This window comes from Klebsiella sp. ZJOU C1, from assembly GCF_035620215.1.
GTDB classification, from domain to species: domain Bacteria; phylum Pseudomonadota; class Gammaproteobacteria; order Enterobacterales; family Enterobacteriaceae; genus Klebsiella; species Klebsiella variicola.
Map to the genome: position 1 here is coordinate 1,088,059 of NZ_CP141644.1, position 455,334 is coordinate 1,543,392.

The 455,334-nt window shown below is 58.7% G+C and carries 421 protein-coding genes, 8 tRNA genes, 1 other RNA gene, 4 pseudogenes and 1 other annotated feature (2 of these 435 cut by a window edge); of the genes and pseudogenes, 211 read left to right on the forward strand and 223 right to left on the reverse strand.

Annotation, left to right across the window (positions count from 1 at the left end; all coding sequences use genetic code 11):
* On the reverse strand, positions 1-23 hold the 5' end (the start) of the coding sequence (proC, locus tag SPE70_RS05090; RefSeq protein ID WP_039104218.1) for a pyrroline-5-carboxylate reductase. The gene continues 787 nt to the left of window position 1, outside the view; the window shows 23 of its 810 coding nt (coding positions 1-23); the start codon lies at positions 21-23; the stop codon falls past the left edge of the window.
* A gap of 116 nt (positions 24-139) precedes the next feature.
* Between proC and SPE70_RS05095 the strand changes: the two genes are divergently transcribed.
* Positions 140-598: a YaiI/YqxD family protein gene (locus SPE70_RS05095; protein WP_012542717.1), complete on the forward strand. Its 459-nt coding sequence runs from the start codon at positions 140-142 to the stop codon at positions 596-598.
* Here SPE70_RS05095 and SPE70_RS05100 read toward each other — a convergent pair.
* Positions 595-1,290, reverse strand: coding sequence for a DUF2076 domain-containing protein (locus tag SPE70_RS05100; RefSeq protein ID WP_008805348.1), 696 nt, complete (start codon positions 1,288-1,290; stop codon positions 595-597). The genes SPE70_RS05095 and SPE70_RS05100 overlap by 4 nt on opposite strands.
* Before the next feature lie 327 nt (positions 1,291-1,617).
* Here SPE70_RS05100 and aroL point away from each other — a divergent pair, with 327 nt between their 5' ends.
* The 4 genes from aroL (at position 1,618) to ppnP (ending at position 3,706) form a co-directional block, all read left to right on the forward strand.
* On the forward strand, positions 1,618-2,151 hold the full coding sequence (gene aroL, locus SPE70_RS05105) for a shikimate kinase AroL (protein ID WP_008805349.1): 534 nt from the start codon (positions 1,618-1,620) through the stop codon (positions 2,149-2,151).
* 71 nt (positions 2,152-2,222) lie between these two features.
* Positions 2,223-2,414, forward strand: coding sequence for a YaiA family protein (locus tag SPE70_RS05110; RefSeq protein ID WP_008805350.1), 192 nt, complete (start codon positions 2,223-2,225; stop codon positions 2,412-2,414).
* 249 nt (positions 2,415-2,663) lie between these two features.
* On the forward strand, positions 2,664-3,344 hold the full coding sequence (locus SPE70_RS05115) for an AroM family protein (protein WP_008805351.1): 681 nt from the start codon (positions 2,664-2,666) through the stop codon (positions 3,342-3,344).
* 77 nt (positions 3,345-3,421) lie between these two features.
* The gene (gene ppnP, locus SPE70_RS05120; RefSeq protein WP_002890284.1) at positions 3,422-3,706 is read left to right on the forward strand and encodes a pyrimidine/purine nucleoside phosphorylase; all 285 of its coding nucleotides are present in this window, start codon (positions 3,422-3,424) and stop codon (positions 3,704-3,706) included.
* Between the two features lie 71 nt (positions 3,707-3,777).
* Here ppnP and rdgC read toward each other — a convergent pair whose 3' ends face one another.
* Positions 3,778-4,689, reverse strand: a complete 912-nt coding sequence (gene rdgC / locus SPE70_RS05125; protein ID WP_100676212.1) for a recombination-associated protein RdgC — start codon at positions 4,687-4,689, stop codon at positions 3,778-3,780.
* Positions 4,690-4,780: 91 nt separating this feature from the next.
* On the opposite strand from rdgC, the gene mak reads away from it, so the two are divergent.
* Positions 4,781-5,695: a fructokinase gene (gene mak / locus SPE70_RS05130; protein ID WP_012542714.1), complete on the forward strand. Its 915-nt coding sequence runs from the start codon at positions 4,781-4,783 to the stop codon at positions 5,693-5,695.
* 206 nt (positions 5,696-5,901) lie between these two features.
* On the opposite strand, the gene sbcC is transcribed toward mak, so the two are convergent.
* Together sbcC and sbcD are read right to left on the reverse strand one after the other, a co-directional pair.
* Entirely contained in the window at positions 5,902-9,039 is a 3,138-nt protein-coding gene (gene sbcC / locus SPE70_RS05135; protein WP_136047491.1) for an exonuclease subunit SbcC, read from the reverse strand.
* On the reverse strand, positions 9,036-10,241 hold the full coding sequence (sbcD, locus tag SPE70_RS05140; protein ID WP_012542712.1) for an exonuclease subunit SbcD: 1,206 nt from the start codon (positions 10,239-10,241) through the stop codon (positions 9,036-9,038). The genes sbcC and sbcD overlap by 4 nt, the downstream gene beginning before the upstream one ends.
* A 182-nt stretch (positions 10,242-10,423) precedes the next feature.
* Between sbcD and phoB the strand changes: the two genes are divergently transcribed.
* Both phoB and phoR read left to right on the forward strand, forming a co-directional pair.
* On the forward strand, positions 10,424-11,113 hold the full coding sequence (gene phoB / locus SPE70_RS05145) for a phosphate response regulator transcription factor PhoB (RefSeq protein WP_002890343.1): 690 nt from the start codon (positions 10,424-10,426) through the stop codon (positions 11,111-11,113).
* 21 nt (positions 11,114-11,134) lie between these two features.
* On the forward strand, positions 11,135-12,430 hold the full coding sequence (gene phoR / locus SPE70_RS05150) for a phosphate regulon sensor histidine kinase PhoR (protein ID WP_012968845.1): 1,296 nt from the start codon (positions 11,135-11,137) through the stop codon (positions 12,428-12,430).
* 80 nt (positions 12,431-12,510) lie between these two features.
* Here the strand turns inward: phoR and SPE70_RS05155 are convergent, their stop codons facing one another.
* A complete protein-coding gene (locus tag SPE70_RS05155) occupies positions 12,511-12,852 on the reverse strand; it encodes a hypothetical protein (RefSeq protein WP_153242733.1) in 342 nt (113 codons plus the stop codon).
* Here SPE70_RS05155 and brnQ point away from each other — a divergent pair.
* From brnQ to malZ, 3 genes are all read left to right on the forward strand, one after another.
* On the forward strand, positions 12,844-14,163 hold the full coding sequence (gene brnQ, locus SPE70_RS05160) for a branched-chain amino acid transporter carrier protein BrnQ (protein WP_008805357.1): 1,320 nt from the start codon (positions 12,844-12,846) through the stop codon (positions 14,161-14,163). The genes SPE70_RS05155 and brnQ overlap by 9 nt on opposite strands.
* An 86-nt stretch (positions 14,164-14,249) precedes the next feature.
* Entirely contained in the window at positions 14,250-15,623 is a 1,374-nt protein-coding gene (gene proY / locus SPE70_RS05165; protein WP_008805358.1) for a proline-specific permease ProY, read from the forward strand.
* A 150-nt stretch (positions 15,624-15,773) separates the two neighbouring features.
* Positions 15,774-17,591, forward strand: coding sequence for a maltodextrin glucosidase (malZ, locus tag SPE70_RS05170; protein ID WP_022066310.1), 1,818 nt, complete (start codon positions 15,774-15,776; stop codon positions 17,589-17,591).
* On the opposite strand, the gene SPE70_RS05175 is transcribed toward malZ, so the two are convergent.
* Positions 17,588-18,490, reverse strand: coding sequence for a LysR substrate-binding domain-containing protein (locus SPE70_RS05175; RefSeq protein ID WP_012968843.1), 903 nt, complete (start codon positions 18,488-18,490; stop codon positions 17,588-17,590). The genes malZ and SPE70_RS05175 overlap by 4 nt on opposite strands.
* Before the next feature lie 268 nt (positions 18,491-18,758).
* Between SPE70_RS05175 and SPE70_RS05180 the strand changes: the two genes are divergently transcribed.
* The 3 genes from SPE70_RS05180 (at position 18,759) to SPE70_RS05190 (ending at position 22,024) form a co-directional block, all read left to right on the forward strand.
* Positions 18,759-19,400 carry a hydrolase gene (locus SPE70_RS05180; protein ID WP_002890357.1) on the forward strand — a complete coding sequence of 214 codons (642 nt, stop codon included), beginning with the start codon at positions 18,759-18,761 and terminating at the stop codon, positions 19,398-19,400.
* Positions 19,401-19,585: 185 nt separating this feature from the next.
* Positions 19,586-20,131 carry an antibiotic biosynthesis monooxygenase gene (locus SPE70_RS05185; RefSeq protein WP_008805362.1) on the forward strand — a complete coding sequence of 182 codons (546 nt, stop codon included), beginning with the start codon at positions 19,586-19,588 and terminating at the stop codon, positions 20,129-20,131.
* 24 nt (positions 20,132-20,155) lie between these two features.
* Positions 20,156-22,024 carry an amidohydrolase gene (locus SPE70_RS05190; RefSeq protein WP_012968842.1) on the forward strand — a complete coding sequence of 623 codons (1,869 nt, stop codon included), beginning with the start codon at positions 20,156-20,158 and terminating at the stop codon, positions 22,022-22,024.
* A 59-nt stretch (positions 22,025-22,083) separates the two neighbouring features.
* On the opposite strand, the gene fba is transcribed toward SPE70_RS05190, so the two are convergent.
* From fba to SPE70_RS05215, 5 genes are all read right to left on the reverse strand, one after another.
* Positions 22,084-22,938: a class II fructose-1,6-bisphosphate aldolase gene (fba, locus tag SPE70_RS05195; protein ID WP_162493339.1), complete on the reverse strand. Its 855-nt coding sequence runs from the start codon at positions 22,936-22,938 to the stop codon at positions 22,084-22,086.
* A 35-nt stretch (positions 22,939-22,973) separates the two neighbouring features.
* Positions 22,974-23,936: a carbohydrate kinase family protein gene (locus tag SPE70_RS05200; RefSeq protein ID WP_008805365.1), complete on the reverse strand. Its 963-nt coding sequence runs from the start codon at positions 23,934-23,936 to the stop codon at positions 22,974-22,976.
* A 65-nt stretch (positions 23,937-24,001) separates the two neighbouring features.
* The gene (locus SPE70_RS05205) at positions 24,002-25,393 is read right to left on the reverse strand and encodes a PTS ascorbate transporter subunit IIC (protein WP_012968840.1); all 1,392 of its coding nucleotides are present in this window, start codon (positions 25,391-25,393) and stop codon (positions 24,002-24,004) included.
* A gap of 20 nt (positions 25,394-25,413) precedes the next feature.
* On the reverse strand, positions 25,414-25,701 hold the full coding sequence (locus SPE70_RS05210; RefSeq protein WP_012968839.1) for a PTS sugar transporter subunit IIB: 288 nt from the start codon (positions 25,699-25,701) through the stop codon (positions 25,414-25,416).
* A gap of 5 nt (positions 25,702-25,706) precedes the next feature.
* The gene (locus SPE70_RS05215) at positions 25,707-26,150 is read right to left on the reverse strand and encodes a PTS sugar transporter subunit IIA (protein WP_136047489.1); all 444 of its coding nucleotides are present in this window, start codon (positions 26,148-26,150) and stop codon (positions 25,707-25,709) included.
* A gap of 55 nt (positions 26,151-26,205) precedes the next feature.
* On the opposite strand from SPE70_RS05215, the gene SPE70_RS05220 reads away from it, so the two are divergent.
* The gene (locus tag SPE70_RS05220) at positions 26,206-26,352 is read left to right on the forward strand and encodes a hypothetical protein (protein WP_164875683.1); all 147 of its coding nucleotides are present in this window, start codon (positions 26,206-26,208) and stop codon (positions 26,350-26,352) included.
* A 144-nt stretch (positions 26,353-26,496) separates the two neighbouring features.
* Here SPE70_RS05220 and SPE70_RS05225 read toward each other — a convergent pair whose 3' ends face one another.
* Complete coding sequence (locus SPE70_RS05225) at positions 26,497-27,099, reverse strand: peroxiredoxin (protein WP_004178733.1); 603 nt, start codon at positions 27,097-27,099, stop codon at positions 26,497-26,499.
* Between the two features lie 127 nt (positions 27,100-27,226).
* Entirely contained in the window at positions 27,227-27,808 is a 582-nt protein-coding gene (gene acpH / locus SPE70_RS05230) for an ACP phosphodiesterase (protein WP_008805369.1), read from the reverse strand.
* A 74-nt stretch (positions 27,809-27,882) separates the two neighbouring features.
* On the opposite strand from acpH, the gene SPE70_RS05235 reads away from it, so the two are divergent.
* The 8 genes from SPE70_RS05235 to SPE70_RS05270 all read left to right on the forward strand — a co-directional run bounded on the left by SPE70_RS05235 (position 27,883) and on the right by SPE70_RS05270 (position 34,798).
* On the forward strand, positions 27,883-27,999 hold the full coding sequence (locus SPE70_RS05235) for a hypothetical protein (protein ID WP_004218831.1): 117 nt from the start codon (positions 27,883-27,885) through the stop codon (positions 27,997-27,999).
* Positions 28,000-28,063: 64 nt separating this feature from the next.
* Entirely contained in the window at positions 28,064-29,128 is a 1,065-nt protein-coding gene (gene queA / locus SPE70_RS05240) for a tRNA preQ1(34) S-adenosylmethionine ribosyltransferase-isomerase QueA (protein WP_002890390.1), read from the forward strand.
* A gap of 109 nt (positions 29,129-29,237) precedes the next feature.
* Positions 29,238-30,365: a tRNA guanosine(34) transglycosylase Tgt gene (gene tgt, locus SPE70_RS05245; RefSeq protein ID WP_060876171.1), complete on the forward strand. Its 1,128-nt coding sequence runs from the start codon at positions 29,238-29,240 to the stop codon at positions 30,363-30,365.
* Between the two features lie 22 nt (positions 30,366-30,387).
* The gene (gene yajC, locus SPE70_RS05250; RefSeq protein WP_002890398.1) at positions 30,388-30,720 is read left to right on the forward strand and encodes a preprotein translocase subunit YajC; all 333 of its coding nucleotides are present in this window, start codon (positions 30,388-30,390) and stop codon (positions 30,718-30,720) included.
* Between the two features lie 26 nt (positions 30,721-30,746).
* Entirely contained in the window at positions 30,747-32,594 is a 1,848-nt protein-coding gene (gene secD, locus SPE70_RS05255; protein WP_008805370.1) for a protein translocase subunit SecD, read from the forward strand.
* 10 nt (positions 32,595-32,604) lie between these two features.
* Complete coding sequence (gene secF, locus SPE70_RS05260; protein WP_008805371.1) at positions 32,605-33,576, forward strand: protein translocase subunit SecF; 972 nt, start codon at positions 32,605-32,607, stop codon at positions 33,574-33,576.
* A gap of 136 nt (positions 33,577-33,712) precedes the next feature.
* Positions 33,713-34,078, forward strand: a complete 366-nt coding sequence (locus SPE70_RS05265; protein ID WP_012968837.1) for a VOC family protein — start codon at positions 33,713-33,715, stop codon at positions 34,076-34,078.
* 24 nt (positions 34,079-34,102) lie between these two features.
* Positions 34,103-34,798 carry a helix-turn-helix transcriptional regulator gene (locus tag SPE70_RS05270; RefSeq protein ID WP_008805373.1) on the forward strand — a complete coding sequence of 232 codons (696 nt, stop codon included), beginning with the start codon at positions 34,103-34,105 and terminating at the stop codon, positions 34,796-34,798.
* A gap of 42 nt (positions 34,799-34,840) precedes the next feature.
* Here SPE70_RS05270 and SPE70_RS05275 read toward each other — a convergent pair whose 3' ends face one another.
* Both SPE70_RS05275 and SPE70_RS05280 read right to left on the reverse strand, forming a co-directional pair.
* Positions 34,841-35,725, reverse strand: a complete 885-nt coding sequence (locus SPE70_RS05275; protein ID WP_004204836.1) for a nucleoside-specific channel-forming protein Tsx — start codon at positions 35,723-35,725, stop codon at positions 34,841-34,843.
* 300 nt (positions 35,726-36,025) lie between these two features.
* The gene (locus SPE70_RS05280; protein ID WP_008805374.1) at positions 36,026-36,565 is read right to left on the reverse strand and encodes a SadB/YajI family lipoprotein; all 540 of its coding nucleotides are present in this window, start codon (positions 36,563-36,565) and stop codon (positions 36,026-36,028) included.
* A 147-nt stretch (positions 36,566-36,712) separates the two neighbouring features.
* Here SPE70_RS05280 and nrdR point away from each other — a divergent pair, with 147 nt between their 5' ends.
* The 6 genes from nrdR (at position 36,713) to pgpA (ending at position 40,807) form a co-directional block, all read left to right on the forward strand.
* Positions 36,713-37,162 carry a transcriptional regulator NrdR gene (gene nrdR, locus SPE70_RS05285; protein ID WP_002890417.1) on the forward strand — a complete coding sequence of 150 codons (450 nt, stop codon included), beginning with the start codon at positions 36,713-36,715 and terminating at the stop codon, positions 37,160-37,162.
* A 3-nt stretch (positions 37,163-37,165) separates the two neighbouring features.
* On the forward strand, positions 37,166-38,269 hold the full coding sequence (gene ribD, locus SPE70_RS05290; protein ID WP_016160372.1) for a bifunctional diaminohydroxyphosphoribosylaminopyrimidine deaminase/5-amino-6-(5-phosphoribosylamino)uracil reductase RibD: 1,104 nt from the start codon (positions 37,166-37,168) through the stop codon (positions 38,267-38,269).
* 87 nt (positions 38,270-38,356) lie between these two features.
* The gene (ribE, locus tag SPE70_RS05295; RefSeq protein ID WP_001021161.1) at positions 38,357-38,827 is read left to right on the forward strand and encodes a 6,7-dimethyl-8-ribityllumazine synthase; all 471 of its coding nucleotides are present in this window, start codon (positions 38,357-38,359) and stop codon (positions 38,825-38,827) included.
* A gap of 19 nt (positions 38,828-38,846) precedes the next feature.
* On the forward strand, positions 38,847-39,266 hold the full coding sequence (nusB, locus tag SPE70_RS05300; RefSeq protein WP_008805376.1) for a transcription antitermination factor NusB: 420 nt from the start codon (positions 38,847-38,849) through the stop codon (positions 39,264-39,266).
* A gap of 73 nt (positions 39,267-39,339) precedes the next feature.
* Positions 39,340-40,311: a thiamine-phosphate kinase gene (gene thiL / locus SPE70_RS05305; RefSeq protein ID WP_012542699.1), complete on the forward strand. Its 972-nt coding sequence runs from the start codon at positions 39,340-39,342 to the stop codon at positions 40,309-40,311.
* Between the two features lie 28 nt (positions 40,312-40,339).
* On the forward strand, positions 40,340-40,807 hold the full coding sequence (gene pgpA / locus SPE70_RS05310; RefSeq protein WP_004204830.1) for a phosphatidylglycerophosphatase A: 468 nt from the start codon (positions 40,340-40,342) through the stop codon (positions 40,805-40,807).
* Positions 40,808-40,852: 45 nt separating this feature from the next.
* Here the strand turns inward: pgpA and SPE70_RS05315 are convergent, their stop codons facing one another.
* The 4 genes from SPE70_RS05315 to xseB are packed head-to-tail and all read right to left on the reverse strand — an operon-like array spanning position 40,853 to position 44,912.
* Positions 40,853-41,827: an aldo/keto reductase gene (locus tag SPE70_RS05315; RefSeq protein WP_016160373.1), complete on the reverse strand. Its 975-nt coding sequence runs from the start codon at positions 41,825-41,827 to the stop codon at positions 40,853-40,855.
* A gap of 60 nt (positions 41,828-41,887) precedes the next feature.
* On the reverse strand, positions 41,888-43,750 hold the full coding sequence (dxs, locus tag SPE70_RS05320; RefSeq protein ID WP_016160374.1) for a 1-deoxy-D-xylulose-5-phosphate synthase: 1,863 nt from the start codon (positions 43,748-43,750) through the stop codon (positions 41,888-41,890).
* 18 nt (positions 43,751-43,768) lie between these two features.
* Entirely contained in the window at positions 43,769-44,668 is a 900-nt protein-coding gene (ispA, locus tag SPE70_RS05325; protein WP_008805381.1) for a (2E,6E)-farnesyl diphosphate synthase, read from the reverse strand.
* Position 44,669: 1 nt separating this feature from the next.
* Entirely contained in the window at positions 44,670-44,912 is a 243-nt protein-coding gene (gene xseB, locus SPE70_RS05330; protein ID WP_002891398.1) for an exodeoxyribonuclease VII small subunit, read from the reverse strand.
* A gap of 181 nt (positions 44,913-45,093) precedes the next feature.
* Here xseB and thiI point away from each other — a divergent pair, with 181 nt between their 5' ends.
* On the forward strand, positions 45,094-46,542 hold the full coding sequence (gene thiI, locus SPE70_RS05335; protein WP_008805382.1) for a tRNA uracil 4-sulfurtransferase ThiI: 1,449 nt from the start codon (positions 45,094-45,096) through the stop codon (positions 46,540-46,542).
* Between the two features lie 70 nt (positions 46,543-46,612).
* Here thiI and SPE70_RS05340 read toward each other — a convergent pair whose 3' ends face one another.
* From SPE70_RS05340 to panE, 3 genes are read right to left on the reverse strand one after another with little or no spacing between them, the layout of a single operon-like run.
* Positions 46,613-47,089 carry an SRPBCC family protein gene (locus SPE70_RS05340; protein ID WP_022066303.1) on the reverse strand — a complete coding sequence of 159 codons (477 nt, stop codon included), beginning with the start codon at positions 47,087-47,089 and terminating at the stop codon, positions 46,613-46,615.
* A gap of 50 nt (positions 47,090-47,139) precedes the next feature.
* Positions 47,140-47,733 (reverse strand): protein deglycase YajL, encoded by a 594-nt coding sequence (gene yajL / locus SPE70_RS05345; RefSeq protein WP_008805384.1) that lies wholly within the window; start codon positions 47,731-47,733, stop codon positions 47,140-47,142.
* Positions 47,696-48,607, reverse strand: coding sequence for a 2-dehydropantoate 2-reductase (gene panE, locus SPE70_RS05350; protein ID WP_008805385.1), 912 nt, complete (start codon positions 48,605-48,607; stop codon positions 47,696-47,698). Before panE ends, yajL begins: the two co-directional genes overlap by 38 nt.
* A 217-nt stretch (positions 48,608-48,824) precedes the next feature.
* Between panE and SPE70_RS05355 the strand changes: the two genes are divergently transcribed.
* The gene (locus tag SPE70_RS05355) at positions 48,825-49,316 is read left to right on the forward strand and encodes a YajQ family cyclic di-GMP-binding protein (RefSeq protein ID WP_002891465.1); all 492 of its coding nucleotides are present in this window, start codon (positions 48,825-48,827) and stop codon (positions 49,314-49,316) included.
* A gap of 42 nt (positions 49,317-49,358) precedes the next feature.
* On the opposite strand, the gene SPE70_RS05360 is transcribed toward SPE70_RS05355, so the two are convergent.
* From SPE70_RS05360 to SPE70_RS05395, 8 genes are all read right to left on the reverse strand, one after another.
* On the reverse strand, positions 49,359-50,723 hold the full coding sequence (locus SPE70_RS05360; protein ID WP_012542696.1) for an MFS transporter: 1,365 nt from the start codon (positions 50,721-50,723) through the stop codon (positions 49,359-49,361).
* Between the two features lie 159 nt (positions 50,724-50,882).
* Entirely contained in the window at positions 50,883-52,061 is a 1,179-nt protein-coding gene (locus SPE70_RS05365; RefSeq protein WP_008805388.1) for a Gfo/Idh/MocA family protein, read from the reverse strand.
* A gap of 329 nt (positions 52,062-52,390) precedes the next feature.
* Positions 52,391-53,755, reverse strand: a complete 1,365-nt coding sequence (locus tag SPE70_RS05370) for an MFS transporter (protein ID WP_012542695.1) — start codon at positions 53,753-53,755, stop codon at positions 52,391-52,393.
* 10 nt (positions 53,756-53,765) lie between these two features.
* Positions 53,766-54,584: a sugar phosphate isomerase/epimerase family protein gene (locus SPE70_RS05375; protein ID WP_032729438.1), complete on the reverse strand. Its 819-nt coding sequence runs from the start codon at positions 54,582-54,584 to the stop codon at positions 53,766-53,768.
* Positions 54,585-54,643: 59 nt separating this feature from the next.
* On the reverse strand, positions 54,644-56,335 hold the full coding sequence (locus SPE70_RS05380) for an FAD-dependent oxidoreductase (protein ID WP_050887302.1): 1,692 nt from the start codon (positions 56,333-56,335) through the stop codon (positions 54,644-54,646).
* 10 nt (positions 56,336-56,345) lie between these two features.
* Positions 56,346-56,666, reverse strand: coding sequence for an NIPSNAP family protein (locus SPE70_RS05385; RefSeq protein ID WP_004204812.1), 321 nt, complete (start codon positions 56,664-56,666; stop codon positions 56,346-56,348).
* A 13-nt stretch (positions 56,667-56,679) separates the two neighbouring features.
* Positions 56,680-58,356: an FAD-dependent oxidoreductase gene (locus SPE70_RS05390; protein WP_136047488.1), complete on the reverse strand. Its 1,677-nt coding sequence runs from the start codon at positions 58,354-58,356 to the stop codon at positions 56,680-56,682.
* The gene (locus SPE70_RS05395; RefSeq protein ID WP_012542692.1) at positions 58,353-59,174 is read right to left on the reverse strand and encodes a shikimate dehydrogenase family protein; all 822 of its coding nucleotides are present in this window, start codon (positions 59,172-59,174) and stop codon (positions 58,353-58,355) included. Before SPE70_RS05395 ends, SPE70_RS05390 begins: the two co-directional genes overlap by 4 nt.
* Positions 59,175-59,326: 152 nt before the next feature.
* Between SPE70_RS05395 and SPE70_RS05400 the strand changes: the two genes are divergently transcribed.
* On the forward strand, positions 59,327-60,085 hold the full coding sequence (locus SPE70_RS05400) for an IclR family transcriptional regulator domain-containing protein (protein ID WP_004177256.1): 759 nt from the start codon (positions 59,327-59,329) through the stop codon (positions 60,083-60,085).
* A 36-nt stretch (positions 60,086-60,121) separates the two neighbouring features.
* On the opposite strand, the gene SPE70_RS05405 is transcribed toward SPE70_RS05400, so the two are convergent.
* The 8 genes from SPE70_RS05405 to SPE70_RS05440 form a co-directional block, all read right to left on the reverse strand.
* Positions 60,122-60,454, reverse strand: a complete 333-nt coding sequence (locus SPE70_RS05405; protein ID WP_004177255.1) for a hypothetical protein — start codon at positions 60,452-60,454, stop codon at positions 60,122-60,124.
* A 250-nt stretch (positions 60,455-60,704) separates the two neighbouring features.
* Complete coding sequence (gene cyoE, locus SPE70_RS05410) at positions 60,705-61,592, reverse strand: heme o synthase (RefSeq protein ID WP_002891629.1); 888 nt, start codon at positions 61,590-61,592, stop codon at positions 60,705-60,707.
* A gap of 11 nt (positions 61,593-61,603) precedes the next feature.
* The gene (locus SPE70_RS05415) at positions 61,604-61,933 is read right to left on the reverse strand and encodes a cytochrome o ubiquinol oxidase subunit IV (RefSeq protein WP_002891634.1); all 330 of its coding nucleotides are present in this window, start codon (positions 61,931-61,933) and stop codon (positions 61,604-61,606) included.
* Positions 61,933-62,544 (reverse strand): cytochrome o ubiquinol oxidase subunit III, encoded by a 612-nt coding sequence (locus SPE70_RS05420; protein ID WP_002891635.1) that lies wholly within the window; start codon positions 62,542-62,544, stop codon positions 61,933-61,935. Before SPE70_RS05420 ends, SPE70_RS05415 begins: the two co-directional genes overlap by 1 nt.
* Positions 62,534-64,525, reverse strand: a complete 1,992-nt coding sequence (gene cyoB, locus SPE70_RS05425) for a cytochrome o ubiquinol oxidase subunit I (RefSeq protein ID WP_012542690.1) — start codon at positions 64,523-64,525, stop codon at positions 62,534-62,536. The genes SPE70_RS05420 and cyoB overlap by 11 nt, the downstream gene beginning before the upstream one ends.
* Before the next feature lie 19 nt (positions 64,526-64,544).
* Positions 64,545-65,489 carry a cytochrome o ubiquinol oxidase subunit II gene (cyoA, locus tag SPE70_RS05430; protein WP_008805398.1) on the reverse strand — a complete coding sequence of 315 codons (945 nt, stop codon included), beginning with the start codon at positions 65,487-65,489 and terminating at the stop codon, positions 64,545-64,547.
* A gap of 479 nt (positions 65,490-65,968) precedes the next feature.
* Complete coding sequence (gene ampG / locus SPE70_RS05435; RefSeq protein ID WP_136047487.1) at positions 65,969-67,444, reverse strand: muropeptide MFS transporter AmpG; 1,476 nt, start codon at positions 67,442-67,444, stop codon at positions 65,969-65,971.
* Between the two features lie 43 nt (positions 67,445-67,487).
* Positions 67,488-68,066, reverse strand: a complete 579-nt coding sequence (locus SPE70_RS05440; protein ID WP_004204800.1) for a lipoprotein — start codon at positions 68,064-68,066, stop codon at positions 67,488-67,490.
* 302 nt (positions 68,067-68,368) lie between these two features.
* On the opposite strand from SPE70_RS05440, the gene bolA reads away from it, so the two are divergent.
* The 9 genes from bolA (at position 68,369) to SPE70_RS05485 (ending at position 78,927) form a co-directional block, all read left to right on the forward strand.
* The gene (gene bolA / locus SPE70_RS05445) at positions 68,369-68,686 is read left to right on the forward strand and encodes a transcriptional regulator BolA (RefSeq protein WP_002891649.1); all 318 of its coding nucleotides are present in this window, start codon (positions 68,369-68,371) and stop codon (positions 68,684-68,686) included.
* A 345-nt stretch (positions 68,687-69,031) separates the two neighbouring features.
* On the forward strand, positions 69,032-70,330 hold the full coding sequence (tig, locus tag SPE70_RS05450) for a trigger factor (protein WP_008805401.1): 1,299 nt from the start codon (positions 69,032-69,034) through the stop codon (positions 70,328-70,330).
* Between the two features lie 309 nt (positions 70,331-70,639).
* On the forward strand, positions 70,640-71,263 hold the full coding sequence (gene clpP, locus SPE70_RS05455) for an ATP-dependent Clp endopeptidase proteolytic subunit ClpP (RefSeq protein WP_002891804.1): 624 nt from the start codon (positions 70,640-70,642) through the stop codon (positions 71,261-71,263).
* Between the two features lie 250 nt (positions 71,264-71,513).
* Positions 71,514-72,788, forward strand: coding sequence for an ATP-dependent protease ATP-binding subunit ClpX (clpX, locus tag SPE70_RS05460; RefSeq protein ID WP_008805402.1), 1,275 nt, complete (start codon positions 71,514-71,516; stop codon positions 72,786-72,788).
* A gap of 183 nt (positions 72,789-72,971) precedes the next feature.
* Entirely contained in the window at positions 72,972-75,326 is a 2,355-nt protein-coding gene (gene lon / locus SPE70_RS05465) for an endopeptidase La (RefSeq protein ID WP_004151336.1), read from the forward strand.
* A 209-nt stretch (positions 75,327-75,535) separates the two neighbouring features.
* Positions 75,536-75,808 carry a nucleoid-associated protein HU-beta gene (gene hupB / locus SPE70_RS05470; protein ID WP_002444653.1) on the forward strand — a complete coding sequence of 91 codons (273 nt, stop codon included), beginning with the start codon at positions 75,536-75,538 and terminating at the stop codon, positions 75,806-75,808.
* Positions 75,809-76,022: 214 nt separating this feature from the next.
* Positions 76,023-77,897, forward strand: a complete 1,875-nt coding sequence (gene ppiD / locus SPE70_RS05475) for a peptidylprolyl isomerase (RefSeq protein ID WP_012968827.1) — start codon at positions 76,023-76,025, stop codon at positions 77,895-77,897.
* A gap of 148 nt (positions 77,898-78,045) precedes the next feature.
* Positions 78,046-78,414: a helix-hairpin-helix domain-containing protein gene (locus SPE70_RS05480; protein WP_008805404.1), complete on the forward strand. Its 369-nt coding sequence runs from the start codon at positions 78,046-78,048 to the stop codon at positions 78,412-78,414.
* A gap of 111 nt (positions 78,415-78,525) precedes the next feature.
* Positions 78,526-78,927, forward strand: a complete 402-nt coding sequence (locus tag SPE70_RS05485) for a YbgC/FadM family acyl-CoA thioesterase (RefSeq protein ID WP_008805405.1) — start codon at positions 78,526-78,528, stop codon at positions 78,925-78,927.
* A gap of 111 nt (positions 78,928-79,038) precedes the next feature.
* Here the strand turns inward: SPE70_RS05485 and queC are convergent, their stop codons facing one another.
* Together queC and SPE70_RS05495 are read right to left on the reverse strand one after the other, a co-directional pair.
* On the reverse strand, positions 79,039-79,740 hold the full coding sequence (gene queC / locus SPE70_RS05490; RefSeq protein ID WP_008805406.1) for a 7-cyano-7-deazaguanine synthase QueC: 702 nt from the start codon (positions 79,738-79,740) through the stop codon (positions 79,039-79,041).
* 66 nt (positions 79,741-79,806) lie between these two features.
* On the reverse strand, positions 79,807-81,507 hold the full coding sequence (locus tag SPE70_RS05495; RefSeq protein WP_008805407.1) for an SgrR family transcriptional regulator: 1,701 nt from the start codon (positions 81,505-81,507) through the stop codon (positions 79,807-79,809).
* A gap of 127 nt (positions 81,508-81,634) precedes the next feature.
* Here SPE70_RS05495 and cof point away from each other — a divergent pair, with 127 nt between their 5' ends.
* Positions 81,635-82,453, forward strand: a complete 819-nt coding sequence (cof, locus tag SPE70_RS05500; protein ID WP_016160381.1) for an HMP-PP phosphatase — start codon at positions 81,635-81,637, stop codon at positions 82,451-82,453.
* Between the two features lie 44 nt (positions 82,454-82,497).
* Here the strand turns inward: cof and SPE70_RS05505 are convergent, their stop codons facing one another.
* Positions 82,498-83,550: a PLP-dependent cysteine synthase family protein gene (locus SPE70_RS05505; protein ID WP_008805410.1), complete on the reverse strand. Its 1,053-nt coding sequence runs from the start codon at positions 83,548-83,550 to the stop codon at positions 82,498-82,500.
* A gap of 115 nt (positions 83,551-83,665) precedes the next feature.
* Between SPE70_RS05505 and SPE70_RS05510 the strand changes: the two genes are divergently transcribed.
* From SPE70_RS05510 to amtB, 5 genes are all read left to right on the forward strand, one after another.
* A complete protein-coding gene (locus SPE70_RS05510; protein ID WP_008805409.1) occupies positions 83,666-84,124 on the forward strand; it encodes an Lrp/AsnC family transcriptional regulator in 459 nt (152 codons plus the stop codon).
* A 42-nt stretch (positions 84,125-84,166) separates the two neighbouring features.
* Entirely contained in the window at positions 84,167-85,939 is a 1,773-nt protein-coding gene (locus tag SPE70_RS05515; RefSeq protein ID WP_008805411.1) for a SmdA family multidrug ABC transporter permease/ATP-binding protein, read from the forward strand.
* On the forward strand, positions 85,932-87,710 hold the full coding sequence (locus tag SPE70_RS05520) for a SmdB family multidrug efflux ABC transporter permease/ATP-binding protein (protein ID WP_008805412.1): 1,779 nt from the start codon (positions 85,932-85,934) through the stop codon (positions 87,708-87,710). Before SPE70_RS05515 ends, SPE70_RS05520 begins: the two co-directional genes overlap by 8 nt.
* A gap of 243 nt (positions 87,711-87,953) precedes the next feature.
* Positions 87,954-88,292, forward strand: a complete 339-nt coding sequence (gene glnK, locus SPE70_RS05525) for a P-II family nitrogen regulator (protein WP_002891893.1) — start codon at positions 87,954-87,956, stop codon at positions 88,290-88,292.
* Positions 88,293-88,325: 33 nt separating this feature from the next.
* Positions 88,326-89,612: an ammonium transporter AmtB gene (amtB, locus tag SPE70_RS05530; protein WP_012542680.1), complete on the forward strand. Its 1,287-nt coding sequence runs from the start codon at positions 88,326-88,328 to the stop codon at positions 89,610-89,612.
* 51 nt (positions 89,613-89,663) lie between these two features.
* On the opposite strand, the gene tesB is transcribed toward amtB, so the two are convergent.
* Positions 89,664-90,527 (reverse strand): acyl-CoA thioesterase II, encoded by an 864-nt coding sequence (tesB, locus tag SPE70_RS05535; RefSeq protein ID WP_008805414.1) that lies wholly within the window; start codon positions 90,525-90,527, stop codon positions 89,664-89,666.
* A 221-nt stretch (positions 90,528-90,748) separates the two neighbouring features.
* On the opposite strand from tesB, the gene SPE70_RS05540 reads away from it, so the two are divergent.
* A complete protein-coding gene (locus tag SPE70_RS05540; RefSeq protein WP_008805415.1) occupies positions 90,749-91,240 on the forward strand; it encodes a YbaY family lipoprotein in 492 nt (163 codons plus the stop codon).
* 37 nt (positions 91,241-91,277) lie between these two features.
* Here SPE70_RS05540 and SPE70_RS05545 read toward each other — a convergent pair whose 3' ends face one another.
* Positions 91,278-91,589: an MGMT family protein gene (locus SPE70_RS05545; protein ID WP_008805416.1), complete on the reverse strand. Its 312-nt coding sequence runs from the start codon at positions 91,587-91,589 to the stop codon at positions 91,278-91,280.
* A 68-nt stretch (positions 91,590-91,657) separates the two neighbouring features.
* Positions 91,658-92,065 (reverse strand): hypothetical protein, encoded by a 408-nt coding sequence (locus tag SPE70_RS05550; RefSeq protein ID WP_008805417.1) that lies wholly within the window; start codon positions 92,063-92,065, stop codon positions 91,658-91,660.
* Between the two features lie 241 nt (positions 92,066-92,306).
* Here SPE70_RS05550 and ffs point away from each other — a divergent pair.
* The 3 genes from ffs to SPE70_RS05565 all read left to right on the forward strand — a co-directional run bounded on the left by ffs (position 92,307) and on the right by SPE70_RS05565 (position 93,182).
* Positions 92,307-92,403, forward strand: an RNA gene (gene ffs / locus SPE70_RS05555) — signal recognition particle sRNA small type.
* Between the two features lie 309 nt (positions 92,404-92,712).
* Complete coding sequence (locus SPE70_RS05560; protein WP_002891977.1) at positions 92,713-92,970, forward strand: hypothetical protein; 258 nt, start codon at positions 92,713-92,715, stop codon at positions 92,968-92,970.
* On the forward strand, positions 92,967-93,182 hold the full coding sequence (locus tag SPE70_RS05565) for a hypothetical protein (protein WP_004142688.1): 216 nt from the start codon (positions 92,967-92,969) through the stop codon (positions 93,180-93,182). Before SPE70_RS05560 ends, SPE70_RS05565 begins: the two co-directional genes overlap by 4 nt.
* A 134-nt stretch (positions 93,183-93,316) precedes the next feature.
* Here the strand turns inward: SPE70_RS05565 and SPE70_RS05570 are convergent, their stop codons facing one another.
* Positions 93,317-94,744, reverse strand: a complete 1,428-nt coding sequence (locus SPE70_RS05570) for a MocR-like transcription factor YczR (protein WP_049009436.1) — start codon at positions 94,742-94,744, stop codon at positions 93,317-93,319.
* Positions 94,745-94,832: 88 nt separating this feature from the next.
* Here SPE70_RS05570 and SPE70_RS05575 point away from each other — a divergent pair, with 88 nt between their 5' ends.
* On the forward strand, positions 94,833-95,447 hold the full coding sequence (locus tag SPE70_RS05575; protein WP_064170495.1) for a membrane protein YczE: 615 nt from the start codon (positions 94,833-94,835) through the stop codon (positions 95,445-95,447).
* 44 nt (positions 95,448-95,491) lie between these two features.
* Here the strand turns inward: SPE70_RS05575 and SPE70_RS05580 are convergent, their stop codons facing one another.
* Entirely contained in the window at positions 95,492-96,373 is an 882-nt protein-coding gene (locus SPE70_RS05580; RefSeq protein WP_060876181.1) for a nickel/cobalt efflux protein RcnA, read from the reverse strand.
* A 164-nt stretch (positions 96,374-96,537) separates the two neighbouring features.
* On the opposite strand from SPE70_RS05580, the gene SPE70_RS05585 reads away from it, so the two are divergent.
* A complete protein-coding gene (locus tag SPE70_RS05585; protein WP_012542675.1) occupies positions 96,538-96,810 on the forward strand; it encodes a metal/formaldehyde-sensitive transcriptional repressor in 273 nt (90 codons plus the stop codon).
* Between the two features lie 62 nt (positions 96,811-96,872).
* Here the strand turns inward: SPE70_RS05585 and SPE70_RS05590 are convergent, their stop codons facing one another.
* Together SPE70_RS05590 and SPE70_RS05595 are read right to left on the reverse strand one after the other, a co-directional pair.
* Positions 96,873-98,432 carry an EAL domain-containing protein gene (locus tag SPE70_RS05590; protein ID WP_049009432.1) on the reverse strand — a complete coding sequence of 520 codons (1,560 nt, stop codon included), beginning with the start codon at positions 98,430-98,432 and terminating at the stop codon, positions 96,873-96,875.
* Positions 98,433-98,665: 233 nt separating this feature from the next.
* Positions 98,666-99,775 carry an ABC transporter ATP-binding protein gene (locus tag SPE70_RS05595; RefSeq protein ID WP_008805423.1) on the reverse strand — a complete coding sequence of 370 codons (1,110 nt, stop codon included), beginning with the start codon at positions 99,773-99,775 and terminating at the stop codon, positions 98,666-98,668.
* A 356-nt stretch (positions 99,776-100,131) separates the two neighbouring features.
* Here SPE70_RS05595 and SPE70_RS05600 point away from each other — a divergent pair, with 356 nt between their 5' ends.
* The 6 genes from SPE70_RS05600 to SPE70_RS05625 all read left to right on the forward strand — a co-directional run bounded on the left by SPE70_RS05600 (position 100,132) and on the right by SPE70_RS05625 (position 107,270).
* Complete coding sequence (locus tag SPE70_RS05600; protein WP_032734889.1) at positions 100,132-101,364, forward strand: maltodextrin ABC transporter substrate-binding protein; 1,233 nt, start codon at positions 100,132-100,134, stop codon at positions 101,362-101,364.
* Positions 101,365-101,426: 62 nt separating this feature from the next.
* Positions 101,427-102,734: a carbohydrate ABC transporter permease gene (locus SPE70_RS05605; RefSeq protein WP_008805425.1), complete on the forward strand. Its 1,308-nt coding sequence runs from the start codon at positions 101,427-101,429 to the stop codon at positions 102,732-102,734.
* Between the two features lie 10 nt (positions 102,735-102,744).
* Positions 102,745-103,596: a sugar ABC transporter permease gene (locus SPE70_RS05610; RefSeq protein ID WP_004204761.1), complete on the forward strand. Its 852-nt coding sequence runs from the start codon at positions 102,745-102,747 to the stop codon at positions 103,594-103,596.
* A 4-nt stretch (positions 103,597-103,600) separates the two neighbouring features.
* Entirely contained in the window at positions 103,601-104,803 is a 1,203-nt protein-coding gene (locus tag SPE70_RS05615; RefSeq protein WP_040973674.1) for a glycoside hydrolase family 53 protein, read from the forward strand.
* 30 nt (positions 104,804-104,833) lie between these two features.
* Positions 104,834-106,891, forward strand: a complete 2,058-nt coding sequence (locus tag SPE70_RS05620) for a beta-galactosidase (RefSeq protein WP_048964590.1) — start codon at positions 104,834-104,836, stop codon at positions 106,889-106,891.
* A 64-nt stretch (positions 106,892-106,955) separates the two neighbouring features.
* Positions 106,956-107,270: a glucose PTS transporter subunit EIIB gene (locus SPE70_RS05625; protein ID WP_012542670.1), complete on the forward strand. Its 315-nt coding sequence runs from the start codon at positions 106,956-106,958 to the stop codon at positions 107,268-107,270.
* 137 nt (positions 107,271-107,407) lie between these two features.
* Here SPE70_RS05625 and SPE70_RS05630 read toward each other — a convergent pair whose 3' ends face one another.
* Positions 107,408-108,679 (reverse strand): maltoporin, encoded by a 1,272-nt coding sequence (locus SPE70_RS05630; RefSeq protein WP_008805429.1) that lies wholly within the window; start codon positions 108,677-108,679, stop codon positions 107,408-107,410.
* A 270-nt stretch (positions 108,680-108,949) separates the two neighbouring features.
* Here SPE70_RS05630 and SPE70_RS05635 point away from each other — a divergent pair, with 270 nt between their 5' ends.
* The 3 genes from SPE70_RS05635 to ykgO all read left to right on the forward strand — a co-directional run bounded on the left by SPE70_RS05635 (position 108,950) and on the right by ykgO (position 110,540).
* Complete coding sequence (locus SPE70_RS05635; RefSeq protein ID WP_008805430.1) at positions 108,950-110,020, forward strand: LacI family DNA-binding transcriptional regulator; 1,071 nt, start codon at positions 108,950-108,952, stop codon at positions 110,018-110,020.
* A 116-nt stretch (positions 110,021-110,136) separates the two neighbouring features.
* On the forward strand, positions 110,137-110,400 hold the full coding sequence (locus tag SPE70_RS05640) for a type B 50S ribosomal protein L31 (protein ID WP_008805431.1): 264 nt from the start codon (positions 110,137-110,139) through the stop codon (positions 110,398-110,400).
* On the forward strand, positions 110,400-110,540 hold the full coding sequence (gene ykgO / locus SPE70_RS05645; protein WP_002892018.1) for a type B 50S ribosomal protein L36: 141 nt from the start codon (positions 110,400-110,402) through the stop codon (positions 110,538-110,540). Before SPE70_RS05640 ends, ykgO begins: the two co-directional genes overlap by 1 nt.
* Here the strand turns inward: ykgO and SPE70_RS05650 are convergent.
* A complete protein-coding gene (locus SPE70_RS05650; RefSeq protein ID WP_022066288.1) occupies positions 110,537-111,235 on the reverse strand; it encodes a GNAT family N-acetyltransferase in 699 nt (232 codons plus the stop codon). The genes ykgO and SPE70_RS05650 overlap by 4 nt on opposite strands.
* A 100-nt stretch (positions 111,236-111,335) precedes the next feature.
* On the opposite strand from SPE70_RS05650, the gene SPE70_RS05655 reads away from it, so the two are divergent.
* Positions 111,336-112,793, forward strand: coding sequence for a MocR-like pyridoxine biosynthesis transcription factor PdxR (locus SPE70_RS05655; RefSeq protein WP_008805433.1), 1,458 nt, complete (start codon positions 111,336-111,338; stop codon positions 112,791-112,793).
* Here SPE70_RS05655 and SPE70_RS05660 read toward each other — a convergent pair.
* The gene (locus SPE70_RS05660; RefSeq protein ID WP_008805434.1) at positions 112,762-113,232 is read right to left on the reverse strand and encodes a YlaC family protein; all 471 of its coding nucleotides are present in this window, start codon (positions 113,230-113,232) and stop codon (positions 112,762-112,764) included. The genes SPE70_RS05655 and SPE70_RS05660 overlap by 32 nt on opposite strands.
* Positions 113,233-113,259: 27 nt before the next feature.
* On the opposite strand from SPE70_RS05660, the pseudogene SPE70_RS05665 reads away from it, so the two are divergent.
* Positions 113,260-113,397: pseudogene (locus SPE70_RS05665) on the forward strand (hypothetical protein); the annotation flags it as partial.
* Here SPE70_RS05665 and maa read toward each other — a convergent pair.
* The 5 genes from maa to acrA form a co-directional block, all read right to left on the reverse strand.
* The gene (maa, locus tag SPE70_RS05670) at positions 113,369-113,935 is read right to left on the reverse strand and encodes a maltose O-acetyltransferase (protein ID WP_008805435.1); all 567 of its coding nucleotides are present in this window, start codon (positions 113,933-113,935) and stop codon (positions 113,369-113,371) included. The pseudogene SPE70_RS05665 and the gene maa sit on opposite strands and share 29 nt — an antisense overlap.
* A gap of 158 nt (positions 113,936-114,093) precedes the next feature.
* Complete coding sequence (locus SPE70_RS05675; protein WP_002892050.1) at positions 114,094-114,312, reverse strand: HHA domain-containing protein; 219 nt, start codon at positions 114,310-114,312, stop codon at positions 114,094-114,096.
* Positions 114,313-114,338: 26 nt separating this feature from the next.
* A complete protein-coding gene (gene tomB / locus SPE70_RS05680) occupies positions 114,339-114,713 on the reverse strand; it encodes an Hha toxicity modulator TomB (protein WP_008805436.1) in 375 nt (124 codons plus the stop codon).
* Between the two features lie 482 nt (positions 114,714-115,195).
* Positions 115,196-118,342 carry a multidrug efflux RND transporter permease subunit AcrB gene (acrB, locus tag SPE70_RS05685; RefSeq protein WP_008805437.1) on the reverse strand — a complete coding sequence of 1,049 codons (3,147 nt, stop codon included), beginning with the start codon at positions 118,340-118,342 and terminating at the stop codon, positions 115,196-115,198.
* Between the two features lie 22 nt (positions 118,343-118,364).
* On the reverse strand, positions 118,365-119,558 hold the full coding sequence (gene acrA / locus SPE70_RS05690; protein WP_008805438.1) for a multidrug efflux RND transporter periplasmic adaptor subunit AcrA: 1,194 nt from the start codon (positions 119,556-119,558) through the stop codon (positions 118,365-118,367).
* 142 nt (positions 119,559-119,700) lie between these two features.
* Between acrA and acrR the strand changes: the two genes are divergently transcribed.
* Both acrR and mscK read left to right on the forward strand, forming a co-directional pair.
* Positions 119,701-120,351, forward strand: coding sequence for a multidrug efflux transporter transcriptional repressor AcrR (acrR, locus tag SPE70_RS05695; RefSeq protein ID WP_008805439.1), 651 nt, complete (start codon positions 119,701-119,703; stop codon positions 120,349-120,351).
* A 129-nt stretch (positions 120,352-120,480) separates the two neighbouring features.
* Positions 120,481-123,828 carry a mechanosensitive channel MscK gene (gene mscK / locus SPE70_RS05700; protein WP_012968812.1) on the forward strand — a complete coding sequence of 1,116 codons (3,348 nt, stop codon included), beginning with the start codon at positions 120,481-120,483 and terminating at the stop codon, positions 123,826-123,828.
* 35 nt (positions 123,829-123,863) lie between these two features.
* Here mscK and SPE70_RS05705 read toward each other — a convergent pair whose 3' ends face one another.
* The 3 genes from SPE70_RS05705 to priC all read right to left on the reverse strand — a co-directional run bounded on the left by SPE70_RS05705 (position 123,864) and on the right by priC (position 125,556).
* Positions 123,864-124,775: an Rpn family recombination-promoting nuclease/putative transposase gene (locus tag SPE70_RS05705; protein ID WP_043875730.1), complete on the reverse strand. Its 912-nt coding sequence runs from the start codon at positions 124,773-124,775 to the stop codon at positions 123,864-123,866.
* A gap of 67 nt (positions 124,776-124,842) precedes the next feature.
* Positions 124,843-125,016 carry a pleiotropic regulatory protein RsmS gene (rsmS, locus tag SPE70_RS05710; protein ID WP_008805442.1) on the reverse strand — a complete coding sequence of 58 codons (174 nt, stop codon included), beginning with the start codon at positions 125,014-125,016 and terminating at the stop codon, positions 124,843-124,845.
* Between the two features lie 12 nt (positions 125,017-125,028).
* Positions 125,029-125,556 carry a primosomal replication protein N'' gene (gene priC / locus SPE70_RS05715; RefSeq protein WP_016160398.1) on the reverse strand — a complete coding sequence of 176 codons (528 nt, stop codon included), beginning with the start codon at positions 125,554-125,556 and terminating at the stop codon, positions 125,029-125,031.
* 69 nt (positions 125,557-125,625) lie between these two features.
* On the opposite strand from priC, the gene SPE70_RS05720 reads away from it, so the two are divergent.
* From SPE70_RS05720 to SPE70_RS05760, 9 genes are all read left to right on the forward strand, one after another.
* Complete coding sequence (locus SPE70_RS05720) at positions 125,626-126,003, forward strand: DUF454 family protein (protein WP_008805444.1); 378 nt, start codon at positions 125,626-125,628, stop codon at positions 126,001-126,003.
* A 150-nt stretch (positions 126,004-126,153) separates the two neighbouring features.
* Entirely contained in the window at positions 126,154-126,705 is a 552-nt protein-coding gene (gene apt, locus SPE70_RS05725) for an adenine phosphoribosyltransferase (RefSeq protein WP_012542663.1), read from the forward strand.
* A 92-nt stretch (positions 126,706-126,797) separates the two neighbouring features.
* Positions 126,798-128,705, forward strand: coding sequence for a DNA polymerase III subunit gamma/tau (gene dnaX, locus SPE70_RS05730; RefSeq protein ID WP_012968809.1), 1,908 nt, complete (start codon positions 126,798-126,800; stop codon positions 128,703-128,705).
* Positions 128,038-128,102: a sequence feature (DnaX frameshifting element), on the forward strand. It overlaps the preceding gene by 65 nt.
* Positions 128,706-128,762: 57 nt before the next feature.
* A complete protein-coding gene (locus SPE70_RS05735) occupies positions 128,763-129,095 on the forward strand; it encodes a YbaB/EbfC family nucleoid-associated protein (protein ID WP_008805448.1) in 333 nt (110 codons plus the stop codon).
* Positions 129,095-129,700: a recombination mediator RecR gene (gene recR, locus SPE70_RS05740; RefSeq protein ID WP_049009421.1), complete on the forward strand. Its 606-nt coding sequence runs from the start codon at positions 129,095-129,097 to the stop codon at positions 129,698-129,700. Before SPE70_RS05735 ends, recR begins: the two co-directional genes overlap by 1 nt.
* A gap of 112 nt (positions 129,701-129,812) precedes the next feature.
* Positions 129,813-131,687, forward strand: a complete 1,875-nt coding sequence (gene htpG, locus SPE70_RS05745) for a molecular chaperone HtpG (RefSeq protein ID WP_012542661.1) — start codon at positions 129,813-129,815, stop codon at positions 131,685-131,687.
* A gap of 222 nt (positions 131,688-131,909) precedes the next feature.
* Positions 131,910-132,554: an adenylate kinase gene (gene adk / locus SPE70_RS05750; protein WP_002892184.1), complete on the forward strand. Its 645-nt coding sequence runs from the start codon at positions 131,910-131,912 to the stop codon at positions 132,552-132,554.
* A gap of 128 nt (positions 132,555-132,682) precedes the next feature.
* The gene (hemH, locus tag SPE70_RS05755) at positions 132,683-133,645 is read left to right on the forward strand and encodes a ferrochelatase (RefSeq protein ID WP_008805451.1); all 963 of its coding nucleotides are present in this window, start codon (positions 132,683-132,685) and stop codon (positions 133,643-133,645) included.
* Positions 133,646-133,708: 63 nt separating this feature from the next.
* The gene (locus SPE70_RS05760) at positions 133,709-135,013 is read left to right on the forward strand and encodes an inosine/guanosine kinase (protein ID WP_008805452.1); all 1,305 of its coding nucleotides are present in this window, start codon (positions 133,709-133,711) and stop codon (positions 135,011-135,013) included.
* A gap of 35 nt (positions 135,014-135,048) precedes the next feature.
* Here SPE70_RS05760 and ybaL read toward each other — a convergent pair whose 3' ends face one another.
* Both ybaL and SPE70_RS05770 read right to left on the reverse strand, forming a co-directional pair.
* Positions 135,049-136,725 carry a YbaL family putative K(+) efflux transporter gene (gene ybaL / locus SPE70_RS05765; RefSeq protein WP_008805453.1) on the reverse strand — a complete coding sequence of 559 codons (1,677 nt, stop codon included), beginning with the start codon at positions 136,723-136,725 and terminating at the stop codon, positions 135,049-135,051.
* A gap of 225 nt (positions 136,726-136,950) precedes the next feature.
* Entirely contained in the window at positions 136,951-138,171 is a 1,221-nt protein-coding gene (locus SPE70_RS05770) for an MFS transporter (protein WP_044613469.1), read from the reverse strand.
* Between the two features lie 269 nt (positions 138,172-138,440).
* Here SPE70_RS05770 and ushA point away from each other — a divergent pair, with 269 nt between their 5' ends.
* Complete coding sequence (gene ushA, locus SPE70_RS05775; protein ID WP_032753778.1) at positions 138,441-140,093, forward strand: bifunctional UDP-sugar hydrolase/5'-nucleotidase UshA; 1,653 nt, start codon at positions 138,441-138,443, stop codon at positions 140,091-140,093.
* Positions 140,094-140,198: 105 nt separating this feature from the next.
* On the opposite strand, the gene ybaK is transcribed toward ushA, so the two are convergent.
* From ybaK to copA, 3 genes are all read right to left on the reverse strand, one after another.
* A complete protein-coding gene (gene ybaK, locus SPE70_RS05780) occupies positions 140,199-140,678 on the reverse strand; it encodes a Cys-tRNA(Pro)/Cys-tRNA(Cys) deacylase YbaK (RefSeq protein ID WP_004204728.1) in 480 nt (159 codons plus the stop codon).
* Between the two features lie 201 nt (positions 140,679-140,879).
* Positions 140,880-141,674 carry a TraB/GumN family protein gene (locus SPE70_RS05785; RefSeq protein WP_012542659.1) on the reverse strand — a complete coding sequence of 265 codons (795 nt, stop codon included), beginning with the start codon at positions 141,672-141,674 and terminating at the stop codon, positions 140,880-140,882.
* A gap of 131 nt (positions 141,675-141,805) precedes the next feature.
* Positions 141,806-144,307, reverse strand: a complete 2,502-nt coding sequence (gene copA, locus SPE70_RS05790; RefSeq protein ID WP_046882303.1) for a copper-exporting P-type ATPase CopA — start codon at positions 144,305-144,307, stop codon at positions 141,806-141,808.
* 106 nt (positions 144,308-144,413) lie between these two features.
* On the opposite strand from copA, the gene cueR reads away from it, so the two are divergent.
* Positions 144,414-144,824, forward strand: coding sequence for a Cu(I)-responsive transcriptional regulator (gene cueR / locus SPE70_RS05795; RefSeq protein WP_032729466.1), 411 nt, complete (start codon positions 144,414-144,416; stop codon positions 144,822-144,824).
* Here the strand turns inward: cueR and SPE70_RS05800 are convergent.
* Complete coding sequence (locus tag SPE70_RS05800; RefSeq protein ID WP_008805458.1) at positions 144,821-145,279, reverse strand: NfeD family protein; 459 nt, start codon at positions 145,277-145,279, stop codon at positions 144,821-144,823. The genes cueR and SPE70_RS05800 overlap by 4 nt on opposite strands.
* The gene (locus SPE70_RS05805) at positions 145,276-146,193 is read right to left on the reverse strand and encodes an SPFH domain-containing protein (RefSeq protein ID WP_002892258.1); all 918 of its coding nucleotides are present in this window, start codon (positions 146,191-146,193) and stop codon (positions 145,276-145,278) included. The genes SPE70_RS05800 and SPE70_RS05805 overlap by 4 nt, the downstream gene beginning before the upstream one ends.
* Before the next feature lie 140 nt (positions 146,194-146,333).
* Here SPE70_RS05805 and fetA point away from each other — a divergent pair, with 140 nt between their 5' ends.
* Entirely contained in the window at positions 146,334-147,011 is a 678-nt protein-coding gene (gene fetA / locus SPE70_RS05810) for an iron efflux ABC transporter ATP-binding subunit FetA (RefSeq protein ID WP_012968804.1), read from the forward strand.
* The gene (gene fetB / locus SPE70_RS05815) at positions 146,998-147,780 is read left to right on the forward strand and encodes an iron efflux ABC transporter permease subunit FetB (protein ID WP_008805460.1); all 783 of its coding nucleotides are present in this window, start codon (positions 146,998-147,000) and stop codon (positions 147,778-147,780) included. The genes fetA and fetB overlap by 14 nt, the downstream gene beginning before the upstream one ends.
* Positions 147,781-147,876: 96 nt before the next feature.
* Here the strand turns inward: fetB and SPE70_RS05820 are convergent, their stop codons facing one another.
* From SPE70_RS05820 to tesA, 3 genes are read right to left on the reverse strand one after another with little or no spacing between them, the layout of a single operon-like run.
* Entirely contained in the window at positions 147,877-148,731 is an 855-nt protein-coding gene (locus SPE70_RS05820) for a co-chaperone YbbN (protein WP_008805461.1), read from the reverse strand.
* A 58-nt stretch (positions 148,732-148,789) separates the two neighbouring features.
* The gene (locus tag SPE70_RS05825; RefSeq protein WP_009484702.1) at positions 148,790-149,599 is read right to left on the reverse strand and encodes an SDR family oxidoreductase; all 810 of its coding nucleotides are present in this window, start codon (positions 149,597-149,599) and stop codon (positions 148,790-148,792) included.
* Positions 149,589-150,212, reverse strand: coding sequence for a multifunctional acyl-CoA thioesterase I/protease I/lysophospholipase L1 (tesA, locus tag SPE70_RS05830; protein WP_012542655.1), 624 nt, complete (start codon positions 150,210-150,212; stop codon positions 149,589-149,591). The genes SPE70_RS05825 and tesA overlap by 11 nt, the downstream gene beginning before the upstream one ends.
* Between tesA and ybbA the strand changes: the two genes are divergently transcribed.
* Both ybbA and ybbP read left to right on the forward strand, forming a co-directional pair.
* A complete protein-coding gene (gene ybbA, locus SPE70_RS05835; protein WP_008805463.1) occupies positions 150,183-150,869 on the forward strand; it encodes a putative ABC transporter ATP-binding protein YbbA in 687 nt (228 codons plus the stop codon). The two genes, tesA and ybbA, sit on opposite strands and share 30 nt — an antisense overlap.
* Positions 150,866-153,280 carry a putative ABC transporter permease subunit YbbP gene (gene ybbP, locus SPE70_RS05840; RefSeq protein WP_016160407.1) on the forward strand — a complete coding sequence of 805 codons (2,415 nt, stop codon included), beginning with the start codon at positions 150,866-150,868 and terminating at the stop codon, positions 153,278-153,280. The genes ybbA and ybbP overlap by 4 nt, the downstream gene beginning before the upstream one ends.
* Here the strand turns inward: ybbP and SPE70_RS05845 are convergent.
* Positions 153,242-153,370 (reverse strand): hypothetical protein, encoded by a 129-nt coding sequence (locus SPE70_RS05845; protein WP_046620513.1) that lies wholly within the window; start codon positions 153,368-153,370, stop codon positions 153,242-153,244. The two genes, ybbP and SPE70_RS05845, sit on opposite strands and share 39 nt — an antisense overlap.
* 91 nt (positions 153,371-153,461) lie before the next feature.
* Here SPE70_RS05845 and SPE70_RS05850 point away from each other — a divergent pair, with 91 nt between their 5' ends.
* Positions 153,462-154,607: a porin gene (locus SPE70_RS05850; RefSeq protein ID WP_016160408.1), complete on the forward strand. Its 1,146-nt coding sequence runs from the start codon at positions 153,462-153,464 to the stop codon at positions 154,605-154,607.
* 106 nt (positions 154,608-154,713) lie between these two features.
* Here the strand turns inward: SPE70_RS05850 and mnmH are convergent, their stop codons facing one another.
* The 6 genes from mnmH to ppiB form a co-directional block, all read right to left on the reverse strand.
* The gene (gene mnmH / locus SPE70_RS05855; protein WP_012542651.1) at positions 154,714-155,790 is read right to left on the reverse strand and encodes a tRNA 2-selenouridine(34) synthase MnmH; all 1,077 of its coding nucleotides are present in this window, start codon (positions 155,788-155,790) and stop codon (positions 154,714-154,716) included.
* Between the two features lie 111 nt (positions 155,791-155,901).
* Positions 155,902-156,969, reverse strand: a complete 1,068-nt coding sequence (gene purK / locus SPE70_RS05860; protein ID WP_008805468.1) for a 5-(carboxyamino)imidazole ribonucleotide synthase — start codon at positions 156,967-156,969, stop codon at positions 155,902-155,904.
* Complete coding sequence (gene purE / locus SPE70_RS05865) at positions 156,966-157,475, reverse strand: 5-(carboxyamino)imidazole ribonucleotide mutase (protein ID WP_004151322.1); 510 nt, start codon at positions 157,473-157,475, stop codon at positions 156,966-156,968. Before purE ends, purK begins: the two co-directional genes overlap by 4 nt.
* Positions 157,476-157,571: 96 nt before the next feature.
* Positions 157,572-157,910, reverse strand: a complete 339-nt coding sequence (locus SPE70_RS05870; RefSeq protein WP_016160410.1) for a hypothetical protein — start codon at positions 157,908-157,910, stop codon at positions 157,572-157,574.
* A gap of 107 nt (positions 157,911-158,017) precedes the next feature.
* Entirely contained in the window at positions 158,018-158,740 is a 723-nt protein-coding gene (gene lpxH, locus SPE70_RS05875) for a UDP-2,3-diacylglucosamine diphosphatase (protein ID WP_032732630.1), read from the reverse strand.
* 3 nt (positions 158,741-158,743) lie between these two features.
* Positions 158,744-159,238, reverse strand: coding sequence for a peptidylprolyl isomerase B (ppiB, locus tag SPE70_RS05880; RefSeq protein WP_008805471.1), 495 nt, complete (start codon positions 159,236-159,238; stop codon positions 158,744-158,746).
* A 175-nt stretch (positions 159,239-159,413) separates the two neighbouring features.
* Between ppiB and cysS the strand changes: the two genes are divergently transcribed.
* On the forward strand, positions 159,414-160,799 hold the full coding sequence (gene cysS, locus SPE70_RS05885; RefSeq protein WP_004143010.1) for a cysteine--tRNA ligase: 1,386 nt from the start codon (positions 159,414-159,416) through the stop codon (positions 160,797-160,799).
* Between the two features lie 45 nt (positions 160,800-160,844).
* Here cysS and ybcJ read toward each other — a convergent pair whose 3' ends face one another.
* Both ybcJ and folD read right to left on the reverse strand, forming a co-directional pair.
* Positions 160,845-161,057 (reverse strand): ribosome-associated protein YbcJ, encoded by a 213-nt coding sequence (gene ybcJ, locus SPE70_RS05890; RefSeq protein WP_004143016.1) that lies wholly within the window; start codon positions 161,055-161,057, stop codon positions 160,845-160,847.
* Between the two features lies 1 nt (position 161,058).
* Positions 161,059-161,925 carry a bifunctional methylenetetrahydrofolate dehydrogenase/methenyltetrahydrofolate cyclohydrolase FolD gene (gene folD, locus SPE70_RS05895; protein WP_004143017.1) on the reverse strand — a complete coding sequence of 289 codons (867 nt, stop codon included), beginning with the start codon at positions 161,923-161,925 and terminating at the stop codon, positions 161,059-161,061.
* A 339-nt stretch (positions 161,926-162,264) separates the two neighbouring features.
* Between folD and SPE70_RS05900 the strand changes: the two genes are divergently transcribed.
* From SPE70_RS05900 to SPE70_RS05935, 7 genes and pseudogenes are all read left to right on the forward strand, one after another.
* A tRNA-Arg gene (locus tag SPE70_RS05900) sits at positions 162,265-162,341 on the forward strand.
* Between the two features lie 286 nt (positions 162,342-162,627).
* The gene (locus tag SPE70_RS26385; RefSeq protein WP_064166060.1) at positions 162,628-163,740 is read left to right on the forward strand and encodes a ShlB/FhaC/HecB family hemolysin secretion/activation protein; all 1,113 of its coding nucleotides are present in this window, start codon (positions 162,628-162,630) and stop codon (positions 163,738-163,740) included.
* A complete protein-coding gene (locus SPE70_RS05910; RefSeq protein WP_063266827.1) occupies positions 163,730-163,975 on the forward strand; it encodes a hypothetical protein in 246 nt (81 codons plus the stop codon). The genes SPE70_RS26385 and SPE70_RS05910 overlap by 11 nt, the downstream gene beginning before the upstream one ends.
* A gap of 26 nt (positions 163,976-164,001) precedes the next feature.
* Positions 164,002-164,667 carry a hypothetical protein gene (locus SPE70_RS05915; protein WP_226544857.1) on the forward strand — a complete coding sequence of 222 codons (666 nt, stop codon included), beginning with the start codon at positions 164,002-164,004 and terminating at the stop codon, positions 164,665-164,667.
* On the forward strand, positions 164,664-164,981 hold the full coding sequence (locus SPE70_RS05920) for a hypothetical protein (protein ID WP_064166061.1): 318 nt from the start codon (positions 164,664-164,666) through the stop codon (positions 164,979-164,981). Before SPE70_RS05915 ends, SPE70_RS05920 begins: the two co-directional genes overlap by 4 nt.
* Before the next feature lie 45 nt (positions 164,982-165,026).
* Positions 165,027-166,219, forward strand: a pseudogene (locus tag SPE70_RS26390) (VENN motif pre-toxin domain-containing protein); the annotation flags it as partial.
* Between the two features lie 620 nt (positions 166,220-166,839).
* Entirely contained in the window at positions 166,840-167,097 is a 258-nt protein-coding gene (locus SPE70_RS05935) for a hypothetical protein (RefSeq protein WP_023297152.1), read from the forward strand.
* A 137-nt stretch (positions 167,098-167,234) separates the two neighbouring features.
* On the opposite strand, the gene SPE70_RS26395 is transcribed toward SPE70_RS05935, so the two are convergent.
* Positions 167,235-167,336, reverse strand: coding sequence for a SymE family type I addiction module toxin (locus SPE70_RS26395; protein ID WP_071787500.1), 102 nt, complete (start codon positions 167,334-167,336; stop codon positions 167,235-167,237).
* Between the two features lie 425 nt (positions 167,337-167,761).
* Here SPE70_RS26395 and SPE70_RS05940 point away from each other — a divergent pair, with 425 nt between their 5' ends.
* The 3 genes from SPE70_RS05940 to uraH all read left to right on the forward strand — a co-directional run bounded on the left by SPE70_RS05940 (position 167,762) and on the right by uraH (position 169,466).
* Positions 167,762-168,226 carry an outer membrane lipoprotein gene (locus SPE70_RS05940; RefSeq protein WP_071787335.1) on the forward strand — a complete coding sequence of 155 codons (465 nt, stop codon included), beginning with the start codon at positions 167,762-167,764 and terminating at the stop codon, positions 168,224-168,226.
* Between the two features lie 90 nt (positions 168,227-168,316).
* The gene (locus tag SPE70_RS05945; RefSeq protein ID WP_123797889.1) at positions 168,317-168,691 is read left to right on the forward strand and encodes a hypothetical protein; all 375 of its coding nucleotides are present in this window, start codon (positions 168,317-168,319) and stop codon (positions 168,689-168,691) included.
* A 373-nt stretch (positions 168,692-169,064) separates the two neighbouring features.
* Positions 169,065-169,466 carry a hydroxyisourate hydrolase gene (uraH, locus tag SPE70_RS05950; RefSeq protein ID WP_008805473.1) on the forward strand — a complete coding sequence of 134 codons (402 nt, stop codon included), beginning with the start codon at positions 169,065-169,067 and terminating at the stop codon, positions 169,464-169,466.
* Positions 169,467-169,544: 78 nt separating this feature from the next.
* Here the strand turns inward: uraH and SPE70_RS05955 are convergent, their stop codons facing one another.
* Positions 169,545-169,715 carry a hypothetical protein gene (locus tag SPE70_RS05955; protein WP_002892370.1) on the reverse strand — a complete coding sequence of 57 codons (171 nt, stop codon included), beginning with the start codon at positions 169,713-169,715 and terminating at the stop codon, positions 169,545-169,547.
* A gap of 324 nt (positions 169,716-170,039) precedes the next feature.
* On the opposite strand from SPE70_RS05955, the pseudogene SPE70_RS05960 reads away from it, so the two are divergent.
* Positions 170,040-170,180 (forward strand): annotated as a pseudogene (locus tag SPE70_RS05960) (hypothetical protein).
* A gap of 45 nt (positions 170,181-170,225) precedes the next feature.
* Positions 170,226-171,530, forward strand: coding sequence for a citrate synthase (locus SPE70_RS05965; RefSeq protein WP_023339736.1), 1,305 nt, complete (start codon positions 170,226-170,228; stop codon positions 171,528-171,530).
* A gap of 51 nt (positions 171,531-171,581) precedes the next feature.
* On the opposite strand, the gene SPE70_RS05970 is transcribed toward SPE70_RS05965, so the two are convergent.
* Both SPE70_RS05970 and SPE70_RS05975 read right to left on the reverse strand, forming a co-directional pair.
* The gene (locus SPE70_RS05970; protein ID WP_064170493.1) at positions 171,582-171,887 is read right to left on the reverse strand and encodes a hypothetical protein; all 306 of its coding nucleotides are present in this window, start codon (positions 171,885-171,887) and stop codon (positions 171,582-171,584) included.
* Positions 171,865-172,527 carry a LuxR C-terminal-related transcriptional regulator gene (locus SPE70_RS05975; RefSeq protein WP_008805477.1) on the reverse strand — a complete coding sequence of 221 codons (663 nt, stop codon included), beginning with the start codon at positions 172,525-172,527 and terminating at the stop codon, positions 171,865-171,867. Before SPE70_RS05975 ends, SPE70_RS05970 begins: the two co-directional genes overlap by 23 nt.
* 471 nt (positions 172,528-172,998) lie before the next feature.
* Between SPE70_RS05975 and SPE70_RS05980 the strand changes: the two genes are divergently transcribed.
* Genes SPE70_RS05980 through SPE70_RS05995 form a run of 4 tightly spaced genes read left to right on the forward strand, consistent with a single transcriptional unit; the run spans position 172,999 to position 177,786 of the window.
* Positions 172,999-173,559 (forward strand): fimbrial protein, encoded by a 561-nt coding sequence (locus tag SPE70_RS05980; RefSeq protein WP_004151792.1) that lies wholly within the window; start codon positions 172,999-173,001, stop codon positions 173,557-173,559.
* A 58-nt stretch (positions 173,560-173,617) separates the two neighbouring features.
* Positions 173,618-174,313 (forward strand): fimbrial biogenesis chaperone, encoded by a 696-nt coding sequence (locus tag SPE70_RS05985; protein WP_324726509.1) that lies wholly within the window; start codon positions 173,618-173,620, stop codon positions 174,311-174,313.
* 10 nt (positions 174,314-174,323) lie between these two features.
* Positions 174,324-176,759 carry a fimbria/pilus outer membrane usher protein gene (locus SPE70_RS05990; protein ID WP_064170492.1) on the forward strand — a complete coding sequence of 812 codons (2,436 nt, stop codon included), beginning with the start codon at positions 174,324-174,326 and terminating at the stop codon, positions 176,757-176,759.
* Between the two features lies 1 nt (position 176,760).
* The gene (locus SPE70_RS05995; RefSeq protein WP_008805480.1) at positions 176,761-177,786 is read left to right on the forward strand and encodes a fimbrial protein; all 1,026 of its coding nucleotides are present in this window, start codon (positions 176,761-176,763) and stop codon (positions 177,784-177,786) included.
* Positions 177,787-177,808: 22 nt separating this feature from the next.
* Here SPE70_RS05995 and SPE70_RS06000 read toward each other — a convergent pair whose 3' ends face one another.
* The gene (locus tag SPE70_RS06000) at positions 177,809-178,675 is read right to left on the reverse strand and encodes a GNAT family N-acetyltransferase (protein ID WP_012542565.1); all 867 of its coding nucleotides are present in this window, start codon (positions 178,673-178,675) and stop codon (positions 177,809-177,811) included.
* A gap of 510 nt (positions 178,676-179,185) precedes the next feature.
* On the opposite strand from SPE70_RS06000, the gene SPE70_RS06005 reads away from it, so the two are divergent.
* The 8 genes from SPE70_RS06005 (at position 179,186) to SPE70_RS06040 (ending at position 190,257) form a co-directional block, all read left to right on the forward strand.
* Complete coding sequence (locus tag SPE70_RS06005; protein ID WP_008805482.1) at positions 179,186-180,106, forward strand: Kdo(2)-lipid IV(A) acyltransferase; 921 nt, start codon at positions 179,186-179,188, stop codon at positions 180,104-180,106.
* A gap of 100 nt (positions 180,107-180,206) precedes the next feature.
* Positions 180,207-180,479, forward strand: a complete 273-nt coding sequence (locus tag SPE70_RS06010; RefSeq protein ID WP_002892402.1) for a YdgH/BhsA/McbA family protein — start codon at positions 180,207-180,209, stop codon at positions 180,477-180,479.
* Positions 180,480-180,772: 293 nt separating this feature from the next.
* Positions 180,773-182,353: a lysine decarboxylation/transport transcriptional activator CadC gene (gene cadC / locus SPE70_RS06015; protein WP_012968786.1), complete on the forward strand. Its 1,581-nt coding sequence runs from the start codon at positions 180,773-180,775 to the stop codon at positions 182,351-182,353.
* Between the two features lie 365 nt (positions 182,354-182,718).
* Positions 182,719-184,053 carry a cadaverine/lysine antiporter gene (cadB, locus tag SPE70_RS06020; protein ID WP_008805484.1) on the forward strand — a complete coding sequence of 445 codons (1,335 nt, stop codon included), beginning with the start codon at positions 182,719-182,721 and terminating at the stop codon, positions 184,051-184,053.
* A gap of 82 nt (positions 184,054-184,135) precedes the next feature.
* Positions 184,136-186,283, forward strand: coding sequence for a lysine decarboxylase CadA (gene cadA, locus SPE70_RS06025; RefSeq protein WP_012968785.1), 2,148 nt, complete (start codon positions 184,136-184,138; stop codon positions 186,281-186,283).
* A gap of 60 nt (positions 186,284-186,343) precedes the next feature.
* Complete coding sequence (dtpD, locus tag SPE70_RS06030) at positions 186,344-187,819, forward strand: dipeptide permease DtpD (RefSeq protein ID WP_012542563.1); 1,476 nt, start codon at positions 186,344-186,346, stop codon at positions 187,817-187,819.
* A 331-nt stretch (positions 187,820-188,150) separates the two neighbouring features.
* The gene (lysS, locus tag SPE70_RS06035; protein ID WP_064170491.1) at positions 188,151-189,668 is read left to right on the forward strand and encodes a lysine--tRNA ligase; all 1,518 of its coding nucleotides are present in this window, start codon (positions 188,151-188,153) and stop codon (positions 189,666-189,668) included.
* A gap of 157 nt (positions 189,669-189,825) precedes the next feature.
* The gene (locus tag SPE70_RS06040; protein WP_012968783.1) at positions 189,826-190,257 is read left to right on the forward strand and encodes a cell envelope integrity TolA C-terminal domain-containing protein; all 432 of its coding nucleotides are present in this window, start codon (positions 189,826-189,828) and stop codon (positions 190,255-190,257) included.
* A 44-nt stretch (positions 190,258-190,301) separates the two neighbouring features.
* On the opposite strand, the gene SPE70_RS06045 is transcribed toward SPE70_RS06040, so the two are convergent.
* Complete coding sequence (locus tag SPE70_RS06045; protein WP_032730969.1) at positions 190,302-190,727, reverse strand: hypothetical protein; 426 nt, start codon at positions 190,725-190,727, stop codon at positions 190,302-190,304.
* A 572-nt stretch (positions 190,728-191,299) separates the two neighbouring features.
* On the opposite strand from SPE70_RS06045, the gene iolE reads away from it, so the two are divergent.
* From iolE to SPE70_RS06060, 3 genes are read left to right on the forward strand one after another with little or no spacing between them, the layout of a single operon-like run.
* A complete protein-coding gene (gene iolE, locus SPE70_RS06050; RefSeq protein ID WP_022064711.1) occupies positions 191,300-192,220 on the forward strand; it encodes a myo-inosose-2 dehydratase in 921 nt (306 codons plus the stop codon).
* Positions 192,217-193,389, forward strand: coding sequence for a Gfo/Idh/MocA family protein (locus SPE70_RS06055; RefSeq protein ID WP_048271497.1), 1,173 nt, complete (start codon positions 192,217-192,219; stop codon positions 193,387-193,389). Before iolE ends, SPE70_RS06055 begins: the two co-directional genes overlap by 4 nt.
* A gap of 9 nt (positions 193,390-193,398) precedes the next feature.
* Positions 193,399-194,430, forward strand: a complete 1,032-nt coding sequence (locus SPE70_RS06060) for a Gfo/Idh/MocA family protein (protein ID WP_063266821.1) — start codon at positions 193,399-193,401, stop codon at positions 194,428-194,430.
* A 243-nt stretch (positions 194,431-194,673) separates the two neighbouring features.
* Here the strand turns inward: SPE70_RS06060 and SPE70_RS06065 are convergent, their stop codons facing one another.
* Positions 194,674-195,681: a Gfo/Idh/MocA family oxidoreductase gene (locus tag SPE70_RS06065; RefSeq protein WP_032729511.1), complete on the reverse strand. Its 1,008-nt coding sequence runs from the start codon at positions 195,679-195,681 to the stop codon at positions 194,674-194,676.
* Between the two features lie 101 nt (positions 195,682-195,782).
* Here SPE70_RS06065 and SPE70_RS06070 point away from each other — a divergent pair, with 101 nt between their 5' ends.
* From SPE70_RS06070 to SPE70_RS06090, 5 genes and pseudogenes are all read left to right on the forward strand, one after another.
* Complete coding sequence (locus SPE70_RS06070; protein ID WP_032701031.1) at positions 195,783-196,802, forward strand: LacI family DNA-binding transcriptional regulator; 1,020 nt, start codon at positions 195,783-195,785, stop codon at positions 196,800-196,802.
* A gap of 429 nt (positions 196,803-197,231) precedes the next feature.
* Complete coding sequence (locus SPE70_RS06075) at positions 197,232-198,155, forward strand: sugar ABC transporter substrate-binding protein (protein ID WP_002892597.1); 924 nt, start codon at positions 197,232-197,234, stop codon at positions 198,153-198,155.
* A gap of 32 nt (positions 198,156-198,187) precedes the next feature.
* Complete coding sequence (locus SPE70_RS06080) at positions 198,188-199,672, forward strand: sugar ABC transporter ATP-binding protein (RefSeq protein ID WP_004202401.1); 1,485 nt, start codon at positions 198,188-198,190, stop codon at positions 199,670-199,672.
* Between the two features lie 19 nt (positions 199,673-199,691).
* Entirely contained in the window at positions 199,692-200,714 is a 1,023-nt protein-coding gene (locus SPE70_RS06085; protein WP_004152946.1) for an ABC transporter permease, read from the forward strand.
* Between the two features lie 184 nt (positions 200,715-200,898).
* Positions 200,899-201,508: pseudogene (locus tag SPE70_RS06090) on the forward strand (hypothetical protein).
* Positions 201,509-201,555: 47 nt separating this feature from the next.
* Here SPE70_RS06090 and SPE70_RS06095 read toward each other — a convergent pair.
* The 5 genes from SPE70_RS06095 to SPE70_RS06115 all read right to left on the reverse strand — a co-directional run bounded on the left by SPE70_RS06095 (position 201,556) and on the right by SPE70_RS06115 (position 208,072).
* Positions 201,556-202,566, reverse strand: a complete 1,011-nt coding sequence (locus SPE70_RS06095; RefSeq protein WP_162494424.1) for a LacI family DNA-binding transcriptional regulator — start codon at positions 202,564-202,566, stop codon at positions 201,556-201,558.
* A 23-nt stretch (positions 202,567-202,589) separates the two neighbouring features.
* Positions 202,590-203,990: a sucrose-6-phosphate hydrolase gene (locus SPE70_RS06100; protein ID WP_063106186.1), complete on the reverse strand. Its 1,401-nt coding sequence runs from the start codon at positions 203,988-203,990 to the stop codon at positions 202,590-202,592.
* Positions 203,990-205,360: a sucrose-specific PTS transporter subunit IIBC gene (locus tag SPE70_RS06105; RefSeq protein WP_008805497.1), complete on the reverse strand. Its 1,371-nt coding sequence runs from the start codon at positions 205,358-205,360 to the stop codon at positions 203,990-203,992. Before SPE70_RS06105 ends, SPE70_RS06100 begins: the two co-directional genes overlap by 1 nt.
* A gap of 104 nt (positions 205,361-205,464) precedes the next feature.
* Complete coding sequence (locus SPE70_RS06110; protein WP_012968775.1) at positions 205,465-206,982, reverse strand: carbohydrate porin; 1,518 nt, start codon at positions 206,980-206,982, stop codon at positions 205,465-205,467.
* Between the two features lie 166 nt (positions 206,983-207,148).
* Positions 207,149-208,072, reverse strand: coding sequence for an aminoimidazole riboside kinase (locus SPE70_RS06115; RefSeq protein ID WP_008805499.1), 924 nt, complete (start codon positions 208,070-208,072; stop codon positions 207,149-207,151).
* A 238-nt stretch (positions 208,073-208,310) separates the two neighbouring features.
* On the opposite strand from SPE70_RS06115, the gene SPE70_RS06120 reads away from it, so the two are divergent.
* The 3 genes from SPE70_RS06120 (at position 208,311) to SPE70_RS06130 (ending at position 210,573) form a co-directional block, all read left to right on the forward strand.
* On the forward strand, positions 208,311-208,952 hold the full coding sequence (locus SPE70_RS06120; protein WP_072199744.1) for a helix-turn-helix domain-containing protein: 642 nt from the start codon (positions 208,311-208,313) through the stop codon (positions 208,950-208,952).
* 134 nt (positions 208,953-209,086) lie between these two features.
* Positions 209,087-209,431, forward strand: coding sequence for a DUF3302 domain-containing protein (locus SPE70_RS06125; protein WP_008805501.1), 345 nt, complete (start codon positions 209,087-209,089; stop codon positions 209,429-209,431).
* The gene (locus tag SPE70_RS06130; protein ID WP_012542548.1) at positions 209,431-210,573 is read left to right on the forward strand and encodes an HlyD family secretion protein; all 1,143 of its coding nucleotides are present in this window, start codon (positions 209,431-209,433) and stop codon (positions 210,571-210,573) included. Before SPE70_RS06125 ends, SPE70_RS06130 begins: the two co-directional genes overlap by 1 nt.
* Before the next feature lie 40 nt (positions 210,574-210,613).
* Here the strand turns inward: SPE70_RS06130 and SPE70_RS06135 are convergent, their stop codons facing one another.
* Genes SPE70_RS06135 through SPE70_RS06145 form a run of 3 tightly spaced genes read right to left on the reverse strand, consistent with a single transcriptional unit; the run spans position 210,614 to position 213,615 of the window.
* Positions 210,614-211,411, reverse strand: coding sequence for an ABC transporter ATP-binding protein (locus SPE70_RS06135; RefSeq protein WP_021314466.1), 798 nt, complete (start codon positions 211,409-211,411; stop codon positions 210,614-210,616).
* Entirely contained in the window at positions 211,408-212,436 is a 1,029-nt protein-coding gene (locus SPE70_RS06140; RefSeq protein ID WP_168443365.1) for a FecCD family ABC transporter permease, read from the reverse strand. Before SPE70_RS06140 ends, SPE70_RS06135 begins: the two co-directional genes overlap by 4 nt.
* Positions 212,437-212,496: 60 nt before the next feature.
* Positions 212,497-213,615 (reverse strand): ABC transporter substrate-binding protein, encoded by a 1,119-nt coding sequence (locus tag SPE70_RS06145; protein ID WP_008805505.1) that lies wholly within the window; start codon positions 213,613-213,615, stop codon positions 212,497-212,499.
* 271 nt (positions 213,616-213,886) lie between these two features.
* On the opposite strand from SPE70_RS06145, the gene SPE70_RS06150 reads away from it, so the two are divergent.
* Together SPE70_RS06150 and SPE70_RS06155 are read left to right on the forward strand one after the other, a co-directional pair.
* Positions 213,887-214,276, forward strand: a complete 390-nt coding sequence (locus SPE70_RS06150; RefSeq protein ID WP_002892699.1) for a hypothetical protein — start codon at positions 213,887-213,889, stop codon at positions 214,274-214,276.
* Between the two features lie 168 nt (positions 214,277-214,444).
* A complete protein-coding gene (locus SPE70_RS06155; RefSeq protein WP_008805507.1) occupies positions 214,445-214,900 on the forward strand; it encodes an RcnB family protein in 456 nt (151 codons plus the stop codon).
* Between the two features lie 64 nt (positions 214,901-214,964).
* Here the strand turns inward: SPE70_RS06155 and SPE70_RS06160 are convergent, their stop codons facing one another.
* Positions 214,965-215,552, reverse strand: coding sequence for a lipid-binding SYLF domain-containing protein (locus SPE70_RS06160; protein ID WP_064170488.1), 588 nt, complete (start codon positions 215,550-215,552; stop codon positions 214,965-214,967).
* A 234-nt stretch (positions 215,553-215,786) separates the two neighbouring features.
* Between SPE70_RS06160 and SPE70_RS06165 the strand changes: the two genes are divergently transcribed.
* The 3 genes from SPE70_RS06165 to SPE70_RS06175 all read left to right on the forward strand — a co-directional run bounded on the left by SPE70_RS06165 (position 215,787) and on the right by SPE70_RS06175 (position 218,842).
* Positions 215,787-216,965 carry a M20 aminoacylase family protein gene (locus tag SPE70_RS06165; RefSeq protein ID WP_063106183.1) on the forward strand — a complete coding sequence of 393 codons (1,179 nt, stop codon included), beginning with the start codon at positions 215,787-215,789 and terminating at the stop codon, positions 216,963-216,965.
* Between the two features lie 19 nt (positions 216,966-216,984).
* Positions 216,985-217,761, forward strand: coding sequence for an ABC transporter substrate-binding protein (locus tag SPE70_RS06170; RefSeq protein WP_002892707.1), 777 nt, complete (start codon positions 216,985-216,987; stop codon positions 217,759-217,761).
* Between the two features lie 127 nt (positions 217,762-217,888).
* Positions 217,889-218,842, forward strand: coding sequence for an aldo/keto reductase (locus tag SPE70_RS06175; protein WP_012968772.1), 954 nt, complete (start codon positions 217,889-217,891; stop codon positions 218,840-218,842).
* 667 nt (positions 218,843-219,509) lie between these two features.
* On the opposite strand, the gene SPE70_RS06180 is transcribed toward SPE70_RS06175, so the two are convergent.
* Both SPE70_RS06180 and SPE70_RS06185 read right to left on the reverse strand, forming a co-directional pair.
* Positions 219,510-220,301 (reverse strand): MoaF C-terminal domain-containing protein, encoded by a 792-nt coding sequence (locus SPE70_RS06180; protein WP_023322181.1) that lies wholly within the window; start codon positions 220,299-220,301, stop codon positions 219,510-219,512.
* 25 nt (positions 220,302-220,326) lie between these two features.
* The gene (locus tag SPE70_RS06185; protein WP_324726515.1) at positions 220,327-221,103 is read right to left on the reverse strand and encodes an SDR family NAD(P)-dependent oxidoreductase; all 777 of its coding nucleotides are present in this window, start codon (positions 221,101-221,103) and stop codon (positions 220,327-220,329) included.
* Positions 221,104-221,612: 509 nt separating this feature from the next.
* Here SPE70_RS06185 and SPE70_RS06190 point away from each other — a divergent pair.
* The 3 genes from SPE70_RS06190 (at position 221,613) to SPE70_RS06200 (ending at position 224,717) form a co-directional block, all read left to right on the forward strand.
* On the forward strand, positions 221,613-222,296 hold the full coding sequence (locus SPE70_RS06190; RefSeq protein WP_012968769.1) for a response regulator transcription factor: 684 nt from the start codon (positions 221,613-221,615) through the stop codon (positions 222,294-222,296).
* A 116-nt stretch (positions 222,297-222,412) separates the two neighbouring features.
* The gene (locus SPE70_RS06195) at positions 222,413-223,585 is read left to right on the forward strand and encodes an MFS transporter (protein WP_012542539.1); all 1,173 of its coding nucleotides are present in this window, start codon (positions 222,413-222,415) and stop codon (positions 223,583-223,585) included.
* 16 nt (positions 223,586-223,601) lie between these two features.
* Complete coding sequence (locus tag SPE70_RS06200) at positions 223,602-224,717, forward strand: class II histone deacetylase (protein ID WP_032734918.1); 1,116 nt, start codon at positions 223,602-223,604, stop codon at positions 224,715-224,717.
* A 6-nt stretch (positions 224,718-224,723) separates the two neighbouring features.
* On the opposite strand, the gene SPE70_RS06205 is transcribed toward SPE70_RS06200, so the two are convergent.
* From SPE70_RS06205 to SPE70_RS06220, 4 genes are all read right to left on the reverse strand, one after another.
* The gene (locus tag SPE70_RS06205; RefSeq protein ID WP_016160426.1) at positions 224,724-225,317 is read right to left on the reverse strand and encodes a DUF3156 family protein; all 594 of its coding nucleotides are present in this window, start codon (positions 225,315-225,317) and stop codon (positions 224,724-224,726) included.
* A complete protein-coding gene (locus SPE70_RS06210) occupies positions 225,295-226,794 on the reverse strand; it encodes an APC family permease (RefSeq protein WP_004183276.1) in 1,500 nt (499 codons plus the stop codon). Before SPE70_RS06210 ends, SPE70_RS06205 begins: the two co-directional genes overlap by 23 nt.
* Positions 226,795-227,233: 439 nt before the next feature.
* A complete protein-coding gene (locus SPE70_RS06215; RefSeq protein ID WP_002892824.1) occupies positions 227,234-227,599 on the reverse strand; it encodes a cupin domain-containing protein in 366 nt (121 codons plus the stop codon).
* A 13-nt stretch (positions 227,600-227,612) separates the two neighbouring features.
* Positions 227,613-228,914, reverse strand: coding sequence for an NAD(P)/FAD-dependent oxidoreductase (locus SPE70_RS06220; RefSeq protein WP_012542535.1), 1,302 nt, complete (start codon positions 228,912-228,914; stop codon positions 227,613-227,615).
* A gap of 159 nt (positions 228,915-229,073) precedes the next feature.
* On the opposite strand from SPE70_RS06220, the gene SPE70_RS06225 reads away from it, so the two are divergent.
* The 7 genes from SPE70_RS06225 to SPE70_RS06255 all read left to right on the forward strand — a co-directional run bounded on the left by SPE70_RS06225 (position 229,074) and on the right by SPE70_RS06255 (position 239,361).
* A complete protein-coding gene (locus SPE70_RS06225) occupies positions 229,074-230,558 on the forward strand; it encodes an aldehyde dehydrogenase family protein (RefSeq protein WP_012968765.1) in 1,485 nt (494 codons plus the stop codon).
* 395 nt (positions 230,559-230,953) lie between these two features.
* Positions 230,954-232,036 carry a YncE family protein gene (locus tag SPE70_RS06230; RefSeq protein ID WP_022065420.1) on the forward strand — a complete coding sequence of 361 codons (1,083 nt, stop codon included), beginning with the start codon at positions 230,954-230,956 and terminating at the stop codon, positions 232,034-232,036.
* 58 nt (positions 232,037-232,094) lie between these two features.
* Positions 232,095-234,293: a TonB-dependent receptor gene (locus SPE70_RS06235; protein ID WP_012968763.1), complete on the forward strand. Its 2,199-nt coding sequence runs from the start codon at positions 232,095-232,097 to the stop codon at positions 234,291-234,293.
* 106 nt (positions 234,294-234,399) lie between these two features.
* Positions 234,400-235,776: a phenylalanine transporter gene (gene pheP, locus SPE70_RS06240; protein ID WP_012968762.1), complete on the forward strand. Its 1,377-nt coding sequence runs from the start codon at positions 234,400-234,402 to the stop codon at positions 235,774-235,776.
* A 187-nt stretch (positions 235,777-235,963) separates the two neighbouring features.
* The gene (locus tag SPE70_RS06245) at positions 235,964-237,169 is read left to right on the forward strand and encodes an MFS transporter (protein WP_324726517.1); all 1,206 of its coding nucleotides are present in this window, start codon (positions 235,964-235,966) and stop codon (positions 237,167-237,169) included.
* A gap of 16 nt (positions 237,170-237,185) precedes the next feature.
* Entirely contained in the window at positions 237,186-238,208 is a 1,023-nt protein-coding gene (locus SPE70_RS06250) for a sugar phosphate isomerase/epimerase family protein (RefSeq protein ID WP_032729529.1), read from the forward strand.
* Between the two features lies 1 nt (position 238,209).
* Complete coding sequence (locus SPE70_RS06255) at positions 238,210-239,361, forward strand: Gfo/Idh/MocA family protein (RefSeq protein ID WP_012542529.1); 1,152 nt, start codon at positions 238,210-238,212, stop codon at positions 239,359-239,361.
* Between the two features lie 19 nt (positions 239,362-239,380).
* Here SPE70_RS06255 and SPE70_RS06260 read toward each other — a convergent pair whose 3' ends face one another.
* Positions 239,381-239,797: an Exc2 family lipoprotein gene (locus tag SPE70_RS06260; RefSeq protein ID WP_004183289.1), complete on the reverse strand. Its 417-nt coding sequence runs from the start codon at positions 239,795-239,797 to the stop codon at positions 239,381-239,383.
* Between the two features lie 233 nt (positions 239,798-240,030).
* Here SPE70_RS06260 and SPE70_RS06265 point away from each other — a divergent pair, with 233 nt between their 5' ends.
* Positions 240,031-241,011: a LacI family DNA-binding transcriptional regulator gene (locus SPE70_RS06265; RefSeq protein WP_012968759.1), complete on the forward strand. Its 981-nt coding sequence runs from the start codon at positions 240,031-240,033 to the stop codon at positions 241,009-241,011.
* A gap of 3 nt (positions 241,012-241,014) precedes the next feature.
* Here SPE70_RS06265 and SPE70_RS06270 read toward each other — a convergent pair whose 3' ends face one another.
* Together SPE70_RS06270 and SPE70_RS06275 are read right to left on the reverse strand one after the other, a co-directional pair.
* Positions 241,015-242,259 (reverse strand): mechanosensitive ion channel family protein, encoded by a 1,245-nt coding sequence (locus SPE70_RS06270; RefSeq protein WP_004202471.1) that lies wholly within the window; start codon positions 242,257-242,259, stop codon positions 241,015-241,017.
* A 70-nt stretch (positions 242,260-242,329) separates the two neighbouring features.
* Positions 242,330-243,757, reverse strand: a complete 1,428-nt coding sequence (locus SPE70_RS06275) for an MFS transporter (RefSeq protein ID WP_012968758.1) — start codon at positions 243,755-243,757, stop codon at positions 242,330-242,332.
* Positions 243,758-243,865: 108 nt separating this feature from the next.
* Between SPE70_RS06275 and SPE70_RS06280 the strand changes: the two genes are divergently transcribed.
* The 4 genes from SPE70_RS06280 (at position 243,866) to SPE70_RS06295 (ending at position 247,075) form a co-directional block, all read left to right on the forward strand.
* Positions 243,866-244,732: a helix-turn-helix transcriptional regulator gene (locus SPE70_RS06280; RefSeq protein ID WP_008805530.1), complete on the forward strand. Its 867-nt coding sequence runs from the start codon at positions 243,866-243,868 to the stop codon at positions 244,730-244,732.
* A 517-nt stretch (positions 244,733-245,249) separates the two neighbouring features.
* A complete protein-coding gene (locus SPE70_RS06285; RefSeq protein WP_064170485.1) occupies positions 245,250-246,293 on the forward strand; it encodes a DUF2157 domain-containing protein in 1,044 nt (347 codons plus the stop codon).
* A 184-nt stretch (positions 246,294-246,477) separates the two neighbouring features.
* The gene (locus tag SPE70_RS06290; protein ID WP_012542526.1) at positions 246,478-246,795 is read left to right on the forward strand and encodes a type II toxin-antitoxin system RelE/ParE family toxin; all 318 of its coding nucleotides are present in this window, start codon (positions 246,478-246,480) and stop codon (positions 246,793-246,795) included.
* Positions 246,788-247,075, forward strand: coding sequence for a helix-turn-helix domain-containing protein (locus SPE70_RS06295; RefSeq protein ID WP_012542525.1), 288 nt, complete (start codon positions 246,788-246,790; stop codon positions 247,073-247,075). Before SPE70_RS06290 ends, SPE70_RS06295 begins: the two co-directional genes overlap by 8 nt.
* Before the next feature lie 435 nt (positions 247,076-247,510).
* Here the strand turns inward: SPE70_RS06295 and nfsB are convergent, their stop codons facing one another.
* The 3 genes from nfsB to SPE70_RS06310 all read right to left on the reverse strand — a co-directional run bounded on the left by nfsB (position 247,511) and on the right by SPE70_RS06310 (position 249,233).
* Positions 247,511-248,164 (reverse strand): oxygen-insensitive NAD(P)H nitroreductase, encoded by a 654-nt coding sequence (gene nfsB / locus SPE70_RS06300; protein WP_012968755.1) that lies wholly within the window; start codon positions 248,162-248,164, stop codon positions 247,511-247,513.
* Positions 248,165-248,283: 119 nt separating this feature from the next.
* Positions 248,284-248,652 (reverse strand): MmcQ/YjbR family DNA-binding protein, encoded by a 369-nt coding sequence (locus SPE70_RS06305; protein WP_008805536.1) that lies wholly within the window; start codon positions 248,650-248,652, stop codon positions 248,284-248,286.
* The gene (locus tag SPE70_RS06310) at positions 248,652-249,233 is read right to left on the reverse strand and encodes a TetR/AcrR family transcriptional regulator (protein ID WP_012968754.1); all 582 of its coding nucleotides are present in this window, start codon (positions 249,231-249,233) and stop codon (positions 248,652-248,654) included. The genes SPE70_RS06305 and SPE70_RS06310 overlap by 1 nt, the downstream gene beginning before the upstream one ends.
* A gap of 179 nt (positions 249,234-249,412) precedes the next feature.
* On the opposite strand from SPE70_RS06310, the gene SPE70_RS06315 reads away from it, so the two are divergent.
* Positions 249,413-250,528 (forward strand): MBL fold metallo-hydrolase, encoded by a 1,116-nt coding sequence (locus SPE70_RS06315; RefSeq protein WP_162493283.1) that lies wholly within the window; start codon positions 249,413-249,415, stop codon positions 250,526-250,528.
* Positions 250,529-250,558: 30 nt separating this feature from the next.
* Positions 250,559-250,900 carry a RamA family antibiotic efflux transcriptional regulator gene (locus tag SPE70_RS06320; RefSeq protein WP_002893035.1) on the forward strand — a complete coding sequence of 114 codons (342 nt, stop codon included), beginning with the start codon at positions 250,559-250,561 and terminating at the stop codon, positions 250,898-250,900.
* A 16-nt stretch (positions 250,901-250,916) separates the two neighbouring features.
* Here the strand turns inward: SPE70_RS06320 and SPE70_RS06325 are convergent, their stop codons facing one another.
* The gene (locus SPE70_RS06325) at positions 250,917-251,165 is read right to left on the reverse strand and encodes a DUF1158 domain-containing protein (RefSeq protein ID WP_008805539.1); all 249 of its coding nucleotides are present in this window, start codon (positions 251,163-251,165) and stop codon (positions 250,917-250,919) included.
* A 501-nt stretch (positions 251,166-251,666) separates the two neighbouring features.
* Here SPE70_RS06325 and SPE70_RS06330 point away from each other — a divergent pair.
* The 3 genes from SPE70_RS06330 to SPE70_RS06340 are packed head-to-tail and all read left to right on the forward strand — an operon-like array spanning position 251,667 to position 258,629.
* A complete protein-coding gene (locus SPE70_RS06330) occupies positions 251,667-254,390 on the forward strand; it encodes a cation-transporting P-type ATPase (protein WP_168443362.1) in 2,724 nt (907 codons plus the stop codon).
* Positions 254,391-254,443: 53 nt separating this feature from the next.
* Complete coding sequence (locus SPE70_RS06335) at positions 254,444-255,523, forward strand: efflux RND transporter periplasmic adaptor subunit (protein ID WP_032729548.1); 1,080 nt, start codon at positions 254,444-254,446, stop codon at positions 255,521-255,523.
* 13 nt (positions 255,524-255,536) lie between these two features.
* Complete coding sequence (locus SPE70_RS06340) at positions 255,537-258,629, forward strand: efflux RND transporter permease subunit (protein ID WP_049162204.1); 3,093 nt, start codon at positions 255,537-255,539, stop codon at positions 258,627-258,629.
* A gap of 876 nt (positions 258,630-259,505) precedes the next feature.
* Here SPE70_RS06340 and SPE70_RS06345 read toward each other — a convergent pair.
* Both SPE70_RS06345 and SPE70_RS06350 read right to left on the reverse strand, forming a co-directional pair.
* Positions 259,506-260,225: a phosphodiester glycosidase family protein gene (locus SPE70_RS06345; protein WP_016160442.1), complete on the reverse strand. Its 720-nt coding sequence runs from the start codon at positions 260,223-260,225 to the stop codon at positions 259,506-259,508.
* 47 nt (positions 260,226-260,272) lie between these two features.
* Positions 260,273-261,388: a YbdK family carboxylate-amine ligase gene (locus SPE70_RS06350; protein WP_008805544.1), complete on the reverse strand. Its 1,116-nt coding sequence runs from the start codon at positions 261,386-261,388 to the stop codon at positions 260,273-260,275.
* A gap of 323 nt (positions 261,389-261,711) precedes the next feature.
* On the opposite strand from SPE70_RS06350, the gene SPE70_RS06355 reads away from it, so the two are divergent.
* The 6 genes from SPE70_RS06355 (at position 261,712) to SPE70_RS06380 (ending at position 268,654) form a co-directional block, all read left to right on the forward strand.
* On the forward strand, positions 261,712-263,379 hold the full coding sequence (locus SPE70_RS06355) for an ABC transporter substrate-binding protein (RefSeq protein ID WP_023297185.1): 1,668 nt from the start codon (positions 261,712-261,714) through the stop codon (positions 263,377-263,379).
* 18 nt (positions 263,380-263,397) lie between these two features.
* Positions 263,398-264,351 carry an ABC transporter permease gene (locus tag SPE70_RS06360; protein ID WP_004178910.1) on the forward strand — a complete coding sequence of 318 codons (954 nt, stop codon included), beginning with the start codon at positions 263,398-263,400 and terminating at the stop codon, positions 264,349-264,351.
* Positions 264,352-264,353: 2 nt separating this feature from the next.
* Complete coding sequence (locus SPE70_RS06365) at positions 264,354-265,247, forward strand: ABC transporter permease (RefSeq protein ID WP_008805546.1); 894 nt, start codon at positions 264,354-264,356, stop codon at positions 265,245-265,247.
* Between the two features lie 3 nt (positions 265,248-265,250).
* Positions 265,251-266,288, forward strand: a complete 1,038-nt coding sequence (locus SPE70_RS06370) for an ABC transporter ATP-binding protein (protein WP_004223507.1) — start codon at positions 265,251-265,253, stop codon at positions 266,286-266,288.
* Positions 266,278-267,288 (forward strand): ABC transporter ATP-binding protein, encoded by a 1,011-nt coding sequence (locus SPE70_RS06375; RefSeq protein ID WP_064170484.1) that lies wholly within the window; start codon positions 266,278-266,280, stop codon positions 267,286-267,288. Before SPE70_RS06370 ends, SPE70_RS06375 begins: the two co-directional genes overlap by 11 nt.
* A 97-nt stretch (positions 267,289-267,385) precedes the next feature.
* Positions 267,386-268,654, forward strand: coding sequence for a Zn-dependent hydrolase (locus SPE70_RS06380; RefSeq protein ID WP_012542516.1), 1,269 nt, complete (start codon positions 267,386-267,388; stop codon positions 268,652-268,654).
* Positions 268,655-268,757: 103 nt separating this feature from the next.
* Here SPE70_RS06380 and SPE70_RS06385 read toward each other — a convergent pair whose 3' ends face one another.
* Complete coding sequence (locus SPE70_RS06385; protein ID WP_032691344.1) at positions 268,758-269,666, reverse strand: DMT family transporter; 909 nt, start codon at positions 269,664-269,666, stop codon at positions 268,758-268,760.
* Positions 269,667-269,789: 123 nt separating this feature from the next.
* Here SPE70_RS06385 and SPE70_RS06390 point away from each other — a divergent pair, with 123 nt between their 5' ends.
* Positions 269,790-271,124, forward strand: coding sequence for an aminotransferase-like domain-containing protein (locus SPE70_RS06390; protein ID WP_064170483.1), 1,335 nt, complete (start codon positions 269,790-269,792; stop codon positions 271,122-271,124).
* On the opposite strand, the gene SPE70_RS06395 is transcribed toward SPE70_RS06390, so the two are convergent.
* Entirely contained in the window at positions 271,121-272,584 is a 1,464-nt protein-coding gene (locus tag SPE70_RS06395; protein ID WP_004176948.1) for a MocR-like pyridoxine biosynthesis transcription factor PdxR, read from the reverse strand. The genes SPE70_RS06390 and SPE70_RS06395 overlap by 4 nt on opposite strands.
* A gap of 241 nt (positions 272,585-272,825) precedes the next feature.
* Between SPE70_RS06395 and SPE70_RS06400 the strand changes: the two genes are divergently transcribed.
* From SPE70_RS06400 to SPE70_RS06415, 4 genes are read left to right on the forward strand one after another with little or no spacing between them, the layout of a single operon-like run.
* Positions 272,826-273,677, forward strand: coding sequence for a transporter substrate-binding domain-containing protein (locus tag SPE70_RS06400; protein ID WP_002893184.1), 852 nt, complete (start codon positions 272,826-272,828; stop codon positions 273,675-273,677).
* A gap of 47 nt (positions 273,678-273,724) precedes the next feature.
* Positions 273,725-274,366: an amino acid ABC transporter permease gene (locus tag SPE70_RS06405; protein WP_004142522.1), complete on the forward strand. Its 642-nt coding sequence runs from the start codon at positions 273,725-273,727 to the stop codon at positions 274,364-274,366.
* A gap of 14 nt (positions 274,367-274,380) precedes the next feature.
* Positions 274,381-275,046 (forward strand): amino acid ABC transporter permease, encoded by a 666-nt coding sequence (locus SPE70_RS06410; protein WP_012968744.1) that lies wholly within the window; start codon positions 274,381-274,383, stop codon positions 275,044-275,046.
* Positions 275,039-275,800 carry an amino acid ABC transporter ATP-binding protein gene (locus SPE70_RS06415; protein WP_008805553.1) on the forward strand — a complete coding sequence of 254 codons (762 nt, stop codon included), beginning with the start codon at positions 275,039-275,041 and terminating at the stop codon, positions 275,798-275,800. Before SPE70_RS06410 ends, SPE70_RS06415 begins: the two co-directional genes overlap by 8 nt.
* A gap of 54 nt (positions 275,801-275,854) precedes the next feature.
* Here the strand turns inward: SPE70_RS06415 and SPE70_RS06420 are convergent, their stop codons facing one another.
* The gene (locus SPE70_RS06420; protein ID WP_008805554.1) at positions 275,855-276,619 is read right to left on the reverse strand and encodes an SDR family NAD(P)-dependent oxidoreductase; all 765 of its coding nucleotides are present in this window, start codon (positions 276,617-276,619) and stop codon (positions 275,855-275,857) included.
* 180 nt (positions 276,620-276,799) lie between these two features.
* Between SPE70_RS06420 and SPE70_RS06425 the strand changes: the two genes are divergently transcribed.
* The gene (locus SPE70_RS06425; protein ID WP_040224348.1) at positions 276,800-278,137 is read left to right on the forward strand and encodes an aspartate aminotransferase family protein; all 1,338 of its coding nucleotides are present in this window, start codon (positions 276,800-276,802) and stop codon (positions 278,135-278,137) included.
* A 607-nt stretch (positions 278,138-278,744) separates the two neighbouring features.
* Here the strand turns inward: SPE70_RS06425 and SPE70_RS06430 are convergent.
* The 5 genes from SPE70_RS06430 to SPE70_RS06450 form a co-directional block, all read right to left on the reverse strand.
* A complete protein-coding gene (locus SPE70_RS06430; protein WP_008805556.1) occupies positions 278,745-279,449 on the reverse strand; it encodes an ABC transporter ATP-binding protein in 705 nt (234 codons plus the stop codon).
* On the reverse strand, positions 279,436-280,272 hold the full coding sequence (locus SPE70_RS06435; RefSeq protein WP_064170482.1) for an ABC transporter ATP-binding protein: 837 nt from the start codon (positions 280,270-280,272) through the stop codon (positions 279,436-279,438). Before SPE70_RS06435 ends, SPE70_RS06430 begins: the two co-directional genes overlap by 14 nt.
* Positions 280,265-281,098 carry an ABC transporter permease gene (locus SPE70_RS06440; RefSeq protein WP_023282269.1) on the reverse strand — a complete coding sequence of 278 codons (834 nt, stop codon included), beginning with the start codon at positions 281,096-281,098 and terminating at the stop codon, positions 280,265-280,267. The genes SPE70_RS06435 and SPE70_RS06440 overlap by 8 nt, the downstream gene beginning before the upstream one ends.
* Positions 281,098-282,120, reverse strand: a complete 1,023-nt coding sequence (locus SPE70_RS06445; RefSeq protein ID WP_008805559.1) for an ABC transporter permease — start codon at positions 282,118-282,120, stop codon at positions 281,098-281,100. The genes SPE70_RS06440 and SPE70_RS06445 overlap by 1 nt, the downstream gene beginning before the upstream one ends.
* A 120-nt stretch (positions 282,121-282,240) precedes the next feature.
* A complete protein-coding gene (locus SPE70_RS06450; protein WP_008805560.1) occupies positions 282,241-283,809 on the reverse strand; it encodes an ABC transporter substrate-binding protein in 1,569 nt (522 codons plus the stop codon).
* A 205-nt stretch (positions 283,810-284,014) separates the two neighbouring features.
* Here SPE70_RS06450 and SPE70_RS06455 point away from each other — a divergent pair, with 205 nt between their 5' ends.
* On the forward strand, positions 284,015-284,710 hold the full coding sequence (locus SPE70_RS06455) for a GNAT family N-acetyltransferase (protein ID WP_064170481.1): 696 nt from the start codon (positions 284,015-284,017) through the stop codon (positions 284,708-284,710).
* A gap of 53 nt (positions 284,711-284,763) precedes the next feature.
* On the opposite strand, the gene SPE70_RS06460 is transcribed toward SPE70_RS06455, so the two are convergent.
* From SPE70_RS06460 to SPE70_RS06470, 3 genes are all read right to left on the reverse strand, one after another.
* Positions 284,764-284,982, reverse strand: coding sequence for a YgdI/YgdR family lipoprotein (locus SPE70_RS06460; RefSeq protein WP_012542507.1), 219 nt, complete (start codon positions 284,980-284,982; stop codon positions 284,764-284,766).
* Positions 284,983-285,593: 611 nt separating this feature from the next.
* A complete protein-coding gene (locus SPE70_RS06465) occupies positions 285,594-286,394 on the reverse strand; it encodes a PhzF family phenazine biosynthesis protein (RefSeq protein WP_012542505.1) in 801 nt (266 codons plus the stop codon).
* A complete protein-coding gene (locus SPE70_RS06470) occupies positions 286,384-287,052 on the reverse strand; it encodes a helix-turn-helix transcriptional regulator (RefSeq protein ID WP_012542504.1) in 669 nt (222 codons plus the stop codon). The genes SPE70_RS06465 and SPE70_RS06470 overlap by 11 nt, the downstream gene beginning before the upstream one ends.
* A 201-nt stretch (positions 287,053-287,253) precedes the next feature.
* Between SPE70_RS06470 and SPE70_RS06475 the strand changes: the two genes are divergently transcribed.
* Entirely contained in the window at positions 287,254-287,610 is a 357-nt protein-coding gene (locus SPE70_RS06475; protein ID WP_012542503.1) for a hypothetical protein, read from the forward strand.
* Between the two features lie 63 nt (positions 287,611-287,673).
* On the opposite strand, the gene betA is transcribed toward SPE70_RS06475, so the two are convergent.
* Genes betA through betI form a run of 3 tightly spaced genes read right to left on the reverse strand, consistent with a single transcriptional unit; the run spans position 287,674 to position 291,425 of the window.
* Positions 287,674-289,338, reverse strand: a complete 1,665-nt coding sequence (gene betA / locus SPE70_RS06480; protein ID WP_023287350.1) for a choline dehydrogenase — start codon at positions 289,336-289,338, stop codon at positions 287,674-287,676.
* Positions 289,339-289,351: 13 nt separating this feature from the next.
* Positions 289,352-290,824: a betaine-aldehyde dehydrogenase gene (gene betB / locus SPE70_RS06485; protein WP_012542501.1), complete on the reverse strand. Its 1,473-nt coding sequence runs from the start codon at positions 290,822-290,824 to the stop codon at positions 289,352-289,354.
* Positions 290,825-290,837: 13 nt separating this feature from the next.
* Positions 290,838-291,425, reverse strand: coding sequence for a transcriptional regulator BetI (gene betI, locus SPE70_RS06490; RefSeq protein WP_004151671.1), 588 nt, complete (start codon positions 291,423-291,425; stop codon positions 290,838-290,840).
* Between the two features lie 128 nt (positions 291,426-291,553).
* Here betI and betT point away from each other — a divergent pair, with 128 nt between their 5' ends.
* A complete protein-coding gene (gene betT / locus SPE70_RS06495; protein ID WP_022064797.1) occupies positions 291,554-293,587 on the forward strand; it encodes a choline BCCT transporter BetT in 2,034 nt (677 codons plus the stop codon).
* A gap of 46 nt (positions 293,588-293,633) precedes the next feature.
* Here the strand turns inward: betT and ivy are convergent, their stop codons facing one another.
* A complete protein-coding gene (gene ivy, locus SPE70_RS06500) occupies positions 293,634-294,080 on the reverse strand; it encodes an Ivy family C-type lysozyme inhibitor (protein ID WP_064170480.1) in 447 nt (148 codons plus the stop codon).
* Between the two features lie 224 nt (positions 294,081-294,304).
* Here ivy and SPE70_RS26400 point away from each other — a divergent pair, with 224 nt between their 5' ends.
* Positions 294,305-295,561: a mechanosensitive ion channel family protein gene (locus SPE70_RS26400; RefSeq protein WP_064170479.1), complete on the forward strand. Its 1,257-nt coding sequence runs from the start codon at positions 294,305-294,307 to the stop codon at positions 295,559-295,561.
* On the opposite strand, the gene SPE70_RS06515 is transcribed toward SPE70_RS26400, so the two are convergent.
* Entirely contained in the window at positions 295,558-296,451 is an 894-nt protein-coding gene (locus tag SPE70_RS06515; RefSeq protein WP_023297196.1) for a LysR substrate-binding domain-containing protein, read from the reverse strand. The two genes, SPE70_RS26400 and SPE70_RS06515, sit on opposite strands and share 4 nt — an antisense overlap.
* A gap of 254 nt (positions 296,452-296,705) precedes the next feature.
* Here SPE70_RS06515 and SPE70_RS06520 point away from each other — a divergent pair, with 254 nt between their 5' ends.
* Positions 296,706-297,311: a glutathione S-transferase gene (locus SPE70_RS06520; RefSeq protein ID WP_023287352.1), complete on the forward strand. Its 606-nt coding sequence runs from the start codon at positions 296,706-296,708 to the stop codon at positions 297,309-297,311.
* A 52-nt stretch (positions 297,312-297,363) separates the two neighbouring features.
* Here the strand turns inward: SPE70_RS06520 and SPE70_RS06525 are convergent, their stop codons facing one another.
* The 8 genes from SPE70_RS06525 to SPE70_RS06560 form a co-directional block, all read right to left on the reverse strand.
* Positions 297,364-298,149: an SDR family oxidoreductase gene (locus SPE70_RS06525; protein WP_032739295.1), complete on the reverse strand. Its 786-nt coding sequence runs from the start codon at positions 298,147-298,149 to the stop codon at positions 297,364-297,366.
* Between the two features lie 201 nt (positions 298,150-298,350).
* Positions 298,351-299,148, reverse strand: coding sequence for an SDR family oxidoreductase (locus SPE70_RS06530; RefSeq protein ID WP_004191416.1), 798 nt, complete (start codon positions 299,146-299,148; stop codon positions 298,351-298,353).
* 60 nt (positions 299,149-299,208) lie between these two features.
* Positions 299,209-300,276: an ABC transporter permease gene (locus SPE70_RS06535; protein WP_008805571.1), complete on the reverse strand. Its 1,068-nt coding sequence runs from the start codon at positions 300,274-300,276 to the stop codon at positions 299,209-299,211.
* Between the two features lie 17 nt (positions 300,277-300,293).
* Positions 300,294-301,838, reverse strand: coding sequence for a sugar ABC transporter ATP-binding protein (locus SPE70_RS06540; RefSeq protein ID WP_032734935.1), 1,545 nt, complete (start codon positions 301,836-301,838; stop codon positions 300,294-300,296).
* 1 nt (position 301,839) lies between these two features.
* Positions 301,840-302,460 carry a DUF2291 family protein gene (locus SPE70_RS06545; protein ID WP_004176927.1) on the reverse strand — a complete coding sequence of 207 codons (621 nt, stop codon included), beginning with the start codon at positions 302,458-302,460 and terminating at the stop codon, positions 301,840-301,842.
* 43 nt (positions 302,461-302,503) lie between these two features.
* On the reverse strand, positions 302,504-303,439 hold the full coding sequence (locus SPE70_RS06550) for a D-ribose ABC transporter substrate-binding protein (RefSeq protein ID WP_004176926.1): 936 nt from the start codon (positions 303,437-303,439) through the stop codon (positions 302,504-302,506).
* A gap of 159 nt (positions 303,440-303,598) precedes the next feature.
* Positions 303,599-305,119 (reverse strand): FGGY family carbohydrate kinase, encoded by a 1,521-nt coding sequence (locus tag SPE70_RS06555; protein ID WP_023297200.1) that lies wholly within the window; start codon positions 305,117-305,119, stop codon positions 303,599-303,601.
* A gap of 349 nt (positions 305,120-305,468) precedes the next feature.
* Entirely contained in the window at positions 305,469-306,419 is a 951-nt protein-coding gene (locus SPE70_RS06560) for a sugar-binding transcriptional regulator (protein ID WP_002893602.1), read from the reverse strand.
* Positions 306,420-306,793: 374 nt separating this feature from the next.
* On the opposite strand from SPE70_RS06560, the gene SPE70_RS06565 reads away from it, so the two are divergent.
* Both SPE70_RS06565 and SPE70_RS06570 read left to right on the forward strand, forming a co-directional pair.
* Positions 306,794-307,624: a transketolase gene (locus SPE70_RS06565; RefSeq protein WP_324726525.1), complete on the forward strand. Its 831-nt coding sequence runs from the start codon at positions 306,794-306,796 to the stop codon at positions 307,622-307,624.
* Positions 307,617-308,552: a transketolase family protein gene (locus SPE70_RS06570; RefSeq protein ID WP_064170478.1), complete on the forward strand. Its 936-nt coding sequence runs from the start codon at positions 307,617-307,619 to the stop codon at positions 308,550-308,552. Before SPE70_RS06565 ends, SPE70_RS06570 begins: the two co-directional genes overlap by 8 nt.
* A gap of 34 nt (positions 308,553-308,586) precedes the next feature.
* On the opposite strand, the gene entD is transcribed toward SPE70_RS06570, so the two are convergent.
* Positions 308,587-309,216 carry an enterobactin synthase subunit EntD gene (gene entD, locus SPE70_RS06575; protein ID WP_032739299.1) on the reverse strand — a complete coding sequence of 210 codons (630 nt, stop codon included), beginning with the start codon at positions 309,214-309,216 and terminating at the stop codon, positions 308,587-308,589.
* A 66-nt stretch (positions 309,217-309,282) separates the two neighbouring features.
* Positions 309,283-311,511, reverse strand: coding sequence for a siderophore enterobactin receptor FepA (gene fepA / locus SPE70_RS06580; RefSeq protein ID WP_064170477.1), 2,229 nt, complete (start codon positions 311,509-311,511; stop codon positions 309,283-309,285).
* 259 nt (positions 311,512-311,770) lie between these two features.
* Between fepA and fes the strand changes: the two genes are divergently transcribed.
* From fes to entF, 3 genes are read left to right on the forward strand one after another with little or no spacing between them, the layout of a single operon-like run.
* Entirely contained in the window at positions 311,771-312,979 is a 1,209-nt protein-coding gene (gene fes / locus SPE70_RS06585; protein ID WP_040973835.1) for an enterochelin esterase, read from the forward strand.
* A 27-nt stretch (positions 312,980-313,006) separates the two neighbouring features.
* Positions 313,007-313,210 carry an MbtH family protein gene (locus SPE70_RS06590; RefSeq protein ID WP_004178967.1) on the forward strand — a complete coding sequence of 68 codons (204 nt, stop codon included), beginning with the start codon at positions 313,007-313,009 and terminating at the stop codon, positions 313,208-313,210.
* 10 nt (positions 313,211-313,220) lie between these two features.
* Positions 313,221-317,102 (forward strand): enterobactin non-ribosomal peptide synthetase EntF, encoded by a 3,882-nt coding sequence (gene entF / locus SPE70_RS06595; RefSeq protein ID WP_086512407.1) that lies wholly within the window; start codon positions 313,221-313,223, stop codon positions 317,100-317,102.
* A gap of 64 nt (positions 317,103-317,166) precedes the next feature.
* Here the strand turns inward: entF and fepC are convergent, their stop codons facing one another.
* The 3 genes from fepC to fepD are packed head-to-tail and all read right to left on the reverse strand — an operon-like array spanning position 317,167 to position 319,954.
* Positions 317,167-317,961, reverse strand: a complete 795-nt coding sequence (gene fepC, locus SPE70_RS06600) for an iron-enterobactin ABC transporter ATP-binding protein (protein WP_012542491.1) — start codon at positions 317,959-317,961, stop codon at positions 317,167-317,169.
* Positions 317,958-318,950, reverse strand: coding sequence for an iron-enterobactin ABC transporter permease (gene fepG / locus SPE70_RS06605; RefSeq protein ID WP_012968727.1), 993 nt, complete (start codon positions 318,948-318,950; stop codon positions 317,958-317,960). The genes fepC and fepG overlap by 4 nt, the downstream gene beginning before the upstream one ends.
* Entirely contained in the window at positions 318,947-319,954 is a 1,008-nt protein-coding gene (gene fepD, locus SPE70_RS06610) for a Fe(3+)-siderophore ABC transporter permease (protein ID WP_008805582.1), read from the reverse strand. The genes fepG and fepD overlap by 4 nt, the downstream gene beginning before the upstream one ends.
* A 112-nt stretch (positions 319,955-320,066) precedes the next feature.
* Between fepD and entS the strand changes: the two genes are divergently transcribed.
* The gene (gene entS, locus SPE70_RS06615) at positions 320,067-321,308 is read left to right on the forward strand and encodes an enterobactin transporter EntS (protein ID WP_008805583.1); all 1,242 of its coding nucleotides are present in this window, start codon (positions 320,067-320,069) and stop codon (positions 321,306-321,308) included.
* A gap of 237 nt (positions 321,309-321,545) precedes the next feature.
* Here the strand turns inward: entS and fepB are convergent, their stop codons facing one another.
* Positions 321,546-322,505, reverse strand: coding sequence for a Fe2+-enterobactin ABC transporter substrate-binding protein (gene fepB, locus SPE70_RS06620; protein ID WP_008805584.1), 960 nt, complete (start codon positions 322,503-322,505; stop codon positions 321,546-321,548).
* Positions 322,506-322,692: 187 nt separating this feature from the next.
* Here fepB and entC point away from each other — a divergent pair, with 187 nt between their 5' ends.
* The 7 genes from entC (at position 322,693) to SPE70_RS06655 (ending at position 330,903) form a co-directional block, all read left to right on the forward strand.
* A complete protein-coding gene (gene entC, locus SPE70_RS06625) occupies positions 322,693-323,868 on the forward strand; it encodes an isochorismate synthase EntC (protein ID WP_008805585.1) in 1,176 nt (391 codons plus the stop codon).
* A gap of 9 nt (positions 323,869-323,877) precedes the next feature.
* Positions 323,878-325,485: a (2,3-dihydroxybenzoyl)adenylate synthase EntE gene (gene entE, locus SPE70_RS06630; protein WP_064170475.1), complete on the forward strand. Its 1,608-nt coding sequence runs from the start codon at positions 323,878-323,880 to the stop codon at positions 325,483-325,485.
* 13 nt (positions 325,486-325,498) lie between these two features.
* Positions 325,499-326,350: an enterobactin biosynthesis bifunctional isochorismatase/aryl carrier protein EntB gene (gene entB / locus SPE70_RS06635; protein WP_064170474.1), complete on the forward strand. Its 852-nt coding sequence runs from the start codon at positions 325,499-325,501 to the stop codon at positions 326,348-326,350.
* Positions 326,350-327,105 (forward strand): 2,3-dihydro-2,3-dihydroxybenzoate dehydrogenase EntA, encoded by a 756-nt coding sequence (gene entA / locus SPE70_RS06640; RefSeq protein WP_012068428.1) that lies wholly within the window; start codon positions 326,350-326,352, stop codon positions 327,103-327,105. The genes entB and entA overlap by 1 nt, the downstream gene beginning before the upstream one ends.
* On the forward strand, positions 327,106-327,519 hold the full coding sequence (gene entH, locus SPE70_RS06645; protein WP_008805589.1) for a proofreading thioesterase EntH: 414 nt from the start codon (positions 327,106-327,108) through the stop codon (positions 327,517-327,519). It begins immediately after the preceding gene.
* Positions 327,520-328,507: 988 nt separating this feature from the next.
* Positions 328,508-330,613, forward strand: a complete 2,106-nt coding sequence (cstA, locus tag SPE70_RS06650; RefSeq protein WP_008805590.1) for a pyruvate/proton symporter CstA — start codon at positions 328,508-328,510, stop codon at positions 330,611-330,613.
* Between the two features lie 92 nt (positions 330,614-330,705).
* On the forward strand, positions 330,706-330,903 hold the full coding sequence (locus tag SPE70_RS06655) for a YbdD/YjiX family protein (protein ID WP_002893903.1): 198 nt from the start codon (positions 330,706-330,708) through the stop codon (positions 330,901-330,903).
* Here the strand turns inward: SPE70_RS06655 and SPE70_RS06660 are convergent.
* From SPE70_RS06660 to SPE70_RS06675, 4 genes are all read right to left on the reverse strand, one after another.
* A complete protein-coding gene (locus SPE70_RS06660; protein WP_008805591.1) occupies positions 330,900-331,304 on the reverse strand; it encodes a helix-turn-helix domain-containing protein in 405 nt (134 codons plus the stop codon). The genes SPE70_RS06655 and SPE70_RS06660 overlap by 4 nt on opposite strands.
* Positions 331,279-331,581, reverse strand: coding sequence for a type II toxin-antitoxin system RelE family toxin (locus SPE70_RS06665; RefSeq protein WP_008805592.1), 303 nt, complete (start codon positions 331,579-331,581; stop codon positions 331,279-331,281). Before SPE70_RS06665 ends, SPE70_RS06660 begins: the two co-directional genes overlap by 26 nt.
* Positions 331,582-331,764: 183 nt before the next feature.
* Positions 331,765-332,508 carry an SDR family NAD(P)-dependent oxidoreductase gene (locus SPE70_RS06670; RefSeq protein WP_012068432.1) on the reverse strand — a complete coding sequence of 248 codons (744 nt, stop codon included), beginning with the start codon at positions 332,506-332,508 and terminating at the stop codon, positions 331,765-331,767.
* 57 nt (positions 332,509-332,565) lie between these two features.
* Positions 332,566-333,654: an oxidoreductase gene (locus tag SPE70_RS06675; RefSeq protein WP_012542481.1), complete on the reverse strand. Its 1,089-nt coding sequence runs from the start codon at positions 333,652-333,654 to the stop codon at positions 332,566-332,568.
* Positions 333,655-333,817: 163 nt separating this feature from the next.
* Between SPE70_RS06675 and SPE70_RS06680 the strand changes: the two genes are divergently transcribed.
* From SPE70_RS06680 to SPE70_RS06695, 4 genes are all read left to right on the forward strand, one after another.
* A complete protein-coding gene (locus SPE70_RS06680; RefSeq protein ID WP_032734957.1) occupies positions 333,818-335,320 on the forward strand; it encodes a sugar ABC transporter ATP-binding protein in 1,503 nt (500 codons plus the stop codon).
* Positions 335,317-336,315, forward strand: a complete 999-nt coding sequence (locus SPE70_RS06685; RefSeq protein ID WP_012968720.1) for an ABC transporter permease — start codon at positions 335,317-335,319, stop codon at positions 336,313-336,315. Before SPE70_RS06680 ends, SPE70_RS06685 begins: the two co-directional genes overlap by 4 nt.
* Before the next feature lie 20 nt (positions 336,316-336,335).
* Positions 336,336-337,400, forward strand: a complete 1,065-nt coding sequence (locus SPE70_RS06690; RefSeq protein ID WP_008805596.1) for a sugar ABC transporter substrate-binding protein — start codon at positions 336,336-336,338, stop codon at positions 337,398-337,400.
* Positions 337,401-337,502: 102 nt separating this feature from the next.
* Positions 337,503-338,744 (forward strand): LVIVD repeat-containing protein, encoded by a 1,242-nt coding sequence (locus SPE70_RS06695; protein WP_012968719.1) that lies wholly within the window; start codon positions 337,503-337,505, stop codon positions 338,742-338,744.
* Positions 338,745-339,041: 297 nt separating this feature from the next.
* On the opposite strand, the gene mtnK is transcribed toward SPE70_RS06695, so the two are convergent.
* The gene (mtnK, locus tag SPE70_RS06700) at positions 339,042-340,241 is read right to left on the reverse strand and encodes an S-methyl-5-thioribose kinase (RefSeq protein WP_032729618.1); all 1,200 of its coding nucleotides are present in this window, start codon (positions 340,239-340,241) and stop codon (positions 339,042-339,044) included.
* A gap of 101 nt (positions 340,242-340,342) precedes the next feature.
* On the opposite strand from mtnK, the gene mtnA reads away from it, so the two are divergent.
* On the forward strand, positions 340,343-341,371 hold the full coding sequence (gene mtnA, locus SPE70_RS06705; protein ID WP_064170644.1) for an S-methyl-5-thioribose-1-phosphate isomerase: 1,029 nt from the start codon (positions 340,343-340,345) through the stop codon (positions 341,369-341,371).
* Positions 341,372-341,431: 60 nt separating this feature from the next.
* Here mtnA and SPE70_RS06710 read toward each other — a convergent pair whose 3' ends face one another.
* From SPE70_RS06710 to codB, 7 genes are all read right to left on the reverse strand, one after another.
* Positions 341,432-342,700, reverse strand: a complete 1,269-nt coding sequence (locus SPE70_RS06710; protein WP_008805600.1) for a histidine phosphatase family protein — start codon at positions 342,698-342,700, stop codon at positions 341,432-341,434.
* Positions 342,701-342,726: 26 nt separating this feature from the next.
* Positions 342,727-344,085, reverse strand: coding sequence for an MFS transporter (locus SPE70_RS06715; protein WP_040973862.1), 1,359 nt, complete (start codon positions 344,083-344,085; stop codon positions 342,727-342,729).
* 110 nt (positions 344,086-344,195) lie between these two features.
* Positions 344,196-345,005 (reverse strand): inositol monophosphatase family protein, encoded by an 810-nt coding sequence (locus SPE70_RS06720; protein WP_008805602.1) that lies wholly within the window; start codon positions 345,003-345,005, stop codon positions 344,196-344,198.
* A 121-nt stretch (positions 345,006-345,126) separates the two neighbouring features.
* Positions 345,127-346,077: a LacI family DNA-binding transcriptional regulator gene (locus SPE70_RS06725; RefSeq protein ID WP_162494476.1), complete on the reverse strand. Its 951-nt coding sequence runs from the start codon at positions 346,075-346,077 to the stop codon at positions 345,127-345,129.
* Between the two features lie 145 nt (positions 346,078-346,222).
* A complete protein-coding gene (gene codA, locus SPE70_RS06730) occupies positions 346,223-347,461 on the reverse strand; it encodes a cytosine deaminase (RefSeq protein WP_008805604.1) in 1,239 nt (412 codons plus the stop codon).
* Positions 347,458-348,693, reverse strand: coding sequence for a PucR family transcriptional regulator (locus SPE70_RS06735; protein ID WP_012542475.1), 1,236 nt, complete (start codon positions 348,691-348,693; stop codon positions 347,458-347,460). The genes codA and SPE70_RS06735 overlap by 4 nt, the downstream gene beginning before the upstream one ends.
* Positions 348,690-349,952, reverse strand: coding sequence for a cytosine permease (gene codB / locus SPE70_RS06740; RefSeq protein WP_049155970.1), 1,263 nt, complete (start codon positions 349,950-349,952; stop codon positions 348,690-348,692). Before codB ends, SPE70_RS06735 begins: the two co-directional genes overlap by 4 nt.
* Before the next feature lie 451 nt (positions 349,953-350,403).
* Here codB and SPE70_RS06745 point away from each other — a divergent pair, with 451 nt between their 5' ends.
* Genes SPE70_RS06745 through SPE70_RS06755 form a run of 3 tightly spaced genes read left to right on the forward strand, consistent with a single transcriptional unit; the run spans position 350,404 to position 353,546 of the window.
* Complete coding sequence (locus tag SPE70_RS06745) at positions 350,404-351,012, forward strand: methylthioribulose 1-phosphate dehydratase (RefSeq protein ID WP_008805607.1); 609 nt, start codon at positions 350,404-350,406, stop codon at positions 351,010-351,012.
* A gap of 12 nt (positions 351,013-351,024) precedes the next feature.
* A complete protein-coding gene (locus SPE70_RS06750) occupies positions 351,025-352,521 on the forward strand; it encodes an FGGY-family carbohydrate kinase (RefSeq protein ID WP_055323113.1) in 1,497 nt (498 codons plus the stop codon).
* Positions 352,518-353,546: a 2-hydroxyacid dehydrogenase gene (locus tag SPE70_RS06755; protein ID WP_002894255.1), complete on the forward strand. Its 1,029-nt coding sequence runs from the start codon at positions 352,518-352,520 to the stop codon at positions 353,544-353,546. Before SPE70_RS06750 ends, SPE70_RS06755 begins: the two co-directional genes overlap by 4 nt.
* A gap of 35 nt (positions 353,547-353,581) precedes the next feature.
* Here the strand turns inward: SPE70_RS06755 and SPE70_RS06760 are convergent, their stop codons facing one another.
* Genes SPE70_RS06760 through SPE70_RS06780 form a run of 5 tightly spaced genes read right to left on the reverse strand, consistent with a single transcriptional unit; the run spans position 353,582 to position 359,049 of the window.
* On the reverse strand, positions 353,582-354,523 hold the full coding sequence (locus SPE70_RS06760; protein ID WP_008805609.1) for a carbohydrate kinase family protein: 942 nt from the start codon (positions 354,521-354,523) through the stop codon (positions 353,582-353,584).
* Positions 354,524-354,534: 11 nt separating this feature from the next.
* Positions 354,535-355,539 (reverse strand): ABC transporter permease, encoded by a 1,005-nt coding sequence (locus SPE70_RS06765; RefSeq protein ID WP_022065711.1) that lies wholly within the window; start codon positions 355,537-355,539, stop codon positions 354,535-354,537.
* Positions 355,536-356,525, reverse strand: coding sequence for an ABC transporter permease (locus SPE70_RS06770; protein ID WP_008805611.1), 990 nt, complete (start codon positions 356,523-356,525; stop codon positions 355,536-355,538). Before SPE70_RS06770 ends, SPE70_RS06765 begins: the two co-directional genes overlap by 4 nt.
* Positions 356,522-358,024, reverse strand: a complete 1,503-nt coding sequence (locus SPE70_RS06775; RefSeq protein ID WP_072123428.1) for a sugar ABC transporter ATP-binding protein — start codon at positions 358,022-358,024, stop codon at positions 356,522-356,524. The genes SPE70_RS06770 and SPE70_RS06775 overlap by 4 nt, the downstream gene beginning before the upstream one ends.
* 44 nt (positions 358,025-358,068) lie before the next feature.
* Entirely contained in the window at positions 358,069-359,049 is a 981-nt protein-coding gene (locus SPE70_RS06780; RefSeq protein WP_008805613.1) for a sugar ABC transporter substrate-binding protein, read from the reverse strand.
* A 411-nt stretch (positions 359,050-359,460) separates the two neighbouring features.
* Between SPE70_RS06780 and SPE70_RS06785 the strand changes: the two genes are divergently transcribed.
* The gene (locus SPE70_RS06785; protein WP_023322225.1) at positions 359,461-361,770 is read left to right on the forward strand and encodes a molybdopterin-dependent oxidoreductase; all 2,310 of its coding nucleotides are present in this window, start codon (positions 359,461-359,463) and stop codon (positions 361,768-361,770) included.
* Between the two features lie 107 nt (positions 361,771-361,877).
* Here the strand turns inward: SPE70_RS06785 and SPE70_RS06790 are convergent, their stop codons facing one another.
* Together SPE70_RS06790 and mtnC are read right to left on the reverse strand one after the other, a co-directional pair.
* Positions 361,878-362,420: a 1,2-dihydroxy-3-keto-5-methylthiopentene dioxygenase gene (locus SPE70_RS06790; protein ID WP_008805615.1), complete on the reverse strand. Its 543-nt coding sequence runs from the start codon at positions 362,418-362,420 to the stop codon at positions 361,878-361,880.
* Positions 362,417-363,106 (reverse strand): acireductone synthase, encoded by a 690-nt coding sequence (gene mtnC, locus SPE70_RS06795; RefSeq protein ID WP_008805616.1) that lies wholly within the window; start codon positions 363,104-363,106, stop codon positions 362,417-362,419. Before mtnC ends, SPE70_RS06790 begins: the two co-directional genes overlap by 4 nt.
* A gap of 140 nt (positions 363,107-363,246) precedes the next feature.
* Here mtnC and SPE70_RS06800 point away from each other — a divergent pair, with 140 nt between their 5' ends.
* Positions 363,247-364,392 carry a pyridoxal phosphate-dependent aminotransferase gene (locus SPE70_RS06800; protein WP_163594379.1) on the forward strand — a complete coding sequence of 382 codons (1,146 nt, stop codon included), beginning with the start codon at positions 363,247-363,249 and terminating at the stop codon, positions 364,390-364,392.
* On the opposite strand, the gene SPE70_RS06805 is transcribed toward SPE70_RS06800, so the two are convergent.
* The 4 genes from SPE70_RS06805 to dsbG form a co-directional block, all read right to left on the reverse strand.
* On the reverse strand, positions 364,393-365,019 hold the full coding sequence (locus SPE70_RS06805; RefSeq protein WP_012542464.1) for an IbrB-like domain-containing protein: 627 nt from the start codon (positions 365,017-365,019) through the stop codon (positions 364,393-364,395).
* Positions 365,004-366,227 carry a phosphoadenosine phosphosulfate reductase gene (locus SPE70_RS06810; protein WP_012542463.1) on the reverse strand — a complete coding sequence of 408 codons (1,224 nt, stop codon included), beginning with the start codon at positions 366,225-366,227 and terminating at the stop codon, positions 365,004-365,006. Before SPE70_RS06810 ends, SPE70_RS06805 begins: the two co-directional genes overlap by 16 nt.
* Positions 366,228-366,338: 111 nt before the next feature.
* Positions 366,339-367,271, reverse strand: coding sequence for a DNA-binding transcriptional repressor CitR (gene citR / locus SPE70_RS06815; protein WP_008805620.1), 933 nt, complete (start codon positions 367,269-367,271; stop codon positions 366,339-366,341).
* Between the two features lie 180 nt (positions 367,272-367,451).
* A complete protein-coding gene (dsbG, locus tag SPE70_RS06820) occupies positions 367,452-368,201 on the reverse strand; it encodes a thiol:disulfide interchange protein DsbG (protein WP_008805621.1) in 750 nt (249 codons plus the stop codon).
* Positions 368,202-368,612: 411 nt separating this feature from the next.
* On the opposite strand from dsbG, the gene ahpC reads away from it, so the two are divergent.
* Together ahpC and ahpF are read left to right on the forward strand one after the other, a co-directional pair.
* Complete coding sequence (gene ahpC / locus SPE70_RS06825; protein ID WP_002894394.1) at positions 368,613-369,176, forward strand: alkyl hydroperoxide reductase subunit C; 564 nt, start codon at positions 368,613-368,615, stop codon at positions 369,174-369,176.
* 188 nt (positions 369,177-369,364) lie between these two features.
* Entirely contained in the window at positions 369,365-370,930 is a 1,566-nt protein-coding gene (gene ahpF / locus SPE70_RS06830) for an alkyl hydroperoxide reductase subunit F (RefSeq protein WP_008805622.1), read from the forward strand.
* 72 nt (positions 370,931-371,002) lie between these two features.
* On the opposite strand, the gene uspG is transcribed toward ahpF, so the two are convergent.
* The 4 genes from uspG to dcuC form a co-directional block, all read right to left on the reverse strand.
* A complete protein-coding gene (uspG, locus tag SPE70_RS06835; RefSeq protein ID WP_002894401.1) occupies positions 371,003-371,431 on the reverse strand; it encodes a universal stress protein UspG in 429 nt (142 codons plus the stop codon).
* A 187-nt stretch (positions 371,432-371,618) separates the two neighbouring features.
* Positions 371,619-372,029, reverse strand: coding sequence for a nucleoside diphosphate kinase regulator (gene rnk / locus SPE70_RS06840; RefSeq protein WP_008805623.1), 411 nt, complete (start codon positions 372,027-372,029; stop codon positions 371,619-371,621).
* A gap of 178 nt (positions 372,030-372,207) precedes the next feature.
* Positions 372,208-373,005 (reverse strand): ribonuclease I, encoded by a 798-nt coding sequence (gene rna / locus SPE70_RS06845; protein WP_008805624.1) that lies wholly within the window; start codon positions 373,003-373,005, stop codon positions 372,208-372,210.
* A 92-nt stretch (positions 373,006-373,097) separates the two neighbouring features.
* Positions 373,098-374,471 carry an anaerobic C4-dicarboxylate transporter DcuC gene (gene dcuC, locus SPE70_RS06850; RefSeq protein WP_008805625.1) on the reverse strand — a complete coding sequence of 458 codons (1,374 nt, stop codon included), beginning with the start codon at positions 374,469-374,471 and terminating at the stop codon, positions 373,098-373,100.
* Between the two features lie 335 nt (positions 374,472-374,806).
* On the opposite strand from dcuC, the gene pagP reads away from it, so the two are divergent.
* Positions 374,807-375,328: a lipid IV(A) palmitoyltransferase PagP gene (gene pagP / locus SPE70_RS06855; protein ID WP_306047527.1), complete on the forward strand. Its 522-nt coding sequence runs from the start codon at positions 374,807-374,809 to the stop codon at positions 375,326-375,328.
* Between the two features lie 194 nt (positions 375,329-375,522).
* Positions 375,523-375,732 carry a transcription antiterminator/RNA stability regulator CspE gene (cspE, locus tag SPE70_RS06860; protein WP_012542460.1) on the forward strand — a complete coding sequence of 70 codons (210 nt, stop codon included), beginning with the start codon at positions 375,523-375,525 and terminating at the stop codon, positions 375,730-375,732.
* Between the two features lie 66 nt (positions 375,733-375,798).
* Here cspE and crcB read toward each other — a convergent pair whose 3' ends face one another.
* Entirely contained in the window at positions 375,799-376,182 is a 384-nt protein-coding gene (gene crcB / locus SPE70_RS06865; protein WP_008805628.1) for a fluoride efflux transporter CrcB, read from the reverse strand.
* Between the two features lie 89 nt (positions 376,183-376,271).
* Between crcB and SPE70_RS06870 the strand changes: the two genes are divergently transcribed.
* A complete protein-coding gene (locus tag SPE70_RS06870; protein ID WP_042947534.1) occupies positions 376,272-377,060 on the forward strand; it encodes a deaminated glutathione amidase in 789 nt (262 codons plus the stop codon).
* 244 nt (positions 377,061-377,304) lie between these two features.
* Entirely contained in the window at positions 377,305-377,511 is a 207-nt protein-coding gene (gene tatE, locus SPE70_RS06875) for a twin-arginine translocase subunit TatE (protein ID WP_008805630.1), read from the forward strand.
* 200 nt (positions 377,512-377,711) lie between these two features.
* Here the strand turns inward: tatE and lipA are convergent, their stop codons facing one another.
* The 15 genes from lipA to leuS all read right to left on the reverse strand — a co-directional run bounded on the left by lipA (position 377,712) and on the right by leuS (position 393,194).
* Positions 377,712-378,677, reverse strand: a complete 966-nt coding sequence (gene lipA / locus SPE70_RS06880; protein WP_002894467.1) for a lipoyl synthase — start codon at positions 378,675-378,677, stop codon at positions 377,712-377,714.
* Between the two features lie 180 nt (positions 378,678-378,857).
* Positions 378,858-379,754 (reverse strand): YbeF family transcriptional regulator, encoded by an 897-nt coding sequence (locus SPE70_RS06885; protein WP_008805631.1) that lies wholly within the window; start codon positions 379,752-379,754, stop codon positions 378,858-378,860.
* Between the two features lie 192 nt (positions 379,755-379,946).
* Positions 379,947-380,591: a lipoyl(octanoyl) transferase LipB gene (gene lipB, locus SPE70_RS06890; protein WP_012542459.1), complete on the reverse strand. Its 645-nt coding sequence runs from the start codon at positions 380,589-380,591 to the stop codon at positions 379,947-379,949.
* A gap of 104 nt (positions 380,592-380,695) precedes the next feature.
* Positions 380,696-380,959, reverse strand: coding sequence for a DUF493 family protein YbeD (gene ybeD / locus SPE70_RS06895; RefSeq protein WP_002894474.1), 264 nt, complete (start codon positions 380,957-380,959; stop codon positions 380,696-380,698).
* A gap of 112 nt (positions 380,960-381,071) precedes the next feature.
* Entirely contained in the window at positions 381,072-382,271 is a 1,200-nt protein-coding gene (gene dacA, locus SPE70_RS06900) for a D-alanyl-D-alanine carboxypeptidase DacA (protein WP_008805633.1), read from the reverse strand.
* 138 nt (positions 382,272-382,409) lie between these two features.
* Positions 382,410-383,567, reverse strand: a complete 1,158-nt coding sequence (gene rlpA / locus SPE70_RS06905) for an endolytic peptidoglycan transglycosylase RlpA (RefSeq protein ID WP_008805634.1) — start codon at positions 383,565-383,567, stop codon at positions 382,410-382,412.
* An 11-nt stretch (positions 383,568-383,578) separates the two neighbouring features.
* Positions 383,579-384,691, reverse strand: coding sequence for a peptidoglycan glycosyltransferase MrdB (gene mrdB / locus SPE70_RS06910; RefSeq protein WP_008805635.1), 1,113 nt, complete (start codon positions 384,689-384,691; stop codon positions 383,579-383,581).
* A complete protein-coding gene (mrdA, locus tag SPE70_RS06915; protein ID WP_008805636.1) occupies positions 384,691-386,592 on the reverse strand; it encodes a peptidoglycan DD-transpeptidase MrdA in 1,902 nt (633 codons plus the stop codon). The genes mrdB and mrdA overlap by 1 nt, the downstream gene beginning before the upstream one ends.
* Before the next feature lie 27 nt (positions 386,593-386,619).
* Entirely contained in the window at positions 386,620-387,087 is a 468-nt protein-coding gene (gene rlmH, locus SPE70_RS06920; RefSeq protein WP_002894620.1) for a 23S rRNA (pseudouridine(1915)-N(3))-methyltransferase RlmH, read from the reverse strand.
* Positions 387,088-387,090: 3 nt separating this feature from the next.
* On the reverse strand, positions 387,091-387,408 hold the full coding sequence (gene rsfS / locus SPE70_RS06925; protein WP_002894623.1) for a ribosome silencing factor: 318 nt from the start codon (positions 387,406-387,408) through the stop codon (positions 387,091-387,093).
* 222 nt (positions 387,409-387,630) lie between these two features.
* On the reverse strand, positions 387,631-388,260 hold the full coding sequence (locus SPE70_RS06930) for an adenosylcobalamin/alpha-ribazole phosphatase (RefSeq protein ID WP_064170647.1): 630 nt from the start codon (positions 388,258-388,260) through the stop codon (positions 387,631-387,633).
* A gap of 72 nt (positions 388,261-388,332) precedes the next feature.
* A complete protein-coding gene (gene nadD / locus SPE70_RS06935; protein ID WP_012542457.1) occupies positions 388,333-388,983 on the reverse strand; it encodes a nicotinate-nucleotide adenylyltransferase in 651 nt (216 codons plus the stop codon).
* Positions 388,976-390,007 carry a DNA polymerase III subunit delta gene (gene holA / locus SPE70_RS06940; RefSeq protein ID WP_032691138.1) on the reverse strand — a complete coding sequence of 344 codons (1,032 nt, stop codon included), beginning with the start codon at positions 390,005-390,007 and terminating at the stop codon, positions 388,976-388,978. The genes nadD and holA overlap by 8 nt, the downstream gene beginning before the upstream one ends.
* Positions 390,007-390,597, reverse strand: coding sequence for an LPS assembly lipoprotein LptE (gene lptE / locus SPE70_RS06945; RefSeq protein ID WP_008805640.1), 591 nt, complete (start codon positions 390,595-390,597; stop codon positions 390,007-390,009). Before lptE ends, holA begins: the two co-directional genes overlap by 1 nt.
* Positions 390,598-390,611: 14 nt before the next feature.
* Positions 390,612-393,194 carry a leucine--tRNA ligase gene (leuS, locus tag SPE70_RS06950; protein ID WP_012542455.1) on the reverse strand — a complete coding sequence of 861 codons (2,583 nt, stop codon included), beginning with the start codon at positions 393,192-393,194 and terminating at the stop codon, positions 390,612-390,614.
* Positions 393,195-393,420: 226 nt separating this feature from the next.
* Between leuS and SPE70_RS06955 the strand changes: the two genes are divergently transcribed.
* Complete coding sequence (locus SPE70_RS06955; RefSeq protein ID WP_032691348.1) at positions 393,421-393,903, forward strand: zinc ribbon-containing protein; 483 nt, start codon at positions 393,421-393,423, stop codon at positions 393,901-393,903.
* Between the two features lie 46 nt (positions 393,904-393,949).
* Here the strand turns inward: SPE70_RS06955 and SPE70_RS06960 are convergent, their stop codons facing one another.
* The 11 genes from SPE70_RS06960 to miaB all read right to left on the reverse strand — a co-directional run bounded on the left by SPE70_RS06960 (position 393,950) and on the right by miaB (position 407,208).
* Positions 393,950-395,743, reverse strand: coding sequence for a filamentous hemagglutinin N-terminal domain-containing protein (locus SPE70_RS06960; RefSeq protein ID WP_064170649.1), 1,794 nt, complete (start codon positions 395,741-395,743; stop codon positions 393,950-393,952).
* Positions 395,744-395,807: 64 nt separating this feature from the next.
* The gene (locus tag SPE70_RS06965; protein WP_064170650.1) at positions 395,808-397,478 is read right to left on the reverse strand and encodes a ShlB/FhaC/HecB family hemolysin secretion/activation protein; all 1,671 of its coding nucleotides are present in this window, start codon (positions 397,476-397,478) and stop codon (positions 395,808-395,810) included.
* A gap of 372 nt (positions 397,479-397,850) precedes the next feature.
* Entirely contained in the window at positions 397,851-398,576 is a 726-nt protein-coding gene (locus tag SPE70_RS06970; protein WP_008805645.1) for an amino acid ABC transporter ATP-binding protein, read from the reverse strand.
* Positions 398,576-399,250 (reverse strand): glutamate/aspartate ABC transporter permease GltK, encoded by a 675-nt coding sequence (gltK, locus tag SPE70_RS06975; RefSeq protein WP_012542451.1) that lies wholly within the window; start codon positions 399,248-399,250, stop codon positions 398,576-398,578. The genes SPE70_RS06970 and gltK overlap by 1 nt, the downstream gene beginning before the upstream one ends.
* On the reverse strand, positions 399,250-399,990 hold the full coding sequence (locus SPE70_RS06980; protein WP_002894709.1) for an amino acid ABC transporter permease: 741 nt from the start codon (positions 399,988-399,990) through the stop codon (positions 399,250-399,252). Before SPE70_RS06980 ends, gltK begins: the two co-directional genes overlap by 1 nt.
* A 164-nt stretch (positions 399,991-400,154) precedes the next feature.
* Positions 400,155-401,066 (reverse strand): amino acid ABC transporter substrate-binding protein, encoded by a 912-nt coding sequence (locus SPE70_RS06985; RefSeq protein WP_012542450.1) that lies wholly within the window; start codon positions 401,064-401,066, stop codon positions 400,155-400,157.
* A gap of 355 nt (positions 401,067-401,421) precedes the next feature.
* Complete coding sequence (lnt, locus tag SPE70_RS06990) at positions 401,422-402,960, reverse strand: apolipoprotein N-acyltransferase (RefSeq protein WP_022065697.1); 1,539 nt, start codon at positions 402,958-402,960, stop codon at positions 401,422-401,424.
* Positions 402,961-403,088: 128 nt separating this feature from the next.
* Positions 403,089-403,967 carry a CNNM family magnesium/cobalt transport protein CorC gene (gene corC, locus SPE70_RS06995; RefSeq protein WP_004197606.1) on the reverse strand — a complete coding sequence of 293 codons (879 nt, stop codon included), beginning with the start codon at positions 403,965-403,967 and terminating at the stop codon, positions 403,089-403,091.
* Between the two features lie 146 nt (positions 403,968-404,113).
* Complete coding sequence (gene ybeY, locus SPE70_RS07000) at positions 404,114-404,587, reverse strand: rRNA maturation RNase YbeY (RefSeq protein WP_002894722.1); 474 nt, start codon at positions 404,585-404,587, stop codon at positions 404,114-404,116.
* Positions 404,584-405,630 (reverse strand): PhoH family protein, encoded by a 1,047-nt coding sequence (locus tag SPE70_RS07005; protein WP_008805649.1) that lies wholly within the window; start codon positions 405,628-405,630, stop codon positions 404,584-404,586. The genes ybeY and SPE70_RS07005 overlap by 4 nt, the downstream gene beginning before the upstream one ends.
* 153 nt (positions 405,631-405,783) lie before the next feature.
* Positions 405,784-407,208 carry a tRNA (N6-isopentenyl adenosine(37)-C2)-methylthiotransferase MiaB gene (gene miaB, locus SPE70_RS07010; protein WP_012542448.1) on the reverse strand — a complete coding sequence of 475 codons (1,425 nt, stop codon included), beginning with the start codon at positions 407,206-407,208 and terminating at the stop codon, positions 405,784-405,786.
* 179 nt (positions 407,209-407,387) lie between these two features.
* Between miaB and ubiF the strand changes: the two genes are divergently transcribed.
* Positions 407,388-408,563, forward strand: a complete 1,176-nt coding sequence (gene ubiF / locus SPE70_RS07015) for a 3-demethoxyubiquinol 3-hydroxylase (protein ID WP_022065695.1) — start codon at positions 407,388-407,390, stop codon at positions 408,561-408,563.
* A gap of 119 nt (positions 408,564-408,682) precedes the next feature.
* Here the strand turns inward: ubiF and SPE70_RS07020 are convergent.
* The 12 genes from SPE70_RS07020 to nagB all read right to left on the reverse strand — a co-directional run bounded on the left by SPE70_RS07020 (position 408,683) and on the right by nagB (position 415,785).
* Positions 408,683-408,757 (reverse strand) — tRNA-Gln (locus tag SPE70_RS07020).
* A gap of 75 nt (positions 408,758-408,832) precedes the next feature.
* Positions 408,833-408,907 (reverse strand) — tRNA-Gln (locus SPE70_RS07025).
* 46 nt (positions 408,908-408,953) lie between these two features.
* Positions 408,954-409,030, reverse strand: a tRNA-Met gene (locus SPE70_RS07030).
* A gap of 23 nt (positions 409,031-409,053) precedes the next feature.
* Positions 409,054-409,128 (reverse strand) — tRNA-Gln (locus tag SPE70_RS07035).
* 36 nt (positions 409,129-409,164) lie between these two features.
* Positions 409,165-409,239, reverse strand: a tRNA-Gln gene (locus SPE70_RS07040).
* Positions 409,240-409,262: 23 nt separating this feature from the next.
* Positions 409,263-409,347: transfer RNA gene (locus SPE70_RS07045), tRNA-Leu, on the reverse strand.
* 8 nt (positions 409,348-409,355) lie between these two features.
* Positions 409,356-409,432 (reverse strand) — tRNA-Met (locus SPE70_RS07050).
* Positions 409,433-409,669: 237 nt separating this feature from the next.
* Complete coding sequence (gene asnB, locus SPE70_RS07055; protein ID WP_008805652.1) at positions 409,670-411,334, reverse strand: asparagine synthase B; 1,665 nt, start codon at positions 411,332-411,334, stop codon at positions 409,670-409,672.
* A 278-nt stretch (positions 411,335-411,612) separates the two neighbouring features.
* The gene (locus SPE70_RS07060; RefSeq protein ID WP_008805653.1) at positions 411,613-412,365 is read right to left on the reverse strand and encodes an HAD-IIA family hydrolase; all 753 of its coding nucleotides are present in this window, start codon (positions 412,363-412,365) and stop codon (positions 411,613-411,615) included.
* A gap of 128 nt (positions 412,366-412,493) precedes the next feature.
* Complete coding sequence (gene nagC / locus SPE70_RS07065; RefSeq protein ID WP_008805654.1) at positions 412,494-413,714, reverse strand: DNA-binding transcriptional regulator NagC; 1,221 nt, start codon at positions 413,712-413,714, stop codon at positions 412,494-412,496.
* 8 nt (positions 413,715-413,722) lie between these two features.
* A complete protein-coding gene (gene nagA, locus SPE70_RS07070; RefSeq protein WP_012542447.1) occupies positions 413,723-414,871 on the reverse strand; it encodes an N-acetylglucosamine-6-phosphate deacetylase in 1,149 nt (382 codons plus the stop codon).
* Between the two features lie 113 nt (positions 414,872-414,984).
* Positions 414,985-415,785 carry a glucosamine-6-phosphate deaminase gene (gene nagB / locus SPE70_RS07075; RefSeq protein ID WP_012542446.1) on the reverse strand — a complete coding sequence of 267 codons (801 nt, stop codon included), beginning with the start codon at positions 415,783-415,785 and terminating at the stop codon, positions 414,985-414,987.
* A 315-nt stretch (positions 415,786-416,100) separates the two neighbouring features.
* On the opposite strand from nagB, the gene nagE reads away from it, so the two are divergent.
* The 4 genes from nagE (at position 416,101) to chiQ (ending at position 422,123) form a co-directional block, all read left to right on the forward strand.
* Positions 416,101-418,056 (forward strand): PTS N-acetyl glucosamine transporter subunit IIABC, encoded by a 1,956-nt coding sequence (gene nagE / locus SPE70_RS07080; RefSeq protein WP_064170651.1) that lies wholly within the window; start codon positions 416,101-416,103, stop codon positions 418,054-418,056.
* Between the two features lie 178 nt (positions 418,057-418,234).
* A complete protein-coding gene (gene glnS, locus SPE70_RS07085) occupies positions 418,235-419,902 on the forward strand; it encodes a glutamine--tRNA ligase (RefSeq protein WP_012542445.1) in 1,668 nt (555 codons plus the stop codon).
* A 437-nt stretch (positions 419,903-420,339) separates the two neighbouring features.
* Positions 420,340-421,743, forward strand: coding sequence for a chitoporin ChiP (gene chiP / locus SPE70_RS07095; protein ID WP_008805658.1), 1,404 nt, complete (start codon positions 420,340-420,342; stop codon positions 421,741-421,743).
* Positions 421,744-421,790: 47 nt separating this feature from the next.
* Positions 421,791-422,123 carry a ChiQ/YbfN family lipoprotein gene (chiQ, locus tag SPE70_RS07100; protein WP_008805659.1) on the forward strand — a complete coding sequence of 111 codons (333 nt, stop codon included), beginning with the start codon at positions 421,791-421,793 and terminating at the stop codon, positions 422,121-422,123.
* A 51-nt stretch (positions 422,124-422,174) separates the two neighbouring features.
* Here chiQ and SPE70_RS07105 read toward each other — a convergent pair whose 3' ends face one another.
* The 8 genes from SPE70_RS07105 to ybfF form a co-directional block, all read right to left on the reverse strand.
* A complete protein-coding gene (locus tag SPE70_RS07105) occupies positions 422,175-423,470 on the reverse strand; it encodes an MFS transporter (protein WP_008805660.1) in 1,296 nt (431 codons plus the stop codon).
* A gap of 55 nt (positions 423,471-423,525) precedes the next feature.
* The gene (gene tcuB, locus SPE70_RS07110; protein WP_022065691.1) at positions 423,526-424,665 is read right to left on the reverse strand and encodes a tricarballylate utilization 4Fe-4S protein TcuB; all 1,140 of its coding nucleotides are present in this window, start codon (positions 424,663-424,665) and stop codon (positions 423,526-423,528) included.
* Complete coding sequence (tcuA, locus tag SPE70_RS07115) at positions 424,652-426,055, reverse strand: FAD-dependent tricarballylate dehydrogenase TcuA (RefSeq protein ID WP_008805662.1); 1,404 nt, start codon at positions 426,053-426,055, stop codon at positions 424,652-424,654. The genes tcuB and tcuA overlap by 14 nt, the downstream gene beginning before the upstream one ends.
* A gap of 97 nt (positions 426,056-426,152) precedes the next feature.
* Positions 426,153-427,079 carry a tricarballylate utilization LysR family transcriptional regulator TcuR gene (gene tcuR, locus SPE70_RS07120; RefSeq protein WP_064170652.1) on the reverse strand — a complete coding sequence of 309 codons (927 nt, stop codon included), beginning with the start codon at positions 427,077-427,079 and terminating at the stop codon, positions 426,153-426,155.
* Positions 427,080-427,206: 127 nt separating this feature from the next.
* On the reverse strand, positions 427,207-427,659 hold the full coding sequence (gene fur / locus SPE70_RS07125) for a ferric iron uptake transcriptional regulator (RefSeq protein WP_002894761.1): 453 nt from the start codon (positions 427,657-427,659) through the stop codon (positions 427,207-427,209).
* Between the two features lie 291 nt (positions 427,660-427,950).
* Positions 427,951-428,481, reverse strand: a complete 531-nt coding sequence (gene fldA / locus SPE70_RS07130; protein WP_002894765.1) for a flavodoxin FldA — start codon at positions 428,479-428,481, stop codon at positions 427,951-427,953.
* A 151-nt stretch (positions 428,482-428,632) separates the two neighbouring features.
* The gene (ybfE, locus tag SPE70_RS07135; protein ID WP_012542441.1) at positions 428,633-428,926 is read right to left on the reverse strand and encodes a LexA regulated protein; all 294 of its coding nucleotides are present in this window, start codon (positions 428,924-428,926) and stop codon (positions 428,633-428,635) included.
* 133 nt (positions 428,927-429,059) lie between these two features.
* Positions 429,060-429,833, reverse strand: a complete 774-nt coding sequence (gene ybfF / locus SPE70_RS07140) for an esterase (protein WP_012542440.1) — start codon at positions 429,831-429,833, stop codon at positions 429,060-429,062.
* Positions 429,834-430,016: 183 nt separating this feature from the next.
* Between ybfF and seqA the strand changes: the two genes are divergently transcribed.
* From seqA to SPE70_RS07155, 3 genes are read left to right on the forward strand one after another with little or no spacing between them, the layout of a single operon-like run.
* Positions 430,017-430,565: a replication initiation negative regulator SeqA gene (gene seqA / locus SPE70_RS07145; RefSeq protein ID WP_012542439.1), complete on the forward strand. Its 549-nt coding sequence runs from the start codon at positions 430,017-430,019 to the stop codon at positions 430,563-430,565.
* Positions 430,566-430,597: 32 nt separating this feature from the next.
* Entirely contained in the window at positions 430,598-432,238 is a 1,641-nt protein-coding gene (pgm, locus tag SPE70_RS07150; protein ID WP_002894773.1) for a phosphoglucomutase (alpha-D-glucose-1,6-bisphosphate-dependent), read from the forward strand.
* A gap of 54 nt (positions 432,239-432,292) precedes the next feature.
* Entirely contained in the window at positions 432,293-432,730 is a 438-nt protein-coding gene (locus tag SPE70_RS07155) for a hypothetical protein (RefSeq protein WP_023339799.1), read from the forward strand.
* Here the strand turns inward: SPE70_RS07155 and kdpE are convergent.
* From kdpE to kdpF, 6 genes are read right to left on the reverse strand one after another with little or no spacing between them, the layout of a single operon-like run.
* A complete protein-coding gene (gene kdpE, locus SPE70_RS07160) occupies positions 432,712-433,389 on the reverse strand; it encodes a two-component system response regulator KdpE (RefSeq protein ID WP_032739330.1) in 678 nt (225 codons plus the stop codon). The two genes, SPE70_RS07155 and kdpE, sit on opposite strands and share 19 nt — an antisense overlap.
* A complete protein-coding gene (gene kdpD / locus SPE70_RS07165; protein WP_012542437.1) occupies positions 433,386-436,073 on the reverse strand; it encodes a two-component system sensor histidine kinase KdpD in 2,688 nt (895 codons plus the stop codon). The genes kdpE and kdpD overlap by 4 nt, the downstream gene beginning before the upstream one ends.
* On the reverse strand, positions 436,074-436,649 hold the full coding sequence (gene kdpC, locus SPE70_RS07170) for a potassium-transporting ATPase subunit KdpC (RefSeq protein WP_012542436.1): 576 nt from the start codon (positions 436,647-436,649) through the stop codon (positions 436,074-436,076).
* 10 nt (positions 436,650-436,659) lie between these two features.
* A complete protein-coding gene (gene kdpB / locus SPE70_RS07175; protein ID WP_064170653.1) occupies positions 436,660-438,708 on the reverse strand; it encodes a potassium-transporting ATPase subunit KdpB in 2,049 nt (682 codons plus the stop codon).
* 20 nt (positions 438,709-438,728) lie between these two features.
* Entirely contained in the window at positions 438,729-440,408 is a 1,680-nt protein-coding gene (kdpA, locus tag SPE70_RS07180; protein WP_008805673.1) for a potassium-transporting ATPase subunit KdpA, read from the reverse strand.
* Positions 440,408-440,497, reverse strand: coding sequence for a K(+)-transporting ATPase subunit F (gene kdpF / locus SPE70_RS07185; protein WP_020323459.1), 90 nt, complete (start codon positions 440,495-440,497; stop codon positions 440,408-440,410). Before kdpF ends, kdpA begins: the two co-directional genes overlap by 1 nt.
* A 307-nt stretch (positions 440,498-440,804) precedes the next feature.
* On the opposite strand from kdpF, the gene SPE70_RS07190 reads away from it, so the two are divergent.
* A complete protein-coding gene (locus SPE70_RS07190) occupies positions 440,805-441,014 on the forward strand; it encodes a DUF2517 family protein (RefSeq protein ID WP_004142243.1) in 210 nt (69 codons plus the stop codon).
* 184 nt (positions 441,015-441,198) lie between these two features.
* The gene (phrB, locus tag SPE70_RS07195; RefSeq protein ID WP_049010112.1) at positions 441,199-442,641 is read left to right on the forward strand and encodes a deoxyribodipyrimidine photo-lyase; all 1,443 of its coding nucleotides are present in this window, start codon (positions 441,199-441,201) and stop codon (positions 442,639-442,641) included.
* On the opposite strand, the gene SPE70_RS07200 is transcribed toward phrB, so the two are convergent.
* Complete coding sequence (locus tag SPE70_RS07200; protein ID WP_064170654.1) at positions 442,613-444,091, reverse strand: MFS transporter; 1,479 nt, start codon at positions 444,089-444,091, stop codon at positions 442,613-442,615. The genes phrB and SPE70_RS07200 overlap by 29 nt on opposite strands.
* Positions 444,092-444,359: 268 nt before the next feature.
* On the opposite strand from SPE70_RS07200, the gene SPE70_RS07205 reads away from it, so the two are divergent.
* From SPE70_RS07205 to nei, 6 genes are read left to right on the forward strand one after another with little or no spacing between them, the layout of a single operon-like run.
* A complete protein-coding gene (locus SPE70_RS07205; protein ID WP_008805677.1) occupies positions 444,360-445,103 on the forward strand; it encodes a type 2 GTP cyclohydrolase I in 744 nt (247 codons plus the stop codon).
* A gap of 14 nt (positions 445,104-445,117) precedes the next feature.
* Entirely contained in the window at positions 445,118-445,774 is a 657-nt protein-coding gene (gene pxpB, locus SPE70_RS07210) for a 5-oxoprolinase subunit PxpB (protein WP_012542432.1), read from the forward strand.
* Complete coding sequence (gene pxpC / locus SPE70_RS07215) at positions 445,768-446,700, forward strand: 5-oxoprolinase subunit PxpC (protein ID WP_008805679.1); 933 nt, start codon at positions 445,768-445,770, stop codon at positions 446,698-446,700. Before pxpB ends, pxpC begins: the two co-directional genes overlap by 7 nt.
* Positions 446,690-447,442 carry a 5-oxoprolinase subunit PxpA gene (pxpA, locus tag SPE70_RS07220; protein WP_016160506.1) on the forward strand — a complete coding sequence of 251 codons (753 nt, stop codon included), beginning with the start codon at positions 446,690-446,692 and terminating at the stop codon, positions 447,440-447,442. Before pxpC ends, pxpA begins: the two co-directional genes overlap by 11 nt.
* Before the next feature lie 29 nt (positions 447,443-447,471).
* Entirely contained in the window at positions 447,472-448,116 is a 645-nt protein-coding gene (gene pcp / locus SPE70_RS07225) for a pyroglutamyl-peptidase I (RefSeq protein ID WP_012542429.1), read from the forward strand.
* A gap of 15 nt (positions 448,117-448,131) precedes the next feature.
* The gene (gene nei, locus SPE70_RS07230) at positions 448,132-448,923 is read left to right on the forward strand and encodes an endonuclease VIII (RefSeq protein WP_008805682.1); all 792 of its coding nucleotides are present in this window, start codon (positions 448,132-448,134) and stop codon (positions 448,921-448,923) included.
* 66 nt (positions 448,924-448,989) lie between these two features.
* On the opposite strand, the gene gltA is transcribed toward nei, so the two are convergent.
* Positions 448,990-450,273, reverse strand: a complete 1,284-nt coding sequence (gene gltA, locus SPE70_RS07235) for a citrate synthase (RefSeq protein ID WP_008805683.1) — start codon at positions 450,271-450,273, stop codon at positions 448,990-448,992.
* A 184-nt stretch (positions 450,274-450,457) separates the two neighbouring features.
* Positions 450,458-450,589 carry a hypothetical protein gene (locus SPE70_RS26405; RefSeq protein WP_418268517.1) on the reverse strand — a complete coding sequence of 44 codons (132 nt, stop codon included), beginning with the start codon at positions 450,587-450,589 and terminating at the stop codon, positions 450,458-450,460.
* 324 nt (positions 450,590-450,913) lie between these two features.
* Here SPE70_RS26405 and sdhC point away from each other — a divergent pair, with 324 nt between their 5' ends.
* The 5 genes from sdhC to sucA all read left to right on the forward strand — a co-directional run.
* Positions 450,914-451,318, forward strand: coding sequence for a succinate dehydrogenase cytochrome b556 subunit (gene sdhC / locus SPE70_RS07240; protein ID WP_004142216.1), 405 nt, complete (start codon positions 450,914-450,916; stop codon positions 451,316-451,318).
* Positions 451,312-451,659, forward strand: coding sequence for a succinate dehydrogenase membrane anchor subunit (gene sdhD / locus SPE70_RS07245; RefSeq protein WP_002894949.1), 348 nt, complete (start codon positions 451,312-451,314; stop codon positions 451,657-451,659). Before sdhC ends, sdhD begins: the two co-directional genes overlap by 7 nt.
* The gene (sdhA, locus tag SPE70_RS07250) at positions 451,659-453,425 is read left to right on the forward strand and encodes a succinate dehydrogenase flavoprotein subunit (RefSeq protein ID WP_008805685.1); all 1,767 of its coding nucleotides are present in this window, start codon (positions 451,659-451,661) and stop codon (positions 453,423-453,425) included. Before sdhD ends, sdhA begins: the two co-directional genes overlap by 1 nt.
* 15 nt (positions 453,426-453,440) lie before the next feature.
* Positions 453,441-454,157: a succinate dehydrogenase iron-sulfur subunit SdhB gene (sdhB, locus tag SPE70_RS07255; RefSeq protein ID WP_008805686.1), complete on the forward strand. Its 717-nt coding sequence runs from the start codon at positions 453,441-453,443 to the stop codon at positions 454,155-454,157.
* A 381-nt stretch (positions 454,158-454,538) separates the two neighbouring features.
* Positions 454,539-455,334, forward strand: partial view of a 2-oxoglutarate dehydrogenase E1 component gene (gene sucA / locus SPE70_RS07260; protein ID WP_008805687.1) — the 5' portion only. It continues 2,012 nt past the right edge of the window; 796 of the gene's 2,808 nt are visible here — the first part of the coding sequence; the start codon lies at positions 454,539-454,541; its stop codon lies off the right edge, out of view.

The following is a 455,334-nucleotide window of genomic DNA, read 5'->3' on the forward strand; positions in this document are numbered from 1 at the left end:
ATAAAGCCAATTTTCTTATCCATCACCATTCCCCTCTGCTTTTTTCGTTACGATCTGATTAGCTTACCATCCTGGCGCTTTCATGGGGGAGAAAAGCAGGTAACATTGGCGTCACTTATTGCAGGTAACAGGAGCTGGCATGGCTATTTGGGTAGATGCGGACGCGTGTCCGAACGTGATTAAAGAGATTTTGTTCCGCGCGGCAGAGCGAACCCAGATCCCGGTGACGCTGGTGGCGAATCAGCCGCTGCGCGTACCGCCGTCGCGTTTCATCCGCACTCTGCGGGTTGAACAAGGTTTTGACGTGGCGGATAACGAAATCGTTCGCCAGTGCGCGGCGGGAGATTTAGTCATCACCGCCGACATCCCGCTGGCGGCAGAGGTGCTGGCGAAGGGCGGGGCGGCGCTGAATCCGCGCGGGGAACGTTACAGCGAGGCGACGATCCGCGAGCGCCTGACGATGCGGGATTTTATGGAGACATTACGGGCCAGCGGCGTGCAGACCGGCGGCCCGGATAGTTTATCGCAGCGCGACCGGCAACAGTTTGCCGCCGAGCTGGAGAAGTGGTTGCTGGCGGTTAAGCGTCAGCAGGGTTAAACCCAGCTATCGTCGTCGCTGCCAATATCATCGTCGCCAAAGCCGGCGTCGAAGTCGTCGTTCCAGGTGTTGTCGGCAAGGAACTGATCGTCTCCCTGGCGGAACGGATCGTCACCCGCGGTGGCGTCCTGCGCGGCGGCATCAGGCTGCGGCTGCTCTTCGATGATATTAACGATCTCCTGCGGGTGCGAGCCGCTGAACATGTTGGTCAGCATATTGCCCAGCACCACGCCGCCCGCTACGCCTGCGGCCGTTTGCAGCGCGCCCGCCATAAAGCCGCCGCCGCGTGCCGCTGCCTGCGGGGCATAGTTCGGTTGCTGTTGCGGCGAGGCATACTGCGGCTGGGCGCTGGCCTGCGGGCGACCGTATTGCTCCGCGCCCGGGATGGGGTCAGAGCCGCGTGACGAGCCGCCACCGCCAAACAGGCCGGAGAGGAATCCGCCGCTGCTGGGCTTCGCCGCCTGCAGCTGGCTGACCTGGCTCTCCAGCGCCTGGATGCGATCGTTAAGCTGTTTAATCGCGGCTTCCTGGATAAGAATGGTTTGCGCCATATAGTAGGGGGCCGCCGGCTGCGCGCTCACATGTTGGGCAATCCGCTCCTCGGCGCTGGTATCGCGCGATGCACTGTGCGCCTCAGCCTCTTTTAGCCGGGAAAACAGTCCATCAATAAGGCGTTGTTCTTCAGATTGCATGTTACATTCCTCTGTCACACTGTCGAATAGGCATCAGGGTGCGTCTGAAACACGATGTTGTAAATATGTTGCTTCGTAAAGCTATGCATAAATGTGTTACCGTTTACGCCAGCGTTGGATAAAAAATAACGCCCAGCCGAAAGTAAAGCTGGTTAAACACTTAATGCAATGATAAGTTTACATCAAGAGCCCCTTTTGTCACTGTGGTGATGGGGTGTAAAGAAGTTGTGTAACGTTTTGTTTACGACTACGTTACGGAACAAACAGCGATAATACGTTCTTTCGTTTTCATATTTTACGACAGGCGGAACCAGGGGGTCTTCGGTCATGACACAGCCAATCTTTCTCATCGGGCCACGCGGCTGCGGTAAAACCACCGTCGGTCATGCGCTGGCGCGAGCGCGGCATTTTCAGTTCTCCGATACCGATCATCGGCTGCAGGCCCATGAGCAGCGGACGGTGGCCGAGATCGTGCAGGCAGAAGGGTGGGCGCGTTTTCGCGAACTGGAGACCCTGTCGCTGAAGGCCGTGACTCTGCCGAATACGGTGATCGCCACCGGCGGCGGTATTGTGCTGGCGGAAGGTAATCGCCAGTTTATGCGGGAGAACGGCGTGGTGATCTATCTGCAGGCCTCGGTGTCGGCGCTCATTGATCGTCTGGAGGCCTACCCAAAAGCCGAACAGCGGCCGACGCTTACCGGTAAGCCGGTACGTGAGGAAGTGGGCGAGGTGTTGGCGCAGCGCGAAGCCTTATACCGTGATGCCGCCCATCATATTGTCGATGCCACGGCCTCCCCGGATCGGGTGGTGGAGCAGATTATGACCATGCTGTGCGGCGCGACGGCAACCCCGGTAAGTTAAGAATTTACTTACATTAAGGCGGCGAGGGGCGCCTATACTTGATAGTTCTGATACCAGAAGAAGGAAGAACTATGCCAAACAGGCCCCCATATCCGAGAGAAGCGCGCGTGGTTGCGGTAGAGAAAGGCCCGCAGGGTCAGACCGTCACCTGGTATCAACTCCGCGCGGATTATCCTGAACCCAATTCGCTGATCAGCGAACATCCTACCGAGCAGGAAGCCGTGGATGCCAAGCGGCGCTATGAAGATCCTGATAAGTCGTAACCCCTGAGCCCGGATTGCCGGCCATACTGGCAATATCGGGCGTATCTCACATTTTTTATTTATCAGTCGTACTAATGAATATCTAACACACGGATTTTTCAGGCACGCCGCTGTCGCCCGGCAATCTTTACATTCAACCGCGGCGCGGAACTGCTACGCTTCTCGACGGTTGATTTTTACTCACCAGGGGGGCGGATGCCGTGTGTGGTAAGTCTGTCTTGAAGCAGTGGTAGTGAAAAGGTACATGATATGAGTAGTGCAACGATGGCAATTTTGACCATCGGCGTTGTGCCGCTGGCGGGAGTGTTGCCGCTCCTGACCGAACATATCAGGGAAGAACAGATCACCCACATTAGTTTGCTGGGCGATATGACACATGCTGAGGTAACCAAAGAGTACGCGGTGGGTGACGGCGAGCAGGGCCTGCTGACCTTGCTCAATGATAACCAGCTGGTGATGGTATCGCGGCAGAAAATTGAACGCGATATCCGCAGCGTGATCGCGATGCTGGATCGGCAGAACTATGATGTGATCCTGTTGCTTAGCTCCGAACAGTTAAGCGGTTTTACCACCCACCATGCGATCCTTCTTGAGCCGCAGCGGATCATCCCGCCGCTGGTGGCGTCGATCGTCGATGGGCATCAGGTGGGGGTGATCGTGCCGGTGGAAGAGATCATGCCTATGCAGCGGCAAAAGTGGCTCTCGCTGGAAAAGTCGCCGTACTACGCGCTGGCCAACCCTTTTACCGGCAGCGACAGTGAGTTATTAAGCGCCGGCAAAACGCTGCTGGAGCAGGGCGCCGACGTGCTGGTCCTCGACTGTCTCGGTTACTATCAGCATCACCGCGATGTGTTACAAAAAGCCCTGGACGTCCCGGTTTTGCTGTCGAATGTGCTGGTTTCCCGACTGGCGGCAGAACTATTGGTCTAATGTGTTAATTTCACGTGACAGGGGCAAGGAGCGCCCCCTATATTGAGCCTTTAACCGACGATCAGAAGGGCTTGTTTATGCTTCAAAGCAATGAATACTTTGACGGAAAAGTGAAATCCATTGGCTTCACCAGCAGCAGTACCGGTCGCGCCAGCGTTGGCGTGATGGCGGAAGGGGAATACACCTTTGGTACGGCGCAGCCGGAAGAGATGACGGTGGTCAGCGGGGCGCTGAATGTCCTGCTGCCGGGTGAGACTGAGTGGAAAGTTTACGCCGCCGGCGAAGTTTTCAATGTGCCAGGCAACAGCGAATTTCATCTGCAGGTGGCTGAGCCAACCTCTTATCTGTGCCGCTATCTGTAAGCCAGAGTGACACCCGGCGCCTGCCGCCGGGTTGTTTTTTCCTTCCTGCCTGGCAGGAAGGAAAGCGGCGCTTAGCGCTGCGCTTCGCCGCCGAGCCCTTCTACCAGGCTTTGGATCAGGGCAGCCAGCTCGCCGGTCATTAAGATAAAGTCGGCGTCAAAGCGCTGGGCGAAATCCTCCCGATCGATATCTTCGTTTTGGTCACGTAATTCATCGCAGAACTTGAGGCGCTTAATTGACGCATCGTCGCAGATCACAAACTGAATACGCTGCTGCCAGTCCAGCGCCAGCTTGGTGACGACCTTCCCGGCCTCAATGTGCACGGCGATTTCGTCGCTGACCAGATCCTGTTTCTTGGCGCGGATCACGCCGCCATCTTCCAGCATCGCTTTCAGCTCGGCTTCATCCAGCAGCTGGAAGCCCTGCGCCACGGTGCCGGAGCGGACCCATTCGGTCAGCGTCAGCTCAATCGGATTCTCCAGGGTCAGCGGCACCACCGGCAGCGAGCCGAGGGTTTTACGCAGCAGGGCCAGCGTGTCTTCCGCTTTCTTCGCGCTGGCGCAGTCGACCATGATCAGGCCGTTGACGGTATCGATCCACATCATCGTCTGGCTGAAGCGGCTGAAGGCGCGCGGCAGCAGCGAGTGCAACACTTCATCTTTCAGGGAATCTTTCTCGGTCTTCTTCAGCTTGCGGCCCTGATCGGCTTCCAGCTTCTGGATCTTCGCCTCCAGCGCCTGCTTGATCACCGGCGACGGCAGGATCTTTTCTTCTTTACGCGCGCAGATAACGATCTGGCCGTTTGCCGTATGCGTCAGCGCGTCGCTGTGCGATCCCATCGGCGACACCCAACCGGTTTTCGCCATATCCTGGCTGCCACACGGGGTAAATGTCAGCTCGGCCAGCTGTTTTTCCATCTCCTCGGCGCGCAATTCGATATCGCGGCTGAGACGGTAAACCATTAAATTTTTGAACCACAGCATGATAATTTCCACGGCTTTGTCGTTAAATCAGGCGGGCATGATAGCGAATTGTCGCTATGCTTGCATTGTTAATCGGGGTGAGGAGCTGAGCGTGCGTATTGGTATTGATTTAGGTGGAACAAAAACCGAAGTGATAGCCCTGAGCGACCAGGGAGAGCAGCTGTTTCGCCACCGGTTACCCACGCCGCGTGAGGACTACCGGCAAACCATCGAGACTATCGCCACCCTGGTAGCGATGGCCGAGCAGGCGACCGGACAGCAGGGTACCGTGGGGATGGGCATTCCTGGCGCAATTTCGCCCTATACCGGGGTGGTGAAAAACGCCAACTCGACCTGGCTCAACGGCCAGCCCTTTGATAAGGATCTCAGCCTGCGCCTTGAGCGTGAAGTCCGGCTGGCCAACGACGCCAACTGTCTGGCGGTGTCGGAGGCGGTGGACGGCGCGGCGGCGGGGGCGCAAACGGTGTTTGCGGTGATTATCGGCACTGGCTGCGGCGCCGGGGTGGCGCTCAACGGGCGGGCGCATATCGGCGGCAACGGTAACGCCGGCGAGTGGGGGCATAACCCGCTGCCGTGGATGAACGACGATGAGCTGCGCTATCGTGCGGAAGTGCCCTGCTACTGCGGTAAACAGGGATGTATCGAAACCTTTATCTCCGGCACCGGCTTTGCCACCGACTACCAGCGGCTGAGCGGCAAGGGGTTAACTGGCAGCGAGATTATGCGTCTGGTGGGCGAAGGTGACGAAAAGGCCGAACTGGCGCTGAGCCGCTATGAACAGCGGCTGGCGAAATCGCTGGCCCACGTGGTGAATATCCTCGACCCGGACGTTATCGTGCTGGGCGGCGGGATGAGCAACGTCGAGCGTCTGTATCAAACGGTACCGGACCTGGTGAAGCAGTGGGTCTTCGGCGGCGAGTGTGAAACGCCGATCCGCAAAGCGTTGCACGGTGACTCCAGCGGAGTACGCGGCGCGGCCTGGCTGTGGCCGCTCCAGGGGACCTGAACCGCTCCCCCTCACCCCGGCCCTCTCCCTGCAGGGAGAGGGAGAAAAGCGGTACGGTGCGGGTGGTAGAGGCAGTGGCCGGGAACCCCTCATCCTGCAGGGAGAGGGGAATCGCAATAGCGTGCGAAATTACAGACCGGCGCCGGACGGTTCCCTCTCCCTCCGGGAGAGGGTTAGGGTGAGGGGACATCGCAATAATTCAGACCTCACTCCACCGCAAACACTCTGTCCAGCCGACTGTAGCCCAGGCCATTTATCTTCTTCACTTTGATCTGCACCGGAATACGTTCCTTCATTGCCTCCACGTGGCTGATCACCCCGATAATTTTGCCACTGGCGTTAAGGGCATCCAGGGCGTCCAGCGCCGTATCCAGCGTTTCGCTGTCGAGGGTGCCAAAGCCTTCATCGAGAAACAGGGAGTCAATCCGTGTCTTATGGCTCACCAGGTCTGACAGCGCCAGGGCCAGCGCCAGGCTGACGAGGAAACTTTCGCCGCCGGAGAGGGTGCGGGTGTCGCGCACGGCGTCGGCCTGCCAGGTATCGACAACCTCCAGCTCCAGCGCCTCGCTGGCCTTGCGTTGCAGCAGATAGCGGCCGTGCAGGCGGTTGAGCTGCTGGTTTGCCAGCCAGACCAGATTATCGAGGGTCAGCCCCTGGGCGAATTTGCGGAACCGGTCGCCGGTGCTGGAGCCGATCAGCGAATTCAGATAGCCCCAGTCGTCCGCCAGCTGCGCCGCCTCTGCAATCTGCTGCCCCAGCGCCTGCTGCTGCTGGCGGCTTTCATTATCCTGCCTGAGCTGCTGGCGGATCTCACCCTGACGGGTCGTGTTGTCCCGCAGCCGCTGGGCCAGGGCGTGCAGCTGCGTTTGCAGGGTGGGGCCGTCCGCGTCTGATCCTTGCGGCCGCAGCGCCAGATGCGCCTGTTGCTGCTGAGTCGCCTGCTCGCAGAGCACCGTCGCTTGCTGAAGCTGCTGCTCAAGCGACTGTTTTAACTGCGTCAGCCGCTGGGCGGTCTCGTCATCCAGCAGTGCGGCGAGGAACGCCTCCCGATCGTTGAAGCGGCTGGCGGCCAGGGCAGTCGTGAATTGCGTCTGTGACTGATGTACGCGCGCCGTTTCTTCGGTCTCCAGTTGCTGCTGGGCGACAAGCTGGCTGTGCAGCGACAGGCATTCCTCGTGGATTTCGCGCCAGTTGTCCGGGATCACCGGCTCAGCCTCCGCGTCATCCTCATCGCCGGGCGGCAGCGTATCGAGCAGCGGTTTCAGGGCGGCGATCTGCTCCTGGAGCACGCCATGCCGCGTCTGTTGCGCCTGCCACCGGGCAAATTCGCTTTCGCGAGCGTGCAGCCAGGCGGCTTCTGCGCCTTCTTCCGGCAGGCTGAGCGACAGCGTCTGCAGGGCGTTCTCCAGCCCCTGGCGCGTGGTCTCCAGCTGCTGGTGAGCCTGGCGCTCCAGCGCTTGCTGGTCGTTGAGCTGGCTCTGTAACATCAGACGCTGGCTGAGCTGATAGAGCTGCTGCTCGTAGCGCTCCTGCTCCTGCATCCAGTCGTTTATCTCTTGCGCAATATCCCGCGTGACCTGCAGAGCGGCGCAGGTTTCCTGCCACGCTTTAGTGAGCGCTTGCTCTTCCTCTGTGAGCCGCCGGGCCGCTTCGGTCTCACGCTGGAGCTGCTGCGTCAGGGCGTTGACCTGCCCGAGGACCAGCAGACCTTCTTCTTTCAGCGCGGCGACCTCTTTTTCCAGCGCGTCGCGGCGGCGCTGATTATCCGTGACCGTTAGGGAGGCGTATTGCTCAATCGCCGGATGTTCACAGGATCCGCACAGCGGGCAGGGCTTCCCCGCCTCAAGCCGGGCGCGGTAACCTTCCAGATCTTTAATCGTTTCTTCCCGCTGGCAGAGCGCCTTCAGGTCGAGATAGTGCTGGTTTTTGTCTTTATATTGCTCCCGACGTTGCGTCAGGGTGGCATTGAGTTTTGCCTGCTCCGTTTGCGCCTGCTGGATGTTCTCGGCGCTCTGCCGCAGGCGTTTGTGCAACTGCTGATGCTGTTCATGCAGGGAGAGCAGCCGCTGGCGCAGCGGCCGCGATTGCGTTTGCTGCGCCATCGCCGCCGCGACTTCCTCTGCGGACAATGACAGGGAGCTGGCCGGCAGAGCGCTTAGTTTCTGGCGCAGCGCGGCCAGGCGGGTGGTCTGAGCCGTTAGCTGCTGTTTATCGCGCGTCAGTTGCGAGAATTGCGCCCGCCAGCCGGCAATCTCCTGGCCCCATAAGCGGAATCGGTCATGGGCCGCCAGCCACTGCGCCAGGTCCGTCAGTTCAGCCTGACGCTGCTGCTGAGCGAGCAGGGCGCTGCGGCGGATGCGCGCGCGCTGCGCGGTGCAGGCAAGTAAGCGAGCATTTACTTCGTTGATCCGTTGCCGGGTTTGCGCCAGACCTGCCACCTGTTCCTGCTGACGCTCCCACAGGGGGCGCAGTTGGGCGGCCGGCTGGGCCAGCTCAAGCTTCGCCAGCGCCGGGGCGGCGTCGGTCAGCGCCTGGCGGGCCTGCTGCTGCCGGCTAACCGCCTGCTGGTGCTGCTGCGCCAGCTCGTCGCAGCGCGTCAGCCACTGAAGCTGCTGTTGCTGGTTTTGTTGCTGCGTTAGCAGGGTTTTTTCTTCGTCAGTGAGTACCTGCAAACTTTCCTGCAGCGCCTGCTGCTGCGCTTCCGTCAGCAGAACGATGCCCGCCGCCTGGGCTTCGAACTTCTCCAGCGCGTGGCGAGCAGCTTTGTGCTGTTCGTAGACCATGGCCGAAATCTGGCCGTAGATTTCCGTGCCGGTCAGCTCCTCCAGCAGCTCCGCGCGATCGCTCGGCTTCGCGTTCAGGAAGGCGGCAAATTGTCCCTGGGAAAGCAGCATCGAGCGGGTGAAACGGCCATAGTCTAGCCCGGTGAGCGTCGCGGTTTGCTCCAGTTTGTCCGAGACCTTATCGGCGAGGATTTTGCCGTCGGCGCAGCGTGCCAGCTCGACGCGGGGCGCCTGCAGATTGCCATCCGGTTGGTTGCGTGCCCGGTTCTGGCTCCAGAAAGCGCGGTAGGCGGTGCCTTTGACTTCAAACTCGACTTCCGCCAGACATTCGGCGGTATCGCGGGTCATCAGGTCATTTTGCGACTGGGAAACTTTATTCAGGCGCGGCGTCTCGTGATAAAGCGCCAGGCAAATGGCATCGAGCAGGGTGGTTTTGCCGGCGCCGGTGGCGCCGGTAATGGCGAACAGGCCGTTGCTGACGAACGGCTCGGCGGTAAAGTCTATCTTCCATTCACCCTTCAGGGAGTTGAGGTTTTTCAGACGCAGACTGAGGATTTTCATGCGTTTTCGTCCTCCGCGGTGAGCGTATGCAGCGTATGGGTGAACAGCTCGTGCAGCCGGGCGCGCTTGTCATCGTCAATCTCGGTCAGCGCCAGCCGGCGCTCGAACACCTCTTCCACCTTCAGTTCGCTAAGGGTCTCCCGCTGGGCGTTGAGCAATATTTTCTCGCGCTGCTCGCGGCTGCGTCGTACCAGCAACACTTCCACCGGCAGATCCTCCGTCAGCGCCTGAATATGACGCTGAATATCGTGCAGGTAGTCCTCGGTGGTAATTTCGATATCCAGCCACACCGGCGGGTCCTGCTCGACGCCGCGCCACTGCTCCAGCTGGGCGGTGATGGCGGCCAGATCGCCTTTGATCACTGCCAGCGGCTGGGTCACGGGCACCTCCAGGGTTTCCACGGCGCTGAGGCGCCCGTCGTTAAAACTCACCAGGTGCACCGATTTGGCTTTGCCGGTTTCATCGAAGCTCAGCGGCAGCGGCGAGCCGCTGTAGCGGATGTGCTCGCAGCCACCGACCACCTGCGCCCGATGAATATGGCCCAGCGCAATGTAGTCGGCAGGCGGGAAGTGTTGCGCCGGAAAGGCATCCAGCGTGCCGATGTAAATGTCGCGGACGGCATCGCTTTTGCTGGCGCCGACGGTGGTCAGGTGGCCGCTGGCAATGATGGGCAGCGGCCGATCGCCGCGCAGCGCGCAGGCCTGCTGATACTGCTCCTGATAATAGTCGCTGATGGCGTGCAGTAGCTGTTGCTGTTTTTCCCGACCGGAGTGGCCGGCCTGACTGGTAACCAGCTCGCGGGGGCGTAAAAACGGCACCGGGCAAAAGATGGCGCCAGGGGTGCCGTCGCGCAACGGCAGCTCAATGGGCGCGTAGCCGGCGTTCGCCACCACGGTGGTGTGCAAAAAGGCGAGAATATCGCGGGACTCATTGAGCATCGCCACTGAATCGTGATTGCCCGCCAGCACCACCAGGCGACAGCCGGTCTGCTGCAACTGGACGACAAAACGGTTATACAGCTCGCGGGCATAGCTCGGCGGCGAGCCGGTATCAAAAATATCGCCAGCCACGATAATGGCGTCGACTTCATGCTCCTGCGCGCGGGCCAGCAGCCAGGTAAGAAAAGCGTCGTGTTCTGCCGCGCGGCTTTTGCTGTAAAAATTCTGGCCCAAATGCCAGTCGGAGGTGTGAAGGAGGCGCATAAATCTTCCCTAGCGAAAAAAGCATGGGCGGCAGTATATCATTTGTCGGCGCGGGGTAAGTCCGCGTCATGCTTCAAATTACCCGATCATCAGACCGTCATTTTTTTCATAAATCTGTCACAAAAGTGACGCATAATGACGCCGCACTTCTATACTGATGGCTAAAAAACACAGGGTAAATAATGGCGAGAAGAATTCTGGTCGTTGAAGATGAAGCTCCAATCCGCGAAATGGTCTGCTTTGTTCTGGAGCAAAATGGCTTTCAGCCCGTCGAGGCGGAAGATTATGACAGCGCGGTGAATCAACTCAATGAACCCTGGCCTGATTTGATTCTCCTTGACTGGATGCTGCCGGGTGGTTCGGGGCTGCAGTTTATTAAGTTGCTCAAGCGCGAGGCGATGACGCGGGATATCCCGGTTGTGATGCTGACCGCGCGTGGAGAAGAAGAGGATCGTGTTCGCGGCCTGGAGACCGGCGCGGACGACTACATTACCAAGCCTTTCTCACCGAAAGAGCTGGTGGCGCGAATCAAAGCGGTGATGCGCCGTATTTCGCCGATGGCGGTGGAAGAGGTGATCGAAATGCAGGGTCTGAGCCTCGACCCTTCGTCGCATCGGGTGATGACCGGCGACAGTCCGCTGGACATGGGGCCGACGGAATTTAAATTATTGCACTTCTTTATGACCCATCCTGAGCGAGTGTACAGCCGCGAGCAGCTGCTGAACCACGTCTGGGGAACCAACGTCTATGTGGAAGACCGCACGGTGGACGTCCATATTCGCCGCCTGCGCAAAGCGCTGGAACACAGTGGCCATGATCGCATGGTGCAAACGGTTCGCGGCACGGGGTATCGTTTCTCCGCCCGTTTCTGAATTTTGACAGGAGTGTGACCCGTGCTGGAACGGCTGTCATGGAAAAGGCTGGCGCTGGAGCTCTTTTTAGCGTGTATTCCGGCCCTGATTCTGGGGGCGTTTGTGGGTCATCTGCCGTGGTTTTTACTGGCGGCAGTGACCGGTTTGCTGATCTGGCATTTCTGGAATTTGATGCGCCTGTCGTGGTGGTTGTGGGTGGATCGGAGCATGACTCCTCCGCCTGGACGCGGCAGCTGGGAGCCGCTGCTGTATGGTCTGCATCAGATGCAGATGCGTAATAAAAAGCGTCGACGCGAGCTGGGAAGCCTGATTAAACGCTTTCGCAGCGGGGCGGAATCGCTGCCGGATGCGGTTGTACTGACCACGGAAGAGGGGGCCATTTTCTGGTGTAATGGCCTGGCGCAGCAGATTTTAAACCTGCGCTGGCCGGACGACAGTGGCCAAAATATTCTCAACCTCCTGCGTTATCCCGAGTTCGCCAACTATCTGAAACAGCGTGATTTTTCTAAGCCACTCAACCTGGTGCTGAATAACGCTCGCCATCTGGAAATTCGCGTGATGCCTTACACCGATAAGCAGTGGCTGATGGTGGCGCGCGACGTGACGCAGATGCATCAGCTGGAAGGGGCGCGGCGGAACTTTTTCGCCAACGTCAGCCATGAACTGCGCACCCCGCTGACGGTGCTGCAGGGCTATCTGGAGATGATGCAGGAGCAGGTACTGGAGGGGGCGACGCGGGAAAAAGCCCTGCACACCATGCGAGAGCAAACTCAGCGTATGGAAGGGCTGGTGAAGCAGTTGCTGACGCTGTCGCGCATTGAAGCCGCGCCGGCGCTGGCGATGAATGACCGCATCGACGTGCCGATGATGCTGCGGGTGGTGGAGCGCGAGGCGCAAACTCTCAGCCAGGAGAAACAGACGCTGATCTTCACCGTTGACGAGCAGCTCAAGGTGTTGGGTAATGAGGAGCAACTGCGCAGCGCCATTTCCAATCTGGTCTATAACGCGGTGAACCACACCCCGCCGGGGACCGAAATTCGCGTCAGCTGGCAGCGGACCCCGCAGGGGGCGCTGTTCAGCGTCGAGGATAATGGGCCAGGCATTGCGCCAGAGCATATTCCCCGTTTGACCGAGCGTTTTTATCGGGTGGATAAAGCTCGCTCCCGGCAAACGGGGGGCAGCGGTCTGGGACTGGCGATCGTCAAACACGCGGTCAACCATCATGACAGCCGGCTGGAGATCGACAGCACGGTGGGCAAGGGAACCCGTTTTAGCTTCCTGCTCCCGGAACGATTAATTGCCAGAAACGACGCCTGATCGGCGTGCTGTCAGCTTATCTTGCCAATGACCAGCCCCGGCTGGTCATTTTCGTTGGCATCCCTTTTTTCCTCGCCTATTTAATGAACGCGTGCTGCTTTTTTGTTCGCATGATAAGCCACGGGTTTTCCATCAATATGGTAAATGATTCTGGTGTGAAACTGATAACCAGCATAATCATCTGCTTTTGCGATCGTGCCTTGCTTTAAAACGTTATAAGCGTTTAAATTGCGCCTGCGCAGTCGATGACAGACTGCTTTTGCGTGGTAATACCAAAAACAATTCTTTCCCACGCCGCTTCGGGAGCATATCTCGCTGAGTTTACCGGCAATGGCCGCTGTATCGTCCCTGAGAGGGGAGCGCGGTATTTTTCCATTTTTTACAACACCACATCCACAGGCAGTAATGAATTTATGACCCATCAGTTAAAATCTCGCGACATCATAGCGTTGGGCTTTATGACCTTCGCGTTGTTTGTTGGCGCAGGCAACATAATTTTCCCTCCGATGGTTGGCTTACAGGCGGGCGAGCACGTCTGGACAGCGGCGATCGGCTTCCTGATCACTGCGGTGGGTCTGCCGGTGCTGACGGTGGTGGCGCTGGCGAAAGTCGGCGGCGGCGTTGAAAGCCTGAGCACCCCGATTGGTAAAGTGGCGGGTATCCTGCTGGCGGTGGTGTGTTATCTCGCGGTGGGACCGCTGTTCGCGACCCCGCGCACCGCGACCGTCTCCTTTGAGGTCGGTATTGCGCCGCTGACCGGCGACGGCCCGCTGCCGCTGCTGATCTACAGCGTTATCTATTTCGCGCTGGTGATTCTGGTCTCCCTCTATCCGGGCAAACTGCTGGACACCGTGGGCAACTTCCTTGCGCCGCTGAAAATTATCGCCCTGATTGTGCTGGCGGTCGCGGCCATCATCTGGCCAGCGGGCCCGATCAGCGACGCGCTGGAAGCGTATCGTACGGCGCCATTCTCCAATGGCTTCGTCAACGGCTACCTGACCATGGATACCCTCGGCGCGATGGTGTTCGGGATCGTGATTGTCAATGCGGCACGCTCCCGCGGCGTCAGCGAAGCGCGTCTGTTGACCCGCTACACCGTCTGGGCTGGCCTGATGGCAGGCGTTGGCCTGACGCTGCTGTACCTGGCGTTGTTCCGTCTGGGTTCTGACAGCGCCACTCTCGTGGACCAGTCCGCCAACGGCGCGGCCATTCTGCACTCCTACGTGCAGCACACCTTCGGCGGGGCGGGCAGCTTCCTGCTGGCGGCGCTGATCTTCATCGCTTGTCTGGTGACGGCGGTGGGCCTGACCTGCGCCTGCGCCGAGTTCTTTGCCCAGTATCTGCCGTTCTCCTATCGCACGCTGGTCTTTATCCTTGGCCTGTTCTCGATGGCGGTCTCCAATCTGGGTCTGAGCCATCTGATTCAGGTGTCAATTCCGGTGCTGACCGCTATCTATCCGCCGTGTATCGCACTGGTTGTATTAAGCTTTACCCGCAGTTGGTGGCATAATTCGTCCCGCGTTATCGCACCGGCCATGTTTATCAGCCTGATGTTTGGTATCATTGACGGGATTAAGTCATCGGCGTTTGCCGCGATTCTGCCGGCCTGGACCGCGCGTCTGCCGCTGGCGGAGCAGGGCCTGGCCTGGCTGATGCCCACCGCCGTGATGGTGTTCCTCGCGGTGATCTGGGATCGCGCAGCCGGACGTCAGGTGACTTCCAGCGCCCATTAACAGGCGTTAAGGAAAAGCGTTTAACCACGGGACTTCGGGTTCCGTGGTTTTTTATTTTTTGTGTTAAACGGCATTGAAAAACCACGATGGAAAGTAGTAACAAGCTTAAGCGCGGGCTAAGCACCCGGCATATTCGCTTTATGGCCCTGGGTTCCGCCATCGGCACCGGGCTTTTTTACGGCTCAGCCGACGCCATTAAAATGGCCGGACCCAGCGTGCTGTTGGCCTACATTATCGGTGGCGTCGCGGCATATATCATTATGCGGGCGCTCGGTGAGATGTCGGTGCATAACCCTGCCGCCAGCTCATTTTCCCGCTATGCCCAGGAAAACCTCGGCGGACTGGCGGGCTATATCACCGGCTGGACCTACTGCTTCGAAATCCTGATCGTCGCCATCGCCGACGTCACCGCCTTCGGTATCTACATGGGCGTCTGGTTCCCGACGGTGCCGCACTGGATCTGGGTGCTCAGCGTGGTACTGATCATCTGCGCCGTCAACCTGATGAGCGTCAAGGTGTTTGGTGAGCTGGAGTTCTGGTTCTCGTTCTTCAAAGTGGCCACCATTATCATCATGATCCTTGCCGGGTTCGGCATTATTATCTGGGGGATCGGCAACGGCGGCCAGCCGACCGGCATTCATAACCTGTGGAGCAACGGCGGCTTCTTCAGCAACGGTTGGCTGGGGATGGTGATGTCGCTGCAGATGGTGATGTTCGCCTACGGCGGCATCGAAATCATCGGTATTACCGCCGGTGAGGCGAAAGACCCGGAGAAATCCATTCCGCGCGCGATCAACTCGGTGCCGATGCGTATTCTGGTGTTCTACGTCGGCACACTGTTCGTCATTATGTCCATCTATCCGTGGAATCAGGTGGGAACCGACGGCAGCCCCTTTGTCCTGACCTTCCAGCATCTGGGCATTACCTTCGCGGCCAGTATTCTTAACTTCGTGGTCCTGACAGCCTCCCTGTCGGCGATTAACTCCGACGTGTTCGGCGTGGGCCGTATGCTGCACGGTATGGCTGAGCAGGGCAGCGCGCCGAAGGTGTTCGCTAAAACGTCGCGCCGCGGTATTCCGTGGGTGACGGTGATGGTGATGACTATTGCGCTATTGTTTGCGGTGTATCTCAATTACATCATGCCGGAAAACGTCTTCCTGGTGATCGCCTCCCTGGCCACCTTCGCCACGGTGTGGGTGTGGATTATGATCCTGTTGTCACAGATTGCCTTCCGCCGCCGTCTGTCGCCCGAAGAGGTCAAGGCGCTGAAATTCAAAGTGCCCGGCGGAGTGGTGACCACGGTAGTCGGCCTGGTGTTCCTGGCCTTTATTATCGCCCTGATCGGCTATCATCCGGATACCCGTATCTCGCTGTATGTCGGTATGGCGTGGATCGGCCTGCTGCTGCTGGGCTGGGTCTTTAAGACCCGTCGCGATCGCCGTCTGGCGCAGGCACAGTAAATGCACCGCCCTGGTCAGCATCATGCGACCGGGGCGGCTTGCAGTCCCGCGTCCTCCCCCGTTATCCTCCCCCAAAAAATCCTGTGATGATGAGTTCTGCGCCTGACGGCTATGGCAAGGTGTGCCCATTCTGCACAATGAGGATTCACGATGTTGAAGGCATGGCACCTTCCGGTTGCACCCTTTATCAAGGTGCAACAGGACCGACTGTTTATTACCCTGTGGTTAAGCGGTGAGTCGCTGCCGCAGCGGATCACGCTGCGCGCGGAAGAGGATAACGAAGAGCTGTCGCTGCCGATGCAGCGGCTCCGTCAGGCGCCGCAGCCAGGCGTGGTGGCATGGCGCGGTGAAATCTCTCTCGCCAGCGGCCAGCCGCGCCGCCGCTACAGCTTTAAGCTGCTGTGGGCCGACCATCAGCGCTGGTTTACGCCACAAGGTTTCACCCGTTTCCCGCCGGCCAGGCTGGAACAGTTTGCCATTGACCTGCCGGACGCCGGCCCGCAGTGGGTGGCCGATCAGGTGTTCTATCAGATTTTCCCCGATCGCTTTGCCCGCAGCGCCGCGCGTGACGCCGACCAGGATGCGGTCTATTACCATCACGCGGCGGGACGGGAGATTGTGCGCAAGGCATGGGACGAACCGCTAACCGGTGAGGCGGGCGGGTCGACGTTCTACGGCGGCGATCTCGACGGCATCAGCGAAAAACTTCCCTACCTGAAGCAACTCGGCGTCACCGCCCTCTATCTGAACCCGGTTTTCGCCGCCCCCAGCGTGCATAAATACGATACCGAGGATTATCGGCGCGTCGATCCGCAGTTTGGCGGCGACGCGGCGCTGCTCCGGCTGCGGCACAACACCCAGCGGGCGGGGATGCGCATGATCCTCGACGGGGTGTTCAACCATACCGGCGATTCCCATCCCTGGTTCGACCGACACCAGCAGGGCAGCGGCGGCGCCGGCCATTATCCGGACTCCCCGTGGCGCGACTGGTTTACCTTCTCAGAGGAGGGGCAGGCGCACAACTGGCTGGGCTATGCCAGTCTGCCGAAGCTCGACTATCGCTCGACCAGCCTGGTCAACGAGATCTATGCCGGCGAGGACAGTATCGTACGCCACTGGCTGAAGGCGCCGTGGAGCATGGACGGCTGGCGTCTGGACGTGGTGCATATGCTGGGCGAAGGCGGCGGGGCGCGGAATAACCTGCAGCATATCGCCGGCATCACTCAGGCGGCAAAACAAACGCAGCCGGAAGCCTTTGTCTTTGGCGAACATTTTGGCGATGCGCGACAATGGCTGCAGGCGGATGCCGAAGATGCGGCGATGAACTATCGCGGCTTTACCTTCCCGATCTGGGGATTCCTCGCCAATACCGATATCTCTTACGATCCGCAGAAGATAGACGCCCAGACCTGCATGGCGTGGATGGATAATTATCGCGCCGGGCTGTCGCATCAGCAGCAGCTGAGGATGTTCAACCAGCTCGACAGCCATGATACGGCGCGCTTTAAATCTCTCCTTGGTAAAGACGTAGCGCGCCTGCCGCTGGCGGTGGTGTGGCTGTTTAGCTGGCCGGGCGTACCGTGCATCTACTACGGCGACGAGGTGGGCGTGGATGGCAACAACGATCCGTTCTGCCGCAAACCGTTCCCGTGGGATCCGGCGCTGCAGGATACCCAGTTGCTGGCGCTGTATCAGCGGATGGCGAAACTGCGTAAGGCCCAGCAGGCGCTGCGCTACGGCGGCTGTCAGGTGATTTACGCCGAGGATAACGTGGTGGTGTTTGTCCGGGTCTACAAACTGCAGCGCGTGCTGGTGGCGATTAACCGCGGGGAAGCCTGCGAGGTGGTTATCGAGGATTCGCCGCTGCTGAACGTGGCCGGGTGGACGCTGCTGGAAGGCGCCGGCGCCTTTCAGGACGGGGTGCTGACCCTTCCGGCCATCTCCGCCAGCGTCTGGTCCGGCCGTTAACGGTAGAGCTGGCTCAGCAGGTCGCCGCGGAGGAGCGCCTCCCGCCACCAGCGCTGAGCCAGCCCGTCATTCCCGCTGCGCCAGGCCATGTAGGTGATATCTTTTTCCCGCCAGCAGGCGACGCTTTTCTCCACCAGACTGCCTTTTTCCAGCCACGGGCGAGCGATATGGCGCGGCAGAAAGCCGCAGCCCAACCCGGCGCACAGCAGTTCGACTTTACTGGCGAAATCATCGACGCCGATTTGCGGCTGCTCGTCGAGGAGATTGCTGTTTAGCGGATGGCAATAACGGGCGCTGTCGCGGATCACGATGGCCCGATGTTGGCTGAGCTGTTTATTGGTCAGTGGCTCCTTCGCCTGAGCCAGCGGGTGGGCGGGGGCAACCACGAAAATATTATCCAGTGCGCCGAGGGTTTGCCATGACCACTCTGCAGAGGTCGGAGGCTCATTGATGGCGCCGAGGATAATATCCGCGCCATGGTGGGTCAGCTCTTCCCACGAACCGGCGAGGGTGTGATGACTGAAGTTCAGCCGCGTCTGCGGGTTTTGCGCATAAAATTCGGCGATCAGCGGTAGCAGGGCAGAAAAGGGAAACGAAGCATCGAGAGCGATCGCCAGCTCTCGCTCCCAGCCCGCGCTCAGCTGCTGCGCCTGCTTTTCCAGATCTCTGGCGGCGCTCAACAGCTGCCGTCCCTTCTCCAGCATCAGCCTACCGGTATCGGTAAACTTCGCCCGGTGGCCAGAGCGATCCAACAGCACAATATCCAGATCGCTCTCCAGCTTCTGGATCATATAGCTCAGGGCGGCGGGGGTTTTATACAGCGACTCCGCGGCGGTGGCGAAGGACCCGTGTCTGTCCAGGGCATCAAGGATCATGAGTACATCAAAATTCACACGCATGGGGGAGCTATCCATTAATTTATTTTCCCTTGTTGTACCTAAGCACAATAATCAATGCCAGTGAATAAATCAGAACAGTTTGGCGTAAAAATTTGATTAATGCGGATGCGAGCAAATCCTTGCTACGGGCAAAAAAATAAACCACAAAAAAACTTTAATAACTTGTTAGAAATAACTGGCTATACTCACCATGCTTTATCAGTCAGGATCCACACGACACATTAACCATCATGTCATCTTTTTAACTCATTGATTAAGAAGGTATTTAATGTCTATTCGTGAACTGCTCGATCCCACTAATTCCGCACTTATCTTTATTGACCACCAGCCGCAGATGTCATTTGGCGTGGCGAATATCGATCGCCAGACCCTGAAAAATAACACCGTGGCGCTGGCGAAAGCGGGCAAAATTTTTAATGTGCCGGTGATTTATACCTCCGTAGAGACCAAAAGCTTCAGCGGTTATATCTGGCCGGAATTATTGGCCGTGCATCCTGACGTCAAGCCGATTGAACGTACCTCAATGAACTCCTGGGAAGACGACGCGTTTGTGGCGGCGGTGAAAGCGACCGGCCGTAAAAAGCTGGTGATTTCCGCCCTGTGGACCGAAGTCTGCCTGACCTTCCCGGCGTTGATGGCGCTGGAGGCGGGCTACGAGGTCTATGTGGTGACGGATACCTCCGGCGGCACCTCTGTCGACGCCCATGAGCGGTCTATTGACCGGATGGTGCAGGCGGGGGCGGTACCGGTGACCTGGCAACAGGTGCTGCTGGAGTACCAGCGCGACTGGTCGCGCAAAGCGACCTACGATGCGGTGATGGACCTCGTACGCGAACACAGCGGCGCCTACGGGATGGGCGTGGATTACGCTTATACCATGGTGCATGGCGCGCCGGAGCGTAAAGCGTAAATCACTTCATCCTTCAGGCTGCCTGATCTTCGGCTGCGTTTACCCGTCCCCGGTCGCTGACTTATCTCCGCTCAGGGGGACGTGCCGGCTTGCCGCCTTGACGTAGCATGAATGATGTTGTGTATGGTCATCTGTGGCTAATGGCGGGAACAATCCCGCCATTCCCCTGAAGCAAGGAACTCTCTATGGCGCAGCAAAAATCGGTGACCCTGGTCATCAGCCATCTGCTCGATCCGCAACACGGCCAGCGCTACGAGGAGTGGCTCGGTAAAATTATGCCCATTGCGGCCGAGTTTCCCGGCCATCTCGGCGCGAATGTGATCCGGCCCGCCGCAGGGCAGAATCTGTGGAGCGTCATAATCCGCTTCGATACCCTGGAGCACCTCTACGCCTGGACGCAGTCGGAAACCCGTCGGCAGCTGGTGGCAGAGATTGCGCCGTTGCTGACGGAAGGCGATCGGACGGAGGTGCGGACCGAGCCGGCCTTCTGGTTTACCCCGCCGACGGCGAACGTGCGCCAGCCGCGGCGCTGGAAACAATTTCTGATCACCCTGCTGGTGATTTTTCCCAGCACCAACCTGGTGCCTGCGGTCACCGGTATGCTGTTGCCGTCGCTCAAAGGGAGCCTGCTGCTGCACCTGATCAATGATGCCTGCGTGGTTGCGCTGGTGGTCTGGTTCTGGATGCCCATCGTGACCCGCCTGTTTGCTGGCTGGTTAAAGAAAAACTGAGTCAGCCTCCTCAAGGAGTGCGTTATGTCGCAAACTGCCACACTGATTCTGACCCACGGTCAGATTCATACCCTCGATCGCGCGAATCCCCTGGCGGAAGCCGTGGCCATCGCCGACGGAAAAATTGTTGCTACCGGAAGCCACGATCGGATCATGAGCTTTGCCGCCGAGGGGACGCAAATCGTCGATCTCAAAGGGCATACGGTGATCCCGGGCCTCAACGATTCTCACCTGCACCTGATCCGCGGCGGGTTGAACTACAACCTTGAGCTCCGCTGGGAGGGCGTTCCCTCGCTGGCCGATGCCCTGCGAATGCTTAAGGATCAGGCGGATCGCACACCCTCTCCGCAGTGGGTGCGGGTGGTCGGCGGCTGGAGCGAATTTCAGTTCGCTGAGCGGCGGATGCCGACCCTGGAAGAGCTGAACGACGCGGCGCCCGATACGCCGGTGTTTGTGCTGCATCTCTACGATCGCGCGCTGCTGAACCGCGCGGCGCTGAAAGCCGTGGGTTATACCAAAGAGACGCCGGATCCGGTGGGCGGAGAGATCGTCCGCGATAGCCGCGGCAACCCGACCGGGATGCTGATCGCCAAACCGAACGCCATGATCCTTTACGCCACGCTGGCCAAAGGGCCGAAGCTGCCGCTGGATCTGCAGGTGAACTCTACCCGTCAGTTTATGCGCGAGCTGAACCGACTGGGGCTGACCAGCGCCATCGACGCCGGGGGCGGCTTCCAGAACTATCCGGAAGATTACGAAATTATCGAACAGCTGCACGCGAAAGATCAGATGACCGTGCGCATCGCCTACAACCTGTTTACCCAGCGGCCGAAGCAGGAGCTGGAGGATTTCGAACGCTGGACCGATATGCTGAAGCCGGGGCAGGGGACCGACTTCTATCGCGCCAACGGCGCCGGCGAGATGCTGGTGTTCTCGGCGGCGGATTTTGAAGATTTCCTGCAGCCGCGGCCGGATCTGCCGCAAGGCATGGAGGATGAGCTGGAGCGGGTGGTGCGCCATCTGGTGGAGCATCGCTGGCCGTTCCGCCTGCATGCCACCTACGACGAGTCCATCAGCCGGATGCTGGACGTGTTTGAGAAGGTGAACCGCGATATCCCGTTTAATGGCCTGCACTGGTTCTTCGATCATGCCGAGACCATTACCGAGCGTAACATTGAGCGGGTGAAGGCGCTGGGCGGCGGTATTGCGGTGCAGCACCGGATGGCCTTCCAGGGCGAATATTTTGTCGATCGCTACGGTAAAGAGGCGGTGAAACATACCCCGCCGGTAGCGAAAATGCTGGAACTGGACGTGCCGGTGGGGCTGGGCACCGATGCCACCCGCGTCGCCAGCTATAACCCGTGGACTGCGCTGTACTGGCTGGTCTCCGGGCGCACCGTTGGCGGGATGGCGATGTATGACGACGACAACCGCCTGCCGCGCGATGTCGCGCTGGAGCTGTGGACGGCGGGCAGCGCCTGGTTCTCCAGCGAGCAGGGCAAGAAAGGCCGTCTGGCCGCCGGTCAGCTTGCCGATCTGGTGGTGCTGTCGAAAGACTACTTCAGCGTCGCGGAAGAGGAGATCAAAGGCATTGAGTCCGTGTTAACGGTGGTTGATGGCAAAGTGGTGTACGCTGCCGGTCACTTTTCGCCGCTGGCGCCGCCGCCCATTCCGGTGCTACCGGAGTGGTCACCGGTGGTGAAGGTCCCGGGCCATTACCGTTCCGCTCCGCCGGCGGCGGCTAAAATCGGCGCCATGGTGCAGATGCACCAGTGCTGCGGCAGCTGCGGCGTTCACGGCCACCAACATGATATTGCGCGCAAGTCGTCGATTCCGGTCTCCGATGAGCAAGCTTTCTGGGGCGTGCTGGGCTGCTCCTGCTTTGCCTTCTGATACCTTGACGCCTCCGCCCCGGCAGCTTCGGGGCGGAGGTTTCAGCCGCAGGCCCGGCGTCAATAGCGCTGCTGTGAGCCAAAAAGCGCCATGCGGCGGGCAATCATCTCACGTACCGGCTGCAGTCCCTGGGTGATGACTTTCCGCGGATCGTTCACATCGTGCCCGGTATCGGCGGCAAAGATCGCTTTCACCTGCTGGCACCAGGCGTACATGTTTTCGGTATTGACGTTAATCTTGGCGGTGCCGCAGGCAATCGCCCGGCGCATATCCTCATCGGCAATACCGGTGCCGCCATGCAGCACCAGCGGGACCTTCACGCGCTCGGCTATGGCTTTCATCTCAGTAAATCCCAGTCGGGCTTTACCTTTATACAGACCATGGGTGGAACCCAGCGCGGCGGCGAGGCAATCCACCTGCGTTTCTGTCACCAGGGTGTAGCACTCTTCAGGATCGGCGTAAATGACCTCGGAGTTAACGATACCATCTTCACTGCCGGCGATGGTCCCCAGTTCGGCTTCCACGGAGATGCCCTTGCTGTGCGCCAGCGCCACCAGGTGGCGGGTGATGGTCAGGTTTTCCCTGAACGGCAGATGTGAACCATCAAACATAATGGAACTGAAGCCGGCAGCGATCGCGGCTTCGCAGGCCTCCTGGGTAGTGCCGTGATCCAGATGCAGAGCCACCGGAATATCAATATGTAAATAATCTATGGCATTAACCACAATATCATGAATACATTTTAGCCCGAGCATATGCTTAACCGTGCCGCCGGACACGCCCAAAATAACCGGTGAGCGGCACTGCTGGGCGGTGCTTAATACGGCGCCGACCCATTCCAGATTATTAATGTTGAACTGACCGACGGCGTAACCGTTCTTTAGGGCATGCTGAAGCATGTCCTTCATCGACACTAACATATTCACCTCTTGATATGTATTAAACGCAGTTATTCTTCAAAATATTGCTTTAAATTTCTCTCGTAGCTATTTAGCGAGTGGTGGACGACCGCCAGATCTGGCATCGATTCCCGTACCCCTTTTTTCTCAATAGAAATAGCGGCGGTCAGGCTGGCAAATAAAATAATATTATCTATATGCCACGAATAATGGACGCCATAGGTAAAGGCACCGTGAAAAACATCCCCGGCGCCGGTGGTATCAACGGCATTGCACAGCCAGGACGGGACGATCTGCAGCATACCGCTCTTTAAGAAGGCGCAGCCTTTTTCGCCAAGGGTAATAAACGCCTCGCCGCGGCAAATTTTATTCAGTTCAATCAGGGCCGCTTTAATGTCTGCTTCGGTGCTCAGTGAACGATAGCTCATATAATCGCGGGCAAAATGTTCGCTTACGACAAAATAGTCAGTCCAGGCCGCCAGTTTAATATTGCTGGCACGCAGTGAACCCCCGTCCATCACGACTTTGGCGTGGGGCAGTTTCTTGATTAAATATTCACTGATTTCTGCCTCATGGCCGTCAATTAAAATGGTGACCGGCTCCTCGCTGGCAATCAGCCGCTCGGCGAGGTCGTCCAGTTTGAGCTTTTGATCGTAGGTCAGGGAAGGTGGCGTTTGCATCTTGCGGGTAATAATCGTCCGCGAACCCGTTAAGCGATTGACCAGCACCGAGGCCAGCGGAGTGATCATGTCATCGGAAAAAACCACCTGGCTGGTATCCACGCCCGCTTCGGCAAACTCATCGATAATGCGCTGACCGTAAAGGTCCTGATGCAGATGACCAATGTAATAGACTTCCTCACCCCATAATCCTAGCAGCCATGCCGCATTGGCCGCTGGGCCGCCGCCGCTTTCTATAAAATCATGACAAAAGTTTTTGGTATTCTCCTGAGGCCATTCATTGAGAAAGAAAAACTGATCGAAACAAGCAAATCCAATGGACAAAATAGCCATAACCACTCCTGATTATTGGTCAGCGGCGGGAAGCCTGACCTCCCCGCCGGGAAAAATGACGTCGCTTATTCATTTTTCTGCTTCGCCGTGAGCTCCTCATAGCTGAGCGTATCGCCAACCACCCGTACGTGACGGAAACAGAAAGGCGCCAGCAGCGCGACGAGCAGCACCAGACAAATCAGGTAGATAGTGACCTGGCCAAACTGGGTGAAGGCGTTACCGATAATGATGCCCCATACCGCGAAGTCGAAATCGGCGAAGGTGCTGTTTTCAAACCCGAGGTTGCCGAGCGCCGGCAGCAGCATCGCCGGCAGGAAGGCGAGGAAGATCCCCCCGATAAAGGAGGCGATGATACATCCGCGCTTGCCGCCCAGCTTGTCGGCGAAGACGCCGGACGTGCCGCCGCAGAAGAAGTGCGGCACCATGCCGGGAATAATCAGCGCCATGCCCAGCCCGCCGAGCAAGAGCATCCCGACCAGCCCGCCCACGAAGGAACTGATGAATCCCACCACCACGGCGGTGGGGCTAAAGGTGAAGAATACCGCGCAGTCAACGGCCGGGATGGAGTCCGGTATCAGCTTCTGGCTGATGCCCTGGAATGCCGGCACCAGATCGCCGAGGATCAGCCGCACACCGTTGTACACAATGGCCACGCCAACGGCGAATTGCAGGCCGGTCAGCACCGAGAAGATCAGCATGTTTTGGTCGGTGATGGTGCTCAGGTATGCCGACCCGGCGACAGCGCTGCAGATAAAGTAGATAACAAACATCACGATACCGGTGGTGACGGTGGTATCGCGCAGAAAGCCCCACTTTTCTGAAATTTCGGTATCCGCGAAGGAATTTGCCGGATTGCCGGTCCGGCTGGCGATCCATGCCGAGAGGTAGTAGCCGAGGGAGCCGAAATGACCCATGGCGATCCCACCGTCTTCCGTGACCTGCTTGGTGTAACGCTGACCAATCGCGGGGGAGATGGCCGACCATGACCCCAGCAGGAATCCGCCGATCAGGATCAACATCCAGCCATGGAACTCCGCCGCCTGCAGGACAGCGGAAAACAGGCAGGCGAGGAAGAACGAGTGATGGCCGGTCAGAAAGATATATTTATACTTGGTACAGCGGGCGATAATCAGGTTGAAAATAAAGCCTAACAGCAAAATACTCATGGTTTCCACGCCCAGCATCTTCTGGGCGACGGAGACAATGGCTTCATTGTTTGGAATAACGCCGCGGATATTAAACCCGGCCTCGATAATACCGCCCAGCGGGTTGAGATTGGCAACGATAACGCCTGCGCCAGCGCTCAACATTAAATAGCCTAGAATCGGTTTTAATGTGCCGGTAAGGAGTTTGTTACCGGGGGAGCGCAGCGCCACTAAACCGACAAAAGCAATCAGCCCCATTAAAAAAGCAGGTTGACTGAATATTTCCGCTAAGAAACTAAGAATAGCCTGCATGGTCGTTCCCTCTATGTTAATTAAGAGTGATTCGCCGCAATTTTGGTCAGCGCGTCGGTAATATCCTCGGCGATTTTCGCTTTATGGACATAGCTGCGAATGATGGCGACATGACAGTGGGCTGGAAATTGATTTGCCAGTTCTTTGATCGTGACGTAAAGGTCGGCTTTTTCGCCGACGGCGTTAGCAAAATCGACCGAGGCGACGTCCGCTTTGATACCTAATTCTTCACAGATCTTTTTGACATTATTCGCAGCCATCAATGAACTGCCAATACCGTTACCACAAACTGTTCTGATAACTAACATAATGACTACTCCATTTGTTTTTGGATGAAATGTAAGACTGAATTCACGTCATTTTCCTGCTGAAGGAAGGTCACAATATCTGACTCGATCAGCGAGGCTATCAGTTGGATCATTTTGATATGACTGTCAGCGTCCGCGCCGGCGATAGCGATGATCACGGTAACCGGATCGAACTCATCGTGGCCGAAGGAGATTGGCGTGGCGGTGGTGACAAGCGAAAATCCGGTTTGCAATGCCCCTTTTTCCGGCCGGGCGTGCGGCATGGCAATCCCGTCGTCTATGACGATAGCGGCGCCGAAATCTTCATATACCGTCAGCATCTCGTTGACATATTCGACGCTGCAAATCTGAAGCCTGGCGAGTAATGAACCCGCCAGTTCGATGGCCTCTTCCGCACGGGAAATATTCTGCTTAAGGGCGATTAACGACGGGTCAAAAATAATTTCCATCCTCAGCTCCTGAACGTATTCCTGTTCCTGAGTAAAATCATGACTAAATACATTGATGAAAATGATGGATGAGATCACATCCGGGGTTTTAAATATTGATGGGGATCACATCGACGGCAAAGTACCGGCAGAAAACGATATAAATAATTTATTTATTTTTCAGTGGGTTATGAAGGCTTTGTATTTTGATGCTGAAATTTGACAGAGAAAAAGTGAGAGGTAGGGCGAATTTTTTTGGCAGAAGTGTATCTCTGGTCACAAATATCGGCGGGTCATTTTCTTAAATTTTGACACCGCTAACAAAAAAGGCCCGCCTGAGCGAGCCTTTTATTAAAACGCCTGCCGATTACAGGCTGGAGACGTTTTCGGTCAGGTATTTTGCTACGCCTTCCGGAGAAGCAGCCATACCTTCTTTTCCTTTTTCCCACTGCGCCGGGCAGACTTCGCCGTGCTCTTCGTGGAACTGCAGCGCGTCAACCATACGCAGCATTTCGTCGATGTTACGGCCCAGCGGCAGGTCGTTAACCACCTGGTGGCGTACCACGCCGTTAGCGTCGATCAGGAAAGAGCCGCGCAGCGCTACGCCTTCGTCCGGATGCTCGATACCGTAAGCTTTCTGGATTTCACGTTTGATGTCAGCAACCATCGCGTATTTAACCGGGCCGATACCGCCCTGGTCTACCGGGGTGTTACGCCATGCGTTGTGAACGAACTCGGAGTCGAAGGAAACGCCAACCACTTCCACGCCGCGTTTCTGGAATTCTTCGTAACGTTTGTCGAACGCGATCAGCTCAGACGGGCACACGAAGGTGAAGTCCATCGGCCAGAAGAACAGAACGGTAGGTTTACCGTTGGTGTGCTGTTTGAAATTGAATTTCTCAACGATCTCACCATTACCCAGCACAGCGGCTGCAGTAAAATCCGGCGCTTGACGAGTGACCAGAACCATTTGATTCTCCTGTAATTACTAAGGTTATTTGGAACGCAACGCGGGCAAGTATAGAGCCTGGCCGCTAATAACACAAAGAGGCGCTGACAATCGTTCAGCCAGCTTTTACCTATCAATCACGTGGCTATTACAGCTGTTTGTTTTCTGCCAGGCGCATCATTTGCGGATAAAAGCGCCAGAACTGCCCCTCCAGCTGGTCGTAGTGGGTATCCAGATCCTGCCAGGAATCGCGTAGGGCGTCGAGACGCGGACGGCGGCTGGCCATGCCGTTAAGCACGCGCTGAATAAAATCCATCTCCTGATAGCGCTCCAGCCAGCGCTCCGACCACAGGTACTGATTCAGATTGACGAAGCGTGGCGGCGAGTCAGGCAGGATGGGGACGATCTGCTGCTCGGCGTAGCGCACGAACTCGTCCAGCGGCAGGTCAGGGGAGAGCTGCGCCCAGTGCTGCGACAGGAAATGATCCCACATGACATCGAGGGTGATGGGGGCGACGCGACGGGTTTGCGGGCGAAACCACTCCCGCGCCTCTTTGACTTCCGCCAGGTTGTCAGTCATCACGTCAATCCGGCGATGCATATAGATGCCGTCGATGATCTCCGCCGGATAGTCGCCCTGCGGGTTGCCGCGCACAAAATCGGCCATCAGGTTGCCGGGCAGCGAGCTGTCGGCGAGATGGGCGAGGTGCAGGTGGGCGAGAAAATTCATAAAACGACATCCTTTAAATACGAGCGGGCAGGTGGAATCACCGATGTTGCGCTGAACGGCGCCTCGGTGTCCGCATGGCATGCTGCCTGGCTGCGCGCGGCACCTTTGCCACCGGTAAGGCATTCGGTTGCCGCATGGCGGCATTCGGAATGATTTGGAATATAGATTATGTCATTCATCCGGAGGGGTAAAGGTTGCAGGCGGAACGCCCCGGCACTAGACTACCCGCCTCTTTATTCAGTCTGAGTTACCGTCATGCGCGTTACCGATTTTGCTTTTGAACTACCCGAATCTCTGATCGCCCACTATCCGATGCCTGAGCGCAGCAGCTGCCGCCTGCTCTCCCTGGACGGGCCGACGGGCGCGCTGACGCATGGCACCTTCACCGACATCCTCGATAAGCTCAATCCCGGCGATCTGCTGGTGTTTAACAACACCCGGGTGATCCCGGCGCGTCTGTTCGGCCGTAAGGCCAGCGGCGGCAAGATTGAAGTGCTGGTGGAGCGGATGCTGGATGATAAGCGCATCCTGGCCCATATTCGCGCCTCAAAAGCGCCGAAGCCGGGCGCCGAGCTGCTGCTGGGCGATGACGAGAGCATTAAGGCCACGATGCTGGCGCGTCATGGCGCGCTGTTTGAAGTGGAATTTAACGACGAGCGTCCGGTGCTGGAGATCCTCAACGGGATCGGCCATATGCCGCTGCCGCCCTACATTGACCGCCCGGACGAAGACGCTGATCGCGAACTCTATCAAACCGTCTACGGCACCAGGCCGGGCGCGGTAGCCGCCCCGACCGCCGGTCTGCACTTCGACGAACCGCTGCTGGACAAACTGCGCGCCAAAGGCGTTGAGATGGCGTTTGTCACCCTGCACGTGGGGGCGGGGACTTTCCAGCCGGTGCGCGTCGACAGCATTGAAGAGCACACCATGCACTCTGAATATGCGGAAGTGCCGCAGGAGGTGGTCGATGCGGTGCTGGCGGCGAAAGCGCGCGGCAACCGCGTGATTGCGGTAGGCACCACCTCGGTACGCTCGCTGGAGAGCGCGGCGCAGGCGGCGAAAGACGCCCTGATCGCGCCGTTCTTCGACGATACGCAGATTTTCATCTACCCGGGTTATCAGTACCAGGTGATCGATGCGCTGGTAACCAACTTCCATCTCCCTGAATCCACACTGATTATGCTGGTGTCGGCGTTTGCGGGTTATCAGCACACCATGAACGCCTATAAGGTGGCGGTGGAGCAGAAATATCGCTTTTTTAGCTACGGGGATGCGATGTTTATCACGTACAATCCGCAGGCTATTTCTGAGCGTCCCTGACAAGGCCGGCCCGCCGGCGTTTTGGACGCCATGACGCATTTTTTAGCCACGGAATCATTCCGTGGCGAGTATGAAAACGTCGGACTGTTTTTCTGACGCAGGAGCAAGCATGAAATTTGAACTGGATACCACCGACGGTCGCGCCCGCCGCGGTCGCCTGGTGTTTGAGCGCGGCGTGGTGGAAACACCGGCCTTTATGCCCGTTGGCACCTACGGCACCGTCAAAGGGATGACGCCGGAAGAAGTGGAAGCCACCGGCGCGCAGATTATTCTCGGCAACACCTTCCACCTGTGGCTGCGCCCGGGTCAGGAGATCATGAAGCTGCATGGCGATCTGCACGATTTTATGCAGTGGAAAGGACCGATCCTTACCGACTCCGGCGGCTTCCAGGTGTTCAGCCTTGGCGATATCCGTAAGATCACCGAGCAGGGCGTCCATTTCCGCAACCCGATCAACGGCGATCCGATTTTCCTCGATCCGGAAAAATCGATGGAGATTCAATACGATCTCGGTTCCGACATCGTGATGATCTTCGACGAATGTACGCCGTACCCGGCAGACTGGGATTACGCCAAGCGCTCGATGGAAATGTCTCTGCGCTGGGCCAGGCGCAGCCGCGACCGTTTCGATAGCCTTGGCAATAAAAATGCGCTGTTCGGCATCATTCAGGGCAGCGTTTACGAAGATTTACGTGATATCTCGGTGAAAGGTCTGGTAGAGATTGGCTTTGATGGCTACGCTGTCGGCGGTTTGGCGGTCGGTGAGCCGAAGGAAGACATGCACCGTATTCTGGAGCACGTCTGCCCGCAGATCCCGGCCGATAAACCACGATACCTGATGGGCGTCGGGAAGCCGGAAGATCTGGTGGAAGGGGTACGTCGCGGTATCGATATGTTCGACTGCGTCATGCCGACGCGCAACGCGCGTAACGGCCACCTGTTCGTCACCGACGGCGTGGTGAAAATCCGCAACGCGAAGCACAAAAGCGATACCGCACCGCTGGACGCCGAGTGTGATTGCTATACATGTCGCAATTATTCACGCGCTTACTTGCATCACCTCGACCGTTGCAACGAAATATTGGGCGCGCGTCTCAATACCATTCATAACCTGCGCTACTATCAGCGTTTAATGGCTGGTTTACGCAAGGCTATCGAAGAGGGTAAATTAGAGAGCTTCGTGACCGATTTTTACCAACGTCAGGGGCGCACCGTGCCTCCTTTGAACGTTGATTAATTTTAATAATGAGGGAATTTCAATGAGCTTTTTTATTTCTGATGCGGTAGCGGCAACGGGTGCACCGGCGCAGGGCAGCCCGATGTCTCTGATTCTGATGCTGGTGGTGTTCGGTCTGATTTTTTACTTCATGATCCTGCGTCCACAGCAGAAGCGCACCAAGGAACACAAGAACCTGATGAACTCCATCGCCAAAGGTGATGAAGTGCTGACCAACGGCGGTCTGGTCGGTCGCGTGACCAAAGTAGCGGAAACTGGCTACATTGCTATCGCGCTGAACGATACCACTGAAGTGGTTATCAAACGTGACTTCGTTGCTGCCGTTCTGCCGAAAGGCACCATGAAGGCGCTGTAATCTAACTTTTCCCAAAGGGAACTGCCGTGTTAAACCGTTATCCTTTGTGGAAGTACGTCATGCTGGTCGTCGTCATTGTCGTCGGCCTGATCTATGCGCTTCCCAACCTGTATGGTGAGGATCCGGCTGTTCAAATCACTGGCGCGCGCGGCGTCGCCGCCAGTGAGCAAACGCTGATCCAGGTCCAGAAAACTTTACAAGAAGAAAAAATAACCGCGAAGTCTGTGGCACTGGAAGAGGGCGCTATTCTTGCGCGCTTCGACACCACTGATACCCAGCTGCGTGCGCGTGAAGCGCTGCTTACCGTGCTGGGTGACAAATACGTCGTGGCGCTAAACCTTGCTCCGGCAACCCCACGCTGGCTGGCGGCACTCTATGCCGAGCCAATGAAGCTGGGTCTTGATCTGCGCGGCGGCGTGCACTTCCTGATGGAAGTCGACATGGACACCGCGTTAGGCAAACTGCAGGAACAGAACATCGACAGCCTGCGCAGCGAACTGCGTGACAAAGGCATTCCTTACGCGACCGTGCGCAAGGAAGACAACTATGGTCTGAGCATCGTCTTCCGCGACAGCGCGGCGCGCGACCAGGCTATCTCTTATCTCAGCCCTCGCCATCGCGATCTGGTGATTTCCTCTCAGGGTGACAACAGCCTGAAAGCGGTGATGACCGATGAGCGCCTGAAAGAAGCCCGTGAGTACGCGGTTCAGCAGAACATTAACATTCTGCGTAACCGTGTGAACCAGCTGGGCGTCGCCGAACCGCTGGTTCAGCGTCAGGGTGCTGACCGCATCGTGGTTGAGCTGCCGGGTATCCAGGATACCGCGCGGGCGAAAGAGATCCTTGGCGCAACCGCGACCCTCGAGTTCCGTCTGGTCAATACCAACGTGGACCAGTCCGCCGCTGCCTCTGGCCGCGTGCCGGGCGACTCGGAAGTGAAAGAGACGCGTGAAGGCCAGCCGGTGGTGCTGTACAAGCGAGTGATCCTGACCGGTGACCATATCACCGACTCGACCTCCAGCATGGATGAGTACAACCAGCCGCAGGTCAACATCTCGCTGGACAGCGCGGGCGGTAATATCATGTCTAACTTCACCAAGGACAATATCGGTAAGCCGATGGCGACCCTGTTCGTGGAGTATAAAGACAGCGGTAAGAAAGACGCTAACGGTCGCGCTATCCTGGCGAAAGAGGAAGAGGTGATTAACATCGCCAACATCCAGTCGCGTCTGGGTAACAGCTTCCGTATCACCGGTATCAGCAACCCGAACGAAGCACGCCAGCTGTCGCTGCTGCTGCGTGCCGGCGCGCTGATTGCCCCGATTCAGATCGTCGAAGAGCGGACTATCGGCCCAACCCTTGGTATGCAGAACATCAAGCAGGGTCTGGAAGCCTGTCTGGCCGGCCTGGTGGTCTCTATCCTGTTCATGATCCTCTTCTATAAGAAGTTCGGTCTGATTGCGACCTCGGCGCTGATTGCCAACCTGGTGCTGATTGTCGGCATTATGTCCCTGATCCCGGGGGCGACGCTGACCATGCCGGGCATCGCGGGTATCGTGTTAACCCTTGCGGTGGCGGTCGATGCTAACGTTCTGATCAACGAGCGTATCAAAGAAGAGCTGAGCAACGGGCGTACCGTTCAGCAGGCGATTGACGAAGGTTATCGTGGCGCGTTCAGCTCGATCTTCGACGCCAACGTGACGACGCTTATCAAAGTGATCATCCTGTACGCAGTCGGTACCGGTGCCATTAAAGGGTTTGCGATTACCACCGGTATCGGTATCGCGACCTCAATGTTTACCGCTATCGTCGGCACCCGTGCCATCGTGAACCTGCTGTACGGCGGCAAGCGCGTTAAAAAGCTGTCTATCTGAGGAGTGCGTTGTGGCACAGGAATATACTGTTGAACAATTGAACCACGGCCGTAAAGTCTGGGACTTTATGCGCTGGGACTACTGGGCCTTCGGCATTTCAGGTTTTCTGCTGATTGTGTCGATCGCCATCATCGGCGTCCGCGGCTTTAACTGGGGGCTCGATTTCACCGGCGGTACGGTGATCGAGATTACCCTTGAGAAGCCGGTCGATCTGGACCAGATGCGCGACTCCCTGCAGAAAGCGGGCTTTGAAGAGCCGCAGGTGCAGAACTTTGGCAGCAGCCGCGACATCATGGTACGTATGCCGCCGGTGCATGACGCCAACGTCAGCCAGGAACTGGGCAGCAAGGTCGTGACGGTGATTAACGAATCGACCAGCCAGAATGCGGCGGTGAAGCGAATTGAGTTTGTCGGCCCGAGCGTCGGCGCGGACCTCGCGCAAACTGGCGCCCTGGCGCTGATTGCCGCGCTGGTCTGTATCCTGATCTACGTCGGCTTCCGCTTCGAATGGCGTCTGGCTGCCGGGGTGGTTATCGCCCTGGCGCACGATGTGGTGATCACCATGGGCGTACTGTCGCTGTTCCATATCGAGATCGACCTGACCATTGTGGCCTCGTTGATGTCGGTTATCGGCTACTCGCTGAACGACAGTATTGTGGTATCGGACCGTATCCGTGAAAACTTCCGTAAGATCCGCCGCGGTACGCCGTACGAGATCTTCAACGTGTCGTTGACCCAGACGCTGCACCGTACCTTGATCACCTCCGGGACCACCCTGATGGTGATCCTGATGCTGTTCCTGTTCGGCGGCCCGATTCTGGAAGGCTTCTCGCTGACCATGCTGATCGGTGTCTCCATCGGTACGGCTTCCTCTATCTACGTCGCCTCTGCGCTGGCGTTGAAACTGGGTATGAAGCGCGAGCATCTGCTGCAGCAGAAGGTCGAAAAAGAAGGGGCGGACCAGCCGTCTATTCTGCCGTAATCCGGTTCAGTTGAGATAAAGCCATCCCGGCCCAGGCGGCCGGGATTTTTTTGTCCGCGATAAAACCTGCTGACAGTATGCTGTCAGGAGCCCTCCCATACACTCCTTCTGAACTCACTAACGAGCAGGAGGAAGTATGAATAACGTGATTAACTGGTTTGAAATTCCGGTCGCCGATATGGATCGCGCCGTCGCGTTTTATGAGCCGGTGATGCAGGTGACGCTGCGTCGCGAAACCATGGACTGCGCCGAGCTGGCGGTGTTCCCGCATCAGGATCCGGCCCCTGGCGGCGCGTTGGCCAAATTTGAGGGTATCGCCCCTTCAGCGCAGGGCGCTATTATTTATCTGCATACAGACCATCTTGCCGCCACCCTGGACCGCATTGCCTCGGCGGGTGGGGCGTGTGTTTTCGGGCCGCTGACGCTGCCGAATGATATTGGCACCATCGCGCTGTTTACTGACAGCGAGGGCAACCGCGTCGGCCTGCACCAGCCGGCTTAACCTAAACGTTTTGTGAAGTGAGACATGACCCGACGCGCCGACCGTTTATTTCAGATTGTGCAGATCCTGCGCGGCAGGCGGCTCACTACCGCCGCGCTGCTGGCGGAGCGGCTGGGCGTGTCGGAGCGCACCGTGTATCGCGATATTCGCGATCTCTCCCTCTCCGGCGTGCCGGTGGAGGGCGAGGCGGGGAGTGGTTATCGCCTGCTGGCGGGCTACGATCTGCCGCCGCTGATGCTGACCACCAAAGAATCCGAAGCGCTGATCGCCGCGATTCGGTTGCTGAAAACCTGGGGCGGTGAGGCGCTGTCGCAATCGCTGGAATCCGCCCAGGAGAAGATGCTGGCGATCCTGCCGGAGGCGCGCCGGCGCCAGGCGGAGCAGACCCGCCTGTTTGCCCCCGATCTCGGTGCCCATCGTTATGCCAAAACCTATTTTGACGTCATTCATCAGGCGGTCTCCGGCCAGCAGGTGCTGCAGTTGCGCTATCAGGATGAGTCTGGCCGGGTAACCGAGCGCGACGTGCTGCCGCTGGGGCTGTTTTTCTGGGGGGAGCGCTGGCTGCTGGTGGCCTGGTGCGAGCTGCGTAATGATTATCGTAACTTTCGCCTCGACCGTTGTCTGGCGGTCAGGGCGACCGAGCGTCGATTCAGCGAGTGTGCCGATCGCTCGTTAAGCGATTTTCTGCGCAAAGTGCGGTGCGACGTGTGGGAGAAATAAAAACGCCCGGCTGGCCCGGGCGCTGTCTTGCTGTATCCGCAATTAGAAGTTGTAACCGACCACGAAGTAACCACCCCAGCCGGTCGAGCGGACGCTGAAATCGCCATCGCCGAAGTTCAGCTTGGCATCGTCAGCCCACTGGCCGCCGTTATGGAAGTAACGGGCCACCACCGAGTAGTGCCAGTGCGCGTAGTTCAACGCCAGGATGTGGCTGGAGGCGATGGAGTTGCTGGTGCGCGCGTGCTTCCCGTTCAGATCGTAGAAGTTGTCATCGCCGAGATCAGAACCCCAGTCGAAGTTGGTGAAACCGATGTAGCTCAGCGAGCCGCCCCACAGGTCGGTCAGCGGCACGAAGTATTTCACTTTGAAGCGGTAGCCGTCCCACTCGTTTTCGTTGGACGCGCCGTAGTTCTGCCACTGGTATTTGGCGTAGACGTTCAGTGACAGGCTCATCGGCAGGCCGGTATCGATATCGGTACCCAGACCCATATACCAGGTGCTCTGCTCCTGAGAGTCGTTACGGCCCATATCGTAGATATAGTTGTTCGCGAAGTACCACTCTTTGAACGGCCCGAAGCTCAGATCGGTATTGGTCAGCTTATCGATAGAGAAACGCGGTTCGATCTCCATAAACAGCGGCGAGCCGTTGTTCCAGATACCTTTTGCCGTGCTGTTGCCGCCGAAGAATACCGGGGCATCGATATAGCCGTAGAAATCAAACCAGTCTTTTTTGGCGAACGCTTCATATTCAAGGTAGGTATCGTTACGGATCTGCGGTCCAAAACGGGTGTGGTAGCTGCCCACCACGTTAACACTCTGGTGCCACCAGTCAGACAGGTACTGCGGTTTATCGTTTTCTGCCGCGCCCGCAGTAAAAGAAGTGGAGAGCGCCACAACCGCACCCGCTGCCAGTAATGTTTTTTTCATAGTAATGCCACTGTTTAAATTGAGCCTGAAGGCGTTAAAAGAAGTGCCGAAGCGTTTCTAAATATTTCGTCTTTCTGTGGGGGTCTATTATAGGAATCATTGCTCACAAAAATACGTGTTGTTTCACATAACCAGAACATGCGTAATCGATTGCGTTCACGATTCTATGCATTTCTTGACAAAATGCTACTGAAAATCGCCATACAGAACGATTTCTAATGAACTCTTGTGAAAAGTTGTAAGTGGATAAGAAAGACGGGGCTGGAGGTAGCCGGGCGGGGGAGGGCCCGGCGTGAAGATTTACTGTGCGGCGGCGGGCTGGATATCGTGGACGCGAATAAAACCGACTTTGTCGGGCGTCACGTTCAGACGCAACGGGATATCCACATCGCTGGGGGCGAGGATGCTGGCCGGGGCGCTAATCAGCTGATCCTGAACATTGACTTCCTGATAGCTGTGGGTGGTGCCGGTGATCTGCCCGGAGGCGACGGTGGCGGTAAAGGCCGGCAGCGGATCGTTGGATTCACCCTGAATGCGTAAAGTCAGGCGTGACCCGTCGCCGTCCGGCGTAATGCTGCCCACCGACATGCGCAGGGTGCCGATCTGGCTCTCCAGCCGCGCCGGGGTTTTGGCCTCCGGCAGCAGATAGACGCCGCGGGTGGATTTGGCGTTCAGCGCGTTTTGTTGGGTGATTTTGATCGTTTGCTGATTGAGCTGGGTCATCTCCTGGCTCAGGGTACTCACGCTCTGGTGCATCTGGCGGATTTCGCTTTGCTGGGCGCAGGCGGTCAGGGTAAACAGGCTGCCCGCGATGGCGAGTTTCAGGTAACGTCTTGTCATGGTCAGGATTCCGTTTGCAGAGGATGCTTAATGGTAGCCAAACCGCCTGCCACTCTCATAGATCCTTTGTCTCAAAAGCTCTTTCTTTGTAGTCAGGTCACTTCGCGGTAAACTACCCTTCAGTTTAACTACCTGTCAGGACGCGCTATGCATTGCCCTTTCTGTTTCGCCGTGGATACCAAAGTGATCGACTCTCGTCTGGTGGGGGAAGGCTCTTCCGTGCGTCGCCGTCGGCAGTGCCTGGTCTGTAATGAACGCTTTACCACCTTCGAAGTGGCGGAGCTGGTGATGCCCCGGGTGGTGAAGAGTAACGATGTGCGTGAACCCTTCAACGAAGACAAGCTGCGCAGCGGGATGCTGAAAGCGCTGGAGAAACGTCCGGTTAGCGCCGATGACGTGGAAATGGCGGTCAACCATATCAAAACCCATCTGCGCGGCACCGGCGAGCGCGAAGTGGCCAGCAAAATGATTGGCAATCTGGTGATGGAGCAGCTGAAAAAGCTGGATAAAGTCGCCTATATTCGCTTTGCGTCGGTCTATCGCAGCTTTGAAGACATCAAAGAATTCGGCGAAGAGATCGCCCGCTTACAGGACTAAGCCATGCAGGACGAAATGTACATGGCGCGAGCGCTGAAGCTTGCCGCGCGCGGACGCTTTACCACCCATCCTAACCCTAACGTTGGCTGCGTCATTGTGAAAGACGGCGAGATCGTCGGCGAGGGCTTTCACTATCGCGCCGGCGAGCCGCACGCCGAAGTGCACGCGCTCCGCATGGCCGGCGAAAAGGCGCAGGGCGCCACCGCCTACGTCACCCTTGAGCCCTGCAGCCACCATGGCCGTACGCCGCCGTGCTGCGATGCGTTGATCGCCGCCGGCGTTAGCCGCGTGGTCGCTGCGATGCAAGACCCAAACCCGCAGGTGGCGGGGCGCGGTCTGTATCGTCTGCAGCAGGCCGGTATTGACGTCAGCCACGGGCTGATGATGAACGAAGCGGAAGCGCTGAATAAGGGCTTCCTGAAGCGGATGCGCACCGGTTTTCCCTGGGTGCAGCTGAAGCTGGGCGCCTCGCTGGACGGCCGCACGGCGATGGCCAGTGGTGAAAGCCAGTGGATCACCTCCCCGCAGGCGCGACGCGACGTGCAGCGTCTGCGCGCCCAAAGTCATGCCATCCTCACCAGCAGCGCCACCGTGCTGGCGGACGATCCTGCGCTGACCGTGCGCTGGCAGGAGCTGAGCGCGGATACTCAGGCGCTGTATCCCGAAGAGAATTTGCGCCAACCGCTGCGCGTCGTCATCGACAGTCAGAACCGCGTCACGCCTGAGCACCGTATTGTGCAGCAGGCAGGAGAAACGCTGTTTGCCCGCCTGCGTGCGGATGAGCGCCAGTGGCCGGAAAGCGTTCGTACGCTGCTGGTGCCGGAACATAACGGCCATCTCGATCTGGTGTTGCTGATGATGCTGCTTGGCAAACAGCAGGTGAACAGCGTCTGGGTGGAGGCGGGAGCGACGCTTGCCGGGGCGCTGCTGCAGGCTGGCCTTGTCGACGAGCTTATCGTCTATATTGCGCCTAAACTGTTAGGCAATGCGGCGCGTGGATTATGCGCGCTGCCGGGGCTTGAAGAACTGAGCCAGGCACCCCATTTCAAATTCAATGAGATACGTCAGGTTGGCCCGGATGTCTGCCTGCATTTAACCACTGCGTGAGGCTTTCCTGATTATTAGGAAGCAGCGCTCAGAATAATATGATAAAATCCGCCCCCCTTGCGGGGCACATGAACCCGAAGGAAGAGTATGAACATTATTGAAGCTAACGTTGCTACCCCGGACGCTCGCGTCGCCATCACCATTGCGCGTTTCAACAACTTTATCAATGACAGCCTGCTGGAAGGTGCGATTGACGCCCTGAAACGCATTGGTCAGGTAAAAGATGAAAACATCACCGTTGTTTGGGTTCCAGGCGCGTATGAGCTGCCGCTGGCGGCTGGCGCACTGGCGAAAACCGGTAAATATGACGCGGTGATCGCGCTGGGTACGGTGATCCGCGGCGGTACTGCCCACTTTGAATATGTGGCTGGCGGTGCCAGCAATGGCCTGGCGCATGTCGCTCAGGACAGCGAAATCCCGGTAGCCTTTGGTGTTCTGACCACTGAAAGTATTGAACAAGCCATCGAGCGCGCTGGCACCAAAGCCGGTAACAAAGGCGCAGAAGCTGCGCTGACCGCGCTGGAAATGATTAACGTATTGAAAGCCATCAAGGCCTGATTTTTGTAAGGGGAATTCCGTGAAACCTGCTGCTCGTCGCCGCGCCCGTGAGTGTGCCGTCCAGGCGCTCTACTCCTGGCAGTTGTCCCACAACGACATCGCTGATGTCGAATACCAGTTCCTGGCGGAACAGGACGTAAAAGATGTAGATGTTCTGTATTTCCGTGAACTGCTGTCCGGAGTGGCGACTAACAGCGCGTACCTCGACGGCCTGATGAAGCCCTACCTGTCCCGTCAGCTGGAAGAGCTGGGCCAGGTGGAAAAAGCGGTGCTGCGTATCGCGCTGTTTGAGCTGTCCAAACGTGACGACGTACCGTATAAAGTGGCCATCAATGAAGCTATCGAACTGGCGAAAACCTTCGGCGCTGAAGATAGCCATAAGTTCGTCAACGGCGTGCTGGACAAAGCGGCTCCGGTAATTCGTCCCCGCAAAAAGTAAACGCCAGGCCGGGCTTTGCAGGATATCATCCAGCGAACCCGGCCTTATTTTTTTCTTTGCTGAGGCATAACGTATGGCATGCGGCGAATTTTCCCTGATTGCCCGTTATTTTGATCGCGTTAAAAGCGCCCGCCTTGATGTTGAAACCGGCATCGGCGATGACTGCGCGCTCCTGAATATCCCCGAGAAAAAAACGCTGGCAATCAGCACCGACACCCTGGTGGCGGGCAATCACTTCTTACCCGATATCGACCCTGCCGACCTCGCTTATAAAGCGCTGGCGGTGAACCTGAGCGACCTCGCGGCGATGGGCGCGGAACCGGCGTGGCTCACGCTGGCGCTGACTTTGCCAGAGGTGGATGAAACCTGGCTGGAAGCCTTTAGCGACAGCCTGTTTGTCCAGCTGGACTATTACGATATGCAGCTGATTGGCGGTGATACCACCCGTGGCCCGCTCGCCATGACGCTGGGTATTCACGGCTTTGTGCCGCCAGGGCGCGCCATGAAACGCGCTGGCGCGAAGCCAGGAGACTGGATCTATGTCACCGGCACCCCGGGAGACAGCGCCGCCGGCCTGGCGGTGCTGCAGAACCGGCTGACGGTGGATGAACCGTCTGACGCCGACTACCTGCTGGCTCGTCATCTGCGCCCGATGCCGCGCGTGCTGCAGGGTCAGGCGCTGCGTGACCTGGCGACATCGGCTATCGATCTTTCCGACGGCCTGATCTCCGATCTGGGCCATATTCTTAAAGCCAGCGGCTGCGGCGCGCGCATCGATCTCGATGCCATGCCGTATTCCGACGCGATACTGCGCCAGGTGGAGCCCGAGCAGGCGCTGCGCTGGGCGCTCGCCGGCGGGGAAGATTACGAACTGTGCTTTACCGTACCGGAGCTGAACCGCGGGGCGCTGGACGTGGCCCTTGGCCATCTTGGCGCGCGTTTTACCTGTATCGGACAGATTGCGCCGGAGAGCGAAGGGCTGCAATTTATCCGCGATGGTAAGCCGGTCGCGCTTGATTTAAAGGGATACGATCACTTTGCGTAGTCGAGACGAGGCGTTACGCCGCCTGAGCATGCGTAACCCGTGGCATCTGCTGGCGACTGGCTTTGGCAGCGGCTTAAGCCCGGTGGTACCGGGGACGATGGGGTCGCTGGCGGCGATCCCGTTCTGGTATCTGATGACCTTTCTCCCCTGGCAGCTCTACTCGCTGGTGGTGATGATGAGCATCTGTATTGGCGTCTATCTGTGCCATCGCACGGCCAAAGATATGGGCACCCATGACCACGGCAGTATAGTCTGGGATGAGTTTGTCGGGATGTGGATCACCCTGATGGCGTTGCCGACCCTGGACTGGCAGTGGGTGGCCGCTGGCTTCGTGATTTTCCGTATCTTCGATATGTGGAAGCCGTGGCCGATTCGCTGGTTTGACCGCAATATCCACGGCGGAATGGGGATTATGGTCGACGATATCGTCGCCGGCGTGATCTCGGCCGGCGTGCTGTATGTCATTGGCCATCACTGGCCCATCGGTCTGCTTTAATCGTCTCTCCCCGGTAGCATCATGCTGCCGGGGAAACCACACTTGTTACTTAAATCCCACCACCGGATGCGGCTGATACGGCGCCTCCAGCTTGTCGATCTGTTCCGGAGAAAGCGTCAAATCCACCGCCTGCAGCAGGTCGTCGAGCTGTTCCTGACGCGATGGACCGATAATCGGCGCGGCAACGCCAGGTTTACTTAACAGCCAGGCGAGGGCGACCTGGGCGCGGCTGGCGTCGAGTTCTTCCGCCACGTCCGCGAGATTCCCGGCGATCTGCGCGTCGTTTTCTTCGCTGGTGCTGTAAAGCGTTTTGCCGAACTCATCCGAAACCAGCCGGGCGGTGGTCTCTCCCCAGGGGCGGGTCAGTCTGCCGCGCGCCAGCGGGCTCCACGGGATCACCGCCACGCCGTTGTGCTGACACAGTGGCAGCATCTCATTCTCTTCTTCCCGGTAAATCAGATTGTAGTGATCCTGCATGGTGACAAAGCGCGCCCAGCCGTTCTGCTGCTGGAGCGCCAGCGCCTGGGCAAATTGTCGGGCATGCATGGACGAGGCGCCGATATAGCGCGCTTTGCCGGCTTTCACCACCTCGTCCAGCGCTTCGAGGGTCTCTTCAATCGGGGTGGTATAGTCCCAGCGGTGGATCTGCAGCAGGTCGACATAGTCCATCCCAAGACGGCGCAGGCTGTCGTCGATGGAGCGCAGGATCTGCGCCCGGGAAAGCCCTTCCGCCAGATCGCCGACCTGGTGATACACTTTGGTCGCGACAACCACCTCATCACGGCGGGCAAAGTCGCGCAGGGCGCGGCCAACGATCTCTTCACTGCTGCCGTCGGAGTAGCTGTTTGCGGTATCGAAGAAGTTGATGCCGCCTTCAATAGCGTGCTGGATAAGCGGGCGGCTGCTCTCTTCCGGAAGCGTCCAGGCGTGTCTGCCGCGGTCCGGCTCGCCGAAGGTCATGCAGCCGAGGCAGAGTCGGGAAACCCGTAAGGCAGTATCACCGAGGGGGATATAGTGCATAGTGCGCTCCTGCTATTCATCAAGGGTATCCCTTAAGCATAGCAGGAGCGGAAGGGGCAATTATGCCAGCCAGTCGCGGATTTTGGCTTCAATACCGGCGGCATCAAGGCCGAGGTCGGCGCGGATCTCTTCCTGAGTGCCCTGAGGAATAAAATAATCCGGCAGGCCAATATTGAGCACCGGTACCGCCCGGCGATGGGCCATCAGCACTTCGTTCACGCCGCTGCCGGCGCCGCCCATGATGGCGTTCTCTTCCAGCGTCACCAGCGCGTCGTGTTCGCCGGCCAGCTGCAGGATCAGCGCCGTATCCAGCGGCTTCACAAAGCGCATATCCACGAGGGTCGCGTTGAGTTTATCCGCTACCGCCGCGGCTTCCGGCAGCAGGGTGCCAAAGTTGAGGATCGCTATTTTCTCGCCCTGACGTTTCACTACCCCTTTGCCGATCGGCAGCGATGCCAGCGGCTCGAGCGTCGCGCCGGTGCCGCTACCGCGCGGATAGCGCACGGCGCAGGGGCCGTCGCTGTAATGGTAGCCGGTATGCAGCATCTGGCGACATTCATTTTCATCGCTCGGGGTCATCACCACCATATCCGGAATACAGCGCAGGAAGGAGAGATCGAACGCTCCCTGATGCGTCTGGCCGTCTGCACCGACAATCCCGGCGCGGTCGATAGCAAACAGCACCGGCAGCTTCTGGATAGCCACATCGTGGATCACCTGATCGTAGGCTCGCTGCAGGAAGGTGGAGTAGATCGCCACCACCGGCTTGTAGTCGCCAATCGCCAGCCCGGCGGCGAAGGTGACCGCATGCTGCTCGGCAATGGCGACGTCAAAGTACTGATCGGGGAATTTCTTCGAAAACTCCACCATCCCTGAACCTTCGCGCATCGCCGGCGTGATCGCCATCAGCTTGCTGTCTTTGGCCGCCGTTTCGCACAGCCAGTCGCCGAAGATTTTCGAGTAGGAAGGGAGACCGCCGCTGCTTTTGGGCAGTACGCCGCTGGTATGGTCGAATTTTGGCACCGCATGGAAGGTGATCGGGTCTTTCTCGGCAGGCTCATAGCCGCGGCCCTTTTTGGTCATAATATGCAGGAACTGCGGGCCTTTCAGGTCGCGCATGTTCTTCAGCGTGCTGACCAGACCGAGCACATCGTGGCCATCGACCGGCCCGATGTAGTTAAAGCCCAGCTCTTCAAACAGCGTGCCCGGCACCACCATCCCTTTGATATGTTCTTCGGTTCGTTTAAGCAGCTCTTTAATCGGCGGCACCCCGGAGAAGACCTTTTTACCCCCTTCGCGCAGGGTGGAGTAGAGCTTGCCGGAGAGCAGCTGCGCCAGATGATTGTTCAGCGCGCCAACGTTCTCGGAAATCGACATTTCATTGTCATTCAGCACCACCAGCAGGTCGGGTTTGATATCCCCGGCGTGGTTCATCGCTTCAAACGCCATGCCGGCGGTGATCGCCCCGTCGCCAATCACGCACACTGCGCGCCGCTGCTTATCCTCTTTCGCGGCGGCGATAGCCACCCCGATACCGGCTGAAATGGAGGTCGAGGAGTGGCCGACGCTCAGCACGTCATACTCGCTTTCACCGCGCCACGGGAAGGGGTGCAGGCCGCCTTTCTGGCGAATGGTGCCGATTTTGTCCCGGCGGCCGGTCAGAATTTTATGCGGGTAGGCCTGATGGCCGACGTCCCAGATCAGGCGATCGAACGGCGTGTTATACACGTAGTGCAGCGCCACGGTCAGTTCCACCGTGCCGAGGCCAGAGGCAAAGTGACCGCTGGAGCGGCTGACGCTGTCCAGCAGATAGCGCCGCAGCTCATCACACAGCTTCGGCAGGCTCTCTTTTGGCAACAGGCGCAACTCCTGGGTGGAATCTACCAGCGCCAGGGTCGGGTATTTGGCAATATCAAAACTCATCAGAGACTCATTTATTGTTTATTTATCGCGCTGAATAATGTAATTCGCGAGCGCTTCCAGTGCCGAAGTATCCAGAGATTGTGCGGCCAGCTCATCTAACGACCGGCGGGCATCAGCGATCAGGTCGTGCGCTTTCTTCCGGGCTTGCTCAAGACCCAGGAGGGCGGGATAGGTGCTTTTACCCAATTGCTGGTCGGCACCCTGACGTTTGCCAAGGGTCGCAGTATCCCCTACCACGTCGAGAATGTCATCCTGGACCTGGAAGGCAAGACCGATATTTTCCGCATAGCGATCCAGCGCGGGCAGGGCAGCGCGGCCGCGTTCGCCGGCGCTCAGCGCCCCCATCCGGACGGCGGCGCGGATCAACGCCCCCGTTTTGTGGCGATGGATACGCTCCAGCGCCTGCAGATCCACCTGCTGTCCTTCCGCCTCCAGATCCAGCGCCTGGCCGCCGCACATACCCGCCACGCCGCTGGCCTGCGCCAGTTCGGAGACCATCGCCAGCCGGTCCCGATCAGAGACGTCGGCCATCGGCGCATCACTCAGTATAGAGAACGCCAGCGTTTGCAGGGCATCTCCCGCAAGAATTGCGTTGGCTTCGCCAAATTTAATATGACAAGTCGGCAGTCCGCGACGCAGATCGTCATCATCCATCGCCGGCAAATCATCATGCATCAGGGAATAAGCATGAATACATTCGACCGCCGCGGCGGGGGCATCGAGCGTGGTGCGGCTGACGCCGAACATCGCGCCGGTGGCATAGACAAGGAAGGGGCGCAGGCGTTTACCGCCTAAGAGTGCGCCATAATGCATCGCTTCCACCAGCGGAGTGTTCTGAAAGGGCTGCGGCGCGATAAAACGGCGCAATGCCCCATTAGCCTGTTCCACACAGGCCTGCAATTGTTGCGGGAAATCCATTTTATTCAGCGTCCGGCGTAAAAGGCGTGGTCGGGGAATCTTCACTATCCGCCAGCAGGATCTGCACGCGCTGTTCGGCCTTCTGCAGCTGACTTTGCCCCTGGCGCGCCAGCTGTACGCCGCGCTCAAATTCGCTTAGCGCTTCCTCTAACGGCAAATCGCCGCTTTCCAGACGGTTAACGATCTGCTCCAGTTCGCCCAGAGCAGTTTCAAAGCTGGCCGGGGCCTCATTTTTCTTTGGCATAGTGAATGTAGACTCTTGTTATGTCGCGACGGCAATACCGGGTATGGTAACGAAGTCACGCGTGTAAGCAAATAACGCGCAATGGTGATATACTCCGCGCCCAGGATGCAGGCACCGGTGTGCGCTGCTTTACAACTTTTGCTTATAGCCCCGTCGGGCTTGCCAACGAACTATTGTCGCCATGAAGTTTATCATTAAATTGTTCCCGGAAATCACCATCAAAAGCCAATCTGTGCGGTTGCGCTTCATTAAAATCTTAACCGGGAACATTCGTAACGTTCTCAAAAATTATGACGAGACGCTGGCCGTCGTCCGTCATTGGGATCATATCGAAGTTCGCGCGAAAGATGAAAATCAGCGCCCGGCTATTCGCGATGCGCTGACCCGTATCCCCGGCATCCACCATATTCTGGAAGTCGAAGACGTACCGTTCACCTCGCTGCACGATATTTTTGAAAAGACGCTGCCGCTGTGGCGCGAGGCGCTGGAAGGCAAGACCTTCTGCGTGCGTGTGAAGCGTCGCGGCAAACATGAATTCACCTCCATTGAGGTGGAACGCTACGTCGGCGGCGGTCTGAATCAGCATATTGAAACGGCGCGCGTGAAGCTGACCGACCCGGACGTCACCGTCAATCTCGAGATTGAAAACGATCGCCTGCTGCTGGTGAAAGGCCGCTATGAAGGCATCGGCGGCTTCCCGATCGGCACCCAGGAAGATGTGCTGTCGCTGATCTCCGGCGGCTTTGACTCCGGCGTTTCCAGCTATATGCTGATGCGCCGCGGCTGCCGCGTGCACTACTGCTTCTTTAACCTTGGCGGCGCCGCCCATGAGATTGGCGTTCGCCAGGTCGCGCATTACCTGTGGAACCGCTTCGGCAGCTCGCACCGTGTTCGCTTTGTGGCGATTAACTTTGAGCCCGTGGTCGGCGAAATCCTCGAAAAAGTGGACGACGGTCAGATGGGCGTCGTGCTCAAGCGCATGATGGTCCGCGCCGCGTCAAAAGTCGCGGAACGCTACGGCGTGCAGGCGCTGGTCACCGGCGAAGCGCTGGGCCAGGTTTCCAGTCAGACCCTCACTAACCTGCGTCTGATCGACAACGTCTCCGATACTCTGATCCTGCGTCCGCTGATTTCGCACGATAAAGAGCACATCATCGACCTGGCGCGTGAGATCGGCACGGAAGATTTCGCCCGCACCATGCCGGAATACTGCGGCGTGATCTCGAAGAGCCCGACCGTGAAGGCGGTGAAGGCGAAGATTGAAGCGGAGGAAGAACACTTCGATTTCAGCATCCTCGATAAAGTGGTGGAAGAGGCGAGCAATATCGACATTCGCGATATTGCCCAGCAGACGGAAGCCGCCGTGGTTGAAGTGGAAACCGTGACCGGCTTTGGCGCTAACGACGCGATCCTCGACATCCGCTCCATTGACGAGCAGGAAGACAAGCCGCTGAAGGTCGAGGGCGTTGAGGTCGTTTCGCTGCCGTTCTACAAGCTGAGCACCAAATTTGGCGATCTCGATCAGAGCAAAACCTGGCTGCTGTGGTGCGAGCGCGGGGTGATGAGCCGTCTGCAGGCGCTCTATCTGCGCGAGCAGGGCTTCAGCAACGTGAAAGTGTATCGCCCGTAACGGGTTGCCATCCATATTGAAAAAGGCCTTCCCCGATGGAAGGCCTTTTTGTCATCCCCGGGCCAGCGCATTAGCGCAGGGTCATCGCCAGGTCATTCAACTGATCGATGACGATATTCCAGCCCTCAAAAAATCCCATCTGCTCATGCTGCTCGCGAGTTTCATCATCCGCATGCAGCACCGTGGCCGTATAGCGACATCCGTCTTTTTCGTCGGCAAAGGTGATGATGGCCGTCATGGCAAAAGGGGACACGGCAGGACGATAATCCGCCGTCAGCATCGAGGTCATGACGATTTTTTGTTGCGGGATGACCGCAAGAAAACAGCCGGGATTATCGCTGCGTTCACCGTCAGGGCCGTGCATCACGGTATGAAAAGCCCCGCCAGAGCGAAAATCAAAGGCCAGCACCTCAGTAGACCAGGGCTTCGGGCACCACCAGGTTTTGAGTAATGCCGGGTCGGCCCACGCGCGCCACAGGGCAGAGGCTGGCGCGCTGAGCAGGCGGCTGATGACAAGATCGCGAGAATCGGATGCGCTACGGGACATGCTACGACTCCTCAGGAAAAGGGGAGCCAGTCCGCGGCGCGGACCGGCTATCAGGCTTCGTAGTAATTATAGATGCCGGCGGCCATTACCAGCTGCGAGGCGACCTCATACGCTTTCTCGCGACCCACCAACAGGTCAATCATTTTCAGGGCGAAATCAATCGATGTCCCCGGTCCCTGGCTGGTTAACAGATTCACCCGTGGATCCCAGACCACCCGTTTATCCTGCCACTGATCGGCGGGGATATGTTCCTTCAGCGCCGGAAAACCGGTCATGTTACCGATTGGGAACAGCTGATGGGGCACCAGCACGGTCGCCGGGGCGGCGCAGATGGCGGCCACAATGCGGCCTGAGAGGTGGAACTGTCGGACGGTTTCCACCAACAGCGGGCTGTCGCGGAAGCACTCTGCGCCCTTGATGCCGCCCGGGAGGACGATGATATCGAAATCACCATCGGCCACCTCGACCAGCGGCGCATCCGCCAGCAGTTTGACGCCGCGTGAGCAGACGATGGTCAGGCCGCCGTCGCTGGCGACGCTGGCGGTGGTTACCTTCACTCCGCCGCGGACCAGCAGATCGATAGTGGTGACCGCTTCGGTCTCTTCGCTACCAGGGGCGAGGCAAATCAGTGCCGACGCGCTCATATTCATTCTCCTTACGCTTGATCAATTCAAATAAGCGGGCGTTTTCCGGTACGGCAACGCCGTGGGCGCGGGCGCGGTTGAGCAGAAAACCGGTGATATAGTCGATCTCCGTGTGCCGCTGGGCGCGGATGTCCTGCAGCATGGATGAGATATTTTCTGCCGTACTTTCAATCACCTGTTCGACATAAAATAGCAGGTTTTCCGCCGAGGTATGAATACCTTCGCGCTCCATCACCGCCGCCACTTCCTGGCAAATGGCGGCAACCTCCTGCGGATAGTGGCGCAGATCGCCGTTTTTACATCCTTTGAGGGCGGTCAGAGGATTAATGACGCAGTTTACCGCCAGCTTGCGCCAGGTGGCCGAGTAGATATGGTTGTGCCAGGCGACATCCGGCAGTACGCTTTGCAGGACTTCCGCGAGATAGCTGTAGTCCTCCTCGTAGCTTTTCGCCGGACCGATATGGGTGGTGCCCTGGGCGACGTGGATGATCACATTCCCGTCGCGACGCGCTGCCTGGGTGGTGGAGGCCAGCAGCAAAGGCTGTTTCACGCCGCGCAGCTCCTCGACGGTGCCCATGCCGTTATGCACCAGCACAATTGGCGTAGTGACCGGCAGGATCCCGGCCAGGTGCTTCACCGCATTCGACACCTGCCAGGCCTTTAAGGTGACGATCAGCAGCTCGCTGCTGGCGAGAAAATCGGGGTCGTTGGCCGTCAGTGATTCGTTGAACACCGAGCCGTCGGTTTCAATGACATTGACGCTACAGAATGGCTGCGGTACGCGTAGCCAGCCCTGGACTTCATGTCCCTGTTTGCACAACGCGGTCAGCCATAGTTGTCCCAGTGCACCGCATCCCAGTACGGTTACTTTCATTGTTCCTCCTCATCTGCCGCTACCCCAGGCGCTGATGGCTAAAGTCTATCTCGTCGCTTTTCGCATTGTCGGACGGAAAGGGGGATTCGGCGTCGTCGGGCAGCACGGGTAAATAGCGCGAGCGTTGCGTAATCAGCTAAGCTTCCGGGATAACAAGTTGAGTTATGCCGCGTTGCAGGTATTATGCAACGCAAAAGAAACGGAAGGAGAGGAAAAGATGCCATCTTTCGATATTGTCTCTGAAGTTGATCTTCAGGAAGCCCGTAACGCGGTGGACAACGCGAGCCGCGAAGTCGAGTCGCGTTTTGATTTTCGTGGCGTTGAAGCCACTTTTGAATTAAACGACGCCAACAAAACCATTAAGGTGCTGAGTGAGTCTGACTTCCAGGTGAACCAGCTGCTGGATATCCTGCGCGCTAAGCTGCTTAAGCGCGGCATTGAAGGTACCTCCCTCGACGTGCCGGAAGATATCGTGCACAGCGGTAAAACCTGGTTTGTTGAAGCGAAGCTGAAGCAGGGCATTGAAAGCGCGGTGCAGAAGAAGATCGTCAAACTGATCAAAGACAGCAAGCTGAAAGTGCAGGCGCAGATTCAGGGCGAAGAGATCCGCGTGACCGGTAAGTCCCGCGACGATCTACAGTCGGTGATGGCGCTGGTGCGCGGCGGCGATCTGGGGCAGCCGTTCCAGTTCAAAAACTTCCGCGACTAACGCGGCGACAGACAGCAAAAAGCGGGGAATTCCCCGCTTTTTTTATACCCCTTTGATGAGCTGCTCGATCTCGAAGCGGTTGGTGACCTTGCTGTCGATTTTGATATACACCGAGCGCTCCTCAGGCACCACCAGCGCCTGATGAACCCCGTTGGCGTTCAGCAGACGCGTCTGTAGCGCGCTGTCGACCACCACGCCATCCGGCACCTCCACCCGCAGGCTGCTGACGTACGGCGGCTCGCTCATGGTACTGGCCACCAGCAGCCACAGCATTGCCAGCAGGGCTCCCAGCAAGAACACGGTTTGCGAATCAAAGAAACCATCGACCCAGCCGCCAAGCGCGCCGCCAATCGCCACGCCGAGGAACTGGCTGGTGGAGTAGACGCCCATTGCGGTGCCTTTATAGCCCGCCGGCGACTCCTTGCTAATTAACGATGGCAGCAGCGCTTCCAGCAGGTTAAACGCCAGGAAGAAGAGCTGGACGCCCGCCACCAGTTCCCAGAAGTAGCCTCCAGCGCCCCAGAGGACAATTTCCGCAATCAGCAGGATGGCGACGCAGAGCAGGAAGACGCGCTTCATTTTGCGCTTCACTTCGGCATAGATGATAAACGGCACCACCGAGATGAACGAGATAACCATGGTGACCAGGTAAATCTTCCAGTGCTCGGCGGCCGGAAAGCCAGCAGCCTCCAGTTGGCCGGGCAGCGCGACAAAGGTCGACATCAGCATGATGTGCAGGCACATGATGCCAAAGTTGAGCTTCAGCAGGCGTGGTTCCACCAGTACTTTGCTAAAGCAGCCCTTCACCATCCCGGATTCGCGGTTGAGCACGTGGTTATGGCTGTTGGGCACCACCCACAGGGTGAGCAGGATGCCGATGGTCGCCAGAATGGCGATCATCCAGAACAGCGCGTGCAGACCCAGCTGGTGGGTGACAATCGGCCCCAGCACCATGGCGATGGCGAAGGTGACGCCGAAGCTGACGCCGATAAAGGCCATCGCTTTGGTGCGGTTCTGTTCGCGAGTGAGATCGGACAGCAAGGCCATGACCGCGGCGGCGATAGCGCCGGAGCCCTGCAGGGCGCGGCCAAGAATGATGCCCCAGATAGAGTCGGTGAGCGCGGCGATGACGCTGCCGAGTACAAAGATGAGCAGGCCGCCGACGATCAGCGGCTTACGGCCAATACGGTCAGATAACAGTCCGAAGGGGATTTGGAAAATCGCCTGCGCCAGGCCGTAGATACCGATCGCCAGGCCAATCAGCGCTTCACTGGCGCCCTGCAACGCCATGCCATACGTGGTCAGAACCGGCAGGACCATAAACATGCCAAGCATGCGCAGGGAGAATACCGTCCCCAAACCCCAGGTCGCGCGCAGTTCCCCTGGCGTCATTTTGTTATCGTTCATTACCACCTCAATATAAAAACTGCGCCTAGTGTAGCGGCGGGGGGTAAGAAGCGTAAATAAATGTTTGTTTAACAGATATTACGGGGCTGTTGCGCGATGAGACAAGTTGGTAAAAATCAATAAACCAGTGGAGGGGGACTCCACTGGCGAGGGGAAAAATTAAGGTAAAGTAAAGTCAACCCACTGACTGCCAGCGTCAGCCGATTTGACGCACTGTTCGACCCAATAGACGCCGTGCAGCCCGGCTTCAACGTCCGGATACCAGAAGTCTTGCAGGAAAGCGCGATCGTCACGGTCCGTGGCGTCAATCGCCTGCGCATAGCGGCGATAGAGGTTGGCCCAGGCTTCGAATAGCCCTTCCGGATGGCCGCCGCCGATGCGGTCATCCGCCAGCGCGTTCGGCGACAGGTAGGGCATCCCGCGCTCAAGAATCCGCGCCGGCTCGCCCTGCACCTCATAGCTGAGCTGGTTAGGATGCTCATCCCACCATTCGATACTCGCTTTTTCACCGACGATACGCACTTTTTGCGAGTGCATGGCGCCGCTGTTGACCGCGCTGGTCCACATCGAGCCAACCGCGCCGTTGTCATATTCCATCAGGACAAAGGCGTTATCTTCCAGCGGCGCGCGGGAGGGGACAAAGCTCTGGCGGGAGCACATCAGCCGTTTGATATTGAGCTGCGGCGCCATGGTTTCGGCGACAAACAGCGGATGGGTGGCCAGATCGCCCAACACATAGCTGGGCCCGGCAAACTTCGGCGTCACGCGCCAGCGGGTGGATTCAGCCTGCAGCTCGACGGCCTGGTTATGAAAGCCGTGGGCGAACTGCATATTGACGATGCGGATCTCGCCGAGCAGTCCATCGGCAATCATCTGCCGCGCCTGCTGGATCATCTGATAGCCGGCATAGCCGTAGGTGACGCCGACGATTTTGTTCTGTTTTTTGCTCAGGTCCACCAGCTCGCGTGCTTCTTCGGCGCTAAAGCAGAGGGGCTTTTCACAGATGACGTGGAGGCCCGCTTCCAGCGCCGCTTTGGTGATGGCGAAATGGGTATTGTTCGGGGTGGTGACCGAGACGACCTCGATGCCGTCAGGGCGCTGCGCCTCTTCACGAAACAGGGTCTGATAGTCGGCGTAGCAGCGCTCCGGCGCGATGCCCAGTTGCTCGCCGAACGCGCGCCCGCGCTCGGCATCGACGTCAAGCGCGCCGGCCAGCAGGGTATAAACATTGTCACGCAGCGCCGCACAGCGGTGGCTGTAGCCGATCTGACTGGTTCCCCCGCCGCCGACCATGCCCCAACGCAGGGAGCGGGATAAGGGTTTCAGGCCGTTTAACATGGTGCTCTCCTTTTTGAAATCATTCGCACTCTGAGGCGCTCAATGCCGACGCCTGCGGCAACGCGCATCCGGATAGACTGACCTTAACTTAAGGAAATGTTTGTTCTGTTTCAATTGTGTTGTGGAATTTATTTTCCATATATGCGAGGGGGATCGAATTAGCGAAAGTTTCTTTTGGGCTGCGTTGAAAAGATGAGCGAGGGCTTATCGCCTCCCGGAACAGAGCAGATTCTTGCGGGTGTTTTTCGTTCCGACCAAATATGAAATAAATTTTCTTTTTAGCCGCTGAGCCGGTGCAATCCGCAGATTGCACCGGGGAGCCGATGCCGCTATGACGCTCCGCGCACAGACGCGGGGGAAGGTGAAGCGGCGGGAGGATTACCGGCCGCAAAGATGCCTTTCGCCGCCAGACCTGCGACGGTGAGGGCTGCCGGGATACCGAGGATCAAAAAGACGCTTTCAAAGGGCAGGTTGAGCGCCATCATCTCGGCACCGGCAAAGGCGCTAAGAATGGCGCCGATGCGCCCGACGCCATGCATCCAGCTGGATCCCGTCGCCCGCGCCTGCGTAGGATAGTAGCGGGCGGAGAGGGCGTTCATACCGGTATTCGCGCCGTTCAGACAGGCGCCGCTGATAAACGCCAGCATACAGAGCAAGGCAAAGCTGCCCGCGGCGTAGCCCATCGCCATGGTGAACAGGCCGCCAACGGCGTAGATCATCCCCAGCGCGCGATGAGGGTTGATCCTGTCCATCAGCCAGCCGGCAAACAGCGAGCCGAGGGTGCCGCCCGCCTGGTAGATCGCTGTCATGATGGCCGCCTGGCTAACGGTCATTCCCACCGCTTTAACCAGCGTTGGCAGCCAGCTACCGAGGATATAGACCAGGAACAGCCCCATAAAGTAGACCAGCCATAGCATCAGTGAGCCGAAGCCGTACTGGCGGGAGAGCACAATGCGCATCGCGTTGCCGGCCGCCGGCTGCGCCGGCAGGGTAAACGTCACGTTGTCGCTGATTTGTCCGGGATAGAGACGGTTAAGAATGGCGCGAATGCGTGCGGCGGGCGCTTGTTTGATCACCAGAAAACGAACCGACTCCGGCAGCAGCCAGATAAGCAGCGGGGCAAACAGCAGCGGCAGAATGCCGCCGAGCGCCATCAGCGAGTGCCAGCCAAACTGCGGGATCAGCCACGATGCTGAGAATCCTCCTGCCGCCGCGCCGAAGGTGAAGCCGCAAAAGATGACGGTAATAATAAATGAACGCTGGCGTTCCGGAGCGTACTCCGACACCAGCGTCCCGATGTTCGGCATCGCGGCGCCCAACCCCAGGCCGGTCATAAAGCGGAAAAACATCATCTGTTCAATGTTGTGCGAGAAGGCGGTGGCGATGGTCCAGAAGCCGAAGAAAAAGACGCTATTGATAATGATTTTCTTGCGCCCCAGCCAGTCGGCGAGCGGGCCAGAGAAAATCGCGCCCAGCGCGAGGCCGATCAGCGCGGCGCTGATCACCACGCCTAGCTGGTGGTTGCTTACCCCCCATTCCAGCTTTAGCGTCGGGGCGATAAACCCCATGATCGCGATATCAAAACCATCGAGAGCGATAACGCAAAAACCGAGAAAAATGATCTGCTTTTGAAAGCGGCTCAGCGGGTTACGGTTTATTAACTCTCTGACATCCAGGCGTTGAGTCTGTGTCATAGCGTATTCCTTATGCGCAGGAGCGCAGGTAGGGCTGCGCGGCATTGAACAGTAATTGCGCCCGCTGGAGCGGCGGCAAGGCGCCCTGCTCGCCGTCGAGCGGCACTTCGAGGGAGACCGGCAGCGTTGCCGGCAGGGCCGACATTAGACCGTGCAGATCCAGACCGCCTTCCCCTGGCACGTTGCGCGCCGAGCGGGCCTGGCGGATGAGTTCCTGTTCGCTCTCCGGCCTCTGCGCCGCGCCATCGCAGAGCTGCATATAGTTGAGATGATGCGCGGGCAGGCTGGAGAGGGCGGCGAGCGATTCTCCCGCGCGCCAGAAATGAAGGGCGTCCACCAGGATGCCGATATCCTCCCGCCCGCTGGCGGCGATCATCGCCTGCGCATCGGCGATAGTGCGCAGTTGGGTCCAGGGCATCGGCTCAAGGTTCATGGTCAGCCCATAGGGGCGACCGGCCGCGGCGAGGATAGCCAGGTTGTCGGCGCTGCGCTGAAGGTTGTCATCATTGCCGGCGACTAACACCTGTCCGGCGCCAAGACGCGCCGCAGTCTCCATAAACCGCTGCAGCCGATCGTCGAGAGTAAACCCGGGGGTCAGGCGGACGATCTCCACGTCTGAGACGCGGATGCCGGTTTCCATCAGCGCAGACAGCGTCGCGCGGACGGCGGGGGTATCGCCCAGCATGTCGTAGTCCGGGTCGGCCGGTGTGGCGGGAAGCAGCCGCAGACCAACGTGGGTAAAACCGGTTTTGGCCGCTATCCGCACCTGTTCGGGAGGAGGGACATCGAGCAGGGTCAGCGCGGCGAGCGATAGGGTACGCATGTTCATAAAGGGCTCCGGTACAGTTGCAGGTGAAGATAGTTATGGGTATTGCCGTCCCTGGTCGTTTATTGCTTTGTTTTTATTGTTTTTTCCGCCAGATTTTTACCCACCAGATAGCCGAAGGTCATGGCGGGTCCGAGGGTTATCCCTCCGCTGGGGTAATAGCCGCGCATCACGCTCGACATGTCGTTGCCGATGGCGAACAGGCCCGGTATCGGCTGCTGCTGTCCATCCAGCACCCGGGCGTGTTCGTCGGTTTGCAGTCCGCTGAAGGTGCCCAGCGAGCCGGGTAGAATGCGCACCGCGTAAAACGGCCCTTCGCGCAGCGGTCCGAGCGTCACCTGATGGTCACCCTGAGCGCGGTTATAGGCTGATGCCCCGCGGTGAAAATCGACGTCTTCGCCAGTGCTGGCGAAGTGGTTAAAGCGTTCAACGGTTTCCGCCAGCGCATTGGCGTCGATGGCGCACTGCTTCGCCAGCTCTCCCAGCGTGTTTCCCCGCAGCAGGTAACCGGTACGCAGCCAGGCGGTGGGGGTGAACGGGAACGGTCTGGCATGACCCAGACCGTAGCGACGCAGCGCGCGACGATCGGCCAGCAGCCAGGCCTGCGGCGTGTCGCCCGCGGGTGTGGCCGCCAGCAGGGCGGCGATAAAGTCATGATAAGAGTCTGCCTCGTTAACAAAGCGTTTGCCGTTGGGCAGGACAGCGATCACCCCGGGCTTGGCGCGTTCCACCAGGTGGGGAAACATCAGCTGCTGACCGCTGGCCAGGGTGACGCGGGACACCGGCGCCCAGGCCAGCGGGTGGCGCAGGCGGGTGTCGAACTGGCCGCCGACGGATTCGCCAAGCCTGATCCCCTCGCCCTGATTGTCCGGCGGTGCGGCGGAAAAATGGCCGTAACCCTCCGCCGCGTGGGGCACCACCTGCGCCAGCCGCTGCCGATCGTGGGGAAAACCGCCGCAGGCCAGCACCACGGCCCCTGCTTCGACGTGAATTTCCCCGCTGTCGCTGCGCAGCACCGCGCCGGACACACCCTGCGGGCCCTGCAGCAGCCGGACCACCGGGGCATTGAGCTGAAAGTGCACTCCGGCGTCGAGGGCGGATCGCAGCAGACGGGCGACCAGCGCATTGCCATTGACCAGATGCTGCCCTCGTCCGGCGCGCAGCCGCTGCCAGCCGTGGCGCAGCAGGCGGCGGACGGCATACAGCGCGGAGCGCGGCGAGCGGGTGGCATTGAAAAAATGCGCCATATCCGCGCCGCCGGCGATGCCCATCCCGGCAAGGCTGATGGTCTCCAGCGGCGGACGCAGTCGGTGGAGCCAGTCGCCGAGCTGACGGCCATCGTAGGGCTGAGCGGTGACCGACCGCCCACCGCTCGCCGCGCCCGGCGACGCGTGAAAGTCCGGCATGGCACTGCCTGAGAGAAACTGCACTGCCGTCCTGTGATGAAAAAAATCCACCATCTCCGGCCCGTGGCGCAGGAAGGTCTGCAGGCGAACGTCGGCGGCTTCGCCCCCCATCTCATGCTGCAGATAGGTCAGCGGGGCGTCAGCCGCTTCGTCGATGCCCTCCGCCCGCGCCAGCGGGTTGCGGGGGATCCACAGCCAGCCGCCGGACCAGGCGCTGGTCCCGCCGAGTACTGACGCTTTCTCCGCCACCATGACGCTGGCGCCGTGCATGGCCGCGGTGACCGCGGCAGAGAGTCCCGCCGCGCCGGAGCCGACCACCAGCACATCCACCTTCACAGGCCTGCTCATGATGGACTCCTTACTGCAATGGTGAAAAAGCGGTGGGGCGCATCAGCACCGACTCCAGGCGTTCAACGGCGGCCAGTTCGCGATTTTTCCGCGAAAAGGTCTGCCAGCGTTCGTCCTGCGCCATTCGCGCGCGGCGCACCAGGCGATCGTCCAGGCTTTCATAAGCCCAGATGTGCACCACCTGATTGACCACGCCGATCTCGGTAAAAAAGAAACCGATCAGTTTGCCGAGATGGTCGGTCTGCACCGCCAGGGCATCGCTTTGGTACAGCGCCAGCCAGTCGGCCATTTTCAACGGATTGATGGTGTACGTGCGTTTTTCGTAGATCATGATGTTTTCCTGATTAGTGGGGGGAGTGTTGTGCCAGATGGCAGGCGGCGAGGTAGCCAAACGTCAGCCCCGGGCCGAGGGTGATGCCGGGACCCGGGTAGGTGCCGGCCATCAGCGAATCCATGTCATTTCCCACCGCGTACAGCCCCGCGATGGGTTTTCCTTCCACGTTGACGACCTGTGCATCGGCGGTGGTGACCAGGCCCCGCGACGTTCCCAGATCGCCGGTATAGAGTTTGATGGCATAGAACGGCGCGCTGAGCAGGGGGGCGTTACAGGCGTCAGGCTGATGACCCGGATCGCCCATCGCCCGGTTATAGCTGTTGCCGCCTTTAGCAAATTCCCGATCCACGCCCTGCGCAGCGTCGCGGTTGTAGCGGGCTACCGTCTCGCTCAGGGTTTGGGCATCCAGACCAAGCTGTTGCGCCAGCGTCTCCAGGGTGTCGGCTTTGTACAGATAGCCAGCGGCGACCAGGGCGTCATTATTGACCGGCGCCGGGCGTGCCAGCCCGAGGCCGTAACGCTTCATCGCCTGGGCGTCGCAGAGTAAAAAGCAGGGGGCATTTTCCGCTGCATCCTGCATCGCGCTGGCGAAATGGTGATAGGAGTTAGACTCGTTGACGAAGCGTACCGCCCGCTGATTGACGGCAATCACGCCCGGTTTGGCCCGGTCGGTTACCAGATGGGGGAAGCGCTCCTCGCTGCCGTCGGCCCGGGTCAGCACCGATACTGGCGCCCAGAAAAAGTTGGAGGCCTGATCGGCTCCCTCGCGAGCGTTAAGCGCCGCCGCGAGATGCAGCGCGGCGCCATCGTTGGCCGGCGGCGACATGGTGAAGTGTTCGCGGGTGTGTGGCCGATAGCGCGCCGCCAGCGCGCCCGCGGCAAAGCCGCCTGCGGCCAGCACCACCCCGCGGCGGGCGTGCAGCGTCTCTCTTTGCCCCTGATACTCAATCTCCACCCCGCGGACCGCGCCTTGCGCTTCGCACAGCGCCAGAACATTGACATTCAGCCGCAGGTTCATGCCTTTACGCAGCGCCGTTGTCGCCATGCGGGCTATCAGCGCATTGCCCATCGCCAGGCGGGTGCCGCGAGGGTACTTCACCCGGTCGCGGGCGTAGCGCAGCAGTAGCCGGGTGCAATGGGCCAGGGAGCGTAGCGAGCGCCGCATGTCGAGAAAATGTTGAATGTCGACGCGGTTGACCATCATCCCGCCAAACAGCAACATCCCCGGCGGCGGTGAACGCAGGTCGCGAAACGCGTCCCCCAGTTCACGACCGTCATACTCCACCACCTCCAGCGCACGACCGACGTCGACCGCGCCGGGTTCATCCGGATAGTAATCAGGGGAGAGCGGGCGCAGGCTATATTTCACCGCCCCCTCGCGCTCGAGAAAGGCCAGCGCCTCACGCCCGGCGCTAACAAACGCTTCGGCGAGATCTTCACGGTACTGGCTCTCGCCGATAATGGTCCGCAGGTAGGTTTTCATCGCCTCGGCGCTGCCGCTTTTACCCGCCGCACGCGCCTGATCGGTATCGTGCAGCCACACGGCGCCACCGGAGATAGCCGAGGTGCCGCCGAACTGGCCGGCTTTCTCCAGCATCAGCACCGACAGCCCTTTGCAGCTGGCGGTGACCGCGGCGGCAAAGCCAGCGGCGCCGCTGCCGATGACGATCACATCCCAGCTCTTCATGCTGCCGCTCCCTGCGCCGGCGGGATGGCGCCGATAAACTGGCCCATCAGCGTCATCTGCGCCAGCGCCATTTCCGGCCCGGTCTGCACCCGGCAGCCGCGGGCGGCGGCGAAAGTGAGCAACGGCGTCATCACCGGGGCGGTGACAACATCAGCCACGTGGGTGGCGCTGTCGAGCGTATCCAGCAGCGCCTGCGGCAGGGGCAGCTCATCAAATCCGGCCATGCCGGCCGGCGAGCCATTAACCAATAGATCGACGCCGTGAAGGGTGTCCGGCAGCGCGCTCAGTTGTACCGCCGGGAAGGCCTCAGCCAGAAGGTCATGCAGGCGTTGCCGGGTGGTCGGGTTTTGATCGTGCAGGGCCAGCTGACGGATCCCCGCCTCGCACAGTCCCCAGGCGATGGCGCTGCCGACGCCGCCGCAGCCGGAGAGCAGCGCCTGCTTACCTGCCGGCTGAAAACCCTGCGCCTCGGCGGCGAGCTGAAAGCCGACGCCGTCCAGCATATCGCCCTGCAAACGGCCATCCGCCAATTTGCGGATCACATTGATGGCGTTGAGTCGGCGGGCGCGGGGGGTGAGCTCGTCGACCAGCGCGGCGGCGCGCTGCTTATGCGGCACCGTCACCAGCACGCCGGTCATGTTCTGCCAGCCACGCAGAGCGTTGAGGTAGTCGACTACCGCGTCCGGGGCGATATCCACCGGGATCATGACGCTGTCCATGTGCTGTTCAGCAAAGTAGCGGTTGAAGTTATCCGGTGATTTGACCTGGGCGATCGGATGACCAATCACGGCGACAACCTGGGTAGTTCCACTGACCATTTCAAACCTCATTTGTTAAATGAATGTTGTGAAAGTATTTCAGTGGAAGCTGGGAGCGACAACGCAGAATTCGGACATGTCGGTTGTTAATCGCACGATCGCTGCGATAATCGCAGGAAATCGATAATGATGTTGCAAAAATGTGAGCGAATATGCAAAACACCATTCATCCACGCGATCTGATCGTCGGTTTACAAAAAGGGCTGGCGTTAATCCAGCTTTTTTCCAAAACCTGCCCAAAACTCACCGTCGCCCAGGCGGCGAAAATGAGCGGCCTGACGCAAAGCGCCGCGCGGCGTTTTCTGTTGACGTTGCTGCATGAGCGCTATCTGCAAACCGATGGGCGTTATTACTGGCTTACCCCGAAGACGCTGCGGCTTGGTCAGGCCTACGTCGATTCGGCGCAGTTTCCCCGCATGGTGCGGCCAATTGTCGAATACATCGCCAGCCGGACCGAGGAGCACGCCTCGGTAGGGGTGGTGGATGAAGATGAGCTGGTCTATATCGCCCGCAGCCGGCATACGCCATTTAACTCCACGTCGGTTCGGCTTGGGGAGCGGGTGCCCATCTTCTGTACCGCCGGGGGACGGTTATGGCTGGCTTCGCTGCCGGAAGCTGAGTGCGAGGCAGTTCTGCAGCGTATTACCCGGGAACAACGCACGCCCTATACGGTGACCGACGTCGCGTTGCTGATGGAGAAAATCGCCCAGGTGCGGCGCCAGGGTTATGCCACCATTGAACAGGAGTTTGAGATTGGCATGCTGGTGCTGGCGGTGCCGTTAACTGACAGGGAAGGAACCTGGTGGGGCGCGCTGAGTCTGACCAGCCATCAATCGCGCACATCGCTGGAAGCGTTATGTCACGACCATCTCGATCTGCTCTACAGCGCGCAGGCGATGCTGGTGAGCTAAACAGGGCAGCCGATGCGCTGCCCTCAAAGATGTTGCTTACGCCGACGCGTTGTTCAGGAAGCTGTTCCAGTTGCTGGCGGCGTTATCTACGAAGATGTTCCAGTTTTTGCCAGCGGTGAGGACAAAGTTTCCCCAGTTTTCGCTACCAGTGGTCACAAAGGTTTCCCAGTTTGACTGCCCGGTCAGGAAGGAACCAAACGCCATCGCGCTGTCGCCGACGAAGGAGGCAAACGCGCTGCCGGAGGTGAGAACAAAAGAGGTGAAGCCGACGCCCGAGTTGGCAACAAAGCTGGCGAAGCCGCTGGCCGCGCCGAACAGGTTAAAGCCACCGGAGATGTACTCCATTTCGTTTAGTGTTAACTCTTTCATTGCAATTCCTTGTAGTAATGATTTTCCAAATGGGTGGGTAAACCCGGTGCAAAAGGTAGCACTGCTGTCGTGCACAGCGCGAGTCAGGTCCGCTGTGTATTAGCTCATTTTTTCCTCATTTTTTGGCAGGAGAGCAGCGTAAACGGCCGGAAGAGGGGAGGGGAGTATGAAATGAGAAAGAAAGCGGTGAGGAAGCAGAAAAGAAAAAGCCCCGTAAAAACGGGGCTTTATATCGCACTGGAGTGGGAGATTATCTCACGTAAGCCAGCAGGCTATGTGAATCCGGCACCATAAAGTCAACGGACATCATCACGGACAGCGCGGTGATGGCGACGATGGAAAAGACGAACAGCTTACGCGCCCAGACTTTATCATCGGCCACTTTATAGCCACGCAGCGCCATGCCCAGCCACCAGACGCTGACCGCTGCCGCCACGACCAGGTATTTATACCCGGCGTAGCCGCCCAGCGAGAGCATCAGGGTCGCCACGGCAAAGGCAACGATGTACAGCGTAATATGGTTTTTGGCGACCGAAATGCCTTTCACCACCGGCAGCACCGGAATGTTCGCCGCCTGATAATCCTTAAAGCGGAAAATCGCGATGGCGTAGGAGTGAGGCATCTGCCACAGGCTAAAGATAGCCAGCAGGATCGCCGCACCGCTGTCGAAATCACCGGTGACCGCGCAGTAGCCAATCACCGGCGGCGCGGCGCCGGAGAGTGAGCCAATCAGCGTGCCATAGACGGAGTGGCGTTTCATGTACAGGCTGTAGACGCCGACATAAACCACGAACCCCATCACCCCCAGCCAGCAGGCCAGCGGATTTGCGCCGAACCACAGCAGCATGAAGCCAGCAATACCCAGCAAGGTGGCATACACCAGCGAAGCTTCTGGCGAGATCAGCCCTTTGACCAGCACCCGGTTTTTCGTCCGTTCCATCTTACGATCGATGTCCCGGTCGATGTAGTTGTTGAATACACAACCCGAGGCGACCACCAGGGATACTCCAAGGAGCGTCCAGACGAACAGCGGATAGTCGATGTGGCCTTTGGAGGCCAACAGGAAACCGCCGATCACGGAGATCAGGTTGCCAAAAATAATGCCTGGTTTCGTTACTTGCAGGTATTGCTTAAACATACTCGCCGCTCTTAGTGCATCATCATGTTGTAGTTCAGGTTCCACATAATCCAGATGGAGCCGACAACCACGATCGCAATGATGATTACGGTGAAGATAAATGCGGTCAGGTTCCAGCCTTCATCGGACTTGCTGTTCATATGCAGGAAGTACACGAGGTGTACCACGATCTGCACCACAGCGGTCACCAGAATGGTGCCAAGGATAACCGCATGCGAGGCGGAGCCACTCATCACCATGGCGAACGGAATGACCGTCAGGATGATGGACAGGATAAATCCTGTCATGTAGCTCTTCACGCTGCCGTGAGAAGCGCCGCTATGATCGGTAGAATGACTCATTACATCGCCCCCATCAGATAGACAACCGAGAACACGCAGATCCACACGACGTCCAGGAAGTGCCAGAACAGGCTCAGGCACAGGATACGCGTGCGGTTAGTGCTAGTCAGGCCACGACGTGAAACCTGGAACATCAGCACCGCCATCCAGATAAGGCCAGAGGTCACGTGCAGACCGTGGGTGCCGACCAGCGCGAAGAACGCCGACAGGAAACCGCTACGATCCGGACCGAAGCCTTCCATGATCAGGTGATGGAATTCATAGATTTCCATCCCGATAAAGCCAGCGCCAAACAACCAGGTCAACGCCAGCCAGGAAACCACCTGGCTCTTGTTGTTTTTGTACATGGCGATAGCCGCCATGCCGTAGGTGATGGAGCTGAACAGCAGCAGTGCGGTTTCAACCAGAACGAACGGCAGTTCGAAAATATCTTTGCCCGTCGGTCCGCCGGCTGTGCCGTTCACCAGAACGGCATAGGTAGCAAACAGCGTAGCGAAGATGATGCAGTCGCTCATCAGGTAGATCCAGAAACCGAATACCTTCATCGGTCCTGTATCATGGTGCCCGTGTTCATGCGCGTGGGCAGTATGCGCAAGAGTATCAGTTGCCATTTTTCAGCCCTGCTTTGTTAATCTCATCGAAATGCTGTTTTTCCAGTTTTTCGACTTCTGCAACCGGTACGTAGTAATCCACGTCCTCGTCAAAGCTCTTAATAATCCAGGTCGCTACGATGCCGATGAAGCTGGCAATCGCCATCCACCAGATATGCCAGATCATGGCGAAACCAAATACCGTAGCGAAGGCGGCAATGACGATGCCGGCGCCGCTGTTTTTCGGCATATGAATTTCTTCATAGTGAGCAGGCTGTTTGTACGCTTCACCTTTCTCTTTCATTTCCCAGAAGGCATCACGCTCGTGAACCTGAGGAACGATAGCGAAGTTATAGAACGGCGGTGGAGAAGAGGTTGCCCACTCCAGCGTACGACCACCCCATGGGTCACCGGTCAGGTCACGGTTCTGATCGCGGTCGCGAATAGACACGTAGAACTGAATCAGCTGGCACAGGATACCGCAGGCGATCAGCGCTGCACCGCAAGCTGCAACAACCAGCATCGGGTGGAACTGCGGATCGATCTGCTGGCTCAGACGACGGGTCATACCCATGAAGCCCAGCACGTACAGCGGCATAAACGCCACGAAGAAGCCGATGATCCAGAACCAGAAAGCGCGTTTGCCCCAGGTTTCGTTCAGGGTGAAGCCAAAGGCTTTCGGCCACCAGTAGGTCAGACCTGCGAAGCAACCGAATACTACGCCGCCGATGATAACGTTATGGAAGTGCGCGATCAGGAACAGGCTGTTATGCAGAACGAAGTCCGCGCCCGGTACCGCCAGCAGCACGCCAGTCATCCCACCGACGGAGAAGGTCACGATAAAGCCGATAGTCCACATCATCGCTGAGTTGAAGACGATGCGACCCTGATACATGGTGAACAGCCAGTTGAAGATCTTAACCCCGGTCGGGATCGCGATAATCATGGTAGTAATACCGAAGAAGGCGTTTACGTTCGCGCCAGCACCCATGGTGAAGAAGTGGTGCAGCCAAACGATGAACGACAGAACGGTAATACAGACGGTTGCCCACACCAGAGAGGTGTAACCGAACAGACGCTTACGCGAGAATGTCGCGGCGATTTCGGAGAAGACCCCGAACACCGGCAGAACCAGGATGTACACTTCCGGGTGACCCCAGGCCCAAATCAGGTTGATGTACATCATCATGTTGCCACCCATATCGTTGGTAAAGAAATGGGTGCCCAGGTAACGATCCAGGGTCAGCAGCGCGATGGTGACGGTCAGAATTGGGAAAGAGGCGATAATCAGGATGTTAGCGCACAGAGATGCCCAGGAGAATACCGGCATCTTGAACATGGTCATGCCCGGGGCGCGCATCTTGATAATGGTCACGAAGAAGTTAATACCGGTCAGGGTAGTACCGATACCGGAGAGCTGCAGCGCCCAAATCCAGTAATCGACCCCTACGCCAGGACTGTATTCAATTCCCGACAGCGGCGGATAGGCCAGCCAACCGGTCTGCGCGAACTCACCGACGCCCAGAGACAGGTTAACCAGAATCACGCCCACAACGGTGAACCAGAAGCTCAGGTTGTTGAGGAACGGGAAGGCCACGTCGCGCGCGCCGAGCTGAAGCGGAACCACCAGGTTCATCAGACCGATAACGAACGGCATCGCCACGAAGAAGATCATGATAACGCCGTGGGCGGTAAAGATCTGATCGTAGTGATGAGGCGGCAGGAAGCCTGCTTCCCCGGCCGAGGCCAGCACCTGCTGGCTACGCATCATAACGGCATCAGCAAAGCCACGCAGCAGCATGACGATTGCCACGATAACGTACATGATACCGAGACGTTTGTGGTCGACAGAAGTCAGCCACTCGTTCCACAGGTAGGACCACTTACCGAAGTAAGTGATGGCAGCCAGAAGCGCCAGTCCCCCAATGATAATCGCAGCCACCGTAACCACGATAATGGGTTCGTGGTAGGGCACTGCATCCAGTGTAAGTTTTCCGAACATCGTTTTCTTCCTCGGCCCCTTAGTGAGCGGTTTCCGCGTGGCTCATGTCCATGCCTTCCATCCCGTCGTGAGCAGCGTGCTCGCCTTCAGGTTTGGACATGTTCATGCTCTCGTGAGACATGAATTTGTTCACAACATCTTTGAACAGATCCGGCTTCACGTTAGAGAAGTATTCCACTTTGTTGTATTCGCTAGGCACAGCCACTTTATCGAACGCGGCCATGGAGTCCATGGAGTTCGGCGACTGTTTGGCTTTTTCAACCCACTGATCGAAGGTTGCACGATCCGGAGTAGCAATCGCTTTGAACTTCATACCTGAGAAGCCCGGGCCACTGTAGCTAGCGGAGATACCGTCATAAGTACCAGCTTCGTCAGCAATGAGGTGCAGTTGAGTCTGCATCCCGGCCATTGCGTAAATCTGGCTACCTAAGCGCGGAATGAAGAACGAGTTCATCACCGAGTTAGAGGTCACTTTGAAGTGTACCGGTACGTTCGCCGGGAAGGCGATTTCGTTAACGGTAGCAATACCCTGTTCCGGATAGATAAAGAACCATTTCCAGTCCATCGAAACGACTTCGATGGTGATTGGTTTCTCGTCGTGGGCAAGCGGTTTGCTTGGCTCCAGTGCGTGAGTGGTTTTCCAGGTCAGAACGGCCAGGAACAGGATGATCAGAATAGGTACCGTCCAGACCACAGCTTCCACTTTGTTGGAGTGTGACCAGTTCGGGCTATACTTCGCATCTTTATTGCTCGCGCGATACTTCCAGGCAAATCCTACTGCCATCAAGACGGCGGGAATAACGACAATCATCATCAGGCCGAAGGCCGTCAGAATCAAAGAGCGTTGCTCCAGTCCAATCTGTCCTTTTGGGTCAAGGAGTGCAGAATCACAACCACTGAGTAATACAGTACTTGCGATTAATGACATCCATCCCAAACTTTTATTGTATTTCCTGAGTCTCATTGAACGACCTCAATTCCACGGGATCTGGTGGCGTTTAAAGTGTACGGGCATTTTACGGTAAGGTTGCATTACTGTAAACATGATTGGATCTCTGTCAGTTCTGTGTTAGCGGCTTCTGCTTGGTTTGTCACATATGTTACGTAGTGTTACGTAATCGCTTGCAAAGCCTGATTTTCGTGGGATTGATAACGAAAGGGATAAGAAAAGGAGTGCTTAGCGGCGAATGGGCATAACCACCCAAAAATTAGAACAATTGTTTAACATTTAATTATCAAATAAAAGACATTGTGAAAACCTAAAATAAAATCGCCGTAGCTGAATCGGTTAAATTATTTAAAGAATCGAATGAAAACTGTCAATAATTTCCAGAAATCAAAAACGCACAAAACAACAAATAGCGCGGCGGGCAATATAAAAGCGTTAATAAGCCGTTATAATTACGTTTCGTAATTACAACGGCTAATAATGATGCAGCTTCCTTAAATCAGGCGAGTTTTACGCAGCGCCAGGTAGTCGAGCAGACCGCCGAACAAAATACCGCCCACCGCAGTCAGCGCCGCAACCTCCAGCAGACCGGACAGGAAAGAGAAGGCGGTGTAATCCAGGGCGTTCATGATCAGCAGTACCAGCCATACCGCCAGCAGCAGGCAGCCCAGCGCCAGGATCCTTAACGCCAACGCATAGGCTTGCGGGTATTCGCTTCGCGGCATAAAGCTTGCTGTGCGTTGGGTATGCTCAAGCGTTTGCCGGCACAGTAGCAGCAGCGCGATCCCCGGTACCGCCGCAACGACCGAGAAGAGATAGAACGTCGACCAGCCGTGGGCCTCGACAAACCAGCCGGCGATCGGCCCAACGTACACGCGGCCGACCGCGGACAGCGCAGAGAGCAGCGCGAACTGGGTAGCGGAAAAGGATTTATTGCACAGCGTCATCAGCAGCGCGACAAACGCCGCCGTCCCCATTCCCCCGCACAGGTTTTCAAAGAACACGGCGGTTGCCATGGAATAGAGGTGCTTATCGGTAATCGACAGCAGCCAGTAGCCAGCGTTGGAGACCCCCTGCAGCACACCGAAGATCAGCAGCGCCCGAAACAGCGTCAGCCGCTGCATCAGGACCCCGCCGTACAGGGCGCCGAGAATGGTGGCAAACAGGCCTAAGGTTTTGTTCACCATCCCCACTTCGCCGGCGTCAAAACCGACGCCGCGGATGAGGAAGGTGGTGGTCAGGCTCATGGCAAACGCATCGCCCAGCTTATAAAGGACGATGAGCAGCAGAATCAGCCAGGCGTTATTGCGACCGAAAAAATCGCGCAGCGGTTCGGCGACCGCCTGCTCCAGCGATCTGGGAACCGGGATAACGTCGCTCGGCTCGGGCGCCAGCAGTGTGGCGATGATGCACGGCACCAGCAGCGCCGCCATCAGCCAGTACATCCCCTGCCAGCCGAGATAGCGGTCGGCAAGCCACAGTGCCAGCCCCCCGGATACCAGCATCCCGAGGCGATAACCCAGCACGCTGATCGCGGCGCCAGCGCCGCGCTCTTCCGCTGGCAGAACGTCGGTTTTCCAGGCGTCGAACACAATATCCTGTGACGCCGAGCAGAAGGCGATCACCACCGCCAGCGCCGCCATCCAGCGGAGCTGGGAGACAGGCTCAAGAAAGCCCATCGCCGCGATAGCCAGCAGGAGCAGGACCTGGGTAGTCAGCAGCCAACCGCGACGACGCCCAAGAAACGGCGGCGTATAGCGGTCCATTAGCGGGGACCAGAGAAATTTAAAGACATAGGCCTGGCCGACGAGTGAGAAAAAACCGATCGTTTTCAGATCGATATTTTCCACTGTCATCCAGGCCTGCAGGGTACCGGAGGTGAGAGCCAGCGGCAGGCCTGAGGCGAAACCGAGGAGCAGCAAAATCGCTGATTTCGGCTGTTGAAAAATGTGTAAGTAGTGACTGGACATAGCATAAAGCACGAACCCGGCCGCGGCCGGGTTCGTGGTGGCATTAACGCGCGTTTTGCTTGATGAAATCGTGGATGCTGGTGTCCTGCGCCATATCGGCGATGGTATCGGTCAGGACGCTGTTGACGGCATCAGCGATGTTCTTGTTCGAGGCCTGGAAGGCGCCTTCAACGGAATAGCTGGCGCGGTAGTTTTTGGTCATCTTCGTGCCGTTTGCCGCGGTGGCGATGATGGCGATATCGGCTTTCGTGGCGATGTTGTAGCGCACGTTGCCCTGGGAGACGTCAGCGTAGAGTTTATTGACAATAATCTGCAGATCGACCGCACCGTTCGGGCCAATCATGTAGCCGCGAGCGGTCATCTGTTTCTCCAGCACTTCCTGCAGCAGGAAGCGCAGATCGCGCGAGGCGGTGAGGGTGACCTGCTGATTGTCGCGCGTGACTTTCGCCAGCGCCTGGTCCGGACGCTGATCGGCGCCGTTGATGCTGACGGTCACGCCCATCAGGCTCGGATCCTGCTGCGGCAGCGTGATTTTCGGCGATACTTCAATGGTGGTCGGCGGCGTGGCGCATCCTGCCAGCATAAACATGGCGACCAACGGGAAAAGGATCTTCTTAAGCATGTTCAGGTCTCAACGCATGGTGTTGTTATAAGGAAAATTACCGCCATCATAGCATTGCCAACGGCAAGGGGAAGTGGCAACGCGTGTAAATCCATCGCCCTGGCGGTTTTCTGAGCGTCCCGCCATGGTTAATCGCTCTTTCCCCGGCGGATCTGGCGACCAGAGCCAGTAAACGTGATACTTTTGAATGAAAATATCAGAACAATGCTAATTTTTTGTTGTTTTCTCCTAATGGAAGCGGTAAAAGCGGCTAACATTTAAATGGAGTGGCGGCATCTCAGCGTTGTCGGAGGAGAAAATTCATGATGATACGTGAACAGATCGAAGCAAAACTTAGAGCAGCGTTCGACCCGATGTATCTCGAAGTCGTGGATGAAAGTTATCGTCACAACGTCCCAGCGGGCTCTGAAAGTCATTTTAAAGTGGTGTTAGTGAGCGATCGCTTCACTGGCGAGCGTTTCCTCAATCGCCACCGTATGATCTACGGCACGCTAACCGAGGAGCTGTCGAATACGGTGCATGCCCTGGCGCTGCACACCTACACGATAAAAGAGTGGGAAGCATTACAGGATACGGTTTTCGCCTCGCCGCCTTGCCGCGGTGCGGGGAGTATCGCCTAGAAATCCCATTTGCAACCGCTGGCGCTTTTCCAGTATGTTGCTTGCAGATTTAGCAAAAACGGCCTACGGGCCGTTTTGTTTTGCCTGGAAAATGCGCAAAGTGAGCGCTTTTGCGGACAAATTTGAGCGGGAAATGTGAAAAATGCCGCAGCAGTGGGCGACAACCGTTCTCGACTCACAAAAGTGATGCCGCTATAATGCCGCGTCTTATATATGAATGTCTTCGGGATGATTCTGACGACAGGGAATGTGTTTCTGATTTGAAGAGGGCATCCCGGTTCTGCGAAGCCACCTACACGCGCTTCCAGAGTTGACCGAGCACTGTGATTTTTTTGAGGTAACAAGATGCAAGTTTCAGTTGAAACCACTCAGGGCCTTGGGCGCCGTGTAACGATTACTATCGCCGCTGACAGCATCGAGAATGCTGTCAAAAGCGAGCTGGTCAACGTAGCGAAAAAAGTTCGCATTGACGGCTTCCGTAAAGGCAAAGTGCCGATGAATGTTGTTGCTCAGCGTTATGGCGCATCCGTTCGCCAGGACGTGCTGGGCGACCTGATGAGCCGTCATTTCGTTGACGCGATCATCAAAGAGAAAATCAATCCGGCCGGTGCGCCGAACTACGTTCCGGGCGAATACAAACTGGGCGAAGACTTCACCTACGCGGTAGAGTTCGAAGTGTATCCGGAAGTTGAACTGCAGGGTCTGGACGCAATCGAAGTTGAAAAACCGGTTGTTGAAGTGACCGACGCTGACGTTGACACCATGCTGGAAACCCTGCGCAAACAGCAGGCGACCTGGAAAGACAAAGACGGCGCCGTTGACGCTGAAGATCGCGTCACTATCGACTTCACCGGTTCCGTAGACGGCGAAGAGTTCGAAGGCGGCAAAGCCTCTGACTTCGTACTGGCGATGGGCCAGGGTCGCATGATCCCGGGCTTCGAAGATGGTATCAAAGGCCACAAAGCGGGCGAAGAGTTCACCATCGACGTGACCTTCCCGGAAGAATACCACGCAGAAAACCTGAAAGGTAAAGCGGCTAAGTTCGTTATCAACCTGAAAAAAGTTGAAGAGCGTGAACTGCCGGAGCTGACTGAAGAATTCATCAAACGTTTCGGCGTGGAAGATGGTTCCGTCGCTGGCCTGCGCGCTGAAGTGCGTAAAAACATGGAGCGCGAGCTGAAAGGCGCTGTGCGTAACCGCGTGAAGTCTCAGGCTATCGAAGGTCTGGTTAAAGCCAACGAGATCGACGTTCCGGCTGCCCTGATTGACAGCGAAATCGACGTGCTGCGTCGTCAGGCTGCTCAGCGTTTCGGTGGCAACGAGAAACAGGCTCTGGAACTGCCGCGCGAGCTGTTCGAAGAGCAGGCTAAACGCCGCGTTGTTGTCGGTCTGCTGCTGGGCGAAGTGATTCGCACCAATGAGCTGAAAGCTGACGAAGAGCGCGTGAAAGGCCTGATCGAAGAGATGGCTTCTGCGTACGAAGATCCGTCAGAAGTGGTTGAGTTCTACAGCAAGAACAAAGAGCTGATGGACAACATGCGCAACGTGGCGCTGGAAGAGCAGGCTGTTGAAGCTGTGCTGGCGAAAGCCAAAGTGTCTGAAAAAGCCACTTCCTTCAACGAACTGATGAACCAGCAGGCGTAATTTCGCCGCGATTGTTTAAGGTTCGAGCAAAAACCCGTTGCCGAAAGGCGGCGGGTTTTTTTTTAAGATAATGATAGCCTCAGGCACGGTGCTAAAACGCATTTACCATGATAGCGTTACAGCAAAAGCTTGTTATGCTTGAAATATGGCAACACCATCCCCATTACCGGGGGAGGCAACTGCATCCGCTATCGCACGCGTGTTGAAGAGGCGGTGACGCGTTCAGCGGATAGAAACTGTGGCTGATAATCCGTCCGTAAGGTTACAATCAGTGCAGCAGGTATTTTAAAATTACTCCAGGAGACGGAAATGTCATACAGTGGCGAACGAGACAACTTTGCACCCCATATGGCCCTGGTGCCGATGGTCATTGAACAGACCTCACGCGGTGAACGTTCTTTTGATATCTACTCCCGTCTGCTTAAGGAACGCGTCATTTTTCTGACCGGCCAGGTCGAAGACCACATGGCAAACCTGATCGTGGCGCAGATGCTGTTTCTGGAAGCGGAAAACCCGGAAAAAGACATTTACCTGTACATTAACTCTCCGGGCGGGGTGATCACCGCCGGGATGTCGATTTATGACACCATGCAGTTCATCAAGCCGGATGTCAGCACCATTTGTATGGGGCAGGCCGCTTCTATGGGCGCGTTTCTGCTGACCGCCGGGGCGAAAGGCAAGCGCTTCTGCCTGCCGAACTCCCGCGTGATGATCCACCAGCCGCTGGGCGGCTATCAGGGACAGGCGACGGATATTGAGATCCACGCCCGTGAAATCCTGAAGGTGAAAGGACGCATGAATGAGCTGATGGCGCATCATACCGGCCAGTCTCTTGAGCAGATTGAGCGTGACACCGAGCGTGACCGCTTCCTCTCCGCTGCGGAAGCCGTGGAGTACGGGCTGGTCGACTCTATTTTGACCCATCGTAATTGATGCCCGAGGCGCAAGGGTGCCGCTTTACGCTTCATCCTTCTCGCCGCGATTTTTCGGGTGGTTGGCATTTTTTCGGACGCTTGCCGGGCAGGCTTGCGGCCGGAGGCTTTGCCACCGCCTCGATGTAGCGCGAAGGATTTTGTGTATATACTAATGAAGGGCGGCACAACGCTATATGGCGGCTTGCGCCTGAGAATGGCATTTGCGTCGTCGTGTGCGGCACAAAGAACTTAAAAAGAGGTTTGGACTCATGACAGATAAACGCAAAGATGGATCGGGCAAATTGTTGTATTGCTCTTTTTGCGGCAAAAGCCAGCATGAAGTGCGTAAGCTGATCGCCGGGCCATCCGTGTATATCTGCGACGAATGCGTTGATTTATGTAACGACATCATTCGCGAAGAGATTAAAGAAGTTGCGCCGCACCGCGAGCGCAGCGCATTGCCGACGCCGCACGAGATTCGCCACCACCTTGATGACTATGTCATCGGTCAGGAACAGGCGAAGAAAGTGTTGGCGGTCGCGGTATACAACCACTACAAACGTCTGCGCAATGGCGATACCAGCAATGGCGTAGAGCTGGGTAAAAGTAACATTCTGCTGATCGGGCCGACCGGTTCCGGTAAAACGCTGTTGGCGGAAACGCTGGCGCGCCTGCTGGATGTGCCGTTTACCATGGCAGACGCCACCACCCTGACCGAAGCGGGTTATGTGGGTGAGGACGTCGAAAATATCATTCAGAAACTGCTGCAGAAGTGCGACTACGACGTGCAGAAAGCGCAGCGCGGCATCGTTTATATCGACGAAATCGACAAAATTTCGCGTAAATCCGATAACCCGTCGATTACCCGCGACGTCTCCGGCGAAGGCGTACAGCAGGCGTTGCTGAAGCTTATCGAAGGCACCGTCGCCGCCGTTCCACCGCAGGGCGGGCGTAAACATCCGCAGCAAGAGTTCCTGCAGGTTGATACCTCCAAGATCCTGTTTATCTGCGGCGGCGCGTTCGCCGGCCTGGACAAAGTGATTTCCCACCGTGTTGAAACCGGCTCCGGCATTGGTTTTGGCGCGACGGTAAAAGCGAAGTCCGACAAAGCGAGCGAAGGCGAGCTGCTGGCCCAGGTCGAGCCGGAAGATCTGATCAAGTTTGGTCTGATCCCGGAATTCATTGGCCGTCTGCCGGTGGTGGCGACCCTGAATGAGCTGAGCGAAGAAGCCCTGATCCAGATCCTGAAAGAGCCGAAAAATGCCCTGACCAAGCAGTATCAGGCGCTGTTTAGCCTTGAGGGCGCAGAGCTTGAATTCCGCGACGAAGCGCTGGACGCCATCGCCAAGAAAGCGATGGCGCGTAAAACCGGCGCCCGCGGTCTGCGCTCGATTGTGGAAGCGGCGCTGCTGGATACCATGTATGACCTGCCTTCGATGGATGATGTCGAAAAAGTGGTCATTGATGAGTCGGTTATCGAGGGTCAGAGCAAACCGCTGCTGATCTACGGCAAACCGGAAGCCCAGCAGGCATCTGGTGAATAATTAACCATTTCACTCAAGCAGTTAACAAAAAGGGGGGATTTTATCTCCCCTTTTATTTTTCCTGCATTCCCGCCGTTGAATGTGTGGAATACATCCCCATATACTGGATTACATATTAACGACGATGCAGTGGAGTATGGCGTCGTCGGCTACCTGGCGGACTTTAAACTAAGAGAGAGCTCTATGAATCCTGAGCGTTCTGAACGCATTGAAATCCCCGTATTGCCATTGCGCGATGTGGTGGTTTATCCGCACATGGTCATACCCCTGTTCGTAGGGCGGGAAAAATCTATTCGTTGCCTCGAAGCGGCCATGGACCATGATAAAAAAATCATGCTGGTTGCGCAGAAAGAAGCGTCGACGGATGAGCCGGGTGTAAACGATCTTTTCACCGTTGGAACCGTGGCGTCTATTTTGCAGATGCTGAAGCTGCCGGACGGCACCGTGAAGGTGCTGGTCGAAGGGCTGCAGCGTGCACGTATTTCTGCGCTGTCTGATAATGGCGAACATTTCTCGGCGAAAGCGGAGTATCTCGACTCGCCGGCGATTGACGAACGCGAGCAGGAAGTACTGGTTCGCACCGCTATCAGCCAGTTTGAAGGCTATATCAAGCTGAACAAAAAGATCCCACCGGAAGTGCTGACGTCGCTGAACAGCATCGACGATCCGGCACGCCTGGCGGATACCATCGCGGCGCACATGCCGCTGAAGCTGGCTGACAAGCAGTCTGTGCTTGAGATGTCCGACGTCAACGAACGTCTGGAATATCTGATGGCGATGATGGAATCGGAAATCGATCTGCTGCAGGTTGAGAAGCGTATTCGCAACCGCGTCAAAAAGCAGATGGAGAAATCCCAGCGCGAGTACTATCTGAACGAGCAAATGAAAGCGATTCAGAAAGAACTCGGCGAGATGGACGACGCCCCGGACGAAAACGAAGCGCTGAAGCGTAAGATCGACGCGGCGAAAATGCCGAAAGAGGCGAAAGAAAAAACCGAAGCGGAACTGCAGAAACTGAAGATGATGTCGCCGATGTCGGCGGAGGCGACCGTCGTGCGTGGCTACATCGACTGGATGGTGCAGGTGCCGTGGAACGCGCGCAGTAAGGTCAAAAAAGACCTGCGCCAGGCCCAGGAGATCCTTGATACCGATCACTATGGCCTGGAGCGCGTGAAGGATCGCATCCTTGAATATCTCGCGGTGCAGAGCCGGGTGAACAAAATCAAGGGGCCAATCCTCTGTCTGGTGGGACCGCCGGGGGTAGGTAAAACCTCGTTAGGTCAATCCATCGCCAAAGCGACCGGACGTAAATACGTACGTATGGCGTTAGGTGGCGTGCGCGATGAAGCGGAAATTCGCGGTCATCGTCGGACCTATATTGGCTCGATGCCGGGCAAACTGATCCAGAAAATGGCGAAAGTGGGGGTGAAAAACCCGCTGTTCCTGCTGGATGAGATCGACAAAATGTCTTCCGACATGCGCGGCGACCCGGCTTCTGCGTTGCTTGAGGTGCTGGATCCGGAACAGAACGTGGCCTTTAACGACCACTATCTGGAAGTGGATTACGATCTCAGCGATGTGATGTTCGTGGCGACGTCTAACTCCATGAACATTCCGGCGCCGCTGCTGGATCGTATGGAAGTGATTCGCCTCTCCGGTTACACCGAAGATGAAAAGCTGAACATCGCCAAGCGTCACCTGCTGCCGAAGCAGATCGAACGTAACGCGCTGAAGAAAGGCGAGCTGACCGTCGACGATAGCGCCATTATCGGCATTATTCGTTACTACACGCGTGAAGCGGGGGTTCGTAGCCTGGAGCGTGAAATCTCCAAGCTGTGCCGTAAAGCCGTTAAACAGCTGCTGCTGGATAAGTCGCTGAAACACATCGAGATTAACGGTGAGAATCTGCATGATTATCTCGGCGTACAGCGCTTTGACTATGGCCGTGCCGATAGCGAGAACCGCGTCGGTCAGGTGACCGGTCTGGCGTGGACGGAGGTGGGGGGCGATCTGCTGACCATCGAAACCGCCTGCGTACCAGGCAAAGGCAAGCTGACCTACACCGGTTCGCTGGGTGAGGTCATGCAGGAATCGATTCAGGCTGCGCTGACCGTGGTGCGTTCGCGGGCGGACAAACTGGGCATTAACGCCGACTTCTACGAGAAGCGTGATATTCACGTCCACGTTCCGGAAGGGGCGACGCCGAAGGATGGTCCTAGCGCGGGTATCGCCATGTGCACGGCGCTGGTCTCCTGCCTGACCGGTAACCCGGTACGCGCTGATGTGGCGATGACCGGTGAAATCACTCTGCGTGGTCAGGTGCTGCCGATCGGCGGTCTGAAGGAAAAACTGCTGGCGGCGCATCGCGGCGGCATTAAGACTGTTCTGATTCCTGATGAGAACAAACGCGACCTTGAAGAAATTCCAGATAACGTTATCGCCGATTTGGATATCCATCCGGTGAAACGAATCGAGGAAGTTCTGACACTTGCGCTGCAGAACGAACCGTTCGGCATGCAGGTTGTGACCGCGAAATAGTGATTCTGCGCAAATTGCGCTAATAAAAATAGGGCTGGTAAGTCATTTCGGACTTGCCAGCCTTTTTTTGTGTAGCTAACTTAGATCGCTGGCAGGGGGGTCATCGACAACTGCTGTTGTAAGGGCATGACAGTCCTGATATAACTGCTGCGCGGTCGCACTATGAAGGACTCAGGTGCGATATAAATTATAAAGAGAGGAAGAGAACAGTGAATAAATCTCAACTGATTGACAAAATTGCTGCGGGTGCGGACATTTCTAAAGCTGCAGCTGGACGTGCGTTAGATGCTTTAATCGCTTCTGTTACTGAATCTCTGCAGGCTGGGGATGACGTTGCGCTGGTAGGTTTTGGTACCTTTGCTGTTAAAGAACGTGCCGCTCGTACTGGTCGCAACCCACAAACAGGTAAAGAAATTACTATCGCTGCCGCAAAAGTGCCGGGCTTCCGTGCTGGTAAAGCGCTGAAAGACGCGGTGAACTGATCGGCTTTCCCGTCAGGGAATGTGACGAAGTACAAGGGCGCATCGTGAGATGTGCCTTTTTTATTGCCTTTTCAGACCACTTTATGTGTGTTTATCGCTACTTGTGGGCTGACAATCACCCTGTTTTCTTGTCAAAATACGTCCTCACGCGCGGCGGCCATCACGTGCTATGCTGCGCGAGCTAAAGTCATCTACAGCGGAGCGTTGTTACACCATGATGGACAACCTACGCACGGCCGCCAACAGCGTCGTGCTCAAGATTATTTTCGGTATCATTATCGTCTCGTTCATTTTGACCGGGGTGAGTGGTTACCTGATTGGCGGTGGCAAAAACTATGCCGCAAAAGTGAATGGCCAGGAGATTGGCCGTGGGCAGTTTGAAAATGCCGTCGCCAGCGAACGTAACCGTATGCAGCAGCAGCTTGGCGACCAGTTCTCCGAGCTGGCGGCGAACGAAAACTACATGAAAACCATGCGCCAGCAGGTGCTGAACCGCCTGATCGATGAATCGCTTCTGGATCAGTATGCCCGCGAGCTGGGCCTCAGCATCAGCGATGAGCAGGTGAAGCAGGCGATCTTCCAGACCCAGGCTTTCCAGACGAACGGTAAGTTCGACAACCAGCGTTTCAGCGGTATTGTCGCCCAGATGGGGATGACCACCGATCAGTACGCTCAGGCGCTGCGTAACCAGCTGACCACACAGCAACTGATTAACGCCATTGCGGGTACCGACTTCATGCTGCCGGGTGAGTCCGATCAGCTGGCGGCGCTGGTGTCTCAGCAGCGTGTCGTCCGCGAAGCGACCATCAACGTGAATGCCCTGGCGGCAAAACAGACGGCCAGCGATGAGGAAATCAACGCTTTCTGGCAGCAGAATCAGGCCCGTTTTATGGCGCCGGAGCAGTTCCGCGTCAGCTATATCAAAATGGATGCCGCCAGCATGCAGGAGAGCGCCTCTGACGAAGAGATTCAGTCATGGTACGACCAGCATAAGGATCAGTTCACTCAGCCGCAGCGCAACCGCTACAGCGTGATTCAGACCAAAACGGAAGCCGATGCGAAAGCGGTGCTGGCCGAGCTGCAAAAAGGGGCAGATTTCGCCACGCTGGCGAAAGAAAAATCGACCGATATTATCTCTGCCCGCAACGGCGGCGATATGGGGTGGATGGAAGAGGCCTCTACGGTGCCTGAGCTGAAAGATGCCGGGCTGAAAGAGAAAGGCCAGCTGTCTGGCGTGATCAAATCCTCGGTTGGCTTCCTGGTGGCCCGTCTGGACGACGTCCAGCCGGCGCAGGTGAAGCCGCTGGCTGACGTGCGTAATGACATTGCGGCGAAAGTGAAGCAGGAAAAAGCGCTGGATGCTTACTACGCGCTGCAGCAGAAGGTGAGCGATGCGGCCAGCAACGATAATGAATCGCTGGCGGGCGCGGCGCAGGTCGCCGGACTGAAGGTGGTGGAAACCGGCTGGTTTGGCCGCGATAACCTGCCGGAAGAGCTGAACTTTAAACCGGTCGCTGACGCTATCTTCAACGGCGGTCTGGTGGGTGAGAACGGCGCGCCGGGCAGCAACTCCGACATCATTACCGTTGACGGCGATCGCGCATTTGTTCTGCGCATCAGCGAGCACAAAGCCGAGGCGGTGAAGCCGCTGGCTGAAGTGAAGGCGCAGGTTAGCGATATCGTTAAGCACAATAAAGCGGAACAGCAGGCGAAACTGGACGCCGACAAGCTGCTGGCGGCGCTGAAAGACGGCAAAGGCGATGAAGCGATGAAGGCGGCTGGCCTGAGCTTTGGCGCGCCGCAGACGCTTTCCCGTACCGGCCAGGATCCGCTGAGCCAGCTGGCATTCACTCTGCCGCTGCCGCAGCAGGGCAAACCGGTCTACGGCGTTGGCAGCAATATGCAAGGCGATGTGGTGCTGGTGGCGCTGGATGAAGTGAAAGCAGGCAACATGCCGGAAGAGCAGAAGAAGGCCATGGTTCAGGGGATTACCCAGAACAACGCCCAAATCGCTTTCGAAGCACTGATGAGCAACCTGCGCAAGGCGGCGAAAATTAAGCTGGGCGACAGCATCGACCAGCAGCAGTAATTTCGCGTCGTCTCGCAAAAATGAGCAACATGATGTAATCCTCAAGGGCCGCTTTCGCGGCCCTTTCCATTTCTGTGATTTGCCTTTTGTCGGCCATCCGCACTGACGCTATCGTAACCTTGCTGTCTACACACAAGGAGATATCAGCATGAAATATGGAATAAAAACACTGATGGCCGCGGGCGTTCTGGTTTTCGCGGTAGGCGTACAGGGCGCGCTGGCGGCACCCGCCAGCGGTAAAGCGGCGGTGAATAAAGAAAATGTGCAGGCGACCGCTTCGGCGAAGGCGGAAGCGGTGCCCGGCGACACCGACAACGGGGCGACAAAAGTCAGCATTAACCACGCCAGCGCCGAACAGCTGGCGCAGGCGTTGAATGGCGTGGGGTTGAAAAAAGCCCAGGCCATTGTCAGCTACCGCGAAGAGTACGGGCCGTTCAAAACCCTCGATGATCTGAAGCAGGTCCCGGGAATGGGGAGCGCGTTGGTGGAGCGCAATTTAGCCCATCTGACGCTGTAAATTTTATGCCAGACCTTGCACAGCGGTGATTTTTTGCCAGGATAAAGAGGTTGCATCAAGTGGTGTGACCTCTTACCTCATAAACAACAATAACAGAAAGGCATTAGTGCTATGCAGACACAAATTAAAGTTCGCGGCTATCATCTGGACGTCTACCAGCATGTGAACAACGCACGTTACCTGGAGTTCCTTGAGGAAGCCCGCTGGGACGGCCTGGAAAACAGCCCCGCGTTTCAGTGGATGATGGAGAAAAACATCGCCTTCGTGGTGGTGAATATCAATATTAACTACCGTCGTCCGGCGGTGCTGGGCGATGTGCTGACAGTGAGCAGCAAACTGGAGCAACTCAACGGCAAAAGCGGCACCCTTAGTCAGGTGGTCACCCTCAACCCCAATGGCGAAGTGGTAGCCGATGCGCTGATTACCTTTGTCTGTATCGATTTGAAGACCCAGAAGGCGCTGCCACTGGAAGGGGAGTTGCGTGAGAAACTTGACCAGATGAACTTGCGCTGACAACCGACGTGCGAGTGACGGGCCCACGGCAGGTGATGAACCCGTAGCCCCGGTAAGCGTCGCGCTACCGGGGAATTTGAGTCAAAGCTCCGGTAAATCGCTCCCCGGAGGCTATGCCTGTGCCAGCCCGGTTTTTTGCTTCATCACCGCCATTACGCCGACCTTGTCCCCCAGATACTGGTTGAGTCCGTTTGCGCGCAGGTTACAGGCGGCGCACTGGCCGCAGCCATCGCCCTTAATGCCGTTGTAGCAGGTGAGGGTTTCCTGGCGCACCAGATCCAGCTGACCCCAGAAGTCGGCAAGCGCCCAGGTCTCGGCTTTATTCAGCCACATCAGCGGCGTCTCAAAGCGAATGTCTTTCGCCATCCCAAGGCTGACGGCGTGGTGCAGCGCTTTGACAAACTCATCGCGACAGTCCGGGTAGCCGGAGAAGTCGGTCTCGCACACGCCGGTGATGATGGCTTCGGCTTTCACCTGATAGGCGTAGATTGCCGTCAGGGTTAAAAACAGAATATTGCGCCCGGGGACAAAGGTGTTGGGAATGCCTTCGGCATCAGGCTGATAGTCCGGTACCGGAATGTTATCGCGGGTCAGGCTGCTGACTGCCAGTTCGTTGAGCAGAGTGACGTCCAGCACTTTATGCGCGACGGCGCCCAGTTTCAGGGCGAGTTCGCGCGCAACGTCGATTTCCGCGCGGTGGCGTTGGCCATAATCAAAAGTGACGCAATGCACTTCATCATACTGTTGCAGAGCCTGCACCAGACAGGTGGTTGAATCTTGTCCTCCGCTGAAGACAACTACGGCGCGTTTCATGGCAATTCCTGACTAAATGAGTAAAGGCGCTATGGTAGCGCCAGACGCGCGCGGCGACCAGCTCTCTCACGTCAACGAGGCCGGCAGCCAGGCGCTGGCGAAGTCAAACCAGCCCCGGGCGTTGAGGCGCAGGCCATTGACCCCCGGCGGCGCGCTGATCCGATAGTTATACTTAAACAACGGCGTCATGATGGCGTCTTCCATCAGACTGTTGAAGACGTTGCGCAGCGCATCGTTGCGGCTGCGGGCGTCGGGCTGAGACTGCACGGCGTCTAATGTCGCCTGCAGATGGGCATATTGCGCCCCGGTCAGCAAATTAGGCCACAGCATATCGCAGCGCAGCCACTGCTCCAGGGCGTACTCCGGCGCTTCGCCGATCAGTCGGTCGCCCATCATCAGGTCGGCCTGCCCCAGATGCTGACAGCCTTCCCAGTTTTTGGCGTCATGAAAAATGATCGTCAGTTCGCAGCCCAGCAGAGCCAGCCGTTGCCTCAGTTGCTCGGCCATCGCATGAAGCTCGACCGGCAGATGATAGAGCAGAGTGAGCCTGGCCGGCAGCGGCACCGCGTTGTTTTCCGGTCCCTGCGGGATGGACCATCCCGGCAGCACCTCATGGCTTGGCGTAATCAGATCCTCCTCCAGCGGCAGCGTTTCCAGCAGCGACGAGTGATGGATTATCGACACCAGCCGCTGGGCCTGCGTTTTACTAAGACGCGGGCTGTGGCGCAGGGTCAGATAGCAGAAGCCAAGGCTGATACGGTTGCTGACCTGGCGCAGATTGTGGAGCTCTTCGCGATCGCCGATGGTGATCTGCACCGGGTGGCGGCAGCTGGTGCCGAGATCGCGGTCAAAGAGCTGAGGAGTGATCCAGTATTCCACCGCCTGGATCAGCGGATGCTGCAGGTGGTACCGGGGATGGTTCTCCAGGCGGACGAGTTCCGGACTAAACCGCTTCAGGCGGAATGGCCCGCAGCCGATGGCCGGATCGTCGGGATGCGCCAGCACGCTGCAGTAGCTGGCCAGGCGGAACGGCAGCCAGTAGTCAGGACGATGCAGCGTGATGGTGAGACACTGGGCGTGAGTGACATCGATACGGCTGATGCTGGCGAAGAGGGTCCGTAAGGCGGGCAGCTCAAGCAGCAACCGTAACCGCTGCCGTAGCTGTGCGGTTTGCACCGCATCGCCATTGTGCCAGTACAGCGTGGAGCGAATGTAAAAATGCCAGCGCAGGCCGTCCGGTGAGACCTGCCAGTGATGCGCCAGATCGCCGATCGGCATATTGTCGCCTTCATCGAAGCGCGTCAGCCCGGCATAGATCTGCCCGGCCAGATGCTGCTCGGCGCGTCCGGGGAGAAAGCCAGGACGCAGCGGCTCCAGTGGGCGATAGTAAGGAATACGCAGCGTCGGAGTATTGTTTTGCCACTGACCGCCGAGGAAGGGATGGAGCAGGGCTTTCAGCTCCACCGGGGCCAGTTGCGCCAGCTCCAGCGCGTTTTGCTGCTGACCGTTGTTCAGCGCCTGCTCCATCATCTCGTTGCGCAGACTTTCCGGGGTTTTGTGAAATGAGAGCTGTCCGCGTTTGCCGCGCCCGGAGCTGGCCTGCCAGCTTAGCCACCCCGCCTCCTGCGCCTGACGCAGCAGAGTGCGGACGTGGCGTTCGCTACAAAAACAGCGCTCCGCCAGTTCGCCGACGGTCACCTGCTGCGGCGCCCCGGCTGAGGGTTGCCACAATCGCTGGTATTGATTTAAACGGTGTAAGAGTCGCATGGGGGCCGTCATCCACCGGGCCGCTGTAAACCCGGAACAATTAATAATATCTATTCACTATTACTTCCGTATATCCCAGGTGATACTGCAACACAAGCGAAGCCCATCACACATCGGGGAATACACCATGGCAAAACTGGCCGCATTTGATATGGACGGCACCCTGCTGATGCCGGACCATCGTCTCGGCGAGCAAACGCTCACCGCGCTGAAACGGCTGCGGGAACGTAATATCACCCTGACGTTCGCTACCGGTCGCCATGTGCTGGAGATGCACCATGTGATTGGCGAATTTTCCCTGGACGCATTTCTGATCACCGGCAACGGGACGCGTATCCATTCGCTGGAAGGGGAGGAGCTTTATCGCCAGGATCTCGCTCCCGAGGCGGCGGAAGCGGTGCTGCACAGCAAATGGGATACTCAGGCCAGCATGCATGTGTTTAACGATGGCGGCTGGTTCACCGGTCAGGCAAGGCCTGAATTGTTGCAAGCGCATGTCTTCAGCGGCTTTCACTATCAACTGTGCGATCCGAAACGCATGTCGGCGCAGCATGTCACCAAGATCTGTTTTTGCGGCGATCATGACGATCTCCGCCGCCTGCGGATCCAACTGAATGAGACGCTGGGCGATCGCGCGTTTCTCTGCTTCTCGGCGATGGACTGTCTGGAAGTGCTGCCGGTCGGGTGTAATAAAGGTGCGGCGCTGGCGGTGCTCAGCCAGCACTTAGGCTTCACCCTGCAGGAGTGCATGGCGTTTGGCGATGCGATGAATGACCGCGAGATGCTGGGCAGCGTTGGGCGGGGTTTTATCATGGGCAACGCGATGCCGCAGCTGAAAGCCGAGCTGCCGCATCTTCCGGTTATCGGAGACTGCCGGCATCAGGCGGTCTCCCACTTTTTAACGCATTGGCTGGATAATCCTGATCTTCCTTATTCCCCCGAATAGAGAGACCCTTCCGGCAAGCCAGATAGTTTTCTATCTGGCTTTTTTTATCGCCTGCCGACCAGCGCGGCGATCTCCGCCTGCCAGGGCGCGATATCGCCGATATTGGCGGCCACCCACTGCGGGTTGTAATAGGTTTCCAGGTAGCGCTCACCGCTGTCGCACAACAGCGTGACGATGGAACCCGTTCGCCCTTCCTCGCGCATCCGCGCGGCCAGCTGCAATACGCCCCACATATTGGTGCCGGTAGAAGCGCCGACCTTGCGCCCAAGCTGTGTTTCCAGCCACAGGGCGGTGGCCACGCTCGCCGCATCCGGTACGCGCAGCATCTCGTCGACGACGTCGGGAATAAATGACGGTTCGACGCGTGGGCGGCCGATGCCTTCAATTTTGCTGCCGACCGGGCTTCGCAGGGTGGCGTCGCGGGTCTGCCAGTATTCGAGGAAGACCGAATTCTGCGGATCAACGACCATCAGCTGCGTCTCATGGCCCTGGCTGCGAATATAGCGGCCAATGGTTGCCGAGGTGCCGCCGGTGCCGGCGCTCATGACGATCCATGACGGTTGCGGGTGCGGTTCATGGCTCATCTGACGGAAAATACTGTCGGCGATATTGTTATTGCCGCGCCAGTCGGTGGCCCGCTCGGCAAAGGTGAATTGATCCATATAATGGCCGTTCAGCTCGCGGGCCAGCGTTTCGGAAGCATCGTAGATTTCGCAGGCGCTCTGCACAAAATGGCAGCGTCCGCCGTAAAACTCGATCTGTTCGATCTTACGTTTGGCGGTGCAGGAAGGCATCACGGCGATAAACGGCAGCCCCAGCAGGCGGGCGAAGTAGGCCTCCGAAACGGCGGTTGAACCCGAGGAGGATTCAATAATCGGCGTACCTTCTTTGATCCAGCCGTTGCACAGGCCATAGAGAAACAGCGACCTCGCCAGGCGATGTTTAAGGCTGCCGGTAGGGTGGGTGCTTTCATCTTTCAGATACAGGTGGATGCCCGGAAACGCGGGCAGCGCCAGACGGATCAGGTGCGTGTCGGCGGAGCGCTGATAGTCGGCGTTGATTTCGCTAATGGCATGTTTAACCCAGGCGCTATTCATCGTGATTTCCTGTTTGTCATTTTGTGCCTAGCTTAGCGGAAAGCGCAGGAAAAATTGTTGCCATTTAGCCTTTGGATTACCATTATGAGAGCAAAATTTTCTCTTCGGATGCCATATGCTAGATAAAATTGACCGTAAGCTGCTGGCGCTGCTGCAGGAAGATTGCACCCTCTCTTTGCAGGCGCTGGCCGATGCCGTTAATCTGACCACCACGCCCTGCTGGAAGCGCCTGAAAAGGCTCGAAGATGAAGGTATTTTGCGCGGGCGCGTCGCCTTACTGGATGCCGAAAAGGTGGGGCTGGGCCTGACGGCGTTTGTCCTGATCAAGACTCAGCATCACAGCAGCGACTGGTATGGCCATTTTGTGAGCGAAGTGACGCAGATGGCGGAGGTGCTCGGCTTCTGGCGGATGGCAGGAGAGTATGATTACCTGCTGCGGGTGCAGGTGGCCGATATGAAACGCTATGACGATTTTTATAAACGTTTAGTGAACAGCGTGCCGGGGCTGTCGGATGTCACTTCGAGTTTTGCCATGGAACAGATAAAATATACCACCGCCTTGCCTGTCGAATAACGGTATTGCGCCGTAACCCATTACAAATCAGGATTTTACTGCTTGCGATTATTTGCTCAACTCAGCTGGTACTTCCGCCGGGAGTGGCGCCGCTATCTTGGCGCGATTGCCCTGCTGGCCATTATTGCCGTCCTGCAGCTTATTCCGCCGAAGGTGGTGGGCATTGTGGTGGACGGCGTGACGCAACAACATTACACCGCAGAGAAGGTGTGGATGTGGATCGGCGCGCTGGTGCTGGTCGCGGTAATGGTTTACCTGCTGCGCTATGTCTGGCGCGTGCTGCTGTTCGGCGCCTCTTACCAGCTGGCGGTCGAACTGCGGGAAGATTTTTACCGGCAACTGAGCCGCCAGCATCCGGCATTCTATTTGCGCCATCGCACTGGCGATCTGATCGCCCGCGCCACCAACGATGTTGACCGGGTGGTATTTGCCGCCGGTGAAGGGGTGTTAACCCTGGTGGATTCGATGGTGATGGGCTGTGCGGTATTGATTGTGATGTCGACGCAGATTAGCTGGCAGCTCACCCTGCTGGCGCTGTTGCCGATGCCGCTGATGGCGCTGGCGATCAAACGCAACGGCGATGCGCTTCACGAACGTTTTCGCGTGGCCCAGGCGGCCTTTTCCAGCCTTAACGATCGCACACAGGAGAGCCTGACCAGCATCCGCATGATTAAGGCTTTTGGGCTGGAGGATCGCCAGTCGGCGCAGTTTGCCGCCGATGCCGCCGATACCGGCGCGAAAAATATGCGCGTGGCACGCATTGACGCGCGTTTCGACCCCACCATCTATATCGCCATTGGGGCCGCTAACCTGCTGGCTATCGGCGGCGGCAGCTGGATGGTGATCCACGGCAGCCTGACGCTGGGCCAGCTGACCAGCTTTGTGATGTATCTTGGCCTGATGATCTGGCCGATGCTGGCGCTGGCGTGGATGTTTAACATTGTTGAGCGCGGTAGCGCGGCCTATGGCCGTATCCGCACGATGCTTGAAGAGGCGCCGGCGGTGGACGACGGTACTGAAGCAGTGCCGGCAGGCCGCGGTGTCCTGCAGGTTGCCATCCGCAACTTCATCTATCCGCAGGCGAGTAAACCTTCGCTGGAGCAGGTTAATTTTACCCTCCAGCCGGGGCAAATGCTGGGTATCTGCGGGCCGACGGGCGCCGGTAAAAGTACCATTCTGGCGCTGCTGCAACGTCATTTTGACGTCACCAGCGGCGAGATCCGCTTTCACGATCTGCCGCTGCCGCGTCTGCAGCTCGACAGCTGGCGCGCCCGGCTGGCGGTGGTCAATCAGACGCCATTTTTATTCTCCGACACCGTCGCCAATAATATCGCGCTGGGCAAACCGGATGCGACACCGGCGCAGATTGAACGCGTGGCACGGCTGGCCAGCGTGCATGACGACATTCTGCGCCTGCCCCAGGGGTACGATACCGAGGTGGGCGAGCGCGGCGTGATGCTCTCCGGCGGCCAGAAACAGCGCATCTCGATTGCCCGCGCTCTGCTGCTGGAGGCTGAAATTTTGATCCTTGATGATGCTTTGTCGGCGGTAGATGGCCGTACGGAGCACCAGATCCTGCACAACCTGCGCCAGTGGGGGGAGGGGCGGACGGTGATTATCAGCGCCCACCGGCTGTCGGCGCTGACCGAGGCCAGTGAAATTCTGGTGTTACAGCATGGGCATATTGCCCAGCGTGGCCGCCATGAGGCGCTGGCCGTGCAGCCAGGCTGGTACCGCGACATGTATCGTTACCAGCAGCTGGAAGCCGCGCTTGACGAGGTTCCGCAGGCGCAAGAGGAGGCCCTGGATGCGTAGCTTTACCGAACTCTGGCCGACGCTTAAACGCCTGCTGGCCTATGGTTCTCCCTGGCGTAAGCCGCTGGCCATTGCGGTGGGGATGATGTGGATCGCGGCGGCGGCGGAAGTGAGCGGCCCGCTGCTCATCAGCTATTTCATCGATAATATGGTGGCGAAGCATACGCTCCCGCTGAAGCTGGTGGCAGGCCTGGCGGTAGCCTATATCGGCCTGCAGCTGCTGGCGGCATTACTGCACTATAACCAGTCGCTGCTGTTTAACCGCGCCGCGGTCGGCGTCGTCCAGCAGTTGCGTAGCGATGTAATGGATGCCGCCCTGCATCAGCCGCTCAGCGAGTTTGATACCCAGCCGGTTGGGCAGCTTATCTCGCGGGTGACCAACGATACGGAAGTCATTCGCGATCTGTACGTGACGGTGGTGGCGACGGTGCTGCGCAGCGCGGCGCTGATCGGCGCGATGCTGGTGGCGATGTTTAGCCTCGACTGGCGGATGGCGCTGGTGGCGATCGCGATCTTCCCGGCGGTGCTGATCGTGATGATCATCTATCAGCGCTATAGCACGCCGATCGTGCGCCGGGTGCGCGCCTGGCTTGCTGATATCAACGATGGTTTCAACGAAGTGATCAACGGCATGGGGGTGATCCAGCAGTTCCGCCAGCAGGCGCGCTTTGGCGAACGGATGCGCGAGGCCAGCTATGCCCACTATCTGGCGCGGATGCAGACGTTGCGCCTCGACGGTTTTCTGCTGCGCCCGCTGCTGAGCCTTTTTTCCTCGCTGGTGCTGTGCGGGCTGCTGATGCTGTTTGGCTTTAGCGCGGTGGGCACGATCGAGGTCGGGGTCCTGTACGCGTTTATCAGCTATCTCGGACGCCTTAACGAGCCGCTTATTGAGCTGACCACCCAGCAGTCGATGCTGCAGCAGGCGGTGGTCGCCGGCGAACGCGTTTTTGAGCTGATGGATCGCCCGCGCCAGGCGTGGGGCTCGGATGACGCGCCGCTGAGCAGCGGCCGGGTGGAAATTGACCATCTCTCCTTTGCCTACCGGGGGGATCGACTGGTCCTGCAGGATATCAGTCTGGATATTCCCTCCCGCAGCTTCGTGGCGCTGGTCGGGCATACCGGCAGCGGGAAGAGTACTCTCGCGAGTCTGATGATGGGCTATTACCCGTTAACCCACGGGGAGATCCGCATCGATGGCCGGCCGCTTGCTTCCCTCAGCCACAGCGCGTTGCGTCGGGGCATCGCGATGGTGCAACAGGATCCGGTGGTGCTGGCGGATACCTTCTACGCCAACGTCGCGCTGGGTCGGGATATCAGTGAGACGCAGGTCTGGGAAGCGCTGGAGGCGGTGCAACTGGCGGAGGTGGCGCGCAGCATGAGCGATGGCCTGTACACTCAGCTGGGCGAGCAGGGCAATAACCTCTCCGTTGGGCAGAAACAGCTGTTGGCGCTGGCGCGCGTGCTGGTGGAGACCCCGCAGGTATTGATTCTGGATGAGGCGACGGCAAACATCGACTCCGGCACCGAGCAGGCGATCCAGCAGGCGCTGGCGAAAGTCCGCCAGCATACCACCCTCGTGGTTATCGCCCATCGACTGTCAACCATCGTTGAGGCCGATACCATCCTGGTGCTGCATCGCGGTCAGGCTGTCGAGCGGGGCACCCATCAGCAGCTGCTGGCGGCGAAGGGTCGTTACTGGCAGATGTATCAGCTGCAGCTGGCTGGCGAAGAGCTGGCGGCCAGCGCCCGGGAAGAGTCGCTCAGCGCCTGATGCACCACCAGCAGGCAGCGAAGAAAGCGTGGCCTGCCGTGGTGCAAAAACGTTACATTAAATGCACTGTTGTGGTGCATTTTTGCGCTGCAAACGCGTTTCAGCAGGCAATTGTCTGACCTGTCCCCTGTTTTTTACCATCAAAGGGCCGCTCTGCGGCCTTTTTTCATTTCTGGCATAGCCCTTGCTTTATATCCATCGTGTTAGCTGCGGCCATTACCGAATACTGCCTGGAGGGGACTTATGAAGCTGGTTACCGTGGTAATCAAACCATTCAAACTGGAAGACGTGCGTGAAGCCTTGTCTTCCATCGGCATTCAGGGCCTGACGGTCACTGAAGTCAAGGGCTTTGGCCGTCAGAAAGGTCATGCGGAGCTCTACCGCGGCGCCGAGTATAGCGTCAACTTTCTGCCAAAAGTGAAGATTGATGTGGCGATTGCCGACGATCAGCTGGATGAAGTCATCGATGTGATCAGCAAAGCGGCTTACACCGGAAAAATTGGCGACGGCAAAATTTTTGTCGCTGAATTGCAGCGCGTCATTCGCATCCGTACCGGCGAAGCTGACGAAGCGGCACTGTAATTTCCAGACCACACAGTGATGGGGAACGAAACAATGAAAATGGCAACAATGAAATCGGGTCTGGGGGCATTAGCCCTTCTTCCGGGACTGGCAATGGCCGCGCCCGCAGTGGCGGACAAAGCCGATAACGCGTTTATGATGATTTGCACCGCGCTGGTTCTGTTTATGACCATCCCGGGGATCGCGCTGTTTTACGGCGGCCTGATCCGCGGCAAAAACGTCCTTTCCATGCTGACTCAGGTGATTGTGACCTTTGGCCTGGTCTGCGTACTGTGGGTGATTTATGGCTATACCCTGGCCTTCGGCACCGGCGGCAGCTTCTTCGGTAGCTTTGACTGGGTGATGCTGAAAAATATTGAACTGAAAGCGCTGATGGGCACCTTCTATCAGTACATCCACGTGGCCTTCCAGGGCTCGTTCGCCTGTATCACCGTCGGGCTGATCGTGGGGGCGCTGGCTGAGCGTATTCGTTTCTCCGCCGTGCTGATTTTTGTGGTGGTGTGGATGACGCTCTCTTATGTTCCGATTGCGCACATGGTCTGGGGCGGCGGTCTGCTGGCGACCCACGGCGCGCTGGACTTCGCGGGCGGCACCGTTGTACACATCAACGCTGCGGTTGCCGGGCTGGTGGGGGCGTACATGATGGGCAAACGTGTGGGCTTCGGCAAAGAAGCGTTCAAACCGCACAATCTGCCGATGGTGTTCACCGGAACCGCCATCCTCTACGTGGGCTGGTTCGGCTTCAACGCCGGCTCCGCCAGCGCAGCGAACGAAATTGCCGCACTGGCTTTCGTCAACACCGTCGTCGCCACAGCGGCTGCCATCCTGGCGTGGACCTTTGGTGAATGGGCTCTGCGCGGCAAACCTTCACTGCTGGGCGCCTGCTCCGGGGCGATTGCCGGTCTGGTTGGCGTCACACCAGCCTGTGGGTATATCGGTGTCGGTGGGGCGTTGATTGTGGGTATCGCATCTGGTCTGGCGGGCATCTGGGGCGTAACGGCGCTGAAACGCTGGCTGCGGGTTGATGACCCTTGCGACGTCTTCGGCGTCCACGGCGTCTGCGGCATCGTCGGCTGTATCCTGACCGGTATCTTCGCGGCCACCTCTCTGGGCGGCGTGGGTTATGCAGAAGGCGTCACCATGGGCCATCAGCTGCTGGTGCAACTCGAGAGTATCGCGATTACCATCGTCTGGTCGGGCGTTGTCGCTTTCATTGGCTACAAAGTGGCGGACATGACCGTGGGGCTGCGCGTACCAGAAGAGCAGGAGCGCGAAGGACTGGACGTCAACAGCCATGGCGAAAACGCCTACAACGCCTGATAGAAAACCCTTCTCTCTGTAGCAAAAAGCCTCCCGTCAGGGAGGCTTTTTTTATGCGTTGCGGTTACGCATCACCCCTTCCTGGACCGTTGAAGCCACCAGCGTTCCATCCTGAGTGTAGAACTCGCCGCGGACGAAACCACGGGCGCTGGAGGCCGAGGTGCTTTCAACGCTGTATAACAGCCATTCATTGATATTAAACGGCCGGTGGAACCACATTGAGTGGTCGATAGTGGCGACCTGCATGCCAGGCTCAAGGAAGCCGACGCCGTGCGGCTGCAGCGCCACCGGCAGGAAATTAAAGTCCGAGGCATAGCCCAGCAGATATTGATGAATGCGCAGATCGTCGGGAACAGCGCCATTGGCGCGCAGCCACACCTGGCGCACCGGTTCAGCAATATGGCCTTTCATCGGGTTATGAAATTCGACCGGGCGGATCTCCAGCGGTTTATCACAGAGGAATTTATCTTTTACCTGCGGCGGCAGAAGGTGTGCCAGCTTGCGGGCGATATCGGTTTCCGAGTGCAGGCCGTCAGGAGAGGGGGCCGGCGGCATCGCTTTCTGATGCTCATAGCCGTGCTCTGGCGCCTGGAATGAGGCGGTCATATAGAAGATCGGCTTCCCGTTCTGAATGGCGGCCACTCGCCGGGCGCTAAAGCTGTTGCCGTCGCGCAGTACTTCCACATCGTAGACGATCGGTTTCTGGCTGTCGCCGGGGCGCAGAAAGTAGCTGTGAAACGAATGTACCAGACGTTCAACGGGCACGGTCTCTTTTGCCGCATACAGCGCCTGGCCCACCACCTGGCCGCCAAAAACCTGGCGCAATCCCAGGTCTTCGCTCTGTCCGCGGAATAACCCTTCCTCAATTTTTTCCAGATCTAATAATGCCAGCAGGTTAGAGAGTGCCTGACTCATACTTATCCTCAATTAATGATAGCGGCGCAGCGCGGTGCGCGTGATGTGGCAAAGTATAACCTGGAATCGCAAGTGGTCCGATGGGTGTAATAATCTGAATAACGAGGGGGCAACAGGAACAAATCTGAGATCTGTGCCACACTTATTGACGACACGAAAGTTCCTGCCGGCGAAGCGGCGGAACATCCTCCTGGGTATTAAGGGATGATAAGGAGAACATCATGAAATTTGCCTATATGTTTAGTGCCTTAGCCGTCGCCGCGACGCTAACCGCCTGTGCTAATCACCACTCTACCAGTTCTTCGACTCAGGCAGCCGCGCCCGACCCTTATGGCATCGCGACGCTGAGCGTGGCACAGCAGCAGCCGAGCGTTACGGGGACGATTAATATCCGCCAGAGAATCGCTTTACCGCCGGATGCGGTACTGACGGTGACCCTGTCGGATGCTTCTCTGGCAGATGCGCCAGCCCGCGTGTTGTCGCAAAAAGCGGTGCGTACCGAAGGCAAACAGGCGCCATTTAACTTTGCCCTGCCTTACAATCCGGCAGACATTCAGCCGAACGCCCGTATTCTGCTGAGTGCCGCGATCGCGGTGAACGGCCAGCTAATGTTCATTACCGATACCGTGCAGACGGTGATAAACCAGGGTGGGACGCATGCCGACCTGACGCTGGTTCCGGTCACGCAGACCGCCGTCCCCGTTGCGCAATAAGCTCGCCGAGCCCCCTGACGGGGGCTTTTTTTTGTCTTCAGTAAACCCAGCGATAATGCTGGAGATCGATATGGCCGCTGCCGGAGACCTGAACCCCTTCGGCCAGCAACGCCTGGCGCTGTCGCTGAAGATCGGGCCCGGTGAGGGAGATATCGCCATGGCGATTGACCACCCGATGCCAGGGCAGGGTTGACCCTTCCGGCAGGCGCTTCAGTACGCCACCTACCTGGCGCGCGGCGCGCGGTGAACCGGCCAGGCGGGCGACATCGCCGTAGGTGGCGACATAGCCTTCCGGTATCGACGCCACGATATGCCAGACGCGTTGGGGGAATGTGTCGTGCGGATCCATGTTCAGCCCTGTTAACCGGAAAACGCCAGCATAAGCGCTGAGGCGCAGGCTGTACAGCCTGCCTCGGTTCAGGCGGGTTGTTCGACAGTGAAGGTCAGGGCCAGGCCGAGGATCTGCATGCCATGGACATTGTCAGACGGTGAACTGGCGATGAGGCTCTCGAGAAATTTCAACCGCTGCGAAGTGGCGTTAATGATCAGTTTCGCGCGCAGGCCTGGCATGGTCAGCGACGAAATGGGGTACACCACCCGGCCGCTGATGTAGACGGGCAGTTTGCGCAGTTCCACCTGGCGCAGCACGCCGACGGTGGAATAGAGCAGCGCCAGCGGCGTGACCGCCCGCACGGGGGTCTGGCTGATGGTCGCGAAGTCGAGCATTTTTTCCGGGCGCAGATAGTTCACGCCATGAAAGGCGATGGTCATCCCTTCAATAGCGGGTAAAGGCAGAGTGATGGTCTGTGGTGATGAGTCAGTCATTCGATTACCGTCGAGACAAGGTGCTGATGATTAAAGGTGACGCAAGAGGGCTAAGTATGGTGGATAACCCGGCAATGTGCTGAGCGCGCGCTCCCAATCTCACAGCCTGGCCGTGAGTTGTTGGTTTTATTGGCGTATTGTGCAATAAACCAGCAGGCGATCGGGGTGAGCTTGCAATTCACCAGGTCAGCAGGGATAATGCGCCAGCGCGTTGGGTAACTAACGCTCTCAATGGGGGCTCTGTTGGTTCTCCCGCAACGCTACTCTGTTTACCAGGTCAGGTCCGGAAGGAAGCAGCCAGAGCAGACGACGTGTGTGCCGGGATGTAGCTGGCAGGGCCCCCACCCATTTCGCCCTCCTGATATCTCCCTTGTATTTGTCCGGTCTTTATCCCTGCTATAATTAATATCTGATACGGATCACATATTATTTTTTGTTGCTAAAACAACCCGTTTTTATTCCATAATATTTACTTGTCATAAATCTGAAATGCTACTGAAATATTAATGTCATTTGCATGTCATAAATAAAAGGCATCTTATTGATGGGAATTTGTTGCCAGAGCCATGCTATAAAATATATCTCTGGATCAGCATGTTAACTTCGTGTATTAATTATGATGATTTTATTGCACGGGAAGCGTAGCTATGACCACAGTGGTTTTGAATGTAAAAATTGACGCCGAGTTAAAAGAGAAGCTGCGTCATTATGCGGAAGTGAATAACGAGAACCTGGGAACGGCAACGGAAAAGCTGCTGCAGCTGGCTTTTCAGCTGGAGGAATCAGCAGGTGAGGCGGGGGTGACGGAAGAGGACATTGACAGCCAGCATACCGAAGAGGAAGCGACCCCATTAACCCCTAAAGAAATCAAAGCATTAAGAAAACTTCTGAAGAAGAAAAAATGAAACAACAATTCTCTACAGCCAGCAACTATAGCGAAGCCTGCGATATGTTGCGCTCAGGATACGTAAAACACGTGCGCCTGAACTGGAATATCGGTAGTGATGAGTTCTTTCGCATTGCCTCCGACTGGTGTGACACCGGCGCTAAAATTAAAAAAGATGAAGATGGCTTTATTATTTCCCTGAAAGGGTTTCCTATTCCGCGTCAGCATTAATGAAATTGCCTTATTTCTGTCACCGGGATGCCATAACCAGAGGGCAGGATACTCAGGCAATTTTATAAAAACATCTCATATACCTCATGGATGATGGTCATTTGACGGGCTGATGCCAGCCCGTCGATATTTTCTTATATTATTTTCCGCAAACGCGTATTTTCCTTCTGTTCTGCAAGGCTTTGCCACAGCGGTTGTAGCGTGGAGAAGGCCTGGCGCAATGCTTCGTCTGGCAGTGTAAATGGCAGACGCAAATAGCGATCAAAGGCTCCCTCAAGACCAAAGCGCGTGCCGGTGCCGATATGGATCCCCTGACTTTCCGCACGCGCAGAGAACAGCGTGGCCAGCATGTCAGGGAGTTCCACCCAAAAAGAGAGCCCACCTTCCGGCGGCGTAAAGCGCCAGCGGGGAAAATATTCCGCCATTAACGTTTCGCACATGTCCCGGCGCGCCTTCAGCATTTCCCGCCGCGGCGGTAGCAGCGTGGCGGCATTGGCCAGCAGCCAGCTGCAGGCCAGTTGCTCCAGCAGAGGCGTACCCAAATCCAGGGAATCGCGAGCCTGAATAAGGGAGGCGATGGTTCGCGTACTGGCGCGGATCCAGCCGATGCGCAGTCCCCCCCAGAAACTTTTCCCGGCCGAACCAATAGTGATCACCGCGGCATCGGGATTAAAGCAGGCCAGCGGTAGAGGAGGTGGCGCGTTATACCACAGATCAACCATGGTCTCGTCGATCACCAGCGTCGTCCGCGTCCTGGCGGCGATATCCGCGACCCGCTGGCGGGTGGGAGCATCCATACAGCGCCCGGTGGGATTGTGAAAATCCGGCATCAGCCACGCCAGACGCGGCGCGGTCTGCGCAATAGTCGCCGCGAGTCCATCACAGTCCCATCCCTGCTGGGGAAGCGCGACGCCGACCGGGCGGCAGGAGGCGCCCTGAATGGCGCTAATCGCCATCGGATAGGTGGGGGCGTCGATGACCACCCGGTCACCCGGGCCGGTAAACAGGCGGAGGATCAATGCGAAGGCGCTGAGGGCGCCGTTGACCACAATCACTTCATCGGGCCGCGTCGGCAGACCGCGTTCGCTGTAGCGACGGGCAATCGCCTCCCGCAGTACCGGCAGCCCTTGTTGATCGTAGCCGGTCTGGCCCAGGTAGGGCGGCAGCAGCGTCATGGCATGCTGGAAGGCCTGATGGACTTCCGGCCCGGCGCTGAGGGCGGCGGTAGAGAGATTCAGCGAGGAGGGGATGCCTGAGGGGGGCGGCAGGTCGGCGGGACGCTCTGGCAAGACAATGCGCGAACCGCTTCCCTGACGGCTGTAGAGAAAACCCTCCTCCCGTAACTGGCCGAGCGCGCTGGCGATGGTGGTCCGGCTGACGTTCAGCGCCGCCGCCAGCTCGCGCTCGCCTGGCAGGCGCGTTTGCAGCGTCAGGCGACCGTCGAGGATCAGCAGGCGGAGCGCTTCCGCTAGCTGACGCCATAGCGGCGTGCGTGAAGTGGACTCCTGCCAGTTGCCGAGCAGGCGTACCAGCGATTGTGTTCCAAAGCGTCGGGTTGACATAGCGATCCACTTTTCCAAAACTGGCCATTAATTATCAGTCCATTTTTGCTGATGATAAGGGCATTCGCAATGATGTAGAGGAAAAAATATGCTTCGTCGCCTGCTGCAGTTATATATCGGCCTGGTACTTTATGGCGTGTCCACGGCGCTCTTCGTGCATGCCAATCTTGGCGCCGATCCGTGGGATGTTTTCCATCTCGGGGTGGCTAAACAACTGGGTATCAGTTTCGGTACGGTGATTATCCTGACCGGCGCGGCGGTGCTGCTGCTGTGGATCCCGATCCGGCAAATGCCGGGACTCGGCACGGTGAGCAACGTCATCGTGCTGGGGCTGGCGGCGGATGCCACGCTGGCCGTCCTGCCGCCGCTGGAGTCGCTGGTGGCTCGCAGTGTGCTGCTGGTGGGGGCGATTGTGCTGAATGCTATCGCCACCGGGATGTACATCGGCGCGGGCTTTGGCCCCGGGCCGCGCGATGGCCTGATGACTGGCCTGCACGCTCGTACCGGCTGGTCTTTGCGTGGCATCCGGACGGCTATCGAGTTGACTGTGCTGGTGATTGGCTGGCTGCTGGGCGGTAAGTTTGGCGTCGGCACCGTGATTTACGCGCTGTTGATTGGGCCGCTGATCCAGCTGTGTCTGCCGTGGTTTCGCCAGCCCGTCAGCCGCAAAGCGGTCAGCACTCCGCAGGAGATAGTCTCCTGAATTAACGACTCGCCCTCTCTATCCGCAAGAGGGCGAGCCGACGCTTACAGGCCGCTCAGACCGTGAACCATCATGTAGATCCCCACCACGATAATCAGTAAACCTGAGAACCAGGGCGCCTTGCGCGAGACATCGTTAAGCCAGGGCCAGCGGCGGGTGGCCTGTTTAAGACTCAGCGCGGCGATAGCCCCGGAAGCCACCAGCGTCAGCGCCAGACCAACGCTAAAGCCCAGTACCAGCGTGGCGCCAAGCGAAAATTTCTTCAGCTGTAAACAGATAAGCAGCACAGTAATGGACGCCGGACAGGGGATCAGCCCGCCGGTCAGGCCAAACAGTACGATCTGCCCGGTCGTCACCTGGCGGCCATCAAAGCGCCGGTTGATCTCCTGAGCATGAGCCCGCTGATGCGCGTCCTGCCACTCCTCCGCCACCAGCGGCACGGCGGATGAGGACGCATGGTGATGGTCATGGTGGTGATCATGTTCATGGTGGTGATCATGTTCGTGGTGATGATCATGTTCGTGGTGATGATCATGTTCGTGATGGTGCTCATGTTCATGGTGGTGATCATGGTGCGTGTGGGGCTGCGATTCGCGCCAGGTGCGCCAGAGCATCCAGCAGGCAATCAGTACAATCGCTATCCCCGAGATCAGCTGAAACCAGGGTTCAGAGGTCTGCGCGTTCCAGCCGCGGCCAAACCACAGGCCGGCCATGGCGATCAGCCAGACCACTGCCGTATGGGAAACCGTCGCCGCCAGCCCCAGCAGCACCGCCTGTTTTAACGTTCCCCGTACCGCTACGATAAAGGCGGCCATCATGGTTTTTGAATGGCCCGGTTCAAGGCCGTGCAGGGCACCGAGCAGTATCGCGCTGGGAATAAACAGCCAGGCATTACCTTGCTGCAGAAGGGAAGTGAAATCGTTCATATCGGGATCCTTGCCAAAAGTGCGCTTATCCTACTCCCCCCCAGTAGTAAAATACTACCCCCCAGTAGAAAAAGCGGCTGACAAAAGGGATCATGCTATGCTGGCAGGCGTTACTGATGATGAAGGTCGGTAATCACGGACAGAATGAAACGGTGGATCGTGCAATGTCACATACAGTTCGACACAAAAAAATGTTACTGACCCGACTGAAAAAAATTCAGGGGCAGAGTTCCGCGTTAGAGAAAATGCTCAATCGCGAGCATGAGTGCGCTGAGGTGCTACAGCAGCTGGCGGCGATTCGCGGCGCGGTCAACGGTATGATGCTGCAGGTTATTCAGGGGCATCTGACCGACCATGTGGTGAAAGAGCCTGAAGAGACACAGCGTGAAGCGGATCTGGAGACGGTGATGCAGGTGATCAAATCTTATCTGAAGTAGCGCCCAGGCGCGGGCGGCGAAGTGGCCACACCCGCTGGCATTCTGCTTATTGCTCCTGTTGCTTAATGCACATGGAGGTTATTTTCCGCCCACAGAATAAACTGCTCTTTTGGCAGCGCTTTGCTGTACAGCCATCCCTGGGCGTACTGGACGCCATGCTGTCGTAGCCAGTCGCGCTGGCTTTCGGTTTCCACCCCTTCGGCGACGGTGGCCAGATTGAGCGCCTTGGCCATTTCAATAATGTGCGGCGTCAGCGGCCGGTACTCGAGGGTATCGACAAAAGATTTATCGATTTTCAGCGTATCGACGTCCAGTTTCTGCAGATAGCTCAGGCTGGAGTAGCCGGTGCCAAAGTCATCAATCGAGATACGATGCCCGGCCTGACGGTAGTGAGCGATCACCGGCATGGTGGTCTCCGGATCGACAAATCCGCGCTCGGTGATTTCAAGGATGATCTGTTCGGCGGCGATCCCCCAGTGCTGCAGCTGATCGTGTAACAACTTCGGTAGGGTGGGCGAGCGTAAATCATCTACCGACAGGTTGATGGAGATGTGCACTTCCGGCCGCTGCCGCAGCCAGGGACCGAGATCGGTAAAAATTTTCCTGACGATATCTTCCGTCAACTGCGTAATCAGCCCGGTCTGCTCGGCCAGAGGAATAAAAATATCCGGCGATAAAAAGGTGCCGTCGGGTTGCTGCCAGCGGGCCAGCGCCTCGGCCCCGGCGATTTTCTCATCCTGCAACGAGATTATCGGCTGATAGTAAACCTGAATCGCTTCGGAGTTGAGGGCGTCCAGCATACTGTTGCGTGGTGATCGCAGGTGTCTCAGCAGGCGCAGCAGCAGCCAGGTAGCAAGCAGGCTGGTGAAGATGCCGACAGGGAGCCAGAAGATTAGCTGCTGGCGAATATGCTGCTGCAGCGGCAGCGTCGACGACCAGGTCACGATGCCGGAGCCCAGCTCGGGAATGCGCTGGATCCGATAGACCGTGTTATCCAGCGTCAGCATATTAACATGTGGATCTTTAATACGCTGCCAGACCGTATCCGGCAGCGGTTGGCTGCTGATTACCATTTTCAGGTGATCCAAACCAAACAGCATGGTATGGATCTTCTCCTCGCTGGCAGGAACCACATCGATAAAAGAGATGGGATCGATCATCACCATATGCTGTTGACTGCCCATGGCCGTCATCTGGTGATTAAGGCCGAGATCGTTTATTGAGGTCAGCCAGGTGCGATAGCCGTCAGGGGCAATGTGGTCCGGCGGGGGAAAGGTGACCGCGACGCTATGGTCTTCCAGGGAGGAACATTGCGGCACGGAATCACGCAGCCAGAGCACTTCCTGAATGTAGCGATGGGTGTAGGCGATGCGGCGGAGCGTGAGCAGGTGCTCAGGGCTACAGGAGGCGGCGGTGTGTGAGTCGGCCTCACGTAGCGCTTCCCTGGCCTGATCGGCAACCTGCAGCGTGCGGACGACGATACGGTTGGAATAGTCATCCAGTTCACGATAGAACTGCAGCTTGGCCTGCCGCGCTGCCTGCCAGATGCTGAGTGAGATGGGCAGGATGATGGCCAGTATCAGCACCCCTGTAAACAGCGCCACCAGATGCCGGGTCCTCATGCCTGTGTCCTTATCGTTCGCCGGGTGTCATCAGTATATGCGAAAGATAAATCAGGCGCAGCGAGAGAAGTGAGCTGAGGTCGCGAAAAAACCGGCATCGCGAGAGGCTGCGATGCCGGGAGAGAAGGATGATTCCGATGCAGCAGAATAAAAATGAGGGTGTGAATGCCGGGCAGGGTGTGTTCCGGCATTCAGTCGCAGCATACGCGGCGCAGATGACAGCAATATGTTAGCTAGTGCGCATCCGGCGCCGGGATATCAGCGCTGATACGCAGGTCATTCTCATCAAATACCATGCAAAAGCGCTCATCGAAGGCCAGATTTATTTTCTGCCACGGGCGGAAATGGACGTCGCCGGGCAGCAGAACCTTGACGTTATCGTGGCCGTAGCACTGGCCGAACAGATAGGTATTGTTACCCAGACGCTCCACCACTTCACATTGAAACTCCACCACGGTACCGGTAGTGACGTCGGGCGTGAGATGCTCTGGCCGGATCCCCAGCGTCACCGCGGCGCCGGGCTTCAGCGGCTGGGTAGCGATATTGAGGACCAACTGATGGTCCTGCGCGAGGGTGACCGTTAAGCGTTCCGGCTGCCAGTCGCTGACGATGGCTGGCAAAAAATTCATCTTCGGCGAGCCGATAAAGCCGGCGACGAATTTGTTGACCGGATTGTAATACAGCGCCATCGGCGAACCCATTTGTTCGACTTTCCCATAGTTCATGACCACGATTTTATCGGCCAGCGTCATCGCCTCTACCTGATCGTGGGTGACATACACCATGGTGGTCTTCAGCTCCTGGTGCAGACGGGCAATATGCAGGCGCATATCGACGCGCAGCTCCGCATCGAGGTTAGAGAGCGGCTCATCGAACATAAACACCCGGGGATTACGCACGATCGCCCGGCCAATGGCCACGCGCTGCCGCTGGCCGCCAGAGAGCTGCTTCGGTTTACGATCCAGCAGGTGCGAGAGCTGCAGCGTTTTAGCCACCATTTCCACCTGGCGACGGATCTCCGTTTTCGGCACTTTATTCACCTTCAACCCGTAGCCCATGTTCTCTGCCACCGTCATGTGCGGGTAGAGCGCATAGGACTGGAAGACCATCGCCACGCCGCGGCGGGCCGGCACGACATCATTCATCACCTCATCGCCGATCAGCACTTCACCCTCGCTGACCTCTTCCAGACCGGCAATCATGCGCAGCAGCGTCGATTTTCCACAGCCGGAAGGACCGACGAAAACGGCAAACTCGCCATCTTCAATATCGAGATTGACCTGGTGCAGCGTCACCGTGCTGCCGAACCTTTTGGTGACATTCCTCAGTCGTATATTGGACATCCACATTCCCCGAAGTGAGTAGCTGTTGTTTGCCGTTGCTTTGTCGCTGTGTGTAGCATGAATTGTATTACGTGTAACAAATCAGCGTGGCGATGTTCAACAGCAGTAAAATCATGCCCTGACTATAACTTCCGCAGTTTTAGCGCCATACAGCGGCGTTTCATTTCTGTAATGATGATCACACAACTGGCAGCTTATGGTAGTTTTGTCAGCGATCTACGGGTAGCGTATAACAAAAGAGAGCTGGAGCCTTTTTCTCATATAACTCGCCAGTTTGAAGTGATTTATTTTTCTGACTGGCAGAGATAAGCCCAATAAAAACCATTAAATTGTTATACCTTCACATGAGGTTGATAATGAAAAAGAACATGCTTGCTGCACTGATCCTTACCACCCTGGCGGCGGGGCAACTCACCAGCCTGCAGGCGCACGCCGCCGGGCAGCTCAACGTCTGGGAGGACATTAAAAAATCCGCGGGTATTAAAACCGCGGTCAGCGATTTTGAGAAGCAGTACAACGTGAAGGTCAATCTCCAGGAGATGCCTTATGCCCAGCAGCTGGAAAAGCTGCGCCTCGACGGCCCGGCGGGCATTGGGCCGGACGTGCTGGTGATCCCGAATGACCAGCTCGGCGGCGCCGTGGTTCAGGGACTACTCTCGCCTCTCAGCGTCGATCAGGCGAAACAGGATGCCTTTACGCCAGCCTCCATCAATGCCTTCCGCATGGACAACGCGCTGTACGGGATCCCGAAAGCAGTGGAAACCCTGGTGCTTATCTACAACAAGGACCTGATCGACAAGCCGCTGGACAGCCTGCAGGCCTGGCTGGACTACTCGAAAACCCAGCGCGAGCAGAACAAATACGGCCTGCTCGCCAAGTTTGACCAGATCTATTACAGCTGGGGGGCGATTGGCCCGATGGGCGGCTATATCTTTGCTAAAAACGACAGCGGTGGCTTTAACCCGCAGCAAGTGGGCCTCAATACCCCCGGCGCCGTCGAAGCCGTCACCTTCCTGAAAAAATTCTATGCCGAGAAGGTCTTTCCAGCGGGGATCCTCGGCGATAACGGGCTGAATGCCATCGATTCCCTGTTTACCGAGAAAAAAGCGGCGGCGGTGATCAACGGCCCCTGGGCCTTCCAGCCGTATGAAGCCGCTGGCATTAACTATGGCGTGGCGCCCCTGCCGACCCTGCCGGACGGCAAGCCGATGAGCTCCTTCCTGGGCGTCAAAGGCTATGTGGTATCGACCTGGAGTAAAGACAAAGCGCTGGCGCAACAGTTTATCGAGTTCATCAACCAGCCGCAGTATGTGAAAGCCCGCTATGTCGCCACCGGCGAAATTCCGCCGCTGAAGGCGATGATTGACGATCCGGTGATTAAAAACGACCAAAAGGCCAGTGCCGTCGCCATCCAGTCGGCGCGAGCGGTGGCGATGCCGGGCATTCCGGAGATGGGGGAAGTGTGGGGGCCGGCCAACGCCGCGCTTGAACTGAGCCTCACCGGTAAGCAGGCGCCGCAGGCCGCGCTCGATAACGCGGTGAAACAGATCACGATGCAGATCGAAGCAATGCAGGCCAGCAATCAGTAATTCACCGTCACGTGAAGTCACCGAGCGGGAGGGGGACCTCCCGTTTGTAGAAGGAGTCGAGTGTGAGCATCCATTCCAGCGAAAATTTTAGCGACGCACGCGGGCCCGGGCGCCATGCATGGTGCGGCCTGCTGCTGGCAATCGTGCCGGGTTTCGGTCAGTTTTATCATCGCCAGTGGCTGAAAGGGCTGGTCTTCCTGGTGCTGCTCAGCAGCTTTCTGGGGATTTTTTATGATTTCCTGCGTGAGGGGTTGTGGGGGTTATATACCCTGGGTGAAGAGGTACCGCGGGATAACTCTATCTTCCTGTTAGCGGAGGGGATTATCAGTGTGCTGATCGTCGCCTTTGGCGTGCTGATCTATTTTCTCTCGCTGCGGGATGCGTGGCTGAACGGCAAAAAACGCGATGAGGGGATCGCCCTGAACAGCGTGCGTAAGCAGTACCAGATGCTGCTGAGCGACGGCTTCCCGTACCTGATGATCACCCCGGGCTTTATTCTGCTGGTGTTTGTGGTGATCTTTCCCATTCTGTTCGGTTTCGCCATCGCCTTCACCAACTACAACCTGTACCACACGCCGCCGGCGAAGCTGGTGGACTGGGTGGGGCTGAAAAACTTCGTCAATATTTTCACCCTCTCTATCTGGCGCTCCACCTTCCTGGATGTGCTGCAGTGGACCGTGGTGTGGACGCTGCTGGCGACCACCCTGCAGTGTACGGTGGGCGTGCTGCTGGCGATTCTGGTGAATCAAAAAGATCTGCGCTTTAAGCCGCTGATCCGCACCATCTTTATTTTGCCGTGGGCGGTGCCGGGGTTTGTCACCATCCTCGTCTTTGCCGGTATGTTCAACGATTCATTCGGGGTCATCAACAACGCGATCCTGTCGTTCTTCGGTATCAGCCCAAAGGCATGGCTGACCGACCCGTTCTGGACTAAAACGGCGCTGATCATGATGCAGACCTGGCTTGGCTTCCCGTTTGTCTTTGCCATGACCACCGGCGTGCTGCAGGCGATCCCGGACGATCTGTATGAAGCAGCGACGATGGACGGCGCCAGCGCCTTTACCCGTCTGCGCACCATCACTCTGCCGCTGGTGCTGTACGCGATCGCGCCGATCATCATCACTCAGTACACCTTCAACTTTAATAACTTCAACATCATTTATCTGTTTAACAACGGCGGTCCTGCGGTGGCAGGCTCCAACGCCGGTGGGACGGATATTCTGGTGTCGTGGATCTATAAGCTGACGATGTCCTCGTCGCAGTACGCCATCGCGGCGACCATCACGATCCTGCTGTCGATCTTTGTCGTCGGCCTGGCGCTGTGGCAGTTCCGCGCCACCAAATCCTTCAAAAATGACGACATGGCGTAAGGGAAGCAACATGGCTCAATCACCCAGTATTAAACGCGAAAAGTGGATCCGACTCTCTCTCACCTGGCTGGTGGTTATTCTGGTCTCGGTGGTGATCATCTATCCGCTGGTCTGGACGGTCGGGGCGTCGCTGAACGCCGGCAATAGCCTGCTCAGTACCTCGATCATTCCGGAAAACCTGTCGTTCCAGCACTATGCCGATCTGTTCAATGGCAATGTGAATTACCTCACCTGGTACTGGAACTCGATGAAAATCAGCTTTCTGACCATGGTGCTGACCCTGATTAGCGTCAGCTTTACCGCTTACGCCTTCTCCCGCTTCCGCTTTAAAGGGCGGCAGAACGGGCTGATGCTGTTCCTGCTGCTGCAGATGATCCCGCAGTTTTCCGCGCTGATTGCGATCTTTGTGCTATCGCAACTGCTTGGCCTGATTAACAGCCATCTGGCGCTGGTGCTGATCTACGTCGGGGGGATGATCCCGATGAATACCTGGCTGATGAAGGGGTATCTCGACGCGATCCCCAAAGATCTGGATGAGTCCGCTCGCATGGACGGCGCCAGCAGCTTTCGCATCTTTATCGAGATCATCATGCCGTTGTCGAGGCCGATCCTCGCGGTGGTGGCGCTGTTCTCCTTCACCGGTCCGCTGGGCGATTTCATCCTCTCCAGCACCATCCTGCGTACCCCGGATAAATACACGCTGCCTATCGGTTTGTATAACCTGGTGGCGCAAAAAATGGGTGCCAGTTACACCACCTACGCGGCGGGGGCGGTGCTGATTGCCGTACCGGTGGCGATCCTCTACCTGGCGTTACAAAAATACTTTGTCTCCGGCCTGACCTCGGGCAGTACTAAAGGATAAGCACATGAAAAGATTCACCCCCGCATGGCTTGCGGTTTGTCTGGCATGCAGTTTCTCCACCCCTACTCTGGCCGCGGACGCGCTTGAAACCCGCGCGTTTCAGGGCATGCCGGCGGACTTTATCAAAGGCGCGGATATCTCCACGCTGCTGGATGCCGAAAAGCACGGGGCGACGTTCTACGACCAGAATAATCAGCGCAAGGATCCGATCGCGATTCTGAAAGAGAACGGCGTCAACTATGTTCGCCTCCGTCTGTGGGTGGATCCGCAATCGGCGAGCGGTGAGGGCTATGGCGGCGGAAATAACGACCTGGCCACCACCCTGACCCTCGCGAAACGGGCGAAAGCCCAGGGGATGAAGCTGCTGCTCGATTTTCATTACAGCGATTTCTGGACCGATCCCGGCAAGCAGTTCAAGCCGAAAGCCTGGGAAAAGATGGATTATCCGCAGCTGAAAACGGCGATTCATGACTATACCCGCGATACCATCGCCCGCTTTAAGCAGGCAGGCGTCCTGCCGGACATGGTGCAGATCGGCAATGAGATCAACGGCGGCATCCTGTGGCCGGAAGGGAAAAGCTGGGGGCAGGGGGGCGGCGAGTTCGACCGGCTGGCCGGGCTGCTGAACGCGGCTATCGCTGGCCTGAAGGAGAACCTGCATCACGGCGAGCAAGTGAAAATCATGCTGCATCTGGCCGAAGGGACCAAGAACGATACCTTCCGCTGGTGGTTTGATGAGATTGACAAGCGCCATGTACCGTATGACGTGATCGGTCTGTCGATGTACACCTACTGGAACGGGCCGATCAGCGCCCTGAAGGCCAATATGGATGACATCAGCAAACGCTATAACAAAGACGTTATCGTCGTCGAGGCGGCCTATGCCTATACCCTGGCCAACTGCGACAACGCGGAAAATAGTTTCCAGGCGAAAGAGGAAAAGGACGGGGGTTATCCCGCCACCGTGCAGGGGCAATATCACTATATTCACGATCTGATGCAGGCCGTCATAGATGTTCCCGACCAGCGCGGCAAAGGTATTTTTTACTGGGAGCCCACGTGGATTGCCGTGCCGGGAAATACCTGGGCCACCCCGGCGGGGATGAAATATATCCACGACGAGTGGAAAGAAGGGAATGCACGTGAAAATCAGGCGCTATTTGATTGCCAGGGAAAAGTATTGCCGTCGGTAAAAGTTTTTAATTAATTTTTTGTCGTTTTTTTCAGGAAGTTTATTATGAATAAATTTGCACCTTTACATCCGAAGGTTAGTACGCTGCTGCATGGCGCGGATTATAATCCGGAGCAATGGGAGAATGACCCCGATATTATTGATAAAGACATTGCCATGATGCAGCAGGCAAAATGCAATGTGATGTCGGTGGGAATATTTAGCTGGGCGAAACTGGAGCCACGCGAAGGGGTATTTAATTTCGCCTGGCTGGATACTATCCTCGATAAACTGTATGCCGCCGGCATTCATGTTTTTCTGGCCACGCCGAGCGGCGCGCGTCCGGCGTGGATGTCTCAGCGCTATCCGCAGGTTCTGCGGGTGGGACGCGATCGGGTGCCGGCCCTGCACGGCGGCCGTCACAACCACTGTATGTCGTCACCGGTCTATCGCGAGAAAACCCTGAAAATCAATACCCTGCTTGCAGAGCGTTATTCTTCACACCCGGCGGTACTGGGCTGGCATATTTCCAATGAATATGGCGGTGAATGCCATTGCGATCTCTGCCAGAACCGTTTTCGTGACTGGCTGAAGGCGCGTTACCAGACCCTGGAGAACCTCAACCAGGCCTGGTGGAGCACCTTCTGGAGTCATACCTATACCGACTGGTCGCAAATTGAATCACCTGCGCCACAGGGCGAGGTGTCAATTCACGGTCTCAATCTTGACTGGCATCGCTTTAACACCGCTCAGGTGACCGATTTCTGCCGCCATGAAATTGCCCCGCTGAAGGCGGCGAATGCCTCCCTGCCGGTGACCACTAACTTTATGGAGTATTTCTACGATTACGACTACTGGCAACTGGCAGAGGCGCTGGACTTTATCTCGTGGGACAGCTATCCGATGTGGCACCGCGATAAAGACGAAACCGCACTGGCCTGCTACACCGCGATGTATCACGACATGATGCGCAGCCTGAAGGGCGGCAAACCGTTTGTGCTGATGGAGTCCACACCAGGCGCCACCAACTGGCAGCCGACCAGCAAACTGAAGAAGCCGGGAATGCATATTCTCTCCTCGCTGCAGGCGGTGGCGCATGGCGCCGACTCGGTGCAGTATTTCCAGTGGCGGAAAAGCCGCGGTTCGGTTGAGAAATTTCACGGCGCGGTGGTTGACCACGTCGGGCACATTGATACCCGTATTGGTCGTGAAGTCAGCCAGCTCGGCGAGATACTGAGCAAGCTACCAGAGGTCCGGGGTTGTCGCACCGAGGCGAAAGTAGCGATTATCTTCGACCAACAAAACCGCTGGGCGCTTGATGACGCCCAGGGGCCGCGCAATCTGGGTATGGAGTATGAGAAGACGGTCAACGAACACTACCGTCCGTTCTGGGAACAGGGCATTGCCGTCGATGTGATTGACGCTGATGTCGATTTAACGCCATACCGGTTAGTGATTGCCCCGATGTTATATATGGTGCGCGACGGCTTTGCCGCGCGGGCAGAGGCGTTTGTCGCCAGCGGCGGCCACCTGGTGACCACCTACTGGACCGGCATCGTCAATGAGTCCGATCTCTGCTATCTCGGCGGCTTCCCGGGCCCGCTGCGCAATCTGCTGGGGATCTGGGCGGAAGAGATCGACTGTCTGAATGACGGCGAGTTTAATCTTGTGCAGGGGCTTGCCGGGAATCAGTGCGGTCTGCAGGGTCCCTATCAGGTGCGCCATCTCTGTGAACTAATCCATACCGAGAGCGCTCAGACGCTGGCCACCTACCGGGATGATTTCTATGCCGGACGGCCGGCGGTGACGGTGAACGGTTTCGGGAAAGGTAAAGCCTGGCATGTCGCCTCCCGCAACGATTTAGCCTTCCAGCGCGATTTCTTTGCTGCCCTGAGCAGGGAGCTGGATCTGCCACGAGCGATAGCGGCGGATTTACCGCCCGGCGTAGTGGCTACCGCGCGCACCGACGGTGAGAGCACGTTTGTCTTCCTGCAGAACTACAGCGCGCAAAGTCATACTCTGACTCTGCCGCCGGGGTATTGGGATTGCCTGACCGACGCGGCGGTGTCAGACCCGCTGACACTCTCAGCATGGGATTGCCGTATTCTTCGTCGTCACGCCTAATCCTTTTTTCTCCACGCCTGCTCTGACGAGCAGGCTTTTTTTTATCTTAAACCTGGAGTTTATGATGGTGAGTTTAAAATCCTTTCTGCACTATTTCTCTCCTGCACGTCCGGCACAGCCATTAAGCGAGGCGGAAAAACAGCAAATCGAGGCGCTGATTCAGGCCTTTGGTGGCGAAGCGAATATTACGCAAGTGGATGCCTGTATTACTCGTCTGCGGGTGACGGTTCGTCATCTTGCAGCCGTGGATACTGACGCATTACAGCAGCAGGGCGCGCTGGGCGTCATTATTCTCGGTCAGCAGGTGCATGCTATTTTCGGTAAGCAGTCCGATGCGCTGCGTCAATTGCTGGATGAGCATTTTGCTACCAGGAAATAAATAAAACGGGATAACCTGAAAACAGGTTATCCCGAAAATAAGACAAAGATAGCAGTGGCAATAATAATTACCGGAGAGGTAATTCATGACCTTACAGTTGGAGATAAAAATAATGTACTTGTCTTACCAGCGCGATATTACCACCAAGCCTCAACCTGCACGCCGAAATTCCAGGTATTATTCGCCGTCTGGTCTTCAAACGGTTTACCATCTTCGGAATCATTCAGGTATGAAGCAAAAATGCGTAATTCCGGGCGTGACATAAAGTCCGGCCCGTCCGCCAGGCCCAGCGCAATGGTATATTTCTCACCGGCCTGTTTGTAGCTGGTGCCATTGTTATAGCTGTCTTTCTGATAGAAACCGCCGACTTCGCCAATCAGGCGGACGTAGTCGGTGAACTGATACTGCCCGCGGGCAACCAGCGACAGCATCCGCGTTTTGTCGGTGTAGTCGGTAATGTCATCCGCCGAGCCCCAGGTCAGGACGTGGTTGATGGAGAACTTTTCGGTAATCGGGATCAGGCCGGTGTTAATCACGCGATAGCCGGTGGCGTCGTTCACGTAGTTCCACATATCGTACCAGCCGCCGCCCTGGGAGACCATGTTCTGCGCCAGCCCTTTGTTAGCATACTGCAGCACGGTTTTGTTATAGCCGCCCAGCATATCCTGACTGATTTCACCGGTCAGCATCACGCCATTATCGGCATCGTACAGCCCGCCGTAGCTGTCCTGTTTTTTGGTGGTGTTCGGCATGGCGTAGTCGATGCCGAATTCGGTCCACGAACCCGACCACGGCTTCCAGCCTGCATAGCGTAAATCGATATAGTTAATATTGACGTTGCTGTCGCCATCGACGCGATAGTCAACGTCGTTGGCATCGCCGCGGATCCACGCCAGCGAGACGGCGCCTGGGCCGAGGGTGTAGTTTTCCACCCCGGCCCCGGAGCCGGATATGTTCCAGTATTTGGTATCGATGATGTGCAGATCGTGGCGCTGGTAGTAACGTTTACCCCCCCAGATCACCGCATTCGGATCGCCGGGGATCAGCCCTTTGATCTGCAGGTTCAGCTGACGTAAACCGAACTGTGCATCATCATTCAGCGTGGTTTCATTATCGTTAGAGCCGTCGGAGACCATGCTGACCATGCTGTCGAGATAGAAGCTGACGTCATCTTTCTTGTAGACCTCGGAGCCCAGCTCCAGCTCACCATAGGTATCCGATTCATTACCCAAACGGCCCAGCTTGTTCTTTTGCCATTCCGCTTCACTACCATCGCCGGAGACCCCAACCCCGGCGCGCATATAGCCATGGAAATCGATACTCGGGATTGCGGCGGTCGCTGCAAACGCGGAAGGGGCGATTAGCGCAGCGGCTAACGCGGCGGAAAGGGCGCGCAGTGTCGTATTCATCTCTATCCTCTTATTGTTTTGTATTACGTTCACATAACTGATGTCATAAAATGCCTAAATGTAACTTCAGGCAAACGAGATATGATTATTGTGTGACTAAGTGCAAATAATCATGCTGGTTTTTGTTGTGATGGGTGAGATGATTCACAATTAACTGTGTTGTGAACGTAATACTTTTTGTGGTGTAATTTTGCGATGAAAGGTGGCGGTGAGCGTTTTTTCAAATGGCCCCTGTTACAATCATGGGATAACAACATAAGGAACCGGACCATGAAGTCTAAAAGCGCTACTCTGGAAGACGTCGCTCGTCATGCGGGCGTCTCTTACCAGACCGTGTCCAGGGTACTCAACAAATCTGCCAATGTATCCGAAGCGACGCGCCGCAAGGTGGAGAAATCGATAGAGGCCTTACGCTATGTGCCAAACCGGCTGGCGCAGCAGCTGGTGGGGAAGGAGAGCCAGACGGTCGGGCTGGTGACGATTTCGCTGGCCTGGCATGCGCCTTCCCAGGTGGCGGCGGCGGTAAAACGCTATGCCAATCTGGAAGGTTACCAGGTCCTGATTTCGATGATCGATGAGAGCGTCAACCAAAGTATCCAGGATTCCATCAATGAGCTGAAATCTCAGCGGGTGGATAAAGTCATTATCAACGTGCCGCTGGAGACCGAGCAGGCGCAGAAAATCGCCGCTGACAACGATGATATCGTCTGCCTTTTTCTCGATGTCGACCCCTACAGTTCCGTGTTTAACGTTTCGTTTAATCCGGCAGATGGCACCCGGGCCAGCGTCAAATATCTTTATGAGATGGGGCATCGGGAGATCGCGCTGCTGGCGGGGCCGGACAGCTCCGTCTCGGCCAAACTCCGGCTGAAAAGCTGGCTGGAGACTCTCGAGGGCTACGGCCTGAAGCCGGTGACCGTTCTGCACGGCAACTGGGATGCGCAAAGCGGCTATGCCGGCGCGCTGCAGATGCTGCGCGAAACGCCCAATTTCAGCGCCGTGCTGGTGGGTAATGACCAGATGGCGCTGGGGGTGCTCAGCGCCTTCCATCAGCACCAGGTGGCGGTGCCGGGGGAGAAGTCCGTCATTGGCTATGACGATACCTACGAAAGCTCCTTTTTCTATCCGGCGCTGAGTACGGTGTCGCTGGACCTCGATCTGCAGGGGAAAGAAGCGGTGCGGCGGATCCTCGCCAGCACCAGCGGTGCGCCACATACTTCATCCATCCTGCCGGCGCGCCTGGTGATACGTCATTCCAGCGGCGCCAGAACTGAGCAAGGCAAAGATCTGCAGGCCATCGCGGAACAGCTACGCGCCATCGCCCACCGTCTGGCGCCCTGAAACCTAAGGCGGGGAAACTCGCCTTAGGCCCATTACCCTTAATTTGAACATGGTTGATCTTTGTCGTGGAACGGCGTAACTTAAATGTTATGTTATAACATAATGACGAGGTCATCATGAAAGCCCATATCCATCCCCCCTATCGCACGGTGGTGTTTCACGACACCAGCGTTAATGAGTATTTTAAAGTCGGTTCCACCATCCGCACCGATCGCGTGATTGAACTCGACGGCGAAACTTTTCCGTATGTAACGATCGACGTCTCCTCGAAATCGCATCCGTACTACACCGGCAAACAAAAAACCTTCGCCAGCGAGGGCAGCGCGGCCCGGTTCCGTCAGCGCTTCGGCGGCTTTATTGATGCGAAAAGGAAGGCATGATGCAGGTCGTTAACTCATTACGCAGCGCCAAACAGCGCCACCCGGATTGTCAGCTGGTCAAGCGCAAAGGGCGGCTGTACGTTATCTGTAAGAGCAACCCCCGCTTTAAAGCGGTGCAGGGGCGCAAAAAACGTCGTTAACGGAAACTCTCCAGAGTGCGGCGCTGCTGGCCGTCGGCGGTAAAATTGTCGGCGGCCAGCCATTGCCGCATGGCGTTATCCAGCTGCGGCCATTCGCCGTCTATCACCGAAAACCAGTCCGTATCCCGGTTATGTCCTTTGCTCACCAGTGCCTGGCGAAAACGTCCTTCGTACTGAAAACCCAGCCGCCTTGCCGCCCGGCTCGACGGCATATTGAGACTATTACATTTCCATTCATAGCGACGATAACCGAGCGTATCAAACACATACTGCATCAACAGCCAGTGCGCTTCGGTGGCCATAGCCGTTCGGCTCAGCAACGGTGAAAAATGCACATGTCCCACCTCTACCACGCCGTGGGTGGCGTCGATGCGCATTAACGCCAGCGAGCCAACCGCTTTCCCTTGCCGCTGGTCAACGACGGCAAAATGGATCGGGTCTGCCAGCGTGGCGACCTGCTCCACCCAGGCACTGAATTCTGCAAGGTTGCTCTCAGGTTCACGCAGCAGCCACGTCCAGCTGCGGACGTCTGGCGCCAGCTGGTGAGCAGCAAACAGATCGCTGGCATGCGCGAGAGTCAGTGGTTCGAGCCGACAGCGGCTGCCCTGTAAAATCTGCCGTGCTGGCCATGGACGCGGTTGCCAGTCAGGCAGCGCGGCGCCGAGTTCCTGTCCAAACTGATTGTATTCACGCATTGCGGTTTCCTTAGCGGGGTTTTTCAGGCAGCGTACGCGCTCACTGGTTCCATAAAAAGTGCCACAGGCGTATGTTTTTATAGGGCCACGAGGAGATGAGATGAACATACCGGACGATGGTTTTTTTACGCTGGTGACGCAGGGGATACAGCACCGATCGGATGAAACCCTGCAGCGGGCCCTTTACCACACATTGCGCCATGCCATCCTGCAGGGAACTCTGGCGGCCAACTGCCGTTTGCCCGGATCGCGGGTGATGGCCGGACGGCTGCAGCTGTCGCGAAATACGGTCAATGCTGCCCTGGAGCAGCTGGCGCTGGAGGGATACCTGATGCGGAGCCGTCAGGGAACGCAGGTGGTACCGCTCGCCGCCTGCCGCGAAGAGCCCGTGAAGGTGCCGCCCGTCGTGCTGCCTGAACGGCTGCAAGGGCTGCCAGCCGCAATGCGCCGCGACTCTCCGGCGCTGCTGTTTACCCCTGGCATGCCGGCGGTGAACTATTTCCCGTTGCCGCTGTGGCGGCGGCTGATGGATAACGTCTTACGTGACGAGGGCAGTGCACTGCTGGGCTATGGCGAGGCGGCAGGCGACCCCTTGCTGCGGGAGGCTATCGCTCGTCATCTGGCGCTCTCCCGGGGGATCCGTTGCGATATTCGGCAGATTGTCATTACCGAAGGGGCGCTGGAAGGGGTGAACTTATGCGCTTCGCTATTGACGGATCCTGGCGACAGCGTGTGGGTGGAAGAGCCGGGGTACCTGGGGGCCAGGAGCAGTTTCCAGCGGGCGGGGCTGCGGGTCAGCGGAATGGCGGTCGATGACGAAGGGATGGGGATTGCCAACGGCGTCGCGGAGCCGCCCCGGCTGATCTTCACCTCTCCCTCTCATCAGTATCCCCTCGGGAGCGTCATGAGCGCCGCGCGACGTCTGGCGCTGGTGGAGTACGCCCGCCTGCACGGGGCGTGGATTGTGGAGGATGACTACGACAGCGAGTTTCGCCATAGCGGAGAGCCGATCCCGGCGATGCTGGGGATGGTGCCGGATGCCCCGGTGGTGTATCTCGGTACCTTCAGCAAAACACTCTTTCCGGCGCTGCGTATTGGCTTCATGGTGATGCCGCCTGCGCTGGCGGATGCCGTTCAGGATGTGATTGGCACGTTGCTGCGTGGAGGACACCGCACGGAACAGCGGGCGCTGGCCAGGTTTATTGAGAAGGGGCACTATGCTCGCCATCTGGCGGCCATGCGTCGCCTGTACCGCAAGCGCCAACAACAGCTGCGTGAGGCACTGGCGCAAGAGATAACCGTGCCATGCGAGGTCCTTGGCGGGGAAGGGGGGCTCCATTTGACAGTCGCAATGGAAGGGTTCGATGACCAGGCGATTGCGCAGCAGGCGCGTCAGTTTCAACTGGCGCCTGCCGCGTTAAGTCATTTCTATCTCGACCCGCAGCGGGGGCGGAGCGGGCTGGTGCTGGGATATGGTAATACTTCTGCTTCCCGCTATCCGCTGGCGCTGCGGACGCTAAATCGTCTTATTGTGCAGCACCGGCGCGGGTCAGCGTAAAAACGTCGTAGAAGGAGAGCTCGCCTTTGGTGGCGACCATCTTTTTGAGCTGCGCCTTCTGCTCGCTATCGACATCCGGCGACTGAAGAATACGCTCGATCAGCTGCCGGGGAACAAAGCGGGTGTTATACCATTCCCCGTTGTAGCACACGCGAAAGTCGAGGACATCGATATCTTCATAACGATAGCGCGGATAGACGTCAAAGAAGAAAAAGGCGTTGAACAGGATGAACAGCACCACCAGCAACCAGACCGAGTCTACCAGCGTTTCAGAGCGCAGCATGACCACCAGCGTCGCCAGAAACGCGGCATACATGGCAACAAACAGCCCCGGATGGTTGCGGATAAAACTGATGCTAAAACGCGGGCGATTATCGCGTTTTTCCTGAACGTTGAGTTCGTCAATGGTATGAGTTAGCAGGCGTTGTATTTCTGTCATCTTGGTCCCCGAATTCTGCAATGAGCCAGCCGTGCGCGCCCGGCGGACCAGGCGTGGCAGGCTTAGCCTGAAGGCTATTTTATGTTGCAATATTCCACGGCGAAAGTAACAGATCAGTTACAGAAAACCATAACAGTTACGGATTTGGTAGCGGAAGGCGCTTAATGATCTGCGCCGGGTTGCCGCCGACAACGGCCCCGGCCGGTACATCTTTGGTGACGACTGCACCGGACGCAATGACCGCATTATCACCAATGGTCACCCCGGGATTGATTACCGCCCGCCCACCAATCCACACATTGTGGCCAATGGTCACTGGTTTGCCATATTCCTGGCCGCTGTTACGCGCCTCGGCATCCAGCGGATGGGTGGCGGTATAAATATGGACGCCCGGCGCCAGCATGCAGTTATCGCCAATATGAATAGGGCAGACGTCCAGCATCACGCAGTCAAAATTGGCGTAAAACGCGTTGCCGAGAAAGATATTGTAGCCGTAGTCGCAGCGAAAGCTTGGCTCGATATACGCATCGCCGGCGCGACCGAACAGCTCGGCCAGAATATGCTGACGTTCTTCCTGCGCATCCGGGGAGGAATGATTATAACGGTGTAACAACTGTCTGGCGCGCAGGCGATCGGCGCGAAGCGTTGGGTCGCCAGATAAATAGAGCTCACCGGCGATCATTTTACGTTTTTCTTCACTCATGGGTCTTCCTTATACCTGACTTGAGATGGCCGTAGCAGTATAAAAAAGAAACCGGTTACAGGGTTGCTGTTAGCTGAATGATGTGATGACTATCACAAAGATACCCTGCGGCGGCTGACGCGTATCGTCCGGTCAGCAGACCACGTTGTGCGCGTCGATTAGCGGATAAACTTCCAGACTGAGGTCGGGATCTTATCGTACAGCTTATTCATGGTCAGTTCAGCCAGACGATGATCGGCGGCTGAGTAAAATACCGCCAGTTCATTATCAGACAGTTCATATTTATTTTTTTCAATGACGCGCTCCAGCGTGTCAATTGTCTGGCAACGACGTAAGCGCATCAAATAGTCTGTTTTAGTTAATGGCTTATCAGACATAATTCCACCTTTTGATTGTAATAATTCTAACACGAGAGACTGGCCGGGTTTTCCCGGCTGGCGTTGACAAAGCAACGAAATAGTCGATTACCGGATTTTTTCCACTTTTGCAAATCCGTTGAGTTAATGCCGTAGTTACTGAACAAGGTAAAAGTATCGTCCAGATATTCGTCAACCTGAGCGACCAGTTTATTATCCTCAGTGTACTTAATTTTATAATTAAGCGCGAATGTGGCAATGTGCTCGATCAATTCATTTAACTGAAGATTGACAGCCGAAGTCGGGTCGTTGACCCAGCCATGGTTGCTCTCTTCCAGGTTTGCAAGGCAGTCATGATACAGCGTTTCGCAGAGAAAGCGTAGCTGTGCAATATCATGTCTTTTTGGCGAGTATTCGTCCATAACGCATCCCCTTTTGAGTGGTTTAAACGACGACTAACAAACACCGTTGTGGGATGAACACGACTAACCGACCTGACACTAACTGAGTAATCCTGCTGATTTAACTATAATCCACTCTCCAACAGATTTCATCGTGCTATTACGAAAAATTACAATTATCAGAGAGAAATTATCTTAAAAATAGACGAATTAATTTCGCAGGCCCTGACGCACAGCCCGAGAAATAGAGAAGTCTTATCAATCATCGGCTTAAGGCAGGCAGCTGTCGCGTTCAGAAACCGCCGGCCGCGGGCGTTGGTATTAGGATTATTCCTGGTAAATGAGTGTGTAAAGATCATAAGTACCAGGCAATGTGAAAAAATAGCCAGGACCATATCAATATATATTAAATGCAGTGTGAAAAACAAACAATGGCAATATGTGCCCTGTTGCGACGGACAAAAAAAGGGCCGCGAAGGCGGCCCTTTGTTCAAGTGTGACGATTAATGATGCTCAACCTGATGGCTGTGCTCAATATCTTCCGATTTCTTGCTAAAGCGGCGACGAACCACCACGAAGAACACTGGCACGAAGAAGATGGCCAGAATCGTCGCGGTCACCATCCCGCCCATTACGCCAGTACCGACGGCGTTCTGCGCGCCGGAGCCGGCACCCGAGCTGATCACCAGCGGCATAACGCCGAGGATAAACGCCAGGGAGGTCATCAGGATCGGACGCAGACGCATACGCACTGCTTCAAGCGTTGCCTCAATTAGCCCTTTACCCTCTTTCTCCATCAGGTCTTTGGCGAATTCAACGATCAATATCGCGTTCTTCGCCGACAGGCCGATGGTGGTCAACAGGCCCACCTGGAAGTAAACGTCGTTGGTTAAACCGCGGAAGGTAGCGGCTAACAGCGCACCGACCACACCCAGCGGGACGACCAGCATGACCGAGAACGGAATTGACCAGCTCTCATACAGCGCTGCCAGACACAGGAAGACGACAATCAGCGAAATGGCATACAGGGCAGGGGCCTGGTTGCCGGACAGTCGTTCCTGATAAGACATCCCGGTCCAGTCGTAGCCGATACCGGAAGGCAGTTTACCCGCCAGCTCTTCCATCAGGCTCATCGCCTCACCGGTACTCTTGCCTGGCGCTGCCTGGCCGAGAATTTCCAGGGACGGCAGGCCGTTGTAGCGTTCCAGACGCGGCGAACCGTATTCCCAACGCGAAGTAGAGAAGGCGGAGAACGGCACCATCTGACCATCGCTGCCACGAACATACCACTTGCCGATGTCTTCCGGCAGCATACGGTATTTCGCTTCAGACATGATGTACACTTTCTTCACGCGGCCGCGGTCGATAAAGTCGTTGACATAGCTCCCGCCCCAGGCCGCGCCCAGCGTGGTGTTAATGTCGCTGATGGAGACGCCCAGCGCCTGGGCTTTTTCCTGATCGATATCGATTTTAAACTGCGGTGTATCTTCCAGGCCGTTAGGGCGCACGCCGGTCAGCACGTCAGGGTGCTGCGCCACCATGCCAAACAGCTGGTTACGCGCCTGGGTCAGTTTTTCGTGGCCCAGACCGCCCTGGTCAATGAGCTGGAAGTCAAAGCCGGTCGCGGTACCCAGTTCAACGATAGCTGGCAGGTTAAAGGCGAACACCATCGCATCTTTAATCTGCGAGAAGTAGCCCATCGCCCGGCCGGTGATCGCTTCAACTTTGTTTTCCTCACCCGGACGCTGGCTCCAGTCTTTCAGCGAGACGAACGCGATGCCGGTGTTCTGGCCGCGGCCGGCGAAGCCGAAGCCGTTAACCGCAAACACGGATTCCACGTTGTCCTTCTCTTTGGTGAGATAGTAATTCGTCATCTCATCCAGCACTTTCTGCGTACGCTCCTGGGTGGCGCCGGCAGGCAGCTGCGCCATGCTCAGGAATACCCCCTGGTCCTCGTCCGGCAGGAACGAGCTCGGCAGACGGACGAACAGCCACGCCATGCCCACCACGATGATCAGATACAGGACCAGATAACGACCGGTGCTGCGCAGAATGTTGCCTACGCTGTCGGTGTAGTGGTGCGTGCTCTTATCGAACATGCGGTTAAACCAACCGAAGAAACCGGTGGTCGCGCCATGGCTGCCTTTCTGAATAGGCTTCAGCATGGTGGCGCACAGCGCTGGCGTCAGGATCAACGCCACCAGTACCGACAGCGCCATCGCAGAAACGATGGTGATGGAGAACTGGCGATAGATGGCCCCGGTTGAACCGCCGAAGAACGCCATTGGGATAAATACCGCCGACAGCACCATGGCGATACCGACCAGCGCGCCCTGGATCTGTCCCATCGATTTACGCGTCGCTTCTTTCGGCGGCAGACCCTCTTCCGCCATTACGCGCTCGACGTTCTCGACCACCACGATGGCGTCATCCACCAACAGGCCGATGGCGAGCACCATCCCGAACATCGTCAGGGTGTTTATCGAGAAGCCAAACGCCGCCAACACCGCGAAGGTGCCTAACAGGACTACGGGTACGGCGATGGTCGGGATCAGCGTGGCGCGGAAGTTCTGCAGGAACAGATACATGACCAGGAACACCAGGATGATCGCTTCCACCAGCGTTTTAACCACTTCGTGAATAGAAATTTTCACGAACGGGGTGGTGTCATACGGGTAAACGATCTTCATCCCCGACGGGAAAAACGGCTCCATCTTCGCCAGTTCTGCACGGATAGCGTTGGCGGTATCCAGCGCGTTCGCGCCGGTAGCCAGTTTAATACCCAGACCCGATGCTGGCTGGCCGTTAAACTTCGCCACTACGTCATAGCTTTCGCCGCCCAGCTCAATTTTGGCGACATCGCGCAGACGAACCTGGGAACCGTCCTGGTTCACCTTCAGCAGAATGTTGCCAAACTCTTCGGTATTGGTCAGACGGGTTTGCGCGATGATCGAGGCGTTAAGCTGCTGGCCTTTCACCGGCGGCGTACCGCCTAACTGACCCGCGGCCACCTGGGCGTTCTGCGCTTTCAGGGCGCTGATCACGTCCACCGGCGTCAGCTGGAAGTTGTTCAGTTTGTTCGGATCCATCCAGATACGCATCGCGTACTGGGAACCGAACAGCTGAACGTCGCCGACACCGCTGGTACGGCTGATCGGGTCCTTCATGTTGGCCGCCACGTAGTCCGAAATATCGTCCTGGTTCATGGTGCCGTTGGTGTTAATAACGCCGACAACCATCAGGAAGCTGCTGGACGCTTTCTCAACGCTAATCCCTTGCTGCTGTACTTCTTGCGGCAGCAGAGGCGTCGCCAGCGCCAGCTTGTTCTGAACCTGAACCTGGGCAATATCCGGATCGGTACCGGATTCGAAGGTCAGGGTGATGGTCGCCGTACCGGTGGAGTCGCCATTGGAGGACATGTACATCAGGTGGTCGATACCGTTCATATTCTGTTCGATAACCTGAGTCACGGTGTTCTGCACAGTTTCGGCGTCAGCACCGGGGTACATGGCGGTAATGGAAATTGCTGGCGGCGCAATCGTCGGATATTGCGCTACCGGCAATTTGAGGATCGATAATCCCCCAGCCAGCATGATGATGATGGCGATCACCCATGCAAATATGGGGCGATCGATAAAGAAATTAGGCATGTCTTAACGGCTCCTGTTTAAGTTAAGACTTGGTTTGTTCTGATGGCGCGTTGCCTGCGGCTTGCTGTTTATCATCAGAAGCTACTTCCTGCGCTTTTACCTGCACGCCTGGTTTGATTTTTTGCAGGCCGGTGACGATAACGCGATCGCCCGTTTTCAGACCGTCAGTGACCAGCCATTTATCGCCAATCGCCTGAGAAGCAGTGACCTGGCGGACTTCGACTTTATCGCCTTCCCCGACCACCATGACGCTGGCGTCGCCGCGCGGCGTACGGGTAACACCCTGTTGCGGTACCAGCAGGGCGTCAGGGTTAACCCCTTCTTCCAGACGGGCACGCACAAACATCCCCGGTAGCAGGGTGTGGTCCGGGTTCGGGAAAATCGCGCGCAGCGTGATAGAGCCGGTGGTCTGATCGACGGTGACATCCGAAAATTCCAGCGTGCCGGCCTGCGGATACTTAAGACCGTCATTCGTCACCAGCTCCACTTTCGCTTTGCCGTTTTCCTGTTTCAGGCGGCCATCGGCCAGCTCCTGTTTCAGGCGCAGGAAATCGTTGCTCGACTGGGTGACGTCAACATAGATCGGATCCAGCTGCTGAACAGTTGCCAGGGCGGTCGTTTGACCATTCTGCACCAGCGCCCCTTCGGTCACCGCGGATTTACCAATCCGGCCGCTGATCGGCGAGGTGACTTTGGTGTAGGCCAGATTGATGCGCGCAGTTTCCACGGCCGCTTTCGCTGCGACCACGGCCGCATTGCTCTGCTGTGCCGTCGCGACGGCGGTATCGTAGTCTTGTTGACTAATATATTTCGTGCCTAACAGTTTCTGATAACGCTTGACCGTCAGTTGATCCATGTTCGCCGCCGCCTGGGCTTTTGCCAGGTCGCCTTTGGCGCTGTCATAGCTGGCCTGATAGGTGGCGGGATCGATCTGATACAGGGAAACGCCGGCCTGGATATCGCTACCTTCCACGAAGTTACGTTTTAAAATAATGCCACTGACCTGAGGACGGACTTCCGCAATGCGATAGGCGCTGGTGCGGCCTGGCAGTTCGGTGGTTATTTGTAGAGGTGCGGATTTGAGCGTCACAATACCGACTTCCGGCATGTGCTGGGCTCCTTGTTGAGCCGGTTTATCGTCACATCCTGTTAGCGCTAAGCTGCCTGAGAGCATCAGAACGACCGCCAGAGGCGTTAACCCTCTGTTTTTGTTCATATGTAAACCTCGAGTGTCCAATTTCAAAATGTTCAGTGGCTCAAACAACCACAAACCCACTACAGTCTTTCTATTATGGTCATGCTATGGTACATACATTCACAAATGTATGTAAACGTAACCTCTGTAAAGTCATTAACCTATGGCACGAAAAACCAAACAACAGGCACGTGAAACCCGGCAACTGATTCTGGATGTTGCTCTGCGTCTGTTTTCGCAGCAAGGCGTATCATCTACCTCGTTGGCAACAATTGCAAAAGCTGCGGGTGTAACGAGGGGGGCTATCTACTGGCATTTCAAGAATAAATCAGATTTATTCAACGAAATTTGGGAGCTGTCAGACGCCAGTATTAGCGATCTCGAAATTGAGTATCGGGCAAAATTCCCCAACGATCCACTCTCAGTTATCAGGGAGATATTAGTCTATGTTCTTGAAGCGACAGTGACAGAGGAACGTCGACGATTAATGATGGAGATTATCTACCACAAGTGTGAGTTTGTCGGTGAGATGACCGTGGTGCAGCAGGCCCAGCGGCAGCTCTCCCTGGCGAGCTACGAGCGTATCGAGCAGACCTTAAAAGAGTGTATCGCCGCGAAGCTGTTGCCCGCCAATTTACTCACCCGGCGGGCGGCCGTGTTAATGCGCAGCTACCTTTCCGGACTGATGGAAAACTGGCTGTTTGCCCCTGATTCATTCGACCTGCATGCGGAAGCGCGAGACTACGTCGCCATCCTGCTGGAGATGTATCAGTTCTGTCCCACGCTACGCGGCCCGGAGAGCCTGACAGCTTAACGTTAGCGCGCGGATGAACGTGAATTTTTAGCGCCGTCCGCCGCTATTCGCCAGCGAAGAGAAGTGCTATTCTGCGCGCTTGCGACGACCCCCGGTATTCTCCGGCATTTGCATTCATTCATATTAACTATGCTGCACACGATCTCCAGGCAACGCGCCACGTTTATCTTTTTCATTACGCTGCTCTGCTTTATTGGCCTTTTCAGCCCAGTCCAGGGCCGCGCCGCGGACCTCCCTGACCGGGCAGAGGTGCAGAGCCAGCTCAATACGTTAAACAAGCAAAAAGAACTGACTCCCCAGGACAAACTGGTCCAGCAGGATTTGACCCAGACGCTGGAAACGCTGGATAAAATCGAGCGCATCAAAAGCGAGACGGCACAGCTGCGTCAGCAGGTCGAGCAAGCCCCGGCGAAGCTGCGCCAGGCGGTGGATAGTCTCAACAACCTGAGCGAGGTCCCTGACGACGCCGCCACGCGCAAAACGCTCAGTACGCTCTCTCTGCGTCAACTGGAGTCACGCGTCACCCAGACGCTGGACGATCTGCAGAATGCGCAAAACGATCTGGCGACCTATAACAGCCAGCTGGTTTCCCTGCAAACGCAGCCGGAACGTGTGCAGAACGCGATGTATAACGCCTCCCAACAGTTGCAGCAGATCCGCAATCGGCTGAATGGCACCTCGGTGGGCGACGAGACGCTGCGCCCGACCCAGCAGGTGCTGTTGCAGGCTCAACAGGCGCTGCTCAACGCGCAGATTGAGCAGCAGCGCAAGAGCCTCGAAGGCAACACCGTCCTGCAGGATACCCTGCAGAAGCAGCGTGACTACGTCACCGCCTGGAGCAACCGGCTGGAGCATCAGCTGCAGCTGCTGCAGGAGGCGGTGAACAGCAAGCGGCTTACGCTGACGGAGAAAACCGCCCAGGAGGCGGTCACCCCGGATGAAACCACGCGAATTCAGGCCAATCCGCTGGTCAAGCAGGAGCTGGATATTAACCATCAGCTCAGCGAGAAGCTGATCCAGGCGACGGAGAACGGTAACCAGCTGGTGCAGCGCAATATCCAGGTGAAGAACTGGCTCGACCGCGCGCTGCAGTCTGAACGGGATATTAAAGAGCAAATTTCAGTTCTGCGGGGGAGCCTGCTGCTGTCGCGCATTCTTTATCAGCAACAGCAGACGCTGCCGTCGGCGGACGAACTGCAGGATATGACCAACCGCATCGCCGACCTGCGGCTCGAGCAGTTTGAGGTGAACCAGCAGCGCGACGCGCTGTTCCAGAGCGACGCCTTTGTCGCCAAACTGGAGGAGGGGCACAGCAGCGAAGTGAACGATGAAGTCCACGCCGCGCTACTGGAAGTGATCGACATGCGCCGCGAACTGCTTGACCAGTTCAACAAACAGCTGGGGAACCAGCTGATGATGGCCATCAACCTGCAGATCAACCAGCAGCAGTTGATGAGCGTCTCGAGCAGTCTGAAGGAAATTCTGACCCAACAAATTTTCTGGGTGAACAGCAATAAACCGATGGACTGGGAGTGGATTAAGGCCTTCCCGGAAGCGCTGAAAGGTCAGTTTAAGGCGATGAAAATCACCGTGAACTGGGAAAAAGCGTGGCCCGCGGTGTTTATCGCTTTCCTGGCCGGTTTACCATTGCTGCTGATTGCCGGCCTGATCCGCTGGCGTCTGCAGTGGCTGAAGGATTATCAGGCTAAGCTTGCTTCCCAGGTGGGGCAGCTGCGCAACGATACCCAGCTGCATACGCCAAAGGCGATCCTGATCGACCTGATTCGGGCCTTGCCGGTGGTGCTGGTAATTTTGGCGATTGGCCTGATCTTACTCACCATGCAGCTTAATATCAGCGGACTGCTGTGGGCGTACAGTAAAAAGCTGGCCATGTTCTGGCTGGTCTTTGGTCTGTGCTGGAAAGTGCTGGAAAAGAACGGCGTGGCGGTCAGCCACTTCAATATGCCTGCGCAGTTGACCAGCCACTGGCGGCGACAAATTGTTCGCGTCAGCCTCGCGTTGCTGCCGCTGAATTTCTGGTCGGTGATTTCCGAGCTGTCGCCACTGAACCTGATGGACGACGTGCTGGGGCAGTTTGTGATTTTCTTCAATCTGCTGCTGATTGCCGTGCTGGTCTGGCCGATGTGTCGGGAAAGCTGGCGTGATAAAGAATCACACAGCCTGCGCCTGCTGACGATCACCGTGCTGTCTATTGTCCCGGTAGCCCTGATGGTGCTGACGGCGACCGGTTACTTCTACACCACGCTGCGCCTGGCGGGACGCTGGATCGAGACCGTGTATCTGGTGATGATCTGGAACCTGCTGTACCAGACCGTGCTGCGCGGTCTGAGCGTGGCGGCGCGACGTATCGCCTGGCGCCGGGCGCTGGCGCGCCGTCAGCATCTGGTGAAGGAGGGTGCGGAAGGCGCCGAGCCGCAGGAGGAGCCGACTATCGCTCTCGAGCAGGTCAACCAGCAGACGCTGCGCATCACCATGCTGGTGATGATCGCGCTGTTCGCGGTCATGTTCTGGGCGATTTGGTCTGATCTGATCACCGTTTTCGCCTATCTCGACAGCATTACCCTCTGGCACTACAACGGTACCGAAGCGGGGGCCAGCGTGGTGCGCAGCGTCACGATGGGCAGTCTGCTGTTTGCCATTGTGGCGTCGATGGTCGCCTGGGCGCTAATACGCAACCTGCCGGGTCTGCTGGAGGTGCTGGTTCTCTCGCGTCTCAATATGCGTCAGGGCACCTCCTACGCCATCACCACCATTCTTAACTATGCGATTATCGCCATCGGTGCGATGACGGTGTTCGGGTCGCTGGGCGTCTCCTGGGATAAACTACAATGGCTGGCGGCCGCGCTGTCGGTTGGTTTAGGTTTTGGCCTGCAGGAGATCTTCGGTAACTTCGTCTCCGGTCTGATTATTCTGTTCGAGCGTCCAGTGCGCATTGGGGATACGGTAACCATCGGCACCTTCTCCGGTACGGTAAGCAAAATCCGTATCCGCGCGACCACCATCACCGACTTCGATCGCAAAGAGGTGATTATCCCGAACAAGGCGTTCGTTACCGAGCGCTTGATCAACTGGTCGCTCTCCGACACCGTGACCCGGGTGGTGATCCGCCTCGGCGTCGCCTATGGCTCCGATCTGGATAAAGTGAAAGAGGTGCTGCTGAAGGCCGCGCACGATCATCCGAAAGTGATGCAGGAGCCGGCGCCTGCGGTTTTCTTCACCACCTTCGGGGCCAGTACGCTGGATCATGAACTGCGTCTGTATGTTCGTGAATTGCGCGATCGCAGCTACACGGTGGATGAGCTCAACCGCGCCATCGACCGCCTGTGCCGGGAAAATGACATCAACATTGCCTTTAACCAGCTGGAAGTTCATCTGCGCAATGAAAAAGGTGATGAAGTCACCGAAGTGAAGCGGGACGGGAAGGGGGACGATCTGGCGCCCACCACCGCGTCCTGATCGAAGAGGGGCGGCGCAAAGCCGCCCCTGCTGCATCAGGGTGCCAGCGCGGCGAGTTCCTCGTCGCTGAGTCCGGTGAGTTCCTGCACGGTTTGACGTTCGAGGCCGCGCGCCAGCATTCTGGCGGCGATGCTGCGAGTGGCGGCTTCTCGACCTTCCTGCTCACCCTCTTGCTGTCCCTGTTTACGGCCTTTTTCTTCCAGCCATTCGGCAATGGTCATCATCAGCTCCTTATGCCTGGGCGACTGCGCCGCCAGCGTGCGGATCAGCGCCCCCGGATGTTCCGTAGTTCCCGCCTGCAACATATAGCGCAGCAGCGTATTCAGCTGCGCTTCTGTCAGATAGCCTTGCGTCATCAGCGCAATCAGCGGCACCTGCAGCTCGGCCAGATCGCGATGGCGGATATGCTTTTGCAGCAGCTCCAGCATGGCCATCCGCCGATGACGGGCGATCTGATTATCTGGCATTACGGTGAGGTCCACCAGCGGAAAATCATTGCTATAGAGCGTCTTCGCCAGCGCCGGATCGGCGAATAGCTGTTGCCAGTTGCGAGCCCAGGGCCAGGGGCTCACTTTGCCGTGATAAAACAGAATGGGCACCACCAGCGGCAGCGTGTCGTGGCCGGCGTCCAGATGACGCTGCATGGCGGCCAGCGCATAGCGCAGCAGGCGAAATGCCATCAGCTTGTCCGGGGTACTCTGGTGCTCAATCAGCGCGTACACATAGCCCGGTCCATGACGCGTGCGCAGTGAGTAAAGGATATCGGAATAGCTGGCGCGCAGGTCCTCTTCAACAAAGCTGCCGGAGACCAGCTGCAGCGAATCCAGTTCGCAGATCGCCAGAAACGGCGCGGGGAGATACAACTGCAAAAAATCCTTCGCGACCGCCTGATGCATGAGCATCTGGCGAAACACCGCGTCGTGTGGGGTTTGACTGACTTTTTCCATCAATATTGTCTCCAGTGGCGTCATGCGCAGAGGACCAGACTGCCAGCACACTGCCGGAGACAACATCCTACTTCTCTGGGTTTTGCGACCCGCTTTCCGCGTTTTTTAACTTGTTTGCATAATCCCGCCTGACAATTTCCAGCGCGCCCAGCACGGTTTGCGCCGGGATCTGATGCGATTCCAGCAACATGATTAAATCGACGGCCAGTTTGACCTCATCGGATGCATTTTCCAGCGACATCGGGCTCTCCTGTTAGCGCGTCAGCCGCGCCAGTACGTTTTCAATCTTGTCCAGTGCCTGTCGGCAGCGCGCCAACCGGCCGCTGTAGGCTTCAACTTCTTTCCCCAGCCGCTGCTGCTCGTCAAGGCTGGTCGCCTGCGCCAGCTGACGCTGACGTTGGTCGCGCATCGCCAGCAGGCGGCGCTCATACTCCTGATGCTGCAGGCGACGGCGCTGCCAGCGGCTCAGCGTTGGCGACGCGTGGTCCCAACTGCGCAAGGACCAGGTGGCGGTTTCACGACGCAGCGCGGCGATTTGCGCCGCCAGACGTTCGGCAATCCAGACCACCTGCGGCAGTTGCTGGCGCTCGACGGCCTGGCTCAGTTGGGAAAAGTTTTGCCGGGCTTCCGCCAGATAGTCCTGCATCAGCGTGCTGCGGGTATGAAAGAGCTGACGGTCAAAGCGTGGGCTCAGGGTCGCGTGCTCCGCCAGCGGCGCCACCAGCGCGGCCAGCTCGCTGAGCTGATCGTTCAGCGTTTGTAAAAGTTGAGCTGTTTTCACCACACCTCTCCATTCCCTTCCAGCCAACTGTGCTACAGTAGCCTCATCTGTTTGATAACGATTCGCATTATGCCACCTGTTATTCTAACCATTATCGGCTGGCTGGCGGTAGCGCTGGGTACGCTGGGCATCTTCTTACCGTTGCTGCCGACGACGCCGTTTATTCTGCTCGCCGCCTGGTGCTTTGCCCGCTCATCGCCGCGCTTTCACCAGTGGCTGCTGTATCGCTCCTGGTTTGGCGGCTATCTTCGCCATTGGCAGCAGTACCGCGCGATGCCTCGCGGCGCCAAACCGCGCGCCATTGCGATGATCGTAGTGACTTTTGCTATTTCGCTGTGGCTGGTTAAGCTTACGTGGGTGCGCATCATGCTGTTGGTCATTCTGGCCTGCCTGCTGATCTTTATGTGGCGCATTCCGGTGGTTGACGCAAAGCAACAAAAGCACTGATGCGCAATAATGCCTGTTGCAATTGTTGCTGACAGCCAGTAAATTCTGGCGTTTTCGAGCGCGGGCAAGCCTGGTCAAAGGTTAAACAAATGTTTCTTTGGCCCCTTTTGCACGCCCGTGGGTAACACCGTTTCAATCAGGCATACACTTATGACCGCAACTGCACAGCAGCTTGAATATCTGAAGAACAGCATCCAGAGTATCGAGGATTATCCAAAACCTGGCATTCTTTTCCGCGATGTCACCAGCTTACTGGAAGACCCGAAGGCCTACGCGCTTAGCATTGAACTGCTGACCGAGCGCTACAAAGACGCGGGTATTACCAAAGTGGTAGGGACTGAGGCGCGTGGCTTCCTGTTCGGCGCCCCGGTTGCGCTGGCGCTGGGCGTGGGCTTTGTTCCGGTTCGCAAGCCGCGTAAGTTGCCGCGTGAAACCATTGCCGAGAGCTATGAGCTGGAGTATGGCACCGATCAGCTGGAGATTCACGTTGATGCGATCAAACCGGGCGACAAGGTGCTGGTGGTGGACGATCTGCTGGCGACCGGCGGCACCATCGACGCGACGGTCAAACTGATCCGCCGTCTCGGCGGCGAAGTGCACGATGCCGCTTTCATTATCAACCTGTTCGATCTGGGCGGCGAACAGCGCCTGGAGAAGCTGGGGATCCACTGCTACAGCCTGGTGCCGTTCCCGGGCCACTAAGCAAATCCCTCCACATAGCCTCGCCGATCGGGCGGGGCTGTGATAGCATGACCCCTTCGTGATTTCACCTTCCAGCGTTTCAGAGCCAGCCCATGAGTTATCAGGTCTTAGCCCGTAAATGGCGCCCACAAACCTTTGCTGACGTCGTCGGCCAGGAACATGTGCTGACCGCACTGGCGAACGGCTTGTCGTTAGGGCGCATTCATCACGCTTATCTCTTTTCCGGTACCCGCGGGGTCGGTAAGACCTCCATCGCCCGTCTGCTGGCGAAAGGGTTAAACTGTGAAACCGGCATCACCGCCACCCCCTGCGGCGTGTGCGATAACTGCCGGGAAATTGAACAGGGGCGTTTTGTCGATCTGATTGAGATTGACGCCGCCTCGCGCACCAAAGTCGAAGATACCCGCGACCTGCTGGATAACGTCCAGTACGCGCCGGCCCGCGGCCGCTTTAAGGTCTATCTCATCGACGAAGTCCATATGTTGTCGCGCCACAGCTTCAACGCGTTATTAAAAACGCTGGAGGAGCCGCCAGCACACGTCAAATTCCTGCTGGCGACGACGGATCCGCAGAAGCTGCCGGTGACGATCTTATCCCGCTGCCTGCAGTTCCATCTCAAAGCCCTGGATGTTGAACAGATCCGCCATCAGCTGGAGCATATTCTTGGCGAAGAGCAGATTGCCTTTGAACCCCGCGCGCTGCAGCTCTTGTCGCGGGCAGCCGACGGCAGCCTGCGCGATGCCTTAAGCCTGACCGATCAGGCGATTGCCAGTGGAGAAGGACAGCTGACGGCCGCATCGGTGAGCACCATGCTCGGCACCCTTGATGACGATCAGGCGCTGTCGCTGATTGAAGCGCTGGTCGCTGCCGACGGCGAGCGGGTGATGGCGGGCGTCAATGACGCCGCCGCACGCGGCGTCGAGTGGGAGGCGCTGTTGGTGGAGATGCAGAGCCTGCTGCACCGCATCGCCATGGTACAGCTGTCGCCTTCGGCGCTGGGCGCCGATATGGCCACGGTCGAAGTGCGGATGCGCGAACTGGCGCGAACCGTACCGCCGGGTGACGTTCAGCTTTACTACCAAACGCTGCTGATGGGCCGCAAAGAGCTGCCTTATGCGCCGGACCGGCGAATGGGCGTCGAAATGACGCTGCTCCGCGCGCTGGCGTTTCATCCGCGTAAGCCGCTTCCAGAGCCGGAAGTGCAGCCAGCACAGACCGCCGCGCCCGCGCCGCGTCAGCCGGTTGCCCCCGCTGCGCCGCCGCAGCAGCCGTCGCAGAGTTTGCCGCCGACCACCAGCCAGGTGCTGGCGGCCCGCAGCCACCTGCAGCGCAGCCAGGGAGCAACCACTCCAAAAAAGAGTGAACCGGCAGCCGCTTCCCGCGCGCGGCCGGTGAATAACGCTGCGCTGGAGCGACTGAGTTCGATTACCGAGCGCGTCCAGGCTCGTCCGGCGGCGGCTGCCCTTGAGCAGGCCCCGGCGAAGAAAGAGGCCTATCGCTGGAAGGCGACGACAGTGGTTGAAGAGGCCAAAGTCGAAGTCGCGACGCCAAAAGCGCTGAAAAAAGCGCTGGAGCATGAGAAGACGCCGGAGCTGGCGGCCAAGCTCGCCGAAGAAGCGGTCGAGCGCGACAGCTGGGCGGCGGAAGTGAGCCGGCTGGCGGTACCTAAGCTGGTCGAGCAGGTGGCGCTCAACGCGTGGAAAGAGCAGGAGGGCAGCCGCGTCTGTCTGCATCTGCGCCCCAGCCAGCGTCACCTCAATTCCACCGGCGCGCAGCAAAAGCTGGCTGAAGCGCTGGGGGTGTTGTACGGTACGCCGGTTGAATTGACCATCGTGGAAGATGATAATCCCGCGATGCGTACGCCGCTGGAGTGGCGGCAGGCTATTTATGAAGAAAAGCTCGCGCAGGCGCGCGAAGCCATTATCGCGGATAATAACATTCAGACCCTGCGTCGTTTCTTCGACGCCGATCTGGATGAAGAGAGTATCCGCCCCATTTGAACGCCAGTCTGACTGGCATTCAGTACCTTTAACGATGACTGACTGAGAGAGAAGCCTATGTTTGGTGGAAAAGGCGGCCTGGGTAACCTGATGAAGCAGGCCCAGCAGATGCAAGACAAAATGCAGAAGATGCAGGAAGAGATCGCTCAGCTGGAAGTGACCGGCGAATCCGGCGCGGGTCTGGTGAAAGTGACCATTAACGGCGCGCACAACTGCCGCCGTGTGGAAATCGACCCAAGCCTGCTGGAAGACGACAAAGAAATGCTGGAAGATCTGGTGGCTGCCGCGTTTAACGACGCCGCGCGCCGCATTGAAGAGACCCAGAAAGAGAAGATGGCTTCCGTTTCTGCCGGTATGCAGCTGCCGCCAGGCTTCAAGATGCCGTTCTGATGCAAACCAGCCCGCTGTTAACTCAGCTTATGGAAGCGCTGCGCTGTCTGCCGGGCGTTGGCCCGAAGTCGGCGCAGCGCATGGCGTTTACCCTGCTGCAGCGCGATCGCAGCGGCGGTATGCGCCTGGCGCAGGCGCTGACGCGCGCGATGTCGGAGATCGGCCACTGCGCCGATTGCCGCACCTTCACCGAGCAGGAGGTGTGCAATATCTGCAGCAACCCGCGTCGCCAGGAAAACGGCCAGATCTGCGTGGTGGAGAGTCCGGCGGACATCCACGCCATCGAGCAGACCGGGCAGTATTCCGGCCGCTACTTCGTGCTGATGGGGCACCTGTCGCCGCTCGACGGCATCGGGCCAGATGACATCGGGCTCGATCGCCTTGAACAACGGCTGGAAGCGGAGTCGATCACCGAGGTGATCCTTGCCACTAACCCGACCGTTGAGGGTGAGGCGACGGCCAACTACATCGCGGAGCTGTGCGCGCAGTATGGCATTGATGCCAGCCGCATCGCCCACGGCGTGCCGGTGGGCGGCGAGCTGGAAATGGTCGACGGCACCACGCTGTCCCACTCGCTGGCCGGTCGTCACAAGATTACTTTCTGAACAAATGGAGGCGGCCAGCGCCGCCTCCGCTTGAAAAATTTCCCCGCAGTCCCCATCTCCCACTCAACGGTTTTTTACCCCATTTAAAATGGCATTGTTGAGGTTGAATCAGATGAAAGGACAAGAAACTCGTGGTTTTCAGTCAGAGGTAAAGCAACTTCTGCACCTGATGATCCATTCCCTCTATTCCAACAAAGAAATCTTTCTGCGTGAGCTGATTTCCAACGCCTCTGATGCGGCCGATAAGCTGCGTTTCCGCGCGCTGTCGCAGCCGGATTTGTATGAGGGCGATGGCGAGCTGCGCGTACGGGTTTCGTTTGATAAAGACAACCGCACCCTGACCATCGCCGATAACGGTATCGGCATGAACCGGGAAGAGGTTATCGATCATCTCGGCACTATCGCCAAATCCGGCACCAAAGCGTTTCTGGAATCGATGGGTTCCGACCAGGCGAAAGACAGCCAGCTGATCGGCCAGTTCGGCGTCGGCTTCTACTCTGCCTTCATCGTGGCGGATAAAGTGACCGTGCGTACCCGTGCGGCGGGCGATAAACCTGAGAACGGCGTGTTCTGGGAATCCGCCGGCGAAGGGGAATACACTGTTGCCGACATCACCAAAGCCGATCGCGGCACCGAAATCACCCTGCATCTGCGTGAGGGCGAAGACGATTTCCTCAATGACTGGCGCGTGCGCTCCATCATCAGCAAGTATTCCGACCATATCGCGCTGCCGGTTGAGATTGAAAAGCAGGAAGAGAAAGACGGCGAAACCGTGATTTCGTGGGAAAAAATCAACAAGGCGCAGGCCCTGTGGACCCGCAGCAAGTCCGAAGTTAACGACGACGAATACAAAGAGTTTTACAAGCATATCGCTCACGACTACAGCGACCCGCTGACCTGGAGCCACAACCGCGTGGAAGGTAAGCAGGAGTACACCAGCCTGCTGTATATCCCGTCGCAGGCGCCGTGGGATATGTGGAACCGCGATCATAAACACGGCCTGAAGCTGTACGTGCAGCGTGTGTTCATTATGGACGACGCCGAGCAGTTTATGCCGAACTACCTGCGCTTCGTGCGTGGCCTGATCGACTCCAACGATCTGCCGCTGAACGTCTCCCGTGAAATCCTGCAGGACAGCAGCGTGACCCGCAACCTGCGTACCGCGCTGACCAAACGCGCGCTGCAGATGCTGGATAAGCTGGCGAAAGACGACGCTGAAAAATATCAAACTTTCTGGAAACAGTTCGGCCTGGTGCTGAAAGAGGGCCCGGCGGAAGATCCGAGCAACCAGGAAGCGATCGCCAAACTGCTGCGTTTCGCGACGACGCATACCGACTCCTCCGCGCAGACCGTGTCGCTGGAAGAGTATGTCTCGCGGATGAAAGAAGGCCAGGAGAAGATCTACTACATCACTGCCGACAGCTATGCGGCGGCGAAGAGCAGCCCGCACCTCGAACTGCTGCGTAAGAAAGGGATTGAAGTTCTGCTGCTCTCCGATCGCATCGACGAGTGGATGATGAGCTACCTGACCGAGTTCGACGGCAAAGCGTTCCAGTCGGTGGCGAAAGCCGACGAGTCGCTGGACAAGCTGGCGGATGAAGTGGACGAGTCCACAAAAGAAGCTGAAAAAGCGCTGGAGCCGTTCGTTGAGCGTGTGAAAAACCTGCTTGGCGACCGGGTGAAAGAGGTGCGTCTGACCCATCGTCTGACCGACACCCCGGCGATTGTCACTACCGATGCCGATGAGATGAGCACGCAGATGGCGAAGCTGTTCGCGGCAGCGGGCCAGGCGGCACCGGAAGTGAAATACATCTTCGAACTGAACCCGGCGCATCAGCTGGTGAAACGCGCCGCCGATACCCAGGATGACGCGCAGTTCGGCGAATGGGTGGAACTGCTGCTGGATCAGGCGCTGCTGGCCGAGCGCGGCACGCTGGAAGATCCGAACCAGTTTATCCGTCGTATGAACCAGCTGCTGGCTTCCTGACGCGAACCTGAACGAGTAGCCCGGCCGAGCGACGCGACGCCGGGAACGGGATAAATGCCCCGCCTGAGCAATTTGCTCCGGCGGGGCATTTCACATTGGATTGCATAAAATATCTCACCATTAACCGTTTCAGCCGCACCGCCTTCCTTGAGCCATCGCCGTTCTGGTGGTATGGTTTAGCGTTTTTGAAAAATTGAATCGACTTTTGAGGGGATTTTCGTAATGCGTATTATTCTGCTTGGCGCTCCGGGCGCGGGTAAAGGAACTCAGGCTCAGTTCATCATGGAGAAATACGGTATTCCGCAAATCTCCACCGGCGATATGCTGCGCGCGGCGGTAAAATCCGGCTCTGAGCTCGGTAAGCAAGCGAAAGACATTATGGACGCCGGCAAGCTGGTAACCGATGAGCTGGTCATCGCGCTGGTGAAAGAGCGTATCGCCCAGGAAGATTGCCGTAACGGCTTCCTGCTGGACGGCTTCCCGCGCACCATTCCGCAGGCTGACGCCATGAAAGAAGCGGGTATTACCGTTGATTACGTGCTGGAATTCGACGTGCCGGACGAACTGATCGTCGACCGCATCGTTGGCCGTCGCGTTCATGCGGCATCCGGTCGCGTATACCACATCAAATTCAATCCGCCGAAGGTGGAAGGCAAAGACGACGTGACCGGCGAAGAGCTGACCACCCGTAAAGACGACCAGGAAGAGACCGTGCGTAAGCGCCTGGTGGAATACCATCAGATGACAGCACCGCTGATCGGCTACTACACCAAAGAAGCGCAGGCGGGCAACACCAAATATGCCAAAGTCGACGGCACCAAAGCGGTAGCTGACGTGCGCGCTGAACTGGAAAAAATCCTCGGCTGATAAAGCCTTTTCTCATCCTGCTGCCGCAGGATGAGAACTCCTCTCATTTCTACCTTTTGCTATGATTGGTTCCGTTTAGCGCCATTTCAGCTACAATTGGCTGCGATTCAAATGGTTAAGAGGCGGTAATGCATCAGACGAAAACAGGTATCTTGCTGGCCAATTTAGGCACTCCCGATGCGCCCACCCCCGGTGCGGTGAAGCGCTATCTGCGACAATTCCTCAGCGACAAACGGGTGGTGGATACATCTCGTCTGCTATGGTGGCCGCTGCTGCGTGGCGTCATACTGCCGATTCGCTCCCCGCGCGTGGCGAAGCTCTATCAGTCCGTGTGGATGGAGGAGGGATCGCCGCTGATGGTATACAGCCGTCGCCAGCAGCAGGCGCTGGCCGCCAGGCTGCCGGATACGCCGGTGGCGCTGGGCATGAGCTATGGTTCGCCGTCGCTGGCCAGCGCGGTGGATGATTTACTGGCGCAGGGGGTGGGACACATCGTGGTGCTGCCGCTGTACCCACAATATTCCTGTTCGACGGTGGCCGCCGTCTGGGATGAGCTGGCGCGGATCCTTGCGAAAAAGCGCGCTATTCCGGGTATCTCGTTTATTCGCGACTATGCCGATCACCCGGACTATATCCATGCGCTGGCGGCCAGCGTGCGCGCCTCCTTCGCGGTGCACGGGGAACCCGATCTGCTGCTGCTCTCCTACCATGGGATCCCGCAGCGCTATGCCAACCAGGGCGATGATTATCCCCAGCGCTGTCGCGATACCACGCGGGAACTGGTTTCCGCGCTGGGGCTGCCGCCGGAGCGGGTGATGATGACCTTCCAGTCGCGCTTTGGCCGGGAACCCTGGCTGACGCCGTACACCGATGAGACGCTGAAGATGCTTGGCGAGCAGGGGACGAAGCATATTCAGGTGCTGTGCCCGGGGTTTGCCGCTGACTGTCTCGAAACGCTGGAAGAGATTGCCGTTCAGAACCGGGAAGTTTTCCTCGAAGCGGGTGGCGAGCAGTATGAATATATTCCGGCGCTAAATGCGGATGTGGCGCATATTGAGATGATGGTCAACCTGACGGCGCCTTATCGCTGATCGCGCGCAGGGCGGGGAATATGCTACTATTTCCCGCTTGTTCCCTGTTATTTAAGCGCCACTATGAAATTTCCCGGTAAACGCAAATCCAAACACTATTTTCCCGTCAACGCCCGCGACCCGCTGCTGCAGCAAATTCAGCCGGAGAATGAATCCAGCGTCTCCTGGGTGGTCGGTATCGACCAGACGCTGGTGGATATCGAAGCGAAAGTGGATGAAGCGTTTATCGTACGCTATGGTCTGAGCGCGGGCCACTCGCTGGTGATTGAAGATGACGTCGCCGAGGCGCTGTACCAGGAGCTGGTACGCAATAATCTCATTACCCATCAGTTTGCCGGCGGCACCATCGGCAATACCATGCATAACTACTCGGTGCTGGCGGACGATCGCTCGGTGCTGCTTGGCGTGATGTGCAGCAATATCGACATCGGCGGCTATGCCTATCGCTACCTGTGCAATACCTCCAGCCGCACCGATCTGAACTATCTGCAGGGCGTCGACGGCGCCATTGGCCGCTGTTTTACCCTGATCAGCGACAGCGGCGAGCGCACCTTCGCCATCAGCCCGGGTCACATGAACAAGCTGCGCCCGGAAAGCATTCCGGAAGCGGTGATCGCCGGCGCCTCGGCGCTGGTGCTCACCTCCTACCTGGTACGCTGCAAGCCGGGCGAGCCGATGCCAGACGCCACGATGAAAGCCATCGAGTACGCCAAAAAGCATGATGTGCCGGTGGTGTTAACTCTCGGAACTAAATACGTGATTGCCGATAACCCGGCGTGGTGGCAGCAGTTCCTGCAGGAGCATGTCTCGATTCTGGCGATGAATGAAGAAGAAGGGGAAGCCCTGACCGGTTTTGCCGATCCGCTGTCGGCGGCGGATAAAGCGCTGGACTGGGTCGACCTGGTGCTGTGCACTGCCGGTCCGGCGGGCCTGTATATGGCGGGCTTTACCGAAGAAGAGGCGAAGCGGAAAACCCAGCATCCGCTGCTGCCGGGGGCGATCCCGGAGTTTAACCAGTTTGAATTCAGCCGTGCGATGCGCCACCAGGATTGCGTTAATCCGCTGCGTATCTATTCACATATCGCCCCGTATATGGGCGGGCCTGAAAAAATCATGAATACCAACGGCGCTGGCGACGGCGCCCTGGCGGCGCTGCTGCATGACATCACCGCCAATAACTACCACCGCAATAACGTACCCAACTCCAGCAAGCACAAATGCAAATGGCTGACCTACTCCTCACTGGCGCAGGTGTGTAAATATGCCAACCGCGTGAGCTATCAGGTGCTGAACCAGCACTCGCCGCGTTTAACCCGCGGCCTGCCGGAGCGTGAGGACAGCCTGGAAGAGGCGTACTGGGATCGGTAAGCGCGCCCCTCTCCCGACGGGGAGAGGGCAGTACATCAGCCGGTGACCACTTCACCGGCCGGTGGCGTTTCCAGAAGCTGCAGCATGGCGCGGGCAATTTCCCGCTCGCCCATCACCACCTGATTAGCCCCGCGATCGATAATGTAGTCCACTTCATCATCGTAATGGGCGCGGGCGATGATCTCGATATTCGGGCATTTTTCCCGTGCGGAAGCGACAATCTCTCCGGCCTCGTAGCCGTTGGGGATAGTCAGCAGCAGCCAGCGGGCGCAGTCGAGATGCGCCAGTTCCATGATCTCTTCATTGGCGGCATTACCCAGCACCGCGCTGATCCCGCGCTCGCGTAACTCATCCACGCGGGTACGCGAGGTTTCAACCACCACCAGCGGGATCCCCTGGGCCATCAGCTTCTCGCCCAGCAGACTGCCGACGCGGCCGAAGCCAACCAGCAGCGCGTGGTTACAGATATCGACTGGCACCTGTTTCTCATCTTCCAGCACCTCTTCCAGCGTCTGCTCGTCGAGGGTTTCGGTTTTATCGAGATATTTTTCCAGCAGGGTAAACAGCACCGGGTTGAGCATAATCGAGATGATCGCCCCGGCCAGCACCAGGTTTTGTCCAGCCTGCGGCAGCAGGTTAAGCGCCATCCCCAGGCCGGCGAGAATAAAGGCAAACTCACCAATCTGCGCCAGGCTGGCGGCAATGGTCAATGCGGTACGCGGCGAATGACCAAACATACGCACGAGGAAAAAGGCGGCGGCGGATTTACCAAAGATAATAATCGCCAGTGTCGCCAGCACCGCCAGCGGCTGCTGCACCAGCACCATCGGGTCAAACAGCATGCCGACGGAGACAAAGAACAGCACCGCGAAGGCGTCGCGCAGCGGCAGGGTGTCATGGGCGGCGCGGTGGCTCAGCTCAGATTCGTTAAGCACCATGCCGGCGAAGAAGGCGCCAAGGGCGAAGGAGACATCAAACAGCTCCACGGCGCCGAAGGCGATGCCCAGCGCCAGGGCCAGCACCGACAGGGTGAACAGCTCGCGTGATCCGGTGGCGGCGCTGCGCGACATGATCCACGGCACCAACCGGCGACCGACCAGCATCATGATGGCGATAAAGGCCACCACTTTACCAATGGTGATCCCGAGGTCGAGGGCCAGAGAGGCGAAGCCAACGTCACCTTTCTCCGTCATCCCGGCAATCGCTGGCAGCAGGACCAGCGTCAGGACCATCACCAGGTCTTCTACAATCAGCCAGCCAATGGCAATCTGCCCGCGCTGACTGTCAATAAGCTGTCGCTCCTCGAGGGCACGCAGTAGCACCACGGTACTGGCGGTGGAGAGACACAGGCCAAAGACGATGCCGGTCATCAGCGACCAGCCAAGGGCGGCGGAGAGTGCCATACCCAACAGCGTCGCCACGGCTATCTGGGCGATGGCCCCGGGAATGGCGATCGACTTTACCGCCATCAGATCTTTCAGGGAAAAATGCAGCCCGACGCCGAACATCAGCAGGATCACGCCGAGTTCTGCCAGTTCAGGAGCCAGTTTGGTATCAGCAACAAAGCCTGGGGTGAAAGGTCCGGCCAGCACGCCCGCTAAGAGATATCCCACCAGAGGAGAAATACGTAGCTTATTGGCAATCATGCCGAGAATAAAGGCGAGCACGAGGCCGCCGACAATGGTGGTGATAAGCGGTGTTGCGTGGTGCATTCCGTCTCCTTTCCAGTGGTGTATCGGTCCATTTTGCTACCCTATCCGGGTAATAGTTTATGACAAAAACGTTCACTTTGTTTATGAATAATTCTTGAATTGTGCAAAAAAATGGAATTAACCGGCCAAAAGGCACAGAAGGGAAAATCGCGGAGGGAATGCGCGCATCAGGCTGATGGCGCAAGGGATAACGGCGGCCAGCGTTGCACTTTGGCCGCCGGATAATCAGGCTTTTTGCCGGTTATCAGGAAGAAATATCGTCAGGAAACCCAGCAGCGGCAGGAAGGCACAGATTTTATACACCAGATCGATACTGGTATGGTCCGCCAGCAGGCCCAGCACCGCGGCGCCAAGGCCACCCATGCCAAAGGCGAAGCCGAAGAACAGGCCAGAAACCATGCCGATTCGACCCGGCAGCAGCTCCTGCGCATAGACCAGGATAGCGGAAAAGGCCGAGGCGAGGATAAAACCAATAATCACCGTTAAAATCCCCGTCCATTCAAGGCTGGCGTAGGGTAAAATGAGGGTAAACGGCGCCACACCGAGGATAGAGCCCCAAATCACATATTTACGTCCAATTTTATCGCCAACTGGCCCGCCGATTACCGTCCCGGCGGCAACCGCGAACAGGAAGGCAAACAGATGAAGCTGGGCATTTTGCACCGATAATCCGAACTTATGCATCAGATAAAAGGTGTAATAGCTGCTAATGCTCGCCATATAGAAATATTTCGAGAAAATCAGCATCAGCAGAATACCTACCGCCAGAATCACCTTATTGCGCGGCAGCGGATTAACGATCAGCGGCTTCGGTTTGCCTTTATTCATACGGTGCTGTGCGGCATACCAGCGGCTGATTTGCGACAGCACCACAATAGCCAGCAGGGCGGCCAGCACGAACCAGGCGACGTTGCCTTTGCCATAGGGGGCGATAATCACCGCCGCCAGCAATGGACCAAGCGAGCTGCCGAAGTTGCCGCCGACCTGGAACAGCGACTGGGCCAGGCCGTGACGGCCGCCAGAGGCCATCCGCGCCACGCGGGACGATTCCGGATGGAAAACCGAGGAGCCGGTACCCACCAGCGCGGCAGCCAGCAGCACCATGCCGAAACTCCCGGCCAGCGCCAGCAGAATCAAACCGCAGAGGGTGAAGCACATGCCCACCGGCAGCGACCACGGCATCGAGCGTTTATCGGTGATGTAGCCAATCACCGGCTGGAATAGCGATGAGGTGAGCTGGAAGGTGAGGGTGATCATCCCGATCTGCACGAAGGTAAGGGAGAACTCCGCCTGCAGCAGCGGGTAAATCGCCAGGATGAGCGACTGGATCATATCGTTAAGCAAATGGGACAGGCTGATCGCGCCTAAGATGCCAAACGAGGTGCGTGCTTTTTGCGGCGGCGCAGCAGGGCCGGACAGGGGTTGAGCGGTCTGATTGATTGCCATAGGTTCACGTCACTTTTTTATATAGCTTTCGTCATTTTTACGCCATGGCGACGACCCTGATTTTCCCGGCTACTACATGGGAAATATAACCAACGGGCTGACGCAATGCCATACAACGCGAAGGCGTATAGAGGATGCAGGTGGAATTATTATCCGACTAACATACCTGTCCTTAGGGGTTGAAGGAAGTCGCAATTCTGAAAACATATTTGTCAACGCGACTAACTCGCTATACTTTCGGCACTTGGGATTAAGTCAGGGAGTGAAGCATGCATTATTTTAAACATCGCGTAGCGCTGGCGTTATTTGCCGCCTTATCGCTGGGCAGCCTGTCCGCACAGGCCTATGAGCAGGATAAAACCTATAAAATTACCATCCTGCACACCAACGATCATCACGGCCATTTCTGGCGCAATGACTACGGCGAATATGGTCTGGCGGCGCAGAAAACGTTGGTCGATGGCATCCGGAAAGAAGTGGCGGCGGAAGGGGGGAGCGTCCTGCTGTTATCCGGCGGCGATATTAATACCGGCGTGCCGGAGTCTGATTTACAGGATGCAGAGCCCGATTTTCGCGGCATGAACCTGATCGGCTACGACGCAATGGCGGTGGGGAACCATGAATTTGATAATCCGCTGAGCGTGCTGCGCCAGCAGGAAAAGTGGGCTAAGTTCCCGTTCCTGTCGGCCAATATTTATCAGAAAAGCACCGGCGAACGGCTGTTCAAACCCTGGGCGCTGTTTAAGCGCGGCGGGCTGAAAATCGCGGTGATTGGCTTAACCACCGACGATACGGCCAAGATTGGCAATCCGGAATATTTCACCGATATCGAATTCCGCAAACCGGCGGAAGAGGCGAAGCTGGTGATCCAGGAGCTGCAGCAGAATGAAAAGCCGGACGTGATCCTGGCCACCACCCATATGGGCCATTACGACAATGGCAACCACGGCTCTAACGCGCCGGGCGACGTTGAAATGGCGCGGAGTTTACCTGCGGGATCGCTGGCGATGATCGTCGGCGGTCACTCGCAGGATCCGGTATGCATGGCGTCGGAAAATAAAAAGCAGGTCGATTATGTGCCAGGCACCCCGTGCGCGCCGGATCGTCAGAACGGCATCTGGATCGTCCAGGCGCATGAGTGGGGCAAATACGTCGGCCGCGCCGATTTTGAGTTCCGCAACGGCGAGATGAAGCTGGTGCATTATCAGTTGATCCCGGTGAACCTGAAGAAAAAAGTGACTTACGATAACGGCCAAAGCGAGCGGGTGCTGTATACGCCGCAGATCGCAGAGAACCCGCAGATGATGTCGCTGCTGACGCCATTCCAGAACAAAGGCAAAGCGCAGCTGCAGGTCAAAATCGGTAGCGTGAATGGTCATCTGGAGGGCGACCGCAGTAAAGTGCGCTTTGTGCAGACCAATATGGGGCACCTGCTGCTGGCGGCGCAGATGGCGCGCAGCAACGCGGATTTCGCGGTGATGAGCGGCGGTGGGATCCGCGACTCCATCGAGGCGGGGGATATCACCTATAAGGATGTGATGAAGGTCCAGCCGTTCGGCAATGTGCTGACCTATGTCGATATGAGCGGCAAGGAGGTGGTGGATTACCTGACCGCCGTCGCGCAGATGAAGCCGGATTCCGGCGCCTATCCGCAGTTTGCCAACGTCAGCTTTGTAGCCAAAGATGGCAAACTGAACGATCTGAAAATCAAAGGCGAACCGGTGGATCCGGCGAAGACCTACCGGATGGCGACGCTGAGCTTTAACGCTACCGGCGGCGATGGCTATCCGAACATTGCCGATAAACCCGGGTATGTGAATACCGGCTTTATCGATGCCGAAGTGCTGAAAGAGTATATCGAGAAGAACTCGCCGCTGGATGCGGCAGCCTACGAGCCGAAAGGCGAGGTGAGCTGGCAGTAGGTCTGAGCTTCAGGTTGGCTATTTCCCCGGTGGCGCTGCGCTTACCGGGGCTACGAGTTGGATAACCCGGATAAGGCGCGTGCGCCGCTATCCGGGATGGTGTGCTCAATCGCGGCGGGCGATATCGGCGAACTTCGCGTCCAGAAGCTGCGCCAGATCGCTGGCCGCCAGCTCAATATCCAGACCGCGTTTGCCGCCGGAAATATAGATGGTGGCAAATTCCTGCGCCGGAGCGTCAATCACCGTCGGCAGGCGCTTCTTCTGCCCCAGCGGACTGATACCGCCCACCAGATAGCCGGTGATACGCTGCGCCACCATCGGGTCGGCCATGTCGACTTTCTTGGCGCCCAGCGCTTTCGCCACTTTCTTCAAATCCAGCTGCCCGGCGACCGGGGTGACGGCGACCGCCAGATGCTTCATATCGCCGTTAACGGCGACCAGCAGGGTCTTGTAAACCTGGTCGGCATTGAGGCCGAGCTTGCGCACCACTTCATCTCCGAAGTTGGTCTCATTGGGATCGTGATCGTAACTGTGGATCTGAAAGGGGATTTTGTTTTTTTCGAGTAATTTAACGGCGGGAGTCATAGCTATCCTTCTTACCAACCGGTTTTGCGTGACGTCAGAATACGCCCGCAGGTTGTCTAAAAAATAGTACCATCTTGCGCAATAGTGTTGGCAGTGATGGTCACTTTGAGCGACAATCAGACGATCCGGGATGCAAATCCCGGGATAATAATAATGATGAAATTCCTCTTTGACGGGCCAATAGCAATATTGGCCATTTTTTTAGGTCAGCATATCCGGCAGATTCCCTTCGCCATACAGGTGCAGCGCGCCGACGGCAACCACGTAGCGCCCCGGCGGCAAGGCCAGCAGCGTCTCGCGCCAGGCGAGATTGCGCTGGTGCATCAGCACATCATACAAAGACTGACTAAAGGTCGTCGGCAGCGATACCGCGCCGCGCGATGGCGGTTGCTCCAGCCACCAGCCGATCATCACCTGTAGCAGGCGGGCATTGGTCCGCCAGTGGCTCAGCGTATCCTCCAGCAGCGCCATCCCCCCGTCGGGCAGATCGCGCAGCAGCGCGATTTGGCTGTCGGCGCCTTCCAGCTCCATCACCGTTATGTTGCTCTCGCGGGCGGCCATCAGCAACTGATAATCGATGCCGTAATCCGGTCGCAGTCCCAGCTTCTGCGCCTGGGTGGCTTGTAGCACCATCGCCACCTGCCACAGCGGCTGGCTGTCGAACAGCCCGACCGACAGGCCCAGCTCGCCGGCTCGCGCCTCTAGCTCACTCAACTGCGCATCGCTCAGACGTTCTGCCAGCGGCGGGTAAGAGGGAAGGTTGCTAAACGGGGTTTCATTGCCGCTGATATCGGCCTCGACGATTAACGCATCGGCCTGGCGTATTTTTTTCAGAAGCTTCGCCGGCGGCGGCGCCATGTCGCGGGTGCCCATATGGATGCTGCCGACGAGGTGCAAATAGCGTTCGCCGGGCAGAACGATATCCATCGCAGGCCAGGAATAAGACGAGCCGACGGCGGCTCGCCACAGCATTTTTATCCGGTTTAACAGGCCCATACGCGCTCCGAAGTGTGAGGCATTCATGCTAGCGCATATGGTGATACACGTCACCCTTCCGGCGGGCTTTTCTTGTGTCAGCAAAAATACAGGCGCCGAACAACGTCGGCGCCCGTTTCATCTGACGGCGTTTACTCTTTTGGTTTAAAGCGCAGCAGGCGGTTGGCGTTACTCACCACGGTGATCGACGACAGCGCCATCGCCGCGCCGGCGACCACCGGGTTGAGCAGGGTGCCGGTCAGCGGCCAGAGGATCCCGGCGGCAATCGGGATACCCAGCGAGTTGTAGACAAACGCGCCCAGCAGGTTCTGCTTCATATTGCGTAAGGTCGCCTTCGAAATCGCCAGCGCATCGGCCACGCCGTGAAGACTATGGCGCATCAGGGTGATCGCCGCGGTTTCAATAGCGACATCGCTGCCGCCGCCCATGGCGATCCCGACATCCGCCTGGGCCAGCGCCGGAGCGTCGTTAATGCCGTCGCCAACCATCGCCACTTTGTGCCCCTGGCTCTGCAGTCGTTTAATGGCATCGGCTTTACCGTCCGGCAGCACGCCAGCGATCACTTCATCAATGCCGGCTTCTTTGGCGATGGCCTTCGCGGTGGTGGGATTATCCCCGGTAAGCATCACCAGCCGGTAGCCCTGCCGATGCAGGCGGGCCAGGGCGTCGACGCTGTCTTCGCGCAGCGGGTCACGGATGGCGAACAGCGCGGCCGCCTGACCATCCACCGCCAGCAGCACCGGCGTGGCGCCGCGCGAGGCCTGCGCCGTCATCTCGCTTTCTATATCGCCGGTGGCGATATGCTGCTCGTTGAGCAGCGCCTGGTTGCCGAGCAGCAGGCGATGACCTTCCGCTTCGCCGCTGACGCCAAGGCCGCGCAGGGTGCGGAAGCCGCTCACTTCCGGCAACGAACTGTCGGCGGCTTTATCGAGGATCGCTCGCGCCAGCGGATGACTTGAGCCCTGCTCCAGCGCGGCGGCAAGACGCAGCGCGGTATGCTCATCAACGCCAGCGAAAGTTTTCACCGCCACCACCTGCGGCTTGCCTTCGGTCAGGGTGCCGGTTTTATCGAACACCAGGGTGTCGAGTTCACTGGCGCGCTGCAGCGCATCGGCATCGCGCACCAGCACACCGTACTCCGCCGCCCGGCCAACGCCGGAGATAATCGACATCGGCGTCGCCAGGCCTAACGCGCACGGACAGGCGATAATCAGTACCGTGGTGGCAATGACCAGGGTATAGACGATCTGCGGCGCCGGGCCGAAGACGTACCAGATCGCGGCGCTGATCAGCGCAATGGCGACTACCGCCGGAACAAATACGGCGGAGATTTTATCCGCCAGCTGGCCGATCTCCGGCTTGCTGCTCTGCGCCTGGCGCACCATACGGATAATTCTTGCCAGCGTGGTCTGGCTGCCGACGGCGCTGGCGGTGAACAGCACGCTGCCGTCCTGCACCACGGTGCCGGCGTGAATGGCATCGCCATCGCCTTTTTGCTGTGGCACCGGTTCGCCGGTGAGCATCGCTTCATCAAACCAGGCTTCGCCCTGGCTTATCACGCCGTCGACCGGGACGCGGTCGCCGGTGGTCAGGCGCAGCGTCATACCCGCCTGAACTTCCGCGAGCGGCAGATCCTTTTCCCCCTCAGGGGTCACCACGCGGGCTGAAGGTGGCGTCAGATCGAGCAGTTTCTCCAGCGCTTTCGAGGAGCGCTGGCGGGCGCGGGCCTCCAGCATATGGCCGAGGTTAATCAGGCCGATAATCATCGCGCTGGCTTCGTAATACAGATGCCGGGCTTCCATCGGAAACCACTGCGGCCACAGGTTGACGCTCATCGAGTACAGCCAGGCGACGCCGGTGCCGAGCGCCACGAGCGTATCCATGGTGGCGGTGCCGTTTTTCAGGCTTTTCCACGCGCTGCGGTAGAAGTGGCCGCCGGCAAAGACCATGACAGCGAGGGTGACAAGGCCGATAACCAGCCACAGCGAACGGTTGTCATCGCTGACCATCATGTTATCGCCGATCATCCCCCAGACCATCACCGGCACGCCGACCAGCAGGGCGACAATCGCCTGCCAGCGAAAACGCTTCATCGTAGCAATAGCGGTTTCCTGCTGGCGTTCGCGGCGTTGCAGATCGTCTTCGATCGCCTCCGCGCCATAGCCGGCTTTCTCCACCGCCTGCACTAATTCTGCGGCGGACGCACTGCCCATCACCAGCGCCGTGCGTTCCGCCAGGTTAACCCGCGCCTGTGAGACGCCCGGCACCGCGGCAAGCGCGTTTTGTACCCGGGAGACGCAGCTGGCGCAGCTCATGCCGTTGATCAGCAGCTGTTGACTGTCATCTTCGTCATGGGCTGCCGGAAGCTCAGGAGTGGCCGCTGTCAGTGCTTCCGACGGGATTGATGATTCTGCCAGCGGTTTAGCCTTTGGGTGGCTGAGCTCCGCGCCGTATCCGGCTTGTTTCACGGTATCAATCAGCGCTTGCGCGCTGGCGCTGCCCGTGACATGGGCTTCAGTGAGGGTCACCTCGGCTTGCTCAACGTCAGGACGCTGCTCCAGACTCTCTTTCACGCGTTTGACGCAGTGGCCGCAGGAGAGGCCATCCAGCGTCAGGTCGATAGTGTTAGACATAAATAACTCCTGAATAATTTTCCGGTCAACGATTGACCAGACCCACTCTTTCATCGAGTATTAAGAAGGTTAAACCTTCCAGCAAGGGGAAGGTCAAGGAGAAAAAATGAATATCAGCGATGTGGCGAAAAAAACCGGTTTAACCAGCAAAGCGATTCGTTTTTACGAAGAGAAGGGGCTGGTGACGCCGCCGTTGCGGAGCGAAAACGGCTACCGCACCTACAGTCAGCAGCATCTCGATGAGCTGACGCTGCTGCGCCAGGCGCGGCAGGTGGGGTTTAACCTGGAAGAGTGCCGCGAGCTGGTGGCCTTGTTCAACGACCCGTCGCGGCACAGCGCCGATGTGAAAAAACGCACGCTGGAGAAAGTGGCGGATATCGAGAACCATATCCTCGAGCTGCAAAATATGCGCGCGCACCTGCTGGCGCTGGCCGAATCCTGCCCCGGCGACGACAGCGCGGAGTGCCCGATTATCGATAATCTTTCCGGCTGCTGTCATCGCAAGGCGCAGGCTTAACGGACGGCGGGTCTGATCCGTAGCGTAATCCCTTCTACGGCAATCACTTCAACCTTGCTGCCCGCCGCGAGGTCTTCATCGGCAATCACTGGCCAGGAGCTGTCGCCCACGCGTACGTGGCCGCGGCCGTTTACCAGCGGGGCATCCAGCGTCAGGCGGCGGCCCACCAGTTGCTGACCGCGCTGGTTGAGCTGAGCATCGGCCGGGCGCTGCGTTTTGACCCGCTTGCGCAGCCATTTCGACCACAGCCACGCCGCCAGCAGGGTGAGAACGGCAAACAGCGTCCCTTGCCATTCCCAGCTCAGCGGCAGGAGCCAGGTCAGGGCGCCGGTCACCACGCCAGCGACGCCGCTCCACAGCAGATAGCCGCTGCCGCCAAGCATCTCGGCCGCCAGCAGCAGCCCGCCCAGGCTTAACCAGAACAGATGCGGATGGGCGAAGATCATGTCGATCATGATTTTTTCCGATCGCCAGCGCCTTCTTTGATCAGCTCGCTGATCCCGGCGATCGATCCCATCAGGCTGCTGGCATCCAGCGGCATCAGCACCACTTTGCTGTTGTTAGCGGCGCCAATCTGCTGCAGCGCATCGGTGTACTTCTGCGCCACGAAGTAGTTGATCGCCTGAATATCGCCCGAGGCGATTGCCGAGGAGACCATCTGAGTGGCGCGGGCTTCCGCTTCGGCGGAACGTTCGCGAGCTTCGGCCTGCAGGAAAGCGGACTGCCGTTCCCCCTCGGCTTTGAGGATCTGCGACTGCTTTTCCCCTTCCGCTTTCAGAATTTCCGCCTGTCGCACCCCTTCGGCCTCAAGGATATAGGCGCGTTTGGTACGTTCGGCTTTCATCTGGGCGTTCATTGAGGCAATAAGCTCCGCCGGCGGGCGAACGTCGCGAATTTCGACGCGGGTGATTTTTACTCCCCACGGATTAGTGGCGTCGTCAACGATATGCAGCAGACGGGTGTTAATGCTGTCGCGTTGGGAGAGCATTTCGTCCAGCTCCATCGAGCCGAGCACGGTACGGATATTGGTCATCGTCAGGTTGACGATCGCCTGCTCAAGATTGCTGACCTCGTAGGCGGCCTTTGGCGCGTCAATCACCTGAATAAAGCAGACCGCGTCGATGGTGACGTTGGCGTTATCCCGGGAGATAACCTCCTGCGAGGGGATATCGAGCACCTGCTCCATCATGTTCACTTTGCGGCCGATTCGGTCCATAAACGGCACGACTAAGCTTAATCCCGGCTGCAGCGTCTGGGTAAAGCGCCCAAAACGTTCTACCGTCCACTGATAGCCTTGCGGGACAATTTTCACCGCCGCGGCCACAATGACCAGCGCGACGAAAATAAGGATAGGAATAAAAATCAGCATCAAAAACCTCCTGTCTTGTTGCCTGGTGGGGCGCTACAAGGAAATAGCGCATGTTTAAACTGAGTATATCTTTCTCCTCATCCTGGAGAAAGGAAAGTGGGGTAAACTAGCGGTGTTTCAGAAAATAATCAGGAAGACTCATGAAGGAAAATAACGCGCTTTTGCGTCTCGAGGGTGTGGGGTTTAAGACCGACGACGCAGTTATTTTACACAATATCACTCTTCAGCTCAGACCCGGAGAATTTAAGCTGATTACCGGGCCTTCCGGCTGCGGGAAAAGCACCTTGCTGAAGATTATCGCCTCGCTGCTCAGCCCAACCTCCGGACGCCTGTTTTTTGACGATGTGGATATCGCGACGCTGTCGCCGGAAACCTATCGTCAGCAGGTGTCTTACTGCGCGCAGACGCCGGCGCTGTTCGGTGATTCAGTCTACGATAACCTGATTTTTCCGTGGCAGATCCGCAACAAACAACCCGATCCGCAGGCGCTGGTGGCTGACCTGCAGCGCTTTGGCCTTGGCGAAAATATGCTGGAAAAGTCTATTAACGAACTGTCCGGCGGGGAAAAGCAGCGCGTATCGCTGATCCGCAATTTACAATTTCTGCCGCGCGTGCTGCTGCTGGACGAAATTACCAGCGCGCTGGATGAAAGTAATAAACAGAATGTGAATGACATTATTCATGGCTACGCGACGGAAAAACAGGTCGCTGTTCTGTGGGTCACCCACGATCGCAACGAAATTTCGCATGCCGATGAAGTGATTACGCTGCAACCTGCCGGCGGAAACCTGCAGGAGGTACAGCATGAACGGGCATAACATTACGAACGAATCGCTGGCGCTGTCGATGGTGCTGGTGCTGATCGCTATTCTGGTCAGCTATCGGGAAAAACTGGCACTGGAAAAAGATATTATCTGGAGTATTTGCCGGGCGATCGTGCAGCTGATTATCGTCGGCTATGTGCTGAAATATATCTTTAACGTCAATCATGCGGTTCTGACGCTGTTGATGGTGCTGTTTATCTGCTTTAACGCGGCGTGGAATGCGAAGAAGCGCAGTAAATATATCGATAAAGCTTTTGTCTCGTCGTTTATCGCTATTACCACTGGCGCCGGACTAACGTTGGCGGTACTGGTCTTTTCGGGGTCGATCGCCTTCGTGCCGATGCAGGTGATCCCGATTGCCGGGATGGTGGCCGGGAACGCCATGGTGGCGGTGGGGCTGTGCTACAACAATATGGGCCAGCGCTTCAGCAGCGAGCAGCAGCAGATTCAGGAGAAGCTGAGCCTCGGCGCGACGCCGAAGATGGCTGCGGCGCGGCTGATTCGCGAGAGCATTCGCGCGTCATTGATTCCCACCGTCGATTCAGCGAAAACGGTCGGGCTGGTGAGCTTGCCTGGGATGATGTCGGGGCTAATTTTTGCCGGTATTGACCCGGTGAAGGCGATTAAGTACCAGATCATGGTGACCTTTATGCTGCTGTCGACCGCCAGCCTGTCGACGATTATCGCCGGCTATCTGACCTACCGGAAGTTCTTCAATGCCCGTCATCAGCTGGTGGTAACGCAGCTGAAAAAGCACCCATGAACGATCCCGGGTTGCGGCGTTCACGCCTTACCCGGGCTACCACGGCGTAATCTGTAGCCCGGATAAGCGTAGCGCTATCCGGGTCAGCGCCTCTGATTAGTACAGCAGCGAATACAGCTGGCGGCGGTATTTGGCGGCCAGCGCATCGCCGGTACCGAGGGCGGCGAGGATCTCCTGCAGCATCTTGCGCGCCTGGCCATCGCCGGCGCCTAAATCCTTCTGCAGATGGCTGAACAGCAGCGCCAGCGCTTCTTCATTACGCCCGACCTGATGCAGCTGCAGCGCCAGCTGGGAGGCCAGCTGCGCATCGTCCGGATTCTGTTCCACCTGCTGCTGCAACTGCTGAATTTCCGGGGTGTCGGCGGCCTGTTTGAGCAGCTCGATCTGCGCCACCAGACCCTGATAGTGGGTGTCCTGATCCTGCAGCGGGATGGTTTTCAGCACGCTTTCCGCTTCATCGGAACGGTGAAGGGCAATCAGCGTTTCCGCCAGCAGCAGACCAATCTGGCTGTCCTGATTCGACAGCTGCCAGGCTTCCTTCAGCAGCGGTAATGCCTCGGCGTATTTTTCTTCCTGCATCAGGGCCAGCGCCTGCTGGGCTTTCAGCTCCTCTTCACGCGGCAGGACTTTATCCAGCAGGGCGCGAATCGCTTCCTCCGGCTGCGGGCCTTCAAAACCGTCCACCGGCTGGCCGTTCTGGAACAGATAAACTGTAGGGATGGCGCGCAGACCAAACTGTGAAGCGAGCATTTGCTCGGCGTCGCAATCGACCTTCGCCAGCGTGAACTGGCCGTTATACTGGGCGGCCAGGCGCTCGAGGACTGGGGTCAGTTGTTCGCAGTGCTGGCTGCGGGCAGACCAGAAATAAAACAGCACCGGGACGTTCATGGACTGCTGTAGCGTCTGCTGCAGGTTCGCTTCGCTAATATTGACAATATTCTGTTCGGACATGGGCATTTCTCGTTAGTCGATTTCTGTTTTACATGGGGGCGGCATGCCGCGCTTCAACTCAGCCGTGGATAATTTTGTCCATCGCGCGGGCAGGCAGCAGGCGTTTGAGCAGCGCCACCGCGTGAGTCACCAGAGTGACCGGGTAGCGCAGCTTTGGCTTATCGCTGGTAAAAGCGTGGCGCACTTTTTCCACCACCGCCTCCGGTCCGAGGGTAAAGCGGGCGGCAATGCCCGGATTTTCTACGGGTTTATCGCTTTGCGTCTGGTTGACGTTATCGGTAAAGCGGGTGCGGATCGGGCCCGGTTCAATCAGGCTGACCTGAATACCACTGTGGCGCAATTCCATGCGTAGCGCATCGGACCACGCCTCGAGGGCGTATTTACTGGCGGCATAGGCCCCGCGACCGGGACTGGCGATAAGCCCCATCACCGAGGAGGTCATCACGATGCGCCCTTCGCCGTGCGGCGTCATCGCCGGCAGCAGCAGCATGGTCAGCTGATGCGCGCCGAAAAAGTTGGCGGAAAACTGCTGTTCCATCTGCTGGCGGCTGATGGTGTTCAGCGGGCCATAGACGCCATAACCGGCGTTATTGAACAGGCCATAGAGACGATTATCGGTCAGCGCAATCACCTCCGCCGCCGCGCGCTCCACGCTCTGTGGGTCATCCAGATCGAGCAAAATACCGGTTAGCCCCAGCTCCTGCATCCGCGCGACGTCCTCCGCTTTGCGGCAGGCCGCCAGCACGCGAAAGCCCTGGCGGGTTAAATCCAGCGCGCTTTCCAGACCAATTCCGCTGGAACAGCCTGTCACTAAAACCGTTTTTTGCATAACTTTACCTGTCAGCGACCCCTGGCGTTCAGGAGTCATGATTAACTAAGGGAGCCAGCCGGTTCGCCATCCAGTCGGCGATAAACGGCTGCGCGTCGCGATTTGGGTGAATGCCGTCGTCCTGCATCCATTGCGGTTTGAGATAGACCTCCTCCATAAAAAAAGGCAGGAGAGGAATATCGAACTCTTTGGCCAGGGCCGGGTAAATCGCGCCGAAGGCTTCATTATAGCGGCGGCCATAGTTCGCCGGCAGGTGAATTTGCATCAGCAGCGGCTCGGCGTTGGCCGCTTTGATATCTTTAATAATGGTGCGCAGTGTTTGCTCGGTCTGCTGTGGCGGAAAACCGCGCAGCCCGTCATTGCCGCCGAGCTCAACCAGCACCCAGCGCGGCTGATGCTGCTTAAGCAGCGCTGGCAGGCGGGCCAGCCCCTGCTGCGAGGTATCGCCGCTGATGCTGGCGTTCACCACCGGTGTTTTCGCCTGCCACTTCTCATTGAGCAGCGCAGGCCAGGCGGCGTTGGCCGCCATTCGATAGCCAGCGCTCAGGCTGTCGCCGAGGATCAGCAGCGTGTCCGCCGCCATTGCGCGGCAGGTAAACAGGAACAAAAACAGGAAAGGCACATGCCAGCGGAAAACATACTTGAAGTTCATCATCTTAAGAAGTCCGTCGGTCAGGGAGAGCATCAGCTCTCCATCCTTACCGGAGTTGAGCTGGTTGTCAAACCGCGGCAGACCATCGCCCTGATCGGCGAGTCAGGTTCCGGTAAATCGACCCTGCTGGCGATCCTCGCTGGCCTGGACGATGGCAGCAGCGGGGAAGTCTCGATGCTGGGCAAACCGCTGCATCGGATGGATGAGGAGGCGCGGGCGGCGCTGCGGGCGCAGCACGTTGGCTTTGTTTTTCAGTCGTTTATGCTGATCCCGACGCTCAACGCCCTGGAGAACGTCGAGCTGCCGGCGCTGCTGCGCGGCGCCAGCGACAGTGAGAGCCAGGGCGATGCCCGCGCGCTGCTTGAGCAGCTGGGGCTTGGCAAACGCCTGCACCACCTGCCGGCGCAGCTCTCCGGCGGCGAACAGCAGCGGGTGGCGCTGGCCCGGGCCTTCAACGGGCGCCCGGCCCTCCTGTTCGCCGATGAGCCCACCGGCAACCTCGATCGCCAGACCGGGGACAAAATTGCCGATCTGCTGTTCTCGCTTAATCGCGAACACGGCACCACCCTGATCCTCGTCACTCACGATCCGCTGCTGGCGGCGCGCTGCGACCGCCGTCTGCGCCTGGTGGATGGTCAGCTGCGGGAGGAAGCATGATCGCCCGCTGGTTCTGGCGCGAATGGCGCTCGCCGTCGCTGCTGATCGTTTGGCTGGCGTTAAGCCTCGCCGTGGCCTGCGTGCTGGCCCTGGGGTCGATAAGCGATCGGATGGAGAAAGGCCTTAGCCAGCAAAGCCGTGAGTTTATGGCCGGCGACCGTACGCTGCGCAGTTCGCGCGAGGTACCCGCCGAGTGGATCGCGCAAGCGCGGAAGTCAGGGCTGACCGTCGGCGAGCAGCTGAGCTTCGCCACCATGACGTTCGCCGGTGATACGCCGCAGCTGGCGGACGTTAAGGCGGTGGACGACCGTTATCCGCTGTATGGCACCCTCGAGACGCAGCCGCCGGGGCTGAAGCCGCAGGCGGGGAGCGTGCTGCTGGCGCCAAGGCTGATGGCGCTCCTGAACCTGAAAACCGGCGATACGATTGACGTTGGCGATGCCACGCTGCGCATTGCCGGGGAAGTGATTCAGGAGCCGGATGCAGGGTTTAACCCCTTCCAGATGGCGCCGCGACTGATGATGAATATGGCTGACGTGGCAAAAACCGGGGCCGTGCAGCCCGGCAGTCGCGTCGCATGGCGCTATAAGTTCGCCGGTAACGTGCAACAGCTGGCGGATTATGAACAATGGCTGCTGCCGAAGCTCGGCGCGGAACATCGCTGGACTGGCCTTGAACAGGACGACAGCGCGCTGGGCAAATCCCTTGAGCGCTCGCAGCAATTCCTGCTGTTATCCGCGCTGTTGACGCTGCTGCTGGCCGTTGCCGCGATCGCCGTGGCGATGAGCCACTACTGCCGCAGTCGCTACGATCTGGTCGCAATTTTGAAGACGCTGGGCGCCGGGCGGGCGCAGCTGCGCAAGCTCATCGTCGGCCAGTGGCTGCTGCTGCTGACGCTGTCGGTAATAAGCGGCGGGGTCGTGGGCCTGGCGCTGGAGCGCCTGCTGCTGTTGATGCTCAAACCGGTGCTGCCCGCCGCACTACCCGCTGCCAGCGGTTGGCCGTGGCTGTGGGCTATCGGGGCGACAGGCGTCATTTCCCTGCTGGTGGGCCTGCGGCCGTATCGACTGCTGCTGGCGACCCTGCCGCTGCGAGTGCTGCGTCAGGATGTGGTGGCTAACGTCTGGCCGCTGAAACACTATATTCCTGTGGTCTGCGCGGTGGTGGTCGGCGGGCTGGCCTGGCTGATGGGCGGCAGCCCGCTGCTGTGGTCGGTGCTGGCCGGGGCGGTGGTGCTGGCGCTGCTGTGCGGCCTGGTGGGCTGGGGATTGCTGTGGCTGCTCAAACGCCTGACGCTCAAAGCCTTGCCGCTGCGTCTGGCGGTGAACCGCCTGCTGCGCCAGCCGTGGTCGACCCTCAGCCAGCTGGCGGCGTTTTCCCTGTCGTTTATGCTACTGGCGCTGCTGCTGGTGCTGCGCGGCGATCTGCTTGACCGCTGGCAGCAGCAGTTGCCCCGGGAAAGCCCGAACTACTTTCTGATCAATATTGCCCCTGAGCAGATAATGCCGGTGAAGACTTTCCTCGCCGAACACCAGACCCGGGCGGCGGAATTTTATCCGATCGTCCGGGCTCGTCTGACGCAGATCAACGGTCACTCCACGGACGGTAACAAAGATGAAGCGCTTAACCGGGAACTCAATCTGACCTGGAGCGCCGATCGTCCGGATCATAATCCGCTGGTGGCCGGCAACTGGCCGCCGAAGCCGGGCGAGGTATCGATTGAAGAGGGACTGGCGCAGCGGCTGGGGGTGAAGATCGGCGATACGGTGACCTTTACCGGCGATACTCAGGACTTCAGCGCGAAGGTCAGCAGCGTGCGCAAAGTTGACTGGGAGAGCCTGCGGCCCAACTTCTTCTTTATTTTCCCCTCCGGGGCGCTGGACGGGCAGCCGCAGAGCTGGCTCACCAGCTTCCGCTGGGATAACGGTCCCGCGATGTTGACCCAGTTGAACCGCGAGTTTCCCACCGTTAGCTTGTTGGATATCGGCGCCATCCTGCGTCAGGTCGGCCAGGTGCTCTCCCAGGTCAGCCGGGCGCTGGAGGTGATGGTGGGCCTGGTCACGGCCTGCGGCGTGCTGCTGTTGCTGGCGCAGGTCCAGGTCGGTATGCGCCAGCGGCATCAGGAGCTGGTGGTCTGGCGCACGCTGGGGGCCGGGAAATCGCTGCTGCGCGCCACGCTGTGGGCGGAGTTTGCCCTGCTGGGGCTGGTTTCCGGACTGGTGGCGGCGATAGGCGCGGAAGTGGCGCTGGCGATGCTGCAGACGAAAGTATTTGATTTCCCCTGGACGCCGGACTGGCGCTTGTGGGTGATGCTGCCGCTGACGGGAGCGGTGTTGTTATCTCTGTGCGGCGGCGGGCTGGGGCTGCGTTTGTTAAAGGGGAAAGCGTTGTTCCGTCAGTTTAGCCAGTAAGATTATTGCATTTTGATGATGCGCCGCCGTTTTTGGCGGCGCTTTTATTTTAAGCGCACAAATTGATAACTCGTTGATTTTTAAGCGCACAAAACATTAAAAAACCGACAACACGCTGTACTGATTCGCGGTTAATATTCAGCTGGTAAATATAAGGTTGCTTATTAATCAAGGAAAAACTATGGCACATAAAATAAAAGCGCTGGCGGTCTCGATCGGCGCAACACTGGTGTTCGCTTCATTTGCTTCCCACGCGGAGATCACGCTGCTGAAACAAGATCCGCAGGCGGGCGATCCGTTAAGCCGGCTTAACTTTACCGTCGGCGGGAGTATTCGTCCGCAGTTCAACATGATGAGCGGTGATGGTGATAAAGGATCCTATAAGCGTAACGGTTTCGACGGTGGCACCCGTTTCCGCTTCGCGGCGGATTACTACCTGTTCGATGATATTAGCTGGATCAGCTACTACGAACTGGGGGTGAACATTCCGGCACTGTTTGACTGGGATAACCACTACGCGGAAGGCGCAAACAATACCACCCGCCGCATGCTGTATACCGGCCTGAAAAGCGATACCTGGGGCACATTAACCTACGGGCAGCAGAACAGCATTTACTATGATGTGGTGGGGGTGAAAACCGATATCTGGGACTACGACATGATCGGCCAGGCCCCGGGAAACGGTATTAACGGCGATTACGATGGCTCCTATCGTTCACGTAATATGCTGAAATATAAGAAAACCGTGGGTGATGTCGATCTATACGGCTCTTATCTGTTCGAAGATAGTGAGTATCTGCCTGGCAACGGCCTGCGCTACAAGCGTAAAGGCGGCGGTTCTGTTGGTGCGGACTACCACATCATGAAGGACCTGACCTGGGGTACCGCATGGAACTATACCCGCGCCGAAATGCGCGACCCGTCAAGCGCCGACAGCAAAACCTATGACCAGAACATCGTCGGTACCGCGCTGAGCTGGACCCCGGATAACTGGACCTTCTCCTTCGGCGGCGGCTGGTATCAGAACTTCCTCACCACCAAAAAAACCGATGTGCATAACTACTTCGCCGGCGACGCCTGGGGGATTGAATATTTTGCGGGCTATAAATTCCCGATCAATCAATACGCTGTTAAATCTATTCAGCCGTACTTTATGGGCGACCGCCTGCAGTACGTGAATGGCCGCAACTACCAGCGTATCGATAACGGTCTGGGGATCAGCTTCCAGCTGGATTACGGTTTCCGCGTTGACTACGAACACGTGTTTACCTCCAGCACCGACAACCTGGGGGATATGAACCTGGTGCGTCTGCGCTACGACTTCTAAGCGGTCACAACCCCCGGTCGCGCTGCGCTACCGGGGCTACAAATCGCGCCGAGCGGTAGCCCGGCTAAGGCGTTTACGCCGCAAGCCGGGACAATAGCGCATGCGATTACTTCGCCAGCCAGGCGGCGACCTCCTGCCAGTTGCCGCGAAACAGGATCTTCCCGGCTTTTTTCCCCAACTGATAGCGATACATCGGGTCGTAGTATTCTTCCAGCAGCGGCACCAGCCAGGCGAAGTGCGCCTCGGTGCTGGCGGTGCGCTGCTGCTGCGCCAGCGCCGCGTCGAGCCGTTCAGTCAGCTGAGCAAAACGCTGCAGCCCCAGGCGACGGCGGATGGCAAACAGACCATGATGGAGGTACTCGCCGTATGCCAGCCAGCCTTTCTCTTCGCCATACGCGGCGATGAAGTCGCGATACATGCGATCGAAGTACTCTTCGCGCAGCCGTTCGAGGCGAACGTCAAATGGATCTTCCACCACCGCCAGCGGCGATTGCGCCATGCGGAGGCGCAGGCACTCCGGCAGATGGTTGGCACCGATCATATGGCCTTCATCTTCCAGCACCCAGCGGGTCTGCTGTTCGGCTTTTTTAAGCAGGCTGACCGCCAGATGGTTTTCAAAGGTGGCCTGCGGGTGCTGATCCTGCAGGGTTCGACCGAATGAAGAACCGCGGTGATGGGCAAGCCCTTCCAGATCGATACCGTCCGGTCGCGAGCAGACCAGCTGAGTTTTGCCATTGCCGGTGCAGCCGCCAATCAGCACAATCGGGCGCTGCACCAGTTCGTCGGTGGCCTGGATCGCCGCCTGGCGTAGCGCTTTATAGCCGCCGACGATCAGGGGGTACTCCACGCCAGCGTCTTTCAGCCACTGCTGGACGATATGCGATCGCTGGCCGCCGCGGGCGCAGCACAGGTAACCGTGCGGGTAACGGGCGCACGCTTCCAGCCACGCCTGGATCCGGCTGGCGCGCAGGTCGCCATCAACCAGCTTATGGCCGAGCGCCAGCGCCGCCTCTGGTCCCTGACGCTTGTAGCAGGTGCCGACCGCGGCGCGTTCTTCATCATTCATTAGCGGCAGGTTGATCGCCGCCGGCATCGCGCTTTGGCTAAACTCCACCGGGGCGCGTACGTCAATCAGTGGCGTATCGCTGGCGAGAATGGCGCGATAATCCGTCCCATTGGTCATGGGGTATCCTCTGAAGTCAAAACAGAAATGGGCTTTACAGCAAGGGGGGGATTGTACGCGCCTCAAGGTGTGCCGGGGAAGGGGATAGATCAAATCCCCGGCACGCAGGGCTTAGCTGAGCTGCGATTGCGCCCAGAACAGGCCGCTGGTGTACTCCGGCGGCAGCAGCGGCTTGATCGCTTCCAGCGTCGCGCTCAGGCGATCGGTATCGCTGTCGGTGAGGTTCAGGTGCCCGACTTTGCGACCCGGACGCACCTCTTTATCGTACCAGTGCAGGTGCACCAGCGGCAGCTTCAGCCAGTCGTAGTTGAGATCGGTGCCGATCAGGTTGATCATTACCGACGGGCTGTTGACCACCGGCGGCGGCAGCGGCAGGTCGGTAATCGCTCGCAGATGCAGTTCAAACTGGCTGATGGAGGCGCCATTTTGCGTCCAGTGGCCGCTGTTGTGCACGCGCGGCGCCAGCTCGTTGATCAGCAGCCCCTCGGCGGTGACGAAGCACTCCATCGCCATCACGCCGACGTAGTTCAGCTCGTTCATGATCGCCGTCAGCATGCTTTCCGCTTGTTCCTGCTGGCGGGCATTGGCCTGCGGGAAGGCCACGCTGGCGCGCAGAATACCGTCCTGATGCAGGTTGCGGGTCAGCGGGTAGAAGACGGTGCTACCGTCATGAGCGCGGGCGCCCACCAGAGACACTTCGCCGGAGAAGTTAATCCCCTGCTCGACGATGCACTCGCCGTAGTTATCCTCCGGGAGTTGCGCGGTTTCGTCAGCGCGCAGGCGCCACTGGCCGCGGCCGTCGTAGCCGCCGACGCGACGCTTAACGATCGCCAGCTCGCCGAGACGAGCAAACACCGCCGGCCATTCGCTTTTATCCGCCAGCAGCTGCCACGGGGCAGTGGCCAGGCCAAGCTTGTCGAACAGCTGCTTTTGCGTCAGGCGGTCGGCGATAATCGGGAAGACATCGCGGTTGACGAACGCCGGATGGCGGGCCAGCTCGCGGGTGAGGGCGGTTTCCGGCCAGCGTTCAATTTCTGCCGTGATGACGCTCTGCTGGAACGGCACCGCTTCCGGGTCGGCTTCCAGCCCCACCGGCCAGACGGCGATGCCCAGCGGCTCACCGGCCTGGCGCAGCATGCGACCTAACTGACCGTTACCGAGCACGCATACCTGTTTCATGCCGCACCCCGCGGATCCGGGTTATCCAGCACTTCATCGGTTTGTGCCTGACGCCAGGCGCTCAGGCGCTGGTGCAGTTCGGCATCATGCTGGGCAAGGATCTGCGCGGCGAGCAGGCCAGCATTCGCTGCGCCAGCTTTGCCGATAGCCAGCGTACCGACCGGAATGCCGCGCGGCATTTGCACAATGGAGTAGAGGCTGTCGACACCGCTTAAGGCCGCGCTCTGAACCGGTACGCCGAGCACCGGCACCAGGGTTTTCGCCGCAATCATGCCCGGCAGATGCGCCGCGCCGCCTGCCCCTGCAATAATCACCTGATAACCGTGGCTCTCGGCGCTTTCAGCAAAGCTGAACAGCTTATCAGGCGTACGGTGGGCGGAGACCACTTCGACATGGTACGGAACGTTCAGGGCATCAAGGATTTCTGCGGTAAATTGCATGGTAGCCCAGTCGCTTTTGGACCCCATCACGATGGCGATACGCGCCGAATTATTGCGGGAAGACATGCGTCTTAAAACTCCTGTGGGTGTGTTTCACACTGCTTTAGAGGCCACAGAGAATAGCATGAACTGCCAGCAAGGAAAACGGTTGCGTGCGCATGGTTAGCCGTCTTTTGTCTCGTTCAGTGATGACGTCGATCGCGGCTTAGTGGCCTTTATCTCATTCATGATACAGGTGATGAGCAGCACTACCCCCCACGGGAGCATCAGGGTGCCCATCACCAGTAAATAGATTTGTACCAGCCGACTATCGTGAGGGCGGGTACAGAGCAAATAAATGGCATAGAAATAGATGGCCCACGCCAGCATTGCACACCAGACAAACGTCAGCGTGTTGCCAATAGCGACGCCGACTAAGGCGATATAACTTACCCCTAACGGATTGAGGATCGCGATGATCGTTCCCCACATCAGCGGCTGACTCCACTTTTTTCTGTTCATGCTCGTTCCTTGAGAGTGATGTCGTGGGAGACTAGCATGCAGGACGCGGGGAAGCGCGCACCTTTACCCGGGCAAAAGACGGTTTCGGAATTGTGCTCGCGCAGGAACTAGAACGGAAAGTGGATCAGTTCGACGTCGTCCGGTGTCACCTTGACCATCGAACCTTCGCTGTGCCAGGCGCCAAGTACCACGCGCCATGCGGGTTGGCCGTTGGCCTGCAGTTCATGGACCGCCGGGCGATGGGTATGGCCGTGGATCAGCCACTGCACATGATGTCTTTCCATGACGTCAACTACCGCCTGTGGATTCACATCCATAATGTCCATTGATTTACTGCTGTTGGCGGCTTTGCTGTCGGCGCGCATGCGGGCGGCGATGCGGCGGCGGATCAACAGCGGCAGGGCCAGGAACAGACGCTGGATCCACGGGGTGTGGACTTTGGCGCGAAACGCCAGATAGCCTGGGTCATCGGTGCACAGCGTGTCGCCATGCATAATCAACACTTCACGGCCATAGAGGTCCAGTCGCTCTTCTTCGGCGAGCAGGAGCATCCCGCTCTGGCGGGCAAAGCGCTGGCCGACGAGAAAATCGCGGTTGCCGTGGATGAAGTAGCACGGCACGCCGGCGTCGACGACGGCTTTGATTGCCGAGGCAATTTGTTGGTGCAGCGGGTTCGGATCGTCATCGCCGATCCACGCCTCAAACAGATCGCCAAGGATATACAGGGCGTCCGCCTGGCGGGCTTCTCCCTGTAAAAAACGCAGAAAACCGGCGGTGATCGCCGGTTCTTCTGTTTGCAGGTGCAAATCTGCAATAAAAAGTGTCGCCACGAATTACTCGCTGACGGTGACGCTTTTGATGATCACATCATCTTTCGGCACATCCTGGTGCATGCCGCTGCGGCCGGTGGCAACCGCTTTGATTTTGTCTACCACGTCCATGCCTTCAACCACTTCGGCGAAAACGCAGTAGCCCCAACCCTGCAGGCTTTCGCCAGAGAAGTTCAGGAAGTCGTTATCGGCCACGTTGATGAAGAACTGGGCGGTGGCGGAGTGCGGCGCCTGAGTACGGGCCATTGCCAGCGTACCACGGGTGTTTTTCAGGCCGTTGTTCGCTTCGTTCTGAATCGGAGATTTGGTCTCTTTTTGTTTCATGCCCGGTTCGAAACCGCCGCCCTGAATCATAAAGCCGTTGATAACACGGTGGAAAATGGTGTTGTCGTAGAAACCTTCGCGGCAGTAGTCCAGGAAGTTTTTAACTGTTTCCGGCGCTTTGTCGTCAAACGTTTTGATTACGATATCGCCATGATTGGTGTGGAAAGTAACCATTTTTGCATCCTGTTCCGATGAGTGTGGTGCCAGCACCCGATGTCGGGTGAGATATAGGGGGGTGTTATAGCATAACCGCGGGGGTCGATGCACCTTGCAATGTGTGCTGCGTCCGGTCTGAATTATGGGTATTATAGAGACTTCATTACCCACACACGTCTACACGGAATCTTCGATGTTAAAAATTTTTAATACACTGACGCGCCAGAAAGAGGAATTTAAACCTATCCATGCCGGGGAAGTCGGCATGTACGTGTGTGGTATTACCGTTTACGATCTCTGTCATATCGGCCATGGCCGTACCTTCGTCTCCTTTGACGTCGTGGCGCGCTATCTGCGTTTTCTTGGCTATAAGCTCAAGTACGTGCGCAATATCACCGATATCGATGACAAAATCATTAAGCGCGCTAATGAAAACGGCGAAAGCTTTGTCGCGCTGGTCGATCGCATGATTGCCGAAATGCACAAAGATTTTGACGCGCTGAATATTCTGCGTCCCGACAGCGAACCGCGCGCAACGCACCATATCGCGGAGATCATTGAGATCACCGAGCAGCTGATCGCTAAAGGCCATGCTTACGTCGCAGATAACGGCGACGTGATGTTTGACGTGCCGACGGACCCGAACTACGGTCTGCTGTCGCGTCAGGATCTCGATCAGCTGCAGGCGGGGGCGCGCGTCGACGTGGTTGACGTCAAGCGGAATCCGATGGACTTCGTCCTGTGGAAGATGTCGAAAGAGGGCGAGCCAAGCTGGCCGTCGCCGTGGGGCGCGGGTCGTCCGGGCTGGCATATCGAGTGCTCGGCGATGAACTGCAAGCAGCTCGGCAACCACTTCGATATTCATGGCGGCGGTTCGGATCTGATGTTCCCGCATCATGAAAACGAAATCGCCCAGTCCACCTGCGCCCATGACGGCGAGTACGTTAACTACTGGATGCACTCCGGCATGGTGATGGTTGACCGCGAGAAGATGTCGAAATCGCTGGGTAACTTCTTTACCGTCCGCGACGTGCTGAAGTATTACGATGCGGAGACGATTCGCTACTTCCTGATGTCCGGCCACTATCGCAGCCAGCTGAACTACAGCGAAGAGAACCTCAAGCAGGCGCGTTCGGCGCTGGAGCGTCTGTACACCGCGCTGCGCGGGACGGACAAATCCGTCGACGCGGCGGGTGGCGAAGCCTTCGAAGCACGCTTTATCGAGGCAATGGACGACGACTTCAACACCCCGGAAGCCTATTCGGTGCTGTTCGATATGGCGCGTGAAGTAAACCGCCTGAAAACCGAGGACGCCGCAGCGGCAAATGCCATGGCGGCCCACCTGCGTAAGCTTGCTGCGGTGCTGGGTCTGCTGGAGCAGGAGCCGGAGGCGTTCCTGCAGAGCGGCGCGCAGGTTGACGACGCGGAAGTGGCGGAGATCGAATCGCTGATCCAGCAGCGTCTGGACGCGCGTAAAGCGAAAGACTGGGCGGCGGCGGATGCGGCGCGCGACCGTCTTAACGAGATGGGCATTGTGCTGGAAGATGGCCCGCAGGGCACCACCTGGCGCCGGAAGTAAGCCATAAAAAAACGCCCGCAAAAGCGGGCGTTTTTCTTTTCGTTGTCAGGCCGTGACGGTGACGCTCTGGCCTTCAAAGCTCACCGTCTGACCGGCGACGATTTTGCAGCGTTTGCGGGTTTCCACCGCGCCGTCAACTTTCACCAGCCCGTCAGCGATAGCGATTTTCGCCTGGGCGCCGCTTTCGCTCCAGCCTTCCAGCTTCAGCAGATCGCACAGCTCAACGTGCGGGTGTTTACCTAAGGAAAATGTCGCCATCTCAGGCCTCCTCAACGTCGTGATACTCTTCGCACGCCTGCAGCGTGTTCTGAATCAGGGTGGCGACGGTCATCGGGCCAACGCCGCCGGGAACCGGGGTGATGTAGGACGCGCGTTCGGCGGCATCTTCATACACCACGTCGCCGACCACTTTGCCGCTTTCCAGACGGTTAATGCCGACATCGACCACAATCGCCCCTTCTTTAATCCACTCGCCAGGAATAAAGCCCGGTTTACCTACCGCGACGATCAGCAGGTCGGCGTTTTCGACGTGATGGCGCAGGTTTTTGGTAAAGCGGTGGGTCACGGTGGTGGTGCAGCCGGCCAGCAGCAGCTCCATGCTCATCGGGCGACCGACGATATTGGACGCGCCAATGACCACCGCATTGAGGCCGTAGGTGTCGATATTGTAGCGTTCCAGCAAGGTCACGATACCGCGCGGAGTGCACGGACGCAGGCGCGGCGCGCGCTGGCACAGGCGGCCAACGTTATAGGGATGGAAGCCGTCGACGTCTTTATCCGGCGCGATGCGCTCGAGCACTTTGACGTTGTCGATCCCTGCCGGCAGGGGCAGCTGAACCAGAATACCGTCGATGGTCTTATCGGCATTCAGGGTGTCGATAAGCTCCAGCAGCTCGGCTTCGCTGGTGGTTTCCGGGAGATCGTAAGAGCGGGAGACGAAGCCCACTTCTTCACATGCTTTGCGCTTGCTGCCGACATAAATCTGCGAGGCCGGGTTGCTACCGACCAGCACGACGGCCAGCCCAGGGGCGCGTTTTCCGGCCGCAACGCGAGCCTTCACTTTTTCCGCAACCTCAGAGCGTACCTGCTGCGCAATCGTTTTACCGTCAATAATTTTTGCTGCCATCAGAGAGAGGATTCCATCTGTATCTTTACGAAAGGGGGATGAGGATATTTTGTCAGAAGCGGGCCTCGCTGTCAGTCCTCGTTTGCTGTTTTATCCTGTCTGCGGTGAATTTAGCCTGTTTTGACCCTGTTAAGCCCAGGGTCATTGGTGTGTTGCGCCTGGCCACTAAGTGAATTTTCGCGCGCATGAGCCCCGGTGGTATGCTTCTTGTACAGTTGCTGAGGGATATTTCGCCAGCATCGTATAAGCCCCGCAGTTTCCTGGCAAAATGGATTGACTCAACGGACGTGGACCGTATAATTCCAGGCGTTTCACTCCGCGAAGCACTCGCTTCTCAGGGCGCCCTTAGCTCAGCTGGATAGAGCAACGGCCTTCTAAGCCGTAGGTCACAGGTTCGAATCCTGTAGGGCGTGCCATTCAATATCAGCTTCTTATCCTCTTGCTGCTTTTTCGTACCGGACACCATTTTCCCTATCCTGTAACCTGGCTGTGCTATTGCGGTTGAAAAACATATTTCAACTACGCGTTAATACATTCGTTATTTTCCCCTGCCGTCTATTTTGCTGCGCAAAAGTCATTATCCTAAAAACGATCCTCATTCATTATTTCATGTTCACATACCGTAAGTTTCATGCTTAAATCCGCGCAACATATAATGGAATATGTTTTTGCACTGCACGTTAAGTAATAACGAGAACACGGATGAAATCTCTGTATTTGGCTCTGGGACTAATGACGCTGAGTCTGACCACCCACGCCGCTTTTTTATCGCCAACCGATCGCGACAGCGTTGAGCAACAGCAGCAACAATTACTGCGTCAGAACCAGCAGCAACGTGAATCGCTGGAGCGCGCCACGCCAAGCCTTCACGCGGCGATGCCTGCGCAGCCTGAAGCCTCTGATGGCCCCTGTTTTTCTATCCATCGCATCGCGTTAGATGGCGCGACGCTTATTGATCCGCGTCAGCAGCAAAAAATAGTCCGGCCCTGGCTTGGGCAATGCATGGATATTGCGCGTATTACTAAACTCGTAAATATTATTTCCGACTGGTATATCAGTCGGGGATATATTACCAGCCGCGCTTTTCTGACCGAGCAGGATTTACGTTCCGGGGTATTACATCTGACTATTCTTGAAGGAAAGCTCGAAAAAATCACCATGGAAGGGGCGGCTAAACGTGAGTTAACAATGGCGTTTCCAGGGCTGGAAGGCCATATTCTTAACCTGCGTGATATCGAACAGGGGATGGAGCAGATTAACCGCACGCGCGCGACGCCTGTGCAAATTGAAATCCAGCCGGGCGAAAAACCTGGCGGTTCAATCGTTAACCTGACGGCGACAGCGGAGCGCCCACTTTTGTTGTCGATGAGCGTCGACAACAGCGGCCAGAAGAGTACAGGTAACTCTGTTGTTGCTGGCTGGATAAACGTTGCAAGCATAGGGAATGGCTTATGGGGAACAGTGGGCTGGAATGCAGCCGGTGGCGCGCTAACCAATCAGATCAACGGTGACAATCCTTTAACAGGAGCAATTACTAATGGTCTGGGTTCTGCTGGCGGTTACTGGGGAGGCAAACTAATCTCTTCAGGCACAAATGCGGCTGGTAAATGGCTAACCGGCGGCTGGGATCCTAAGTTTAATCCTGACCTGCTGAAATATACCGAAATTAAAGGTCAACTGGGGATCTCTAAGGAGATGTTGCCTGGTAAGCTTCCAGGCAATATGGGTAATATTGGAGCTTCAGTAATATCAGAGGGAGGCGGTAAAGGAGCTGAACAGGTAATAAAAAAAATAGGAGATAAAAATGAAAAATGATCTCCGAGTTAGATGTGTTCAGTCTCTATTTCTCTTAGTTGCTACGATTTTATTCATGATCGCATTATCTGTATGCGGAAAGATTTTTTTTTCGTTGTTACTGTGGCTGCTTGGCGATGGTTTTAATACAACTTGGCAGGATGTTTTGCACGGAGCGAAATTAGGACTTTATGGTGGAAGCATTGGAGGCATTGGACTCGCATTATTCCGCCTTTTTAAAGTAAAGGGATTTTAATCTATGTCGAAAAGATCCCAGCCTTTGTGGTTGGGATTGTTGTTGAGACTAACTCGCTGAGTCTGCCAAAAGGGATGACGGAAACCGGACAGGCAGCTACATCCTGGGTGAAGTATGCGCAGGACAACAATCTTTCGCCGGAGCAGGTACAGGCCGGGTTAAAGGATATCGTTCGCGGCGACTTGCCGGAAAGCGCGGATATTATCAAAGCCATTCTGAGTAATAGCCCGGGCTCGGATACAGTAATGGCGTTGCTGACAGCGGAAGAGGCGAAGGATTATGCGCTGGCTCTGCTGACGTCAATCCCGGCAGAAAAAGCGTTATCGTTAGCGGGTAAAGCAGCCGGTATTATTGATAACACAATACTGATTAGAGCAGCGGAGAAGATCTCGACGGCTAAGCCGGGTAAACAATTTACAGCGCCGAGGGATTTGAATGAACAGATGGTGTGGAAGCAGGTTGAATCCAATCCTTCACAAGGGCAAATACTTGACGGTATGAATAAAGATCCTCGATTCCCTACATCGGCTGGCTTCCAGAAAATGCAGGTTAACCATGAATTACCAGATGGTTCAAATATAACAATTCACTATCAGTATAATTCAGTGACGGGTAAAGCATACGATATGAAGATTACAAGTCCTCAACCGAATCCATTACAACCAGGTCCATCACTGAGGGATAAGCAATGAAAATAAGACCTTATAACTCATCTAATGTTATTGATATTTATGCTATTTACTGGAGTGGTAAGGACACTCTTTTTTTGGGAATGCCAAAAGGACATTGTGGGTTAATTGCATATAACTCACAAAAAGTAGATATAGTAGATCCTGATATCTCTGGAGAACTTACATACTTTAATAATAACTACTCTGGCATTTACCACTGGGCACTAATTAAGGACAGGTTACTTGATGATTTACTCGAAAATGATGAAACGGCCTATGAACGCTTCCTTGAAATCGTGAAAGCTGAAGGTCTGGTTGATCCCGATTTTTATTAACTGCAAAAGATCCCGACTTCAGCGCCGGGATCTTTTTTACCCGTCAATTACGACAGCACGCAGAGCAGCCTCAGCGGTGGCCTGGGTTACACCTTCGGCGCCGGGTCGTGGTCAGGAAGCCTGAATGCCAGTCGTGACAAAATGACCAGTGACTGGTCTTCGGTGCAGGAGCAGAGCGGGATATTTGCCGGTCAGGGCGGCTTTGATGTCACTGTGGGCAGCCACACGCAGCTGAATGGCGGGGTGATTGCTGCCACAGGAAGCGCAGATAAAAACAGCCTCGATACCGGCACGCTGGGTTTCAGCGATATCCACAACCAGGCGGATTATAAAACGCAGCACCAGGGAGTGGGTATCAACACCGGGGCAGTACCGGCGCACAGTTTGCCGGGAACATGACCAGCGCCCTGCTGGCGGGTGGCGGCAACAGCGGTCATGCGGAAGGTACGACGCAGTCGGCGGTATCCGAGGGCACTATCACCATCCGTGACCAGGCCAGCCAGAAGCAGGACGTGGCTGACCTGAGTCGCGACACGGAACACGCCAGCGGCAGTATCGGGCCGATATTTGACAAGGAGAAGGAGCAGCGTCGCCTGCAGGAAGTGCAGCTGACAGGGGAGATTGGCAGCCAGGCGGCAGATATTGCGCGCACGCAGGGCGAGATAGCAAAACAGAAGGCGATAAAAGACCCCGCAGCCCTGACGGCGGCGGAAGCGAAGCTGAAGGCAGAGGGTAACAGCAGTCCGACGGCAGAACAGATTGCGGACCAGGCGGGTCGTACCGCGATGGCTGCATACGGAACCGGCAGTGACCTGCAGCGGGGTATCCAGGCAGCCACGGCAGCGCTGCAGGGACTGGCGGGCGGTGATATCGCCGGGGCGCTGGCAGGGGCATCGGCGCCGGAGCTGGCGAATCTTATCGGTCACGGTTCAGGGCTGAGTGACGGTGCCGCGATGGTGGCGCACGCTATCCTGGGCGGTGCGGTGGCGGCGCTGCAGGGCAACAGTGCGGCGGCGGGCGCAGCAGGTTCGGCAGCAGGTGAACTGGCCGCGAAGGCAATAGCGGGCATGCTGTACCCGGATGTGACGGATTTGTCCACACTGACAGAAGCACAGATGCAGACTGTGAGTACGCTGGCCACTATTTCAGCGGGGATGGCAGGCGGTCTGGCCGGGAACAGTACGGCGTCAGCCGTGGCGGGCGCTCAGGCCGGGAAGAACGCGGTTGAGAATAACTCGCTGGCGCATGTGCTGGCAGCGATAGAGGCCAACAAGCCGGGAACAGTTGAGTCATGGACAAAAGAGCAGCAGGAGCAAATCAGGGAAGCGTGCAGTGGTGGAACGCCGGTGTCATGCGAAACGGCAGTAGCCGCAATAGGTAGTGCAATGGCATGGCCATTATTACCGGGAGCAGCAGCTACAACCAGCCTGATAGGTGCTGGAGCTAATGCTGGAGTGGGCCTTCTGATTAACGGTGAAGTAAATCCAAATGACGTTATTCTGGGATACTGGACCGGCGCATTCACAGCAGGAACCGGAGTGTGGGGAACGATGGCAGTTAATGCTGGTAGTGGTGCCACATCAAATTATCTCAAAGGTGATGATCCTCTGAAAGGTGGATTGATCAGCGGGGCTGCTTCCGGGCTGGGTTATGGTGCAGGTAAACTGGTTGAATTACCGTTTGATAAAGTCCTTAATCCAATGAAGCCATGGAAAGATTGGATCTGGACAGATGTTGGAATGGGGATATCCAAACCTCTGCCGATTAATCCAGTGCCCGGCGTTGCTGGCAACATAACTGGTTCAGTCACAACAGAATATGGCAATGATCAAGCAGGAAAAACAACGGAGGGGCAGAAATGAAATTTTCACTCTCAAAATGGCTTTTGAGCCTGCTCTACTTAGTGATTGCTTTACCTATTGGAATATTTATTGCAACGGTTGCCACTCAAATTTTAATAAAATTATTTTATTTTAGTACTAGCGGATTGACTGTGGATTTATTATCCATCGATTATGTGAAAATTTTGAAAGGCAGCGTTGTTGGTGGCGTTATTGGAGCTATAGGTTGCTGGTTTGTGTACTACCAGCACTATAGGAAAAACAGACGCAAATAACGCTACCCGAGTGAGTTGTTGTAGAGAATAATTTACTTGGCGGTAGTGAAGATGCGCAGGCGGCATGCTTGCGATGTAAGCATCCCGGCAATCGCACCTGGATCTTCTTTTTAGCCGTCAGCACCTGACCGGCTCAATCACAGCCGTTCCTGTTCCATGCTGACCATCACCGGCGTGTCAGTGCTGAATCCCGCTTCTGCCAGCCAGTTACCGCACGACCTGTGTGAAGCGGACCCCACTCAGAGCCAGAGTGCTTCCACGACGGGAAGTACAGGCGACAGCGTGGTGATTGATCCCGGCTACAATAGCCGGAATAACATGATCATTATCACCGCCCATTGATCTGGCCCGCGACAGAAATATCAAAACAAATACGCGGTTATGAAACGACGGGATTGAGGTCATTGAAATAGTTGGTTGTGACCTGGGACCCGGCAGCGGTGGGGGAGACGTTGCATGATATGCCCAATTATCAGAGCTTAGTAGATTATTGCTGGCGTCAAATGGGGTTGGTGAGCCCTTGCCCTTCATCTTCAAATTTTTTCAGGATGACGTAATGATTAAAGCCTATAATACATATTATACCAGTAAACTTTTATCATTATTGTCCAGCTGATTATTTATGAAATGATGACGTTAATATGCAGCAAATGGAGAGGTTAACATGCTTAAAAAAATGTGCTTAATTGCTTTTACATTAGTTATTGCTGGATGTACCAATACCAGTCATCTTTCAGGTGATGTCCATTCTTCAGCCACGGCTGGACGCGTACAACAAGTTTTTTATGGCCAGCTGGTGTCAGTCAGAGCGGTGCAAATTCAGGCGGGTGATAACAGCAATGCGCTTGGCGCTGTCGCCGGAGGTGTCATTGGTGGTGTAGCGGGAAGTGCCGTCGGTGGCGGTTCAGGCCAAAGACTGGCGACGGCGACTGGCGCTGTTGCGGGAGGTTTAGCTGGTCAGGCGGTTCAGGCAAGAATGAATCTTGTTCAAGGGGTCGAGCTTGAAATACGCTTAGATGATGGAAGAACGTTCATGGTCGTACAACGTCAGGGGCCAACGCGATTCTCGGTAGGGCAACGAGTTGCCATTTCATCCGTAGGTGGGCAAACGACAGTATCCCCGCGCTAATTTTAATAGTTAATAACATAAATACCTAATGCCAGCTACGCTTTAAGGCTGGCATGGTAAAAATGGAATATCTCAAATTTAGGGTGTTTTATGAAAAAACCATCTTATTTTTTAAAGGTAATTTGCCTCTTTTTTTCAGGAACACTTATCGCTGGTTGCTCTGTGTTTATGACGAGTATTGGAAACTCGCAAACGATGAATGTCAGTTTTGTTTCAAACCCGCAGACAACCGTTCGATGCCTTAAAACCGGTGCGAAAATTAACGGTTTTATTCTTGATGATAGCCAGTTAACTGATGAGGGTAAGCTTTTCTTAACGAAACAAAATATGAACTCAGCCATTTCGATTATGGTCACGGAAAGTTTAAACGGTACAGGCTTACGGGTTCGTTTTGATAACAGAGATAACATCTTGATCGATGGCTGGAATAAAGCAATCCGATACTGCAGAAGCACGATACCCTAAAAACAAGGATGTCTTTTAAAAGCCGGAATATATCAGGCGTCAAGTCGCTCACCATTCTTATCAGTTTCAGGAAGAGAGGTGAGCTTGAGCGTAACACGCTAATCATGCTGCATGAAAATAAGTAGGCAACGTAGTCAGAAACACGACCATGCGCTGTGAGGCGTGCGAGAGTGCCAGGCTCTGGCCGCAAATCTTTTGCTTGCGGATAGCCTTCTCAGCAGACATATCCTCTCTCTATGATGAGGCCAGCTCGTCGGCCTACGGGAAGGGGGCAGACCAAATAACCGCAATCTGATAACAAAAAGTTTAATTTTTTTCCCCGCCGCGCTGACTATAGTTAGGGCACTTTCACTTGCCCAATAAGGTCACGATTATGAAATTAGTTATCGCCTCCGTAATTTCTCTGCTCAGCTTCAGCGCGCTGGCGGCGCCAGAGGGGACGCTCAGCGTACACATTCTTAATCAGCAAACCGGGCTCCCTTCACCGGGGGTGCAGATTGAGCTGGATAAACAGCAGGGGGAGAGCTGGCAGCATATCGCCACCGGTAAAACGGATGCCGATGGGCGGATTAAATCGCTCTATCCGCAGGCGGAGAATATGGAGCCGGGGGTTTATAAAGTGACGTTTAAAACCGGTGACTATTTTAAAAGCCAAAACATGAATACGTTCTTCCCGGTGGTTCCGGTTATTTTCAATGTTACAAAGCAAAATCAAAAACTGCATATCCCGCTGCTGCTCAGTCAGTACGGATACTCTACCTACCGCGGCAGCTGATGACGCAAGCTGCTATCCAGCCAACGCCTGCGCCTCTTCCGCAGGCGTCACGCTTTCCTCGCACCACGATGTCCACGCCTAACGTTCGGTCTCTTTCTCTTTAAAGTGTTTAACAGCTTCGTCGTACATCGCCAGCAGGCCGGAAATTTCGCCTTCATATTGCGGCACGCGCTGGGCGCGAACGAGCTCAATCAGCAGCGCATAGGCTGCTTCTTCCGGGGCCGCATGTGGATTGATCAGTCCAGACATATCACCTCCTTAACAGTGGGCTTTTAGCCTACCCCTCGGCGGGAAAACGCAACAGCCTGATATGCAACCAGTACTTCTTATATGGCTCTTGTGAAACCTCAGAGGCGAAGACCACGGCGGAAATCAATTGAAGGAGGGGTTATCCAGACCACTGGCGTGGCGGTTAGCGGTGCATCTACACCGGCAGCAGGCTCATCATCAGCCAGGCGATGGTAATGCAGATGAGGGTCATCGACAGCACAAAATTCATGGTAGCTCTTCTTCATCCTTTCTTTACTCAGCGTAAATTTTGACAGCGATGATCGCCTTTATCCTTGGCGATTTGTGCCGCTATCCGGCGGTGGGCTGGGGAAAGACGGCCTGTTTCCCCGTGAAGGCCAGTAAAATATCCTCTTTGTCAGGGTTATAGTGATGACATCAATGAATAAGCGGCATCACATTGGTTATGTTGGTCTTTCCGCCTGAAGAATGACTTCAGGTCGCTGATAAGCTTGCTGGGGGACTAACAGGATGAGCACTACACCGTTAACGCTTTCTTTTGCCGGGCAACAACCGCCCATCGCCCTGCCGCAGGTGCCGGGAACGCGGGGGCCGGTGGGAGTCGACATGCGCGGGCTAAATCAGTCCGGATTCTGCAGCTATGACCCCGGCTTCGCCAATACCGCCGGATGCCAGTCGGCGATCTCGTGGATCGATACGGAAAACAGCGTGCTGCTGCACCGCGGCTATCCGGTAGATCAGCTGGCTCGCCAGTGCGATTTTCTCGAAGTGGCCTACATCATGCTGAACGGTGACGCGCCGGATGAGGCCAGCTATCAAACCTTTCGCGAGACCATCACCCGCCATACTCTGGTCCACGAGCAGATAGCCCGCATGTGCAGCGGCTTTCGTCGCGATTCGCACCCGATGGCGCTGATGTGCGCCCTGGTGGGGGCGCTGGCGGCGTTCTATCATGATGTCCTGGATGTGGAAAATCCGCAGCACCGGGCGCTGGCCGCCACCCGGCTGCTGTCGAAAATGCCCACTATCGCCGCCATGAGCTACAAGTACACCATTGAACAACCCGCCGCGTATCCGCGCAACGATCTCTCCTATGCCGGAAATTTCCTGCAGATGCTGTTTGCTATCCCGGCGGAGAAATATGTTCTGAATCCGGTCATCGAGCAGGCGATGAACCAGATCCTGGTGCTCCATGCCGATCACGGGCAGTGCGCCTCGACCACCACGGTGCGTGCGGCGGGCTCCTCCGGGGCGAATTTATTCGCCTGCGTCGCCGCCGGGCTGGCGTCGCTGTGGGGGCCAATGCACGGTGGCGCCAATGAATCGAGCATGCGAATGCTGGAGGAGATTGAAAGCGTCGATCAGGTTCCGGCGTTTCTGCGCCAGGCGAAGCGCGATCCGCAGGCATTTCGCCGGCTGGGTTTTGGCAACTCGCGCTACCGTCACCGCGATCCGCGCGCCGGGATCCTGCGTGAAACCAGCCATCGGGTACTGGCGGAGGTAGGCATGTCCGACCGTTTGCTACAGGTGGCGATGGCCCTTGAGGACGTGGCGCTGACCGACCCCTATTTTGTGGACAATGGCCTGTCGCCGAGCGTGGATTTCTATACCGCGGTGATCCTCAAGGCGATGAATCTGCCTTCGTCGATGTTTGCGGTGGTCACCGCGGTCGGTCGGACGGTCGGTTGGGTGGCGCACTGGAACGAGATGCACCAGGCGCCGCTGACCATCTACCGGCCACGGCAGATTTACGTTGGCGAGGGCTATCGGGATTACGTCTCCCGACGCGGCGAGCAGTCTGCTGGCCCAAGGTAATGCGTACGGGCAGGAGGCGCGCGGCGTCTTCCTGCCCAGGCGGGGTGCTACTTAGACATGCCGGGAGAGCAGATAGTGCTCGACGGCGGTATATTCGGTTAACCGGGTATACAGCGCCAACAGGGCGCTGAGAAAAGCGCCTACCTCACAGGCTTGCGGCCCGGGTGTGGCGAGTAATGGCTGTAGCGTAGCTCTCAGTTGATCAAGGTCAGACTTCAGCACATACGGTATATGCAGGGTGCTGAGGATGGCTTCAGTCTGCTGGAAATCGTGACGAGATGGCAACGCCTCGTCTGCGCTTAGCCAGCTCAGGATAATCAACATAAGGCGATTTTTAGCGTAGAGATACGATTTCATGGCCTGTCTCCTGTCGGTAGTGGCGCAACACCATCCCCTGAACTTTGTTCATCAGTTCCACGTTATTTTTCACCGCCAGCTTGCTAAGGACGCGTGAACGGTAGTAGTAGACCCGTTTGATCGTGAGCTGCATGGTGCTGGCCACGTGACACAACGGCATTCCCCCCATCAACAGGCTGATTAAAAAAGTTTCCTTACGGGTCAGGTTATAGCTGTCAGGTATGGCGATATAGAGCTTGTCGGCGGGGGGCGACGTCCAGCGCGGAGCGCGGGCAAGCGCCGTACTGAGCCCGGCAAAACTGGTGATGAACTCTGCGCCGAGCACAATGGCGAGGCTGCTTTCGAGCTCGCTCAACGGGTAGCCTGATTTGGCAAAAATAAAGATCCGGATCAGGGGATTAAACGATTTTAAACTGAGCGCGACCTGCAGTACTTCGATGCTGACGCTGCTGTAATCAATAAGGATGGTGCTTAACCGGGCTCCGGCATCGGTCGCAAAAAAAGTATAGAACATCTCACTCTGTCCGCTAAACGGGTAACAGAGCATTTCTTTAATATCCAGAGGCTTGCTGTTTGGTTCATTAATATACGCCTTCAGCGCAATATTAAAATATTCTGAATCCGCAATGCAGATCAACATAATGACCTCCTGGCATAAATACGCTGTGCATGCTGTCCTGCCTGATTCGACAATTTACTGTAGAGAATACCCGTCTGAAATAACATACTCCCTGCGCTTTCAATCGAGGGGGGAGAACGTGGGAGGAGGTGGTTAATAATGAGGGTGAGATATTTAGATCGCATTTTGTGAATATTTTATAGAAAACATATAATAAAAATTATCATTTATTTACAATGAGTTATGCTTTTATTGTGCATTTGTTTTATTTCTTTTTCAGAGTGGCGTTAAGACTTTTCTATAAAAAGTAGAAATGGTCCTGGTGGCGAATTTGAATAATAAACAATGAAGTGAGTAGGATGTCAGTGCAGGGAAGGGGTTAAAAGATAACTGGTTAATCCAATGGAATGAGCATTAATAAATTGTACGTATAAAGTACGCCAGGGGTATTTCCTGAACGATTCTCCATAAGCGTGGTGATGAGGAGTGAATATGAAAAAATACAGCAGAGGAATGGCATCTTTCGTGGTGATGATGATGCTTTCTCCGGTAGCGGCACAGGCTGCTGATGGCAAAGTCACCTTTAATGGTGAAGTCATCGAAAATACTTGTACGGTAGTGAATAAAGATAAGACGGTGACCCTGCCGACGGTCCAGCGTTCAGCGCTCAGCAGCGCGGGTGAGACGGCGGGCGTGGTTCCCTTCACCATCGATCTGACGAGCTGCACCCCAGGGGCTGATGTCTCGGTGTACTTCGAGAAAGATCAATACGTTTCCACGGAGGGCCGACTAAAAAATACCCTGTCTGACGGCACGGAAGCAGAAAACGTCGATGTGGAACTGCTGAACACCCGGTTTACGCCGATTAACCTCGCGGAGACCCCGGCGGTCGCTGCAGACGGCACCATTGCTCGCCCGGACGTGATCCCGGTGGCGGTGGCTGAGCAGGATGGTTCCGCCTCGCTGCCTTTCTATGCCCGCTACTATGCGACCGACGCCGCTACGGCTGGAAAAGTCGCTACCTACGTCAACTTTACGGTGGTCTATCCGTAAACCCTGTCCACGGCCCCGCTCAGGGGCCGTTTATCCACCCGGCAAGGAGGAGGTGAATATGCGGCGTATGGTTCTGGCATGGCTGCTGTCCTGCATTTTACCCTCGGCGGACGCCAGCATGGTTATTGACGGCACACGGATTATTTTTCCCGGCGACAAAAAAGAGATCGCCGTCCGGGCCACCAATATGGGGGAGACCCCCTCTCTGACGCAGGTCTGGGTCGACGATGGCCGCGTGCAAAATCAACCGGAAAAAGATTCGGCGCCGTTTATTGTGCTGCCGCCGATTGTGCGTATCGAGCCGGGAAAGGGCCAAAGCTGGCGCCTGGTATTCAACGGCAGCCGTCTGCCGCAGGATCGGGAGTCGCTGTTCTGGTTTAATCTGCTGGACATCCCGCCTGAGCCGAAAAACGGCACGGCAATCAATTACCTCCAGCTCGCGATACGGTCGCGTATCAAGCTGTTTTACCGTCCGGCAGGCGTGGCGGCGGAAAAAATGGCGCCGGAGAATGCCCTGCGCTGGGCGCTGTCTCCCACGGGCAATGGGCTGCGGGTGAGCAATGCCTCATCGCGCTATATCACCATCGACAGCATCACCCTTAACGGACAAAAACAGTCCGCTGGCATGGTCGCCCCTTTTTCCTCGCTGGAGATCGCGCTTAAAGGGGTCGCGCTGCGTACGCTGCCGGAGAAATTCAGCTTCACCACCATCAATGATTACGGCGCGGTAGTGAATCATAATTATCCTCAGTAAGGACATTATTATGAAACTCAGGGAGATCAAGTTTGGATTGATGCTGCTCCTTCCCTGGCAGGAGGCATGGGCGGCAGAGGCGTTTAGTTTTAACCGCGCCCATTTGCACGGCGCCGCGCAGGTTGATCTCCAGAAATATCAATACGGTAATCCGCTGCACGCCGGACAGTATCGCAGCACGCTCTCGGTGAATGGCCGGGACCTGGCGGAAGAAACGTTTGTTATCCAGGAACACGATGGCCAGCTTGAGCCCTGCATCTCGCCCTCGCTGTTCGACGCCCTGCAGCTGAAGGACGCCCAGTGGCCGGCGGCGGCCACCTGCCTGCGCTTTTCGCAGATCAATAAGGCGATCGGCTGGGAGTATGACAGCGGGGAAAACGTCCTGCGGGTGAATATGCCCCAGGCGCTACTGCAACCCCATTATCGGGGGGCGGTGAACCTGAAGAAGGTGGATAGCGGCGTGCCCGCCGCAGTGCTGCGCTATCAGGCCAACAGCTATCAGAGCATCGTCGACGGGGATAGCAGCAGCCATCATTATCTCGGGCTGGATGCCAGCCTGCGCGCCTTTGGCTGGCGTTTACATCACCAGTCCAGCTACCAGGCGCAGGAGGGGAATACACACTGGGATAGCATTGCCACCTGGGCTGAGAGAAGTGTAGTGAACTGGGCGTCCACGTTACGGCTGGGTCAGGGATGGACCGACGGAACCTTCTTTGACAGCGTCAGTTTTATCGGCGGCAGGCTGGCTACCGATGTGCGCATGCTGCCGGGCTCCCGCCGCGGCTTTGCGCCGTCGGTTAGCGGCGTGGCGCGCACCAATGCCCGCGTGACGGTCACCCAGAACGGCGCCCTGTTGTACGAGGCCACGGTTCCGCCGGGCAAATTCACCTTTAACGATCTCTATCCCACCAACGCCGGCGGCGATTTACAGGTAACGATCCATGAGGCGGACGGCAGTCAGGAGACCTTTACCGTGCCGTACGCCGCGCTGCCTGGCCTGGTGCGGGCAGGCGCGGTCTACTATGACCTGTCGCTGGGCTATCTGGATGAGGACGGGAGCGCCGGGCGGCCGGGATTTGGCGAAGCCACAGTGCAGTACGGCTTCAATGACTATGTCAGCGGCTATACCGGCGCCAACGCGACGACGGATTATTACTCGACGCTGGTCGGCAGCGCCTTCAATACCTACTGGGGGGCGCTGGCGGTCGATCTTTCCCGTTCTGCGGCGAAGGGCAGGGAACGCGGCTGGCAGGAGGGGTATCGCTGGCGGGTATCCGCATCAAAATCCTTCGCGTCCGATACGCGGATGCTGGTCTCGATGAGCCACAGCAACGACGGCAACTATCGTTCCATTCGCGACGCCGTCCGGGAGCACGACCGTCACCCCAACGACTGGCGGGAGATGACCCGCTACAGCGCGACGTTGTCTCAGCAGGCCGGCAGCGGCAGCCTGTCGTTTAACGGAATCTGGAGTGAGGATGTCCGCCACCACCGCTGGCGCTCCTATCAGCTGGGGTACGCCAACCGCTATGGTCAGCTCAATTACTACCTGTACGCCCAGCAGAGTCAGGATATTCATCACCGCAATAATCAGGTGGTGGGCGTCTCCTTTTCGCTGCCGTTCGGGCAGGCGGGCAGCCTGACTACCCGCTTTAACCATGATAAGAACTACGGCGGCCAGCTGCAGTCCAGCTATACCGGCAGCGCTGGCGAGAAAAATGCCTTTAGCTATGGCCTGACCGCCAGCTACGACATGCCGCGGGAGAACCCGCTCGAGGCCAGCGTTGGGGGCAACGGTAGCCTGCGTACGGATTATGCGTACCTGAATGCCAGCGCCAGCGCCGGTCGCCACCAGCAGCAGTACTCGCTGGGGGCATCGGGCGCCCTGGTGGCGCATCAGGGCGGAATGACCGCCACCCCCGAACTGGGGGAAACCTTCGCCATTGTGGAAGCGCCCGGCGCGGCGGGCGCTCGGGTGGCAAACCGCCTCGGACAGCCGATAAACCGCCAGGGTTTTACGATCATCCCTTACCTCGATCCTTTTACCGATAACTGGCTGGATCTCGATCCGCAGGGTCTGAACGACCATGTGGAGATTGTCTCCAGCAGCACGACGGTGGTGCCCGATTCGGGCGCGGCGGTGAAGGTCAAATTTGTCACGCGTACCGGCTATCCCTGGTTTGCCCATGTCACGCTGCCGGATGGCGCGGCGCCCCCGCTGGGCGCGGAGGTGTTTGACGACAGCGGTCGGGCGGTTGGCGCCGTCGGTCAGGGCGGGCTGCTGTATGCCCGGGTGCCGCAGGCCGACGGCAGCGTCTCGGTAGTATGGGGCGAACGCAGCGGGCAACGCTGCCGGTTGGCCTATGCCATCCGTGGCGACGCGGCGCAACAGGTTAGCCGCGGTACGCCGCATCAGGTCTGCCGGCCGGGAATAAAGGAGAAGTAATATGAAAAAAATCATCGCATCAGGGGTACCGCTTCTGCTGGCCGGCGGATACTGCGCCTCGCTGTCGGCAGCGTGCCAGATGGTCAGTGGCAAAACTATCGAGTATTCAGTGAACGTCAGCCAGGCCAGTATCAACCTTGACGTCAGCAATCGCCCCATCGGCTCCCTGCTATACAGCTACGGAGGGATGATTATCACTAATAACGAACGCTGGGAGATCGCCTGCAGCGGCAGCGAGCCCGGCGGGTTTCAGAGCATCGGCGGCTCACGGGTCGGCCCGGCGGGAGACGGCAAGCCCGGGGATATCTACAGCATCGACCGCCTGCCGGGCATTGGTTACAGCTTCCAGATGGGGGAACAGGATGGCATTAATTTCGATCCCCTGTTCACGGCCTGGCCCTCAGCGCCGGTATTTTCCGGCCAGCGCGCATTTCAGGCGGAAAATAAAAAACCGACCATCTATTTCTGGCGGATTGCCGATAACGGCGGTCTACCGCCGCCGGGCGAGTATTGCCTTAACGATTACCTTGGCGATATTTATCTTGGCGGAGTACAGGCGATGCGCTTTAGCGTCAGTGGGCTCTGTATTCAGGTCAAATCACCCACCTGCAAGATTACTGACGACAGTAAAAACATTAACGTCTTCCTCGGGCGGCATAACAAAACCGCGTTTACCGGGCTCAACAGCACCACCGCCCCGGTTCCTTTTAACATCAACCTGACGAACTGTGAAAATGTCGGCAGCGTGTTTATGCAGTTTAACGCGACGGTGGACAGCGCTGTCGCCGCCAACGAGGTGATTAAAATCGATGACCAACCTGAAGGCGCATCCGGACTTGGCGTGCAAATCCTCAGTGCCGGCGGCGCGCTGGTGCCGCTAAACCAGGTGAGCCAGGTCTGGTCCGGGAATAAAGGCAGTCAGACGAACTATCGTTTATCCTATCAGGCCCGCTATATCCAGACGCAGCCCGCAGTGACTGCGGGCGAGGCGAACGCCAGCGCGACCTTCGTGGTGACTTATAACTGATCGGCCTGACGGCGTGGCGTCGTCAGGCATGCGCCAGTAAAGGAAACATCAACTTCCTGTCTTTAAACAGGTTTTCCTTCTGGTCATAGACGAAGAGGATATCTTCTCCCTCTATTTTCTCATACTCGCCGAGCCGGTCTTCATTAGGGGTAAAACCGAGGATGGCCTGGTAAACATGGTCATCGGCCAGTTCGTTGACCAGCGTCGACAGGCTCTTACCCTCCTCGCAGAAGAGGTCAAAGCAGATCAGCACCGGACCGTTTTGCATGGCGATGACCACTGCCTCATTTTTTGCCGAGTAATAAACAAAATGCTTCATAAAGGCTGAGCAGTAAAACATCAGCAGGCCAAAGTTATGCTCCACCCGCAGCGGTGAGAACGGGTTGGATTTTTCATAGTAATGGCGGAGCAGGGCGACATCGTCAGCGCTGTCCATATCCAGTTTACGAAAATCACCGGCTCGCGGGGAAACCGGCATAATATATTGATGCTCTTCGCTGCGGGTGAAGCCAAATTTGGGGTAAAAATCCACCGTGGTGGGATTGGCGAATAAAAAGAAGGCGTCCGCCTCCTGCTGCCAGTCCTGCAGGATGTGATGGATAAGCTGGCCGGCTAATCCCTTATTACGGTGGTCCGGTTCGGTCATCACGGTGCCAATCTGAATATAACGCCGGGGCTCGCCCTGCCAGCGCAGGTCGATGATATTGGCCGAGGCGTTAGCGATAACTTTATTGCGTTCGACAAAGGCGTAGGGGATATAGGCGTCGGTCCAGTAACCTTGCTGATACCACTCTTCAAAAGACAGATCAAAAGTCTTAACGGCAAGGTCAATGAAGCTTTTTCTTAATGGGCTATTTTCTCTGACTTGCTTCACTAATTGATAATTCATTGTCATAGTTCCTTCTCACTATGGCTTCTGAAAGCGGCGACGTCGGCAAATGCACTTGCGTCGAATGAGCGCTGTAAACGTAGCATATCTGGGAAAAGGATCCGCAATGTCGATGCTTAACCTTTGCCCCAGTCACAAATAACCGCATGCTGGCCATATCAGACCGGGCTGAACGGCCTGTTTGCGTTTGCTATCGCCATAATAGAGCGTGAGTAAACGAGGCACTGGTCGAGAGGCTGAGGCAAATGTACTGGCGATTTTATCGACAATCGGCCGCGCCGTAGAGGTTAGGTTTATTTATTTATGCATTAAACAGGAAATTTTACGCGATCTGCCTAATAATAGAGTAGCCGTCATCGCAAGGGCTGAAATTACTCAAGGAGCGACGTATAATAACGCCCTTTGTGTCTGAGTATTACCGCACGAATTGGAAAAATATAACATGCAGGATCCGCTACTTTATTTCGCGGTTTTTGCTCAGCTATTATTGAGTGAATTAACAGGATTACTATGTCAAATTTACCCAAATTTTCCCGCGCGCTTTTGCACCCGCGTTACTGGCTGTTGTGGCTGGGAATTGGCTTTTTGTGGCTGCTGGTGCAATTACCGTATCCGGTGATCTACCGTCTGGGAACGGCGCTTGGGCGGCTGGCAATGCGGGTGATGAAAAGCCGCGCGCGGATTGCCAGACGTAATCTCGAACTCTGCTTTCCCGAGATGAGCGCCGCCGACCGCGAGGCGCTGCTGGTGAAAAACTTTGAATCGCTGGGCATGGGGCTGATGGAGACCGGCATGGCCTGGTTCTGGCCGACGCACCGGGTGGCGCGCTGGACCGAGACCAGCGGCGTTAACGAGGTGGTGGAGCTTCTGGAACAAAAGCAGGGCATCTTACTGATCGGTATTCATTTTCTGACCCTCGAAATGGGGGCGCGAATGTATGGCATGTTTACCCCGGGCATTGGCGTCTACCGGCCCAATGATAACCCGCTGATTGACTGGCTGCAGACCTGGGGACGCTTGCGTTCGAACAAGACCATGCTGGATCGAAAAAATCTGAAAGGGATGGTCAGGGCGCTGAAAGAGGGGGAGATCCTCTGGTACGCGCCAGATCACGATTACGGCCCGGCCAGCAGCGTTTTTGCCCCGCTGTTTGCCGTCGAGCAGGCGGCGACCACCACCGGCACCTGGATGCTGGCGAAAATGTCCGGGGCGACGATTGTGCCGTTTGTTCCGCGGCGCAAGCCCAACGGCATGGGGTATGAATTGATCTCTCTGACGCCAGAGCGCACGCCGCCGCTGGCGAGCGCCGAGGTCACGGCGGCCTGGATGAATCAGATTATCGAACAGTGCATCCTGATGGCGCCCGAGCAATATATGTGGCTGCACCGGCGTTTTAAGACTCGCCCGGAAGGGGTACCGCCGCGTTACTGAACGCTTCGGCCGAAAAATAAGCGCATCGGTAGCACGCTCAGTAAATCGCCGTCTATACTGAAAGAGCCTGACTGAAGGCTAATTCCAAGGAGATTGCAGGATGAAAAAAGTGATAGTCGCGTTAGCCCTTTCCGCCGTTGCATTTGGCGCGTCCGCCGCACAGTTGATCACCAAAGAAGAAGTGAAACACTTCAAACTGACCAAGGTCGGACCGATCTCGGTAGGGCCGTCCGGTGGCGAGTTCTCTTCACCTTCCGATCTGCACGATCAGCTCTCTAAGCTGGCCGATGAGAAAGGCGGAAAATATTACGTGATTACCGCCGCGCGCGAGCATGGTCCAAACTTCGAAGCCACAGCGGAAGTGTATAAATAACCTTTTTAAAAGCGTGCCGTAGCGGCGCGCGACGCATTGAGCCTGGAGCGCGTTAAGCCTCCGGGCTCATTTTTTTTCTGCCATCGGAATTGCCTTAGGCAATTGCGGCAGCGGAAATGCGTTTTTATCGCTATATATAAATTTCATGATCACGATGTTAATGAATTATTGCTTTTTATTGTTAATAAAAAGCCAATTCTGACCTAATGCCTGAGGGAGTGACCCCTGGCAAAAATAGGTAGGACAAATGTGTTATCATCGCGCCTTTCCCTTTTTGTCTGGGGCTTTCTTGTATGCTACAACCTGTTGTTCGCGTCGGTGAATGGCTGGTAACCCCCTCTGTAAACCAAATCAGCAGGAAGGGGCGCCAGCTTACCCTTGAACCGCGTTTAATCGATCTTCTGGTCTTTTTTGCCCGCCATCCGGGGGAAGTGCTTAGCCGGGACGAGCTTATCGAAAACGTCTGGACCCGGAACGTTGTGACCAGCCACGTCGTCACGCAGAGTATTTCCGAACTGCGCAAGTCGCTCAAAGACGGCGACGACGTTAGCCTTGAGTACATCGCGACGGTACCCAAACGGGGGTATAAGCTCACGGTGCCGGTGATCTGGTGCACCGAGGAGGGGGAGGAACTCGCCCCGCAGGTGGAGGCGCTGACGCCTTCGTCGTCGACCGCTATTCCCGTGCCACCGGCTGCCGGTGGGCCGCCAGAAGCCCCCGACTCCTCCGCCGATCTTACCGCGCCGGTGACAGCGCCAGCGGCGGCTCCCGCTGTCGCCAGCGCGCCATCGGCCCGCAAACGCCTCACCACCGCCCTGGTGTGGGGGCTGTTCCTGTTGGCTCTGGGCACCTGTGTGGCGCTGGTGGCGCTGTCGAGCATGGAGTCGCGGCCGCCGGTCAACAAGGCGCGGCTGCTGCTCAATCCGCGCGATATCGATATCCACCTGGTCAATGGTAACTCCTGCACCAACTGGTCGTCGCAGCACTCCTACGCGGTCGGCCTGGCCAGCCTGATCACCACCTCGCTGAACACCTTCTCGACCTTTATGGTGCATGACAAAACGGACTACAACATCAATGAGCCGAGCAGCTCCGGGAAAACGCTGACCATTGAGTTCGTCAATCAGCGCCACTATCGGGCGCAGCAGTGCTTTATGTCGGTCCAGCTGGTGGATAACGCCGACAGCTCGACGATGCTGGATAAACGCTACTTTGTGACCAACGACAACCAGCTGACCATTCAGAACGATCTGATGAACAGCCTGTCGGATGCCCTGACGCAACCGTGGCCGGCGCGGATGCAGGCGATGCTCAGGCAATATCAGCCCTCGCAGAGCGTGGCGTTAACCTATTTCTACCAGTCGCATCAGCTGTTAATGAAGGGCGATGTTGATTCATTAAGTAAAGCCAGTAGCCTGCTGGATGATGTGATTAAGCGGGCGCCGGATTTTATTTACGCCTATGCCGAAAAAACGCTGGTGGATGTATTACGCCATTCGCAGCAGCCGCTGGACGATAAACAGCTAGCTGCCCTCTACAGTGAGGTTGAGCGGGTAGGGGAGATGCCGGGTATTAAAGACATGGCGATTTATTATCAAATAAAAGCGGTAGATTCGTTGGGTAAGGGTAAAGTCGACGAAGCGAATACCGCGATTAACAGTGCGATTGATTTAGAGATGTCGTGGCTGAATTATGTGCTGTTAGGCAAAGTCTATGAGATGAAAGGAGAGAACCGACTGGCTGCCGATTCTTACATCACCGCGTTTAATTTACGGCCCGGCGGGGATACCCTGTACTGGATTGAAAACGGTGTTTTCCAGACATCAGTTAATCGGGTGGTACCGTATCTCGACAATTTCCTCTCTTCAGAATAAGTAAACCCTCATCATGCGCAAGGTTTTGGGCATGATGAGGTTAAATTTATGTTTCTCATGAAGCCTCTGGTTGTTATTTGTATTTAGCATTCAGGAGGCTTTGAATAACACTTCAGTAACACTCACATCCCACTCTAACTCCATGTAACTAAACGATGTTTATCTTTTTCTGACACCCTGCTGTCATGTTTATATGTTAAGCGAAAAAGGTCAAAATATCATTTGTCTGATGTTTGTTGTTATTTCACTTTATCTTTAGGACTTATCTCGTACAAATCAGTAATCTTGTTGGCAGTTGGTCGGGTCAATTAATGGTTCTGTATCATGATCTGTACCTCCCAAATAAACTTAGGAGAAAAACAACCATGAGTTCTGCCAAGAAGATCGGGCTATTTGCCTGTACCGGTGTCGTCGCCGGTAATATGATGGGGAGCGGTATTGCATTATTACCTGCGAACCTGGCCAGCATCGGTGGTATTGCCATTTGGGGCTGGGTAATTTCAATTATTGGTGCGATGTCTCTGGCTTATGTTTATGCCCGACTGGCCACTAAGAACCCGCAACAGGGTGGTCCAATTGCCTACGCCGGGGAAATATCTCCCGCATTCGGTTTCCAGACCGGTGTGCTTTATTATCATGCAAACTGGATTGGTAACCTGGCCATCGGGATTACCGCAGTTTCTTATCTCTCAACGTTCTTCCCAATTTTAAATAACCCGGTGCCAGCAGGTATTGCCTGTATTGCCATCGTGTGGATCTTTACTTTCGTTAATATGCTCGGCGGGACCTGGGTCAGCCGTCTGACCACTATTGGTCTGGTACTGGTGCTTATTCCAGTGGTCATGACCGCGGTTGTCGGCTGGCACTGGTTTGATGTCGCCACCTATCAGGCGAACTGGAACACCTCCAGCACCACCGATAGCCACGCGGTCATTAAAAGTATCCTGCTCTGCCTGTGGGCCTTTGTTGGCGTCGAATCCGCCGCCGTGAGTACCGGGATGGTGAAAAACCCGAAACGTACCGTCCCGCTGGCAACCATGCTGGGTACTGCGATGGCCGGTATCGTCTATATCGCCGCGACTCAGGTTATCGCCGGTATGTATCCTGCTTCTCAGATGGCCGCGTCCGGTGCGCCGTTCGCGATTAGCGCCTCTACCATTCTCGGCGGCTGGGCTGCTCCGATGGTTTCCGCTTTCACCGCCTTCGCTTGCCTGACGTCTCTGGGCTCGTGGATGATGCTGGTTGGCCAGGCTGGTGTACGTGCTGCCAACGACGGTAACTTCCCGAAAGTGTATGGCGAAGTCGATAGCAACGGTATCCCGAAAAAAGGCCTGCTGCTGGCCGCGGTGAAAATGACCGCGCTGATGGTACTGATCACCCTGATGAACTCCGCCGGTGGTAAAGCCTCCGACCTGTTCGGTGAACTGACCGGTATCGCGGTACTGCTGACCATGCTGCCTTACTTCTACTCCTGTGTTGACCTGATTCGCTTCGAAGGCATCAACATTCGTAACTTCGTTAGCCTGATTTGTTCGGTACTGGGTTGCGTGTTCTGCTTCATCGCGCTGATGGGCGCAAGCTCCTTCGAACTGGCCGGCACCTTTATCGTTAGCCTGATTATCCTGATGTTCTACGGTCGCAAAATGCACCAGCGCCAGAACAACGCAACGGATAACAACAGCCCCGCTAACGCGCACTAATCAGTAACCCTTTTTCCTGAGGCTCCTTCCATCACCTGTCATCACGCGACGGGAGGGGCTTTCTACATCTGGAGATTTGACTATGAACGTTATTGCAATCATGAATCACATGGGTGTTTACTTCAAAGAAGAACCCATCCGTGAACTGCATCGTGCTCTCGAACGCCTGGACTTCCGTATTGTCTACCCGAACGACCGTGACGACTTATTAAAACTTATCGAAAACAACTCTCGTCTGTGCGGCGTGATCTTCGACTGGGATAAATACAATCTCGAACTGTGCGAAGAAATCAGCAAAATGAACGAGTACATGCCGCTGTACGCGTTCGCTAACACCTACTCGACTCTGGACGTTAGCCTGAACGATCTGCGCATGCAGGTTCGCTTCTTCGAATATGCGCTGGGCGCCGCTGAAGATATCGCGAACAAAATCAAACAGAACACTGATGAATACATCGATACCATTCTGCCGCCGCTGACCAAAGCGCTGTTCAAATATGTACGTGAAGGCAAATACACCTTCTGCACCCCAGGCCACATGGGCGGTACCGCGTTCCAGAAAAGCCCGGTAGGCAGCATCTTCTATGATTTCTTTGGCCCGAATACCATGAAATCCGATATCTCCATTTCGGTTTCTGAACTGGGTTCTCTGCTGGACCACAGCGGCCCGCACAAAGAAGCGGAAGAGTATATCGCTCGCGTCTTTAACGCTGAACGCAGCTACATGGTGACCAACGGTACTTCTACTGCTAACAAAATCGTCGGCATGTACTCCGCGCCGGCCGGCAGCACCGTGCTGATTGACCGTAACTGCCACAAATCGCTGACTCACCTGATGATGATGAGCGACATTACGCCGATCTACTTCCGTCCGACCCGTAACGCCTACGGTATCCTCGGCGGTATCCCGCAGAGCGAATTCCAGCACGCGACTATCGCCAAGCGTGTGAAAGAGACGCCGAATGCGACCTGGCCGGTACACGCGGTGATCACCAACTCAACCTATGATGGTCTGCTGTATAACACCGACTTCATCAAGAAAACCCTGGATGTGAAATCCATCCACTTTGACTCCGCATGGGTCCCTTACACCAACTTCTCGCCGATCTATGAAGGCAAATGCGGGATGAGCGGCGGCCGCGTCGAAGGGAAAGTGATCTACGAAACCCAGTCCACGCACAAACTGCTGGCGGCATTCTCCCAGGCGTCGATGATCCACGTGAAAGGCGACGTAAACGAAGAGACCTTCAACGAAGCCTACATGATGCACACCACCACTTCCCCGCACTACGGGATCGTGGCGTCCACCGAAACCGCGGCGGCGATGATGAAGGGTAACGCCGGTAAGCGTCTGATTGACGGCTCTATTGAACGTTCCATCAAGTTCCGTAAAGAGATCAAACGTCTGAAAGGCGAGTCTGACGGCTGGTTCTTCGACGTCTGGCAGCCGGAGCATATCGATGGTCCTGAATGCTGGCCGCTGCGTTCCGACAGCGCATGGCACGGTTTCAAAAACATCGATAACGAGCACATGTACCTCGACCCGATCAAAGTCACGCTGCTGACGCCGGGGATGAAGAAAGACGGCACCATGGATGACTTCGGTATTCCGGCGAGCATCGTGGCGAAATATCTCGACGAACACGGCATCGTGGTGGAGAAAACCGGTCCGTACAACCTGCTGTTCCTGTTCAGCATCGGTATCGACAAAACCAAAGCGCTGAGCCTGCTGCGTGCGCTGACCGACTTCAAACGCGCGTTCGACCTGAACCTGCGGGTGAAAAACATGCTGCCGTCGCTGTACCGTGAAGATCCTGAATTCTATGAAAACATGCGTATTCAGGACCTGGCGCAGAACATTCACAAACTGATTGAGCATCACAACCTGCCGGACCTGATGTTCCGCGCGTTTGAAGTGCTGCCATCGATGGTGATGACCCCGTATGCCGCGTTCCAGAAAGAGCTGCACGGTCAGACTGAAGAGGTTTATCTCGAAGAGATGGTCGGCCGCGTCAACGCCAACATGATCCTGCCGTATCCTCCGGGAGTGCCGCTGGTGATGCCGGGTGAAATGATCACCGAAGAAAGCCGCCCGGTGCTGGAGTTCCTGCAGATGCTGTGCGAAATCGGCGCCCACTACCCGGGCTTCGAAACCGATATCCACGGCGCCTATCGTCAGGCGGATGGTCGTTACACCGTTAAAGTGCTGAAAGAAGAAAACAACAAGTAATAGACGCACACCAGGGAAGTGGCTTGCCACTTCCCTTTTTTCACGCTGCAAGGAGAACCTATGAAAACACCCTCACAGCCGCGCGCGATTTACTACATCGTTGCGATCCAGATCTGGGAGTACTTCAGCTTTTACGGCATGCGTGCCTTACTCATCCTTTATCTCACCCACCAGCTTGGCTTTGACGACAGCCATGCCATCAGTCTGTTCAGCGCCTACGCATCTTTAGTTTACGTTACCCCTATTCTCGGCGGCTGGCTTGCCGACCGCCTGCTCGGCAACCGCACGGCGGTGATTGCCGGGGCGCTGTTAATGACCCTCGGCCACGTGGTGCTGGGCGTCGAGTCGACCTCCGCATGGAGTCTGTACGTCGCGCTGGCGATCATCATCTGCGGCTACGGCCTGTTCAAATCCAATATCAGCTGCCTGCTCGGCGAACTGTACGCTCACGACGACCCGCGTCGCGACGGCGGTTTCTCGCTGCTGTACGCCGCCGGCAACGTCGGGTCGATCGCCGCGCCCATCGCCTGCGGACTGGCGGCGCAGTGGTACGGCTGGCATATCGGCTTTGCGCTGGCGGGGATCGGCATGTTTATCGGCCTGATGATTTTCTTAAGCGGCAGCCGCCATTTCCGGCATACCCGCGGCGTCGATAAACCGGCGCTGCGGGCAGTGAAATTTGTGCTGCCGACCTGGGGCTGGCTGCTGGTGATGCTGTGCCTGGCGCCGGTGTTCTTCACGCTGCTGCTGCAAAACAACTGGTCCGGCTATCTGCTGGCGATCGTCTGCCTGTTCGCCGCCCAGATGGTGGCGCGGATCATGATCAAAGCCCCGGAGCATCGTCGCGCGCTGTGGCAGATCGTCCTGCTGATGCTCGCCGGAACGCTGTTCTGGGTGCTGGCGCAGCAGGGCGGGAGCTCGATTAGCCTGTTTATCGACCACTTCGTCAATCGTCGCCTGCTGAACTGGGACGTGCCAACCGCGCTGTTCCAGTCGGTCAACGCGGTGGCGGTGATGGCGGCCGGCGTGGTGCTGGCGTGGCTGATGCGCCCGGAAGGCAGCGTGCGTTCGGTGCTGCGCGTCTGGCTGAAATTCGCTTTCGGCCTGCTGCTGATGGGCGGCGGCTTTATGCTGCTGGCGCTCAATGCCCGCCACGGCGCGGCTGACGGCCAGGCCTCGATGGGCATGATGGTCGCCGGGCTGGCGATGATGGGCTTTGCCGAACTGTTTATCGACCCGGTGGCGATGGCGCAAATCACCCGTCTGAACATGCCCGGCGTCACCGGGGTGTTGACCGGGATCTATATGCTGGCCACTGGCGCGGTGGCCAACTGGCTGGCGGGCGTGGTGGCGCAGCAAACCACCGAATCGCAAATTAGCGACACGGCGATTGCTGCCTATCAACATTTCTTCTCGCAGATGGGCGAATGGACTCTCGGCTGCGTGGCGGTGATGGTTGTTATCGCCTTTGCCGCAGCCTGTAGTGTGGGCAAACGCCGTGCGGCTGCCGGTGAAGTTACCGGCGGCGGCGCCTGACGCTCGTCCCGGCTGGTGGCGTAAACGCCTTATCCGGGCCGCGATTCGTAGCCCCGGTAAGCGCGGCGCGACCGGGGGCATGACATCAACAGCGGAGCGCGAAGTCGCTCCTTGCACAGCTTAGTGAACAGGAGGAGGATATTCTGGCATGCGCGGAGGCCAACGATAAAAAATACCGTTACTGAAGCCATAGCTGAGTGAGATCAGCTTGGAGTGAATCCAGGATCGTTAAGATTGTGCTCTGGTGTCTTCCCAGAGACAGGCCGCGCGGAAGGGTGACCTGGTTCAATTTATCGAAGCTAGTTTGAAAGCAAGGTTATGAGGAATCCATATGTCTGAACAACAAGCACAAGGTGCCGATGAGGCCATTGACCTTAATAATGAACTGAAAACTCGTCGCGAAAAACTGGCTGCACTGCGTGAGCAGGGCGTAGCCTTCCCCAACGACTTCCGTCGCGATCATACCTCTGACCAATTGCATGCTGAATTCGATGCGAAGGATAACGATGAACTCGCTTCCCTGAACGTTGAAGTTGCGGTGGCTGGCCGGATGATGACCCGCCGCGTGATGGGCAAAGCCTCTTTCGTCACTCTTCAGGACGTCGGCGGCCGCATTCAGCTGTACGTGGCGCGCGATGACCTGCCGGAAGGCGTCTACAACGAACAGTTTAAAAAATGGGACCTCGGCGATATCATCGCCGCCCGCGGCAAGCTGTTCAAAACGCAAACCGGCGAACTCTCTATTCACTGCACCGAGCTGCGTCTGCTGACCAAAGCCCTGCGCCCGCTGCCGGATAAATTCCACGGCCTGCAGGATCAGGAAGTCCGCTATCGCCAGCGCTATCTGGATCTGATCGCCAACGAAGAGTCACGTCATACGTTCCGTATCCGTTCGCAGATCCTCGCGACCATGCGCCAGTTCATGGTGGCTCGTGGCTTTATGGAAGTCGAAACCCCGATGATGCAGGTGATCCCTGGCGGTGCGTCCGCCCGTCCGTTCATCACCCATCACAACGCGCTGGATCTGGATATGTACCTGCGCATCGCGCCGGAACTGTATCTGAAACGTCTGGTGGTCGGCGGTTTTGAACGTGTGTTTGAAATCAACCGCAACTTCCGTAATGAAGGGATCTCGGTACGCCATAACCCAGAGTTCACCATGATGGAACTGTATATGGCGTATGCGGACTACAAAGACCTGATCGAACTGACCGAGTCGTTGTTCCGCACCCTGGCGCAGACGGTGCTGGGCAAAACCAAAGTGCCATATGGCGACCAGGTGTTTGATTTCGGTAAGCCGTTTGAAAAACTGACCATGCGCGAAGCGATCAAGAAACACCGTCCGGAAACCAACATGGCGGATCTGGATAACTTCGACGCGGCGAAAGCGCTGGCGGAATCTCTCGGTATTCAGGTAGAGAAAAGCTGGGGTCTGGGACGTATCGTCACCGAAATCTTTGACGAAGTGGCGGAAGCGCATCTGATTCAGCCAACCTTCATCACCGAATACCCGGCGGAAGTTTCCCCGCTGGCGCGCCGTAACGACGTCAACCCGGAAATCACTGACCGCTTTGAATTCTTCATTGGCGGCCGCGAAATCGGTAACGGTTTCAGTGAGCTGAACGATGCCGAAGATCAGGCGCAGCGCTTCCAGGATCAGGTGAACGCCAAAGCGGCGGGCGATGACGAAGCGATGTTCTATGACGAAGACTACGTCACCGCCCTGGAGTATGGTTTACCGCCGACCGCGGGTCTGGGTATCGGTATCGACCGCATGGTGATGCTGTTTACCAACAGCCATACCATCCGCGACGTGATCCTCTTCCCGGCCATGCGTCCGCAGAAGTAATCCGTTGCACTCCCTCCCGGCCTGCGCCGGGAGGTCCTCCCTGCATTATCCCCATCCTGTCTTTTGCCCTGCTTTATGAACCGCTAACCGCTATTTATCGGGATGTTTTGCCGTGGCCAGACGCGCGACAATAGTGACCATTTCGCAAGGAGACGCTATGAGCAAATTTGGTATTGCCCTCATGACCGCGGCGGCTATTAGCCTGCTGAGCGGCTGCCAGGCGGCGAAGGAGAAGCATCCGACGCAGGAGGAACTGATCCGCCAGATGCAGCAGCGGGCCGCGGCCCCGGATACGCACACACTGCCGCCGGGCAAAGCCACGCAGGATCAACTGATGCGCTACGCCTTCACGCTCAGAGAGGCGGTTATGGTTCAATTGCCCAACAGCGCACGCTACCAGGGGAAAATATGCTCCGTGCGGCTGTCGCTTAACCGCAGTGCAAAACTGACCGGACTGCAGCAGGAGGGGGGCGATCCGGCGTTCTGCGCGGTAGTGACCGATGCGGTACTGCGCACGACCTTCCCGCCCTTTGCCAGCGAAGGGGTCTACCAGATCTTTAACCATCCGCTACTGGATTTTAAGCCTTAGCGCACCCGGCTTTCCGCCCCCGCCGGACGGCAGGGGCGGAGAGATTACTGCACTTTTTGCAGGGAGCCGCGCTGGCTGCCGTTTGTCCAGCTGCCGTTAAAGGCGTTGTTGAGGGTAAAGGCTGAGCTTTTCACCCGGAAAGTCAGTTTACCCTGGCTGGCTTTCGCCTCCTCGACCAGATGACCATGGGTTTTCACCGTTTTAGCGGTGACGGTAATCTCATCAATTTTATCGCCATACTCCGTATAAACATACCAGGTGCCCACCCAGGGGCCGAAGCCGCTGCTGGCCTGCTGCGCGGCGGCGGCATTCTCGGCTTTGGTTTTATGAATATCGCAGGTGGTCCCGTCGGTCATCTGCGTGCAGCCGGAACGTTCAAGCTGTTCCCGGTATTTCGCGCTAATGGCGTGGGCCGGCGCGGCGGCGACCAGCGCCAGGGTGAGGGTGGTGAAAAGCCAGGTCTTATTCATCTTATTGTTTCTCATCGCGATAGCGGCGTGCATTGTCATAAAGGTTGATACACATTGGTGCATTCTCCCGGTGGCGTCAGAATAAATATAACCGCAGCCATTCCTGATAAATAACTAGCAGGAAGGAGATGGGTTATTTATTGGTAAAACATCATTACCCTGATTTTATTTATCACTGTACCTTCCCGCTGCATGTCATATTATTGCAGAGAGAATGTTAAGTAATTGATGTTTTAAAAGTGACTATTTGTCACTTACGCAAATAACAGCAGGCCAGGCCTGGGCGCGCGGCTAAAGCCCGCGCCGGTGCGGTGTTGAGTTTTTTTCATATTGCTATCATCATATTTCGAATGAAAGGGATAACCTCTGAAGCGGGTTATTAAGCCAGTAATTTTTAGCCGCAAAATAAGCCGGCGGCAAGCATTATTTCCATTTATTTTTCAGGGTTACCTGAAATAGCGGATATATCGCCAGCGCAATGATGGATTTCCATCATTTCTCCGTTTTCATCGTCGGTCGTCGCCTGCTTATAGTGACGCCAGACAAGACCACAGGGTGAAAAGGAGAACAAGATGGCGACAGAGCATCTGCAGTGGGGCGTGAGCCCCCTGTGCTGGACCAACGATGTGCTGGAGGATTTAGGCGGCGATATCCCCCTGGATACCTGCCTGCGCGAGGCGCGGGAGGCGGGCTATCAGGGCATTGAGTTAGGACGGAAATTTCCCCGCCAGGCAGAGACGCTGGGCCCGCTGCTGGCGGCGGCTGACCTGCGCCTGGCGTCCGGCTGGTACAGCGGCTTGCTGGCCGAGCGCAGCGTGGAAGCGGAGCTGGAGGCGGTGCGGGAGCACGCGCAGCTCCTCCGGCAGCTCGGCGCGAGGGTGATGGTTTACGGCGAGTGCGGGCAACTGCCGGGTGAAACCCCGCTTGATGAGCCTATTTCACTCTCGCCGCCGTTAAGCCGTGTCAGCCTGGCGGCGTATTGCCACAAGCTAAATACCTTTGCCGACCTGCTGCTGCGCGACTATGGCCTCCAGCTGGCCTATCACCATCATCTGATGATGCTGGTGGAGCATGATGACGAGCTGGAGCGGTTTCTGTCCCATACCCATGACAACGTCGGGCTGGCGTTTGATACCGGACACGCCTTTGTCGCCGGGGTCGAGCTCCCGCGCGTGCTGCAAAAATATGGCCACCGTATCCGCCATCTGCATCTGAAAGACGTGCGTCCGCAGGTGCTGGGGCGTCTGTATCGTGAAAACCTGAGCTTTAACGAGGCGGTGCGCGCCGGGCTGTTTACCATCCCCGGCGACGGCTGCATCGACTATGCGCCGATCCTCGACTTCGTCCGGGACAGCGACTACCGCGGCTGGCTGATTATCGAAGCCGAGCAGGACCCGGCGATGGCGCCGCCGTTGGCCACCGCCCGCCGCGCCTTTGCCTGGCTGGCACACCATTTATCTTCCCCTTCACCGTTAGAGGAGCACGCAGCATGAGCGCGCGGTTAAATATCGGTCTTATCGGCTCGGGTTTTATGGGTCAGGCACATGCTGACGCGTACCGTCGCGCGGCCATGTTCTATCCCGATCTGCCGAAGCGCCCGCATCTCTACGCGCTGGCGGATCAGGATCAGGCGCTGGCTGAACGCCATGCGGCGAAACTGGGGGCGGAAAAGGCCTACGGCGACTGGCGCGAGCTGGTAAACGATCCGCAGGTTGATGTGGTGGATATCACCTCGCCGAACCATCTGCACTACACAATGGCGATGGCGGCGATCGCGGCGGGTAAACATGTCTATTGCGAGAAGCCGCTGGCGGTCAACGAGCAGCAGGCGCAGGAGATGGCGCAGGCGGCACGGCGCGCGGGGGTGAAGACCATGGTGGCCTTTAACAACATCAAAACGCCGGCGGCACTGCTGGCAAAGCAGATTATCGCCCGGGGCGATATTGGCGAACCGGTGCGCTTTCGCGGCACCTTTGATCAGGGGTTTTATAACGACCCGAACCTGCCCTGGTCCTGGCGCTGCTCGAAAACCCTCGGCGGCAGCGGCGCGCTTGGCGACCTTGGCGCCCATACCCTGTCGGTCGCCCAGTTTTTGCTGGGCGGGATCCGCGAAGTGACCGCCAGCGCGCAAACCTGCCTGCGCCAGCGTCCGGTGCCGCAGTGCGATGCCGGGTATGCCAGCCGGGTCGCGGCCGATGCTGAGTGGCGGGAAGTAGAAAATGACGATCAGGTTCAGTGCCTGGTCAATTTCGACAGCGGCGCGGCGGGAGTGATTGAGGCCTCGCGCATCGCCGCCGGGCGGATCTTCGGCGTGTTCTGGGAGGTTTCCGGCACCGAAGGCACGCTGTATATGGACGGGGAGCGCTTTAACGAGCTGCAGGTGTATCGCTTCAACGATGACAAACACGACCGCGGCTTTAAGACGCTGTATGCCGGGAGCCAGATCCCGGCCTATGCCGGCTTCTTCGGCTTCGATTTTGGCGGCGGTGGGCTGGGCTATTTTGACGTCAAGGTGATCGAAGTGCATGACCTGGTGCAGGGGATTTGCGGGGAGGGCGACTGCTATCCCAACTTCGAATTTGGTTTGCAGAATCAGCGCGTGCTGTCGGCGATTGAAGCCTCGATGGTCAGCCGCCGCTGGGTGAACGTGGTTAAAGACTAAGGAGCCGCTATGTTTCCCTCACACTTACCGATCCCGCGCCGCCCGGCGGCGCAGAGCATTCCCTCCCTGCGCTGGGGCATTATCGGTCCCGGCTGGATCGCCGAGCGCTTTGTGCACTCATTGAAAACCTACAGCCGGCAGCAGGTGGTGGCGGTGGCCTCCCGCAGCCAGGCGAAGGCCGAGCGGGTGGCCGCGGAATGGGGGATCCCCCAGGCTTACGGCCAGGTGGAGGAGATGCTGGCGCGCCCGGATATTGATGCGGTGTACATTGCGACGCCGCACAACCATCACTTTCCCGACGGCATGCAGGCGCTGAAGGCGGGTAAACACGTGCTGATTGAGAAGCCCTTCGCGCTCAACCTCGGCGAAGGGCGTGAGCTGCAGGCCGAAGCCGCCCGCCAGGGGAAGCTGGCGCTGGAGGCAATGTGGTGCGATTACGCGCCGAAATATGATGTGATCCGCCAGCTGCTGGAGGATGGGGCGCTCGGCGACCTGCATACCCTGCTGGCCGATCACGGCGAGTATTTCACCCCCGACCACCGCATCTTCAATGCCGACCTTGCCGGCGGGCCGATGATGGACCTCGGCAGCTATTTGACCTCGTTTGCGCTGATGGTGGGCGGCATGCCGCAGGAGATTGTCGCCCGCGGCAGCGCCACGGCGGAGGGGCTTAACGGTCAGACGTCGATGCTGTTTAGCTGGCAGAACGGGATGCAGGGGTTGTTAAACACGACGTTGTTCAGCAACACGCCGGGCGGGGCGGTGGTGGCCGGACGCCAGGCGACCCTGACGATCGACGGTCAGTTTTATGCCCCCGGCGGCTTCACGCTCGCCGCCAGCCAGGGCGGGCAGGCGCTGCGCTGGGAAGAGCCGCGCAATCGCTACGACCAGCTGTTCTGGCAGGCGGAGCATTTTGCCTGGTGCATCGGGCAGGGGTTGCAGGACTCGCCGCTGCGGTCGCTCAGTCGGGTGCTGCAGAATCTGCAGGTGATGGATGAAGTGCGGCGCCAGGTGGGCGCGGTGTTTAACGAAGAACGCTAAGGAGCCGGCCGGGCTTTGGTTTGCAGATAGCGCGAGCGTGTCTGCCATTGCCCGGCACCAGGACGCGTACGATGCCGGATGTCTGTTGCCCGGCGGCTCTGCGCTTGCACGGGCCTACGATTTTACTTCAACCGTTTGATATTAAAGCATATTAATGCCAGTGTTATGTAGGCCGGGCAAGGCATCGCCGCCGCCCGGCATAAAGGCTGGTACAGCGCCTGATGGCGGTTGCCACGCAACCACTCAGCGACAGTCGTCGACGGCGACAAACTGGCCATGCTGCAGGGACTGAACCGCCGCTTCGGCAATGGCCTGCGCCTGCAGGCCGTCCAGCAGGCCGGGCAGATCGGCCACGGTTTCACCATTCAGGGCGCGAATAAAGGCGTCAAGATGCTGGTAATAAGATCCCTGTACCCGGCTGAACCAGTCCGGCCACAGGCCCGGCTCAATGCGCTGATTGCCGCGCCACAGGGTAGGGCCCGCCGGCGACTGGCTACCGGACTCCAGCGCGCCTTCGGCGCCCAGCAGCGTGATCCGTTCATCATACCCGTGGCCGGTGCGGCGGGTGTTGTCCAGCTGCGCCAGCGCGCCGCCGCGCATCTGCATCATCAGGATGGAGGTGTCGACATCGCCAAATTCGGCAATGTCCGGCAGGGCCAGCGCCGCGCCCATCGCCGCCACGGTACGCACTTCATCGCCAGTGAGAAAGCGCAGGAGATCGAAGAAGTGGATCGCCTGATCGCGCATCTGGCCGCCGGAGCTGCGCAGATAGTCGAGCGGCGGCATGGTGGAGGCGCGGCAGACCATCTGCACCAGCTCGACCCGGCCGATCAGCCCTTGCTCCAGCTGGCGGCGGAGCTGCTGATGGCTGCTGTCGAAGCGCCGGTTAAAGCCGACAGTCACCGGCACGTTCAGGGGGAGCACCCGCTCCACCACCTCACGGGCGCGCGCCAGGGAGAGGTCGATCGGTTTTTCGCAATAGACCGCCTTGCCCGCCCGGGCGGCGGCTTCCAGCAGTTCGGCATGCGACGGGGTTGAACTGGCGATCAGCACCGCGTCGATGGCGTCGCTATGGATCGCCTCGCTCACTGTCACCGCCCGGGCGCCATAGCGGGCGGCCAGCGCCTGGGCGCGCTCCGGGGCGGCATCGGCCACCATCGTCAGCGCACTTCCTTCATGACGGGCAAGACTGGTGGCATGAACCTGACCGATAAAACCACTGCCTACCAGGGCAAAACGTTTGCAGATCATTTTTTTCTCCAGAATGGCGAGGGGACGTTGCCACCATAATCGGTTTGCTAAACTCACTGACACTGCCGTTTTGATGGATTTCCATCATGAAGAGAGGGGCGATGAAAAACATTTCACTGGCGATGCTGGCCAGACAGATTGGCGTCGGCGTGGCCACCGTTGACCGGGTGCTGAACGAACGCGGCGGCGTATCGCCGCAGACCACCCGCAAAGTGCTGCAGGCGGCGCGCGAGGCGGGGCTGAAGCGGATCCTGCCGGAGGAGCACCGCTTTCCCTGGCAGGTTGAGGTCTTTCTCAGCAGCAATGACTCGTTCTTCTTTCCCCAGCTGGCGCAGGATTTTGCCGCCGTGGCGGATAGCCTCGGCTATCGCCGTCTGACCCTGCACCGCACCTTTGTCCCGGAGTCGCAGCCGACGACCCTGGCCCGGCGCATTGTGCGCAGCTGCCAGCAGCGTCAGGGGATCATCGTCTTCGGCAATGACCATCCCGCAGTGCACGACGCGCTGCGCCGCTGCCGGGAGGCGGGCGTCCCGGCGATCACCCTGGCGACGGACCTGCCCGGCGCCGACCGACTCTGCCACGTGGGGATCAATCAGCTGCAGGCTGGCCGCACGGCGGGGTTAATGCTGGGGAGGATGACGCCGCGGCCCGGCGAGGTGCTGATGGTCAGCGGCCGGCAAGATTACAGCGCGCATCGCCTGCGCATTCAGGGGTTTCGCGAGGTGCTGAGCCAGCGCTTTCCCCACCTGCAGCTCAGCGACGTGCTGGCGGGTGAGGAGCGGCGGGAGCAGATCACCCGCCTGCTGGAACAAGCCCTGTGCCGCAGCCGGAATATTGTTGGGATCTATAACACCGGGCTTGGCAATACCCAGATTGCCGAGGCGCTGGCCCGCCACCGCCGCGAAGGCGACGTCTGCTGGATCACCCATGAGCGTTACAACACCACCCGGCAGCAGCTGGCGAAGGGGAGTCTGGCGTTAACGCTCGATCAGAACACCCGCCAACACGCCCAGCTGGCGATCGACCTGATGCTGCGCCATCTGGAGTCCGGCTACCAGCCGCAAACCTATGCCGACGGTAAAGTCGACTTTATCCTCTACAGCGCCGAAAACGTCGACTGAGTCGGTCGGCGTATCCCCTCCTGACCGCATGACTATCCCTGCGGGTAAATACCCGCCTGGCGGGGAAGCGATCGCGTCAAAGCGTTGTCTGCCTCTCATTTTTCGCTCATTTATGCGGCAATGTTAGATGTCTGTCAAAATTCTGTTACTGCATAGTTTTAAAATTTTCATTTCAGTTATTTACTTATAAAAGTTTCAAATGTCTTGTTAATGAAATAAATGGTCTGAAATCCAGGTTGCGGCGTAAATGGACTAACGTTTCAAAAAAGTGATGAAAAAACAGCCGTAATTTGTGATTTAGATCACGATGGAGTGCGAGAGGTGCCGCAGCGTCGTCGATATCACAGCAGACATTTGCCGCAACGTAACTGAAATTAATTTTTCATTTTGTTTCATTCACCGGCGTACCTACAAAATCAAGGATCAACTATGAATATTAAGAAAACGATTGTTGCCTCTTTGTTAGCCTGCATGCTGCCTGCGGTGGTTATGGCAAAAGACGTCTCTATTGGCGTCTCCATGGCGCTGTTTGACGATAACTTCCTGACGATCCTGCGGACCTCGATGCAAAAAGAGATGAAAAAAGACGGCGTTAAATCGCAGATCGAGGACGCAAAAGGGGATGTCTCCCAGCAGCTGCAGCAGGTGCAAAACTTTATCGGCCAGGGGGTGGACGCCATTATCGTCAACCCGGTGGATACCAATGCGGTGAAACCGATTATGGATCAGGCCACCAAAGCCGGGATCCCGCTGGTGTTTGTGAACCGCCGTCCGCAGGCGGAGCTGACCGACAAGATGGCCTATGTGGGGTCGGATTCCATTCTCGCCGGCCGTCTGCAGATGGAAGCGCTGGCGAAAGCGATGAACGGTAAGGGCAATGTGGCGATCCTGCTCGGCGACCTGGCGAATGAGTCCACCCGCGATCGTACCAAAGGGGTGGAAGAGGTGGTGGCGAAATACCCGAACATCAAAATCGTCCAGAAGCAGACCGCGAAATTTACCCGCAATGACGCGGTGGACGTGGTCAGCAACTGGATGACCAGCGGTGAGGATATCCAGGCCATCGCCTCCAACAACGATGAAATGGCGATCGGCGCCCTGCAGGCTCTGGGCAAAAACCCGAACCATATTCTCATCGCTGGCGTGGATGGCACCCCGGATGCCCTGCAGATGCTGAAGAGCGGCAAAATGATCGCCACCATCTTCCAGGATGCGAAAGGCCAGGGTGAAGGCGCAGTCGACGCGGCCATCAAGCTGGCGAACGGCGAGAAAGTGGAAAAAATCATCGACGTGCCGTATCAGCTGATCACCAAAGAGAACATGGCTGAATTTACCAACCGTAATCAGAAATAGTCCTGGCCAACCCGTGGTACGGAGGTGGATGTATGAACGCTTTTGCACTTGAAGCCGAAGGTATCAGTAAGTTCTTCCCCGGCGTGAAGGCGCTCGATAATGTCTCATTGCGCGTGCGTCCGGGAACGGTGCATGCCCTGATGGGCGAGAACGGCGCCGGTAAATCCACGCTGATGAAGTGCCTGATCGGTATCTATCGCCCCGATAAAGGGTCGATTCGCGTGAAAGGGGAGCCGGTGGAGTTTACCGACACCATGGATGCGTTGCGCTCGGGGATCTCGATGATCCACCAGGAGCTCAATCTGGTGCCGCATATGACGGTGGCGGAGAATATCTGGCTGGGGCGCGAGCCGATGAAGTACGGCTTTGTCGATCACGGCCAGCTGACCCGCCAGACCCAGGCGCTGCTGGACAAGCTTAATATCCGCTTAACCGCCGACCGACTGGTGGGCGACCTGAGCATCGCCGCTCAGCAGATGGTGGAGATTGCCAAGGCGGTTTCATGGAACGCGGATATTGTGATCATGGATGAGCCCACCTCGGCGCTGACCGAAGGCGAGGTGGCTCACCTGTTCACCATCATCCGCGACCTGCGCGCCCAGGGTAAAGCGATCATCTATATCAGTCACAAAATGGATGAGATCTTTGCCATTACCGATGAGATCAGCGTGTTTCGCGACGGCACCTGGGTGGGGAGCAAAAACACCACCGAATTTACCCGGCAGTCGCTGATCACCCAGATGGTGGGCCGCGAATTAACCCAGCTGTTTCCGAAATTTAATAACACCATCGGCGAAGAGGTGCTGACGGTGCGCAACCTGACGCGCCAGGGCGTGTTCCATGACGTCAGCTTTACTGTACGCCGCGGTGAAATCCTTGGCGTGGCCGGGCTGGTGGGCGCCGGGCGCAGCGAGGTGATGGAAAGCCTGTTCGGTATGGAGCGCTTCGACAGCGGCGAAGTGCTGATCGACGGGGCGCCGGTGACCATTGATTCCCCCTCCGTGGCGATTGAAAAGGGGATGGCGTTATTAACCGAAGACCGCAAAAAGTCGGGCCTGTTTCTGGTGCTGTCGGTGCTGGAAAATATGAGTATCGTCAAAATGCCGGAATATATCGGCAAGAGCGGTTTTGTCCAGCACGTGAAAATGGCCGAAGACTGCATGGAGCAAATTCGCCGGCTCAATATTAAAACGCCGACGATGGATCAAATTATTAATAACCTCAGCGGGGGGAATCAGCAAAAAGTCCTGATTGCGCGCTGGCTGTTAGCGCAACCGAAAATCTTAATTCTCGATGAGCCGACCCGCGGTATCGACGTCGGGGCGAAGGCGGAGATTTATCATCTGATCAGTGAACTGGCGAATCGGGGGGTGGCGGTCATTATGGTCTCCTCTGAGCTGCCGGAAATCCTTGGCATGAGTGATCGGGTTATGGTGATGCATGAAGGCCGTATCACCGGCATCCTGGAAAAAGACGAAGCCGACCAGGAAACCATTTTGTCGTTGGCATCCCATTGAGGCACAGAGAATGAGTAATATGAAATTAACGGCGGCTCCGGCCAGCGAGGGTTCCTCCTTCTTCGCTAATTTGCGGCATAAAATGCCGAAAGATACCGGCATCTTTGTGGTGATGCTGGTGATTGCCCTGACTTTTGAAATTGCCGGCTGGTATGTTCGCGACCAGTCGTTCCTGCTCAATACCAACCGCCTGGTGCTGATTGTGCTGCAGGTGGCGATCATCGGCATCATCGCCGTCGGCGTCACCCAGGTGATCATCACCACCGGGATTGACCTCTCCTCCGGCTCGGTTATCGCCCTTGCGGCGGTGGTGGCGGCGAGCCTGGCGCAAACTTCCGACAGCCTGTCGCCGATGTTCCCGGCGCTGGTCAACCTGCCGGCGGTGATCCCCATTTGCGCGGGGATCGGCGTCGGCCTGCTGTGCGGCCTGACCAACGGTTTTCTGGTGACGCGGACCGGTATTCCGCCGTTTATTGCCACCCTCGGGATGATGGTTTCGGCGCGCGGTCTGGCGCAGTATTACACCCAGGGCAACCCGATCAGCTTCCTCTCCGACAGCTTTACGGCGATAGGTCAGGGGGCGATGCCGGTGATTATCTTCTTCGTGATCGCCGCCGTGTTTCACATTGCGCTGAAGCATACCCGTTATGGCAAATATGTGTATGCCATCGGCGGCAACATGACATCGGCCAAAGTGTCCGGCATCAACGTGAATAAGTACCTGGTGATTGTCTACACCATCGCCGGGGCGCTCTCCGGGCTGGCGGGGGTGGTGCTGGCGGCGCGCGTCAGCAGCGGCCAGTCGAGCATGGGGATGTCCTACGAGCTGGACGCGATTGCCGCCGCGGTGATCGGCGGCAGCAGCTTAATGGGCGGGGTGGGGCGCATTACCGGCACCCTGATTGGCGCGATGATCCTTGGTCTGATCAAAAGCGGTTTTACCTTTGTCGGCGTCGATGCCTACGTGCAGGATATTATTAAGGGCATCATTATTGTCGCCGCGGTGACCATCGACATGCGTCGCAACCGGAAAAAACACTAATCTTATCAACGGGCGGCAGCGGCGAAGGATGTCGTTGCCGCCCGTCCTGTCCAGAAATAAACAAAATACGCCCCGCCAGGCGCGGCTGTCTGTTTTGCCCACGCGGCTCATCCTGTACAGTTTTGCCACTTCCGTTGTCTATTCGTCAGGGGGCCCATGCGTGGCCTCCGGTTTCTGGAGTCGTATGAATACACCATCCGTCGTCAAATCCTCGCCGCTCTGGCGACCGGCAAGCAGGGGCATTATCGTCACGCTGATCGCCGGACTGGCGATCCTGGCGCTCGGTCGGGGCGTGAATTTGCCGGCCAGAGAGGTTTACCGTGAGATGCAGACCCGCCAGCTGGAGGAGGATGCGCAGTGGGTGGCGCAACGCCTTGAGCTGCGAATGAACACGCCGGCGCCGCAGCGGGAAGCCGCCTGGCCGTTGGCGGCGATGCGCGCCGAACTCCATACCCTCGCCCGGCAGCGGCATTATCAACTGCTGCTGGTGAATGGCGACGGGCATCTGCTGGCGGCGTCGCATGCGCTGCCGGCCAGCGTACTGGCCCAGGTGCAGGCGCAGTTCCCCAGGGAGATGCAGCCGCCGCTGTTCGGCAGCCACTACCAGACTATCCAGCCTTTCGCCCCGCACCAGCGGATGTTAACCCGCGCGCTGAACGGCGAGGCGGGGCTAACGGGCTGGAATCTGGTGGTGCTGGCGCCGGACGGCGGATTGCCCTCGTTACTGATGGCTTACCGCTGGCCGGTGACGATCGGCCTGGGCATGCTGTTTGCCGGTGCGCTGCTGGCGGTGAGGCAGGCAGCGCGCGCCCGGCGAAAACGCTAATTGCCGACGGCGCCGTCAGGGATGGCGAAACTGCAGGGTGGCGGGGAGGTAGCGCTGGAGCGGCTCCGGCGCCTGGCCGTCGATCAGCTGGCTGAGCAGATCGTAGCAGTGCCAGGCCAGCTGGCGATTATCCTGCTGCACGGTATCAATGCGCAGGGAAAGCGAATCATACAGGTAGTGATCGTCGAAGCTGGCGAGATGAATATTGGAGTCCAGCAGATGATGCTGGCTCATGTAGCGCAGGACCCCTTCGAGCAGTCCGCAGGCCGCGGTAAATAAGGCCTTCGGCGGACGTCCCAGCCGCGCGCAGAGCGCCGCGAACATCTCATACCCGGAGCTGGGGTGGTAGTTACCGTTGATCACCCACTCAGGGCGCAGCGTGACCCCCGCCTGAGCCAGGCCTTGCGTGAATCCCGCCAGCCGGTCGCGCGACGGCGACAGCCGCGGCTGGCCGCCGAGAAACCAGAATTCGTCCGCATGCTGAGGCGCAATGCGGGAGATCAGCTCGGCGGTTGGCGTCACCGAGTCGGTCATCACCAGCGGCAGGGCGCTGTCGCTGGGGGAGCGGTCAAAAAGCACCACCGGCAGCTGTTCGCTGAGCTTCAGGTAGTCGGCATCGCTGTGCATGCACGAGGCGACGATCAGCCCGTCGACCTGGCGGGCAATCATATTATTGACCACCACGCTCTCCTGGCCGGGGTTTTCGTCGGTGCAGGAGATAAGCAGCTGCACGCCAGCTTCCCGGCAGAGCGTCTCAAGCTCATGGGAGAAAACGGCAAACCCGTAGTTGGTGATCTCCGGTACCACCAGGCCAATGGTATGGCTGCGGTTATCGCGCAGCGAGCGCGCATGAATGCTGGGCTGATAGTGCTGCTCGCGGGCGATCGCCAGCACGCGCTCGCGCGTCTCCTGCGCCACGCGCAGCTCTTTGCCACGGCCGTTGAGCACCAGACTGGCGGTCGCTTTGGAGACGCCCGCCAGTTCGGCGATATCTTTGATAGTTACGCGTTTGGTTTTCATCACCACTCAGGAGCCTGAAAGCAAAACGCTTATACTACCATGCATGGCCGCAGCAGCCAGCGGCAGAATGCCACCGGCGTCGCACCGCTGAAGATTAACTGCCCCGGATAGCCCGGGAAGAAGCGGCTGCTCATCACCCCTTCGCCATCGTTGATGAAAATTTCCACGCTGGAGCGGTCGATAAAGATCCGCAGGCACCGCGCTTCGCCGCGCCAGTAGCGGTGATGCATCTCGGCGGTCTGCAGCCCGCGGCGCGACAGACGCAGGCCGTCGCGGTTGGCGGTGAGCTGCAGGGCGCCGGCAAAGTCCAGCCCCAGCGTACTGTTGGGGGCGATGTCAAAGACCAGCTCCATCGGGGCGAGGGGCAGGGTCTGCCCGCGCCAGCCCTGGGCTTCCTCGCGCAGAGCAGCCAGCTCGCGCAGCGGGCGCTGATACAGGGTGCCCGCCTGCCACTCCAGCTCGCGCACGCAGGTCATCTGGTGGATCCATCCCTGTGCGCGGGTGGGTTGATGCATCTCTTCCCCGTCCGGGACGCCCATCCAGCCGACCAGCAGACGGCGGCCATCCTCGGCCAGCATGGTCTGCGGCGCGTAGAACTCAAACCCGCTGTCCAGCTCGTGCAGCGGGCCGTGGTCGAAGGTGCCGCGCTCGGCGTCGAAGCGGCCTGCCATCCACACCGCAGGATAGGTATTGAGAAAGCGCTGCGCTTCACGGGCCAGCCCCTGCGGGCAGCAGATCAGCAGGTGGGTATCCGCCAGCGGAAAGAGATCCGGGCACTCCCACATATAGCCGCCGTTCGCCAGACCGTTAACGCCATGTCCGGCGATCTCGCCCACCAGGCGCCACTCCCGCAGATCGCTGGCGGTGAACAGCAGCACTTTACCGTGCTGTTGCAAATCCTGCGCGCCGAGGACCATGTACCAGCGCCCGTCCTGCTGCCACACCTTGGGGTCGCGTACATGGCCGGTGTAACCGTCAGGGAGCGGCAGCACCGGCCCCAGCTTGCGGAAGGTGCCATCGGCATTCTCTGTCGCCAGGCACTGCCAGGCGGTACGCCCGCCGTCGGGGAATTTCACGTTGCCGGTGTAGCACAGGGTCAGGGCGCCCTCGAACTCGACCGCGCTGCCGGAGTAGCAGCCGTTGCGGTCATACTCTTCGTCCGGCATCAGGGCGATAGGTTCATGCCGCCAGTGCAGCAGATCGGCTGAACTCCAGTGTCCCCAGCACTTATAGGTATGGTCACAGGCGAGCGGGTTCCACTGATAAAACAGGTGGTAACGCCCGGCGACCTGGCAAAAGCCGTTGGGATCGTTCAGCAGTCCGCTGACCGGCGCCAGATGCCATTGCGGATAATGGCTGTCGGCCAGCGCCTGCGGCTGGCCCTGCATAACGGCCTGCAGGATCGCAGGCAGGCGTGACGGTAATGACATTATTCAGCGTCCGTTTTGTATTTCAGCGTCAGAGAGAGCATGAAGGCCACGGCGAAGGCGATCGCCATTCCGATAATGTAGTTCAGCAGCGAGCTGGCCTGCACGATGGCCATCCCCGGGATCGCCGTCAGGCCCACCGCGGTCATATAGACGTGCATTGACACCACCCAGGCGCCGCCGGCGGCACCACCGACCAGCGCGGCGATGAACGGCTTCACAAAGCGCAGGTTAATCCCGAAGATTGCCGCTTCCGTGATCCCCAGCATCGCCGAAAACGCCGACGGCAGGGTGATGGCTTTGATTTTGGCATCTTTGGTTTTAAACCACACCGCAAAGCAGGCGCCGCCCTGAGCGACGTTGGCCATCGCCCAGATCGGCAACAGGAAGTTGACGCCAATCGATGGGTTGCCCAGCAGACCCGCCTCGATGGCATGGAAGCTGTGATGGATACCGGTAATGACGATCACCGAGTAGAGGCCGCCGAACAGCAGGCCCGCCAGCCAGCCGGCGTGGCTGATAAGCGTGCTGAGGATAAACGAAATACCGTCGCCGAGCGCGCGACCGGCCGGGCCGATCAGCAGCAGGGCGATAAAGCCGGAGATAATCACCGTCAGGAACGGGGTGAGGATCAGGTCCAGCGCGTCAGGGATAACGCGGCGCAGCCGTTTCTCGACCATGCTCATAAACCACACCGCCAGCAGCACCGGGAAGACGGTGCCCTGGTAGCCGATCATCGCCACTTCGATGCCGAAGAAATTCATGGTGTGGAAGCCGGCGGCGACGCCCCAGGCGTTGGTCAGCGCCGGGTGGGTGAGGATCCCGCCAAGGGTCGCGCCCAGATAAGGGTTACCGCCAAATTCGCGGGCGGCGGTAAAGCCGATCAGGATCGGCAGAATGATAAACGCTGCCGAGCTGCACATATCCAGCATGATATAGATAGCGTTGCTCGGGTCGACCCAACCGTAGGTTTTCACCATCCCCAACAGGCCCATCAGCAGGCCGGAGGCGACGATGGCGGGAATAATCGGTACGAAAATGTTGGACAGCAGGCGGGCGATGCGCTGGAACGGGTTCAGCTTTTTCGCGGCCAGGTCGGCGGCTTCGGATTTGCTTGATTCGCTGATGCCTGCGGCCTGGATAAAGGCGGCATAGACTTTATTGACCACCCCGGTGCCGAAGATGATCTGCATCTGTCCGGCATTGCGAAAGCAGCCTTTCACCCCGTCGATTTTGCCAATGGCCTGTTGGTCGGCGAGCGCGTCGTCGACCAGCACCAGCCGCAGGCGGGTGGCGCAGTGTGCGGCGCTGGCGATATTTTCCTTGCCGCCCAGCAGGGGAAGCAGTGAGCGGGAAATCTGATCAAAATCCATAGTACCCTCTAAATGCATGATGATATGGCGTGGGCGGCGCCAGCCGTGGCAGGCACCGCGAACCTTATATTTATGTGTTACTTACCCTGTCGTCCGGGTTACCGTCAGAACCAGGTCTCCATTTGCATACCGAACGACCATTCGCCGCCCGATTTGAACCCGTTGCTGCCTAATGCATCATCGTTGGCGTAGTTATCCAGTTTTTTGCTCCAGTCCATCCACGATGTATAGAAGCGGATCTCCGGACGCGAGAAGAAGTCGCCGATGCTGCCCACCTTGAAGGTTGGGGCGAAGGTCAGCTTGTAGAAGCTGCCGTTCACCGCGTGGCGATCGTTGTAGCCTTCAGGCTGCAGATCCATGTACTGATAGCTGCCCTCCCAGGCTAGGGCGAAATTCTGCGTCACTTCCTGAATCAGACGCAGGTTGAGAGTGGCCCACTGATAGCTGTCGCCATCGACATAACGATCTTTACTGCTCTGCGCCAGCACGGCCGGGGCAATAAACCAGCGATCGCTCAGCGGCGTCGTGCCGTAGCTGGCGAAGCGCCAGGTATTGGCCCCCGGGCGCAGCGCACCGTCGGAGCCGATGCCTTTAACCTCGGCGCCCAGCCCGTGGCCGTACAGCAGGGCCGTTTTGCTGGTCCCGTCGCGCAGGCCATAGAAGCTCTCATTGTGCAGGCCCAGCAGAGCATGGACCCCGGTGTTAGCGGCATCGCCTTTCACCAGATTGCCGTTCGTGTCCTGGCGTTCGTCATTATCTTTCGCCCGCATCCCGCTGACCATCATCTGCACCGGGCCGGCAAAGTTATTCATGCTGACGATATAGTTCTGCACGCTGTTACTGCTGTCAGCGATATCGCCAAAGTTGCGGCCGTATAACGAGAAGTTGCTGCGCAGGCTGTCGTTCCATTTCACGTCGTAGATCCCGCCGCCGGTCCCGGCGAGGAACACCACATCCGAGTCAATCCAGTGGATGTCGAAGTTGTCACGGTCAAAGCGTTTCCCGGCCCACAGGGTTGCGCCTTTGAACGGGCCTTCGAAGGTGGGCAGGTTGCCCAGCTCGACAAACGCCTGGCGCACGTTCAGGTCGCTGCTGCTTGCCGTCCAGTCGTTATAGGTGGTTTGCCCGTCGGCCACCATCACTTTGAAACGGGTGGTCGCCCCGTTGTCCAGCGTCTGTTTATGTTCGAGGTTCATTTCCACATAGGTGTCGGCCTGGTTGCCCAGACGACCAATGGCGCCACCGGTCTCCCCGGCGGGGGTCATATAAGCGCCGGATTTGGTGCTGGCGGCCGAGTCGTTCATGATCACGCCGGAACGGGCATAGCCGTGGAACTCAAAGCCGCCAGGCCGTTCGGCTTTTTCTTCCAGCTGAGTGGTGCGCTTGGCCACCTGCTGGGTGGTGACCTGGGTTTGCTGCTGCTGCTGGGTTAACTGCTGAACTTTCTGCTCCGCCGAGGCGGCACGGCTTTCGGCAGTGCTGGCGCGGGTTTCGGCGTCCTGCAGGCGTTTTTCCAGGGCGGCGAGACGCGCTTCAATGCTGTTCAGGTCTGTCTGCCCATGGGCGGCGGCGGTGCCGGTTAGCAAAGCAATAAGAATGGCTAACTTCCGTTTTTTATACATGCTGTTGACATCCAAAGGTGAAAATCAGTGAGTGTGCTAACTTTTGCTAAACCGGTTTAGTTAATATGGTAAACATGTCAGTAACGCGGTGAAAATAAAAATTGCTAAACCGGTTTAAGAATTGTGATGTCGCCAGCAAAGTGGGCCGTTAGCCGGCCCAACGGGATCACAGCGAGCGCTGAAGATCGTCCCTGTAGGGCAGGGCGGTCATGGCGCCTTTGGCGGTGGTGGCCAGCGCGCCGCAGGTTTGCGCCAGCGTAAGGTCGGGAGCCAGCGCGGCGAGGTTGTCAGGGATACCGTGAGCGGCGAGGCCGGCGAGCAGCCCGGCGACAAAGGCATCGCCGGCGCCAGTGGTATCAACGGCCACCACCGGGCGAGCGGGGAAGTGGCTAACCTGCCCGCGCAGGGCGGCCTGGACCCCCGCTTTGCCCTGGGTCACCAGCAGCAGCGTCGGCTGGAAGCGGGCGTTCAGCCGGGCGATGCCGCTGACGATGTCGTCGCTGCCGCTGACAAAGGCCAGCTCCTCTTCCGAGAGTTTTATGGCGTCGGCGAGGGCCAGCGCCCGGTCGAGACAGTCACGCAGGTCCTGCGGATCCTGCCACAGGTCGCTGCGGATATTGGGGTCGAAGCTGACATAGCCCCCGGCGCGTTTTATCGCCTCCATTGCCGCGAATGCCGTGCTGCGGCTCGGCTCGGCGCTGAGAGCGATGGAGCAGACGTGCAGCCACTGGCCGGCGGCAAACGGCGGGAGATCCTCGGGCTGAAGGAACAGGTCGGCGCTCGGACGGACCATAAAGGTAAAGGTGCGCTCCCCGTGCTGATCGAGATCGACCACCACCGTGGAGGTGCGCTGCGCCGCATCGAGGCGCATGTAATTCACATCGACCTGCTCCTGCGCCAGGGTGTGACGCATAAAGCGGCCGAAGGGATCGTCGCCGACGCGGCCAATAAACCCGCTGTCGCCGCCGAGCCGCGCCACGCCGACCGCGACGTTGGCCGGTGCGCCGCCGGGGCATTGCAGCAGGCGGCCCTCGCCATCGGGCAGGAGATCAACGACCGCATCGCCGAGTACCCAGATTTTTCCATTCATTCGACAAATTCCTCTTAGCTAAACTATGTTAAACCGGTTTGGCTAATTAAAGCATAGCCCACCGGTAAGCGGAACGATCGGGTCACGAAACAGGGAGGCGAGGGTAAAAAATGTGAGCCAGGCGGAATATTTCGCCACTCCAGATCTGGACTTTTCCTTCCCCACCCGCTTAGGTATAGTTCAACAGGTCGCGGTTAGCCCCGCCGCGGTGGCCAAAGGTAAAGGAGTGCGCAGCGCGATGAACCCCAGTTTTGGCGATATTTACGATCGGTACCAGAAGCTGACGCTGACCACGCATCTGCCGGCGGTGATCGCCTGCAGTGAAACGCTGAGTTTGGGCAAAGACCAGGGCTTTATTCCGCAGCCGGGCTATCTCTACTTTCTGCTGCAGGGGCAAATGACGTTGGCCTTTGGCGATGAGCAGAACCTGGTCGGGATTGTTATCGCGCATATGCCGTTAGGATTACTGGAACATTATTGTCCGTCGGTCGCGCTCTATTATCGGTGTCTGGGCGAGTGCCAGCTGGCGAAAATAACCGCCAGCGATTTTGAGCGAATATTCTTTCATTCGTCGCCGGGCTATATGCAAGAGCTGACCACGATCCTGGCCTATATGGGCATATTTGCCCTTGATGCCCACTATGAACGTGGCAGCCAGACCAGTTTTCAGACCATTAAATCGATGCTGTCGCGCTATCTATATCGCAGCGAAATCGATGGTGGTCAGCATGAGAGCCTGTCGGCATTTATTATTAAACGAACCAATCTCTCGCGCAGCTATGTGTACCAGGTGCTGGCCGCGCTGCGCGAGGGGGGATATATCACGGTGAAAAAAGGCAAGCTGATCTCCATCGACCGTCATATTCCTGAGAAATTCTGAACCCGATTCGGCAGATTCACGCCATCACGTTGCTATCACCGCCAGGGAAAGCGCTAAGCGCGCTTTTTCCCCGGCCCCGTTACGTCTGAATCTGGCTGTTTTATTAAGTTAACCTTTCACTCTGGAGTTATTTTATGACCCTGGATTATGTTGCGCTGGCCATTCTGATCGCCGTGGCCTTAATACTGTTTTATGGCGTGATTGTTATTCACGATATTCCTTATGAAATTGCCAAAGAGCGGCGCCATCCTCATCAGGATGCGATTCATTATGCCGGCTGGGTCAGCTTATTTACCTTGCACGCGCTGTGGCCTTTGTTATGGATCTGGGCAACGCTGTGGCGCGAAGATCGCGGGTGGGGAATGCGCCACATTGCCGACGATCAGCAGGCGCTGCATCAGCGTCTGGAAACGGTGGTCCAGCAACTGGAACAGGTCCAGCGCGAGGTGGCTGCGCTGAAAGCGGAGGAGGCAAACTAATGGAAACGTTAATGTTACTGACCTACGCCGCGCTGTGCATCGTGGTGTTTAAAGTCTTCCGCATCCCGCTCAATAAGTGGACCGTACCGACGGCGGTGCTCGGCGGTATCGCCCTGATTGGCGCGGTGATCTTCGGGATGAACTACAACTTCCCGTATACCGACGTTGGTAACCAGGTGTTTCGTACCGTGCCGATTGTGTCGCAGGTGCGCGGCCGGGTGCAGAGCGTACCGGTGAAGCCTAACCAGATGCTGCATAAGGGCGATGTGCTGTTTACCCTCGACCCGACGCCGTTCCAGGCAAAAGTAGACGATCTGCAGGCGCAGATAAAAGCGGCCAGTCAGGATGCGCTCTCCTTAAACGCGGCGTTAAGCCAGGCGCAGGCCGAGCTGAGCAGAGCGGTGGCCCAGCGCGACCAGTCGCGGCGGGAATATGCCCGCTATCGGGAGGGTCATGCCCAGGGCGCCTTCTCCGATCAAATGGTTGATACCCGTCTGCAGACGTGGAAGGCCGATGAAGCCAGCGTCAGCGCGGCTCAGGCAAAGGTGGTGCAGGCGCGCAACGCGCTGGACTCGGTGGTGAAGGGCAAAAATACCACCGTGGCCTCCCTGCTGGCGCAGCTGCAAAAGGCGCAGTTTCAGCTGGAGAACACCGTCGTCCGTGCCCCGGAGGATGGCTATGTCAGTACCGTCGGCTTACGGCCGGGCACCATGTCCACTGCCCTGGGGATGATCCCGCTGATGACCTTTGTGCCGGTGGAGGGCGCCGCCTCGCGGGAGTACGTCGCGGCATTTCGCCAGAACGCCCTGCAGCGTCTGCACAAAGGCGAGCCCGCGGAGCTGATGTTTCCGGCCATCCCGGGTACCGTCTTTCGCGGAGAAGTGGCCGACGTGCTGCCGGCGATTGGCGAGAGTCAGTTTCAGGGGCAGGGCAAATTGCTGACCACAGACGCGCTCAATACCCATGGCCGGGCGCTGGTGGTGCTGAAGGTGACCGATCCGCGATTTGCCGAATACGCTCTGCCGCAGGGGGCCACCCTTGAGGCGGCGGTCTACTCGGATCACCTGAAAGAGCTGTCGCTGATCAGGAAGATCCTGATCCGCATGAAAAGCTGGGAAAACTACCTCTATCTCGATCACTAAGCCGGCGGGCGCAGGGCGGACGTGCCGCCCCGCGCCGCAGTCAGGCCTCGCTGTCCACCAGGCCGTCAATAATGACCTGCCGCACCCCCTGCGAACAGGGTTCAATACGCCCGCGCACCCCATAGACGGCCGCCAGGGTCTCGGGGGTGATGACCGCGGCCGGGGTGCCGTCGCCGAGCAACTGGCCCGCCTTGAGCATCAGCACGTGGTCGGCATGACGCAGGGCAATATTGATATCGTGCACCACCACCAGGGTTACGATGTTGCGCCGTCGGGTCTCCCGGCGTACCAGATCCATCACGTGAAACTGGTAGTTGAGGTCAAGGGCGCTGAGCGGTTCGTCGAGCAGCAGCAGGCGCGGCTGGCGGATCAGCGACTGAGCGAGACCCACCAGCTGCTTTTGCCCGCCGGAGAGCTGATCGAGGTAGCTCATCGCCAGATGGGCAATCCCCAGCTGCCGCAGCAGCGCCATCACCTCCTCCTGGTGCTGCGGACTGTGGCGTCCTCCGGCGGCGCGCTGGGCAACGATAATCGACTCCAGCACATGCAGATGCACGCCGGCGGGCAGCGTCTGCGGAAGATAGACCACCTGCTCTGCGCGACGTGAGAACGGCTGCGTCAGCAGATTTTCCCCCTCCAGCAGCAGCTCGCCGCGGCAGGGTCCCAGACCCGCCATCGCCCGCATTAACGTTGATTTACCGCTGCCGTTTGGCCCCAGCAGCGCGGTGATTTTCCCTCGCGGCAGATGGGGAACCGTCAGGTTCTCGATCACCTTGCGTCTGGGGTAGCCGGCGCTGAAGTGAGACAGCGACAGCCCGGATAACGTCTGGTCGCTCATACCTGCCCCCGATGACGTAAAATAATGCTCAAAAAGAACGGGACCCCGACCAGGGAAGTGACGATCCCCACCGGAATAATGGCCCCCGGGATCAGGTTCTTCGAGGCGATGGAGGCCAGGGAGAGCACCAGAGCGCCGATCAGCGCGCTGGCGGGCAGATAAAAGCGATGGTCTTCGCCGAAGAGCATCCGCGCAATATGCGGCGCCACCAGGCCGATAAAGCCGATTGGCCCGACAAAGGCCACCGAAAGCGCAGACAGTATGCTGATCCGCAGCAGCGTGGTCAGGCGCAGGCGGCGAACGTTAATGCCAAAGCTGATGGCCCGGTCCTCGCCCAGCCGCAGGGCGGTCAGCTTCCACGCGCTGCGCAGCGACAGGGGCATCACCAGCGCCAGGGCGACCAGCAGGATGGCGACTTTGCTCCAGGAGGCGCGGTCGATGCTGCCCATGGTCCAGAACACCAGCCCCTGCAGCGTGTCTTCGTTGGCGATGAACTGCAGCATCGAGACCAGGGCGTTAAAGGTAAAGACCAGCGCGATGCCGAACAGGATGACCCCGGAGGTGGCCACCTGGGTCCAGCGGGTGATGCCGTCCAGCAGCAGGGCCGCCAGCAGGGCGAAGATAAAGGCGTTGGCCGAGATAAACCACTGGCCGGGAATACCGGGCAGGCCAATACCCAGCACAATCGCCAGCGCGGCGCCAAACGCCGCAGCCGAGGAGACGCCAAGGGTAAACGGACTGGCCAGAGGGTTATTGAGGATGGTCTGCATTTCGGCGCCGGCCAGTCCCAGCGCCAGGCCGACGATAATCGCCATCACCGCATAGGGCAGACGGATATCCCAGACGATGGCGCGCGTGCCCGGTTCGGCGCTGGCCGGATCGGTTAACGTCTGCCACAGGCTCTGCAGCGGCAGACCGGAGGGGCCGAGCATAAAATCGAGCAGCAGCGACGCGACAATCAACAGCGCCAGCAGGAGCATCAGCAGCAGACGGCGACGCACGATACGGCGATAGTCATCTATCACGCCAGAGGTCCCGGCGGGCAGCCCGTCGAGCACGGAGTCGGAGGTTAAACGCATGCCGGATTACTCGCTCTGCTGCCAGGAGAAGACGAACGGCTGGTCCGGCAGGTCGGTGAAATGGCGCACGATATAATGGTAAGTCTCATCCGGGTTGAGATCGCCGAAGGCCTGCGGGTAGATATCTTTCGCCAGGTATTCCATGCCGACAATATTCCACGGGTGGTTATAGAAGTGGTGATAGACGCCATAGGCCCGCTTTTCCTGTACCGCCGGGATCTGGCTGACCCCAGGTCGCGCCAGCAGGATCTGCGCCTGGGCCTTCACCGCCTCCGGCTTAACCTCATAACCCAGGGGCAGCACCTGGCTGTTGCCGCGCTTCGAGCCGGTCATGATCCAGGCGTCGGGCTTCATGCTGATGATTTTCTCCAGCGAGACGAACCCGGAGGCGCCCGGCAGCAGCTGCGAACCGATATTGTTCGCCCCGACCGCCTCCACCAGCCCGCCCCAGCCGCTGTGGCCGTGGGTAAAGCAGCAGGCGTCGCTGTTGCCGGCCAGCGCTTCCACGAAGACGTTGGCCTTCGGCGTGATGGCCGCGGTTTTCTGGCGAATCGTCTGCAGCTGCTGACGATAGTAATCGGTAAAGGCTTTGGCCTGGCTCTCGCGGTTAAGGACTTTGCCCAGCAGGTCGATGCTGGGGGCGGTATCTTTCGCCGGGTCTATCTCATAGTCGACAAACAGCACCGGAACGTGCAGGGCGCTGAGCTTGTCGATGACGCCGCTCTCCATCAGCGCTGGCCTGGCGCGCAGCTGGGCGATCATCAGATCCGGCTGACGGGCGATGACGCTTTCAAGATCGACGTTCCCTTTGTCGCTGAAGCCCATGTCAAGGATCGTGGCCGACTGCGGCCACGTCGTTTTCAGCATCTGCCAGGTGGCAACATCCTGCTTTTTCGCCAGATTATTCCATGCCACCAGCCGTTTAAACGGATTGTCCCGGTCCAGCAGGGCGAGGGTCATAATGTCGCGGCCATCCTGCAAAATAATACGCTGCGGCTCTTTGGCCAGGGTGACCTGCCGGCCGTCGAGGTCAGTGACCGTCAGGGGATATTGGGTTGCATAGCTGAAGAGGGGCGTCGCGATCAGCGCAGTAAGTAACAGCGATCTTACTGATTTTCTTGCCATAAAAGGAGTTCCGTTTGCCAATTTATAAATATAATGATTCTGAGAATTATTCTCGAACAAACATCAACGGCAAGTATATCAAGGACAAATTTCATAAAATGTAACAAACATGTTGGAAATTATGCCAACGCCGACAGGGCGCGCACGGCGGCAGCATTTTCTGCCATGGCTGGACATCGAAGACGTTTTTCAGGCTAATTCCTAATGTCATCCCCGGTTCGTTGTGCCATCCTGAATGCGACTCATAACACGACACGTGAGAGAGGATATTATGAAAAAAGCAATGATTGCGTTATCGGCTATTCTGGTTGCAGCTCCGGTTTTTGCTGCGACAACACATGCAACAGATGATACCGTCGCGGCGGCGAATGCCAATGCCAACACCGCCAAAGAGAAGCTGCACCAGGCCCAGCATGAGGGCGAAGAGCAGCAGCTGAAGGCGAAACATGCTGCCGAAGGCAAGCAGGACAGCGTTGGCAGCCAGGTGAGCGAAGGCGCGCAGAAAACCTGGAACAAGACCAAAGAAGGCACCGAGAAGGGGTGGGATAAGACCAAAGAGGTCAGTGAAAAAGGCTGGAATGCCACCAAATCCGGTGCGGAAAAGGGCTGGGATAAAACCAAAACCGGCGCCGAAGAGTTAAAAAATAAAGTGACTGAATAAGTCCTTTTACCTGTCTGAATCAAGGTCGCGAAAGCGGCCTTTTTTATTGCCCCGCCATCAGCACAACCTCTTCCCGACAGCCGATGCCAGGAATCGTCCTGGTTAACCAGTTACTCACTCTTTCTTCACATTTGCCCGGTACAAAGGAGCTGAATCAGGAGGTGTACCATGAAAAAGATGATTTCTCTGGCAGTAATTTTATCGTGTGTGCTGAGCGTCCCGGCCTTTGCCGATGGCCCGAACGACGGCCATCGCCCGGGGCAGCCAACGGTGTGGCAGAACGGTCCGGACCATGATGGGCATGCGCCGCAGGGCGGACCTGACGCGCATCATCAGGGCGACCATGACCAGCGTGGCCCGGATCGCGACGGTCATGGCAAACGCGATCAGGCACGTCATGAGCAGGACCATTTCGCCTGGCGCGGGAACGATTTCCGCAAAGGACACCCGGCTCCGGCGCCGTTCCGTGGCGATGAATATCGCGTCCGCGACTGGAGCGACCGCGGCCTGCCGCCCCCGCCGGAAGGCCATCACTGGTCCTATATCGACGGTAACTATGTGCTGATCGCTGCGGCGACCGGGATCATCACCTCGATTCTGGTGAGCGGCGCCCTCGGCCACTAAATGCGCTGCTCCGCGACGCCGGGTCAGGGAAAGCCTGATCCGGCGATGGCGCACTCACGGAAAGCTACGGGTTCAGCGCAGCATCCGGCCAGTATTTATAACCATTGATCATTGCCTGGGCGGCCAGCCCTTTTTCGGTCAGGTCGTAGACGTTGACCTTCGAGGGCAGGGAGGCGGTATCTGACGCCACGCCGCTGGTGGAGGCGGCGATCGGCGCGATGCCTTTGTCATCATATTTTGCGGCGGCATTCGCATCGGCGCCAACCATGTATCCCTGGCGAATAAAGGTCTCCAGGGCCGCTTTATCATGGAAAACCAGCACCGTGCGCTGCTGCTTAATCCCCATCCCCAGGCCGGCGCCGCCCTGGGCCATTTTCATATAGGTATCCTTCCCGGTGGCCTTATTCCGCACCACGCCGTAACCGCTGCCAAACCCGAACAGCAGGATCTTGCTGCTGTTATTGGCAAACACCGCATACCCCTTCGCATGCTGAATATCACTGCGGGCCTCAGGCTGCAGGGCGTAAAGCTTGTTGAGGGTTTCGCTGCGCATCTTCTGGATGCTGGCCCGCTGCTGGCTGGCGGTATCGCTCTGCGCGCTGCAGCCCGCTAGCATGACGATGGCGGCGAGGGAAAGCGTCTGTAATTTCATACACGTTTATTTTATTTAAATCTGAATATGGTCGGGAATGGTAGGTTAAATAACGGTAAATCCTCCATAAAATAAACGTTTATTTTTAAATTTCACTATTTTGATTATTTATTACTCTGTAATGTGCGGATTATTAAATAAGATGAGTTCATTCCAGGTATTAGAAATGCTGCTTGCATAAAGTTTCCACCACGTTACCGTGTTAAGTCCTTAATTTATTTCCCGGAGAACGGCATGAGTGATTATGTAATCCCCGAAATTAAAGCGACGGAAGATGAAATGATTTCTATCCGTCATTATTTACATGCCAATCCGGAATTAAGTCTGGAAGAGTTTAATACCAGTGAGCTGGTGGCTGGCAAACTGGCGGAGTGGGGCTATCAGGTCACCCGCGGCCTCGGTAAAACCGGCGTCGTCGGCAGCCTGAGCAAGGGCGACTCGCCGCGTACTATTGGCCTGCGCGCCGATATGGACGCGCTGCCGATCCATGAAACTACTGATTTGCCCTGGGCCAGTACGGTACCCGGAAAAATGCACGCCTGCGGCCATGACGGCCATACCACCATTCTGCTGGCGGCGGCGAAATACATCGCCTCGCCGGCCTGCCAGTTTAACGGCACGGTGCATCTGATTTTTCAGCCGGCGGAAGAGGCTATCGGCGGCGCCGATTTAATGATTAAAGACGGGCTGTTCGAGCAATTCCCCTGCGAACGCATCTTTGGCTTGCACAACATGCCGGGGCTACCGGTGGGCAAGCTGGGCTTCTACGCCGGCAACTTTATGGCCTCGGCGGACACCGTCAAAATTACGATTACCGGCTACGGCGGCCACGGCGCCCATCCGGAGCGAACCGTCGACCCGGTCGTCGCCGGTGCGGCGCTGGTGATGGCCCTGCAGAGCATCGTGGCGCGCAACGTGCCGCCGGGGGAAACGGCAGTGGTCAGCGTCGGCACCTTCCAGGCCGGTATCGCCTCCAACGTCATTCCGGAGAGCGTGGTGATGGAGCTGAGCGTGCGGGCGATGAAGCCGGACATTCGCGATCTGCTGATCAAGCGTATTCACGAGCTCGCTGACTTTACCGCCAAAAGCTATGGCGCCAGCAGCGTAGTGGAGGTGTACGACTCCTACCCGGTATTAACCAACAGCCCTGAAGAGACCGATTTCGCCCGGGCGCTGGCGCTGGAAGTGTTTGGCCGCGAAGGGGTACTGGAGTCGGTCTCACCGATGAACGCCAGCGAGGATTTCGCTTTTATGCTGCGCGAACGCCCAGGGAGCTACTTCCTGCTCGGCAACGGTGAGAAAGGGGAGAAGGGCGGTTGCATGGTGCACAACCCCGGCTACGACTTTAACGATGACATTATCACCACCGGCGCGACGCTGTTCGCCCGCCTGGTGGAAAAGCACTGTCGCTAATCTCTGGAGAAGAACGCGAATGAAAAAATCACTGTTGCTATGGCTGGCATTAATGGCGTCGACGTCGGCGCTGGCCGAAGGGGGAAAGGAGATCCGCTTCGGCGTCGACCCGACTTTCGCGCCGTTTGAATGGAAAGATCCGCAGGGCAAGCTGGCGGGGTTTGATATCGATTTAGGCAACGCCATTTGCCAGCAGCTGCAGGCGAAATGCGTGTGGGTGGAAAGCAATTTCGACGGCATTATCCCGGCGCTGAAGGCGCGTAAATTCGACGCGATCCTTTCCGGGATGTACATGACCGAGAAGCGCAAAGCGCAGATTGCCTTTAGCGACAAGCTATATAACGGGCCGGTGTTCCTCGTGGCGCGTAAAAATACCCTGCAGGGCAATACGCCGGAACAGCTGAAGGGCAAAACCATCGGCGTGGAGCAGGGCTCGGCGCAGGAGACTTATGTTAACCAGCACTGGCGGCCGCAGGGGATTAACATTGTGGCCTACCAGGGGGCCGATAGCGTGGTGCGTGACCTGGAGTCCGGGCGCATCGACGGCGCAGTGCTCTCCGGGATGATGGCCGACTACAGCTTCCTGCAGCAGCCGCAGGGTAAGGAATTCGCCTTTGTCGGCGGCCATCTGCAGGACGATACGCTGTTTGGCGCCGGGGCGGCGATCGGCTTGCGTAAAGACGATGAGGCACTGCGTCAGGAAATTAACGGTGCCATTGCGAAGATTCTTGCCGACGGCACCTATAAAAAATTAGCCGGCAAATATTTTAGCTTTGATGTTTATTCCGGGACATAATGTCTGAGTGTACCTGCGGGCGTGGAGCGCCCGCCGTAAGATTCCTTTTCTGATTATCCAATCACCTCCTCTCCTGACCCCTGCGGTTACCTGAGGGAAGCAGAATATAAGCTAAGGAGTACTCGGCATGATGACACGTCCATTGGGTAAAACCGGATTTTCCATCGCCCCATTAGTCTTTGGCGGCAACGTCTTTGGCTGGACCATCGATGAAAAAACCAGTTTTGCTCTTCTTGATGCTTTTGTTGACCACGGTTTTGACGCTATCGATACGGCGGATGTTTATTCCCGCTGGGCGGAAGGCAACCAGGGCGGCGAATCCGAAACCATCATCGGTCGTTGGCTGCAGGCGCGCCCCGGCATGCGCGATAAGGTCAAAATCTTCACCAAAGTCGGCTCCGATTTAGGCCTACCCGGCCATAAAGGGCTCAGCAAAGCCTGGATCCAACAGGCGGTAGATGACTCCCTGCGCCGCCTTAATACCGACTACATTGATCTCTACTTCTCCCACTGGCCGGATCCGCAAACCCCGGTGGAGGAAACGCTGGAGGCTTTCCACAGCCTGCAGCAGGCCGGAAAAATCCGCGCCATGGGGGCCTCTAACCTGGATGCGATGCAGCTGGCGGGGGCGCTGGAGGTAGCGCGTAAAGGCGGCTTGCCTGCCTGGCAGGTGCTGCAGCCGGAATATAACCTCTACCACCGCTCCGCGTTTGAAGGCGCGCTGTGCGATCTCTGCGTCAGCCGCGATATCGGGGTGGTGACCTACTACAGCCTAGCCTCCGGGTTCTTAACCGGTAAGTACCGCCAGCCATCGGATCTGGCCCAGAGCCAGCGCGGAGGGGGGATTGGTAAGTACCTGAATCCGCGCGGGATGCGGATTATCGATACCCTGGTGGCGGTCGCGGACGAGCAGGGGGCGAAGCCGGCTGAGGTGGCCCTGGCGTGGCTGATCGGCCGCGAAGGCGTGACCGCGCCGATCGCCAGCGCCACCAGCGTGGCTCAGGTGGAGAGTTTTGCCCGCGCGGCGGCGCTGAGCCTGAGCGCGGAGCAAGTGGCGCGACTGGACAGCGCCAGCGCCTGAGTCACTCCCTCTCTCCGGCGGGGAGAGGGAGAAGGGCTATACATGACGCGGACCGTAGGCCGGGTTAGGCGCCAGCCGCCACCCGGCATAAAGCGGCTCCGTAGCTGATGCCATCGCCCGGTGGCGCTGCGCTTACCGGGCCTACGATGTGTCAGTCTGTGAGAGGGACCCGTAGGCCGGGTCAGGCGCAGCCGCCACCCGGCGAAATGACGGCGCAACCGGAAATGCCCCTGCTCGCGCTGCGCTTAGCAGGGCTACCACTCCTGTGCTATTTCCGGGCTGATTGCGCTCCCGATATTTTTTCTGCGTTATGTCACTCATGGCACAGGGAGCGCACAGGGGGCGGCCAGTCGCCGCCGCCCCCTGTACCCCCGGGCTCCGGCCAGCAAAATCGCCACTGCGTGGTACCTTCGACTTTTCCCTGCAGGCTTCGGGTCGGGCCGAGGCAGCGTCCGTGCAAAACACGGCCCTCAGCCCGCATCCATGCGGGCTGCCCCGGCCTTCCGGGAACGTCTCAGCGATTTTGAGGCCGTCAGCACCGGCAGTTTCAGTCGCACAAGTGGGTAAATTAATGACTGGCTGCTCGGACCGTAGGCCGGGTCAGGCGCAGCCGCCACCCGGCGAAATGACGGGTGTGGTGCCTGAAAGCGTGCCCGGCGGCGCCCCTTTATTCCTGATGGCGGGTGACGTTGAGGATCTTCGCGCTGGCGCCGACCGGGAAATTGCTGAGGGCGCCGAAATCGCTGCCCTGATAGCCCATGATCTTGCCGTCGGTGCGCATCTGCTGCAGATCGATCAGGATCACCCCCAGCGTGGGAATGATTTTCTCCCGCCAGACGAACAGATAGAGATCCTCAGCCACCTGCACATAGTGGCAGCGATCGACATCCGCCAGCCCCTTTTCCACACCGTCCAGACACTGCCAGGTGTAAAAATTGTCGTTGAGATAGATGTGCTCATAGCGCTCGGTCGGGCTGTAGGTGTACTGATTGCGCATGCCAATAAGCGCATCGGTAAAGTCCGGCAGCGGCCCCGACTGCTCATCCAGGCGGGCAAAAACAAACCGTGCCTCTACCGCGGTCAGCGGCAGGCCTTGCTCCACCCGGCTGAAGGCGTCCAGCCGCGCGGCGGCTTCGTCCGGCAGCTGGCCGTAGACCAGGGTGGCGTTGCGCTGTGTCAGGTTGCATACCGCGCTAATGCTGGCGTTATCCCGCTCCGGGTCAAGGAAGTCGATAAACAGAATGTCCGGGCGCAGGGCGGTTGCCCGCCAGGGCGCGCGCTTGCCGTTCCAGCTGAGCGTCTGGTCATCTTCGATAACCAACTGCTGCGGCTTACTGCCCGCGACATAAAAAGTAAAGGTTTCGCCGGCGGGCAGGCTGGTGGTGGCGAGTAAATTACCGTGTGGCGCAAAACCATCGGCCAGCGCGCCGACCTGGATAAATACGGCTTCTGAAGTCATAGGGGCTCCTGAACAGAGTAGGGCGTTAGGCAAACGCCAGAGTGGGAACATCGACGATACTGGCGCCGCCGTCGGCGACCAGCGTGGCGCCGCTGATGATGGCGGCCTGCGGCGAACAGAGAAACTGACAGGCCTCGGCTATCTCCTCGGGGCAGGCGGGGCGGCGCAGCGGAACATCGCGACAGACCCGCTGATAAGCCTCCGTCAGCGATAGCCCTTCTGCCTGCATCAGCGGGCGCATCTCTTCATCCGCCATCGGCGTCGTGACCCAGCCGGGACAGATGGCGTTGGCGCGTACCCCCTGTGGGCCGTAATCGCGGGCGACGGAACGCATCAGGCCAATTAAGGCGTGTTTGGCGGTGACGTAGCCGCAGGCCTGCGGCCCGGCGGCGAGTGAGGCGATGGAGGCGACAAACAGGACATTGCCTCGGCGGGCAATGAGCGAGGGCAGACAGGCGCGAACGCTGGCGAACGCGCTGGTGAGATTGCCGTCCAGCGCCTCGCGCCACTGGCTGTCGCTGGTCTCGGCGGCGGGGCTGTTGCCCATCCCGCCGGCGCTGCAGATGAGGACATCAATACCGCCAGCCTGGTCGAGGATCGCCGGCAGCAGCCGCTGACCCCAGACCTCGCCGTCGGCGGCATCGCCCACCAGCGCTGTCGCGCCGGTCTCATCGGCGACAGCCTGCAATGGCGCTTCGCGCCGTCCGGTAATAAACACCCGGTCGCCCGCGGCGCACATCAGCCGCGCGCAGGCGGCGCCAATTCCGGTTCCACCGCCGGTGATCACCACGACTCTCGCCATTCGCTCTCTCCTGTTATGGGGTCTTCGATTACCTTAAAAAGCGCGTCAGGTCCCGGCTATCGTCCGGAAGAACGATAGCCGTGGCGGTTAATGGATCTCTCTCACAGGGCGCCGTTCTCATTATTTCGGCAACAGCGGGTCAGGCGTCATCACATGATTACGCCGCGGCGAAAATTAATTGCATCCTGTTAAGGGTATAAGTGAAAAAAAACAGAAATCCATCGTTCTTTAGGATGAGAATGACGCGTCGGGGATAGGTTTTTTTTATCACCAGGGGCAGGTACGCCGGGTGTTAATCTTTTTTGTTTATATTTTAACGCGGCTATCGTAAAGCATGGCGGGTGTGTTTTTTAAATGCTTTATATAACAATGGTTTGTTGAAAATTATGTAACGGCTATCACATTGTTAATATGTTAATGATTGTGTTACTTAAATGTGAAATGTATGCTTCAATTATCAGTAGTCATCCATGTGTCATGTACCATCATCTCGACGGGGAGGCCCTATCATGTCTGCTTTGTTAAAAGCCAGCCGTAATGATGCGATAATAGCCCGTTGTTTACAGACTATTTCCCAGCTAATTCCACTGACTTCAGCGGTCTTTTATCGAGTAAATAATCGTTTAAAACCCGAAAGCTATATATTGCATAATATTTCCGATAATACGCACCAACAATATCTGGAAAACTTCCAGCCGCTGGATCCGCTTCTGCCCTCGCATTTTAGCCACCAGAACACCACCGTGGCGGCGATGACGCCGCGGCTCTGCGACCGCAACCGCCATTACTATCATGAATTCATGTTGCCGAATAACGTACGCGACATGACCGAGATCTTTATTCGCCGCGAGCGGCGGATCATCGCCGGTATCTCGCTGATGCGCGACGTGCCTTTCTCCAGCGAAGAGCGCCAGCGGGCTCAGGCGGTGCTGCCGCTGGTGGAGCTGGCCATTCGCGACTGTCTGCAGGAAGACGATGACCTGCCCGCCATCCTGACGGCGAAAGAGCGGGAAATCGTCGGCATGGTGCGCGAAGGCGCCAGCAATAAGCTGATTGCCCGCCAGCTGGATATCTCGCTCTCGACGGTAAAAACGCACCTGCGCAACATTTTCGCCAAGACCGAAGTGGTCAATCGTACCGAACTGGTTTCCCGAACCTGGATGCCGGCCGCTCAGCGTACGCTGCATCTGTGATCTGACTTTCGCATCCCGCGCGCGCCGTGGCAGCACGGCGTTTTCCTGATGCCTGTGGGTATCACTCCCTGGAGGATCCTCCGGGGGGAGGCTTTTTTGACCGGAGCACGCCTACGATGTCGAGTACCCCTCTCACTGATAATGCGCTTTCCCGGCCCGCCGGGCTGGTGGTCTCCCTGCGTTTGCTGGCGGCGATCGTGATTTTTGCCGCTATTGCGCCGGGTATTCTGATGACCGCGCCGGCGGTGGCGGCGCAGCTGGCCAGCGAATGGCAGCTTAAACCTGGGCAGATCGGCTGGCTGTTCTCGGCGGAGCTGGGGGCGATGAGTCTGGCGACGCTCCCGGCGTGGTGGTGGATGAGCCGCCTCGACTGGCGGCGGGTCGCCCTGATGGCCGGGGTGGTGTTTCTGACCGCCAACCTCGCCTCGGCGGTGGTCACCCAGTACGAGACGCTGCTGGCGGCGCGCTTTCTCGCCTCGCTGGCGGGCGGCACGCTGATGATTTTGTGTATCAGCTGCGCGGCGGGGACGCCGAACCCGTCGCGGGTCTACGCCTTTTGGGTGCTCGGGCAACTGCTGTTAGGCATGCTTGGCCTGCTGGTGCTGCCCGGCCTGTTCGCGACCTTTGGCCTGAAGGTGGTTTATCTGATCCTCGCCGCCATTATGCTCTGCTGTTTGCCGCTGGTGTCCGCTTTCCCTCCGCGCTTTCAACCGCTCTCTGCCTCCCACCAGCAGCCGTCGACGGCGCTGTGGCGTCAGGCGCTGGCGGTGCTGGCGGTACTCACTTTCTATATCAGCCTCAGCGCAGTGTGGACCTTTATCGGCACCATCGGCAGCGCGGCGGGGCTAACCCCGACGCAGGTCGGTCTGGTGCTGGCGGCGGCGACGGTTTGCGGCATTATCGGCGCCGGCGGCGCGGCGCTGCGGGGTACCCAGCGGGCCGATCGTTTACCGGTGTGGCTGGGCTACGGCCTGCTGATCGTCAGCGTTGGGCTGCTGATCGGCCAGCCGCTGCTGGTGCGCTACGCCATCGCGGCGCTGCTGTTTAAGTTCACCTGGACCTTCGTGCTGCCCTTTATTCTTGCCCGTGTGGCCGGGCTCGATAGCAACGGCCGGCTGATGAACAGCATCAATCTGGTGATCGGCGGCGGCATGGCGGCCGGTCCGGCCTTAGCCGGGGCCTTACTGCAGCGTTTTGCCAGCGCCGACCCGCTGCTGGCGGCGGCAGGCGTCTGCGCGCTGCTGTCATTGATTTTGATTGCGGCGGCGTCCGCCGCCGGGAAGAGTTAGCCCACGGGAGGATAGAGTGAAAAGAAAAACCGGTTTCTTTTTTGATGAACGTTGTTTCTGGCACAGTACCGGCCTGCACGCGGTGACGCTGCCGGTGGGCGGGTGGGTGCAGCCGCCCGCCGGTGGCGGCCATGCTGAATCGCCGGAGACCAAACGGCGGATGAAAAACCTGATGGACGTCTCCGGGCTGACGCCGCAGCTGGCGCTGCGCAGCGCGGCGCCGGCGAGCCTTGAGGACCTGCGGCGGATCCACCCCGACAGCTATCTGGAGCGCTTCAAGGCGATCAGCGATAACGGCGGTGGCATGCTCGGCAAAGAGGCGCCGCTGGGGCCGGGCAGTTATGAAATCGCCTGTCTTTCCGCCGGGCTGGCCTGTGCGGCGGTGGAAGCGGTGCTGGAGGGGGAGCTGGATAATGCCTATTCGCTGTCGCGCCCGCCCGGACACCACTGTCTGCCGGACCAGTCGATGGGATTTTGTTTCCTCGCCAATATTCCCATTGCCGTCGAGCGGGCGAAAGCGCAGCTGGGGCTGGGCAAGGTGGCGATCATTGACTGGGATGTTCACCACGGCAACGGCACCCAGCATATCTACCTGCAGCGCGACGACGTACTGACTATCTCCTTGCATCAGGACGGCTGCTTCCCGCCGGGCTACGCCGGCGAGGACGATCGCGGCGTGGGCGCGGGCGAAGGTTACAACATTAATATTCCGCTGCTGGCCGGGGCGGGCGACGACAGCTGGCGCTATGCGCTGGAAACTATCGTCATTCCTGCGCTGGCGCGTTTTGAGCCGGAGCTGATTATTATCGCCTGCGGCTATGACGCCAACGCCATGGATCCATTAGCGCGGATGCAGCTACATAGCGACAGCTTCCGGGCGATGACCGAACAGGTCCAGCAGGCGGCGGATCGCCTGTGCGGCGGGAAACTGGTGATGGTGCACGAGGGCGGCTACGCCGAATCCTACGTGCCGTTCTGCGGCCTGGCGGTGATGGAAACGCTGAGCGGTATCCGTACCGAGGTCCAGGATCCGCTGCGGGAATTTATTCAGCAGCAGCAGCCGCGGGCGGAGTTCGCGCAGTTCCAGAGGCAGGCTATCGATCGGCTGGCGCAACGGTTTGGTCTGCTATAAAACGCCTCAGCTTCCCCGCTGTGATGGCGGGGAAGTCAATGCTTTCCCTTCTGCGATTCCACCGCGCATCCACTGACTTACCGCCTGATTAATCATCGCCAGCACGCTGAGCAGCAGCATCCGCTGCTGCGCTTCCAGCCGCAGATAACGGCGCAGCGGGGGCATTTTACAGACCACTTCGCTGGCGGCCCAGGGTTCAATGCTGCAGCGCCAGCCGCTACTATCAAAGGTCAGCGAAAAGCGGCGGTAATCCAGCTCGCTTAAGGTCTGCTGGAGATTAGGAAAACCGTTGAGATAGCTGGCGAGTTCCTCGCTGCCTTTGCCGCCGATAAAGCGGATCGGCTGGCGTTTCCACCAGCCGGATTGATGGGCGCGAATGTTACCGCGCACGGGCCGGGTCACCGGCCCCTCGACGACAAACTCGCAGCTGTGAATGCTGGCCATAAACAGCCGCTTCTGACGCACGCTGAAGGTCACGGCGGTGGCGTCGTTCAATCGCAGCAATGCGCTGCGTTCGCTCAGCTTTTCGCACGGCCAGCCCGCCAGATCGCGCTGCACCGCGTTCATTAACGGCGTCTCAAACCAGGGGACGGAGGACATCTGGCGTCATCTCCCCGCGGGTCTGTTTTTCATAATTGTTGATGGCGCGCTCCACCACCTCTTCCACTACCAGCGGCTTGAACGGATTGACGCGCTGCACACACACCGTCCAGAACAGGGCGTAAGCGGCGGTCAGGCCGAGCATTATGCCGAACGGTACCAGCACCTGGCGGCTGTCCATCCCGGGCGGCGTGATATTGACGATAGCGATGATGATCCCGACGCTGGAGATAATCTGCGGCAGCGGGAACCACGGCGAGCGGTAGGCGCGCGGCAGGTCCGGGCGGCGAATGCGCAGCATCACCACCGACAGCGTCACCAGCAGATAGGCGACGCCCCAGGCGCAGACCGCGGCGAGGATCAGCGGCACGATGCGGTCCAGATCGCCGTTCAGATACCAGGCGTGCAGGCAGGGGATCGCCACCCCGATGGCAATGGCGATCACCGGCGTCTTAAAGCGCGGGTGCAGCCAGGTCAGGAAGCGGGGCAGCGCGCCGTCCAGTGCCATGCCGTAGATAATACGCGGCACGGCGGCCATCAGCGTATTGATGGTGGCGCAGCCGGCCAGCAGCAGCCCGACCCCCAACCAGTACTGGCCGGCGTGGCCCATCACCCGTTCGGCGAAGGCCGGGATCGCCATCGGTGTATCCAGCAGATGGACGTTGTTGGCCGCGTCGAGCACGGTATTCTCCACCTGGCGGTTGATCGCCGCGCCGTAGATAAACATGCAGCTGGCGACTCCCAGCAGGCCCAGCGCCATCGCCCGCGGAATAGTGCGGTGGGCCTGTTTAATCTCCGGCGCCATCGGCGTCACCAGTTCGCAGCCGACGAACATAAACATCGCCATGCCGATATAGCCGAACAGACCGTTGATATCGCTGATGTTCAGCGGCGTGCCGAACCAGCCGGAAAGATGAGTCACCGGCGCCATAAAAATGCCACACAGGCCGAAAATAGTCAGTGTGGTCCACATGCCGAAGGTCAGCACCACTTCGACCTTGCCGAAGATTTCCACGCCGATGGCGTTGAGCAAGCCGAAAATCACCACCATGCCGACACCCACCATCCAGGTGTTCTGGTGGGCGGCCATCTGAGCGTTGATCGATTCGAAGTTCACCAGCGCCATAATGCCCGCCAGGATCGTCTCCGCCGTCCCGGCGAAAATATGGACGATCAGATAGGCGCACAGCGCGCCGGTGATGGCGAAGAAGCGGCCCATGCCGCAGGAGATATAGTCGTACACCGAACCGGTGGTAGGAATGAGCGTCGCCGCCTCGGCAAAGGTGGTGACCTGCGCCTGCATCATAATAAAGGCCAGCAGCACCGCCAGCGCGAAGGTATCGCCGCCCATGCCGAAGCCGCTGGTGACCGTCAGGATCACCGGGCTGGCCATGATCAGCCCGACGGAGCTGGCGAGGGTGGTCGGGAAGCCGACGACGCCGCGCTCAAGATGGCTGGCGAGTCTGTTACTAAACATAGTCAACCTCTGCACAATAATGGGGTAGGGCAGGGAATAGCCAGCGCCACTCCCGGATAGTCATAATTTAGGCGGGCATCCTGCTCAATGAATATCGTCCGGAAGGTGGAGGGCGGCGCATGATTCTGTGACGCAGTCGATGAATGTCGCGGTGGATAAACAACATGACCCCGAAAACCGGGGCCATCCGTCTTGCCACGGTGCGCGTATTTCTGCCGGATGGCGGCTGCGCCTTATCCGGCCTACGGTCCGTGCGGCCTGCCTTTAATTTATTCACCATGCTGACTGAAACGCCGGTGTTGGCGGCCTCAAAACCCCCGGTGGCGCTGCTGCTTACCGGGGCTACAGCGCTGTGCGATTTGGTAGCCCGGAGAAGGCGCAATGCGCCGCCTCCGGGTCCCCCTGTGCGCTCCCTGCGCCGCCGGGCATTATCAGCGTGTTAGCGCGTCTCGACGTTCGCCAGGTAGTGCTTCACAAAGCGCGGCGTCAGGATTTTCCACTCCACTTCGGTGCCCTGTTTAACAAACCAGCTGTCGCCCGGCGCAAAGCGCTGCGGCTCGCCACCGGCGACGGTCAGCTCCACTTCGCCTTCCAGCACGGTGGCATGCTCGGTAAACGGATAGGTCATGGTAAAGCTCCCCTCAGTGGACGAAAACAGTCCGCAGGTAAAGGCGTCCTGCGGCTCGCCGTAGATCATCGCCCCGGCCACCTGCGGGTCTCCCGCGGTCGGCGTCGCGCCGAGCAGGCTGACGCTGCCGATCGGCTGCAGGTCAGGTACCGGGTGTTTAAGTTTAAAAGCGTGCATAGCGTTCTCCTGGTTAACTCCGGCCTTTCCAGAAACCGGCGGTTTGATGCATCAATTTTCCGGCTGTGACTAATAGCAAGCGCAGGCTGTCACGGCCGTGGATGGTCGCGTGGGGGATGCTGCTCAGCAGGCGATAGCGGTCGGAACCGCCGTTGATCCCTTCGGCGAGGATTTTGCACACGATGTGCGACGGGGTGACGCCGAAGCCGGAGTACCCCTGGACGTAAAAGACGTTGTTGTGATCGCGTAGGGTGCCGATCTGCGGGAACAGGTTGGCGCTACAGGCCATCGGCCCGCCCCAGGCGAAATCGATCTTCACATCCTTCAGATAGGGGAAGACCTCCGCCAGCAGGGTGCGATTCCAGGCGGCGAAATCGTTCGGCGTATATTCCACAAAGCGAGTCGCGCTGCCGAACAACAGGCGATTTTCCCGGGTGACGCGGTAGTAGTTAATCACCGGGCGAATATCGCTGAAGGCGCCGCGCAGTGGGCTGATGCGCTCGATCAGTTCATCGGAAAGGGGCTCGGTCGACACCTGATAGGAGTAGGTCACCAGCGTCTTGTTGTAGATCTCCGGCTCCATATTGTTGAGGAAGCTGTCGCAGGCCCACAGTAGTTTGGCGGCTTTGACGCTGCCCATCGCGGTGCGTACCCGCACCTGTTTGCCGTAATTCACCTCCACCACTGGCGAGGATTCGAAGATCTTTACCCCCAGCGAATGGGCGGCCTGCGCCGAACCGAGCAGCATATTGAGCGAATGGATCTGCCCGCCGCCCATATGTTTCAGCGCGCCGCAGTAGACCTCGGAGCCAACCACCTGCTGCACCTCTTTGCCGGTATACAGTTCGATTTCTTCATCCGGGGTAGCGGCTTTAAACTCCTTCTCCCACTGGCGCAGCGTTTTGAGCTGCCGCTGGTTATAGGCGAGATAGCCGTAGCCGGGGACGAAATCGGCGTCGATATGGTATTTGCGGATGCGTTCGCGAATGATGCCCGCGCCGAGGTTGGCGATTTTAAACAGCGTCTCCAGCCCCTCTTTGCCGACGTGCTTTTTCACCGCTTCGATGTCGTGACCGATACCGGCCATCACCTGGCCGCCGTTGCGCCCGGTACCGCCGTAGCCAAGATGGCGCGCCTCCAGCACCACCACGTTGGTGATACCCTGTTCCGCCAGCTCAAGGGCGGTGTTAATCCCCGAGAAGCCGCCGCCGATAATCACCACGTCGGCTTCAATATCTTCCCGCAGCGCCGGGAAATGGAGGTGGTATTTCTTCGTCGCGCCGTAGTAGTTCAGCGCATCGATTTTAATGTTCATCGCGTTACCCTGTGGTCTTGCCTGGCTCAAGGTCCTCATCACAGCACGCCATGCGGGCGTTGAATATCGTCCGGAAGAATGACGTTCTTTAGAACGATGGGCGGCGCAGAGCAACCGTGCTGTGATAGGCCAACTTTGCTAAAAAAACGGGTGCTGACGATGAGCGAGATAACCTTACTGGCGGAAGTGACCGCCTTTTTACGCCAGCCACACGGGCAGTTTATTGCCGGTCAACGTGAGGCGGGCCACGGCGCGCCGTTCGCGGTGGTTAACCCGGCCACCGGTCAGGCAATTGCTGAGGTGACGGCAGCGGATGTGGATCAGGCGGATCGCGTCATGGAGAGCGCCCGCCAGGCGTTCAGTCAGTGGCGTGAGATGCCGACGCTGGCGCGCGGTACGCTGCTGTTGAAGCTGGCGGATGCCCTGGCTGAGCATCGCGAAGCGCTGGCGCAGCTGGAAAGTCTCTGCTCCGGCAAGACCATCATGCTGGCGCGGATGTTGGAGCTGGATCAATCGGTGGCGTTTTTGCGCTACTTCGCCGGCTGGGCGGGGAAAGTCACCGGCGAAACGCTGGATGTCTCGCTCCCCTCCATGAACGGTGAGAAATATACCGCCTTCACCCGCCGCCAGCCGCTGGGGGTGGTGGTCGGCATCGTGCCGTGGAACTTCTCCATCATGATTGCCATCTGGAAGCTGGCGGCGGCCCTGGTCTGCGGCTGCACCATCGTCCTCAAACCGAGCGAGTATACGCCGCTGACGCTGCTGCGCGTGGCGGAGCTGGCGAAAGCGGTGGGTATCCCGGATGGGGTGATTAACGTGGTCAACGGCACCGGCGGCGAGATTGCCCAGCGGCTGATGACGCATCCGGCCTGCGCCAAGGTGAGCTTCACCGGCTCGGTGGCCACCGGTGAAAAAGTCCAGCAGTCGGCCTGCGCGTCAGGTAAACGGGTGACCCTTGAACTGGGGGGCAAAAACGCCGCGCTGTTCCTCGATGACCTGACGCCGGAGGCGATGGTCAACGGCATTATTGAAGCCGGCTACCTGAACCAGGGGCAGATTTGCGCCGCTGCGGAGCGTTTTTATCTGCCGCAGGGCAAACTGGATGCAGTGCTGGCGCTGCTGAAAGACAAGCTCAGCGCCTTCGCGCCGGGATCGCCGCTGGATGAACAGACGCTGATGGGGCCGCTGGCCAACCGCCAGCAGTACGAGAAAGTGCTCAAACTGATCCAGACCGCGCGCGACGAGGGGGATACCATCGTCTGCGGCGGCGAAGCGCTGCCGGGAGAGGGGTATTTCCTGCAGCCGACTGCGGTCAAAGTCCGCAGCGAAGAGAGCACCCTGATGCGCGAGGAGACCTTCGGTCCGGTATGCAGCTTTATCGGCTATCGCAGTGAAGAAGAGGCGCTGGCGCGGATCAATGCGTCGCCATATGGCCTGGCGGCCAGCGTCTGGTCCGATAATATTCGCCAGGCGCTGCGCTACTCGGAGGCGATTGACGCCGGCATCGTGTGGGTCAATATGCATACCTTCCTCGACCCGGCGGTACCGTTCGGCGGCATGAAGGGCTCGGGCATCGGGCGCGAATTCGGCAGCGCGTTTATCGATGATTATACGGAGCTGAAGTCGGTGATGGTGCGCTATTAATCGCCGTTCAGCGACATAGCGCTGTCATGTGTCGCTTTGCGCCAGATGGGCAACACATCGTGTGCCTTCTGGCCTGCAACCCGGGCGGTGCACGGCATCGCTTCCGGGACTCTTTTCCCGTCACGGATCCTGTCTTCCCCTCGTAATCCGCCATTGCCGTAAAAAAAATCAGCAGATTATCTTTTTTGCCCGCCAGGACTTGTTTGACATTAGATAATGAGTATAGTTCTCATTCTCTTTTTCATTCGTAATTTTGGCAAGGTTCGAGCTGCGCCAGTGAGTCGTTCACTAAGAGTCGCGAAGGCGTAGGGTGACGTAAAGACAGCAGGCTGGAAACAGACAATATCGGTCGCTGCGCGTCCATCGGGTCATTGATTTTTTATAGGGTTGATCCAATGAAATACACACTTCCGACGTTGACGCTGGCCATCAGCGCGGCGTTAAGCGGCTGCGCGACGCCTCATTCCTCTGCCGTTTCCCAACCGGTTGTCGACTCGCCAGCCCCTAACGTGGCGCAACCGCTGCAGCGCCAGCTAGCGGAAGGGCTGTACGAGATGGCGTTAAGCCCGCAGGGTGATGCGCTGTACGTCGCCAGCGCCGAAGGCTTTAAAAATGTGCAGGGCGGGGCGGTCTACACACTGGATCCGCACACCCTCAATACCATCGGCCTGACGCACACCGATCTGAAAAACTTCGCTTTACAGCTCTCTGCGGAGGGTAAAACGCTGTATGTCAGCAATTCGCTGGACGGCGGCATCAGCGCTATCGACACCGCCACCGGCAAGGTAAAAAACCGCCTGCTGTTCAGCGAGCGCAATGAAAAAGGTCGCCCTTATGGGGCCCGCCAGCTGCTGTTGCTGAACAATACTCTCTACGTTGGTGCGGTCGCCGACCCGGCGCAAATCTGGGTGGTTGACGCCACCACTCTGAAGCTGAAAACACGGATTAAAAATACCGGTAAATGGATGACCGGCCTGCACTACTCCGCACAAACCGGTCGCGTGTACGCCGCTAACGGCAGCGGTGAAATTCTGGTGATCAACCCACATAACCAGCGCATTGAACAGCGCTGGAAGCCGCTGGGCGACAAGCCAGCGCTGCTGCTTAATATGGCCGAAGATAGCGACACCGGCCGCCTGTTTGTGACTGATAACTCGAAAGCGAAAACCACTCTGGTGCTGGATATCCACAGCGGCAAGCTGCTTAAACAGCTCGACGTCGGCGATTCGCTGGCAGTGCAGTTCAATAAGAAACGCCACGAAATTTATATTTCGCAGCGTGAATCCGGCAAGGTTATCAGCCTTGACGCCAGCCGCTACACGCTGAAGAAAAGCTGGGCGCTGCCGGCCAATCCCAACAGCCTGCTGCTTTCCGCCGATGGTCAGACGCTATTTGTCACCGTCAAACAGCCCTTCAATAAAGACCACTCCACAAAAGGCCCGGACAGCGTCGTACGCATTGACCTGAACGCGCAATAAAAATAACGGGTCCGGCACGGGCCCTTTGATTCATTTATCCTCATCCATGGGGCAAATTATGCACACCACGCACTATTCATCCTTCCCGCTGCGTAAAACGCTGCTGGCCTTAGCCATCGGCGCTGCCAGTCAAACGGCGATGGCCGCGGACGCTGCCGCCGCGAAGCAACCTGGCGAAGAGACCCTCATCGTCGAGGCTAACGAAACCAGCGATTTTAAATCCGGCGGCAACCTTGTGGTTCCGGCATTCCTCGACGGGCAGATCGCCCACGGCGGTCGTCTGGGGATGCTTGGCGAACAAAAGGCGATGGACGTTCCTTTTAACGTTATCGGCTATACCTCGAAACTGATTCAGGATCAGCAGGCGAAAACCATCGCCGATGTCGTCAGTAACGATGCTGGCGTGCAGGCCGTACAGGGCTACGGCAACTTCGCCGAGACCTATCGAATCCGCGGGTTTAAGCTCGATGGCGATGACATGACCATGGGCGGCCTGGCGGGCGTGGTGCCGCGTCAGGTGATGGACACCCAGATGCTGGAGCGCGTTGAAATTTTCAAAGGAGCTAACAGCCTGCTTAACGGTGCGGCCAGCAGCGGCGTCGGCGGGATGATTAACCTTGAGCCGAAACGGGCGGAAGATCTGCCGACCGCGCGCGTTGGCGTCGACTATACCTCTGATTCTCAGGTGGGCGGCACCCTCGACCTGGGACGCCGTTTCGGCGACAACAACCAGTTCGGCGCCCGGGTCAACCTGGTGCATCGCGAGGGTGAAGGCGCTATCGATAATGATAAACGTCGTACTACGCTGGCTTCGCTGGGGCTTGATTACCGCGGCGACCGTTTCCGCTCCTCGCTCGATTTCGGCTACCAGAAGAAAACGTTCCACGGCGGTACGATGGGCGTCAATATCAGCGGCGTGGATTTCGTTCCGGCGCTGCCGGACAACAGCAAAAACTACAGCCAGAAGTGGGGCTATAGCGATATCGAAAGCGAATTCGGCATGGCGAAGGCAGAATACGACCTGACCGATAGCTGGACGGTATACAGCGCCCTTGGCGGCCAGCATTCGCATGAAATTGGTACCTACAGCGCGCCGAAGCTTCTGAATAAAAACGGCGATGCGACGGTGGGCCGCCTGGATACTAACCGCATTATTGACGCGATCAGCGGCATGGGCGGGGTACGCGGCGATTTCAATACCGGCGCGATTTCGCATAAGGTGAACCTCGGCTATGCGGCGCAGGTGCATACCGATGCTACCGCCTGGCGGATGTCGGCGAAGAATCCGACCACCAATATCTATGACAACCGTGATGTGGCGATGCCGGATAACGCCTATTTTGGCGGCAACTACCACGATCCGCTGGTCACCTCGCGCAGCCGTACGCAGGGCTGGCTGCTGAGTGATACCCTCGGCTTCTTTAACGATAAAGTGCTGTTTACCGCCGCCGCTCGTCATCAGAAAGTGGTTGTGCGCAACTACAGCAACGCCACCGGGCTGGAAGATACCTCTTCGCGTTATACTCAAAGCCGCTGGATGCCGACGTTTGGCCTGGTGTACAAGCCGTGGGAGCAGCTGTCGCTGTATGCTAACCATACCGAAGCGCTGCAGCCGGGCTCTGTGGCGCCGACGACGGCGGCCAATGCCGGGCAGAGTACCGGGATCGCGCACTCGAAGCAGGACGAAGTGGGCGTCAAGATCGACTACGGAACGATCGGCGGATCGCTGGCGCTGTTTGAAATCAAAAAACCGAACGCTATTTCCGATACCGCTGGCAATTACGGCCTCGACGGCGAGCAGCGTAACCGCGGCGTAGAGATGAACGTCTTCGGCGAGCCGATGCTGGGGCTGCGTCTTAACGCCAGTACGGTGTGGCTGGATGCCAAACAGACTAAAACCGCTAAAGGCGCAACCGACGGTAAAGATGCCATCGGGGTGGCTAACTTCTACGCAGTGCTCGGCGCCGAGTATGATATCAAGCCGGTGGAAGGCCTGACCGCCACCGCGCGCGTCAATCATAGCGGGTCGCAGTATGCCGATGCGGCCAATACCAAGAAGCTGGATAGCTACACCACCCTGGATTTAGGCCTGCGCTATCGTATGCGCCTGAACGCCGACCAGAACGAAATGACCTGGCGCGTCGGGGTGACCAACGTGACCAACGAGAAGTACTGGTCTGGCATTGACGATACCGGTACCTATCTGTTCGAAGGCGATCCGCGTACCGTGCGCGTCTCAATGAGCTACGACTTCTGACGCTAAAAAAGCGGGGCGGGCGGCTGACGCTCGCCCCGCGCAACTTGCGACAATTCCCCCTAAGTGATAAAAGGTGCCCCTTCACAAAAACACACAGGGGAACGACGTGAAAGACGCGTCAACGTCGTCGGATGCCGTAGAAGAGAGCGGCCCGACGCTTCATCGCGGTTTACAGAACCGACACATTCAACTTATCGCCCTTGGCGGCGCGATTGGTACCGGCCTGTTTCTTGGCATTGGTCCTGCGATTCAAATGGCTGGCCCGGCGGTCTTATTGGGCTACGCCGTGGCCGGGATTGTCGCTTTTCTGATCATGCGCCAGCTGGGCGAGATGGTGGTGGAAGAGCCAGTATCCGGCTCCTTTGCCCACTTTGCCTACAAATACTGGGGCCCGTTCGCTGGTTTCCTGTCCGGCTGGAACTACTGGGTGATGTTCGTGCTGGTAGGGATGGCGGAACTGACCGCCGCCGGGATCTACATGCAGTACTGGCTCCCCGACGTGCCCACCTGGGTTTGGGCGGCGGCCTTCTTCCTCATTATTAACGCCGTCAACCTGGTCAACGTCCGTCTGTATGGCGAAGCGGAGTTCTGGTTCGCACTGATTAAGGTGCTGGCGATTATCGGCATGATTGCCTTTGGCCTGTGGATGCTGTTTGGCGGCCACGGCGGCAGCAAAGCCGGGTTCGACAACCTGTGGAAACACGGCGGCTTCCTCGCCACCGGCTGGCACGGTCTTATTCTGTCGCTGGCGGTGATTATGTTCTCCTTCGGCGGGCTGGAACTTATCGGCATCACCGCCGCCGAAGCGCAAAACCCGGAAAAGAGCATCCCGAAAGCGGTGAACCAGGTGGTTTATCGTATCCTGCTGTTCTATATCGGTTCGCTGGTGGTGCTGCTGGCGCTCTACCCGTGGGTGGAGATCAAATCCGACAGCAGCCCGTTTGTGATGATTTTCCATCATCTCGACAGCAACATGGTGGCCTCCGCGCTGAACTTCGTCATTCTGGTGGCCTCGCTGTCGGTCTATAACAGCGGTGTGTACTCCAACAGCCGGATGCTGTTCGGCCTGTCGGTGCAGGGCAATGCGCCGACGTTCCTCGCCCGCGTCAGCAAACGCGGCGTGCCGGTGAATTCGCTGCTGCTGTCAGGCGTCATTACCTCGCTGGTGGTGGTGCTGAACTACCTGCTGCCGCATGAAGCGCTGGGGCTGCTGATGGCCCTGGTGGTGGCGACGCTGCTCCTGAACTGGATCATGATCTGTATGGCGCACCTGAAGTTCCGTGCCGCCCAGCGCCGCAAAGGGCGTGAATCGAAGTTCAAAGCGCTGCTGGCGCCCGCCAGCAACTACTTCTGCATTGCTTTCCTTGGGTTGATTCTGGTGCTGATGTGCACTATCGACGGCATGCGCCTGTCGGCAATCCTGCTGCCGGTGTGGATCCTGTTCCTGTTTATCGCCTTCAAACTGCTGCGCCGCCCGGCGTAAGCGAGACGCCCCGCCGTCCGGCGGGGCTGCCTGCCTTTTTATTGTGATCCTCTTCGCAGGTGGGGAATTTGTCTGGCGATCTTCTTTTTGTAATCGATTACTTTTGTGTTGAGCGATTTTGTAATCGATTACTTTTCTGAGGGCGAGCAACATGGTCACAACAACAGAAGGTCGGGAAAGTGTCCGCGTGAGCCACCGTTTTCTGGTGCCGCGGTTGTCGTTAATGATGTTTATGCAGTTCTTTATCTGGGGCAGCTGGTCGGTGACCCTGGGGCTGGTGATGACCCGCTATGAGATGTCACTGCTGATCGGCGATGCGTTCTCCGCCGGGCCGATCGCCTCCATCCTGTCCCCCTTTGTGCTGGGGATGCTGGTGGACCGCTTTTTCGCCTCGCAGAAGGTGATGGCGGTGATGCACCTGGCCGGGGCGGCGATCCTGTGGTTTGTCCCCCAGGCGCTGGTGGCGCAGAACGGCGCCCTGCTGATTGGCCTGCTGTTCGGCTATACGCTGTGCTATATGCCGACCCTGGCGCTGACCAACAATATTGCGTTCCACAGCCTGGCCAATATCGATAAAACCTTCCCGGTGGTCCGCGTGTTCGGCACCATCGGCTGGATTATCGCCGGGATCTGCATCGGGGTGACCGGCATCTCTGATACCACCGGCATCTTCACCGTGGCGGCGCTCTGTTCGGTGGCGCTGGCGATCTACAGCCTGACGCTGCCCCATACCCCGGCGCCGGCCAAAGGCATGCCGGTGCAGTTTCGCGATCTGCTGTGCGCGGACGCCTTCGCGCTGCTGAAAACCCGTCACTTCCTGATTTTCTCCCTCTGCGCCACCTTAATTTCCGTGCCGTTAGGCACCTATTACGCCTATACCGCGTCGTATCTGGCGGATGCCGGCGTCAAGGATGTCAGCACCGCGATGTCGTTCGGCCAGATGTCAGAGATCGTCTTTATGCTGGTGATCCCGCTGCTGTTCCGTCGCCTCGGGGTGAAATATATGCTGCTCATCGGTATGGTGGCGTGGTTTGTCCGCTACGCCTTTTTTGCCCTCGGGGTCAGCGAAGAGGGGCGCTTCCTGCTCTATCTGGGCATTTTGCTGCACGGCGTGTGCTATGACTTTTTCTTTGTCGTCGGTTTTATCTACACCGACCGCGTGACGGGCGAGAAGGTCAAAGGCCAGGCGCAGAGCATGATTGTGATGTTCACCTACGGGATCGGCATGCTGCTGGGCTCGCAGATCTCCGGCGCGCTGTATAACCATCTGGTGGCCGGCCAGAGCGTGCCGCAGGCCTGGGTGACCTTTTGGTGGATCCCGGCGGTGGCCGCCGCGGTTATCGCGCTGATTTTCCTTTTCTCTTTCCAGTACAACGAGAAAGAGCCGCACTAATTTTTCAGGAGGGGGTATGAAAACGATTAAGGGACCGGGCATTTTTCTGGCGCAGTTTATCGGCCCGCAGGCGCCGTTCAACACCCTGGCGGGGATGGCGCAGTGGGCCGCCGGCCTGAGGTACAAGGCATTGCAGATCCCCTGCAACCACCCGGCGATTTTCGATGTCGAGCGGGCGGCGGCGAGCCAGACCTACTGCGACGAGGTCCGCGGCACCCTGGCGGAGCATGGGCTGGTCATCAGCGAGCTGTCCACTCATCTTGAAGGGCAACTGGTGGCGGTGCATCCGGCGTATGACGCGGCGTTTGACGCCTTTGCCCCAGCCGCGTTACATGGCGATCCGCAGGCGCGCCAGCGCTGGGCGGTGGAGAAAGTGCGCCAGGCGGCAGTGGCCTCCGGCCGTCTGGGGCTGAAGGCCCATGCGACCTTTTCCGGGGCGCTGGCATGGCCCTTTTTTTATCCGTGGCCGCCGCACAATCAGCCGCTTCTGGATGAGGCCTTTGCCGAGCTGGCCCGGCGCTGGCGGCCGCTGCTGGACCACTTCGACGAACAGGGCGTCGATGTCTGCTATGAGATCCACCCCGGCGAAGATCTGCACGATGGCGTGACCTTTGAGCGTTTTCTCGCGCTGGTGGATAACCATCCGCGCTGCAATATGCTCTATGACCCGAGCCACCTGCATCTGCAGCAGATGGACTATCTGACTTATATCGATATCTATCACTCGCGTATTAAAGCGTTTCACGTCAAGGACGCCGAATTTCGCCGCAACGGGCGCAATGGCGTCTATGGCGGATACCAGCCCTGGCAGCAGCGGGCCGGGCGTTTCCGCTCTCCCGGCGACGGGCAGATCGACTTCAAAGGGGTGTTCAGTAAGCTGACCGAATATGATTTTGACGGCTGGGCGGTGCTGGAGTGGGAGTGCTGCCTGAAGGACGCCGAGACCGGCGCGCGCGAGGGCAGCGAGTTTATCCGCCGCCATATCATTCCCGTTGCCGGACGGGCCTTCGATGACTTTGCCGCCGGCGGGAGGGAATAACATGATTCAGGTTGCGATAATCGGGGCAGGGTTTATTGGCCCGGCGCATCTGGAGGCGCTGCGGCGGCTGGGAGATGTCGAGGTCGTGGCGCTGTGCGACAGCCGCCTTGAGGCGGCGCAGCGCAAGGCGCAGGCGCTGAACATTGCCCATGCCTACGACAGCGTGGAGGCGCTGCTGGCCCATCCGGGGCTGCAGGTGGTGCATAACTGTACGCCGAACCATCTGCATGCCCAGATTAACCGGCAGATCCTCGCCGCCGGGCTGCACGTCTTCTCGGAAAAGCCGCTGTGTATGACGGCGGAGGAGGCGCGGGAGCTGGTGGCGCTTGCCGCCCGGGCCGGCGTGGTGCATGGCGTCAGCTTCGTCTATCGCCAGTTCGCCATGGTCCAGCAGGCGGCGGCGATGATCCGCCATGGCGAGGTCGGCAGGATCTTCGCGGCGCACGGCAGCTATTTACAGGACTGGATGCTGCTGGAGACCGACTACAACTGGCGGGTCGATTCGGCGCAGGGCGGCGCGTCGCGGACGGTGGCCGACATCGGCTCCCACTGGTGCGATACCGTGCAGTTTATGACCGGTCGGCGGATTGTCGAGGTGATGGCGGATCTGTCGATTGTCTGGCCGACGCGTAAAGCGCCAGTCAATGGCAAAGCGACCTTCAGCGCCGTTCACGAGGCGCAGGCATATGAAACCCGGCCTGTCGATACTGAGGACTTTGGCTCGGTGCTGTTGCGTTTTGACGATGGCAGCAAAGGCAGCTTGATGGTCTCCCAGGTGAGCGCCGGGCGGAAAAACCGTCTGGCGGTGGAGATTAACGGCAGCCTCTGTTCTCTGGCCTGGGATCAGGAAGTGCCCCAGCGACTGTGGATCGGCCACCGCGAGCAGCCGGATCGCCTGCTCAGCGACGACCCGAGCCTGCTGCGGCCGGAGGCCGCCGCCAGCGCCCATTATCCCGGCGGCCATATTGAGGGCTGGCCGGATGCCTTCAAGAATATGATGGGGCATTTTTATCAGGCGGTGCGCGCCGGGAAGATGCCGGAGGCCGGGGCCCGGCGCTTCGCCGCTTTCGACGACGGCGCCGATGTGATGTACATCATCGAGGCGATCGTCAAAAGCCATCAGCAGCAGCGCTGGGTCAGCGTCGAACGCTGAGCGCAGGCGGGGCGCAGGATTATTTCACCCCAAGATAGCCGTCGAGATAGGCACCGGAGAGCTCGTTGCCGAACAGGACGGCATCTTTATTTTCCATCGCATTATCCCATTTGTCGCTGGCGTTGCCGGTAAAGGCGTGCTCGGTGCGGGTGCCCTGCGCCGCCTGTTGTTTGATGGCCTCAGCGGTGCGGCGGGCGTCGCTTTCACTCATGCCAGCGGCTTTATCCTGCTGGCCGCGGGCGTACATTGCCGTGAAGGTCGGCAGGTTTAAACGGTAATTTTCCTGGCGGTTGACGGTGAAATTGCCGCCGACAAAATCGGAGCGGTGGGCGACAAACGCGTAAGCGTGGCGTTCCGGTGACGATTTTGACGAGGTGCAGCCGGTGATCGTTGCCAGGGCACAGCTGAGGGCGAGAACCGCGGTGGAGAGCCTCATGGAGATATCATCCTTAATCATAAACGAAGAAATAGGGCGCCAGGGGGGCTGTCGCCAGAGCGCGAACCGGGTGGAACGGCAAAAGGATGCGCGTTAACGGCGTGGGAGAGAAGCCCTGATTTTTAATAGTTTTCTCGTGCGTTCCCGCGCTTTCGCGCCAGGCTGGCAGGCTGACCAGAGGTCATTTATGATAGCCTGCAGGATCCACCTCTATCGCAGGAAGTGCAGGGTTTATGTCTATTCAGAAAATTGCTCGTCTGGCCGGCGTCTCGGTGGCCACGGTGTCGCGGGTGCTGAACAACAGCGATACGGTAAAAGCCAAAAACCGTGAGCGCGTGCTGCAGGCGATCAAAGAGAGCAACTATCAGCCGAACCTGCTGGCGCGTCAGCTGCGAACCGCTCGCAGCAATATGATCCTGGTGATGGTCTCCAATATCGCTAACCCCTTTTGCGCCGAGGTGGTGAAAGGGATAGAAGAAGAGGCGGAGAAGAATGGCTACCGCATTCTGCTGTGTAACTCCGGGTCGGATCTGGCCCGCTCGACCTCGGGCCTGCAGCTGCTCTCCGGCAAAATGGTCGACGGCATTATTACCATGAACGCGCTCTCCAGCCTGCCGGAACTGACCACCATGATTGGCGATGCGCCCTGGGTGCAGTGCGCGGAGTATGCCGACACCGGCAGCATCTCCTGCGTCGGGATTAACGACGTCGAGGCGGCTCAGGGGGCGGTGTCCCGACTGGCCGATAGCGGCCGCCGCCGCATTGCGCTCATTAATCACGACCTGAGCTATCGCTATGCCCGTCTGCGCGAGCGCGGCTATAAAAGCGTGCTGCACGTGCACGGTCTGGTGTATCAGCAGGTGACTTACGCGCAGGATCTTAGCGCGGCGGCCGGTAAACGGGCGATGGAGCAGCTGCTGTCGCAAGACGAGCAGCCCGACGCGGTGTTTGCCGTTTCGGACTCACTTGCTGCCGGGGCGCTGCGGGCGATTGACCAGGCCGGACTGCGGGTGCCGGAGGATATCGCGGTGATCGGCTTCGACGGCACCGAGCTGGCGGAAGTGGTCTCCCCGCAGCTGACCACCGTCGAACAGCCCTCCCGGGCGATCGGCCGCACGGCGGTGGATCTGTTAATGAAACGCATCGACGATCCCGACGCCGCCGTCGAGCGGGTGATGATGGACTGGCGCGTGATAGCCCGCGCCAGCGCCTGAGGATCAGCGGGAGAAGGCGCCCGCCAGCGCGCGAATGTCGTTGCCGGTGGGCGTTTGATGAATGCGTAAGCCAAACTCCTCCACCACGGCGAAGACATGGTCGAAAATATCCGCCTGGATCCCCTCATATTCCGCCCACACCACGGTGTTGGTGAAGCAGTAGATCTCGATGGGCAACCCGTTGGCATCCGGCGCCAGCTGGCGCACCATCAGGGTCATATCCTGGCGGATGCGTGGATGATGGCGTAAATACTCCTGCAGATAGGCGCGGAAGGTGCCGACATTGGTCATTCGCCGCTCATTGAGAACCGACTGTTCCCCGGCGTACTGCTGGTTCCAGGCGCTAATCTCCTCGTGGCGCGAATCCATATAGGGCTTAAGCAACTTCGCCCGGATCAGGCGCTGCTGCTCCTGTTCATCAAGAAAATGAATGCTGGTGGTGTCGATGTTAAGGCTGCGTTTGATGCGGCGGCCGCCGGAGGCCGACATGCCGCTCCAGTTTTTAAACGAGTCGGAGACCAGCGACCAGGTTGGAATGGTGGTGATGGTGTTGTCCCAGTTGCGTACCTTCACCGTGGTGAGGCCGATATCGATCACCGCGCCGTCGGCGCCATACTTCGGCATCTCCAGCCAGTCGCCAAGCTTGAGCATATCGTTGGCAGAGAGCTGGATACCGGCCACCAGACCGAGGATCGGATCTTTAAACACCAGCATCAGCACCGCGGCCATCGCGCCGAGCCCGCTAATCAGGATCGCCGGTGACTGGCCTATCAGCAGGGAAATAATCAGGATGCCGATAATAATCGCCGTCACCAGCTTAATCCCCTGGAATATGCCCTTCAGCGGCAGCTGTGAGGCGGCGGGAAATTTCTGCGCCAGCTTTAAAATGACATCCAGCAGCGAGAAGAAGGACAGCATGGCATATATCATCACCCATAGCTGAGCCACGGTGGTTAATATTTCCGCGGCCTCGCTGCCTTTTTGCAGCCACAGCACCGCCTGCACGTTGACGATGATCCCCTGCAGGGTAAAAGCCAGTCGGTGAAAGAGTTTATTCTGCGTGATGATTTGCAGCCACAGATGGCTGCTGGCCAACGCCCGTTTTTCAAAAGCGCGCAGGACCACTTTGTGCAATATCAGATGCACGACGACGGCGGTGAATAAGATAATGCCGAAGATAATCATCAGCGAGCGGGTGGGGGTTATTTCGATACCTAAGGCGGCAATTTGCGATATTAATTCCTGCATAACGTCTCCTGAATATCCAGCGGGTATGATGACCGCTGGATAGCTATTATGCAAATCACCGCCGCCGGTATTACGACGCTACCGTCGCCGGCTGTCGGTTGAGATGATGGCGCAGCCACAGCGCGATCGCCCCCAGCAACAGCATCATGGCCACCTCGACCAGCAGAAAATCAATCAGCGCCTGCGGATAGTTTCCGCCGCCGCGACGGGCCAGCGCCAGGAACAGCGAACCAAGGATAGCCGGTCCGAGACCGAGGGTCGCCTGCTGCAGGGTGCTGAGGATGGCGCTCCCGGCCCCGGCGTCGCTGGCGCTGATATCGCGCATGCCAATCCGGTAAAAGCTGTTGACGATCAGCGCCTGACCGTAGCCGATCAGCGCCGTGGCGGGGACCAGCGTCAGGGCGGTGGTGGCGATGCCGAAGCGGGAGAAGGTGGCGCACAGCAGCAGTAGCCCGGCGATCTGCACCGCCAGACCAGTCAACAGGATCCGCCCCATGCTGTGGCGGGCGATAAGCCGCGGGGCATACAGCGCCGAAATAAAATAGGCCACGCCGAGGGCGATAAAGCTATTGCCGGACTGCCACGGCGCCATCCCCAGCCCCTCCTGCATGGTCAGCGCCATGCAGAACATAAAGCCGGACCAGGCGCTGAAAAATAGCAGGGCGATGGCCATGCCGAAGCGGATGCTGGTCAACTGCAGCAGACGCGGCGGCAGCAGGGGATGGTCGCCACGCTGCTGCTGGCGCAGGGCGCTCTGACGCATGGCGAACAGCAGCGGCAGGACCGCCACCAGCATCAGCTGCAGCCACAGCGGCCAGTGCAGCTCCGGACCGAGGGCCATCGGGAACAGCAAGCAGCAGAGGATCAGCGCGAGGTACAGCGTGCCCTGCCAGTCAATACGCGACGGCGTCTCGCTACGGGTTTCCGGCACATAGCGGCGGCTCAGAGCCAACACCAGCAGGCAGATCGGCACATTGATAAAAAAGGCGTTGCGCCAGCCCAGCCCGGCGATGTCCGCCGATACCAGCCAGCCGCCGCCCATCTGTCCGACAATAAAGGCGATCCCGCCGATCCCACCATACAGGCTGATGGCCCGGGCGTGGGCGGGGCCTTTGAGGGTCACGTGCAGGGTGGCGAGGATCTGCGGCACAATCAGCGCCGCCCCGGCGCCCTGCAGGGTGCGGGCCGCCAGCAGGGCGCTGATGCTGTTCGCCATCCCGCACAGCAGGGAAGCGATGCCAAAGAGGGCGACGCCCCACATAAACAGGCGCCGGCGGCCATAGTTATCGCCAAGCTTACTGCCCATCGCCAGGCAGACGGCAAAGGCGACGCCGTAGAGCGCGACGATAAGCTCCAGCTGCGTGGCGCTGGCCGCCAGGGTGTGGGTGATGGCGTCCAGCGCCACATTGGTGATCGAGGTATCAATAAGCGGCAGCATCTGGCCGCCCAGCAGCAGCAACAGACCGGCGCGGCCGGGTGAAACAGCAGACGTATTCATGGGATTCTCCATTGCGTCATTCAGCAGACCGACGTAGCATTACCGATAAATTAAACGGGTACCAGTTCCTGTCTATACTGGTACTGGCACTACTATGCTGGAGGGGTGATGACCACGATGCCGCAACGGGAGTTGACGATCGCCGTGCCGGACGATCGACGCAAACAGCTGGGGGCATTTTTGCGCGCCCGCCGCGAAAGCCTCGATCCGCAGCGCCTGGGGTTGCCCCGCGTGGGCCGCCGGCGCACGCCGGGCCTGCGTCGGGAAGAGGTGGCGATGCTCGCCGACGTCGGCGTCACCTGGTACACCTGGCTGGAGCAGGGGCGGGAGGTGAATCCGTCGGAGGCGGTGCTGGTGGGGGTCGCGAATGCCCTGCAGTGCAGTCCGCTGGAGACCCGGCACCTGTTCGTACTGGCGGGGCTGACCCCGCCGGAAGCCACCCAGGTGACGGTGTGCGAAGGCATCAGCCCCGGCACCCGCCGGATGCTGGACAGCCTGATGCCGCAGCCGGCCAGCATTCAGAAACCGAACTTTGATATTGTGGCCTGGAACGACAGCTTCTGCCGCCTGATGGGCATCGATTTCGCCACCCTCCCGGAAGAAGATCGCAACTGTATTTATCTCTATCTGACCCATGAGACCTGGCGCAGCCGGATCGAAAATCGCGATGTGCTGCCGACCTTCGTCTCCTATTTCCGCGCCGCGATGGCCGAGCACCGTGGCGATCCGGCGTGGGAAAACAAGCTGGCGCGCTTTTTCGCCGCCTCGTCGGAGTTTGAAGCGCTGTGGCATCAGCGTTACGAGGTGCGCGGTGTGGAAAACCAGATTAAACATTTTAACCACCCGCAGCTCGGGCGATTCAGTCTGCAGCAGATGTACTGGTATTCGGCGCCGCGCAACGGTTCGCGCCTGCTGGTCTATCTGCCGATGGACGAGGCGGGCGAGCAGGCGCTGGCGTGGCTGGACCAACATTAATCACAAGGAATCAGATGGCTGGCAATGTGCCATCTTCGGGTATTCCCGGCCGGCGCTGCTGGACGGTTCCCTTACCCTCCGGGAGAGGGGTAGGGAAAGCACTGTCGGGAAGTCCTGTATGTGATCTACGACTTCAGCACACATTGCGCTCCCGATACGCCTTCTGCGTTATGTCACTCATGGCGCAGGGAGCGCACAGGGGGCGGCCAGTCGCCGCCGCCCCCTGTACCCCCGGGCTCCGGCCAGCAACATCGCCACTGCGTGGTGCCTTCGACTTATCCCTGCAGGCTTCGGGTCGGGCCGAGGCAGCGTCCGTGCAAAACACGGCCCTCAGCCCGCATCCATGCGGCCTGCCGGGAACGTCTCAGCGATGTTGAGGCCGCCAGCATCGGCAGTTTCAGCAGCCCCAGGACCCGCGGTGATTTGGGTTTGTAGGCCGGGTAAGGCGTACGCCGCCACCCGGCAGAAAGGCGAGCACATTAGCGAACAGGTTTGTCATCAGTCTCAAGGAATGCCTATGAACGTAACCCGAAAAGAGCAGCGCATTATTCAGCGCGCGCTGAACGCCTGGCAGGCCAGCGGGGAGTTAACCCCGTCGGACAGTCAGCGGCTGGCGCACACGCTGCGCGTCTCCCCCTTCGACTGGCGGCGCCTGAGCCGCTACGCCTTCTGGACCGCGCTGGCCTGCGTGCTGATTGCTCTGGGCAGCCTGTTCGCCGACAGCGAGCTGGTGGCGTGGCTGCTGAGCCTGTTCAGCCACTCGGCGCTGACGCGGATCCTGCTGCCTGCGCTGCTGGCAGTCGTCTGCTACGGCTGGGGCTTTCGCCGCCAGCGACGGGAAACGCAATGGCACTACAGCACCGAGGCGATTTTGTTTCTGGGCGTCGTCTTTACCGCCGTGTCGCTATGGCAGCTTGGCGAACGGCTGGATAACGGCAGCGGCCATATCGCACCGCTGTTTCTGGCCGGATGCGTGATTTACGGCGCCATCGGCTATGTTGCCCGCTCCGGGCTGGTGTGGCTCTTTTTTCTGCTGGCGCTGGGCAACTGGTTCGGCGCGGAAACCGGCTACGTCTCGGGGTGGGGCGCCTACTGGCTGGGCATGAACTACCCGATTCGCTTCGTCCTGTTCGGCGGCGCGCTGCTGGCGCTCTGCTACGGCGCGCAATCCCTGCTTCGCCAGCGGCAGCTGTTTACCGTCAGCAAGGCGATGGGCCTCACGTACCTGTTTATTGCGCTGTGGATCCTGTCGATTTTCGGCAATTACGACGCAGACAGCTGGTACCAGGTGAGCCAGGCGCGACTCCTGCCGTGGGGGCTGCTGTTTGCCGTAGCGGCCGGCGTCTGCATTTTTATCAGCCTGAAAACCGATGACGGAATGCTGCGCGGCTTCGGACTAACCTTCCTGGCGATCAATCTCTATACCCGTTTCTTTGAGTTTTTCTGGAACGGGATGCACAAAGTGCTGTTTTTCCTGATCCTTGCCGTCTCGCTGGCGGTGATTGGCCGCTATGCCGAGCGCATCTGGCACGCCGGCGAAGGGCAGGTGGAGAAAAAATAAGCTCGCGTTGAGAACGCTAACCCCTCAGGCCGCGCTCAGTCGCGGCCTTTTTTCGCCCCTGATTCCAGTTTCAGCACATTTTTCTGCGATTGGCTGCAAATGAGCATAGGCTTGCCGGGCATCTCAAAAATTAGCCTTTAAGGCAATTTGTCTTCTATGCTAACCTCCAGAAGAAGGGAGTCTGATGTTCAGATTGGTTGTGCATGTGGACGTTAAAAAGGAATTGCAGGCGCTTCCGCCCATTGTCCAGGCGAAGATGATCCGGCAAATAGACAAGTTACGCCAAAATCCCACCGCGCTGAGAGAACCTGACAGTAAACCGCTGGGGCAGGGGCTATTTGAAATTCGTGCGTTAGGTTCGGTACAGGGGCGAGGGATCTACGTTTTTCAGCAAGGCAAGACGCTCTTTCTGCTACGGGTTTTTGTCAAGAAAACGCAAAAAACCCCGTCATCGGAAATTCGCCTGGCGCTGAAGCGATTAGAGGAGATGCGCAATGAGTAAAAAGATCATTGACTGGGATACGTTAAAAACAGAACTGCTTAGCCAGCCTGAGGTTCAGGCTGCATTCGATGCGCAAGAACGTCAACAGCGATTACGTACTATGCTGGCGCAATGGCGCGAGCAGGCGGGGCTGACCCGAGCCCAGGTGGCGCAGAGGATGGGGGTGAGTGCGCCGACGGTCTCCAGAATGGAAGCCAATATCACCCGCGCCAGTCTGGATACCTTAACGCGATACGCGTTAGCCTGTGGAATAAAGCACCCACAAATTTTACTTTACTAACGCCCTCGGTGGCGATTCACTTACCGGCTCAAATTAACGACAGGCCGCACGGACCCCAGGTCGGGTAAGCGAAGCGCCACCCGACAAAACAACGGCGCATCGGGCTACGGTTCCGGGGAACAGTGAATGGGTGCGCTCTGCTGCCCTCACCCCGGCCCTCTCCCACAGGGAGAGGGAGAAACCGGCAGTTTCAGTCGCGCAAGTGGGTAAATCACCAACAGGTCGCACGAACCCCAGGCCGGGCAAGGCGTGAGCCGCCGCCCGGCATAAAAGCCGCTCCGCACCCGCTGCCCGGCGGCGCTGCGCTTGCGCGGGCCTACGGTGAGAGGTAACTATATGATATACATTGTTATGTAGGCCGGGTCAGGCGTAGCCGCCACCCGGCAATAACAAGCAGCACCAGAGGCGCCCGGTGAAAGGCGCCTGGTGGAGAGATTAAATCTCGGTAATGGTCGTCGACTGCGGCAGACGCGACTTCGGCAGGGTGGCGTTGAAATCTTCCACGCTATGGTGGCCAACCGGGACCACCACCAGGCTGGTGTAGCCCTGGGCTTTCAGGTCAAATTCCTCATCGAGGATCGCAAAATCAATCCCTTCGATCGGCACGGCGTCGAGGCCCATCGCCGCCACGCCCAGCAGGAAATTGCCGACGTTGAGATACACCTGCTTCGCCATCCACTGATCGTCATCTTTCAGCTCTTTGCGGTGCATATCGGCAAAGAAGGTACGACCCTTGTGGTTAGCGGCTTTTGCGTCCGGGGTGGCGAAACGGCCATCGGCCTCTTCCTGATCCACCACACGCTGCAGCCAGGCGTCGTCCATCGCGGTTTTCGCGCAGAACACCACCACGTGCGAGGCGTCGAGAATTTTGCGTTCGTTGAACACGTAGGTGCCGCTGGCGGCTTTGGCTACGCGAGCTTTCCCTTCATCGGTGCTGGCGACGATAAAGTGCCACGGCTGGGAGTTGGTGCTAGACGGGCTGTACTGCAGCAGCGTTTTCAGCTGTTCGGCTTCGCTGGCAGTCAGCTTTTTCGTGGCGTCAAAGGCCTTGGTGGAATAGCGCTTTAAAGCGACCGATACGATATCCATAACTCTTCCTCACAGTTTACAGCACCTTACCGGTGCGTTAAGGAGAGGAAGAGTACAGCGAAGATCGCCAAATGATAAGGGTGAAAAATGCGATAACACTTATCGCATTTGGCTGAAAATCAGCGCGGACGCAGGCGCTGCTGGGCCTTTTTACTCAGCTTGTTCACCACCTGATGCCACGAATCGTCAATCAGCTCGGCCAGCAGATCCTCGCTGATATCCTCTCCCGGCACCACCGTGATCCAGTGTTTCTTGTTCATATGGTAGCCCGGTTCGATACTGCGATAAATTTCCTGATTGAGCAGCGACTTCTGCGGCTCAGCCTTCAGGTTGACCAGCGCCCGGCCGCGAATGGTCATTGTGATCATAAAGATACGGCCATCGACCTTAAACACGTCGTACTCTGGCCCAAAAGGCCAGCAGTGCTCGGTAAACGGGTAGGTCAGGGCGATACGATGAGCGCAGGGATGCAGCATCTCGGGGGTCATTAGGCGTCCGCCTCATGCAGGGCGTTCCACATGGCTTCAAAGCCGAGGGCGATAATCTCCCGGGCGCGCTGCGGATCGTGGCTGGCGAATTCGATGGTGGTCTCCGCCAGCGACAGAAACAGGGCATCGCCAAAGGCGCGGTACGCCTCGCTGAGAAAAATCTCTTTCACCGACAGTTGGCACATTTCGTTGAGCTCCGGGAAGCTCTCTTTTACCTGGCGACGGGTTTCGTCGGTGATGCGCTCGCTGAGCGCCATCCGGCGGATCGCCTTGTGCTCCATCGGGTTGCGCACGCCCCAGTCGATATAGCTGTTCCAGATATTGCGCGCGTTCTCTTTCGGGCGCTTCTCGTGCGGATCCAGCCCGGCGATCATTGTGCGCACCAGGCGCAGCTTAATCGCGAGGTACAGCTCGTTGAGCAACTCATCCTTGGTGGCGAAATAGCGAAACAGCGTCCCCTCGGCCACCCCAGCGCTGCGGGCGATGGCCGACGTCGAGGCGGCGATGCCGGACTGGGCGAAAGCCGCGGTGGCAGCTTCCAGTAACGCTTGCTTTTTATCTTCACTCTTTGGACGAGCCACTACTTTTTTCCTCACGCAGGTTTAAACAAACCGCCGATCTTTGCACGTCTGACCAGGTCGCTGCAACGGCGGAACGCAAAAATTGAAAATCGTCTTGACGACTTTCATCACTTTCCTAATAATGAGTGCGTACTCACTCATAATCAAGTTATATCACAAAGCCTCCGGGATGGGGGCTTTTGTCTGGTCAGGATATGAACCGTGTCACTTTTAGCGTGGTCGCCATCATGTTACTCGCAGCAGCAACGACATTGCCGTTTGTCCTCAATGCCGGTTTTGGTAAGGCGCCGCAGGGGGCACAGCTTAGCCAGGTGGAAGCGTCTCCCCACTACCGGGACGGCCAGTTCCATAACCAATTGCCCACGCCAGGGTTCACCGGGCAGAAAAATATGCTGGCGGCGTGGTGGGATTTCCTGATGACCAAACGGGAAAACGCCCGTCCCGCTCAGCCGCTGCCGCTGGTGAAGACCGACCTGGCGACGCTGCCCCTGGGGCAGGATGTGATGGTCTGGCTCGGCCACTCCTCCTGGTACCTGCAGCTGGCAGGAAAACGTATCCTGATCGATCCGGTGTTCAGCGATTACGCGGCGCCGTTCTCCTTTATCAATAAAGCCTTTCCCGGCGACTATCCGTGGCGGGCGGAAGGGATGCCAGACATCGATCTGCTGATCATCTCCCACGATCACTACGACCATCTGGATTACGCCACCATCCGCGCCTTGCTGCCGAAAATTAAGCGGGTCATTACGCCGCTGGGCGTCGGGTCGCATCTGCGCTACTGGGGGATGGACGGGGCGCTGATTACCGAAGCGGACTGGCAGCAGGCGATCCCGGTCAGCGATGAATTCACCGTTCACGTTCTGCCGGCGCGGCACTTTTCCGGCCGTGGACTGAAGCGTAACCAGACGCTGTGGGCCAGTTTTCTGTTCGTCACCCCGCAGCAAAAAATTTATTACAGCGGCGACAGCGGCTATGGGCCGCACTTCAAAGCGATTGGTGATGAATTTGGTCCGGTTGATCTGGCGATTATGGAGAACGGGCAGTATGACCAGGACTGGAAATATATTCACATGATGCCGGATGAAACGGCTCAGGCTGCCGACGACCTGCGCGCCCGCGCGGTGCTGCCTGGGCATGCAGGACGGTTTGTTCTGGCGAAACACAGCTGGGATGAACCGTATCAACGGCTGGCGGCTGCCAGCGAAGGAAGGGCCTGGCGTCTGCTGACGCCTATGCAGGGCGAGCCGCTGTGGGTCGCCGATAAGACGCAATCATTTAACGCCTGGTGGCGCTAAGCGCCAGTGCAGTTTCAGAGGAGAGAGCATATGACGATTTCCGCTCAGGTGATTGACACTATCGTCGAGTGGATTGATGACAACCTGCATCAACCACTGCGTATTGATGATATCGCTCGCCATGCCGGGTATTCGAAATGGCATCTGCAACGGCTGTTTTTACAGTACAAGGGAGAGAGCCTTGGGCGCTATATTCGTGAAAGGAAGCTGCTGCTGGCCGCCCGCGATCTGCGCGACACCGATCAGCGGGTCTACGATATCTGCCTGAAGTATGGCTTCGATTCGCAACAGACCTTTACCCGCGTCTTCACCCGGACCTTCAACCAGCCGCCGGGCGCCTACCGCAAAGAAAACCACAGCCGCGCCCACTGAGGCGCGCTCTCCTGGTTTACCGTTCGAGGGAAAACCAGCGACGCCACACCCAGCGCAGCACCAGAAATTCAAGGGTGCCCAGCGCTAAGAACCACAGACAAAACAACACCGTATAGAGCTGGTTGAGATCCATCATATGGAATGTCTCAACCAGCTTTTGCGCCAGCGTCAGGCCCAGCGAAGGCGCGGGCAACAGCAGACAGGAGAGCAGGGCCAGCAGTAAGATCCCGGCGGCGGAGAGAAGCGTTTCCAGCGGATGTTTCATGTCATGTTAATCATCAGTTAAAAAACATATTGTCCGGTAAAATAATGCTTAACGCAATATGCTTTGTTTTTTTACTCTCTATAACACGGCTATTTTAAATATTATTGCCTGCCATTCGCTCTCATGTTAATTAATCTGAAATAATTTGTAATTAAGTTAATTGCAGCCGGATGTAAATTAACGTCATTATTATGCCAGCGCTTTTACAAAACTATAAGTGCTATATCCCACCAGCGTGGCAACAATGATGGCCAGCAGGATGTACAGCGCCAGACGGCGTCCTCGGTAGATTCCAAACATATTTAACCTCGTTTAGTTTTGGTTTATTAATATTCTGTAATATTTATCTTGTGAATTAACTTATCACACATTTTGTATTTTGCGAAAAATTTAGGCGGATATTGGATCACATTTTTACCGGCTTTTTAGCCACGTTTTACTTCATTGGCCAGGAATGATTTCAGGCTTTCCGATTCACGGAATTTATAAGGAAAATGTAATTTGACCAAGATGAATAACCCAAAGTTTACGACGCCCTCGGGCGACACCGCGCCACGGCAGGTCTGGCAGCAGACCGTTGACGCAGTGCTGGCGCAGACAAAAAGCCAGGCCGCTGGGTTAAATTCCGCAGACGCCGCCGAGCGCCTGAATACCTTTGGTCCGAATGCCCTGCCGGAAAAGAAGGGTAAACCGGGCTGGCTGCGCTTTCTCGCCCACTTTAACGACGTACTGATTTACGTGCTGCTGGCTGCCGCGGCGCTGACCGCCATTATGGGTCACTGGGTCGATACCCTGGTGATCCTCGGCGTGACGGTGATTAACGCCCTGATCGGTCATATCCAGGAGAGCAACGCCGAAAAATCCCTGCAGGGGATCCGCAACATGCTCTCCAGCGATGCCCGCGTCCAGCGTAACGGCAAACATGAGACTATCCCGACGCGCGACCTGGTTCCAGGGGACATCGTTATCCTGCGCGCCGGCGACCGCGTACCAGCGGATATGCGCCTGATTGAAACCCACAACCTGCGGGTGGAAGAGGCGATCCTCACCGGCGAGTCGACGGTGGTGGATAAAATCACCGACGCGCTGGAGGGCGACCTGCCGCTGGGCGACCGGGTGAACATGGTCTTCTCCGGCACCACCGTCAGCGCTGGCGGCGGCATCGGCGTGGTGACCGCCACCGGCGCGGAGACCGAACTCGGCCATATCAACCAGATGATGGCGGGCATTGAGAAGCACCGTACCCCGCTGCTGGTGCAGATGGATAAGCTCGGCAAAGCGATTTTTGTCATTATCCTCGCCATGATGGTGGCGCTGTTTATCTTTAGCCTCGCGCTGCGGGATATCCCGATGGGCGAGCTGCTGCTGTCGCTGATTAGCCTGGCGGTGGCCGCGGTACCGGAGGGGCTGCCGGCGATCATCTCGATTATTCTGTCGCTGGGCGTGCAGACGATGGCGCGCAAGCGGGCGATTATTCGTAAGCTGCCGACCGTGGAAACTCTCGGCGCCATGACCGTGGTCTGTTCGGATAAAACCGGCACTCTGACGATGAACGAAATGACCGTCAAAGCGATCATCACGGCAGACTGCTGCTACCGGGTGGAAGGCGACAGCTATGAGCCGCAGGGACGGATCTTCCTTGAGGGGAGCGACGAGCCCGTGCAGGTTCAGCCCGGCACCGTGCTGGAGACCTGGCTGCGCACCATCGACCTGTGTAACGACAGCCAGCTTACCCAGGATGAGCGCGGTCTGTGGGGGATCACCGGCGGGCCGACCGAAGGGGCGCTGAAGGTGCTGGCGGCGAAAGCGCAGCTCCCGGCGGTGGAGGCCCGTCTGGTGGCCAAGATCCCCTTTGACTCACAGTACAAATATATGTCGACCCTGCAGCACATCGATGGCGAGGCCCGGGTGCTGATCACCGGTGCGCCGGACGTTATCTTCGCCATGTGCCGCGAGCAGATGAGCCGCCACGGCGCGGTGCCGTTCGAGGCGCAGTACTGGGAAGAGGAGATGGCGCGCTTCGCCCGTCAGGGACTGCGCATGGTGGCGGCGGCCTGTAAGCCTGCCAGCCTTGATGCCACCACCCTCAACCATGAGGACCTGCAGGAGGGGCTGATTTTCCTCGGCATCGCCGGGATGATGGATCCCCCGCGTCCGAAAGCCATTGACGCCATCCATGCCTGCCAGACCGCCGGGATCCGCGTGAAGATGATCACTGGCGACCACCCGCAGACGGCGATGAGCATCGGCCAGATGCTGGGGATCACCAACAGCAGCCAGGCCATGACCGGCTACCAGCTGGAGCACATGGACGATGCGGCGCTGGCGAAGGCGGCGGTGGAGTACGACATCTTTGCCCGTACCAGCCCGGAGCATAAGCTGCGCCTGGTGAAAGCCCTGCAGGATAACGGCGAAGTGGTCGGCATGACCGGAGACGGCGTCAACGACGCGCCGGCGCTGCGCCAGGCCGACGTGGGTATCGCCATGGGTATCAAAGGTACCGAAGTCACCAAAGAGGCGGCTGACATGGTGTTGACCGATGATAACTTCGCGACCATCGCCAGCTCGGTAAAAGAGGGCCGTCGGGTCTATGACAACCTGAAGAAGACCATCCTCTTCATCATGCCGACCAACCTGGCGCAGGGGCTGCTGATCATCATCGCCCTGCTGGCGGGGAACATTATTCCGCTGACCCCGGTGCTGATCCTGTGGATGAACATGGCGACGTCGGCGACGCTCTCCTTCGGCCTGGCCTTTGAAGCCGCAGAGCGCAACGTGATGAACCGCCCGCCGCGTAAAACCGGCCAGCACGTGATGGATGGCTTCGCCGTGTGGCGAGTGGCTTTTGTCGGGTCTATGATTGCTATTGCCGCCTTTATCCTTGAGGCCTGGCTGGCGCCGCGCGGCCACAGTCCGGAGTTTATCCGCACCGTGCTGCTGCAGATGCTGGTGACGGCGCAGTGGGTCTACATGATCAACTGCCGCAGCAGCGACAGCTTCTCCCTGAGCATGGGTCTGCTGCGCAACAAAGGCATCTGGCTGGTGACCGGTGTCCTGCTGCTGATGCAGCTGGTCATTATCTATGTCCCGCTGATGCAGAGCATGTTTGGTACGGAAGCGCTGCCGCTGCGCTACTGGTTTATCACCCTGGTCATCGGCGTCGCCATGTTCCTGGTGGTGGAAGTTGAGAAGCGCCTGACGCGCCGGTTCCGCAAAACGGCTTGATTGATCTCGCGCGCCTCGCTGCAGGCGCGCGTTACTTTCGCAAGGATCCCCCTATGATTAAAACCTTCCGCTTTGCTCTGCTGGCCTGCGGTCTGGCCGGCGGCGCCCTGACGGCGACCGCCGCGCCGGCGGTGCCGGTCCGCGTCGCCACGGTCGAACTGGCGCCTCATGCTGAAGAACGCGCGATCCCCGGGCGGGTCGAGGCGATCCGCGCCGTCGACATTCGCGCGCGCACCGAAGGGGTGATAGTTCAGCGCCACTTCCAGGATGGCCAGTATGTTACCGAGGGCGACCTGCTGTTTACCCTCGACGACGCGCAGCCCCGCGCGGCCCTGGCCCTGGCGCAGGCCGAGCTGAAAAGCGCCGAAGCCTCATTACGTCAGTCGCAGCAACTGCTCACTCGCTACGAGCGGCTCATTAACAACCACTCCATCAGTCGCAACGACGTCGACACGGCCCGGATGCAGCGCGACGTCGCCGCCGCCGCCGTGCAGCAGGCGAAAGCCCGCGTCGAGGCCCAGCAGATTGTGCTCAGCTACACCCGGATTGCGGCGCCGGTGACCGGTCGCGTGGGGCACAGCGCCTTTCACGTCGGGACGCTGATTAACCCATCCAGCGGCGTGCTGGTGGACATCGTGCAGCTGGATCCGGTGCGGGTGTCGTTCGCTCTCGACGAAGCCGCATTTTTCAGCAAATCCGGCCAGCATGCCGACATCCACGCCCTGAAGCAGGCGTGGCTGGCGCAGATTGAGGTGGATGGCAAACGGCGCGATGGGGTGTTGACCTCCATCGATAACCGGATTGACGCCCGCACCGGCAGCGTGGCGGTGCGGGCGGAGTTCGCCAATCCGCAGCACCGTCTGCTGCCGGGCGGCAGCGTAACAATCCTGTTCCGTCCGCAGGAGCTGCAGTCACGGGTGATGATCCCGGCCGCCGCCGTGCAGCAGGATCCGCAGGGCTTTTTCAGCTGGGTGCTGAAGCCGGACCACACCGCCGGGCAGCGTCGTCTGACCCTCGCGGGGCAGCAGGGGCAGCAGTTTGCGGTTGAGAAAGGGCTGCAGGCGGGCGAGCAGGTGATCACCGACGGCGCGCAGCGTTTACGCGAAGGCGCCGCGGTACAGGTGCTGAACTAAGTAAGGAGAAGGGATGCTGACCTTTTTTATCCGTCGTCCGCGATTTGCCATGGTGATCGCGCTGCTGCTGACCTTTGTCGGCGCGGTGTCGCTGAAGCTGATCCCGGTGGAGCAGTACCCGGCGATCACCCCGCCGGTGGTGAACGTCAGCGCCAGCTGGCCGGGCGCCAGCGCGTCAGATGTGGCGGAAGCCATCGCCGCCCCGCTGGAGACCCAGCTCAACGGCGTCGATCATATGCTGTATATGGAGTCCACCAGCTCGGATGAGGGAACGTACCGCCTGAGCATTACCTTCGCGGCGGGCACCGATGCCGACCTGGCGGCGATCGACGTGCAAAACCGGGTGGCGCAGGCGCTGGCGCAGCTCCCGGCGGAGGTGCAGCAGAATGGCGTCCAGGTCCGCAAGCGCGCCAGCAACCTGCTGATGGGGGTGAGCCTCTACTCGCCGCTGGGCACGCTGTCGCCGCTGTTTGTCAGTAACTACGCCAGCACCCAGGTGCGCGAGGCGCTGGCCCGCCTGCCCGGCGTCGGCGAGGTGCAGATGTTTGGCGCCCGGGATTACAGTATGCGCATCTGGCTGCGTCCGGACCGCATGAATGCGCTCAACATCACCACGGATGACGTTGCCCAGGCGCTGCGCGAGCAGAATGTGCAGGGCGCGGCGGGGCAGGTGGGCACCCCGCCAGTATTCAACGGCCAGCAGCAGACGCTGACCATCAACGGGCTGGGGCGTCTGAACGAGGCGGCCAGCTTTGGCGAGATTATCCTCCGCCGCGGCGCGCAGGGGCAGCTGGTTCGCCTCGCCGACGTGGCGACCATTGAGCTGGGCGCCCGCAGCTACAGCTCCGGCGCGCAGCTGAACGGTAAAGCGTCGGCCTATCTGGGGATCTACCCGACGCCCACCGCCAATGCCCTGCAGGTCGCCAGCGCAGTGCGTGCGGAGCTTAACCGCCTGCACACTCGCTTTCCGGCGGATCTCACCTGGGAGGTGAAGTTCGATACCACCCGCTTTGTGGCGGCGACGATCAAAGAGATCGGCGTCTCGCTGGCGCTGACCCTGCTGGCAGTGGTCGTGGTGGTGTCGCTGTTCCTGCAGAGCTGGCGAGCGACGCTGATCGTAGTGCTGGCGATCCCGGTGTCACTGATCGGCACCTTTGCGGTGCTCTATCTGCTGGGCTACAGCGCCAACACCCTCAGCCTGTTCGCGATCATTCTCGCCCTGACGATGGTGGTGGATGACGCCATTGTGGTGGTAGAGAATGTCGAAACCAAAATGGCGGAAGGGCTGGATCGCCTGCAGGCCACCGCCCAGGCGCTGCAGCAGATCGCCGGGCCGGTGATCGCCACGACCCTGGTGCTGCTGGCGGTATTTGTGCCGGTGGCGCTGCTCCCGGGGATCGTCGGCGAGCTGTACCGGCAGTTTGCCGTGACGCTCTCCACCGCGGTGGCCCTGTCGAGCCTGGTGGCGCTAACCCTGACACCGGCCCTCTGCGCACTGCTGCTGCGCCCGCGTCCCGCCCGGCCAGCGGCGGTGTGGCGGGTGTTTAACCGTCTTCTCGACGGCACCCGCGACGGCTATGGCCGGCTGGTGGGCTGGATGAACCGCCGTCCCTGGCTGGCGCTGGCGGCGACGGTGGCGGCAGGCGCGCTGGTGGCGTTCAGCTTCACCTCGATGCCGAAAGGCTTCCTGCCGCAGGAAGATCAGGGTTACCTGTTTGCCAGCGTGCAACTGCCGGAGGCGGCGTCGCTGGAGCGTACCGAAGCGGTGATGGCCCAGGCGCGCAAGCTGCTGATGGCTAACCCGGCGGTGGAGGATGTGATTCAGGTGTCCGGCTTCAACATTCTCAACGGCACCAGCGCCTCTAATGGCGGGTTTATCTCGGTGATGCTCAAAGACTGGCACCAGCGGCCGCCGCTGGATGCGGTGATGGCAGATATTCAGCGCCAGCTGCTGTCGCTACCCGAGGCGACGATCATGACCTTCGCGCCGCCGACCCTGCCGGGCCTGGGCAATGCCTCGGGGTTTGATCTGCGCATCCTGGCGCAGGCCGGTCAGTCGTCGGCGGAGCTGGAGCAGGTGACGCGGCAGATCCTCCAGCTGGCGAACCAGCATCCTCAACTGAGCCGGGTGTTTACCACCTGGAGCAGCAACGTGCCGCAGCTGACCCTGACGGTCGACCGCGACCGGGCGGCGCTGCTGGATGTGCCGGTGGCGCAAATTTTCAGCAGCCTGCAGACGGCGTTCGGCGGCACGCGCGCCGGCGATTTCAGCCGTAACAATCGTGTCTATCATGTGGTGATGCAAAATGAGATGCAGTGGCGCGAGCGGGCAGAGCAGATTAGCGAGCTGTACGTCCGCAGCCGCGACGGCGAGCGGGTGCGGCTGAGCAATCTGGTCACCATTACGCCGACGGTGGGGGCGCCGTTTATTCAGCAGTACAATCAGTTCCCGTCCGTTTCAGTGAGCGGTTCAGCGGCCGAGGGGGTCAGCAGCCGCACGGCGATGGCGGCCATGGAGCAGATTTTGCAGGCCCATCTGCCGCCGGGATATGACTATGCCTGGAGCGGGATCTCCTGGCAGGAGCAGCAGACCGGCAATCAGGCGGTGTGGATCGTGCTGGCGGCGGTAGCGATGGCGTGGCTGTTCCTGGTGGCGCAGTATGAGAGCTGGACGCTGCCGGCGAGCGTCATGCTCTCGGTGCTGTTCGCCATCGGCGGAGCGCTGCTCTGGCTGTGGACCGCGGGCTATGCCAACGATGTGTATGTTCAGATAGGGCTGGTGCTGCTGATTGCCCTGGCGGCGAAGAATGCGATTCTGATTGTTGAATTCGCCCGCAGCCGGCGCGAGGAGGGGCTGTCGATAGTTGACGCCGCGCGCGAGGGGGCCACCCGCCGCTTCCGCGCGGTGATGATGACCGCGGTGTCGTTTATTATCGGCATCATGCCGATGATGCTCGCCACCGGCGCCGGGGCGCAGAGCCGGCGGATCATCGGCACCACGGTATTCAGCGGTATGCTGGTGGCGACGATGATTGGCATCCTGTTTATCCCGTCGCTGTATGTGCTGTTTCAGCGTATGCGTGAGTGGGCGCATCGGCGGGGGTAAGCGTTGCGCCACAGCGTCTGCCTGTCGATCCCCTCTCCCTGTGGGAGAGGGTTAGGGTGAGGGGGATTTTCCGTTCACGTCGCGTTTGGCCTTATCTGCCGGAGCAACAGCGTCTGCCGGGCGGTCCCTTCTCCCTGTGGGAGAGGGTTAGGGTGAGGGGGAATTTTCCGTTCACGTTGCGTTTGGCCTTATCTGCCGGAGCAACAGCGTCTGCCGGGCGCTCCCCTCTCCCTGTGGGAGAGGGTTAGGGTGAGGGTGGGTTTTGCGTTCACGTTGCGTTTGGCCTTATCTGCCGGAGCAACAGCGTCTGCCGGGCGGTCCTCTCTCCCTGTGGGAGAGGGTTAGGGTGAGGGGGAATTTTCCGTTCACGTTGCGTTTGGCAGAAAAGGGTAGTCCTTCGCTGGTGAACGGGTAAAGGGGGAGAAAACCGTCTCCCCCTTTACAATCCCCCCGGTCCCGCAGAGAAATCGGTGCTGCGCACTACGCTCACCTCCCGGTCGTCCGCCTGCGGTCGGCTCAACTCGACGTCGTGTCTCGAATCGCCTCTGGCCGCCCTCCGTGGCGGCCAGCCCTTGTCTGCCGACCTCCGGTTCGCCGATTTCAGCGGGAATCGGCCCCGCTGCACGCCCGTAGTTTTCAGAGGCCAAACCATAGCGATCAGAATATATCCGTTAAAAATTGTATGTGCCTTTCTCCGTGGCCCCGCTGTGTATACCGGAGCAACAGCGTCTGCCGGGCGGTCCCCTCTCCCTGTGGGAGAGGGTTAGGGTGAGGGGGAATTTTCCGTTCACGTTGCGTTTGGCAGAAAAGGGTAGTCCTTCGCTGGTGAACGGGTAAGGACGGCGGGCACGGCGCCGCTTTTGTGCCGGGCGCCCGCTACTTCCTCTCCACCGTTATCATGGTCACGAACGGATGATACTGCCACGGCACGCTGCCGCCTTTGCGGTACATCTTCGACAGCGTGCCGTCGAGATAGAGCATCTGCCGCACCCCAAGCTTTGACTGCGCATAGCAGGCAAAATCATAGAAGTTGGTCTCGCGATCGCTGAGCATAAACACCACCCGGCCCTGCTTATCGATACCCACCCCGTTACGCAGCTTGCGCGAACTGGCTGAGGGCTTCAGCCGCCAGTTGATGACGCCATTCTCAATCAGCATCGGGCCGGACTGCACCGCATAACGGATGGCGGGAGAGGGTTTGTACGCCGGCAGCGGCACGATTTTCGCCCGGTCGTTCGCCACCAGGAACACGCCGCCGGGGCGGATAAAGAAGTTCCCGCCGCCGGCGGAACGGTTTACCGGCGTCAGCCGTTTACCGTCTTCGATATACAGCCCCAGCGGCGCGTAGGCTTTATCGTAAATGCCGCCGTTCATCGCCATCTGCACCCGGCCGTCGCCATCGATACCCGCCAGCAGCGAACGCAGGGAACCCCACGCTTTGCCGTGCCGATCCTGCCAGTACATCGCAATGCGCTCTTTCTGCGCATCCACCCGATAGCTCTGCAGGGTCAGCTTCGGGTCGGTGAGGGTACAGGCGGCGCTGGCGACGGCGGCCAGGGGCAGCAGCGCCAGGGGGAGCAGGCAACGTAATAACATGGGCAGTCCTTTCTATGGTCTGCGCCGAGTATACCCGCCTCGCTGCCTTATGCCGCCCAAATCTCACAGTGTTTTTGCACCAGGCCGGAAAGCGAACCGCCGTTGGCGATAAAGTCGCGCATCTGCTGCGCTTCGCTGTGCGGCGATTTCGCCTGGCGGACCACCGCTTCCAGCGCCGCCGTCGCCTTCAACTGATGGGCGAAGGGAGCCAGCCGGTCGGCGAGCTGCAGGATCTCCTGGCGGATGCTGCGCTGCTCTCCGCTGCGCACGTCGGTGAGGGTCCCGTCCAGCCCATAGCGGCACGCCTGATAGCGGTTAAAGGGGTACAGCAGATAATCATCAGGCTGGTGCTTAAAAGGGCGCTCCGTCAACAGCCAGCAGGCCAGGGTCTGTATAAAGCCGGCGATATGGATCGCCTGGGCGAGGGTCAGGGGAGTGTCCATCACCCGCACCTCGACGGTACCAAACTGCGGGCTGGGGCGAATATCCCAGTGCAGATCCTTCATGCTGTCGATCATGCTGGTGTAGCTCAGCTGGCGGAACAGGCGACGAAACCCCTGCCAGTCTGCCACCCACGGCATCGGACCGTTGTCGGGATAGGAGGAGAAGCGGTTCAGGCGTGAACAGGCGAAGCGGCTGTCGGTACTGTCAAACCACGGCGAGGCGGCGTTAAGGGCGATGAAGTGCGGCACAAAGCGCGACAGGCCGTGCAGCAGATAGAGGGCGTCGTCGCCGCTCTGGCAGCCGACGTGCACATGCTGGCCAAAGACCGTGGCCTGCTGCGCCAGATAGCCAAAATGCTCGACGGTTTTGACATAGCGCGGATTGTCGCTGATTTGCTGACGCTGCCAGGCATGAAAGGGGTGCGAACCGCCGCCGCAGATCTGCAGATGATGGCGCAGCGCCGCGCGCTGAACCGCCTGCTGGATGGCGCTGAGCTGGGTTTGGGCATGGCTGATGTCGCGGCACACCCCGGTGGCGATCTCCAGCATGCTCTCGGTGATGTCATGTTTGGCTTCTCCCACGGTCAACTGATGCTGGACGTCGGCAATCAGCGTCGAGGCATCCTGGCTGAGGTCGTAACCCGGCGGGTTCACCACCTGCAGCTCCAGTTCGATACCGAGGGTAAAAGGATCGGAGCGGTGAAAATCGGCTAAAGGCATAGTCTCTCCCGGTCGATGTGTTCCCTGAAGTATAGAAGGGATTGATCCCGACGGAGAATACGCGGCGGCGGACGGGGGATGAATGAAAAGTGACGCAGCGTGATTATTTGAAATTTGCCATATAGCGGCTGGTGCAATTCTGCAACATATTTCCCGCTGGCGGTGCGGCGGAATAAGGTGCAATTATTTTCCCATAATTATCATGGTGATAATATAAGTCATTCTTATTTTATTGGTCGGTTTTGGCCTATTATCGCCCGCGTAAGAGCTGGTACGCATTTTGCCTGTTAATCCGTGACACTTTATTTAACAGGGATCATGTGATGCACAAAAAGACGTTATTTTCGCGTGCCGGTCGTCTCGCCGTGGCGGTGAGCGGCGCACTGGCCCTGGCGGGCGCCGCCTTACCTGCCAACGCCTCCACGCTGCGGATTGCCATGACCGCCGCGGATATTCCGTTAACCCTTGGCCAGCCGGATCAAGGCTATGAGGGCAACCGCTTTACCGGCATCCCGCTGTACGACGCGCTGGTGGAGTGGGATCTGTCGCAAGGTGAAAAGCCCAGCGGTCTGGTGCCGGGGCTGGCGACCGAGTGGCACATCGATCCGCAGAACACCAGCCGCTGGATTTTCACCTTGCGTCCGGGCGTCAGGTTCCATGACGGGACGGAGGTGAACGCCGACGCCATCGTCTGGAACGTGGATAAGGTGCTGAATAAAGCGGCGCCGCAGTACGCCCCGGGGCAGATCGGCAACACCCTGTCGCGCATGCCGACCCTCACCGGCGCAGAGAAAATTGACGACCACACTGTGGCGCTGACCACCTCGGAACCAGACGCGCTGCTGCCGTACAACATCACCAACCTGTTTATCGTCTCGCCGACGGCGTGGCAGAAACAGTATGACGCGGTGCCGGCCAGCGCGGGAGATAGCGCCGCGCGCAGCAAACAGGCGTGGACCGCCTTCGCCGCCCACGCGGTGGGTAGCGGCCCGTTCAAACTGGAGAAGCTGGTGCCGCGTCAGCAGCTGATCCTCGATAAAAACCCCGACTACTGGAACAAAGATCGCATTCCCCGGGTGGATAAAGTGGTGCTGATCCCCTTGCCGGAGGCCAACGCCCGTACCGCGGCGCTGCTGTCGAAGCAGGTGGACTGGATTGAAGCCCCGGCGCCGGACGCCATCGATCAGATCAAGTCTCAGGGTTTTCACCTCTACGCCAATACCCAGCCGCACCTGTGGCCCTGGCAGTTCTCCTTTGAAAAAGGATCGCCGTGGCAGGACATCCGCGTGCGCAAAGCGGCCAACCTGTGTCTGAACCGTGCCGAGCTGAAGAGCTACCTCGGCGGCTACATGACCGAGGCCACCGGGGTCTACGAGGCTGACAGCCCGTGGCATGGCAAACCCACCTTCCAGATCAAATATGACCCGGACACCGCCCGCCAGCTAATGACCGAGGCCGGATACAGCGCCAGCAAACCGCTGCACGTCACGGTGGCCACCTCGGCCTCCGGCTCCGGGCAGATGCAGCCCTTGCCGATGAACGAGTATATCCAGCAGAGCCTGAAGAGCTGCTTCTTCAATGTGGATATCAAAGTGGTGGAATGGAACACCCTGTTTACCAACTGGCGCCTGGGTGCCCGGGACCCCTCGGCGAAAGGGATCGATGCGATCAACGTCAGCGCCGCGGTTAACGATCCGTACTTTGGCCTGATCCGCTTCTCGACCGCCAAAGCGTTTCCGCCGGTGGCGACCAACTGGGGTTACTTCTCCACTCCGGAGACGGAGAAGCTGGCCGCCGCCGTCAAGCACGCCTTTACCCCGGCGGAGATGAACCAAGCGGCCGGTGAGCTGCACGCCGCGCTGGTGGATCAGGTGCCATTCCTGTTTGTCGCCCACGACGTCGGGCCGCGTGCGATTTCCCCTGCGGTGACCGGGGTGGTGCAACCGCAGAGCTGGTTTATCGACCTCAGCCTGGTGAGCAAAAAAGAGTAATCGTGAAAGGGGCGACCGATGATCAATACGCTGCTATACCGCATTCTGCTGGCTATCCCCACCATGCTTGGGGTGGCGGTGATCTGTTTCATGCTGGTGCAGATCGCTCCGGGCGACCCGTTGGTGTCGGTGATGCCGCCGGACGCCTCGGAGGCGCTGCGTCAGACATTAATGCAGGCTTACGGCTTTGATAAGCCGCTGCCCCTGCAGTTTATCCACTGGCTGTGGCGGGCGCTGCATGGCGACCTTGGTATGTCGGTCGCCACCGGCCGCCCGGTGATAGACGAAGTGATGACCGCGGTGGCGTACTCCCTGCGCCTGGCGCTGCTGGCGACGGCGATCGGCTTCGTCCTCGGCAGCCTGTTCGGCTTTGTCGCCGGCTATTTTCGCAACAGCGTCATTGACCGTCTGGCCTCAGTGTTGTCGGTATTTGGCGTCAGCGTGCCGCACTACTGGCTGGGGATGCTGCTGGTGATCCTCTGCAGCGTTAAGTTCGCGCTGCTGCCGGCCACCGGCGGCGGGCCGATAGGCGAGGTGGGCTGGCAATGGGACTGGGCGCACCTGCAGTTCATGCTGCTGCCAGCCCTCACCTTGTCGGTGATCCCCACCGGGATTATCGCCCGCACCGTGCGCTCGCAGGTGGCCGATATCCTCAGCCAGGAGTTTATCGTTGGCCTGCGCGCTCGCGGGCTCAACGAGTCGCGCATCTTTGTCCACGTCATGAAAAATGCCGCGCCCACCGCGCTGGCGGTGATGGGGCTGCAGGTAGGCTATCTGATGGGCGGCTCGATCCTTGTGGAGACCGTTTTCTCCTGGCCGGGAACCGGATTGCTGCTCAATACCGCCATTTTTCAGCGCGACCTGCCCCTGCTGCAGGGCACCATCTGGGTGCTGGCGCTGTTTTTCGTGCTGCTCAACCTGCTGGTGGATATTCTGCAGACCACCCTCGACCCGCGTATTAAGAGGAGCTGACCATGGTGGATACAGCAACGACGAAAGCGGTCCCGGCCGCAGCGGCCCACGCTTCCCGGCAAGGTTACTGGCGCGGCGTGCTGCGCCGCTTACTGCGCGACCCCGGCGGGGTGGTGGTGGGCGTGGTGATCCTCCTGCTGCTGGCCCTGGCGCTGTTCGGTCCGTGGCTTATCGTCAAAGATCCTTATCAAACGTCGATGTTCCTGCGCCTGAAACCCATCGGCAGCGACGGCTTCCCGTTGGGCTCGGATGAGCTGGGACGCGACATGCTGTCGCGGTTGATCCTTGGCACCCGGCTGTCGTTGTTTATGGGAATTGTCCCGGTGGTGTTCGCCTTTTTTATCGGCGGGGCCATCGGGATTATCGCCGGCTATACGGGCGGCAAAACCAATACCGTGATTATGCGCACCGTGGATGTGTTCTATGCCTTTCCCTCCGTCCTGCTGGCGATTGCGCTGTCGGGAGCGCTGGGGGCGGGCATCGGCAATGCGCTGTTGTCGCTGACCCTCGTGTTTGTCCCGCAGGTGGCGCGGATTGCCGAGAGCGTGACCGCCCAGGTGCGACATATGGACTATATTGACGCCGCCCGGGCCACTGGCGCCAGCGCGTTGACCATTATCCGCGTCCAGGTGTTGGGCAACGTGCTCGGGCCGATCTTCGTCTTCTCCACCGGGCTGATTTCGGTGTGCATGATCCTCGCCTCCGGCCTGTCGTTTCTCGGCCTCGGCGTGCGGCCGCCGGAGCCCGAGTGGGGGCTGATGCTCAATACGCTGCGCACGGCAATCTATACCCAGCCGTGGGTGGCCGCCCTGCCGGGCCTGATGATTTTTATCACCTCCATTTCGTTCAATATCCTCGCGGACCGCCTGCGTGCGGCAATGGCGATTAAGGAGTAAGCGATGCAACCCTTTATCAATATCGACCTTGGCGGGCCGGCGCAGCCGCTGCTGAAGGTCAATCACCTGCTGAAGTACTTTCGCGGCGGCAAAGGCCGGGAGGTGGTGCAGGCGGTGGACGATATCAGCTTCACGGTGATGAAAGGCGAAACCCTGGGGGTGGTCGGCGAGTCGGGCTGCGGCAAATCGACCACCGCCCGGCTGCTGATGCAGTTGCTCACCCAGGACAGCGGCGAACTGATCTTCGACGGACAGGGGGTCGGCTCGTCGCGTCTGCCGCTGAAAGCCTACCGTCGCCAGGTGCAGATGGTCTTTCAGGATAGCTATGCTTCGCTCAATCCGCGCCTGACCATGGAGGAGAGCATCGCCTTCGGCCAGCGTGTCCATGGCGTCAGCGCCAGAGAGGCCAGCGAATATGCCCGCTATCTGCTGGCGCACGTTGGCCTTGAGCCGGCGCGCTTTGCCGACCGCTACCCGCATGCGCTTTCCGGCGGCCAGCGGCAGCGGGTGAATATCGCCCGCGCGCTGGCGATGAAGCCGCGGCTGGTGATCCTCGATGAGGCAGTGTCGGCGCTGGATAAATCGGTGGAAGCCCAGGTGCTGCAGCTGCTGCAGGAGCTGAAACGCACCCTCGAGCTGACCTACGTGTTCATCAGCCACGATCTGCACGTGGTTCGCTGGCTGTCGGATCGGATCCTCGTCATGTACCTTGGCGAAGTGGTGGAGATTGGCCCGGCGGAGCAGCTGTTTACCGCCTCCGCCCACCCCTATACCCGGGCGCTGTTAAGCTCGATGCCCTCCATGGACCCGGAAAACCGCACCCTGACCTCGCCGCTGAGCGGCGATCCCCCCAGCCCCATCGCGCCGCCGAGCGGCTGCCGCTTTCACACCCGCTGCCCGCATGCGAAGGCGGTCTGCGCCGAGGTGAAACCGCGGCTGGAGGCGGTCGGGGAGGGGCACCAGAGCGCCTGCCTGATGGCGCAGCCGGCCTCGCCCTGGCATCAAAGCATCCCCCTTAAGGAGGTCAGCCATGTCGGATAACGCCTTTGTCCATGTGCACGACCTGCGGGTCGTCTTTCGCCGCGACGGACAGACCATCAACGCGGTCAATGGAGTCTCCTTTGACGTACAAAAGGGGGAGGTGATGGCGCTGATTGGCGAGTCGGGTTCCGGCAAGAGCGTGACCCTGCGGGCGCTGATGCGCCTGCACCCGCCAGGGAGCAGTGAGCTCTCCGGCACCCTGCAGGTGGGGGACGACGAGGTGCTGACGATGAGCGCCAGCCAGCTGCGGCGCTATCGCGGTGGACGCTGCGCGATGATTTTTCAGGAGCCGCTGCTGGCCTTCGATCCGGTCTACACCGTCGGGCAGCAGATTATTGAAGGGCTGCGCCGCCACGAAGGGCTGTCGCGCCAGGCGGCCCGGGACAGGGCGCTGGAGGCCCTGCGCCAGGTGCGCATTCCCAGCCCTGAGCGGCGGCTGGATGCTTACCCGCACGAGATGTCCGGCGGGATGCGCCAGCGGGCGATGATCGCCCTTGCGCTCTCCTGTAACCCGCAGCTGCTGCTGGCGGATGAGCCAACCACCGCCCTCGACGCCACGGTGCAAATCCAGATCCTGATCCTGCTGCGCGAGCAGCAAAAGCAGCGCGGGCTGTCGATCGTGTTTGTGACCCACGATATCGGCGCCGCGGTGGAGATCGCCGACCGGGTGGCGGTGATGTACGCCGGGCGGATCGTCGAGGAAGCGTCGATGAGCGAGATCCTGCGCCACCCGCGCCATCCTTATACCCAGGTGCTGCTGGGCAGTCGGCCGAAAGAGGGGCTTAAGAAAGGTGATGCCCTGCACTGCATTCCCGGCGCGCCGCCGGATCTGGCGCGCTTGCCGCCCGGCTGCGCTTTTGCCGAGCGCTGCCCGCACCGTCGCCCGGTCTGTGAACAGAGTCTGCCGCCGACGGAATCCGTCGCGGAGCGCCACGCGGTGAGTTGCCACCGCTGGCGCGAGCTGGCGATTGACGCTAACGCCCAGGCCCTGGCCGTCTGATCGGCGGCAAAAAACCATACAGGATGAAGACCAGGCGTTGATAGCGCATTCCCACCGCCGGTTACGCTGGCGGCGACCTTGATGTCAGGAGACTACCATGAGCAGTGATGTACTTTTTACCCCCGCGACCGACACCACCGGCTGGCGCATCAATGGCGACCGCCTGTGGGCGTCGTTAATGGATCTCGCGCAGATCGGCGCCACGCCGAAGGGCGGCTGCCGCCGTCTGACCCTCACCGACCTCGACCGCCAGGGGCGGGACAAGGTAATAGGCTGGGCGCGGGAGGCCGGGATGAGCGTCACCATCGATAAAATCGGCAATGTGTTTATGCGCCGGGAAGGCCGCAACCCCGGCCTGCCGCCCATCGTCTCCGGCAGCCATATTGACACTCAGCCCACCGGCGGCAAATTTGATGGCAACTACGGCGTGCTGGCGGCGCTGGAGGTGGTGCGCACGCTCAACGATCTGCAGATTGACACCGACGCGCCGATTGAGGTGGTGTTCTGGACCAACGAAGAGGGGTCGCGCTTTGTGCCGGTGATGATGGGCTCCGGGGTCTTTGCCGGCGTCTTCCCGCTGGAAGAGACCTGGGCCGTCACGGATAAAGAGGGTGTCAGCGTCGGCGAGGCGCTGGCGCAGATCGGCTATATCGGCGAGCAGACCCCGGGGGAGCATCCCATCGGCGCCTATTTTGAGGCGCACATTGAGCAGGGGCCGATTCTCGAAGATGAAGCGAAAACCATCGGTATCGTGCAGGGCGTGCTGGGGATCCGCTGGTACGACTGCGTGGTCACCGGCCAGGCCTCGCACGCCGGACCCACGCCGATGCGCCTGCGTCAGGATGCCCTGCAGGTGGCGACCCGCATTATGCAGGAAGTGGTGGCCATTGCCGGGCGCAGCGAAGAGGGACGCGGCACCGTCGGCAGCGTGCAGGTGTGGCCCAACAGCCGCAACGTGGTGCCAGGGGAGGTCACCTTCTCCATTGATATGCGCAATCTCAGCGATGCGCTGGTGGACGAGATGGATCGCCAGCTGCGGGCGTTTATCGCGGAGGTTGAGCGGGAGAGCGGTCTGCAGGTGGCCCTGAAGCAGGTAAGCCACTATCCGGCGGCGCCGTTCGATGCTGAATGCCAGCAGGCCATTGCCGATGCCGCGCAGCGGCTGGGCTATCCGGCGCGGCCGATCGTCTCCGGCGCCGGGCATGACGCAGTGTATATGAGCTACCTGGCGCCCACCGGGATGATTTTTATCCCCTGCAAGGACGGGATCAGCCATAACGAAATTGAGTATGCCTCGCCGGAGCACGTCGCCGCCGGGGCCAACGTGCTGCTGCAGGTGATGCTTCAGTACGCGCGGCCGGTGTAGACGGTCGTCCTCCCCGGCGGCGCGTCCTCCAGCCGTTTATCATGCTGTCACCCGGGTAAGGCGGTTACACCGCCGCGACCCGGGACGGCGGATGACGGGGCGGTCAATCACGGCTCCCGCTCCCTGCGCTAACCCGCTGGCGGCCAAATTTGCGCGAGCCCACCACGCACAGCACCACGCCCAGCGTAACCGCCAGCATCAAGGGGCTGACGGTTTCGTGCAACAGCGCCGCCGACAGGCCAAGCCCGAAGAACGGCTGCAATAGCTGGAGCTGGCCGACGGCGGCGATCCCGCCCGCGGCCAGCCCTTTGTACCAGAAGATGAAACCGATCAGCATGCTGAACAGCGACACATAGCCGAGCGCCGCCCAGGAGGAGGCCGATATGGCATGCCAGGACGCGGGCTGAACCATCAGCGAGGCGGGGAGCATCAACGGCAGGGCTATCACCAGCGCCCAGCAGATCACCTGCCAGCCGCCGAGCTCCCGCGTCAGCTTTGCCCCTTCCGCATAGCCGAGGCCGCAGGCGATAACCGCCGCCAGCATCAGCAGATCGCCGCTGAGTGAGGCCGCCGCACTTTGCGTCAGGGCGAATCCCACCACCAGCAGGCTGCCCAGCAGCGAAAAGATCCAGAAAGCCCGCCGCGGGCGTTCGCCGCCGCGCAGTACGCCGAAGAGGGCGGTCATCAGCGGCAGCAGGCCAATAAACACAATCGAATGCGCCGAGGTGATGTGCTGCAGGGCCAGCGCCGTGAGCAGAGGAAAGCCGATCACCACCCCTGATGAGACGATGATCAAGGGCACAAGCTGCGCCAGGCGCGGGCGTTTCTGGCGAAAGCCGACCAGCAGCGCGACGGCAAGCAGCCCGGCGATGGAGGCGCGCAGAAAGGTCAATAAGAACGGATCCATATCCTGCACCGCCAGTCGCGTCGCGGGCAGCGACCCGCTAAAAATAATCACCCCCAGTAAACCATGAAGCCATCCGGACCAGGGACCGGGCACCGATTTATCCATTGTTGAATCTACCACGTTAACCTCGCGTTATCAGATGTGCTGTGCCCGCTTGAGCATCGTCTGCGGCGATGGTAATGTGCCTAATCTAATACAATCAAATTATTGTCATAGATACATTTCACGATGAAAGCCCGATATAAAGCCGTTGTCGACCGATATGCCCAGGCGATCCGCAGCGGGCAGCTGCCCGCAGGCAGCCGTCTGCCGACGCACCGTACCCTTGCCGCCGGAGAACGCCTCTCGCTGGCCACCGCCACGCGCGTCTACCGTGAACTGGAAGAGATGGGGTTGGTCAGCGGCGAAACCGGCCGCGGCACCTTCGTGCGCGACCTCTCGCTGCCGCCGGGGCACGGGGTCGATCAGCAGGTGGTGGCCGCCGATGTCGTGGATCTCAATTTCAACTACCCTTCGCTGCCGGAGCAGGGCGATGCGCTGCGCGAGGCGCTCAGGCAGCTGGCGATGGCGGGCGATATTGACTCGCATCTGCGCTATCAGCCTCATGCCGGGCGGCTCGCCGAGCGGGAAATTATCGCCCGCCATTTGACCTGCCAGCACTTTGCCCCGGACGCGGAAAATGTCCTGATCGTCAACGGCGCACAGCACGGGCTGGCGGTGACCGTGATGGGGCTGTTACGTCCGGGGGATGTGGTGGCGGTGGATGCGCTGACCTATTCGGGCTTCAAGGTTCTGGCGGCGCTGTATCATCTGGAGCTGGCGGCGATCCCCTGTCGACCGGAGGGGCCGGACCTGCAGGCGCTTCATACGCTGTGCCAGCAGCGGCGGGTGCGGGCGGTGTATACCATGCCGACGCTGCACAATCCGCTGGGCTGGGTGCTCAACACCGGGCAGCGGCAGGCGCTGGCCGATCTTGCGCGCCAGCACGATCTGCTGATTATTGAAGATGCCGCCTACGCCCGGCTGGTGAGCCGTCCGCCGCCGCCGGTGATCAGCTATGCGCCGGAAAGAACGGTGTATGTCACCGGTTTTTCAAAAAATATCGCCACCGGGCTGCGCGTGGGGGTGGTGATTTCTCCGCCGCGCTACCGGCCGGAGATTGAGCGCGCCATCCGCGCCACGACGTGGAATACGCCGACGCTGATAAGTTCGCTGATCTGCGCCTGGATTGAAGATGGCACGGTGGCACGCTTTGAAATGCAGAAACGACAGGATGCGCGACAGCGGCAGCAGGTGGCCCGCGAGGTGCTTTGTGGGCTTCCCGTCGTCAGTCATCCCGATTCGTACTTTGTCTGGCTGCCTCTGGGTGAAGAGAGCCGGGCCGATCGACTGGCGAATGCGCTGATGGAACGCCGTATTTCGGTGTCGACCGCCGAGCCGTTCTGCGTCTCCGCCACGATCCCGCAGGCGCTGCGCATTGCGCTCGGATCGGTGCCTTTCGACAGTCTGCGCCCGGCGCTGCTCAGCGTGCGCGACGCCGTTGAGTATGAACAATACCGCTAACCCATCTGCTCCAGCTGGCCGCGCAGGACCTCCACCCCCTGGGCGATGGCGTCAGGGTTAATGGCGTGGAATCCCATGCGAAAATAGTTATCCGGCGGCGCGGCGCTGAGAAAATGGCGCGCCCCGGGCTCAATCAGCACGCCGGCGTGGGCGGCGCGCCAGGTGAGCTGCTGGGTGTTGATCTGCGCCGGGGTCTGCAGCCAGAACGCGTTAGCATGTTCGCTCCCCGCCAGCGCGCGACACGACGGCAGATAGCGCTGCAGGGCGGCGTGCAGGCGCTCCCAGCGCTGGGCGGAGTCGTAGTGGTAGCGCCGCAGATGGGTTTCATAATGGCCCTGGGCAAGGAAGTGGGCCATCTGGTACTGAATGTTGGTCGGCGGATGGCGATAGACCAGCCGGCGCAGGGCGCGCGCCTCGTCGATCAGGTCCGGGTCGGCGACCATAAACCCCAACCGCAGCCCCGGTGACAGCGCTTTTGACAGGCTGCTGACATACACCACCCGGCCGCTGCGATCGCTGGCCTTCAGCGCCGGCAGCGGGTTGAGGGTAAAGTTACTCTCCGAGTCATAATCATCTTCAATAATGACCGCGTCATGGCGGGCGGCATGCTCCAGCAGCTGGCGACGCCGCGCACTGCTCATGGTCACCCCGGTGGGCACCTGATGGCCGGGGGTGACATAGTAGTAATCGCAGGGACGCTCATTAAGCACGATCCCCTCTTCATCCACCGGGTGCGGCACCACCTCGGCGTCGGCGAGCAGAAAGGTGTTGATGGCTTCGCGAAAGCAGGGGTTTTCGACGCCAATGCGGGTGGTGGAAGAGAGCAGCAGTCGGGTCAGCAGGTAGAGCGCATTTTGCGAGCCAAGGGTGATGAGAATTTCATCCGGCGCGGCGACAATGCCGCGCTTGGGCAGCACCCGGGTGCGGATCTGCTCGATCAGCATCGGCACATCCTGGTCAATATGGTCGATGACCCACGCCGGGTCGCGCACCCCGCCGTGCAGCCAGTTCGCCGCCGAGCGCCAGGTGGCCAGCGGGAACTGCCGGGTATCGGGCTGGCCGTAGATAAACGGGTAGCGGTAGTGCATCCAGCCCGCCGGTTTGAGGATCGACTCCTGCTGGCTGGGGGTCATCTGCAGCCGGTCGCCCCAGCGTGGTGCAGCGGCTTCGCGCTGCGGTGCACTCTCGACGGCGGCAGGCGAAGCTTCATGATAGTCGGGATGCAGGTAGTAACCGCTTCGTGGGCGGCTAATCAGGTAGCCCTCGTTGACCAGACTTTCAAACACCAGCGCGGTGGTGTTGCGCGAGACGCGAAGCTGGCTGGCCAGCTGGCGACAGGAGGGCAGCGGGGTGTCGGCGGCGAAGATCCCGCTGAGAATGGCATTCACCAGCGTCTCTCGCACCTGTTCCTGCAAACCGCGGCCAGGCTGAAAATCAACGTGTAACAGGTGACGGATCATACGGGGCTCCTCTGGCAATAACGCATTGCGACCACCCGTTACACTCAGCAAATTCCATACCACCCTGCCGCCATCTGACACAGCGATGCGGCCCATCTGGCTCTATACGGAATTGAAAAACGCTCCCACATTAAAAACGTATTCAGCCGCCGTGGACCGGAACGTCCCCGGCCACTATTTTGCAGAAACCTTTTCGCGTTCTGGAATGAACCCGTCTGGCCAATCCATCAGGGGTGAAATAATGAAAAAATCATTGGCATCAATGTGTCTGAGCGCTGTATTAACGGTCGCTTTTTCTTATCACGCCGTCGCGGCCGATCTTCCGGAAATAGAAAAATCCGGCACCTTGAAAGTGGCGACGGAAGATGATTATGCGCCGTTTAACTTTATGAATAATGGCCAGGCCGATGGCTTTAACAAAGATATGCTTGAGGAATTACGTAAATATGCCAAATTCCATGTCGACCAGAGCATATTACCGTGGACCGGATTATTAGCGGCCGTCTCCACCGGGCAATACGATATGGCCTTAACCGGGGCGGTTATTACCGATGAGCGGCTGAAGGTTTTTGATTTCACCCCACCGTGGGCCTCCGCGCAGCACTATTTCGTCAAACGCGCTGGTGATACTTCGTTAAATACGATTGCCGATCTCAGCGGCAAAAAAGTGGGGTTACAGGCCGGGAGCGCGCTGCTGGCGCGTTTGCCGGAGCTGAAGGCGATGCTGGAGAAGACCGGCGGCAAGCTGGGACCGGTGGTGGAGTATCCCTCCTATCCGGAAGCCTACGCCGACCTGGCGAATAAGCGACTGGATTACGTGATTAACGTGGTGATCTCGGTAAACGACCTGGCGAAAGCCAAACCGAAGGTCTTCGCCAAAGGGCTGGCTGTCTCCGGACCGGGGTATATGGCGTGGCCGATCCCGAAAAACTCGCCGCAGCTGCTGGCCTATATGACCAAGTTTATGAACCACATGAAGGAGACCGGCAAGCTCGCCGAGCTGCAGAAAAAATGGTTTGGCGAAACCTATGACAACCTGCCGACCGAGGCGATCACCAGCCCGGAACAGTTTCACAAACTCGCCGGACTGTAATATTCCGCGGCGGGCGACCGCCGCCTGTTGCTGAGAAGGAGGGCCTCATGGATGCAATTTCCTGGCAGTTATTAATCGAAGGCGCATGGACGACCCTCTGGATTTCGGCCATCGCTATCGCCTTCGGGGTGGTGGCGGGCCTGCTGATCGCCCTGGTACGGATGCTGCGCCTGCCGGTGATCGACCAACTGCTGGTGGTCTATATCAGTCTGGCCCGCGCAACGCCGCTGGTGACGCTGGTGCTATTTCTGTTCCTTTCCCTGCCGACGATGGGCATTAACCTCGACAAGAACGTGGCCGCCATCGTGGCGCTGACGCTTAACACCTCGGCGTTTAACGCTGAGATCTGGCGCAACGCCTTCCGCACCTTTCCGCGCGAACAGCGGGAGGCGGCGGAGTCGGTGGGAATGCGCCGCTGGACCTACTTCCGCTACATCATGCTGCCGCAGATGTGGATCGAGAGCCTGCCGGCGCTGGTCAATGAGATGTCCTTTTTGATCAAAGGTAGCCCGGCCATCGCCGTGATTGGCGTGGTGGATCTCACCCGGGTCACCAACCGTATCTCCTCGGTCACCTACGAGCCGCTGTCGCCGATCCTCGCCGCCGGCCTGCTGTATGTGGTGATCATCGGCTGTTTGTTGAAGCTGCAGGGTATCGCGGAACGTAAAGCCAGGCGTCTGGCGCGCTAGGAACGGGAGGCATTATGAATCAGTGGGGCGTTATCTGGTCGGTTCGCGATAGCTTTATTGCCGGGTTATTCGCGACCCTCGAACTGTTTATTACCGCCGCCCTGGCGGCGCTGATTATCGGTATTGCGCTGTGTTATTTTAGCGAATATCAAAAGAAAGTGATTAACCGGATTATTATTGGTTTCGTCAGCCTGATGCGTGCGATCCCTTTTTTGATCCTCGCTTATCTTCTGTATTACGGGCTGCCGCAGCTCGGTATTAGCATGGAGCCGTGGACCGCCGGTTTACTGGCCCTGATTATTTATCATGGCGCCTATTTTTTTGAAATATTGCGCAGCCAGCGGCGGGTATTTTCCGGCGGATATATTGAAGCGGCGATTGCTCAGGGCTTTTCGCGCTATGCCATTTTTCGGCGGATTATTTTACCCAATATCATCTCTTCCGCCTTACCGCTGATCGGCAATCAGCTGATTATTTGCCTGAAGGACACCGCTTTCCTGAGCATTATTACCGTTCAGGAGATCACCGCCGCCGCCAACAGCGTCCAGGCGACCTATTTTATTCCGTTTAACGCCTTTATCGTCGCCATTGGGCTTTACTGGGCGATCAGCATTCTGCTGGAGCTGCTGATTAAGCGCCTGACTGCCTGGGGAGCCAAAAGAGGAATGAGCCATGCCTGAGTCTATTGCCGTAAGCGTCAAAAACGTCTCCAAACAGTTCGATAATGTGGAAGTCCTGCGGGATATTAACCTGACGGTGGAGAAGGGGACCGTGGTGAGTATTCTCGGCTCGTCCGGGTCGGGAAAATCCACACTGCTGCGCTGTATGAACTGGCTGGAACAGCCGGACCGCGGTGAAATTCATATCGGCGGTCAGCGACTGGGGATTGATGAACAGCGCGGCCGGGCGATGTCGCACCGCCAGCTGGCCAAAATTCGCGAGCGGGTGGGGATGGTCTTTCAGAGTTTTAACCTGTGGCCGCATCTGACCGTTCAGCAAAACGTCAGCGAGGCGCTGCTGCACGTTAAGGGCATGAAACGAGACGAGGCGAAGGCCATTGCCATGCAGCAGCTGGAGAAAGTGGGCATGGCGCACAAAGCCGATGTTTACCCGATCACTCTCTCCGGCGGGCAGAAGCAGCGGGTGGCGATCGCCCGTTCGCTGGCGATGTCGCCCGAAGTTATTCTCTTCGATGAACCGACGTCGGCGCTGGATCCGGAGCTGGTTAATGAGGTGTTGGGGGTAATGAAAGCCCTCGCCGCCGAGGGTTACACCATGGTGGTGGTGACGCACGAGATGGATTTTGCCCGCCAGGTATCCAACGAGGTGGTGTTTCTGGAGAAGGGGCTGCTGATTGAGAAGGCGCCGCCGGAGAAGTTCTTCACTCAGCCTGACTCTGAACGCGTCAGGCAGTTTCTGCAAAGCAGCCGTTAGTCCGGCTTGCATCCCCTGCCGGTATCGCCGGCAGGGGAAAAACCACGCGCCTGCCTAGTCCCGGTCAATAGCGAACGGCTGCCACGCCTGACGGACCGGCATCACCTCCACCCGGTTAATGTTCATATGCGCCGGCAACGTGGCGATATAAAACATCTGCTCGGCGATATCGCGCGCGCTCAGCGGCGTGGTGCCGCGATAGAGCTTATCCGATGCCGCCTGGTCGCCTTTGGTACGCACCAGGGTAAATTCGGTCTCGGCAATCCCCGGCGCCAGATCGGTGACCCGCACGCCGGTGCCAAGCAGATCGCAGCGCAGGTTATAGCTGAACTGCTTCACAAACGCCTTGCTGGCGCCATACACATGGCTGCCGGGATAGGGCCACTGCCCGGCGATCGAGCCGATATTGATAATACTCGCCCCGGCGCCATGGCGTATCAGCGTCGGCAGCAGGGCGTGGGTCATCGTCACCAGACCGGTGACGTTGGTGTCGATCATCGTTTTCCAGTCCTCCAGCGCCACCTCCTGCGCCGGCAGCGGCGACAGCGCCAGCCCGGCGTTGTTGATCAGGGTGGTGACATCGGCGAAGGGGGCGGGGAGCGACGCCACGGCGGCAGCCACCGCCTCGCTGTCACGAACGTCAAGCTCAATAATATGCACCGGCACCTGGGCGGCGAGTCTGTCCTGCAAGGCCTTCAGTCGCGGATAGCGGCGCCCGCTCAGCACCAGCGACCAGCCCGCGTCGGCAAACACCTGCGCTGCCGCTTCGCCAAAACCCGAGGTCGCCCCGGTGATAAACACTACGTTGCTCGTTGCCATGTCATTCTCCTGTGCGGTTGTCCCTCCACTATAAAAACGCCGGACGGCAAGGCACAGGGCCAGACGGCGGATGCGGATGTGACACCGTGTCACATCGTTTTTCACGCACTGGCTCTATCCGATTTATGCGGCCGAGGCCAATGATGAAGCCAACCACTACGACATGAGAGAGGGCAGGGTATGAAGCTGGCAATTCACAACGAGGTCGCGGTAAGCAATGACGAAGTTCGGCAGCTGGATCGCGCTTATGTGTTTCATTCATGGTCGATGCAGGGCAATCTCCATCCGCTGGTGATTGCCGGGGCGCAAGGCTGCGAGCTATGGGATTACGAGGGGAATACCTGGCTCGATTTCAGCAGCCAGCTGGTGAACGTCAACATTGGCTATCAGCACCCCCGGGTACTGGCGGCCATGAAGGCGCAGCTGGAGACCCTGGTCACCATCGCGCCCGCCACCGCCAACCTTGCCCGCGGCGAAGCGGCGAAGCGCATCGTCGACCTGGCGCCGGCGGGCTTCAGCAAGGTGTTCTTCACCAACGCCGGGGCGGATGCCAATGAGAACGCGATTCGTATGGCGCGGCTCTATACCGGGCGCGACAAAGTGCTGTCGGCCTATCGCTCCTACCATGGCAACACCGGCAGCGCGATCGCCGCCACCGGCGACTGGCGCCGGGTGCCGAATGAGTTCTCCCGCGGCCATGTGCACTTCTTCAACCCCTACCTTTACCGCAGCGAGTTCAACGCCGCGACTGAAGAAGAGGAGTGCCAGCGCGCGCTGGCGCATCTGCGGCGGATCATCGAATGCGAGGGGCCGACCGCCATCGCGGCGATCCTGCTGGAGTCCATCCCCGGCACCGCCGGGATCCTCGTGCCGCCGGCAGGCTATATGCAGGGTGTGCGCGCCCTGGCCGACGAGTTTGGCATCGTGCTGATCCTCGATGAGGTGATGGCCGGCTTTGGCCGTACCGGCAGCTGGTTCGCCTTCGAACAGGATGGCGTGGTGCCGGATCTGGTGACCTTTGCCAAAGGGGTTAACGCGGGCTACGTGCCGGCGGGCGGGGTGCTGATTAGCGAGCCGATTGCCCGCTATTTTGACGACCACTTTTTTGCCGGCGGGCTGACCTACTCCGGCCATCCGCTGGCGATGGCGGCGATTGTCGCCACCATCGACGCGATGAAAGAGGAGAAGGTGGTTGAGAACGCGGCCTATATCGGCAACGAGGTGCTGCGCCCCGGTCTCGAGGCGCTGGCGGAGAAGCACGCCATTATCGGCGAGGTGCGTGGTCGCGGCCTGTTCCAGGCGCTGGAGCTGGTGAGCAGCCGTGAACAAAAAACGCCGCTGACTGCCGCCGACATGGCCGCGATCAAAGGGGCCTTAACCGAGGCCGGGCTGTTGGCCTTTGTGGTGGAGAACCGCATTCACGTGGTGCCGCCGTGCACCATTACTGCTGAGCAGGTGGCGCAAGGGCTGGCGATTTTTGATGCGGTCTTTGCTCGCTTTGCCAGCCTGGCGAAGTAGGGGAGTGGCATCGGATAACGTTACCTGGCAGTACGCTTGCCGGGCCTAAACGCCAGCCGGACGGTGCCCTCTCCCTCCGGGAGAGGGCCAGGGTGAGGGGAAGCACTGCAGTGTGGTTGTTTATGTTATCGGTGGCTTCAGCGTAGTTTGCGCTCCCGGTTAATCGTCTGCGTTATGTCACTCATGGCGCAGGGAGCGCACAGGGGGCGGCCAGTCGCCGCCGCCCCCTGTACCCCCGGCCTTCCGGGAACGTCTCAGCGATGTTGAGGCCGCCAGCACCGGCAGTTTCAGCAACAATGGTGAATAAATTAACGACAGGTCGCACGAATCCCAGGTCGGGTAAGCGGAGCGCCACCCGACAAAACAACGGCGCATCGGGCTAAGGCGCCGGCAGCGGGGATAGGGTGCGCTCTGTTGCCCTCACCCCGGCCCTCTCCCACAGGGAGAGGGGGAAAACCGAGCCTCACTCCGGCTCTTCATACACAGGGAGAGGGGGGAAACCGGCAGTTTCAGTCGCCGCAAGTGGGTAAATTAACGACAGGTCGCACGGACCCCAGGTCGGGTAAGCGAAGCGCCACCCGACAAAACAGCGGCTCATCCGCTGACCTCACCTCATCCGGTGTTCTCCGTTGACCAGCGCTTCGCGATCGAAAAAGCGCTGGATCACACCCTCCGCCATAAACGCCGCCCGATCGGACATATGGGCGATGACGTCGGCATCGTGGCTCACCAGCAGATAGGTCATGCCGTGCTCCTGTTTCAGGCGGTTAAGCAGATTGAGAATTTCCGCCTGCACTGACATATCCAGCGCCGAGGTCGGCTCATCCAGCAGCAGGATCTGCGGGCGCAGCAGCAGGGCGCGGGCAATGGCTACGCGCTGCCGTTGCCCGCCGGAGAGCTGGTGTGGATAGCGGCGGACGGCGTCGGCGGCCAGACCCACCTGCTCAAGGGCGGTGGTCACTCGGGGGGCAACGTCGCGGATGCCGTGGATCTGCAGCGGCTCCGCCAGGGTGCGCCACAGAGTATGGTTGGGATGCAGCGAGGCGTACGGATCCTGAAACACCATCTGCACGTTGCGCCGCAGCGCGCCCTGAAAGCGGGCGCCCGGCGCGATGCCCTGGCCCAGCAGTTCCACGCTGCCGCGCCATTCGCGCTGTAATCCGGCGAGCACGCGCAAAATCGTCGATTTACCGCAGCCGGAGGCGCCGATCAGACTGAAGGTTTCCCCGGCGTCGACACAGAAACTGGCGGCAGAGACCGCCGTCTTCGCGCCGAATGTTACCTGCAAATCCTGAAGATTAACGATCGCCATGGGCCGTCTCCGTAAAGTCCTGGGTTCTGTCGAGGGTCGGCAGCATCTGGCCGTAGGTGTGCGCATTCGGCCGGCAGGTCCACAGGGTGCGCGTATAAGGGTGCGTCGCGCTCGGCAGCGCCGACGCCGGCATCTCATCGACCTGTCTCCCCTGGTACATCACCAGCACGCGATCGCAATGCGCGGCCACCAGCGGCAGATCGTGGCTGATCAGTAGCATGGCCATCTGCCGCTGCGCGCACTGCTCCACCAGCAGCTCGAGGATCTGGTTGCGCAGGCGGGCGTCGAGGGCCGAAGTTGGCTCGTCGGCTATCAGCACCTTCGGGTTATTAAGCAGCGCGAGGGCGATCATCACCCGCTGGCCCATCCCGCCGGAGAGCTCCCCGGGATAGCGGCTGAGGACCGGCAGATCCAGACCGACGGCGGCGATGGCGTCTTTAACCGCCTCGGCGCGCCCACGGCGGCTGAGACGCTGATGCAGGGTTAACGCCTCTTCCAGCTGCGTCTGAATGGACTGCACCGGATTCAGCGCATAGCGCGGATCCTGCAGCACCATAGCGATATCGTTGCCGCGCAGCGCGCGCCAGCCGCGGGCGCTGAGGGTTAGCACATCGCGCCCCAGCACCTCCAGCCGTTCGGCGCTCACCACCCCGGGCTTGCGCACCAGGCCCATCAGCGCCCGGGCGGTCATCGATTTGCCGGAGCCGGATTCGCCCACCAGCGCCAGCCGCTCGTTGCCGAGGGTGAAGCTGACGTTGTCCACCACCCGGGCGGTGGGGTAGTCGACGGCGAGTCGCTGGACGGTCAGTCGGATGTCAGTCATGTTGCGGCTCCAGAATATCGCGCAGGCCATCGCCCAGCAGGTTAAACGCCAGGCTGGCGAGCAGGATCGCCGCGCCGGGGATGGCAGCGATCCACCACTGGTCGAAAATCACCTGCATCCCGTCGGCAATCATCGCTCCCCACTCCGCCATCGGCGGGCGGGCGCCCAGGCCGAGAAAGCCGAGCCCGGCGGCGGCGAGGATAATGCCCGCCAGATCGAGCGCCAGCCGGACAATCGCCGACGGCAGACACAGCGGCAGAATATGGCCGATCAGCAGCCGCCAGCCGCGAATGCCCAGCATCTCCGCCGCGGCGAGGTAATCGCTATGGCGCAGGCGCTGAATTTCGCTGCGCGCCTGACGGGCATAGGCCGGCCAGGTGGTCAGGGCTAACGCCAGCGCGCCGTTGACCAGCCCCGGGCCGAGCATCGCCACGAACGCGAAGGCGAGGATCAGCCGCGGCATCGACATCACCACGTCGGTAAAGCGCATCAGTATCCGCTCCAGCCACCCGCCATAGTAGCCGGAGAGGATACCTACCAGCAGCCCGACGGGCAGGGTAATGGCGGTCACCAGCGCCACCAGACCCAGCGCCGGGCGGGCGCCGTAGAGCAGGCGCGACAGCAGGTCGCGGCCGTAGCTGTCGGTGCCGAGCCAGTGCCCTGCCCCCGGTCCCTGCAGGCGGGCGGCGGCATCCTGCCAGTTGGGATCGTGGGGCGCCAGCCACGGGGCGAACAGCGCCGTCAGCACCAGCAGGATCACCAGGGTCAGGCCACTGAAGGCGGCGGGTGAGCGGCGCAGACGGCGTAAAAACAGATAAGTCGGCATCAGCGCACCCTCGGATCGGTTAACCGCACCAGCAGGTCGGTCAGGTTATTGATCAGCACAAAACTCACGCCAATCAGCAGCGTGCCGCCCATGATCGCCGTGGTATCTCCGGCGAACAGCGCGGTGGTGAGATAGCGGCCGATCCCCGGCCACGAGAAGACGGTTTCGGTGAGCACCGCCCCTTCGAGCATGGAGGTCCAGGCGAGGGCGGTCACCGTCAGCAGAGTGCCGCGGATATTGGGCAGGACGTGGCGCAGCAAAATCGTCATCTCTCCGGCCCCTTTGGCCCGCGCCAGCAGAATGTACTCTTTGTTCATCTCGCTCAGGCAGGCGGAGCGGGTCAGGCGGGTGATGCTCGCCAGCGAGTAATAGGCCAGCACCAGCACCGGCAGCGCCAGATGGCCGATGGCATTTTTAAATGCGGCGGTATCGCCGGAGAGCCAGGTGTCGATCAGCGCAAAACCGCTGCGCGGCTCGACGGTATACTGATAAATATCGTCGAGTCGACCCGGGCCCGGCGCCCACTGCAGCCGGGCGTAAAACAGGGCCAGCATCAGCAGGCCGAGCCAGAAAATGGGCACCGAGTTGCCCAACAGGGTAAAGGTGCGCACCGCCAGATCCCACGGCGAACCGGCGTAACGGGCGCACAGCACCCCGGCGACGATGCCCAGTACCGCGCCGACGATCAGCGCCAGGGTCGCCAGCTCAAGGGTCGCCGGGAAGACCGCCAGCAGATCGTGGAGCACCGGCTGGCCGGTGGCGCTGGCGATGCCAAGATCGCCATGAGCCAGGTTGACCAGGTAGTGCCAGAACTGCACCGGCAGCGGCTGGTCGAGACCCAGCTGATGGCGAACCTGGTCATAGGTCGACTGGCTGGCATGGTCGCCGACGATCTGCAGTACGCGGTCGACGGGCGACAGCGCGGAGAGCGAGAAGGTGACCAGCAACAGCCCGAACAGCGTGAGCAGCAGCGTCAACAGCCCCTGCAGCAGGCGGGTAAGGTGAGTGGAAAACGATGGCATGGAAAATGGAAATTCCTGGTATATCAGCATGATTCCCGGCGGCGCGACGCCCGCCGGGCCCGGGTGGCGAAACGGTCATCCGGGCAGGCGAGGCCGCCGGACCCGGTGACCAAAACCCGCTTACTTGGTGACGTTATCGTACCAGACCATATCGGCGTTCAGCCCCTGCTGATAGCCCTTCACGTTATCGCGTACCACGATCTGGGTTTTCCCCTGGTCAATAAAGACGTATGGCGAATGCTGCAGCAGGGATTCCTGCATCGTTTTGTACAGATCGAGGCGTTTCGCCGGGTCCGGCTCCGCCACCGCGGCGAGGGTGGCTTTATTCAGCTCAGGGATCTGCCAGCCGTTGAGCCCGGCCACGGTGCTGGACTTACCATCGTTCCAGGCAAAGGCGCTGGCGTTGGAATGCGCATCAAAGTAGTCCGGGATCCACAGGCGGATCGCCGCCTGATGCTGCTTCGCGCGTACCCGGGCATAAACCTGGCTGCCGGCGGCCGGCAGCAGATCCACTTTCACCCCGCCCTGGGCAAAGCTGGCCTGCAGCGACTGGGCGATGGTGATAAACGGCGGTTTGTTCTCCACGTCGAGGGTGAAGTGGGCATCCTTAATGCCCGCTTTATCGAGGATAGCCTTAGCTTTTTGCGGGTCGAAGGTGAACGGATTGGTTTCCAGCGCCCCCGGCAGGCCGGCCGGCAGGAAGCTTTGGTGAATAAAGTACTGGCCTTTCAGCAGGTTTTTGGTGATGCCCTCATAATCGACCAGCCAGCGCGCCGCCTCCCAGAAGGCCGGATTATTCAGCAGCGGGTTGGCGCTGTTGGCGGTATTAAACACCAGATAGTTCTGCTCGGCGGACGGGATGCTCAGCACCTTCACGCCGGGTTTATCCTGCAGGGCGGCAATCTGGTCAGCGCCGAGATCGCGGGCCACGTCGGCATCCCCCTGCTGGATCAGCAGGCGGCGGGAAGCCGGGTCGGGGACGTTTTTAATAATGATGCTCTTGATCTTCGGCGCGCCGGTGGGGGAGCTGGCGTTGGCTTCCAGCACGATGGCCTGATGCGGCTGGTAGACGCGCATTTTATAGGCCCCGCTGCCCGCCGAGTGCATCTTCAGCCAGTCGTTGCCGAAGTCATTATTTTTCGCGTTCGGCGCTACCTGTTTTTCATCAACGATGGAGGCGATAGGGGTGGAGAGAATATTCAGCGCCACCGCCGGGCTGACGTCGGCGGTCCAGTGCAGCGTCAGGGTATGGTCATCAATCTTTTTCAGCTGGCTGGCGATGTTGTCCGGCTGCCAGCCGAGCACGTTGAGAATAAACGCCGGCGATTTATTCAGCGTCACCGCACGGGTGTAAGAGAAAATAACATCTTCCGGGCGCAGCGGATTACCGGAGGCGAATTTGGCATCCGGCTTCAGTTTGATGGTCAGGGTTTTCGCCGCCGGATCGGCCTGCCAGCTTTCGGCGAGGATCGGTACGATTTTTTCAGGGTTGTTGCGGTCCGGCTGCACCAGACGCTGATAGAGGCTGGGGACCGTCTGAATGCTGGAGAGTTCGTTCGCTTCCGCCGGGTCGAGGCTGACGATATCGTCGAGACCTTGGGCGACCACCAGCGTGTTGGGCGGTGTAGCGGCATGCGCGGCGGCGGTGAGCGCCGTCAGTACCAGTAAAGGCAACAGTTTTTTGGTCATGTGCAATCCCTGAAAAATGGTTGTTTTAATTTTTTATGCCTCGCTACGTTAGGCCGCTTGCCAAAAGGCGTAAAGTCAAAATAAGGATATCCTTATGCTAAAAACGCATATTCAAGAACGACAGGTTATTGCCGGCCGCGCAGAAGCGTCTTTCTCCGCTTCTGGCTTCTTGCTATAACAAATCGTCTATTGCAAGGAGGTGGGTGTGCCGGAAATCAATGAGTTTGGCCAGCAGGTGAACGACCTTGTTCCTGGCTGGCAGGGGGCGCAAGTCCTGCGGCGGACGGCGTTAAATGGCCGTTTTTGTCGACTGGAGCCGCTGGACGTTGACCGTCATGCGGCGGATCTGTTTGCCGCCTATGCGCTCGGCGACAACAGCGACTGGACGTGGCTGGCGTCTACGCGACCGGAGAGCGTGGCGGCGACCGCCCACTGGATCGCGGGCAAGGTGAATGATGATGCTCTGGTGCCGTATGCGGTGGTTGACCTGCGTAGCGAGCATGCGGTGGGCATCGTCAGCTATATGGCGATCGAGCGGGAAATGGGCACGGTTGAGATCGGCCATGTCACTTGGTCGCGACGGATGAAAAACACCCCGCTGGGTACCGAAGCGGTCTGGCTGTTGCTGAAGAACGGCTTTGACCACGGCTATCGTCGGCTGGAGTGGAAATGCGATTCGATGAATGTCGCCTCGCGCCGGGCCGCCGAGCGGCTGGGCTTTAGCTGGGAAGGACGTCTGCGGCAGAGGCTGGTGCGTAAAGGGCGGACGCGCGACAGCGATATGCTGTCTATCATCGACGGCGAGTGGCCTGCGCGCGATGCGGCGCTGCGGGCATGGCTGGCGGCGGAGAACTTTACTGCCGACGGGCAGCAGATCAAACGCCTTGAGGCATTTCGTTAGGCCTGTATGGTGAATGGGCAGAGTGCATTACGCCAGCTCTGCCCATAAAAAGGCTATTTCTCGATCATCTGAATAATTTGATCCCGGTTAATAGCATGTTCATTTCCCGCGATGTCCTCATAGGTGATTAACCCATTATCGTTATCGACCTCCGGTTTACCGTGGGTGATAATCATCTCACCATTTTTTTTCTCTAATACATAATTGCTGGAACACCCCGCAACGGTGAACGTTAATAATGCCAAACCGAATACTGCAACGAACTTTTTCATTGTGCTACCTGTTGTAAGAAAGCCACGGTGGGCCGCAGAATATGACAGACTAACCAGTTATCGAAAGTGGGTCATAATTAACACCGAATAAAGTATTAACATGGCGACTAACGTAATAACCACAATACGACGTTCAAGGGGCGTGGCCTTTTTCTTAGATTCATCATCTGGTTTTGTTAACATGATATTCTCTCTGTTAGCCCTGTCAGTGCTCCCGATTCCGACACCGGCAGAGGTGAGTTCTCGGCAATATTGTCGGGATGAACGACTTGCTAGTTGTTATTTAATACCCAGAGTTAAAGTAACGATTCCAGTGATAACCATTAAAAGACCCGTTCAGGCATTTTGGCTAACACAACATTAAAAATCTCATTTTATGGCTGAAGCTGGCTATGCCTGCCGCAGACTCTGTTGCGCAGGCAGCACGCTTATTATTTTTTTCGCCTGTAACGGATAAAAATACCTGATATTATCAATGCTCCGGGGCTGGAAACGGCAAACCCCGGATGACGTTATTGCATGATCCTCACCAAAATATTAAACAGACGTATTTAATATGATGAGAACAGGCGTTCGCCGCTAAGTTAATATGATGCTATAGGTTCGTCGATTTACAGAATAAAGGTACCTTCAATAACCAGACAGGCTTCGCCTGATAGTTCAACACGTCCGTTATCTTTTATGTGGCAGAAGAGTTCTCCCTTACGGTTGCCACCTTGCTGGGCATGAAGGGTTTTTTTCGCCAGTTTTTCACTCCACAGCGGCGCCAGAAAAGTATGTGCCGAACCGGTGACCGGATCTTCGTTGACTCCCACCTGCGGACCGAACCAGCGAGAACGAAAATCGAAGGTCCGGGATGCGGCCGTGACCACCACGCCACGAGTGTTGAAGGCATTCAAGGCGTTAAAGTCGGGTTTAAGCGCGTCCAGCAGCGCTTCATCATCAATGACGACAATAATATCGGAGGCTTGCCAGGTTTCACCTGCGTCTTCAGCCAGCCCCAGGGCCTTGAACAACCCTTGCGGCGCGGCGATGGGGGACGGAACAACCAGCGGAAAATCCAGGGTATATTTTCCGTCATGCAGCGTGACGTCCAGCGCGCCGCTGCGAGTGAAAAAACGCACCCGCTCGCGCGCTTGTTGATTGAGCAGCACGCTGGCCGCAGCCAGCGTGGCATGACCGCAGAGATCCACCTCGACGGCCGGGGTAAACCAGCGTAACCCGAAACCGTCAGGCTGCCTGACAACAAAGGCCGTTTCCGACAGGTTGTTTTCCGTCGCAATGTGCTGCAGCACGCTATCTTCAGGCCACGTCTCCAGCAAACAAACCGCGGCGGGATTGCCGGTAAAGGGGCCTTTCGAAAAAGCATCGACCTGATAAAAGCGAATGCGCTGCTGTGAATTATTTTTCATTCATCACCTCAAGGTCATTATAAACCGTATATCGTGTTACCCCCAGGGCCTGAGCCGCCTGCTGCACGCCCCCGCGCATCTTGAAAATACCTTTCGTATGCATTTCAGCGACAATTTTTAAACGCTGCGCTTTTTGTATTTTTTTACCCGGCACTGAATATTTATCAATGATTTCCTGAATTGACTGATCGATCAGCCCACCCAAATTAAGATCGACCGCCTCAGCGGCCTCCGATGGCGATGGCAGCAGCGCGTCAAGGCTTTTGCGTATTTGCTCATAAGGCGAGGGGTCGACATTAATACAGAAGGCGATAAGCGGATATCCCTCTTCGCTGTAATAAATTGTCGATGCGCTATTGAGCGTTTTCCCCGAAGCGGTGACGGTTTTATAATCGCTTATGGTTCTCGGCTTGTTGTTATTCGTCTTCTGCAGCAGTAGCGCAAAACCGGTATCTTTTTCCGGACCGGCTAACAAATGATCGCCATTACCCCTGCCGCTAACATGTCCGTTAATGATTTTGATAATGGAATGTTCAGGGGTAGTGAGATTATGCAACACCACCTCCTGATTCGCTGATAATGTCCCCGCCATAGCGTCCATGGCTGCTTCAAGCGGCCCGGCAATCTGTGCAACCTGCTGTGTGTACTCTGATGTCATGGATGATCCTTTGCTTGCATCGTGATCAGGAAGCGATCCCGGAGCGCCATTTTACCATGGGAGATACGCTGACAGGATTAAATTATACGCATAATGTTTAATTATCAACAAAAAGTTGAATTTATAGTTTGGACAGCGTACCTTTTGCTGCAGAAAGCGTCAGCGCTCATGTCGGGTGCGTCTTTATGTTATGGAAATATAATGAGAATTTACGGCGTGATGGCCATTGCCGTTCTGCTGGTGGCCTGTGGAGTCATTCACCCCTTCGGCGACAAAACCGTCTATCAGTCCTATTCAGTATCCGATCGGCCGGGGCTGCAGTGGCGCTATGACTGCATACGCAGCGCCCTGAAGCCGCAAGGCTATGAGGTTGAGCGCATCTTCCCTGAGCAGAATGCGCCAAACTTCTTTGATATTTCGCAGTACGGCACACGAGTCGCCCAGATCGATATGTACCAGGTGGCTGGGGCGAGGACGATAAGTATCACCCTGATATCCGGTGCAAAACAGGTGAATGCTGCTGTTGATAGCATTATTCAGCCGTGCCTTGAGCGCTAAGGGATGCTGGAAAGGTGAGGAGTGTCCTTTCCGCACGGGAAAGGACAAGTGCGGCATAGACGATTAGCGGCGAACCGGCGCGTCGCCAGCGACATAATACGCCGCGGTGCTGCGCGGCAGCGGCTGGCGGCCGCGAATGGCGTCGGCCATCTTCTCGCCGATCATAATGGTGGTGGCGTTGAGGTTGCCGGTGATGATCTGCGGCATAATCGAGGCATCGACCACCCGCACGCCTTCCAGACCGTGGACGCGGCCCTCGCCATCGACCACCGCCATCTCGTCGTAACCCATCTTACAGGTCCCGCACGGGTGGAACGCGGTCTCGGCGTGGTTGCGCACAAACTCATCCAGTTCGGCATCGCTCTGGCATTCTGTTCCCGGACTGATTTCGCGGCCGCGATACTTATCCAGCGCCGGCTGGTTCATGATTTCGCGGGTAATGCGGATGGCGTCGCGGAACTCCTGCCAGTCCTGTTCATGGGACATATAGTTAAACAGGATCGCCGGATGGGCGTGCGGATCGCGCGACTTCAGGCGCACGTGGCCGCGGCTGGGCGAACGCATTGAACCGACGTGGCACTGGAAGCCGTGCTCTTTCACCGCGTTGGAGCCATTGTAGTTAATCGCCACCGGCAGGAAGTGGTACTGAATGTTCGGCCAGGCGAACTCTGCGCGGCTGCGGATAAAACCGCCTGCTTCGAACTGGTTGCTGGCGCCGATGCCGGTGCCGCCGAACAGCCACTCGGCGCCGATCTTCGGCTGGTTCCACCACTGTAGCGCCGGGTAGAGCGACACCGGCTCTTTGCATTCATATTGCAGATACATCTCCAGATGGTCCTGCAGGTTCTCACCCACGCCGGGGAGATCGTGCACCACCGGGATATCGAACTGCCTGAGCAGCTCCGGGTTACCCACGCCGGAGCGCTGCAGGATCTGCGGCGAGGCAATCGCCCCGGCGCACAGCAGCACCTCTTTGTTGGCCGTCGCTTTTGACGGGATCGTGCTTTCTCCCTCCAGCCACTCGACGCCCACCGCGCGCTTGCCGGCAAAAATAATGTGATCGGTCAGCGCATGGGTGCGGATGGTCAGGTTCGGGCGCCCTCGCGCCTGGTCGAGATAGCCGCGGGCGGTACTGGCGCGACGGCCCTGCGGCGTCACGGTGCGGTCCATCGGGCCAAAGCCTTCCTGCTGGTAGCCGTTGAGATCGTCGGTACGCGGATAGCCCGCCTGCACCCCGGCTTCAACCATCGCCTCGAAGAGCGGATTATTGCCCGGCTTCGGTGTCGTCACGCTCACCGGGCCATCGCCGCCGTGATAGTCGTTAGGCCCGATATCGCGGGTTTCCGCTTTCCGGTAGTAGGGCAGGCAGTTGAGATAGCTCCAGTGCTCCAGACCCGGCTCTTTGGCCCAGTTGTCCAGATCCATCGCGTTGCCGCGAATGTAGCACATGCCGTTGATCAGCGACGAGCCGCCCAGTCCTTTGCCGCGTCCGCACTCCATGCGGCGATGGTTCATGTACGGCTCAGGTTCGGTTTCGTAGGCCCAGTTGTAGCGTTTGCCCTGCAGCGGGTAAGCCAGCGCGGCGGGCATCTGGGTGCGGAAGTCGAACCGGTAGTCCGGGCCGCCGGCTTCCAGCAGCAGGACGGTGGTGTTTGGATCTTCAGTCAGTCGTGTTGCCAGAACGTTGCCGGCGGAGCCGGCGCCAATAATGATGTAGTCAAATTGCAAAAAAACCTCCCGGTTAAAATATGGACTGGAATTTACCCATCTCAACCTGGATGGACTTCACCTGGGTGTAACTCTGCAGCGTCATGACGCCATTCTCGCGGCCAATGCCGGAGTGCTTATAGCCGCCAACCGGCATCTCCGCCGGGGATTCACCCCAGCTGTTGATCCAGCAGATGCCGGCTTCCAGCTGGTGGATAAGACGGTGGGCACGGTTGAGGTTGGGCGTCACCACGCCGGCGGCGAGGCCGTATTCGGTGGCGTTGGCGCGGCGAATGACCTCCGCTTCGTCGGTATAGCTGAGGATCGACATCACCGGGCCGAAGATCTCTTCGCGCACGATAGTCATCTCGTCGCTACAGTCGGTAAACACCGTCGGGGCGACCCACGCGCCGTTATCGAAACCGTCGCCTTTCAGCGCCTCGCCGCCGCACAGCAGGCGCGCGCCTTCGCGTTTGCCGCTCTCGATATAGCGCAGAACGTTGTCGCGATGGGGGAAGCTGACCAGCGGGCCGAAGTTGGTGTCATCGGCAAACAGATCGCCGGGGCGGATGCGGCCCACGCGTTCGAGGATCTTGTGCTCGAATTCCGCCTTCTGTTTCGCCGGGACAAACACCCGGGTGCCGTTGGTGCACACCTGACCGGAGCTGTAGAAGTTGGCCATCATGGCGATATCGGCGGCGAGGTCGAGGTCGGCATCGTCTGCGATAATCAGCGGCGATTTACCGCCCAGCTCCATGGTGACCTCTTTCAGCGACGATGCCGCGGAGTTGGCCATCACTTTTTTGCCGCTGGCGACGCCGCCGGTGAAGGAGATTTTGGCGATACCCGGATGTTCAGTCAGATACTGGCCGGTCTCCGCACCGATCCCTGGCAGGACGTTAAACACCCCGTCCGGCAGGCCCGCTTCGCTGTAAATTTCCGCCAGCTTGAGGGCGGTGAGCGGGGTGACCTCGCTCGGTTTGAAAATCATCGCATTGCCAGCGGCCAGCGCTGGCGCCGATTTCCACAGGGCGATCTGGATCGGGTAGTTCCACGCGCCGATCCCGGCTACCACCCCCAGCGGTTCGCGACGGGTATAGACGAAGGAACTGTCGCGCAGCGGGATCTGGCTGCCTTCCAGCGCCGGGATCAAGCCAGCGTAATACTCCAGCACGTCGGCGCCGGTGACGATATCGACGGCGGCGGTTTCGCTGAGGGGTTTACCGGTATCCAGCGTCTCCAGCCGCGCCAGCTCATCGTTGCGCTGGCGCAGAAGGTCGACGGCGCGACGCAGGATGCGCGAGCGTTCCATGGCGGTCATCGCCGCCCAGATTTTTTGCCCACGCTGCGCGCTCTCGACGGCGCGGTCGACATCCTCGCGTCCGGCAGCCTGAACGGTCGCCAGCACCTCGCCAGTGGCAGGGTTGATGGTCTCGAAGGTGCGACCGCTGGTGGCCGATGTATAACCACCATTAATATAAAGCTGCTGTTCTGCCATTCGGGACATAACGCCTCCTCGGTTATGGGTTCGGTAAATGCTGACGAATAAAGTGGCTGGTCAGCGACTGCGCCAGCGTCTTATCCAGCGGTTTGCCGCTGAGCGCCGCCCGCAGCCACAGGCCGTCTATCAGCGCCGCCAGCCCGTAGCCGGCCTCCTGCGCCTGCTCGCGCGGCAGCTCGCGGCGGAATTCGTACACCAGGTTCGACAGCAGCCGACGGCTGCTGACCTGCTGTAACCGATAAAGCATCGGCTGGTGCATGCTGCTGGCCCAGAAGGCCAGCCAGGCCTTCATCGCCGCGCTGCTGATCTGCGTCTCATCAAAGTTGCCGCCGACAATCGCCTGCAGGCGCTGGCTGGCGCTGCCGTCCGGCAGGGCGTGCAGACGGTTGAGCACCGCGTCGCGCAGCTGGCTGGTGATGTCGCGCATGGTCGCCTCCAGCAGACCATTTTTATCTTTGAAATAGTGACTGATGATCCCCGTCGATACGCCCGCCCGTCGGGCGATCTGCGCGATGGTCGCGTCATGCATTCCGACTTCATTTATTGCGTCCAGCGTGGCGTCGATCAGTTGCCTGCGCCGGATTGGCTGCATCCCCAGTTTGGGCATTTTTGCCACTCCATTCATCAGCGTTGGTTAACTATTAAAGCGGTTTTTGATTGGACGTTCAATATAAAATGTGTCTTAATTGTTACGTTATTGAATTTTAATAGTTACAAAAACAGTGGGGATACTGGATGACAGATCTTTCGCAAAACAGAGAAAAGGACAAAATCAATCCGGTGGTTTTTTATACCTCGGCCGGACTGATTTTGTTGTTTTCCCTGATGACGATCTTTTTTCGCGATTTTTCTGCCGAGTGGATTGGGCGCACCCTCAACTGGGTGTCGAAAACCTTCGGCTGGTACTATCTGCTGGCGGCGACGCTGTATATCGTCTTTGTCGTCTGCATTGCCTGCTCGCGCTTCGGCTCGGTGAAGCTCGGCCCGGAGCAGTCCAAGCCCGAGTTCAGCTTGCTGAGCTGGGCGGCGATGCTGTTTGCCGCCGGGATCGGTATCGACCTGATGTTCTTCTCGGTCGCCGAGCCGGTGACGCAATATATGCAGCCGCCGGAAGGGGCGGGGCAGACCATCGAGGCGGCGCGCCAGGCGATGGTCTGGACGCTGTTTCACTATGGCTTAACCGGTTGGTCAATGTATGCCCTGATGGGCATGGCGCTGGGATACTTTAGCTATCGTTATAATTTGCCGCTCACCATCCGCTCGGCGCTGTACCCGATTTTTGGCAAACGGATCAATGGACCCATCGGCCACAGCGTCGATATTGCGGCGGTGATCGGCACCATCTTCGGCATCGCCACCACCCTCGGTATCGGCGTCGTGCAGCTCAACTACGGTCTGAGCGTGCTGTTCGATATTCCGGACTCGCTGGCGGCGAAAGCGGCGCTGATTGCGCTGTCGGTGATCATCGCCACCATCTCGGTCACCTCCGGGGTGGACAAGGGCATCCGCGTGCTCTCCGAGCTGAACGTCGCCCTCGCGCTGGGGCTGATCCTGTTCGTGCTGTTCATGGGCGATACCTCCTTCCTGCTCAATGCGTTAGTGCTGAACGTCGGCGACTACGTCAATCGCTTTATGGGGATGACGCTGAACAGCTTCGCCTTCGACCGCCCTGTGGAGTGGATGAATAACTGGACGCTCTTTTTCTGGGCGTGGTGGGTGGCCTGGTCGCCGTTTGTGGGCCTGTTCCTGGCGCGCATTTCGCGCGGACGCACCATCCGCCAGTTTGTGATGGGCACCCTGATTATTCCGTTCACCTTTACCCTGCTGTGGCTATCGGTGTTCGGCAACAGCGCGCTGTATGAGATTATTCACGGCGACGCGGCCTTTGCCGAGGAGGCGATGCTCCACCCGGAACGCGGATTCTACAGCCTGCTGGCGCAGTACCCGGCGTTTACCTTTAGCGCGTCGGTGGCGACCATTACCGGTCTGCTGTTCTACGTCACCTCCGCCGACTCCGGCGCGCTGGTGCTGGGGAACTTCACCTCGAAGCTGAAGGACATCAACAGCGACGCCCCGAACTGGCTGCGCATCTTCTGGTCGGTGGCCATCGGTCTGTTGACCCTCGGGATGCTGATGACCAACGGCATCTCGGCGCTGCAGAACACCACGGTGATCATGGGTCTGCCGTTCAGCTTTGTGATTTTCTTCGTGATGGCCGGACTGTATAAATCCCTGAAAGTGGAAGATTACCGCCGGGTCAGCGCCAGTCGCGACACCGCCCCGCGTCCGATGGGCCTCCAGGATCGTCTGAGCTGGAAGAAGCGCCTGTCGCGGCTGATGAATTACCCGGGCACGCGCTATACCAAACAGATGATGGAGACGGTGTGCTACCCGGCGATGGAAGAGGTAGCCCAGGAGCTGCGGCTGCGCGGCGCCGCAGTGGAACTGAAGAGCCTGCCGCCGGAAGAGGGCGAGAACCTGGGCCACCTCGATCTGCTGGTGCACATGGGCGACGAGCAGAACTTTATCTACAAGATCTGGCCGCAGCAGTACTCGGTCCCGGGCTTTACCTATCGGGCGCGCAGCGGGAAATCCACCTATTACCGGCTGGAGACCTTCCTGCTGGAGGGCAGTCAGGGTAACGACCTGATGGACTACAGCAAAGAGCAGGTGATCACCGATATTCTCGACCAGTACGAACGGCACCTGAACTTTATCCATCTGCATCGGGAAGCGCCGGGGAACAGCGTGATGTTCCCGGATGGCTAATCAGGGAAGCCCCCGTCGGGAAAAGGCTGACGGGGGCGACGGGCGGTTACGGGTAGTTAAAGGCGTCCGGATGGTTGTCGAGGCTACCGCTGAGGGCGGCAAACAGCACGGTTTTGCCATCGATGGACAGGGCATCGCTGACGTTAAGCCAGGTCAGCTTCTCCTGGTCGGTTTTTTCATCGACCACCGAGTAAACGCCGGACATCTGTTGGCTTTTCTCCGACCAGATCACCGCGATACGTTCATGGCCGCAGTCGTGGGGTTTGCAGGCGCTTAACACCTGCCAGGATTCGCTACCCAGTTTCACCGTCTGCGCCGGTGAACCGGTGCCGCCGGTGGTTACCCAGGCGGGCAGCTGATGGCCTTTGACCATCTGGTTAAACGACGCCCGGGTGGCGGCATCGTGGGCCAGACTGTTCAACGTGACATCGTCTTGCGCCATGACGCTGGCGGAGGCGGCTAAGGTGATGATAGCGGTAAGCGCTTTAAACATGTTTCCTCCTGGACTTATTCCGTCCTCATAACAAGCCTCTTTATAGTGAGCGTAGGGAATGATTAATGCAAACTCTGACATATTTTCTGTGAATGATTAGAAGCGGTGCGCGCATGGACGTTACGCTAAGCGATATGCCATGATGCGGATTGATTTATTTTCCAAATATATGCCCTTGTGATAAAGCAGTCAGCGAAATGGCATAGTTATTTAGGCGATATAGCATGGCGTATGTGAATCATCTACTGACGTTTATTGAGAGTAATCCGGCGCTGGCGGTGGGGTTTAATCTTATTCTGCTGCTGGTCTCCGGCATATTTGCCCATCTTTTATGCAAGTTCTTGCTGATTAAAGTGGTGCGTAAGGTCTTCTTTAGTAGCCACAAACAGGATGTGCCGCTGGAGAAGGATCGACGCATCGCCGAAAAACTGTCCAATTTCATTCCGGTTATTATCGTCTATTACGTCCTGCAGTTTATGCCGGCGATGCCGGCATCGCTGGTGACGGCGATTAATACCATCTGCGGGATCTTGTTTTTTATTTTTATGTCGGTGTTTTTCAACGAGATGCTGGATATTGTCAACAGCTCTTATCTGCGAAAGACCAAACGTAAAAATCATTCCATTAAGGGCTATATCCAGATAGGCAAAATCTTAGTTCACATCCTGGCGGCGATTATGATCCTCGCCGTGATGTCGAACAAATCGCCGATCATTATTATCTCCAGTCTGGGGGCCGTGGCGGCGGTGCTGATGATCGTGTTCCAGCATACCCTGCTGTCGCTGGTGGCGAACGTTCAGCTGTCGTCCAACGACGTGCTCCAGTTGGGTGATTGGATTGAAATGCCTGACAAGAACCTCAGCGGTGAAGTGACGGATATCGCGCTGCACACCATTACCATCCGCAACTGGGACAATACCATCTCCCGCATCCCGACGAAGAATTTCCTCACCGAGACCTATACCAACTGGCAGGCGATGTTCTCCTCCGGGGCGCGGCGGATCATGCGCAGTATCGCCATCGATCAGCACTCGGTGCGTTTTCTCGACCAGGAGATGCTCTCCTCGATGCTGACCATCCGTGGGGTGAGTGAGCCTTTGAGCACGCTGCTTGATGGCCGGGATCCCGGCGGCGTGGCCGACCGCTGGTTTATCGATAACGGGCTGACCAACCTGACCCTGTTTCGCCACTATCTGATGCACTATCTCGCCGAGCGACCGGATATTATTAAGGAGATGTACATTGTGGCGAGAACGCTGAAACCGTCGCCGTCGGGCATCCCGCTGGAGATTTACTGCTTCACCTCCTCGACGCTGTGGAAAGACTACGAAAACACCCAGTCGGCGATATTTGAGTACATTACCGCCGTGGCCGGACAGTTTTCCCTGCGACTTTATCAGTATCCCGCCGGGCACGATTTCTGGCGTCTCTCCCAGGAGCATGCCGCCCGGACAGGGTTGCCGCCGTCGGCTGAAGGCTAAGCGCTGATCTGCTGGCGCCAGAGGGCGATCTCCTCCTCCAGCCAGGCGATGAACCGGGCGACTTCCGGCCGGTTCTCCGCCTGGGGGGAGAGGGTCAGCCAGTAGTGCCAGGGGTAGGGGACGGTGACGGCGGTGAGCTGCACCAGCTCGCCGCGGGCTATCGCCCCCGCCACCAGCGAGCGCCGCTCCAGCGCCACGCCGGCCCCCAGGCGGACCGCCTCCAGCACCAGATTGGAGTCGTTCAGGCGCAGGCCCGCGGGGACGATCGGCTTTTCCAGCCCCGCCTGGCTGCACCAGGCATGCCAGGACTCCATGGAAAAAATAATATCGCTGGCGGCGATCGCCTGCGGGGTGGTCGGCAGGTCGCCGCTGCGATAGTGCGGCGCGGCCACCACCAGTTGTTCATCGGCAAACAGATGCCGGCTTTCCATCCCCTCCCAGTCGCCTTGCCCCATGCGAATGGCCAGATCGATACCCTCCTGTTGCAGGTTAACCACCGCCAGGCTGGTCAGCAGGCGCACCGCGATCTGCGGATGCCGCGCCTGAAAGCGCGCCAGCCGCGGCAGCAGCCAGTGGCAGCCAAAGGAGGGGAGCGTCGCCAGGGTCACTTCCAGGGTGCGGGGTTTGATCTGCACCATGCGCGTGGCGTCGGCGATGTGCTGTAACGCCTCGCGGATTTGCAGGGCATAGAGCCGTCCTTCTTCCGTGATGCGCACCCCGCGGCCGTGGCGGATAAACAGTGTGACGCCGACCAGCGCTTCCAGCTGTTTGATGTGCTGGCTGACCGCCGAATGGGTCACGCTCAACTCGTGGGCGGCCTGCGTCACGCTGCCGAGGCGCGCCACCGCCTCAAAGCTGCGCAGGCTGGCGACAGGAGGAAAATCTGCCATGGTGGTTTCTCTGTCAGTGAGTCGATACGTTAACGTTACTACCGGGTTAGCGGCTTTTAAAGCCGCTGCAAACAGGCTGAAAAGGAGCCAAATGCTGCCTCAGTCGGTATAGCACAAGGGGAACTGGAGGGCTACCGCGAATCGCCAATCTGTTAGTTTGACTAACCATTGCGGTAAGTATCCCGTGATATTCGCGGCCTCGGTTTTCCAGTAAGGTAAAGCCGCAACCCCCTTTATCGCAGGCAGGAGTGACGATGAAACTCATTGGTATGATGGATTCACCTTATGTAAGACGCGTGGCGGTTTCTCTGGCGCTCTATGGCGTGGAATTCGAGAGCCTGCCGCTCTCGGTCTTTAGCGGCTTTGACGAATTTTCCCGTATTAATCCGGTGGTCAAGGCGCCGACGGTGGTGCTCGATAACGGGACGCAGCTGATGGACTCCACCCTGATCCTCCACTATTTCGAAACGACCAATCCCACCGGGCGCCGGCTGCTTCCCGCGCATCCCGAGGCGCTGGCCCGCGATCTGCACCTGCTGGGGGTGATCCTCGCCGCCAGTGAAAAAGCGGTCCAGCATGTTTATGAGCACCGTCTGCGGCCGGAAGAGAAGCAGCATCAGCCGTGGATAGCCCGGGTGACCGGCCAACTGCTCGCCGCCTGTCGGGAATGGGACGCCCGGCTGGCAGACCGCGCCGCCGCCGCGCAGCCGGATCAGGTGCTGGTCACCAGCACGGTGGTCTGGTCCTTTATCCAGTTGATGATCCCGGCGGTGGTGTCGGCAGCGGCGTTTCCTCATATCCGCGCGCTGGCGGAGAAGGGGGAGGCGCTGCCGGTATTTCAACAGTATCCGCTGGTTTAACGGCAGGGATGGAGAGGGGCGCCGCAGCGTGGCGCCCTGAAGCAGGAGAGGATTACCAGCAGACAAACCCGCCGTCGACCACCAGGTCTACGCCGGTGCAGAACGAGGCGGCGTCGCTGGCGAGGAACAGCGCCGGGCCGGCCATCTCTTCCACCTTCGCCATTCGCTGCATCGGCGTCTGGCTTTCAAACTCGCGGGTCTGGTGCACCATCTCCGGACGGGTATTCATCGGCGTGGCGGTATATCCCGGGCTGATGGAATTGACGCGGATCCCTTTGGCCACCCACTCCATCGCCAGGCTTTTCGACAGATGGATTACGCCGGCTTTGGAGCAGTTGTAATGTGCCTGGTCGAGGCCGCGGTTAACGATAATCCCCGACATCGAGGCGATATTGATAATCGACCCGCCGCCGGACTCCAGCATCAGTTCCGCTTCCGCTTTGCAGGAGTTCCATACGCCGGTGAGATTGATATCGATCACCCGCTGCCATTGCTCGCTCTCCATCTCCAGCGCCGGATTGGCGTTGGCGATCCCGGCGGCGTTGACGGCGATGTCGAGGCGGCCAAAGCGGTTTTTGGCCAGCGCGACGGCGGCGCGCAGGTCGGCAATCTGGCGGACATCGCCGGTATAAGAACAAGCCTGACCGCCGATGGATTCAATATGGCTGACCGTTTCTGCCAGCCCGCCGTCGTCGCGAAGATCAAAACAGACTACCCGCGCACCCGCGCTGGCGAGGCTGCAGGCGATGGTCTGGCCGATACCGCTGCCGGCGCCGGTGACGAAGGCGACGCGCCCCTGCAGGTTAAACAGCTGCTGTGCAAAATCTTTACCGATCATAATGTTTACTCTCTTCAATATAGTGTCGAACGTCGGGAGCCCTGTTTCCCGAATGGCGGCGCGTAGCGCCTTATCCGGGCAACCTTTCGGCGGTGTTACGTAGCCCCGGTAAGCGAAGCGCCACCGGGGGGCCGTCCCGGCGTGGTGGCGCCAATGCGGGACGCCTTATTCGGGCGATGGGGCCCGCTAACCCGCGGGGGATTACGACATAATCAAACCGCCATCGATATTGATGGTCTGCCCGGTGAGATAGCGCGCGTCGTCGGAGGCGAGGAAGGCCACCAGCCCGGCCACGTCTTCCGGTTTACCGGCGCGTTTCATCGGAATGCCCTCGACCCACTCGGCCATCAGTTCGCCCTTGCCGTAGCGCTTCTGCTCGGTGCTGAGAATTTCGCCCCACACGCGATCGTTGTAATCCCACATTTCGCTTTCAATAATGCCCGGGCAGAAGGCGTTGACGGTGATATTCCACGGCGCCAGCTCGTGAGCCAGGCTTTGGGTAATGCCGATCACGCCCATTTTGCTGGCGGCATAATGCGGCGTGTAGATAAAGCCCTGTCGCCCCTGGCCGGAAGAGGTATTGATCAGGCTGCCGTGATTCTGTTTCACCATATATTTGGCCGCCTCGCGGCAGCACAGCCACACGCCGGTGGTGTTGACCGCCAGCACTTTTTCGAAATCGGCTTTTGGCATCCGGTCGTAGTAATCGATGGTGATCACCCCGGCGTTCTGAATGGAGACGTCAATGGTGCCGAAGCGCGCGGCGGCCTGCTCATACAGCGACTGCACCTGCGCTTCATCGGTGACATCGACCTGCAGCGATAAAATATCCGCCTGATAGCGCTGACGCAGGGTTTCGGCGGTCTCGTGAACGCGCTCGGCGTTGGAGACCATCACCAGATTCGCGCCGTCGCGGGCAAAGCGCTCCGCAATACCTGCGCCGATGCCGCGGCAGGCGCCGGTGATCACCACCGTTTTGTTCTGGAAATCTCGTTGCATATTTTTTCCCTTTCGCTGAGCCGGGCACCAGGCCCGGCGGAAGATGTGAATCGTTGCCGGTTAGCTGGAGGTGGCGCCGTTGGGGGGGATGGCGGCCAGTTTCTCCTCGTGGCGGCGCATCAGGATGACCTTGCTCTGCAGCTTCTGCTGGAACTGGTCGACGACCACAGCGGTGACGATCACCACGCCTTTAATCACCATCTGCCAGAAGTCGCTAACGCCCATCATCACCATGCCGTCGGCAAGGAAGACGATGACGAAGGCGCCGATAATTGACCCGGTTACCCGGCCGCGGCCGCCGGCCAGCGCAGTGCCGCCGAGCACGGTGGCGCCGATGGCGTCCATCTCAAACATGTTGCCGGTCATCGGGTGCGCGGTTTGCAGCTGTGATGCGACGATCAGGCCGACAAACGCCGCGCACAGGCCGGAGAAGGCATAGACGAATATTTTCGCTTTCACGATCGGCACGCCGGCGAGGCGGGCGGCAGACTCATTGCCGCCGATGGCGTAGATGTAGCGGCCAAGCGGCGTTTTGGTGGTCAGCCAGTAGCCCAGCACGAGGAAGCCGATCATCAGCCAGATCGGCAGATAGACGCCGAGCAGGGTGCCGGAGCCGAGGGTGGCGAAACCGGTGTTGCCCAGCGCTTCCATGCCGTTGAGATTCGGGTAGGTGCCCCCGTCGTTAAACAGCAGCGCGGAGCCGCGGGCGACGTACATCATGCCTAAGGTGCAGATAAACGGCGCCACGCCGAAGCGGGTGATCACCGCGCCGTTGACCAGACCGACCAGCACGCCGAAGATCGCCACGCAGAGGATCACCTCCGGGACATTAAAGAAGAGGATATCGCCGTTCCACAGCGGCAGGCCGTTGGTCAGCAGCGCGCCCGCCACCATGCCGCAGATCCCCGCCACCGCGCCGACGGACAAATCAATGCCGCCGGTGAGAATGACCAGCGTCATGCCGATGGCCAGCAGGCCGGTGATCGCCACGTGCTGGGTCATGATCAGCAGGTTAGAGGCGGTCAGGAAGTTGGGTACCATCACGCTGAAGAACGCGATCACCAGCAGGAGGGCGATAAAGGTGCGGGCCTTCAGCAGGTACATATAAATCATATATTTCTGGTTCATGATGGATTCCAGCCTGATTAATCTTGAGGTGTTGAAGCCGCGATTAACTGTTCGCGGGTCACCGCGTGACGCGGTAGATCGGCGGTAATGCGGCCATCGGCCATCACCAGGATGCGGTCGGCAAGGGCCATCACCTCATCCAGCTCCGAAGATGAGAACATCACCGCCAGCCCCTGCTGGGCCATTTTGCCGATCAGGTGATAGACGTCGGTTTTCGCGCCGACGTCGATGCCGCGCGTCGGTTCGTCGAGGAACACCACCTGCGGCTGGGTCATCAGCGCTTTACCCAGCACCACTTTTTGTTGATTGCCGCCGCTCAGCGAGGTGATGGGCAATGTGGCGTCGCTGACCTTGATCGCCAGCTGCTGGATCATCTCTTTCACGCAGGACTCTTCTTTCTGCGGATTCAACCAGCGCCAGGCGCGGCGGAACCCCTGCAGGCTGAAATCAGAGAGCGTCATGTTGGCCTGAATCGACATCATCTGCACCACGCCTTCGCCCTGACGGTCCTCCGGCACCAGCGCCAGCCCCTTTTTCAGGCGCTGTTGAAAGCGAGATTTGCCGATGCTTTCGCCGTTAAGATGCACCTCGCCGCGCTGGCAGGGCATCAAGCCCACCAGACCTTTAAACAGCTCGGTGCGCCCGGCGCCCAGCAGGCCGTAAATACCGATCACTTCGCCTTTGCTGAGGGTGAAGGTGACGTCATTAAGTTTGTAGCCGCCGCTCGGATGCAGCGCGGTCAGCCCTTTGACGTCAAGCACTGCGTCGCCTTTCGGCGCCGGTTGATAATCAAAGTGTTTTTTCTTATCACCGACCATCTGCTCGATGATCCACGGAACGCTGGCGTCGCTGACGTGACGCTCGCTGATAAAACGACCGTCGCGGAAAATGGTGATGTTGTCGCCAATCTCCATCAGCTCTTCGAGGCGATGCGAGATATAGATGATGGTCACGCCGCGGCGTTTAAGCTGCGCGATCACTTTGAACAGCACTTTGACCTCAGACTGGCTCAGCGCCGAGGTGGGTTCGTCCATGATCAGCACGCGGGTGTCTTTCGACAGGGCGCGGGCAATCTCGACTAACTGCTGGTGGCCGATACCGAGTTCACCCAGCGGAGCATAAGGATCGACATCCAGCTCCAGCCGTTCCAGCAGCGATTTGGCCAGCGCGTACTGGTATTTTTCGTTAATGCGTCCTTTCTGAAAGAATTCATTCGCCATGAAGATGTTGTCCATCACATTCATATTGGGGAATAAATTCAGTTCCTGAAAAATAATACTGATGCCCAGTTTTTCTGCCTGATGCGTCGAATGTAATGAAACCGCTTCGCCATCGAGAATAATTTGCCCGGAAGAGGGCGTTTCCACACCGGCAAGCATTTTCATCATGGTGGATTTACCCGCACCATTTTCTCCGATCAGCACGTTGACCTTATTTCGATAGACCCGGTAATTAACATTATCCAGGGCGGTTACGCCGGGATAGACGCGCGACAGGCCGCGGGTTTCGATAATCACTTCGGACTCAACGGGCTGGGGAGCGACGAGATCGTGCGGCGCCATATTATTGTCCCCCCGCATGAATGATTTTCGCCGGGGTAATTTCCGGGAGAGTTTGCGGAATATCCCAGGCCGAGAAGACGCCGTACACCTCCACGCTATCGCCGGTTTTGACGTTGGCTGTCTGAATCATTTTCACCGCCTGACTGTTGATATTCTTGCTGTACTCGCCGAACAGCACCTGGTCATTAAAGTCCTGATAGCTGGCGCCGCTGTAGCCGTCGCGCAGCTGGGTGCCGCGCAGGGTAGGGCCAATCTGCACCGTCACCTTCCCGACGCTGGCGTCGGACAGGGTCATTTTGCCGCTGCGCGAGGCGGTATCGAGTTTGCTGACGGTGCCTGAAACCTTGACGTAGAAGATGCAGGGGTTTTCATCCTGCGCACGGTAGCCGAGGGTTTTACAGGCGCTATCAATGTCTTTTGCCGCCTTGAGCGCGCTCATCAGTTCCGCCGCCGGACGCGCTTTCGTCACCACCTGCGGTACGATGCTCTGCTGCCAGGTTTTATCCATATTCGCCATATGCGGGTTGGGCGGGGATTTCAGGTCTGCCAGCTCCTGCTGCGAGACGATGCGACAGCCCCCTAGCGCCAGTACGGCCAGCGTCAGACAGGTTTTCTTAAACATAATGCTCTCCTCTGCGCCCCCGCAGGGGCGCAACCACCCGAACTCAGGACTTAATGTTGAAATCCTGGACTTTATCGGCGTTATCCTGGGTAATCAGAATGCCGCGGAACATCACGCGCTGCTTCGCCGGCTTCTCGCCTTTTTGCAGGTAGTTATCCAGATCGGTGACGCCCTGAGCGGCGATGGCCTGCGCCTGCAGCATCACGGTTGCCTGCAGGGTGCCGGCTTTCACGGCGTCGCGCTCATCGTTGCTGCCGTCGATGCCGACGACGATCACATCGCTACGGTTGGCTGCTTTCAGCGCCGCAATCGCGCCGAGGGCTACCGGCCCGTTGCCACAGATGACGCCTTTCACGTCGGGGTGAGCCTGCAGGATGCTGTCCATGATGCGTTTGCCGTCGATCAGGGTGCCTTTGGCATCCTGTTTCGCCACGCTGACCATATCCGGATACTGGTCAATGACCTGATGGAAAGATTTAGAACGGGTGACGCAGTTATTATCGGCGAGGTTGCAGGTCAGCTCGGCGTATTTGCCTTTCTCCGCCATTTTTTCCACGAAGACGTTGGCGACCTCAGAGCCGGCCTGGAAGTTATTGTGGGTAATTTGTTCCAGCGCCACATCATCAACCGGAATTTCACGGTTAATTAAGACCACCGGAATGCCGGCTTTTTTGGCTTTTTCAATGGCGGCGACGCTGGCGGTGGAATCAGCGTTATCGAGAATAATGCCCTGCACTTTTTTACCAATCGCGGTGTCGATAAGCTCATTCTGCTTTTTGACATCTTCGCCATGGGACAGCACGGTAGTTTTATAGCCGAGCGCCTGGGCTTTTTCGCTGGCGCCTTTGGCTTCCGAGGCGTAATACGGGTTATCCAGCGAGTTGACCATGATCATAATGGTGCCTTTCTCCGCGGCGTGCGCGGCAAAGGAGAAGGCGGTCAGGGTAGCAGCGGTTAAAAGGGTTATACGTAATTTCATGACTCTGTTCCTGTATTTTTATATTCGAACAAATGAGCCCCTGAGCGGGCAGGCTTTTACGGTCTGAAATTTCCCCTGATGTATTCGGGGATAGCGATATCGTTATGGGCCGGGTTTCTCCTGTGATAAGTGAATGCGTGTCGTCGCGCAGTCTGGCGGTCAGGCTGGCGAGTCCGGTTTCCATAATGTTCGGTCGACCGCATGGCGCCACTCCTGCCAGCGCGTTTGTAAACGCTGGTGGCGGGCCATGTCGGGCTGAAAGGTGCTGTGTTCGGTTAAGAAGGCCTGCAGATCGGCGGTCGACCCCGGATGGAGCGCTTTGCGTGCCAGCAACGCCGCGCCGATGGCGGACAGCTCCGGCACGTCGCTGCGCATCACCGGGCAGCCGAGCAGATCGGCCTGGTATTGCATCAGCCAGTCATTGTTGGTCGGCCCGCCGTCCACCATCAACGCCGTCAGGGTGAACTCCTCATGCTGACGCATCGCTACCACCACGTCGGCTATCTGATAGGTGATGGACTCCAGCGCCGCACGGATCAGATGCGCGCGTTTCACCCCGCGACTCAGGCCGCAAATCACGCCGCGGGCGCTGTCGTCCCACCAGGGGGCGCCAAGACCGGTCAGCGCCGGCACGAAGTAGACCCCGAGGGTTGAGTCGACGGAGGCGGGGAGGGTATTCAGCTCATGGGCCAGCTCGGCGGCAGAGAGTTCGCTCAGGCCGGTGCTGTCCGCCATCCAGGCGACGGCATCGCCGGTGTGGGGAATATTCCCTTCCAGGCCCCACACCAGTTGGTCGCCATCGTGCCAGGCGACAGTGGTCGCCAGCGCGTCGATATCGCACTTCGCCGATTTGACCGGGGCCATGACCGAAGAGCCGGTGCCGTAGGTGGCTTTGACGCAGCCTGCCTCGCCGAGCGCGTGGCCGAACAGTGCCGCGTGGGAGTCGCCGATCATCGCCATGATCGGAATACCGTCCGGAATGGCGGCCAGTCCTCTGGTATGGCCGAAGAGGCCGCTCGACGGTTTAATGTCCGGCAACGCCGCGCGCGGAATGCCGAACAGCGCCAGCATCTCGTCGTCCCACTCGCCGCGGTGCAGGTTCAGCAGCTGGGTGCGGGCGGCATTGGAGTAGTCGCAGCAGAAGGCTTCTCCAGCGGTCAGATTCCACAGCAGCCAGCTGTCGATGGTGCCGAGGCAAATCTCACCGCGTTCGGCACGCAGGTGGCCATCGACAGTCGCATCCAGCAGCCAGCGCATTTTGGAGGCCGAGAACAGCGGGGCGATTGGCAGGCCGGTGGCACGCTTAATGTGCTGTTCCTGGCGATCGTGACGCAGTGTGTCGCAGAACGCGGCGCTGCGGGTGCATTGCCAGGTGATCGCCGCGTTAATCGGTTCACCGCTGTCGCGATACCAGCCGATGGCGGTTTCCCGCTGGTTGCTGATGGCCAGCGCGGCGACGTTTTCCGCGCCAACGTGGGCCACCGCGCTGGCGATCACCGCCAGCGAGGCGGTAACCAGCGCTTCGCCCGATTGCTCCACCCAGCCGTCGCGCGGCGTTTGGATCGCCAGCGGCTGCGAGAATTTGACGATAACTTTGCCCCGGCTATCCAGCACCACCGCTTTGGCGTTGGTGGTGCCTTCATCCAGGGCAATGATGAACTCTTTTGCTGTCGCCTGCATCGTGCTCTCCTCGGTCACTCGGTGTCCTGGAACCGCGAAGACGAGGAATATCTCCCACCGTCTCCTGCGTCTGTGCAGGCCATGTTGTGACATTTCGTTATCATCTTTTTAATCACTGAATATATATTCGATAGTGATTATTTATTTGATACCTTAAGCCACAAACCCGGTGACGGGCTACCGGAAAAATCATCAATTGTGCTGGCAATCACATTTCGCCGATCGGCGAAAGCGGCAGTTGGCGGCTGGAGTGGCTGATTAACTGATTGAATTTAAATGTATTAATAGAGTCAGCCCTGAAGTTAAAAAAGCACGTCAGGGCGGCAGTGAGGAAAAGCAGCGCGGCAGGTTAGTCGCTAACCAGCATGCGAGCGGTAGGATAATCGGTGATTAAAACATCAATGTAGCCGCCGGTGAGGGCGCCTTTGATGGCCGCGACTTTATCGGTACCGCCGGCCAGCGCGACCACGTTCGGGCATTTTTTGACCTTCTCCAGCGCCATACCGATCACCGGATCTTCATCATCGCGTAACACCGGATGGCCGTTTTTGTCGTAGTAGTGCAGGCAGATATCACCCACCGCGCCGCGCGCCGCCAGCACCTGCAGCATATCTTCGTGATAGTAGTTACCGGAGGTTTTCAGCAGTTGAGAGGGTTCGAGAATGCCGATGCCGACGATGGCGATATCCACTTCATCAAAGCGCGACACCACGTCAGCGACGTCTTTGCTGGCCAGCAGCCGGTTGCGCTCCTCCATGGATCCCTCGATGCTCTGTGACGGCAGCAGCCAGGCGTCGCAATTCAGGCGCTGGGCGAGGGTCTGGGTAAGAATCGTCGCCTGCACGTTACCGTTTGGCCCGACGCCGCCGAGCAGCTGGATCACGCCGCTGGCTTTCAGGTTTTGCGCATGAACTTCATCGACCATCGCGCGAATGGTTGAGCTCCACGAGGAGACGCCAATCAGATCTTTTGGCCGCAGCCGGGTTTCCAGATAGTGGGCGGCAGCGGAGCCAATCGCCCGCTTGATGGTATGATCGCTGGCCTCTTCCTCGGTATCCACCACCACCGCCTGCTTAAGGCCGTAGCGATCCTCAAGCCCTTTTTCGAGCTTCAGAAAGATGTTGGACGGCTGAACGACGCTGATCTTGACGACGCCTTCTTTCTGGCAGCGGGTAATGGCGCGGGAGACAAATGACTGAGACAGCGAGAGAAGTTGGGCGATATCAGACTGCTTTCGTCCTTCCAGATAGTAAAGCGTGGCAATCTTAACCAATAGCCGTTGTTCATCCTGCTTAGCCATATTAATCCTCGAAAATCATTTATCGCCTTTCTTCAGGCGGTTAGCTGCAGCCATTATCGTAGTGACTTTTATCATACGCGAAAAAAAATCAGACTTAAGTGTGACAGGCGTCTAACTTTTGCCAATCCTCAAAATCGACTATGGACAAAAACAAAACAGCCAGGCCATAATCGAATAAAGAATCATTATTGAATATATATTCAAGGCGATTTCAAGTCAATGTGTTTATCCGGGCTTCGCCTGGAGCGGGAGGCAGAATGTTCCTGAGTAGGGCGCTGTGGCAGAAGGCTTACCACCCGGCATGGGGATATCTGGTTTTTTTAGTCCTTGCTGGAATAAATATTCCATGCTGAAAATAAATTCAGAGGTGTGAAATGAATCCCTACAGATATGATATTCAGACGCTGGAGTGTAAAGCCCGCGCGGTGCGGCGCCATATTGTGCGCTTAAACGCCAATAGTCCGGCCGGCGGCCACACCGGGGCTGACCTTTCGCAGGTCGAACTGTTAACCGCGCTCTATTTCCGCGTCCTTAACGTCGCGCCGGACCGGCTCGACGACCCGCAGCGCGATATCTACATCCAGTCGAAAGGCCATGCGGTGGGCTGCTACTACTGCGTCCTGGCGGAAGCGGGATTCTTCCCGGTCGAGTGGCTGGAGACCTACCAGCATGCCAACTCCCATCTCCCCGGCCACCCGGTGCGGCAGAAAACGCCGGGCATCGAGCTCAACACCGGCGCGCTGGGTCACGGTTTGCCTGTTGCGGTGGGGCTGGCGCTGGCCGCGAAGAAAAGCAACAGCACCCGCCGCATTTTTTTGATCACCGGCGACGGCGAACTGGCGGAAGGCAGTAACTGGGAAGCCGCCCTGGCGGCGGCGCACTACGGTCTGGATAACCTGGTCATTATTAATGATAAGAACAACCTCCAGCTGGCCGGGCCGACGCGCGAAATCATGAATACCGATCCGCTGGCCGATAAATGGCGCGCCTTCGGTATGGAAGTCAGCGAGTGCCAGGGTAACGACATGGCCTCGGTGGTCGCGGCCATCGAGGGGCTACAGCAGAACGGTAAACCGAACGTTATTATTGCCAACACCACGAAAGGCGCGGGGATCTCCTTTATCCAGGGGCGCCCGGAGTGGCACCACCGGGTGCCGAAAGGCGAAGAGATCGCTCTGGCGCTGGAGGAACTGAAAGATGAGTAATACAGAACACCTGGCTAACGTCATGGTCGAGGCCTTTATCGCCGCCGTGGAAAGTGGTGTCGATCTGGTGCCGGTGGTGGCCGACTCCACGTCGACGGCTAAAATCGCCCCCTTTATTAAGCAGTTTCCCGGTCGGCTGGTGAACGTCGGCATCGCTGAGCAGAGCATGGTCGGCACCGCCGCCGGTCTGGCGCTGGGCGGCAAAGTGGCGGTGACCTGTAACGCCGCGCCGTTTCTTATCTCGCGGGCCAATGAGCAAATCAAAGTGGATGTCTGCTACAACAACACCAACGTCAAGCTGTTCGGCCTTAACGCCGGAGCCAGCTACGGCCCGCTGGCCAGCACCCACCATGCCATTGACGATCTGGCGGTGATGCGCGGCTTTGGCAATATCCAGATCTTCGCCCCCTCCACGCCGCGCGAATGTCGGCAGATCATCGACTATGCTCTTGCTTATCAGGGCCCGGTCTATATTCGTCTCGATGGCAAGGCGCTGCCGGAGCTGCTTGACGAGTCGTATCGCTTTGTTCCCGGCGCCGTGTTGACCCTGCGCGAAGGCGAGGACGTCGCGCTGGTGGCCACCGGTTCGACGGTGCATGAAGTGGTGGAGGCGGCGCAGCAGCTTGCCGACCTCGGTATCCAGGCGAAAGTGGTCAACGTGCCGTCGATCCGCCCCTGCGATACCGCGGCGCTGCTGGCGGCGCTCCGGCCGTGTGGCTCAGTGATCACCGTCGAAGAGCATAACGTCAACGGCGGGTTGGGTAGCCTGGTGGCGGAGGTGCTGGCGGAAGCGGGGGTGGGCATTGCCCTGCAGCGGTTGGGGATCCCGGACGGGGAGTACGCCGCCGCCGCCGATCGCGGCTGGATGCGCCAGTACCACGGGTTTGATGCCGCCGCCATCGTTGCCCTGGTGCAAAAACGGGGCTGATGGACTGAACGCCCGTCGCGTGAAGCGCGGGCGTTTACTGCTGCAATGCGCAAAGCGTGATGACCTGCTCCTCCGACGCTATCCAGTGCAAGGGATAGCGTTGCTCCGCAAACTCAAGCGCTAAGGTGCTTGCCGTTATGTCCACGATCTGAAAATCGGCGAACCCCAGCGCGCGCTGATTTGCCGCAGGCGTCGCCTTAAACCCACTCTCTTTTGCCGAAAACGCCAGCGTCAGCGCCAGCGGGAAGGGCAGGCCGCTGCGCAGCAGCGCTGTTTTTTCCGTCGGACTGATAATGCTGTCCTCCAGCTCCGCCGCCATCTGGGGGGTAAACCGGCGCTCAATATCGACGCCCACCGGCCGATCGGCGATCACCGCCAGCGCGCGCTGGGCGCAGTGGCTGATGCTACCGAACCAGGGCGTGGGCCACAGCGGCTGGCGCTGGTCGCTGATGGCGGGAGGCTGTTTCTCCCCCACCTCGCGCAGGGCGTATACCGCGGCGATGCGTCCGGCCAGGTGCTCCGCCTGCCGCTTGCGGCCCCAGCCGCTCAGACTGGCGTGATAGGGCAGCCAGAACAGATCTTCAGGCTGGAAAGTCGCCGGGTCGAAGTCGATCTGCTGCAGCGTATAGCCGGCCAGCGGCAGCGTGGCGTGATGGATGCGCATAGGACAAGGTTACCGCGGTTGTCCCCGCCCTTTATCCTGCAAGGGCGGGGGAGGGAGAAGCCGCTATCAGAAGTGGGTGTTGACGCTCATATACCAGGTGCGGCCCGATTCGTTATAGGTCTCGGCACCGGCGCCATACATATAGCCGGTGGTGCCCCCGGTGGTCTGGGCGTTGCCCGCGCGCCAGTGACGCTTGTCGAAGACGTTATCCACGCCGCCGGTCAGACTGACGTATTTGGTGACGTCCCAGGTCGCGCTCAGGCCGAGGATGCTGTAGGGGCTGACCTCGTTCTTCTCGCTGCCGGTAACCGGTTGACCCTTGTAGTTGTACTTCTTCGGCTCCTGCTTGCCGTACCAGGTGAAGGTCGACTGCAGCGAAACGTCATCGCGTACCTGCCAGCTCAGCGTAGAGTTCAGCGTATATTCCGGGATAATCGACAGACGATCGCCGGTCTCTTTGTTCTTACTCTGCAGCATATAGGTGATGTTGTTGGTCCAGTTGACGGTCTCGCTCACCGGCACGTTCAACGTCCCTTCCAGGCCTTCCACCACCGCTTTTGGTACGTTTTCCCATTGGTAGAGGTCGGTGCCGCTGCCGTTGGTATAGACCGGGGCATAGCCCGCTTCAATCTTGTTGCGGTAGTCGTTGCGGAACCAGGTGACGCCCGCCAGCCAACCGTCGCGTTTAAACTCGAGGCCAATCTCTTTGTTGATGCTGGTCTCGGCTTTTAAGTCGTCGTTACCCTGCAGATAGCAGCCGGATTTACTGGCGTAGCAACCCTGGCCTTTGCTGTAGAGAATGTAGTTCGGGTTGGTCTGATACAGGCTCGGCGCTTTATAGGCGCGAGCGATACCCATCTTCAGCGTGAAGTCGTCCCACAGGCCCTGCGACAGGTTGAGGGACGGGCTCCAGTTGTTGCCGACGATGCTGTGATGATCGAAACGCAGCGCCGGGGTTAGCATGGTGGTGTCGGTCAGCTCCATGTTGTTCTCAGCGAACAGCGAGAAGATTTCCGCCTGCGAGTACGGGCTGCGGCCAGTGCTGTCGTAGCCCGGGATGCTGCCGCCCGACAGCGCCTGGGTGTTGGAGGCGTTATCCTTCATCCGCTGCTGGTTCCACTCGCTGCCCAGCGTCAGGTTCTGATTAACCAGATAGTCGAACGGGATGCTGACTTCGCTGTGCAGCATCACATCCGCCAGATCGATATCCGTGAACTGGTTGCTGTTAAAGATCCCCTCGGTGCCCCCGGCCAGGCCTTCGCCTTTGCGCGAGTTGCGGGTGCGCTCGTACTGCGCCCAGTTGCTGGTGGTCACCCCGTTGTCCCAGGCGCCGTTCCAGGTGACCGAGTAGGTGTTACGGTACAGACGGTTGGTCTCTTTACCGTAGTTCTCTTTCACCAGGTCGTTGGAGTTGGTGTTCTGGGTGTCGCCGGCGTAGAGGTTGCCCTGGCGGCTGTAGCCCGCCTCAAACTCCAGCGACTGCATCGGGGCGAATTCCCAGCGCACCAGACCATCGATGTTTTTATTTTGTACCCCTTCGCGCCCGGCAGGCAGGGTGTCGGCATAGATCCCGGTACGTTCGGACTGATGGCCCTGGTTGATATCCCAGGCGTCGGCCTGCGTTTTGTCGAGGTTACCGAACAGACGGAAGCTGAAATCGCCGCCCAGCGGGCCGCTGAGGCTAAAGTTAGTGCGTTTGGTGGAGCCTTCATCCTTGTGCTCCGGGGCGTTCATATAGGTGTTCCATGAGCCGTGCCACTCATCGCCGGTTTTTTTGGTGATGATATTCACCACCCCGCCGGCGGCGCCGTTGCCGTAGCGGGCGGCGGCCGGGCCGCGAATTACTTCGATGCGTTCGATCATCTCCGGCGGCACCCAGCTGGTGTCGCCGCGGGTGTCGCGCTCGCCGCGCCAGCCAAGGCGCACGGAATTGCGGCTGGTGACCGGCTTGCCATCGATCAGGATCAGGGTGTTTTCCGGACCCATGCCGCGGATATCAATCTGGCGGTTATTGCCGCGCTGGCCGCTGGTGGAGTTGCCGGTCAGGTTGACCCCCGGCATGGTGCGAATGATCTCCGAGACGTCGCGCGCCGGCGGGCGTTTGCGGATCTCATCGGCGGTGATGGTGGAGACGCCCGGCGCCTGCAGATTCTGCTCGGCGGCGGTGACCACCATGGTCTCTTCAGCAGCGCTGTTTTTATCGTCGGTGGCGGTTTCCGCTGCGCTTAACGGAAAAGCAACCCCGTAAATTCCCAGATTGACCAGCAAGGCCAGGGATTTGATCCTGTTATTCATTGTTATTCCTGCTCTTTAGTCGCCACGTTCCCCAAACGCCCCTTCCCACCGGGAGGGGAGGCGGCATAAATGTTGCCGGAAGAGGGCAAAGGCACTCCGTCGCTAACTGAATAAGCTCTCTTCGACATGTTTTGTGAAAGACGCGCTTCCCACGGCGCGCTAATACGCTATTGCAAATGCAAATAGTTATCAATAATATTATCAATAAAGAATTACAATTAATTAAAAAAGTCACGCTATACATAGGGTTAATGACAGAATGTTAAGGACAGGAAGCGAGGAGTGGTGGCAAACCCTGCAGGGGCCGCAGTGCCGCGCAGTGGATGGCGTCATCGAGGTGACGTTCTGGTGGCGGGATCCGGCGGGGGATGAAACGCACTCTCCGCGCCGTCGGGTATGGCTCTATATCACCGGCGTGACCGACCACCATCAGAATGCGCGGCCGCAATCGCTGACGCGTCTGCCCGGGACCGACGCCTGGTCCTGGCGAACCACCCTGTCGCCGACCTGGCGCGGTAGCTACTGTTTTATTCCCTCCGACCGTGACGATGATTTTTCCCCTGAGGTGTTCAGCGCTGACGCGCCCGACCGCGCGCTGCTGCGCGAAGGCTGGCGCAAACTGCTGCCGCGGGCGATAGCCGATCCGCTAAACCCGCACAGCTGGCAGGGCGGACGCGGCCATGGCGTGTCGGCCCTGGAGATGCCGCAGGCGCCCGCGCAGCCCGGCTGGGACCAGTTTAATGAGGCGCATCCTCCCGCCCGATGCCTTGAGTGGCGCAGCGCGCGTCTGGGCAACCATCGCCGGGTCTGGATCTACACCACCGGCGAGGCCGTCGACCCGCAAACGCGGCCCCTGGCGATCCTGCTCGACGGCCAGTTCTGGGCCGAGAGCATGCCGGTGTGGTCGCCGCTGGCCGCGCTGACCAACGAGGGGAGTCTGCCGCCGGCGGTCTACCTGCTGATCGATGCGATCGACAACCAGCGCCGCGGGGTTGAGCTGCCCTGTCACCGCGATTTCTGGCTGGCGGTGCAGGAGGAGCTCCTGCCGCTGATCCGCGGCCATGCCCCGTTCAGCGACCGCCCGGAGCGGACAGTGGTGGCCGGGCAAAGCTTCGGCGGCCTGGCGGCGATGTTCGCCGCCCTCAACTGGCCGCAGCGCTTTGGCTGCGTACTCAGCCAGTCAGGCTCCTACTGGTGGCCGCATCGCGATGGCTGCGGGACGGGCTTTATCGGCGAACAGCTTCGCCAGGGTGAGGTGTCCGCGGCCGGGCTGCGCATCTGGCTGGAAGCGGGCCAGCGTGAACCCATTATTTTTCGCGCCAACCAGGCGCTGTTGGCGCAACTCACTACGACACAGCAGACGATTTTCTGGCGTCAGGTTGACGGCGGGCATGATGCGCTTTGCTGGCGCGGCGGGCTGACGGCAGGGCTTATCCAGCTCTGGCAGCCTCTGCTGTCGCACCCTTAGCACCGCGCTTTACGACAGGAGTTTGATATGCAATTCAGTAACCCCTTCGACAATCCGCAAGGGCAGTTTTACATTCTGCGCAATGATCAGCAGCAGTACAGCCTGTGGCCGGCGCACTGCGACCTGCCTGCCGGCTGGGCGGTGGTGTGCCCCCCGCAGTCGGCCGAGGCCTGCAACGCCTGGCTGGCGGCCAACTGGTCAACCCTGACCCCCGCCCATCATGCGTCATAAGGAGCTGACAATGACCACTCGTTTACCGCTGGTTGCCGCGCAGCCGGGGATCTGGATGGCCGAGCGCCTCTCCACTCTGCCAGGCGCCTGGAGCGTGGCCCACTATGTTGAACTGCGGGGCGCGCTCGACCCGGCGCTGCTGGGTAAGGCGATTGTCGCCGGTCTGCAGCAGGCGGACACCCTCAGCCTGCGCTTTGAGGAAGAGGAGGGGGAAGTCTGGCAGTGGGTGGCGGCCGACCGCACCTTTGGCGAACCGTCGATCATTGACCTGCGTACGGCGCCGGATCCGCATCGCGCCGCCACGGAGCGGATGCAGGCGGACCTGGCGCAGGATCTGCGTGTCGACGGCGGCAACCCGCTGGTGTGCCATCAGCTGCTGCGCGTCGGCGACGACCGCTGGTACTGGTATCAGCGATATCACCACTTGCTGGTGGATGGCTTCAGCTTCCCGGCGATAACCCGGCAGATCGCCGCCATTTACCGCGCCTGGCAGCGTGGGGAAGCCACTCCTGAGTCGCCTTTCACCCCCTTCGCCGAGGTGGTGGACGAGTACCAGCGCTACGCCGGCAGCGAGGCCTGGCAGCGGGATAAAGCCTTCTGGCAGGCTCAGCGCCAGGCGTTACCGGCGCCAGCCTCACTCTCTGCCGCGCCGCTGGGCGGACGCGCCGCCGGGAGCGATATCTGGCGGATGAAGCTGGAGATGAACGCCGACGCCTTCCGCCGTCTGGCTGGCCATGCGCCGCAGTGTCAGCCCGCTGACCTGGCGCTGGCGCTCACCACGCTGTGGCTGGGCCGCCTGTGCAACCGGATGGACTACGCGGCGGGCTTTATCTTTATGCGCCGGATGGGTTCAGCCGCGCTGACCTCGACGGGGCCGGTGCTCAATGTCCTGCCTCTGGCGGTGCATATTGACGCCCAGGAGACGCTGGCAGACCTGGCGATGCGCCTCGCCGCTCAGTTGAAAAAGATGCGCCGCCATCAGCGCTATGACGCCGAACAGATCGTTCGCGACAGCGGTAAAGCGGCAGGGGACGAACCGCTGTTCGGCCCGGTGCTGAACGTCAAAGTCTTTGATTACCAGCTGGATATCGATGGTGTGCAGGCAGTGACCCACACCCTCGCCACCGGCCCGGTCAACGATCTCGAGCTGGCGCTGTTCCCGGATGAGACCGGCGGGCTGTCGCTGGAGATCCTCGCCAACAAGGCCCGGTACGACGAAGCCGAGCTCCGTCGCCATGTGGCGAGACTGACCGCGCTGCTGGCGCAGTTCGCCGCCGATCCGGCGCTGCGCTGCGGCGAAGCAGAGATGCTCTCCGCCAACGAGCTGGCCCGGCTGGCGGCGGTCAACGATACCGTTGTGCCGCTGCCTGCCACCACCCTCAGCGCGCTGGTGGCCGACCAGGCGCGGAAGACCCCGGATGCCTCGGCGCTGGCGGACGCCCGCTGGCAGTTCAGCTATCGCGAGATGCGTCAGCAGGTGGTGGCGCTCGCGCAACTGCTGCGTCAGCGCGGCGTGAAGCCGGGCGACAGCGTGGCGGTGGCCCTGCCGCGCTCGGTGTTCCTGACCCTGGCGCTGCATGGCATTGTCGAAGCGGGGGCCGCCTGGCTGCCGCTGGACACCGGCTACCCGGACGACCGCCTGCGGATGATGCTGGAAGACGCCCGGCCGTCGCTGCTGATCACCTCGGAGGATCAACTGGCCCGCTTCAGCGATATTCCGGGGCTGGAAAGCCTCTGCTATCAGCAGCCGCTGGCCGCCGGGGATGACGCGCCGCTGGCGCTGTCAAAACCGGACCATACCGCCTACATCATCTTTACCTCTGGCTCCACCGGGCGGCCTAAAGGGGTGATGGTCGGCCAGACCGCCATCGTCAACCGCCTGCTGTGGATGCAGGATCGCTATCCGTTATCTGCCCAGGACGTGGTGGCGCAGAAAACGCCGTGCAGTTTCGACGTGTCGGTGTGGGAGTTCTGGTGGCCGTTTATCGCCGGCGCGCAGCTGGTGATGGCCGAGCCGGAGGCGCACCGCGACCCGCAGGCGATGCAGCAGTTCTTCGCCCGCTACGGCGTGACCACCACCCACTTTGTGCCGTCGATGCTGGCGGCGTTTGTCGCCTCGCTGGATGCCGACAGCGTCGCTGCCTGCCGCACGCTGCGGCGGGTATTCTGCAGCGGCGAAGCGCTGCCGACGGAATTGTGTCGTGAATGGGGGCGCTTAACCGGCGCGCCGCTGCATAACCTGTACGGCCCGACGGAAGCGGCGGTGGACGTCAGCTGGTACCCGGCCTGCGGATCTGAGCTGGCGGCGGTGACCGGCAGCAGCGTGCCGATTGGCTGGCCGGTGTGGAACACCGGGCTGCGCATTCTCGATGCCGCGATGCGCCCGGTGCCGCCGGGGGTGGCGGGGGATCTTTATCTCACCGGCATCCAGCTGGCGCAGGGCTATCTGGGACGTCCGGACCTCACCGCCAGCCGCTTTATCGCCGACCCGTTTGCCCCCGGTGAGCGGATGTATCGCACCGGCGACGTGGCGCGCTGGCTGACGAACGGCGCGGTGGAGTATCTTGGCCGCAGCGACGACCAGCTGAAGATCCGCGGGCAGCGCATCGAGCTTGGCGAGATTGACCGGGTGATGTCGGGCCTGCCGGACGTGGCGCAGGCGGTGAGTCACGCCTGCGTCTTCAACCAGGCGGCGGCGACCGGCGGCGATGCCCGACAGCTGGTGGGCTATCTGGTCTCTGACTCCGGCCTGCCGCTGGATACCGCGGCGCTGAAAGCGCGGCTGGCGGAACAGCTGCCGCCGCATATGGTGCCGGTGGTGCTGATGCAGCTCGCTGAGCTGCCGCTTAGCGCCAACGGCAAACTGGACCGCAAAGCGCTGCCGCTGCCGACCCTCGGCGGGGAGCGCAGCGGCCGGCCGCCGGAGCCCGGGATGGAAACCCTTGTCGCCACGGCCTTCAGCCAGCTGCTGGGCTGCGAGGTGAACGATATCGACGCCGATTTCTTCGCCCTCGGCGGTCATTCTCTGCTGGCGATGCGTCTGGCGGCACAGCTCAGCCGCCAGCTGGCGCGGCAGGTGACCCCGGGGCAGGTGATGGTGGCCTCGACGGTGGGCAAACTGAGCGCGCTGCTGGCTGCCGATCTCAGCGATGAGCAGGCCCGGCGCCTGGGGCTGGATACGCTTCTGCCGCTGCGCGAGAGCGACGGCCCGACGCTGTTCTGCTTCCATCCGGCCTCCGGCTTCGCCTGGCAGTTCAGCGTGCTGGCGCGCTATCTCAGCCCGCGCTGGTCAATAACCGGTATTCAGTCGCCGCGCCCGCAGGGGCCGATGGCCAGCGCCGCCAGCCTCGACGAGGTGTGCGAGCACCATCTGCGCACGCTGCTGGCGCAGCAGCCGCACGGCCCTTATTACCTGTTTGGGTATTCGCTGGGCGGCACCTTAGCCCAGGGGATTGCCGCCCGCTTGCGCCAGCGCGGCGAAGCGGTGGCCTTCCTCGGCCTGCTGGATACCTGGCCGCCGGAGACGCAAAACTGGGCGGAGAAAGAGGCCAACGGGCTGGATCCCGAGGTACTGGCGGAGATCGACCGCGAGCGCGAAGCGTTCCTCGCTGCCCAGCAGGGGCAAGCCTCCGGCGAGCTGTTCAGCGCTATCGAAGGTAACTATGCCGATGCGGTGCGGCTGTTAACCACCGCCCACAGCGCGAAGTTTGACGGCAAGGCGACGCTTTTCGTGGCGGAGAAGACGCGGCAGGCGGGGATGGATCCGCAGGTCGTATGGGGCCCGTGGGTGGCGGAACTGGAGGTGTTCAGCCAGAACTGCGCCCACGTCGACATTATCTCCCCGCAGGCCTTTGAAGCCATCGGCCCGGTGGTCAGGGAGATTCTGGGGTAACGGTTGAGTTCGGGCTACAGCAGGTAGCCCGGCTCAGCGTAGCGCAAGCCGGCGAAAGAGGAGATTACCGGCGGCCCAGCGGGACCACCAGCGGCGTATGCGCCACCGGATCTTCAATGATCGTGCAGCGCAGACCGTAAATCCGTTCAATCAGATCGGCGGTGACGATCTCCTTCGGCGCCCCCTCGGCGACGATCTTGCCGTCGCGCAGGGCGATCAGGTGGGTGGCGTAGCGGCAGGCCTGGTTAAGATCGTGCAGCACCGCCGCCAGGGTATAGCCCTTCTCGCGATTCAGCTCACTCAATAGCTCCAGCAGATCGATCTGATGGCTGATGTCCAGCCAGGTGGTTGGCTCATCAAGCAGCATAATCGCCGTCTCCTGGGCCAGCACCATCGCAATCCACGCCCGCTGCCGCTGGCCGCCGGAAAGCGTGTCGACGCTCTGCAGCGCCAGATCGCTGATCCCGGTCGCCCGCATCGCCTTGTTCACCGCCTCTTCATCTTCTTTGCGCCAGCGGGTAAACAGCGGCTGGTGCGGATAGCGCCCACGGGCCACCAGCTCCTGCACCGTGATATCGCCAGGAGTGGTGGCATTCTGCGCCAGCAGCCCGATACGGCGGGCAACCTCTTTACTGGCGTACTGCTGGATCTGCGCGCCGTCGAGCCAGACGTGGCCGCTGGCGGGCGTCATCAGGCGACTGAGTGTGCGCAATAGCGTCGACTTGCCGCAGCCGTTGGGGCCGATAATGGCGGTGAAGTGACCGTCAGGGATGGTCACGTTCAGCGACTCGGCGATGGTCTTGTTACCGTAGGCCAGGGTTAACTGCTCGCCGCGCAAACGGGAGGGGACAGCACTCATTTTTTGCGGGACTCCTGAATCAACAATGCAATAAGGTAAATACCGCCGAGGCTGACGGTTAACACGCCAACCGGCAGCTGCCACGGCATAAACAGCCGCTGGGCGCCGTAATCGGCCAGCGCCAGCAGCAGCGCGCCGCACAGGGCCGATTGGGTCAGTCCCCAGCGGGCCGTGCCGCTCAGGCGGCGGGCGATATGCGGCGCCACCAGCGCAATAAATGAGATCGGCCCGGCCAGCGCCGTCGAGGCGGCGGTGAGCACCACCGCCACCAGCATCAGCAGCAGGCGCGAACGCTCGACCTGCACACCCAGCGCGCAGGCGGTATCGTCGCCCATCTCCAGCAGTCGCATCCGGCGAACCAGCAGGGCGCTGCCCACCAGCATCAACAGGATCAGCGGCGCCGACGGCCAGGTTTTACCCCAGGTCAGGCCGTTAAGCGATCCGGCGTTCCACAGGCCCGCAGAAAGGGCGGTCTCCAGCGAGGCGCGCAGCAGCAGCCAGGTGTTGAATGCCACCAGCATGGCGCGCACGCCGATGCCGATAATGATCAGGCGGAAGGTCTCGATCCCGTTGCGCCAGGCCAGCAGCCAGACCACCAGCGAGGTCAACACCCCGCCGGCCATCGCCGCCAGGGCAATCGCCGTCAGGTTCTGGCCGAAGAGGACCATCGCCACCAGCACGCCGCTCCAGGCGCCGGTGTTAAAGCCCATCACGTCCGGGCTGCCGAGCGGGTTGCGGGTCAGCGACTGGAAAATGGCGCCGCTGACGCCGAGCGCGGCGCCGATGAGCAGCGCCATTAACACCCGCGGCAGCCGCCATTCGTTCACCACCATCGCGACGTTGCGCGGCGCATCGCCGAACAGCGCCGAGAACACCTGGTCAATCGTCAGGGGCACCGGGCCTTGCGCCAGCCCGAGCAGGGAAATCAGCAGGCTGGCGGCCATCAGCACCAGGCAACTGGCTATCAGGCGGCGGGACGGGGCAATCACAGGCCACCTCCCCGCGGCTGGCGGCGCACCAGCCAGATCAGCACCGGCGCGCCGAGAAAGGCGCTCACCACCGATACCCGCAGTTCGCCGGGCACCAGCAGGCGGCCAATCACGTCGGCAAACAGCAGCAGGGCCGGGGTGGCGAGCAGGGTGACCGGCAGCGACCAGCGATGATCGGCCCCCACCAGCCAGCGCGCCATATGCGGCATCATCAGGCCGATAAAGGCGATGGGGCCGACGACGGCGGTGGCGCTGCCGCACAGGACGGTGATGACGATCAGGCCGATCAGCTGGGTGCGGGCGACGCGGCTGCCGAGGGCGGTGGCGGTATCGTTGCCGAGGCTCAGGCTGTTAAGCGCCCGGCTCAGCAGCAGGGCGGCGATCCCCGCCATCACCACCGGCAGCAGGACAATTTTCAGCGTCTGCAGGGTGCGGATATCCAGCGAACCGGCCTGCCAGAAGCGCAGCTGATCGTAGACGTCCGGGTTGAGCAGGGCGATGCCGTTGGACAGCCCCTCCAGCACCGCCGCAAGGGCGACCCCGGCGAGGGTGAGGCGCACCGGGCTCAGCTGGCCGCCGCCCTGACTGCCGGTAAAGGCCACCAGCAGCGAGGCGCAGAGCGCGCCGCAAAACGCCAGCAGCAGTTGCTCCTGCGGGGAGGTGATCCCGAACAGCGCCGCGCCGAGGACGATGGCGAAGCTGGCGCCGGAGTTGACCCCCAGCAGGCCGGGGTCGGCCAGCGGGTTGCGGGTGAGCGTTTGCATCAGCGCGCCGGCGAGACCGAGGGCGACGCCGGCCAGCAGACCGGCCAGGGTACGCGGCAGGCGCGCGTCCAGCACGATGGTGCAGTCGGCGCTTTGACAGGTTCCGCTGAAGGCGGTGAATACCGTGCCGATCGGCAACGATTTGGCGCCGATGGTCAGGCTAAGCGCGGCGGCTAAGGCGAGTAACAGCAACAATCCGGGCACGGCGACAGAGCGTACCGCGGTCGTAGAAAACGACATAACTGACATCCCTGATATGATAATGATAGTAATTATCGTTATCGATTTTATTCAGCTATGGTAGCATGACCCACAGTAAAAAGGGTATTAAAAATAACGACAAGGCGCTGTAATGAACCGACAATCCTGGCTGCTCAATCTCAGCCTGCTGAAAACTCACCCGGCGTTTCGCGCCGTTTTTATCGCTCGCTTTATCTCTATTCTGTCGCTTGGCCTGCTGGGCGTGGCCATTCCGGTCCAGATCCAGATGATGACCCATTCGACCTGGCAGGTCGGGCTGTCGGTGACGCTGACCGGCGCGTCGATGTTTGTTGGCTTGATGGTGGGGGGCGTGCTGGCTGACCGCTATGAACGTAAACGCCTGATCCTGCTGGCGCGCGGCACCTGCGGCGTGGGCTTTGTCGGTCTGTGTCTGAACGCCCTGCTGCCGGAGCCGTCGCTGGCGGCGATCTACCTGCTGGGGATCTGGGACGGGTTCTTCGCCTCGTTGGGGGTGACCGCGCTGCTGGCGGCGACCCCGGCGCTGGTGGGGCGGGAAAACCTGATGCAGGCCGGGGCCATCACCATGTTGACGGTGCGCCTTGGCTCGGTGATTTCGCCGATGATCGGCGGCCTGCTGCTGGCCACCGGCGGCGTGGCCTGGAACTTCGGCCTGGCGGCGGCGGGGACCTTTATCACCACCTTAACCCTGCTGCGTCTGCCGCAGCTGCCGCCGCCTCCGCAGCCGCGCGAGCATCCGCTGCGATCTCTGCTGGCGGGGCTGACCTTCCTCTGTCAGAGCCCGCTTATCGGCGGGATTGCGCTGCTTGGCGGTCTGCTGACCATGGCCAGCGCGGTGCGGGTGCTCTATCCGGCGCTGGCCGGGAGCTGGCAGATGTCGGCCGGACAGATTGGCCTGCTGTACGCCGCTATTCCGCTCGGTGCGGCGCTGGGGGCGTTGACCAGCGGTCAGCTGGCCCAGACGGTGCGGCCGGGTGCGCTGATGCTGGCGACCACGGTGGGATCGTTTGTCGCCATTGCGCTGTTCAGCCTGATGCCGCACTGGGCGTTGGGCGCGCTGTGCCTGGCGCTGTTTGGCTGGCTGAGCGCTATTAGCTCGCTGCTGCAGTACACCCTGATCCAGACCCAGACGCCGGAAAATATGCTTGGGCGGATTAATGGTCTGTGGACCGCGCAAAACGTCACCGGCGACGCCATCGGCGCGGCGCTGCTCGGCGGATTAGGGGCGGTGATGACCCCGGCGGCATCCGCCAGCGCCAGCGGCTGGGCGCTGGCGCTCGTCGGCGTGCTGTTGGTGGGGCTGCTACGCGAGCTGCGCCGTTTCCAGCGCCCGGAAATCGTCAACGAAAGTTAAGTAGGGTGCGATTGCCCGGTGGCGGCTACGCCTTACCGGGCCTACAGTCTCGGGCATTGTAGGCCGGTGCAAGCGCCGCGCCGCCCGGCAAGATGTTCAGGCCGCGTACCCGGCCTGATGCCCGGTGGCGGCTACGCCTTACCGGGCCTACGGTCTCGGGTATTGTAGGCCGGGCAAGCGGAGCGCCGCCCGGCAAAGAGTTCAGGTTACGTACCCGTCCTGATGGCACGGCCCGCGTTAGCCGAACAGGCTGGAGAGACGCTGGAGCACCAGCAGGGCGCTGTAGTAGTCAAGACGGAAGGTCTCGGTGCCCAGCGGGTAGACGCGTTTGCCTGCGACCGCCGGGAGATGCGCCAGCAGCGGGTTGGCGTAGATGGCATCCGCATCTTTCTGGTCGCCGGCGAACAGGAACAGGCTCTGGCCGTTCAGACCGGCCGCGAGGTTCTCCCCGCCCAGCTGCACGATATCGTGGCGTTTACCCTGACTATGGCTGGCGGGCAGGCCGCCCGGCAGCGTCGCCAGGTTAAAGCCCAGCTGTTCGAGCATCTGCCCCTGGGCCGATGCCGGCGTCCAGATATTGGCGCTGTGCGCGGCGGCGGTATAGACCAGGGCGGTCACCGGCTGCGGCGGCAGTTTCATTTTTTCTTTTAACGAAACGAGCTGTTTATTGAAGTCGGCTATGCGCGCGCTGGCCTGCTGCTCATGGCCGGTGATCTGCCCCAGTTGGGTGAGCAAGGTTTGCCAGCTTTTATCGTCATAGTTGATGACCAGCGTCGGGGCGATCGTTTTGAGCTGATCGTACAGCGGCAGGGCAGAGTCGCCGCCGGTGGCGCTCACCAGGATCAGATCCGGCATCTGGGCGGCCACCGCTTCCGCGCTTGGTTCGCCGATGTACAGCCGTGCCAGCTTGCGGGCTTTGGCGACCTCGCTCCACTGACGCAGAAAGCCCTGACTATCGGCGACGCGGTTGTTCGGCGTGGTGGCGCCGCTGGCGACCACCGGGGCGTCAATCGCCAGCAGCGAGCCGGTGAGGGTCACGCTGGTGGAGACAATGCGCAGCGGCTGGCTCGGCAGGGTGTGTGTCCCGTAGCTGTCGGTGACCTGGCGCGGCCAGTCCGCCGCCTGGGCTGAGGTAATTCCTAAAAGCAACAGCATGCCGGTCAGCGCACCGCGGCGGCAGAAAGAAAAGAAGTTCACGTCATCGCATCCTGATTCGAAAGGTAATAAATGCGTCTCATTTTCAACTTTGCGTCAGCAGGATGCAAGCCAAAGTGGCGCGCAATGACGTAACGCGGTTGACATGGCGGGCAATACCTTTTAGGTTAGCCAACCAAAATACAAATGATAATTATTCGTAATATATTTATCGTTTTTGGAGGATGATATGGAAACGTCACTGGCTGAGGATGTACAGAAACACACCCAGACCCTGTCTCCGGACAGCTTCTTCTTTATGTCGCCGTACCGCAGTTTTAGCACCTCCGGCTGCTTCCGCCGCTTCTCACAGCCCGCTGTCGGCGGCGATGCGCTGAACGGCGAGTTCCAGCAGCAGCTGGCCGCCGCTTTTGCCGACGCCCGCGCGGCGGGGATCCGCAAGCCGGTGATGGTGGGGGCTATCCCGTTCGACACCTGTCAGCCTTCCGAGCTCTATATCCCCGAGCGCTGGGAAGCGTTCTCCCGCCCGGAAAAACAGCGTTCCGCCCGCTACGCCGCGCCGCTGGAGACAATGGAAGTGGTGGAGCGCCGGGAGATCCCGGAGCAGGACGCGTTTTTAGCCATGGTGGAACGCGCTGCCGCGCTGACCGCCACCCCGGAAGTGGACAAGGTGGTGCTCTCAAGGCTTATCGATATTACCACCCGCGACCGCGTCGATAGCGGCGCGTTGATGGAGCGACTGATCGCCCAGAACCCGGCGAGCTTTAACTTCCATGTGCCGCTCTCCGACGGCGGCGTGCTGCTGGGCGCCAGCCCGGAGCTGCTGCTGCGTAAAGACGGGCCGCGCTTCAGCTCATTGCCGCTGGCTGGCTCCGCCCGTCGTCAACCGGACGATGTGCTGGATCGGGAAGCGGGCAACAGGCTGCTGGCATCCGGCAAAGATCGCCACGAGCACGAGCTGGTGACCCAGGCGATGAAGAGCGTGCTGGGCCCGCGCAGCAGCCAGCTGTCGCTGCCGGCATCGCCGCAGTTGATTACCACCCCAACGCTCTGGCACCTGGCAACACCAATCGAAGGCACCGCGCTGGCGCAAGAAAACGCCATGTCGCTGGCCTGTCTGCTGCACCCGACCCCGGCGCTGAGCGGCTTCCCACACCAGGTGGCGAAGCGCCTGATTGCCGAACTGGAACCCTTCGACCGTCAGCTGTTCGGCGGCATCGTCGGCTGGTGTGACGATGAAGGCAACGGCGAATGGGTGGTGACCATCCGCTGCGCGCGTCTGCAGCAGCGTACGCTGCGCCTGTTTGCCGGCGCGGGAATCGTTCCGGCCTCCTCGCCGCTGGGCGAATGGCGCGAAACCGGCGTCAAACTGACCACCATGCTTAACGTATTTGGCTTGAATTAAGAGGCAAGGATGATTGCATTTACCCGTTGGCCGGATGCGTTCGCGGCCCGCTATCGTCAAAAAGGCTACTGGCAGGATCTGCCGTTAACCAATCTGATCACCCGTCACGCGGAAAACGACGCCGTGGCGATTATCGATGGCGAACGGCAGATTAGCTACCGCCAGTTTAATCAGCTGGTGGACAACCTTGCCTGCTCGCTGCAGCGCCAGGGACTGAAGCGCGGGGAAACCGCGCTGGTGCAGTTGGGCAACGTCGCCGAGTTTTACATCACCTTCTTTGCGCTGCTGCGCATCGGCGTCGCGCCAGTGAACGCGCTGTTCAGCCATCAGCGCAGCGAGCTTAACGCCTACGCCGCGCAGATTAAACCGGCGCTGCTGATTGCCGATCGCGAGCACGCGCTGTTTGCTGACGATAGCTTCCTCCATGCGTTTATCGCTGAGCATCCTTCCCTGCGCGTCGCACTGTTGCGTAACGACGGCGGCGAGCGCGATCTGGCGACGGAGATTAACCGCCCGGCGGATAACTTTGTCGCCAATCCAACCCCTGCCGACGAAGTGGCCTTTTTCCAGCTCTCCGGCGGCAGCACCGGGACGCCGAAGCTGATCCCGCGCACCCATAACGATTACGACTACAGCATCCGCCGCAGCAACGAGATCTGCGGGATCAACGCGGAGACGCGCTACCTCAACGCGCTGCCGGCGGCGCATAACTATGCGATGAGTTCCCCGGGTTCGCTCGGCGTCTTCCTCGCCGGCGGGCGGGTGATCCTCGCCGCCGACCCGAGCGCCACCCTCTGTTTCCCGCTGATTGAACAACATCAGATCAACGTTGCCTCGCTGGTGCCGCCGGCGGTCAGCCTGTGGCTGCAGGCGATCCATGAATGGGGCAGCAATGCGCAACTGCAATCGCTGGGGCTGCTGCAGGTCGGCGGCGCGCGCCTGTCGGCGACCCTCGCCGCGCGCATTCCGGAGGAAATCGGCTGCCAGCTGCAGCAGGTGTTCGGCATGGCGGAGGGGCTGGTGAATTACACCCGCCTTAACGACAGCCCGGAGCGGATCATCCATACCCAGGGCTGCCCGATGTGCCCGGACGATGAAGTGTGGGTAGCGGATGCCGACGGCAACCCGCTGCCGCGCGGCGAAGTGGGTCGCCTGATGACCCGCGGGCCGTATACCTTCCGCGGCTACTACAACAGCCCGCAGCATAACGCGGAAGCCTTTGACGCCGAGGGGTTTTACTGCTCCGGCGATCTGATTTCGATCGACGAAGACGGGTATATCACCGTCCAGGGCCGGGAAAAAGATCAGATCAACCGCGGCGGCGAGAAGATCGCCGCTGAAGAGATCGAAAACCTGCTGCTGCGCCATGAGGCGGTGATCCACGCCGCGCTGGTCAGCATCGAAGACAACCTGCTGGGCGAGAAAAGCTGCGCTTATCTGGTGGTGACCTCGCCGCTGCGCGCCGTCGCGGTGCGCCGCTTCCTGCGCGAGCAGGGCGTGGCGGAATTTAAACTGCCGGATCGCGTGGAGTGCGTTGCCGCGCTGCCGCTGACGCCGGTGGGCAAAGTCGATAAAAAACAATTACGTCAGTGGCTGGCCGAAGGCAAGCTGGGCTGAAGGAGAACAGAGAATGGCAATCCCTAAATTACAGGCATATGCGCTGCCGGAAGCCAGCGATATCCCGGCGAACAAAGTCAACTGGGCCTTTGAGCCGTCGCGCGCCGCGCTGCTGATCCACGATATGCAGGAGTATTTCCTCAACTTCTGGGGCGAAAACAGCGCGATGATGGAGAAAGTGGTGGCCAATATCGCCGCCCTGCGCGACTTCTGCAAACAGAACGGCATTCCGGTGTACTACACCGCCCAGCCGAAAGAGCAGAGTGATGAAGATCGGGCGTTGCTGAATGATATGTGGGGGCCGGGCCTGACCCGCTCGCCGGAGCAGCAGCAGGTGATTGCCGCGCTGGCGCCGGATGAAGACGATACCGTGCTGGTGAAATGGCGTTACAGCGCATTTCACCGCTCGCCGCTGGAGGAGATGTTGAAAAAGGCCGGCCGCGACCAGCTGATCATCACCGGCGTTTATGCTCATATCGGCTGCATGACCACCGCCACCGATGCTTTCATGCGCGATATCAAACCGTTCTTTGTCGCCGACGCCCTGGCGGACTTCAGCCGTGAAGAGCACCTGATGGCGCTGAAATACGTCGCTGGCCGCTCCGGCCGCGTGGTGATGACCGAAGAGCTGCTGCCGCTGCCGGCCTCCAAAGCGGCGCTGCGCGCGCTGATCCTGCCGCTGCTCGACGAATCCGACGAACCGCTGGATGATGAAAATCTGATCGACTACGGTCTGGATTCGGTGCGGATGATGGCCCTGGCCGCCCGCTGGCGCAAAGTGCACGGCGATATCGACTTCGTGATGCTGGCGAAGAACCCGACCATCGACGCCTGGTGGGCGCTGCTCTCCCGTGAGGTGAAATAATGGCGGCGCTGGATTTCCACGGTCAGACCGTGTGGGTGACCGGCGCAGGTAAAGGGATTGGCTATGCCACCGCGCTGGCTTTCGTCGAGGCCGGGGCCAACGTTACCGGTTTCGACCTTGCCTTTGACGGCGAAGGTTATCCGTTTGCCACCGAAACGCTGGACGTCGCCGATGCCGGTCAGGTACGCGACGTGTGCGCGCGGCTGCTCAACAACATCGAACGACTGGACGTGCTGGTGAACGCCGCCGGGATCCTGCGCATGGGCGCCACCGACCAGCTGAGCGCGGAAGACTGGCAGCAAACCTTCGCGGTCAACGTTGGCGGCGCGTTTAATCTGTTTCAGCAGACGATGGCCCAGTTCCGCCGTCAGCGGGGCGGGGCGATCGTCACCGTCGCCTCCGATGCCGCGCATACGCCGCGTATCGGCATGAGCGCCTATGGCGCCTCGAAAGCGGCGCTGAAAAGCCTGGCGTTAACCGTTGGCCTTGAGCTGGCAGGCAGCGGCGTGCGCTGCAACCTCGTGTCGCCGGGCTCCACCGACACCGATATGCAGCGCACCCTGTGGGTCAGCGACGATGCCGAGCAGCAGCGGATCCGCGGCTTCGGCGAGCAGTTTAAGCTGGGCATCCCGCTGGGCAAAATCGCCCGCCCGCAGGAGATCGCCAATACCATTCTGTTCCTCGCCTCTTCTCACGCCAGCCATATTACGCTGCAGGATATTGTGGTCGATGGCGGCTCGACGCTGGGGGCGTAAATGGCCTGGAAGCGAGAGCTCACGCTGGCGGCGCTGAACGCCAGCAGCGAAAACACCATGGTGGCGCATCTTGGCATCATCTACACCCGACTGGAAGCGGGGCTGCTGGAGGCGGAGATGCCGGTGGATGCGCGCACCCATCAGCCGTTTGGTCTGCTGCACGGCGGCGCCTCCGCGGCGCTGGCGGAGACGCTGGGCTCGATGGCCGGTTGGCTGATGACCGAAGAAGGGCAGTGCGTGGTGGGCACCGAGCTTAACGCTACCCACCATCGTCCGGTCTCCAGCGGGAAAGTGCGCGGCGAATGCCGACCGCTGCATCTTGGCCGCCAGAGCCAGAGCTGGGAGATAGTGGTGTATGACGAGAAGGGGCGGCGCTGCTGCACCTGTCGTCTGGGCACCGCGGTGCTGGGCTAAGAAGCCGCTATTTCCCCGGCTTGCGCTACGCTTAGCCGGGCTACGTATCGGCGCAATGGGTAGCCCGGATAAGGCGCAGCGCGCCGCCATCCGGGAATTTCCCTGCTCGCGCTGCGCTTAGCAGGGCTACGGTTTCTGGACCAGGAAGCCGCTGTTTCCCCGGCTTGCGCTACGCTTAGCCGGGCTACGTATCGGCGCAATGGGTAGCCCGGATAAGGCGCAGCGCGCCGCCATCCGGGAATTTCCCTGCTCGCGCTGCGCTTAGCAGGGCTACGGTTTCTGGGCCAGGAAGCCGCTATTTCCCCGGCTTGCGCTACGCTTAGCCGGGCTACGTATCGGCGCAATGGGTAGCCCGGATAAGGCGCAGCGCGCCGCCATCCGGGAATTTCCCTGCTCGCGCTGTACTTAGCAGGGCTACGGTTTCTGGGCCAGGAAGCCGCTATTTCCCCGGCTTGCGCTACGCTTAGCCGGGCTACGTATCGGCGCAATGGGTAGCCGGGATAAGGCGCAGCGCGCCGCCATCCGGGAATTTCCCTGCTCGCGCTGCGCTTAGCAGGGCTACGGTTTCTGGGCTGAGGAGCCGCTATTTCCCCGGCTTGCGCTACGCTTGGCCGGGCTACGTATCGGCGCAATGGGTAGCCGGGATAAGGCGCAGCGCGCCGCCATCCGGGAATTTCCCTGCTCGCGCTGTACTTAGCAGGGCTACGGTTTCTGGGCTGAGGAGCCGCTATTTCCCCGGCTTGCGCTGCGCTTGGCCGGGCTACGGATCTGTAGGTCGGGTAAGGCGTTAGCCGCCACCCGACAAACAAACGGCACCGTTCACGGTAATCCTTTCATTCATTTTCCTGCCTTAAGTGATCTCGCTAGCAATGTGAGACAAATCTCTGTGGGTGTACGGCATCTGCGCTGTTTCGATGTTGTTAAATTCTGCGTTGTGATCTAGAAACAAAATGTAACATCCTGATTACCCTACCGGTGGACCACAACAATGAATAATTCAGGGAAATACCTTATCTGGACACTGCTCTCCGTGATCGGAGCCTTTGCCCTCGGCTATATCGCCTTAAACCGGGGTGAGCAGATAAATGCGCTGTGGATTGTCGTCGCGGCGGTCTGCGTTTATCTGATCGCATATCGTTTCTACGGTCTGTATATCGCCAAAACCGTTCTCGGCGTTGACCCGACGCGGATGACGCCGGCGGTACGACATAATGACGGCCTCGATTATGTTCCGACCGACAAAAAAGTGCTGTTCGGTCACCATTTTGCCGCCATTGCCGGCGCGGGGCCGCTGGTGGGCCCGGTGCTTGCCGCGCAGATGGGCTACCTGCCGGGGATGATCTGGATCCTCGCCGGCGTGGTGCTGGCGGGGGCGGTACAGGACTTTATGGTGCTGTTTGTTTCGACCCGTCGCGATGGCCGCTCGCTTGGCGAACTGGTTAAAGAGGAGATGGGGCCAACCGCTGGCGTCCTGGCGCTGGTGGCCTGCTTTATGATCATGGTCATCATCCTCGCGGTCCTGGCGATGATCGTGGTGAAAGCGTTGACCCACAGTCCGTGGGGGACATACACCGTCGCCTTTACCATCCCGCTGGCGATCTTTATGGGTATCTATATTCGCTACCTGCGCCCGGGGCGCATCGGCGAGGTGTCGGTGATCGGCCTGGTGATGCTGGTGTTCGCCATCATCTCCGGCGGTTGGGTGGCGGAAAGCCCGACCTGGGCGCCGTGGTTTGATTACACCGGCGTACAGCTGACCTGGATCCTGGTGGGCTACGGCTTTGTCGCCGCGGTACTGCCGGTCTGGCTGCTGCTGGCCCCGCGCGACTACCTCTCCACCTTCCTGAAAATCGGCACCATCGTGGGGCTGGCGATTGGCATTCTGATTATGCGCCCGACCCTGACCATGCCGGCGCTGACCAAGTTCGTCGACGGTACCGGCCCGGTGTGGAGCGGCAACCTGTTCCCGTTCCTGTTTATCACCATCGCCTGCGGCGCGGTCTCCGGCTTCCACGCGCTGATCTCCTCCGGCACCACGCCGAAAATGTTGGCCAACGAAGGCCAGGCCTGCTTTATCGGCTACGGTGGTATGTTGATGGAATCCTTCGTCGCCATTATGGCGCTGGTGGCGGCCTGTATTATCGACCCGGGCGTCTACTTCGCGATGAACAGCCCGATGGCGGTGCTGGCGCCGGCGGGAACCACCGATGTGGTCGCCTCGGCGGCGCAGGTGGTGAGCGGCTGGGGCTTTAGCATTACCCCGGATACGCTGCATCAAATCGCCAGCGAGGTGGGTGAACAGTCGATTATCTCCCGCGCCGGCGGCGCGCCAACCCTGGCGGTGGGGATGGCCTACATCCTGCACGGCTCGCTGGGCGGGCTGATGGATGTCTCGTTCTGGTACCACTTCGCCATTCTGTTTGAGGCGCTGTTTATCCTGACGGCGGTTGATGCCGGCACCCGTGCGGCGCGCTTTATGCTGCAGGATCTGCTGGGCGTGATTAGCCCGGGGCTGAAAAAAACCAGTTCGCTGCCGGCCAACCTGCTGGCGACCGCGCTGTGCGTCCTGGCGTGGGGCTACTTCCTGCATCAGGGGGTAGTGGATCCGCTGGGCGGGATTAACACCCTGTGGCCGCTGTTCGGTATCGCCAACCAGATGCTGGCGGGGATGGCGCTGATGCTCTGCGCGGTGGTCCTGTTCAAGATGAAACGCCAGCGCTACGCGTGGGTGGCGCTGCTGCCGACAAGCTGGCTGCTGATCTGTACCCTGACCGCCGGCTGGCAGAAGTCGTTCAGCCCGGACACCAAAGTGGGTTTCCTGGCCATCGCTAATAAATTCCAGGCGATGATCGACAGCGGCAACATTCCGCCGCAATATACCGAATCACAGCTGGCGCAGCTGGTGTTTAACAACCGTCTCGATGCCGGGCTGACCATCTTCTTTATGATTGTGGTGGTGGTGCTGGCGCTGTTCTCGATTAAAACCGCGCTGGCGGCGCTGAAAGAGGATAAACCGACGGCGAAAGAGACGCCGTACCAGGCGATGCCCGCCGATGCGCAAACTATAACCGCGCAGGCGAAGCGCGCGCATTAACCGGTGTGCCGGGTGGCGGCTTCGCCTTACCCGGCCTACATTTCTGATCCTCCTTCTCCCTTTGGGAGAGGGAAACAAAAGAGAAATGACTTATGTTCGACACCCTCTCCAAAGCGGGAAAATATTTAGGCCAGGCGGCGAAGATGATGATCGGCGTGCCGGATTACGATAACTACGTCGAGCACATGCGAATAACCCACCCGGATCAGACGCCGATGACCTATGAAGAATTCTTTCGCGAGCGCCAGGACGCGCGCTACGGCGGCAAGGGCGGGGCGAAGTGCTGTTAACCCTCTTTCGGCAGATAGAGGCTGATCTGCTCCTGGGTACAGCCGTAAATCGCCGCCAGCTTCTCGCGGGTGCGCTTCTGCGGACGGGAGTCCAGCGCTTCCAGCTGCGACACGGCGGACTGGCTGATGCCGAGTTTAGCCGCGACCTCCTGCTGGGATAGCCCGCGCAGGATGCGCCACGCGGCCTGCAGACTGACGTTTTCTTTATGCATCACGTCGCATACTTCGCCTGGTAGCATGACATTATCATAGATGTCTGATTCATAAGGAATATCTTCCCAGTCGCTTTCATCCTCGTCGTCGTACTCCAGCAGAGCCAGGCGCATACGAAAGTAATCGCTGTAAGGAATGACGACATACTGGTCTTTTCCTTCTTCATCCTTGATGTACTGAATAGTCATATTCGGTATCTTCCTCATGAAGGTAGGTGGTGGTGGTTCGGCGTTTAACCGCCACGACGTAGCAGGTATCGCCCGGCGGATCCCCAAAGGTGTAGATGACTCTGTAATCACCTAATCGCAGCCGGTAGTGGTTTTCGGGAGAGGACAATTTTTTGATATCCGAGATAGGTGAAGCTTTATCATCCATCTTTTCCAGCCTGGATTTAATGCGGCTCTTATACCGATTATCGATTTTAGAAAATTGCTTATCTGCCGTTTTTGACCAGACAATCTTCATCCGTACCTCCACTGTACGCCCACACAAAATATAAGGAAATAATAAGACTATTAGATAAATTCCGAATTTCTTATGGGGTACTGTAGAGCGGAGAAAAAACGCAGGTAAGAGGCAAAACGCAACCCGTCGAGGCGGCGCGGGAAGGCCTCTGTCGGGCGACAGAGGCTTGCAGAAAATGTGCGATCAGGCGTTCAATCCGCCATCCACGTCCAGCCCCGTACCGGAGATCTGCCCGGCGGCCGGGCTGGCGAGGAAGGTGACCGCCGCGGCGATGTCTTCCGGCTGGCCGTAGTGACCGACCGCAATCATCTGGCGCTGGGCTTCCGCCTGTTCTCCGTCTTCCGGGTTCATATCGCTGTTGGTCGGCCCTGGATGGACAAGGTTAACGGTGATCCCGCGAGGGCCTAAATCACGCGCCAGGCCACGGGTCAGGGCGTTGAGGGCGGACTTGGTCATGGCGTAAACCGCGATGCCCGGCATGGCCACGCGATTAGCCAGACAGCTGCCGATGTTGATGATCCGTCCGCCATCGGCCATATGCACCAGCGCTTCCTGGGTGGCGATGACCACCCCACGAATATTGACGTTGATAAGGGCGTCAATGTCCGCCAGCGTCATGGATTCCAGTGGACCGCCGCGGGCGATCCCGGCGTTGTTGACCAAAATATCCAGCCCGCCGAGGGACCGGGCCGCATGGGTTACCGCCTCCTGAATAGCCTGCGCGCTGGCGCTGTCGGCCTGCACCGCCTCGCCGTGCCGACCCAGGGCCTTTATTTCATCGGCGACTGCCTGGGCTTTATCGGCCGATTTTTCATACGTAATAACCACATCGGCACCGGCGCGTGCCAGCGACAGCGCGATTGCGCGACCCAACCCACGGCTGGCGCCGGTAACCAGCGCCTTTTTACCTGTTAAATCGATCTGCATGATGACCTCGTTGCGAGAGTGGTGAGCATCATCATTAGGTATAGACGGTCGGGGCGATTAACGGCTGAAGTATTCCACCTTCTCAAACGCCGCGCGCAGAACCTCAGGGGTTAACGTCACTGGTAAATAGTGAATCGACTCGCCCGGGCGCAGGGTATGGGCAATGACCCGGTCCAGTTCTGTGCGGTTATTGATATCGACCTCCAGTGCCGCCAGGGTGGTCGGCAGGTTAAAGCGCTGATACGCCTGCACTAACTGCGCCAGCACATCGTCCTGAGCAAGCAGGGCGCTCTGTACCAGAATGCCGTAGGCGACTTTGGTACCGTGGAGGAATTTATCCGTCTGCGGCAGCACCGTCAGTCCGTTGTGCACCGCATGGGCGGCGGCGACCCGGGTGTAACGTTCCCCCAGCCCGCCAACCATCCCGCCGCCGGCGATAATCGCCTCTACCACATCGCGAAACGCCTGGGTCAGATCGCCGCGGCGCTGGTCCGCCAGCGCCGTTTCGCTGCTGGCCAGCAGCACGTCGCGGATCGCCAGCGCGCCGTTAATCCCCAGCCGCACGGTGAGCGGCAGCGCCTCCGGTTGCGGCGCCAGCACCACTGCCTCATACCATTTGGCTAAGGTGTCGCCAATGCCCGCCAGCAGGTACTCCGCCGGGGCGTTGAGAATGATGCGCGGCTCGACCAGCACCAGGAAGTTGGCGTCATCGAAGATCTCAAAATTCAGGGCCTGTCCGGCGTCGCTGTACCACACCGACAGCGGCGTCCACGCCGCGCAGGTGGCGGCGATGGTCGGGATGGCCACCAGCGGTACCCCCAGGCGGCGGGCCAGCACTTTCGCGCTGTCGAGCAGCGCGCCGCCGCCGACGCCAATCACTACCGCCCGATCGTCACCGGAGGCCTGCACCAGCGCCGCCACGTCGCGTTCGCTGCAGTGGCCGGTAAAGCGGATCTTTTTTGCCTCCGGCAGGTGGAAGGCCGCCGGCAGAAAAGGTTCGGCGCCGGCCAGGGCGCGCTCGCCATAGACCCACACCGCCCGTGAGAGCTGGTCGGCGCTGAAAAAATCGCTCAGCCGCTCAAGGCTGCCAGGGTGGGAGAAATAGTTGGCCGGGCCGGGTACGACGCGGATATCGCTGTTGCTCATGGAAGCTGTCCTTATAGGTGTTGGGCTAAACTGATGTTATGTCTGGACATCCAGATGGCTAATATTATTTCGTTGTATCTTATGCTTTTTACGCAGTTGTCAGCCAGCGGCGGCTATGAAAAATTCGTTAAATCAGAAGATTAATTACCGCACGGGAACAGTGATGAGCGCGAACCGCCTTGAGATGCATAACATTAGCCTGGCCTTCTCCGGCTTTCAGGCACTGAACAAGGTGGACTTTACCCTTCATGGCGGGTCGGTGCATGCCCTGACCGGGGCCAACGGCGCGGGTAAGTCGACGCTGATGGCGGTGCTGTGCGGCACCCACGCTCATTATGAAGGCGAGGTGACGATCAACAACCAGCCGGTCACCATTCGTTCGCCGCGGGATGCTAAACAGTTGGGGATCCACCTGGTGCAGCAGGAGGTAGATGTGGCGCTGGTACCTGGCCTGAGCATTGCGGAAAACATCATGCTGGACAGGCTGGCAGAGCCGGGCATGGCGTTTCGCTGGTCGCGGGTTCGGCAGCTGGCGCGCGAGGCGCTGGCGCAGCTGGACGTGGCGCTGGACGTCAGGCGCTCCATTGACAGCTGCACGCTCGCCGAAAAACAGCAAATCCTGCTGGCTCGCGCTCTGTCGCACCATTGCCGCTTTTTGATCCTCGATGAGCCCACCGCGCCGCTGGATCAGCATGAAAGTGAGCGCCTGTTTGCGGTAGTACGCCGTCTGCAGCAGCAGGGGATCGGGGTGGTGTTTATTTCGCATCGTATCCATGAACTGAAGGCGATCTGCGACACCCTGACGGTGCTGCGCGACGGGCGGCTAATTGAGAGCGGCCCGATGGCGCCGCTGAGCGGCGAACAGATCGTCGAAAAGATGCTGGGCCACGAGCTGAGCGATATCTTCCCACCGCCGCGCCCGCCGCACGGCGAAGAGGTGCTGCTGCAGGTTGACGGTTTGCATGATGAGGCGCTGCTGCAGGATATTTCGCTGCGTCTGCGGAAGGGGGAAATTCTGGGTATCGCCGGGCTGGCCGGCGCGGGCAAAACCGAGCTGTGCAAAGCGCTGTTCGGCGCCAGCAAAAGCCGGGTGCAGCGTGGCGAGCTGAACGGCCAGCCGTGGCGACCGCGCGATCCTGCCGACTCGGTGGGGCGCGGCCTGGCGCTGGTCCCGGAGGAGCGGCGCAAAGAGGGCATTTTCATCGAAGAGCCGATCGCGATGAACCTGGCGGTCAGCGCCGATAACAGCTTTTCGCGCTGGAGCCTGTTTGGCCATCGGCAGGCCTGGCGCTGGGCGGAGGAGGTGATTGCCCGCCTCGGCGTGCGCGCCACTGGCCCGGGGCAGATGCTGCGCCGTCTTTCCGGCGGCAACCAGCAGAAGGTGGCCATTGGCAAATGGCTGCGCAGTCATGCCAATGTTTTGATTTTTGACGAACCGACCAAAGGGGTCGATGTGAAAGCGAAAACCGATCTGTTCATGCTGATCGATGGTCTGGCGCGGGAAGGCAAAGGGGTGATTTATGCCTCGGGTGAATTCGCCGAGCTGGTCGGTTTATGCGACCGCATCTGCGTGCTATGGGACGGACGGATTGTGGCGGAGATCCCCGGCGCGGAAGCCCGGGAAGAGACGTTGCTTTATTATTCAACCGGAGGAGCGGCAGCGTGAGCAAGGCCCTGGCAGTAAACGCGACGGTATCGGGCCGTCAGCGATTTTTTGATTTTCTCTATAAGTGGGGCATGTTGCTGACCGTGGTGCTGCTGGTGGCGGTCTTTGGCCTCGCCTCGGACAACTTCCTTGATCCGTTCAACATCATCAACATTCTGCGCTCGATCGCGATTGTCACGGTGATTGCCATCGGGGTGTCGATTTCTCTCACCATTGGCGGCTTTGATCTGTCAGTGGGATCGACGGCATCGCTGGCTAACGCGCTGGTGATTTCCCTGTTTGTCTGGCATGGCCTGGGGACCACCGAAGCGATTCTGATCACCCTCGCGCTCTGCACCCTGGTGGGGCTGTTTAACGCCTTTCTGATCGTGGTGCTGCGCATTCCTGACATGCTCGCCACCCTGGCCAGCCTGTTTGTGATTCAGGGCGTGGCGATGACCTACAGCTACGGCGGTTCGATTACTGAAAACATGGTGCTGCCGAGCGGCGAGATGGCGGAAGGCACTATCCCGGCGGGCTTTGGCGCGCTGGGGCAGGTGCCGACCATCGTCATCATCATGCTGGTGGTGACGCTGGTCGCCCAGCTGGCGCTGTCGTTCACCACCCACGGACGGCGGATGTACGCCATCGGTGGCAACCCGGAGGCCGCGCGGCTCTCCGGCCTGCGGATCACTCGTTACAAAGTCGCAGCATACGTGATTGCCTCGCTGCTGGCCGGGCTGGGCGGCATTCTGCTGGCCTCGCGTATCGGATCCTCGCAGGTCAACGCCGGCGGCGGCTATCTAATGGACGCGGTGGCGGCGGCCTGGATCGGCTTTTCGCTGGCGGGCTCCGGTAAACCGAACGCCCTGGGGACGCTGGTGGGGGCGGTGATCCTCGGCGTGCTCTCCAACGGGCTGGTGATGCTCTCGGTGCCGTATTACGCGATGGACATTATTAAAGGGTTGGTCCTGGCTGGCGCGCTGGCACTGACCTATTTTCAGCGCCGTACTTAACATTTTACAGGGTAAACAGCATGAAAAAGATCGCACTCTCTCTGATGACGCTGGGTCTGCTGCAGTCGACGGCGGCGCTGGCCACTGCCCCGACGCCGGTGCCGGCGGCGATTGCCGAGCACAGCGGCCCGATCCGTATTGCGGTGATCCGCAACCTGGGGTCTGACGATAACACCACCCAGTTTGTCTCCGGGGCGCTGCAGGAAGGCAAAAAGCTCGGTTTCAAAATCAGCACCTTCCTGAGCAACGGCGATGACGCCAAATTCCAGGACTTCGTCAACCAGGCCATCAGCCAGAAATACGATGGCATTATTCTCTCCCAGGGGCGTGACCCGTATTCCACCGCCCTGGTGAAGAAGGCGGTGGATGCCGGGATCAAAGTGGCGGTGTTCGATACCGCGGTGAGCGGTGAGATCCCCGGGGTGACGGTCAGTCAGCAGGATGACGCGTCGCTGACCGAGCTCTCTTTTGGCCAGCTGGTGAAAGACTTCAACGGCAAGGCCAACATCGTCAAGTTGTGGGTGGCGGGCTTCCCGCCGATGGAGCGCCGTCAGGCGGCTTACCAGACGCTGCTGAAGCAAAATCCGGGGATTAAAGAGCTCGAGTCGATCGGCGCCGTGTCATCCGATGTGCAGGGCGACACTGCCAACAAGGTGGGGGCGATCCTCGCCAAGTATCCGAAAGGGAAAATCGACGCGATCTGGGGCACCTGGGATGCCTTTAGCCAGGGGGCCTATAAAGCGCTGAAAGAGAATGGCCGCACCGAGATCAAACTCTACAGCATTGATATTTCCAACCAGGATCTGCAGCTGATGCGCGAAGCCGGCAGCCCATGGAAGGTGAGCGTGGCGGTGGATCCGAAGCTTATCGGCGCGACCAACGTGCGGCTGATCGCCAATAAGATCGCCGGCGAGCCGACGCCAGCCACCTACGACTTCAAGGCGGCGGCGATCCCGCAGGCGCTGCTGGCGGCCCAGCCGGGGGCGGTGAACGTGGCGTCGCTGGGGAAAATTATCCCTGGCTGGGGCCAGACCGAAGACTTTATCGCGCCGTGGTTCGCGACGCTGGAAGCGAAAAACAAATAAAATCAAGCCGGGTGGCGGTGGGCGGCGGCCTGGTGCCCTCACCCCGGCCCTCTTCCGCAGGGAGAGGGGGAAAACCATGCCACCGGGCGAGAGGGATCCCCTATGTCAGCATTACCTTCCCCCGAATACAGCCGCAATATGCGGCTGATTGGCCATAGCGATCAGGGCGGTCGTCCGGACGGCGTGCAGCTGATGGTGCACCGCGGATTCGCCTATATCGGCCATATGGTGTCGCAGGGCTTTTCCGTGGTCGATGTTCGCGATCCGACCCGGCCTACCACCGTCAACTATATTGCCGCGCCGCCGGGCACCTGGAACGTGCATCTGCAGGCGCATGACGATCTGCTGCTGGTGATCAACGCCCGGGATCTGTTTGCCGACGCCCGTTTTGCTGATGAGAAGGTCTACTACACCCGCTCGGTGGGCGACACGGTCAGCGATGTGCAGGACAAGGGCTGGAGCGCCGGGCTGCGCATCTTTGATATTTCCACTCCCGCGCAGCCGCGGGAAATCAGTTTCCTGTCGCTTAACGGCATCGGTATTCACCGCATCTGGTACGTCGGCGGCCGCTGGGCGTATGTGTCCGCGTTGATCGACGGTTTTACTGACTACATCTTCCTGACCATCGATCTGGCCGATCCGCGTAAGCCCGAAGTGGCCGGGCGCTGGTGGCTGCCGGGGATGCACCAGGCGGGCGGTGAAACACCGGACTGGCCGCAGGGCAAACGCTATGCGCTGCATCACGCCATTATTGCCGGGGATACCGCCTACGGCAGCTGGCGCGACGGCGGCCTGACGCTGCTGGATGTCAAAGACCGTACCCAGCCGACGCTGATTAGCCATCGCAACTGGAGCCCGCCGTTCGGCGGCGGGACGCATACCGCGCTGCCGCTACCGGATCGTGACCTGCTGGTGGTGCTGGATGAAGCGGTGCTCGACAATCAGGAGGACGGTGAGAAGCTGATCTGGCTGTTTGATATCCGCGAGCCGTCAAACCCGGTGAGCATCGCCACGTTCCCGCCGCCGGATGAAATCGACTATGTGGCGAAAGGGGCGCATTTCGGTCCGCACAACCTGCATGAGAATCGTCCCGGCAGCTTTGTCAGCTCAACGCTGATTTTTGCCACTTATCAGAATGCCGGCGTGCGGGCTTACGATATATCTAACCCGTATCGTCCGCTGGAGACCGGGGCGCTGGTGCCGGCGGCGCCGAAGACGATGATGGATACCCGTCCCGGCCGCCCGCAGGTGATCCAGTCCTGCGATGTGTTTGTCGATGCGCAGGGCATTATCTACAGCACCGATTACAACGGCGGGCTGTCGGTGATTGAGTATCTGGGATGAGGACAAGGTAAACGCAAAATTGTGCTCGCATGTCTGCCGGGTGGCGGCTTTCGCCTTACCCGGCCTACAAAAGACTGCAAGATCAAACCGTCATGCGGTTATCTGTAGGCCCGCGCAAGCGCAGCGCCGCCGGGCAATCCCTGATGATTGCACTTTTTTAGGGTTTGCTCCCTCTCCCTGTGGGAGAGGGTTGGGGTGAGGGCAAGGTAAACGCAAAAAGGCAATGACAATGGCCTTTTTTAGGGTGTGCTCCCTCTCCCTATGGGAGAGGGCCGGGGTGAGGGAAAACAGGCGCACTCAGCTGTACTGGCGTACCCGCGCCAGCAGCTCGTCGACGCTGTCGATACGCTCGGCCAGCACAATCAGCGCTTTGCCGAGGGTAATGGCGTGGCGCAGGCATTCATGGCGCATGGCGTCGTCCCGGATAGTGTCGATATCCGCGACGTGCGACAGCCCGACGCTGCGGCGGATCAGTTCGCTGCCGCAGAAGCCAACCGCGTCGGCCCAGACTTTCTTCAGAAAGGCGGAAGCGTAGCCGGGGTAAGCCAGGGCCGCGTCGCGGGTTTTCTCCGCCGCCAGCGCCTGGAAGCGTTCGGCGAAGGTGGTCCACAGCTGGTGGATATCGTTCAGTCGCTGCTCGCGTGCGGCGGCGGCGTCGCGAATGCCGAGCTGGCCCGGCAGGCCGCAGTAGTTAAGCAGCAAGTTGCCGATGGCGGTGCCGATATCGAAGCCAATGGGGCCGAAATAGCCGAACTCGGCGTCGATGGCCTTCAGGCTGCCTTCGGCAACGAAGATCGACCCGCTGTGGATATCGCCGTGCAGCAGCGCTTCCGCATGGGCAAAGAAACGATGCTTCAGCGCCGCCACCGCCAGCTTTAGCTGGGCGTCGTCGCGCAGGACGGCAACATCGGCCTCCAGCTCCGCCGGGTAGTTATTACGCTCGTGGATCTGATACGGGTCGTTAAAGAACAGATCCTCGGTGATCTCGCACATCGCCGGGTTACTAAACTGCGCCACCTGCGCTTTTTTCTCGTGGGGATGGAGATAGAAATCGCTGGTGTGGAACAGCACCTGCGCCAGATAGTCGCCAAGCTGGCGGGCCGCCTGCGGGTAGTAGACGTTAGCGATAAGCTCCCCGCGCCAGATGCGGTGGTCGGAAAGATCTTCCATCACCATCACCGCCAGCTCGGGATCAAAGTGATGGATTTTTACCGTGTGCTGCGGACTGTGCTGATAGTGGGCGACCAGGGTCTGCGCTTCCAGACGGGCGCGGTCGAGGGTCAGGGGCCAGGATTCGCCGACACAGCGCACGTAGGGCAGGGCCTGTTTGACGATCGCCCGGCTGACGCCCTGGCGATCGAACACTTTAAACACCAGATTGAGGTTGCCATCGCCCACTTCCTGCGCGCTGACCAGCTCAGATGGGTTGTCGATGCCGGCGAACTGCTGCGCGTAAGCCACGGCATCGTGGGCGGTGAAGGTATGGTATTGCGACATTGCCTCGATCCTCGAATTCTGATTAAGCCGTTCAGACGTCTATACTTCTGGATTCCATCCTGACACAATGTGATACAACAACGCAACAGGGATTTAACGACATGCAGACATTACAGACCACCAGCCTGCGGGTGAGTGAAAATCAGCTTTTTATTCTCGACCAGCAGGCCTTGCCGCAGGAGAAACGCTGGCTGGCGGCGGATAACGTTGCGCTGCTGGTGGACCATATTCATGCCCTGCGGGTGCGCGGCGCGCCGCTGATTGGCCTGTCCGCCAGCCTGCTGCTGGCTCTGCTGGCCCAGCGCGGCCTGAACCGGGATGCACTCCAGCAGACGCTGGAGACGCTGCGCGCGGCGCGGCCGACGGCGGTCAACCTGATGAATAATCTGGATCGCATGAAGCAGGCGCTGGCCCGGGAAGATTACCCGCAGGCGCTGGAAGCGGAAGCTTTGCGTCTGGTCGAAGAAGATAAACAGCTGTGCGACCGCATCGCTGAGGCGGGCAGTGCGCTGGTGAAGCCCGGCAGTCGACTGCTGACCCATTGCAACACCGGTGGCCTGGCGACCGCCGGGGTAGGGACCGCCCTGGGGGTTATCGCGCTGGCGCACCGGCAGGGAAAGGTGGCCAGCGTGTGGGTCGATGAAACCCGGCCACTGCTGCAGGGCGGACGTTTAACCGCCTGGGAGCTGGGCGAGCTGGGCGTGCCGTATCAGCTGATCACCGATTCAATGGCCGCCAGCCTGATGGCGCAGGGGCAGGTGGATGCGGTGTGGGTCGGCGCCGACCGTATCGCCGCCAACGGCGATGTGGCGAATAAAATCGGCACCTACTCTCTGGCGGTTTTGGCCCATTATCACCAGATCCCGTTTTACGTCGCTGCCCCGCAGACCACCCTCGACCGCCATTGCCCGAACGGGGCGGCGATCCCCATTGAGCAGCGCGCGGCGGCGGAAGTAACCGGGGTGGCGGGCAGCTTTGGCGCGGTACAGTGGGCGCCGACGGGGGCCGCCGTTTACAATCCGGCGTTCGACGTCACGCCTGCTGGGCTGGTGAGCGGCTGGGTGCTGGACAGCGGGGTGGTCACCCCGGCGCAGGTCGCCGCCGGGGCGTTTGCGCCGGACAATGAATAGCCGACACCGTGCCGGGCCTGGAAAAAATGGCTTTCCCGGGCCCGGGCAAGCGCTGCATTGCTACGGCAGGACCATGGCTACCGCCGGGGCGGATGACCGGTCGATACGCTGACCGAGGGCGGTAATAGCCGCCTGGAAGGGACACAGCGTACCGACGTCGGTCTGACGGCAGCCCGGCTGACGCCACTCCTGACGCAGCATCGGGTGCTGCGCGTCCGGCGTCTGCAGACGACGCAGGTCGTCGAGGCCTTGCGCCTGGAAATAGACCCGCAGATAGCGTTCCCCGCTCTTCGCGTTGCGCCAGCGCTCCAGCACCAGGCTACTGCCCGGCGGGATATTTCCCCGGCTGTAGCCCGGCAGCTGCCAGCTAAAGTTCATCAGCGTGCGCACCATGGCGATATTGGTGTCATGGGCCACCAGCAGCAGCCAGCGTACGTTCGGATTCGCCTCCGGTTTGACGCCGTCGAGCATGGCGTTGAGCAGCACCGACCCGCGTTTTTGCGCGGTATACAGCACGTCGTTACTGAGATCGTAGTTTTCCGTTAACAGCGGCAGCAGGGCGGTGATCTGCCTGGCCTGGGTGATCTTGCCCCACGCCAGCTGGCTGAGAGGCAGGTTTTCACTCCAGCCGAGACGCAGCGTCTCCACCATATTGGCCATCACGCTCAGTCCGCTAATAGTGGTTTTCCCGCTTTTGCTCTGCTCCACCTGCCAGGGGGTGTCGAAGATCGGGCAGGGTTTATCGGCCTGACAAACCGCCTGTTGCAATAGCTGGATGGCCGGCGCCAGCGCCTGCCGACGCTGCGCCAGATCCCCGGCCTTCTCTTTCACCGCCGCCAGCTGGCGGGCGGGGTCGGTTTGCGTGGCGGCGAACTTGTCGGTCTGAAACAGGGGATCGGCATCCCCGCTGACATAATGGATAGCGACGCCGCAGCCGGGGAAGGCGCCATCCACCAGCGCCTGGGCGGTCGCCCGCGTCCGCTGCAGCGGGCTGGCGCGCACGTAAATCGACTCCGCCGTCGGGCATCCCGCCTGCAGCAGGCCGAGCTGGCGATAGTGCTGGCCTTCCTCACGTCCTTTGTTAACCACGGCGGCATAGCCATGGCCGGTGAGCTCGCCGTCATGGGTGGTCCACTCGGTCCACGGTCGGCCGGTGGCGGCCTCGATGGCTTCCCGGTTGCCGGCCGTCGGCGGGCGGATACCGTGGCGGCTGAGCTCGACCACTTTCTCCAGCTGCCAGTCCGCGGCGGCAGCAGATTGCAGCGCCAGCAGCGGCAGCGCGCAGGCGATAAACAGGCGTAACAGCCCCTGATGTCTTGCAGGCATCATATCTTCTTCCTTAATTCGTTAATCGGTTATGAGGAGAACGAGGTCTGCCGTTCGACGGCATGGCGCCGGGCGACGATGGCGGCAGTGGTAAAACAGAGTAGCGCGGAACCCAGACCGGTACCCACCCAGAACAGCGCCAACGTGCTGAAATCATACAGCGTTTTGCCGTTCTCAAGGATAGCCGTTTTATCAATAATGATCCCAGTGAGAAACTCGCCCAGGCCGGCGCCGGCGTAGCTGGCGATGCCGATGGTGCCGAGCGCGGCCCCGGCGGCTTTGCGCGAGGAGATATCGACGGCGATCAGCCCGCCGAGGAAGCAGGTCAGGGCGCCAATGGTGGCCCCGAAGATAATCATCGCCAGAATATCAGTGTAATAATTGTGCGGCGACCAGAGCATCAGGGCGAAGCCGGCGGTGTTCAGCAGGCTGATAAACCCGGCCATCACGCTGCGGTTGCGTGGAAAAAAGCGGTCGGAGAGCATGCCGGCGATGATGGTCCCGGCGATGCCGGCGATGGCGTTGACGCCGATAATCCCGGACGCCTCCAGCGTGGAATAGGCTTTATCCTGCTCGAGAAAGAAGATCCCCCACGAGTTGACGGCGTAGCGGTCGATGTACATAAAGGCGGAGGCGAGGGCGAGGGTCCACAGCGCCGGGTTGCGCAGCGCCAGCAGCTGGTTTTTAAACACTGAGCCGCGGGCTTCGGCCTCCTCCTGCGGTTCATCGCGGATGACGTTGATGGACGGGAAGCCACTGCTCTGCGGCGAATCGTGCATGAACAGCACCAGCAGCACCACCCCGGCGGCGCCGAGCGCAGCGGTGGACAGGTAGCCCATCTGCCAGCCAAATCCGGCGATCACTGCGGCGATCACCATATAGGTCACCGCCTCGCCGATATTATGCGCCGTCGACCAGATGCCATAGAAGGTGCCGCGCTCCTTAACGCCGTACCAGCGCGCCAGCGAGACCGCGCAGGGGCCGACGCCCATCGACTGGGCCCAGCCGTTGATCCCCCAGAAGATGGCCAGCAGCAGGGCGTTGGTGGTCATCCCCATCATCAGGTTCATCCCGGCGCTGAGCAATAAACCGAGGCTCATATAGCGCACCACGTTGGCGTGATCGGCGATAAAGCCGTTGACCAGCTTGCCGATGGCGTAGCTGAAGAACAGGGTTGAGCCGATCATGCCCAGCTCCGTCGGGGTGATCCCCAGATCCACCAGCGCGCTTTTGGCGACGGTGAAGGATAACCGGCAGACGTAAAAGGTGACGTAGGCCAGGGTCATGGCGATAAAGGTTTGCCAGCGCACCCGGCGAAAACGGTGTTCATCAAACGCGGCGCCCGCTTTCGGCGGCGACGCCCGGAAAAAAGCGATAATTCCAGACATAGGTGGTTCTCCGCAGGTCGGAGGCCTGACTGATTGATGTGGTTCGTCCGTGAATGAAGTTATCGTTACTGTGTAGAGTACATAATCAGAAATAGCCTGACCCGTAAGGGTTAATGTAAGGGTTGTGGGATCATCTTTTTCAGCTGCGGGTAGAGCGTCTGGCTGGCCAGCAGTAGCGGGTTGCCGCGCTGGATCCCCTCCTGCGCCAGAAAATCGTTGCTGGCGCCGCCCGCTTCGCGCATCAGCACCAGCCCCGGCAGAGCGTCCCACGGGTTCATGTGCGGCTCGTAGTAGCCAATCAACCGGCCCGCCGCCGCCCAGGCGCTCATCAACGCCCCGGAACCGTTGCGGATAAACATGCCGCCGTCGCTGAGCAGCGCCTGCAGAAACGGCAGAAAGTCCGCCGGGGTGACGCGATGCGAGGTGCCGACGCCCATCACGCCCTCTTTGACCGTCGTCGCGGGGTGTGGACGGATCGGGGCGTCGTTGAGCCAGGCGCCATGGCCCCGCAGGGCGTGAAACAGCTCGCGATGGTTGGGGTCGTAGACCACGCCGATGACCGGTTCGCCGTCGGCGACGATCGCCAGCGACAGGCACCAGGTGTGCAGGCCGTTGAGGAAACAGCTGGTGCCATCGATGGGGTCGACCACCCACAGGATCCGGGCGTCGGGCAGGCGGGTGCCGCTCTCTTCGCCGAGAAAGCCATCTTGCGGAAACGCGCTCTGAATGCGCTGTTTGACAAAGGCCTCCACCCGTTTGTCGGCCACACTGACCACATCCTGCAGGTCATTGCCTTTATGGTCGACGGTCAGCGCCTCGCGCTGTTGATAGTATTCAAACGCCAGCTCAGCCCCCGCTTTCGCCAGCTCGCAGGCCAGACGGTAGCGGGCCTGTAGCGCTTCTGATTCCTGAGATTGCATAGTGACTCCCTATTTTGCACACGTGTGCATTTTGCGTGAAAAAAACAGCCCCGAAGGGCCGAATGAGTGTGGCCGGGTTTCGCAGAAGGTTCTGTGATCGCTCCAGCATAAAATGATTTTTTCATTTCGCACTATGACGAATAATTAGTTTCACCGGCACTTCGCGATGGCGTGAGGGCAGGCTGAAGCGGGCGATCCGCGTCATCAACAGATCCACCGCGTGGTGCGCCAGCAGGGCGGTATTCTGCTGGACGGTGGTGAGCTGATAGGGCTGCCAGTCCGCCTGCGGGATATCGTCAAAACCGACGATGGCCGGCAGCGGGGCGGGGGCGTCCCGCAGGCCATCCAGGGCGCCCAGCGCCAGCATATCGGTGGCGCAGAACAGCGCCTGCACTCCGGGGTTTTCAGCAACCAATTCTCTGGCGGCCTGGTAGCCGGCCTGATAGCCGCCGCCGTCGCAGAAGCGGCTGCTCACCGCCATACCCGACGTCCGGGCGATGAAAGCCTCATAGCGCTGGCGGGTGCTGAAGTTCTCGCGATTTTCGCCAATAAAGCCAACCTGCTGCCAGCCTCGACGACTGAACAGATCCGCCACCAGCTTCGCCCCCTGGGCATTATCGCTGCACACCCGGTCGCAGCCGGCGAGGTCCGCATGGCGGTTGATCAGGGTGACGGGGATCTTGCGCGCCAGATACTCTTCCGCCAGCGACAGCGGCGGCGCGCCGGAGGTGATGATCACCCCGGCGACGTGATAGCTCAGCAGTTGTTTAAGCGAGGGGGCGAGCTGCTGCGGATCGTCAGCGTTCATCAGCAGCGGCATAAAGCCATTGAGCGCCAGCTGATGGACCAGCGGCGCCAGCAGTTTGCTGCGAAACGGGTTGTCGAAACCGGCGGTGACGATGCCGATAAAATTACTGCTGCCAGTGATCATCGTCCGGGCGATGATATTCACCTGATAGCCCAGGGCTTCCGCGGCGCTCAGCACCTTCTGCCGGGTCTTCTCCGACACCGAGGCGCCGGGGGTGAAGGTGCGGGAGACCGCCGAGCGCGAGACGCCGGCCAGTCTGGCCACGTCCTCGGCCTTAATCCATTTTTTATCGCTCATCGTCGTTTCGCGCCGTCTGTTTTCCAGGAAGCCGACGCCCGGGCGGGCGTCGGTCACGCACACTGCCTGAAAAGGTATCACAGAAAGGCGCCGACGCGCAGCGCCTTGCGCCTTATGCCGGGTAGCGGATGTGCTCCACCTCACGCTGCAAAATCACCTTGCCGTGGCGAATGGAGGTCAGCACCCGTGCCTGACGACGGACGGCCTCGTAGTCGTTTTCCGCATCGAGGATCAGCAGGTTCGCCGGGCGGCCTTCGGCGAGGCCGTAGTTATCGCCCAGACACAGCGCCCGGGCGCTGTTGTCGGTGACGAAGTCGAGGCAGCGCTGCAGATCGTCATAGCCGAGCATATGGCAGATGTGCAGCCCGGCATCCAGAATGCGCAGGATATTGCCGTTCCCCAGCGGGTACCACGGATCCTGAATCGAGTCCTGGGCAAAGCAGACGTTGATGCCGGCGCGATCCAGCTCCGCCACCCGGGTGACGCCGCGCCGTTTCGGCCAGCTGTCAAACCGGCCCTGCAGATGAATGCTTTCGGTCGGGCAGGAGATGAAGTTGATGCCCGAGGCTTTCAGCAGGCGAAACAGCTTTGAGCAGTAGGCGTTATCATAAGAGCCCATCGCGCAGGTGTGGCTGGCGGTGACCTGCGCCCCCATGCCGCGCACCCGCGCCTCCTCCGCCAGTACTTCAAGGAAACGCGATTGCGGATCGTCGATTTCATCGCAGTGGACATCCACCAGGCGGCCGTAACGCTGGGCGAGGTCCATCAAAAACATCACCGAGCTGACCCCTTTGTCGCGGGTGTTCTCATAGTGCGGAATGCCGCCCACCACGTCGGCGCCCATCTCGATGGCGCGGGTCATGAGTCCGCGGCCGTCGGGGTACGATTCGATTCCCTCCTGCGGGAAGGCGACAATCTGCAGATCGATAAGATCGGCGGCCTCTTGTTTCACCGCCAGCAGCGCCTTCAGGGCCGCCAGCGACGGATCGGTGACATCCACATGGGTCCGGACGTGCTGGACGCCGAAGTCGCGCAGCATGCCGATGGTTTTCAGCGCCCGCTGGCGGGTGTCCTCCGGGGTAATACTCGCTTTGCGCTGGCTCCAGCGGGTGATGCCTTCAAACAGGGTGCCGCTGCGGTTCCACTCCGGCTCGCCCGCGGTGAGGGTGGCGTCAAGATGGATATGCGGCTCGACGAAGGGCGGGATCGCCAGCCGGCCCTGGGCGTCGATATCCCCGGCGTCGGCACTCTGCATCGCGGCCTGGGCGGAGATGCGGTGAATCATCCCGTCCTGCAGGTCAAGGGTAAACAGCGCCTCCTGGCGGCGCAGGCGAGCGTTAATAATTTTCATGGTGGGTCCTGTAAATGGTTTTGCGATAAACGCCAGATCACCAGCGCGACCGAGGCGTTGAGATGAAACTGGGGGTGGCTGACCGGGTAGCCGGTCAGTTTTTCAATACGCTGGATGCGCTGATGTAATGTGTTGCGATGCAGGCCCAGCCGGTCGGCGGCCCGCACCACGTTGCCGTTCTCCTGCAGCAGCGTCTCGAGGGTCTCCAGCAGCAGCCATGGCGCTTTGCGGCCCGGCTCGATCAGGCAGCCCAGAGTGTCGTGCATAAAATCGTTGAGCAGCGCCGGGTCGCTGACCGCGGACAACAGTTTGATAAACCCCAACTGCTGATAGTCGCTGATACGCTGGGTCGGCCGCAGGGTATCGCACAGATCCAGCGCCTGGCGCGCCTGCGACAGCGCCCGCGGATAACCCTGCAGCTGCCTGACCGGTGCGGAGAGGCCGCAGAGCAGCGACAAACCCTCCTCTCCGTCCGCCAGCGCCTGCAGCCACTGCTGCAGCCATTTTTTCTGCTGAAAGCCTTCCCCCTCCTCATCCGGCAGCAGGAAAAGAAACATATTGCTGCGCTCCAGCAGCGGGAAGGGGTTGCCCTGCTGGTTGAGCTGCTGCTGCAGCTGCTGACGCACGCTGCGGTGGGCCTGCAGCAGCCAGGCTTCGGCCTGCTCGGGCGGGAACTGGCGAAACAGGCGGGACAGCCCCTCCAGACGCAGCGCCGCCAGCCGCAGCGGACGGGTAAAATCGAGCTGCTGATGGAGGGCGCGCTGATGGAGCATCTGCAGATCCGGATAGTCGCCGGTGACCAGCTGCATCAGAATGTCGCGCTGTGACTGCAGGGCGTTTTCACTGCGGACCAGCGCGGTGCCGATGCGCTCGGTGACAATTACCATCTTCAGCAGGTAGGGCTGCTCAATCAGCGGAATGCCCAGCTCGTCGGCAAGGGCGATCAGCGTGGCGGGAATGGCGTGGATATAGGCCTCGCCGGTGAGGATCACCATCCCGGCGATGCCGCGCTGTTTTCCCTCCATCAGCAACTGGATCAGGTTGGCTTCATCACGGGGATGGTTGATGCCGGTAATAAAGACCAGCTCGCCGCCCATGATCCACTCGGCGATATGTTCATTTTCCGCCACGTAGTACCAGCGTACGGCCCGCTGCAGCCCTTGCTTTCCCGCCCGCAGACGCAGGGCGGAGAGTCCCTCAAGGGCCAGCAGTTCGCTGACCGTCAGGCTCATGGCTCCTGCTCCGCGACGGCGGCAGGCTGGCGTTTGCTTAGCAGGCACAGGACGATATAGACCAGCGCGGAGACGGTGATCCCCACCAGCGGCGCGATCCACGGTGACAGATAGGCCACCACCGCGCCGGCGGCGTAGGCGCCGAGTCCCAGCCAGTTAAAACGCGGCAGGCGGGCGTTCTGCAGCAGGGGATAGCGCCCGCCGCGGGCGAACCAGTAGTCGGCGAGGATCACCCCGCCAATGGGCGGAATAATACTGCCCAGCAGCACGAGGAACGGGATCAGCATTTCATACATACCGCCAATAGCGAGCACAATGCCCACCCCGGCGGCGGCGATGGTTAGCGTCCGGCGACGTTCGCTGCGCAGCAGATGGCAGGCGGCGGCGGAGACGTTATAGATGGTGGGCCCCTGGATGGTCAGCAGGTTGAGACACAGCATGATCACCGCGGCGACCGACAGCCCCTGCAGGATCAGGACTTCCACAATATCGGCCTGTTGATAAACGATGGCGCACCAGGCGCCGGCGACGATCATCAGCCCGTTGCCGATGAGGAAGCTGCCCATGCTGGCGAGAATGGCGGTCCGGCTGGAGTTAGCCAGCCGGGTCCAGTTCGTCGCCTGGGTGGCGCCGCTGGCGAAGGTCCCGAAGACCATGGTGATGGCCGCCGACCAGGTCATGGTGTCGCTCGGCGCAATGCGGGTCATCGCCTGCCAGCCGCCGGCGTGGTGCAGCGCCAGATACATGGAGACCATCAGCAGCACAAACATCAATGGCACCGACAGGCGCGACAGCGCGTCCAGTCCCTTGTAGCCCACCAGCGCGGTGACGCAGAACAAAATGCCAAACAGCACCATCAGCGGCTGGGTCAGCGCCTCGGGCAGGGCGAGGATCTTCACCAGCGAGATAGCGACCGTGGCGGTCCCCCAGGCGTACCAGCCCAGCTCGGCAAAACCAAGAATAAAATCGGCCAGCTTGCTGCCGATCTCCCCGAAGCAGAACCGGCCCATCAGCACCGTATTCAGGCCGCTGCGCGCGGCGATCCAGCCCAGCGACGCGGCATAGAGGGCCAGCAAGGCGTTGCCGATGACGGCTATCCACAGCAGATTGACGATGGAAAAGGAGACGCCGAGTTTGCCGCCGGCAAACATCGTGCCGGTGAAAAAGGTAAAGCTGAACAACACCATGGCGATGGAAAATACGCCTTTGCGTCCGGCGGCGGGCGCTTCGACGAGGGGAAAATCATTGCTGTTTGACATCCTGGAACCTCTGGCTGGTAGATGGGCGGTGATAGCCGGAAGTAGCAAGAGATGTGCCAGGAAAAACCGGGCACGGGGAATATCACAGGATGTGCACAGTGCACAGTAATGAGGAGGTAAAGAGGAGGAGATGCCATTTTAGTGGGCATCCTGCCATGTTTTGCACCAGTCCAGGGCAGAAGAGGGCGGCGAGCGCATCCCTGGCGCAGGAGGAGAATTTCAGCCAGGGCGATCCGCCAGTTTTTGGCCAGCGAGTAGTGGAGAATAGCGGTGTATTGAAAACGGTTGGTTAAATCACTGTGAATAAGGGTTATTTAATATGCATTTATGATATAACCATTTGTCTTGTGTGTGTTTCCTGAAATATTGTCCCCTCCGGTTAGCGGTGTTAGTATCGGATAAATAGCCATTTAGACGGCTAAATAAATCATCGCTAACCTAAGGAACTGCTATGTGGCAAGAAAGACTCGCGCAACTGGTCACCACCTGTCATTGGATCGGGGCGAAAGGCTGGGCGCCGGCGACCGGCGGCAATATGTCGGTGCGTCAGGATGACACCTGGTGCTGGCTAAGCGAGTCGGGCCGCGACAAAGGCAGCCTGACGACCGAGGATTTTCTGCAGGTTGAGATCGCCACCAACCAGGCGCCTTCCGGACGGAAGCCGTCGGCCGAGACCGGCCTGCACACCCTGGTGTATCGCCTGTTCCCGGAAGCCAACGTGGTGCTGCATGTGCATACCGTCAACGCCACCGTGCTGTCGCGCATCGAAAAAAGCGACACGCTGGCGCTGCAGGGGTATGAAATGCAGAAAACCCTTAGCGGGCAGCACAGCCATCTCGATACCGTTCCGGTCGCCATCTTTGATAATGACCAGGATATTGACGCCCTGGCGGCGCGGATTGCCGATTATGCGCAAACGCGCCCGCTGCGCTACGGCTTTCTGCTGCGCGGCCACGGCCTGACCTGCTGGGGGAAAGATATTCAGGAGGCCCGCCGTCAACTGGAGGGGCTGGAGTTCCTGTTCGAGTGCGAGCTGATGCGCCGCCGCTACGAGCCCTGAGCCGGAGCAGGTATGGATTTTTATCTTGGGATCGATATCGGCACCTCGCGGGTGAAAGCGGTGCTGTTTGATCAGCATTTCACCGCCTGCGCCAGCGCCGCGGAAAATACCTCACCCCTCCTGTCGGCCAATGGCTACGCGGAACAGGATATGACCCAGCTGTGGCATTCGGTGCTGGCTATTCTGCGCCAGATTGCCCGCCACCCGGCGCTACAGGCGGGGCGGCTGCGGGCCATCGGCCTCGCCGGGCAAGGGGAGGGGGTCTGGCTCAGCGATGAGCAGGGCGAACCGGTGGGCCCGGGGATCCTGTGGAGCGATACCCGCAGCCACGAGCTGATGAGCGACCTGCTGCGCCGACCCGGCTTCGACCGCCGCTATTTCGCCGATACCGGCACCCACCTGCAGCCCTGCAATACCAGCCTGCAGCTGTACTGGCTGAAACAGTATCAGCCGGCGCGGCTGGCGGCCGCGCGCTATCTGTTTTTCGCCAAGGACTGGATCCGCTTTCGCCTGACCGGCGTGGCGGCGCTGGAGTTGACGGACGCCAGCAGCTCGTTACTCAATCAGCAGACCGGCAACTGGTCCTCGGTGGTGATGAACGAGATGGGGCTGAACGAACTGCTGCCGCTGTTTCCCCCGCTGCTGGCCCCGGATGCTCCGGCCGGCACGCTGAGCGATGCGGTGGCGGCGCTGACCGGGCTGCCCGCCGCGACGCCGGTGGCCGCCGGGGCGCTGGATGTCTGTAGCGCCGCGCTGGGCTGCGGCGCGGTCAACGAAGGGGATATCTACACGATCCTCGGCACTACCTGCTGCACCGGGATCGTCTGCCGCGGCCCGCAGACGGTGAACGAGGCGACGCGCTTTGTCACCCATACCGAAGCCGGGCAGGTGATCTCGCTGTTTCCGATGCAGGCCGGTACGCCAAACATTGACTGGCTGCAGCAGCATATTTCGCTGGACGCCGATCTGGGTCGGCTGGAGCAGGCGATCGCGGAGGTGGAGCCAGGCAGCGGCGGCGTCTTCTGGCAGCCGTACCTCAATGGCGAACGTGCGCCGTTTTACAGCCCGGACGCGCGGGCCGGCTTTTTCGGCATTAGCCCGCACACCACCCGCGCCGAACTGCAGCGCGCGGTGTTTGAAGGCCTGGCCTTCGCCATTGTCGATGCGCTACAGGGTTATCCGCAGGGCGGCGAGCTGTATCTGACCGGCGGCGGCGCAGCCTCGGCGACCTGGCTGCAGATTATCGCCGACTGTACCGGGCGTACGGTGGTCTCCAGCGCCTTTAACGAACTGAGCGCGCGCGGCGCGGCGATTCTGGCGGCCCGCAGCGTCGCGGCGCTGGCCGAGACGCCTCCGCTGGCGCAGACCCGCTATCAGCCGCGCCCTCAGGCGCATGCCCGCTACGCGGCGCTGTATCCCGTTTACCGCCTGCTGCGTGAGCAGATGCTGCCGGTATGGCAGGCCAGACAGGCCGCCCTTCAACCTCTTTCTCAGGACGTACAACCATGAAAATCGTTTTTACCGCCGAGCATGCTGGCGACCTTAGCGCCTTCCACCAGCTGGGCGAGCTGCTGGTGGAGGGATGGGCGCTGGGCAAACCGAAACTTAGCGCCGGTCAGCTGATTGAGCTGGCCCATGACGCCGAGGTGCTGGTGACCAGCTATGATGAGGTGACAGACGCGGTAATGGCCGCCTGTCCGCGCCTGCAGGTGATCGCCTGTACTCGCGCGAATCCGGTGAATATTGATACCCAGGCCGCCCAGGCGCGCGGCATCCGGGTGCTCTACACCCCGGGGCGCAATGCCGATGCCGCCGCGGAGCTGACGCTTGGCCTGATGCTCAGCCTGGCGCGCCATATTCCGCAATCCCATGCGGCGCTGAAGCGGGGGGAATTCACGCAGGCTGATAATGCCGCCGCCGCCACCCAGCAGGGTCTGCGGCGGGATGTGGTCTGGGACGTGAGCCCGGAAAGCCCCTATGAAGTGTTTAAAGGCAGTGAACTGCGCAATAAAACGCTGGGGCTGGTGGGGTATGGCAACATTGGCCGCCGGGTGGCGCGTATCGCCCGGGCGTTCGGCATGGCGGTGTTGGTGGTGGATCCGTTCGTCGCCGCAGAGGATATCAATGAGCCAGGGCTACAGAAAACGACCCTGGAGGCGCTGTTCCGCGAGGCGGATATCGTCAGCCTGCACCTGAGCAGCGGGCCGCACAGTGACGGGCTGGTGAATGCGGCGCTGTTAAACAGCATGAAGCCCGGCGCGCTGCTGATCAATACCTCTCGCGCGGCGGTGGTCGACGAGGCGGCACTAATTGATGCCCTGCGCCACGGCCCGCTGGGCGGCGCGGCGCTGGATGTCTATCACCGCGAACCGCTGTGGCGAGATCATCCTTTTGTTATCGAGTTCGATAACGTGATTATCACGCCGCATATCGCCGGAGCCACCCGGGAGAGTATCGCCAAACACACGGCGATGATTGCCGCCGATCTTCAGCGCTATGTCGCCGGGGAGCCGCTGCTGTACCAGTGGCGTTAAGCCGCTTGCGCCGCTGCGGCGGCGCGGGTCCATCGTCAGGGGCGATGGGCCGCCATAAAAGCCTGGGTCTGTTCCCAGTCCACTACCCCGGCATCCGATCCCATCCCGGTCGCCACCAGCGCGGCCACCGCCGAGGCGACGTCACACGCTGCTTTCACGCTGAGTCCGCGCGCCAGCGCGGCAATAAACCCGCCGCAGTAGCTGTCGCCGCAGCCGGTGGTATCCACTGCCTCGACCGGCCACGGCGCAATATGCTCCAGCGCGCCATCTCGACGGATAAGCCAGGAACCGTTCTCGCCGTCTTTCAGAATGCAGGTGCCCACACCGAGTGCCAGGAAGAAGCGGCCGATGGCCTCCGGCTGCGTCTCGCCGGAGAGAAAGGCGGCTTCCTCCAGCGAAGGCATGAAATAATCCACCGACGGCAACAGGGGCCGCAGTAGTTCGAGGGTGTCTTCATTCGGGGCGATAAGGTCAAAGCTGGTGGTGACTCCGCGTGCTTTAGCCGCCTGCAACAGCCGCGCGCTCTGTCCCTGGTCCATTGCCGCCAGCAGTCCGGTCCCGCCGTGATGCAGGAAACGACAGTCGAGGACGGCGTCAAATTCCGTTTCACTGACGAACAGGGCGTCGGATGCGCCCCGGCAATGCAGGGCCGGACGCTCGCCGTTGGGGCGAATCGGCAGGATCGTCGCCGAGGTCTCTTTCAGCGCGGTGCGCTGGATAAGCGAGCAGTCGATGCCCAGCCGGGCATAGCTGGCGAGGATAAAGTCGGCCTTTTCATCTTCACCCAGGCAGGCCACCGCTGCGGTGCGGATCCCCAGCTTCGCGGCGTTAATATTGGCCCCGGCGGCGGTGCCGGCGGGGTTGAGGCGAATTTGCTCAATAAAGGCGACGCCGCCGCGCGGCGGGATCGCCACCACCGGGCGCCCGGCGATATCCAGAATAGTCAGGCCGACAAACACGGCGTCAAAGGTTGCCATCGTTCTCCCGTTTAGCGATGCGTTTGGCGCAGGCGCGCCTGCCAGAAAGAAAGGGCGAGGGCCACCACCAGAATCACGCCGACCAGCGCGTCCTTCACCAGATAATTGAGCCCCATCAGGTTCAGGCCATTATCAATAATGGCAAGGAACAGCACGCCGCCGAGGGTGCCAAGGATGCTGACCCGACCCAGACGGTTAAAGGCGGTGCCGATAAATACCGCCGCAATGGCGTCCATCAGGTAAGACTGCCCGGCCAGGGGAGTAAACTGCCGCAGGTTGGCGGAGAGGATCACCCCGCCGATGGCGCAGAGCGCCGAGGCGGCCACCAGCACGCCGAGCATGGTCAGGCGATCGCGGATCCCGGCGATACGCGCCGCTTCGCTGTTCTGGCCGATGGCGCGGACATATTTGCCCCACAGCGTGCGCTCGGTGACCAGCCAGGCCACCAGCCACAGCGCCAGCACAATCACCACCGGCGTGGGGATCCCACCAAGGTTGCCCACTGCCAGATCGTGATATTCCGGCGCCATCCGCCGATAAGCTATCGCGCCGCCGCCGTCGGTATAGATGCGCTCGGCGCTGCTGGCGATAAACCAGGTGCCGAGCGTGGCGAGGAAGGGGCGGATCCGGCAGATGAGGATCAGAAAGGCATTGAGCAGGCCAATCAGCACACCGCCAAGCAGGGCGCAGCCTACCGCAGCCTGCCACGGCAGATGCCAGGTTTTCAGGGCGACGAGGGCGAAGGCGGCGCCGAAATCGAGCGCGACGCCTACCGACAGGTCAATCGCCCCGGCGCTGACGATCAGGGTCATCGCCATCGCCACAATCAGCAGGATCGCGCTGCCCTGCAGCAGGTTGGCCCAGTTATCCACGGTTAAAAATACCGGATTCGCCCAGCCAAACAGGGCGATGGCCAGCAGGGTGATGACGCCAAATCCGGCTCGCGACAGCCAGGCCAGCGGGCTGCTGGCCGTCGGTTCTGCCGGGGCAGGGGTTTTCAGGGTGATTTGGCTCATGCCTCGCCTCCTTTGTGTCTGACCGCCGATGCCGCCAGCACCACCAGGATCAGGCCGCCTTTAATGGCGCCCATCCAGAAGATATTGACCCCCAGCAGGCCGAGCCCGTTAGAGAGGGCGTTAACCAGGATCGCCCCCAGCAGCGCCCCCCAGATGGTGACCACCCGACGGCGCGAGAAGGCGGCGCCGATAAAGGTCGCGAGCACGGTTTCCAGCAGCAGCGGCGTGGCCGTCCCGCTGGAACTGCCGGAGCCCTGGCTGAGCAGCGGCAGAATAGCCAGCCCGGCGGCAATGCCCGCTAACAGCCAGACCAGCAGGGTCAAGCGGCGCACGTTCAGGCCGCTCATCTGCGCCATATCGCGATTGCCGCCCACCGCCTGCACATGCTGGCCGAAGCGGGAGTGGTGGAGCAGGAACTGGAACAGGATAAACACCCCCAGCAGATAGATCAGCGGCCAGGGCAGGCCCAGCACACTGTTATCGCGAAAGGCGACCATCAGCGGATCGCTGACCGCGATGCGCCGCTGGCCGGTCAACAGATCTGTCAGGCCGGTAAACGCCACGGAGGTCGAGAGGGTGGCCAGCAGCGGCGGCAGGCCGGCCGCCAGCACCAGGAAGCCGTTGATCGCCCCGCAGAGCAGGCAAACCGCCGCCAGCAGCGCCAGCAGCAGGAGGTACGGCGTGTGCCATTCGGCCAGACCGAGGCTGAGCAGCGCGACGCCGAGCACCGCCGTCGCCGGCAGGGAGAGGTCGATGCCGCCGGAGACCACGTCATCCCCGCCCACGGCGATAACGCAGACCAGGCCGAAACAGAGGATCGCCAGCGGAACGCTCTGGACCAGCATCAGGCTGATATTTTGCCAGCTGAGAAAGTAGGGAGACTGTACGCTCAGCCATACCAGCAGCGCCAGAAACAGGATCAGGGGAAATTTTTCAATCAGCGTCGCCAGGCCCGGACGGCCGCGACGCTGGATAGCGGTACTCATAGTGAAGGCTCCTGTCCGCCGTTGATCGCCACCAGCAGGGCGTCCAGCGTTAGCCCGCGGGTGGGCAGATTGGCCGCCAGCGTGCCGCGCCAGAGGACCAGGATCCGGTCGCATAGTCCGAGCAGTTCGGGGGCGTCGCTGGAGGAGACCAGCACCGCCCGTCCTTTATCGGCCAGCTGGCGCGTCCGTTGATAAATATCGCGACGGGCGCCGATATCGACCCCAAGGGTGGGTTCATCGAGAATAAACAGCCGGGCATCGGTGCCGAGCCAGCGGGCGAGGATCGCTTTTTGCTGGTTGCCGCCGCTCATGTAGCGTACCGGCAGCGCCGGGCGTCCCGGGCGGATCGCCAGCTGTTCTATCCAGTCGCGCGCTTTCTGCTCGGCGATACCCCGCCGCTCCCAGCCAAAGGTAGCGGTCTCCGGCAGTGAGGCGAGATTAATATTGTCGGCGGTGGTGAAGGGCAGGATCAGCCCCTGATGGCGGCGGTCGCGTGGCACCAGCGCCATGCCGGCGCGGATCGCCTGCTTCGGCGTACGAATGCGCCGCGGCTGGCCGTCGAGGTGGATCGTACCGCGTTCTGCCGGGCGTAAGCCGTAGAGTAAGTCGACCAGCACATCGCGTCCGGCGCCCAGCAGGCCGGCGACGCCGACGATTTCGCCCGGCTGAATATCAAAAGAGAGATCCTGCAGCTGCCGCCCGTCGCTCAGCTGGCGCACCGAGAGCAGCGGGGCCGCCCCGTTGTCTGCCGCCGGGTGATGGCGCGGGGTATACAGCTGGTCGATTTCCCGGCCGACCATCATGGCGATCAGCGCCTCGGTATTCTGCAGCAGGTCGCGGTCCGGGTAACCGACCACTTCCCCGTTACGCAGCACGGTGCCGCGGTCGCAGAGGGTAGCTATCTCATTGAGGTAGTGGGAAATATACAGAATGGCAATGCCCTGGTCGCGCAGGCGAAGGATGGCGGAGGAGACCAGACTGGCCTCCTGCGCCTCCAGGGGGGCGGTGGGCTCGTCGAACACCACCAGCCGCGCCGCGCCGTCGATCAGCGCGCGGGCAATCTGCACCAGCTTGCGCTCGGCCAGGCTCAGGTCGCGCACCAGCCGTTCGGGGTCGATCGCCAGTTGCCAGTTTTGCTGGAAAAATTGCGCCGTGGCGGCCTTCATCCGTCGGCGATCCAGCGCCCCCCAGCGGGTGCGATACTCCTGGCCGAGAAAAACCGATTCCGCGACGGTAAAGTGCGGGATCAGGTTAAGCTCCTGGTGAATGACGCGAATGCCGGCGGCTTCAATGGCTGCCGGATTGCCGAGGGGCAGCGGGTGACCGTCGAGGGTCGCGCTGCCGCTGTCAGCCTGATAGACGCCGGCGAGGATTTTAATCAGCGTCGATTTACCGGCGCCGTTCTCGCCAATCAGGCCATGAATTTCCCCCGGATTGAGGCGCAGGGTGACTGAATTAAGCGCCGTAACGCTGGCAAAACGTTTGCCGATCTGGTCCATGACCAGACCCGCGGCGGGGCGCTCCCCGCCAGGGTGTTGATTTATCACTGCAGTTCGCCGTATCCCAACTGTTTATACACCGCTTTCGCCTCCTGCGGACCTTTCACTGGTATCACCGGGATAAAGGTTTGCACCGGCAGTTTCTGACCGGCAAAGTAGCGGGCCACGTTGTCGGCGGAGGTCTGGCCAATCAGATGCGGCTGCTGCGCGACGTTAGCCACAAACGGACTGCCGGGCTCTGCCATGATCTCCAGCGTCTCCGGACCGGCGTCGATGGCCGTCACTTTCACATCCTTATCACGGCCGGTCTCTTCCAGTGCCTGGACGATACCGATGGCCGGTTGATCCCAGCAGGCGACATGGATGGCGTCCAGTTTGCCTTTCGGATACTGGCTGAGTAATTCGAGGGTTTTCTTCCGCGCGTCTTCCGGCGAGTTGGCGAACTGTTCCGCGAGCTCAGGCTGGATAATATGAATATCCGGATAATCCTTAAGGACATATTTCCACTGATCGTAGCGAATTCCGCAAATACGCAGCGCGCTGGAGAACGCGTTAAATACGGCGACGTTGCCTTTGCCGCCTAATTCATCCGCCATGTAGCGGCCGATGGTCGAGCCTAAGGTGTAGTTATCGGAGGTGGTATTGTTGACCGAATATTGAGAAACGTGATCCACGGTAAATACCGGGATACCAGCATCACGCAATGCTTTAAATTTTGGTTCGACGGCGCTGTCGCCGAGAATACTAATTACCGCGTCCACCTTGCGTGACAGTAAAATATCGTGATTATTGGCATGAACCTGATTATCGCGGCCGCCATCGACGCCAATGACTTTGCCCCCCAGTTTCTCCACTTCCTCTGTCGCACCTTTAAAGGCCTCGCGATCCCAGAAATGCTGAGTGCCGACAACGGCAACGCCAATGGTTTTTCCCTGTAAGGAGAGGGCGTCTGCGGCAGTGACGCTCAGCGAGGCAAGGGAAAGCAGTCCCAGCGCGGCAGGCAATAATTTTCTCTTCTGCGACATTGTTATTATGATCCTGTGATGAAGGTGGTTGCGGACCGGTAGCATGACAAGAAGCACCTCGCCACCTCAAATACAAAATAAGTCTAAGTTATGCCGGGAATGTTATATCGCAGAAACGCCAGAGAAAAATGTTATTTTGCCATCGGGAACCTGAAAATATTTCATGATGCAAAATATACCTTTTTATTTTGTGGTTTTATTTTTGACTTTTTCCGTGTTTATTTAACGGATAAAGACGGCTTTCTGTTTATTGTGATGGCGTGGAGAAATAAGGCCCTTGCAGGGAAATGCAGGTGATTGCGCGGGCTAATACTTTTTTTAGCAGAGTAATGTCTGGCTGGGACGGGGATATTTCCGTCATTTCCTCGATTTATTTTAACGAGTTTTTTGGCTGAGAAGAACGCGAGTGCTATGAAGAAACAGCATAATTATACGGTGATGCACTGGGGAACGTGGCAGGTGGAGAGCCGCGAGGGCGATATCGTGGCGGTTAATCCGGTGCCCTGGGATAAAAATCCGTCACGCATTGGTCAGTCGCTCCCCGACGCGGTGACCAGCCAAACGCGCATTCGCCGTCCGGCGGTGCGCGCCGGCTATCTTCAGCAGGGCCCAGCGTCACGAGAAGGGCGAGGCAAGGAGCCCTTTGTCGAAGTCAGTTGGGAGGTGGCGCTGGACCTGCTGGCTCGCGAGCTGCGCTCGGTCAAGGCGCGCTGCGGCAATGAGGCGATCTACGGCGGCTCCTACGGCTGGGCCAGCGCTGGACGCTTTCACCATGCGCAGAGCCAGCTGCACCGGTTTCTCAAGGGATTTGGCGGGTACACCGCCAGCACCAATACCTATAGCAGCGCCGCGGGCGAGCGCATTCTGCCGCATATTCTCGGGCCGTTGAGCCCGCTGCACCGTCAGCATACCCATTTTTCCGAGCTGGCGCGGGAGTGCCAGCTGTTTGTCGCGATTGGCGGTCTGCCGCTGCGCAATGCCCAGGTCAACGGCGGCGGCGCCAATGACCATATGCTGCCGTACTGGCTGGATAAGATGCAGGCCAACGGCACCCGATTTATCAATATCAGCCCGGTACGCAATGACCTCAGCGCGGTGCCCGACGCCGAGTGGCTGGCCATTCGTCCGGGCACCGATACCGCACTGCTGCTGGCGCTGAGCTATGTACTGATCGCTGAGTCTCTCTACGACCAGGCGTTTGTTGCCAGCCATACCGTCGGGTTTGCCCCCTATCGCGCTTATCTGTTGGGCGAGCACGACGGCGTAGCGAAAACCCCGGCGTGGGCGGCGGCGATTACCGGCCTGGATGCCCAGCGCATCGCCGACCTGGCGCGGGAGATGGCCCGCCACCGGACGATGGTGAATATCTCCTGGTCTATCCAGCGCGCCCGTCAGGGAGAGCAAGCCTACTGGGCGACGGTGGCCCTGACCGCGCTGCTGGGACAGATCGGCACGCCGGGCGGCGGCCTCGGGTTTGGCTACGCCTGCACTAACCTGGCGGGCGCGGTGCGAAAAGCGTTTTCCGGCCCACGCTTACCCGCCGGGGAGAATGCGGTGGATAGCGTTATCCCGGTGGCGCGGCTGTCCGATATGCTGCTGCACCCGGGAGAAGCCTATGAGTTCGACGGTCAGCAGCTGCGCTATCCCGACATCCGTCTGGTTTATTGGGCGGGAGGCAATGCGTTTCATCATCATCAGGATATCAACCGACTGTGCGAGGCCTGGCGCCGTCCGGAGACGGTGGTGGTGCATGAGCAGTACTGGACCGCGCAGGCTAAATTCTCCGATATCGTCCTGCCAGCCACCACCTCGCTGGAGCGAGAGGATATCGGCAGCGGCGGTCACGACGGGTTTATGATCGCCATGAGCGCGCAGATCCCGCCGGTGGGCGAAGCGCGTGACGATTACGCCATTTTCCACGATCTGGCCGATCGGCTGGGCTTCGGAGAACAGTTCAGCGAGGGGCGGGACGCCGGGCAGTGGCTGCGTCATCTCTATGAGGAGTCAAGACCGCGGGCGCAGGAGGAGGGTATTGCGCTGCCCTCGTTCGAGGACTTCTGGCAGCAAGGGGTACTGGAGTACAGTGCGCCGGAGCGGCCGCAGATCTTTCTCGCCGATTTTCGCGCCGATCCGCAGCGCTATCCGCTCTCCACGCCCTCCGGCAAGATTGAACTCTTTTCCGCTACCGTCGCCGGGTTTGGCTATCGTGAATGCCCGGGCCATCCATGGTGGGATGAACAGGAGGCCGCCCGGCAGCGACAGGAGGCGGCGCGGTGGCCGCTTCATCTGCTCTCCAGTCAGCCGCGCGCCCGCCTGCACAGTCAGTACGACCACGGCAGCGTCAGCCGGGCGACGAAAATTCAGGGACGCGAGCCGCTGTGGATGCATCCGAGCGATGCGCAGGCAAGAGACATCCGCGAAGGCAGCGTGGTGAAGGTCTATAACGACCGCGGGGCGATTCTGGCGGGCGTGCACCTGAGCGAGCAGATTTTGCCCGGCGTGGTACAGATGTCCACCGGCGCCTGGTATGACCCGCTGGATCCCAATGAAAAAGGAACGCTCGATAAGCACGGTAATCCCAACGTGTTAACCGAGGATCGCGGCAGTTCGCGCCTGGGGCAGGGCTGTAGCGCCCAGAGCTGTTGGGTGGAGATCGCCCCGTGGCGTGAGGCACTGCCGCCGATCACCGCCTTTGATCCACCGAGGTTTATTGAGGTTTAGGCGTTGGCGCTCGCCGGCGGCGGGGCGGGTAGTCCGGAGGAGGCGCGGTATGCGCCGCCTCCGGCAAAGCCCGCGCCTGGCGGTTTAAGACTGACGACAGTTTGACGTTACGCCAGCCGCGGGTAGGCGCTGGCGATATCGTCACCGGTAAACTGGGCGATCCAGCCTTCCGGGTTATCAAAAATGCGAATGGCGGTGAAGTTCGGTTCTGAACCCATATCAAACCAGTGCGGGGTGTGGGCGGGAACCGAAATCAGATCGTTCTTTTCGCACAGTACCTGGAACACCTCGTCGCCAATATGCAGGCAGAACAGGCCGGCGCCCTCGACAAAAAACCGCACCTCGTCTTCGCCATGGGTGTGCTCGTTGAGGAATTTTTCCCGCAGCGCCTCTTTTTGCGGGTTATCGGCGCGCAGGCTGATGACGTCCCAGCTCTGGTAGCCCTTTTCGGCGACCAGTTTATCAATCGCATGCTGATAGGCGGCAATCACCGTTTCCGGGCTGGGATTTGCGCCGAGGTCGCGGTCGGCCTGCCAGCGCTCGAAGCGGACGCCTTTGGCGTTCAGTTGATCCTGAATCGCTTTGGCGTCGGTGCTGTGCCAGAGCGGTGTTTGCGGATCGGTCACGGAAAAAAGAGTTAATGCGCTCATGCTGGGATCTGCTCCGGATGAATGTCGTCAAAACGCTGAACCTGAGGATGGTGGCTCGCCGGGTCGCGGTCGCCGCGTACCAGTTGGATCGTTCGCAAACCTGCAGCCTCGGCGGCGTCGAGCTCCTGATGGATATCCGACAGGAACAGGATGGTGCCAGGGGCATGGCCCAGGTGTTCAGCAATGTTACGGTAGGACTGCACCTCGCGTTTGGCGCCTACCAGGGTATCGAAATAGCCCGTGAACAGATGAGTAATATCACCTTCATCGCTGTAGCCAAATAACAATTTCTGCGCGGCAACGGAGCCTGAGGAATATACATACAGATCAATGCCCTGCGCTTTCCATTTCTCCAGCGCCGGCAGTACGTCCGGATAGAGATGGCCGGTAAAGTCGCCGTTGAGATAGCCGTCACGCCAGATGATCCCCTGCAGCGCCTTTAGCGCCGTGGATTTACGGTCTTCGTCCATAAAGGCGAAGAGGGTAGTGATAAGGTCGGCGGTGCTGGCGGCCGGGGCGTCTGTCTCGCGGCGCAGGTTGTCGAGAATGGTTTTGACGGGCTCAGCGTACTGCTGAGCGGTCACAAAGCCGGCCAGTCGTTCGCGGGCGTAGGGGAACAGCACGTTATGCACGAAGCGGATATCGCTGGTGGTGCCTTCTATGTCGGTCACGATGGCGCGGATCATGGTTTCTCCAGAGTGGCGTGGCGCGGAATAACATTAGCATTTAGACGTCTAAGCGTCTTGATTGCCAAATATTAACATCGTGTTATAGTGGCTTCAACAACAGCATTACAATCGGTATAAAAAGAATGAGCAATAACCCTTTGATTCCAGAGAGTAAACTTCCTGCGCTCGGCACCACGATTTTTACCCAGATGAGTGCCCTGGCCCAGCAGCATCAGGCCATCAACCTGTCACAGGGCTTTCCCGATTTCGACGGCCCGCGCTATCTTCAGGAGCGTCTGGCCTACCATGTGGCGCAGGGGGCGAATCAGTACGCCCCGATGACCGGCGTGCCGGCGCTGCGCGAGGCGATCGCCGGGAAGACAGCGGAGCTGTATGGTTACCTGCCCGACGTCAATAGCGATATTACGGTCACCGCCGGCGCGACGGAGGCCCTGTACGCGGCGATCACCGCCCTGGTGCGCCGCGGCGACGAGGTGGTCTGTTTCGATCCCAGCTATGACAGCTATGCCCCCGCGGTGGCGCTGGCCGGCGGCGAATTACGCCGTATTGCGCTGCAGCCGCCGCATTTTCGCGTCGACTGGCAGCAGTTTGCTGCGGCGCTGAGCGATAAAACCCGTCTGGTGATCCTCAATACCCCGCACAATCCATCAGCCACCGTCTGGCAGCGTGAAGATTTCGCTGCCCTGTGGCAGGCGATTGCCGAACGCGAGATCTATGTCCTCAGTGATGAGGTCTATGAGCACATCTGCTTTGCCGAGGGCAGCCACGCCAGCGTGCTGGCGCATCCCCAGCTTCGCGAGCGGGCGGTGGCGGTCTCCTCGTTTGGCAAAACGTTTCATATGACCGGCTGGAAGGTCGGCTACTGCGTGGCCCCGGCGGCCATCAGCGCCGAACTGCGCAAGGTGCATCAGTATCTGACCTTCTCGGTGAATACCCCGGCGCAGCTGGCGATCGCCGACATGCTGCGCGAAGCGCCTGAGCACTATCGTGAGCTGCCGGCGTTTTATCGGGAACGCCGCGATCTGTTTATTGAAGCGCTGCGCCCAAGCCGACTGGAACTTCTGCCCTGTGAAGGGACCTATTTCCTGCTGGCGGACTACAGCGCCATTTCCGATCTTGACGACGTCAGCTTCTGCCGCTGGCTGACGACCGAAGTCGGGGTGGCGGCGATCCCGCTCTCCGTCTTCTGCGCCGATCCGTTCCCGCACAAGCTGATCCGCTTATGCTTTGCCAAACAGCCGGCGACTCTGTTGGCTGCGGCGACGCGTTTGTGCCAGCTGTAGTCACTTAATCGTCCACGCCTGGGAGAACTGGCGGCCAGCGAACATCTCCGTGAGGCCGCTAATTTGCTTCAGGCGCAATACCTCATCGGCATCCATCCCCAGCTCTTTGCCGATTTTCTGTGGCGTCCAGCCAAGCTGGGTCAGTTCGCGGACAATCTCTGACATGGCGTGGATTTGGTGGCGCCCGCGCGCCCGGTTATGGCGTATGGTCGCTGCCATCAGCCCGTCACGCGAGGCGGCTTCACTCGTCAGGCAGGTCACTGGCAGATAACCTTTCAGCGTTTTTTTCAGCACCGCTTTGCTGCAGGCCAGCTCATGACGGTGAAAACCGTCGACAATCGTATACGCCTGCGGGCTTTGCTGGATGACGACGACCGGCTGGGTAAAGCCGTCGGCTTCCAGCGACGTTTGCAGCAGGCGTTTTTCCGGTGGCGCCACGTTATTCGGATTGTAGTCGTTGGGGATGACCTGCTCCTGTTTTACCCACAGCACGCAGTCAACGGGCTGGGAGCGGAAGGGACTGCGCTGGTGGAGCACCTGACGAAACGCATTGATTGCCTCGATGCGCGCCTCGTCATCCAGCGTTTGCAGATAAGCGTCCAGCGCCTGCGTCAGTTGTTGTTGCATAATATCCCCCATTGTTGGCGATGTTTTTCCATGCGTTTACGGTAGCGCTGATAGTGGCTGCTTTTGGTCGGGCTAAACGAAAGCTGACGGCACCAGTAGTCGTTATTGAGCAGCACTTTGCAGACCCGCCGCCAGGACGGGATATCTTTGGTGCCAATGTCCGCAGGCTGGGTGTCCGGAATATCTTCCATGCCTTTTTTCTGATACCAACGCAGGTAGACGGCGATTTTGTTGCGGTAGTGCTCGGCAGTGGTTTCCGGCATGCTGTCGAGCAGGAACAGCGCATAGCTTTTCCATGTCAGGTGGTCGGGCTTGTCGATTTTTCGGTGGCCGTAAAATTGATTATCATGCCCGGCATAGACCCCGCCGCTGTGTGCGCCGCTCACCCGCTGACACATTGCGGCCCAGCGCTCAGGCTCCAGCACATGGTAGAGCCACAGTCCCTGGCGCTGCTCCGGACCGAACGGTTCGCAGATGCGCATATAGCGCAGCGGCACCCCGGCCTGATACATCAGATCGTACAGAGGGTTATAAGACTGCCCGCTTTTGGCAAACCAGGTCCAGATGTCGGCCGTTTTCCAGTCATAGAGCGGGTAGATGTACCAGGCGTGGCCGCCCGGCGCCGAGGTGGTCCAGGGTTTATCATCGGCGAAGCGCTGTTTACGCTGCGAAGAGATGGCCATAAAGCGATTCAGTGACTCGTCGGCGCGAATGCCCACCAGCACGGCGGCGGGGCGCCGCTGTGAAAACCACTCGGCGAAGTGGCTGACAAAGGACTCAAAGCTCATCCCCGGTTGATAAAATGAAAAATAGCCCGGGTGGGTAATCGCCCAGGGCGGCGGCTGACGGACCCAGTCGGCCCCGGGCTCCCAGCATTGCCATTGCGGTTTATACTGCGTCAGCGCGTTTTGGGTGGTGAGCGGCAGGGCGACCCAGTAAAAGGTTTCGACAACATCCGCATACAGCGCACGCAGTTTTTCGCAGTGGGCGATGGTGCAGGAGAACTGCGCTTCCCAGTCAATAAACAACACACTGATTTTTTTACCCTGTAACCGCGCCGCCTGGGCGGTTAAATGCAGCATGACGGTGGAGTCTTTTCCACCCGAGAAAGAGACGCAAACGCGTGAAAAATTATCCAGCACCCACTGGATGCGCTGCTCAGTTGCCTGCAGCACCGATTCCGGTAAGGGATATTTAATAAACGACATGACCATTAATCCTTTAATAGTAGAGCTTCCCGTTTGTTCAGTATAAACGATGAGCGCTGCGAAATTAATGGTCGATCTGCATTCAAACAGAGTGTGAAAACAGGTGGGCAGTTACTCACTATTATTAAGTTGTGGGCGTGATATATCTCTGTCATTCATTAGAATGGAGATTAATTCAGATAGAAAATGATTTTGTGTAGATGATTGATGGTAGTTAATGTATATCGTGATCTCTGGAAAAAGTGCCTCTATATCGAGAGCGTGAAGTGGCATGGCCGGGGAAATAAAATCATATAAATAGGAGGGGATGAAGCCAATTAAGTCGGTTTTATTGATCATGTTAAGAATGGTCATAAAAGAGTCGCTGCGAAAGGCAATATTACCCGGATTTAACCATGGCGTGCTGCTTTGCTGGACGCGCTGAATGACAGGATCGTTGGTGATATAGTGGGTGAAAAATTCCTGTGCCAGCGCTTCAATCGACGTGAGTTGATCTCGCCGCGGATGGTCCGCCCGGCAAACCGCCAGCGTCTGCACCGTCTGATAGGGCTGACAGATCGTGGCGCGGTTGGTAATAGGCATTCGGGTGAACACCAGGTCCGCCTGGCGATACGCCAGCAGCTCCTCAGCCGATTCCGTGGTGGTCAGGTTATGGTGCTCAATCTGCAAATTGGCCTGATGACAGAGCTCATTAATCATAAAATGGCTATTCACTGAACAGAACAGCGGAGGGCCATATATCACGATACGTTTACGCAGTTCGGAGCGATTATTGAGATTGATGGTTTTTTCCAGCTGTTCGAGATTTTGTTGCAAATGATAATGAAGATTGACACAGGCGGTAGTGGGCGTCATCCCTTTCCCAACGCGAACAAATAACGGATCGTTTAACTGCTGGCGCAAACGCTGCAACGACTGGCTCACCGCTGACGGGGTGATAAATAACATGGCGGCTGCTTTGCTAATGCTCAAATGTTGATAGATACATTCAAAAATAACCAATAAATTCAAATCGAACTTTTTCAGATCGTAAAGATTTGCCATTAATGCAGTCCTGTGTATTATCAGCGCGGGTGGAAATATTCTTAGTGAGAATGTTGATTGGCTTAATATTTGCGGTGTGAATTTAATTACCGGACTATAACGTTAAGTTCTGCTTAATATATCTTATCGTCGACAGGGGCGCCAGCGGTCGTTGTTATCTGGCGCCATTATGCAATGGGATTATTCTTGTTCGCCCATCATGATCTGCAGTTTTTCTTTATCCGGCAGGCCGACCACCTGCTGCAGCATATTATCCTTATTCATATAGTAAATGGCTGGCGTGACGTTGGCCCCCAGTTCGTCCATCAGTTGCTGATTAACGTTGAGCACTTTCATTTTCTCCGGCGGAATAGCCTGCGGGATCGTCAGGGCCATTTTCCCATTCGATTGCTCATAATCATGCCAGGTCTTCGCCGGATCCTTGGTGGCCAGAATCGCGGCGGCGGTGGCCGGGCTTTCGGGCTTGATCACCCCCACCAGCAGGGTGCGGATCTGCACTTTACCGGCTTCCACCCAGGGGCGGGACTGCTGCCAGAACTGTTTACAGTAGGGGCAGAAGGGATCGGCAAAGACATACAGCACGATGGGGGCGTCCTTATTGCCATCCTGCAGCCAGTGGGCGCTGGCCATCTTCTTCCACATCTCCTGTCCTGCCGGCGTGTAGAGCTCTTTTTGAAACAACTGCTCGCTGAGGTTGTTGCCGTTCTCGTCATACATATAGCCGGAAATGGCATGTTTGCCGTCCGGCGTGAGGTAGATGGCGACCCCCATGTCCTGGTATTTGCCCAGCCAGCCTTTCATTCCCCCTGGCGCCTCAAAGGGTTTTATAATGGTAATGCCCTGTTTTTCAATCGCTTTTACCGGAGCGGGGAGCTCCTCCGCCTGGCTACATAACGGAAAAAGGCTGAGCAAGAGAAGACGCTTTAACATGAATATTCCTTGTAAAATCAGCAGGAAAGGGCAAAACGATTGTCGAACCTATCACAGTCATAGGCAAGATCAGCAGAATGACGGATTGCCCTTTGCTGGCGTGGGTGATGTAATCCTGGATGCTGTTACATTAAGGTAATGTAGAGCGCAACACATAGCCAGTCTGACTGGCGCTGAACCTACCTTCGGGTATTTCAGGTAACGGGGCCGCCTGAAAGGGTGGCCTTTTTACTTTTGTCGCGGCAAATGATGCGAAAAACAGCGATCAGCGCTGAACGCGTCGACAGGTTCACAGAGTTGTCTTGTTCCGGTTGTTAGATAACGCTTATTGATTCGATAATGTAAACGCATTGGTCGGGTCAGGAAAAATTCGTTAACTTAGACCTCAACGAAAACACGGAGGAAGTATAGATGTCCTTAATTAACACCAAAATCAAACCGTTCAAAAACCAGGCATTCAAAAATGGTGAATTCATCGAAGTCACCGAGAAAGACACCGAAGGCCGCTGGAGCGTCTTCTTCTTCTATCCGGCTGACTTCACTTTCGTCTGCCCGACCGAACTGGGCGACGTGGCTGACCATTACGAAGAACTGCAGAAGCTGGGCGTAGACGTTTACTCTGTGTCTACCGATACCCACTTCACCCACAAAGCGTGGCACAGCAGCTCTGAAACCATCGCGAAAATCAAATACGCGATGATCGGCGACCCGACTGGCGCCCTGACCCGTAACTTCGACAACATGCGTGAAGATGAAGGTCTGGCTGACCGTGCCACCTTCGTGGTTGACCCGCAGGGTATCATCCAGGCGATCGAAGTTACCGCTGAAGGTATCGGCCGTGATGCGTCTGACCTGCTGCGTAAAATCAAAGCGGCGCAGTACGTTGCTTCTCACCCAGGCGAAGTCTGCCCGGCTAAATGGAAAGAAGGCGAAGCGACACTGGCTCCGTCTCTGGACCTGGTCGGTAAGATTTAAGTCTGTTTGTGCCCGGCGGCGCTACGCTTGCACGGGCCTACAAGATTGTAGGCCGGGTAAACGGCGTGCCACCCGGCAATCAATGGGCGCTTTCGCGCCCATTTTATTCCAACACCATGATGCAAGCGCATTCAGGCCGCCTGGACGAGGCCGCTTGCATGATGATGTTTTAAGCCCAGGAGATAACAATGCTCGACACCAACATGAAAACCCAGCTCAAGGCCTACCTTGAGAAGCTGACCAAGCCTGTTGAGCTGATTGCCACGCTGGATGACAGCGCTAAATCGGCAGAAATCAAGGAACTGTTGGCTGAAATCGCTGAACTGTCAGACAAAGTCACCTTTAAAGAAGACAACACGCTCGCGGTACGTAAGCCATCATTCCTGATTACTAACCCAGGTTCCGACCAGGGCCCACGCTTTGCAGGCTCTCCGCTGGGCCACGAGTTTACCTCGCTGGTGCTGGCGCTGCTGTGGACCGGCGGTCATCCGTCGAAAGAGGCCCAGTCGCTGCTGGAGCAGATCCGCGATATTGATGGCGATTTCGAGTTCGAGACTTATTATTCACTCTCCTGTCATAACTGCCCGGATGTGGTGCAGGCCCTGAACCTGATGTCGGTGCTCAACCCGCGCATCAAGCACACGGCGATTGACGGTGGGACCTTCCAGAATGAAATTACCGATCGCAACGTCATGGGCGTTCCTGCGGTGTATCTGAATGGTCAGGAGTTTGGTCAGGGGCGAATGACGCTGACGGAAATTGTCGCCAAAGTGGATACCGGTGCGGAAAAACGCGCAGCGGAAGAGCTGAACCAACGTGATGCTTACGATGTGCTGATTGTCGGCTCCGGCCCGTCCGGTGCGGCCGCGGCGGTATATTCTGCGCGTAAAGGTATTCGTACCGGCCTGATGGGCGAGCGCTTCGGCGGTCAGGTGCTGGATACCGTGGATATCGAAAACTATATTTCGGTGCCGAAAACCGAAGGCCAGAAACTGGCCGGCGCGCTGAAAGCGCACGTCAGCGACTATAACGTCGATGTGATCGACTCCCAGAGCGCGACCAAACTGACGCCAGCGGCGACAGAGGGCGGCCTGCATCAGATTGAAACCGCCTCTGGCGCGGTGCTGAAGGCGCGTAGCGTCATCATTGCCACCGGGGCGAAATGGCGCAATATGAACGTACCGGGCGAAGATCAGTATCGCACCAAAGGCGTGACCTACTGCCCGCACTGCGACGGTCCGCTGTTTAAGGGCAAACGCGTAGCGGTAATTGGCGGCGGGAACTCCGGGGTAGAAGCCGCTATCGACCTGGCGGGCGTCGTAGAGCATGTGACCCTGCTGGAGTTTGCTCCAGAGATGAAAGCCGACCAGGTGTTGCAGGATAAAGTCCGCAGCCTGAAGAATGTCGACATCATTCTTAATGCGCAGACCACGGAAGTGAAAGGCGATGGCAGCAAAGTCACCGGCCTGCAATATCGTGACCGGGTGAGCGGTGATGAGCATCATGTCGCGCTGGCGGGGATCTTCGTCCAGATTGGCCTGCTGCCTAACACCACCTGGCTGGAAGGCGCCGTTGAGCGCAACCGCATGGGTGAGATCATCATCGATGCGAAGTGCGAAACCAATGTCAAAGGCGTATTCGCCGCTGGCGACTGCACCACCGTGCCGTACAAGCAGATTATTATCGCGGCAGGGGAAGGGGCAAAAGCGTCGCTGAGCGCCTTCGACTACCTGATCCGCACGAAAACCGCATAACAAGTCAGACAATAGACCTGCATAACAAAGAGGCTACCCTGGGGTAGCCTCTTTTTTTCTATTTCGTCATATTTACCTGACGACCATCACCGGGATATGGGCATGGCGGATCACGCTTGAGGCATTGGATCCGAGCAGGTGGGTACTGATGGACGGGTTGCGCGAGCCAATCACCACGACATCGGCGTTAATTTCGCTGGCCAGCTCGTTGACCATATCGCGCACGCTGCCGAAACGGACATGCAGCTTGATACGTGAGGGGTCAATGCTGAAATGGCTGACCATCGTCTGCAGACGAGTTTCCGCCTCATGCTGCAGGTGTTCTTCAAACCGCCGCAGATCGGCGGTAAAGCGGCTCATGGTGAAGCTCGCAGAGCCGGGTAATACGTGGAGCAGATGGATCACCCCGTCCTGCTGGGCCAGAAACTCCGCATGCCGGACGGCTTTATCGCTCAGCGCCATCTCAAAGACATCAACGGGCATAATGATAGTCTTATACATATGCAATCCTCCTTGTTCATTTGCGTCTATATCAACATATTATATGAGGATATAGTGTCATTCAGGTCGCAAAACTGTCAGTCAGGCAGGTGCAAAGCGTAAAAAAAGGTTAGCGAGGAAGGAACAGCAGAAAGAGGATGTATGGACATCCTCTGAATAAAGCGCGAAACGCCTCAGGCAGCAGGGATTAGCGGTGGAATTCGCCAGCGGCTTCCGGCTGGTACAAGAGCTCCAGCACTTCCAGGTGTGTCGATGCACCGCCCGGCAGCTCCCAGTGAATGGTGCTGCCGACTTTCAGACCCAGCAGCGCGGCGCCCACCGGCGCGAGGACGGAGAGCTGGCTGGCGCTGTCAGTCACCTGAGACGGAAACACCAGCGTCCGCACGCGCTCTTCGCCGCTGGTTAAATCGCGGAATTTTACCTTACTGTTCATGGTGACGACGTCATGCGGCATCGCTTCCGGCGCCAGCATTTGCGCGCGGTCGAGCTCGTCATTCAGGGCATCGGCAACCGGTAAGTTGGCGAAAGCCGGCTGCTCCAGCAGCCTGTCGATACGTTCGGCATCCAGTTCGTTAATGATGATTGCGGGTCTGGTCATTGCATACTCCATGTTATCCAGGAACCTGTCCGTAAAAGAAAACCCTCGCCGAAAAGGGCAAGGGTTAAGGTCCTACCATCATACTGAGAGTTGCCGGTAGTTTGAAGTGATGAAACGCACATTCAGCGTGCAACGCCCCCCGGCGGGCGGCGTTTTCTGCTCAGCACGTCGCTTTGCGCTACTGACCGACCTTGTCCAGGATAAACTGGGTTCCACAGTTGCCCGGATGGGGTTGCGGCAGAAAGGCGGACGTGGCCAGCGGGGCGTTGATGGTGGCGGCGTTGAGGGAGATTTGCATCTCGGTCAGATAGGCCGGATTACCGTTACAGGTTAATTTAAACGCCTTCACGCTTTGCGGACCCCAGGCGCGGGCCACCGCGGCATCGAAGTCGGCGCGGCTGACGGTTTGACCATAATGCTTCGCGAGGAAATCGCCTACCGGGCTATGCTTAATTTCCCCATTCAGGCGCACCATGGTGCCAAAATAGCTATCGGGATCAAAGCCGAAGCAGACGCCATGTTTGGCGTATTCGTAGCGCTCCAGGCAGGAGGTGCCGCCCGAACCCGGCATCACGTTATTGAGCTTATTGGCCATCTCCAGCGACAGCCCGGTTTCCGCCGCCTGGCATTTGCGGTTCGCTTTCACTTCCGGCATGTTGGGCACCGGGCGCGTGGCGCAGCCGTAGCGCATCCAGCGTCGTTCATCCACCCCGCGCGCGGCAATCGACTTTGGCAGCCCGGGCCACAGGCCGTGCACGGTCAGAAAGTCGGCTTTGTTCGCCGTGTCCTGCTGCAGGCGACACTCTTCCGGTTCGCTACGGTTGCGGTCAAGCATGCTCTGACAGAATCCGGTTTGCCAGGAGAGGGCAAGAACGTAGCGGTCAAAATCAGCGTATCGCGTCGCGGTGAGCGGTTCAGCGCCGGCCTGAGTGGCGGTGAGCACAAGGGCAAGCGCGGCGAAATCCTTCCTGAACATGTTTATTCCTGATTGTGGATGGCAAAAGATAACGGGGAGTTATTAAAGCATAAAAAAGGCGCCCGCTGGCGCCTTTTCGCGTGGTTAGACCATTAGTGGACTGCGCTGCCGGGCACCAGAATCTCAGTGGCGATAATCACCACCAGCAGGCCAACCATCACCGGCACGGAGGTACGTTTGACCACTTCGAACGGCGAAATTTTTGCCATCCCGGCAACGGCGACCACCACCCCGGAGACCGGCGATATCGTGCGGCCGAGGTTAGAGGCCTGCAGCATCGGAATCGACAGATAAGCCGGATTGATGCCGGAAGAGTGCGCCAGCTTGGGGATCATCTCAACAAAAGCGTAGAACGGGGCATTACCGGAGCCGGTGGTCATTGCCGCCAGCATGGTCAGGATCACCAGCACCAGCATCAGAATAATACTGGCCGAGCCGAAGGAGGTGGCGATGGAGATCAGCCCATTGATAAAGCCGATGGTGCTTAGCCCCTGGGCGAAGACGCCGGCGGCGACCAGCAGCATCACTACGCCGGCGAAGGCGTCAGCCATCCCGCGGTAGGCGACTTCCAGCCCGCTGAAGACGTTTTTGGTGTTAAACCCGCGCAGGAACTCAAGGATCGCCGCCAGCAGCATGCAGCCGACGAGGATGGTGATAATGTGCAGTTCCGGTCCCCATTTACCATCAAAGATCAGCACGCCGATGATCGGGGTAAACGGCAGAATGGCGTACAGCGCCGGGGCGGTGGTGGTGATGTCGTTGACATCCAGCATTTCGTGGGAAATGTTCTCTTTTTTATCCAGGTAACGCTGCCAGAAGAAATGGGCGATTGCCATGCAGATAATGGCCGCGATGGAGATGGGCAGCGTGGTCTTGAAGGCAAAGTCGATCAGCGGCATTTCTGCGGCTTTAGCCGCCAGTACAACATCGCCAGAGGTAGGCGAGAGGATAATGGCCGCCGGTGAAGCGCAGATGGCTGCCGCCGCCCCGCGACTGATACCGACGTTCACCATCACCGGGAACAGCGTCGCCATCAGCAGCACGCCAAGGCCGGTCGCAGAGGAGACCGCCAGCGACATCAGGCAGGCGACAAAGTAGGCGGCAATCATCAGCAGATAGGGCGAATTAATATAGCGCAGCGGCTTTGATGCTAATTTCACCACCATATCATTGGCGCCAATATGGGTCATGTAGGTGGCGAAGCCGCACAGCATCATAATCATCATACCCAGATCGCCACCGCGGCTCATGAGTAGAATCTTAATGTATTCAATAATATCGGTGGCAGAATAACCGGTGCTGTCGGTATTGCCCGGCAAGACTTTATGCCCCAGCAGGGCGCTGACGATCAATAAGATTAAGCCCCCGACGAACAGCACCCCGGTGGCCGAGTAGCCCTTAATGATATAGCGGGCGACGCCCACAATGACCACAATCCCGATCAGGATCTCAACAAACGTCAGCATTTATTACCCCTAAGCCCAAAGAATATGTAGATAAAAAGCGTCATGCCAAATTTTAATGTGCGAATGTGCCGAAAAAACGGACAAAACTCGCTGATGCAAATCAATAAAGCGATAAGAACTACGCGTCACCCGTCTCGCCTGGATATAATCACCAGATAGATAGTTAAAAGGTTCTGATGGTCACCGGGCAAAAATCAGGAGTTTGCCTTATTTCGTTCAACCTGTATTGAGACTATCTTTGCTATTTTAGGCGGCTTTTAAATGAAAGTGGTAATGGAAAAGTGTTGATGTTACGTCGTTTTTCTCTGTTTTCTCTTGGTTTTTTTGGATGGTTGTTGGTATCCGTAAACGCCAGCGCGTCGTTTTCATCGACCCTCAGCGAAGGTTACCAGACCTTAAGTAATAACGTCGCGCAGACCTGGAATGAGCCGGAGCACTATGACTTGTACGTTCCAGCCATTACCTGGCACGCGCGGTTTGCCTATGATAAGGAAAAGACGGATAAGTATAACGAACGCCCCTGGGGCGCGGGTTTTGGCGTCTCGCGCTGGGATGAGAAGGGAAACTGGCACGGTCTGTACCTGATGGCGTTTAAAGATTCTTTCAATAAATGGGAGCCTATCGGCGGCTACGGCTGGGAGAAAACCTGGCGCCCGCTGACCGACCAGAACTTCCACCTTGGACTCGGCTATACCCTTGGCGTGACGGCGCGCGATAACTGGGACTACATCCCCATTCCGGTGATCTTACCATTGGCGTCAATAGGTTACGGTCCGGCGACTTTCCAGATGACCTATATTCCCGGCACCTACAATAACGGTAACGTTTACTTCGCCTGGGCTCGTATACAGTTTTAATTCGCTAAGTCTTAGCAATAAATGAGATAAGCGGTGTGTCTTGTGGAAAAACAAGGACTAAAGCGTTACCCACTAAAAAAGATAGCGACTTTTATCACTTTTTAGCAAAGTTGCACTGGACAAAAGGTACCACAATTGGTGTACTGATACTCGACACAGCATTAGTGTCGATTTTTCATATAAAGGTAATTTTGATGTCTAAGATTAAAGGTAACGTTAAGTGGTTTAATGAGTCCAAAGGATTCGGTTTCATTACTCCGGAAGATGGCAGCAAAGATGTATTCGTACACTTCTCTGCAATCCAGTCCAACGGTTTCAAAACTCTGGCTGAAGGTCAGCGTGTAGAGTTCGAAATCACTAACGGTGCCAAAGGCCCTTCTGCTGCAAACGTAATGGCTATCTAACCAACACGTCAGTAGAATATAAAAACCCGCTTAACGCGGGTTTTTTTTTGCCTGTTTTTCAGATTGTTAACGGCTGGCGGCCTGCGAGAAAAGCCAGAAGGCGACGGCCGTCATGGCAAACGAACCCAGCAAATTCACCATCACGTTGAGGAGTGCCCAGCTCACCCGCCCCTGCTGCAGGAGAAAGACCACTTCCGCCGAGAAGGTGGAGAAGGTGGTCAACCCGCCGCAGAACCCGGTGGTGATCAGGAGCTTCCACATCGGGTCAATATCCGTCAGACGGTTAAACCACGCCAGCCCGGCACCAATCACAAAGGCGCCTACCAGGTTGGCCGTCAATGTCCCAATCGGGATAGCATGATGCACAGGATTGAGCTTCATGCCGAGCCACCAGCGCAATACGCTGCCGGTGCCACCGCCAATAAAAACGGCGCAAAGAAGTTGAAACACGGTTGTTTCCTGCTATTTGATATAAGAGAACCTCAAGTGTAGCGCGCGACGGGCGCGATTGGCTATTCATAACCTGACCGGAGAAAAACATGCGGGTAGCGGCAGGACAATTTGCCGTCACGCCAGTATGGCGGACGAATGCGCAGACCTGTGTGGCGATGATGCAACAGGCTGCGCGTGAAGGGGCGGCGCTGCTGGTGCTGCCAGAGGCGTTACTGGCGCGAGATGACAACGACCCGGATATGTCAGTGAAATCGGCTCAGCCGCTGGATGGGGCGTTTTTGCAGTTGCTGCTGGCTGAGAGCGGGCGTAACCGTTTGACCACCGTCCTGACGCTGCATGTGCCGTCGGCAGAAGGCCGTGCGACCAATACGCTGGTGGTCTTGCGGGATGGCGAAGTAATAGCCCATTATCACAAACTGCATTTATACGACGCCTTCGCAATGCAGGAGTCGCGGCGGGTGGATCCTGGCCAGCAGATCCCGCCGGTAATTGAAGTGGCGGGGTTACGCGTTGGCCTGATGACCTGCTACGATCTTCGCTTCCCGGAACTGGCCCTATCGCTGGCGCTGAACGGAGCTGAGCTGCTGGTACTGCCCACCGCATGGGTGAGAGGGCCACAGAAAGAGCACCACTGGGCGACGCTGTTGGCGGCGCGCGCGCTCGATACGACCTGCTATATCGTGGCGGCAGGCGAATGCGGGACGCGGAATATTGGTCAGAGCCGCATTGTTGACCCGCTGGGAACGACGCTGGCGGGGGCCGGGAGCGAACCGCAACTGATCTTTGCCGATGTCTCCGCAGAGCACCTTGCGCGGGTTCGCGAGCGTTTGCCGGTACTGCAGAACCGACGATTTGCGCCACCGCAATTATTGTGATGTTTTTTTAAACAGGGCTTGATTCACCTTGTTACAGATTGCTATTGTGTCCGCGCGTCAAATACCCGTATTGTTTATCCTAATAATTCGCTGTGCACGTCAGGACGGACACCCCTGCGCTAACTCCTTCAGGGGGAAGGCTCTGGGCCGAATCACGCAGCCCACGCACAGGTGGATTACAATATGACGGATAAATGCGTGTATGATGGCGTATTCGCAGCTTGTATAGAGAAGAAGGTTAGCTATGGGTGAGATTAGTATTACCAAACTGCTGGTAGTCGCAGCACTGATTATCTTAGTGTTTGGTACCAAGAAATTACGTACGCTGGGCGGCGACCTGGGTTCGGCTATCAAGGGCTTTAAAAAGGCCATGAACGAGGATGACGATAGCGCGAAGAAAGCCACCGTGGAAGAAGAAGCGCCGGCGCAGAAGATCTCTCATAAAGAGTAATTGATCCGATGCGTCCCCCCGGAGGGATGCTGGCGGAACGGCGAAGAGGCCGCGACGAATATCGTTGCGGCCTTTGTCGTTTTTGGCGATGCCGCGCAGAAAAGATGCAACGAACTGTTACGAAAACGCGAAGCAGAGGAAGCAGAGGAAGCGGAGAGGGGCCGCTGCGGCGAAAAGGCGCGCAGCGGCAAAAGCGGCAGTTACTTCACTTCCATTCCTTTAGCCTGCAGGTCGGCATGATAGGAAGAGCGAACGAAGGGACCGCAGGCGGCGTGGGTGAAGCCCATCGCCATCGCTTCCGCTTTCATCTCTTCGAACTCTTCCGGGCTGACGTAGCGCTGTACTGGCAGGTGGTGACGGCTCGGCTGCAGATACTGGCCTAACGTCAGCATGGTGACGCCATGGCGACGCAGGTCGCGCATCACTTCAATGATCTCGTCGTTGGTTTCGCCCAGACCGACCATCAGGCCAGATTTCGTCGGGATCTCCGGATGCGCTTCTTTAAAACGCTCCAGCAGCTTCAGCGACCAGTTGTAATCCGCGCCCGGACGCACCTGACGATAGAGACGAGGTACGTTTTCGAGGTTATGGTTGAAGACATCCGGCGGGGTTACCGTCAGAATATCAAGCGCGCGATCCATGCGGCCGCGGAAATCCGGAACCAGCGTTTCGATCTTAATCGACGGGTTTTTCTCGCGAATGGCGCTGATGCAGTCGGCAAAATGCTGTGCGCCGCCATCACGCAGGTCGTCACGGTCCACTGAAGTGACCACGACGTAGCGCAGACCCATATCAGCGATGGTTTGCGCCAGCTTCTGTGGTTCGTTCGCATCTGGTGCAACCGGGCGCCCGTGCGCGACATCGCAGAACGGGCAGCGACGAGTACAGATCGCGCCGAGGATCATAAAGGTCGCGGTACCGTGGTTGAAGCATTCTGCAAGGTTCGGGCAGGAGGCTTCTTCACACACGGAGTGCAGGCCGTTCTTACGCATCGCTGCTTTGATACCCTGGATACGGGACGAATCTGCCGGAAGTTTGATTTTCATCCATTCCGGTTTTCTGAGCAGAGCTTCACGCTCAGTTGCCACGTTTTTCACCGGGATAAGGGCCATTTTATCGGCGTCGCGGTACTTAACACCGCGTTCCATCACAATGGGTTTACTCATAGCGTGCGTGTTCCAGTTGCGAGTCACGAAGGAAAGCGAATTAATTCAATGAAATGTTGCAATTATCAACTATTTTTGAATCAAGAGCAGGCAGTATACCATTGAAAAGGGGCAGAAAGCAGCCTGCCTGCCTCGCAAATTGTAAAATAGTTGTTGTTTTATCCTTTTCCTTTCCGTGCGCTACGCCTTAAACGCCTGGATTACCGTCTCGATAATTTCTTTCAGCAATGGCTCCTTCCCGCTTTGCTTATTGTAGTGCAGCGCAACATTAATTTTTTCGTCCTGCAGGGAGTGAAAATCCAGGGTTTGCAGTGGCCAGAGCCGGGATACCATGGCGAACAGGCGCTCGGTGGTCAGCCCCAGCATGTCGCTCTCGGCGATCATGGCTGCCTGGGTCAGCAGGTTAAAGGTGCTGAATCCGCAGCGTCGTTCGCCCATCTCTTCCTGCAGGCGGCGGTGAAGGGTGGGGTAGCGCTGGCCTTCCGGAAGCAGTAGCGCAAATTCATACTGAGCGAGATGGGCTTCATCCTGTGGGCCGTGCAGCGCGGGGTGCTCAGCACGGCAGTACATCCGTACCCGATCCTGGTACAGCACATGATGGCTTATCGCCTGGCCGCTGTGCAGATGAGTGTCAATTAACAGATCCACCTGGCGCTGGTCGAGCTGCCGCGCGGCGTCGGTGATGGCGATGTTGTGCAACAGGATTTGCGGAAAGGCCGGTTTTAGCGCACTGGCCACGATGGGTATCAGTAGCGCCCCCATGCCTGGCGTGGTGGCGATAGTGATCACCCGCTGCTGGTGGGGGCTACCAGCGATATCCAGCGCACTGAGGAAAGCCTCCATACCCCGGCTGATGTACTGATGAAGATGGGTAGCATACGCGGTGGGCATCACACCTTGCCCCTTGCGGATAAACAGCGGGTCAGGAAAAAGCGCCCGCAGTTTGTTAATCGACTGGCTAATAGCCGATGGCGTGATATTCAGTATCTTAGCGGCGTTGACGATGCCTTTATGGACGTAAACGGCTTCGAAGATGGTTAACAGGTTGAGGTCAATATTGCGCAGGATGCGAAACATCTGGCGGTCATAACGTTCATCCTGTCGTTCAGGGGATTCTGACGGAGACGTATTCTCTGGCACGCGATGAGTCCGGTTGGGAATGATAGGGCAAGTATAGCGGCCCACCGCCTCCCGTACGTGACAATTGATTGCAAAAATAATGTGTTAATCATTTAGCGCCCCGCTGCCTGCGGGGCGCTGATCTACCGTTTACTGCTGGGGGAGATATTCGTGCGGGGGATGGTTCAGCAGCGCCAGCAGATTGGCGACCAGCCGCGGGGCGACCGTCTCTGGAGTCACCTCTGGCTGCCACTGGCGCATTTGCGTCATCTCCATGCCGGCATAGCCGCAGGGATTGATGCGCAGAAATGGCGCGAGATCCATCGCGATATTGAGCGCCAGACCGTGGAAAGAGCACCCTTTGCGGATCCGCAGTCCCAGTGAGCAGATTTTGCGATCGCCGACGTAGACCCCTGGGGCATCGGCGCGGGGATGCGATTCGATGCCATACTCGGCCAGGGTATTAACGACCGTTTGCTCCAGCAGCGTCACCAGCTCGCGCACACCCAGCTTGCGGCGTTTAAGGTTCAACAGAACATACATTACCTGCTGTCCTGGACCGTGATAGGTCACCTGGCCGCCGCGATCGCTCTGGATCACCGGAATATCGCCGGGCACCAGCACGTGTTCCGCTTTGCCTGCCTGGCCCTGAGTGAAGACCGGGTGATGTTCCACCAGCCAGATCTCGTCGAGGGTGTCTTCATCGCGGGCGTCGGTGAATTCATGCATCGCCTGCGAGATGGGTTCGTATGGTTGCAGGCCAAGCTGCCGGATAAGAATTTTATTGTGCTGCAAAACAACATCTCCGCCGGGAAGAGAGGACTCAAGGCGGGGAGTATATCACAGCAGGGCGGAAGGGGATGAAAGGACCCGGCACGGCGGCCGGGTCGGGGAAAAGGTTACAGCACCATCCGTACGATATCGATATTGCCTAACTCTTCGTACAGCGTTTCCACCTGCTCAATGTGGGTGGCGTTGATGGTGATGGAGACCGAGTGGTAGTTACCTTTGCTGCTCGGTTTTACTGACGGCGAGTAATCACCAGGCGCATGGCGCTGTACCACTTCCACCACCTGATCAACCAGCTCCGGCAACGCCTGTCCCATTACTTTGTAAGTAAAGGGGGTAGGGAATTCCAGCAGTTCGTTAAGTTTGGTTTTCATGTCAGCTCCGGTGTTACGACAAAATAATAACTCCCACCAAGGGCGGGAGTTATCAGGTTACTTGGATAAATAGTATATGGGGATGGAAATCACACTTTCAAGTGTTCGATTTTTAACCAAACCAGTGGTGGAACATTAACTTAATGTAATCAATAATTTTGCCAAAGAAATTCCCTTCCGGGATTTCCTGCAGCACCACCAGCGGGCGCTGATCGATAGTTTTACCATCCAACTGGAAGTTGATGGTGCCGACCACCTGGTTTTTCTGCAGCGGGGCGTGCAGTTCAGTGTTATTCAGCACATAGCTGGCTTTCAGATCTTTCATCCGGCCACGCGGGATGGTCAGGTAGACATCTTTATCCACCCCCAGCGAGGCGCGATCGCTGTCACCGAACCAGGCCGGTTCGGAAGCAAACTCTTTGCCGGCTTTGATCGGGTTGACGGTTTCAAAGAAGCGGAAGCCCCAGGTCAGCAGTTTTTTGCTTTCCGACTCACGACCTTTGAAAGTACGTCCGCCCATCACCGCCGAGATAAGACGCATCTGGCCTTCGGTGGCAGAGGCGACGAGGTTGTAGCCCGCTTTGTCGGTATGACCCGTTTTGATGCCGTCGACGTTCAGGCTGTTATCCCACAGCAGGCCGTTACGGTTCAGCTGGCGGATGCCGTTGAAAGTGAACTCTTTCTCACGATAGATAGAGTACTCGTTCGGCACATCGCGGATCAGCGCCTGGCCAATCAGCGCCATGTCGCGCGCGGAACTGTACTGTCCGTCAGCATCGAGGCCGTGAACGGTCTGGAAATGGGTGTTTTTCAGGCCCAGGGCGTTAACATAGTTGTTCATCAGGCTGACGAAGGCGTCCTGGCTACCGGCAACATAGTCGGCCATGGCCACGCAGGCATCGTTACCCGACTGCAGGTTGATACCCCGGATCAGCTGCGAAACCGGAACCTGCATCCCCGGCTTGAGGAACATCAGAGAAGAGCCTTTGAAAACCGGGTTGCCGGTGGCCCAAGCATCGTTGCCGACAGTGACCAGATCGGACTCTTTGAATTTACCCGCTTTCATCGCCTGACCGATGACATAGCTGGTCATCATTTTGGTCAGACTGGCCGGGTCGCGACGGGAGTCGGCGTTATTTTCCGCCAGCACTTTGCCGGAGTTGTAATCAATAAGCACCCAGGATTCGGCGTCAATCTGCGGGGCGCCTGGGATCATCGTTTTGATATTCAGGTCATCGGCGCGGGCAGCGGAGGAGAGCGCTGCAACGGAGAGCGCCGTGATGAGTAAACGAGCGGTGAAAGAGGTCTTCATGGTCAGAACAACGGCATCCGTGATGGAGTTAAAAAAGTGCCTTACTATAGCAAATGCTCTGCGGGCCAGCATCCGACATTGCGCATGAGTTTGTTAATGACTTTTACATGCGCAAGGTGAACGGGCTGCCCGCGGCGTTTAGTTGGCGCGAGTAATAAAGGACTGCAGCTGCGCTTCGCTTTGCAGGCGCTGCTGAACGGCGCTGGCCTGCGCCTTATCAGCAAACGGGCCCAGCTGAATACGCCATACCGCGCCGTTTTGCGTGACCCGGCCTGGCACCGAGAACTGCTGGCTCAGGCGCTGCTGATACTGCTGCGCCCGCGCCTGGTCGCTCACTGCGCCAACCTGGACGACAAAATTACCGCTGGCGCTGGAGGTGGCGGTAGAGGAGGCGGCAACGGCGCTGGCGGTCGCGGCAGTGGCCGCTGTCGCCGCTACGCTACCCTGGATGGAGCCTGGCGCGGTGACGGGAGCCGTTTGCGTCGCGACGGCAGCAGCAGGGGCCGCAGTGGCGGCGGTCGTGGCTGCCGGCTCGCTACTCTCCAGCACGCCGCTGTTCAGCGGCGTCGGGGCGCCGAGGAAACCGCCGCTGTTCACCGGCGCGCCGACGCTGTCTTCCGGCTTCAGCGTGCTGTTGCTGATCGGGCGAACGTCGGCAGGCGCAGGCTGGTTCATACCTGTGGCGTCACCGCCGTCCAGATTCGGTCGGGCGGGCAGGGCGTACGTCTGTTTGGCGACGGTGGTGCAGGCCATTCCCGGACCGGAAAGCGAACCGTCAGGCGCAACGATGATGGGGTCGATACGCACCTTGGTGTTGTTCGAGGTGTTCAGACGGTCAGCAGACGCACGGGAGAGCGAGATAACGCGATCGTTACCATACGGGCCGCGATCGTTAATCCGCACGACGATCATGCGGCCGTTAGCGAGGTTGGTGATCCGCGCATAGCTCGGGATTGGCAGCGTGGGGTGCGCCGCGGTCAACTGGGTCGGATCGAAGGTTTCGCCGCTGGCGGTCAGGTTACTGTTAGGTTCCGCGTCATAGATCGCCGCAAAACCAGCCTGCGTAAAGTTGGCCGGATCCTGAACGATTTTATAGCTTTTACCGTCGCGCTCATAATCCTGATTCGCCGTGGCGTTCGGCGTTTCATACTGCGGATCGGCGCCGCTGATCTCAACCGTCGGGCCATTACAGACGGCCGGCTGTGGAGTACTGACCGTTTTTTGTTGCACGTCATCACTCGAACATGCCGCCAGCAGCCCCGCTGCTATGCAGATCCCCAGCCATTGCTTACGCATTGCAAACCCCTTTAAACGCTTTTCGACAACATTTTTCTGTGGGTATGGATCGACATCACGATACCAAACCCGGCCATCAATACGATCAGGGCGGAGCCCCCGTAGCTCACCAGCGGCAACGGTACGCCCACCACCGGTAAAATACCACTCACCATACCAATATTTACGAAGACATAAACGAATAAAATCAACATTAAACCACCGGCCATGACCCGGCCAAAGGTGGTTTGCGCCTGGGCGGCGATCCACAGCCCGCGCATGATCAGCAGAATATAGAGCGCCAGCAGGATCAGCACACCAATCAGCCCCAGCTCTTCGGCCAGCACGGCGAAGATAAAGTCGGTGTGGCGTTCCGGCAGGAACTCCAGCTGCGACTGCGTGCCGTGCAGCCAGCCTTTGCCGCGCAGACCGCCGGAGCCAATGGCAATTTTAGACTGAATAATGTGATAGCCGGCGCCCAGCGGGTCGGTTTCCGGGTCGAGGAGCATCATCACGCGCTGGCGCTGATAGTCATGCATCAGGAAGAACCACAGGATCGGTATAAAGGCGGCGACCAGCACCACGGCGATCCCGATAAGACGCCAGCTTAGACCGGAAAGGAACAGCACAAACAGCCCGGAGAGGGCGATCAGAATCGAGGTGCCGAGGTCGGGCTGCGCTGCCACCAGCAGGGTCGGCAGGAAGATCAGCACCAGCGCAATCGCGGTGTTCTTCAGCGACGGCGGACAGACGTCGCGGTTAATAAAGCGCGCGACCATCAGCGGCACGGCGATTTTCGCTATCTCCGACGGCTGAAAGCGGACGATACCGAGATCCAGCCAGCGCTGCGCCCCTTTGGAGATAGCGCCGAAAGCATCAACGGCCACCAGCAGAATAATACAGAAAATATAAAGATAGGGCGCCCAGCCTTCATAGACCCGCGGTGGGATCTGCGCCATGACGATCATGATCACCACGCCCATGGCGATCTGGCCGATTTTACGTTCCATCATGCCGACGTCCTGACCGCTGGCGCTCCAGATAACCAGCGCGCTGTAGGTCAGTAGCGCCAGCAGGATCAGCAGCATGGTGGGGTCAAGATGGATTTTATCCCACAGCGATTTTTTGTTCGGATTATCCGTCATTATTGATCCTCCCCTGCGGTGACCGCCGGGTTTTCGCTTGGCAGCGTGGTGTTGTTATCGCCCAGCATAATGTGATCAAGGATTTGTCGCATAATGGTGCCGACCGCCGGGCCGGCGCCGCCGTTTTCCAGGATCATCGCCACGGCAACCTGAGGGTTGTTATAAGGCGCAAACGCCGTCATCAGTTTATGGTCGCGCAGACGTTCAGAGATGCGGTGCGCGTTATAGGTTTCGTTGGCCTTCAGGCCGAACACCTGGGCGGTACCGGACTTGGCCGCGATCTTATACGGCGCGCTGGCGAAATATTTGTGCGCGGTGCCGTTGCCGCGGTTGGCCACGCCGAACATGCCGTCTTTGGCGATTTCCCAGTAGCCGGAATGGATGTCGCCCACCGGCGGCTCATGCGGCTGAACCCACGGAACGGGCTTGCCGTCTTCCACGGTGCTTTGCAGCAGGTGCGGCACTTTCACCACCCCGTCATTAATCAGGATCATCAGCGCCTTGTTCATCTGGATGGGGGTGGCAGTCCAGTACCCCTGACCGATGCCCACCGGAATGGTGTCCCCCTGGTACCAGGGTTTCTTGAAGCGCTTGAGCTTCCATTCGCGGGTTGGCATGTTGCCCGAGCGCTCTTCAGAAAGGTCGATACCGGTGTAGTGGCCGTAGCCAAACTTGCTCATCCACTCAGAGAGGCGATCGATGCCCATGTCATAGGCGACCTGATAGAAATAGGTATCCGCAGACTCCTCCAGCGCTTTGGTGACGTTCAGGTGGCCGTGGCCCCATTTTTTCCAGTCACGATAGCGTTTATCGGAGCCAGGCAGCTGCCACCAGCCTGGGTCGAACAGGCTGGTATTGCGGGTGATCACCCCGGCGCTCAGCGCCGAGACGGCGACGTACGGTTTTACCGTTGACGCCGGCGGGTAGACCCCCTGCGTCGCGCGGTTGACCAGCGGCGTGTTCGGATCGTTGAGCAGACCGGAGTAATCTTTACTGGAGATGCCGTCGACGAACAGGTTTGGGTCATAGCTTGGCGTAGATACCAGCGCCAGAACGGCGCCGGTACGCGGATCGGTGACCACCACGGCGGCACGGCTACCGGCCAGCAGGGTTTCGATATACTGCTGCAGCTTGAGATCGAGAGTGAGGTAGATATCGCGTCCGGCCTGCGGCGGCACCTCTTTCAGTTGTCGAATGACGCGGCCGCGGTTGTTCACTTCAACCTCTTCGTAGCCGGTCTGACCGTGCAGGACATCCTCATAATAACGCTCAATACCCAGCTTACCGATGTCGTGGGTTGAGGCGTAGTTAGCCAGCTTGCCTTCTTTGTCGAGGCGGTCGACGTCTTTATCGTTAATTTTTGAGACGTAGCCAATGACGTGCGTCAGCGCCGAGTTATAGGGATAATAACGACGCTTGTAGCCTTTGACTTCCACGCCGGGAAAGCGGTACTGGTTGACGGCAAAGCGGGCAACCTGCACTTCACTGAGGTTGACCTTTACCGGAATCGAGGTAAAGCGATGGGAGCGTGCGCGCTCCTTTTTGAAGCCGGCGATATCATCGTCGGTTAAATCGACGACGTCACGCAGCGCATCCAGCGTCTGCTGCACGTTATCGACTTTCTCCGGCATCATCTCCAGCTGATAAATGGTGCGGTTAAGCGCCAGCGGGGTGCCGTTGCGATCGTAAATAATGCCGCGGCTCGGCGGGATCGGTACCAGCTTGATGCGGTTTTCGTTCGAACGCGTCTGATAGTCATTGAAGCGAACGATTTGCACATTGTACAGGTTGGCGACCAGAACGCCGGTAAGCAGCAAAATCCCCAAAAAAGCGACCAGCGCCCGGCGCACGAACAGCGAGGATTCAGCCGTATAGTCGCGGAAAGAATTCTGTAATTTCATTCGCTGCTTAGTCTACCCTGATCATCATTACTCACGGTGGTACGGGTGGTTGGTGGTTATGCTCCACGCCCGATACAGACTCTCGGCCACCAGTACGCGCACCAGCGGGTGAGGTAAGGTGAGGGTGGAGAGCGACCAACTCTGTTCCGCCGCTGCTTTACAGGCTGGAGAGAGGCCTTCCGGGCCGCCTACCAGCAAACTGACGTCGCGCCCGTCCTGTTTCCAGCGTTCCAGTTCGCGTGCCAGCTGCGGCGTATCCCATGGTTTTCCCGGAATATCCAGGGTCACGATACGGTTCTTACCGGCAGCGGCCAACATCATCTCGCCCTCTTTTTCGAGGATGCGCTTGATATCGGCGTTCTTGCCGCGTTTACCGGCGGGGATCTCCACCAGTTCAAACGGCATATCTTTGGGAAAACGGCGCAGATACTCGCTAAAGCCGGTCTGTACCCAGTCCGGCATTTTGGTGCCAACGGCCACCAGCTGCAACTTCACGCATTAACTCCAGAGTTTTTCCAGCTCGTACAGACGACGGCTCTCTTCCTGCATGACGTGAACCATCACGTCGCCGAGGTCGACGACGATCCAGTCGGCGGCGGCTTCCCCTTCAACGCCCAGCGGCAGCATGCCGGCGGCGCGGGATTCCTGAACCACGTGGTCGGCGATGGACATCACGTGACGGGTAGAGGTGCCGGTGCAGATAATCATGCAATCGGTGATGCTGGATTTGCCATGTACATCAATGGCGACGATGTCCTGACCTTTCAGGTCATCAATTTTGTCGATAACAAAATCCTGGAGTGCTTTACCCTGCAAGTGTTCCCCCTGGGTGCATGAAGATTGATAATGATAAAGAGCCTGACAGTATACCTGAACTGATGAAAAAGTCGGGTGAAATGTCTGTCGGCAGGCGTTCGTGGCGGGGTATCATCCCATCCCTCGCCGCGGATTGCATCGCCATTTTTGTAAAACAATTTCTGCAAACATGCTGTGGCGGATGCTGCCCGGCAGCGGAGAATAGCAGCCTGCTGTGGCCTGTCAATGGTCTGGCGGGAATTCTTCTTGCGGCTGCCAGACGGCCTGGCTATTTAATACGCGCAGGGTGGTGAAATCGTCGCGCATATCGAGGAGGCTCCAGGCGCCATGGGCAATCGGGAAATGCCACATCGCCGCCGCGGGCATCTGCAACAGCAGGGCCGTCAGCAGGCTCAGGACGCCCTGATGGCCGACAATCAGCAGGTGGTCAAGATGGCGGCAGTCGGCCAGCGTTGTGGTGAATTCGCTGACGCGGCGGGCAAAATTCTGAAAGTTTTCGCCATTGGTGGGGGCCGCGTGCTGCCAGTCAGCACACCACGCGGCATAGTTTTGTGCATCCTCCCGCTGGAGATCGCGATGATGACGCATCTCCCAGTCGCCGAAAAACATTTCATTGAGCGTGGCATGGCACTCACGCGGGATATGGCGATCGCCAAGCAGCAGATCGGCCGTTGTCCCGGTTCTCGCCAGCTCGCTACAGATGACTTTGTCGAAAGGTACTGCCCGCAGCCGTTCGCCGAGCGCTCGCGCCTGGGCGACGCCGCGCGGCGTCAGAGGAGTGGGGGCGTGGCCGCTGTATAACCCGGCAACGTTGGCTTCGGTTTCGCCGTGGCGAACTAACCATAATTTCATGATGATGCTCAGACAGGCGGTGGAGACGTGGCGCTACGATAGCGCTTTTTTAGCATCAGGCCCAGTCCGGGGTCAGCAATAGAGTCCCTGCTCGCGGATGTAGTCCAGCACGGTGGCCGGCAGCATCTCGGCGCAGGATTCCCCGCGCTCGAGGCGCTGGCGGATAATCGTCGCCGAGATATCGAACCACGGCGTTTCCGCCAGGTAGATGGCCCCGGCGGGGCGGTTATGCAGGCGCTCTACGTCGTGGGTTAAGTGACGGTCCAGCCACTGCTGATCAGCGTCGTGCGCCATGGTCAGCGGGTAACCCGGGCGGCGGCAGACGATCAGATGAACGTTATCAAGGATGGTTTCATAGCGGTGCCAGGTGGGGAAGGTGAGCAGCGAATCCTGGCCGATGATAAACGCCAGCGGTTTTTCTGCCCCCTGCTCCTGGCGCCATGCCTGCAGCGTGTCTGCTGTCCAGGAGGGGGTGTCACGCTGCAGTTCGCGTTCGTCGAGCGTGAACAGCGGCTTATCGGCAATCGCCAGCTTCAGCATATGCACGCGCTGGGCGCTGGTGGCTTCCGGCTGGGGACGGTGCGGCGGGACGTTGTTAGGCATGATGATGACCTTGCTCAGGCCAATCTGATTCGCCAGGATCTCGACCGGCTTGAGGTGACCATAATGCACCGGATCGAAGGTGCCGCCATAGATTGCCTGTAACTGAGTCATATCAACCATCAATAAAAACGTCCGCCAGGGCTTTGTGGCAGAGCAACAACGAAAGACTTTCCAGTTCGGGCCAGACGTCGTGCCCGTAATCCTGTTTAAAGGTCAGTTCCGCGCGGGTCAGGAGGGTCACCGCCTGGCGCAACTGTTCCCCGCTCAGTCGGGCGAGGGCATCGCTGAGCAGCTGACGGCGGTTTTGCCAGACCCGATGTTTATCAAACAGCGAGCGCAGCGGCGTGTGCGTCGACTGGCGTTTGAGCGTGACCAGCAGCAGCAGCTCCCGCTGTAGCGTACGCAGCAGGATCGCCGGCTCGCAGCCTTCAAGGCGGAGCTGTTGCAGAACATGCAGCACGCGCTTGCTTTTGCCTGCCAGTAGCGCATCGACCCAATGGTAAGGGGTAAAGTGGGCGGCATCGTTTACCGCCTGCTCAACCCGGGGCAGGGTCAGCTTACCGTCCGGCCAGAGCAGCGCCAGACGCTCCAGCGCCTGCGCCAGCGCCAGCAGATTACCTTCGTAACAGTAGCACAGCAGCTGACTGGCCGCGTCGTCGAGCTGCAGCTGATGCTGTTTGGCCCGGGCGGCCAGCCAGCGCGGCAGCTGCGCGTATTCCGGCGTCTGGCAACTGACCTGGACGGCCCGCTGCGCCAGGGCGGTAAGCCACGCGGCATTCTCCTGGGCTTTGGTCAGCTTATTCCCGCGAACTATCAGCAGCAGGTCGTCGTGCAGCAGGCCGATCAGGGTCGCCAGCTGTTCGTTGATCGCCGCGTTAGGGCCGTTTTCCGGCAGGATTAGCAGCAGCGTTTGCCGGCTGGAGAACAGACTCAACGCCTGGCTTAACGCGAAAATCGCCTGCCAGTCGGTACTGTTATCGATGGTGAAGGTGTGGTGCTCGGTAAAGCCCTGGGCGGCAGCGGCTTCGCGAATGGCGTCCTGGCTTTCCTGCAACAGCAGGGGATCGTTGCCAAGCAGCAGATAGGCCGCGCGCAGCCCTTCAGTGAGCTGCGCGCGGAGTTGTTCCGGGTACAACCGAATCATCATTGACCCAGAGTGGTGGAGACGCGGTTACCCGAGGAAGCCGGTGCCGTGCTGCCGGCGACCGGTTTCTCTTCCTGCTGGGTTGCTTCAACATCTGCAACCTGCACGCTCGGCAGCTTACGAATCAGCTGTTCCGCCGCTTTGTCGTACATTTCCTGGATAATCATATCCTGCTCGGCGTCTTTCGCTAACGCCGCCTGCGGGTTATCGAAGAACGAACGATAGACCTTGGTGGTAATCGGATAGATATCGTGACCCGGGATCAGGACGCTGGCATGAACGGTCATGACCATCTGATATTCCGCGGTACGACCATCCTGGAACACCGAGGCGGTATCTTTCTGAATCGACGAACCATCGAGGCGCAGAGAAGGAACATCTTTACGCAGCGTGCTGGCGTCGATCAGGTCCACGCCATTAAGACGCAGCTGATTACGTACCGCGCGACTTAACGGTCCGTTCGGATCGCTCGACTGAAGAATCATGGTTTTCATGGTGGTGGGCACCTTCGTAGTGCTACGCAGATGCCAGCCACAGCCGGCGGTGACAAGCACCGCCAGGGATAACAACATTGTTACCAGATATCGCACGCTTCCTCCCGCGCTTAGCCAACGACCAGATTGAGCAGTTTACCCGGAACGTAAATCACTTTACGCACGGTTTTACCGTCGAGATATTTCGCGACCAGATGCTCCTGGCCGGCACGCTCGCGGACCTGCTCTTCAGTTGCATCTACCGCAACGGTAATTTTACCACGAACTTTGCCATTGACCTGGACGACGACGAGGGTGCTGTCTTCCACCATCGCGCTTTCATCCGCCACCGGCCACGGCGCGTTGTCGATATCGCCTTCGCCGTTCAGCTCGCGCCACAGTGTGAAGCTGGCGTGCGGGGTGAACGGGTTCAGCATACGCACCACCGCCAGCAGCGCTTCCTGCATCAGGGCACGATCCTGTTCGTCTTCCTGCGGCGCTTTCGCCAGCTTGTTCATCAGCTCCATGATCGCCGCGATGGCGGTGTTGAAGGTCTGACGACGGCCGATGTCATCGGTCACTTTGGCGATCGTTTTGTGAATATCGCGACGCAGCGCTTTCTGATCTTCACTCAGCGCCGCCACGTTCAGTGCCGCAACGTCCCCTTTGGTGGTGTGCTCGTAGACCAGTTTCCAGACGCGTTTCAGGAAGCGGTTAGCCCCTTCAACGCCAGATTCCTGCCACTCGAGGGTCATATCCGCCGGGGACGCAAACATCATGAACAGACGCACGGTATCCGCGCCATAACGCTCAACCATCACCTGCGGGTCGATGCCGTTGTTTTTCGACTTGGACATCTTGCTCATGCCGGTGTACACCAGCTCATGGCCTGCCGCGTCTTTCGCTTTCACGATGCGGCCTTTTTCGTCGCGCTCAACGATGGCGTCAACCGGGGAAACCCAGTTACGTTCGCCGTTTTCGCCTACATAGTAGAAGGCGTCAGCCAGCACCATGCCCTGGCACAGCAGCTGCTTCGCCGGCTCATCGGAGTTGACCATGCCCGCGTCGCGCATCAGCTTGTGGAAGAAGCGGAAGTAGAGCAGGTGCATGATGGCGTGTTCGATACCGCCGATGTAGATATCTACCGGCAGCCAGTAGTTGGCCGCTTTCGAATCCAGCATCCCTTCCTGATACTGCGGGCAGGTGTAGCGCGCATAGTACCAGGAGGATTCCATAAAGGTGTCAAAGGTGTCGGTTTCACGCAGCGCCGGCTGACCGTTAACGGTGGTTTTCGCCCATTCAGGATCGGCTTTGATCGGGCTGGTGATGCCGTCCATGACCACATCTTCCGGCAGGATCACCGGCAGTTGATCTTCCGGGGTCGGCAGCACGGTGCCATCTTCCAGGGTCACCATCGGGATCGGCGCACCCCAGTAGCGTTGACGGGACACACCCCAGTCACGCAGACGGTAGTTAATTTTACGCTCGCCTACGCCCATGGCTGCCAGTTTGTCGGCAATGGCGTTGAAGCCGGCTTCATAATCGAGGCCGCTGAACTCGCCGGAGTTAAACAGGACGCCTTTCTCGGTCAGCGCCTGCGCGGAGAGATCCGGCTCGCTGCCGTCAGCGGCGAGGATAACCGGCTTGATGTTCAGACCGTACTTGCTGGCGAACTCATAGTCACGCTGGTCGTGACCCGGAACGGCCATGACCGCGCCGGTGCCATATTCCATCAGCACGAAGTTTGCCGCCCAGACAGGAATTTCTTCGCCGGTCAGCGGGTGAATGGCTTTAAACCCGGTATCGACGCCTTTTTTCTCCATCGTCGCCATGTCGGCTTCGGCCACTTTGGTATTACGGCATTCGTCGATAAAGGCAGCCAGCGCCGGATTGTTCGCTGCAGCCTGCTGCGCCAGCGGGTGACCCGCCGCGACGGCCAGGTAGGTGCAGCCCATAAAGGTGTCCGGACGGGTGGTGTAGACGGTCAGCTTATCGGCGTAGTTATTGACGTCAAAGGAGATTTCCACCCCTTCGGAACGGCCGATCCAGTTGCGCTGCATGGTCTTTACGGTGTCTGGCCAGTGATCCAGTTTATCCAGATCGTTCAGCAGTTCATCGGCGTAGGCGGTGATTTTAATAAACCACTGCGGGATCTCTTTACGCTCGACTTTGGTATCGCAGCGCCAGCAGCAGCCGTCGATAACCTGTTCGTTGGCCAGTACGGTCTGGTCGTTCGGGCACCAGTTCACCGCGGAGGTTTTCTTGTATACCAGCCCTTTTTTGTACAGCTCGGTGAAGAACTTCTGCTCCCAGCGGTAGTATTCCGGGGTGCAGGTCGCCAGCTCGCGGCTCCAGTCATAGCCAAAACCCAGCATTTTGAGCTGGTTTTTCATGTAGGCGATGTTGTCGTAGGTCCACGGTGCTGGCGCGGTGTTGTTTTTCACTGCCGCGCCTTCCGCCGGCAGACCAAACGCATCCCAGCCAATCGGCTGCAGGACGTTTTTGCCCAGCATACGCTGGTAGCGGGCAATCACGTCGCCGATGGTGTAGTTACGCACGTGACCCATGTGTAGTCGACCAGAAGGATAAGGAAGCATCGACAGGCAGTAATACTTCTCTTTGCTCTCGTCTTCAGTTACTTCAAATGTACGATTTTCGTCCCAGTGAAGCTGGACTTTCGATTCTATCTCTTCCGGGCGGTATTGCTCTTGCATGGCAGCCAGTGGTCCTGTTTTCAATACAGCTACAAAATGTAGCCAATGGATGTGATATTTCAGATCGGCATAGCATAGCCCAAACGCCCCCGTCAAAACAGCCTTTCGCACATTAACATCGGCAAAAGCCGCGCTGATTATTTCGCGACTCTGTGGCTTGTCAGACACAGCGGGAGAGGAATAAGGTCTATTATCAGAAGACGTTAACCACACCGGAGGCGAAATGATGAACAAGGTTGCTCAATATTACCGTGAACTGGTCTCCTCGCTCAGCGAACGGCTCCGCCATGGAGAGCGCGATATCGACGCGCTGGTGACACAGGCGCGGGAAAAAATCGCCCGCGCCGGCGATCTCACGCAGAGCGAGATCGAGTCGGTGATTGCGGCAGTAAAACGCGATCTCGAGGAGTTTGCCCGCAGCTACGAAGAGAGTCATGAAGACGAGAGCGACAGCGTGTTTATGCGGGTGATCAAAGAGAGCCTGTGGCAGGAACTGGCTGATATCACCGACAAAACGCAGCTCGAGTGGCGCGAAGTCTTTCAGGATCTGAATCACCACGGCGTGTACCACAGCGGTGAGGTGGTCGGCCTGGGCAATCTGGTCTGCGAGAAGTGCCACTATCACCTGGCAGTGTATACCCCGGACGTGCTGCCGCGCTGTCCGAAGTGTGGCCACGATCAGTTCCAGCGTCGGCCCTTCGAACCCTAAGCGGTGCGAAAAACGATGCGCGAGGCTGCGCGCATCGTGGTTTGTCTTATTTCACGGTGTTGACTTCGGTGCTCTTGAAATACTGTTTCCCACCCATGTCGCTAACATATTTCTGCGATGAGTTGAGTACCAGTTTATCGGCGGTTAAGGTCCCGACGCCGCATTTCGCCAGGCCCAGTATGCCGCAACTTTTACCACCATTGACCACTTTGGTGGCGGTTAACGTCATATTGCCGCCCGCGCTGAGGGTGGAATAGTTGTAGATCGCGCCTTTATTTTTGGTATTTAAGGTCAGGTCGCCGGTGCTGCTGATCTGCCCTTCGTTGGTGATATCTGAGTAGGTCGTGATTGAAATATTCTTTGCATTGATAGTGCCATTGTTGCTTACCACGCCATGATCGGTGGTGATATCGGCCGCCTTCATATAACCATTTTGATTCAGCCAGTAGCTGTGGGCGGTAATGGCATTGGTGGCTTCCATGCGACCGCTGGTGCTTTGCGCCAGCGTACCGTTGGTCTGCAGGTTGATATTTTCGCCGGTGATATTACCGAGGTTATAGATTTCCCCGCTGTTTGCGCTGCCATCCTGCTTAAGCGACTGAATGGTGGTTTGGCCGGTAGAGTTAATGTTGCCGGTGTTTTTAAAGCTGTCGCCAACAAACGTCAGGCTGGTATTTTTGGCGCTGATTTTGCCTTCATTGAAGAAATCGCCCATCGCCGTGATGGAAATCTGGTTATTTGACAGCAATGAGGATTTTTCCTCGTTGCTGATTTTCCCGCCGCTGGTCAGCGTTAAACCGTTGGTGCCGGTGATCGAACCGGATTTAAAGCTCGTGATGTTACTGTTGGCGGAGGCAATCAGCTGGCCGCCGGTGAGCGATCCAGTATTGACGATAGAGCTCCCACTGGAAAGCATTAAGTAATAAGCGCCGGCGATGCTGCCGTCATTGGTGATCCCCGTGGCGGTGGAAACCTGGCTCAGCAAACCTTTGCCCGTTATTGTCCCTTTGTTTAGCAGGTTACCGTTGCTGGTGAGCTGCAGCGTGCTGTTAGCGACAATGGAGCCCTGGTTACGTACGCCAAAGCCGATGTTATTGCCGACCATGCTGATGCTGTTGGCGGTGATGCCGCCAAGGCTGCTGACGTCGATGCTGTACTGCGGGTTGATCGTCATTTCGATAAGCGTCGCTTGTTTACCTGCAGAGGTTATCGCGCCAGAGCTGTTATCCATGGTGAAGCGACCTGCGCTGACCAGGGCATTATTGGCCTGTACTTTACCGTTAATCTTAATCGCGTCGGCGAGCAGAACCGCGTAGCCGTTAGCGGCGTTCATGCCATTTTCGCCGATGGTGAGGGTGCCGCCCGTTACGGTATAGCTGCCGATGGCGCCGTCGCTGGTCATGTTGACTTTACCGGTGGTCAGGATGGCCTTGTTGGTATTGACAAAGCTACAGCCGGAGCAGGTGATGCCGTTTGGGTTGGCGATCACCACGTCCGCTTTCTGACCGTTAACTTCGATAAAGCCCTTCAGGCTACTGGCGTTTTTGGAGGTCACCTCGTTCAAAATCACCGAGGCGCTGCCGGCGGTCAGGTTGTTGTTGCGGGCAATGTTGCCCAACGTGCCGTGGCTGACATTCTCGCCGCTGTTATTAAGGACGGTGCCATTAGTACCGACGTTGAAGTCGCGGTACAGGTTATGGGAGACGCCGGCGGCGTTCGGCTTTTCAATATCAATAACCGTGGCGCCGGACGAATGCGTATAGCTGGTCGGGTCGGCATAAACCACCGACGAGGTTAATACTGCCGCCAGCGCGACATAAGAAGCTTTAAACTTAAACATTTTATTTATTCCTTTAAATTAAGATTAATAAACAACGTAGCTGAAAGGGTCGATAATGATTGAATTAATACCTCCACTGTAATGAAAAGCCCATATTCAGGGCGTCGCTATGAAACGTATCCGGTTTACTGAGCGGGGTGCTAATAAACAGATCGTATTGCGTTGACCATAATTGTCCGCGCAGGCCGCTGACGGCGCCGGAAAGGACTTTGCCTTTTTGATACAGATCGGCACCAATAAGGCGACCCACATCCGCGCCCAGATAGAATTGCCGCTCGTGGGTGGGTAGATGCCAGATAAAATCGTTGCGCCAGTACCATCCCTGATTGCCGGACAGGCTGTTTTCACCGTCAAAACCGCGCACGCTCCAGCGACTACCAATATTGAATTTATTATCGGAAGCGAGTTTGTCCGGGCTGAACTGGGCGCTCAAGCGGGGAGCCCAGGTAAATTTGTCGCCGGTGGCGTCAAATTTCATTAGCGCCTGCAGATTACCATGCACGATCCGTGACAGCGGGCTGTATAACCCGGCCTTTTCCTCCGGCGTTGGCGTTGAGCTGAGCCACGGCAGGCTGCGCTGGATGCCGATGCTGGCATCAACAATCTTTTTGTTAAAGTAGTGCTGGTGGTTGAGGGTGAATTCCCATGAGGGGTTCTGCTTGCGCATCACCAGTAGCTCACTGCCGCCAAAGTAATAATGCGAGGTACTCTTGGCGATCCGCAGGTCGGCGGTGGTTTTTTGCTGCCGGGTGTGGGAGAGCAGACGACTCAGCGTGGCGCTGTAGTAGCGATTTTTACTCTTATAATCCATCGTCGACCAGTTGCCGTTAAACTGCTGGCGATACTGGCTGTATGCCCCGTAGGCGCTTAGTGTCCAGTAGCCGAAGGGGATGGAGTAATACAGGCTGCCGTTGTGGTTGCCGTCGTTATGCTGATTGAATTCAATATCGCCCCCGCCGGAAAGGTACAGGATATCGTTGAGGGTGGTCAGGTCATAGAGATAGAGGGCGCCGCCGGCCTGGTAGCGGCCGCTGGCTTTGCTGCCGGCGTCGTCAAGCCAGGCGCCAAGCTGCCATTTTTTCGCCAGGCTGCGGGCAATCTGGATATCGCTTTCTCCCTCGTGCTGGCCTGGCAGCAGTTTCATGTGCGCCGTAGCGCCGGGCAGACGCTGCATATTGGCCATCCCCTGCTCAAGATCGCTTAAGCGCAGGATTGTGCCGGAAGAGGTTGGCAGTGAATTCCACAGGCGGGTGGTGTCCGAGCCGTCGGCATAGCCGATAGCGCCCACTTTGCCATAGTGCAGCGTCAACCTGAGCATGCCCTGCTCCAGCGACTGGGAGGGCACATCAATCAGCGAGGTGATGTAGCCTTGCGCAATCAGCTCGTTTTGCAAGGTATAGGCTAGCAGGCGAATACCTTCGCTGCCGAGGCAGCGGCCCTGCGCCTGCTGCGCGGTTTTCGCCAGTAATTTCCGGGTGAGCGCCTGGTTATCGGAGTCGATATCGACCCGGTTGATCAATTTACAATGCGTTTCCTCAGGGAAAGGGATACCCTGCGGCGCCACGTGCTGTTGTGAAGACTGAAAGTCCTGTTGCTGCGGCGCCAGCGCCTCCTGGCGGGCTTTATCCTGCTCCGTCTGGTGAGTAGAAGAGGTCAATGGCGCGGCCCCGGCGGCTGAGGTGCCCGCCAGCGTGATAAACAGTAGCCCGGTGAGCGTGCGAGATCGAATTAACATGAAGCAATATCCATTTGTTTCATTGGTTCGGTGGCGCATCCGTTATTCTGCGTGCGGCAGAGAATATTGATGGCCTTTATTTCGCGCAGGCGAGGTCAGGCAAGAATATTATATTCAATTAATAAAATAATCGTGCGACGAACCTGTTACGAGGCGTTATATGCTAGCGGCGGTAGTGAAGCAGATCCACGAATTCATTAGTGAATTCTTTATGAATTGATCAATTTAATAAATAAGTTCAGCTTTTATCACTGAGGTTTATTTGGTACGTAAATGATAGTAGCGATAACCGGCCGCATAAATAATATAGAAGAATAATATGGCGGGAAAGATAAGCTGCGCATACCGGGCGGTATGCGCAGCGAATAACGATTAATGCAGAATTTTGGCGAGGAAATCTTTGGCGCGATCGGATTGCGGATTGGCAAAGAAGGCTTCTTTATCGGCATCTTCGACAATCTTCCCTTCATCCATAAAGATCACCCGGTTCGCCACCTTGCGGGCAAAACCCATTTCATGGGTCACGACCATCATGGTCATCCCCTCGTTGGCCAATTCGACCATGACGTCCAGCACCTCGTTAATCATCTCCGGGTCAAGCGCTGAGGTGGGCTCATCAAACAGCATAGCGATCGGGTCCATACACAGGGCACGGGCAATGGCCACGCGCTGCTGCTGACCACCGGAGAGCTGCGCCGGATATTTTTCCGCATGCGCCGCCAGGCCAACGCGCTCCAGCAATTTGAGGCCTTTCTTGCGCGCTGATGCTTTATCGCGGTTAAGCACTTTGACCTGCGCCAGCGTCAGGTTGTCGATAATCGACAGATGAGGGAACAGTTCAAAATGCTGAAAGACCATTCCGACGTGCGAGCGCAGTTTAGCCAGGTTGGTCTTTTTATCGTTAACCACGGTGCCGTCGACGATAATCTGCCCCTGTTGCACAGGCTCAAGGCCGTTTACGGTTTTAATCAGCGTGGATTTACCGGAGCCTGACGGCCCGCAGACCACCACGACTTCACCTTTTTTCACTTCCGTGGAGCAATCGGTCAGCACCTGAAAGTGACCATACCATTTTGAAACGTTTTTCAGGGTAATCATTACACAGTCCTTTTCTTCAACCAGCTGACCAACAGCGAGGCGCTGAGGCTAATCACAAAATAGACGCCGCCCGCGAACAGGATCATTTCGACCTGGGTTCCGTCGCGCTCACCAATGGTGGAGGCGGTACGGAAGAAGTCGGCGAGGCTCAATACATACACCAGCGAGGTATCCTGGAACAGGACGATCCCCTGGGTAAGCAGCAGCGGCACCATGGCGCGGAAGGCCTGCGGCAGGATCACCAGCCGCATTGACTGCCAGTGGGTCATCCCCAGCGCCAACGCGGCGCCGGACTGGCCGCGGGAGATGCTCTGGATGCCGGCGCGGATAATCTCTGAGTAGTAGGCGGCTTCGAACATCGAAAAGGCCACCATCGCCGAGATCAGGCGAATATCCGTTTTCGGCGACAGCCCCAGCACGTTCTGCAGGAAGCCCGGGACAATCAGATAGAACCACAGCAGGACCATCACCAGCGGGATAGAACGGAATACGTTAACGTAGGTTTTAGCAAACCAGGCCAGCGGCAGAAAGCTGGACAGGCGCATCACCGCCAGCAGGGTGCCCCAGACGATACCGACCACGATGGCAATCACCGTAATCTTCAGGGTGATCACCAGCCCTGCCAGCAGATAGGGCATAGACGGAACGATCGAACTCCAGTCAAAATCGTACATTATTTGCCTCCCATATTGCCAGGCAGGCGAACCTTACGCTCGACCACATACATAATCAGCATAATCACCGCGTTGATGAAGACGTAGGCCAGGGTGATGGCCGTAAAAGACTCCCAGGCATGAGCGGAGTAGTCCAGCAGCTTGCCCGCCTGCGCAGCCATATCGGCAAGACCGATGGTGGAGGCGATGGCCGAGTTTTTCACCAGGTTCATCATTTCTGAGGTCATCGGCGGTACGATAACGCGGTAGGCGTTCGGCAGCAGCACGTAGCGGTAGGTTTGCGGCAGGGTCAGGCCCATCGCCAGACCGGCGTTCTTCTGCCCGCGCGGCAGCGACTGAATGGCGGCGCGTACCTGCTCGCAGACGCGGGCGGCGGTAAACAGCCCCAGGCACAGCATGGAGGAGACAAAGAACTGAATGTTTGGGTCCAGCTCCGATTTAAACCACATGCCGATATTTTCCGGCAGGAATTCCGGCACCACCAGGTACCAGGTAAAGAACTGCACGATCAGCGGCACGTTGCGAAACAGTTCGACATAGCAGGTGCCAATGCCCGAGAGGAAGCGATTGGGGACCGTGCGTAAAATGCCGAACAGTGAGCCGACGAGAAAAGCGATGATCCAGGCCGAGATGGAGAGGGCGACGGTTATCTGAAAACCGCTCCACAGCCAGCCCAGGTAGGTAGTGTTGCCGAAGGGGGCCTGTTGCAGGAATATCCCCCAGTTCCAGTCTATTGACATACATGACTCCTGGAAAAAAAAGGGTAGCCATTGCTACCCTCGAAGACGGTTGTCCAGCTTGTTTCGGTATTCGCGGCGGCTGGGGAACGACCAGCCACCGTATAGTCTGTCCGTGCTGTGACAATCATCGGGAGGGCAGGATATCCCGCCCCTGGTTGTTATAATTAGTTCAGTGCTTTGTCATTAGGTGATTTGAACAGCGCTTTCATGTCGTCAGACAGTTCGAAGTTCAGGTTAAGGTTTTTCGGCGGAATTGGATTTTTGAACCATTTATCAAACCATTTCGCCGCTTCGCCAGAGGTCTGGGCCTGAGCAACGGTTTCATCGACCAGCGCTTTGAACGACGGATCGTCTTTACGCAGCATGCAGCCATAGGCTTCTTTCGACTGTGCGGTGCCGACGATTTCCCAGTTATCCGGTTTCTTCGCCTTGGCGCGTTCGCCGGCCAGCAGAGCGTCATCCATCATAAAGGCCACGGCGCGTCCGCTTTCCAGGGTGCGGAAAGAGTCGCCATGATCTTTGGCGCTGATAATGCGCATATTCATTTTTTTCTCATCGTTCAGCTTATGCAGCAGGATCTCTGAGGTGGTTCCGGAGGTGACAACGACCGCTTTATCCTTCAGGTCCGGGAAATCTTTGATCGGACCGCCTTTCTTCACCAGCAGACGGGTGCCGACCACGAAGATGGTATCGGAGAAGGCCGCCTGTTTCTGGCGCTCAAGGTTGTTGGTGGTTGAGCCGCACTCGAAATCAAAGGTGCCATTCTGCAGCAGCGGGATACGGTTCTGCGAGGTGACAGGGATCAGTTTGACCTGCAGGTCCGGCTTGTTCAGCTTTTTCTTGATGGCATCAACGATGGCGTTGGAGTAGTCCTGAGAGTAGCCCACAACCTTCTGCTGGTTATCGTAGTAAGAGAACGGGACTGAAGATTCACGATGGCCGACAACGATAACCCCATTTTTGGCGATCTTATCCAGGGTGCTCTGGCCTGCCGCCGGGGCGGCATCTTCTGCGTGTGCCAGACCGGCGGTCACACCCATGACCAGCATTGCGGCGGCCAGTTTACGTAATTGCATATCCTACTCCTTATCCGTAGCGTCAGCGGCGCTATTGATACCCATTGTGATTGTGTGTGTTGTTATTCGAGGCACGCGTCCACGTGCCGCATTTGTATGTGTTTGTTAGCATTTAGTTTGGCTTAATGTAAAGATTTTGCTGTTTTATTGTTTATTTTTGCGAAGTGCACCGCACCAATGGGAGGCAAAGATCTTCCATTGCACCAAAATAGCGCGACCGCCGAACGTTTATGGTGCAACCCGGTTGCACTGGGTCGGACGATGGCGCTACCAGGGAGAATAAAGCAATGACTGTGCCAGGATGGCTGGCGCGGGGAGAAAAAATGCCGGCGACGGGCGTCGCCGGCGGAGAAACTTATCGGCGACGCTGACGCAGGCTCATCAGTAGCGCAGCGAAGCCTAACAGCGCCGTCAGCGCCCATAGCGGCCAGTTGCCGGTGCGGGCGTAAGGGGTTAAGCCGCTGGTGGGCGTCACGGTGGTGGTCAACACCTCGCGGGTAAACTGCGGGATCATCTTCTGGATCTCGCCGCGCGGGCCGATCACCGCAGTAATGCCGTTGTTGGTGCTGCGCAGGAGTGGGCGGGCCAGCTCCAGCGCGCGCATCCGCGCCATCTGGAAGTGTTGCCACGGACCGATGGACTTACCGAACCAGGCGTCGTTGGAGATGGTCAGCAGGAAGTCGGTATCCGGCCGGAAGTTATCGCGTACCTGTTCCCCGAGGATGATCTCGTAGCAGATGGCGGCGGTCAGCTTCAGGTTATGTGCCATCAGCTGCGGCTGCACGTAGGGGCCGCGGCTGAAGGAGGACATCGGCAGGTCAAAGAACGGCGCCAGCGGACGCAGAATCGATTCCAGCGGCACAAACTCACCGAACGGCACCAGATGGTTCTTGTTGTAACGGTTGGTCGAGTCGTAGCGGTACGGGTTATCTTTACCGAGGGTAATGATGGTGTTGTAGGTATCGTAGCGGTTCTGCTTATTGAGACGCGCATCGACAATGCCGGTGATCAGCGAACTGTCTTTTGCGCGCAGCAGATCGTCCATCATGCTGAGGAACTGCTGCTGGTTGATCTCCAGATCCGGGATCGCCGACTCGGGCCAGATAATCAGCTGCGAGTGGCCGATATGCGGCTGGGTCAGCGCCAGGTAGGTTTTCAGGGTGTTGACCAGCTGCTTCTCGTCCCACTTCATGGCCTGTGGGATATCGCCTTGCACCAGCGAGACCTGGGTCGCGCGCTCCGGCAGCAGCTGATACCACTGGATATAGCGCAGCGGGAACGGCAGGGCGAACAGCAGCGCGGCAATAGCCAGCGGCTTCCAGTTACGCTGGACGAGGGCCAGGGCCAGCAGGCCGCTAACCATCATCAGCAGGAAGTTGATCGCCTCGACGCCCATCACCGGCGCGAGACCTTTCAGCGGGCCGTCGATCTGGCTATAGCCGAACTGCAGCCACGGGAAGCCGGTCAGCACCCAGCCGCGCAGGAACTCGGTGATTTGCCAGACGACGGGAGCGGCGATAGCCACCCGCAGCCAGCTGGTTTTGGGCCACAGCCGGGAGAGCAGGCCGGCAAACAGGCCGGTATAGAGCGAGAGATAGGCCGCCAGCAGAACGACGAGGAAGACGTTAACCGGACCTGGCATACCGCCGAATTGCGCGATGCTGACATAGACCCAGTTGATACCGGTGCCAAACAGCCCGAATCCCCAGAAATAGCCGATCCCGGCGCTTTGCAGCGGGCGTCGGTTGAGGGTTAACGCCTGCAGACCGATCAGCGAAACGATAGCTGCCGGCCAGAAGTCATAAGGTGAAAAAGCCAGCGTTCCGCTGGCTCCGAATAGCAGCGCCAGCAGCAGACGTACGCGCTGGCGTTCAAGAAGAGAGGCAAATACCATTTAGGCTAATCGTCCCGTAAATTAACGCCTGTTGCCACAGGCTATGCTGTTTGCCAGCAGGGGGAGGGGACAGCCGGGGATCGCCCACGGTCTGTCTCCCGGCTGGCCGTGACCTTCAGCGCCGCGGCTTACTCTTCCAGCTTCGGCTGGGGAGCGTCATCGGGCAGCTTTACATGCACCTGAATGATACGACGGCTATCTGCCATTGCCACCTTGAATTGGTAACCATCAATGTCGATAGATTCGCCGCGGGCCGGCAGATGGCCGAAGGCCTGCATCACCAGCCCGCCAATGGTATCCACTTCTTCATCGCTGAAGTGCGTGTCGAAGGCGTCATTGAAGTCTTCGATGGAGGCCAGAGCGCGCACCGTCCAGGTGTGGCGGCTCAGCTGGCGGAAATCGATATCTTCTTCTTCGTCGTATTCGTCTTCAATTTCCCCGACGATGAGCTCAAGGATATCCTCGATGGTCACCAGGCCGGAGACGCCGCCGAATTCGTCAATAACGATCGCCATATGGTAGCGCTGTGAGCGAAACTCTTTCAGCATGCGGTCGACCCGCTTGCTTTCCGGGACGACAACCGCCGGCCGTAACACTTTTTCCATGCTGAAGGCTTCGGCGTCGCTGCGCATAAACGGCAGCAGATCCTTGGCCATCAGAATCCCTTCGATGTGATCTTTATCTTCACTGATGACCGGGAAACGCGAGTGGGCGGATTCGATAATGACATCCAGGCACTCGTCCAGCGTCTGGTTACGTTTCAGGGTTATCATTTGTGAACGGGGGATCATAATGTCGCGGACCCGCTGGTCGGCGATATCCATTACCCCTTCGAGCATGTCACGCGTATCTTCATCGATAAGATCGTTCTGCCCGGAATCACGGATCAGCGCCAGCAGTTCATCACGGTTTTTCGGTTCCCCGTGAAAAAGCTGGCTGAGTAACAGGGAGAAAAATCCCTTTTTGCTGTTTACTGTGTCACTACTGTGTGAATTGTCGTCGCTCATGGCGTCGTTTGGGTTCTCATGTTGATTTAACTGTCGCTCGTCGCGCGTAAACTCAGCGCCGGACGGCATGGGTTGCCTGACGTTCAGGCTGGCAAAATGCAGGAACAGCGGCCGGATGCGGCGCAAGCGCCGCCATCCGGCAGGGGCTATTCAGCAATCTTCTCGGAAATGTACGGGTCCTCATAGCCCAGAGCAAGCATTATCTCTGTTTCAAGGCCTTCCATCTCTTCCGCTTCGTCGTCTTCGATATGATCGTAGCCCAGCAGATGCAGGCTGCCGTGCACCACCATATGCGCCCAGTGCGCCTCCAGCGGCTTACCTTGCTCGCTGGCTTCCTGCTCCACCACCTGACGGCAGATGATCAGATCGCCGAGCAGCGGCATTTCAATCCCCGGCGGCGCTTCAAACGGGAAGGAGAGAACGTTGGTAGGCTTATCCTTGCCGCGGTAGGTCAGGTTCAGCTCGTGGCTTTCTGCAACATCGACCAGACGAATCGTTAACTCTGACTCCTCCTGAAATGGCGGAATGACGGCATCGACCCAGCGCTGAAAAAGGGCTTCGTCCGGCAGGCCGCTGGTCTCTTCGCAGGCCAGCTGTAAATCGAGGATCACCTGACTCATTTTTGCTCCTGTTCCTGGGCTTCGCGTTTGCGCTCGGCGGCCAGTTCTGCTTTACGTTTCTGGTCTGCGGCTTCCCACGCCTCATAGGCGTTAACGATACGGGCAACCACCGGATGGCGCACCACGTCTTCGCTATGGAAGAAGTTAAAGCTGATCTCATCGACTTCGGCCAGCACTTCGATGGCGTGGCGCAGACCGGATTTGGTGCTGCGCGGCAGGTCAATCTGCGTGATGTCGCCGGTGATCACCGCCTTGGAGTTAAAGCCGATGCGGGTCAGGAACATCTTCATCTGTTCAATGGTGGTGTTCTGGCTTTCATCAAGAATGATAAAGGCGTCATTCAGCGTTCGTCCGCGCATATAGGCCAGCGGGGCCACTTCGATGACGTTACGCTCAATCAGCTTCTCTACTTTCTCAAAGCCGAGCATCTCAAACAGCGCGTCATACAGCGGGCGCAGATATGGGTCGACTTTCTGGCTCAGATCGCCGGGCAGGAAGCCGAGCTTTTCGCCAGCCTCGACGGCCGGACGGGTCAGCAGAATACGGCGGATCTCCTGACGCTCCAGCGCATCGACCGCCGCCGCCACCGCCAGATAGGTTTTACCCGTCCCCGCCGGACCCACGCCGAAAGTGATGTCATGATCGAGGATATTGGCGATGTACTGCGCCTGGTTCGGCGTACGCGGTTTGATCACCCCGCGCTTGGTCTTGATATTGACGGCTTTCCCGTACTCCGGCACGCTCTCGGCGCTCTGCTCCAGCACGCGCGCCTCTTTGATCGCCAGATGGATCTGCTCCGGCTCAATATCCTGAATCTGACCGCGCATCGGCGCCGTATCGACATACAGGCTGCGCAGAATATCGGCGGCGGCGTGTACGCAAATAGCGCGTCCGGTCAGTTTAAAGTGATTGTCACGGCGGTTGATCTCAATGCCTAACCGACGCTCCAGCTGTTTGATATTGTCGTCAAACGGGCCGCACAAGGCTAACAGGCGTGCGTTATCCGCTGGCTCCAGGGTAATTTCACGAGTGTCTATGTTCAAACTGTTCCTCTTTACGCAGGTGGCCGGACGCGGCGCGTGGCCGGCTAATCAGGAAATTATTTACGTCACAGGAAAATGGCGCAAGCATTGCTGTAGATATAGGGACGGAGAGAGGAATTACAAGGCCTGCCGGAACCGACAGGCCTGAAGGGATCACGGCTGATAGATACCCACGCCAAGATCGTTCTCTTTACGGGTGCGGGCAATCACTGATTCAGGTGATTCAGCGATACGCAGACCCATCTCCGCCTCGGTACGCACGATTTTGCCGCGCAGCGAGTTGGTGTAAACATCGACGATTTCAACATCGACGAATTTACCGACCATATCCGGCGTACCTTCGAAGTTGACCACGCGGTTGTTCTCGGTGCGCCCGGAAAGCTCCATCAGGCTCTTACGCGACGTGCCTTCCACCAGAATGCGCTGTACCGTGCCGAGCATGCGACGGCTCCAGGCCATCGCCTGCTGGTTGATCCGCTCCTGCAGAATATACAGACGCTGCTTTTTATCCTCCTCCGGCACGTCATCGACCATATCGGCCGCCGGGGTGCCCGGACGAGCGGAGAAGATAAAGCTGTAGCTCATATCGAAATTGACGTCGGCGATTAGCTTCATCGTCTTTTCGAAATCGTCTGTAGTTTCGCCAGGGAAGCCGACAATAAAGTCAGAGCTTATCTGAATATCCGGGCGCGCCTCACGCAGCTTGCGAATAATCGCTTTGTACTCCAGTGCGGTATGGGTGCGTCCCATCAGATTCAGAACCCGGTCAGAACCACTCTGCACCGGCAGGTGCAGGAAGCTCACCAGTTCCGGCGTATCGCGATAGACCTCGATGATATCGTCGGTAAATTCGATCGGGTGGCTGGTGGTGAAGCGAATGCGATCGATGCCGTCGATGGCGGCGACCAGACGCAGCAGATCGGCAAAGCTGCCGGTGGTGCCGTCGTAATTCTCACCGCGCCAGGCGTTAACGTTCTGGCCCAGCAGATTAACCTCACGCACGCCCTGCGCCGCCAGCTGGGCGATTTCAAACAGGATATCGTCGCACGGACGGCTGACCTCTTCTCCGCGGGTGTACGGCACCACACAGTAGGTGCAGTATTTGTTGCAACCTTCCATAATCGAAACAAAGGCGGTCGGGCCGTCGGCGCGCGGCTCTGGCAGGCGATCGAATTTTTCAATTTCCGGGAAGCTGATATCCACCACCGGGCTGCGGTTGCCGCGCACGGCGTTAATCATCTCCGGCAGGCGGTGCAGGGTTTGCGGCCCGAAAATAATATCGACATAGTGTGCGCGCTGACGAATATGGTCGCCTTCCTGGGAGGCCACGCAGCCGCCAACGCCAATAATCAGGTCCGGGTTTTTCTCTTTCAGCAGCTTCCAGCGTCCGAGCTGATGGAAAACTTTTTCCTGGGCCTTCTCACGAATTGAGCAGGTATTGAGCAACAGCACATCTGCTTCTTCCGCCACTTCGGTCAGTTGATACCCATGTGTCGCATCCAGCAGATCGGCCATCTTTGATGAATCATACTCGTTCATCTGACAGCCCCAGGTTTTAATATGGAGTTTTTTTGTCATTGACTTGCTCATGCTCAGTAATAGATATCCAAAACGCGGGGATATATACAGGGTGAATTTCGCTTTCCAGGGCGCGTATTGTAATGCTTTGGTCGCCCCCTGACCAGTGCGAGCGTTATCACCGCAAGGGAACAAAAAATCCGGTAAACTTAACGGATTCTGCTTTAAGGATAATAGCCATGACAATTCACGCAACAGATGTCGCCATCGTGGGCGGCGGCATGGTCGGCGGCGCCCTGGCGTTGGGGCTGGCGCAACAGGGATTTACCGTGACGGTGCTTGAGAAAACGGCGCCTCCGGCTTTCGAACCGGCATCCGCCCCGGATGTGCGGATCTCGGCTATCAGCGCGGCTTCGGTCGGCCTGCTGAAGAGTCTCGGCGTCTGGGATGCCGTACGGGCGATGCGCGTCCACGCTTATCGTCGTCTGGAGACCTGGGAGTGGGAGAGCGCGCACGTCGCCTTTGACGCCGCAGAGCTCAAACTGCCGGAGCTGGGCTACATGGTCGAGAACAAGGTCCTGCAATGGGGCCTCTGGCAAGCGCTGGCGGCGCATGAAGGGGTCACCCTGCGCGTTGGTAGCGAACTGGAGGCGATGCAGCGCGGCGAGGCGCATACCGCGCTGCATTTACGCGAGGGAGAGGCGATCCACGCCCGGCTGGTGATCGGCGCCGACGGCGCCAATTCCCAGGTGCGGGAGATGGCCGGCATCGGCGTACACGCCTGGCAATATCAGCAGTCCTGTATGCTGATCAGCGTCGAATGCGCCGACGATCCCGGCGACAGCACCTGGCAGCAGTTTACCCCCAGCGGGCCGCGCGCCTTCCTGCCGCTGTTCGACCACAGGGCCTCGCTGGTCTGGTACGACACGCCTGCGCGGATCCGTCAGCTGCAGGGCATGACCATGGCGCAACTCCAGCAGGAGATCGCCAGTCACTTTCCGGCGCGGCTGGGTCGTGTGACGCCGCAGGCGGCCGGCGCTTTTCCGCTCACCCGGCGTCATGCGCTGCAGTATGTCCAGCCCGGCCTGGCGCTGGTGGGCGATGCGGCGCATACCATTCATCCGCTGGCGGGGCAGGGGGTTAACCTTGGCTACCGCGATGTGGATGCCCTGCTGGAGATCCTGGCGCAAGCGCGCGGTCGAGGCGAAGACTGGGCCAGCCTGCTGGTGCTGAAGCGCTACCAGGCGCGGCGGCGAGCGGATAATTTTATCATGCAGTCGGGGATGGATTTGTTTTATGCCGGTTTCAGCAATGACCTGGCGCCGGTGCGGATGCTGCGTAATATTGGCCTGATGGCGGCTGAACGCGCCGGGGTGTTGAAGCGTCAGGCGCTGAAGTATGCCTTAGGCTTGTAAAACCGGCTTCCCGGGCAGGGGCGTAGTGGAGAGCGCCTGCCCGGCAGTCAGTACTGCGTAAGCGTGTCAGGACGCCAATAGCAAAAAAGCTCACCGAAGTGAGCTTTTTTGCATTTAAGTGGCTGGGGTACGAGGATTCGAACCTCGGAATGCCGGAATCAGAATCCGGTGCCTTACCGCTTGGCGATACCCCAATTGTCTGTTGCGCTTTACCGTAACTACCCCGGTTGAGGGCAACAGTGCGTTCACTGCTGAACGACTTTTTAATTTGGCTGGGGTACGAGGATTCGAACCTCGGAATGCCGGAATCAGAATCCGGTGCCTTACCGCTTGGCGATACCCCAACAAATTGTTTCGGAATTATCGATGCGTATCGATACGTCCTGAATATGGTGGCTACGACGGGATTCGAACCTGTGACCCCATCATTATGAGTGATGTGCTCTAACCAGCTGAGCTACGTAGCCAAATTGTCTTACTGTTTCTTCGATGGCTGGGGTACCTGGATTCGAACCAGGGAATGCCGGTATCAAAAACCGGTGCCTTACCGCTTGGCGATACCCCAATACCGTCGCGGTGAACCGCAAATATCGAAGAAATATGGCTGGGGTACCTGGATTCGAACCAGGGAATGCCGGTATCAAAAACCGGTGCCTTACCGCTTGGCGATACCCCATCCGTACAACGCTAACTGGTGAATGGTGCGGGAGGCGAGACTTGAACTCGCACACCTTGCGGCGCCAGAACCTAAATCTGGTGCGTCTACCAATTTCGCCACTCCCGCAAAAAAGATGGTGGCTACGACGGGATTCGAACCTGTGACCCCATCATTATGAGTGATGTGCTCTAACCAGCTGAGCTACGTAGCCATCTTTTTTTCGCGTAACCTTATCGGCGTTGCGGGGCGCATTATGCGTATTGGGCCTGCGAGCGTCAACCTCTTTTTCAAGGAAAATCGTTGTAATGTGACTGTTTGGTTAGGTTGCGAACAGCTCGCTGCAATATTCGGCAATTATTGGTTATTTATCGTTTTTCAGCGGCATAAATCCTGCAAAAAGAAAACGGACCCCGGAGGGTCCGTTTCGCGTTTCACCGCCCGTCAGGGCTTATTTGTAGGCAGACTGGTGGACGCCCACCGCACGGCCTGATGGATCGTTCATGGTCTTGAACGCTTCATCCCACTCAATGGCTTTCGCTGAAGAGCAGGCCACCGACGGACCGCCAGGGACACACTCCGCCGCGCTCGGCAGCGGGAACAGCTCTTCGAAGATCTCGCGGTACAGATAGCCTTCTTTGGAGGTCGGCGTGTTGTACGGGAAACGGAAGCTCGCCGTTTCCAGCTGCTGATCGCTGATCTGCTTCGCGGCCACTTCTTTCAGCGTATCGATCCAGCTGTAGCCGACGCCGTCAGAGAACTGCTCTTTCTGCCGCCAGGCAACGCTGGCCGGCAGGTAGGATTCAAAGCATTCACGCAGCACGTGTTTTTCCATTTTGCCGTTGCCGCACATCTTATCCTGCGGGTTGATGCGCATCGCCACGTCGAGGAACTTCTTGTCGAGGAACGGCACGCGGGCTTCCACGCCCCAGGCGGACATCGCTTTGTTGGCGCGGGCGCAGTCAAACATATGCAGCGCCTGCAGCTTGCGCACCGTCTCTTCGTGCAGTTCTTTGGCGTTCGGCGCCTTATGGAAATAGAGGTAGCCGCCGAACACTTCGTCCGAACCTTCGCCGGAAAGCACCATTTTGATGCCCATGGCTTTAATTTTACGCGACATCAGGTACATCGGCGTCGAGGCGCGAATGGTGGTCACGTCATACGTTTCGATGTGATAGATAACGTCGCGGATCGCATCCAGCCCTTCCTGGACCGTAAAGTGAATTTCGTGGTGTACGGTGCCGAGGTGGTTGGCCACTTCCTGCGCCGCTTTCAGGTCAGGAGAGCCTTCCAGACCGACCGCGAAAGAGTGCAACTGCGGCCACCAGGCTTCGCTACGCTCCTGATCTTCGACGCGACGGGCGGCGAATTTCTTGGTGATAGCCGAGATGACCGATGAATCAAGACCGCCGGAGAGCAGCACGCCGTAAGGCACGTCGGACATTAGGTGGCTTTTCACCGACTCTTCCAGCGCCTGGCGCAGCTCGTTCTTATCGGTAACGTTGTCTTTCACCGCGTCGTAATCGAACCAGTCACGCTGATAGTACTGGCGAATTTCGCCGTCTTTGCTCCACAGGTAGCTGCCCGCCGGGAACTCTTTAATGGTGCGGCATACCGGCACCAGCGCTTTCATTTCGGAGGCGACATAGAAGTTGCCGTGTTCGTCATGGCCCATATACAGCGGAATAATACCGATATGGTCGCGACCAATTAAGTACGCGTCTTTCTCGCTGTCGTACAGGGCGAAGGCGAACATCCCCTGCAGGTCGTCGAGGAACTCAGGGCCTTTTTCCTGATACAGCGCGAGGATCACTTCGCAGTCAGAGCCGGTCTGGAACTGATAGCGATCGCCATACTCCGCGCGCAGCGCCTGATGGTTGTAGATCTCGCCGTTAACGGCCAGCGCATGGGTTTTTTCGGCGTTGTACAGCGGCTGGGCACCGGCGTTGACGTCGACAATAGACAGGCGCTCGTGCGCCAGAATCGCTTTGTCGCTGGCATACACGCCAGACCAGTCCGGACCGCGATGGCGCATCAGGCGGGAAAGCTCCAGCGCCTTTTTACGCAGCTCGCCTGCGTCAGTTTTAATATCCAGTACGCCAAAAATAGAACACATAGCCTTCTCCATTACCCTGTCGTGTTTGATGTTGTGCTGGCTTCGTCTCGTGGCGAAGCCTGAGTGCGTGCTTAAGAAAATGCCGTAAAGGGGGCGCTGGCGCAAGGGTTTTGCGGCCTGAAAAAGAAAAAACGCAACTGTGATTGTTGAACAGTAAAAAAAGAGTATCTTTTGAGCGACTTTATTGAAGAATACGCATTTATAGGCCGTTTTTATTAGATGGATGACTTTTGGCAGGCGCTATAAATGAAAAACCACGTCCTGCGACGTGGTTGGCATCAGAAAATATCGATTTCCGCGACGGAAGGGTAAATCCACGACGGGCGAAACGGCATGCTGTCGATGTCATCGAGGGTGGAGACGCCGGAGAGCACCAGAATCGTCTCCAGCCCCGCCTGGAAGCCGGCCAGAATGTCAGTGCGCAGGTTATCGCCGACGATCACTGTCTGCTCGGAGTGAGCCTGCATTTTGTTCAGCGCTGAACGGATGATCCACGGGCTGGGTTTACCGACGTAAAACGGCTTACGGCCGGAGATCTTCTCGATCCCGGCGCACAGCGCGCCACAGGCCGGATAGTAGCCGCGACCGTGCGTATCCGGGTTGGTGGCAATGAAGCGGGCGCCGTTGGCAACGAAGAAGGCGGCCTTATGCATCATCTCCCAGTTGAATGAACGGGTTTCCCCGACGATGACAAAATCCGGGTTCACATCGGTGATGGTAAAGCCGGCTTTGTACAGTTCGTGGATCAGCGCCCCTTCACCCACCACATAGGCTTTCTTGCCTTCCTGGCGGCGCAGGAAATCGGCGGTGGCCATCGCCGAGGTGTAAAACGCGGTATCCGGCACGTCGATGCCGGCGGTGGCGAAACGGTTGGCCAAATCCTGGCCGGTTTGCGACGGGTAGTTGGTCAGCATTACCAGCGGCATGCCTTTATCGAGGATGCGTTTGATAAACTCGGCAGCGCCGGGAACGGCGACGTTATCGTGCATCAGCACGCCGTCAATATCACAAATTATGTTTTGAATGGTCATGGTGGGTCCAGAATCATTAACAAAGACGAAACTATACTCGTCATCGATGAGGTTTCACATCGCTGGTGGACCATACCCACCAGCGACAGGGTGATGCGGATCGTTTCGCGCTATCAATAAAGAGGCGATTAGCTCTCAAGCAAGCGCTGCAGCAGCGTGCCATTGAGCATAGCGCGTTTGACCAGCGCGAAGGCGCCAATCGCTGAGCGATGGTCGAGGGTAGAACGCACCACCGGCAGGTTCTTGCGAAACGCTTTCAGCGCCTGGGCGTTAATGCAGCCTTCGATGGCCGGAAGAAGGACCTTTTCAGCTTCCACTATTTCGCCGGCGACAACGATTTTTTGTGGGTTGAACAGGTTAATCGCGATGGCGATCGTTTTCCCGAGGTGACGCCCCACGTACTCAATCACCTCGCAGGCCAGGGCATCGCCCTTGTTGGCCGCTTTGCAGATAGTTTTGATCGTGCAGTCATCCGGCGTCAGACGGCTCTGGTAGCCCTGCTCAAGCAGGTGGCGAACCCGCTGTTCGATGGCGGCATTGGCCGCGACGGTCTCCAGACAGCCGAAGTTGCCGCAGTGGCAGCGCTCGCCCAGCGGATCGACCTGAATGTGGCCAATTTCGCCGACGTTGCCGTTCCGGCCAATAAAAATGCGCCCGTTAGAGATGATGCCCGCGCCGGTACCGCGGTGCACGCGCACCAGGATGGAGTCTTCGCAGTCCTGACTTGCACCGAAATAGTGCTCGGCCAGCGCCAGGCTGCGGATGTCGTGCCCGACATAGCAGGTGACGTTGAAGCGTTTTTCCAGCGCCCCGACCAGGCCCCAGTTTTCCACCGCAATATGCGGCATATAGCGGATCACGCCGCTTTCCGGGTCGACGAGGCCTGGCAGGATCACCGAGATGGCGATCAGCTCGCGAATTTTGCGCTGACAGTTTTCGATAAAGGTGGCGATGATATTCAGCAGGGCGTGTTCCAGCGTTTCCTGGGTGCGCTCGGGCAGGGGAAAATGTTCCTCTTCCAGGGTCTTGCTGCTTAAATCATACAGGGTCAGAGTGGCGTCATAGCGGCCAAGCCGCACGCCGATGGCGTTGAAGTTGCGGGTTTCAGCGATGATAGAGATAGCGCGGCGGCCTCCGGTGGAGGCCTGCTGATCGACTTCTTTGATCAGGCCGCGCTCAATAAGCTGACGCGTGATTTTGGTCACGCTGGCAGGGGCAAGCTGGCTTTGTTCGGCTATCTGAATGCGCGAGATGGGCCCATGCTGGTCAATCAGGCGGTACACGGCCGCGCTGTTCAGTTGTTTTACGAGGTCAACGTTACCAATTTGAGCTTGTCCGCCTGCTGTCATACTTTTACTTACTCAGTGACGACCTCGTTACCATTAACGATGGTCTTGGTGATTTTATAATCGCGTGTAAAGGCGGTCAGGTTAGCGACCATGCCCGGCGCAATGCTGCCGAGCTGCTTATCCACACCGATAGCGCGCGCGGGATAGAGCGTCGCCATCCGCAATACTTCGTCCAGTGCCACGCCGCAATGCTCCACCAGATTACGCACCCCTTCAATCATGGTCAGGGAGGAGCCGCTGAGCGTGCCGTTTTCATCTACGCACAGTCCATTGCGGTAGTATATTGTTTTCCCGGCAAAAATGAACTGGTCAATATTCGCCCCCGCCGGCGCGGTGGCGTCGGTGACCAGGCACAGTTTGTCGCCTTTCAGGCGCTTGGCGTTACGTACGTTGGCATAATCGACATGCATCCCGTCGACAATAATACCGCAGTAGACATCCGGCTCGTCAAAAATCGCCCCGGCCAGACCCGGTTCGCGTCCGGTAATATACGGCATCGCGTTATACAGGTGAGTGGCGAAGGTAATGCCGGCGCGGAAGCCGACTTTCGCCTCTTTCAGCGTGGCGTTGGAGTGGCCGGCGGAGACGACGATCCCGGCGGCAACCAGCTTGCGGATCACTTCCGGCTCAACGCGCTCAGGGGCGAGGGTCACCTTGGTGATCACATCGGCGTTATCGCAGAGGAAATCGACCAGCGCGGCGTCCGGTTTACGCACGTAGTCCGGGTTGTGGGTGCCTTTCTTGACGATATTCAGCCACGGCCCTTCAAGATGCAGACCCAGCGCCTGATTCGGGTGTTTTTGCAGGTATTCGCGCATGACGCGGATACCTTGCTTCATCAGATCGTCACTGGAGGTAATCAGCGTCGGCAGGAAGCTGGTGCAGCCTGAACGTTCGTTCGCCTTCTGCATGATCTCCAGCGTTTCAACGGTGACCGCCTCTGGGCTGTCGTTAAACTGCACGCCGCCGCAGCCATTGAGCTGAACGTCGATAAAACCGGGGGCAATTATTGCGCCGTTGACCGAGCGCTGCTCCATGTCAGACGGCAAATCCGCCAGCGGACAGAGACGTTCGATTAGGCCATCGGCGATAACAACCGCATGGTCATCGAGAATTTCATGACCGGTATAAACCCGGCCCTGGGTTAATGCATACATTACGACCCCCGGTATATACGCCCCATCAGGTCAGCGATCGTTCGTTTGCCGCCGGCATGATGATGCATACAAAGAAAAAGAGGGTCCCGCGCAAGTGGCGGGACACGACTACATTACAGACCTTTAATATTTTCAGCTTCTAATTCGTTGAAATATTTCAGGGTTTTCACTTTCAGCTCCATGGTGGACGGCTCGTCGCAGACAATCACCGCCTTCGGATGCAGCTGCAGGCAGGTAATGGTCCACATATGGTTGACGTTACCTTCTACCGCCGCCTGCAGCGCTAGCGCTTTCTGATGACCCAGCACCAGAATCATCACTTCTTCTGCATCCAGCAGGGTGCCTACGCCCACGGTCAACGCGTATTTCGGCACCAGATCCACATCACCATCGAAGAAGCGGGAGTTCGCCACACGGGTGTCATGGGTCAGGGTCTTAATACGGGTGCGGGACGCCAGAGAAGAGGCCGGTTCGTTGAACGCGATGTGACCATCGTTGCCTACGCCGCCCATGAACAGGTGGATTTTACCGTAGGAACGAATTTTTTCTTCATAGCGACGGCATTCCGCATCGATGTCCGGCGCGTTACCATTCAGCAGATTGATATTTTCTGCCGGAATATCAACGTGGTCAAAGAAATTACGGTGCATGAAGCTATGATAGCTTTCCGGATGCTCTTTTGGCAGGCCGACATATTCATCCATATTAAAGGTGACGACGTGTTTGAAGCTAACCTGGCCTGCTTTATGCATTTCAACCAGCGCTTTGTAGGCGGTCAGCGGAGTGCCACCGGTAGGCAGACCCAGCACGAACGGGCGGTCCGCGGTCGGTTTGAATGCATTAATACGGTTAACGATGTGGCGGGCAGCCCATTTACCGACCTGCTCAGCGGTTACCAGGGGGATCAGTCTCATTCTTCACCTCTATAGTTAAAGTAGATTCTGGCGGATTGGCGCCAGCACTCTGAGGAGAGTATTGCAGCAACTGCGCCGACCGGGGTCAATCCGTGTTGATTTTTTGAATGATAAAATAAGTTTTCGATGTTAGCCAGTGAAAGGGAGGGGGGAATACGATATTTGGTGATAATTATCACAAAAAATACCCGTTTAATTTGCGATACGAATTAATTTTTCACACACTTTGCCGGTAAGTGATAAAACCGACCTTGTTACACAATAAAAAAGTGGCTTTGAAAATGAGCCTCATCGGGGTCTCATAGGGGGAATAAGATGAATATTTTAGGTTTCTTTCAGCGACTGGGTAGGGCGTTGCAGCTCCCTATCGCAGTGCTGCCGGTCGCGGCATTGCTGCTGCGTTTCGGGCAACCAGACCTGTTGAATGTACCCTTCATCGCGCAAGCGGGTGGGGCGATCTTCGATAATCTGGCGCTGATCTTCGCAATTGGTGTGGCATCAAGCTGGTCCAAGGATAACGCGGGTTCTGCGGCGCTGGCCGGCGCAGTAGGGTATTTCGTGATGACCAAAGCGATGGTCACCATCAACCCGGAAATTAACATGGGCGTGCTGGCCGGTATCATTACCGGTCTGGTGGCAGGGGCGGTGTACAACCGCTGGGCCGGCATCAAGCTGCCGGACTTCCTGAGTTTCTTCGGCGGCAAACGCTTCGTGCCGATCGCCACCGGCTTCTTCTGTCTGATCCTCGCCGCGATCTTCGGCTACGTCTGGCCGCCGGTGCAACACGCTATCCACTCTGGTGGCGAATGGATCGTCTCCGCAGGGGCGCTCGGTTCCGGTATCTTTGGTTTCATCAACCGTCTGCTGATCCCAACCGGTCTGCATCAGGTGCTGAACACCATCGCCTGGTTCCAGATTGGTGAGTTCACTAACGCCGCTGGCGCTGTGTTCCACGGCGACATCAACCGCTTCTACGCCGGCGACGGCACCGCGGGGATGTTCATGTCCGGCTTCTTCCCGATCATGATGTTTGGTCTGCCGGGTGCGGCGCTGGCGATGTATCTGGCGGCGCCGAAAGCGCGTCGTCCGATGGTCGGCGGTATGCTGCTGTCCGTAGCCATCACCGCGTTCCTGACCGGGGTAACCGAGCCGCTGGAATTCCTGTTCATGTTCCTGGCTCCGCTGCTGTACCTCCTGCACGCGGTGCTGACCGGTATCAGCCTGTTCATCGCAACAGCGCTGGGGATCCACGCGGGCTTCTCCTTCTCCGCAGGTGCAATTGACTATGTGCTGATGTACAGCCTGCCTGCGGCCAGCAAAAACGTCTGGATGCTGCTGGTGATGGGCGTGGTGTTCTTCTTCGTCTACTTCCTGCTGTTCAGCGCGGTGATCCGCATGTTCAACCTGAAAACGCCGGGTCGTGAAGACAAAGCCGCTGACGTGGTAACGGAAGAAGCCAACAGCAACACTGAAGAGGGCCTGACCCAGCTGGCGACCAGCTATATCGCCGCGGTGGGCGGAACCGACAACCTGAAAGCCATTGACGCCTGTATCACCCGTCTGCGTCTGACCGTGGGCGATTCGGCGAAAGTGAACGACGCGGCCTGTAAACGTCTCGGCGCGTCCGGGGTGGTGAAACTGAATAAGCAAACCATCCAGGTTATCGTCGGTGCGAAAGCAGAATCTATCGGCGATGAGATGAAAAAAGTGGTTACCCGCGGCCCGGTAGCGGCAGCAGCAGCCGCACCGGCTGGCAAAGTCGCCACCGCAGCGCCAGCGGCTAAACCGCAGGCGGTAGCGAATGCGAAGACCGTTGAGTCGCTGGTTTCGCCGATTACCGGTGACGTGGTGGCGCTCGAACAGGTGCCGGACGAAGCCTTCGCCAGCAAAGCCGTCGGCGACGGTATCGCGGTGAAACCGACCAGCAACATCGTTGTCGCGCCAGCGGCGGGTACTGTGGTGAAAATTTTCAACACTAACCACGCGTTCTGCCTCGAAACCAACAACGGCGCGGAAATCGTCGTCCACATGGGGATCGACACCGTGGCGCTGGAAGGCAAGGGCTTCAAACGTTTGGTTGAAGAGGGCACGGACGTGAAGGCCGGTGAGCCGATCCTGGAAATGGATCTGGACTTCCTCAACGCCAACGCGCGCTCAATGATTAGCCCGGTCGTCTGCAGCAATAGCGATGACTACAGCGCGCTGGTGATACTGGCGAGCGGTAAGGTCGTTGCCGGCCAGACGCCGCTGTATGAGATTAAAGGCAAGTAAGGCTCCTGAGTCGAGTTTATGCCTCAGCGGCGAAGGGAAACCTTCGCCGCTTTTTTTTCCAGCAATCGGCCCCATAATCCTCTTCTGATACCTATTTTACGTAACTAATAGTTGTCACTACGTCCTGCTTGTAAGATCATGTGCCGTTATACGTTGTTTACGCTTTGAGGAACCCGTGATGAGTGAGGCAGAAGCCCGCCCGACTAACTTTATCCGTCAGATCATTGATGAAGATCTGGCTACCGGTAAACATACCACCGTTCACACTCGCTTCCCGCCGGAGCCGAACGGTTATCTGCACATTGGCCATGCGAAATCCATCTGCCTGAACTTCGGCATCGCGCAGGATTATCAGGGTCAATGCAACCTGCGTTTCGATGACACCAACCCGGTGAAAGAAGATATCGAATACGTGGAGTCGATTAAAAACGACGTGCAGTGGTTAGGTTTCCACTGGTCCGGGGACGTTTGCTACTCGTCTGATTACTTTGATCAGCTGCATCAGTATGCGGTTGAGCTGATCAACAAAGGTCTGGCCTATGTTGATGAACTCTCTCCTGATGAAATTCGCGAATACCGCGGCACCCTGAAAGCGCCGGGTAAAAACAGCCCGTATCGCGACCGCAGCGTGGAAGAAAACCTGGCGCTGTTTGAAAAAATGCGCAGCGGCGGCTTCGAAGAGGGTAAAGCCTGCCTGCGCGCGAAGATCGATATGGCATCGCCGTTCATCGTGATGCGCGATCCGGTGCTGTACCGCATTAAGTTCGCTGAGCATCATCAGACCGGCAACAAGTGGTGCATCTACCCGATGTATGACTTCACCCACTGCATCAGCGATGCGCTGGAAGGCATCACCCACTCGCTGTGTACCCTGGAGTTCCAGGACAACCGCCGCCTGTACGACTGGGTGCTCGACAACATCAGCATTCCGGTTCACCCGCGTCAGTATGAATTCTCGCGCCTGAATCTCGAATACACCGTGATGTCCAAGCGTAAGCTGAACCAGCTGGTGACCGAGAAGCACGTGGAAGGCTGGGATGACCCGCGTATGCCGACCATCTCTGGTCTGCGTCGCCGTGGCTACACCGCTGAATCCATCCGCGAGTTCTGCAAGCGCATCGGCGTGACCAAGCAGGACAACACCATCGAGATGGCATCGCTGGAGTCCTGCATTCGTGAAGATCTGAATGAAAACGCCCCGCGCGCGATGGCGGTGATCGATCCGGTGAAACTGGTTATCGAGAACTATCCGCAGGGCGAAAGCGAAATGGTGGCGATGCCGAACCATCCGAACAAGCCGGAAATGGGCAGTCGTGAAGTGCCGTTCAGCGCCGAAATCTGGATCGATCGCGCTGACTTCCGTGAAGAAGCCAACAAACAGTACAAGCGTCTGGTGCTGGGTAAAGAAGTGCGTCTGCGCAATGCCTACGTGATCAAAGCGGAACGCGTGGAGAAAGATGCCGAAGGCAATATCACCACTATTTTCTGCACCTACGATGCCGATACCCTGAGTAAAGATCCGGCCGACGGTCGCAAGGTCAAAGGCGTGATCCACTGGGTGAGTGCGGCGCATGCGCTGCCGGTGGAGATCCGTCTCTACGATCGCCTGTTCAGCGTACCAAACCCGGGGGCGGAGGAAGATTTCCTCGCGGTAATCAACCCGGATTCGCTGGTGATTAAGCAGGGATATGCGGAGCCGAGCCTGGCGCAGGCCGAAGCAGGCAAAGCTTACCAGTTTGAGCGTGAAGGTTACTTCTGCCTCGACAGTCGCTATGCAAACGCCTCCAGTCTGGTGTTCAACCGCACTGTCGGGCTGCGTGATACCTGGGCGAAAGTCGGCGAATAAATTTCCCTCTCGTAAAAGCGTCGCACCTTGCGGCGCTTTTTTTTTGTTTCAGAATCAGCCAATTAAACTTTTCATTTTCGCGATGCGAATTAATCCTGTTACTGCGCGGTAATAAATAGCGCTTCTGATGTTTCCTGTCATATACAAAAAACCAATGTAATCGCTTTCAGTTCTTCTATTTTTCCCTGATTTTGCAATGACTTCCATGACAAAATTATCAGGGATAAGACTGTAACAAAAAGACATAAATTATGTGCGCTTTGTCATAATCTTAAGCTTTGCCTCACGAAAAACATTGATAATTCGCGTCACGAAAAATAGTCTATCTACAGTGGTTTCGCGGCCTTTTTCACCGCCCCACATTTTGCAGTTTTATTTATTTTTTTAGCGAATGACCGTTGGTCTTCGCCTTTTAAAACGTCAAAGAGGATATGCACATGCGTACGTTTAGTGGCAAACGTAGTACGCTGGCGCTGGCTATTGCCGCCGTCACCGCGATGTCGGGCTGGGTTGTGGTTCCGCAGGCCAGCGCAGCAGGCTTTATCGATGATTCAACCTTAACCGGCGGTATCTATTACTGGCAGCGTGAGCGTGACCGTAAAGATGTCACCGACGGCGACAAATATAAAACCAACCTTTCCCACTCCACCTGGAACGCTAACCTGGACTTCCAGTCCGGCTATGCTGCCGATATGTTTGGCCTTGATATTGCTGCATTTACCGCGATTGAAATGGCCGAGAACGGCGATAGCGGCCACCCGAACGAAATTGCCTTCTCATCGCGCAACAAAGCCTATGACGAAGACTACTCCGGCGATAAGAGCGGTATCAGCCTGTATAAAGCCGCCGCGAAATTCAAATACGGTCCGGCGTGGGCACGTGCGGGCTATATCCAGCCAACCGGCCAGACTCTGCTGGCCCCGCACTGGAGCTTTATGCCAGGTACCTATCAGGGGGCGGAGGCCGGGGCTAACTTCGACTATGGCACGGCGGGCGCGTTAAGTTTTTCCTATATGTGGACGAACGAGTATAAAGCGCCATGGCATATCGAGATGGACGATTTCTATCAGAACGACAAGAAAACCAAAGTTGATTATCTCCACTCCGTCGGCGCCAAATATGATTTCAAAAACGACCTGGTGCTGGAGGCGGCATTTGGTCAGGCTCAGGGCTATATCGATCAGTACTTTGCAAAAGCCAGCTACAAGTTTGACGTCGCCGGCGCGCCGCTGAGCACCAGCTACCAGTTCTACGGCACCCGCGATAAGGTCAGCAACGGCGGGGTCAATGACATCTATGACGGCACCGCATGGCTGCAGGCGTTAACCTTCGGCTATAAAGTGGCGGATGTGCTGGACCTGCGTCTGGAAGGCACCTGGGTGAAGGCCGATGGCCAGCAGGGCTACTTCCTGCAGCGTATGACGCCGACCTATGCCTCTTCCAACGGTCGTCTCGATATCTGGTGGGATAACCGCTCCGACTTTAACGCCAACGGCGAAAAAGCGGTCTTCTTCGGCGCGATGTATGACATGAAAAACTGGGATATGCCTGGCTGGGCGTTTGGCGCGTCTTATGTCTACGCCTGGGATGCGAAGCCGGGAAGAATGTCCTCTCCGGATGCGTACTATGACCCTGACTATCGCCTGAAAGAATCGGCTTACAGCCTGGATGCGTTGTATACCGTGCAGGAAGGTCGGGCGAAGGGCACCCTGTTCAAACTGCACTTTACCCAGTACGACAACCATTCCGATATTCCGAGCTGGAGCGGCGGCTACGGCAACATCTTCCAGGATGAGCGCGACGTGAAGTTCATGGTTATCGCCCCGTTCACTATTTTCTGATGCCTGCGCGGCGGGCGTGAGCCTGCCGCACCTCTGGGAGAACGACAATGAAAAAAATGCTGCTTATTGCCATGATGGCCTCGGGTCTGGTGGCCTGCGCCACGTCGCCGGCACCGAAAGAAGACACCAAACTCAAAGATGCCTATAGCGCCTGTATTAATACGGCGGAGGGGAATCCGGACAAGATTGAAGCCTGTCAGAGCGTACTGAATGTACTGAAAGAGGATAAACAGCACCAGCAATTTGCCAATCAGGAGAGCGTTCGCGTCCTGGATTACCAACAGTGTATTCAGGCCACCCGCACCGGCAACGATCAGGCGGTGAAAGCGCGCTGCGACCAGATCTGGAAGGAGATCCGCAGCAATAATACGACCCATTAAATCAGACGTTAGCGGCAAACGGGCGGAGCATACCTCCGCCCGTTTGTTTTTTTAGCGCTGACTCTCCGCCGGCTGATAGCCTCGGCTCAGCCGCACGAACAGCAGCGCGGTGGCAATGAACCCGCACAGCGCGGCGCACATTAGCCACCAGCCCGGCGCGCTTTTATCGCCGGTGAGCTCGACCAGGGCGGTAGAGATAGCCGGCGTCAGGCCGCCGAAAATGGCAGTAGCGAGACTAAAGGCCAGAGAGAATCCCACAGTGCGGACGTACACCGGCATCACTTCGGTTAGCGCCGCCACCATCGCGCCGTTATACATGCCAAAAAAGAACGAGAACCACAGCAGGACCAGCGTCATACGCGTAAAATCGGGCGCGGCGGTGAGCCAGTGCATCACCGGCCAGGTGGTGAGCAGCGCCAGCACGGTAATGCCCATCAGCACCGGGCGACGACCGATCCGGTCAGAGATCGCCCCGCCAATCGGTAACCAGATAAAGTTAGAGATGCCCACCAGCATGGTCACCAGCAGGCTGTCGCGAGCGCTGAGGTGCAGCACCGCTCTGCCGTAGGTCGGCGTATAGACGGTGATAAAATAAAAGGTGGTGGTGGTCATCGCCACCAGCAACGTCCCGGCGGTAATAATGCGCCAGTTCCTGGCGATAGTGGTCAGGATCTCTTTAGTATCCGGGCGATGTTTACGCTGCAGGAATTCCTCTGTTTCCTGCAGCGAGCGGCGCAGCACGAAAATCAGCGGAATAATCAGGCAGCCAATGAAGAAAGGGATGCGCCAGCCCCAGTCGGCGATCTCCTCATGCTCAAGCGTGGCGTTCAGCGCATAGCCAATCAACGCCGCCATGACGATAGCCACCTGCTGGCTGGCGGACTGCCAGCTGGTATAGAAGCCTTTATTGCCCGGCGTGGCGATTTCCGACAGATAGACCGACACCCCGCCAAGCTCGACGCCCGCGGAAAACCCCTGCAGCAAGCGGCCCACTAACACGAGGATCGGCGCCAGCACGCCGATGGTCTGATAGCCAGGTACCAGGGCGATGAGTAGCGTCCCGCAGCCCATGATCGCCAGGGTGACCATCAGCCCTTTGCGGCGCCCGATTCTGTCGATATAGGCGCCGAGGACCACCGCGCCGATGGGGCGCATCAGGAAGCCCGAACCAAACACCGCAAAGGTCAGCATCAGCGCTGCGAACTCGCTCTCCGCCGGAAAGAAGGTGCGGGCGATATAGGTGGCATAAAAGCCAAACAGGAAAAAGTCGAACTGTTCGAGAAAATTACCGCTGGTCACGCGGAGGATAGCGCCGACGGTGCCGGCGCGCGTGGATTGTTGCGTCATAGGGTGTGCTCTCCATTGTCTTTATCTTGTTTTTATAGAGGTAAGAGGGAGCGGGTTAGTCGCCTGCGACTGCCGCCTGTTTTCCGCGCCGCTTCTCAATTGCCCACTTGAGTAGCGCCGCACAGCGATAAAATCCGTGGGCAAATTTTCCGTAGGGAAGGGTTAAGAACAGGGCCATTACCACCCCGAGGTGAACAGCGAGCAAAATACCCATCCATGAGGTATCCCGTCCCGCCAGCAGCGCCAGGCCGGTGAAGCTGGTCAGCAGCAGTAGCAGGATAAAGCCGCGGTCCATCGGTTTTTGTCGTGCATCGCCGTGCAACGGCGACCGGCGCAGGTTTAGCCACAGCAGGCCAGCTGGCCCCACCAGCAGGCCGATGCCGCCAAGGGTCCCCAGCAGCACCGGGACGCTGAAGAACGGGTAGGGAGCTTCCCGGTCGGCGAAATAGTGATAGCCCGTGGCCACCACGGTGGCGGCGAAGCAGAGCATAAAGCCGTAGAAGGTGAAGTGGTGGAAACGGCGGCGCAGCAGGGTGAAGGCGTCATCGGCTTCGTTGCAGCCTTTGCCATGCCCGCCATCGAGATATTTCAGCGTCAACGCATCCTGTGAGGCCTTGGCGATATCAACCGCGTGCGGCTGGCCCGGGGAGATCTCGCGCCAGAAGCGGATCACCCCGGTCATCAGCAAGCCAAAGGCCAGCACGAAGACCGAGCCAAACATCCACGCCAGCAGGTTATGCGGGAATATCTGATAGAAATCGCCCGCCAGCGGCGGATGAAGCAGCGAGCCTTTGAGCCCCATCGCCAGCAGCAGAAAGAAAATCAGTCCGCCGACCAGCGCCAGTACGGTGGTCACACCAGCCCGGCGGTACAGGCTGCCAAAGGCGGCGGGCTGGGCGTAATGCTGATAAGTTTCCAGCCGAACTTCGGCCATCGCCTTCGGCACGTTAATCGCGAATTCGTGCGGCGGCGCGTACTGACAGGCGTGCAGGCAGGCGCCGCAGTTATGACACAGGTTAGCCAGATAGTTAATATCTGCTTTGCCAAAGGCCAGGCGCTGGGTCATCGCCGGGAATACGGCGCAAAACCCTTCGCAGTAGCGGCAGGCGTTACATACCTGCATCACCCTTTCCACTTCCGCCTCCGGCTCGGTGATGATCTGCGCCTCAATGATCAGCTTCTCAAGCGACTTCATGGTGTTTCTCCTGCTGTGCCGCCCGGGCGGCTTGCTGGCCGGCAATGCGGCCGAAGGTGGTGCCGATCGACATCCCGACGCCGGCGGTATAGCCTTTGCCCAGCACGTTGCCAGCCATCATTTCCCCGGCGACAAACAGGTTGCGGCTGGGTTTACCGGCGAAGTGGACGGCGGCGGTGTCGTCGACGTAGAGCCCGAGGTAGGTGAAGGTGATCCCCGGACGTAAGGCATAGCCGTAGTAAGGCGGCGTATCGATAGGCCGCGCCCAGTGGGTCTTTGGCGGCGTCAGGCCGGCGGTGGCGCAGTTATCCAGGCGGGTATGATCGAACTGGCCTGGCGCGCAGGCGGCATTATAGTCGGCGATGGTTTGCGTAAAGCGTTCGCTGTCCAGGCCGAGCTGGCGGGCCAGCTCGGGAAGGGTGTTGGCCTGAGCGCCGGGAAAGACGGGCGGCATAAAGTGGCCGATGGCTTTGCTGTCGATGATCGAGTAGCCGATTTGCCCGGGCTGGTGGGCGACCAGCCGGCCCCAGATGGCATAGCGTTTGGGCCAGAAATCTTCTCCTTCATCGTAAAAACGGTCGGCATCGCGGTTGACCACTACCCCCAGCGACACGCAGTCGACGCGGGTACAGATCCCGCCATCGTAGAGCGGCGCCCGGGCGTCAATGGCGACGCAGTGGGACTGCGAGGGATCGCCGATAATATCGGCCCCGGCGTCGATCATAAACTTGAGCAGCACTCCCTGGTTGAAGCGGGTGCCGCGGATGAGAAAGTTATCGGCGGGCCATTCACCGCGGTCATTTTGCCCCCAGGCCTCGCGCAGCCATTCGCGGTTGGATTCAAATCCGCCGGCGGCGAGGACGCAGCTTTTCGCAACAATCCGTTCCTCGCCCGCCAGCGCGGCGACAAATTCGCCGTTGCGCAGCTCGAGAGCCTGCACCGGCGTGTTGTAGCGGATCTGCACCCCCATCTGCTCCGCGCTGCGGTAATAGGCATTGACCAGCGCTTTGCCGCCGCCCATAAAAAAGGCGTTGGTGCGGGCTACGTGCAGGGCGCCGGAGAGCGGCGGCTGAAAGTTAACTCCGTGCTGGCGCATCCAGTCCCGGCATTGTGACGAGGTGCGGATCACCAGTCGGGCCAGCGCTTCGTTGGTATTCCCCTCGGTGACGCGCAGCAGATCCTGCCAGTACTCTTCTTCCGGGTAGCTGTCGACCAGCACGTCCTGCGGCGCATCGTGCATACAGCGCAGGTTACGCGTGTGCTGCGAGTTGCCGCCGCGCCACTCCCGCGGCGCCGCCTCCAGCAGCAGCACCGAGGCGCCAGCTTCCCGGGCGGTTAAGGCGGCGCATAGCGCGGCATTGCCGCCGCCAATCACCAGTACATCCACCATTATCGGCTCCCTTACAATTTAATTAATTGTTAAATTTGTAATGGGAATGTAGGTGGTAACAGCGGTGAGGCGCTATGGTGTAATGCTAAAGAGGGGTTTAGTGAGCGTAAAGGGTAGCACCCGGCCAGCGGTCAGACTCCACCAGCTGGCGCATGACTTTGCTGAGTATCACTCGAGCCGCAAGGCCTGCCGGAGTGAGTTCATCATCAGACAGACTGACCAGAAAGTTGGGGCGACTGAGTATCGGGTTGACGACGTCGATCACCCTCAGCGCCTGATGCTCGAGGTGGGAGATGGCGGCCCCGGGCTGCAGGGTGGCCCCCAGTCCGCTGCGCACGGCCTGCATCAGCAGGGCCAGACCGTCAATGTCCGCCACCACCTCAACGCTGAGATGATGCTGCTGGCAAACTGCCTCCAGCCTGCCGCGCAGGCCATGGCCCTGGCTTGGCATAATCAACGGCAGGGAGGTGAGCTGGTCAGGGGAGATGTGGTCCTCCTGCAGGGGGGCCAACAGCGCATGGGTGCCAATCAGGAACAGGCGTTCTTCCAGCACCGGTCTGGCGCTCCAGCGCAGGATCTTTTCCTGCTGGAAAACGATAGCTAAATCGAGCTGGCGGGTGTTGATCATCCGCTCCAGATTACCGGAGAGGCTTTCCACCAAATGCAGGCGCACGTCGGGATAGCTTTCGCGCATCGCATTGATGAACGGGACGCCGAGAACGGAGGCGGTGCTGGGGGCCATGCCGACGCTAACGTGGCCTGACAGGCGCGCCTCGCGGGCGGCGAGGATGGCATCATCGGCATGGCTCAGCGCCAGCTGTGCCTGCGAGTAGAAAGCGAGACCCGCGCTGGTGGGCGTGACCCCGCGGGAGGTCCGCTGCAGCAGGCGAATGGCCAGTTCGTTTTCCAGGCGTGCGATCTGCTGGCTGAGCGCCGAGACGCCGATATTAAGATCAAGCGCGGCGCGCCCCATGCTGCCGGTTTCAACAATGCGCACAAAATAGCGTAGCTGGCGAAGTTCCATATCAACTCTCCGGACAAAACGGGGACGCGGGAAGGTCACCTGTGGGACGAGAGCGGTAAGGGCAGCAGAGGCGCCCATAAAAAAGCCAACCGGCAGGTTGGCTTTTCAGTCTCAGCGAAGCGGGGAATTATTTTTCCACCGCGTCGTGGGCGTGTTCGTCCTCGCGGCAATCACCTTCCGCACAGTGGCCGTACAGATACAGACTGTGGTTGGTCAGGCGGATGCCGTGGCGGGAGGCAATTTCACGCTGGCGTAATTCGATCGAGTCATCGCTGAATTCGATCACTTTGCCGCAGTCGAGGCAAATCAGGTGATCGTGGTGATGCTGCTGGGTCAGTTCGAAAACGGATTTACCGCCTTCAAAATTATGACGAGTCACGATACCGGCATCATCAAACTGGTTGAGTACGCGGTAAACGGTCGCCAGACCGATCTCTTCGCCCATGTCGATCAGGCGTTTATATAAGTCTTCCGCACTGACATGATGGTTATCCGGTTCCTGCAGCACTTCAAGGATTTTCAGTCGAGGAAGTGTGACTTTCAGGCCAGCCTTCTTTAATGCGGTATTGTTGTCAGTCATGCGGAATCTGTCCTGTTGCTAAACGATCTACTTCCTTCAACGGAAGTCATACAGAAATTAACCCGACGTAATGCGTCTCATTATAGAACTGCCACTGGTAAATGAAAACTGCAAGCATCAGGCCTGGTTTGCTGTCAAAAACGAGGCACCAGCTACAAACTGCGTCACGTGCCTCGTAGAATCAGAGGACATTGTACAGATATGTGATTAAAAGTTAAAAACTTGTAGCTATTAGTTTGATTGCTTTTGTCTATTAATGCGACGCAACTCAATGATTGCGCCGCTTAATCATCAGGCGTTTTTGATTTCTTCGAGGTGCAGCTCTTCGGCAACCTGCTTCACCCATTTCTCAACGCGCTCGTTGGTCAGCTCCGGCTGGCGGTCTTCATCAATGGCGAGGCCGACGAAGTGGTCGTCATCTGCCAGGCCTTTGGAGGCCTCAAAATGATACCCGGCTGTCGGCCAGTGACCGACGATGGTCGCGCCGCGCGGCTCAATGATGTCGCGGATGGTGCCCAGCGCGTCGCAGAAGTATTCTGCGTAGTCTTCCTGGTCGCCACAGCCGAACAGCGCCACCAGTTTACCATTGAAGTCGATCTCTTCCAGCGTCGGGAAGAAGTCGTCCCAGTCACACTGCGCTTCGCCGTAGTACCAGGTCGGGATACCGAGCAGCAGAATGTCGTGGGCTTCCAGGTCTTCTTTGCTGCTTTTGGCAATGTCGTGAACATCAGCAACATCTTTACCAAGCTGCTTTTGAATCATTTTTGCAATATTTTCGGTGTTGCCGGTGTCGCTGCCAAAAAAGATGCCGATGATTGCCATGAGTAAAATAACCTCTTGAAACTTAAATGATGTGGTAGGGACGCGATGCCCATAGATAACGGCAATCATAGCAGAACAGGCAAGGGCGCGGAAACAGCAATCACGCCCGACTGCACACTCTGCTACACGAATGCGGATTTTTCGCGGAAAGTTAGACTTTTCCCTGGCTGTGCAGGGCGCGCAATTGGGTCATCAGCATCTCTTCAATGAGATCGCTACGGCTCATATTACGCGCTTCCGCCAGTTCATTGAGCGCATCGACCGCGTCGGCGTTGAGTTTTAACTCGACGCGCTTCAGCCCGCGAACCTTATCGCGTTTCAGCTGGTTACGTTTGTTGATGCGCAGTTGTTCATCGCGCGACAGCGGATTGGTTTTCGGTCTTCCCGGGCGACGCTCGTTTGCGAACAAATCTAATGTCGTACGGTCCGTTTGTTCTTTTGCCATGATTCTGAGTGACTTCGGGGAAACAAGCTGCCGGGCTCTAGCCGGCGCAGATAGCGCGCCATCATACATCAGGCGAACGGCTGCGCCAACGACCGCGGGCATTCTGCGGCGCGGTCGGGCATATTTTAGCCAATCAGGCGGCGATGCTCGTCAGATAGCGGCGGATGGCGCGTAACACCGCCTCGGGTTTCTCGGCATGCACCCAGTGTCCGGCGCCAGCGATGACGTGCGCCCGGGCCTGCGGGAACTGCGCCAGCAGCGCGTCGCGGTAGGCGTCGGTCACATAGGGCGAGTTGCCGCCGGGAATAAACTGCGTCGGGTGCGGCCAGGCCGGAATGGTTTCCCAGCCGACGATATGCGGGTACTGGTCCCACAGCACCGGCACGTTAAAGCGCCATTCGCCGTCGACAAAAGATTTCAGCAGGAACTGAATCACGCCCTCTTCCCGCAGATGCTCACGCATCACCTGCGCCGCCTGCTGGCGGCTGCTGGCGGAGGATTCGCTGACGGCGCGGATAGCGGCGAAGATCTCATCATGGCGGCGCACATGATAATCCACCGGCGCGATATCGATCGCCACCAGTCCGCTGATGCGTTCCGGCGCCAGGGCGGTCAACGCCATCACCGCTTTCCCGCCCATCGAATGGCCGATAAAGGTGGCGCGCTCGATCTGGTGCGCGTCGAGCGTATCAAGCAGATCCTGCGCCATGGCGGGGTAGGTCATCTCTGGCGATCGCGGCGACAAACCGTGGTTGCGCATATCGACCTGCACAATATCGTGGTCGGCGATCAGGTCGCGGGCGAGGATGCCCAGGTTGTCCAGGCTGCCAAACAGACCGTGGACCAGCACGATCGGGGAGTGGTTGTGCGGATTCTGTGCAGATTGCGCTCGGCTATTTAATTTCATGGCAAAGTTCTTTTTTTCGCTCCGTCGGGTTAGGGTATTATGTTGGACATTCTGCCATCCGGCTGCAAGACCCAGAAGTTTTCTGAGTTTTACCGCCATCCTGGTTTGACGCTATCCGCGGTTGGGATTTGTACTTATAATCCCAACGATTTGTATTCAGAAAAGATATCGCACTGGATTAAGATGAAAACAATTGAAGTTGATGATGAACTCTATCGCTATATTGCCAGCCACACTCTGCATATCGGCGAGAGCGCATCCGACATTTTACGGCGCATGCTGAAATTTTCCGCCGTTTCCCAACCGGCTACACCGGTCAGCAAAGCCGCGCCGGCACTGGCGCCAGCGCCTGCCGTGGAGGTGAAACCCGCTAACCCGGCGAAAGATAAAGTCCGCGCCATGCGCGAGCTGCTGTTATCTGATGAATACGCCGAGCAGAAGCGTGCGGTGAACCGTTTCATGCTGGTGTTGACGACCCTCTATTCTCTGGACAATAAAGCATTTGCCGAGGCGACCGAGTCTCTGCATGGCCGCACGCGCGTCTACTTTGCAGAAGATGCGCGTACGCTGCTGAAAAGCGGTAATCAGACCAAACCAAAACAGGTTCCTGGTACACCGTGGTGGGTTATCACTAATACCAATACCGGCCGTAAATGCAGCATGATTGAGCACATCATGCAGTCGATGCAGTTCCCTGCGGAGCTGATTGAAAAGGTTTGCGGCACGATCTAGCTTTTTAACATTTGCACCAGAAGGATCAGGCAATGGCAATCGATAAACGTGCGGGGCAGCCTGCGCAACAGAGTGATTTGATTAACGTCGCCCAACTGACTGCTCAGTACTACGTGCTGAAGCCTGAAGTCGGTAATGCGGAGCATGCGGTAAAATTCGGCACCTCTGGCCATCGCGGTAGCGCGGCGCGCCACAACTTCAACGAACCGCATATCCTGGCCATCGCCCAGGCCATTGCGGAAGATCGTGCGAAGAACGGGATCACCGGTCCGTGCTATGTCGGCAAAGATACCCACGCCCTTTCCGAGCCGGCGTTTATTTCGGTGCTGGAAGTGTTAACCGCCAACGGCGTTGACGTGATCGTGCAGGAAAACAACGGCTTCACTCCGACGCCGGCGGTCTCCAATGCGATTCTGGTGCATAACAAAAAAGGCGGTCCGCTGGCAGACGGCATTGTGATCACCCCGTCACACAACCCGCCGGAAGATGGTGGTATCAAGTACAACCCGCCAAACGGCGGCCCGGCTGATACCAACGTCACCAAAGTGGTGGAGAACCGCGCCAACGAACTGCTGGCCGCCGGCCTGCAGGGCGTGAAACGCATTTCTCTGGACGCGGCGCTGGCTTCTGGTCACGTTAAAGAACAGGATCTGGTGCAGCCGTTCATTGAAGGGCTGGCGGACATCGTCGACATGGCGGCGATCCAGAAAGCGGGCCTGACGCTGGGTGTCGATCCGCTGGGCGGGTCCGGTATCGAATACTGGAAACGTATTGGCGAACACTACAAGCTCAATCTGACCATTGTGAACGATCAGGTTGACCAGACCTTCCGCTTTATGCACCTCGATAAAGACGGCGCCATCCGTATGGACTGCTCCTCAGAGTGTGCGATGGCAGGCCTGCTGGCGCTGCGCGATAAGTTCGATCTGGCGTTTGCTAACGATCCGGATTACGACCGCCACGGGATTGTCACCCCAGCCGGGTTGATGAACCCGAACCACTACCTGGCGGTAGCGATCAACTACCTGTTCCAGCATCGTCCGCAGTGGGGCAAAGAGGTGGCGGTGGGGAAAACGCTAGTCTCCTCCGCGATGATTGACCGGGTGGTGAACGATCTGGGCCGCAAGCTGGTGGAAGTGCCGGTGGGCTTTAAATGGTTTGTCGACGGCCTGTTCGACGGCAGCTTCGGCTTCGGCGGCGAAGAGAGCGCCGGGGCCTCCTTCCTGCGCTTTGACGGCACGCCATGGTCCACCGATAAAGACGGCATCATCATGTGCCTGCTGGCGGCGGAAATCACCGCAGTGACCGGGAAAAACCCGCAGGAGCATTATAACGAACTGGCTGAACGCTTCGGTGCGCCGAGCTACAACCGCCTGCAGGCTTCCGCAACTTCCGCGCAGAAAGCGGCGCTGTCCAAGCTCTCTCCGGAAATGGTCAGCGCTGACACCCTGGCGGGCGATCCGATCACTGCTCGTCTGACCGCGGCGCCGGGCAACGGGGCGGCGATTGGCGGCCTGAAGGTGATGACCGACAACGGCTGGTTCGCGGCGCGTCCGTCAGGCACCGAAGACGCCTACAAGATCTACTGCGAAAGCTTCCTCGGCGAAGAGCATCGCAAGCTGATTGAAAAAGAAGCGGTAGAGATTGTCAGCGAAGTGCTGAAGAACGCGTAACCGCAGCCAAACATCAGGCCCCTTGTGGGCCTGATTTTTTTCGCAAGGATAGCGATGAAAATACAACGGAAGTCCCTGTTTTTATTCTGGGCGTGGATGGATCTCTTTTTCGTCCTGCAATTCTTATGGTGGAATATTGCCCACCGCCGCCTCCCTTTTTACGACGACCTGCTGGCTTATCTCCAGCTGCTGCATACTTACGGCTCTGGGGCGGTCTGGCTGTATCCGCTGAATGTTCTGCTGATTATCAGCATCCCGCTATCGATGATCCTCTTTTTCCGTCAGAGCCGCTATGCGCTGTGGCTGGCCTGGGGGCAGGCGCCGCTCAGGCTGGTGTTTATGCAGCCTTCGCTGTCGCTGGGTCTGTGGCTGATTCAGGCTGCCGGCGTCAGGCATGTAGCGATCCTGGCCGGTTTTCTGCTGCTCTCTGAAGGGCTGAAAATCGCCAGCCTCTGGTACTGCAGAGGCAGAGCTCAGGGCATAAAGCGATAGCCAATGCCGGTTTCGGTCAGCAAATGCTGCGGCCGTGCCGGATCGGCCTCCAGCTTTTGTCGCAAATGACCCATATAGATCCGCAGATAGTGGCTGTGCTCCACGGCGTTAGGCCCCCACACCTGATTCAGCAACTGGCGCTGGGTAAGCACTTTGCCGGGATTATTCAACAGCGCCGCCAGCAGACGAAACTCGATGGGCGTCAGGTGGATCTCTTCGCTGCCGCGCAGGATGCGGCGGGCGGGGATATTGACCTCCAGGTCGGCGAAGCGCACCACTGGCTCATCGTCCTGCGCCGCGCCGTGGCGACGCAGCGCGACGCGCAGGCGGGCCTGCAGCTCGCCGATGCCAAAGGGTTTACTTAAGTAGTCATCGGCGCCGGCATCCAGGGCGGCAATTTTGTCATGCTCTTCGCTACGCGCTGACAGGACGATAATCGGCATCTGGCTCCACTGACGCAGGTCGCGAATAAAATCAATGCCGTCACCATCCGGCAGGCCCAGATCGAGGATCGCGAGGTCGGGCTTACGGGTAGCGGCTTCAATCAGCCCACGCTGCAGGGTTTCCGCTTCAAATACGCGCATGCCGTCGGCTTCCAGCGCGGTGCGCAGAAAGCGTCGGATAGCGTGTTCGTCTTCGATAATCAGAACGTTAATCACAATTCCTCAGGTAGCTCTTCCAGTTCAGGGGGCGTTTCTCCCGGCAGTGTAACACGGAATGAGGCACCGCCCTCGGGCCGGTTGCTGGCGGAGATGGTCCCGCCGTGAACGTCGACGATGGCCTGACAGATGGCAAGGCCCAGCCCGACGCCAGGGATCGCCGACTCTTTGTTGCCGCGGGCGAATTTATCAAAGATAGCCTGTTCCTGGCCTGCCGGGATCCCCGGACCGTTATCCCATACCTCCAGCGACAGCTGCCGGGCGTCCGCCTCGGCGCGGATGCCGATGTTCGCCCGGGCGCCGGCATACTTATGGGCATTTTCCAGCAGGTTGATCAGCACCCGCTCGAACAGCGGCCCGTCGACATGCACCAGCTGGAGGGGATCGGGGAGATCCAACTGAATGTGCTGGCCGCCGAGGCTCGGTTCGAGCATGCGCAGCGCGCTGCCGACCACTTCCTCCAGCGTCAGCCACTCCTTATGCAGATTAAAGCCGCCGGACTGGATCCGCGCCATATCCAGCAGGTTGTTCACCAGCCGGGTGGTGTTGAGTACATGCTGGCGAATTTCGTTGGCCTGCGGAGCATGCTTTGAACCTTCGCTGGCCAGATCGAGGGTCAGAATTTCCGCCTGGCCAAACAGCACGGTCAGCGGAGTACGCAGATCGTGCGACAGGGCGGCGAGCAGCGAGTTACGCAGGCTTTCCCGCTCGCTGGTCAGCCGGGCCTGCTCTTCGCTGGCGGTCAGGGTGAGGCGCTCCAGGGCGCTGGCCACCAGCAGGGTAAAGGTCTCCAGCAACCGCTGCTGCTCCGGGATCATCAGCTGGCGCAGATTCTCCGGCTCCACCACCAATAGCCCCCAGGTGCGGGCGGCGCTCTTCAGCGGTAAAATTTGGTACGGCACGCCGGGCAGGGTATCGGTGCCGGCGCCGGCAGGCTGCCCCTTATCAAAGCTCCAGCGGGCGATGGCGTCATCCCATGGGGTCAGCCCTGGCTGGTGGGTTAAGGGCAGCAGTTTTCCCTGGGCGTCCGGCAGCAGCAACTGGCTGCGGGCCTGAAAGGTGGAGGCGATGAAGCGCTCGCTGGTGGTGGCGATATCCTGCTGGCTACGACCCACCGCCAGTGCTTTAGACATCTCATACAGGTGGCGGGTACGGCGTTCACGGTAGCGCGCCACCCGCGCCTGGTAGCGTACGCCAGCGGTGAGGTTACCGATAAGCAGGCCCACAGTGAGCATCACGCCGAAGGTGAGCAGATACTGGACATCTGACACCGCCAGCGTCCCGCGCGGGGCGACAAAAAACAGATCGAAGCTGATAACGTTGATCACCGTCGCCAGCACCGACGGCCAGCGGCCATAGACCAGGGCGATGATCACCACCCCCAGCAGATAGAGCATCACCAGGTTGGCGGCTTCGAAGGCCATCAACCACTGCATGGCCACCAGGGTAATGATGGCGCATAGCGCCACCGCCACCGCGCAGCCCTGCAGCTGCAGGCGCCACTTTTCCAGCGCCGTACGGCTGTCGTTGGCCCGGGCAGGGAGAGGGGACGGTTTTTCATCGAGGGCGATCACCACCAGATCGAGGTCCGGCGCATGGCGAGCCAGACGGTCGGCGAAGCCGCTGCGATCCCACCAGCGGCGTTTGCGCTGGCGGCCGATGACGATTTTGCCGAGGTTATGCTCGCGGGCGTAATGGAGGACCGCTTTCTCTTCCGACGGGTCGGAGAGGGTGGCGGTTTCGGCGCCCAGCTCCTGGGCCAGACGCAGCGCGGCGAGAATAGCCCGCCGCCGGGCTTCCGGCAGGCGGTGCAGGGAAGGGGTCTCGACATACACTGCATGCCAGACGCTGCCCAGGCGGGCGGCGAGCCGGGCGGCGGCGCGCACCAGCTTTTCGCTGCCGGTGTTGTGCCCGATACAGAGCAGGATCGCATCGCGGGTGTGCCAGACTTTCTCCTGGCCCTGGCGGTCGCGCCAGGCGCGCATCTGTTCATCGACGCGGTCGGCGGTGCGGCGCAGAGCCAGCTCGCGCAGCGCAATCAGGTTTCCCTTGCGGAAAAAGTTTTCGATGGCGCGCTCGGCCTGGCCGCCGATATAGACTTTGCCCTCATTGAGCCGCTGGCGCAGATCGTCAGGGGGGAGGTCCACCAGCACCACGTCGTCCGCGGCGTCAAAGAAGGGGTCGGGAACGGTCTCCCGCACCTGCACGCCGGTGATCCCGCTGACGACGTCGTTCAGGCTTTCCAGATGCTGGACGTTGACGGTGGTAAAGACATCAATTCCGGCCTCCAGCAGTTCATCCACATCCTGCCAGCGCTTCGGATGGCGGGAGCCGGGCGCATTGCTGTGCGCCAGCTCATCCACCAGAATCAGCGCCGGACGGCGGGCGAGGGCGGCGTCGAGATCGAACTCATACACGTACCGCCCGCGATGAGCGAGCCGCCGCGGCGGCAGGGTGCTCAGGCCCTCCAGCATCGCAGCGGTCTCTTTTCGGCCGTGGGTCTCCGCCACGCCAATCAGAATATCCAGCCCCTGGGCGCGCAGCCGCTGCGCTTCCGCCAGCATCGCCCAGGTTTTCCCCACCCCGGCGCAGGCGCCGAAGAACACTTTCAGTTTGCCGCGATGCGGGGCGGCGGTGTGCTGCAGCAGGCGGTCAGGGTCCGGGCGCAGCGGCTCGTCACTCATTTACTTATCCTTCAGGGCATCCAGCGCCATATTGAGTTGCAGTATATTGACCACCGGCTGACCAAGGAAGCTCAGCAGCGGGGTTTGTGTGGCCTGGTTCACCAGCTGGCTTACCTGCTCAACGCTCAGCTGGCGCGCTTTAGCCACCCGGGGGACCTGCCACAGCGCGGCGGCCGGGGTCAGGTTGTTATCGAGACCGCTCGCCGAGGTGGTGACCAGCTCGACCGGCACCCGCGGGTCGGCGTCCGGGTTCGCGGCGCGCAGGGCCTGTACGCGCTCGCTCACCGCTTTATCCAGCGCCGGGTTGCTGGCGGCAAGGTTGCTGCCGCCTGACGCCATGGGATTATCCGCCGTCTCAGCGGTGGCCGACGGGCGGCCCTGGAAATAGCCTGCGGCAGTATAGTTCTGGCCAATCAGTCCGGAGCCGCGCACCTCACCGTTCAGGCGGATCAGCGAGCCGTTGGCCTGTGAGTTAAACCACCATTGTCCCAGGCTGGTGGTCAGCAGAGGATAGACGCCGCCGGTAAGCAGCGTTAACAGAATAAATAGCACAAGTGCTGGACGAATCAATGACATAGTTTTTTCCTCACACCAGACCGCTCAGGGTCAGCAGCAGGTCGATGGCTTTAATACCGATAAAGGGCACCAGCAGACCGCCGAGGCCGTAGATCCACAGGTTGCGGCGCAGCATCGCCGAGGCGGAGAGTGGGCGATAGCTCACGCCTTTCAGGGCCAGCGGGATCAGGAAGACGATGATCAGCGCGTTAAAGATAACGGCGCTGAGGATCGCTGACGACGGTGAATGCAGGCCCATCACGTTCAGCATGGCCAGCTGGGGATAGACCGCGGCAAATGCCGCCGGAATAATGGCGAAATATTTCGCCACGTCGTTGGCAATACTGAAGGTAGTCAGTGAGCCGCGCGTCATTAACATCTGTTTGCCGATATGGACCACCTCAATCAGCTTGGTGGGGTTGGAATCCAGGTCGACCATGTTGCCTGCTTCCTTCGCCGCCTGGGTGCCGGAGTTCATGGCCACCGCCACGTCGGCCTGAGCCAGCGCGGGCGCATCGTTGGTGCCGTCGCCGGTCATCGCCACCAGCCGACCTTCCGACTGATACTGGCGGATCAACGCCAGCTTGGCTTCCGGCGTCGCTTCGGCGAGGAAATCATCGACCCCGGCCTCGGCGGCGATCGCCGCGGCGGTCAGGCGGTTATCGCCGGTGATCATCACCGTTTTAATGCCCATTTTGCGCAGCTGGGCGAAACGTTCTTTGATACCGCCTTTAACGATATCTTTGAGCGAAATAATCCCCAGCACCTTTTCCCCTTCGGCGACCACCAGCGGCGTGGCCCCCTGGCGGGCGACCTCTTCCACCTGCTTATCGACATCGGCAGGGAAGTGGCCTCCATTGGCCTCCACGTGGCGGCGAATGGCGTCCACCGACCCTTTGCGGATCATGCGTTGATCGATATTGATGCCGCTCATCCGCGTTTGCGCGGTAAAAGGGACAAAGGTGGCGTGCAGCGACTGCAGATCGCGTTCGCGCAGGTTAAAGCGCTGTTTCGCCAGCACCACGATGCTGCGCCCCTCAGGGGTTTCATCCGCCAGCGAGGAGAGCTGGGCGGCGTCGGCGAGGGTTCGCTCTTCCACGCCGCGCGCCGGCAGGAAGGCGGAAGCCTGACGGTTGCCGAGGGTAATGGTCCCGGTTTTATCCAGCAGCAGGACATCGACGTCGCCAGCGGCCTCCACCGCGCGGCCACTGGTGGCGATGACGTTGGCGCCGAGCATACGACTCATCCCGGCGACGCCGATGGCCGACAGCAGCCCGCCGATGGTGGTCGGGATCAGGCACACCAGCAGGGCGACCAGCACGGTAACGCTGACCGCATTGCCGCTCCACGCCGAGAAGGGCCAGATGGTGGCGGTGGCCAGCAGGAACACCAGCGTCAGGGCGATCAGCAGGATCGTCAGGGCGATCTCGTTCGGCGTTTTACGGCGCTGGGCGCCTTCCACCATGGCGATCATCCGGTCGAGGAAGGTTTCTCCCGGGTTCACGCTGCAGCGGATCACCAGCCAGTCGGAGAGAATGCGTGTCCCGCCGGTCACCGAGGCAAAATCGCCACCGGATTCACGGATCACCGGGGCAGACTCGCCGGTAATGGCGCTTTCGTCCACCGAGGCGCCGCCTTCGATGACTTCGCCATCGCAGGGGATAATATCCCCGGCTTCCACCAGCACCACGTCGCCTTTGCGCAGGTCTTCCGCCGGCACGTGGTCGACCGTCGCGTCATGCTGCGGGGCGCGCAGTTTGCGGGCGAAGGCCGTTTTTTTCACCCCTTTCAGGCTGTTGGCCTGGGCTTTGCTGCGGCCTTCCGCCATCGCTTCGGCAAAGTTAGCGAACAGCACGGTAAACCACAGCCAGATGCTGACGGCGGCGGTAAATGTGGCGCTACCGGTCAGGGCGCCGCCAGCCATGGCGATCGCCAGCAGGGTGGTTAACAGACTGCCCACCCAGACGATAAACATCACCGGATTGCGCCATTGCACCATCGGGCTGAGTTTTTTCACGGCATCCAGCAGCGCTTGGCGCATCAGCGTCGGCTCCAGCAGGGCTAATTGTTTGCGACTCATAACAGGGTGCTCCGCATCGCTCAAAGTAAGGAAAAGTGTTCAGCCAGCGGGCCAAGCGCCAGCGCAGGAATAAAGGTCAGGGCGCCCACCAGCAGCACGGTGCCGATCAGTAAACCGATAAACAGGGCGTCGTGGGTGGCCAGGGTGCCGGGGCTGGCCGGTTGAATTTTCTTCGCCACCAGCGAGCCGGCGATGGCCATCACCGGAATGATGACGGCGAAGCGGCCGACCAGCATGCAGAACGCCAGCAGCAGGTTCCAGAACGGCGTCGCCGCACCCAGGCCAGCGAAGGCGCTGCCGTTGTTATTGGCCGCCGAGGTGACGGCGTACAGCACTTCGCTAAAGCCGTGCGGTCCAGGGTTGAACATCCCGGCGCGGCCGGCGTCGGTCATCATCGCCAGCGCCGTGCCAAGCAGCACCAGCGTCGGGGTGACCAGAATGGCGAGGGCGATCATTTTCATTTCCCGGACATCGATTTTCTTCCCGAGATACTCCGGAGTGCGGCCGACCATCAGCCCGGCGATAAATACCGCCAGCATAACGAACAGCAGCATGCCGTACAGGCCCGAACCGACGCCGCCGAACACCACTTCGCCAATCTGCATCAGCCACATCGGCACCATGCCGCCCAGCGCGGTGAAGGAGTCATGCATGGCATTGACCGCGCCGCAGGAGGCGGCAGTGGTGATCACCGCGAACAGACTGCTGGCGAGAATACCGAAGCGACTCTCTTTACCTTCCATATTCAGGCTACTGTCAGCGCCCAGCGTCAGCAGGTGGGGGTTGCCGCGAGTTTCCGCCCACATCACCACGGCGACGCAGAGGATAAAGATCAGCGTCATTGCCCACAGGATGGCGCGCCCCTGGCGGCGATCGCTCACTACCTCGCCGAAGGCGAAGCACAGTGCTGCCGGGATCAGGAAGATTGCCAGCATCTGCACGAGATTGGTCAGCGCGGTCGGGTTTTCAAACGGGTGAGCGGAGTTGGCGTTAAAGAAACCGCCGCCGTTGGTGCCCAGCAGCTTAATCGCTTCCTGCGAGGCGACAGGCCCCATCGGCAACAGCTGGTGCGCCCCTTCTAGGGTGGTAAAGGGCTGGTAGGCCAGCAGATTCTGCGGCACACCCTGCTGAATAAAGAACAGGGCCACCAGCAGGGAGAGCGGCAGCAGCAGCCACAGGGTAATGCGCGTCAGGTCGACCCAGGCATTGCCAAGGGCGGACATTTTCTGCCGGGCGAAGGCGCGGGTCAGGGCGAATACCACGGCGATCCCGGTGGCGGCAGAGAGGAAATTCTGCACCGTCAGGCCGACCATCTGGCTGAGATAGCTCATGGTGCTTTCGCCGGCGTAAGCCTGCCAGTTGGTATTGCTGACAAAGCTGACCGCCGTGTTGAGCGCCAGATCCCATGACAATCCCGGTAGATGCTGCGGGTTAAACGGCAACACGCCCTGGAGCATCAGCAGGGCAAACAGGGCCAGGCCGCCGAGGGCGTTAAACAGCAGGATCGCCAGCAAATACTGCAGCCAGCCCATCTCCTCGGCGCGGATCCCGGCCACGCGCCACAGGACGCGCTCGACGCCGGCCAGGCCGGGAAGCGGGATATCGTTCACCATCCTCGCCAGACACGTCCCCAGCGGGCGCGCCAGCACCAGCAACACCAGCAGGTAGCTGGCTAATAATAAAAATCCCTGGGCAGCCATCAGAATGCCTCCGCGTGTATCAAGGCATAAACCAGATAAGCCAGTAACAGGAACACCAGCCCAACGCCAGTGAGTACGCCTGCAGTCACAATCCACCTCCGGGTGTCTTTTTTGATTTACCGGGAGAATAGAAATTACGGCGCAAAGATTTCGCAAAAATCGGCGGGCGCGGTGTAAAAAAAGTATAAAAATGACAAAGGCACAATTTAACTGATGGTTAGTATTAATTTAACTTTTTTGTAACTAATTTACGTGGTAAATGTAAATTAAGTATAAATACGTGCTTTTTAGTGGTCGGATGAGTAGTGAAATTACAACCAGAGCGGTATTATTTTGCTCAGACAAACATGATTAATTTTACCGGCGCTGCTTGCCGGCCTGACAAAGGGGAGAGAAATGATGGCGTTGTACAAAGCTTATCCTGCTCATATTATTTTACTGCGTCGTGCTTTCGCCGTCGTGGCTGGCGTCGCGGCGCTGCCGGTGATGCTGTTCTGGAAAGATCGCGCCCGCTATTACAGCTGGCTGCACCGGGTGTGGTCGAAAACCAGCGAGCAGCCGGTGTGGATGGCGCAGGCGGAAAAAGCCGCTCACGATTTCTATTAATCCGTCCTGCTGCGACGAAGACAAGAAAACCGCCGGTTGCCCCCGGCGGTTTTTTTTCGTCGCTTGTCTACACTCGTTTTCATGCACCGCAGTGGAATTGGCAGGTGCTTATTTTGCCGGAGCGCGCTATTTTTTCCGGCTTATATCATGAGATGAGTTTTGCTGACGGATATCGAGGAGTTATATGGCCACCCATCTGGTCTGGTTACGCACGGATTTACGCATTCACGATAACCTGGCGCTGGCCGCCGCCTGCCGGGATCCGCAGGCGCAGGTGCTGGCGCTGTATATCGCCACCCCGGGGCAGTGGCGTGAGCATCACCTGGCGCCGCGGCAGGCCGCGTTTATCGTCAGCCATTTGCACAGTCTGCACACCGCGCTGGCGGAACGGGGCATACCGCTGTGGGTCGAAGAGGCGGATGATTTTACCGCCAGCGTCGAACGGCTGGCCCATTTCTGCCAGCAGCACCAGGTCAGTCACCTGTTCTACAACTATCAGTACGAATTCAATGAACGTCAGCGCGATGCCGCCGTTGAGAACATCTTGCGCGATGTCATTTGCCAGGGCTTTGACGACAGCGTCCTGTTGCCGCCCGGCAGCGTCATGACCGGCAGCGGCGAAATGTATAAAGTTTTCACGCCGTTTAAGAATGCGTTTATTCGCCGTCTGCGGGACGGGCTCCCGGCGTGCGTGGCGGCGCCGAAGCCGCGCCAGGCGCCTGCCCGCCAGGCGCCGCCGCTGCCTGAGCTCAACTACCCGCAAACGCCGTTCGATGGGCTGCTGTTTGCCGCGGATGAAAAAACGGCGCTAGCGCGGCTGCGCGCGTTTTGTCAGCAACCGGCGGCGGAGTATGAGGGGCAGCGTGACTTCCCCGCCGTGGAAGGGACCAGTCGCCTGTCGCCCTGCCTGGCCACCGGGGTGTTGTCACCGCGCCAGTGCCTGCATCGTCTGCTGACGGAACACCCCGCCGCGCTGGACGGCGGGGCAGGCGCCACCTGGCTTAATGAGCTGATCTGGCGCGAGTTTTACCGCCATCTGATGGTCTACTATCCGAAACTCTGTAAAGGACGCCCGTTTATCGCATGGACCGATAAGGTCGCCTGGCGTGAAGATGAGGCCGCCCTGCAGGCCTGGCAGCGCGGGGAGACCGGCTTTCCGATAGTCGATGCCGCGATGCGCCAGCTTAACGCCACCGGCTGGATGCATAACCGGTTGCGCATGATTGTCGCCAGCTTCCTGACGAAAGATCTGCGCCTCGACTGGCGGGCAGGGGAGCGCTACTTCATGAGTCAACTGATTGATGGCGACCTGGCGGCGAACAACGGCGGCTGGCAGTGGGCGGCCTCGACAGGCACCGACGCCGCGCCCTATTTCCGCATATTTAACCCCACCACCCAGGGCGAGAAGTTTGATAAGCAGGGGGTGTTTATGCGTCGCTGGCTGCCTGAGCTGGCAAAGGTGCCGGAGAAGGCGCTGCATCAGCCGTGGGCGTGGGCGGATAAACAGGGGATCAAACTGGATTATCCGCGCCCGATAGTCGATCACAAACAGGCGCGGCAGGAGACGCTGGCGGCCTGGGAGGCCGCCAGAAAAGGAATTACTCCACCGCCAGACGGCGGGTCCTGACCTTCAGCGAGTGATACAGCCAGATGACCAGCACCACGCCGACACAGGCCAGCGCGCCCCAGGTGATCTGGCTGAAGACCTTGATGTAGGCGTCAATGGAGTAGTTCACTGCCCCGGCGGCGTCGAAGGACGCCTGCGAGGTCTGGTCGGCGATGACGCCGGCCAGATAGTTGGCGATGGCCCCGGAGAGCAGCATATAGATACCGGTCAGCACCCCGGTGACCCCCGGGATCTCAATGCGGGTGATTTGCGACATGGCGACCGGGTCGATAAACAGTTCGGCAAAACCCATCACCGCCAGCCCCAGCACCATCAGCGGCATGGACGACTGGCCATAGGCCGCGGACCAGCGGGCGCTGAGGGTCAGGATGCAGAACCCGGCGCTCATCAGGCCCAGACCGAGGGCAAATTTCCCCCAGATGCGCACGGTGCGATTGCCACCGACGCTCTCTTTCACCAGCCACGCCAGCACCATCCCGCAGAGCATCACCGCGAAGGCGTTGACCGACTGGAACATGGCGGTAGGGACTTCGTAGTTCATGATATGGCGATTAACGAAGCGGTCAATATACAGGCTGATGGAGCTCCCGCCCTGCTGGGCGAAGGCCCAGAACAGCAGGCTAAACGCGGTGAGGACGACGATCAGGCGCAGATCCTTACGCTGTTTATCGGTTTCAGCGCGCAGGTAGATCCGCGCCAGCACCGCCAGGCCGATAACGGTGGCCACGATCAGGGCATACACCGACCACTCCTGCCAGAACAGCACGGCGATCAGCAGCGGGGCGGTAACCAGCAGCACCAGCAGCCAGCCCCAGTTCGGCAGCAGGAAGCGGCGCGCGCACAGCGCCTGGCGGTTGACGCCGGCAGTATGCTGGAAGTGACGGTTGCCGCAGAGAAAAATCACCAGTCCCGCCACCATGCCGATGGCCGCCAGGGCAAAGCCCATCGCCCAGCTATACTCCTCCTGTACGTAGCCGCAGGCGATCGGCGCGATAATCGAGCCGATATTGCCCGCGGCATACATCAGCGAGAAGCCGCCGTCGCGACGCGGATCGGCAGGTTCGTAGAGTTCGCCCAGCAGACAGCTGACGTTGGATTTAAACAACCCGTAGCCGCAGACGATGATCGCCAGCGACAGGTAGAGGAAGACTGGGGCGGTTTCGCTGGCTCCGAGCACCAGATGGCCAATGGCCATCAGCAGCGCGCCGAGCATGACCGCCATCCGGTTGCCTAACAGCTTATCGGCCAGATAGCCGCCGAGGATCGGCGTGACATAGACCAGCGAACAGTAGGCGCTGAACAGGGCATAGGCGTGGTTATCGTCATATTTGAGCTGATTGGTGAGATAGAGGATCAGCAGGGCGCGCATGCCGTAGAAGCTAAAATATTCCCAGATTTGCAGCGCCACGACGTAGTAAATCGCCCGCGGTTGCGATGATGTTGTCTTCATGAGAAGTGTGGTTTCCTGGCGTAAAGCGAAAGTCGATCGTTCTGCATGAATAGCGCTTTATTAGTCATATTCATGGCTTGAGGGGCTTTCTGTTTATTTAATATGCTTTATTAATGCATAAATATACACGAATGCGCGATGGGGTGGGTAGACAAAATGCGGGATTAACAAAAAAGTCATGGTCGGTGCCGGTTGTGGACTATCGACGGCCCGAATGGATCTGGTTATGTTATGCCTTTGTATACCCTGATTATCTGCTGGAGTGGCGATGAAAAATAGCGAACTGGAACAACTGATAAACGACAAGCTCAATAGTGCGGCCATCAGTGATTTCGCCCCTAACGGTCTGCAGGTGGAAGGACGTGATACGGTGCAAACGATCGTCACCGGGGTGACGGCCAGCCAGGCGCTGCTGGATGAAGCCGTTCGGCTGCAGGCGGATGCGGTGATCGTCCATCATGGCTATTTCTGGAAAAACGAGTCGCCAGTGATCCGCGGCATGAAGCGCCGCCGCCTGAAGACTCTGCTGGCCAACGATATCAATCTCTACGGCTGGCACCTGCCGCTGGATGCCCACCCGGAGCTGGGCAACAACGCGCAACTGGCGCATCTGCTGGGGATTAACGTGCTGGGTGAAATCGAACCGCTGGTGCCTTGGGGCGAACTGTCGATGCCGGTTTCCGGCCTCGAACTGGCCTCGTGGATCGAAGCGCGGCTGGGGCGCAAGCCGTTATGGTGCGGCGATACCGGGCCGGACACCGTCAGCCGCGTCGCCTGGTGTACCGGCGGCGGCCAGAGCTTTATCGACGCCGCGGCGCGCTTTGGGGTGGATGCGTTTATTACCGGCGAGGTGTCGGAACAAACTATTCACTCTGCCCGCGAACAGGGGCTGCATTTTTATGCCGCCGGCCACCACGCCACCGAGCGGGGCGGCATTCGCGCCCTCAGTGAATGGCTGACGGAAACGACCGACCTGGATGTCACCTTTATTGATATTCCTAACCCTGCCTGACGGGAGAGAGAAAAGTGCAGCGAGCGCGTTGTTATCTGTTAGGAGAAACGGCCGTCGTGCTGGAGCTGGAGCCGCCGGTCACGCTCGAGAGCCAGCAACGGATCTGGGGATTGGCCCAGCGTCTGTCTCACCATGAAGAGGTGGTTGACGCCATTCCCGGCATGAACAATATCACCGTGGTGCTCCGCCGCCCGCAGGAGATGGCGTGGGAGGCGATAGACCGTCTGCAGCGCTGGTGGGAGGAGAGTCTTGCGCTGGAGCCGGAGTCGAGGTCATTAACCATCCCGGTCGTGTACGGCGGCGAGGCCGGGCCGGATCTCGGGGTGGTGGCGCAACACAGCGGCCTGAGTGAAAAACAGGTTGTGGAGCTGCATGCCTCGGTGGAATACCTGGTCTGGTTTATTGGTTTTCAGCCGGGATTCCCCTACCTGGGCGGGCTGCCGCCGGCGCTGGCGACCCCGCGTCGCGCCGAACCGCGCGTGCGGGTCCCGGCCGGATCGGTGGGCATTGGCGGCGCGCAAACCGGCATCTATCCGCTGGCGACGCCCGGCGGCTGGCAGCTGCTGGGGCGGACCGCGTTGACGCTGTTTGACCCGGCGCGTAAGGAGCCTGCGCTGTTGCGCGTGGGCGATAAAATTCGCTTTGTGCCGCAAAAGGAGGGGGTATGTTAACCCTGATCCGCGCCGGTCTGTACACCTCGGTACAGGACGGTGGACGAGAAGGCCTGCGCCAGTCTGGCATCAGCCGCTGCGGCGCTCTGGATTATCCCTCGCTGGTGATTGCCAATCTGCTGGTTGGCAACGAGGCGAACGCCGCCGGGCTGGAGATTACCCTCGGTCAGGTGGAGATCGAATTTGCCCGCAGCGGCTGGTTCGCGCTGACCGGCGCCGCCTGCGAAGCGACGCTGGACGGCAAAGCGGTCTGGGTGGGCTGGCGCACCGCCTACCGGGCCGGGCAGCGGTTGGTGCTGAAAACGCCGCAGCATGGCATTCGTAGCTATCTGGCGGTGGCGGGCGGGGTCGCGGTCCCGGTGGTGCTTGGCTCGCGCAGCACGGATCTTAAGGCGGGGATTGGCGGTCTGGAAGGACGCCGCCTGCAGGATGGCGACCAGCTGAAGCTCGGGAAAGCCGCCCGCCGCTTTACCACCTCGCGCGGCGTCAAGCAGCTGCCGCTGGGCAACCGCATTCGCGCGCTGCCGGGCCCGGAGTATCACGAGTTTGATGCGGCCTCGCAGGCGTCGTTCTGGCGCTCCCCCTGGCAGCTCAGTCCGCAGAGCAATCGCATGGGCTACCGTCTGCAGGGGCAGCCGTTGAAACGGACCACCGATCGCGAGATGCTGTCGCACGGTCTGCTGCCGGGCGTAGTGCAGGTGCCGCATAACGGCCAGCCCATCGTCCTGATGAACGATGCGCAAACCACCGGCGGCTATCCGCGCATCGCCTGCATTATTGAGGCTGATATGTACCAGCTGGCGCAGATCCCGCTGGGGCAGCCGATCCACTTTGTCGCCTGCTCGCTGGAGGAGGCCTTAAAAGCACGGGCCGATCGCCAGCGTTATCTTGAACAACTGGCCTGGAGACTCCACGATGATGATTGATCTCAATGCCGATCTCGGGGAAGGGGGCGCGAACGATAGCGCGCTGCTCCAGCTGGTCTCGTCGGCGAATATCGCCTGCGGCTTTCATGCCGGCGACGCCGGACTGATGGTGCAGAGCGTACGCGAGGCGCTGAAGTACGGCGTGGCGGTGGGCGCCCATCCGGGATACCCCGACCGGGAAAATTTTGGCCGTACGGCGATGGATCTGCCGCCGGAAACGGTCTATGCCCAGACGCTGTATCAGATTGGCGCCCTGGCGGCGATCGTTCAGGCGCAGGGCGGCGAGCTACAGCATGTGAAGCCGCACGGCATGCTCTATAACCAGGCGGCCAAGTCGCCGCCGCTGGCGGACGCGATCGCCCGCGCGATCCGTGATGTTAACCCGAAGCTGGTGCTGGTGGGGCTGGCGGGCAGCGAACTGATCCGCGCCGGGCAGCACTATGGTCTGACGACACGCCAGGAGGTGTTTGCCGACCGCGGCTACCTGGCCGACGGTAGCCTGGTGCCGCGCAGCCAGCCCGGCGCGCTGATCGACAGCGAAGAGCAGGCTCTGGCGCAAACCCTCGAGATGGTGCAGCACCACCGGGTGCGCAGCATCAGCGGCGAGTGGGCGAACGTGGTGGCGCAGACGGTGTGTCTGCACGGCGATGGCCCGCACGCGCTGGATTTTGCCCGCCGTCTGCGGGCGGCCTTTGCCGGGCGCCATATTCTGGTCAGCGCGCAACTGGACGCTGAAGCGTGACAACCTGAATGACCGCGAAGGAGAGGATGATGGCGGGAGTATTGCTCACCGGTTTTGAACCCTTTGATGGCGAAACGGTTAACCCTTCATGGGAAGTGGTGAAGCAGCTGGACGGGACGATGATTGCCGGGCAGCCGGTGATCGCCCGCCAGCTCCCCTGTGTGTTTGGCGAGGCGCTGTCGGTGCTTTACGCAGCGATAGAAGACCTGCAGCCGAGGCTGGTCATTGCCGTGGGGCAGGCCGGCGGTCGCGTCGATATCAGCGTTGAACGTGTGGCTATCAACGTCGATGATGCGCGCATTCCCGATAACAAAGGCCAGCAGCCTGTCGACACGCCGATCGTCGACGGGGGGCCGGCGGCGTGGTTCAGTACCTTACCGATCAAAGCGATCGTCAGCGCGTTGCGCGATCGCGGGATCCCGGCTTCGGTCTCCCAAACCGCCGGCACCTTCGTCTGCAATCACGTGATGTATGGTTTGCTACATAAGCTGCAGGAGCAGGCTGGCGTCAGGGGCGGCTTTATCCATATTCCATGGCTACCGGCGCAGGCGGCGGCCCATCCCGGCGAGCCGAGTATGGCGACCGCCACCGTGCGGGAAGCGCTGGAAACGGCCATTGCCGTGGCGCTGCGCCAGTCGGTGGATAGTAAACTGGGCGGCGGCGCCACCCATTAACAGAAGGATGACAGTATGCCGGAAGGTCCGGAGATCCGCCGCGCGGCGGATAAACTGGAGGCGGCAATCAAAGGCGAACCCTTAACCGATGCCTGGTTCGCCTTTCCGCAGTTGCAACCCTATCAAAGCCTGTTGATTGGCCAGCGGGTGACCCATATCGCCACCCGCGGCAAGGCCCTGTTAACACACTTCTCCGGCGGGCTGACCCTGTACAGCCATAATCAGCTGTATGGTGTCTGGCGCGTGGTTGACGCCGGGGAACAGCCCGCCTCTAACCGGGTGCTGCGCGTCAGGCTGCAGACCGCCCGCAAGGCGATTTTGCTCTATAGCGCCTCGGACATCGAGATGCTCACGGCGGAGCAGGTTGCCCATCACCCGTTTTTACTGCGCGTGGGGCCAGATGTGCTGGATATGACGTTAACCGTGGAGGAGGTGAAAGCGCGGCTGCTGTCGGCCAAATTCCGCCATCGTCAGTTTTCCGGCCTGCTGCTGGATCAGGCTTTTCTGGCCGGGCTCGGTAACTATCTGCGGGTGGAGATCCTCTGGCAGGTGGGATTAAGCGGAAAGCGTAAAGCCGCTGAACTGAGCGATAGTCAGCTGGATGCGCTGGCGCACGCGCTGCTGGCTATTCCGCGGTTGTCGTATCACACCCGCGGCCAGGCCGATGACAACAAGCATCACGGCGCGCTGTTTCGCTTTAAGGTCTTCCATCGCGACGGGGAAAGGTGCGAGCGCTGTGGGGGTGTGATTGAGAAGACGACACTCTCCTCGCGGCCGTTTTACTGGTGTCCTGGATGCCAGCATTAAGCCCGGCAGTCAGGCAGATAAAAAAACGCGCCAGGCGGCGCGTTTTTTTTCATCCGGACGGCAAGATTAGCGCTTAATGTCGGACTGGTAATCGCGTTTGGTGTAGCCAGTGTACAGCTGACGCGGACGGGCGATCTTCATGCCATCGCTGTGCATTTCGTTCCAGTGCGCAATCCAGCCCACGGTACGCGCCATGGCGAAGATAACGGTAAACATGGAGGACGGAATACCCATCGCTTTCAGGATGATACCGGAGTAGAAGTCGACGTTCGGGTAGAGTTTCTTCTCGATGAAGTACGGGTCGTTCAGCGCGATATGCTCCAGCTCCATGGCTACCTGCAGCAGATCGTCTTTGGTGCCCAGCTCTTTCAGCACTTCATGGCAGGTTTCACGCATCACGGTGGCGCGCGGGTCGTAGTTTTTGTAAACACGATGGCCGAAGCCCATCAGGCGGAAAGAGTCATTCTTGTCTTTCGCACGACGAACAAATTCCGGAATGTGCTCAACGGAGCTGATCTCTTCCAGCATCTTCAGCGCCGCTTCGTTGGCGCCGCCGTGCGCCGGTCCCCACAGGGAGGCGATGCCAGCAGCGATACAGGCGAACGGGTTAGCGCCGGAGGAGCCGGCGGTACGTACCGTCGAGGTCGACGCGTTCTGCTCGTGATCGGCGTGCAGGATCAGAATACGATCCATCGCGCGTTCAAGCACCGGATTGACTTCATACTCTTCGCACGGTGTCGCGAACATCATGCGCAGGAAGTTGCCGGCGTAGGAGAGGTCGTTGCGCGGATAAACAAACGGCTGGCCGATAGAATACTTGTAACACATGGCTGCCATGGTTGGCATTTTGGACAGCAGACGGTAGGCAGCAATCTCGCGGTGACGTGGGTTATTCACGTCGAGGGAGTCATGATAGAACGCCGCCAGGGCGCCGGTGATCCCGCACATCACGGCCATCGGGTGGGAATCGCGACGGAATGCATGGAACAGACGCGTGATCTGCTCATGAATCATGGTGTGGCGGGTGACGGTGGTTTTGAATTCGTCATATTCGGCCTGAGTCGGTTTTTCACCGTACAGCAGAATATAACATACTTCGAGATAGTTAGATTCGGTCGCTAACTGGTCGATCGGGAAGCCGCGGTGCAGCAGGATCCCCTCGTCACCATCGATAAACGTAATTTTAGATTCACAAGAAGCAGTGGATGTGAAACCTGGGTCAAAAGTAAATACGCCTTTTGAACCAAGACTACGAATATCAATAACATCCTGACCGAGCGTGCCTTTTAGCACATCCAGTTCAATAGCAGTGTCACCACCCAGGGTGATTTTTGCTTTAGCATCAGACATTTATGGTCTCCTTAGCGCCTTTATTGCTTAAGACTGCCGGGTGGTGGATTTGCTTTCGGCCCGCGCCTGCATACGTTACCAGTTTGTTATGTTGCACACAGCTCTGCGTCAGCGAAAAGGGCAGGGTACAGAGCAACGGCGCTTGATGGTACGTCCTTCAGGGCTGCGGTGAAACAACAGCAAATCAGCGTTTTAGCAGTCCGAATATTAAAACCTGTATACCACTAATAACTGTCCTGATTACATCGGTCAATACTGACACACTGTTACATAACTTATTCTCAGGTGAAAGAGTGACCCCATAACTTTTGAGCATTATTGCATTTAACTGGTAATGGTTGTAACAAGAATGTTTAATATTTGTCAAATCAGGTGATTAAAAATTAAAAAAATGTTGTTATCGTGACCTTGATCACTGTTCCGGAGAAAACCCAACAAACTATATGTAGGTTAATTGTAATGATTTTGTGAACGGCCTATACTGCGGCCAGGTCTCCGGAACACCCTGCAATCCCGAGCCACCCAGCGTTGTTTAGTGATGTTTTAATGCCTGAAAAGACGTTTTAACATGACTTCTGGTTATAGAAAGGACGCTGTCTGACCCGCAAGCAGACCGGAGGAAGGAAACAATAAGAACAGCATGTGGGCGTTATTCATGGTAAGAAATGTGAAAAAACAAAGACCTGTCAATCTGGATCTACAAACGATACGGTTCCCAATCACGGCGATAGCGTCCATTCTCCATCGCGTTTCCGGTGTCATCACCTTCGTGGCGGTCGGAATTCTGCTTTGGTTGCTGGGCACCAGCCTTTCCTCCCCTGAAGGTTTTCTGACGGCGGCCTCGATCATGGATAGCTTCTTTGTGAAGTTCATCATGTGGGGCATTCTCACCGCACTGGCCTATCATGTCGTTGTCGGTATCCGCCATCTGATGATGGACTTTGGCTACCTGGACGAAACCCTCGAAGCAGGGAAACGTTCCGCCAAAATCTCTTTTGTTATTACTGTCGTGCTTTCACTTCTCGCAGGAGTCCTCGTATGGTAAGCAACGCCTCAGCACTGGGACGCAACGGCGTACATGACTTTATTCTGGTCCGTGCTACCGCCATCGTTCTGACCCTCTACATCATCTACATGGTTGGCTTCTTCGCCACCACAGGTGAAATCTCATGGGAAGTGTGGACCGGATTCTTTGCCTCCGGCTTCACTAAAGTCTTCACTCTGCTGGCTCTCGTCTCCATTCTCATCCATGCCTGGATCGGGATGTGGCAGGTGTTAACGGACTACGTTAAACCACTGGCTCTGCGCCTGGTTCTGCAACTGGCTATCGTTGTGGCGCTGGTGGCTTACGTTCTTTATGGATTTGTTGTGGTGTGGGGTGTGTAATGAAATTGCCAGTCAGAGAGTTTGATGCTGTTGTTATCGGTGCCGGCGGCGCAGGTATGCGCGCGGCGCTGCAAATTTCCCAGAGCGGACAGACCTGTGCACTGCTCTCCAAAGTGTTCCCTACCCGTTCCCATACCGTATCCGCGCAGGGTGGTATCACCGTCGCGCTCGGTAACTCCCATGAAGATAACTGGGAATGGCATATGTACGACACCGTAAAAGGGTCGGACTATATTGGCGACCAGGACGCCATTGAATATATGTGTAAGACCGGCCCGGAAGCGATTCTTGAGCTGGAACATATGGGCCTGCCGTTCTCCCGTCTTGACGACGGCCGTATTTATCAGCGCCCGTTCGGCGGCCAGTCGAAAAACTTCGGCGGCGAGCAAGCGGCACGCACCGCGGCGGCGGCTGACCGTACCGGCCACGCGCTGTTGCACACCCTGTATCAACAGAACCTGAAAAACCACACCACTATCTTCTCCGAATGGTATGCCCTCGATCTGGTGAAAAACCAGGACGGCGCGGTGGTCGGTTGTACCGCCCTGTGCATCGAGACCGGCGAAGTGGTCTACTTTAAAGCCCGCGCCACCGTGCTGGCGACCGGCGGCGCAGGCCGTATTTATCAGTCCACCACCAACGCCCACATCAACACCGGTGACGGCGTCGGGATGGCCATCCGCGCCGGCGTTCCGGTGCAGGATATGGAAATGTGGCAGTTCCACCCGACCGGCATCGCCGGTGCAGGGGTGCTGGTCACCGAAGGTTGCCGCGGCGAAGGCGGTTACCTGCTGAACAAACACGGCGAGCGCTTTATGGAGCGTTATGCCCCGAACGCCAAAGACCTGGCGGGTCGTGACGTGGTGGCGCGTTCCATCATGATCGAAATCCGCGAAGGCCGCGGCTGCGATGGTCCGTGGGGCCCGCATGCGAAACTGAAACTTGATCACCTGGGTAAAGAGGTTCTGGAATCTCGTCTGCCAGGTATCCTTGAGCTGTCCCGTACCTTTGCTCACGTCGATCCGGTGAAAGAGCCGATCCCGGTTATCCCAACCTGCCACTACATGATGGGCGGTATCCCGACCAAAGTCACCGGTCAGGCGCTGACCGTGAATGAGAAGGGCGAAGACGTGGTGATCCCGGGCCTGTTCGCGGTAGGCGAAATTGCCTGCGTATCGGTCCACGGCGCCAACCGTCTGGGCGGCAACTCGCTGCTCGACCTGGTGGTCTTCGGCCGCGCGGCGGGCCTGCATCTGCAGGAGTCCATCGCCGAACAGGGCACGCTGCGCGACGCCAGCGAATCGGATGTCGAAGGCTCGCTGGACCGCCTCAATCGCTGGAACAATACCCGCTCCGGCGAAGACCCGGTGGAAATCCGCAAAGCACTGCAGGAATGTATGCAGCACAACTTCTCGGTGTTCCGCGAAGGCGATGCGATGCACAAAGGTCTGGAGCAACTGAAAGTGATCCGCGAGCGCCTGAAAAACGCGCGTCTCGACGATACTTCCAGCGAGTTCAACACCCAGCGCGTCGAGTGCCTGGAGTTGGACAACCTGATGGAGACCGCGTTTGCGACCGCCGTGTCCGCTAACTTCCGTACTGAAAGCCGTGGCGCCCATAGCCGCTTCGACTTCCCGGATCGTGATGATGAAAACTGGCTGTGCCATTCCCTGTATCTGCCAGAGTCGGAATCCATGACGCGTCGTAGCGTCAACATGGAACCGAAACTGCGTCCGGCATTCCCGCCGAAGATTCGTACTTACTAATGCGGAGACAGGAAAATGAAACTCGAGTTTTCAATTTATCGCTATAACCCGGATGTTGACGACGCTCCGCATATGCAGGATTACACCCTTGAAGCGGAAGAAGGTCGTGACATGATGCTGCTGGATGCGCTGATCCAGCTGAAAGAAAAAGATCCGTCGCTGTCGTTCCGCCGCTCCTGCCGTGAAGGGGTTTGCGGTTCCGATGGTCTGAACATGAACGGGAAAAACGGTCTGGCGTGCATCACGCCAATCTCCGCGCTGAATCAGCCGGGCAAGAAGATTGTTATCCGTCCGCTGCCAGGATTACCGGTTATCCGTGATTTGGTGGTGGACATGGGGCAATTCTATGCACAATATGAGAAGATTAAGCCTTACTTGTTGAATAATGGGCAAAATCCTCCGGCTCGCGAGCATCTGCAGATGCCTGAGCAGCGTGAGAAACTCGATGGTCTGTACGAGTGTATTCTGTGCGCATGTTGTTCAACCTCGTGCCCGTCGTTCTGGTGGAACCCGGACAAGTTCATCGGCCCGGCTGGCCTGCTGGCCGCGTATCGCTTCCTGATCGACAGTCGCGATACCGAAACCAGCGAGCGCCTGGAAGGCCTGAGCGATGCTTTCAGCGTATTCCGCTGTCACAGCATTATGAACTGCGTCAGTGTGTGTCCTAAAGGGCTTAACCCGACGCGCGCCATCGGCCATATTAAGTCGATGCTGCTACAGCGCAGCGCGTAAGCAACACGGTCTGTCCCGGATGGCGCTTGCGCTTATCCGGGCTACCAAAGCAGTAGCCCCGGCAAGCGTTAGCGCTGCCGGGGGATGTAGCAGGAAATCTTTAAAAACCGCCACAAGATGTACCAGTAATCGAGGCGTTCAGTGCGAGGTAAGGCGGCAACTGAGCGCATCCCCGGGAGCATAGTGAACTATGTGACCGGGGTAAGCGAAGGCAGCCAACACAACCGCAGCCTGAACGCTGAAGATTAATGGCAGTTTTTAAAGGTTCCTTAGCGGATCGAAACCACAACTCGTCCGCAACAAGTGAACCCCGGCACGTGCACTCGGTGTGCGTGGTAGTTTCTACGGCGAAATAAGCATAAAAGTGCTTAAGGGATCACGATGCAGAACGGCGCAATGAAAGCCTGGCTGGACTCTTCTTTCCTCTCTGGTTCGAACCAGAGCTGGATAGAACAGCTCTATGAAGACTTCTTAACCGATCCTGACTCTGTTGACGCCAACTGGCGTTCGATGTTCCAGCAGTTACCTGGCACCGGAGTTAAACCGGATCAATTCCATTCCAAAACACGTGATTATTTCCGTCGACTGGCGAAGGATGCCTCACGTTACACTTCTTCGATTTCCGACCCTGACACCAATGTGAAGCAGGTTAAAGTCCTGCAGCTCATCAACGCATACCGTTTCCGTGGCCACCAGCATGCGAATCTCGATCCGCTGGGACTGTGGAAGCAAGAGAGAGTGGCGGATCTTGATCCGGCCTACCACGATCTGACCGAGGCCGATTTCCAGGATAGCTATAACGTAGGTTCATTTGCCATCGGTAAAGACACGATGAAGCTGGGCGACCTGATTGCCGCCCTCAAGCAAACCTACTGCGGCTCCATCGGCGCGGAATACATGCATATCACCTCTACTGAGGAAAAACGCTGGATCCAGCAGCGTATTGAATCGGTAGCCGGTAAAGCGAGCTTCACCGCGGCAGAGAAAAAGCGCTTCCTCAGTGAACTGACCGCTGCAGAAGGGCTGGAACGTTACCTCGGCGCCAAATTCCCGGGGGCGAAACGCTTCTCGCTGGAAGGGGGTGATGCCCTGATCCCGATGCTCAAAGAGATGATCCGCCATGCAGGCAAAAGCGGCACCCGCGAAGTGGTGCTGGGCATGGCGCACCGTGGCCGTC

Excerpts from the sequence above, each read along its gene's own strand:
- SPE70_RS05095 (WP_012542717.1), top strand. The coding sequence starts at position 140 with ATGGCTATTTGGGTAGATGCGGACGCGTGTCCGAACGTGATTAAAGAG.
- SPE70_RS05100 (WP_008805348.1), bottom strand. The coding sequence starts at position 1,290 with ATGCAATCTGAAGAACAACGCCTTATTGATGGACTGTTTTCCCGGCTA.
- aroL (WP_008805349.1), top strand. The coding sequence starts at position 1,618 with ATGACACAGCCAATCTTTCTCATCGGGCCACGCGGCTGCGGTAAAACC.
- SPE70_RS05110 (WP_008805350.1), top strand. The coding sequence starts at position 2,223 with ATGCCAAACAGGCCCCCATATCCGAGAGAAGCGCGCGTGGTTGCGGTA.
- SPE70_RS05115 (WP_008805351.1), top strand. The coding sequence starts at position 2,664 with ATGAGTAGTGCAACGATGGCAATTTTGACCATCGGCGTTGTGCCGCTG.
- ppnP (WP_002890284.1), top strand. The coding sequence starts at position 3,422 with ATGCTTCAAAGCAATGAATACTTTGACGGAAAAGTGAAATCCATTGGC.
- rdgC (WP_100676212.1), bottom strand. The coding sequence starts at position 4,689 with ATGCTGTGGTTCAAAAATTTAATGGTTTACCGTCTCAGCCGCGATATC.
- sbcC (WP_136047491.1), bottom strand. The coding sequence starts at position 9,039 with ATGAAAATCCTCAGTCTGCGTCTGAAAAACCTCAACTCCCTGAAGGGT.
- sbcD (WP_012542712.1), bottom strand. The coding sequence starts at position 10,241 with ATGCGCCTCCTTCACACCTCCGACTGGCATTTGGGCCAGAATTTTTAC.
- phoB (WP_002890343.1), top strand. The coding sequence starts at position 10,424 with ATGGCGAGAAGAATTCTGGTCGTTGAAGATGAAGCTCCAATCCGCGAA.
- brnQ (WP_008805357.1), top strand. The coding sequence starts at position 12,844 with ATGACCCATCAGTTAAAATCTCGCGACATCATAGCGTTGGGCTTTATG.
- SPE70_RS05155 (WP_153242733.1), bottom strand. The coding sequence starts at position 12,852 with ATGGGTCATAAATTCATTACTGCCTGTGGATGTGGTGTTGTAAAAAAT.
- proY (WP_008805358.1), top strand. The coding sequence starts at position 14,250 with ATGGAAAGTAGTAACAAGCTTAAGCGCGGGCTAAGCACCCGGCATATT.
- malZ (WP_022066310.1), top strand. The coding sequence starts at position 15,774 with ATGTTGAAGGCATGGCACCTTCCGGTTGCACCCTTTATCAAGGTGCAA.
- SPE70_RS05175 (WP_012968843.1), bottom strand. The coding sequence starts at position 18,490 with ATGCGTGTGAATTTTGATGTACTCATGATCCTTGATGCCCTGGACAGA.
- SPE70_RS05180 (WP_002890357.1), top strand. The coding sequence starts at position 18,759 with ATGTCTATTCGTGAACTGCTCGATCCCACTAATTCCGCACTTATCTTT.
- SPE70_RS05185 (WP_008805362.1), top strand. The coding sequence starts at position 19,586 with ATGGCGCAGCAAAAATCGGTGACCCTGGTCATCAGCCATCTGCTCGAT.
- SPE70_RS05190 (WP_012968842.1), top strand. The coding sequence starts at position 20,156 with ATGTCGCAAACTGCCACACTGATTCTGACCCACGGTCAGATTCATACC.
- SPE70_RS05200 (WP_008805365.1), bottom strand. The coding sequence starts at position 23,936 with ATGGCTATTTTGTCCATTGGATTTGCTTGTTTCGATCAGTTTTTCTTT.
- SPE70_RS05205 (WP_012968840.1), bottom strand. The coding sequence starts at position 25,393 with ATGCAGGCTATTCTTAGTTTCTTAGCGGAAATATTCAGTCAACCTGCT.
- SPE70_RS05210 (WP_012968839.1), bottom strand. The coding sequence starts at position 25,701 with ATGTTAGTTATCAGAACAGTTTGTGGTAACGGTATTGGCAGTTCATTG.
- SPE70_RS05215 (WP_136047489.1), bottom strand. The coding sequence starts at position 26,150 with ATGGAAATTATTTTTGACCCGTCGTTAATCGCCCTTAAGCAGAATATT.
- SPE70_RS05220 (WP_164875683.1), top strand. The coding sequence starts at position 26,206 with ATGAAAATGATGGATGAGATCACATCCGGGGTTTTAAATATTGATGGG.
- SPE70_RS05225 (WP_004178733.1), bottom strand. The coding sequence starts at position 27,099 with ATGGTTCTGGTCACTCGTCAAGCGCCGGATTTTACTGCAGCCGCTGTG.
- acpH (WP_008805369.1), bottom strand. The coding sequence starts at position 27,808 with ATGAATTTTCTCGCCCACCTGCACCTCGCCCATCTCGCCGACAGCTCG.
- SPE70_RS05235 (WP_004218831.1), top strand. The coding sequence starts at position 27,883 with ATGGCATGCTGCCTGGCTGCGCGCGGCACCTTTGCCACCGGTAAGGCA.
- queA (WP_002890390.1), top strand. The coding sequence starts at position 28,064 with ATGCGCGTTACCGATTTTGCTTTTGAACTACCCGAATCTCTGATCGCC.
- tgt (WP_060876171.1), top strand. The coding sequence starts at position 29,238 with ATGAAATTTGAACTGGATACCACCGACGGTCGCGCCCGCCGCGGTCGC.
- yajC (WP_002890398.1), top strand. The coding sequence starts at position 30,388 with ATGAGCTTTTTTATTTCTGATGCGGTAGCGGCAACGGGTGCACCGGCG.
- SPE70_RS05265 (WP_012968837.1), top strand. The coding sequence starts at position 33,713 with ATGAATAACGTGATTAACTGGTTTGAAATTCCGGTCGCCGATATGGAT.
- SPE70_RS05270 (WP_008805373.1), top strand. The coding sequence starts at position 34,103 with ATGACCCGACGCGCCGACCGTTTATTTCAGATTGTGCAGATCCTGCGC.
- SPE70_RS05275 (WP_004204836.1), bottom strand. The coding sequence starts at position 35,725 with ATGAAAAAAACATTACTGGCAGCGGGTGCGGTTGTGGCGCTCTCCACT.
- SPE70_RS05280 (WP_008805374.1), bottom strand. The coding sequence starts at position 36,565 with ATGACAAGACGTTACCTGAAACTCGCCATCGCGGGCAGCCTGTTTACC.
- nrdR (WP_002890417.1), top strand. The coding sequence starts at position 36,713 with ATGCATTGCCCTTTCTGTTTCGCCGTGGATACCAAAGTGATCGACTCT.
- ribD (WP_016160372.1), top strand. The coding sequence starts at position 37,166 with ATGCAGGACGAAATGTACATGGCGCGAGCGCTGAAGCTTGCCGCGCGC.
- ribE (WP_001021161.1), top strand. The coding sequence starts at position 38,357 with ATGAACATTATTGAAGCTAACGTTGCTACCCCGGACGCTCGCGTCGCC.
- thiL (WP_012542699.1), top strand. The coding sequence starts at position 39,340 with ATGGCATGCGGCGAATTTTCCCTGATTGCCCGTTATTTTGATCGCGTT.
- pgpA (WP_004204830.1), top strand. The coding sequence starts at position 40,340 with ATGCGTAACCCGTGGCATCTGCTGGCGACTGGCTTTGGCAGCGGCTTA.
- SPE70_RS05315 (WP_016160373.1), bottom strand. The coding sequence starts at position 41,827 with ATGCACTATATCCCCCTCGGTGATACTGCCTTACGGGTTTCCCGACTC.
- dxs (WP_016160374.1), bottom strand. The coding sequence starts at position 43,750 with ATGAGTTTTGATATTGCCAAATACCCGACCCTGGCGCTGGTAGATTCC.
- ispA (WP_008805381.1), bottom strand. The coding sequence starts at position 44,668 with ATGGATTTCCCGCAACAATTGCAGGCCTGTGTGGAACAGGCTAATGGG.
- xseB (WP_002891398.1), bottom strand. The coding sequence starts at position 44,912 with ATGCCAAAGAAAAATGAGGCCCCGGCCAGCTTTGAAACTGCTCTGGGC.
- thiI (WP_008805382.1), top strand. The coding sequence starts at position 45,094 with ATGAAGTTTATCATTAAATTGTTCCCGGAAATCACCATCAAAAGCCAA.
- SPE70_RS05340 (WP_022066303.1), bottom strand. The coding sequence starts at position 47,089 with ATGTCCCGTAGCGCATCCGATTCTCGCGATCTTGTCATCAGCCGCCTG.
- yajL (WP_008805384.1), bottom strand. The coding sequence starts at position 47,733 with ATGAGCGCGTCGGCACTGATTTGCCTCGCCCCTGGTAGCGAAGAGACC.
- panE (WP_008805385.1), bottom strand. The coding sequence starts at position 48,607 with ATGAAAGTAACCGTACTGGGATGCGGTGCACTGGGACAACTATGGCTG.
- SPE70_RS05355 (WP_002891465.1), top strand. The coding sequence starts at position 48,825 with ATGCCATCTTTCGATATTGTCTCTGAAGTTGATCTTCAGGAAGCCCGT.
- SPE70_RS05360 (WP_012542696.1), bottom strand. The coding sequence starts at position 50,723 with ATGAACGATAACAAAATGACGCCAGGGGAACTGCGCGCGACCTGGGGT.
- SPE70_RS05365 (WP_008805388.1), bottom strand. The coding sequence starts at position 52,061 with ATGTTAAACGGCCTGAAACCCTTATCCCGCTCCCTGCGTTGGGGCATG.
- SPE70_RS05370 (WP_012542695.1), bottom strand. The coding sequence starts at position 53,755 with ATGACACAGACTCAACGCCTGGATGTCAGAGAGTTAATAAACCGTAAC.
- SPE70_RS05375 (WP_032729438.1), bottom strand. The coding sequence starts at position 54,584 with ATGAACATGCGTACCCTATCGCTCGCCGCGCTGACCCTGCTCGATGTC.
- SPE70_RS05380 (WP_050887302.1), bottom strand. The coding sequence starts at position 56,335 with ATGAGCAGGCCTGTGAAGGTGGATGTGCTGGTGGTCGGCTCCGGCGCG.
- SPE70_RS05385 (WP_004204812.1), bottom strand. The coding sequence starts at position 56,666 with ATGATCTACGAAAAACGCACGTACACCATCAATCCGTTGAAAATGGCC.
- SPE70_RS05390 (WP_136047488.1), bottom strand. The coding sequence starts at position 58,356 with ATGAAGAGCTGGGATGTGATCGTCATCGGCAGCGGCGCCGCTGGCTTT.
- SPE70_RS05395 (WP_012542692.1), bottom strand. The coding sequence starts at position 59,174 with ATGGTCAGTGGAACTACCCAGGTTGTCGCCGTGATTGGTCATCCGATC.
- SPE70_RS05400 (WP_004177256.1), top strand. The coding sequence starts at position 59,327 with ATGCAAAACACCATTCATCCACGCGATCTGATCGTCGGTTTACAAAAA.
- SPE70_RS05405 (WP_004177255.1), bottom strand. The coding sequence starts at position 60,454 with ATGAAAGAGTTAACACTAAACGAAATGGAGTACATCTCCGGTGGCTTT.
- cyoE (WP_002891629.1), bottom strand. The coding sequence starts at position 61,592 with ATGTTTAAGCAATACCTGCAAGTAACGAAACCAGGCATTATTTTTGGC.
- SPE70_RS05415 (WP_002891634.1), bottom strand. The coding sequence starts at position 61,933 with ATGAGTCATTCTACCGATCATAGCGGCGCTTCTCACGGCAGCGTGAAG.
- SPE70_RS05420 (WP_002891635.1), bottom strand. The coding sequence starts at position 62,544 with ATGGCAACTGATACTCTTGCGCATACTGCCCACGCGCATGAACACGGG.
- cyoB (WP_012542690.1), bottom strand. The coding sequence starts at position 64,525 with ATGTTCGGAAAACTTACACTGGATGCAGTGCCCTACCACGAACCCATT.
- cyoA (WP_008805398.1), bottom strand. The coding sequence starts at position 65,489 with ATGAGACTCAGGAAATACAATAAAAGTTTGGGATGGATGTCATTAATC.
- ampG (WP_136047487.1), bottom strand. The coding sequence starts at position 67,444 with ATGTCCAGTCACTACTTACACATTTTTCAACAGCCGAAATCAGCGATT.
- SPE70_RS05440 (WP_004204800.1), bottom strand. The coding sequence starts at position 68,066 with ATGCTTAAGAAGATCCTTTTCCCGTTGGTCGCCATGTTTATGCTGGCA.
- bolA (WP_002891649.1), top strand. The coding sequence starts at position 68,369 with ATGATGATACGTGAACAGATCGAAGCAAAACTTAGAGCAGCGTTCGAC.
- tig (WP_008805401.1), top strand. The coding sequence starts at position 69,032 with ATGCAAGTTTCAGTTGAAACCACTCAGGGCCTTGGGCGCCGTGTAACG.
- clpP (WP_002891804.1), top strand. The coding sequence starts at position 70,640 with ATGTCATACAGTGGCGAACGAGACAACTTTGCACCCCATATGGCCCTG.
- clpX (WP_008805402.1), top strand. The coding sequence starts at position 71,514 with ATGACAGATAAACGCAAAGATGGATCGGGCAAATTGTTGTATTGCTCT.
- lon (WP_004151336.1), top strand. The coding sequence starts at position 72,972 with ATGAATCCTGAGCGTTCTGAACGCATTGAAATCCCCGTATTGCCATTG.
- ppiD (WP_012968827.1), top strand. The coding sequence starts at position 76,023 with ATGATGGACAACCTACGCACGGCCGCCAACAGCGTCGTGCTCAAGATT.
- SPE70_RS05480 (WP_008805404.1), top strand. The coding sequence starts at position 78,046 with ATGAAATATGGAATAAAAACACTGATGGCCGCGGGCGTTCTGGTTTTC.
- SPE70_RS05485 (WP_008805405.1), top strand. The coding sequence starts at position 78,526 with ATGCAGACACAAATTAAAGTTCGCGGCTATCATCTGGACGTCTACCAG.
- queC (WP_008805406.1), bottom strand. The coding sequence starts at position 79,740 with ATGAAACGCGCCGTAGTTGTCTTCAGCGGAGGACAAGATTCAACCACC.
- SPE70_RS05495 (WP_008805407.1), bottom strand. The coding sequence starts at position 81,507 with ATGCGACTCTTACACCGTTTAAATCAATACCAGCGATTGTGGCAACCC.
- cof (WP_016160381.1), top strand. The coding sequence starts at position 81,635 with ATGGCAAAACTGGCCGCATTTGATATGGACGGCACCCTGCTGATGCCG.
- SPE70_RS05505 (WP_008805410.1), bottom strand. The coding sequence starts at position 83,550 with ATGAATAGCGCCTGGGTTAAACATGCCATTAGCGAAATCAACGCCGAC.
- SPE70_RS05510 (WP_008805409.1), top strand. The coding sequence starts at position 83,666 with ATGCTAGATAAAATTGACCGTAAGCTGCTGGCGCTGCTGCAGGAAGAT.
- SPE70_RS05520 (WP_008805412.1), top strand. The coding sequence starts at position 85,932 with ATGCGTAGCTTTACCGAACTCTGGCCGACGCTTAAACGCCTGCTGGCC.
- glnK (WP_002891893.1), top strand. The coding sequence starts at position 87,954 with ATGAAGCTGGTTACCGTGGTAATCAAACCATTCAAACTGGAAGACGTG.
- amtB (WP_012542680.1), top strand. The coding sequence starts at position 88,326 with ATGAAAATGGCAACAATGAAATCGGGTCTGGGGGCATTAGCCCTTCTT.
- tesB (WP_008805414.1), bottom strand. The coding sequence starts at position 90,527 with ATGAGTCAGGCACTCTCTAACCTGCTGGCATTATTAGATCTGGAAAAA.
- SPE70_RS05540 (WP_008805415.1), top strand. The coding sequence starts at position 90,749 with ATGAAATTTGCCTATATGTTTAGTGCCTTAGCCGTCGCCGCGACGCTA.
- SPE70_RS05545 (WP_008805416.1), bottom strand. The coding sequence starts at position 91,589 with ATGGATCCGCACGACACATTCCCCCAACGCGTCTGGCATATCGTGGCG.
- SPE70_RS05550 (WP_008805417.1), bottom strand. The coding sequence starts at position 92,065 with ATGACTGACTCATCACCACAGACCATCACTCTGCCTTTACCCGCTATT.
- SPE70_RS05560 (WP_002891977.1), top strand. The coding sequence starts at position 92,713 with ATGACCACAGTGGTTTTGAATGTAAAAATTGACGCCGAGTTAAAAGAG.
- SPE70_RS05565 (WP_004142688.1), top strand. The coding sequence starts at position 92,967 with ATGAAACAACAATTCTCTACAGCCAGCAACTATAGCGAAGCCTGCGAT.
- SPE70_RS05570 (WP_049009436.1), bottom strand. The coding sequence starts at position 94,744 with ATGTCAACCCGACGCTTTGGAACACAATCGCTGGTACGCCTGCTCGGC.
- SPE70_RS05575 (WP_064170495.1), top strand. The coding sequence starts at position 94,833 with ATGCTTCGTCGCCTGCTGCAGTTATATATCGGCCTGGTACTTTATGGC.
- SPE70_RS05580 (WP_060876181.1), bottom strand. The coding sequence starts at position 96,373 with ATGAACGATTTCACTTCCCTTCTGCAGCAAGGTAATGCCTGGCTGTTT.
- SPE70_RS05585 (WP_012542675.1), top strand. The coding sequence starts at position 96,538 with ATGTCACATACAGTTCGACACAAAAAAATGTTACTGACCCGACTGAAA.
- SPE70_RS05590 (WP_049009432.1), bottom strand. The coding sequence starts at position 98,432 with ATGAGGACCCGGCATCTGGTGGCGCTGTTTACAGGGGTGCTGATACTG.
- SPE70_RS05595 (WP_008805423.1), bottom strand. The coding sequence starts at position 99,775 with ATGTCCAATATACGACTGAGGAATGTCACCAAAAGGTTCGGCAGCACG.
- SPE70_RS05600 (WP_032734889.1), top strand. The coding sequence starts at position 100,132 with ATGAAAAAGAACATGCTTGCTGCACTGATCCTTACCACCCTGGCGGCG.
- SPE70_RS05610 (WP_004204761.1), top strand. The coding sequence starts at position 102,745 with ATGGCTCAATCACCCAGTATTAAACGCGAAAAGTGGATCCGACTCTCT.
- SPE70_RS05615 (WP_040973674.1), top strand. The coding sequence starts at position 103,601 with ATGAAAAGATTCACCCCCGCATGGCTTGCGGTTTGTCTGGCATGCAGT.
- SPE70_RS05620 (WP_048964590.1), top strand. The coding sequence starts at position 104,834 with ATGAATAAATTTGCACCTTTACATCCGAAGGTTAGTACGCTGCTGCAT.
- SPE70_RS05625 (WP_012542670.1), top strand. The coding sequence starts at position 106,956 with ATGGTGAGTTTAAAATCCTTTCTGCACTATTTCTCTCCTGCACGTCCG.
- SPE70_RS05630 (WP_008805429.1), bottom strand. The coding sequence starts at position 108,679 with ATGAATACGACACTGCGCGCCCTTTCCGCCGCGTTAGCCGCTGCGCTA.
- SPE70_RS05635 (WP_008805430.1), top strand. The coding sequence starts at position 108,950 with ATGAAGTCTAAAAGCGCTACTCTGGAAGACGTCGCTCGTCATGCGGGC.
- SPE70_RS05640 (WP_008805431.1), top strand. The coding sequence starts at position 110,137 with ATGAAAGCCCATATCCATCCCCCCTATCGCACGGTGGTGTTTCACGAC.
- ykgO (WP_002892018.1), top strand. The coding sequence starts at position 110,400 with ATGCAGGTCGTTAACTCATTACGCAGCGCCAAACAGCGCCACCCGGAT.
- SPE70_RS05650 (WP_022066288.1), bottom strand. The coding sequence starts at position 111,235 with ATGCGTGAATACAATCAGTTTGGACAGGAACTCGGCGCCGCGCTGCCT.
- SPE70_RS05655 (WP_008805433.1), top strand. The coding sequence starts at position 111,336 with ATGAACATACCGGACGATGGTTTTTTTACGCTGGTGACGCAGGGGATA.
- SPE70_RS05660 (WP_008805434.1), bottom strand. The coding sequence starts at position 113,232 with ATGACAGAAATACAACGCCTGCTAACTCATACCATTGACGAACTCAAC.
- maa (WP_008805435.1), bottom strand. The coding sequence starts at position 113,935 with ATGAGTGAAGAAAAACGTAAAATGATCGCCGGTGAGCTCTATTTATCT.
- SPE70_RS05675 (WP_002892050.1), bottom strand. The coding sequence starts at position 114,312 with ATGTCTGATAAGCCATTAACTAAAACAGACTATTTGATGCGCTTACGT.
- tomB (WP_008805436.1), bottom strand. The coding sequence starts at position 114,713 with ATGGACGAATACTCGCCAAAAAGACATGATATTGCACAGCTACGCTTT.
- acrB (WP_008805437.1), bottom strand. The coding sequence starts at position 118,342 with ATGCCTAATTTCTTTATCGATCGCCCCATATTTGCATGGGTGATCGCC.
- acrA (WP_008805438.1), bottom strand. The coding sequence starts at position 119,558 with ATGAACAAAAACAGAGGGTTAACGCCTCTGGCGGTCGTTCTGATGCTC.
- acrR (WP_008805439.1), top strand. The coding sequence starts at position 119,701 with ATGGCACGAAAAACCAAACAACAGGCACGTGAAACCCGGCAACTGATT.
- mscK (WP_012968812.1), top strand. The coding sequence starts at position 120,481 with ATGCTGCACACGATCTCCAGGCAACGCGCCACGTTTATCTTTTTCATT.
- SPE70_RS05705 (WP_043875730.1), bottom strand. The coding sequence starts at position 124,775 with ATGGAAAAAGTCAGTCAAACCCCACACGACGCGGTGTTTCGCCAGATG.
- rsmS (WP_008805442.1), bottom strand. The coding sequence starts at position 125,016 with ATGTCGCTGGAAAATGCATCCGATGAGGTCAAACTGGCCGTCGATTTA.
- SPE70_RS05720 (WP_008805444.1), top strand. The coding sequence starts at position 125,626 with ATGCCACCTGTTATTCTAACCATTATCGGCTGGCTGGCGGTAGCGCTG.
- apt (WP_012542663.1), top strand. The coding sequence starts at position 126,154 with ATGACCGCAACTGCACAGCAGCTTGAATATCTGAAGAACAGCATCCAG.
- dnaX (WP_012968809.1), top strand. The coding sequence starts at position 126,798 with ATGAGTTATCAGGTCTTAGCCCGTAAATGGCGCCCACAAACCTTTGCT.
- SPE70_RS05735 (WP_008805448.1), top strand. The coding sequence starts at position 128,763 with ATGTTTGGTGGAAAAGGCGGCCTGGGTAACCTGATGAAGCAGGCCCAG.
- recR (WP_049009421.1), top strand. The coding sequence starts at position 129,095 with ATGCAAACCAGCCCGCTGTTAACTCAGCTTATGGAAGCGCTGCGCTGT.
- htpG (WP_012542661.1), top strand. The coding sequence starts at position 129,813 with ATGAAAGGACAAGAAACTCGTGGTTTTCAGTCAGAGGTAAAGCAACTT.
- adk (WP_002892184.1), top strand. The coding sequence starts at position 131,910 with ATGCGTATTATTCTGCTTGGCGCTCCGGGCGCGGGTAAAGGAACTCAG.
- hemH (WP_008805451.1), top strand. The coding sequence starts at position 132,683 with ATGCATCAGACGAAAACAGGTATCTTGCTGGCCAATTTAGGCACTCCC.
- SPE70_RS05760 (WP_008805452.1), top strand. The coding sequence starts at position 133,709 with ATGAAATTTCCCGGTAAACGCAAATCCAAACACTATTTTCCCGTCAAC.
- ybaL (WP_008805453.1), bottom strand. The coding sequence starts at position 136,725 with ATGCACCACGCAACACCGCTTATCACCACCATTGTCGGCGGCCTCGTG.
- SPE70_RS05770 (WP_044613469.1), bottom strand. The coding sequence starts at position 138,171 with ATGGCAATCAATCAGACCGCTCAACCCCTGTCCGGCCCTGCTGCGCCG.
- ushA (WP_032753778.1), top strand. The coding sequence starts at position 138,441 with ATGCATTATTTTAAACATCGCGTAGCGCTGGCGTTATTTGCCGCCTTA.
- ybaK (WP_004204728.1), bottom strand. The coding sequence starts at position 140,678 with ATGACTCCCGCCGTTAAATTACTCGAAAAAAACAAAATCCCCTTTCAG.
- SPE70_RS05785 (WP_012542659.1), bottom strand. The coding sequence starts at position 141,674 with ATGGGCCTGTTAAACCGGATAAAAATGCTGTGGCGAGCCGCCGTCGGC.
- copA (WP_046882303.1), bottom strand. The coding sequence starts at position 144,307 with ATGTCTAACACTATCGACCTGACGCTGGATGGCCTCTCCTGCGGCCAC.
- cueR (WP_032729466.1), top strand. The coding sequence starts at position 144,414 with ATGAATATCAGCGATGTGGCGAAAAAAACCGGTTTAACCAGCAAAGCG.
- SPE70_RS05800 (WP_008805458.1), bottom strand. The coding sequence starts at position 145,279 with ATGATCGACATGATCTTCGCCCATCCGCATCTGTTCTGGTTAAGCCTG.
- SPE70_RS05805 (WP_002892258.1), bottom strand. The coding sequence starts at position 146,193 with ATGCTGATTTTTATTCCTATCCTTATTTTCGTCGCGCTGGTCATTGTG.
- fetA (WP_012968804.1), top strand. The coding sequence starts at position 146,334 with ATGAAGGAAAATAACGCGCTTTTGCGTCTCGAGGGTGTGGGGTTTAAG.
- fetB (WP_008805460.1), top strand. The coding sequence starts at position 146,998 with ATGAACGGGCATAACATTACGAACGAATCGCTGGCGCTGTCGATGGTG.
- SPE70_RS05820 (WP_008805461.1), bottom strand. The coding sequence starts at position 148,731 with ATGTCCGAACAGAATATTGTCAATATTAGCGAAGCGAACCTGCAGCAG.
- SPE70_RS05825 (WP_009484702.1), bottom strand. The coding sequence starts at position 149,599 with ATGACTCCTGAACGCCAGGGGTCGCTGACAGGTAAAGTTATGCAAAAA.
- ybbA (WP_008805463.1), top strand. The coding sequence starts at position 150,183 with ATGCCAGCGGAAAACATACTTGAAGTTCATCATCTTAAGAAGTCCGTC.
- tesA (WP_012542655.1), bottom strand. The coding sequence starts at position 150,212 with ATGAACTTCAAGTATGTTTTCCGCTGGCATGTGCCTTTCCTGTTTTTG.
- ybbP (WP_016160407.1), top strand. The coding sequence starts at position 150,866 with ATGATCGCCCGCTGGTTCTGGCGCGAATGGCGCTCGCCGTCGCTGCTG.
- SPE70_RS05850 (WP_016160408.1), top strand. The coding sequence starts at position 153,462 with ATGGCACATAAAATAAAAGCGCTGGCGGTCTCGATCGGCGCAACACTG.
- mnmH (WP_012542651.1), bottom strand. The coding sequence starts at position 155,790 with ATGACCAATGGGACGGATTATCGCGCCATTCTCGCCAGCGATACGCCA.
- purK (WP_008805468.1), bottom strand. The coding sequence starts at position 156,969 with ATGAAACAGGTATGCGTGCTCGGTAACGGTCAGTTAGGTCGCATGCTG.
- purE (WP_004151322.1), bottom strand. The coding sequence starts at position 157,475 with ATGTCTTCCCGCAATAATTCGGCGCGTATCGCCATCGTGATGGGGTCC.
- SPE70_RS05870 (WP_016160410.1), bottom strand. The coding sequence starts at position 157,910 with ATGAACAGAAAAAAGTGGAGTCAGCCGCTGATGTGGGGAACGATCATC.
- ppiB (WP_008805471.1), bottom strand. The coding sequence starts at position 159,238 with ATGGTTACTTTCCACACCAATCATGGCGATATCGTAATCAAAACGTTT.
- cysS (WP_004143010.1), top strand. The coding sequence starts at position 159,414 with ATGTTAAAAATTTTTAATACACTGACGCGCCAGAAAGAGGAATTTAAA.
- ybcJ (WP_004143016.1), bottom strand. The coding sequence starts at position 161,057 with ATGGCGACATTTTCCTTAGGTAAACACCCGCACGTTGAGCTGTGCGAT.
- folD (WP_004143017.1), bottom strand. The coding sequence starts at position 161,925 with ATGGCAGCAAAAATTATTGACGGTAAAACGATTGCGCAGCAGGTACGC.
- SPE70_RS26385 (WP_064166060.1), top strand. The coding sequence starts at position 162,628 with ATGAAATCTCTGTATTTGGCTCTGGGACTAATGACGCTGAGTCTGACC.
- SPE70_RS05910 (WP_063266827.1), top strand. The coding sequence starts at position 163,730 with ATGAAAAATGATCTCCGAGTTAGATGTGTTCAGTCTCTATTTCTCTTA.
- SPE70_RS05920 (WP_064166061.1), top strand. The coding sequence starts at position 164,664 with ATGAAAATAAGACCTTATAACTCATCTAATGTTATTGATATTTATGCT.
- SPE70_RS05935 (WP_023297152.1), top strand. The coding sequence starts at position 166,840 with ATGAAATTTTCACTCTCAAAATGGCTTTTGAGCCTGCTCTACTTAGTG.
- SPE70_RS05940 (WP_071787335.1), top strand. The coding sequence starts at position 167,762 with ATGCTTAAAAAAATGTGCTTAATTGCTTTTACATTAGTTATTGCTGGA.
- SPE70_RS05945 (WP_123797889.1), top strand. The coding sequence starts at position 168,317 with ATGAAAAAACCATCTTATTTTTTAAAGGTAATTTGCCTCTTTTTTTCA.
- uraH (WP_008805473.1), top strand. The coding sequence starts at position 169,065 with ATGAAATTAGTTATCGCCTCCGTAATTTCTCTGCTCAGCTTCAGCGCG.
- SPE70_RS05955 (WP_002892370.1), bottom strand. The coding sequence starts at position 169,715 with ATGTCTGGACTGATCAATCCACATGCGGCCCCGGAAGAAGCAGCCTAT.
- SPE70_RS05965 (WP_023339736.1), top strand. The coding sequence starts at position 170,226 with ATGAGCACTACACCGTTAACGCTTTCTTTTGCCGGGCAACAACCGCCC.
- SPE70_RS05970 (WP_064170493.1), bottom strand. The coding sequence starts at position 171,887 with ATGAAATCGTATCTCTACGCTAAAAATCGCCTTATGTTGATTATCCTG.
- SPE70_RS05975 (WP_008805477.1), bottom strand. The coding sequence starts at position 172,527 with ATGTTGATCTGCATTGCGGATTCAGAATATTTTAATATTGCGCTGAAG.
- SPE70_RS05980 (WP_004151792.1), top strand. The coding sequence starts at position 172,999 with ATGAAAAAATACAGCAGAGGAATGGCATCTTTCGTGGTGATGATGATG.
- SPE70_RS05985 (WP_324726509.1), top strand. The coding sequence starts at position 173,618 with ATGCGGCGTATGGTTCTGGCATGGCTGCTGTCCTGCATTTTACCCTCG.
- SPE70_RS05990 (WP_064170492.1), top strand. The coding sequence starts at position 174,324 with ATGAAACTCAGGGAGATCAAGTTTGGATTGATGCTGCTCCTTCCCTGG.
- SPE70_RS05995 (WP_008805480.1), top strand. The coding sequence starts at position 176,761 with ATGAAAAAAATCATCGCATCAGGGGTACCGCTTCTGCTGGCCGGCGGA.
- SPE70_RS06000 (WP_012542565.1), bottom strand. The coding sequence starts at position 178,675 with ATGAATTATCAATTAGTGAAGCAAGTCAGAGAAAATAGCCCATTAAGA.
- SPE70_RS06005 (WP_008805482.1), top strand. The coding sequence starts at position 179,186 with ATGTCAAATTTACCCAAATTTTCCCGCGCGCTTTTGCACCCGCGTTAC.
- SPE70_RS06010 (WP_002892402.1), top strand. The coding sequence starts at position 180,207 with ATGAAAAAAGTGATAGTCGCGTTAGCCCTTTCCGCCGTTGCATTTGGC.
- cadC (WP_012968786.1), top strand. The coding sequence starts at position 180,773 with ATGCTACAACCTGTTGTTCGCGTCGGTGAATGGCTGGTAACCCCCTCT.
- cadB (WP_008805484.1), top strand. The coding sequence starts at position 182,719 with ATGAGTTCTGCCAAGAAGATCGGGCTATTTGCCTGTACCGGTGTCGTC.
- cadA (WP_012968785.1), top strand. The coding sequence starts at position 184,136 with ATGAACGTTATTGCAATCATGAATCACATGGGTGTTTACTTCAAAGAA.
- dtpD (WP_012542563.1), top strand. The coding sequence starts at position 186,344 with ATGAAAACACCCTCACAGCCGCGCGCGATTTACTACATCGTTGCGATC.
- lysS (WP_064170491.1), top strand. The coding sequence starts at position 188,151 with ATGTCTGAACAACAAGCACAAGGTGCCGATGAGGCCATTGACCTTAAT.
- SPE70_RS06040 (WP_012968783.1), top strand. The coding sequence starts at position 189,826 with ATGAGCAAATTTGGTATTGCCCTCATGACCGCGGCGGCTATTAGCCTG.
- SPE70_RS06045 (WP_032730969.1), bottom strand. The coding sequence starts at position 190,727 with ATGAATAAGACCTGGCTTTTCACCACCCTCACCCTGGCGCTGGTCGCC.
- iolE (WP_022064711.1), top strand. The coding sequence starts at position 191,300 with ATGGCGACAGAGCATCTGCAGTGGGGCGTGAGCCCCCTGTGCTGGACC.
- SPE70_RS06055 (WP_048271497.1), top strand. The coding sequence starts at position 192,217 with ATGAGCGCGCGGTTAAATATCGGTCTTATCGGCTCGGGTTTTATGGGT.
- SPE70_RS06060 (WP_063266821.1), top strand. The coding sequence starts at position 193,399 with ATGTTTCCCTCACACTTACCGATCCCGCGCCGCCCGGCGGCGCAGAGC.
- SPE70_RS06065 (WP_032729511.1), bottom strand. The coding sequence starts at position 195,681 with ATGATCTGCAAACGTTTTGCCCTGGTAGGCAGTGGTTTTATCGGTCAG.
- SPE70_RS06070 (WP_032701031.1), top strand. The coding sequence starts at position 195,783 with ATGAAAAACATTTCACTGGCGATGCTGGCCAGACAGATTGGCGTCGGC.
- SPE70_RS06075 (WP_002892597.1), top strand. The coding sequence starts at position 197,232 with ATGAATATTAAGAAAACGATTGTTGCCTCTTTGTTAGCCTGCATGCTG.
- SPE70_RS06080 (WP_004202401.1), top strand. The coding sequence starts at position 198,188 with ATGAACGCTTTTGCACTTGAAGCCGAAGGTATCAGTAAGTTCTTCCCC.
- SPE70_RS06085 (WP_004152946.1), top strand. The coding sequence starts at position 199,692 with ATGAAATTAACGGCGGCTCCGGCCAGCGAGGGTTCCTCCTTCTTCGCT.
- SPE70_RS06100 (WP_063106186.1), bottom strand. The coding sequence starts at position 203,990 with ATGTCATTACCGTCACGCCTGCCTGCGATCCTGCAGGCCGTTATGCAG.
- SPE70_RS06105 (WP_008805497.1), bottom strand. The coding sequence starts at position 205,360 with ATGGATTTTGATCAGATTTCCCGCTCACTGCTTCCCCTGCTGGGCGGC.
- SPE70_RS06110 (WP_012968775.1), bottom strand. The coding sequence starts at position 206,982 with ATGTATAAAAAACGGAAGTTAGCCATTCTTATTGCTTTGCTAACCGGC.
- SPE70_RS06115 (WP_008805499.1), bottom strand. The coding sequence starts at position 208,072 with ATGAATGGAAAAATCTGGGTACTCGGCGATGCGGTCGTTGATCTCCTG.
- SPE70_RS06120 (WP_072199744.1), top strand. The coding sequence starts at position 208,311 with ATGAACCCCAGTTTTGGCGATATTTACGATCGGTACCAGAAGCTGACG.
- SPE70_RS06125 (WP_008805501.1), top strand. The coding sequence starts at position 209,087 with ATGACCCTGGATTATGTTGCGCTGGCCATTCTGATCGCCGTGGCCTTA.
- SPE70_RS06130 (WP_012542548.1), top strand. The coding sequence starts at position 209,431 with ATGGAAACGTTAATGTTACTGACCTACGCCGCGCTGTGCATCGTGGTG.
- SPE70_RS06135 (WP_021314466.1), bottom strand. The coding sequence starts at position 211,411 with ATGAGCGACCAGACGTTATCCGGGCTGTCGCTGTCTCACTTCAGCGCC.
- SPE70_RS06145 (WP_008805505.1), bottom strand. The coding sequence starts at position 213,615 with ATGGCAAGAAAATCAGTAAGATCGCTGTTACTTACTGCGCTGATCGCG.
- SPE70_RS06150 (WP_002892699.1), top strand. The coding sequence starts at position 213,887 with ATGAAAAAAGCAATGATTGCGTTATCGGCTATTCTGGTTGCAGCTCCG.
- SPE70_RS06155 (WP_008805507.1), top strand. The coding sequence starts at position 214,445 with ATGAAAAAGATGATTTCTCTGGCAGTAATTTTATCGTGTGTGCTGAGC.
- SPE70_RS06160 (WP_064170488.1), bottom strand. The coding sequence starts at position 215,552 with ATGAAATTACAGACGCTTTCCCTCGCCGCCATCGTCATGCTAGCGGGC.
- SPE70_RS06165 (WP_063106183.1), top strand. The coding sequence starts at position 215,787 with ATGAGTGATTATGTAATCCCCGAAATTAAAGCGACGGAAGATGAAATG.
- SPE70_RS06170 (WP_002892707.1), top strand. The coding sequence starts at position 216,985 with ATGAAAAAATCACTGTTGCTATGGCTGGCATTAATGGCGTCGACGTCG.
- SPE70_RS06175 (WP_012968772.1), top strand. The coding sequence starts at position 217,889 with ATGATGACACGTCCATTGGGTAAAACCGGATTTTCCATCGCCCCATTA.
- SPE70_RS06180 (WP_023322181.1), bottom strand. The coding sequence starts at position 220,301 with ATGACTTCAGAAGCCGTATTTATCCAGGTCGGCGCGCTGGCCGATGGT.
- SPE70_RS06185 (WP_324726515.1), bottom strand. The coding sequence starts at position 221,103 with ATGGCGAGAGTCGTGGTGATCACCGGCGGTGGAACCGGAATTGGCGCC.
- SPE70_RS06190 (WP_012968769.1), top strand. The coding sequence starts at position 221,613 with ATGTCTGCTTTGTTAAAAGCCAGCCGTAATGATGCGATAATAGCCCGT.
- SPE70_RS06195 (WP_012542539.1), top strand. The coding sequence starts at position 222,413 with ATGTCGAGTACCCCTCTCACTGATAATGCGCTTTCCCGGCCCGCCGGG.
- SPE70_RS06205 (WP_016160426.1), bottom strand. The coding sequence starts at position 225,317 with ATGTCCTCCGTCCCCTGGTTTGAGACGCCGTTAATGAACGCGGTGCAG.
- SPE70_RS06210 (WP_004183276.1), bottom strand. The coding sequence starts at position 226,794 with ATGTTTAGTAACAGACTCGCCAGCCATCTTGAGCGCGGCGTCGTCGGC.
- SPE70_RS06215 (WP_002892824.1), bottom strand. The coding sequence starts at position 227,599 with ATGCACGCTTTTAAACTTAAACACCCGGTACCTGACCTGCAGCCGATC.
- SPE70_RS06220 (WP_012542535.1), bottom strand. The coding sequence starts at position 228,914 with ATGAACATTAAAATCGATGCGCTGAACTACTACGGCGCGACGAAGAAA.
- SPE70_RS06225 (WP_012968765.1), top strand. The coding sequence starts at position 229,074 with ATGAGCGAGATAACCTTACTGGCGGAAGTGACCGCCTTTTTACGCCAG.
- SPE70_RS06230 (WP_022065420.1), top strand. The coding sequence starts at position 230,954 with ATGAAATACACACTTCCGACGTTGACGCTGGCCATCAGCGCGGCGTTA.
- SPE70_RS06235 (WP_012968763.1), top strand. The coding sequence starts at position 232,095 with ATGCACACCACGCACTATTCATCCTTCCCGCTGCGTAAAACGCTGCTG.
- SPE70_RS06250 (WP_032729529.1), top strand. The coding sequence starts at position 237,186 with ATGAAAACGATTAAGGGACCGGGCATTTTTCTGGCGCAGTTTATCGGC.
- SPE70_RS06255 (WP_012542529.1), top strand. The coding sequence starts at position 238,210 with ATGATTCAGGTTGCGATAATCGGGGCAGGGTTTATTGGCCCGGCGCAT.
- SPE70_RS06260 (WP_004183289.1), bottom strand. The coding sequence starts at position 239,797 with ATGAGGCTCTCCACCGCGGTTCTCGCCCTCAGCTGTGCCCTGGCAACG.
- SPE70_RS06265 (WP_012968759.1), top strand. The coding sequence starts at position 240,031 with ATGTCTATTCAGAAAATTGCTCGTCTGGCCGGCGTCTCGGTGGCCACG.
- SPE70_RS06270 (WP_004202471.1), bottom strand. The coding sequence starts at position 242,259 with ATGCAGGAATTAATATCGCAAATTGCCGCCTTAGGTATCGAAATAACC.
- SPE70_RS06275 (WP_012968758.1), bottom strand. The coding sequence starts at position 243,757 with ATGAATACGTCTGCTGTTTCACCCGGCCGCGCCGGTCTGTTGCTGCTG.
- SPE70_RS06280 (WP_008805530.1), top strand. The coding sequence starts at position 243,866 with ATGACCACGATGCCGCAACGGGAGTTGACGATCGCCGTGCCGGACGAT.
- SPE70_RS06285 (WP_064170485.1), top strand. The coding sequence starts at position 245,250 with ATGAACGTAACCCGAAAAGAGCAGCGCATTATTCAGCGCGCGCTGAAC.
- SPE70_RS06290 (WP_012542526.1), top strand. The coding sequence starts at position 246,478 with ATGTTCAGATTGGTTGTGCATGTGGACGTTAAAAAGGAATTGCAGGCG.
- SPE70_RS06295 (WP_012542525.1), top strand. The coding sequence starts at position 246,788 with ATGAGTAAAAAGATCATTGACTGGGATACGTTAAAAACAGAACTGCTT.
- nfsB (WP_012968755.1), bottom strand. The coding sequence starts at position 248,164 with ATGGATATCGTATCGGTCGCTTTAAAGCGCTATTCCACCAAGGCCTTT.
- SPE70_RS06305 (WP_008805536.1), bottom strand. The coding sequence starts at position 248,652 with ATGACCCCCGAGATGCTGCATCCCTGCGCTCATCGTATCGCCCTGACC.
- SPE70_RS06320 (WP_002893035.1), top strand. The coding sequence starts at position 250,559 with ATGACGATTTCCGCTCAGGTGATTGACACTATCGTCGAGTGGATTGAT.
- SPE70_RS06325 (WP_008805539.1), bottom strand. The coding sequence starts at position 251,165 with ATGAAACATCCGCTGGAAACGCTTCTCTCCGCCGCCGGGATCTTACTG.
- SPE70_RS06335 (WP_032729548.1), top strand. The coding sequence starts at position 254,444 with ATGATTAAAACCTTCCGCTTTGCTCTGCTGGCCTGCGGTCTGGCCGGC.
- SPE70_RS06340 (WP_049162204.1), top strand. The coding sequence starts at position 255,537 with ATGCTGACCTTTTTTATCCGTCGTCCGCGATTTGCCATGGTGATCGCG.
- SPE70_RS06345 (WP_016160442.1), bottom strand. The coding sequence starts at position 260,225 with ATGTTATTACGTTGCCTGCTCCCCCTGGCGCTGCTGCCCCTGGCCGCC.
- SPE70_RS06350 (WP_008805544.1), bottom strand. The coding sequence starts at position 261,388 with ATGCCTTTAGCCGATTTTCACCGCTCCGATCCTTTTACCCTCGGTATC.
- SPE70_RS06355 (WP_023297185.1), top strand. The coding sequence starts at position 261,712 with ATGCACAAAAAGACGTTATTTTCGCGTGCCGGTCGTCTCGCCGTGGCG.
- SPE70_RS06360 (WP_004178910.1), top strand. The coding sequence starts at position 263,398 with ATGATCAATACGCTGCTATACCGCATTCTGCTGGCTATCCCCACCATG.
- SPE70_RS06365 (WP_008805546.1), top strand. The coding sequence starts at position 264,354 with ATGGTGGATACAGCAACGACGAAAGCGGTCCCGGCCGCAGCGGCCCAC.
- SPE70_RS06370 (WP_004223507.1), top strand. The coding sequence starts at position 265,251 with ATGCAACCCTTTATCAATATCGACCTTGGCGGGCCGGCGCAGCCGCTG.
- SPE70_RS06375 (WP_064170484.1), top strand. The coding sequence starts at position 266,278 with ATGTCGGATAACGCCTTTGTCCATGTGCACGACCTGCGGGTCGTCTTT.
- SPE70_RS06380 (WP_012542516.1), top strand. The coding sequence starts at position 267,386 with ATGAGCAGTGATGTACTTTTTACCCCCGCGACCGACACCACCGGCTGG.
- SPE70_RS06385 (WP_032691344.1), bottom strand. The coding sequence starts at position 269,666 with ATGGATAAATCGGTGCCCGGTCCCTGGTCCGGATGGCTTCATGGTTTA.
- SPE70_RS06390 (WP_064170483.1), top strand. The coding sequence starts at position 269,790 with ATGAAAGCCCGATATAAAGCCGTTGTCGACCGATATGCCCAGGCGATC.
- SPE70_RS06395 (WP_004176948.1), bottom strand. The coding sequence starts at position 272,584 with ATGATCCGTCACCTGTTACACGTTGATTTTCAGCCTGGCCGCGGTTTG.
- SPE70_RS06400 (WP_002893184.1), top strand. The coding sequence starts at position 272,826 with ATGAAAAAATCATTGGCATCAATGTGTCTGAGCGCTGTATTAACGGTC.
- SPE70_RS06405 (WP_004142522.1), top strand. The coding sequence starts at position 273,725 with ATGGATGCAATTTCCTGGCAGTTATTAATCGAAGGCGCATGGACGACC.
- SPE70_RS06410 (WP_012968744.1), top strand. The coding sequence starts at position 274,381 with ATGAATCAGTGGGGCGTTATCTGGTCGGTTCGCGATAGCTTTATTGCC.
- SPE70_RS06415 (WP_008805553.1), top strand. The coding sequence starts at position 275,039 with ATGCCTGAGTCTATTGCCGTAAGCGTCAAAAACGTCTCCAAACAGTTC.
- SPE70_RS06420 (WP_008805554.1), bottom strand. The coding sequence starts at position 276,619 with ATGGCAACGAGCAACGTAGTGTTTATCACCGGGGCGACCTCGGGTTTT.
- SPE70_RS06425 (WP_040224348.1), top strand. The coding sequence starts at position 276,800 with ATGAAGCTGGCAATTCACAACGAGGTCGCGGTAAGCAATGACGAAGTT.
- SPE70_RS06430 (WP_008805556.1), bottom strand. The coding sequence starts at position 279,449 with ATGGCGATCGTTAATCTTCAGGATTTGCAGGTAACATTCGGCGCGAAG.
- SPE70_RS06435 (WP_064170482.1), bottom strand. The coding sequence starts at position 280,272 with ATGACTGACATCCGACTGACCGTCCAGCGACTCGCCGTCGACTACCCC.
- SPE70_RS06440 (WP_023282269.1), bottom strand. The coding sequence starts at position 281,098 with ATGCCGACTTATCTGTTTTTACGCCGTCTGCGCCGCTCACCCGCCGCC.
- SPE70_RS06445 (WP_008805559.1), bottom strand. The coding sequence starts at position 282,120 with ATGCCATCGTTTTCCACTCACCTTACCCGCCTGCTGCAGGGGCTGTTG.
- SPE70_RS06450 (WP_008805560.1), bottom strand. The coding sequence starts at position 283,809 with ATGACCAAAAAACTGTTGCCTTTACTGGTACTGACGGCGCTCACCGCC.
- SPE70_RS06460 (WP_012542507.1), bottom strand. The coding sequence starts at position 284,982 with ATGAAAAAGTTCGTTGCAGTATTCGGTTTGGCATTATTAACGTTCACC.
- SPE70_RS06465 (WP_012542505.1), bottom strand. The coding sequence starts at position 286,394 with ATGAAAAATAATTCACAGCAGCGCATTCGCTTTTATCAGGTCGATGCT.
- SPE70_RS06470 (WP_012542504.1), bottom strand. The coding sequence starts at position 287,052 with ATGACATCAGAGTACACACAGCAGGTTGCACAGATTGCCGGGCCGCTT.
- SPE70_RS06475 (WP_012542503.1), top strand. The coding sequence starts at position 287,254 with ATGAGAATTTACGGCGTGATGGCCATTGCCGTTCTGCTGGTGGCCTGT.
- betB (WP_012542501.1), bottom strand. The coding sequence starts at position 290,824 with ATGTCCCGAATGGCAGAACAGCAGCTTTATATTAATGGTGGTTATACA.
- betI (WP_004151671.1), bottom strand. The coding sequence starts at position 291,425 with ATGCCCAAACTGGGGATGCAGCCAATCCGGCGCAGGCAACTGATCGAC.
- betT (WP_022064797.1), top strand. The coding sequence starts at position 291,554 with ATGACAGATCTTTCGCAAAACAGAGAAAAGGACAAAATCAATCCGGTG.
- ivy (WP_064170480.1), bottom strand. The coding sequence starts at position 294,080 with ATGTTTAAAGCGCTTACCGCTATCATCACCTTAGCCGCCTCCGCCAGC.
- SPE70_RS26400 (WP_064170479.1), top strand. The coding sequence starts at position 294,305 with ATGGCGTATGTGAATCATCTACTGACGTTTATTGAGAGTAATCCGGCG.
- SPE70_RS06515 (WP_023297196.1), bottom strand. The coding sequence starts at position 296,451 with ATGGCAGATTTTCCTCCTGTCGCCAGCCTGCGCAGCTTTGAGGCGGTG.
- SPE70_RS06520 (WP_023287352.1), top strand. The coding sequence starts at position 296,706 with ATGAAACTCATTGGTATGATGGATTCACCTTATGTAAGACGCGTGGCG.
- SPE70_RS06525 (WP_032739295.1), bottom strand. The coding sequence starts at position 298,149 with ATGATCGGTAAAGATTTTGCACAGCAGCTGTTTAACCTGCAGGGGCGC.
- SPE70_RS06530 (WP_004191416.1), bottom strand. The coding sequence starts at position 299,148 with ATGCAACGAGATTTCCAGAACAAAACGGTGGTGATCACCGGCGCCTGC.
- SPE70_RS06535 (WP_008805571.1), bottom strand. The coding sequence starts at position 300,276 with ATGAACCAGAAATATATGATTTATATGTACCTGCTGAAGGCCCGCACC.
- SPE70_RS06540 (WP_032734935.1), bottom strand. The coding sequence starts at position 301,838 with ATGGCGCCGCACGATCTCGTCGCTCCCCAGCCCGTTGAGTCCGAAGTG.
- SPE70_RS06545 (WP_004176927.1), bottom strand. The coding sequence starts at position 302,460 with ATGTTTAAGAAAACCTGTCTGACGCTGGCCGTACTGGCGCTAGGGGGC.
- SPE70_RS06550 (WP_004176926.1), bottom strand. The coding sequence starts at position 303,439 with ATGAAATTACGTATAACCCTTTTAACCGCTGCTACCCTGACCGCCTTC.
- SPE70_RS06555 (WP_023297200.1), bottom strand. The coding sequence starts at position 305,119 with ATGCAGGCGACAGCAAAAGAGTTCATCATTGCCCTGGATGAAGGCACC.
- SPE70_RS06560 (WP_002893602.1), bottom strand. The coding sequence starts at position 306,419 with ATGGCTAAGCAGGATGAACAACGGCTATTGGTTAAGATTGCCACGCTT.
- SPE70_RS06565 (WP_324726525.1), top strand. The coding sequence starts at position 306,794 with ATGAATCCCTACAGATATGATATTCAGACGCTGGAGTGTAAAGCCCGC.
- SPE70_RS06570 (WP_064170478.1), top strand. The coding sequence starts at position 307,617 with ATGAGTAATACAGAACACCTGGCTAACGTCATGGTCGAGGCCTTTATC.
- entD (WP_032739299.1), bottom strand. The coding sequence starts at position 309,216 with ATGCGCATCCATCACGCCACGCTGCCGCTGGCCGGCTATACGCTGCAG.
- fepA (WP_064170477.1), bottom strand. The coding sequence starts at position 311,511 with ATGAATAACAGGATCAAATCCCTGGCCTTGCTGGTCAATCTGGGAATT.
- fes (WP_040973835.1), top strand. The coding sequence starts at position 311,771 with ATGTTAAGGACAGGAAGCGAGGAGTGGTGGCAAACCCTGCAGGGGCCG.
- SPE70_RS06590 (WP_004178967.1), top strand. The coding sequence starts at position 313,007 with ATGCAATTCAGTAACCCCTTCGACAATCCGCAAGGGCAGTTTTACATT.
- entF (WP_086512407.1), top strand. The coding sequence starts at position 313,221 with ATGACCACTCGTTTACCGCTGGTTGCCGCGCAGCCGGGGATCTGGATG.
- fepC (WP_012542491.1), bottom strand. The coding sequence starts at position 317,961 with ATGAGTGCTGTCCCCTCCCGTTTGCGCGGCGAGCAGTTAACCCTGGCC.
- fepD (WP_008805582.1), bottom strand. The coding sequence starts at position 319,954 with ATGTCGTTTTCTACGACCGCGGTACGCTCTGTCGCCGTGCCCGGATTG.
- entS (WP_008805583.1), top strand. The coding sequence starts at position 320,067 with ATGAACCGACAATCCTGGCTGCTCAATCTCAGCCTGCTGAAAACTCAC.
- entC (WP_008805585.1), top strand. The coding sequence starts at position 322,693 with ATGGAAACGTCACTGGCTGAGGATGTACAGAAACACACCCAGACCCTG.
- entE (WP_064170475.1), top strand. The coding sequence starts at position 323,878 with ATGATTGCATTTACCCGTTGGCCGGATGCGTTCGCGGCCCGCTATCGT.
- entB (WP_064170474.1), top strand. The coding sequence starts at position 325,499 with ATGGCAATCCCTAAATTACAGGCATATGCGCTGCCGGAAGCCAGCGAT.
- entA (WP_012068428.1), top strand. The coding sequence starts at position 326,350 with ATGGCGGCGCTGGATTTCCACGGTCAGACCGTGTGGGTGACCGGCGCA.
- entH (WP_008805589.1), top strand. The coding sequence starts at position 327,106 with ATGGCCTGGAAGCGAGAGCTCACGCTGGCGGCGCTGAACGCCAGCAGC.
- cstA (WP_008805590.1), top strand. The coding sequence starts at position 328,508 with ATGAATAATTCAGGGAAATACCTTATCTGGACACTGCTCTCCGTGATC.
- SPE70_RS06655 (WP_002893903.1), top strand. The coding sequence starts at position 330,706 with ATGTTCGACACCCTCTCCAAAGCGGGAAAATATTTAGGCCAGGCGGCG.
- SPE70_RS06660 (WP_008805591.1), bottom strand. The coding sequence starts at position 331,304 with ATGACTATTCAGTACATCAAGGATGAAGAAGGAAAAGACCAGTATGTC.
- SPE70_RS06665 (WP_008805592.1), bottom strand. The coding sequence starts at position 331,581 with ATGAAGATTGTCTGGTCAAAAACGGCAGATAAGCAATTTTCTAAAATC.
- SPE70_RS06670 (WP_012068432.1), bottom strand. The coding sequence starts at position 332,508 with ATGCAGATCGATTTAACAGGTAAAAAGGCGCTGGTTACCGGCGCCAGC.
- SPE70_RS06675 (WP_012542481.1), bottom strand. The coding sequence starts at position 333,654 with ATGAGCAACAGCGATATCCGCGTCGTACCCGGCCCGGCCAACTATTTC.
- SPE70_RS06680 (WP_032734957.1), top strand. The coding sequence starts at position 333,818 with ATGAGCGCGAACCGCCTTGAGATGCATAACATTAGCCTGGCCTTCTCC.
- SPE70_RS06690 (WP_008805596.1), top strand. The coding sequence starts at position 336,336 with ATGAAAAAGATCGCACTCTCTCTGATGACGCTGGGTCTGCTGCAGTCG.
- SPE70_RS06695 (WP_012968719.1), top strand. The coding sequence starts at position 337,503 with ATGTCAGCATTACCTTCCCCCGAATACAGCCGCAATATGCGGCTGATT.
- mtnK (WP_032729618.1), bottom strand. The coding sequence starts at position 340,241 with ATGTCGCAATACCATACCTTCACCGCCCACGATGCCGTGGCTTACGCG.
- mtnA (WP_064170644.1), top strand. The coding sequence starts at position 340,343 with ATGCAGACATTACAGACCACCAGCCTGCGGGTGAGTGAAAATCAGCTT.
- SPE70_RS06710 (WP_008805600.1), bottom strand. The coding sequence starts at position 342,700 with ATGATGCCTGCAAGACATCAGGGGCTGTTACGCCTGTTTATCGCCTGC.
- SPE70_RS06715 (WP_040973862.1), bottom strand. The coding sequence starts at position 344,085 with ATGTCTGGAATTATCGCTTTTTTCCGGGCGTCGCCGCCGAAAGCGGGC.
- SPE70_RS06720 (WP_008805602.1), bottom strand. The coding sequence starts at position 345,005 with ATGCAATCTCAGGAATCAGAAGCGCTACAGGCCCGCTACCGTCTGGCC.
- codA (WP_008805604.1), bottom strand. The coding sequence starts at position 347,461 with ATGAAAATTATTAACGCTCGCCTGCGCCGCCAGGAGGCGCTGTTTACC.
- SPE70_RS06735 (WP_012542475.1), bottom strand. The coding sequence starts at position 348,693 with ATGAGCCTGACGGTCAGCGAACTGCTGGCCCTTGAGGGACTCTCCGCC.
- codB (WP_049155970.1), bottom strand. The coding sequence starts at position 349,952 with ATGTCAAACAGCAATGATTTTCCCCTCGTCGAAGCGCCCGCCGCCGGA.
- SPE70_RS06745 (WP_008805607.1), top strand. The coding sequence starts at position 350,404 with ATGTGGCAAGAAAGACTCGCGCAACTGGTCACCACCTGTCATTGGATC.
- SPE70_RS06750 (WP_055323113.1), top strand. The coding sequence starts at position 351,025 with ATGGATTTTTATCTTGGGATCGATATCGGCACCTCGCGGGTGAAAGCG.
- SPE70_RS06755 (WP_002894255.1), top strand. The coding sequence starts at position 352,518 with ATGAAAATCGTTTTTACCGCCGAGCATGCTGGCGACCTTAGCGCCTTC.
- SPE70_RS06760 (WP_008805609.1), bottom strand. The coding sequence starts at position 354,523 with ATGGCAACCTTTGACGCCGTGTTTGTCGGCCTGACTATTCTGGATATC.
- SPE70_RS06765 (WP_022065711.1), bottom strand. The coding sequence starts at position 355,539 with ATGAGCCAAATCACCCTGAAAACCCCTGCCCCGGCAGAACCGACGGCC.
- SPE70_RS06770 (WP_008805611.1), bottom strand. The coding sequence starts at position 356,525 with ATGAGTACCGCTATCCAGCGTCGCGGCCGTCCGGGCCTGGCGACGCTG.
- SPE70_RS06775 (WP_072123428.1), bottom strand. The coding sequence starts at position 358,024 with ATGGACCAGATCGGCAAACGTTTTGCCAGCGTTACGGCGCTTAATTCA.
- SPE70_RS06780 (WP_008805613.1), bottom strand. The coding sequence starts at position 359,049 with ATGTCGCAGAAGAGAAAATTATTGCCTGCCGCGCTGGGACTGCTTTCC.
- SPE70_RS06785 (WP_023322225.1), top strand. The coding sequence starts at position 359,461 with ATGAAGAAACAGCATAATTATACGGTGATGCACTGGGGAACGTGGCAG.
- SPE70_RS06790 (WP_008805615.1), bottom strand. The coding sequence starts at position 362,420 with ATGAGCGCATTAACTCTTTTTTCCGTGACCGATCCGCAAACACCGCTC.
- mtnC (WP_008805616.1), bottom strand. The coding sequence starts at position 363,106 with ATGATCCGCGCCATCGTGACCGACATAGAAGGCACCACCAGCGATATC.
- SPE70_RS06805 (WP_012542464.1), bottom strand. The coding sequence starts at position 365,019 with ATGCAACAACAACTGACGCAGGCGCTGGACGCTTATCTGCAAACGCTG.
- SPE70_RS06810 (WP_012542463.1), bottom strand. The coding sequence starts at position 366,227 with ATGTCGTTTATTAAATATCCCTTACCGGAATCGGTGCTGCAGGCAACT.
- citR (WP_008805620.1), bottom strand. The coding sequence starts at position 367,271 with ATGGCAAATCTTTACGATCTGAAAAAGTTCGATTTGAATTTATTGGTT.
- dsbG (WP_008805621.1), bottom strand. The coding sequence starts at position 368,201 with ATGTTAAAGCGTCTTCTCTTGCTCAGCCTTTTTCCGTTATGTAGCCAG.
- ahpC (WP_002894394.1), top strand. The coding sequence starts at position 368,613 with ATGTCCTTAATTAACACCAAAATCAAACCGTTCAAAAACCAGGCATTC.
- ahpF (WP_008805622.1), top strand. The coding sequence starts at position 369,365 with ATGCTCGACACCAACATGAAAACCCAGCTCAAGGCCTACCTTGAGAAG.
- uspG (WP_002894401.1), bottom strand. The coding sequence starts at position 371,431 with ATGTATAAGACTATCATTATGCCCGTTGATGTCTTTGAGATGGCGCTG.
- rnk (WP_008805623.1), bottom strand. The coding sequence starts at position 372,029 with ATGACCAGACCCGCAATCATCATTAACGAACTGGATGCCGAACGTATC.
- rna (WP_008805624.1), bottom strand. The coding sequence starts at position 373,005 with ATGTTCAGGAAGGATTTCGCCGCGCTTGCCCTTGTGCTCACCGCCACT.
- dcuC (WP_008805625.1), bottom strand. The coding sequence starts at position 374,471 with ATGCTGACGTTTGTTGAGATCCTGATCGGGATTGTGGTCATTGTGGGC.
- cspE (WP_012542460.1), top strand. The coding sequence starts at position 375,523 with ATGTCTAAGATTAAAGGTAACGTTAAGTGGTTTAATGAGTCCAAAGGA.
- SPE70_RS06870 (WP_042947534.1), top strand. The coding sequence starts at position 376,272 with ATGCGGGTAGCGGCAGGACAATTTGCCGTCACGCCAGTATGGCGGACG.
- tatE (WP_008805630.1), top strand. The coding sequence starts at position 377,305 with ATGGGTGAGATTAGTATTACCAAACTGCTGGTAGTCGCAGCACTGATT.
- lipA (WP_002894467.1), bottom strand. The coding sequence starts at position 378,677 with ATGAGTAAACCCATTGTGATGGAACGCGGTGTTAAGTACCGCGACGCC.
- SPE70_RS06885 (WP_008805631.1), bottom strand. The coding sequence starts at position 379,754 with ATGTTTCGCATCCTGCGCAATATTGACCTCAACCTGTTAACCATCTTC.
- ybeD (WP_002894474.1), bottom strand. The coding sequence starts at position 380,959 with ATGAAAACCAAACTTAACGAACTGCTGGAATTCCCTACCCCCTTTACT.
- dacA (WP_008805633.1), bottom strand. The coding sequence starts at position 382,271 with ATGAAGACCTCTTTCACCGCTCGTTTACTCATCACGGCGCTCTCCGTT.
- rlpA (WP_008805634.1), bottom strand. The coding sequence starts at position 383,567 with ATGCGTAAGCAATGGCTGGGGATCTGCATAGCAGCGGGGCTGCTGGCG.
- mrdB (WP_008805635.1), bottom strand. The coding sequence starts at position 384,691 with ATGACGGATAATCCGAACAAAAAATCGCTGTGGGATAAAATCCATCTT.
- mrdA (WP_008805636.1), bottom strand. The coding sequence starts at position 386,592 with ATGAAATTACAGAATTCTTTCCGCGACTATACGGCTGAATCCTCGCTG.
- SPE70_RS06930 (WP_064170647.1), bottom strand. The coding sequence starts at position 388,260 with ATGAAATTATGGTTAGTTCGCCACGGCGAAACCGAAGCCAACGTTGCC.
- nadD (WP_012542457.1), bottom strand. The coding sequence starts at position 388,983 with ATGGTTGATATGACTCAGTTACAGGCAATCTATGGCGGCACCTTCGAT.
- holA (WP_032691138.1), bottom strand. The coding sequence starts at position 390,007 with ATGATTCGGTTGTACCCGGAACAACTCCGCGCGCAGCTCACTGAAGGG.
- leuS (WP_012542455.1), bottom strand. The coding sequence starts at position 393,194 with ATGCAAGAGCAATACCGCCCGGAAGAGATAGAATCGAAAGTCCAGCTT.
- SPE70_RS06955 (WP_032691348.1), top strand. The coding sequence starts at position 393,421 with ATGAACAAGGTTGCTCAATATTACCGTGAACTGGTCTCCTCGCTCAGC.
- SPE70_RS06960 (WP_064170649.1), bottom strand. The coding sequence starts at position 395,743 with ATGTTTAAGTTTAAAGCTTCTTATGTCGCGCTGGCGGCAGTATTAACC.
- SPE70_RS06965 (WP_064170650.1), bottom strand. The coding sequence starts at position 397,478 with ATGTTAATTCGATCTCGCACGCTCACCGGGCTACTGTTTATCACGCTG.
- SPE70_RS06970 (WP_008805645.1), bottom strand. The coding sequence starts at position 398,576 with ATGATTACCCTGAAAAACGTTTCAAAATGGTATGGTCACTTTCAGGTG.
- gltK (WP_012542451.1), bottom strand. The coding sequence starts at position 399,250 with ATGTACGATTTTGACTGGAGTTCGATCGTTCCGTCTATGCCCTATCTG.
- SPE70_RS06980 (WP_002894709.1), bottom strand. The coding sequence starts at position 399,990 with ATGTCAATAGACTGGAACTGGGGGATATTCCTGCAACAGGCCCCCTTC.
- SPE70_RS06985 (WP_012542450.1), bottom strand. The coding sequence starts at position 401,066 with ATGCAATTACGTAAACTGGCCGCCGCAATGCTGGTCATGGGTGTGACC.
- lnt (WP_022065697.1), bottom strand. The coding sequence starts at position 402,960 with ATGGTATTTGCCTCTCTTCTTGAACGCCAGCGCGTACGTCTGCTGCTG.
- corC (WP_004197606.1), bottom strand. The coding sequence starts at position 403,967 with ATGAGCGACGACAATTCACACAGTAGTGACACAGTAAACAGCAAAAAG.
- ybeY (WP_002894722.1), bottom strand. The coding sequence starts at position 404,587 with ATGAGTCAGGTGATCCTCGATTTACAGCTGGCCTGCGAAGAGACCAGC.
- miaB (WP_012542448.1), bottom strand. The coding sequence starts at position 407,208 with ATGACAAAAAAACTCCATATTAAAACCTGGGGCTGTCAGATGAACGAG.
- ubiF (WP_022065695.1), top strand. The coding sequence starts at position 407,388 with ATGACAATTCACGCAACAGATGTCGCCATCGTGGGCGGCGGCATGGTC.
- asnB (WP_008805652.1), bottom strand. The coding sequence starts at position 411,334 with ATGTGTTCTATTTTTGGCGTACTGGATATTAAAACTGACGCAGGCGAG.
- SPE70_RS07060 (WP_008805653.1), bottom strand. The coding sequence starts at position 412,365 with ATGACCATTCAAAACATAATTTGTGATATTGACGGCGTGCTGATGCAC.
- nagC (WP_008805654.1), bottom strand. The coding sequence starts at position 413,714 with ATGACAGCAGGCGGACAAGCTCAAATTGGTAACGTTGACCTCGTAAAA.
- nagA (WP_012542447.1), bottom strand. The coding sequence starts at position 414,871 with ATGTATGCATTAACCCAGGGCCGGGTTTATACCGGTCATGAAATTCTC.
- nagB (WP_012542446.1), bottom strand. The coding sequence starts at position 415,785 with ATGAGACTGATCCCCCTGGTAACCGCTGAGCAGGTCGGTAAATGGGCT.
- nagE (WP_064170651.1), top strand. The coding sequence starts at position 416,101 with ATGAATATTTTAGGTTTCTTTCAGCGACTGGGTAGGGCGTTGCAGCTC.
- glnS (WP_012542445.1), top strand. The coding sequence starts at position 418,235 with ATGAGTGAGGCAGAAGCCCGCCCGACTAACTTTATCCGTCAGATCATT.
- chiP (WP_008805658.1), top strand. The coding sequence starts at position 420,340 with ATGCGTACGTTTAGTGGCAAACGTAGTACGCTGGCGCTGGCTATTGCC.
- chiQ (WP_008805659.1), top strand. The coding sequence starts at position 421,791 with ATGAAAAAAATGCTGCTTATTGCCATGATGGCCTCGGGTCTGGTGGCC.
- SPE70_RS07105 (WP_008805660.1), bottom strand. The coding sequence starts at position 423,470 with ATGACGCAACAATCCACGCGCGCCGGCACCGTCGGCGCTATCCTCCGC.
- tcuB (WP_022065691.1), bottom strand. The coding sequence starts at position 424,665 with ATGAAGTCGCTTGAGAAGCTGATCATTGAGGCGCAGATCATCACCGAG.
- tcuA (WP_008805662.1), bottom strand. The coding sequence starts at position 426,055 with ATGGTGGATGTACTGGTGATTGGCGGCGGCAATGCCGCGCTATGCGCC.
- tcuR (WP_064170652.1), bottom strand. The coding sequence starts at position 427,079 with ATGGAACTTCGCCAGCTACGCTATTTTGTGCGCATTGTTGAAACCGGC.
- fur (WP_002894761.1), bottom strand. The coding sequence starts at position 427,659 with ATGACTGACAACAATACCGCATTAAAGAAGGCTGGCCTGAAAGTCACA.
- fldA (WP_002894765.1), bottom strand. The coding sequence starts at position 428,481 with ATGGCAATCATCGGCATCTTTTTTGGCAGCGACACCGGCAACACCGAA.
- ybfE (WP_012542441.1), bottom strand. The coding sequence starts at position 428,926 with ATGGCAAAAGAACAAACGGACCGTACGACATTAGATTTGTTCGCAAAC.
- ybfF (WP_012542440.1), bottom strand. The coding sequence starts at position 429,833 with ATGAAATTAAATAGCCGAGCGCAATCTGCACAGAATCCGCACAACCAC.
- seqA (WP_012542439.1), top strand. The coding sequence starts at position 430,017 with ATGAAAACAATTGAAGTTGATGATGAACTCTATCGCTATATTGCCAGC.
- pgm (WP_002894773.1), top strand. The coding sequence starts at position 430,598 with ATGGCAATCGATAAACGTGCGGGGCAGCCTGCGCAACAGAGTGATTTG.
- SPE70_RS07155 (WP_023339799.1), top strand. The coding sequence starts at position 432,293 with ATGAAAATACAACGGAAGTCCCTGTTTTTATTCTGGGCGTGGATGGAT.
- kdpD (WP_012542437.1), bottom strand. The coding sequence starts at position 436,073 with ATGAGTGACGAGCCGCTGCGCCCGGACCCTGACCGCCTGCTGCAGCAC.
- kdpC (WP_012542436.1), bottom strand. The coding sequence starts at position 436,649 with ATGTCATTGATTCGTCCAGCACTTGTGCTATTTATTCTGTTAACGCTG.
- kdpB (WP_064170653.1), bottom strand. The coding sequence starts at position 438,708 with ATGAGTCGCAAACAATTAGCCCTGCTGGAGCCGACGCTGATGCGCCAA.
- kdpA (WP_008805673.1), bottom strand. The coding sequence starts at position 440,408 with ATGGCTGCCCAGGGATTTTTATTATTAGCCAGCTACCTGCTGGTGTTG.
- SPE70_RS07190 (WP_004142243.1), top strand. The coding sequence starts at position 440,805 with ATGATGGCGTTGTACAAAGCTTATCCTGCTCATATTATTTTACTGCGT.
- phrB (WP_049010112.1), top strand. The coding sequence starts at position 441,199 with ATGGCCACCCATCTGGTCTGGTTACGCACGGATTTACGCATTCACGAT.
- SPE70_RS07200 (WP_064170654.1), bottom strand. The coding sequence starts at position 444,091 with ATGAAGACAACATCATCGCAACCGCGGGCGATTTACTACGTCGTGGCG.
- SPE70_RS07205 (WP_008805677.1), top strand. The coding sequence starts at position 444,360 with ATGAAAAATAGCGAACTGGAACAACTGATAAACGACAAGCTCAATAGT.
- pxpC (WP_008805679.1), top strand. The coding sequence starts at position 445,768 with ATGTTAACCCTGATCCGCGCCGGTCTGTACACCTCGGTACAGGACGGT.
- pxpA (WP_016160506.1), top strand. The coding sequence starts at position 446,690 with ATGATGATTGATCTCAATGCCGATCTCGGGGAAGGGGGCGCGAACGAT.
- pcp (WP_012542429.1), top strand. The coding sequence starts at position 447,472 with ATGGCGGGAGTATTGCTCACCGGTTTTGAACCCTTTGATGGCGAAACG.
- nei (WP_008805682.1), top strand. The coding sequence starts at position 448,132 with ATGCCGGAAGGTCCGGAGATCCGCCGCGCGGCGGATAAACTGGAGGCG.
- gltA (WP_008805683.1), bottom strand. The coding sequence starts at position 450,273 with ATGTCTGATGCTAAAGCAAAAATCACCCTGGGTGGTGACACTGCTATT.
- SPE70_RS26405 (WP_418268517.1), bottom strand. The coding sequence starts at position 450,589 with ATGCTCAAAAGTTATGGGGTCACTCTTTCACCTGAGAATAAGTTATGT.
- sdhC (WP_004142216.1), top strand. The coding sequence starts at position 450,914 with ATGTGGGCGTTATTCATGGTAAGAAATGTGAAAAAACAAAGACCTGTC.
- sdhD (WP_002894949.1), top strand. The coding sequence starts at position 451,312 with ATGGTAAGCAACGCCTCAGCACTGGGACGCAACGGCGTACATGACTTT.
- sdhA (WP_008805685.1), top strand. The coding sequence starts at position 451,659 with ATGAAATTGCCAGTCAGAGAGTTTGATGCTGTTGTTATCGGTGCCGGC.
- sdhB (WP_008805686.1), top strand. The coding sequence starts at position 453,441 with ATGAAACTCGAGTTTTCAATTTATCGCTATAACCCGGATGTTGACGAC.